The organism is Streptococcus parasanguinis, from assembly GCF_032163505.1.
Taxonomy (GTDB): Bacteria; Bacillota; Bacilli; order Lactobacillales; family Streptococcaceae; genus Streptococcus; species Streptococcus parasanguinis_V.
This window is the reverse complement of sequence record NZ_CP134147.1, coordinates 954,801-1,416,173: the sequence shown is the minus strand read 5'-3', so window position 1 is coordinate 1,416,173 and position 461,373 is coordinate 954,801. Positions and strand designations below refer to the sequence as shown.

At 42.5% G+C, this 461,373-nt stretch carries 437 protein-coding genes, 3 tRNA genes, 3 pseudogenes, 1 riboswitch and 3 other annotated features (2 of these 447 running past the window's edge); of the genes and pseudogenes, 308 read left to right on the top strand and 135 right to left on the bottom strand.

Annotated features, from left to right (window positions below; genetic code table 11):
* A protein-coding gene (locus RIN70_RS07165) for a peptidase U32 family protein (RefSeq protein ID WP_024055224.1) crosses the window boundary here: on the top strand, positions 1-792 show its 3' portion. It extends 138 nt beyond the left edge of the window; only the last 792 of its 930 coding nucleotides appear in the window; its start codon lies beyond the left edge, outside the window; it ends in the stop codon at positions 790-792.
* A gap of 96 nt (positions 793-888) precedes the next feature.
* Positions 889-2,175 (top strand): peptidase U32 family protein, encoded by a 1,287-nt coding sequence (locus RIN70_RS07160; protein ID WP_003002878.1) that lies wholly within the window; start codon positions 889-891, stop codon positions 2,173-2,175.
* Between the two features lie 15 nt (positions 2,176-2,190).
* Here RIN70_RS07160 and RIN70_RS07155 read toward each other — a convergent pair whose 3' ends face one another.
* On the bottom strand, positions 2,191-2,523 hold the full coding sequence (locus tag RIN70_RS07155; RefSeq protein ID WP_313790499.1) for a hypothetical protein: 333 nt from the start codon (positions 2,521-2,523) through the stop codon (positions 2,191-2,193).
* Positions 2,524-2,613: 90 nt separating this feature from the next.
* Between RIN70_RS07155 and RIN70_RS07150 the strand changes: the two genes are divergently transcribed.
* The 3 genes from RIN70_RS07150 to RIN70_RS07140 all read left to right on the top strand — a co-directional run bounded on the left by RIN70_RS07150 (position 2,614) and on the right by RIN70_RS07140 (position 4,874).
* A complete protein-coding gene (locus RIN70_RS07150) occupies positions 2,614-2,826 on the top strand; it encodes a YdbC family protein (protein WP_003002541.1) in 213 nt (70 codons plus the stop codon).
* Positions 2,827-2,987: 161 nt separating this feature from the next.
* Entirely contained in the window at positions 2,988-4,130 is a 1,143-nt protein-coding gene (locus RIN70_RS07145) for a 5-methyltetrahydropteroyltriglutamate--homocysteine S-methyltransferase (RefSeq protein ID WP_049482785.1), read from the top strand.
* 12 nt (positions 4,131-4,142) lie between these two features.
* A complete protein-coding gene (locus RIN70_RS07140; protein WP_003015569.1) occupies positions 4,143-4,874 on the top strand; it encodes a cyclase family protein in 732 nt (243 codons plus the stop codon).
* 493 nt (positions 4,875-5,367) lie between these two features.
* On the opposite strand, the gene RIN70_RS07135 is transcribed toward RIN70_RS07140, so the two are convergent.
* On the bottom strand, positions 5,368-7,272 hold the full coding sequence (locus tag RIN70_RS07135) for an LPXTG cell wall anchor domain-containing protein (RefSeq protein WP_313790498.1): 1,905 nt from the start codon (positions 7,270-7,272) through the stop codon (positions 5,368-5,370).
* Between the two features lie 307 nt (positions 7,273-7,579).
* Positions 7,580-8,929, bottom strand: coding sequence for a glutathione-disulfide reductase (gorA, locus tag RIN70_RS07130; protein ID WP_118227960.1), 1,350 nt, complete (start codon positions 8,927-8,929; stop codon positions 7,580-7,582).
* 179 nt (positions 8,930-9,108) lie between these two features.
* On the opposite strand from gorA, the gene RIN70_RS07125 reads away from it, so the two are divergent.
* From RIN70_RS07125 to lysS, 4 genes are all read left to right on the top strand, one after another.
* The gene (locus RIN70_RS07125) at positions 9,109-10,266 is read left to right on the top strand and encodes an efflux RND transporter periplasmic adaptor subunit (RefSeq protein WP_195623513.1); all 1,158 of its coding nucleotides are present in this window, start codon (positions 9,109-9,111) and stop codon (positions 10,264-10,266) included.
* Complete coding sequence (locus RIN70_RS07120) at positions 10,250-10,945, top strand: ABC transporter ATP-binding protein (protein WP_003002759.1); 696 nt, start codon at positions 10,250-10,252, stop codon at positions 10,943-10,945. Before RIN70_RS07125 ends, RIN70_RS07120 begins: the two co-directional genes overlap by 17 nt.
* Positions 10,945-12,288 (top strand): ABC transporter permease, encoded by a 1,344-nt coding sequence (locus tag RIN70_RS07115; protein WP_118227962.1) that lies wholly within the window; start codon positions 10,945-10,947, stop codon positions 12,286-12,288. Before RIN70_RS07120 ends, RIN70_RS07115 begins: the two co-directional genes overlap by 1 nt.
* Before the next feature lie 259 nt (positions 12,289-12,547).
* Positions 12,548-14,038, top strand: coding sequence for a lysine--tRNA ligase (gene lysS, locus RIN70_RS07110; RefSeq protein ID WP_070674293.1), 1,491 nt, complete (start codon positions 12,548-12,550; stop codon positions 14,036-14,038).
* Positions 14,039-14,340: 302 nt separating this feature from the next.
* Here lysS and RIN70_RS07105 read toward each other — a convergent pair whose 3' ends face one another.
* The 3 genes from RIN70_RS07105 to RIN70_RS07095 form a co-directional block, all read right to left on the bottom strand.
* Entirely contained in the window at positions 14,341-14,973 is a 633-nt protein-coding gene (locus tag RIN70_RS07105) for a histidine phosphatase family protein (RefSeq protein WP_070674296.1), read from the bottom strand.
* A 14-nt stretch (positions 14,974-14,987) separates the two neighbouring features.
* On the bottom strand, positions 14,988-15,461 hold the full coding sequence (locus RIN70_RS07100; RefSeq protein WP_129824056.1) for an aminoacyl-tRNA deacylase: 474 nt from the start codon (positions 15,459-15,461) through the stop codon (positions 14,988-14,990).
* A 140-nt stretch (positions 15,462-15,601) separates the two neighbouring features.
* Positions 15,602-16,477 carry a GH25 family lysozyme gene (locus RIN70_RS07095; RefSeq protein ID WP_070674302.1) on the bottom strand — a complete coding sequence of 292 codons (876 nt, stop codon included), beginning with the start codon at positions 16,475-16,477 and terminating at the stop codon, positions 15,602-15,604.
* A gap of 249 nt (positions 16,478-16,726) precedes the next feature.
* On the opposite strand from RIN70_RS07095, the gene ftsW reads away from it, so the two are divergent.
* From ftsW to tpiA, 4 genes are all read left to right on the top strand, one after another.
* On the top strand, positions 16,727-17,968 hold the full coding sequence (gene ftsW / locus RIN70_RS07090) for a cell division peptidoglycan polymerase FtsW (protein WP_313790497.1): 1,242 nt from the start codon (positions 16,727-16,729) through the stop codon (positions 17,966-17,968).
* Between the two features lie 38 nt (positions 17,969-18,006).
* Positions 18,007-20,832, top strand: a complete 2,826-nt coding sequence (gene ppc, locus RIN70_RS07085) for a phosphoenolpyruvate carboxylase (protein ID WP_214259826.1) — start codon at positions 18,007-18,009, stop codon at positions 20,830-20,832.
* Positions 20,833-21,114: 282 nt separating this feature from the next.
* Positions 21,115-22,311: an elongation factor Tu gene (tuf, locus tag RIN70_RS07080; RefSeq protein ID WP_003008055.1), complete on the top strand. Its 1,197-nt coding sequence runs from the start codon at positions 21,115-21,117 to the stop codon at positions 22,309-22,311.
* A 164-nt stretch (positions 22,312-22,475) separates the two neighbouring features.
* Positions 22,476-23,234, top strand: coding sequence for a triose-phosphate isomerase (gene tpiA / locus RIN70_RS07075; RefSeq protein WP_003002560.1), 759 nt, complete (start codon positions 22,476-22,478; stop codon positions 23,232-23,234).
* Between the two features lie 83 nt (positions 23,235-23,317).
* Here tpiA and RIN70_RS07070 read toward each other — a convergent pair whose 3' ends face one another.
* From RIN70_RS07070 to RIN70_RS07055, 4 genes are read right to left on the bottom strand one after another with little or no spacing between them, the layout of a single operon-like run.
* Entirely contained in the window at positions 23,318-24,553 is a 1,236-nt protein-coding gene (locus tag RIN70_RS07070) for an aminoacyltransferase (protein WP_313790496.1), read from the bottom strand.
* 5 nt (positions 24,554-24,558) lie between these two features.
* Positions 24,559-25,770 carry an aminoacyltransferase gene (locus RIN70_RS07065; RefSeq protein ID WP_313790495.1) on the bottom strand — a complete coding sequence of 404 codons (1,212 nt, stop codon included), beginning with the start codon at positions 25,768-25,770 and terminating at the stop codon, positions 24,559-24,561.
* A 3-nt stretch (positions 25,771-25,773) separates the two neighbouring features.
* A complete protein-coding gene (gene yidA, locus RIN70_RS07060) occupies positions 25,774-26,580 on the bottom strand; it encodes a sugar-phosphatase (RefSeq protein WP_313790494.1) in 807 nt (268 codons plus the stop codon).
* Entirely contained in the window at positions 26,570-27,880 is a 1,311-nt protein-coding gene (locus RIN70_RS07055; RefSeq protein ID WP_155169455.1) for an HD domain-containing protein, read from the bottom strand. Before RIN70_RS07055 ends, yidA begins: the two co-directional genes overlap by 11 nt.
* A gap of 115 nt (positions 27,881-27,995) precedes the next feature.
* Here RIN70_RS07055 and RIN70_RS07050 point away from each other — a divergent pair, with 115 nt between their 5' ends.
* From RIN70_RS07050 to RIN70_RS07040, 3 genes are all read left to right on the top strand, one after another.
* The gene (locus tag RIN70_RS07050; protein WP_214259831.1) at positions 27,996-28,379 is read left to right on the top strand and encodes a YwiB family protein; all 384 of its coding nucleotides are present in this window, start codon (positions 27,996-27,998) and stop codon (positions 28,377-28,379) included.
* Positions 28,380-28,591: 212 nt separating this feature from the next.
* On the top strand, positions 28,592-31,276 hold the full coding sequence (locus RIN70_RS07045) for a cation-translocating P-type ATPase (RefSeq protein ID WP_313790493.1): 2,685 nt from the start codon (positions 28,592-28,594) through the stop codon (positions 31,274-31,276).
* Between the two features lie 122 nt (positions 31,277-31,398).
* Positions 31,399-32,067, top strand: coding sequence for an MIP/aquaporin family protein (locus tag RIN70_RS07040; RefSeq protein ID WP_313790492.1), 669 nt, complete (start codon positions 31,399-31,401; stop codon positions 32,065-32,067).
* 29 nt (positions 32,068-32,096) lie between these two features.
* Here RIN70_RS07040 and RIN70_RS07035 read toward each other — a convergent pair whose 3' ends face one another.
* Positions 32,097-32,954, bottom strand: a complete 858-nt coding sequence (locus RIN70_RS07035) for a metallophosphoesterase (protein ID WP_313790491.1) — start codon at positions 32,952-32,954, stop codon at positions 32,097-32,099.
* Positions 32,955-33,128: 174 nt separating this feature from the next.
* Between RIN70_RS07035 and prfB the strand changes: the two genes are divergently transcribed.
* The 3 genes from prfB to ftsX all read left to right on the top strand — a co-directional run bounded on the left by prfB (position 33,129) and on the right by ftsX (position 35,880).
* Positions 33,129-34,224, top strand: a protein-coding gene (gene prfB, locus RIN70_RS07030) for a peptide chain release factor 2 (protein ID WP_100209015.1) whose coding sequence is annotated in 2 segments (ribosomal slippage) — positions 33,129-33,200 and positions 33,202-34,224 — 1,095 coding nt in all. Because the reading frame shifts where the segments join, the coding sequence is not laid out codon by codon here.
* Between the two features lie 44 nt (positions 34,225-34,268).
* Entirely contained in the window at positions 34,269-34,961 is a 693-nt protein-coding gene (gene ftsE, locus RIN70_RS07025) for a cell division ATP-binding protein FtsE (RefSeq protein WP_003008021.1), read from the top strand.
* Entirely contained in the window at positions 34,954-35,880 is a 927-nt protein-coding gene (gene ftsX / locus RIN70_RS07020; protein WP_042759907.1) for a permease-like cell division protein FtsX, read from the top strand. The genes ftsE and ftsX overlap by 8 nt, the downstream gene beginning before the upstream one ends.
* A 69-nt stretch (positions 35,881-35,949) precedes the next feature.
* On the opposite strand, the gene RIN70_RS07015 is transcribed toward ftsX, so the two are convergent.
* The gene (locus RIN70_RS07015; protein WP_313790490.1) at positions 35,950-36,591 is read right to left on the bottom strand and encodes an MBL fold metallo-hydrolase; all 642 of its coding nucleotides are present in this window, start codon (positions 36,589-36,591) and stop codon (positions 35,950-35,952) included.
* Positions 36,592-36,709: 118 nt separating this feature from the next.
* Here RIN70_RS07015 and RIN70_RS07010 point away from each other — a divergent pair, with 118 nt between their 5' ends.
* The 9 genes from RIN70_RS07010 (at position 36,710) to RIN70_RS06970 (ending at position 48,364) form a co-directional block, all read left to right on the top strand.
* Positions 36,710-39,163 carry a bifunctional DnaQ family exonuclease/ATP-dependent helicase gene (locus RIN70_RS07010; RefSeq protein ID WP_313790489.1) on the top strand — a complete coding sequence of 818 codons (2,454 nt, stop codon included), beginning with the start codon at positions 36,710-36,712 and terminating at the stop codon, positions 39,161-39,163.
* Between the two features lie 4 nt (positions 39,164-39,167).
* Positions 39,168-40,148: a YeiH family protein gene (locus RIN70_RS07005; protein WP_313790488.1), complete on the top strand. Its 981-nt coding sequence runs from the start codon at positions 39,168-39,170 to the stop codon at positions 40,146-40,148.
* A 33-nt stretch (positions 40,149-40,181) separates the two neighbouring features.
* A complete protein-coding gene (locus RIN70_RS07000; protein ID WP_313790487.1) occupies positions 40,182-41,411 on the top strand; it encodes an FtsW/RodA/SpoVE family cell cycle protein in 1,230 nt (409 codons plus the stop codon).
* An 18-nt stretch (positions 41,412-41,429) separates the two neighbouring features.
* Positions 41,430-41,981: a DJ-1 family glyoxalase III gene (locus tag RIN70_RS06995; protein ID WP_302692174.1), complete on the top strand. Its 552-nt coding sequence runs from the start codon at positions 41,430-41,432 to the stop codon at positions 41,979-41,981.
* A 165-nt stretch (positions 41,982-42,146) separates the two neighbouring features.
* Positions 42,147-42,710: an HAD-IA family hydrolase gene (locus tag RIN70_RS06990; RefSeq protein WP_118095391.1), complete on the top strand. Its 564-nt coding sequence runs from the start codon at positions 42,147-42,149 to the stop codon at positions 42,708-42,710.
* A 12-nt stretch (positions 42,711-42,722) separates the two neighbouring features.
* Positions 42,723-44,672: a DNA topoisomerase (ATP-hydrolyzing) subunit B gene (gene gyrB / locus RIN70_RS06985; RefSeq protein ID WP_313790485.1), complete on the top strand. Its 1,950-nt coding sequence runs from the start codon at positions 42,723-42,725 to the stop codon at positions 44,670-44,672.
* A gap of 86 nt (positions 44,673-44,758) precedes the next feature.
* Positions 44,759-46,483: a septation ring formation regulator EzrA gene (gene ezrA / locus RIN70_RS06980; RefSeq protein WP_201089227.1), complete on the top strand. Its 1,725-nt coding sequence runs from the start codon at positions 44,759-44,761 to the stop codon at positions 46,481-46,483.
* A 112-nt stretch (positions 46,484-46,595) separates the two neighbouring features.
* Positions 46,596-47,264 carry a phosphoserine phosphatase SerB gene (serB, locus tag RIN70_RS06975; protein ID WP_021153557.1) on the top strand — a complete coding sequence of 223 codons (669 nt, stop codon included), beginning with the start codon at positions 46,596-46,598 and terminating at the stop codon, positions 47,262-47,264.
* Positions 47,249-48,364 carry a glycerate kinase gene (locus tag RIN70_RS06970; protein WP_313790484.1) on the top strand — a complete coding sequence of 372 codons (1,116 nt, stop codon included), beginning with the start codon at positions 47,249-47,251 and terminating at the stop codon, positions 48,362-48,364. The genes serB and RIN70_RS06970 overlap by 16 nt, the downstream gene beginning before the upstream one ends.
* Positions 48,365-48,407: 43 nt before the next feature.
* On the opposite strand, the gene RIN70_RS06965 is transcribed toward RIN70_RS06970, so the two are convergent.
* Positions 48,408-48,860 carry a DUF1694 domain-containing protein gene (locus RIN70_RS06965; protein ID WP_313790483.1) on the bottom strand — a complete coding sequence of 151 codons (453 nt, stop codon included), beginning with the start codon at positions 48,858-48,860 and terminating at the stop codon, positions 48,408-48,410.
* A gap of 211 nt (positions 48,861-49,071) precedes the next feature.
* Between RIN70_RS06965 and eno the strand changes: the two genes are divergently transcribed.
* A complete protein-coding gene (eno, locus tag RIN70_RS06960; RefSeq protein WP_031574100.1) occupies positions 49,072-50,376 on the top strand; it encodes a surface-displayed alpha-enolase in 1,305 nt (434 codons plus the stop codon).
* Between the two features lie 259 nt (positions 50,377-50,635).
* Here eno and RIN70_RS06955 read toward each other — a convergent pair whose 3' ends face one another.
* Positions 50,636-50,821 carry a hypothetical protein gene (locus RIN70_RS06955; protein WP_031574544.1) on the bottom strand — a complete coding sequence of 62 codons (186 nt, stop codon included), beginning with the start codon at positions 50,819-50,821 and terminating at the stop codon, positions 50,636-50,638.
* Positions 50,822-50,915: 94 nt separating this feature from the next.
* The gene (locus RIN70_RS06950) at positions 50,916-51,926 is read right to left on the bottom strand and encodes a lactonase family protein (protein WP_313790482.1); all 1,011 of its coding nucleotides are present in this window, start codon (positions 51,924-51,926) and stop codon (positions 50,916-50,918) included.
* A gap of 168 nt (positions 51,927-52,094) precedes the next feature.
* Here RIN70_RS06950 and RIN70_RS06945 point away from each other — a divergent pair, with 168 nt between their 5' ends.
* From RIN70_RS06945 to budA, 3 genes are all read left to right on the top strand, one after another.
* Complete coding sequence (locus tag RIN70_RS06945; RefSeq protein ID WP_214254800.1) at positions 52,095-53,270, top strand: AI-2E family transporter; 1,176 nt, start codon at positions 52,095-52,097, stop codon at positions 53,268-53,270.
* Positions 53,260-54,489 (top strand): tetratricopeptide repeat protein, encoded by a 1,230-nt coding sequence (locus RIN70_RS06940; protein WP_313790481.1) that lies wholly within the window; start codon positions 53,260-53,262, stop codon positions 54,487-54,489. The genes RIN70_RS06945 and RIN70_RS06940 overlap by 11 nt, the downstream gene beginning before the upstream one ends.
* A gap of 72 nt (positions 54,490-54,561) precedes the next feature.
* Positions 54,562-55,278 carry an acetolactate decarboxylase gene (gene budA, locus RIN70_RS06935; protein ID WP_118396727.1) on the top strand — a complete coding sequence of 239 codons (717 nt, stop codon included), beginning with the start codon at positions 54,562-54,564 and terminating at the stop codon, positions 55,276-55,278.
* Positions 55,279-55,470: 192 nt separating this feature from the next.
* Here budA and RIN70_RS06930 read toward each other — a convergent pair whose 3' ends face one another.
* A complete protein-coding gene (locus tag RIN70_RS06930; RefSeq protein WP_313790480.1) occupies positions 55,471-57,132 on the bottom strand; it encodes an Rqc2 family fibronectin-binding protein in 1,662 nt (553 codons plus the stop codon).
* 150 nt (positions 57,133-57,282) lie between these two features.
* Positions 57,283-57,514: a binding site (T-box leader), on the top strand.
* A 132-nt stretch (positions 57,515-57,646) separates the two neighbouring features.
* Between RIN70_RS06930 and trpX the strand changes: the two genes are divergently transcribed.
* From trpX to RIN70_RS06895, 7 genes are all read left to right on the top strand, one after another.
* Positions 57,647-58,648, top strand: a complete 1,002-nt coding sequence (trpX, locus tag RIN70_RS06925; protein ID WP_155124747.1) for a tryptophan ABC transporter substrate-binding protein — start codon at positions 57,647-57,649, stop codon at positions 58,646-58,648.
* A gap of 122 nt (positions 58,649-58,770) precedes the next feature.
* On the top strand, positions 58,771-59,190 hold the full coding sequence (locus RIN70_RS06920; RefSeq protein ID WP_155124748.1) for a chromosome partitioning protein ParB: 420 nt from the start codon (positions 58,771-58,773) through the stop codon (positions 59,188-59,190).
* A gap of 313 nt (positions 59,191-59,503) precedes the next feature.
* A complete protein-coding gene (pheS, locus tag RIN70_RS06915) occupies positions 59,504-60,550 on the top strand; it encodes a phenylalanine--tRNA ligase subunit alpha (RefSeq protein WP_023918619.1) in 1,047 nt (348 codons plus the stop codon).
* Between the two features lie 2 nt (positions 60,551-60,552).
* Complete coding sequence (locus tag RIN70_RS06910; protein WP_155124749.1) at positions 60,553-61,068, top strand: GNAT family N-acetyltransferase; 516 nt, start codon at positions 60,553-60,555, stop codon at positions 61,066-61,068.
* A 155-nt stretch (positions 61,069-61,223) separates the two neighbouring features.
* Positions 61,224-63,629, top strand: a complete 2,406-nt coding sequence (pheT, locus tag RIN70_RS06905) for a phenylalanine--tRNA ligase subunit beta (protein ID WP_313790479.1) — start codon at positions 61,224-61,226, stop codon at positions 63,627-63,629.
* A 168-nt stretch (positions 63,630-63,797) separates the two neighbouring features.
* Positions 63,798-64,610: a hypothetical protein gene (locus tag RIN70_RS06900; protein ID WP_201088052.1), complete on the top strand. Its 813-nt coding sequence runs from the start codon at positions 63,798-63,800 to the stop codon at positions 64,608-64,610.
* A gap of 2 nt (positions 64,611-64,612) precedes the next feature.
* On the top strand, positions 64,613-65,587 hold the full coding sequence (locus RIN70_RS06895) for a hypothetical protein (protein WP_201088051.1): 975 nt from the start codon (positions 64,613-64,615) through the stop codon (positions 65,585-65,587).
* 77 nt (positions 65,588-65,664) lie between these two features.
* On the opposite strand, the gene RIN70_RS06890 is transcribed toward RIN70_RS06895, so the two are convergent.
* A complete protein-coding gene (locus tag RIN70_RS06890) occupies positions 65,665-65,808 on the bottom strand; it encodes a FeoB-associated Cys-rich membrane protein (protein WP_080980940.1) in 144 nt (47 codons plus the stop codon).
* Between the two features lie 403 nt (positions 65,809-66,211).
* On the opposite strand from RIN70_RS06890, the gene RIN70_RS06885 reads away from it, so the two are divergent.
* From RIN70_RS06885 to RIN70_RS06805, 17 genes are all read left to right on the top strand, one after another.
* Complete coding sequence (locus RIN70_RS06885) at positions 66,212-66,520, top strand: hypothetical protein (protein WP_049491061.1); 309 nt, start codon at positions 66,212-66,214, stop codon at positions 66,518-66,520.
* A gap of 12 nt (positions 66,521-66,532) precedes the next feature.
* Positions 66,533-66,742: a helix-turn-helix transcriptional regulator gene (locus tag RIN70_RS06880; protein ID WP_024056334.1), complete on the top strand. Its 210-nt coding sequence runs from the start codon at positions 66,533-66,535 to the stop codon at positions 66,740-66,742.
* A gap of 1 nt (position 66,743) precedes the next feature.
* Positions 66,744-67,541 carry a DUF3169 family protein gene (locus tag RIN70_RS06875; RefSeq protein ID WP_155124751.1) on the top strand — a complete coding sequence of 266 codons (798 nt, stop codon included), beginning with the start codon at positions 66,744-66,746 and terminating at the stop codon, positions 67,539-67,541.
* An 11-nt stretch (positions 67,542-67,552) separates the two neighbouring features.
* Positions 67,553-68,446: an ABC transporter ATP-binding protein gene (locus RIN70_RS06870; RefSeq protein WP_049472352.1), complete on the top strand. Its 894-nt coding sequence runs from the start codon at positions 67,553-67,555 to the stop codon at positions 68,444-68,446.
* Positions 68,443-69,657, top strand: a complete 1,215-nt coding sequence (locus RIN70_RS06865) for an ABC transporter permease (RefSeq protein WP_201088050.1) — start codon at positions 68,443-68,445, stop codon at positions 69,655-69,657. The genes RIN70_RS06870 and RIN70_RS06865 overlap by 4 nt, the downstream gene beginning before the upstream one ends.
* A 152-nt stretch (positions 69,658-69,809) precedes the next feature.
* Positions 69,810-70,418, top strand: a complete 609-nt coding sequence (locus RIN70_RS06860) for a hypothetical protein (protein WP_195529127.1) — start codon at positions 69,810-69,812, stop codon at positions 70,416-70,418.
* Positions 70,415-71,044: a hypothetical protein gene (locus RIN70_RS06855; RefSeq protein WP_070588841.1), complete on the top strand. Its 630-nt coding sequence runs from the start codon at positions 70,415-70,417 to the stop codon at positions 71,042-71,044. The genes RIN70_RS06860 and RIN70_RS06855 overlap by 4 nt, the downstream gene beginning before the upstream one ends.
* Positions 71,041-71,670, top strand: coding sequence for a hypothetical protein (locus RIN70_RS06850; protein ID WP_313790478.1), 630 nt, complete (start codon positions 71,041-71,043; stop codon positions 71,668-71,670). The genes RIN70_RS06855 and RIN70_RS06850 overlap by 4 nt, the downstream gene beginning before the upstream one ends.
* The gene (locus tag RIN70_RS06845) at positions 71,667-72,293 is read left to right on the top strand and encodes a hypothetical protein (RefSeq protein WP_195529129.1); all 627 of its coding nucleotides are present in this window, start codon (positions 71,667-71,669) and stop codon (positions 72,291-72,293) included. The genes RIN70_RS06850 and RIN70_RS06845 overlap by 4 nt, the downstream gene beginning before the upstream one ends.
* Positions 72,290-72,919: a hypothetical protein gene (locus tag RIN70_RS06840; protein WP_195529130.1), complete on the top strand. Its 630-nt coding sequence runs from the start codon at positions 72,290-72,292 to the stop codon at positions 72,917-72,919. The genes RIN70_RS06845 and RIN70_RS06840 overlap by 4 nt, the downstream gene beginning before the upstream one ends.
* The gene (locus tag RIN70_RS06835) at positions 72,916-73,527 is read left to right on the top strand and encodes a hypothetical protein (protein WP_195529131.1); all 612 of its coding nucleotides are present in this window, start codon (positions 72,916-72,918) and stop codon (positions 73,525-73,527) included. Before RIN70_RS06840 ends, RIN70_RS06835 begins: the two co-directional genes overlap by 4 nt.
* A gap of 111 nt (positions 73,528-73,638) precedes the next feature.
* Positions 73,639-74,562: an aldo/keto reductase gene (locus RIN70_RS06830; RefSeq protein ID WP_313790476.1), complete on the top strand. Its 924-nt coding sequence runs from the start codon at positions 73,639-73,641 to the stop codon at positions 74,560-74,562.
* Positions 74,563-74,710: 148 nt separating this feature from the next.
* The gene (locus RIN70_RS06825; protein ID WP_155124755.1) at positions 74,711-75,286 is read left to right on the top strand and encodes a TetR/AcrR family transcriptional regulator; all 576 of its coding nucleotides are present in this window, start codon (positions 74,711-74,713) and stop codon (positions 75,284-75,286) included.
* A complete protein-coding gene (locus tag RIN70_RS06820) occupies positions 75,283-75,963 on the top strand; it encodes an ABC transporter ATP-binding protein (RefSeq protein WP_155124756.1) in 681 nt (226 codons plus the stop codon). Before RIN70_RS06825 ends, RIN70_RS06820 begins: the two co-directional genes overlap by 4 nt.
* Positions 75,964-75,966: 3 nt before the next feature.
* Positions 75,967-77,112 (top strand): FtsX-like permease family protein, encoded by a 1,146-nt coding sequence (locus tag RIN70_RS06815; RefSeq protein WP_223345953.1) that lies wholly within the window; start codon positions 75,967-75,969, stop codon positions 77,110-77,112.
* Between the two features lie 386 nt (positions 77,113-77,498).
* Entirely contained in the window at positions 77,499-79,244 is a 1,746-nt protein-coding gene (locus RIN70_RS06810; protein WP_303469710.1) for an ABC transporter ATP-binding protein, read from the top strand.
* Complete coding sequence (locus tag RIN70_RS06805; protein ID WP_061590967.1) at positions 79,234-81,102, top strand: ABC transporter ATP-binding protein; 1,869 nt, start codon at positions 79,234-79,236, stop codon at positions 81,100-81,102. The genes RIN70_RS06810 and RIN70_RS06805 overlap by 11 nt, the downstream gene beginning before the upstream one ends.
* Positions 81,103-81,140: 38 nt before the next feature.
* On the opposite strand, the gene RIN70_RS06800 is transcribed toward RIN70_RS06805, so the two are convergent.
* Positions 81,141-81,623 carry a glutathione peroxidase gene (locus RIN70_RS06800; RefSeq protein WP_313790475.1) on the bottom strand — a complete coding sequence of 161 codons (483 nt, stop codon included), beginning with the start codon at positions 81,621-81,623 and terminating at the stop codon, positions 81,141-81,143.
* Between the two features lie 159 nt (positions 81,624-81,782).
* Between RIN70_RS06800 and rexB the strand changes: the two genes are divergently transcribed.
* The 3 genes from rexB to RIN70_RS06785 are packed head-to-tail and all read left to right on the top strand — an operon-like array spanning position 81,783 to position 89,032.
* On the top strand, positions 81,783-85,049 hold the full coding sequence (gene rexB / locus RIN70_RS06795) for an ATP-dependent nuclease subunit B (RefSeq protein WP_313790474.1): 3,267 nt from the start codon (positions 81,783-81,785) through the stop codon (positions 85,047-85,049).
* Entirely contained in the window at positions 85,046-88,711 is a 3,666-nt protein-coding gene (addA, locus tag RIN70_RS06790; protein ID WP_313790777.1) for a helicase-exonuclease AddAB subunit AddA, read from the top strand. Before rexB ends, addA begins: the two co-directional genes overlap by 4 nt.
* 3 nt (positions 88,712-88,714) lie before the next feature.
* Complete coding sequence (locus tag RIN70_RS06785; RefSeq protein WP_155199780.1) at positions 88,715-89,032, top strand: DUF4298 domain-containing protein; 318 nt, start codon at positions 88,715-88,717, stop codon at positions 89,030-89,032.
* Positions 89,033-89,320: 288 nt separating this feature from the next.
* On the opposite strand, the gene RIN70_RS06780 is transcribed toward RIN70_RS06785, so the two are convergent.
* Entirely contained in the window at positions 89,321-89,491 is a 171-nt protein-coding gene (locus tag RIN70_RS06780) for a DUF3042 family protein (RefSeq protein WP_003002781.1), read from the bottom strand.
* Positions 89,492-89,574: 83 nt separating this feature from the next.
* On the opposite strand from RIN70_RS06780, the gene miaA reads away from it, so the two are divergent.
* The 10 genes from miaA (at position 89,575) to RIN70_RS06730 (ending at position 99,220) form a co-directional block, all read left to right on the top strand.
* A complete protein-coding gene (miaA, locus tag RIN70_RS06775) occupies positions 89,575-90,462 on the top strand; it encodes a tRNA (adenosine(37)-N6)-dimethylallyltransferase MiaA (protein WP_129824091.1) in 888 nt (295 codons plus the stop codon).
* Positions 90,455-91,702, top strand: coding sequence for a GTPase HflX (gene hflX, locus RIN70_RS06770; RefSeq protein WP_272144583.1), 1,248 nt, complete (start codon positions 90,455-90,457; stop codon positions 91,700-91,702). Before miaA ends, hflX begins: the two co-directional genes overlap by 8 nt.
* Positions 91,686-92,315, top strand: a complete 630-nt coding sequence (locus RIN70_RS06765) for a cystathionine beta-lyase (protein WP_313790473.1) — start codon at positions 91,686-91,688, stop codon at positions 92,313-92,315. The genes hflX and RIN70_RS06765 overlap by 17 nt, the downstream gene beginning before the upstream one ends.
* Before the next feature lie 3 nt (positions 92,316-92,318).
* Positions 92,319-93,248: a ribonuclease Z gene (rnz, locus tag RIN70_RS06760; RefSeq protein WP_118095363.1), complete on the top strand. Its 930-nt coding sequence runs from the start codon at positions 92,319-92,321 to the stop codon at positions 93,246-93,248.
* A gap of 1 nt (position 93,249) precedes the next feature.
* Entirely contained in the window at positions 93,250-94,005 is a 756-nt protein-coding gene (locus RIN70_RS06755) for an SDR family NAD(P)-dependent oxidoreductase (protein ID WP_118095362.1), read from the top strand.
* Between the two features lie 10 nt (positions 94,006-94,015).
* Positions 94,016-94,726: a class I SAM-dependent methyltransferase gene (locus RIN70_RS06750; protein ID WP_118095361.1), complete on the top strand. Its 711-nt coding sequence runs from the start codon at positions 94,016-94,018 to the stop codon at positions 94,724-94,726.
* A gap of 1 nt (position 94,727) precedes the next feature.
* A complete protein-coding gene (locus tag RIN70_RS06745) occupies positions 94,728-95,132 on the top strand; it encodes a GNAT family N-acetyltransferase (protein WP_049491465.1) in 405 nt (134 codons plus the stop codon).
* Between the two features lie 242 nt (positions 95,133-95,374).
* On the top strand, positions 95,375-96,841 hold the full coding sequence (locus RIN70_RS06740; protein ID WP_259321842.1) for a hypothetical protein: 1,467 nt from the start codon (positions 95,375-95,377) through the stop codon (positions 96,839-96,841).
* 188 nt (positions 96,842-97,029) lie between these two features.
* Positions 97,030-98,421, top strand: coding sequence for a hypothetical protein (locus tag RIN70_RS06735; protein WP_118095359.1), 1,392 nt, complete (start codon positions 97,030-97,032; stop codon positions 98,419-98,421).
* A 34-nt stretch (positions 98,422-98,455) separates the two neighbouring features.
* Positions 98,456-99,220, top strand: a complete 765-nt coding sequence (locus RIN70_RS06730) for a hypothetical protein (protein ID WP_118095358.1) — start codon at positions 98,456-98,458, stop codon at positions 99,218-99,220.
* A gap of 191 nt (positions 99,221-99,411) precedes the next feature.
* On the opposite strand, the gene RIN70_RS06725 is transcribed toward RIN70_RS06730, so the two are convergent.
* Positions 99,412-101,688 carry an LPXTG cell wall anchor domain-containing protein gene (locus RIN70_RS06725; RefSeq protein ID WP_313790472.1) on the bottom strand — a complete coding sequence of 759 codons (2,277 nt, stop codon included), beginning with the start codon at positions 101,686-101,688 and terminating at the stop codon, positions 99,412-99,414.
* A gap of 479 nt (positions 101,689-102,167) precedes the next feature.
* Here RIN70_RS06725 and recJ point away from each other — a divergent pair, with 479 nt between their 5' ends.
* The 6 genes from recJ (at position 102,168) to RIN70_RS06695 (ending at position 108,752) form a co-directional block, all read left to right on the top strand.
* Positions 102,168-104,393 carry a single-stranded-DNA-specific exonuclease RecJ gene (gene recJ, locus RIN70_RS06720; protein WP_287319167.1) on the top strand — a complete coding sequence of 742 codons (2,226 nt, stop codon included), beginning with the start codon at positions 102,168-102,170 and terminating at the stop codon, positions 104,391-104,393.
* Complete coding sequence (locus RIN70_RS06715; protein WP_118095355.1) at positions 104,390-104,986, top strand: TipC family immunity protein; 597 nt, start codon at positions 104,390-104,392, stop codon at positions 104,984-104,986. The genes recJ and RIN70_RS06715 overlap by 4 nt, the downstream gene beginning before the upstream one ends.
* Positions 104,987-105,294: 308 nt before the next feature.
* Positions 105,295-105,807: an adenine phosphoribosyltransferase gene (locus RIN70_RS06710; RefSeq protein ID WP_003002788.1), complete on the top strand. Its 513-nt coding sequence runs from the start codon at positions 105,295-105,297 to the stop codon at positions 105,805-105,807.
* Between the two features lie 101 nt (positions 105,808-105,908).
* Positions 105,909-106,853: a homoserine O-acetyltransferase MetA gene (gene metA / locus RIN70_RS06705; RefSeq protein ID WP_003011482.1), complete on the top strand. Its 945-nt coding sequence runs from the start codon at positions 105,909-105,911 to the stop codon at positions 106,851-106,853.
* Positions 106,854-106,862: 9 nt separating this feature from the next.
* On the top strand, positions 106,863-107,546 hold the full coding sequence (locus RIN70_RS06700; RefSeq protein ID WP_049483308.1) for a DnaD domain-containing protein: 684 nt from the start codon (positions 106,863-106,865) through the stop codon (positions 107,544-107,546).
* 72 nt (positions 107,547-107,618) lie between these two features.
* The gene (locus RIN70_RS06695; protein WP_247923410.1) at positions 107,619-108,752 is read left to right on the top strand and encodes a glycerophosphodiester phosphodiesterase family protein; all 1,134 of its coding nucleotides are present in this window, start codon (positions 107,619-107,621) and stop codon (positions 108,750-108,752) included.
* A 41-nt stretch (positions 108,753-108,793) separates the two neighbouring features.
* Here RIN70_RS06695 and add read toward each other — a convergent pair whose 3' ends face one another.
* Positions 108,794-109,813, bottom strand: a complete 1,020-nt coding sequence (add, locus tag RIN70_RS06690; RefSeq protein ID WP_247923409.1) for an adenosine deaminase — start codon at positions 109,811-109,813, stop codon at positions 108,794-108,796.
* 136 nt (positions 109,814-109,949) lie between these two features.
* Here add and yghU point away from each other — a divergent pair, with 136 nt between their 5' ends.
* The 20 genes from yghU to RIN70_RS06590 all read left to right on the top strand — a co-directional run bounded on the left by yghU (position 109,950) and on the right by RIN70_RS06590 (position 128,991).
* Complete coding sequence (gene yghU / locus RIN70_RS06685) at positions 109,950-110,741, top strand: glutathione-dependent disulfide-bond oxidoreductase (protein WP_247923408.1); 792 nt, start codon at positions 109,950-109,952, stop codon at positions 110,739-110,741.
* 81 nt (positions 110,742-110,822) lie between these two features.
* Entirely contained in the window at positions 110,823-111,512 is a 690-nt protein-coding gene (locus RIN70_RS06680) for a tRNA (adenine(22)-N(1))-methyltransferase (protein WP_247923407.1), read from the top strand.
* Positions 111,499-112,296: a Nif3-like dinuclear metal center hexameric protein gene (locus RIN70_RS06675; protein WP_247923406.1), complete on the top strand. Its 798-nt coding sequence runs from the start codon at positions 111,499-111,501 to the stop codon at positions 112,294-112,296. Before RIN70_RS06680 ends, RIN70_RS06675 begins: the two co-directional genes overlap by 14 nt.
* A gap of 6 nt (positions 112,297-112,302) precedes the next feature.
* Positions 112,303-113,394 carry an NAD(P)/FAD-dependent oxidoreductase gene (locus tag RIN70_RS06670; RefSeq protein ID WP_313790471.1) on the top strand — a complete coding sequence of 364 codons (1,092 nt, stop codon included), beginning with the start codon at positions 112,303-112,305 and terminating at the stop codon, positions 113,392-113,394.
* A gap of 252 nt (positions 113,395-113,646) precedes the next feature.
* A complete protein-coding gene (locus RIN70_RS06665; protein ID WP_201088170.1) occupies positions 113,647-113,928 on the top strand; it encodes a ZIP family metal transporter in 282 nt (93 codons plus the stop codon).
* A 133-nt stretch (positions 113,929-114,061) separates the two neighbouring features.
* Positions 114,062-114,496 (top strand): hypothetical protein, encoded by a 435-nt coding sequence (locus RIN70_RS06660; RefSeq protein WP_195623201.1) that lies wholly within the window; start codon positions 114,062-114,064, stop codon positions 114,494-114,496.
* Between the two features lie 183 nt (positions 114,497-114,679).
* A complete protein-coding gene (gene rfbA / locus RIN70_RS06655) occupies positions 114,680-115,549 on the top strand; it encodes a glucose-1-phosphate thymidylyltransferase RfbA (RefSeq protein ID WP_003002772.1) in 870 nt (289 codons plus the stop codon).
* Entirely contained in the window at positions 115,549-116,142 is a 594-nt protein-coding gene (locus RIN70_RS06650; RefSeq protein ID WP_201088171.1) for a dTDP-4-dehydrorhamnose 3,5-epimerase family protein, read from the top strand. Before rfbA ends, RIN70_RS06650 begins: the two co-directional genes overlap by 1 nt.
* A gap of 268 nt (positions 116,143-116,410) precedes the next feature.
* On the top strand, positions 116,411-117,457 hold the full coding sequence (gene rfbB, locus RIN70_RS06645) for a dTDP-glucose 4,6-dehydratase (RefSeq protein WP_201088172.1): 1,047 nt from the start codon (positions 116,411-116,413) through the stop codon (positions 117,455-117,457).
* A 124-nt stretch (positions 117,458-117,581) separates the two neighbouring features.
* On the top strand, positions 117,582-118,673 hold the full coding sequence (locus tag RIN70_RS06640) for a hypothetical protein (RefSeq protein ID WP_201088173.1): 1,092 nt from the start codon (positions 117,582-117,584) through the stop codon (positions 118,671-118,673).
* Between the two features lie 421 nt (positions 118,674-119,094).
* Positions 119,095-119,733 (top strand): uridine kinase, encoded by a 639-nt coding sequence (gene udk, locus RIN70_RS06635; protein WP_003002524.1) that lies wholly within the window; start codon positions 119,095-119,097, stop codon positions 119,731-119,733.
* 192 nt (positions 119,734-119,925) lie between these two features.
* Complete coding sequence (locus RIN70_RS06630; RefSeq protein WP_049518716.1) at positions 119,926-120,606, top strand: YoaK family protein; 681 nt, start codon at positions 119,926-119,928, stop codon at positions 120,604-120,606.
* 428 nt (positions 120,607-121,034) lie between these two features.
* Positions 121,035-121,532 (top strand): GAF domain-containing protein, encoded by a 498-nt coding sequence (locus RIN70_RS06625; RefSeq protein WP_049518741.1) that lies wholly within the window; start codon positions 121,035-121,037, stop codon positions 121,530-121,532.
* A complete protein-coding gene (dnaX, locus tag RIN70_RS06620; protein ID WP_049518719.1) occupies positions 121,532-123,208 on the top strand; it encodes a DNA polymerase III subunit gamma/tau in 1,677 nt (558 codons plus the stop codon). Before RIN70_RS06625 ends, dnaX begins: the two co-directional genes overlap by 1 nt.
* 38 nt (positions 123,209-123,246) lie before the next feature.
* Positions 123,247-123,444 carry a DUF3272 family protein gene (locus RIN70_RS06615; protein WP_049518722.1) on the top strand — a complete coding sequence of 66 codons (198 nt, stop codon included), beginning with the start codon at positions 123,247-123,249 and terminating at the stop codon, positions 123,442-123,444.
* Positions 123,445-123,651: 207 nt separating this feature from the next.
* Complete coding sequence (locus RIN70_RS06610; RefSeq protein ID WP_313790469.1) at positions 123,652-124,914, top strand: ABC transporter permease; 1,263 nt, start codon at positions 123,652-123,654, stop codon at positions 124,912-124,914.
* A 6-nt stretch (positions 124,915-124,920) separates the two neighbouring features.
* Positions 124,921-125,562, top strand: a complete 642-nt coding sequence (locus RIN70_RS06605) for an ABC transporter ATP-binding protein (protein ID WP_031575592.1) — start codon at positions 124,921-124,923, stop codon at positions 125,560-125,562.
* A gap of 12 nt (positions 125,563-125,574) precedes the next feature.
* Positions 125,575-126,951, top strand: coding sequence for an ABC transporter permease (locus tag RIN70_RS06600; RefSeq protein ID WP_313790468.1), 1,377 nt, complete (start codon positions 125,575-125,577; stop codon positions 126,949-126,951).
* 70 nt (positions 126,952-127,021) lie between these two features.
* On the top strand, positions 127,022-127,675 hold the full coding sequence (locus RIN70_RS06595; RefSeq protein WP_009731294.1) for a response regulator transcription factor: 654 nt from the start codon (positions 127,022-127,024) through the stop codon (positions 127,673-127,675).
* Entirely contained in the window at positions 127,672-128,991 is a 1,320-nt protein-coding gene (locus RIN70_RS06590) for a sensor histidine kinase (protein ID WP_313790466.1), read from the top strand. The genes RIN70_RS06595 and RIN70_RS06590 overlap by 4 nt, the downstream gene beginning before the upstream one ends.
* 190 nt (positions 128,992-129,181) lie before the next feature.
* Here the strand turns inward: RIN70_RS06590 and RIN70_RS06585 are convergent, their stop codons facing one another.
* Entirely contained in the window at positions 129,182-129,871 is a 690-nt protein-coding gene (locus RIN70_RS06585; protein ID WP_313790465.1) for an ABC transporter ATP-binding protein, read from the bottom strand.
* A 1-nt stretch (position 129,872) separates the two neighbouring features.
* Positions 129,873-130,976 (bottom strand): ABC transporter permease, encoded by a 1,104-nt coding sequence (locus tag RIN70_RS06580; RefSeq protein ID WP_313790464.1) that lies wholly within the window; start codon positions 130,974-130,976, stop codon positions 129,873-129,875.
* Positions 130,977-131,503: 527 nt separating this feature from the next.
* Here RIN70_RS06580 and RIN70_RS06575 point away from each other — a divergent pair.
* The 3 genes from RIN70_RS06575 to RIN70_RS06565 all read left to right on the top strand — a co-directional run bounded on the left by RIN70_RS06575 (position 131,504) and on the right by RIN70_RS06565 (position 134,429).
* Complete coding sequence (locus tag RIN70_RS06575) at positions 131,504-132,451, top strand: cell wall-binding protein (RefSeq protein ID WP_272144538.1); 948 nt, start codon at positions 131,504-131,506, stop codon at positions 132,449-132,451.
* A 381-nt stretch (positions 132,452-132,832) separates the two neighbouring features.
* Positions 132,833-133,786: an N-acetylmuramoyl-L-alanine amidase family protein gene (locus tag RIN70_RS06570; RefSeq protein ID WP_272144537.1), complete on the top strand. Its 954-nt coding sequence runs from the start codon at positions 132,833-132,835 to the stop codon at positions 133,784-133,786.
* Between the two features lie 139 nt (positions 133,787-133,925).
* Positions 133,926-134,429: a hypothetical protein gene (locus RIN70_RS06565; protein WP_272144535.1), complete on the top strand. Its 504-nt coding sequence runs from the start codon at positions 133,926-133,928 to the stop codon at positions 134,427-134,429.
* A 117-nt stretch (positions 134,430-134,546) separates the two neighbouring features.
* Here RIN70_RS06565 and birA read toward each other — a convergent pair whose 3' ends face one another.
* The 3 genes from birA to RIN70_RS06550 form a co-directional block, all read right to left on the bottom strand.
* Complete coding sequence (gene birA / locus RIN70_RS06560; RefSeq protein ID WP_313790463.1) at positions 134,547-135,482, bottom strand: bifunctional biotin--[acetyl-CoA-carboxylase] ligase/biotin operon repressor BirA; 936 nt, start codon at positions 135,480-135,482, stop codon at positions 134,547-134,549.
* A gap of 14 nt (positions 135,483-135,496) precedes the next feature.
* Positions 135,497-136,504, bottom strand: coding sequence for a LacI family DNA-binding transcriptional regulator (locus tag RIN70_RS06555; protein WP_313790462.1), 1,008 nt, complete (start codon positions 136,502-136,504; stop codon positions 135,497-135,499).
* Positions 136,505-136,571: 67 nt separating this feature from the next.
* Positions 136,572-137,405 (bottom strand): AraC family transcriptional regulator, encoded by an 834-nt coding sequence (locus RIN70_RS06550; protein ID WP_049518003.1) that lies wholly within the window; start codon positions 137,403-137,405, stop codon positions 136,572-136,574.
* Between the two features lie 161 nt (positions 137,406-137,566).
* On the opposite strand from RIN70_RS06550, the gene RIN70_RS06545 reads away from it, so the two are divergent.
* The 10 genes from RIN70_RS06545 to RIN70_RS06500 all read left to right on the top strand — a co-directional run bounded on the left by RIN70_RS06545 (position 137,567) and on the right by RIN70_RS06500 (position 151,541).
* Positions 137,567-139,729 carry an alpha-galactosidase gene (locus RIN70_RS06545; RefSeq protein WP_049518002.1) on the top strand — a complete coding sequence of 721 codons (2,163 nt, stop codon included), beginning with the start codon at positions 137,567-137,569 and terminating at the stop codon, positions 139,727-139,729.
* Between the two features lie 14 nt (positions 139,730-139,743).
* Positions 139,744-141,003 carry an extracellular solute-binding protein gene (locus RIN70_RS06540; protein ID WP_313790461.1) on the top strand — a complete coding sequence of 420 codons (1,260 nt, stop codon included), beginning with the start codon at positions 139,744-139,746 and terminating at the stop codon, positions 141,001-141,003.
* Between the two features lie 13 nt (positions 141,004-141,016).
* Positions 141,017-141,883 carry a carbohydrate ABC transporter permease gene (locus RIN70_RS06535; protein WP_021153464.1) on the top strand — a complete coding sequence of 289 codons (867 nt, stop codon included), beginning with the start codon at positions 141,017-141,019 and terminating at the stop codon, positions 141,881-141,883.
* A 13-nt stretch (positions 141,884-141,896) separates the two neighbouring features.
* Positions 141,897-142,730 (top strand): carbohydrate ABC transporter permease, encoded by an 834-nt coding sequence (locus tag RIN70_RS06530; protein ID WP_021153463.1) that lies wholly within the window; start codon positions 141,897-141,899, stop codon positions 142,728-142,730.
* Positions 142,731-142,859: 129 nt separating this feature from the next.
* Entirely contained in the window at positions 142,860-144,302 is a 1,443-nt protein-coding gene (gene gtfA, locus RIN70_RS06525) for a sucrose phosphorylase (RefSeq protein WP_313790460.1), read from the top strand.
* Positions 144,303-144,430: 128 nt separating this feature from the next.
* Positions 144,431-146,863, top strand: a complete 2,433-nt coding sequence (locus RIN70_RS06520) for a glycoside hydrolase family 3 N-terminal domain-containing protein (protein ID WP_313790459.1) — start codon at positions 144,431-144,433, stop codon at positions 146,861-146,863.
* Positions 146,864-147,103: 240 nt separating this feature from the next.
* Positions 147,104-148,282 carry a galactokinase gene (locus RIN70_RS06515; protein ID WP_371106569.1) on the top strand — a complete coding sequence of 393 codons (1,179 nt, stop codon included), beginning with the start codon at positions 147,104-147,106 and terminating at the stop codon, positions 148,280-148,282.
* Between the two features lie 12 nt (positions 148,283-148,294).
* A complete protein-coding gene (gene galT / locus RIN70_RS06510) occupies positions 148,295-149,767 on the top strand; it encodes a UDP-glucose--hexose-1-phosphate uridylyltransferase (protein ID WP_049515082.1) in 1,473 nt (490 codons plus the stop codon).
* 63 nt (positions 149,768-149,830) lie between these two features.
* Positions 149,831-150,829: a UDP-glucose 4-epimerase GalE gene (galE, locus tag RIN70_RS06505; protein ID WP_049517998.1), complete on the top strand. Its 999-nt coding sequence runs from the start codon at positions 149,831-149,833 to the stop codon at positions 150,827-150,829.
* A gap of 127 nt (positions 150,830-150,956) precedes the next feature.
* Complete coding sequence (locus tag RIN70_RS06500; RefSeq protein ID WP_045759595.1) at positions 150,957-151,541, top strand: DUF1307 domain-containing protein; 585 nt, start codon at positions 150,957-150,959, stop codon at positions 151,539-151,541.
* 572 nt (positions 151,542-152,113) lie between these two features.
* Here RIN70_RS06500 and RIN70_RS06495 read toward each other — a convergent pair.
* Entirely contained in the window at positions 152,114-153,631 is a 1,518-nt protein-coding gene (locus RIN70_RS06495) for an ATP-binding cassette domain-containing protein (protein ID WP_049518022.1), read from the bottom strand.
* A gap of 248 nt (positions 153,632-153,879) precedes the next feature.
* Between RIN70_RS06495 and RIN70_RS06490 the strand changes: the two are divergent.
* From RIN70_RS06490 to trxA, 14 genes and pseudogenes are all read left to right on the top strand, one after another.
* A pseudogene (locus RIN70_RS06490) lies at positions 153,880-155,136 on the top strand (hypothetical protein); the annotation flags it as partial.
* 2 nt (positions 155,137-155,138) lie between these two features.
* On the top strand, positions 155,139-155,372 hold the full coding sequence (locus tag RIN70_RS06485; RefSeq protein ID WP_003007814.1) for an Imm74 family immunity protein: 234 nt from the start codon (positions 155,139-155,141) through the stop codon (positions 155,370-155,372).
* A gap of 302 nt (positions 155,373-155,674) precedes the next feature.
* Positions 155,675-156,022 (top strand): barstar family protein, encoded by a 348-nt coding sequence (locus RIN70_RS06480; RefSeq protein ID WP_003007812.1) that lies wholly within the window; start codon positions 155,675-155,677, stop codon positions 156,020-156,022.
* Positions 156,023-156,109: 87 nt separating this feature from the next.
* Positions 156,110-156,844 (top strand): hypothetical protein, encoded by a 735-nt coding sequence (locus RIN70_RS06475; protein WP_313790458.1) that lies wholly within the window; start codon positions 156,110-156,112, stop codon positions 156,842-156,844.
* Between the two features lie 11 nt (positions 156,845-156,855).
* Positions 156,856-157,161 carry a hypothetical protein gene (locus RIN70_RS06470; RefSeq protein ID WP_003007809.1) on the top strand — a complete coding sequence of 102 codons (306 nt, stop codon included), beginning with the start codon at positions 156,856-156,858 and terminating at the stop codon, positions 157,159-157,161.
* A gap of 3 nt (positions 157,162-157,164) precedes the next feature.
* On the top strand, positions 157,165-157,353 hold the full coding sequence (locus RIN70_RS06465) for a hypothetical protein (protein WP_049472572.1): 189 nt from the start codon (positions 157,165-157,167) through the stop codon (positions 157,351-157,353).
* Positions 157,354-157,369: 16 nt separating this feature from the next.
* The gene (locus RIN70_RS06460; RefSeq protein WP_080983027.1) at positions 157,370-157,744 is read left to right on the top strand and encodes a hypothetical protein; all 375 of its coding nucleotides are present in this window, start codon (positions 157,370-157,372) and stop codon (positions 157,742-157,744) included.
* Positions 157,745-157,994: 250 nt separating this feature from the next.
* Positions 157,995-158,432, top strand: a complete 438-nt coding sequence (locus RIN70_RS06455) for a hypothetical protein (RefSeq protein WP_239665668.1) — start codon at positions 157,995-157,997, stop codon at positions 158,430-158,432.
* A gap of 33 nt (positions 158,433-158,465) precedes the next feature.
* Positions 158,466-159,110, top strand: coding sequence for a hypothetical protein (locus RIN70_RS06450; RefSeq protein WP_049518377.1), 645 nt, complete (start codon positions 158,466-158,468; stop codon positions 159,108-159,110).
* Between the two features lie 118 nt (positions 159,111-159,228).
* On the top strand, positions 159,229-159,543 hold the full coding sequence (locus tag RIN70_RS06445; RefSeq protein WP_239683211.1) for a riboflavin biosynthesis intermediates N-glycosidase: 315 nt from the start codon (positions 159,229-159,231) through the stop codon (positions 159,541-159,543).
* 66 nt (positions 159,544-159,609) lie between these two features.
* Complete coding sequence (locus tag RIN70_RS06440; protein WP_049518378.1) at positions 159,610-160,647, top strand: M42 family metallopeptidase; 1,038 nt, start codon at positions 159,610-159,612, stop codon at positions 160,645-160,647.
* A gap of 534 nt (positions 160,648-161,181) precedes the next feature.
* A complete protein-coding gene (locus RIN70_RS06435; protein ID WP_313790457.1) occupies positions 161,182-163,167 on the top strand; it encodes a peptide ABC transporter substrate-binding protein in 1,986 nt (661 codons plus the stop codon).
* Between the two features lie 119 nt (positions 163,168-163,286).
* The gene (locus RIN70_RS06430; RefSeq protein WP_313790456.1) at positions 163,287-166,316 is read left to right on the top strand and encodes a CocE/NonD family hydrolase; all 3,030 of its coding nucleotides are present in this window, start codon (positions 163,287-163,289) and stop codon (positions 166,314-166,316) included.
* A gap of 97 nt (positions 166,317-166,413) precedes the next feature.
* The gene (trxA, locus tag RIN70_RS06425; RefSeq protein ID WP_049483759.1) at positions 166,414-166,728 is read left to right on the top strand and encodes a thioredoxin; all 315 of its coding nucleotides are present in this window, start codon (positions 166,414-166,416) and stop codon (positions 166,726-166,728) included.
* 189 nt (positions 166,729-166,917) lie between these two features.
* Here trxA and RIN70_RS06420 read toward each other — a convergent pair whose 3' ends face one another.
* Positions 166,918-168,399, bottom strand: a complete 1,482-nt coding sequence (locus tag RIN70_RS06420) for an alpha-amylase (protein ID WP_223141787.1) — start codon at positions 168,397-168,399, stop codon at positions 166,918-166,920.
* Positions 168,400-168,571: 172 nt separating this feature from the next.
* On the opposite strand from RIN70_RS06420, the gene RIN70_RS06415 reads away from it, so the two are divergent.
* From RIN70_RS06415 to RIN70_RS06400, 4 genes are read left to right on the top strand one after another with little or no spacing between them, the layout of a single operon-like run.
* A complete protein-coding gene (locus RIN70_RS06415) occupies positions 168,572-171,682 on the top strand; it encodes a CocE/NonD family hydrolase (RefSeq protein WP_313790455.1) in 3,111 nt (1,036 codons plus the stop codon).
* 23 nt (positions 171,683-171,705) lie between these two features.
* On the top strand, positions 171,706-173,337 hold the full coding sequence (locus RIN70_RS06410; RefSeq protein ID WP_313790454.1) for a M20/M25/M40 family metallo-hydrolase: 1,632 nt from the start codon (positions 171,706-171,708) through the stop codon (positions 173,335-173,337).
* Between the two features lie 39 nt (positions 173,338-173,376).
* Positions 173,377-174,120, top strand: a complete 744-nt coding sequence (locus tag RIN70_RS06405; RefSeq protein ID WP_272144505.1) for an ABC transporter ATP-binding protein — start codon at positions 173,377-173,379, stop codon at positions 174,118-174,120.
* Entirely contained in the window at positions 174,110-175,756 is a 1,647-nt protein-coding gene (locus RIN70_RS06400) for a hypothetical protein (RefSeq protein ID WP_272144503.1), read from the top strand. Before RIN70_RS06405 ends, RIN70_RS06400 begins: the two co-directional genes overlap by 11 nt.
* A gap of 195 nt (positions 175,757-175,951) precedes the next feature.
* Here the strand turns inward: RIN70_RS06400 and RIN70_RS06395 are convergent, their stop codons facing one another.
* Positions 175,952-176,794 carry a DegV family protein gene (locus RIN70_RS06395; protein ID WP_070594958.1) on the bottom strand — a complete coding sequence of 281 codons (843 nt, stop codon included), beginning with the start codon at positions 176,792-176,794 and terminating at the stop codon, positions 175,952-175,954.
* Between the two features lie 129 nt (positions 176,795-176,923).
* Here RIN70_RS06395 and RIN70_RS06390 point away from each other — a divergent pair, with 129 nt between their 5' ends.
* The 3 genes from RIN70_RS06390 to RIN70_RS06380 all read left to right on the top strand — a co-directional run bounded on the left by RIN70_RS06390 (position 176,924) and on the right by RIN70_RS06380 (position 179,060).
* On the top strand, positions 176,924-177,493 hold the full coding sequence (locus RIN70_RS06390) for a TetR/AcrR family transcriptional regulator (protein ID WP_037599347.1): 570 nt from the start codon (positions 176,924-176,926) through the stop codon (positions 177,491-177,493).
* Between the two features lie 99 nt (positions 177,494-177,592).
* Positions 177,593-178,165 (top strand): HD domain-containing protein, encoded by a 573-nt coding sequence (locus RIN70_RS06385; protein WP_023918398.1) that lies wholly within the window; start codon positions 177,593-177,595, stop codon positions 178,163-178,165.
* Positions 178,166-178,367: 202 nt separating this feature from the next.
* Positions 178,368-179,060, top strand: coding sequence for a CPBP family intramembrane glutamic endopeptidase (locus RIN70_RS06380; protein WP_256263205.1), 693 nt, complete (start codon positions 178,368-178,370; stop codon positions 179,058-179,060).
* Positions 179,061-179,320: 260 nt separating this feature from the next.
* Here the strand turns inward: RIN70_RS06380 and RIN70_RS06375 are convergent, their stop codons facing one another.
* Positions 179,321-180,199 carry a polysaccharide deacetylase family protein gene (locus RIN70_RS06375; protein ID WP_049492061.1) on the bottom strand — a complete coding sequence of 293 codons (879 nt, stop codon included), beginning with the start codon at positions 180,197-180,199 and terminating at the stop codon, positions 179,321-179,323.
* A 175-nt stretch (positions 180,200-180,374) separates the two neighbouring features.
* On the opposite strand from RIN70_RS06375, the gene RIN70_RS06370 reads away from it, so the two are divergent.
* The 16 genes from RIN70_RS06370 (at position 180,375) to RIN70_RS06295 (ending at position 192,934) form a co-directional block, all read left to right on the top strand.
* On the top strand, positions 180,375-181,661 hold the full coding sequence (locus RIN70_RS06370) for a homoserine dehydrogenase (protein WP_023918393.1): 1,287 nt from the start codon (positions 180,375-180,377) through the stop codon (positions 181,659-181,661).
* Positions 181,662-181,663: 2 nt separating this feature from the next.
* On the top strand, positions 181,664-182,530 hold the full coding sequence (gene thrB / locus RIN70_RS06365) for a homoserine kinase (RefSeq protein WP_070594957.1): 867 nt from the start codon (positions 181,664-181,666) through the stop codon (positions 182,528-182,530).
* A gap of 83 nt (positions 182,531-182,613) precedes the next feature.
* On the top strand, positions 182,614-183,594 hold the full coding sequence (locus RIN70_RS06360) for a hypothetical protein (protein WP_070594956.1): 981 nt from the start codon (positions 182,614-182,616) through the stop codon (positions 183,592-183,594).
* Between the two features lie 118 nt (positions 183,595-183,712).
* Positions 183,713-184,609 carry a UDP-N-acetylmuramate dehydrogenase gene (gene murB, locus RIN70_RS06355; protein WP_070594955.1) on the top strand — a complete coding sequence of 299 codons (897 nt, stop codon included), beginning with the start codon at positions 183,713-183,715 and terminating at the stop codon, positions 184,607-184,609.
* Positions 184,610-184,816: 207 nt separating this feature from the next.
* Positions 184,817-185,974 (top strand): ABC transporter ATP-binding protein, encoded by a 1,158-nt coding sequence (locus RIN70_RS06350; protein WP_003002881.1) that lies wholly within the window; start codon positions 184,817-184,819, stop codon positions 185,972-185,974.
* Positions 185,955-186,761 (top strand): ABC transporter permease, encoded by an 807-nt coding sequence (locus RIN70_RS06345; RefSeq protein ID WP_049475040.1) that lies wholly within the window; start codon positions 185,955-185,957, stop codon positions 186,759-186,761. Before RIN70_RS06350 ends, RIN70_RS06345 begins: the two co-directional genes overlap by 20 nt.
* Positions 186,758-187,531 (top strand): ABC transporter permease, encoded by a 774-nt coding sequence (locus RIN70_RS06340; protein ID WP_003016507.1) that lies wholly within the window; start codon positions 186,758-186,760, stop codon positions 187,529-187,531. Before RIN70_RS06345 ends, RIN70_RS06340 begins: the two co-directional genes overlap by 4 nt.
* Entirely contained in the window at positions 187,528-188,598 is a 1,071-nt protein-coding gene (locus tag RIN70_RS06335) for an ABC transporter substrate-binding protein (protein ID WP_070594954.1), read from the top strand. Before RIN70_RS06340 ends, RIN70_RS06335 begins: the two co-directional genes overlap by 4 nt.
* Before the next feature lie 423 nt (positions 188,599-189,021).
* The gene (locus RIN70_RS06330; protein ID WP_070594953.1) at positions 189,022-189,471 is read left to right on the top strand and encodes a hypothetical protein; all 450 of its coding nucleotides are present in this window, start codon (positions 189,022-189,024) and stop codon (positions 189,469-189,471) included.
* A gap of 67 nt (positions 189,472-189,538) precedes the next feature.
* Complete coding sequence (locus RIN70_RS06325) at positions 189,539-189,982, top strand: hypothetical protein (RefSeq protein ID WP_070594952.1); 444 nt, start codon at positions 189,539-189,541, stop codon at positions 189,980-189,982.
* Positions 189,983-190,031: 49 nt separating this feature from the next.
* Entirely contained in the window at positions 190,032-190,469 is a 438-nt protein-coding gene (locus tag RIN70_RS06320; RefSeq protein ID WP_176745993.1) for a TroA family protein, read from the top strand.
* 18 nt (positions 190,470-190,487) lie between these two features.
* Positions 190,488-190,916, top strand: coding sequence for a hypothetical protein (locus RIN70_RS06315; protein WP_070595085.1), 429 nt, complete (start codon positions 190,488-190,490; stop codon positions 190,914-190,916).
* A 59-nt stretch (positions 190,917-190,975) separates the two neighbouring features.
* Complete coding sequence (locus RIN70_RS06310; RefSeq protein ID WP_070595087.1) at positions 190,976-191,413, top strand: lipoprotein BUG3; 438 nt, start codon at positions 190,976-190,978, stop codon at positions 191,411-191,413.
* A gap of 34 nt (positions 191,414-191,447) precedes the next feature.
* Positions 191,448-191,873: a hypothetical protein gene (locus RIN70_RS06305; protein ID WP_070594951.1), complete on the top strand. Its 426-nt coding sequence runs from the start codon at positions 191,448-191,450 to the stop codon at positions 191,871-191,873.
* 133 nt (positions 191,874-192,006) lie between these two features.
* Positions 192,007-192,444: a lipoprotein BUG3 gene (locus RIN70_RS06300; RefSeq protein ID WP_256263202.1), complete on the top strand. Its 438-nt coding sequence runs from the start codon at positions 192,007-192,009 to the stop codon at positions 192,442-192,444.
* 46 nt (positions 192,445-192,490) lie between these two features.
* Positions 192,491-192,934, top strand: coding sequence for a hypothetical protein (locus RIN70_RS06295; RefSeq protein WP_049492014.1), 444 nt, complete (start codon positions 192,491-192,493; stop codon positions 192,932-192,934).
* Between the two features lie 134 nt (positions 192,935-193,068).
* On the opposite strand, the gene RIN70_RS06290 is transcribed toward RIN70_RS06295, so the two are convergent.
* Positions 193,069-193,503, bottom strand: coding sequence for a DUF6556 family protein (locus RIN70_RS06290; RefSeq protein WP_070594949.1), 435 nt, complete (start codon positions 193,501-193,503; stop codon positions 193,069-193,071).
* A 192-nt stretch (positions 193,504-193,695) separates the two neighbouring features.
* Here RIN70_RS06290 and RIN70_RS06285 point away from each other — a divergent pair, with 192 nt between their 5' ends.
* The 24 genes from RIN70_RS06285 (at position 193,696) to proC (ending at position 214,866) form a co-directional block, all read left to right on the top strand.
* Positions 193,696-194,838 carry a cysteine desulfurase family protein gene (locus tag RIN70_RS06285; protein WP_070594948.1) on the top strand — a complete coding sequence of 381 codons (1,143 nt, stop codon included), beginning with the start codon at positions 193,696-193,698 and terminating at the stop codon, positions 194,836-194,838.
* Positions 194,839-194,856: 18 nt separating this feature from the next.
* On the top strand, positions 194,857-196,077 hold the full coding sequence (thiI, locus tag RIN70_RS06280; protein ID WP_070594947.1) for a tRNA uracil 4-sulfurtransferase ThiI: 1,221 nt from the start codon (positions 194,857-194,859) through the stop codon (positions 196,075-196,077).
* Positions 196,078-196,129: 52 nt separating this feature from the next.
* A complete protein-coding gene (locus RIN70_RS06275) occupies positions 196,130-196,672 on the top strand; it encodes a membrane lipoprotein lipid attachment site-containing protein (RefSeq protein WP_070594946.1) in 543 nt (180 codons plus the stop codon).
* A 137-nt stretch (positions 196,673-196,809) separates the two neighbouring features.
* Positions 196,810-196,897, top strand: a sequence feature (ribosomal protein L21 leader region).
* Positions 196,898-196,931: 34 nt separating this feature from the next.
* The gene (gene rplU / locus RIN70_RS06270; RefSeq protein WP_003007734.1) at positions 196,932-197,246 is read left to right on the top strand and encodes a 50S ribosomal protein L21; all 315 of its coding nucleotides are present in this window, start codon (positions 196,932-196,934) and stop codon (positions 197,244-197,246) included.
* Positions 197,247-197,261: 15 nt separating this feature from the next.
* Positions 197,262-197,606, top strand: a complete 345-nt coding sequence (locus RIN70_RS06265) for a ribosomal-processing cysteine protease Prp (protein ID WP_003002581.1) — start codon at positions 197,262-197,264, stop codon at positions 197,604-197,606.
* 17 nt (positions 197,607-197,623) lie between these two features.
* On the top strand, positions 197,624-197,917 hold the full coding sequence (rpmA, locus tag RIN70_RS06260; protein ID WP_003002805.1) for a 50S ribosomal protein L27: 294 nt from the start codon (positions 197,624-197,626) through the stop codon (positions 197,915-197,917).
* Between the two features lie 215 nt (positions 197,918-198,132).
* The gene (locus tag RIN70_RS06255) at positions 198,133-198,879 is read left to right on the top strand and encodes a DeoR/GlpR family DNA-binding transcription regulator (RefSeq protein WP_003007732.1); all 747 of its coding nucleotides are present in this window, start codon (positions 198,133-198,135) and stop codon (positions 198,877-198,879) included.
* A 189-nt stretch (positions 198,880-199,068) separates the two neighbouring features.
* A complete protein-coding gene (locus RIN70_RS06250; RefSeq protein WP_003007730.1) occupies positions 199,069-199,545 on the top strand; it encodes a PTS sugar transporter subunit IIA in 477 nt (158 codons plus the stop codon).
* Positions 199,546-199,580: 35 nt separating this feature from the next.
* The gene (locus tag RIN70_RS06245; protein ID WP_003002828.1) at positions 199,581-199,886 is read left to right on the top strand and encodes a PTS sugar transporter subunit IIB; all 306 of its coding nucleotides are present in this window, start codon (positions 199,581-199,583) and stop codon (positions 199,884-199,886) included.
* Positions 199,887-199,980: 94 nt separating this feature from the next.
* Positions 199,981-201,456: a PTS transporter subunit IIC gene (locus RIN70_RS06240; protein ID WP_045759559.1), complete on the top strand. Its 1,476-nt coding sequence runs from the start codon at positions 199,981-199,983 to the stop codon at positions 201,454-201,456.
* A 202-nt stretch (positions 201,457-201,658) separates the two neighbouring features.
* A complete protein-coding gene (lacA, locus tag RIN70_RS06235) occupies positions 201,659-202,084 on the top strand; it encodes a galactose-6-phosphate isomerase subunit LacA (protein ID WP_003007724.1) in 426 nt (141 codons plus the stop codon).
* A gap of 16 nt (positions 202,085-202,100) precedes the next feature.
* Entirely contained in the window at positions 202,101-202,616 is a 516-nt protein-coding gene (gene lacB, locus RIN70_RS06230; protein ID WP_003002763.1) for a galactose-6-phosphate isomerase subunit LacB, read from the top strand.
* Between the two features lie 10 nt (positions 202,617-202,626).
* Positions 202,627-203,556, top strand: a complete 930-nt coding sequence (locus tag RIN70_RS06225; protein WP_049498246.1) for a tagatose-6-phosphate kinase — start codon at positions 202,627-202,629, stop codon at positions 203,554-203,556.
* A 1-nt stretch (position 203,557) separates the two neighbouring features.
* Complete coding sequence (gene lacD, locus RIN70_RS06220) at positions 203,558-204,538, top strand: tagatose-bisphosphate aldolase (RefSeq protein ID WP_049498247.1); 981 nt, start codon at positions 203,558-203,560, stop codon at positions 204,536-204,538.
* 309 nt (positions 204,539-204,847) lie between these two features.
* On the top strand, positions 204,848-205,681 hold the full coding sequence (locus RIN70_RS06215) for a PRD domain-containing protein (RefSeq protein WP_045759555.1): 834 nt from the start codon (positions 204,848-204,850) through the stop codon (positions 205,679-205,681).
* Positions 205,682-205,716: 35 nt separating this feature from the next.
* Positions 205,717-206,034, top strand: coding sequence for a PTS lactose/cellobiose transporter subunit IIA (locus RIN70_RS06210; RefSeq protein WP_009731211.1), 318 nt, complete (start codon positions 205,717-205,719; stop codon positions 206,032-206,034).
* Positions 206,034-207,737: a lactose-specific PTS transporter subunit EIIC gene (locus tag RIN70_RS06205; protein WP_070594905.1), complete on the top strand. Its 1,704-nt coding sequence runs from the start codon at positions 206,034-206,036 to the stop codon at positions 207,735-207,737. The genes RIN70_RS06210 and RIN70_RS06205 overlap by 1 nt, the downstream gene beginning before the upstream one ends.
* Before the next feature lie 87 nt (positions 207,738-207,824).
* Positions 207,825-209,231 (top strand): 6-phospho-beta-galactosidase, encoded by a 1,407-nt coding sequence (gene lacG / locus RIN70_RS06200; RefSeq protein WP_313790450.1) that lies wholly within the window; start codon positions 207,825-207,827, stop codon positions 209,229-209,231.
* A gap of 127 nt (positions 209,232-209,358) precedes the next feature.
* The gene (locus RIN70_RS06195) at positions 209,359-210,261 is read left to right on the top strand and encodes a LysR family transcriptional regulator (protein ID WP_003011186.1); all 903 of its coding nucleotides are present in this window, start codon (positions 209,359-209,361) and stop codon (positions 210,259-210,261) included.
* A 3-nt stretch (positions 210,262-210,264) separates the two neighbouring features.
* Positions 210,265-210,726, top strand: coding sequence for a signal peptidase II (gene lspA / locus RIN70_RS06190; RefSeq protein ID WP_003001852.1), 462 nt, complete (start codon positions 210,265-210,267; stop codon positions 210,724-210,726).
* Positions 210,716-211,606 (top strand): RluA family pseudouridine synthase, encoded by an 891-nt coding sequence (locus RIN70_RS06185; RefSeq protein WP_003001835.1) that lies wholly within the window; start codon positions 210,716-210,718, stop codon positions 211,604-211,606. Before lspA ends, RIN70_RS06185 begins: the two co-directional genes overlap by 11 nt.
* A gap of 73 nt (positions 211,607-211,679) precedes the next feature.
* Positions 211,680-212,789, top strand: coding sequence for a glutamate 5-kinase (gene proB / locus RIN70_RS06180; protein WP_049498252.1), 1,110 nt, complete (start codon positions 211,680-211,682; stop codon positions 212,787-212,789).
* A 10-nt stretch (positions 212,790-212,799) separates the two neighbouring features.
* Positions 212,800-214,047, top strand: coding sequence for a glutamate-5-semialdehyde dehydrogenase (locus RIN70_RS06175; protein ID WP_070594903.1), 1,248 nt, complete (start codon positions 212,800-212,802; stop codon positions 214,045-214,047).
* 3 nt (positions 214,048-214,050) lie between these two features.
* Entirely contained in the window at positions 214,051-214,866 is an 816-nt protein-coding gene (gene proC / locus RIN70_RS06170) for a pyrroline-5-carboxylate reductase (protein ID WP_272144196.1), read from the top strand.
* Between the two features lie 285 nt (positions 214,867-215,151).
* On the opposite strand, the gene RIN70_RS06165 is transcribed toward proC, so the two are convergent.
* On the bottom strand, positions 215,152-216,675 hold the full coding sequence (locus tag RIN70_RS06165; RefSeq protein WP_195189570.1) for an ATP-binding cassette domain-containing protein: 1,524 nt from the start codon (positions 216,673-216,675) through the stop codon (positions 215,152-215,154).
* 319 nt (positions 216,676-216,994) lie between these two features.
* On the opposite strand from RIN70_RS06165, the gene hemW reads away from it, so the two are divergent.
* The 16 genes from hemW (at position 216,995) to ldcB (ending at position 232,565) form a co-directional block, all read left to right on the top strand.
* The gene (gene hemW, locus RIN70_RS06160) at positions 216,995-218,125 is read left to right on the top strand and encodes a radical SAM family heme chaperone HemW (protein WP_272144192.1); all 1,131 of its coding nucleotides are present in this window, start codon (positions 216,995-216,997) and stop codon (positions 218,123-218,125) included.
* A gap of 3 nt (positions 218,126-218,128) precedes the next feature.
* Positions 218,129-218,884, top strand: a complete 756-nt coding sequence (locus tag RIN70_RS06155) for an acyl-ACP thioesterase domain-containing protein (RefSeq protein WP_272144190.1) — start codon at positions 218,129-218,131, stop codon at positions 218,882-218,884.
* Positions 218,874-219,560 (top strand): hypothetical protein, encoded by a 687-nt coding sequence (locus RIN70_RS06150; RefSeq protein ID WP_049491863.1) that lies wholly within the window; start codon positions 218,874-218,876, stop codon positions 219,558-219,560. The genes RIN70_RS06155 and RIN70_RS06150 overlap by 11 nt, the downstream gene beginning before the upstream one ends.
* Positions 219,561-220,331, top strand: a complete 771-nt coding sequence (locus tag RIN70_RS06145; RefSeq protein WP_223141805.1) for a TIGR01457 family HAD-type hydrolase — start codon at positions 219,561-219,563, stop codon at positions 220,329-220,331. It begins immediately after the preceding gene.
* A complete protein-coding gene (locus RIN70_RS06140) occupies positions 220,324-220,944 on the top strand; it encodes a TIGR01906 family membrane protein (RefSeq protein WP_272144184.1) in 621 nt (206 codons plus the stop codon). Before RIN70_RS06145 ends, RIN70_RS06140 begins: the two co-directional genes overlap by 8 nt.
* Positions 220,941-221,924 carry a CPBP family intramembrane glutamic endopeptidase gene (locus tag RIN70_RS06135; protein ID WP_272144182.1) on the top strand — a complete coding sequence of 328 codons (984 nt, stop codon included), beginning with the start codon at positions 220,941-220,943 and terminating at the stop codon, positions 221,922-221,924. Before RIN70_RS06140 ends, RIN70_RS06135 begins: the two co-directional genes overlap by 4 nt.
* A 200-nt stretch (positions 221,925-222,124) precedes the next feature.
* Positions 222,125-223,960 carry an excinuclease ABC subunit UvrC gene (gene uvrC, locus RIN70_RS06130; protein ID WP_272144180.1) on the top strand — a complete coding sequence of 612 codons (1,836 nt, stop codon included), beginning with the start codon at positions 222,125-222,127 and terminating at the stop codon, positions 223,958-223,960.
* 10 nt (positions 223,961-223,970) lie between these two features.
* Positions 223,971-224,813 carry a metallophosphoesterase family protein gene (locus RIN70_RS06125; RefSeq protein WP_272144178.1) on the top strand — a complete coding sequence of 281 codons (843 nt, stop codon included), beginning with the start codon at positions 223,971-223,973 and terminating at the stop codon, positions 224,811-224,813.
* A gap of 149 nt (positions 224,814-224,962) precedes the next feature.
* On the top strand, positions 224,963-225,568 hold the full coding sequence (locus RIN70_RS06120) for a nitroreductase family protein (protein ID WP_003001591.1): 606 nt from the start codon (positions 224,963-224,965) through the stop codon (positions 225,566-225,568).
* Positions 225,569-225,602: 34 nt separating this feature from the next.
* Positions 225,603-227,009: a dipeptidase PepV gene (pepV, locus tag RIN70_RS06115; RefSeq protein ID WP_272144173.1), complete on the top strand. Its 1,407-nt coding sequence runs from the start codon at positions 225,603-225,605 to the stop codon at positions 227,007-227,009.
* Between the two features lie 52 nt (positions 227,010-227,061).
* Positions 227,062-227,646 (top strand): uracil-DNA glycosylase family protein, encoded by a 585-nt coding sequence (locus tag RIN70_RS06110; RefSeq protein ID WP_272144171.1) that lies wholly within the window; start codon positions 227,062-227,064, stop codon positions 227,644-227,646.
* A 12-nt stretch (positions 227,647-227,658) separates the two neighbouring features.
* A complete protein-coding gene (locus RIN70_RS06105) occupies positions 227,659-228,150 on the top strand; it encodes a prolyl-tRNA synthetase associated domain-containing protein (protein ID WP_272144169.1) in 492 nt (163 codons plus the stop codon).
* A gap of 20 nt (positions 228,151-228,170) precedes the next feature.
* Positions 228,171-228,455, top strand: coding sequence for a rhodanese-like domain-containing protein (locus tag RIN70_RS06100; RefSeq protein WP_049491834.1), 285 nt, complete (start codon positions 228,171-228,173; stop codon positions 228,453-228,455).
* Positions 228,456-228,848: 393 nt separating this feature from the next.
* Positions 228,849-229,922: a DUF6574 domain-containing protein gene (locus RIN70_RS06095; protein ID WP_313790448.1), complete on the top strand. Its 1,074-nt coding sequence runs from the start codon at positions 228,849-228,851 to the stop codon at positions 229,920-229,922.
* Positions 229,923-229,988: 66 nt separating this feature from the next.
* Positions 229,989-231,776, top strand: coding sequence for a TcaA second domain-containing protein (locus tag RIN70_RS06090; protein ID WP_176745650.1), 1,788 nt, complete (start codon positions 229,989-229,991; stop codon positions 231,774-231,776).
* A gap of 9 nt (positions 231,777-231,785) precedes the next feature.
* Positions 231,786-232,565, top strand: coding sequence for an LD-carboxypeptidase LdcB/DacB (gene ldcB / locus RIN70_RS06085; RefSeq protein ID WP_003011416.1), 780 nt, complete (start codon positions 231,786-231,788; stop codon positions 232,563-232,565).
* Positions 232,566-232,595: 30 nt separating this feature from the next.
* On the opposite strand, the gene RIN70_RS06080 is transcribed toward ldcB, so the two are convergent.
* From RIN70_RS06080 to coaA, 3 genes are all read right to left on the bottom strand, one after another.
* Positions 232,596-233,105 (bottom strand): DNA topology modulation protein, encoded by a 510-nt coding sequence (locus tag RIN70_RS06080; RefSeq protein WP_070675621.1) that lies wholly within the window; start codon positions 233,103-233,105, stop codon positions 232,596-232,598.
* A gap of 65 nt (positions 233,106-233,170) precedes the next feature.
* Complete coding sequence (gene rpsT / locus RIN70_RS06075) at positions 233,171-233,419, bottom strand: 30S ribosomal protein S20 (RefSeq protein ID WP_003007640.1); 249 nt, start codon at positions 233,417-233,419, stop codon at positions 233,171-233,173.
* A gap of 96 nt (positions 233,420-233,515) precedes the next feature.
* Positions 233,516-234,436, bottom strand: coding sequence for a type I pantothenate kinase (gene coaA / locus RIN70_RS06070; RefSeq protein WP_272144160.1), 921 nt, complete (start codon positions 234,434-234,436; stop codon positions 233,516-233,518).
* 90 nt (positions 234,437-234,526) lie between these two features.
* Here coaA and RIN70_RS06065 point away from each other — a divergent pair, with 90 nt between their 5' ends.
* From RIN70_RS06065 to RIN70_RS06000, 14 genes are all read left to right on the top strand, one after another.
* The gene (locus RIN70_RS06065) at positions 234,527-235,120 is read left to right on the top strand and encodes a class I SAM-dependent methyltransferase (protein ID WP_037599331.1); all 594 of its coding nucleotides are present in this window, start codon (positions 234,527-234,529) and stop codon (positions 235,118-235,120) included.
* Positions 235,117-236,394 carry a pyrimidine-nucleoside phosphorylase gene (locus RIN70_RS06060; RefSeq protein WP_272144158.1) on the top strand — a complete coding sequence of 426 codons (1,278 nt, stop codon included), beginning with the start codon at positions 235,117-235,119 and terminating at the stop codon, positions 236,392-236,394. Before RIN70_RS06065 ends, RIN70_RS06060 begins: the two co-directional genes overlap by 4 nt.
* 17 nt (positions 236,395-236,411) lie before the next feature.
* Positions 236,412-237,074: a deoxyribose-phosphate aldolase gene (deoC, locus tag RIN70_RS06055; RefSeq protein ID WP_254726786.1), complete on the top strand. Its 663-nt coding sequence runs from the start codon at positions 236,412-236,414 to the stop codon at positions 237,072-237,074.
* A complete protein-coding gene (locus RIN70_RS06050; RefSeq protein WP_070466087.1) occupies positions 237,061-237,450 on the top strand; it encodes a cytidine deaminase in 390 nt (129 codons plus the stop codon). The genes deoC and RIN70_RS06050 overlap by 14 nt, the downstream gene beginning before the upstream one ends.
* A gap of 75 nt (positions 237,451-237,525) precedes the next feature.
* A complete protein-coding gene (locus RIN70_RS06045) occupies positions 237,526-238,587 on the top strand; it encodes a BMP family lipoprotein (protein ID WP_049485439.1) in 1,062 nt (353 codons plus the stop codon).
* 133 nt (positions 238,588-238,720) lie between these two features.
* A complete protein-coding gene (locus tag RIN70_RS06040; RefSeq protein WP_155199689.1) occupies positions 238,721-240,256 on the top strand; it encodes an ABC transporter ATP-binding protein in 1,536 nt (511 codons plus the stop codon).
* Positions 240,249-241,310, top strand: a complete 1,062-nt coding sequence (locus RIN70_RS06035; protein WP_003007621.1) for an ABC transporter permease — start codon at positions 240,249-240,251, stop codon at positions 241,308-241,310. The genes RIN70_RS06040 and RIN70_RS06035 overlap by 8 nt, the downstream gene beginning before the upstream one ends.
* Positions 241,310-242,266 carry an ABC transporter permease gene (locus RIN70_RS06030; RefSeq protein ID WP_070662357.1) on the top strand — a complete coding sequence of 319 codons (957 nt, stop codon included), beginning with the start codon at positions 241,310-241,312 and terminating at the stop codon, positions 242,264-242,266. The genes RIN70_RS06035 and RIN70_RS06030 overlap by 1 nt, the downstream gene beginning before the upstream one ends.
* 275 nt (positions 242,267-242,541) lie before the next feature.
* Positions 242,542-243,144 carry a hypothetical protein gene (locus tag RIN70_RS06025; protein WP_070665322.1) on the top strand — a complete coding sequence of 201 codons (603 nt, stop codon included), beginning with the start codon at positions 242,542-242,544 and terminating at the stop codon, positions 243,142-243,144.
* Between the two features lie 21 nt (positions 243,145-243,165).
* The gene (locus RIN70_RS06020) at positions 243,166-243,801 is read left to right on the top strand and encodes a copper homeostasis protein CutC (protein WP_313790447.1); all 636 of its coding nucleotides are present in this window, start codon (positions 243,166-243,168) and stop codon (positions 243,799-243,801) included.
* A gap of 103 nt (positions 243,802-243,904) precedes the next feature.
* Positions 243,905-244,570, top strand: a complete 666-nt coding sequence (locus RIN70_RS06015; protein ID WP_313790446.1) for an MmcQ/YjbR family DNA-binding protein — start codon at positions 243,905-243,907, stop codon at positions 244,568-244,570.
* Position 244,571: 1 nt separating this feature from the next.
* Complete coding sequence (locus tag RIN70_RS06010) at positions 244,572-246,326, top strand: ABC transporter ATP-binding protein (RefSeq protein WP_313790445.1); 1,755 nt, start codon at positions 244,572-244,574, stop codon at positions 246,324-246,326.
* A complete protein-coding gene (locus RIN70_RS06005; RefSeq protein ID WP_272144144.1) occupies positions 246,313-248,067 on the top strand; it encodes an ABC transporter ATP-binding protein in 1,755 nt (584 codons plus the stop codon). The genes RIN70_RS06010 and RIN70_RS06005 overlap by 14 nt, the downstream gene beginning before the upstream one ends.
* Before the next feature lie 247 nt (positions 248,068-248,314).
* Positions 248,315-248,563 carry a hypothetical protein gene (locus RIN70_RS06000; RefSeq protein ID WP_272144142.1) on the top strand — a complete coding sequence of 83 codons (249 nt, stop codon included), beginning with the start codon at positions 248,315-248,317 and terminating at the stop codon, positions 248,561-248,563.
* Between the two features lie 18 nt (positions 248,564-248,581).
* Here RIN70_RS06000 and RIN70_RS05995 read toward each other — a convergent pair whose 3' ends face one another.
* From RIN70_RS05995 to RIN70_RS05985, 3 genes are all read right to left on the bottom strand, one after another.
* Positions 248,582-249,886 (bottom strand): aminotransferase-like domain-containing protein, encoded by a 1,305-nt coding sequence (locus RIN70_RS05995; RefSeq protein WP_313790444.1) that lies wholly within the window; start codon positions 249,884-249,886, stop codon positions 248,582-248,584.
* Between the two features lie 63 nt (positions 249,887-249,949).
* A complete protein-coding gene (gene trhA / locus RIN70_RS05990; RefSeq protein ID WP_313790443.1) occupies positions 249,950-250,597 on the bottom strand; it encodes a PAQR family membrane homeostasis protein TrhA in 648 nt (215 codons plus the stop codon).
* Complete coding sequence (locus RIN70_RS05985) at positions 250,572-251,072, bottom strand: DUF1836 domain-containing protein (protein WP_313790442.1); 501 nt, start codon at positions 251,070-251,072, stop codon at positions 250,572-250,574. Before RIN70_RS05985 ends, trhA begins: the two co-directional genes overlap by 26 nt.
* Positions 251,073-251,138: 66 nt before the next feature.
* On the opposite strand from RIN70_RS05985, the gene yaaA reads away from it, so the two are divergent.
* A complete protein-coding gene (yaaA, locus tag RIN70_RS05980; RefSeq protein WP_313790441.1) occupies positions 251,139-251,864 on the top strand; it encodes a peroxide stress protein YaaA in 726 nt (241 codons plus the stop codon).
* Positions 251,865-251,982: 118 nt separating this feature from the next.
* Here the strand turns inward: yaaA and RIN70_RS05975 are convergent, their stop codons facing one another.
* On the bottom strand, positions 251,983-252,429 hold the full coding sequence (locus tag RIN70_RS05975; RefSeq protein ID WP_003001765.1) for a MarR family winged helix-turn-helix transcriptional regulator: 447 nt from the start codon (positions 252,427-252,429) through the stop codon (positions 251,983-251,985).
* Between the two features lie 291 nt (positions 252,430-252,720).
* Between RIN70_RS05975 and RIN70_RS05970 the strand changes: the two genes are divergently transcribed.
* The 7 genes from RIN70_RS05970 to RIN70_RS05940 all read left to right on the top strand — a co-directional run bounded on the left by RIN70_RS05970 (position 252,721) and on the right by RIN70_RS05940 (position 261,774).
* Positions 252,721-253,134 carry a cell wall elongation regulator TseB-like domain-containing protein gene (locus RIN70_RS05970; protein ID WP_313790439.1) on the top strand — a complete coding sequence of 138 codons (414 nt, stop codon included), beginning with the start codon at positions 252,721-252,723 and terminating at the stop codon, positions 253,132-253,134.
* A 16-nt stretch (positions 253,135-253,150) separates the two neighbouring features.
* A complete protein-coding gene (locus tag RIN70_RS05965; RefSeq protein ID WP_313790438.1) occupies positions 253,151-254,329 on the top strand; it encodes a pyridoxal phosphate-dependent aminotransferase in 1,179 nt (392 codons plus the stop codon).
* Between the two features lie 148 nt (positions 254,330-254,477).
* The gene (gene asnS / locus RIN70_RS05960; protein ID WP_070594874.1) at positions 254,478-255,824 is read left to right on the top strand and encodes an asparagine--tRNA ligase; all 1,347 of its coding nucleotides are present in this window, start codon (positions 254,478-254,480) and stop codon (positions 255,822-255,824) included.
* A 68-nt stretch (positions 255,825-255,892) separates the two neighbouring features.
* Positions 255,893-256,630 (top strand): DUF1003 domain-containing protein, encoded by a 738-nt coding sequence (locus RIN70_RS05955; RefSeq protein ID WP_173020168.1) that lies wholly within the window; start codon positions 255,893-255,895, stop codon positions 256,628-256,630.
* A 58-nt stretch (positions 256,631-256,688) separates the two neighbouring features.
* Positions 256,689-257,888 carry an MFS transporter gene (locus RIN70_RS05950; RefSeq protein WP_201087723.1) on the top strand — a complete coding sequence of 400 codons (1,200 nt, stop codon included), beginning with the start codon at positions 256,689-256,691 and terminating at the stop codon, positions 257,886-257,888.
* A gap of 419 nt (positions 257,889-258,307) precedes the next feature.
* Positions 258,308-260,035: an ABC transporter ATP-binding protein gene (locus RIN70_RS05945; protein WP_201087722.1), complete on the top strand. Its 1,728-nt coding sequence runs from the start codon at positions 258,308-258,310 to the stop codon at positions 260,033-260,035.
* On the top strand, positions 260,032-261,774 hold the full coding sequence (locus tag RIN70_RS05940) for an ABC transporter ATP-binding protein (protein WP_201087721.1): 1,743 nt from the start codon (positions 260,032-260,034) through the stop codon (positions 261,772-261,774). The genes RIN70_RS05945 and RIN70_RS05940 overlap by 4 nt, the downstream gene beginning before the upstream one ends.
* A 374-nt stretch (positions 261,775-262,148) precedes the next feature.
* On the opposite strand, the gene RIN70_RS05935 is transcribed toward RIN70_RS05940, so the two are convergent.
* On the bottom strand, positions 262,149-262,889 hold the full coding sequence (locus RIN70_RS05935; protein WP_003007564.1) for an amino acid ABC transporter ATP-binding protein: 741 nt from the start codon (positions 262,887-262,889) through the stop codon (positions 262,149-262,151).
* On the bottom strand, positions 262,889-265,072 hold the full coding sequence (locus tag RIN70_RS05930) for an amino acid ABC transporter substrate-binding protein/permease (protein WP_313790437.1): 2,184 nt from the start codon (positions 265,070-265,072) through the stop codon (positions 262,889-262,891). The genes RIN70_RS05935 and RIN70_RS05930 overlap by 1 nt, the downstream gene beginning before the upstream one ends.
* Before the next feature lie 262 nt (positions 265,073-265,334).
* Between RIN70_RS05930 and RIN70_RS05925 the strand changes: the two genes are divergently transcribed.
* Positions 265,335-266,273, top strand: coding sequence for a CPBP family intramembrane glutamic endopeptidase (locus RIN70_RS05925; protein ID WP_037607926.1), 939 nt, complete (start codon positions 265,335-265,337; stop codon positions 266,271-266,273).
* 102 nt (positions 266,274-266,375) lie between these two features.
* On the opposite strand, the gene RIN70_RS05920 is transcribed toward RIN70_RS05925, so the two are convergent.
* Both RIN70_RS05920 and RIN70_RS05915 read right to left on the bottom strand, forming a co-directional pair.
* Entirely contained in the window at positions 266,376-267,452 is a 1,077-nt protein-coding gene (locus RIN70_RS05920) for a sensor histidine kinase (RefSeq protein WP_049493105.1), read from the bottom strand.
* Positions 267,437-268,108, bottom strand: a complete 672-nt coding sequence (locus tag RIN70_RS05915) for a response regulator transcription factor (RefSeq protein WP_031575109.1) — start codon at positions 268,106-268,108, stop codon at positions 267,437-267,439. The genes RIN70_RS05920 and RIN70_RS05915 overlap by 16 nt, the downstream gene beginning before the upstream one ends.
* Positions 268,109-268,266: 158 nt before the next feature.
* Between RIN70_RS05915 and RIN70_RS05910 the strand changes: the two genes are divergently transcribed.
* The 18 genes from RIN70_RS05910 (at position 268,267) to RIN70_RS05825 (ending at position 283,694) form a co-directional block, all read left to right on the top strand.
* A complete protein-coding gene (locus RIN70_RS05910) occupies positions 268,267-268,977 on the top strand; it encodes an ABC transporter ATP-binding protein (RefSeq protein WP_049493101.1) in 711 nt (236 codons plus the stop codon).
* Between the two features lies 1 nt (position 268,978).
* Positions 268,979-269,791, top strand: coding sequence for a hypothetical protein (locus RIN70_RS05905; protein ID WP_129269287.1), 813 nt, complete (start codon positions 268,979-268,981; stop codon positions 269,789-269,791).
* A complete protein-coding gene (locus RIN70_RS05900; protein WP_061590608.1) occupies positions 269,772-270,461 on the top strand; it encodes a hypothetical protein in 690 nt (229 codons plus the stop codon). The genes RIN70_RS05905 and RIN70_RS05900 overlap by 20 nt, the downstream gene beginning before the upstream one ends.
* A gap of 262 nt (positions 270,462-270,723) precedes the next feature.
* Positions 270,724-272,712, top strand: coding sequence for an excinuclease ABC subunit UvrB (gene uvrB, locus RIN70_RS05895; RefSeq protein ID WP_313790436.1), 1,989 nt, complete (start codon positions 270,724-270,726; stop codon positions 272,710-272,712).
* Between the two features lie 13 nt (positions 272,713-272,725).
* Positions 272,726-273,349, top strand: a complete 624-nt coding sequence (locus tag RIN70_RS05890; protein WP_129824596.1) for an NAD(P)H-dependent oxidoreductase — start codon at positions 272,726-272,728, stop codon at positions 273,347-273,349.
* Between the two features lie 30 nt (positions 273,350-273,379).
* Positions 273,380-273,943 (top strand): hypothetical protein, encoded by a 564-nt coding sequence (locus tag RIN70_RS05885; RefSeq protein ID WP_049493087.1) that lies wholly within the window; start codon positions 273,380-273,382, stop codon positions 273,941-273,943.
* Positions 273,944-274,066: 123 nt separating this feature from the next.
* Positions 274,067-274,534: an 8-oxo-dGTP diphosphatase gene (locus RIN70_RS05880; RefSeq protein WP_173020169.1), complete on the top strand. Its 468-nt coding sequence runs from the start codon at positions 274,067-274,069 to the stop codon at positions 274,532-274,534.
* Positions 274,535-274,688: 154 nt separating this feature from the next.
* The gene (locus RIN70_RS05875) at positions 274,689-274,829 is read left to right on the top strand and encodes a hypothetical protein (protein WP_003001697.1); all 141 of its coding nucleotides are present in this window, start codon (positions 274,689-274,691) and stop codon (positions 274,827-274,829) included.
* Positions 274,826-275,530: an ATP-binding cassette domain-containing protein gene (locus tag RIN70_RS05870; RefSeq protein ID WP_049471799.1), complete on the top strand. Its 705-nt coding sequence runs from the start codon at positions 274,826-274,828 to the stop codon at positions 275,528-275,530. The genes RIN70_RS05875 and RIN70_RS05870 overlap by 4 nt, the downstream gene beginning before the upstream one ends.
* Positions 275,531-275,533: 3 nt before the next feature.
* Entirely contained in the window at positions 275,534-276,631 is a 1,098-nt protein-coding gene (locus tag RIN70_RS05865) for a hypothetical protein (RefSeq protein ID WP_129824597.1), read from the top strand.
* Between the two features lie 83 nt (positions 276,632-276,714).
* Positions 276,715-277,119 carry a PaaI family thioesterase gene (locus RIN70_RS05860; RefSeq protein WP_049507390.1) on the top strand — a complete coding sequence of 135 codons (405 nt, stop codon included), beginning with the start codon at positions 276,715-276,717 and terminating at the stop codon, positions 277,117-277,119.
* Entirely contained in the window at positions 277,094-277,846 is a 753-nt protein-coding gene (locus RIN70_RS05855; protein WP_129824598.1) for an HAD family hydrolase, read from the top strand. Before RIN70_RS05860 ends, RIN70_RS05855 begins: the two co-directional genes overlap by 26 nt.
* Before the next feature lie 128 nt (positions 277,847-277,974).
* On the top strand, positions 277,975-278,310 hold the full coding sequence (locus RIN70_RS05850) for a zinc ribbon domain-containing protein YjdM (RefSeq protein WP_003016288.1): 336 nt from the start codon (positions 277,975-277,977) through the stop codon (positions 278,308-278,310).
* A 44-nt stretch (positions 278,311-278,354) separates the two neighbouring features.
* The gene (locus RIN70_RS05845) at positions 278,355-278,993 is read left to right on the top strand and encodes a Pr6Pr family membrane protein (RefSeq protein ID WP_129824599.1); all 639 of its coding nucleotides are present in this window, start codon (positions 278,355-278,357) and stop codon (positions 278,991-278,993) included.
* A gap of 259 nt (positions 278,994-279,252) precedes the next feature.
* Positions 279,253-279,771: a bifunctional pyr operon transcriptional regulator/uracil phosphoribosyltransferase PyrR gene (gene pyrR / locus RIN70_RS05840; protein ID WP_003001719.1), complete on the top strand. Its 519-nt coding sequence runs from the start codon at positions 279,253-279,255 to the stop codon at positions 279,769-279,771.
* 46 nt (positions 279,772-279,817) lie between these two features.
* Positions 279,818-280,741, top strand: a complete 924-nt coding sequence (locus tag RIN70_RS05835) for an aspartate carbamoyltransferase catalytic subunit (RefSeq protein ID WP_061590599.1) — start codon at positions 279,818-279,820, stop codon at positions 280,739-280,741.
* 125 nt (positions 280,742-280,866) lie between these two features.
* Positions 280,867-281,958: a carbamoyl phosphate synthase small subunit gene (locus RIN70_RS05830; RefSeq protein WP_129824600.1), complete on the top strand. Its 1,092-nt coding sequence runs from the start codon at positions 280,867-280,869 to the stop codon at positions 281,956-281,958.
* Entirely contained in the window at positions 281,955-283,694 is a 1,740-nt protein-coding gene (locus RIN70_RS05825) for an ATP-binding protein (RefSeq protein WP_313790776.1), read from the top strand. Before RIN70_RS05830 ends, RIN70_RS05825 begins: the two co-directional genes overlap by 4 nt.
* 250 nt (positions 283,695-283,944) lie before the next feature.
* Here the strand turns inward: RIN70_RS05825 and pepT are convergent, their stop codons facing one another.
* From pepT to RIN70_RS05810, 3 genes are read right to left on the bottom strand one after another with little or no spacing between them, the layout of a single operon-like run.
* Positions 283,945-285,165: a peptidase T gene (gene pepT / locus RIN70_RS05820; RefSeq protein ID WP_070466036.1), complete on the bottom strand. Its 1,221-nt coding sequence runs from the start codon at positions 285,163-285,165 to the stop codon at positions 283,945-283,947.
* Positions 285,166-285,167: 2 nt separating this feature from the next.
* Entirely contained in the window at positions 285,168-285,989 is an 822-nt protein-coding gene (locus tag RIN70_RS05815; RefSeq protein ID WP_125826941.1) for a Cof-type HAD-IIB family hydrolase, read from the bottom strand.
* Positions 285,986-286,741: a LexA family transcriptional regulator gene (locus RIN70_RS05810; protein ID WP_272144099.1), complete on the bottom strand. Its 756-nt coding sequence runs from the start codon at positions 286,739-286,741 to the stop codon at positions 285,986-285,988. Before RIN70_RS05810 ends, RIN70_RS05815 begins: the two co-directional genes overlap by 4 nt.
* A 195-nt stretch (positions 286,742-286,936) precedes the next feature.
* On the opposite strand from RIN70_RS05810, the gene RIN70_RS05805 reads away from it, so the two are divergent.
* From RIN70_RS05805 to dapA, 44 genes and pseudogenes are all read left to right on the top strand, one after another.
* Positions 286,937-287,374: a GNAT family N-acetyltransferase gene (locus tag RIN70_RS05805; RefSeq protein ID WP_155169698.1), complete on the top strand. Its 438-nt coding sequence runs from the start codon at positions 286,937-286,939 to the stop codon at positions 287,372-287,374.
* A 66-nt stretch (positions 287,375-287,440) separates the two neighbouring features.
* On the top strand, positions 287,441-289,267 hold the full coding sequence (gene lepA / locus RIN70_RS05800; protein WP_009731117.1) for a translation elongation factor 4: 1,827 nt from the start codon (positions 287,441-287,443) through the stop codon (positions 289,265-289,267).
* 154 nt (positions 289,268-289,421) lie between these two features.
* A complete protein-coding gene (locus RIN70_RS05795) occupies positions 289,422-290,066 on the top strand; it encodes a hypothetical protein (RefSeq protein WP_155169700.1) in 645 nt (214 codons plus the stop codon).
* A 113-nt stretch (positions 290,067-290,179) separates the two neighbouring features.
* Entirely contained in the window at positions 290,180-290,824 is a 645-nt protein-coding gene (locus RIN70_RS05790) for a hypothetical protein (RefSeq protein ID WP_155169703.1), read from the top strand.
* Between the two features lie 84 nt (positions 290,825-290,908).
* Positions 290,909-291,403 carry a YkgJ family cysteine cluster protein gene (locus RIN70_RS05785; RefSeq protein ID WP_003001664.1) on the top strand — a complete coding sequence of 165 codons (495 nt, stop codon included), beginning with the start codon at positions 290,909-290,911 and terminating at the stop codon, positions 291,401-291,403.
* Positions 291,403-292,092, top strand: a complete 690-nt coding sequence (locus tag RIN70_RS05780; RefSeq protein WP_155169706.1) for a pyrimidine 5'-nucleotidase PynA — start codon at positions 291,403-291,405, stop codon at positions 292,090-292,092. The genes RIN70_RS05785 and RIN70_RS05780 overlap by 1 nt, the downstream gene beginning before the upstream one ends.
* Positions 292,093-292,215: 123 nt before the next feature.
* On the top strand, positions 292,216-292,488 hold the full coding sequence (gene rpsP, locus RIN70_RS05775) for a 30S ribosomal protein S16 (RefSeq protein ID WP_003007475.1): 273 nt from the start codon (positions 292,216-292,218) through the stop codon (positions 292,486-292,488).
* A gap of 20 nt (positions 292,489-292,508) precedes the next feature.
* Positions 292,509-292,748, top strand: coding sequence for an RNA-binding protein KphA (kphA, locus tag RIN70_RS05770; RefSeq protein WP_003001620.1), 240 nt, complete (start codon positions 292,509-292,511; stop codon positions 292,746-292,748).
* A 42-nt stretch (positions 292,749-292,790) separates the two neighbouring features.
* Positions 292,791-293,123: a MazG nucleotide pyrophosphohydrolase domain-containing protein gene (locus RIN70_RS05765; protein WP_031573060.1), complete on the top strand. Its 333-nt coding sequence runs from the start codon at positions 292,791-292,793 to the stop codon at positions 293,121-293,123.
* 53 nt (positions 293,124-293,176) lie between these two features.
* The gene (gene rimM, locus RIN70_RS05760) at positions 293,177-293,695 is read left to right on the top strand and encodes a ribosome maturation factor RimM (protein ID WP_014713408.1); all 519 of its coding nucleotides are present in this window, start codon (positions 293,177-293,179) and stop codon (positions 293,693-293,695) included.
* Positions 293,685-294,401 (top strand): tRNA (guanosine(37)-N1)-methyltransferase TrmD, encoded by a 717-nt coding sequence (gene trmD / locus RIN70_RS05755; protein ID WP_129824609.1) that lies wholly within the window; start codon positions 293,685-293,687, stop codon positions 294,399-294,401. The genes rimM and trmD overlap by 11 nt, the downstream gene beginning before the upstream one ends.
* Before the next feature lie 138 nt (positions 294,402-294,539).
* A complete protein-coding gene (locus tag RIN70_RS05750; protein ID WP_155169709.1) occupies positions 294,540-296,861 on the top strand; it encodes a CAP domain-containing protein in 2,322 nt (773 codons plus the stop codon).
* Between the two features lie 229 nt (positions 296,862-297,090).
* Positions 297,091-297,834 carry a DeoR/GlpR family DNA-binding transcription regulator gene (locus RIN70_RS05745; RefSeq protein ID WP_003001800.1) on the top strand — a complete coding sequence of 248 codons (744 nt, stop codon included), beginning with the start codon at positions 297,091-297,093 and terminating at the stop codon, positions 297,832-297,834.
* A complete protein-coding gene (gene pfkB / locus RIN70_RS05740) occupies positions 297,831-298,742 on the top strand; it encodes a 1-phosphofructokinase (RefSeq protein ID WP_134974363.1) in 912 nt (303 codons plus the stop codon). Before RIN70_RS05745 ends, pfkB begins: the two co-directional genes overlap by 4 nt.
* The gene (locus tag RIN70_RS05735) at positions 298,739-300,706 is read left to right on the top strand and encodes a PTS fructose transporter subunit IIABC (RefSeq protein ID WP_134974364.1); all 1,968 of its coding nucleotides are present in this window, start codon (positions 298,739-298,741) and stop codon (positions 300,704-300,706) included. Before pfkB ends, RIN70_RS05735 begins: the two co-directional genes overlap by 4 nt.
* A 131-nt stretch (positions 300,707-300,837) precedes the next feature.
* Positions 300,838-301,212, top strand: a complete 375-nt coding sequence (locus RIN70_RS05730) for a DUF1149 family protein (protein WP_003001888.1) — start codon at positions 300,838-300,840, stop codon at positions 301,210-301,212.
* A 3-nt stretch (positions 301,213-301,215) separates the two neighbouring features.
* Complete coding sequence (locus tag RIN70_RS05725; RefSeq protein WP_272144077.1) at positions 301,216-302,064, top strand: DegV family protein; 849 nt, start codon at positions 301,216-301,218, stop codon at positions 302,062-302,064.
* A gap of 10 nt (positions 302,065-302,074) precedes the next feature.
* Entirely contained in the window at positions 302,075-302,842 is a 768-nt protein-coding gene (dapB, locus tag RIN70_RS05720) for a 4-hydroxy-tetrahydrodipicolinate reductase (protein WP_272144074.1), read from the top strand.
* Positions 302,839-304,050 (top strand): CCA tRNA nucleotidyltransferase, encoded by a 1,212-nt coding sequence (locus RIN70_RS05715; protein ID WP_272144072.1) that lies wholly within the window; start codon positions 302,839-302,841, stop codon positions 304,048-304,050. The genes dapB and RIN70_RS05715 overlap by 4 nt, the downstream gene beginning before the upstream one ends.
* A complete protein-coding gene (locus tag RIN70_RS05710; protein WP_272144070.1) occupies positions 304,047-305,915 on the top strand; it encodes an ABC-F family ATP-binding cassette domain-containing protein in 1,869 nt (622 codons plus the stop codon). The genes RIN70_RS05715 and RIN70_RS05710 overlap by 4 nt, the downstream gene beginning before the upstream one ends.
* A gap of 9 nt (positions 305,916-305,924) precedes the next feature.
* Entirely contained in the window at positions 305,925-306,443 is a 519-nt protein-coding gene (locus RIN70_RS05705) for a hypothetical protein (RefSeq protein WP_024055631.1), read from the top strand.
* 86 nt (positions 306,444-306,529) lie between these two features.
* Entirely contained in the window at positions 306,530-307,489 is a 960-nt protein-coding gene (locus RIN70_RS05700) for an ROK family glucokinase (RefSeq protein WP_021153285.1), read from the top strand.
* Positions 307,490-307,566: 77 nt separating this feature from the next.
* Positions 307,567-308,406 carry a thymidylate synthase gene (locus RIN70_RS05695; RefSeq protein WP_313790435.1) on the top strand — a complete coding sequence of 280 codons (840 nt, stop codon included), beginning with the start codon at positions 307,567-307,569 and terminating at the stop codon, positions 308,404-308,406.
* Between the two features lie 203 nt (positions 308,407-308,609).
* Positions 308,610-317,174, top strand: coding sequence for a CshA/CshB family fibrillar adhesin-related protein (locus tag RIN70_RS05690; RefSeq protein WP_313790434.1), 8,565 nt, complete (start codon positions 308,610-308,612; stop codon positions 317,172-317,174).
* 146 nt (positions 317,175-317,320) lie between these two features.
* Positions 317,321-317,830: a dihydrofolate reductase gene (locus RIN70_RS05685; protein ID WP_313790432.1), complete on the top strand. Its 510-nt coding sequence runs from the start codon at positions 317,321-317,323 to the stop codon at positions 317,828-317,830.
* Between the two features lie 208 nt (positions 317,831-318,038).
* A complete protein-coding gene (clpX, locus tag RIN70_RS05680; RefSeq protein ID WP_045759487.1) occupies positions 318,039-319,271 on the top strand; it encodes an ATP-dependent Clp protease ATP-binding subunit ClpX in 1,233 nt (410 codons plus the stop codon).
* 11 nt (positions 319,272-319,282) lie between these two features.
* Positions 319,283-319,885 (top strand): ribosome biogenesis GTP-binding protein YihA/YsxC, encoded by a 603-nt coding sequence (gene yihA, locus RIN70_RS05675; RefSeq protein ID WP_303471132.1) that lies wholly within the window; start codon positions 319,283-319,285, stop codon positions 319,883-319,885.
* A gap of 148 nt (positions 319,886-320,033) precedes the next feature.
* Positions 320,034-320,738, top strand: coding sequence for a glucosaminidase domain-containing protein (locus tag RIN70_RS05670; protein WP_049522721.1), 705 nt, complete (start codon positions 320,034-320,036; stop codon positions 320,736-320,738).
* 167 nt (positions 320,739-320,905) lie between these two features.
* Complete coding sequence (locus RIN70_RS05665; RefSeq protein WP_254728201.1) at positions 320,906-321,703, top strand: formate/nitrite transporter family protein; 798 nt, start codon at positions 320,906-320,908, stop codon at positions 321,701-321,703.
* Between the two features lie 61 nt (positions 321,704-321,764).
* Positions 321,765-321,899 (top strand) — a sequence feature (ribosomal protein L10 leader region).
* 38 nt (positions 321,900-321,937) lie between these two features.
* Positions 321,938-322,438 (top strand): 50S ribosomal protein L10, encoded by a 501-nt coding sequence (gene rplJ / locus RIN70_RS05660; RefSeq protein WP_313790431.1) that lies wholly within the window; start codon positions 321,938-321,940, stop codon positions 322,436-322,438.
* Positions 322,439-322,512: 74 nt separating this feature from the next.
* Positions 322,513-322,881: a 50S ribosomal protein L7/L12 gene (gene rplL / locus RIN70_RS05655; protein WP_003001622.1), complete on the top strand. Its 369-nt coding sequence runs from the start codon at positions 322,513-322,515 to the stop codon at positions 322,879-322,881.
* 159 nt (positions 322,882-323,040) lie between these two features.
* Positions 323,041-323,469, top strand: coding sequence for a hypothetical protein (locus RIN70_RS05650; RefSeq protein ID WP_313790430.1), 429 nt, complete (start codon positions 323,041-323,043; stop codon positions 323,467-323,469).
* Positions 323,470-323,616: 147 nt separating this feature from the next.
* Positions 323,617-324,069 carry a hypothetical protein gene (locus tag RIN70_RS05645; protein ID WP_134974371.1) on the top strand — a complete coding sequence of 151 codons (453 nt, stop codon included), beginning with the start codon at positions 323,617-323,619 and terminating at the stop codon, positions 324,067-324,069.
* 108 nt (positions 324,070-324,177) lie between these two features.
* On the top strand, positions 324,178-324,627 hold the full coding sequence (locus RIN70_RS05640; RefSeq protein ID WP_313790429.1) for a hypothetical protein: 450 nt from the start codon (positions 324,178-324,180) through the stop codon (positions 324,625-324,627).
* A 177-nt stretch (positions 324,628-324,804) separates the two neighbouring features.
* Entirely contained in the window at positions 324,805-326,541 is a 1,737-nt protein-coding gene (locus tag RIN70_RS05635; RefSeq protein ID WP_313790428.1) for an ABC transporter ATP-binding protein, read from the top strand.
* A 13-nt stretch (positions 326,542-326,554) separates the two neighbouring features.
* Complete coding sequence (locus RIN70_RS05630; RefSeq protein ID WP_313790427.1) at positions 326,555-328,333, top strand: ABC transporter ATP-binding protein; 1,779 nt, start codon at positions 326,555-326,557, stop codon at positions 328,331-328,333.
* A gap of 190 nt (positions 328,334-328,523) precedes the next feature.
* Entirely contained in the window at positions 328,524-330,551 is a 2,028-nt protein-coding gene (locus RIN70_RS05625) for a glycosyl hydrolase family 28-related protein (protein ID WP_313790426.1), read from the top strand.
* Between the two features lie 112 nt (positions 330,552-330,663).
* Positions 330,664-331,172, top strand: a pseudogene (locus RIN70_RS05620) (N-acetyltransferase family protein).
* 129 nt (positions 331,173-331,301) lie between these two features.
* Positions 331,302-332,876, top strand: a complete 1,575-nt coding sequence (gene cls, locus RIN70_RS05615) for a cardiolipin synthase (RefSeq protein WP_313790425.1) — start codon at positions 331,302-331,304, stop codon at positions 332,874-332,876.
* Between the two features lie 15 nt (positions 332,877-332,891).
* Entirely contained in the window at positions 332,892-333,551 is a 660-nt protein-coding gene (locus RIN70_RS05610) for a DNA alkylation repair protein (protein ID WP_313790424.1), read from the top strand.
* A gap of 285 nt (positions 333,552-333,836) precedes the next feature.
* Positions 333,837-334,838, top strand: coding sequence for a DUF3137 domain-containing protein (locus RIN70_RS05605; protein WP_313790423.1), 1,002 nt, complete (start codon positions 333,837-333,839; stop codon positions 334,836-334,838).
* Positions 334,835-335,389, top strand: a complete 555-nt coding sequence (locus tag RIN70_RS05600; RefSeq protein WP_150906131.1) for a LemA family protein — start codon at positions 334,835-334,837, stop codon at positions 335,387-335,389. The genes RIN70_RS05605 and RIN70_RS05600 overlap by 4 nt, the downstream gene beginning before the upstream one ends.
* Positions 335,390-335,534: 145 nt before the next feature.
* Positions 335,535-336,611 carry an aspartate-semialdehyde dehydrogenase gene (locus RIN70_RS05595; RefSeq protein WP_313790422.1) on the top strand — a complete coding sequence of 359 codons (1,077 nt, stop codon included), beginning with the start codon at positions 335,535-335,537 and terminating at the stop codon, positions 336,609-336,611.
* A gap of 139 nt (positions 336,612-336,750) precedes the next feature.
* A complete protein-coding gene (gene dapA, locus RIN70_RS05590; protein WP_313790421.1) occupies positions 336,751-337,686 on the top strand; it encodes a 4-hydroxy-tetrahydrodipicolinate synthase in 936 nt (311 codons plus the stop codon).
* A gap of 8 nt (positions 337,687-337,694) precedes the next feature.
* Here dapA and RIN70_RS10340 read toward each other — a convergent pair.
* Positions 337,695-337,742 (bottom strand): annotated as a pseudogene (locus RIN70_RS10340) (hypothetical protein); the annotation flags it as partial.
* A 738-nt stretch (positions 337,743-338,480) separates the two neighbouring features.
* Here RIN70_RS10340 and RIN70_RS05580 point away from each other — a divergent pair.
* From RIN70_RS05580 to RIN70_RS05495, 18 genes are all read left to right on the top strand, one after another.
* Entirely contained in the window at positions 338,481-338,819 is a 339-nt protein-coding gene (locus RIN70_RS05580) for an ATP cone domain-containing protein (protein ID WP_003001449.1), read from the top strand.
* A gap of 111 nt (positions 338,820-338,930) precedes the next feature.
* Positions 338,931-339,782, top strand: coding sequence for a ribosome biogenesis GTPase YlqF (gene ylqF, locus RIN70_RS05575; RefSeq protein WP_134974381.1), 852 nt, complete (start codon positions 338,931-338,933; stop codon positions 339,780-339,782).
* Positions 339,769-340,536 carry a ribonuclease HII gene (locus RIN70_RS05570; RefSeq protein ID WP_134974382.1) on the top strand — a complete coding sequence of 256 codons (768 nt, stop codon included), beginning with the start codon at positions 339,769-339,771 and terminating at the stop codon, positions 340,534-340,536. The genes ylqF and RIN70_RS05570 overlap by 14 nt, the downstream gene beginning before the upstream one ends.
* Positions 340,537-340,539: 3 nt before the next feature.
* Complete coding sequence (locus RIN70_RS05565) at positions 340,540-341,469, top strand: ROK family protein (RefSeq protein WP_134974383.1); 930 nt, start codon at positions 340,540-340,542, stop codon at positions 341,467-341,469.
* A gap of 61 nt (positions 341,470-341,530) precedes the next feature.
* Entirely contained in the window at positions 341,531-342,379 is an 849-nt protein-coding gene (gene dprA, locus RIN70_RS05560; protein ID WP_272144044.1) for a DNA-processing protein DprA, read from the top strand.
* An 86-nt stretch (positions 342,380-342,465) separates the two neighbouring features.
* Positions 342,466-344,547 carry a type I DNA topoisomerase gene (gene topA / locus RIN70_RS05555; protein ID WP_023918171.1) on the top strand — a complete coding sequence of 694 codons (2,082 nt, stop codon included), beginning with the start codon at positions 342,466-342,468 and terminating at the stop codon, positions 344,545-344,547.
* 107 nt (positions 344,548-344,654) lie between these two features.
* Positions 344,655-345,332, top strand: coding sequence for a SatD family protein (locus RIN70_RS05550; protein ID WP_272144042.1), 678 nt, complete (start codon positions 344,655-344,657; stop codon positions 345,330-345,332).
* Positions 345,316-346,020, top strand: coding sequence for a DUF3307 domain-containing protein (locus tag RIN70_RS05545; protein ID WP_118228158.1), 705 nt, complete (start codon positions 345,316-345,318; stop codon positions 346,018-346,020). Before RIN70_RS05550 ends, RIN70_RS05545 begins: the two co-directional genes overlap by 17 nt.
* A 154-nt stretch (positions 346,021-346,174) precedes the next feature.
* Positions 346,175-347,509, top strand: coding sequence for a methylenetetrahydrofolate--tRNA-(uracil(54)-C(5))-methyltransferase (FADH(2)-oxidizing) TrmFO (trmFO, locus tag RIN70_RS05540; RefSeq protein WP_272144039.1), 1,335 nt, complete (start codon positions 346,175-346,177; stop codon positions 347,507-347,509).
* Positions 347,510-347,602: 93 nt separating this feature from the next.
* Positions 347,603-348,430, top strand: coding sequence for an alpha/beta hydrolase (locus tag RIN70_RS05535; protein ID WP_021153226.1), 828 nt, complete (start codon positions 347,603-347,605; stop codon positions 348,428-348,430).
* A gap of 38 nt (positions 348,431-348,468) precedes the next feature.
* On the top strand, positions 348,469-349,209 hold the full coding sequence (locus RIN70_RS05530; RefSeq protein WP_118228160.1) for an esterase family protein: 741 nt from the start codon (positions 348,469-348,471) through the stop codon (positions 349,207-349,209).
* A 21-nt stretch (positions 349,210-349,230) separates the two neighbouring features.
* Complete coding sequence (locus tag RIN70_RS05525; RefSeq protein WP_313790419.1) at positions 349,231-350,397, top strand: ATP-grasp domain-containing protein; 1,167 nt, start codon at positions 349,231-349,233, stop codon at positions 350,395-350,397.
* Positions 350,398-350,616: 219 nt separating this feature from the next.
* Positions 350,617-351,585 carry a thiamine pyrophosphate-dependent dehydrogenase E1 component subunit alpha gene (locus RIN70_RS05520; protein WP_272144220.1) on the top strand — a complete coding sequence of 323 codons (969 nt, stop codon included), beginning with the start codon at positions 350,617-350,619 and terminating at the stop codon, positions 351,583-351,585.
* A gap of 16 nt (positions 351,586-351,601) precedes the next feature.
* Positions 351,602-352,594, top strand: coding sequence for an alpha-ketoacid dehydrogenase subunit beta (locus RIN70_RS05515; RefSeq protein WP_129824891.1), 993 nt, complete (start codon positions 351,602-351,604; stop codon positions 352,592-352,594).
* A 330-nt stretch (positions 352,595-352,924) separates the two neighbouring features.
* Complete coding sequence (locus RIN70_RS05510) at positions 352,925-353,968, top strand: dihydrolipoamide acetyltransferase (protein ID WP_313790418.1); 1,044 nt, start codon at positions 352,925-352,927, stop codon at positions 353,966-353,968.
* A gap of 41 nt (positions 353,969-354,009) precedes the next feature.
* Positions 354,010-355,716: a dihydrolipoyl dehydrogenase gene (gene lpdA, locus RIN70_RS05505; RefSeq protein WP_313790417.1), complete on the top strand. Its 1,707-nt coding sequence runs from the start codon at positions 354,010-354,012 to the stop codon at positions 355,714-355,716.
* A gap of 68 nt (positions 355,717-355,784) precedes the next feature.
* On the top strand, positions 355,785-356,774 hold the full coding sequence (locus RIN70_RS05500; protein WP_118095165.1) for a lipoate--protein ligase: 990 nt from the start codon (positions 355,785-355,787) through the stop codon (positions 356,772-356,774).
* Between the two features lie 108 nt (positions 356,775-356,882).
* The gene (locus RIN70_RS05495) at positions 356,883-357,524 is read left to right on the top strand and encodes a hypothetical protein (protein ID WP_313790766.1); all 642 of its coding nucleotides are present in this window, start codon (positions 356,883-356,885) and stop codon (positions 357,522-357,524) included.
* A gap of 88 nt (positions 357,525-357,612) precedes the next feature.
* On the opposite strand, the gene xerS is transcribed toward RIN70_RS05495, so the two are convergent.
* The 12 genes from xerS to RIN70_RS05435 all read right to left on the bottom strand — a co-directional run bounded on the left by xerS (position 357,613) and on the right by RIN70_RS05435 (position 369,188).
* The gene (gene xerS, locus RIN70_RS05490) at positions 357,613-358,683 is read right to left on the bottom strand and encodes a tyrosine recombinase XerS (protein WP_272144021.1); all 1,071 of its coding nucleotides are present in this window, start codon (positions 358,681-358,683) and stop codon (positions 357,613-357,615) included.
* A 193-nt stretch (positions 358,684-358,876) separates the two neighbouring features.
* Entirely contained in the window at positions 358,877-359,860 is a 984-nt protein-coding gene (locus RIN70_RS05485; protein ID WP_195623225.1) for an acetylxylan esterase, read from the bottom strand.
* Between the two features lie 105 nt (positions 359,861-359,965).
* Complete coding sequence (locus tag RIN70_RS05480; RefSeq protein WP_195623224.1) at positions 359,966-360,733, bottom strand: alpha/beta hydrolase; 768 nt, start codon at positions 360,731-360,733, stop codon at positions 359,966-359,968.
* A gap of 66 nt (positions 360,734-360,799) precedes the next feature.
* Positions 360,800-362,371, bottom strand: coding sequence for a signal recognition particle protein (ffh, locus tag RIN70_RS05475; RefSeq protein WP_195623223.1), 1,572 nt, complete (start codon positions 362,369-362,371; stop codon positions 360,800-360,802).
* Between the two features lie 17 nt (positions 362,372-362,388).
* Entirely contained in the window at positions 362,389-362,604 is a 216-nt protein-coding gene (locus tag RIN70_RS05470) for a 2-oxoglutarate:acceptor oxidoreductase (protein WP_229099249.1), read from the bottom strand.
* Positions 362,605-362,606: 2 nt separating this feature from the next.
* Positions 362,607-362,939 (bottom strand): putative DNA-binding protein, encoded by a 333-nt coding sequence (locus RIN70_RS05465; RefSeq protein ID WP_003001435.1) that lies wholly within the window; start codon positions 362,937-362,939, stop codon positions 362,607-362,609.
* 80 nt (positions 362,940-363,019) lie between these two features.
* Entirely contained in the window at positions 363,020-363,964 is a 945-nt protein-coding gene (locus RIN70_RS05460; RefSeq protein WP_070665794.1) for a 3-oxoacyl-[acyl-carrier-protein] synthase III C-terminal domain-containing protein, read from the bottom strand.
* Positions 363,965-363,976: 12 nt separating this feature from the next.
* Positions 363,977-365,242 carry a F390 synthetase-related protein gene (locus RIN70_RS05455; RefSeq protein WP_195623222.1) on the bottom strand — a complete coding sequence of 422 codons (1,266 nt, stop codon included), beginning with the start codon at positions 365,240-365,242 and terminating at the stop codon, positions 363,977-363,979.
* Positions 365,208-366,035 carry an MBL fold metallo-hydrolase gene (locus RIN70_RS05450; RefSeq protein WP_201087604.1) on the bottom strand — a complete coding sequence of 276 codons (828 nt, stop codon included), beginning with the start codon at positions 366,033-366,035 and terminating at the stop codon, positions 365,208-365,210. The genes RIN70_RS05455 and RIN70_RS05450 overlap by 35 nt, the downstream gene beginning before the upstream one ends.
* Positions 366,010-366,987, bottom strand: a complete 978-nt coding sequence (locus tag RIN70_RS05445; protein WP_313790765.1) for an NAD-dependent epimerase/dehydratase family protein — start codon at positions 366,985-366,987, stop codon at positions 366,010-366,012. Before RIN70_RS05445 ends, RIN70_RS05450 begins: the two co-directional genes overlap by 26 nt.
* Positions 366,984-368,261 (bottom strand): glycosyltransferase, encoded by a 1,278-nt coding sequence (locus RIN70_RS05440; protein WP_313790764.1) that lies wholly within the window; start codon positions 368,259-368,261, stop codon positions 366,984-366,986. The genes RIN70_RS05445 and RIN70_RS05440 overlap by 4 nt, the downstream gene beginning before the upstream one ends.
* A gap of 228 nt (positions 368,262-368,489) precedes the next feature.
* Positions 368,490-369,188 carry a GntR family transcriptional regulator gene (locus tag RIN70_RS05435; RefSeq protein WP_003007291.1) on the bottom strand — a complete coding sequence of 233 codons (699 nt, stop codon included), beginning with the start codon at positions 369,186-369,188 and terminating at the stop codon, positions 368,490-368,492.
* A 128-nt stretch (positions 369,189-369,316) separates the two neighbouring features.
* Between RIN70_RS05435 and guaA the strand changes: the two genes are divergently transcribed.
* The gene (guaA, locus tag RIN70_RS05430; protein ID WP_003012033.1) at positions 369,317-370,882 is read left to right on the top strand and encodes a glutamine-hydrolyzing GMP synthase; all 1,566 of its coding nucleotides are present in this window, start codon (positions 369,317-369,319) and stop codon (positions 370,880-370,882) included.
* Between the two features lie 160 nt (positions 370,883-371,042).
* Here guaA and RIN70_RS05425 read toward each other — a convergent pair whose 3' ends face one another.
* The 10 genes from RIN70_RS05425 to RIN70_RS05380 all read right to left on the bottom strand — a co-directional run bounded on the left by RIN70_RS05425 (position 371,043) and on the right by RIN70_RS05380 (position 379,311).
* Positions 371,043-371,417 (bottom strand): DUF805 domain-containing protein, encoded by a 375-nt coding sequence (locus RIN70_RS05425; RefSeq protein ID WP_313790763.1) that lies wholly within the window; start codon positions 371,415-371,417, stop codon positions 371,043-371,045.
* Positions 371,418-371,574: 157 nt separating this feature from the next.
* On the bottom strand, positions 371,575-372,585 hold the full coding sequence (locus RIN70_RS05420) for a DUF1002 domain-containing protein (protein WP_313790762.1): 1,011 nt from the start codon (positions 372,583-372,585) through the stop codon (positions 371,575-371,577).
* A gap of 237 nt (positions 372,586-372,822) precedes the next feature.
* Positions 372,823-373,425 (bottom strand): lysozyme family protein, encoded by a 603-nt coding sequence (locus RIN70_RS05415; RefSeq protein WP_003007284.1) that lies wholly within the window; start codon positions 373,423-373,425, stop codon positions 372,823-372,825.
* Complete coding sequence (locus tag RIN70_RS05410; RefSeq protein WP_313790761.1) at positions 373,425-374,399, bottom strand: nucleoid-associated protein; 975 nt, start codon at positions 374,397-374,399, stop codon at positions 373,425-373,427. The genes RIN70_RS05415 and RIN70_RS05410 overlap by 1 nt, the downstream gene beginning before the upstream one ends.
* 8 nt (positions 374,400-374,407) lie before the next feature.
* Positions 374,408-375,664: a serine hydroxymethyltransferase gene (glyA, locus tag RIN70_RS05405; protein WP_313790760.1), complete on the bottom strand. Its 1,257-nt coding sequence runs from the start codon at positions 375,662-375,664 to the stop codon at positions 374,408-374,410.
* A 38-nt stretch (positions 375,665-375,702) separates the two neighbouring features.
* The gene (locus RIN70_RS05400) at positions 375,703-376,314 is read right to left on the bottom strand and encodes an L-threonylcarbamoyladenylate synthase (protein WP_118228181.1); all 612 of its coding nucleotides are present in this window, start codon (positions 376,312-376,314) and stop codon (positions 375,703-375,705) included.
* Positions 376,301-377,137 carry a peptide chain release factor N(5)-glutamine methyltransferase gene (prmC, locus tag RIN70_RS05395; RefSeq protein WP_129824878.1) on the bottom strand — a complete coding sequence of 279 codons (837 nt, stop codon included), beginning with the start codon at positions 377,135-377,137 and terminating at the stop codon, positions 376,301-376,303. Before prmC ends, RIN70_RS05400 begins: the two co-directional genes overlap by 14 nt.
* Positions 377,137-378,216: a peptide chain release factor 1 gene (prfA, locus tag RIN70_RS05390; RefSeq protein WP_003007273.1), complete on the bottom strand. Its 1,080-nt coding sequence runs from the start codon at positions 378,214-378,216 to the stop codon at positions 377,137-377,139. The genes prmC and prfA overlap by 1 nt, the downstream gene beginning before the upstream one ends.
* A gap of 9 nt (positions 378,217-378,225) precedes the next feature.
* Positions 378,226-378,705, bottom strand: coding sequence for a GNAT family N-acetyltransferase (locus RIN70_RS05385; RefSeq protein ID WP_070586196.1), 480 nt, complete (start codon positions 378,703-378,705; stop codon positions 378,226-378,228).
* A 21-nt stretch (positions 378,706-378,726) separates the two neighbouring features.
* Positions 378,727-379,311 carry a thymidine kinase gene (locus RIN70_RS05380; protein WP_003001444.1) on the bottom strand — a complete coding sequence of 195 codons (585 nt, stop codon included), beginning with the start codon at positions 379,309-379,311 and terminating at the stop codon, positions 378,727-378,729.
* A 114-nt stretch (positions 379,312-379,425) separates the two neighbouring features.
* Between RIN70_RS05380 and RIN70_RS05375 the strand changes: the two genes are divergently transcribed.
* Positions 379,426-379,608 carry a 4-oxalocrotonate tautomerase gene (locus tag RIN70_RS05375; RefSeq protein WP_001117401.1) on the top strand — a complete coding sequence of 61 codons (183 nt, stop codon included), beginning with the start codon at positions 379,426-379,428 and terminating at the stop codon, positions 379,606-379,608.
* Between the two features lie 58 nt (positions 379,609-379,666).
* Here RIN70_RS05375 and ilvD read toward each other — a convergent pair whose 3' ends face one another.
* The 16 genes from ilvD to nox all read right to left on the bottom strand — a co-directional run bounded on the left by ilvD (position 379,667) and on the right by nox (position 397,645).
* Positions 379,667-381,385 carry a dihydroxy-acid dehydratase gene (gene ilvD / locus RIN70_RS05370; protein ID WP_313790775.1) on the bottom strand — a complete coding sequence of 573 codons (1,719 nt, stop codon included), beginning with the start codon at positions 381,383-381,385 and terminating at the stop codon, positions 379,667-379,669.
* A gap of 127 nt (positions 381,386-381,512) precedes the next feature.
* A complete protein-coding gene (locus RIN70_RS05365) occupies positions 381,513-382,856 on the bottom strand; it encodes an MATE family efflux transporter (protein WP_313790759.1) in 1,344 nt (447 codons plus the stop codon).
* Between the two features lie 109 nt (positions 382,857-382,965).
* Positions 382,966-384,228, bottom strand: coding sequence for a nucleobase:cation symporter-2 family protein (locus tag RIN70_RS05360; RefSeq protein WP_313790758.1), 1,263 nt, complete (start codon positions 384,226-384,228; stop codon positions 382,966-382,968).
* Positions 384,228-384,809, bottom strand: a complete 582-nt coding sequence (locus RIN70_RS05355; RefSeq protein WP_049497932.1) for a xanthine phosphoribosyltransferase — start codon at positions 384,807-384,809, stop codon at positions 384,228-384,230. Before RIN70_RS05355 ends, RIN70_RS05360 begins: the two co-directional genes overlap by 1 nt.
* 89 nt (positions 384,810-384,898) lie before the next feature.
* A riboswitch (purine riboswitch) is annotated at positions 384,899-384,994 on the bottom strand.
* On the bottom strand, positions 384,984-385,967 hold the full coding sequence (guaC, locus tag RIN70_RS05350; protein WP_049490864.1) for a GMP reductase: 984 nt from the start codon (positions 385,965-385,967) through the stop codon (positions 384,984-384,986). It overlaps the preceding riboswitch by 11 nt.
* Positions 385,968-386,149: 182 nt before the next feature.
* Complete coding sequence (locus tag RIN70_RS05345) at positions 386,150-386,875, bottom strand: alpha/beta fold hydrolase (protein WP_195623209.1); 726 nt, start codon at positions 386,873-386,875, stop codon at positions 386,150-386,152.
* 42 nt (positions 386,876-386,917) lie between these two features.
* Positions 386,918-387,514, bottom strand: coding sequence for a hypothetical protein (locus RIN70_RS05340; RefSeq protein ID WP_023918094.1), 597 nt, complete (start codon positions 387,512-387,514; stop codon positions 386,918-386,920).
* A 150-nt stretch (positions 387,515-387,664) separates the two neighbouring features.
* On the bottom strand, positions 387,665-388,201 hold the full coding sequence (locus tag RIN70_RS05335; protein WP_023918092.1) for a hypothetical protein: 537 nt from the start codon (positions 388,199-388,201) through the stop codon (positions 387,665-387,667).
* Between the two features lie 314 nt (positions 388,202-388,515).
* Positions 388,516-389,133, bottom strand: a complete 618-nt coding sequence (locus tag RIN70_RS05330; protein WP_049490865.1) for an SAP domain-containing protein — start codon at positions 389,131-389,133, stop codon at positions 388,516-388,518.
* A 713-nt stretch (positions 389,134-389,846) separates the two neighbouring features.
* Entirely contained in the window at positions 389,847-390,044 is a 198-nt protein-coding gene (locus RIN70_RS05325) for a Sec-independent protein translocase subunit TatA/TatB (RefSeq protein WP_023918087.1), read from the bottom strand.
* Positions 390,044-390,763: a twin-arginine translocase subunit TatC gene (gene tatC / locus RIN70_RS05320; protein ID WP_049490866.1), complete on the bottom strand. Its 720-nt coding sequence runs from the start codon at positions 390,761-390,763 to the stop codon at positions 390,044-390,046. The genes RIN70_RS05325 and tatC overlap by 1 nt, the downstream gene beginning before the upstream one ends.
* The gene (locus tag RIN70_RS05315) at positions 390,750-392,435 is read right to left on the bottom strand and encodes an FTR1 family iron permease (protein ID WP_313790757.1); all 1,686 of its coding nucleotides are present in this window, start codon (positions 392,433-392,435) and stop codon (positions 390,750-390,752) included. The genes tatC and RIN70_RS05315 overlap by 14 nt, the downstream gene beginning before the upstream one ends.
* On the bottom strand, positions 392,413-393,618 hold the full coding sequence (gene efeB / locus RIN70_RS05310) for an iron uptake transporter deferrochelatase/peroxidase subunit (RefSeq protein ID WP_013903545.1): 1,206 nt from the start codon (positions 393,616-393,618) through the stop codon (positions 392,413-392,415). Before efeB ends, RIN70_RS05315 begins: the two co-directional genes overlap by 23 nt.
* 5 nt (positions 393,619-393,623) lie before the next feature.
* Positions 393,624-394,496, bottom strand: coding sequence for an iron uptake system protein EfeO (gene efeO / locus RIN70_RS05305; RefSeq protein WP_061455553.1), 873 nt, complete (start codon positions 394,494-394,496; stop codon positions 393,624-393,626).
* A gap of 109 nt (positions 394,497-394,605) precedes the next feature.
* A complete protein-coding gene (locus RIN70_RS05300; RefSeq protein WP_049490870.1) occupies positions 394,606-396,150 on the bottom strand; it encodes a ClC family H(+)/Cl(-) exchange transporter in 1,545 nt (514 codons plus the stop codon).
* Between the two features lie 118 nt (positions 396,151-396,268).
* The gene (gene nox, locus RIN70_RS05295; protein ID WP_003001563.1) at positions 396,269-397,645 is read right to left on the bottom strand and encodes a H2O-forming NADH oxidase; all 1,377 of its coding nucleotides are present in this window, start codon (positions 397,643-397,645) and stop codon (positions 396,269-396,271) included.
* A gap of 224 nt (positions 397,646-397,869) precedes the next feature.
* Here nox and RIN70_RS05290 point away from each other — a divergent pair, with 224 nt between their 5' ends.
* Genes RIN70_RS05290 through RIN70_RS05280 form a run of 3 tightly spaced genes read left to right on the top strand, consistent with a single transcriptional unit; the run spans position 397,870 to position 400,687 of the window.
* On the top strand, positions 397,870-398,793 hold the full coding sequence (locus RIN70_RS05290) for an FAD:protein FMN transferase (RefSeq protein WP_313790756.1): 924 nt from the start codon (positions 397,870-397,872) through the stop codon (positions 398,791-398,793).
* Between the two features lie 25 nt (positions 398,794-398,818).
* Positions 398,819-399,424, top strand: coding sequence for an NADPH-dependent FMN reductase (locus RIN70_RS05285; RefSeq protein ID WP_021153165.1), 606 nt, complete (start codon positions 398,819-398,821; stop codon positions 399,422-399,424).
* 18 nt (positions 399,425-399,442) lie between these two features.
* Entirely contained in the window at positions 399,443-400,687 is a 1,245-nt protein-coding gene (locus RIN70_RS05280; protein ID WP_049507732.1) for an NAD(P)H-dependent oxidoreductase, read from the top strand.
* A 36-nt stretch (positions 400,688-400,723) separates the two neighbouring features.
* On the opposite strand, the gene RIN70_RS05275 is transcribed toward RIN70_RS05280, so the two are convergent.
* The 3 genes from RIN70_RS05275 to brnQ form a co-directional block, all read right to left on the bottom strand.
* The gene (locus tag RIN70_RS05275; RefSeq protein ID WP_272143797.1) at positions 400,724-401,284 is read right to left on the bottom strand and encodes a TlpA family protein disulfide reductase; all 561 of its coding nucleotides are present in this window, start codon (positions 401,282-401,284) and stop codon (positions 400,724-400,726) included.
* A 23-nt stretch (positions 401,285-401,307) separates the two neighbouring features.
* The gene (gene ccdA2 / locus RIN70_RS05270; RefSeq protein WP_313790755.1) at positions 401,308-402,015 is read right to left on the bottom strand and encodes a thiol-disulfide oxidoreductase-associated membrane protein CcdA2; all 708 of its coding nucleotides are present in this window, start codon (positions 402,013-402,015) and stop codon (positions 401,308-401,310) included.
* 154 nt (positions 402,016-402,169) lie between these two features.
* Positions 402,170-403,486 carry a branched-chain amino acid transport system II carrier protein gene (gene brnQ, locus RIN70_RS05265; RefSeq protein ID WP_313790754.1) on the bottom strand — a complete coding sequence of 439 codons (1,317 nt, stop codon included), beginning with the start codon at positions 403,484-403,486 and terminating at the stop codon, positions 402,170-402,172.
* 135 nt (positions 403,487-403,621) lie between these two features.
* Here brnQ and RIN70_RS05260 point away from each other — a divergent pair, with 135 nt between their 5' ends.
* A complete protein-coding gene (locus tag RIN70_RS05260) occupies positions 403,622-404,650 on the top strand; it encodes a YdcF family protein (protein WP_195623207.1) in 1,029 nt (342 codons plus the stop codon).
* Between the two features lie 185 nt (positions 404,651-404,835).
* On the opposite strand, the gene RIN70_RS05255 is transcribed toward RIN70_RS05260, so the two are convergent.
* Positions 404,836-405,390, bottom strand: a complete 555-nt coding sequence (locus tag RIN70_RS05255; protein WP_049485606.1) for a GNAT family N-acetyltransferase — start codon at positions 405,388-405,390, stop codon at positions 404,836-404,838.
* 96 nt (positions 405,391-405,486) lie between these two features.
* Here RIN70_RS05255 and RIN70_RS05250 point away from each other — a divergent pair, with 96 nt between their 5' ends.
* Positions 405,487-406,830: an MATE family efflux transporter gene (locus RIN70_RS05250; RefSeq protein WP_045759411.1), complete on the top strand. Its 1,344-nt coding sequence runs from the start codon at positions 405,487-405,489 to the stop codon at positions 406,828-406,830.
* 68 nt (positions 406,831-406,898) lie between these two features.
* Here RIN70_RS05250 and RIN70_RS05245 read toward each other — a convergent pair whose 3' ends face one another.
* Positions 406,899-408,569 (bottom strand): formate--tetrahydrofolate ligase, encoded by a 1,671-nt coding sequence (locus tag RIN70_RS05245; RefSeq protein WP_049471710.1) that lies wholly within the window; start codon positions 408,567-408,569, stop codon positions 406,899-406,901.
* Positions 408,570-408,744: 175 nt separating this feature from the next.
* Between RIN70_RS05245 and RIN70_RS05240 the strand changes: the two genes are divergently transcribed.
* The 5 genes from RIN70_RS05240 to RIN70_RS05220 all read left to right on the top strand — a co-directional run bounded on the left by RIN70_RS05240 (position 408,745) and on the right by RIN70_RS05220 (position 413,009).
* Positions 408,745-409,422: a phosphopantothenate--cysteine ligase gene (locus RIN70_RS05240; protein ID WP_195623672.1), complete on the top strand. Its 678-nt coding sequence runs from the start codon at positions 408,745-408,747 to the stop codon at positions 409,420-409,422.
* A 10-nt stretch (positions 409,423-409,432) separates the two neighbouring features.
* Positions 409,433-409,972 (top strand): phosphopantothenoylcysteine decarboxylase, encoded by a 540-nt coding sequence (coaC, locus tag RIN70_RS05235; protein ID WP_024056114.1) that lies wholly within the window; start codon positions 409,433-409,435, stop codon positions 409,970-409,972.
* Positions 409,969-410,529 carry an ECF transporter S component gene (locus RIN70_RS05230; RefSeq protein WP_024056113.1) on the top strand — a complete coding sequence of 187 codons (561 nt, stop codon included), beginning with the start codon at positions 409,969-409,971 and terminating at the stop codon, positions 410,527-410,529. The genes coaC and RIN70_RS05230 overlap by 4 nt, the downstream gene beginning before the upstream one ends.
* A 150-nt stretch (positions 410,530-410,679) precedes the next feature.
* Positions 410,680-412,395, top strand: coding sequence for a phospho-sugar mutase (locus RIN70_RS05225; RefSeq protein ID WP_195623671.1), 1,716 nt, complete (start codon positions 410,680-410,682; stop codon positions 412,393-412,395).
* Positions 412,396-412,652: 257 nt separating this feature from the next.
* Positions 412,653-413,009, top strand: a complete 357-nt coding sequence (locus RIN70_RS05220) for a DUF6568 family protein (RefSeq protein WP_195623670.1) — start codon at positions 412,653-412,655, stop codon at positions 413,007-413,009.
* 26 nt (positions 413,010-413,035) lie between these two features.
* Here RIN70_RS05220 and mutY read toward each other — a convergent pair whose 3' ends face one another.
* The 5 genes from mutY to RIN70_RS05195 form a co-directional block, all read right to left on the bottom strand.
* The gene (gene mutY / locus RIN70_RS05215) at positions 413,036-414,190 is read right to left on the bottom strand and encodes an A/G-specific adenine glycosylase (protein ID WP_195623669.1); all 1,155 of its coding nucleotides are present in this window, start codon (positions 414,188-414,190) and stop codon (positions 413,036-413,038) included.
* A 246-nt stretch (positions 414,191-414,436) separates the two neighbouring features.
* Positions 414,437-415,411, bottom strand: a complete 975-nt coding sequence (pta, locus tag RIN70_RS05210) for a phosphate acetyltransferase (protein ID WP_195623668.1) — start codon at positions 415,409-415,411, stop codon at positions 414,437-414,439.
* Between the two features lie 21 nt (positions 415,412-415,432).
* Positions 415,433-416,326 (bottom strand): RluA family pseudouridine synthase, encoded by an 894-nt coding sequence (locus RIN70_RS05205; protein WP_195623667.1) that lies wholly within the window; start codon positions 416,324-416,326, stop codon positions 415,433-415,435.
* Complete coding sequence (locus RIN70_RS05200; RefSeq protein ID WP_313790773.1) at positions 416,323-417,141, bottom strand: NAD kinase; 819 nt, start codon at positions 417,139-417,141, stop codon at positions 416,323-416,325. Before RIN70_RS05200 ends, RIN70_RS05205 begins: the two co-directional genes overlap by 4 nt.
* Positions 417,125-417,796, bottom strand: a complete 672-nt coding sequence (locus RIN70_RS05195; protein ID WP_070505599.1) for a GTP diphosphokinase — start codon at positions 417,794-417,796, stop codon at positions 417,125-417,127. The genes RIN70_RS05200 and RIN70_RS05195 overlap by 17 nt, the downstream gene beginning before the upstream one ends.
* A 95-nt stretch (positions 417,797-417,891) precedes the next feature.
* Between RIN70_RS05195 and RIN70_RS05190 the strand changes: the two genes are divergently transcribed.
* The 6 genes from RIN70_RS05190 to RIN70_RS05165 all read left to right on the top strand — a co-directional run bounded on the left by RIN70_RS05190 (position 417,892) and on the right by RIN70_RS05165 (position 421,951).
* A complete protein-coding gene (locus RIN70_RS05190; protein ID WP_070505600.1) occupies positions 417,892-418,449 on the top strand; it encodes a CYTH domain-containing protein in 558 nt (185 codons plus the stop codon).
* A 72-nt stretch (positions 418,450-418,521) separates the two neighbouring features.
* The gene (locus tag RIN70_RS05185) at positions 418,522-419,478 is read left to right on the top strand and encodes a ribose-phosphate diphosphokinase (RefSeq protein WP_003007186.1); all 957 of its coding nucleotides are present in this window, start codon (positions 418,522-418,524) and stop codon (positions 419,476-419,478) included.
* Positions 419,479-419,487: 9 nt separating this feature from the next.
* Positions 419,488-420,600, top strand: a complete 1,113-nt coding sequence (locus tag RIN70_RS05180; RefSeq protein WP_195623665.1) for a cysteine desulfurase family protein — start codon at positions 419,488-419,490, stop codon at positions 420,598-420,600.
* A 9-nt stretch (positions 420,601-420,609) separates the two neighbouring features.
* Complete coding sequence (locus RIN70_RS05175; RefSeq protein WP_009730974.1) at positions 420,610-420,957, top strand: DUF1831 domain-containing protein; 348 nt, start codon at positions 420,610-420,612, stop codon at positions 420,955-420,957.
* Position 420,958: 1 nt separating this feature from the next.
* The gene (locus RIN70_RS05170; protein WP_049490891.1) at positions 420,959-421,174 is read left to right on the top strand and encodes a DUF4649 family protein; all 216 of its coding nucleotides are present in this window, start codon (positions 420,959-420,961) and stop codon (positions 421,172-421,174) included.
* Positions 421,175-421,303: 129 nt separating this feature from the next.
* Positions 421,304-421,951, top strand: a complete 648-nt coding sequence (locus RIN70_RS05165; protein WP_049474902.1) for a redox-sensing transcriptional repressor Rex — start codon at positions 421,304-421,306, stop codon at positions 421,949-421,951.
* Positions 421,952-422,153: 202 nt separating this feature from the next.
* On the opposite strand, the gene radC is transcribed toward RIN70_RS05165, so the two are convergent.
* The 4 genes from radC to gyrA form a co-directional block, all read right to left on the bottom strand.
* Positions 422,154-422,837 carry a RadC family protein gene (radC, locus tag RIN70_RS05160; RefSeq protein WP_045759397.1) on the bottom strand — a complete coding sequence of 228 codons (684 nt, stop codon included), beginning with the start codon at positions 422,835-422,837 and terminating at the stop codon, positions 422,154-422,156.
* A gap of 54 nt (positions 422,838-422,891) precedes the next feature.
* Positions 422,892-423,170, bottom strand: a complete 279-nt coding sequence (locus RIN70_RS05155) for a hypothetical protein (RefSeq protein WP_049474901.1) — start codon at positions 423,168-423,170, stop codon at positions 422,892-422,894.
* 169 nt (positions 423,171-423,339) lie between these two features.
* Entirely contained in the window at positions 423,340-424,083 is a 744-nt protein-coding gene (locus tag RIN70_RS05150) for a class A sortase (protein WP_014713268.1), read from the bottom strand.
* Positions 424,084-424,096: 13 nt separating this feature from the next.
* On the bottom strand, positions 424,097-426,553 hold the full coding sequence (gyrA, locus tag RIN70_RS05145) for a DNA gyrase subunit A (protein WP_061591391.1): 2,457 nt from the start codon (positions 426,551-426,553) through the stop codon (positions 424,097-424,099).
* Positions 426,554-426,751: 198 nt separating this feature from the next.
* On the opposite strand from gyrA, the gene RIN70_RS05140 reads away from it, so the two are divergent.
* The gene (locus RIN70_RS05140) at positions 426,752-427,738 is read left to right on the top strand and encodes an L-lactate dehydrogenase (protein ID WP_021153137.1); all 987 of its coding nucleotides are present in this window, start codon (positions 426,752-426,754) and stop codon (positions 427,736-427,738) included.
* Positions 427,739-427,782: 44 nt separating this feature from the next.
* On the opposite strand, the gene RIN70_RS05135 is transcribed toward RIN70_RS05140, so the two are convergent.
* From RIN70_RS05135 to parE, 10 genes are all read right to left on the bottom strand, one after another.
* Entirely contained in the window at positions 427,783-428,199 is a 417-nt protein-coding gene (locus RIN70_RS05135; RefSeq protein WP_045759394.1) for an NUDIX hydrolase, read from the bottom strand.
* Between the two features lie 56 nt (positions 428,200-428,255).
* Positions 428,256-428,327 (bottom strand) — tRNA-Arg (locus tag RIN70_RS05130).
* Positions 428,328-428,558: 231 nt separating this feature from the next.
* Positions 428,559-429,758: a 30S ribosomal protein S1 gene (gene rpsA / locus RIN70_RS05125; protein ID WP_003011990.1), complete on the bottom strand. Its 1,200-nt coding sequence runs from the start codon at positions 429,756-429,758 to the stop codon at positions 428,559-428,561.
* Between the two features lie 168 nt (positions 429,759-429,926).
* Positions 429,927-429,998 (bottom strand) — tRNA-Gln (locus RIN70_RS05120).
* A 9-nt stretch (positions 429,999-430,007) separates the two neighbouring features.
* A tRNA-Tyr gene (locus RIN70_RS05115) sits at positions 430,008-430,088 on the bottom strand.
* A gap of 52 nt (positions 430,089-430,140) precedes the next feature.
* The gene (locus RIN70_RS05110; protein WP_021153135.1) at positions 430,141-430,371 is read right to left on the bottom strand and encodes a DUF2969 domain-containing protein; all 231 of its coding nucleotides are present in this window, start codon (positions 430,369-430,371) and stop codon (positions 430,141-430,143) included.
* Between the two features lie 234 nt (positions 430,372-430,605).
* Positions 430,606-431,628 (bottom strand): branched-chain amino acid aminotransferase, encoded by a 1,023-nt coding sequence (locus tag RIN70_RS05105; RefSeq protein WP_313790751.1) that lies wholly within the window; start codon positions 431,626-431,628, stop codon positions 430,606-430,608.
* A gap of 175 nt (positions 431,629-431,803) precedes the next feature.
* Positions 431,804-434,257: a DNA topoisomerase IV subunit A gene (gene parC, locus RIN70_RS05100; protein ID WP_195623663.1), complete on the bottom strand. Its 2,454-nt coding sequence runs from the start codon at positions 434,255-434,257 to the stop codon at positions 431,804-431,806.
* 172 nt (positions 434,258-434,429) lie between these two features.
* On the bottom strand, positions 434,430-435,248 hold the full coding sequence (locus RIN70_RS05095) for an aminoglycoside 6-adenylyltransferase (RefSeq protein ID WP_070450117.1): 819 nt from the start codon (positions 435,246-435,248) through the stop codon (positions 434,430-434,432).
* Positions 435,249-435,304: 56 nt separating this feature from the next.
* Positions 435,305-437,254: a DNA topoisomerase IV subunit B gene (parE, locus tag RIN70_RS05090; RefSeq protein ID WP_070450120.1), complete on the bottom strand. Its 1,950-nt coding sequence runs from the start codon at positions 437,252-437,254 to the stop codon at positions 435,305-435,307.
* Positions 437,255-437,441: 187 nt separating this feature from the next.
* Between parE and plsY the strand changes: the two genes are divergently transcribed.
* A complete protein-coding gene (gene plsY, locus RIN70_RS05085) occupies positions 437,442-438,086 on the top strand; it encodes a glycerol-3-phosphate 1-O-acyltransferase PlsY (RefSeq protein ID WP_201087858.1) in 645 nt (214 codons plus the stop codon).
* Between the two features lie 82 nt (positions 438,087-438,168).
* Here the strand turns inward: plsY and RIN70_RS05080 are convergent, their stop codons facing one another.
* From RIN70_RS05080 to RIN70_RS04955, 26 genes are all read right to left on the bottom strand, one after another.
* Complete coding sequence (locus RIN70_RS05080; protein ID WP_272143531.1) at positions 438,169-439,452, bottom strand: glycosyltransferase; 1,284 nt, start codon at positions 439,450-439,452, stop codon at positions 438,169-438,171.
* The gene (locus RIN70_RS05075; protein ID WP_272143533.1) at positions 439,400-440,068 is read right to left on the bottom strand and encodes a hypothetical protein; all 669 of its coding nucleotides are present in this window, start codon (positions 440,066-440,068) and stop codon (positions 439,400-439,402) included. Before RIN70_RS05075 ends, RIN70_RS05080 begins: the two co-directional genes overlap by 53 nt.
* Positions 440,061-441,203, bottom strand: a complete 1,143-nt coding sequence (locus RIN70_RS05070; RefSeq protein ID WP_272143535.1) for a glycosyltransferase — start codon at positions 441,201-441,203, stop codon at positions 440,061-440,063. Before RIN70_RS05070 ends, RIN70_RS05075 begins: the two co-directional genes overlap by 8 nt.
* Positions 441,200-441,976 carry an SDR family NAD(P)-dependent oxidoreductase gene (locus RIN70_RS05065; RefSeq protein ID WP_313790750.1) on the bottom strand — a complete coding sequence of 259 codons (777 nt, stop codon included), beginning with the start codon at positions 441,974-441,976 and terminating at the stop codon, positions 441,200-441,202. The genes RIN70_RS05070 and RIN70_RS05065 overlap by 4 nt, the downstream gene beginning before the upstream one ends.
* A 368-nt stretch (positions 441,977-442,344) precedes the next feature.
* Positions 442,345-442,755, bottom strand: a complete 411-nt coding sequence (locus RIN70_RS05060) for a hypothetical protein (RefSeq protein ID WP_313790749.1) — start codon at positions 442,753-442,755, stop codon at positions 442,345-442,347.
* A gap of 56 nt (positions 442,756-442,811) precedes the next feature.
* The gene (locus RIN70_RS05055; RefSeq protein ID WP_313790748.1) at positions 442,812-443,177 is read right to left on the bottom strand and encodes a hypothetical protein; all 366 of its coding nucleotides are present in this window, start codon (positions 443,175-443,177) and stop codon (positions 442,812-442,814) included.
* Positions 443,178-443,276: 99 nt separating this feature from the next.
* A complete protein-coding gene (locus tag RIN70_RS05050) occupies positions 443,277-444,062 on the bottom strand; it encodes an L-threonylcarbamoyladenylate synthase (RefSeq protein WP_003003291.1) in 786 nt (261 codons plus the stop codon).
* 98 nt (positions 444,063-444,160) lie between these two features.
* The gene (gene leuD, locus RIN70_RS05045; RefSeq protein ID WP_313790747.1) at positions 444,161-444,751 is read right to left on the bottom strand and encodes a 3-isopropylmalate dehydratase small subunit; all 591 of its coding nucleotides are present in this window, start codon (positions 444,749-444,751) and stop codon (positions 444,161-444,163) included.
* 11 nt (positions 444,752-444,762) lie between these two features.
* Complete coding sequence (gene leuC / locus RIN70_RS05040) at positions 444,763-446,145, bottom strand: 3-isopropylmalate dehydratase large subunit (protein ID WP_313790746.1); 1,383 nt, start codon at positions 446,143-446,145, stop codon at positions 444,763-444,765.
* A gap of 24 nt (positions 446,146-446,169) precedes the next feature.
* Positions 446,170-446,448: a DUF1294 domain-containing protein gene (locus tag RIN70_RS05035; protein ID WP_272106618.1), complete on the bottom strand. Its 279-nt coding sequence runs from the start codon at positions 446,446-446,448 to the stop codon at positions 446,170-446,172.
* Position 446,449: 1 nt separating this feature from the next.
* Positions 446,450-447,487 carry a 3-isopropylmalate dehydrogenase gene (leuB, locus tag RIN70_RS05030; protein WP_272143548.1) on the bottom strand — a complete coding sequence of 346 codons (1,038 nt, stop codon included), beginning with the start codon at positions 447,485-447,487 and terminating at the stop codon, positions 446,450-446,452.
* Positions 447,488-447,499: 12 nt separating this feature from the next.
* Positions 447,500-449,062, bottom strand: coding sequence for a 2-isopropylmalate synthase (locus RIN70_RS05025; RefSeq protein ID WP_313790745.1), 1,563 nt, complete (start codon positions 449,060-449,062; stop codon positions 447,500-447,502).
* A gap of 433 nt (positions 449,063-449,495) precedes the next feature.
* The gene (locus RIN70_RS05020; RefSeq protein ID WP_024055930.1) at positions 449,496-450,128 is read right to left on the bottom strand and encodes a YpmS family protein; all 633 of its coding nucleotides are present in this window, start codon (positions 450,126-450,128) and stop codon (positions 449,496-449,498) included.
* Positions 450,097-450,939 carry an SGNH/GDSL hydrolase family protein gene (locus RIN70_RS05015; RefSeq protein ID WP_272157371.1) on the bottom strand — a complete coding sequence of 281 codons (843 nt, stop codon included), beginning with the start codon at positions 450,937-450,939 and terminating at the stop codon, positions 450,097-450,099. Before RIN70_RS05015 ends, RIN70_RS05020 begins: the two co-directional genes overlap by 32 nt.
* A 14-nt stretch (positions 450,940-450,953) precedes the next feature.
* Positions 450,954-452,222 (bottom strand): dihydroorotase, encoded by a 1,269-nt coding sequence (locus RIN70_RS05010; protein WP_049486213.1) that lies wholly within the window; start codon positions 452,220-452,222, stop codon positions 450,954-450,956.
* 11 nt (positions 452,223-452,233) lie between these two features.
* Positions 452,234-452,698: an NUDIX hydrolase gene (locus RIN70_RS05005; protein ID WP_003003493.1), complete on the bottom strand. Its 465-nt coding sequence runs from the start codon at positions 452,696-452,698 to the stop codon at positions 452,234-452,236.
* 9 nt (positions 452,699-452,707) lie between these two features.
* The gene (locus RIN70_RS05000; protein ID WP_118398029.1) at positions 452,708-453,361 is read right to left on the bottom strand and encodes a uracil-DNA glycosylase; all 654 of its coding nucleotides are present in this window, start codon (positions 453,359-453,361) and stop codon (positions 452,708-452,710) included.
* A gap of 130 nt (positions 453,362-453,491) precedes the next feature.
* Positions 453,492-454,994, bottom strand: coding sequence for a glycosyltransferase family 39 protein (locus RIN70_RS04995; protein ID WP_155199555.1), 1,503 nt, complete (start codon positions 454,992-454,994; stop codon positions 453,492-453,494).
* Positions 454,995-455,268: 274 nt separating this feature from the next.
* On the bottom strand, positions 455,269-455,766 hold the full coding sequence (locus RIN70_RS04990) for a hypothetical protein (RefSeq protein WP_272143562.1): 498 nt from the start codon (positions 455,764-455,766) through the stop codon (positions 455,269-455,271).
* A 66-nt stretch (positions 455,767-455,832) separates the two neighbouring features.
* Positions 455,833-456,324, bottom strand: coding sequence for a DUF3592 domain-containing protein (locus RIN70_RS04985; RefSeq protein ID WP_070665888.1), 492 nt, complete (start codon positions 456,322-456,324; stop codon positions 455,833-455,835).
* Positions 456,325-456,379: 55 nt separating this feature from the next.
* Positions 456,380-456,979, bottom strand: a complete 600-nt coding sequence (locus RIN70_RS04980; protein ID WP_070665890.1) for a hypothetical protein — start codon at positions 456,977-456,979, stop codon at positions 456,380-456,382.
* Between the two features lie 142 nt (positions 456,980-457,121).
* Positions 457,122-457,754, bottom strand: a complete 633-nt coding sequence (gene pyrE, locus RIN70_RS04975; RefSeq protein WP_003003338.1) for an orotate phosphoribosyltransferase — start codon at positions 457,752-457,754, stop codon at positions 457,122-457,124.
* Between the two features lie 438 nt (positions 457,755-458,192).
* A complete protein-coding gene (pyrF, locus tag RIN70_RS04970; protein ID WP_003003278.1) occupies positions 458,193-458,885 on the bottom strand; it encodes an orotidine-5'-phosphate decarboxylase in 693 nt (230 codons plus the stop codon).
* 179 nt (positions 458,886-459,064) lie between these two features.
* Positions 459,065-460,003, bottom strand: coding sequence for a dihydroorotate dehydrogenase (locus RIN70_RS04965; protein ID WP_272143567.1), 939 nt, complete (start codon positions 460,001-460,003; stop codon positions 459,065-459,067).
* Positions 460,004-460,013: 10 nt separating this feature from the next.
* Complete coding sequence (locus RIN70_RS04960; protein ID WP_070665895.1) at positions 460,014-460,820, bottom strand: dihydroorotate dehydrogenase electron transfer subunit; 807 nt, start codon at positions 460,818-460,820, stop codon at positions 460,014-460,016.
* Between the two features lie 185 nt (positions 460,821-461,005).
* On the bottom strand, positions 461,006-461,373 hold the end of the coding sequence (locus tag RIN70_RS04955; protein ID WP_049506512.1) for a DUF6688 domain-containing protein. It continues 1,069 nt past the right edge of the window; the window shows 368 of its 1,437 coding nt (coding positions 1,070-1,437); its start codon lies beyond the right edge, outside the window; its stop codon occupies positions 461,006-461,008.

The following is a 461,373-nucleotide window of genomic DNA, read 5'->3' as shown; positions in this document are numbered from 1 at the left end:
ATAAATCGAATTGCCCAACTGGTCCATGCTGCTGGTATAGAATTGACAGTAGCTGTAAATGCACTCATGCACCAATCGATGATGGATTCAATCAAGCCTTTCCTAGATTTTCTAAAGGAAATTCAGGCTGATTATATTACTGTCGGAGATGCGGGCGTTTTTTATGTCTTGAAACGAGATGGCTATCCATTCAAAACCATCTACGATGCATCAACCATGGTTACTTCTAGTCGCCAGATCAATTTCTGGGGAAAACAAGCAGGAGCTTCTGAGGCTGTTTTGGCTCGTGAGATTCCATCTGCCGAATTATTCGTAATGGCTGAGAATCTTCAGATTCCAGCAGAAGTCTTGGTCTATGGTGCTAGCATTATCCACCATTCGAAACGACCTCTTCTTCAGAATTATTACAACTTTATCAAGACAGAAGAATCTGTGACCAAAGATCGCGATCTGTTCTTAGCAGAACCAGGAGATCCCAATTCCCATTATTCAGTCTATGAAGACAAACATGGAACCCATATCTTCTCAAATAATGACTTGAATATGATGACCAAATTGTCTGAGTTGGTAGAACATGGCTTTGATCATTGGAAACTCGATGGTGTCTACTGTCCGGGTGAAAACTTTGTCAAGATTACAGAGTACTTTGTCAAGGCCCGTGATTTGATTCAAAATGGAACATTTACACAGGATCAAGCCTATCTGTTTGATGAAGAAATCCGCAAATTACATCCAGCTAATCGTGGTTTGGATACTGGTTTCTATGATTATGAACCAGATCGTGTAAAATAACAAATAATACTAGGGCTTCTTCGTTTGTGAGTTTTCCTTTTTCAGGGAACGAAGAGGCTATTCATCATATCGACAATCTTGTAAATTGGAGAAAACATGACAAATACAAAAAAACGTCCAGAGGTTTTGGTACCTGCTGGAACATTAGAAAAATTAAAAGTTGCCGTTAATTATGGGGCAGACGCTGTGTTCGTTGGTGGACAAGCCTATGGTTTGCGTAGCCGTGCCGGAAACTTCACCATGGATGAGCTTCGTGAAGGAATTGAGTATGCTCATGCCCGTGGAGTGGATGTGCACGTCGCTTCAAACATGGTGACCCATGAGGGAAATGAACAAGGGGCTGGTGAATGGTTCCGTGAATTACGGGATATGGGCCTTGATGCCGTGATCGTTTCAGACCCGGCCTTGATTGAAATCTGTGCAACCTATGCACCTGGACTCAATATTCACTTGTCTACACAAGCTTCTGCAACCAATGTGGAGACCTTCCATTTCTGGAAAGAATATGGCTTGACCCGTGTCGTCTTGGCCCGTGAGGTATCCATGGAAGAGTTGGCAGAGATCCGTAAGCGTACCGATCTTGAGATCGAAGCCTTCGTTCATGGAGCCATGTGTATTTCTTATTCCGGACGTTGTACCCTTTCTAACCACATGTCTGACCGGGATGCCAACCGTGGTGGCTGTTCTCAATCTTGCCGTTGGAAATACGATCTCTACGATATGCCATTTGGCCAAGAACGCAAGAGTATCAAAGGACAAGTCCCGGAAGAATATTCTATGTCAGCCGTGGACATGTGTATGATCGAAAATATTCCAGACATGATTGACAATGGGGTTGATAGCTTGAAGATTGAAGGCCGGATGAAATCTGTTCATTACGTATCAACAGTAGCCAACTGTTACAAGGCAGCTTGTGATGCCTATATGGAAAGTCCAGAAGCCTTTTATGCCATCAAGGATGATTTGATCAATGAATTGTGGAAGGTTGCTCAACGTGAATTAGCAACTGGATTCTACTACCAAACACCGACTGAAAATGAACAATTGTTTGGGGCACGTCGTAAGATTCCTCAATACAAATTTGTAGGAGAAGTGGTTGACTTTGATCCATCTACCATGACTGCAACAATTCGCCAACGGAATGTCATCAATGAAGGCGACCAAGTGGAATTCTACGGACCAGGCTTCCGTCATTTTGAATGCCAGATCCAAGACTTGCATGATAAGGATGGAGTGAAGATTGATCGCGCACCAAATCCGATGGAACTTCTTACGATCACCGTTCCACAAGAAGTCAAGCCAGGAGATATGATTCGTTCTTGCCAGGAAGGTTTAATCAATCTCTACTCAAAAGATGGGGCAAGTAAAACTGTTCGAGTATAACAAAAAAAGAGAGGGTTAAACCTCTCCTTTTTGTTGGGCGATGCGAATATTATTGGGGACTAAACTGATTTTCTGGATCTCAGAAATCCGAATAATCGTGGACATACTCTTCTTGAAATTTTTCACGATCAGTTGTCGGCGTTCTTTGTCATACTTGACAATATCGCCTGTAAAACTCTTGTTTGAAAAAATAACATGTACCCCTTGTTTTTTTCGCAATGCTTGTTGAATGATGTCAATAATTCTCTCATCTTCTAATGGGGCAGGGGTACTGACTTTTCCATTGAAAAATTCATTTGCTCGGTCTTTAACGATCTCGAGAAATTTTTTCATAGCTAAATTCTCCATAACTTGATACAATATATTATAGATAATTTCAACGATTTTGTAAATGATTTACGAATATTAGAGATGAGAAGGCAAGAAAGGAGTCGTGAAATGGCAGAATTTTCATTCCAAATTGAAGAACATTTACTGGTCTTGTCAGAAAACGACAAGGGTTGGACCAAAGAATTGAACCGTGTGAGTTTTAATGGTGCTCCTGCTAAGTATGATATCCGGACCTGGAGTCCTGACCATACAAAGATGGGAAAAGGCATTACACTCACGAACGAAGAGTTCCAAGTCATGCTCGATGCATTTAAAAATTAAGAAAAGGGGTCCTTCAAGGACTTCTTTTTTTGTTATAGTCTAAGACTATATAGATATCAAGGATATTAGATTATCCCAAACCCTTGTTTATCAAGTATTGGACTGCTATAATGGTTGCATTGATGAATTAATGTAAAACTTATAGGAAAGAGGGATTCATATTGACACATGCACATGCACCTTATCGCGTTGACCATGTTGGTTCATTTCTTCGTCCAGCTACTTTGGTTCAGGCTCGTGAAGATTTCGCAGCTGGAAAAATCAGTCAGGCTGACTTAACAAAAGTAGAAGATCAGGCGATTCGTGACCTCGTTGAAAAAGAAATTGCTGCTGGTCTGAAGTCAGTAACAGATGGAGAATTCCGCCGAGCTTATTGGCATTTGGATTTCTTCTGGGGCTTTGGTGGCATTGATCATGTCCAAGCTGCCCAAGGCTATCAATTCCATGATGAAACAACCAAGGCGGACTCAGCGCTTGTAGTTGGAAAAATCACAGGAGCCAATCATCCATTTGTAGAGCATTACAAGTTCTTGAGGGATCTTGTGGCAGATGTAGATGGTGTAGAGGCTAAATATACCATTCCAGCTCCTGCGCAATTCTATTTTGAATTGATCCGTGATGCAGAACATGTAGAACAATTGAATACCATCTATCCTGATTTTGCGGCTGTTCGTGAAGATATCAAGCAAGCCTATCTTCAAGTGATTCAAGATTTGTATGATGCAGGACTTCGGACCCTTCAAGTAGATGACTGTACGTGGGGTGTCTTGGTAGATGATAATTTCTTGACGGCTTGGGGAGCAGCTCAAGGCAAGTCAAAAGATGAGGTTCGCCGAGAACTCGCTGATCTCTTCTTGACCTTTAACAACGATGTCTACCAACATGTTCCAGCTGGTTTAACTGTCAATACGCACGTTTGTCGTGGGAACTTCCATTCCACTTGGGCTTCATCAGGTGGTTATGCGCCGATTGCCAAAGAACTCCTTGGAGAAGAAGCGGTCAATGCTTACTTCCTTGAGTTTGATACCGATCGTGCCGGTGGTTTTGAACCACTTGCGGAAGTAACCCCTGGTAAAGGAGTGGTGTTAGGCCTCTTGACATCTAAGAGTGGTCAATTGGAGAACAAGGACGAAGTGATTGCTCGTATTAAAGAAGCGAGTCAGTATGTACCGTTGGAAAATCTTTACCTGTCTACTCAGTGTGGCTTTGCTTCGACAGAAGAAGGAAACATTTTGACAGAAGAAGACCAATGGAAAAAAATCGGTTTGATTAAGGAAATTGTCGCTGAAGTTTGGGGCGAATAAGGAGAAAGAAACATGTCAGATTTACTAAGTATTTATAAAGAATTGCAAGCTAAAAAATGGGTGGACTTGAGTCACCAAATCAATGCGGAAAGTCCACACTTCCCAGCCCTTCCTGCCTTGCAACAAGAAGACCTTTTTACATTAAAAGATGGTTTCCATGTTCAAAAATTTACAGTGGTTGGTCAATACGGAACGCATATTGATGCACCGATTCACTTTGTAGAAGGGGGCCGTTGGTTGGATGAGATTGACCTCAAAGATCTCCTCTTGCCACTCTATGTTATCGACAAGTCTAAAGAAGTTGCAGCCAATCCAAACTTTATCTTGAGCAAACAAGATATCTTAGACTTTGAGGCAGAGCATGGACAAATTGCCGAGGGTGCTTTTGTTGCCTTCCGTAGTGATTGGTCAAAACGTTGGCCAGATCAAGATGCTATGCGTAACCTAGATGAAAATGGGGTTCAACAAAGTCCAGGATGGAGCCGTGAAGCCTTGGAATTCTTGATTCATGAACGCCATGTCAAGGCTGTTGGTCATGAAACCTTTGATACCGATGCAGGTATTCCAGCAGCAGAGCATGGCTTGGTCAATGAATACTACCTCTTGGAACAAAATATCTACCAAGTTGAAGTTTTGAACCAATTGGACCAAGTTCCAGCTGTAGGTGCTTTGATTTCGATTGCTTTCCCTCACTGGGACAAGGCAACTGGTTCACCTGTCCGTGCCATTGCCATCTTACCATAAACAAAGAGAAAAGCTTGAAGACAGACGTCGCATTTGGACGTTTGTCTTTTTGTATTTTCGAAACTATTTTCGTTATCATCTGATATTCCATCTAAAAAACTGATCTAGAAAAAATAAAAAGGAATTTTCATTAATTATTTTGCCAATTTTTTGAGATGTAGACGTAACGGTGTAAGCCAAATTTTTATAGGGCTTACACAAAGAAAAGAGAGTGGGACAGAAATCGGTAATTCGTTAGAATTCGATTTCGTCGTCCCACCTCCGCACAGTTGAGTAGGGCTGTAAAAGCTGATGAAATCAGCGTAGTAGAGCCCACTCAACCACTGCGTCTTGCTCGACAATCCAAAAATAATTGAGAGGCTAGGACTTTTGTCCCAGCCTCTTTTTATCTATCAGAGAGAGCTAAAAATTTCTCTCTTTGTTAGTTGAACTATTTGTTAAGATGCATTGAAAATCTATTTCGTTAGAAAATTGACTATTTTTAATGAATAAATTATTGACGAGTCAATTTCCGTTTGATTCCAACAGCACCTGCTAAGACAAGAATTCCAGAGAAGACGAGTCCAGATGCAACAACTTCACCTGTGTTTGGAAGAAGCGATTTGCGACCTCCCCCATTGTTTCCACCATTTGAACCTGGCGCACTTGGTGTCGTTGTGGTACCAGAATGACTAGGTTTATTTGGATTTTCTGTTGTGGATGAAGAAGTCTTAGGCTCTGCAGTAGTAGTAGTTGTTGTTGTTGTGTCTTCCTCACTACTATTGTGGTTTTCTGGTTCTTCTGGTGTTGTAGTTGGAGGAGTCTCAGGCGTAGTAGTTACAGTAGTCTTAGGCTCCTCTGTTGAAACAGTTGTAGTAGGAGTCTCAGGCGTAGTAGTTACAGTAGTCTTAGGCTCTTCTGTTGAAACAGTTGTAGCAGGAGTCTCAGGCGTAGTAGTTGTGGTAGTCGACTCTTGAGTCGTAGTAGTTGTGGTAGTCGACTCTTGAGTCGTAGTAGTTGTGGTAGTAGGCTCTTGAGTCGTAGTAGTTGTAGGCTCTTGAGTCGTAGTAGTTGTAGTTGTAGGCTCTTGAGTCGTAGTAGTTGTGGTAGTAGGCTCTTGAGTCGTAGTAGTTGTAGTTGTAGGCTCTTGAGTCGTAGTAGTTGTAGTTGTAGGCTCTTGAGTCGTAGTAGTTGTAGTTGTAGGCTCTTGAGTCGTAGTAGTTGTAGTTGTAGGCTCTTGAGTCGTAGTAGTTGTGGTAGTAGGCTCTTGAGTCGTAGTAGTTGTGGTAGTAGGCTCTTGAGTCGTAGTGGTTGTGGTTGTAGGCTCTTGAGTCGTAGTGGTTGTAGTAGTTGGCTCTTGAGTCGTAGTGGTTGTAGTAGTTGGCTCTTGAGTCGTAGTAGTTGTAGTAGTTGTAGTGGTTGATGTCATATCGCCATCCACTCCACCGTTTGCATTAATATTTGCAACAGATGCATTGACTTCCTTTGCAACAACTGCTTGCTCACCTTTAACGTGATACCATACCTTAGTATTGTTTAAGAAATTCTTTTGATTTTCATTCTCTACTTTAGTCTGGTAAAAGATCAGGACACCAGTCTTATTAATTTCACTTTGAGGAATCGTAACTGTAATTTTTCCTGCAGCATCAACTGTGAATGTTGATCCAGGAAAGGCTGCTAAGAAATCGTCGATAGCAGTTGAGCCACCGTAATATCCTGGTTTGTTACCTGTAGTAGTAATACTAAAACTATCTTTTACAAGTGAATGACCACCTTGGATGTCATCTTCAACACGAACATCACCATCTACATCTAAGTTCATTGCATTAATGGTTAGTGTCCAAAGAATATGTTCAGGATCATTCGCGTGCATATCTCCCGCTTTGAGATAGAATGGAGCGCTGTTAACACCAGTAGCTATTTTCTTAACGTTTAATTCTACTTTTCTAGCTCCACTAATAATAGTGAATTTTCCAACATGCTCCTTATCGGTTGCTGTATCGTTATGACCCTCAATCTCAAACTCACCCCAACCGCGAATGTTTTGAAGGTTTTTGATAGCTTCATTGAAAGTAACTGTCGCAGATCCATCTGTAATGACCATGTCTCCAACGTAAGTTCCGTCAATACTTAATGGAATAGTCTTTTTAAATCCTATCCCAAAGACTGTTCCAGAACTAGTCCAATTAACTTTTAATGTATCCCCCGGTTGAATCTTTTGTGCATGCTCATCAAATGTAAACTTAACAGTTGTTTGTCCACCATCTGTGATTTCTTCTGATGAAACAGTAAGTGAGCTAATATTGTTGCTGACATCGCCAGCTTTTACCATATCAGATTGCGATAATACGATGAATAATAATGGTAAAAATACAATAAAGAAGACTTTGACAAGTCTACTTAGATTCATTTTTTTCATTTTCTTCTCCCATTTTTCTCCAATTATCTACATCAATTTGTATGTTGTTGCCAAAAACTTACAAAATTGAGAAATTTTTATAGGTGTCTTTTAAGACGACATTAATAAAAGTGCACCCCCCACTAGTCTATTTTCAAAAAAGACATCTACAAAGTGAATTATATCACAAATTAGTAAGATTTTAACAATAAAAATATTTTATCTATGAAATTTTAAGGATTTTATTAAAATCAGATAAATGAAAAAGGACTATTGTTTGTTTAAATAGTCCTTTTAGCTTAAAGTGGAACAACTTCAAGCTTATGTTTTATCTCATTGTCACGAATTCTTCGGATCCGGTTGGGTGAATGGCGACGGTTGCGTCGAAATCGGCTTTTGTCGCTCCCATCTTGATAGCAACTGCAAATCCTTGGATCATTTCATCGACTCCGTAGCCAAGACCATGAAGGCCAACGACCCTTTCTTCGGGACCGGCAGTGATGAGTTTGAATTTTGCTTGCTGGCGGTGTTGGGTAACAGCGGTGTACATGGAAGCAAATTGAGAAGTATAGACTTTGATATTCTCTTTACCATAAGTTTGCTGGGCTTCTTCCTCCGTTAGGCCAACGGTTCCAATAGCAGGGTGAGAAAAGACAACGGTTGGGATGTTTGTATAATCCATTTTGGCATTGACTTTTCCATTGAATAGTCGTTCAGAAAGAGTGCGTCCAGCTTTAATAGCGACAGGAGTTAATTCTTTTTCTCCTGTAACATCCCCAAGAGCATAGATTCCTGGAATAACTGTATTCTGGTATTCATCTACTCCAATGAATCCTTTTTCATTTAAGGTGACGCCTGCAGCTTCTAGATTGAGATCCTGGACGTTTGGTTTTCGTCCTGTTGCCCAGATAACATGATCTGCCACGTGGCTGGTCATATCCTCAAAATAAATCTTAACCCGACCGTCTTCTAATTTTTCAAGCTTCATGGGAACCTTATGTTTGTGAAGCGGAAGGTTTTGTTTTTCCATTTCTTCCATTAAGCCATCGACAATGTAGGAATCAAACTTTCTTAAGGGACGATCACCGCGAACGAAGAGATCGGTCTGAACACCAAGGGCATGGAGCACACCGGCTAGTTCCACTGCGATGTAGCCAGCTCCAATAATGGCAACAGATGTAGGAAGTTCTTCCCAAGCAAAGACATCATCAGACGTTTCGCCAAATTCAGCTCCAGGAACAGAAGGGATAAAAGGATGGGCACCGGTCGCAATCACGATATGCTTGGCCTTAATGGTTTCCCCATTTACCTCAACCGTATGAGCATCCACAAAACGAGCACGTCCTTCAATTCGTTCAACCCCATTGCGTTTGAAACTGCCATCATAGGAATTGCGAGAACGGTCAATATAGGCTTCGCGATTTTTTCTTAAAGTTGCAAAATCAAATCTTGTTTGTTCAGAGGTAAATCCATAGTCTGGTCCATAATCACGAATAGCTTCTGCAATTTGTGCACCATACCACATAATCTTTTTAGGCACACATCCTCTGTTGACACAGGTTCCACCCAGTTGTTTTTCTTCAATGACGGCAGCCCGCGCTCCGTACTCCCCAGCCCGGTTCATCGTAGCGATTCCTCCACTACCTCCACCGATTGAAATAATATCAAATTCTTTCATGTTTTCCTCCTAAATGGGATTTCAGTTTGATTGTAATATCAATTGTTACAAAAGTCAAGGGTTTAGCATGTTCCCAAGCATTTAAATTTCATTTTGCTGTGTCAATTTTAGATAGAAAAGTAAGGAAATATGGTATACTATGGTATAGAATAAAACGCTTTCTTTGATGGAGAAAAACGATGAAGAAATTGAAAAAATGGCAACTATTTACAGCTGCAGGTGCAGCAATTGTGGTGATTGGAACAGGAAGTGTGATGATGTTTTCGCACCCAAGTACTCCTGATCAAGCAATCACGAAAGAAACTCCAATGGTGCAAACGGTCAAGGATGGATCGATCGCTTCTTCAGTCTTGTTAACTGGGAAAGTCACTGCCAACCAGGAACAGTATGTCTTTTTTGATGGAACCAAAGGGGATTTGCAGTCGATTTTGGTCAATGTAGGAGATCAAGTAACAGCCGGTCAGCCGATTGTTCAGTATAGCAGTACAGAGGCTCAAACCGCTTATGATGCAGCCGTTCGTGCTGTCAATAAGGCAGATCGTCAGTTAAATGATTTACTGACAAATGGTGTGACCATTGATACGACAGGAGATGAAGAGGCAGATGACAAATCAGCTTCTCAGACCCAGCGAACAGTCGATTCTCAAGCTAGCGATTTACGAGATGCCAAGTCGGATGCGGTCGATAATATGAACAAGGCTAAGGCTCTTCTGGATGCGACAACAGTTAGGAGTAATACAGATGGTACCGTGGTCGAAGTCAATAAAGATGTTTCAAAATCGACTACAGGGACCAACCAAACTCTGGTTCACATTGTGAGCAACGGGAATTTACAAGTCAAAGGGGAGTTGTCTGAATACAATTTGGCTAATATCTCTGAAGGTCAGGAAGTGGTCCTCACTTCCAAGGTTTATCCGGATAAAACCTGGACAGGAAAGATTTCTTATGTAGCTAACTATCCGACTGACGCGGGTCAAGCAGGTGCCAATGCAACAGGTGGAACACAAGGAAGCGGTGGAGCCAAGTACCCATTTACAGTGGATATTACCAGTGAGATTGGAGAACTCAAACAAGGCTTTTCTGTCAATATTGAAGTCAAAAGTTCTACTCAACATCCCCTTGTTCCCGTGACAAGTGTCATGGCTGATGGGGATACGAGCTATGTATGGACGGTCGAAAATGGCAAGGCTAAGAAAGTAAAAGTGACGCTTGGTAACGCCGATGCTGAAAACCAGGAAATCTTGTCAGGCTTGAAGAAAGATGCTCAAGTTATTGTGAATCCTAATGAGAAACTGGAAGATGGAAAAGAGATCGGAAAATATGACAAAATTGATTGAACTAAAAGGAATCAATAAAACCTATAAAAATGGGGATCAGGAACTTCGTGTCTTAAAAGACATCGATTTAGAAGTCGAAGAGGGAGAATTTGTGGCCATTATGGGTCCATCTGGCTCAGGAAAATCGACCTTGATGAACGTCATTGGCTTGTTGGACCGCCCGACCAGCGGAGAGTATTTCCTAGAAGGTCAGGAGGTTGGAAATCTCAGTGAGAAAAAATTAGCACGTGTTCGTAATGAACAGATCGGTTTTGTCTTTCAACAATTCTTTCTTCTCTCTAAGCTCAATGCCTTTCAAAATGTGGAACTGCCTCTCATTTATGCAGGAGTTCATCCTGCTAAACGGAAGGAATTAGCTGAGCAGTACCTTGAAAAGGTAGAGCTCCATTCTCGCATGCACCATTTGCCTTCAGAACTCTCAGGAGGTCAAAAACAGCGGGTTGCGATTGCCCGAGCCCTTGTCAATCAGCCAGCCATCGTCTTAGCAGATGAGCCGACGGGTGCCCTAGATACCAAGACGGGGGAGCAAATAATGGACTTGTTAACTAAGCTAAACCAAGAAGGAAAAACCATTATCATGGTTACACACGAGCCAGAAATTGCAGCCTTTGCGCATCGTCGCATCGTCATTCGTGATGGAGTGATCTCCTCAGATAGCAAGCTGGAAAGGGGGACCTAATGCAAAATTGGAAATTTGCGATCAGCTCGATTATGAGCCATAAATTACGGTCTTTCTTGACCATGGTGGGGATCATTATTGGGGTTGCTTCTGTCGTTGTCATCATGGCTCTTGGAGATGGAATGAAAGCTGGTGTCACCAAGACCTTCACCAAGGACCAAGAGTATGTACAAATCTCTTATTCTCCCAACAAGAGTGGTTATGTGACAGGAATCAATATTGGCCCTTCTGATGATACTGGAGAAGGAGAAGGCGGAGGCGAAAGTGGCCCTGCAGCTGAAGACCGAGGGATGGCTGCTCCATCGGATATCGATGGGGAAAACGCTGAAGATGTTGATGGTCAAGTCCAAGAAGCACCACCAGTTGTGCAAGAATCTTGGGTTAAGGAATTAACCAAGATTCAAGGCATCGATGGTTACTATGTTAGCAATACCTCCAATGCAACCATTGCTTTTCAAAAGAAAAAAGCAGAAGGGGTAAACATCCAAGGGGTAAATGAAACCTATTTTTCTGTCAAAAAGGTTGAGCTCTTATCTGGACGAAAATTAACCCCTTCAGACTATAGTAATTTCTCCCGGGTGGTGCTCCTTGATGAAGGATTGGCCCAACAATTATTTGGAACGGAGAATCCACTGAATCAGGTGGTCTCTGTTGGGGATAACAATTATCGCGTCGTTGGTATTTTCAAGGATCCAAATGCAGGAACAGCTCTTTACGGAGCTTCCTCAGGTGGAAGTGCCTTGATGGCCAATACCCAGCTGGCATCTGAATTCGGAACGGATGAAATTCAAAATATTGTCGTCCATGTGCCGGATGTGAAACAGATCAAAACCGTTGGGATCGAAGCTGCTCAAAAGTTAACAGAACTTTCAGGTGTTCGCCAGGGAGAATTTCAAATCTTTAATTTGGATAGCATCTTAGAGGAAACCAATAAAGTAGTAGGAATTATGACATCAGTCATCGGAGCTATTGCTGGGATTTCCCTCTTAGTTGGTGGCATTGGAGTCATGAATATCATGTTGGTTTCTGTTACCGAACGGACGAGAGAAATCGGTCTTCGCAAAGCATTGGGAGCAACCAGAGGTAAGATTTTGGTTCAATTTTTGATTGAGTCGATGGTCTTGACCATCATTGGTGGGCTGATTGGACTTGGCCTTGCTTATGGTGTGAATAGCTTGATTACTACACTCGCAGCAGCTTCCCTAGAAGGACCACCGATTATTTCCTTAAATGTCGCCATCGGCAGTATTATTTTCTCTGCTTTTGTAGGCATCATCTTTGGAATTTTACCAGCGAATAAGGCTTCTAAGTTAAACCCGATCGAAGCACTGCGTTATGAATAAAAAAATAGGAGCGGGTCAGGATGAATTGCTTAAGATTCTCCACGCTCCTTTTTGATGCTGTTGTGGAATAGCTTGTCGAAACCTTGTCTTATACAGGTCAAACTATTTGGACAGTCAACGACGGTCTTCAGATGTTTTTGAGTATTCATTCAAGAAGCTGCATTTTTTCTTCCATCTTATTTTTGTTTAATTGGTAAATATTAGTGAATTTCTGGCCTAAATATGATAGAATAGGGGAGAATAACTTAGGAGGTTCCAAATGACTACTGAACATATGGAAGAATTGAATGACCAGCAGATTGTCCGTCGTGAGAAAATGGCGGCCCTTCGTGAACAAGGAATCGATCCATTTGGGAAGCGATTCGAACGTACTGCAAATTCAGGTCAATTAAAAGAAAAATATTCAGAATTAGATAAAGAACAACTCCACGAATTGAACGAAACAGCAATTATTGCCGGTCGTCTCGTAACCAAACGTGGAAAAGGAAAGGTTGGCTTTGCCCATCTTCAAGACCGTGAAGGTCAAATTCAGATCTACGTTCGTAAGGACGCTGTTGGAGAAGAAAACTACGAGATCTTCAAAAAAGCAGACCTTGGTGATTTCCTTGGTGTTGAAGGGGAAATCATGCGCACAGACATGGGTGAACTTTCGATTAAAGCCACTCATATCACTCACTTGTCAAAAGCCCTTCGTCCTTTGCCTGAAAAATTCCACGGACTTTCAGATGTTGAAACCATCTATCGTAAACGTTATTTGGATTTGATTTCAAACCGTGAAAGCTTCGAACGCTTTGTAACTCGCTCAAAAATTATCTCTGAAATCCGTCGTTATTTAGATGGTCAAGGATTCCTTGAAGTGGAAACACCAGTGCTTCACAATGAAGCTGGTGGAGCATCTGCGCGTCCATTTATCACTCACCACAATGCGCAAAACATTGACATGGTGCTTCGTATCGCGACTGAGCTTCACTTGAAACGTTTGATTGTTGGTGGGATGGAACGCGTTTACGAAATCGGACGGATCTTCCGTAACGAAGGAATGGATGCCACTCACAATCCTGAATTTACTTCGATCGAAGTCTACCAAGCTTACGCTGACTTCCACGATATCATGGACTTAACAGAAGGCATTATCCAACATGCTGCGAAAGCGGTCCATGGTGATGGTCCAATCGACTACCAAGGAACAGAGATCAAAATCAATGAACCATTCAAACGGGTTCACATGGTTGATGCGATCAAAGAAATCACAGGTGTTGACTTCTGGCAAGACATGACCTTTGAAGAAGCTGTAGCACTGGCAAACGAAAAACACGTACCGGTTGAAAAACACTACACAGAAGTGGGACAAATTATCAATGCCTTCTTCGAAGAATTCGTTGAAGAAACCTTGACACAACCAACTTTTGTTTACGGTCACCCAGTAGCAGTATCTCCATTGGCTAAGAAAAATCCAGAAGACCCACGCTTCACTGACCGTTTCGAACTCTTCATCATGACCAAAGAGTATGCGAATGCCTTCACGGAATTGAATGATCCGATCGATCAATTGCAACGGTTTGAAGCGCAAGCGCGCGCGAAAGAATTGGGAGATGACGAAGCTACAGGCATCGACTATGACTATGTTGAAGCCCTCGAATATGGTATGCCACCAACAGGTGGTCTTGGAATTGGTATTGACCGTCTCGTTATGTTGTTGACCAATGTAACAACAATTCGCGACGTCCTTCTCTTCCCAACTATGAAATAAGCTAAAAGAAAACACTGATCTGATGATCAGTGTTTTTGAATGTATACAGACTATTGTTTTACATAAGACAACTAGATGATTTTCAAAAAATATCTACTATTTTTTTGTTATTTAAGAAGATTAAAAACTTTCCGCAGTGAGAAAAGTTCCTGAAACTAAATTGTTTCAGGAACTCGGGAGTTTTGGAGCCTTAGGTCCAAAACTAAGTCATGGAACTTCTTCGAAGTTCGCTGACGTCCGCATTCACCTAAGGAAAGTTTCTAAGTGAACTTTGCCTCTATTCTAAAACAATTATCTTGCAATCAGTGTTTTTTAGTCTCTAAATAAGAGGTATCATTCCAAGTTTCTAAGTAAAAGTGCTCAAAATCATCTGTTGTCAAAATGGTCACACTAGCATTGTTGAGGCCACCGTTTTTACGGAGTTCCTCTGGCTTATAGCCAAGTAGGCTCCGAATAGAAGCGGTTAAATTAGCCCCATGGCCAACGATTAGAATGGCCTCGCCAGACTGGTCTTTTAAACTTTTGATAAAATTTCCGGTCCGTTGGGTGGTTTCTTCAACGGATTCTGCTCCGAAAATATCGTGGTGAAACTTAGCTAAATTATGACGAAAGGCCTTCATTTCCTCCGGATAGAGAGCCTTCAACTCCACAATTTTTCTACCTTCTAACCTACCAAGCCGCCATTCCCGTAGAGCAGGAGTCTTTTGGAGGGAGATAGGATGTTGATTTTGCTCGAGAATGATTTGAGCAGTATGGACGGCTCTAGGCAAGTCACTTGAATAAGCTGCATCAAAGTATGTTTGAGATAAATGCTGGCCCAAGGCTTTTAACTGCTGGACGGAAGATTCTAAAAGCGGAGAGTCACCATTTGCCCCTTGGATACGTCCCTCCTCATTCCACTCAGTACGTCCGTGACGGACAAAATATAATTTCATATTGGTTTTATCCTTTACTCGACTAAGTCTTCGAAGCTAGCCTTGACAAAATCAGCTAAATCTTGCGCCTTGATTTGAATACTGTGACCAACTTCACCTGCAGAGACAATCATCTGATCTAGATCAAGGGCCGACTGGTCAATAAAAATAGGGTAGTTGTGTTTTTGTCGAATGCCAACAGGATTATTGGCTCCGTGGACATAGCCCGTCGTCTTTTCTAAGTCTTTTTGCGGAATCATACTAACTTTTTTATTGCCAGAGAGTTTGGCCAATTTTTTTTCTGACAAGTGGGCAGAGATGGGAACAATCCCGATGACAGGACCAGTTTTATCGCCTGTTAGAGCCAGTGTCTTAAAGATTTGATCGGTCGTAATCCCATCTGGAATGATTCCTTCAAGGGCGTTGATTTGTAAGCCTATGTGCTCAATTTTTGCTTTTGTTAAGATCTGCTCGACCAAGGTTTTTTTCACTTTATTTTTTTTTGCCATGGCTTTCTCCTTTTCGCTTTTTCTCTACAAAACCAGATTTCATTAGACCATTATAACATATAATAGTGGCAATATTGCCTTCTCCTGAAAAATAGAAAACAGCAGAAAAAGTGAAAGCCACTTGATCTGCTGTTTTAAGGCTATGAGGAAGAGTTATCTTTTTGTACCTTGAAAAGTTTCCGATAAATCGCTTCTTGGTCTTGCGTCGGAGCAATTTGGTTGAGATCCAAGTAGTGTGAGAATCCATTTAATTGCCCTTGAGAGGTATATTGATGCAAGTCGTATTCCGTGTTAGTATCTGGCGCGGCATTATAGTAGCCATCATCAAATCCATAAGTAGGAATCCAAAGAGCCGTAAATTTATCAGTGGAGATACTATGTTCTTCCATGAAGTAAGTTCCGATATAGAGTCCAATATTTTTTGCACCCAAAGCTTGTAGTTTTGCTCGGAAAGCTTCAACGCCTGCATTCATATCCTTCATGGTTTTTTCCTCAACGTCTAACCAATAGTAGGTCGGTTTGTAAGGAGAAGCAGCCTTGTAAAATTCCTCTGCTTCTTTTTCCATTTCTTTTTTATCCTTAGCAGCGACATAAGCATAGACTGCGACAGGGATATTTCGTTTTTGGAATTCTTGGATATGGGTTTTAAAAGATTTATCCAGACCATTTAAGTAGGTTGCTGCATTTTCCTTTTTAGCTTGAGCCCCACTATGGACACGTACGATTACACCTCCCACATTTTGGGAAAGGACATCGTAATCAATTTCACTAGGCAATTGCCAGCCTGAGATATCAATGATCGGACGGCCAACCAGTTCTGGATTGATGTCTTCTTCTTTTTGAGAAGAAGAGCTTGCAGTGGTTGTTTTTTTAGGTGTATTGGAGTTCGGAATCGTTTGGGTTGTTTCTTGTCGCTCTCTGGCTTGCAGATCGGCAATCGTTCGTGAAAGAACGAGAAAAGAAATGAAACCGATAAAAAAGACCAAGAGAACAACGGGTTTTATCCTTTTTCTCATACAGAAACATTTTACCGTAAAAAAAACGAAAAGGCAAAACTTAATGCTTAAAAGATGCTGATTTCAGCCATTATTTTCAAAAAAAAAGGAATCTTTTCATCGAAAAAGGATAAAAATATATGAAAATAAGAAGAATGATTAGAATATTTCTTGAAAATGGGGAAGAAGCCGAATCTTTTCTGGCCTTTCCTTGGTTTTGCTTCTTAAAAATGATATAATGAAGGTTGAATATTAGGAATATGGTGAATTATGAAAATTGAAAAAAGACATCTTTTAAATTATTCCATCCTCATTCCCTATTTGATTTTATCCATCATTGGCTTGATTGTTGTCTATTCGACAACAAGTGCCTTGGCAATTCAAAGTGGAGTGAGTTCGATTCGGATGGTCCGGACACAGGGGCTCTTTTTTATCCTAAGTCTCCTAACCATCGCCTTGATTTATAAATTTAGCCTAAACTTCCTTCGAAATAAAAAAGTGCTGGCTTTTGTCATTTTTATTGAAGTGATTTTGTTGATTCTGTCTAGGTTTATCACAGATACCGTCAATGGAGCTCACGGTTGGTTGACGATTCCTGGAGGGTTTAGTATCCAGCCGGCAGAATACCTCAAGGTGATCTTAGTCTGGTATCTAGCCTTGATCTTTTCTAAACGACAAGACGAGATACGCGATTATGATTATCAAGCCTTGACCCACAATGAATGGATTCCAAGGAATTTAAACGATTGGCGTTGGCTGACCTTGATTCTGATTGGAATCGTTGTGATTATGCCGGACTTGGGAAATGCGACGATCTTGGCCTTAACGGTCTTGATCATGATTACGGCTAGTGGAGTGGGCTATCGTTGGTTTACCTCTTTACTTGGTTTAGTTGTAGGAGCATCCACCATTGTCCTTGGTTCAATTTGGATTATCGGTGTGGACCGTGTCGCTAAAATTCCTGTCTTTGGTTATGTAGCCAAACGTTTTAGTGCCTTCTTTAACCCCTTTAATGACTTGTCTGGCGCAGGTCACCAATTAGCTAATTCTTACTATGCAATGAGTAACGGTGGTTGGTTTGGCTTGGGGCTAGGAAATTCCATTGAAAAACAAGGTTACTTACCAGAAGCGCACACAGACTTTGTGTTTGCGATCGTGATTGAAGAATTAGGTTTTGTTGGAGCTAGCTTGATCCTTGCTCTCCTATTTTTCTTAATTCTTCGGATCATTTTAGTCGGTATTCGAGCAAAGAATCCTTTTAATTCGATGATGGCCATTGGGATCGGTGGGATGATCTTAGTGCAAACCTTCATTAACATCGGAGGAATTTCTGGTTTGATTCCGTCTACAGGAGTGACCTTCCCCTTCTTATCCCAAGGGGGAAATAGCTTATGGGTCTTATCCGTAGCGATTGCTTTCGTTTTGAATATCGACGCTAGTGAAAAACGGGCCAAGATGGAACAAGAAGGCATGGTTTTTGAAAAAAAAGGTAAAATCAAACCTTATTATTAAAAGGGAATTGTTGAATGGCTATTCAAAAAGGAGAAAAAATGGTCTTACAAAAATTAGAGAATTTCACAAATAAAGATATTATCAAAGAAGAAGCCGAAATCTTAACCAATTTATTAGATGATATTACGAAAAATTTGGTTCGTCCGGAAACCTTTGATAAAATTAGGCAGTTGAAGGATCTATCAAAAACACAGAACTATCGTGAGTTAAATCAAATAGTGGAACAATTGACAAATGAAGAAATGACAGTGATTTCACGTTATTTTGCTATTTTACCACTCTTGATTAACATCTCAGAAGATGTCGATTTGGCCTATGAAATCAATCATTTGAATAACGTGGATGGTGAATACCTCGGAAAACTTTCTTCAACCATTAAAGAAGTTGCAAAAAATGAAGATGCACAGGAAATTCTTGAAAATCTCAATATTGTACCTGTTTTAACAGCCCATCCAACTCAAGTGCAACGAAAAACCATGCTGGATCTAACCAATCATATTCATGCTCTTCTTCGTCAGCATCGGGATGTTAAAGCTGGTTTAATGAATGAGAATAAGTGGTATAACAACCTTCGTTGTAATATCGAAATCATGATGCAAACGGATATGATTCGTGACAAAAAATTGAAGGTTACTAATGAAATTACCAATGTCATGGAATATTACAATAGCTCTTTCTTACAAGCTGTTCCAAACCTGATGTTGGAATACAAACGCTTGGCAAAAGAGCATGGATTAGAGCTTGAACAACCACGTCCGATCACAATGGGCATGTGGATTGGGGGAGACCGGGACGGGAATCCGTTTGTAACAGCTGAGACCTTGAAGCGTTCAGCGACTATCCAAAGTGAAGTCATTTTGAACTATTACATCGAAAAGATTTCTAAATTATACCGTCATTTCTCCCTTTCAACGAGTCTTTCTAAAACAAGTGAAGCAGTAGCTGAAATGGCAGCCCTATCAAGTGATACATCCGTCTTTCGTGAAAAAGAACCTTACCGTCGAGCTTTCCACTATATCCAGTCAAAATTGATCCAAACCTTGGTCAATTTAAAAGAATGGACGATGGTGGGAGAAACCAGAGAAGATCGATATGCTGTTGAGAGATTATTAGGAGCAAATGCTCATCAACAAGGGCCAGTTTCTGATTATATCGGCAATCGTATTTCTGGCGCTCTAAAGAAAATTTCTGAGAAAGAGTCTCCAGCTTATGCATCAGCTCAAGAATTTAAAGAAGACCTTGAAAAGATCAAAGATTCCTTGTTAGAAAACAAATCAGAGTATTTAATTTCTGGTGAGTTTGCAGAACTTCTAGAAGCCATCGATGTTTTTGGATTCTATCTCGCCTCTATTGATATGCGTCAGGATTCAAGTGTACATGAAGCCTGTGTGGCAGAATTGCTGAAATCAGCTGGAATTAATGACCATTATTCTGATTTATCAGAGGATGAAAAGTGTCAAGTTCTCTTGAAAGAACTTTTAGAAGACCCACGTATTTTATCAGCAACCCATGCTGAAAAATCTGAACTGCTTGAAAAAGAATTAGCGATTTTCCGAACGGCCCGTGAATTGAAGGATCGTTTAGGAGAAGAAGTCATTCGTCAAAACATCATTTCTCATGCAACAAGTGTGTCAGATATGTTGGAATTGGCTGTGATGTTGAAAGAAGTGGGCTTAGTTGATACGGAAAAAGCTCGCGTTCAAATCGTACCGTTGTTTGAAACGATCGAAGACTTGGATCACTCAGAAGAAACCATGAGAAGTTACTTGTCACTTCCAATCGCTAAACGTTGGATTGCTTCTAAGAACAACTACCAAGAGATTATGTTAGGTTACTCTGATTCCAACAAAGATGGTGGATACTTGTCTTCTTGTTGGACCCTCTTTAAAGCCCAACAACAATTGACCGCTATCGGAGACGAGTTTGGAGTGAAGATTACCTTCTTCCATGGTCGTGGCGGTACGGTTGGTCGTGGTGGAGGTCCTACTTATGAAGCCATCACTTCTCAACCATTGAAATCCATTAATGACCGTATCCGCTTAACCGAGCAAGGGGAAGTAATCGGCAATAAATATGGAAATAAAGATGCTGCCTACTACAACCTTGAGATGCTCGTCTCTGCAACCATTAACCGAATGATTGCCGAACAAAAGAGTCCATTCTCTATGTTTGATCGTTTCGGGGAAGTCATGGATAAAGTCGTGAACCGTAGTTACGATATCTATCGTGATTTGGTCTTTGGGAATGAGCACTTCTATGACTATTTCTTTGAATCAAGTCCGATCAAAGCAATTTCAAGCTTTAATATTGGTTCACGTCCAGCTGCTCGTAAGACCATTACAGAAATTGGTGGTTTACGTGCTATCCCATGGGTCTTCTCATGGTCACAAAGTCGGGTGATGTTCCCTGGTTGGTACGGAGTAGGTTCTAGCTTTAAGGAATTTATCGATGAGGATCCTGAGAATATCGAAACCCTTCGATACATGTATAAAAACTGGCCTTTCTTTCAATCTCTCTTGTCAAATGTGGACATGGTCTTATCCAAAGCCAACATGGACATTGCTTTTGAGTACGCCCAATTGTGTGAGGAAGAAGAAGTCCGCAATATCTATCAGATCATCTTACATGAATGGCAATTGACCAAGGACATCATCTTGATGATTGAGGAACAAGACGAGTTGCTCGCTGAGAACCCTTATCTGAAAGAAAGTTTGGATTATCGGATGCCGTACTTTAACGTCCTGAACTATATTCAGTTAGAATTGATTCGACGTCAACGGACCGGCCAATTACCAGCCGATCAAGACAAGCTGATCCATATTACGATCAATGGAGTGGCTACAGGATTACGAAATTCAGGTTAAAAAAATCGGAACGTCTGTTCCGATTTTTTTTTATTCCCTGAACCCAAAGGAGCAAAAGGTACGTAATGAGCTTGAATAAAAGATTTTAAATGAGAATTTTCAAAGCTAGATCAGGATCTTTCAGCAAGACGACAAAACAAAAGAAAAGAAGAGGAATAATTAAGAAAATATAGGTAAAAGGCTTGCAATTTTATCTAAAATTCGATAGAATAGTAAGGAAAGTTAGACTGTATTGCCTACTGTCTATCTATAAAATATATTTTATTGGAGGCTTTTACTCAAATGGCAAAAGAAAAATACGATCGTAGTAAACCGCACGTTAACATCGGTACAATCGGACACGTTGACCACGGTAAAACTACCCTAACTGCAGCAATCACAACTGTTTTGGCACGTCGCTTGCCTTCATCAGTTAACCAACCTAAAGACTATGCGTCTATCGATGCTGCTCCAGAAGAACGCGAACGCGGTATCACCATCAACACTGCACACGTTGAGTACGAAACTGCTAAACGTCACTACGCTCACATCGACGCTCCAGGACACGCGGACTACGTTAAAAACATGATCACTGGTGCCGCTCAAATGGACGGAGCTATCCTTGTAGTAGCTTCAACTGACGGACCAATGCCACAAACACGTGAACACATCCTTCTTTCACGTCAGGTTGGTGTTAAACACTTGATCGTCTTCATGAACAAAGTTGACTTGGTTGACGATGAAGAATTGCTTGAATTGGTTGAAATGGAAATCCGTGACCTTCTTTCAGAATACGATTTCCCAGGTGATGACCTTCCAGTTATCCAAGGTTCAGCTCTTAAAGCTCTTGAAGGTGACTCTAAATATGAAGACATCATCATGGAATTGATGGATACTGTTGATGAGTACATCCCAGAACCAGAACGCGATACTGACAAACCATTGCTTCTTCCAGTCGAAGACGTATTCTCAATCACTGGACGTGGTACAGTTGCTTCAGGACGTATCGACCGTGGTGTTGTTCGTGTCAACGACGAAATCGAAATCGTTGGTATCAAAGACGAAATCCAAAAAGCAGTTGTTACTGGTGTTGAAATGTTCCGTAAACAACTTGACGAAGGTCTTGCAGGGGATAACGTTGGTGTGCTTCTTCGTGGTATCCAACGTGATGAAATCGAACGTGGACAAGTTATCGCTAAACCAGGTTCAATCAACCCACACACTAAATTCAAAGGTGAAGTTTACATCCTTACTAAAGAAGAAGGTGGACGTCATACTCCATTCTTCAACAACTACCGTCCACAGTTCTACTTCCGTACAACTGACGTAACTGGATCTATCGAACTTCCAGCTGGAACTGAAATGGTAATGCCTGGTGATAACGTGACTATCGACGTTGAGTTGATCCACCCAATCGCCGTTGAACAAGGTACTACATTCTCAATCCGTGAAGGTGGACGTACTGTTGGTTCAGGTATGGTTACTGAAATCGAAGCTTAATTCGATCTAGTTCCCAGATTAACAATTATATAGACAGACAGAAAACCCCGTGAAGACGGGGTTTTTATTTTGGTAAAAAGTAAAATGAGCTTGTGCAACCTTTCATTATGACGAAAATTATGGTAAAATAGATAGTATAAAATTAGAAAAAAGAGGTATGTGAAATGTCACGTAAACCATTTATCGCTGGTAACTGGAAAATGAACAAAAATCCAGAAGAAGCAAAAGCATTCGTTGAAGCTGTAGCATCAAAACTTCCTTCAGCTGACCTTGTTGAAGCTGGTATCGCAGCTCCTGCAGTTGACTTGACAACTGTTCTTGCTGCTGCTAAAGGTTCAAACCTTAAAGTTGCTGCCCAAAACACTTACTTTGAAAATGCTGGTGCCTTCACAGGTGAAACTAGCCCACAAGTTTTGAAAGAAATCGGTACTGACTACGTTGTTATCGGTCACTCAGAACGTCGTGACTACTTCCACGAAACTGATGAAGATATCAACAAAAAAGCTAAAGCAATCTTTGCGAATGGTATGCTTCCAATCATCTGTTGTGGTGAAAGCCTTGAAACTTACGAAGCTGGTAAAGCAGCAGAATTCGTAGGTGCTCAAGTTTCAGCTGCTCTTGCTGGATTGACTGCAGAACAAGTCGCTTCAACAGTAATCGCATACGAACCAATCTGGGCGATCGGTACTGGTAAATCAGCTTCACAAGACGACGCACAAAAAATGTGTAAAGTTGTTCGTGACGTTGTAGCTGCTGACTTTGGTCAAGAAGTGGCTGACAAAGTACGTGTTCAATACGGTGGTTCAGTGAAACCTGAAAACGTTGCTGAATACATGGCTTGTCCAGACGTTGATGGAGCTCTTGTGGGTGGTGCATCACTTGATCCAGAAAGCTTCTTGGCATTGCTTGACTTCGTTAAATAATAACATCTAAAAGGCGAGAGATTTCTCGTCTTTTTTGTCTTTTTTATAGTAGAAAAGACCAGCTTCAAAGCTGGTCTTTTGAGTTAGGAACGTCCTAATAGTTTCTTAATGAGAGAAATCAGTTTGTATTTCAGAGGACTTGGGTAATAACGGAAGGTCCCCATCTTACGGACGATGTAGCCGTTGAAGTTTTGTTTGAAACGAAGCACACCGTCTGAGCCGTCGAAGACCCCTTGAATACCAAGGAAGTTATATCTTGGGATACCACGTTTGATGGTTTCAAGCATCATATATTCTTGAAGAACAGCAGGAGCATAGAACTTATTAAATTCTGTATAAGAGCCACTGAATAAATAGGTGGATTCTTGTGGCAGATAGACGAAGAGGCTTCCTGCAAGAATGACGTCTTGATCTCCATATTTTTCTATATATTCTTTCGCTTCCTTCTTTCTCACCTCAAAGGTATCAAACTGGCTAGAGAATTCACGAAGTTGATTTTGTTTTTTCTCTGAATGTGGGTTGACTTCAAGATCTTTCTGTAATTTCTCAATCTTCTGTGCTAGTTTTCCTTGGTCTTTTTCAAGATTCGTGTAGTAATGGTGGAAGTTCAGTGTTGCGATCATGAAATCTGCATTGTCGCCAAAACTGTCATAGAAAGTTTGGTAATAATCCAAGGTCTTATCCTGATAGTCGCGACGGTCACTGGTAGAGGAAGTAATATCCTTAAAGAGTTGCAGTTCATCTCGGTTTAATCGTTTCAGTTCAATACCGAAAGATTTGGCTTTCTTGACAAGTGGCTTTCCTTTTTTACTGAAGCTCGTAAGAAGATTTTTTTCGGTGATGCCCTCCATGTCTTTTACATAATGCCAATCAGGTTCTCCTCCTGGATAACCTGTTGTTAAACCATCATGCTGATAGCCTAATTTTTTAAGGGTATCCATAAAATGGGTTTGTTCTTCACTGGTTGGATTGCCGTCACTGTCAAAGGTTTGATAGGTATCATAGGGCTTAATAACGAGTTCAATAGCCCCATTCTCTTTCGCATAGTCTTTTAAAGCTGCATAGAAGGGTTCTAGCATAGTCTCCTCTTGGTAAAGAGGACCAGAATTGATTTCCATATGGAGACCACCCGTCATAGGAAGACTGTACAAGATCGCTGCCACTTGGACTTGATGTTCTTGTTTCCAAGCGATAAATTGGACCGTGTTTCCTCGCTTTTCAAGCAGATCTGCCATTTCAGCAGACTGGATAAAAGAGCGATGGGAGACAGTATTTGCAAATGAGGTAAATTCTTCTTTTGAAATTGTCGTAAGAGTCATGTAACTTATTTACTCCTTAATTTTTTCCGGATCTTGTAGACTTTGTTTACAAGTGGATAGAGTAGACTGGTTGGGAGGTTAAATTCCCCAACAAATTCTTCAATGACAGGATTAAATTTAGATTTGAAATGATAGAGACCACCATCGAGTGAATTTTCAATGCCCCCCATATTTTGCCAAGAAGCATCACGATCAAAAGCGTGTTGGGCAGTTTCATACCAGGTGAGGATAGCAGGTTGGTAACGGCGGAATTCTTCATCCATCCCTGCATAAACATTTTCAGACGTTCCACCGAATTCAAGGGTTAAGGTCCCAGATAAAGGAACGACCTGTTTACCTGCTTGGAGATGCTGTTCAAGAAATTGCAGTTCTTCCTCTATCCGCTCTTTTTCTTTTTGATTATTGTCAACCTTGCCAGGCTTTGTTTTTTCTGTGAATTTTTCAGCCTCAGCCTTGTTTTTTTCAAGATCTTTTATAAGGGAGCTTTTCCGTTTTTCGAGATCTAGAGTAGACAAAGTAATGTAGGATTGTCCTTGGTAGGTTGTGAGTAGTTTTTCGTAGTAGTCTTTTCCACGCAAATGAATGCTTTTACGAGCTTCAGTCTTTTTCATGAGAGAAGCAAAGTCCTCTAACAATTCGGTTCCGCCAAATTGGACTTGGATCCCTTTGTTTCGAGCAGTTCGGATGGCTTGTCGAGTAGATTTTGAAAGATCTTGCTCGATGAAAAACTCTTTGTGGATATTCGCTTGAAAGCGTGGTTGGATATTTTCTGCCATATCACTGGTTCGGCCAGTCCATTCAACCCCTTCTTTAGTTAAGGTGTCGATCACCGCTTGCACGGCAGGAGCTTCCGTCTGTTCTTGTCCAATCAAGTGTTTACTCAAGAAAAGACTTGGATCAAATTTCACAAACAAAGCCTTGTATTGTTTGGCAATTTTTTTAAGGGACTGGATCACAAATGAAACCAGCTCTTTGTTTTGGTAATCCATGATCGGGCCTCGAGGAATGTAGAGCATGGAAAAGCCAAGTGGTAGGGGTTGAATCAAGATGCTTGCAACAGCGACTAATTGGTCTTCTTGATAAAAACCAACCCGTTCATTTCCCCAATTATCTTTGATTTTTGCCCATGAGCTGCTTTGTAAGAGATTGGTTTGGTCACTCTGAATAACAAAGTCATCATGCTCACTAGCAGAAATTCCTAGCTGGTAATGGTACATTTCTTATAATACCCACTTTCTAATGGCGTATGCAACGCCAGATTCATCATTTGATTTGGTGATAGTTGTAGCAATTTTTTTAAGAGCTGGATTGCCATTCTCCATAACGACGGCATGTCCCACGACTTCTAGCATGGAACGGTCATTTTCCTCATCTCCGATGGCCATGGTTTCTTCTTGCTGGATTCCAAGTCGTTCAGCTAGATGAAGAACAGCTGATCCCTTATTGGTTGTTTTCCTTAGAATTTCTAAATAAAAAGGAGCTGATTTGACCATCGTGAAGCGATCCTTAAATTCTTTAGGGATTTTTGCAATCGCAGCATCTAGAATATCTGGTTCATCGATATACATGGCCTTGACAAATTCTTTCTCACGAACTTCTTCAGGCGTCCGGTAATAAAGGGGCATATTGACCAGTTGAGATTCATGAATGGTGTAGCGTCCGATATCGCGATTGCTGGTATAGATGCCGTCTTTAGTAATAGCATGAGAGTGGATTTGGAGTTTGTTAGCAAGAGCCTCGATATCGAGATAGTCCTCATAATGTAAAAGGTCTTTGATGAGTTCTTTTCCAGTAGCGGTTTCTTGAACCAGACCGCCATTAAAGGTAATGACATAGTCTCCAGGATCCATCAAATGGAGTTCTTTTAAAAGTTTTGAGACCCCTGCGATAGGACGACCTGTTGTGATAACGATTTTAACACCTGCGGCTTTAGCATCTTGAATGGCTTCAAATACGGAAGGTGTGATTTCTTTCTTTGAATTAAGAAGTGTACCGTCGATATCGATCGCAACTAATTTAATGGACATCCGTCTCACCTGTAAAATAATCATTGGTGATATAGGAAGTGAATTCCTCTACTTGCTTACTGAAAAGTCCATTAACCTCCAGCATTTCTTTTGGGAAATAGAAGCGGTTGTCCCCATAGCGAGTTCCTGCTAAAGCAGCGACGAGTGGAGACAACTGAGACAATTCAGCGAGACTCCCATCTTTTCGGATCATCTCGATCTGGGTCCGCGGTTTTTCAAGCTCTGGTCGATAAATATCGTAGGGCAGGTCAAAATTTTGATGAATAGCTGTGTAGTAGGTTGGATTAAACCCAACCTCTTTAATCAGTTTTTCAAGGATTACTAAGTCTTTTCGCTTATCTTCTGTAAATAGAATCGATTTAAAGACTTTCCGATTAATATAGCGCTGAGCAAGATCAGACAAGATGGTATCCGGACTATCCATCCAGACTTGGAAATAGGTATTCATCACACCGTCATCTAGGTTTAGGTAGTCTTGAATGGTGACCTCTTCTTCAAAAAATGGAATCAAGCGAGGTGAAGTCAGTTGAAAATACTCTTTCTGATCTGGATAAATGGTTCTAGCGCGTTTGAGTAGATTTTGAAGGAGGACTTCCATGGCACGAGTAGCCGGGTGGAAGTAGACCTGCATATACATTTGGTAACGGCTGACCACGTAATCCTCGACAGCGTGCATGCCATTTTGTTGGAAGGCAATGCCATTTTCAATCGGTCGAATGACGCGCAAAATACGGGTCAAGTCAAATTTTCCATAGGAAGCACCCGTAAAGTAGGCATCCCGCAGTAAATAATCCATCCGGTCCACATCAATTTGACTAGAAATCAATTGCACCACTTGTTTATTGGGGTAGGTATGATCAATGACGCTGGCTACACGATTTGGGAAATCAGGAGCTACCTGTAAGAGGATCTGATTGACCTCTGTCTCTGGACTGGTGATGATCAGCTGGGTCATTTTTTCATGATCGGTCCCAAACAGTCCTTCGAAGGTATGAGAATAAGCACCATGTCCAATGTCATGAAGAAGGGCGGCTGTCATGGTCAGTAAGTTTTCATCAGAATTCCATTGCTCTGCATACTTTTCCTCAAAAATGGACAGAATCCGTCTTGAAATTTCATAGGCGCCAAGACAGTGAGAAAAACGACTATGTTCCCCACCGTGGAAGGTAAAACCAGATGTCCCCAGTTGTTTGATGCGGCGTAGTCGTTGAAATTCTTTACTATTAATTAATTGATAAATGATGGGATGATCCACATGAACGTAATCATGAACGGGATCGCGAAAGACTTTTTCATTCATGGGTCTATTATAGCAAAAAAAAGCCTATTTTGCGATCTAGAGGCTAATAGGGGCAGTCAAAATGCGTAAAATTTGATAGAATAGTAAGGCAAGAAAAGAAGAGAAGGAGACAAAGATGCAGATTCGCATTCAAAATACCATTCGATTTGGAGAAGAAATGGAAATCGTTGATCAGTACTATCAAGGTGAATGGAAGGAAAAAGCAGGTTTTCAATATCTCTTGTATACCAATGAAGAAGATGAAAAGGTTGCTTTGAAATTTTCCAATGATGAATTGGTCATGACACGATTCTCAAGTCCTAAATCCATCATGCGTTTCTACAAAAATGAAGATGGTGGGGCAATCATCCCAACTCCGATGGGCATTCAGCAGTTTTTGATTACAACAGACCTCTTTCAATTAGAAGCAGGTCATTTGCAAATTTCTTATCGCTTGTTAACACTCGATGGAGAACAGGAATTTGCCAATTATCAATTACTGGTGGAATGGGAAGAATAGACCTCATTAAATTATTAGAGATCCCGCTTGCTTTATTCTATAAAAATGGTATAATAAAACCACTCAAGGGAGTAGCTGGCGGTTTTCCGCGATAGTGTCGTCATTACGAAATTATTTCCGGCACTATATTAAACGGCGAGACTTGTTTTTTCAAACAGGTCTCTTTTTTGTGCAAAAGAGACCTAGTAGAAAGCTATAAGGAGGAAATTATTTTGTCAAAAGAACAAAATAAAGCTTTGTTTTATACACAGAGTAAAGAAGAAGTTCTAAAGGAGTTGGACTCTTCAATTGAAGGCTTGTCAACTGCTCAAGCTCAAGAACGTTTGGCGACTTATGGTCATAATGAACTGGACGAAGGTGAAAAACGTAGCCTCTTGTCTAAGTTTATCGATCAGTTTAAAGATTTGATGATCATCATCTTGCTGATCGCCGCAGCTCTCTCTGTGATTACAGAAGGAATGGACGGCTTTACAGATGCCATGATCATCTTAGCCGTTGTTGTTTTGAACGCAGCCTTTGGTGTCTACCAAGAAGGACAAGCAGAAGCAGCTATCGAAGCACTGAAAAACATGTCTAGTCCATTAGCGCGTGTCCGCCGTGATGGTCACGTGATTGAAATTGATTCCAAAGAATTGGTCCCGGGTGATATCGTTCTTCTGGAAGCTGGAGATGTGGTTCCTGCTGATATGCGCTTGTTGGAAGCAGCTTCTCTTAAGATCGAAGAAGCAGCTCTTACAGGGGAGTCTGTGCCAGTAGAAAAAGATGTGACAGGACTTGTTGAAGCAGATGCTGGTATCGGGGATCGTGTTAACATGGGTTATCAAAACTCAAACGTAACCTATGGTCGTGGTATAGGGGTCGTGACCAACACGGGTATGTATACAGAAGTTGGTAAGATTGCAGATATGTTGGCTAATGCCGATGAGACTGAAACACCATTGAAGCAAAGCTTGGAACAACTCTCTAAAGCCTTGACTTACTTAATTGTTGTGATTGCGGTCATTACTTTCTTAGTTGGTGTCTTCGTTCGTGGAGAGCATCCATTGGAAGGCTTGATGGTTGCGGTAGCCCTTGCGGTTGCGGCCATTCCAGAAGGACTTCCTGCCATTGTAACCATCGTTCTTTCTTTGGGAACAACAACCCTTGCCAAACGCAATTCGATTGTTCGTAAATTGCCAGCCGTTGAAACACTTGGTTCAACAGAAATCATCGCATCTGATAAAACAGGTACTTTGACCATGAACCAAATGACGGTTGAAAAAGTCTATACCAACGGTCAATTACAAAGTGCAGCAACCGAAATTGGAGCAAGCAACAATACGCTTCGCATCATGAACTTTGCCAATGATACCAAGGTGGATCCATCTGGCAAGTTGATTGGGGACCCAACAGAGACTGCTTTGGTACAGTTTGGTTTGGACCACAACTTTGACGTTCGTGAAGTCTTGAAGGATGAGCCTCGTGTGGCTGAATTGCCATTTGACTCTGATCGTAAACTCATGTCTACCATCCACAAGGAAGCAGATGGTTCATACTTTATCGCTGTCAAGGGTGCGCCTGACCAATTGCTTAAACGTGTGACGCGTATTGAAGTCAATGGGGAAGTTCGTCCTATCACGGATGAAGATAAGAAAGCTATCCTTGCTACCAACAAAGACTTGGCTAAACAAGCCCTTCGTGTCTTGATGATGGCTTATAAGACAAGCAAGGAAATTCCAACTTTGGAGTCTGAAATTGTTGAGTCTGACCTGATCTTCTCTGGTTTGGTCGGCATGATTGACCCTGAGCGTCCAGAAGCAGCAGAAGCTGTCCGTGTCGCTAAGGAAGCGGGTATCCGTCCGATCATGATCACGGGTGACCACCAAGATACAGCAGAGGCGATTGCTAAACGTCTTGGAATCATCGATCCAAATGATACAGAAGACCATGTCTTCACAGGGGCTGAGTTGAACGAACTCTCTGACGAAGAATTCCAAAAAGTATTCAAACAATACTCTGTCTATGCGCGTGTATCACCTGAACACAAGGTTCGGATCGTGAAAGCTTGGCAAAATGAAGGAAAAGTTGTTGCCATGACAGGGGATGGGGTCAACGATGCACCATCACTTAAGACAGCTGATATCGGTATCGGTATGGGGATTACAGGTACAGAAGTTTCTAAGGGAGCTTCAGACATGGTCCTTGCAGATGATAACTTTGCAACCATTATCGTAGCGGTAGAAGAAGGACGTAAGGTCTTCTCCAATATCCAAAAATCTATCCAATACCTCTTGTCTGCCAATATGGCTGAGGTCTTCACCATCTTCTTTGCAACCCTCTTTGGTTGGGATGTGTTGCAACCAGTACATCTTCTCTGGATTAACCTGGTAACCGATACTCTTCCAGCCATCGCTCTTGGTGTGGAACCAGCTGAGCCAGGTGTTATGACCCACAAACCTCGTGGACGTAAATCTAACTTCTTTGACGGTGGGGTCTTCGGAGCCATTCTTTATCAAGGAATCTTCCAAACCATGCTAGTTCTTGGTGTTTATGGCTGGGCCTTACTCTCTCCAGAACATGCGACTCGTGCCGAAATCCATGCAGATGCTTTGACCATGGCCTTTGCAACTCTTGGTTTGATCCAATTGCTCCATGCCTTTAACGTTAAATCGGTTTACCAATCCATCTTTAAAGTGGGACTCTTCAAGAACAAGACCTTTAACTGGTCGATTCCAGTTGCCTTTGTTCTCTTGATGGCGACCATTATTGTCCCTGGATTTAACAAACTCTTCCATGTGTCTCATTTAAGCTTGACACAATGGTTAGCTGTTATGATTGGTTCGCTCTTGATTGTTGTTCTCGTTGAGATTGTCAAAGCCGTTCAACGTGCACTTGGAAAAGATAAAAATGCCATTTAAGCATAAAAAAAAAGTCATCTTCGGATGGCTTTTTTGCGGGCAAAATAGACTGGGCATATTTCTTGAGGTACGTGTGGATTTTTGATAAACTAGTCAACAGTTTGAAGAAAGGAAACTTAGTTATGAAAAAGTTTTTTGCTGAAGTAATCGGCACATTTATGCTTGTCTTTATCGGGACTGGCGCAGTTGTTTTTGGAAATGGAACAGAAGGTCTGGGACATTTAGGAATAGCCTTGGCATTCGGTTTATCCATTGTTGCAGCAGCTTACTCAATTGGGACTATTTCTGGTGCCCACTTGAACCCGGCTGTTTCGATTGCCATGTTTGTGAACAAACGCTTGTCTTCAAAGGACTTGGTTAATTATATTGCAGCTCAAGTAGTGGGGGCGGTTCTCGCATCTGCAACAGTACTCTTCCTCTTGTCAAATTCAGGTATGTCAACAGCTAGTCTTGGTGAAAATGCCCTAGCGAAGGGTGTGACTCCATTTGGCGGATTCTTGTTTGAAGTAATTGCTTCCTTTATCTTTATTTTGGTCATCATGACAGTGACATCAGCTACCAAAGGTAATGGCAAGATCGCTGGTCTTGTGATCGGTTTGAGCTTGACTTTGATTATTCTTGTTGGTTTGAACATTACAGGACTTTCTGTTAACCCAGCTCGTAGCTTGGCACCTGCCCTCTTTGTTGGTGGTGCAGCCCTTCAACAAATTTGGATCTTTATCTTGGCTCCAATTGTCGGTGGTGTTCTGGCTGCAATCGTTGCAAAAAATCTCTTGGATACAGAAGAGTAAAAAAATTGGTTCCGAAGGAACCAATTTTTTTATAGTTCAAGGATCGCCATGGCTTGAGAAAATTCATGAGCGAGCTTTTTTTTCTTGTATGCTTTAAATTCGGGGAGGTCTTTGATTCTGCGATAGCGTTTGTAGGGATCGTATCGTTTTGAAAAATCATATTCAGGAAAAGCTTCGAAAAATTGTTTGCAGAGCTCCCATTCTCGGACATAGCCTAAAGGTCTAGCATGATAGGTGATGTTGTCAATCGTTGTTGCTGGCATTCGGTGGTGGCTATGACCAAAAATCACTTCTCTGACAGGATATTGCCTAAACAGATCATGAAAGGCTTGGCTACCTAGAAAAGCATTAAAGCGTTCAAAATAAGGGTGGCGCAGGAGAAACTGACTATGAGGAACAAAGTGCATGGCGATAATCAAGGGTTGATCCACTTGCATGAGCTCTTGTTCCAGCTCTTGCAAAAGATTTTTGGTAATGGCTGGATCAGATCCCCTTCGTTGGAGGCGTCTGTCAAACCAAAACAGATTCTTGGTTTGAAGATGTTTTTGGGGAGAGACGGTAGGAACAAAGCTGTAGTCATACCAGCCCGAAAAAGCAAGAAGCGTATGATTGGAGAAGGGAATCTTTTGAAATTCAAAAGGTCTTATGGCTTCTTCTGATAGGCCCAGCATATCATGATTTCCCAAGCTAAAGGTCACAGGAAGATGACATTGGAGTTGGGCTAAAAATTCTTGTGAGGTATTTTCAAAGCCGTTGGCAATATCTCCTGCAATATGGAGATGTTGAATTTTTCTGTCCTTGAAAAGAGTGATAAGGGTCTCTAATTCATCTTTTCCAAAGTTGTTTGAATCAATATGTAAATCGGACATAAAAGCTACTGTTGTCATGCTACCAGTCTAGCATAAGAGGATCTTTTTTTCTAACAATTAGGTTACAAATGAATGGAAAAATGTTGAAAATTAGCTGGATTGGCAATGGTCAACCAGCAGATCCAATATTGGAAGGTGGGCAAATAGTGAAGGTTATGATATAATAGACTAGATACATAGAAAGAGGTACTTATGGACATTTCAGAAATTCGTCAAAAAATTGACGCAAATCGTGAAAAATTAGCTTCTTTCAGGGGGTCTCTTTGACTTAGAGGCATTGGAAGAAGAAATTGCCATTTTAGAAAATAAAATGACAGAACCTGATTTTTGGGATGATAATATTGCTGCGCAAAAGACATCTCAAGAATTAAATGAACTCAAGCAGACCTATGAAAATTTCCATCAAATGGTGGATCTCTTTGATGAGTCAGAAATCTTACTGGACTTTTTGGCAGAAGACGATTCGGTCAAGGAAGAATTGATCGAAAAGTTAGAGGAGCTGGATAAACGCATGACCAGCTATGAGATGACCTTGCTATTGTCTGAACCTTATGACAATAATAATGCCATCTTAGAAATCCACCCAGGTTCAGGAGGAACAGAAGCTCAGGACTGGGGCGACATGCTTCTTCGGATGTATACTCGTTTTGGAAATGCTCACGGCTTTAAAGTTGAAGTCTTGGACTATCAGGCTGGAGATGAGGCTGGAATCAAGTCTGTGACCTTATCTTTTGAAGGGCCACATGCATACGGTCTTCTGAAATCTGAAATGGGGGTACACCGTTTGGTTCGAATCTCTCCATTTGACTCTGCTAAACGGCGTCATACGTCTTTTACATCTGTTGAGGTTATGCCCGAATTAGACGATACCATCGAGGTTGAAGTTCGTGATGATGATATCAAGATGGATACCTTCCGCTCTGGTGGAGCTGGTGGACAAAACGTCAACAAGGTCTCTACAGGGGTGCGCTTGACCCACATTCCGACAGGGATTGTAGTGGCATCCACCGTGGATCGAACCCAATACGGGAACCGTGATCGTGCGATGAAGATGTTGCAGGCTAAACTCTACCAATTAGAGCAAGAGAAAAAAGCAGCAGAAGTGGATTCTCTAAAAGGGGATAAAAAAGAAATCACCTGGGGAAGTCAAATCCGCTCCTATGTTTTTACCCCTTACACCATGGTGAAGGATCACCGGACCAACTACGAAGTAGCGCAGGTAGACAAGGTGATGGATGGAGATATCGATGGCTTTATCGATGCCTACCTTAAATGGCGTCTCCAATAACCTCGAGGGAATCAACCAGAAAAGAATGAAAGGAATTTCATTACATGTCAATGATTGAAATGAAAGATGTTGTCAAAAAGTATGACAACGGGACGACGGCCCTTCGCGGGGTCTCTGTCCAAATTGAACCAGGAGAATTTGCCTACATCGTAGGACCTTCTGGTGCAGGGAAGTCGACCTTTATTCGACTTTTATACCGTGAAGTCAAACACGATAAAGGAAGTTTGAAAGTAGCTGATTTTGATTTGGATAAAATCAAAAAACGCGATATTCCTATGTTGCGACGCAATGTGGGAGTGGTCTTCCAAGATTATAAATTGCTTCCAAAGAAAACCGTTTATGAAAATATTGCCTACGCTATGCAAGTTATCGGTGAGCGCCGTCGCAATATTAAAAAGCGTGTGATGGAAGTTTTGGATCTTGTCGGATTGAAACACAAGGTCCGCTCATTCCCGAATGAATTGTCCGGTGGGGAGCAACAACGGATTGCGATTGCTCGGGCGATCGTCAACAATCCGAAAGTCTTGATTGCGGATGAGCCAACGGGGAACTTGGACCCAGATAATTCATGGGAAATCATGAATCTTTTGGAGCGGATTAATCTGCAAGGGACCACAGTATTGATGGCGACCCACAATAGCCAGATTGTAAATACTTTACGTCACCGTGTCATCGCGATTGAAAATGGTCGTGTAGTGCGTGATGAAGCGGAAGGAGAGTACGGATACGATGATTAGAAGATTTTTCCGACACTTAATCGAATCGCTTAAAAGCTTGAAACGAAATGGTTGGATGACGATTGCAGCGGTCAGCTCGGTTATGATTACCCTTAGCTTGGTTGCTATTTTCGCCTCAGTTATTGCCAATACCATCAAGCTTTCAGATGATATTCAAAACAGTGTGCGGGTTGTAGTATACATGCGCAAGGATATTCAAGATCAGAGCGAGCAGATTGAAAAAGACGGTCAAACCGTGACCAATGAAAACTACCATAAGGTCTACGATGCTCTGACAGCCATGAAGCATGTTGACAAGGTTGATTTTTCTAGCAAGGAAGAGCAGTATGATAAACTGATCAAAACGGCTGGGAACAACTGGAAGATTTTTGATGGAGATGCCAATCCTCTCTATGATGCTTATTATGTAGAGACAACAGCTCCTAAATATGTAAAGCAAGTTTCGGCTGATGCCAAAAAAATTGAAGGGGTCTCTGAAGTTAAAGATGGTGGGGTCGATACCCAACGCTTGTTTGCTCTTGGAACCTTCATCCGAAACTGGGGCTTGATTGGTGTAGCTTTATTGATCTTCATCGCAGTCTTCTTGATTTCAAATACCATTCGGATTACCATCATTTCACGTAGTCGTGAGATTAAGATTATGCGACTGGTAGGAGCAAAAAATGGCTATATTCGTGCACCATTCCTTTTAGAAGGTGCTTGGATCGGTCTTTTGGGAGCCTTGGTTCCTTCAGCTTTAGTCTTCTACGTTTATAATGTTGTCTATACATCTATGAACAATAATTTGGCAGATCAAAACTTGTATCTCTATAGTCCTCATCTCTTGGTACCGATCATGGTCGGTGGCCTCTTTGGATTAGGAATTTTGATTGGAGCGATTGGTTCTTCAATCTCCATGAGACGTTTTCTTAAGATATAATAAAAAAGCAAGTTCGCACTTGCTTTTTTTGTCTACTTTTATGAGGACAGGAAGGATGATAAGGACTCTTTAGGATTGTCTAAAGAAGGGATTGAACATCTTCTCGTGACCAATAGAAGTTTCAGGGCCATGACCGGGATAGACAGTGTAGGAAGATGGAAGGGTAAAGAGCTCTTCTCTGATACTGCTAAGCAACTGTGCCGCGTTCCCTGTCGGAAGATCGGTCCGTCCAATGGTTTCGCGAAAAAGGGCATCACCAGATAGAACCAGGTGATCCTCAGGAAAGACGATGGAGACCCCTCCTGCAGAGTGGCCTGGTGTCTCCAGAACATAAAAGTGGAAATCAGCTATTTGGTAATCGGAGCGAATGTCATAAAGGAAGTCGGCCTCCTTGCATACAACATCTTCTAAATCCGCATGACGATCCAAACCAGATAAATTATCGACAGGAGAAGACAACCAACTGGCTTCTGCTAAATGGACATAAACAGGTGGGAAATGATAGGTCTGACGAACCTTTTCAAGACTCATAATGTGATCATAATGCGTATGGGTTAAAAGAATCGCTACGATTGGTTTACCGATGCGATCAATTTGTTTTTGAATAGTTGCCCAGTCGCTACCTGGATCGACAAGAATGAGGGAGTGGTCATTTTCAAGGTAGTAGGTGTTTTCATAAGCTACAGGATTAACAGTACGATAGATTTTCATAAGGACTCCTTTTTAGAATAGTGTATCAAATTGCGAGGAAAATAACAGGATTGAAGTCAACATGAAAGGAGAAAAAAATCTGCAGAGCTTGCTCAAACGTGATATAATTTTAAGTATTATGACAAGACAGAAACGGAAATATGCCATTGTGGATCTGGAAGCGACCAGTGCTGGAAGCAATGCTAAGATCATTCAGGTTGGGATTGTCATCATCGAAGATGGGAGGATTACGCAATCCTATGAGACGGATGTGAATCCCCATGAACGATTGGATGAGCATATCAAACAATTGACTGGCCTGACAGATGCTCGCTTGAAAAAAGCACCAGAGTTTGCACAAGTGGCAAAAGAAATTTTTGAATTAATAGAAGATGCCGTCTTTGTGGCCCATAATGTCAAATTTGATGCGAATTTATTAGCAGAAGCCCTCTTTTGGGAAGGATTTGAGCTAACGACTCCTCGGATTGATACGGTTGAATTGTCTCAAATTTTCTATCCGACTTTAGAACGCTACAATTTAGGAGCGCTTGCAGCTGAACTGGAAATTGAGTTGCACCATGCTCACTCCGCTTTAGCGGATGCTATGGCAACAGCCCAGCTGCTGTTGAAATTGAGAGAGAAAATTGCGAGCTTACCAAGGGGATTGATCGAAAAACTTCTTTCGATGGCAGAGTGTTTGATTTATGAATCACGACTCTTAATAGAAGATGCGCTTGAAGACAGTAGCCTTTTTTTACCAGCTCATTTAGTAGAAGTTCATGGTCTCTATCTGCGAAAGCCACAGCAGTTTTTAGAAAGTCGTCATTTGTCTGAACAGTTTGAACTCAATATGCAGCTGTTGGGAATGGAGGCTTATCCAGAGCAGAGAGAATTTGTTGCCTATATCGAGGACAGTTTGCACCAGCCACTTCCGAGTTTTATTGAAGCGCCAACGGGTATCGGGAAGACCTATGCCTATCTATTAACGCTTTTAGCGAAAACCTCCAAGCGCATTCTTGTCAGTGTTCCAACTAAAATTCTTCAGGATCAAATTATGAAGAAGGAAGGAAAGACCATCCAAGATCTTTTCCAAATTCCCTTTCATAGCCTGAAAAGTCCCAAGGATTACATCCAACTCGATAAATTTTATCAGGCCTTACAGAGTGAGTCAGATAATGGGATGATTCGACGCTTTAAAATGCAACTGTTGGTTTGGCTGACGATGACGGAAACGGGAGAGTTCAGTGAAATTGGCCAACTCTATCGTCATCTTCATTTTGTAGCTGACATTTGCCACGATGGCCAATTGTCGAAGCGTTCACTTTTTTATCAGGAAGATTTTTGGCGCCTCGGCCAGGAAAAAGTGAAAACCAGCCGGGTAATTCTGACCAATCATGCCTATCTGTTAACTCGTCTAGAGGATGATAAGAGTCTACTTCAAGAATCTGTTCTGGTAGTGGATGAAGCGCAAAAACTCTTCTTTGCTTTAGAGCAGTTTTCACAGAGAGAAGAAACCTTGCAATCTCTTCTTCTAGGCTTGCAACACGCCATCGAAGAGGAAAAAGATCTTCTGCAGCGGCGGTTGCTGGAAAGTATTCAATTTGAATTAAATGCCTGCTCTAAGGAAGTTGTACAAGGAAAAACAGCGATCTTATCAGATCAAACAGTGGCAAAAATTCGACAGGATGTATCGGAATTAAAAAACGAATCTCTAGAGAATCTAAGAGAATTGTTTGATGAGCGCTACCAGACCTTTTGGATGGACAAGGAAGTGGTCGAAAGCCACCAGATTCTTCGTCTCCATGGAGGAGTTGAGGACTTGCTATCCTTTAAGGAGTTTGTGCCTGAAGAAGTGTCCGTGCTCTTTGTATCAGCGACGATCACGATCAGTAAAAAGGTTCATTTACCTGCTCTTTTGGGATACCAAGAGCAGCAGATCTACCGGGTGCCAATAACAGTCAAACAACACCAGGAATTGTTGGTGCCGATTGATTTTCCAGATGTCGTTTCTTTATCTTCCGTGGAGTATGCAGGAGAGATTTGTCAGCTCATCGATGAACTCCTTCCTCTAAGAAAACCAATTTTTCTTTTGTTTACCTCAAAAGAATTGTTACTGGAGACGTCAAACGCCTTGAAGTTTCCTCATTTGGCCCAGTATCGAAATGGCGATGCAGCTAATATTAAGCGACGATTTGACCGAGGAGAAAGTTCTATTTTATTGGGTACAGGAAGCTTTTGGGAGGGAGTCGATTTTTCCCAACAAAAAGAAGTGATTCAAATCATCACGCGCCTTCCTTTTGACAACCCTAAAGATTATATGGTTCAAAAGCTGAATACCCAACTAAGAGAACAGGGGAAAAATCCCTTTTATGACTATAGCCTTCCGGTCGCGATTTTAAGGCTCAAACAGGCTATTGGGAGAACCAGCCGTTTTCAAGACCAGGAATCGTTGGTCCTCTTATTGGATCAGCGGGTGGTGACCAAACGATATGGAAAACAAATTTTAGATGGCTTGCAGCAAGTGTTGCCCCTTCACACAACAGTGAGAGAGCGGCTTGTTGAGCAAGCAGCTGACTTTTTTGAAAGGAATTGAGAGAATGAAAAATAAAGGATTTGGACTTGCAATTGCATTTGTACTGGCTCTTTGTGCCATGTTATTGGGAACTTTCTTTCCCATCATTGGCTCCAGTGTCTTTGCTTTGATTTTAGGAATTGTCCTCAATGAATTAGTAGATTTGCCAGAGAATTCACGACCAGGACTGAACTGGTCCGGTAAGAAATTATTGCAGTATTCGATTATCTTCATGGGATTTAGCTTGCCGATTGCGACGGTTGCCTCTACAGGCTTGTCTTCTTTGAAGATTAGTCTGCCAACGATAACCGTTGCCTTTCTTGCAGCTATTATTTTTGGGAGAGTCTTCCACCTGAAATCTCATCTACGGACCTTAATTGGGTTTGGTACAGCTATTTGTGGTGGATCTGCTATTGCAGCAGCAGCGCCGATCATTGAAGCAGACGAAGAGGAAATTGCCCTATCTATGTCAACTATCTTCTTCTTCAACATTTTGGCTGTCTTTATCTTTCCAGTATTAGGGCATTTATGGCATATGTCCAATTTCCAATTTGGCCTTTGGTCAGGTACAGCCATTAACGATACGTCATCTGTTGTAGCAGCAGCATTTTCTTACAGTAAAGCAGCGGGGCAAATGGCTACAATTGTTAAGTTAACACGCGCTCTGATGATTGTACCAGTTTGTTTGGGCTTGATCGGTTTAAAATGGTATCGGAGTAAACAACAAGGAAGAAACAAAGGAATGTTAAAGAAAATTATTCCTTGGTTTATTATCTGGTTTATTGTGGCTTCCATTCTTTCTTCTATTGGCCTGGTACCTAAAGTGGTTCTTCCTTACCTAAAGGACCTTTCTCACCTCTTTATGGCCATGGCCTTGGTCGGAATCGGAAGCAAGGTTTCTTGGAAACAGTTCCGTGCAGCAGGATCTGCTCCCCTTCTTGTAGGGTTAATTGCTTGGTTTTGTGTGGCAGGATCTAGCTTGATTCTACAGATGTTGTTCTATTAATTAATTTGATGATTCTCACAGAAAGGAACGTGAATGAAGAAACATCATTTTTGGACGATCCACCTGGATTATTCGATCATTGGAATTGTCTTCACCCTACTTATGATTGGGATCTTATCCGTTTATGTGGCAGTTTCTCATGATTATCCCCAAATGGTGTGGCCTTTTTTGGGGCAGCAATTGGCCTGGATTGGTGTGGGATGTATCATTTGCCTGATTGTGACGATTTTTAGTACGAAATTTCTTTGGAAAATCACTCCCTTTCTTTACCTACTAGGCTTGGCCTTGATGGTTCTTCCTCTTGTTTTTTATAATCCAAACTTGGTGGCTTCAACAGGAGCAAAAAACTGGGTAGCTTATGGAAACATCACCTTATTTCAGCCTTCGGAATTTATGAAGATTCCCTTCATCCTGATGCTGTCACGCTCTATTGTTCGATTTTTACAAAGAAATAAGGGGCGTGAGCCATTATTACGACAAGATTGGTTTTTAATTCTAGAGATGACCATCTATACAATTCCGGTCTTTGCCTTATTGGCCCTCCAGCAGGACTTGGGAACGGCCTTAGTATTCTTGGCCATCTTTGCGGGCTTAGTGCTCGTTTCAGGAGTTTCCTGGAAAATTATCTTGCCGGTCATCTTGCTTCTGGCAGGTGGGCTAGCAGGCTTTCTCTTCCTCTTTCTTTCAGAAGGGGGGCGAGCTTTTCTGCACCAGCAAGTAGGGATGCCAACCTATCAGATGAACCGTATTTTAGCCTGGTTAAATCCTTTTGACTATGCACAAACCACCACCTACCAGCAGGCACAAGGACAGCTAGCCATTGCAAGTGGTGGCCTCTTTGGTCAAGGCTTTAATGTCTCCAATTTATTGGTTCCCGTACGGGAAAGCGATATGATTTTTACGGTAGTAGCAGAGGACTTTGGCTTTGTTGGAGCTCTGGTGCTGTTGATCTTATATGTGTCCCTGATTTACCGCATTTTAAAAATCACCCTTCAGTCTAATAACCAGTTTTATACCTATATTTCCATTGGATTTATCATGATGCTGGTCTTTCATATTTTTGAAAATGTCGGAGCAGTAACGGGTCTTCTCCCTTTGACGGGAATTCCCCTCCCCTTTATCTCACAAGGTGGATCGTCTATTATTAGTAATCTGATTGGTATTGGTCTGGTCCTCTCAATATATAATCATAGTAGCAAAAAGAAAGAGCCCGAAGAAGAGGTTCCAATCCGTAAAAAAGTAGTCCTTAAAAAGGCGCAATAGTAGAAAGAAGGAATGAAAATGAAAAAAGTAGCAACGATTTTAGCAAACGGTTTTGAAGAAATTGAAGCCTTGACCATTGTCGATGTTTTGAGACGGGCTGGGATCGACTGTGACCTCGTTGGCATGGAAGAAACGGTCACAGGTTCTCACCAGATCACCGTGGAAGTAGACCGCCTCTGGAATGGAGATCTTTCAGATTATGATGGAATCTTCTTACCAGGTGGGATGCCAGGAGCAGCGAATTTGCGGGACAATGCAGAATTGATCACAGCCCTTCAGGAAGAAAGTGGCAAAGGAAAAACCATCTCTGCAATTTGTGCTGCTCCAATTGTTTTGGCGCGTGCAGGTCTCTTAAAAGATAAACACTATACCTGTTACGATGGCTTTGAAGAAGAGATTCAAGATGGCCATTATCAGAAAGAAACAGTGGTGAAAGACGGTAATCTCTTGACCAGTCGTGGTCCTTCAACGGCTCTTGCCTTAGCCTATGCCTTGGTAGAGCAGTTTGGAGGAGATGCCCAAAGCCTTCGTCAAGGAATGCTCTATCAAGATGTCTTTGGAGATGCTTAAAATTGCTCTTTTGGACACCATATTTTCTGGTGAAAGTTTACATTCTATGACAGAAAATGACTTCTCTATGATTTAAAATGAAATGAGCGTAAAAAATGGCTAAAATCCCCCCTAAATGAGGGTTTTAGCTTATTTTTTTTGTCCATTTGTGGTATAATATTGACTATGAATTATCATGATTTTATATGGGATCTTGGTGGGACGCTATTGGATAATTACGAAACGTCCACAAATGCCTTTGTAGCGACATTGAAGGACTTTCACATCCAAGCCGATCATGATTCTGTTTATGCAGCATTAAAAATCTCAACACAGGATGCAATTCAAACCTTTGCACCTCATATTTCCAATTTTCGTACGGAATACAAGAAAAAAGAAGCCTTGGGCTTGCAAGAGCCGGTCTTATTTGAGGGGGCGAAAGAGTTACTAGAAGAGATCCAAGCACATGGAGGACGCCATTTTTTGGTATCTCATCGGGATCGCCAAGTTTTGACCCTTCTTGATCAGACAGGTATTGCTCCCTTCTTTACGGAGATTGTAACAGCAGACGAGGGCTTTCCTCGAAAACCAGATCCAGCCTCTATGCTTTATTTGAAGGAAAAATATGGCATTCAAGACGGTCTGGTCATCGGAGATCGTCCGATCGATATAGAAGCTGGGAAGGCTGCAGGGTTTTCAACCTATTTATTTGATACCATGCCCCACTTACACCAGTTTATATTTGAATAGAAAAGGGAAATTATGACAGAGGATAAACAGCAAGAAATTCAAGCGCAAGAATATGATGCCAGTCAGATTCAGGTCTTGGAAGGACTAGAAGCCGTTCGGATGCGTCCGGGAATGTATATTGGATCTACCTCAAAAGAAGGTCTTCATCATCTGGTCTGGGAAATCGTTGATAACTCGATCGACGAAGCCTTAGCTGGTTTTGCTAGCCATATTGAAGTTTTCATTGAAGCAGATAATTCGATCACGGTTGTCGATGATGGTCGTGGGATCCCAGTAGATATCCAAGAAAAGACGGGTCGACCTGCCGTTGAAACTGTCTTTACGGTACTTCACGCGGGAGGAAAATTCGGCGGAGGCGGCTACAAGGTTTCAGGTGGTCTTCACGGGGTAGGGTCTTCCGTTGTGAATGCCCTCTCCACAACCCTCGATGTTCGCGTCTATAAAAATGGCAGTATCCATTACCAAGAGTATCGACGTGGACATGTTGTGGATGATTTGAAAGTCATCGGTGAGACAGATCGGACAGGGACAACTGTTCACTTTATTCCAGATCCAGAAATCTTTACGGAAACGACTGAGTATGATTTTGAAAAATTAAACAAACGGATTCAAGAATTAGCCTTTTTGAATCGTGGTTTGCGTATTTCCTTGACGGATAAGCGCGAAGGCTTAGAGCAGGAAAAGCATTACCACTACGAAGGTGGGATCTCTAGTTACGTTGAATATATCAATGAAAATAAAGATGTCATCTTTGAAACACCCATCTATACAGATGGCGAAATGGATGATATTACAGTTGAAGTGGCGATGCAATATACTACGGGCTACCATGAAACGGTCATGAGTTTTGCTAATAACATCCATACCCATGAAGGTGGTACCCACGAGCAAGGTTTCCGAACAGCCCTCACTCGTGTCATCAATGATTACGCTAAGAAAAATAAACTCTTAAAAGAAAATGAAGACAATTTAACAGGTGAGGATGTTCGGGAAGGTTTAACAGCAGTGATCTCAGTTAAACATCCAAACCCACAGTTTGAAGGACAAACCAAGACAAAGCTTGGAAATTCAGAAGTTGTAAAAATTACCAATCGACTCTTTAGTGATGCCTTTTCTGATTTCCTTTTGGAAAATCCACAAATCGCTAAGAAAATCGTTGAAAAAGGGATTTTAGCAGCTAAAGCTAGGGTAGCAGCTAAGCGGGCACGGGAAGTGACCCGTAAGAAATCGGGACTTGAGATTTCTAACCTGCCTGGTAAATTGGCAGACTGTTCTTCAAACAACCCACATGAAACAGAACTCTTCATCGTCGAAGGGGATTCTGCTGGAGGATCTGCTAAATCAGGTCGGAATCGTGAATTTCAGGCAATTCTTCCAATCCGTGGTAAAATTTTGAACGTTGAAAAAGCAAGTATGGACAAGATTCTTGCCAATGAAGAGATCCGTAGTTTATTTACTGCTATGGGAACTGGATTTGGTGCTGAATTTGATGTCACAAAAGCGCGTTATCAAAAATTAGTCATCATGACTGATGCCGATGTCGATGGCGCACATATTCGAACCCTTCTGTTGACCTTGATCTATCGCTATATGAAACCAGTCTTGGAAGCGGGATATGTTTATATTGCGCAACCACCAATCTATGGGGTCAAAGTCGGTAGTGAGATCAAAGAATATATCCAACCTGGTGCCAACCAAGAAGCAGAATTAGCTGCAGCCTTGGAACGCTATTCAGAAGGTCGCTCAAAACCAACCATTCAACGCTACAAAGGTCTTGGGGAAATGGATGATCACCAATTATGGGAAACAACCATGAACCCCGAACACCGCTTGATGGCACGGGTATCAGTAGACGATGCTGCGGAAGCAGATAAGATATTTGATATGTTGATGGGGGACCGCGTGGAACCACGTCGGGAATTTATCGAAGAAAACGCTGAATATAGTACACTCGATGTATAAAATTCAACGAACGCTTCCCATTAATGGATATTTTATGGTATAATTACTAGGATTACGTTCAAGTAATACGATGAAGGAGTTTTTATATGTCTAGTGGACTAATTGTTCTCATCTTTATTGTCGCCCTTATCTTGATTGTAGGATATGTGGTTGCAGTCATTTTGAGAAAACGAAACGAGGCCTTACTGGCAGCGCTGGAAGAACGAAAAGAAAAGTTATATAACCTTCCGGTCAACGATGAAGTTGAGGCCGTAAAAAACATGCATTTGATTGGTCAAAGTCAAGTTGCATTTCGTGAATGGAATCAAAAATGGGTAGATTTATCCTTAAATTCATTTGCTGATATTGAAAACAATCTGTTTGAGGCGGAAGGCTACAATAATTCTTTCCGTTTCATGAAGGCTAAACAAGCCATTGACAATATCGAAAGTCAGATCCAATTGATCGACGAAGATATCAAGGCGATTCGCCAAGCCCTTTCAGATCTTGAAGAGCAAGAACAAAAAAATAGCGGACGCGTGGTTCATGCCTTAGATATGTTTGAAGAGCTTCAAAAAGAAGTCACTTCAGATCCAGATCGTTATGGCAGTGCACTTCCTGAAATTGAAAAGCAAATTGGAAATATTCAATCTGAGTTTTCACAATTTGTCACCTTGAATTCTTCAGGTGACCCTGTTGAAGCAGCTGAAATCCTTGATACAGCTGAGAACCATATTGTGGCCTTAAAACAAATTGTTGAGCGAGTGCCAGAAATTGTCACTGCTCTTCAGTCAAAACTTCCAGACCAATTAGAGGATTTGGAAAGTGGCTACCGCAAGCTTTTGGAATCTGGCTACCACTTCACTGAAACAGATATTGAATCTCGTTTCCAACAGTTGCATGCTTCCTTGAAGAACAATATGGCAAATGTATCCGCCCTTGAATTGGACAATGCCATTTACGAAAATGAACAAATTCAAGAAGAAATCGATGCATTGTATCACATCTTTACTCGTGAAATTGAATCACAAAAAGTTGTGAAGAAGTTAGTGAAACAACTGCCGGGCTATTTGAAACACGCAAAAGATAACAATAGCAACCTTGCAGCAGAAGTGGAACGCCTTGGTAAAACATTCGTCTTGAATGAAGCTTTCAGCCAACAGTTAAAAGAGTTGGAAGCTGAGCTATCTTCACAAGAAAATGTGGTAGAAGATGCCTTGAAAGATTCATCTGAAACACAAAAGGCCTATTCTATCGTAGAAGAAGAATTAGAAGCCATTGAAGCTCGCTTGAAAGAAATCGAAGATGAGCAAATTGGCTTAAGTGATTCCCTTTCAAAAATTGAAAAAGACGATGCCAATGCTCGCCAAAAAGTCAATATCTATGCCAACCGTTTGCATGCCATTAAACGCTATATGGACAAGCGAAACTTGCCAGGAATCCCTCAAGAATTCTTGGAATTATTCTTCACAGCAAGCAACAATACAGAGGCTTTGATGGATGAGTTGGAAGGGGATAAAATCAACATCGAATCAACCAATCGTTTGTTAGATATTTTGACAAATGATATGAATGAATTGGAAGAAGCGACTTATCGAATTGTACAAAATGCTACTTTAACTGAGCAGTTGTTGCAATACTCAAACCGTTACCGTTCATTTGATGATCATGTGCAAGCAGCTTTTGATGAATCCCTTTATATTTTCGAAAGAGAATATGACTATGCGGCTTCCTTCAAAGTCATCTCAGATGCTTTGGAGATGGTAGAAGCTGGAGTGACCGATCGCTTTGTTACTTCGTATGAAAAAACTCGGGAGCAAATTCGCTTCTAATAACAAAAAAACGACTTCTTAGGAGGTCGTTTTTTTATCTTCAAATGATCATTGAAACTTGAAATTTAAACCCTATTTTTGTATAGTAAGGGAGAAATAAGAAAGGAAAGCGATGAAAGAAGTAACCGGTCTCCTCGTTATGGATGTAGATGGAACCTTGATCCGACAGGAAGGGATTGATCTACTAGCTCAAGAAGCTGGCGTGGGAGAAAAAGTAGCAGAGATAACAGCACAAGCAATGAATGGAGAGCTGGATTTTGCAGCATCTTTACAGGCGCGTGTCGCTTTATTGAAAGGTTTGGAGACATCTATCTTTCCGAAAATTATAGAGCAGATGGACGTTACACCGGGAGCTAAGACCTTAATCACGGAACTTCATCAAAGAGGTTACAAGGTTGGCCTTGTTTCAGGGGGATTTCATGAAGTCATCGATCCTATCGCGAGGTCTTTAGGAATTGATCTGGTTCGTGCTAATCGTTTGCAGACTTTTGATGGCCGTCTGACAGGGAAAGTGCTCGGAGAGATTGTGACCCCTGAAAGAAAAAAAGACAACCTCCTGACATGGGCGAGAGAAAATCATATTCCACGAAGTCAGACGATTGCGATGGGAGATGGTGCCAATGATCTTCCCATGATTGAAACAGCCGGAATCGGGATTGCCTTTATGGCAAAGCCAATCGTAGCCGAACGAGCTCCATACCGTATTGAAACGAGCGATCTAAGCCTTGTTCTTGAAATTCTAGACCAGCATAGAAAGGAAACAGCATGCATATCCTACTAGCACCGGATTCTTTTAAAGAATCCTTATCCGCCAAACAAGTTGCAGAAGCCTTAAAAAAAGGATTTCAAGAGGCTCTACCAGATGCAACTTTTGACCTCCTTCCCATAGGGGATGGTGGCGAAGGAACCATGGATACACTTGCTGGCGTTCTGAATTTAACCAAGAAGCATACTCAGGTAACAGGACCATTTGGACAGCCTGTTTCAATGGCTTATTACCAAAAAGATGAGATGGCATTTTTTGAGATGGCCTCTCTTGTTGGCTTAGGCTCTATCCCAGCTGAAAAACGCAATCCACTAGAACTAGAGACACGAGGAATTGGTGAACTGATTTTGCAATTGGTTGACCAAGGGATTAAAACGATCTGTGTGGGAATTGGTGGTTCAGCGACCAATGATGGTGGGATTGGGATGGCAGCCGGACTAGGGGTAGCCTTCTATGATGACCAAGGTCATCTGCTTCGTCCTGTAGGTGCTTCGCTCGGTCGTGTGGATAGAATAGATACCAGTGCGGTTCCAAATGCTTTACAAGACATCGAGCTCCTGGTCTTAACGGATGTCACCAATCATCTCTGTGGCAGTCAAGGAGCAACCTATATCTTTGGCGGGCAAAAGGGTTTGAATCCCCTTCTGTTTCCAGCTGTCGACCAGGCTATGCAGGATTTTTACCAGCTAGCAGATGCCCGAATTTTATCCATGGCTGGCGCCGGAGCTGGAGGTGGCATGGCAGCTGGCTTGGTCGCATTTGCGGGTGGTCAGGTTTCCTCAGGAATTGAGAAAAGTTTGGATCTAATCGACTTCGATCGTAAGGTTCAAAAAGCGGATCTGGTCGTCGTGGGAGAAGGTAGGATGGACCTCCAATCTCTGTCTGGAAAAGCTCCTGTCGGGGTAGCCAAACGAACACCAGATAAGATCCCAGTGCTTGCTATTTGTGGGGCCTTAGCAGAGGATTTGCCAGCTTTCCCAAGTCATCATATTGAGGCTGCCTTCTCTATTGTACCAGGCCCTTGTGAGGTGGCAGATGCACTTACTCATGCTGAAAAAAATCTGATTTCCTGTGCTCGAAATATTGGTAACCTCTTAAAAATGAAAGCAAACTAAAAAACCAATTGAAAAGGAAATTCCTTTTCAATTGGTTCTTTCTTTAGCCAAAGAGGCGTTTCCAAAATGATTTTTTTTCAGGTGCTGTGCTCTCTTCTTTCTTTTCAAACAAATTTGGATACTGGAGGCTGATATCGGTTGGAGAAATTCCAGATGGATGATCAGTATGGATGATGAGACCAAAGGGAGAGTGGCGACAGTCATCTGAAACAATGCTTGCCACAAGACCAAGATCCTTTGTTTTTTTCAAATATTGAAGTTGGCTGCTTTCATCCAAGGCAGGCGAAATTTTGACCAATACAGGTTCAAAGCGTTCTGAAATGTTCGTAAGAATTGAAGAATAGTGCTCCAAATAGAGATTGTCCCTTGCCTCCTCCAAGGTGCATGAAGTAATCACCCGCTCCTCATATGTCTCCAAAAATCGACGCTGTTCATCAGGATTGAACCGAGTAGGACCAGCAGCTTTTTCTAAAATCGTTTTATTAATATCTGTCATAAGTTTAGTATAGCATAAAGCGTAGCAGAAGAGTAGAGGAATGCTAAAAAATTAAATAAGGAAGGGAAATGGAAGAAAATAAGGTAGTGGAACCGTTTTCTTGTTAAAAACTTCTCAATTTTCGTATATTTCCTTGTTTTTTCTTGAAAAAATAGCCTAATTACGATATGATAGAGGAGTAAAAAATATAACTCAATAAGGAGAGTAAGAAATGTCAATTATTACTGATGTTTACGCTCGCGAAGTCCTAGACTCACGCGGTAACCCAACACTTGAAGTAGAAGTTTATACTGAATCAGGTGCTCATGGACGTGGTATGGTTCCATCAGGAGCTTCTACTGGTGAACACGAAGCAGTTGAACTTCGTGACGGTGACAAATCTCGTTACGGTGGTCTTGGTACTCAAAAAGCTGTTGACAACGTAAACAACATTATTGCTGAAGCTATCATCGGCTATGATGTACGTGATCAACAAGCTATCGACCGTGCTATGATCGCTCTTGACGGTACTCCTAACAAAGGTAAATTGGGAGCAAACGCAATCCTTGGTGTGTCTATCGCTGTAGCTCGTGCTGCTGCTGACTACCTTGAAATCCCACTTTACAGCTACCTTGGTGGTTTCAACACTAAAGTTCTTCCAACTCCAATGATGAACATCATCAACGGTGGTTCTCACTCAGATGCTCCAATCGCTTTCCAAGAATTCATGATCGTACCTGCTGGTGCACCAACATTCAAAGAAGCTCTTCGTTGGGGTGCTGAAATCTTCCACGCACTTAAGAAAATCCTTAAAGGTCGTGGTCTTGAAACAGCCGTTGGTGACGAAGGTGGATTCGCTCCTCGTTTCGACGGAACTGAAGATGGTGTAGAAACTATCATCGCTGCTATCGAAGCTGCTGGTTATGTTCCAGGTAAAGACGTATTTATCGGATTTGACTGTGCATCATCAGAATTCTACGATAAAGAACGCAAAGTTTACGATTACACTAAATTCGAAGGTGAAGGAGCTGCTGTTCGTACTGCTGAAGAACAAATCGCTTACCTTGAAGGATTGGTTGATAAATACCCTATCATCACTATCGAAGATGGTATGGATGAAAACGACTGGGACGGTTGGAAAGCTCTTACTGAACGTCTTGGTGGTAAAGTTCAATTGGTTGGTGACGACTTCTTCGTAACAAACACTGACTATCTTTCACGTGGTATCGAAGAAGGTGCTGCTAACTCAATCCTTATCAAAGTTAACCAAATCGGTACTCTTACTGAAACATTCGACGCTATCGAAATGGCGAAAGAAGCTGGTTACACTGCCGTTGTATCACACCGTTCAGGTGAAACTGAAGATTCAACAATCGCTGATATCGCAGTTGCAACAAACGCAGGACAAATCAAGACTGGTTCACTTTCACGTACAGACCGTATCGCTAAATACAACCAATTGCTTCGCATCGAAGATCAACTTGGTGAAGTAGCTGAATACCGTGGATTGAAATCATTCTACAACCTTAAGAAATAATCTAGTTTACTAGCTAGACTAAAAAGAGGCTGGGACAAAAGTCCTAGTCTCTTCTTGTTTTTGGATTGTCGAGTAAGACGCAGTGGTTGAGTGGGCTCTACTACGCTGATTTCATCAGCTTTTACAGCCCTACTCAACTGTGAGGAGGTGAGACGACGAAATCGAATTCTAACGAATGACCGATTTCTGTCCCACTCTCTTTTTTTTTTCAATTTAGCCAAACAAAAACTCCCCAACACATGGTTGAGGAGCAGTTCTTTTAGAACAAGCCTTTCAGTTTGTCCAAGGCACCGCTGACCATTTCGTTTCCTGAAACAAGTCCTTTTGCTTGTTCAAGATAATCACCGAGGTTGTCTTTGTTGTCTTCGACAAATTTCTTGGCAGCATCGAAATCTTTCTTTTCGATCATCTCTTTCACTTGGTTAAATAAGTCCAATGGATTCATGTTATGGCTCCTAAAATATAAGTTGTGAAGTCAGGCTCACGCCTTTTTCTCATCTATTTAATCATTTTTTAAAAGGTTTGACAACTGAAACGACTTAATGAAAAACGGTACAAACGGCTTCTGGAACGTAAAAGTCATGGGATAGTGAAGACAAACGTCCAGTAGCTGGATCACGTTTGAAGACAGTGGCATTTGGGGAATCTTGATGGGCTGCAATGAGGTAGTGTTGATCGGGACTGAGGGTGAAATCACGAGGATTTAGGCCACCTGTTGGGACGATCTCGATAAGTTTCAAGCTCCCGTCAGCAATCACTTCAAATACAGCAATAGAATTGTGTGCACGGTTAGAGGCATAAAGGAATTTTCCATCAGCTGATAACTTGATAGCAGAAGCCCATTTTTGCCCTTCATAATCTTCAGGGAGGGTTGAAACTGTTTGGAAGTGTTCGAATTCGCCCATGCCATCATAGAAGAGCACATCAATGGTCGCATTTAATTCATTGATCAGATAAGCAATCTTATGATGGGGATGAAAGACAAGGTGGCGAGGTCCTGCCCCTGGTGCCGTTTGGTAGTGATGGATGAGGGTTAGTTTTCCTTGATCGCTAACCTCATAAGTATGCAGGCTATCGGTACCCAGATCGCAGGTAATCAAGTACTGATCTGGTGTCAGATCAGCGAAGTGAACATGGGGACTGGCTTGGTTTTCGTGTGGTCCCTTGCCTTCGTGAGTGTCTTGGTCGATGAAGCTCAGCTGGCCGTCGTCTTCTATCTTGTAGACGAGCACTTGCCCTTTGTGATAGTTGGCTCCGTATACGAGTTGGCGCTTGTCATCGACAGAGACATAGCAGAGTGGAGCTCCCTCTTCAACAACGTGATTGAGCGGCTGAAAATCAGCTGTAAAACTTGCGATTCCTCCTTTTCCCTCTTCAGCTCCGACACTGTAGAGGTTGCCTTTTTCAGAAAAAGCGATATAGGTTGGATTGTGCTCATCTGCCACTAGTTCAAGTTGGCTCAATGTCCCTGTTTCAGGGTCAAATTGTGCCTTGTAAATTCCTTTGGATTCTTTTTTGGTATAGGTACCGAAATAAATGGTTTGAGACATAGGTCACCTCGTATGATTTGTTAGGTTTATTATATCAAAGGTCCTATTGGAAGGCAATTGCTAGTTGAAAAGGGGAGGGCCTTTCTTTCTTATTTTGCTAGTTTTTTCGTAACTTCAAGCTCAAAAAATGCTAAAATAGAAACAGATTGAAATGAAAAGGAGATCTCTGTGGATAATAAAGAAAAACAGTTTAGTTTATCCTGGTTTTTTAGATGGTTTTTAGACAACAAGGCCATTACCGTATTTTTAGTTACCTTGCTGTTGGGCTTGAACCTTTTGGTTTTGAGTAAAATCACCTTTATTTTTATTCCTATTTTTGAGTTTGCAGGAGCCGTCATGCTACCTGTCATTATTTCTGGTTTGCTCTATTACCTGCTTAACCCCATTGTTGACTTTCTTGAAAGAAAAGGACTCAAGCGGATTTTTGCGATTTCCTTAGTCTTTTTCTTGATTGCAGTGCTTTTAATCTGGGGTCTAGCTGTAGTGATTCCATCCGTCCAACGACAAGTGGTGAGTTTCTTTCATAACCTGCCAACTTATTTGGAAAAGGCCAATGCAACCATCGATGATTTTCTAGATAATCGCGTCTCCTCTGATATCAAACCCCAGTTAGATGAGATCACCAAGGAATTGTCTGCAAACATTACTTCTTGGGCCAGTTCGATCTCTGGGCGGGCTGTCAATTGGGTCAGCAACTTGATCGGAGTGGCTTCGCAAGTCATTGTTGCCTTGATCATCATGCCTTTTATTGTCTTTTATCTTCTTCGAGATGGAAAAAATTTAAAGGGCCACATTGTTCGCTTCTTACCGACTAAGATTCGTAAATCGGCGGAACAAGTTCTCTCAGATGTCAACACCCAACTCTCCAACTACGTTCGAGGACAAATTACGGTAGCCATTGTCGTCGCTATTATGTTCATCGTCTTCTTTAAGATCATTGGTTTGCGATATGCGGTGACACTGGGGATCTCTGCGGGGATCTTGAATTTGATCCCTTACTTGGGTAGTTTCTTAGCCATGTTACCTGCTTTGGTATTGGGCTTGGTAGCAGGACCAGAGATGTTTATCAAGGTCTTGATTGTATTTGCAGTGGAGCAAACCATTGAAGGACGTTTTGTATCACCTTTGGTTTTGGGAAGCCAGTTAAATATCCATCCGATTACCATTTTGTTTGTGCTCTTGACGTCAGGATCTATGTTTGGAATTTGGGGAGTTTTCCTTGGAATTCCAGTCTATGCATCTGCTAAGGTGGTGATTGGAGCTATCTTTGAATGGTATAAGGTCGTCAGTGGTTTGTATGAAGAACATAATGAAGTAGAAGAGGAAACACACAGTGAGTCATAGTCAACAAATGGTAGAGGCTCTTGATCGGCAAGAGCTAGAAGAGGCAGAAGTTCAATTTCAACAGGCTTTGTTAGAAGATAGTGAAGCACAATTATTGGATTTAGGTCAATATCTTGAAAGTATCGGTTTTTACCCTCAGGCAAAAGAAATCTATGAACAGATTGCAGAAACCTATCCAGAAGTGTATCTAAGTTTGGCAACCATCCTTGCAGAGGAAGGTCAAATGGAAGAGGCCTTTGCTTATTTAGAAGAAATTGGCCCTGAATCAAACTGGTATGTGGCCAGTCTCTTGGTTAAGGCTGATCTCTATCAGATGGAAGGCCTAGCAGATGTGGCGCGTGAAAAATTAGTTGAAGCTGCTCATTTGTCTGATGATCCCATCATTCAATTAGGGCTAGCTGAAATTGATCTGGAATTGGAACGCTACCAAGAGGCTATCCAAGAGTATGCCCAGTTAGACAATCGGGAGATTTTGGAAGCAACAGGAATTTCCACCTATCAACGGATTGGTTTTGCCTATGCCAATCTTGGTAAGTTTGAAGCAGCTGTTCCTTTCTTAGAGAAGGCTCTGGAGATTGAGTTTGATGACCAGATTGCTTACGAATTAGCGACCTTATTGTCTGACCAAGAAGAATTCCAAAAAGCCCTGATCTACTACAAACAAATTGATACCTTGTCGCCTGATTTTGAGGGCTATGAGTATGGTTATGCTTTAGCTTTACAGTCTGAAAATGACCGTGAAAAAGCACTTGAGATTGCTAAACAAGGGATCCAGAAGAATCCATTTGATGCCCAATTGAAGCTCTTTGCTTCTCAGCTTTCTTATGAACTCCACCAGCCTGAGCAAGCAGAAGCTTATCTATTAGAGGCTAAAGAAGTGGCAGATGATCTAGAAGAGATTGCTCTTCGCCTGACCACCCTTTATTTAGAACAGGAACGCTTTGACCAAGTCTTGGCTTGGCAAAATGAAGAAGTCGAAACAGTTGTCACTCGGTGGAACATTGCCCGTGCCTTGGCTGCTTTGGAGAAAACAGAAGAGGCCGTCTCAGCCTACCAAGAGCTTTATGAGGATTTAAAAGACAACCCAGAATTCCTCGAAGCCTATGTTTATTTGTTGCGTGAGGCTGGAGATGTGTCGAAGGCGCGTGAAGTGGCTAATCAGTATTTGGCGATCGTACCAGACGATGTGCAGATGCAAACCCTCTATGATAGCCTCTAATCAAAACCATATCGTGAAGATTCGGAATAGTTTGTGGTATACTGGTAGAAGATAGAATGAGGAGAGAAAAACATGGAACCAGTGAAACTTTTTCAATACAATACCTTAGGTGCCCTAATGGCGGGTCTGTACGGGGGTTCATTTACGATTGGAGAACTCTTGGAACACGGAGATCTAGGAGTTGGGACGCTTGATTCTATTGATGGAGAGTTGATCGTATTAGATGGTAAGGCATATCAGGCCAAGGGATCTGGCGACCATCCTGAAATTGTTGAAGTTTCTCCGGATGCCAAGGTTCCTTATGCAGCAGTCGTTCCTCACCAAGCAGAAGTGATTTTCCGCCAACGTTTTGAAATGACAGACGAGGAATTGGAAGCTCGTATTGAGTCTTATTATGATGGGGAAAATCTTTTCCGCTCCATTAAGATTCATGGTGACTTTGCCAAGATGCATGTCCGTATGATTCCAAAATCAACACCAGAGATGAAGTTTGCAGAGGTTGCAACCCATCAGCCAGAGTATACACGGGAAAATGTCACTGGAACCATCGTCGGTTTTTGGACACCCGAAATTTTCCATGGCGTGAGTGTGGCTGGTTATCATTTGCACTTTATCTCAGATGACCACACCTTTGGTGGGCATGTCATGGATTTTGTCATCACAGAAGGGATTGTTGAGGTGGGGGCCATCGATCAGCTGGATCAACGTTTCCCAGTTCAAGACCGTCAGTACCTCTTTGCCAAATTCAATGTTGATGAGGTCAAAGAAGACATCCATAAAGCAGAATAAAAAGAGGCTGGGACAAAAGTCCTAGCCTCTCAATTATTTTTGGATTGTCGAGCAAGACGCAGTGGTTGAGTGGGCTCTACTACGCTGATTTCATCAGCTTTTACAGCCCTACTCAACTGTGCGGAGGTGGGACGACGAAATCGAATTCTAACGAATTACCGATTTCTGTCCCACTCTCTTTTATTTTTGAAATCAGTCCGTTAGTTTCATGGCTTTGATTTTTTCTTCTTCTGGGGTGACCCGCAGAGTCTTTTGGCCAGTGTAGGTGACAAAGCCGGGTTTTCCACCAGTTGGTTTATTAAGTTTCTTGGCTTCGATCATATCTACTTGGACCAGGTTTGAGAGACGGGCCTTGGAATAGTAGGCAGCCAACTCTGCAGCATCGGTTTTCACTTCATCTGTTGGATCGAGATTTCCGGTAATGACCACGTGGCTACCTGGGATATCCTTGGCATGGAACCAGAGCTCGTCTTTCTTAGCGATCTTAAAGGTTAGTTCATCGTTTTGCAGATTGTTGCGTCCAACTAAAATAATAGTTTTTCCATCGCTGGCCAGGTATTTCTCAGGTTTTTTCCGTTTATGAATTTTTTCGCGGTTGCGCCGTTTGATAAAGCCGGTCTGGATTAGCTCTTCTCGAATCTCTGCCACCTCAGCCAGACTCGCTTGAGAAAGGGCTGTTTCAACCGTTTCAAGATAAGAAATGGTTTCCTTGGTTTCTTGAATGAGGATGGTCAAATGTTTGACGGCTTCTTTTAACTTCTGGTAGCGTTTGAAGTAGCGTTGGGCATTTTGATTGGGAGTCAGGGCCTTGTTGAGTTGGATGGTGATCGGTTCATTGGTATAGTAATTATCTAAAACAACCTGGTCTTGGTCGTTTGGTACCTGATGGAGGAAGGTTGTCAGCAATTCTCCTTTTTGGCGGAATTCTTCCGCATTGTCGGTCGCCGCTAACTCAGCTTCTTGTTTGGCTAATTTTTTTCGGTTCTTTTCAAGATCGTTTTCGACCTTGCGGATCAATTCACTGGCCTGTTGTTGCACCCGATCGCGCTCAGCCTTGTCTCGGTAATAGTCATCCAGCAGATCGGAAAGTGTTTCAAAGGTTTGATTGGTCGCATCTGCAAAGGGGATAGCCGAGAAGGATTTGGTCGTTAGGCGAGGCTCAGTTGGAGCTTGGAAAAAGGCACGGAAGGTTTTTAATTTTTCATCCGTCTTAAGTCGCTTGGCTAATTCTTGAGCCGTATCTCGCCCCAAACCTTGGAAACATTTTTGAAGGTTTTTTGGGCTTAACTCTTCCTTGTGAAGAAGGGCAAAAAGGGATTCATCTCCAATTGTAAAAGGATTGACCGCGTCGGTTTTCGGAGGAGCTACATAGGTCGACCCAGGGAGAATGGTCCGGTAGCTATTTTGTGAGAAGCCGACATGTTTAATGGCTTCGATAATTTTATTGCTGGTGCGGTCCAGGAGAATAATATTACTGTGCTTGCCCATGATTTCAATCATGAGGCTGACAGAAATGGCATCTCCAATTTCGTTTTTATTGGAGACACGGATTTCGAGAATCCGGTCGTTTTCCATTTGCTCAATCCCTTCGATGACAGCGCCTTGAAGATATTTGCGCATAACCATAATAAAGGTATTGGGAAAGGCAGGATTTTCAAAGTTGGTCTGGGTCCGTTGAATCCGTCCAAAGACAGAATGGGCTGAGAGCAAGAGTTTTTGATTTTTCCGATTGCCTCGGATTTGGAGCACCAATTCTTGCTCGAAGGGTTGGTTAATTTTTTGAATGCGACCGCTCAAGAGTTCGGCCTTCAATTCTTGCACCATATGGTGTAAAAAAAATCCATCAAAAGACATGGGATTCCTCATCATTCTAGCGTTTATTCTAGTAAATTATATCAAAATTAGAGAGGAAATCCCAGAAAGAAGCTAGGGGCTGTTCAATAGAAAATGCGAACGTTTTCAAAAAAATGCAGAAAAAGTATTGACATTTTTGAAAGAAAACTTTAAAATGTAAGAAATTAGAAAAGTAGTAAATGAAAGTTTCAAGAGAGCCTACGGTTGCTGAGAGTGGGTAGCGGCAGTTTATGAAATTGGACTAATGATGAGATGAATTTGAAACAATAAAAATTCGGTTGGCACACCTTATCGTGCAACTTGTTGCTAGACAAGACAGAGATATGGGGGAGACTATCTTTTTCCCATAAGTGAGGTGGCACCGCGATGACACGTCCTCACATAGCTTTTGCTATGTGTGGGCGTGTTTTTTGTTTTAGATGAGAAGGGAGAAAAGATATGAAGAAACGATGGCGTCGCAGTCTTTAGATGATGGAAAAAAAGAAGAAAATGAAAAAATAGAAGAGGTAGTAAAATGAAAAATAAACGGTTAATGGGAATAATTGGTTTGATTGCAGCTGCAGTCATTGGGACAGCGATCTATTCAGCTACAGCAGGCAAAGACAACAAGGCAGCAAGTAGCAATGAAAAGGCTAAGGTGGGTGTTTTGCAGTTGGTCAGCCACCCTTCGCTTGATTTGATCTACAAAGGGATTCAAGATGGTTTAGCTGAAGAAGGTTATGACAAAGACAAAGTGGACATTGATTTCCTCAATGCAGAAGGCGACCAAAACAAAGTTGCAACCATGAGTAAACAATTGGTAGACAAGGATAACCAAGTCTTGATTGGAATTGCAACTCCATCTGCTCAAGGTTTGGCTAGTGCAACCAAAGACAAACCAATCGTTATGGGAGCTGTCACTGATCCGGTCGGCGCAAACTTGGTCAAAGATTTGAAAAAACCAGGTGGCAATATCACTGGGGTATCTGACCACAATCCAACTGAGCAACAGTTGAAATTAATCAAAGAGTTGACTCCGAACGTGAAAACCATTGGGATCCTGTACTCAACCAGTGAAGATAATTCCAAATCTCAAGTAGAGGAATTTACAAAATTAGCTGAAAAAGCAGGTTACAAGGTGGTTCCTTATTCTGTACCTTCTACAAATGAAATTGCTTCTACCGTGTCTGTAATGTCAGGCAAAGTCGATGCCATCTGGGTTCCAATCGACAATACCATCGCTTCAGCCTTCTCAACAGTTGTCGAAGCAAACAAAACAGCTAAAAAACCAATCTTCCCAAGTGCGACAGCTATGGTAGAAGCTGGTGGTCTTGGTTCAGTCGTTGTCGACCAACACGATCTTGGAGTAGCAACTGGTAAAATGGCTGCGAAGATCTTAAAAGGCCAAAAACCAGCGGATACACCTGTTGAAATCTTTAGCCAAGGAAAATCTGTCATCAATAAAAAAGTCGCAGATGAATTGGACATTACCATTCCAGAATCTGTCTTGAAAGATGCTGGACAAGTCATTAAATAAAAAGAAAACGAATCACAAGAATGGCAGGGGAATTTGGCTTTGGCAGGTCTTAAAATCGTGACCTTTAACAATATCTACAGTGCTCACAACCAACTATGTTACTCATGGTAGAGGAGAAAGATATGGAAGTTAAGATAACAGATCTTCATCCGACCCAACTATATTTATCAGAAAAGAAGTTACAAGCTATCCAGATGCTGGATCAGTCGGCAGACATCATCAATGTGGATCCAATTAGTGTTCTTGCATTTGGAAATCGCTTCTTGATTACAGACGGGCATCACAGGGCTTATCAGGCTTTATTGGCAGATCGGGATACGATTTCTGCTGAGTTTGATAGAGATGGTGGCGATGACTTGTATGCTCTCTATGCGCAAGCTTGCGAGGAAAGAAAGATAGACTCTGTCTTGGATTTAAAAAATCGTATCTTACCTCAAGATGAGTATGAAGCAAAATGGTATAACTGGTGTGATGGTTTTAACCAAGCAGCAACTCTTCTATTGAAAAGGAAAGCAGATGAAGCAGACCAGGCAAATAGATAATGCATTGCGTCCTGTTCCTTCTTCTATTGAAATTAGTCTCATCTAACTTGTTTTTTAACTAAAAATCTGATAAACTAGATAGTAATTGAATAGAAATCTGCAAGACTAGTACCTCAAGGGAAGTGCGACAGGGAGAAGAGCCGTGACTGAAAGCTCTTTGCATGAAAGCTGGGTGAATTCACTTGCGCAAGGATTTAGAAATTAAGGTCTGGTTTACAGATAAAAAACGGATGGTACCGCGTGTCAACGCTCCGATTAGGAGAAGGCACGCGGTTTTTTTCTATGTCTGTAGATGGACCATGATGGAGGAAATATGTCAACGATTGAAGAACAACTAAAAGCGCTTCGAGAAGAAACGCTGGCAGCTTTGAAGCAGATTTCTGCTGAAAATGAAAAAGAATTGCAAGAACTACGGGTCTCTGTCCTTGGGAAAAAAGGATCTCTGACTGAGATCCTCAAAGGGATGAAAGATGTCTCTGCTGAGATGCGTCCGGTTATCGGGAAACACGTCAATGAAGCCCGCGATGTCTTGACGGCTGCCTTTGAAGAAACAACCAAACTCTTGGAAGAAAAGAAAGTCCAAGCGAAACTAGCTAGCGAAAGTATCGATGTGACGCTTCCTGGTCGTCCGGTTGCTAGTGGTTACCGTCATATCTTGACCCAAACCAGTGAAGAAATCGAAGATATCTTTATCGGGATGGGCTACCAAGTCGTGGATGGCTTCGAAGTGGAGCAAGACTACTACAACTTTGAACGTATGAATCTGCCTAAAGATCACCCAGCGCGGGATATGCAGGATACCTTCTATATCACAGAAGAAATCTTGCTTCGGACCCATACCTCACCAGTACAGGCGCGGGCGATGGATGCGCATGACTTTAGCAAGGGACCATTGAAGATGATCTCTCCAGGGCGTGTTTTCCGTCGGGATACAGATGATGCGACCCACAGCCACCAATTCCATCAGATCGAAGGCTTGGTCGTTGGGAAGAACATCTCAATGGCAGACCTTCAAGGAACGCTTCAATTGATCGTGCAAAAGATGTTTGGTGCAGAACGTCAAATCCGTCTGCGTCCTTCTTACTTCCCATTTACCGAGCCATCGGTTGAGGTGGACGTTTCTTGCTTCAAATGTGGTGGAGCTGGATGTAACGTATGTAAGAAAACAGGTTGGATTGAAATCATGGGAGCCGGTATGGTTCACCCACGCGTCCTTGAGATGAGTGGTATTGACCCAACAGTCTATTCAGGATTTGCCTTTGGACTTGGTCAAGAGCGTGTGGCTATGCTTCGTTACGGAATCAATGATATCCGTGGCTTCTATCAAGGAGATGTTCGCTTCTCAGAACAGTTTAAATAATCATGTTAGTTAGAGTAAAAATCGACCAGGCACAGACCCTGCGTGACCTAGAGGTGGAAACCTATCGGGATACCTTTGGTCCCTATATTGTTGAGAAAGATTTGGAAGATTACTTCTCTACAGTGCTCTCTTTGGAGCAAATTGAGAAAGATCTGCTAGATCCAGAATCCGAAACCTATTTTGTCCTCAATGAAGAACAAGAAATCTGTGGTTTTTTCAAGATCAACTGGGGCCAAGCACAGACCGAGCCAGTAGAGATGGACAAGTCCTTTGAGATCCAACGGATCTATGTCAAAAAGGAATGGTATGGGGCTGGTTTTGGCAAGGAAATGTTTACCTTTGCGCTGGATCAAGCCAAGAGCCGTGGCTTTGAGTGGGCTTGGCTAGGTGTCTGGGAACGCAATTTTAAGGCACAAGATTTTTACTATCGCTTTGGATTTGAACGATTTAGTGAACACCAGTATATCACCGGAGATACCGTGGATACAGACTGGTTGTTGAGAAAGAAATTGATCTAGAAGGAACAAGAAACTTCTATTCTAGAGAAGGGGAGGCTATGACCTACCTAAGCCAGCCTCGAGCTGGAAAACACAAAATGAAAGGATCAAAACGAGGGTGGATGGAGATCTAGGAAAACTATCTAGCTTTCAGCATTGCCCTTGGTATCTTACATATGTTAGTTAGTTATAAATGGTTAAAAGAATTGGTGGACATTGATGTGCCATCACAAGAGTTGGCTGAAAAAATGTCAACCACAGGGATCGAAGTAGAAGGTGTGGAATCGCCTGCTGCTGGTCTCTCAAAAATTGTTGTCGGAGAAGTCTTGTCTTGTGAAGATGTGCCAGAGACACACCTTCATGTCTGCCAAGTCAATGTGGGTGAAGAAGAAGCTCGTCAAATCGTCTGTGGAGCACCAAATGTGTGTGCAGGCATCAAGGTCATGGTAGCTCTTCCAGGTGCTCGTATCGCGGACAACTATAAGATTAAAAAAGGGAAAATCCGTGGCTTGGAATCCCTTGGGATGATCTGTTCTTTGGGTGAGTTGGGCATTTCTGACTCTGTTGTACCGAAAGAATTCGCAGATGGCATCCAAATCTTGCCAGAAGATGCTGTTCCAGGAGAAGAAGTCTTCTCTTACCTCGACTTGGATGATGAAATTATCGAGCTTTCTATCACTCCAAACCGTGCAGATGCTCTTTCTATGCGTGGGGTAGCGCACGAAGTAGCAGCCATCTATGACAAGGCAGTCAATTTCAAAGACTTTACGTTGACTGAAACAGACCAAGCTGCAGCCGATGCTCTTTCTGTCAGCATTGACACAGACAAGGCACCTTATTATGCGGCTCGTATCTTGGACAATGTAACCATCGCCCCAAGTCCACAATGGTTGCAAAACCTCCTCATGAACGAAGGCATCCGTCCCATCAATAATGTGGTTGACGTGACCAACTATATTCTGCTTTACTTTGGTCAGCCTATGCATGCCTTTGATTTGGATACCTTTGAAGGAAACGACATCTGTGTGCGTGAAGCGCGTGCAGGTGAGAAATTAGTGACCTTGGACGGGGAAGAGCGTGAGTTGGAAACAAGTGACCTCGTGATTACGGTTGCTGACAAACCAGTAGCCCTTGCAGGTGTCATGGGGGGAGAGGCTACAGAAATCTCTGAGAAATCTACTCGTGTCGTCCTTGAAGCAGCTGTCTTCAATGGCAAATCGATCCGTAAGACAAGCGGTCGCCTCAACCTTCGTTCTGAATCATCTTCTCGCTTTGAAAAAGGTATCAACGTGGCAACCGTTAATGAAGCCCTTGATGCGGCAGCAAGCATGATTACTGAATTGGCTGGTGCAACCGTGCGTAAGGGCATCGTTTCAGCAGGCCAGTTGGATACTTCAGATGTGGAAGTTTCTTCCACTCTTGCAGACGTGAACCGTGTCCTTGGAACAGAGCTTTCCTACGCGGATGTCGAAGATGTCTTCCGTCGTCTTGGTTTTGGCCTTTCTGGAAATGCAGAAAGCTTCACAGTCAGCGTTCCTCGTCGCCGTTGGGACATCACTATCGAAGCGGACCTCTTTGAAGAAATTGCTCGAATTTATGGTTATGACAAATTACCAGCAACCCTTCCAAAAGATGATGGGACAGCAGGTGAGTTGACAGCGACTCAAAAATTGCGTCGTCAAGTTCGGACCATTGCTGAAGGTGCTGGTTTGACAGAAATCATCACTTATGCACTGACAACTCCTGAAAAAGCAGTGGAGTTCACAACTGCACCAAGCAACTTAACAGAGCTCATGTGGCCAATGACTGTGGACCGTTCGGTTCTCCGTCAAAATATGGTTTCAGGAATCTTGGATACAGTAGCCTACAACGTGGCTCGTAAGAATAAAAACTTGGCTCTTTATGAGATTGGAAAAGTCTTCGAGCAAACGGGTAATCCAAAAGAAGACTTGCCAAATGAAATCAACAGCTTTGCTTTTGCTTTGACAGGTTTAGTTGCTGAAAAAGACTTCCAAACTGCAGCTGTTCCAGTTGACTTCTTCTATGCAAAAGGAATCCTTGAAGCCCTCTTTGCTCGCTTGGGTCTTGATGTGACTTATACAGCAACACAAGAAATCAAGAGTCTCCACCCAGGTCGGACAGCCTTGATCTCACTGGGTGACCAAGTGATTGGGGTCTTGGGACAAGTCCATCCTGTAACAGCTAAAGCTTATGATATCCCAGAAACCTATGTGGCAGAATTGAACTTATCTGCTATTGAAGCAGCTCTTCAACCAGCCGCAGCCTTTGTGGAAATCACTAAATTCCCAGCTGTGAGCCGTGATATCGCCCTTCTCCTCAAAGCAGAAGTGACTCACCAAGAGGTGGTCGATGCCATCCAAGCAGCTGGCGTGAAACGTTTGACAGATATCAAACTCTTTGACGTCTTCTCAGGCGAAAAACTAGGACTTGGTATGAAGTCAATGGCTTATAGCTTGACCTTCCAAAATCCAGAAGATAGCTTGACAGATGAAGAAGTTGCACGCTACATGGAAAAAATCCAAGCTTCTCTCGAAGAAAAAGTAGACGCAGAAGTACGTTAAGATGTAGTTCAAGACAGTTGAGACATGTTCTCAGCTGTTTTTGTTTTGTATTTTAAAAATTACAATCTTCTTACAAGTTTGTGAAAAGATTTACAAATGTTATAGGATGGTTTATAATAGAAGAATAAACATTTAGTAGATTTACTGAAAAAAGGAAGGAGAATGGGGATGCTAAATATGAGAAAACCTATCCTATCACTTGTTGGTTTGTTAGCAGTGGCTAGCCTAATCGGATGTCAGGAGGCAAGTCGAAAGAAAGAAGATTCAAAGGAACTAAGTCAAGAACAAATCATTGACAAGGGGCTGGAAGCTTTTGAACACTTGAAAAATGGCAAAATCCATATGGAAGATGAAGTAGTAAAGGTTGTAAATGAGCCGGAAGAGGGAGAGGAGAAAAATGCCACTGTTAAGACAAGCTTTGATGGTTCATTTGAATTGAGGCCGGATTATGTCCGTGGAATTTATACTTCAGCAGAGGGTACACAAGAAATATATTGGCAATCTTCGGTTCCCTTTTATAAAAAAGCAGGTGATTCAATATGGAGGACTGGATATAGTATTCGTGAATATGATGCAGGTATAGGAATCTTCCAAGATGCAATTCGATACTATCAAAAGAATAAAAAGAAAATGACGGTTACGGAAAAAAAGGATGCTTATGTACTTTATTATCAAACAGATGATGTAAAAAATATGATTAGTATCAGTAGACCAATTTTCCTAGGAGGAACTACAGCTTTTTATGGGTTTGCCGACACAAAGGTAAAAGGATATTTCAAGGTTGCTCTTTCAGTTTCTAAGGATAGTTTTAAACCCTTATCAATCACATATACCTCTCATGGCGAAACTGCAAAGAAAACCATGGATTTAACGAGTAAGATCACCTATTCTAACCAAAACACTGGTGTGAGGGTAGAAGAACCTGAAGATTTTGAACAAAATACTGAACATTTCGATTTAAACAATGAAAAAGGATCATAATCATGCAAAATAAAAGAAAAAAATTTCTGATGATATGTGCGATAGCTCTTTGCTTGCCCCTTGTTGCCTGTCAACAGAAAACAACTTCAAGTCTAAAGGAAGAGCAAGCAAGAGCTGTAGCAAGTAAGCATCCACAACAGGGGCCGTCAAAAACAAATGAGGGAGAAGCAAGCTCTGTAGTAGACCAATATATCCAGAGTTTGCGAGAAGCAAAGAGTACAGAATATTCTAGTGGATTCTATAGAAAGTATATTGCGGGTTCTATTTCTAAGCCAGCAGACCAATCCCGCAATGAAATTGTGTATCGTGAAGGTAAAATTCAATTTGATACTCTGACATTGCGTGAAATATACGCTACAGGAAAGAATGACGAGGAGGATCCTGAAAAAGTCAAAGAAAATGAACTTAGAATTGGAAAACCATTTGTAGTTCCAAGTGAATATGTCGTTTATTCACCTGGGAGAGGGACGGTATACTTGGGAGAGTATTCACAGGATCTTTTTCAAAAGGGACCTTGGAAATGGAAATGGAAAAAAGCAACTGATTACAAAGAACCTGAGATTGGTAGAAGTGATGTTTATCTGAAACTCTACGAGGCTTATAAGGATAAATTTAGTATGACTGAAGATAATGGTTATCTATATCTAAAATATAAAGGTGATGCTAAAAAGAATATTCCTTTATTCAATGAGTTAATCCAGACGATGATTGAAAGTAAGTTGTACTCAAATGAAAATAATGATATTCAATCAATCAAACTAGAAATCGAGCTTGTCGCTAAGAAGGAAAAGTCAGAAACTAAAGTTGAAGTGACTCCAAGCGAAGCAAGAATTGTTATTTATACGAAAATAAAGGATTCTAAAAAAGACCAAAGTATTACTAATGAGGACCATTTTGAGTTTGGATACCGTGATTTTAATAAGGTACAGGAAATAAAGCCACCTCATCAATTGGATATGAATGCGATTCAAGAGTAATGAGTAAATAAAAACCATTGGTTCAATTGACCAATGGTTTTTTGCTTTTCTGATTTCTGGTACACACCCATTCTTTACTAATGCCGATGCGATTGATGCATCTCGTCTTTGATGGGACAGGAACACTCGCAGTCTCCGCAGGATCCTTTTCCCTTGAGATAATGGCGAAATCCTAGAAAGGCGAGCCCAAATAAAATGATGGCAATGATAATGGTTGACATGAAAACCTCCTAGATATGAGTGGTGGATAAGTTTTTTAAGCTGATGAGTTGATCATTACTTTGCTGTGGCTTGTGGAAGATGCAGGGAACAAGGATGATGAAAATGATCTGAGCTAGCCCAGTCCTACTAGTTTAGACTTCATCGAGATTAAACACGTGTAAGATTATCTTGTAGTAACCAAAGTTATATTTCTTACTATTGAAATCTTTTCAGATTCATAGCAGGGAGAAAAGGATCGTCAAAAGGTGCGCAAATGCGGGCCTTTTATTTCTTACCTCAAAATATCTATGTCAACCATCCTGCTATTTTTGACAAATATTTTTATTTTTTTGACAAAAATACTTGTCAAAAAGAAAAAGAAGTGTTACAATGTTTTTAGTTGAAAGAAGGAGAGGTTTTCTTATGGGAGCCATATGGATTCTATTTATCCCTTTTCTGGTTATCATTTATGCAAGCTCAGAAAAGAAGATAAAAAGGTTGAACAAACGCATTAGACGATTAGAAAAACAAGTGAAAGGAAATCAAGACATGTCTAGACTTCTAGAAGAATTGAAAGGCCAAACGGTCACTGTTACTGTAGATGGTTTTGGAGCCGAGTATGAAATTTTGGATATTGATGAAGATTGGGTCAAACTGACTCGTGTGAATAATAAACAACAAAGAGAAACCAAATTAGTTCGCATCGAAGATATTCAAGATGTTCAGCTATAGGAGGCGAAAGCCATGATTTTAAAAAATCGATTGAAAGAGCTGAGGGCGCGTGATGGACTCAACCAATCCGAGCTAGCCAAGCTAGCAGGGGTCTCGCGCCAGTCCATCAGTCTCTTGGAACGTGGTGAGTATACACCTTCTGTCATTATCGCCATGACCATTGCCCAGATCTTCAATGAACCAGTGGAGAATGTCTTTAGTCTAGTAGAGGGAGAAGAATAATATGAAAAAGCAACAACAAGAACGATCCGCTCGTTACCGGTTTTGGAGAAATGTCGGAATCATTACAGTTTCCGGCTTGATTGGAGGAGTCATTGGTTTTTTGACAGGCATGTTCGGATCCGAAAAACCCCTTGAAATCCAATCCTTCTTTAGTAAAGAAGGACTCCTTTGGGATTCAATACTTTTGTTTCTTATCGTGTTTATGGTCACGATAGCCTTACTAATAAGCGCGAGAAAAGTCCATCAAAAAATGCTCCAGATAGAAGACGAAGAGGAAGCCTATCACTATGACATCCAGAAGGAAAAACTGTTTGGGTTAGCGACCATTTTTAAAGGAGTCATGATCTTGCCATACTTTTTAGTCATCATCTTTTATAGTCAATGGGTGTATATGGATAGACCTTCCACAGGGCACTTGGCTTTTATCTTTGGAGACTTTACCATGCTCTATCTCTTTCTTGTCTTGATTGCCCTATTTTTCCTATCGGATATCTTCTTTCGCAAGACCTTCCATCTGATTTATGGAAAACCGATTCCCCGCAATGCCAATGCCAAGGAAGTGCGTGAATTTATGATGAGTATGATGGATGAAGCAGAAAAGCAGATTAGCTACGAGGAAAACTATGAAATTATCATTAAGTTAAGCAATTATATCTTGCCGATTTCCTTAATTGCGATATTCTTAGTTGGCATTGCTTTCCATACAGATATCTTGTTAGCATTAGTAGTGGTATCACTGATTTATGTCTATATCTTGGTCTCTCAGTACAAGATTACCAAACGTTATTATAAAGAGTAGAGGAGTCATCCATGTTAGAAATTAGAAATTTAGAAAAAAGCTTTGGGAATAAGCAGGTTCTCTTCGGAGTAGATCTGACAGCTCAACAAGGGCATATCCTTGGCTTAGTTGGGAAAAATGGGGCCGGGAAAACAACTATTTTCCACAGTATCTTGCGCTTTTTGGACTACAGTGGCGAGATTCGCCTAGGTGGCAAAGCGATCACCCAAGAAACCTACAAGGAAATTGGCTATTTGCCAGAAGAACGTAGTCTTATGCCAAAACTCACGATTTTTGAGCAGGTCCGCTATTTGGCTGCCTTAAAAGGAATGAGCACTGCTGAGGTCAAGGAAAAATTACCGACCTGGATGGAAAAACTCCAAGTAAAAGGAAAATTGACCGATAAAATCAAGAGTCTCTCAAAAGGGAACCAACAGAAGGTGCAACTGATCATCACCTTGATCCATGAGCCTAAATTGATCATATTAGATGAACCCTTTAGTGGCTTGGATCCGGTCAATACAGAAGTGCTCAAGCAGGTCATCTTTGAAGAAAAAGAGCGTGGGGCAACCATTATCTTTTCTGACCACGTCATGACCAATGTTGAAGAGTTGTGTGATGATATTCTAATGATCCGTGATGGTTCGGTTGTCCTTTCAGGGCCTGTCCAAGAGGTCCGGAATAGCTATGGCAAGACTCGCCTCTTTGTCTCAAACGACTTTAGCAAAGAAGAGCTAGAAGCCCTGCCACACGTGACCAAGGTCAGCATGACCAAGCAAGGGACGTGGAAGTTGATCTTGGATGATGCATCAGCTGGTCCAGAATTATTTGACCGCTTGACCAATGGCCACTACCTAGCAACCTTTGACCACCAAGCCCCAACTATTGATGAGATCTTTAAACTTGAATCAGGAGTAGAAGTATGAAACAGATGTTTGTCGTAATGAAAGAAACCTATATCAGACAAGTGAAATCATGGAGTTTCCTCTTCATGGTCTTCGGTCCCTTCCTCTTTTTAGGATTGAGCATTGGAATCGGTTATCTGACAGGTTCTTCTACAGATGCCAAAAACCAAGTGGCCTTGGTGACAGAAGTTCCAGCTGTCAAAGAAAGTCTCAAAGGAACTGATGGCTTGACCTTGGACTACAAGGATGAAGCTGCAGCTAAAAAAGCCATCAAGGATGAGAAAGCAGCTGCTTACCTAACGGTCGATGAAAAAGATGGCCAGCTAGAAGCCACTTATGTGGGCGACCAAGCCATGAAAACAGATTTGAAAACCCTTGTCGCTGCGAAATTAAGCCAAGTCCAACAGGGGATCAATATGGCCCGTGCTAATCTAAGCAAAGAGCAACTGACAGCCTTGTCTCAACAGGTTTCTCTGAAAGAAAAAATTGACGAGAAAAAAGAAGGCTTGAAAATGGTGCAAACCATGGTTGCAGGTGGTTTGGGAATGTTGCTTTATATGATTTTGATCTTCTACTCTAGTATCACAGCCCAAGAAGTGGCCAGTGAAAAGGGAACCAAGATCATGGAAGTGGTTTTCTCTAGTATCAAAGCAACCGACTATTTCTTCGCACGCATGCTCGGACTCTTCGGAGTGATCTTTACCCATATTTTTGTCTATGTGATTGGTTTAGTAGCGGTTTGGATCTTTAGAGCAGATATCCCTGTTGTCAAGGATTTTCTCGCTCCAAACTCTCCAATTACCCAACACCTAGCAGAAGCAATCTCGCTCAATACCGTCTTCTTCATTATCCTTGGGATCTTTATGTATGTGGTGCTCTCTGCCTTCTTAGGTTCCACAGTTGCACGACCAGAAGATTCAGGAAAAGCGATTTCGCCACTGATGATGTTAGTTATCTTTAGCTTCCTTGGGGTAACCACCTTGGGAAGTGCCGGTGACGTCTTCTTATTGAAGATCGGTTCCTACATTCCTTTCTTCTCAACCTTCTTTATGCCTTTCCGTACCATCAATGGCTATGCGACTGGTCTTGAATCTTGGGGTTCTTTAGGAATTGCGGTTCTCTTTACCATCGTGGGAACAGTTCTCATTGCCCGTATCTATGCGAGCCTGATCCTTCAGACCGATGACCTCGGACCATGGAAGACCATCAAACGTGCTCTTAGCTATCGCTAATTAGATAAGCCCTCAGTTACAGCTGGGGGCTTTTAGCATGCATTGAAATTTATCAGTGGGCTATTTAAAACGATATTCCTACAGGCTAACATGTATTTTTTATTAAATTATGATATGATGGAGGGGAATAAAGAGAATAGAGAAAAGGACGAATGAGACTCTATATCAAAGGCGATTATACAAAAAGAGTACCTTATGGCTATTTGGAACTAGCTGGTAAAATGTGGTTTCCAGAAGATGAGCAAATTTCTTACTCAAATGCTGGGGACAATGATGCATTGCAAGACGATTTTTCCTTAAATTTATCCCTGAGGAAAGGCACTGCCGATAAGAGATGGTCTAATATCCCCCTAAAGGAAGGAGTACGAAGACTCTTTTCACATCTTGACGAATGTATTGACCTAGAGTTTGAAGATGCATTCGCTACAGACTTCAATGAAAAAGGGAACTATCTCCGCATTTTAACCAAGCATCTGGAAGTTTTAACAGTTGATAAACGAGCCATGTACATTATGGCGCTTGAGATTGCAAAGGTGATTGATGGGCAAATTAGCGAGGATAATAAGAAGACATGGCTAACAGTCGAGGAGTTTAGGAAAAAGCGCGAGGTTATTCTATCTCTAACTTTTGAAGAAGCAAATGAACTAAGTTTGACTGAAATTCAAACGATGGATGTGGTAGACGACCCTCTTTGGGAGGAAGAAGCCAATCGTCGAAAAGAATATATACTAGCACATGGAGGCGATATTTCAGATTTATGAGACTATACATCAAAAGTGATTTTAAGAAAAAAATAACCTTTACGACAAGAGAACTTGTTTGGAAGATGTGGTTTAAAGAACGAAATGGCAAGAAAATAAGTTACTCCAACGTTGGTGATGATGAGATGCTGCAAGATGATTTTTATTTCGGAGCAGAGTTGCGCAAATGGGCTTCAGTTGACGAAAGATGGGATAAGGCTCCTTTTATAATTCCGAGCAATCCTTGGTTGTCCTTGCAATATGAAGATATTGAACTTGAATTTGAACATGCTTTTATTTCCGATGACCGCGAAAAGGGGGAGTTTCTTCGAATTGCCTCAACTCATGTAGATATTTTGACGGTTGACAAACGTGCTTTATACATTATGGCAACTGAAGTAGCATCTGCCATTGATGGTCAAATTAGCGAAGACGGCAAGCAAAGTTGGCTAAGTGTAGAAGAATTTAAGGAATATCACAAGGATGTTCTTTCACTGACTTATGATGAAGCTGTTGAAGTCAGTTTGGAAGAATTAAAGACAATGGTACCGGTAAGAGATCCTCTATGGGAAGAGGAGGAGCGGCTTCGAGAAGAATACATCAAAATCCATGGCGAACGTGTTTATGACGACGAGGAAGACGAATGAGACTCTATATCAAAAGTGATTTTAAGAAAAAAATAACCTTTACGACAAGAGAGTTGCTCTGGAAAATGTGGTTTAAGGAATGGCAGGGTCATCCTATTACATACTCAAACGTTGGTGATAATGAGATGTTGCAAGACGATTTTTACTTTGTAGTAAGCTTTGATAAATGGCGTTTTTGTGACTCAAGATGGGATAGTATCCCCTCTTATGATTTAAACAATCCGTGGAATTCCTATAAATATGAAAATATATCCCTTGAATTTGAAAAAACTTTCATTACAGAGTGGAGAGAACGTGGGGATTATTTACGTATCGCAACTTCTCATACAGATGTTTTAACAGTTGATAAACGTGCGATGTATATTATGGCAGTCGAGGTTGCTGGTGCAATTGATGGAAAAATTAGTTCGGACGGCAAACAGACTTGGATAGATGTAGAGACTTTTAAGGAGTTGCACAAGGATATATTATCCCTAACCTACGATCAAGCAACTGAAATCAGTGTGGAGGAACTGAAAAGTTTGAAACCTGTAGAAGATCCTTTGTGGGATGAAGAAGAACGACTTCGTGAGGAATACATCAAAATCCATGGTGAACGTGTTTATGACGACGAGGAAGAAGATTGAGAATTTATATCAAAGGTGATTATAATAGAAAAGTGCCTTTTGGATACAGAGAACTTGCATGGAAAATGTGGTTCAAGGAACGGAAAGGTCAAAAAATAAGTTTCTCACATGTCGGAGATGATGAGATGCTACAAGATGACTTCTATCTATCTTTACGGTTAGATAAGTGGGGAGCAAGTGGCTCTCGTTGGAAAGAGGTCAAGGTTAAAGGTGGCAGTGCAATTAATTCCCAAATATATGAAAATATTGATTTGGATTATGCAGGAAGTTATGAAAGTGACGGTAGAGAAAAGGGAAAATATCTAAGAATCGCTTCGAATTATCTAGATGTATTAACAGTTGATAAACGAGCTTTGTATATAATGGCACTCGAAATTGCGACTGCGATTGATGGGAAAATTAGTGAAGATGATAAGAAAACATGGCTAACAGTCGAGGAATTCAAGGAAAAGCACCAAGATATCTTATCTCTAACTTTTGATGAAGCGAATGAAATGAGTCTGGAGGAAATTCAGACGATTGATGCTATTGATGATCCCATCTGGGAAGAATTAGATCGAAAACGTGAGGAATACATCAAAATCCATGGCGAACGTGTTTATGACGATGAGGAAGAAGATTGAGAATTTATATTAAAGGTGACTATACAAAAGAAATCCCGTTTGATTACTTAAAACTAGCAAAGAGAATGTGGTTTGGGGAAAAAGATGGAATAGAACCTGACTTGTCGTATGCAGGGTATCTAGATTTACCAATCGAGAAACTTTCTATCCACTTAAAATTAAATAAGTGGATGCATGATAATAGATGGAGTAATGTTCAGATTAAGGAAGGGATAAAATATGATTTTTTATCCCATAAATATGAAGATATAGAGCTAGACTACGAAGATGCTATGATGTCGGACTTTCGTGAGAAAGGTGAATGTTTAAGAATCGCTACTAAGCACCTTGAACTCCTAACCGTTGATAAACGTGCTTTCTATATTATGGCGATAGAAATTGCGACTGCCATTGAGGGTCAAATCAGCGAAGATGACAAAGAGAGCTGGTTAAGTGTGGAGCAATTTAAAAACCGGCATGAAGCTATTCTTTCGATGAGTTATGAACAGGCTAATAAGCTGAGTCTGGAGGAAATTCCATTTATGGATGATGTGAGAGACCCGGTTTGGGCAGAAGATGACCGCAGAAATGAAGAATACATCCGAATCCATGGAGAAGTGGAGTTGGATGACGAGGACGACGAGTGAAACTGTATCTTAAAGGTAACTACGAAACTAACATCTATCAAGCCTGTATGGAATATCCTTGGAAAATGTGGTTCAAGGAACGTAAGGGAGTGCAGGTTGAGTTTTCTTATGCACGTGATGATGACTTCTATTTTAGTGTTAGTTTGGATAAATTTTCTTCAAATGATGAGCGTTGGGGTATGGCTGATTTTAGAGTAGGCAACGATCCTTGGGCGACTTTTAAGCGTGAAAATATAAATTTAAATTTTGAAGATTCCTATGAAAGCGATGGACGAGAAAAAGGAGACTATCTACGAATCATCACGACTCATAAGGATATTCTAACTGTTGATAAGCGAGCTCTCTATATCCTGGCGATTGAAGTGGCAACTGCAATTGACGGTCACATCAGCGAAGATGACAAGGAAACATGGCTGAGTATTGAAGAATTTAAAACAAAACATGCAGATTTGTTGCATTTGACCTACAATGAAGCGGTTGACATTAGCTTGAAAGAGATAGAAGTAATGAAAGCTGTTGATGAGCCACTCTGGGAAGAATTGGATCGAAAGCGTGAAGAGTATATCCGAATTCATGGAGAAGTGGAGTTGGATGACGAGGAAGAATAAGAAATTCCACTTCAACCAGTAAGCTCTCAGTTACAGCTGAGGGCTTTTTGATTTCACATTGACTTTTGCAAGCCTTTTCACTACAATAGAACTACAGAAAAGGAGGCGGACATGAACTATATTGAGTTTGCTGAAAATGAGCGTCTGTCCACGATTGTCCTTGGGATGATGCGGATCAGTCAGATGAGTGAAGACGAGGTGGAGGCCTTGGTGGAGGCAGCCTTATCGATTGGGATCAACACTTTTGATCTGGCAGATATCTATGGCGATGGCCAGTGTGAGGTCCTGCTGGGCGAGGTTCTCAAGCGCCGTCCGGATCTTCGGGACCAGATGTGGATCCAGTCCAAGTGTGGGATTCGCAAAAACGGCTTTACCTATTTTGATTTTTCTAAGGACTATATTTTGGACTCAGTTGATGGCATCCTCGAGCGTATGCAGATTGAACGCTTGGATAACCTCCTCCTTCACCGACCGGATGCCCTCGTGGAGCCGGAAGAAGTGGCGGAAGCTTTTGATCACTTGGAGCAAGCGGGCAAGGTCCGTCATTTTGGGGTATCCAATCAAAACCCCATGATGATGGAATTGCTTAAGACAGCTGTCAAACAACCTCTCAAGGTCAACCAGTTGCAGTTGAGTGCCGCCTTTACACCGAGCTTTGAGGCTGGTTTTCATGTCAATATGGAAGGGCCTAAAGCAGCCGTGCGAGATGGCAGTGTCTTTGAGTATTGCCGCTTAACTGATACGGTGATTCAGGCCTGGTCTGTCCTCCAGCATGGCTATTTCAAGGGGAATTTTGTCGGCAAAGAAGAGTTTGCGGCCCTCAATCATGTCCTTAATGACTTGGCGAAAAAATACCAAGTCACACCGACAGCTATCGCTCTCGCTTGGGTCCTTCGCTACCCAGGTAAGATGCAGGCCGTCATTGGAACAACCAAACCCCTGCATGTCCTTGAAGCAGGGAAAGCAGCAACAGTCACCCTAACGCGCAAGGAATGGTACCAAATCTACTTGGCTGCAGGGAATGATTTGCCTTAGAATCTTGTTAGTAAACCAGATTCCACTCCTATCAGTGGGCTGGTTTTTTGTTTGGTAGTTTTCAGATTTTTCTTGACAAGTCTTTCTTTTTTATGGTATTCTTTATGCAACAAGTGTTGCGCAACGAATGTTGCGTGAAAGGAGTCTTATGCCACCCAAGGTTAAATTTAGTAAAGAGGCTATCATTGGGGCAGCTTTACAATTGGTGAGAGAAGAGGGAATGGCTAGTTTAACTGCTCGAGCATTAGCGGAGAAACTGGGAGCCACACCGAGAGTCATTTTTGGGCAATTTGCCAATATGGCTAAGTTACAGGCAGAGGTTATTGGTGCTGCGGAGATGGTGGTGGTGGAGTATATTCGCAAGGCCTTAGAAGATGAAAAGCCTTTCCGATCTGTCGGGGTTGCTTATATCCTCTTCGCCTCAAAAGAACCCCAACTCTTTCAATTGCTTTTCCAAAATCCTAGCAAAGAGCCGATTCGTCGCTTTCAAGATTTTCTTCCCATGAAGGATCATAGTTACCAATTGATTCTGGATTCGATTGTCGCAGACTATCCTTTGACTGTAGAGGAGGCTAGTCGCTTGTACCAGCATCTATTTATCTACTCGCACGGGATGGCTTCAATGGTTGCTTCTGGCATTTATCAGTTCGGCATGGAAGAAGTGATTGGATTACTGACAGAGGTTTGTCAATCTCTCATCAAAGAAATGGTAGGAAAGAAATGATTCAACTAAAAAATGTGCACAAAAGCTACGGCCAAACCAAGGTTTTAAAGGGGATTGACTTGCAGATTCAAGACCAGGATGATGTGGTTATCCTCGGTCCTTCTGGATCAGGGAAATCAACTCTCTTAAATGTGCTGTCAGGATTAGAAAAGGTAGACGAGGGGCATATCCTCATTCAAGGACAAGATTTATCGCAACTCACGGATGCTCAATTGACGGCCTTTAGACGGGAGAAGATTGCCTTTATTTTCCAGCAGTATTATCTATTGCCTAATCTAACGGTCAGACAAAATGTAAAAATGGGTGCTGACCTGGCAAACAATCATGATTTTTTGCAGATCATCGAGGATTTGGGGCTTGGCGATAAGCTGGACAAGTATCCGAGTGAATTGTCGGGTGGGGAACAGCAGAGAGTCTCCATTGCTCGGGCCTTGGCCAAAAAGCCAGAGATTCTCTTCTTGGATGAGCCGACGGGTGCCCTCGATGAAGAAACAGGGCGCAAGATTCTCGACTATATCTGGGAACTGAAGGAAAAGCTGGGCTTTACCCTCATCATGGTGACGCACAACCAAAATATTGCGGATATGGCCAGAACCATCATTCGTGTCAATAGTGGCAAGATTACCCAAGTTGTGACCAATGATCAACCTCAGACTGCTTATGAGATTGGATGGTAAGCCATGTTTTCAGTAAAAGATATTCGAAAATTAGTTGTCGTCAGTATCATTGGGGCCTGTGCGGTCTTTGTGGCCAATCTCTTCTTGAATTTTTACCTGGATATCGAGCAGTTGGAGATTTCTAAAACCAATCCCATGATTCAGACCTACTATGATGCCCAGGTATCGCTTTCTTGGATGGTGGCCATGGTCAGTGGGGTCGTCTTGTCCTTGACGTCGATCCTTCTCATGTGTTTTTATATCAAACAATTTGTCGATGACCACAAGGAACAATTAGGGATATTAAAGGCTTTGGGATACAGCAATGGCCAGTTGGCTAAACGATTTTGGGCCTTTGGACTTAGTTTTGGAGCTGGAGCGCTTCTTGGCTATTTCGCTTCTTTTCTTATGATGGGTCATTTTTATGACTTTCGAAATGAGAAGGGGATTCTGCCAGAAATCACCATTCATTTTCACTGGCAGCTCTTGCTTGCTTTGGTAATGCTACCAACGACCTTCTTTATGGTTCTCGCGATTGGTTATGCTAGAAGACAACTCCAAACCCCGGCTCTTCGATTATTGAAAAAGTCCCCAAGTCCTATCAAGGTCAAAAGGAGAAAGAGGGTTCCTAAGAAAGAGAATGGCTTCTTAAAAGAGCTGTCCTCATCACTGATTTGGGGGAGAAAATCGATCTTGTTTTTTGTGGTCTTTGGCTCCATGTGTTTTGCGGCCATGGTTCAATTGTCCTTTGGCCTCAGGGATTACACAGATGATATCATCCAAACCATGATGATCATGATTGGCTTAATCCTCTCTTTCTCGATTCTCTTTTTGTCATTGGGGATTGTGGTCTCAGAAAGCCGCGAAACCTTGGCTCTTATGAAGGCTTTTGGCTACACCGATCGTGAATGCCAAAGTCATATTCTCGCTCCCTATCGTTTCTGGGCTTATCTAGGATTTGTTCTTGGGACGGTTTACCAATACGGTATCATGGAGATTTTGATCGGTGTGATCAAAGATACGGTTCCTGAAAAGATTGAGCATCACTTTGATGGGAATGTGTGCTTTTGGACCTTGCTTGGTTTTGCGGTGGTTTATGAAAGCCTCTTTTATCTATCCAACAGAAAACTCCAAAAACAAACCATCAAAGAAGTGCTCTTAGCAGAATAAATAGAAAAGAGAGTGGGACAGAAATCGGTCATTCGTTAGAATTCGATTTCGTCGTCCCACCTCCGCACAGTTGAGTAGGGCTGTAAAAGCTGATAAAATCAGCGTAGTATAGCCCACTCAGCCACTGCGTCTTGCTCGACAATCCAAAAACAATTGAGAGGCTAGGACTTTTGTCCCAGCCTCTTTTGTACTGGATAAACAGAAAAACGGATGCTGTCTAAAAATCTTGCATTTTTTTGCAATTTAGGTTACAATGAAGACTATAAAAAATGCGTAATCCCTAGGGTCTTTCCCTCAGGGAATTTTGTGTGTTTTGACCTATTTTTCAGTGGAAAAAAGCTTTGCTTCTACTGCAGAAAAAAGTATGAAAAACTATGGAGGTAATAATGATTCGATCCTTAATTTCCGAGATCAAAGAATTCAAGAAGCCATCGATTTTGGCTTCCTTGTTCATGGTCTTTGAAGTCATGTTTGAGATTTCGATTCCCTTTGTCATGGCGAGTCTTTTGGACCAAGGTGTTCAACAAAGAAACATGAACAATATTTTGTTTTACGGTGGGCTCATGCTGGTCTGTGCCTTTTGCTCCCTCTTTTGTGGGATGCAGTCTGCCCGTTATGGCGCCTATGCATCGGCTGGTTTTGCTAAAAACCTTCGTCGGGCCATTTTCAAAAAGGTTCAAACCTTCTCATTTGAGAATATTGATCAGTTCTCATCAGGTGGGTTAGTCACTCGGATGATGACGGACGTGACCAATGTGCAAAATGCCTATCAAATGGTGATCCGGATCTGTGTACGGGCACCGCTCAATTTGATCTTTGCCATTGTGGCTTGTTTCTTGATCAATCCAGAAATGGCCATGATCTTTGTCTATGTGACCATCTTTTTGGCAGCTGTCTTAAGCATCATCATGAAGATTGTTTATCCACTCTTCACAGAAGTATTTGAAGCTTATGACAATCTCAACAACAGCATTCAAGAAAATATCACCAATATGCGGGTGGTGAAGTCTTACGTTAAGGAAGCAGATGAAACGGTTAAATTCAAGAAGGCTTCGCGTTTGATTTATAACATGTTTATGAAGGCTATCCGTGTCGTTGTCTTGAGTAGCCCAGCTATGATGCTTTCCATGTATGCTTCTTTCCTTTTGATTTCTTGGATCGGGGCTCATCTGATCGTTGGTGGCCAACTGTCTACTGGGAATTTGACCTCCATGTTTAGCTACACCATGACCATTCTCATGTCGCTGATGATGTTTATGATGATTTTTGTCATGTTGTCAATTTCCATGGCCTCAGTCGAGCGGATCAATGAAGTCTTGACGACCAAAGCGACCATTGTCTCTCCGGAAAATGGAATTAAAGAAGTCGCAGATGGATCCATCAACTTTGAGGATGTGACTTTTGCCTATACCGATGAAAATGGGGATAAGACCCATGTCTTGCAAGGCATTAATCTTTCCATTCGTTCAGGGGAAGTGATTGGGATCTTGGGAGGAACAGGATCAGGGAAATCAAGCTTGGTTCAGTTGATTCCTCGTCTCTATGATGTCGAGTCTGGTCGGGTGACAGTAGCGGGCCACGATGTCAAAGAATACGATCTGGATTCCCTTCGTAAGCAAGTGGCCATGGTTCTTCAGACCAATGTCCTTTTCTCTGGTACGATTAAAGAAAATATGCGCTGGGGAAATAAGGATGCGACGGATGAAGAGATCATCGCAGCTTGTAAGATTGCGCAAGCCGATGAATTTATTCAAGATTTCAAAGAGGGCTATGACACTATGATTGAGCGTGGGGGATCCAATGTCTCAGGTGGCCAACGCCAGCGTCTCTGTATCGCGCGTGCCCTTCTCATGAATCCGAAGATCTTGATCTTGGATGATTCGACTTCGGCGGTCGATACCAAGACAGATAGTTTGATCCGTCAAGGATTGGCAACCAGCTTGAAAGAGACTACCAAAATCATCATTGGTCAACGGATTTCCTCTATTCAAGATGCAGATCGCATCATCGTGATGAATGATGGCCAAATCGATGCCATCGGTCGTCACGAGGAATTGCTTGCGACCAATGCCATCTACCAAGAAGTATATGAAATGCAAACACAAGGGAAAGGAGAAGCAGATGAAAACTAAGAAAAAAGCAAATCTAGGCTCTATCCTTCGCCTGCTCGACTTCCTTTGGAAAAACTACAAGGTATCCTTGATTGTTTCCTTTATCTTAATCATTCTATCGTCTCTTGCGACGGTTAATGTGACAGCTTCGATTCAGTCCTTGGTCGATGTCTATGTGGAGCCTATGCTGACAAGCAATAGCCATGATTTTGGACCGCTCTTGTCCTTCTTGACACGGGTTGGTTTGATCTGTTTGATCGGGGTACTTGCCAACTATGGATTTACCTTGATTATGGCGACTGTTTCACAAGATTCACTTAGAAGTCTTCGAAATCAGTTGTTTGCCCGCATGCAAAAACTGCCGGTACGTTACTTTGATACCCACCAACACGGGGACATCATGTCTATCTATACCAATGATATTGATGCTCTTCGCCAAGCGATTGAACAATCCATTCCTCAACTCTTATCCTCAGCGATTACCATCCTTGGGGTAACGATTACCATGCTGACGGTTAGTCCACTCTTGTTCTTGATTGTTCTCTTCATGGTTATCGTCATGGTCTTTATCATCAAGGATGTTTCTGGCAAGTCAGGTCGTTACTTTGGCGCCCAACAAAAGAACTTGGGGATTGAGAACGGCTTTATTGAAGAAATGATGTCTGGTCAAAAAGTGGTCAAGGCCTTTGTGCATGAAAGAGAAAGCATTGAGGATTTTGATCGGATCAATGACCAACTCTTTGAGTCTTCGTACCAGGCCAACCGCTATGCCAATGTTCTCATGCCAATTCTTGGGAACTTGGGAAATGTTTCCTTTGTTCTGACAGCCTTGATCGGGGGACTCTTTGCGCTAAACGGCGTCGGTGGTTTAACCATTGGTGGTCTTATGGCCTTTCTGCAATTGAACCGTTCCTTTACAGGTCCGATTGCCCAGGTCTCTCAACAATTGAACTTTGTCCTCATGGCCTTGGCTGGTGGAGATCGTGTCTTTGATCTCTTGGATGAAGAAGAAGAAGTCGACCAAGGAAAAGTGACGCTGGTCAATTATGAACTGGTCGATGGAGAAATGGTCGAAACTGATCAGAAAACCAACAAATGGGCTTGGAAACACCCACGTCCAAATGGGGATTACCAGCTTGTTAAGATGGTTGGAAATGTGGTCTTTGATGATGTTGATTTCTCTTATGATGGGAAGAAACAAATCCTTCATGGCATCAACTTGTACGCGGATAAAGGTCAAAAAGTGGCCTTTGTCGGAGCGACTGGTGCAGGAAAGACAACCATCACCAACTTGATCAACCGCTTCTATGACATCCAGTCAGGAATGATCACCTATGATGGAATCGATATTAAATTGATTGAGAAAGATTCTCTTCGTCGTTCCCTCGGAATCGTTCTTCAAGATACCCACTTATTCACTGGTACGATTGCGGAAAACATCGCTTACGGTCGTGCTGATGCAACACGGGAAGAAATCCTTGAAGCAGCTCGAATTGCCAATGTGGATTCCTTTGTCAAGCACTTGGATCAGGGCTATGAAACAGTCTTGACGGATGATGGGGCTGGCCTATCTAATGGTCAACGACAATTGATCGCCATTGCCCGTGCAGCCCTAGCCAATGCGCCTGTTTTGATTCTGGACGAAGCGACGTCTTCTATTGACTCACGGACAGAGAAGATGGTGCAAGAAGGGATGGACCGCTTGATGGAAGGCCGGACAGTCTTTGTCATTGCCCACCGTCTATCGACAATTGTCAATTCCGATGTGATCATGGTGATGGACCACGGACGTATCATCGAACGAGGCAACCATGCTTCCTTGATGGCAGAACGTGGCACCTATTACCGCCTCTACACCGGTGGACTTGAAATTGATTAATAATAAAAAAAGCTTGAGCGTTGGCTCAGGCTTTTTGCTTATTTCTCAAGTAATTCTTGGATCAAGTCTTCCATGGCAGCTGGCTCTGTTTTGGAGGAGAAGCGTTGGGCGACTTGGCCTTGTCGGTCGATGACAAATTTTGCAAAGTTCCATTCGATGCGTTTGCCTAGTGGCCCGGCTACTTGGTTTTTGAGCCAGTCATAAAGAGGAAGGGCTTCTTTACCATTAACCTTGGCTTTAGCGAATCGTGGGAAGGTGGTCTGGTAGTTGAGGCTACAGAAGCTATTGATTTCATCTGCAGTTCCTGGTGCCTGCCCCATGAATTGGTTGCAGGGAATGTCTAGGATTTCCAGCCCCTTTTCCTGGTAGCGCAGGTAGAGATCTTGCACTCCTTGGTATTGCGGGGTCAAGCCACAGCCTGTTGCTGTATTGACCACGATGAGGACCTTACCTTGGTAGTGAGAAAGGGGAATCTCCTCTCCTTGTTGGTTTTCTAAAGAAAAATCATAAATGCTGGTCATAGGTGGTATCCTTTCTGTCTCTTCAACTTTTATTGTAGCACAAATCTCCTAAAATGGGGCCAAGAGGAGCATGACTTCTTGCTTTAGTCCCTCCTGTGAAAATGATATAATAAGAAGATAACAAGCTCTCAAGAAAATGCCAAAAGGAGAACGGATCGGATGAAATTACTCTATACGGATGTTCGGACCCCCTTGACCCAGGTCCTGACACAAGAAGCCGTAGGGTTAGTAGAACAGGGCAAGCGTGTGTTTTACATTGCGCCCAACTCTCTTTCCTTTGAAAAAGAAGCCAAGGTTTTGTCCTATTTAGAAGGTCAGGCTTCTTTTGCCATTACCGTCACGCGCTTTGCCCAAATGGCCCGTTATTTCATCCTGAACCAGGTCTTTGAGGAGCAACCCTTGGATGATATCGGTCTCGGCATGCTATTTTTTAAAGCTCTTTCCCAGATGAAGGAGCAGGATCTCAAAGTTTATGGGGCCCTGCGTAAGGATCCTCAGTTTATCCAGCAACTGGTCCAGCTCTATCATGAATTACAGACAGCCCAGATGGATTTTACCGATTTGGAGTTGCTCGAGGAAGCTGAAAAAAGAGAGGACCTCTTGGCGATTTTTGAAGCGGTCTCTGAGATGCTGGTCCAGCACCAGTATGAATCCCAGTCCAAGATGGCCTTTTTCCTCAATCAGGTCGAAGAAGGGCAGCTGGAAGAGCAATTACAGGATGTGGCGATCGTTGTCGATGGCTTCACGCGTTTTTCTGCAGAAGAAGAGGCTTTGATTAGTCTCCTTCATCGAAAAGGAGTGGAGATTGTCATCGGGGTCTATGCCAGTGAAAAAGCCTATCGAGCAAGCTTTAGAGAGGGCAATCTTTACCAGGCTAGTGTTGACTTTCTCCTTCAGCTGGCTAAGACTTTTGAGGTACAGCCTCAGTATTGTGGGCAAGCGATTGAAGACTCCTTTAGTCGCATTACCCGCATGCTAGAAGCGCGCTACGATTTTTCACAAGTTGAAAATGAGCTCAAGGAGCACGACCGAACAGCGGTTCAACTCTGGCAAACCAATACGCAAAAGGAAGAGTTGGAATTTGTCGCTAAATCGATCCGTCAGCGTCTTCATGATGGGGCACGCTATCGGGATATTCGGGTCTTGTTAGGCGATGTAGAAGCTTATCAACTGCAACTCAAGACCATTTTTGACCAGTATCAGATTCCCTTTTACTTGGGACGAAGTGAAGCTATGGTCCACCATCCCTTGATTCAGGTCATTGAATCATTAGGTCGGATCAAGCAGTTCAATTACCAGACAGAAGATGTCATCAACTTGTTAAAAACGGGTCTGTATAGTGATCTGACGCAAGCAGAAGTTGATGCTTTTGAGCAATACCTTGGCTTTGCGGAAGTAAAGGGTGCTACAAAATTTCACAAGCCTTTTACTAGCAATCGTCAGGGCAAGTTTAATTTGGAAAAGCTCAATACTCTCCGGGAACGCGTCGTCGAACCTCTAGCCCTCTTCTTTTCACAGCGCAAACAAAAGGTTACCCATCTCTTAACCGCCTTTACAGAGTTTCTGCAAGAGGCTCAACTTTCTCAGAATCTCCAAGCTTTGATCAAGGATCTAGCCTTGGAGGAGCAGGAGCGCTATGACCAGGTCTGGAAGGCCTTCCTTCATGTCTTAGAGGAGTTGAATGTGGTCTTTGAGGACCAAGAGCTGACCGTAGATGACTTTCTAGCTCTCCTCTTATCGGGGATGCAATTGTCACAATACCGGACAATTCCTGCTACGGTCGATGTGGTGATGGTTCAGTCCTATGACTTGATTGAACCCTTGACAGCCCCTTATGTCTACGCGATCGGGCTGACCCAGGAGCGTTTTCCAAAGATTGCTCAGAACACCTCTCTACTCAGTGAAGAAGAACGACAACAGCTGAATGAGGCCACCCAAGAAGGAGCAGAGCTCCAGGTGGTGACCAGCGAAAATCTCAAGAAGAATCGCTTTGTGGCGGTTTCGCTACTCAATGCAGCCACCAACCAACTGGTCCTATCGGCCCCTAGCTTGGTCAATGAAACGGAAGATAGTGTCTCTCCTTACCTTCTAGAATTGGCCAAGGAGCCCATTGCCATCGAGTGGACGACCAAACAAGCGCAAGCTTCGAGTGATGACATCGGGACCTACCGAGCCCTCTTAGCGCGCGTGATCGAACTCCATCAAGAGGAGATCACGAGTGAGCTGTCTGCTGAAGAAGCCAGCTTTTGGGGTGTGGCCGTGCGGGTCTTGCGAAAGAAATTGCAAGCGGAAGGCATTCAGATTCCTCAGATTTCAACGGAATTGAAGAGTCGCCAGCTCCAGTCGGATACGCTTCAAGCGCTCTACCCAGAGGGCAAAGCCTTGACCTTATCTGCTTCTGCCTTGAATGAATACTACAAGCACCAGTATGCTTTTTATCTGCGCTATGTCTTGGGCTTACAAGAGGATGAGACGATCCGGCCAGACGCCCGCAGTCATGGGAATTTCTTGCATCGGATCTTTGAAAGGGTCTTAAAAGATAGCTCCGATCAAGCTTTTGATCAGCGCTTAAGCGAGGCGATTCGAGAAACCAGCCAAGAAGCAGAGTTCCAGCAATTGTATGGAGAAAATGGAGAGACCGAGTTTATTCGCAACTTGCTTCTTGATACCGCTAAAACAACGGGGCGTGTCCTCGCCCAGCAAAATGGCATCGAGACCATTGGTGAGGAGACCCTCTTTGGTGGAAGCACCCACACCTCTTATCCATTGTCCGATGGCAGGCTCTTACAGTTACGAGGCAAGGTGGATCGCATTGATCAATTGAGAGATCACGGAGCCCTCGGAGTCGTTGACTACAAGTCCAGTCTGACGCAATTCCACTATGACAAGTTCTTTAATGGCCTGAATTCTCAATTGCCAACCTATCTTTCTGCCATTCAGGATCTGAAGGAATACCAAGCGGAGCAAGGGATTTTCGGAGCCATGTATTTGGAAATGGGAGATCCCCTAGTAGATCTGAGAAAGACCAAGACAGTCGAGGACGCCATCAACCAAACTATGAAAAGTCAACAGTACAAGGGACTCTTTATGGCGGATCAGGCGCCTTATCTGGGCGAGGCCTATGATAAGAACAAGGCCATGATGCTGAGTAAGGAAGAGCTGGACTTGCTCCTCTTGTACAACGCTTATCTCTATAAAACAGCAGCAGAAGGGATCCTCAAGGGGCAATTTGCCATCAATCCCTATAGTGAAAATGGGCGCAATATCGCACCATTCGTGGAGCAGTTTAAATCCATCACAGGATTTGAAGCGGATCGTCACCTAGGTCAGGCACGGTTCTTGACCAAACTAGACCAAAAAGGAATACGCGGTGAAAAGGTGAAAGCCGCTTGGATCGAGAAGATGAAGGAGGTCTTGAACAAATGATCAAACAAGCATTTTTGACAAGAGAAGAAATCAAGGCCCTCCAGGTCCAAGAGGCAGCTTCTACCAAAGAGCAAAAGCGGACGCCAGAACAGATCGATGCCATCTATAGTTCGGGGACCAATATCCTGGTGTCGGCCTCTGCTGGATCAGGAAAGACCTTTGTCATGGTGCAGCGGATACTGGATCAGATGCAGCGTGGCATTTCGATTAAGGAGCTCTTTATCTCAACCTTTACGGTCAAGGCAGCAGGGGAGCTTAAGGAGCGTTTGGAAAGTGAACTTGGAAAAGCCCTGCAAGCGAGCGATGACCCAGAGCTCAAGCAACACCTGGCCCGTCAAATCGCAGATGTCGCCACCAGCGATATCGGAACCATGGACTCTTTTACCCAAAAGGTCCTAACGCGCTATGGCTATTTGCTTGGGTTGGCACCCCAGTTTCGCATTTTTCAAAACGCTAGTGAGCAACGCCTCTTACAAAATGAAGTCTTTCAGGCTGTTTTTGACCGCTATTACCAGGGGGAAAACCAAGAAGCCTTTGTGCAGATGGTCAAGAATTTCACGGGGCAGCGCAAAAATTTGACCTTGTTTAAAGAACAGGTCTACCAGATCTATGACTTTCTTCAGTCGACCAGTGATCCGGAGAAATGGCTGGAGGAGCATTTCATAAAAGGCTATGAGGAGACCGATTTTGACCAGGTGGAAGGCGATCTGATGGAGAGCATCCAGCAGGCCCTTTATGAGGCAGAAAGCTTTTTTGCCTTTCATTTGTCCAATGAAGGCCAAGCATTTGGTAAGGCCAAATATTTGGAAGCTGTAGAAGAGGTGCTCGATCAGATTGGAAGCCTGACAGGTCGCACCAATAAAGAGCAATTGACCTCTGTCCTAAAGGCGGTCGTCGCGATTAGCCGGGGTTCAAATGGGGGAGCCTTGACCAACAGAGCCCGTAAGGAAGAGCTGAAAGAGCTAGTTACGGCTTATAACCAGGATAAAACCATACATATCAACCGCCTCAGAGACTTGGAAAATCAGCTCTATCAGCTGGAATTTCAACAAACCTTCCACCAAGAAGAAGGCCCCATGCTCTCCTTGCTGCGGGACTTTATTAGAGACTTTGCTCGCGCTTATCTGGAGCGAAAAATCCAAGAAAAAGCTTATGAATTTGGGGATATCAGTCATTTTGCAATTCAAATTTTAGAGCAATTCCCAGAGGTGAGACAAGCCTTTCAAGAGCGCTATCATGAGGTCATGGTCGATGAGTACCAGGATACCAACCACACCCAAGAGCGGATGTTGGACTTGCTGTCAAATGGCCACAATCGCTTTATGGTGGGTGATATCAAGCAATCGATTTACCGCTTCCGTCAGGCAGATCCACAGATTTTTAATGATAAATTTAAAGCCTACCAAGAAGAAGGGGCGAAAGGGCGGTTGATCCTCCTCAAGGAAAATTTCCGTAGTCATGTGGAGGTATTGGATGCGACCAATGATGTCTTTCGCCATTTGATGGACGAAGAGGTGGGCGAGATTGACTACAATCAAACCCACTATCTGGTCGCAGGAAGCGACAAGCAGCGGATGGCCTTGCCACAACATCGGGCAGAATTTTTGCTCTATGATGGCAGCCAAGACCAGGAAGAAAAGACCGAAGACGAGGAAGCTTCCCTTGGAGTCGAGACGATTTCCAAGGGAGAAATTCTCCTAGTCATCAAAGAAATTTTACGTCTCCATCGGGTAGAAAAAGTGCCCTTTAAAGAGATCACGCTTTTAACGGCGACTCGAACGCGAAATGATGCGATACTGGAAGCTTTTGACCAATACCAGATCCCGATTGTGGCAGATAGCGGACAGGCGCATTATCTTGAGTCACTGGAAGTGATGGTCATGTTGGATACCTTGCGGACCATTAACAATCCCTTGCATGATTATCCCTTGGTTGCTCTCATGAAATCCCCCATGTTTGATTTTGATGAAGATGAATTGGCACGGATTTCCTTGCAGACCCTTCCAGAGCAAAAGCAACTGCCCTTCTACCACAAGGTCCAGTTAGCCCTTGAGAAGACTGCAAAGCATGCAAATCTGATTGATGCCAAGCTCTCAGCTAAAATCGAGAACTTCCTCCAGGTTTTATCTACTTGGCGCGCTACTGCCAAGACCTCTTCGCTCTATGATTTGCTGTGGAAAATCTATGAGGATCGTTATTACTATGACTATGTCGGGGCCCTTCCAAATGGGGCCCAGCGCCAGGCCAACCTCTATGCCTTGACGCTTCGGGCCAATGATTATGAAAAAGCCAGCTTTAAGGGCTTGTCGCGCTTCATTGCCATGATCGACAAGGTGATCGAAAATGAACACGATTTGGCCAGCGTCCCTCTTGCAGCACCCAAAGATGCCGTCCAGCTCATGACCGTCCATAAGAGTAAGGGGCTGGAATTCAAGTATGTCTTTCTTCTCAATATGGACAAGACCTTTAACCGTAAGGATCAATCAGGACCGATTATCCTCAGTCGCCAAAAAGGGATTGGCTTTAAATATGTTGCGAACCTGCCGGTTGAGACAGAAAATCCAGCTGCTCCAAAATCCATTCGCCTGCAGATCGAAACGCCTTGCTACCAACGGAACGTGGAAGAAACAAAATTGGCTACAATTTCTGAGCAGATGCGTCTTCTTTATGTCGCTATGACACGGGCCGAGCTCAAGCTCTATCTGGTTGGAAAAGGCCGTGAGGACAAACTGCGCGATACCGATTGGGGGACCAGTCGTAATGGCAAATTGGATCCGGAAAAACGAAAAGAATGGACCTCTTATCAGGACTGGCTCTTTGCCATTCAAGATGTGTTTACCAAGAATACTCTGGCCTATGACACGCGTTTTGTGACAGACGAAGACCTGACACCAGACCAGCTGGAACCGCTAGAGAAGGAGAAGGATTCCCGCCTGGATCAGCTCAAGGATGTCCGTCAGTCCGAGGATATTCGTCGGGCCTTGGATATCTTGGAAAATGTTGATCGGATCAATCAGCTCTATGCTCCGGCCATTCATTTGCCAAGTGTCCGTACCCCTAGTCAGATCAAGAAATTCTACGAGCCAGTCATGGATGCCAATGGCGTCCAGATTATGGATGCAAAGACTGTGACGCCTGACTTTGAGCTTCCAACTTTTGGTCAAGAAAAAGCCGTGACAGGAGCCCAAGTCGGTAGTGCTGTCCATGAACTCATGCAGCGCATGCCGCTTGAAGAAGAAATCACGTTGGATACACTGCGTCAAGCCTTGGAGCAAGTTCAAGCAGAGCCAGCGGTCAAAGCCCGCATCAAGCTAGAGGCCATCCTTGCTTTCTATGAGACACCTTTGGGGGCCTTGCTTCAAAAAGAAGCCCCACGAGTCCGTCGCGAAGCTCCCTTTGCCATGCTGAAGAAAGATCCAGCCAGTGGAGAGGACTTCGTCGTGCGGGGGATCTTGGATGGTTACTTGGTGCTAGAAGATCGGATCCTGCTCTTTGACTACAAGACAGATCACTACAAGGTTCCTAGCCAATTGGTCGTACGTTACCGGGATCAGCTCGATCTCTATGCAGAAGCTCTTCGTCGTTCTTATGGCAAAGAGCAAGTAGAAAAATACCTGGTGCTTCTAGGTGGCCCCCATCTAGAAGTGGTGAAAGTGGAGTAAATCATGGCAATTGCACAGGAAAACATCGAACGGATCCAAAGAATGGAAGGTTATTTGAATGACTATGCCAAAACTTTGGAAGAAACCAAAAAAGCAGTGGATCAGCTAAGAGAGCATCAAGAAAGCTATATCCAACTGCGCGATTATTATAGTAGTCAGGCCTATTTTGATGATTTAGACTTGTCCAATCAGGCTGACTTTCCAGAAGATCTACCATGTGGTGTCTTGTCCGAAGATGTCGTCTATGATTTATTAGACGAGCATTTTCAGATGGGAGTCGAACTCTTGGAGATCGCAACGAAGATGATCAAAGAACGGTGAATTCATTCTTTATATTTTATCTTTCCTTAGGTGACGGCGGACGCTAGCGAACTTCTACGAAGTTCCATAGCTAATTATTGAGCCTAGGGTCTCAATAATTCCGAGTACCTGAAACAGCTCCTGTTTCAGGTACTTTTGTCACTGCGGAAAGAAAAATATGTAAATGATGACATAGAGAATTGTGGGATTACTTGACTAATTCATTGGATATTTCGACTGACTTATTAAAATGTAAAAGCAACTAACAGATACAAAAAAAGCCCCGGTTGCCCGGAGCTTTTTGAATGATTAGTGTGAGACACGGCGACGTGCTGCTTTTTTGCGGTTTTCTTCGATGAAAGCTGCTTTTTGTTCTTCTGGTTCGATTACTTTTTTCTTGAATGTGTAAACTGCACCTGCGACAGCAGCAACTGTACCAGCAACACCAGTAACAAAACCTTTACCAAATCCTTTAGCCATGAGAATTTCTCCTTTTCTGAACTTTAAATATTTATGTTATAATATATGGTAACGAAAAAACGTGAATTTTGCAAGGAAAAACGATGAAAACCAAGATAATTGTGATTGTGGGACCGACCGCTGTTGGAAAGACAGCTCTTGCGATCGATTTAGCACAAGCTCTCAATGGTGAAATCATTAGTGGCGATAGTCAACAAGTCTATCGCAAGCTGGATATTGGAACAGCCAAGGCGACACCAGAAGAGCAAGCTGCAGCTCCCCATCATTTGATTGATGTGCGGGAGGTGACCGAGTCTTACTCGGCTTTTGATTTTGTAAGAGAAGCCAAGACTGCCATTGAAGAGATCACAGCCCGAGGTAAGCTTCCTATCATTGCAGGTGGGACAGGCCTTTACATCCAAAGTTTGCTCGAAGGTTATCATCTAGGTGGTGAAGTTCCTCATGAAGAGATTCTGTCCTATCGCGCCCAATTGGACTTGTTGTCGGATGAAGACTTGTACCAAAGGGTAGCGGAGCAAGGACTTGTGATTCCTCAGCTCAATCGCCGTCGGGCCATGCGGGCTCTTGAAATTGCTCATTTTGGGCAGGACCTCGCAAACGAAGAGACCGATTATGAACCCTATCTCATTTGTCTAGATGATGATCGATCCTTGATCTATGATCGCATCAATCGCAGGGTTGATCGCATGCTAGAGGAGGGCTTGCTGGATGAAGCTCGGTGGCTCTATGATGACCATCCGGAGGTTCAGGCAGCTAAAGGGATTGGCTACAAGGAACTCTTTCCTTACTTTAAGGGAGAGCAGAGCCTTGAGGAAGCCAGTGAGATCCTCAAGCGCAATACGCGTCGTTTTGCCAAACGCCAGCTGACTTGGTTTCGAAATCGAATGGAAGTAAAATTTTACGCCATTTCTGCCCCCCACTTCAAGGAGCAGGTTCTTGCAGATGTAAAGGAGTTTTTACAGCATGATTGAAACAGAAAAAAAACAAGAACGCATCCTTTTGGTCGGTGTGGAACTTCAAGGCATGAACAATTTTGATATGTCAATGGAGGAGTTGGCGAGCCTGGCTAAAACAGCTGGTGGGGATGTCCGGGGCTCCTACACACAAAAGCGGGAGAAATACGATACCAAGACCTTTGTCGGCTCAGGAAAACTAGAAGAAATCGCTCAAATGGTCGAAGCAGATGAGATTACGACCGTGGTGGTCAATAACCGCCTGACCCCCCGTCAAAATGTTAACTTAGAAGAAATCCTTGGGGTTAAGGTCATTGACCGGATGCAGTTGATTTTAGATATCTTTGCCATGCGGGCTAGGAGTCATGAAGGCAAGTTGCAGGTACACTTGGCCCAGCTCAAATACCTCTTGCCACGCCTTGTCGGTCAAGGAATCATGCTCAGCCGTCAGGCTGGGGGAATTGGTTCTCGTGGACCAGGGGAAAGTCAGTTGGAGTTGAACCGCCGGAGCGTTCGCAATCAAATCACCGATATCGAGCGCCAGCTCAAGGCAGTTGAAAAGAACCGGGAAACCCTTCGTGAAAAACGTTTGGAATCACCTGTTTTCAAGATTGGTTTGATCGGCTATACTAATGCAGGAAAGTCGACCATTATGAATCAGCTGACCAGTAAGAGCCAGTATGAAGCCGATGAACTCTTTGCGACCTTAGACGCCACAACCAAGAGCATCCACCTAACAGGCAATCTGCAAGTGACGCTGACCGATACGGTTGGCTTTATCCAAGATCTACCAACAGAGTTGGTTTCGAGCTTTAAGTCAACCTTGGAAGAAAGTAAGAATGTGGACCTTCTGGTCCATGTCATCGATGCGTCTGATCCCAATCATGAAGAGCATGAAAAGACGGTGCTTTCGATCATGAAGGACCTGGATATGTTGGAGATCCCTCGTTTGACTCTTTACAACAAAGCAGATAAAGTAGCAGACTTTACTCCAACCCAGACACCTTTTAGCTTGATTTCAGCGCGCTCTGAGACAGCCCGTGAGGATCTCCAGGCTTTGCTTCTAGAAAAACTGAGTGAACTCTTTGTTCCCTTTACCATTCGCGTTCCTTTTTCAAAATCTTATCGGACACATGATCTAGAAACAGTTGCGATCATTGACCAGCGCGAATTTGAAGAGGATGTCGAGGTCATTCAAGGCTATATCGCAGAGAAAAATAAGTGGAAGTTGGAAGAATTTTATGACGGATTACGTTGATTTAGCAATAAAATATGGAGGCTATACCAGCCTCGATCGGGTCTACCTGACCAATCTTTTAAGCACAATCCCTGAGGAATTGCGTCTCCGTGTGATTACGCCTCCCCCAAGTGTGATCAACGCCTATTTCGCAGAGCTCTATCAAAAGAAGAGCCCCAAGGAGGCCATGGATTATTTCTTGGACTTGAGTCGGGTATTTGACTTATTCACAGTTCAGCAAAGCTTTGATGAACGAAAGCCATTTATCCGCCTCAATTTATCAGGTAAATCTTATGGCTTGGCCTACGCAAATGAAGAGCTAGCCTGTGTCTTTGCTGAAGATCCAGCAGAGGATATCAACCCTGCCATTTTATTCGAAATTGCAGAGATCTTTCCACATTGTTTGGTCTTTGAAAAAGATGATAAGATCTGCTTGCAAGAGGCTGAACCAGAAGTGGTCACTAAAACAGAAGCCCTCTCAGCCCTGACTGATTTGATGACCTTGGAAGATGGACGCTTGAAACTGTCAGGATATAACCAAGAAGAGCTTCTCGAGCTAGCGCAAGCCTACCCAGGCGACCTTTCTTTCCGTTCAGAGAACCGGACGGCCATGATTTATATAGATAGAAAGTAGACAATGGACATTCAATTTTTAGGAACGGGAGCTGGGCAACCCTCAAAAGCCCGTAATGTATCGAGCCTAGCGCTCAAATTGCTGGACGAGATCAATGAAGTCTGGCTCTTTGATTGTGGCGAAGCGACACAGAATCAAATTTTAGAAACGACTATTCGTCCGCGAAAGGTTAGCAAGATCTTTATCACTCACCTACACGGAGACCATATTTTTGGTTTGCCAGGTTTCCTCTCTAGTCGGGCCTTTCAGGCCAATGAAGAGCAGACGGATCTAGATATCTATGGACCAGTAGGAATCAAATCCTTTGTGATGACTAGTCTTCGCGTATCAGGCTCTCGGCTACCTTACCGCATCCATTTTCATGAATTCGATGAACATTCTCTAGGTAAGATTTTAGAAACCGATAAATTCACGGTTTATGCGGAAGCTTTGGACCACACCATTTTCTGTGTGGGTTACCGGATCATGCAGAAGGACTTGGAAGGGACGCTCGACGCAGACAAGCTGAAGGCAGTGGGCGTTCCATTTGGTCCGCTCTTTGGCCAGGTCAAAAATGGACAAGATGTCACCCTGGAAGATGGGACTAAGATCATTGCAGCGGATTATATTTCAGCCCCTCGGCCTGGTAAGATTATCACGATCCTTGGAGATACCAGAAAGACTGATGCCAGCGTCCGCCTTGGAGTCAATGCGGATGTCCTCGTCCATGAGTCTACCTATGGCAAGGGCGATGAGAAGATTGCTAAGAAACACGGTCACTCGACCAATATGCAGGCAGCAGAAGTGGCGCGTGAAGCTGGAGCCAAGCGCCTTCTTTTGAACCACATCAGTGCTCGCTTCTTATCAAAAGACATCAGCCAATTGCGCAAGGATGCGTCCAGCATTTTTGAAAATGTCTATGTCGTCAAAGATTTGGAAGAAGTGGAGATCTAAGATGCGCACCATTCTCATAACAGGAGCAAGTGGAGGCTTGGCCCAAGAAATGGTCAAGCTCCTCCCTGAAGATCGGCTGATTCTCCTAGGTAGAAATCAAGAAAAACTGGAACAACTCTATGCTAGTCATCCTCAAGCTGAATGCATCGGGATCGATATCACTGATTCCTCAGCCGTCCAAGATTTGGTAGAAGAGCTCTATCAGCGCTATGGACAGATTGATATCTTGGTCAACAACGCAGGCTATGGGATTTTTGAAGAGTTTGACCAGATTACCAATGAGCAAATTCATGCCATGTTTGAAGTCAATACCTTTGCCCTCATGCAGCTCTCACGCTTGATGGGTGCGCACATGAAGGAAGCAGGCAAGGGGCACATCGTCAACATCGTCAGCATGGCGGGTCTCGTCGCAACTGCCAAATCCAGCCTTTATTCGGCCACCAAGTTTGCGGCCATTGGTTTCTCCAATGCCCTGCGCTTGGAACTGATGCCCTTTGGTGTCCATGTGACGACGGTCAATCCAGGCCCCATTCGGACCACTTTCTTTGATCAGGCAGACCCAGACGGAAGCTATGTGAAAGCTGTGGATCGCTACATTTTGGAACCGGACTTTGTAGCCAAGAAGATTGTGAAGAACTTTGGAAAACCAAAACGTGAGCTCAATCTTCCTTGGCTTTTGAACCTGACCCACAAGCTCTATACCCTTTTCCCACGAATCTCGGACAAGCTAGCGAGCAAGATGTTCAATTTCAAATAGGAGGAGATCGATGGCCGCAAATATTCAAGCCTATTTAGAGAACCTCCGGCAACCCTGGGGACAGATCTATTATGATATCCTTTTTGCCCAATTACAGGACATCAAGGGAAAACGGGTGCTTGATTTCGGGAGTGGTTTTGGCTTTGTAGCCAACCACCTGGCACAAAACAATGAGGTCCTTGCTGTGGAACCTAATGAGGAAATGGTGGCTTTGCGGGCCCAGGACCATCCTTACCAGCAACTCGTCGGAAGTCTGGACCAGTTAGCAAGTCTTGAAGATGCTAGCTTTGATGTCATTCTCTGCCACAATGTCTTGGAGTATGTAGAGGATCGCAAGGTGATTCTAAAGGCATTCACTCGTCTCTTGAAACCAGGAGGCCTGCTCTCTATCGTCAAGCATAATGAGGTTGGCCGCGTTCTGCAGACAGTCGTCTTTGAAAATGATACTCAAAAGGCGCTTGATCTCTTAGCAGGTCAGGACTTGGAAACTCACTCCATGGGCTTGGCTCAGGCCTATGATCTCGGTGCAGCAGTAGAAGACTTAGCCCTTGAAGTCAAGGATTACCAAGGAATTCGAGTCTTTTATGCCTTGCAGGACAACCGCTTCAAAGGCCAAGAAGGCTGGCGAGAGTCTATGCTTGAGATGGAGCTGGCCGTTTGTCAAGAGTCCCCTTACCGAGATATCGCCTTCTTCCAGCACTATACCTTAAAAAGGAGTTAAGATGTTACATTATAAAAAAGAAATTCCAGCGATGGAAGACCTACTCGCACTCTACAGCTCGGTTGGATGGACCAATTATACCAAGAACCCAGCTATGTTAGAAGAAGCCGTCAAAGCCAGTCTCTGGCAGTTGGCCGTCTATGATGAGAAAGAGCTCGTCGCCTACATTCGCTTGGTAGGAGATGGCCACTCTGTCCTTTTGGTACAGGACCTTTTGGTACGACCAGATCACCAGCGCCAAGGCATTGGAAGGAAACTCTTAACAGAGGCTTTAGCGACCTTCCCAAATGTCTATCAACGGCTCCTCGTCACAGAACGTAGCGAGAAGAATCTAGCCTTTTACCAGTCACTAGGCTTTGTTGAACTTTCAGAGCAAGCCTGTACAGGGATGATATATATGAAATAAAGAGAGTGGGACAGAAATCGGTAATTCGTTAGAATTCGATTTCGTCGTCCCACCTCCGCACAGTTGAGTAGGGCTGTAAAAGCTGATGAAATCAGCGTAGTAGAGCCCACTCAACCACTGCGTCTTGCTTGACAATCCAAAAATAATTGAGAGGCTAGGACTTTTGTCCCAGCCTCTTATCTATTTGACTGACAAAAGGGGAGTTTGATGGTAAAATGAGGAAGAGATCAGGAGGAGATGGAATGAAGAAGAAAATAAAATGGGGCCTTGTCTTATGTTCGGTACTTATACCAGTATGTTTGAGTGCCTGCAAACAAGGAACTGTAGAAAAACAAGGTTCTTCGAATAAAGAAGTACAGAAGAAAATCGATCGAAAAAACATTCATTTTGATAAGACAGGACCAGCTGCATCATTTGATTGGAATGCTAAGAGTGGTAATAAATACAGAACATTTGATCATGATCCTTCATATATGAGATCAGCTCCGAGTGACGGGATTTCTAAATATAGTCTGCAACAAAATGAAGCTCCTCTCGATGAAGAGGGAAAAGTTCAAAAAGCTTTGCAAGTAGTTGAAGCAATTTACATTGACCAAGATGAAATGGACACAGTAGTCAAGGCTAGTGGAGTAATGAGTCAGGAAGAAATGTATAACCGGATCTGGAAGGACTATATTGTTCCTAAAATAGAAGAAAGTAATAGGACCTTTGATTCAAATACTTATTTTGAGTATCTAGGAGAAAAATATCCGCTCAAAATCTATGGTCCCATGTATTTAAAATTAATGACCAATGCTCTACCCACTGAAAGGAGTTACGAATTAAAGGGATATGCAGTTAAGGGGAATAAGGTAGTCCTAAAAATTCAAACACCAGCCTATAGCCCAAGGCAATTACCAAGAGGAAAAGGGTACAGATTGAGTGCTGATCCCAAGAATCCAAATGAGACCATGTATGCTTGGTTAGATGAACTACACGAAAACTATGCTGAAAAAGACAACCGAGGAGACCATCTTTCTTATATAATGCTTTCTACCATCTTACAACATTTAGTTAAGGAAAATTTTAATGCGAGTTTTTCAACAGGTGATATGATTGGTAGTACGGAAATGACGATCGAAATGGAGGTGACCAACCAAGGTCAAGTCCAAATTGATACTAAAAATTTGGCACTCTTGTTACAAATTCCTCAACAAATGCAGAAAGCTAATCAATCTGGAGGTGGAAATGATAATAGTATCTTTTGGCCCATCATTACTGATAGGGTCACTGATGAAGGAAAGGTAAGTGAAAAGCTAAAAGATTTTAACCCACAAAATCCAGTCAAAAAATATGCAATTGGAGAGCCAGTCGTTTTCGGAAATGGAATAGTCGTAACGTTGGATAGTGTACGTGAAGAACCGAACCTAGATATCCAAGACGATCAAGAATTTGTTGATAAAAATAAAAATCAACACAAAATCATTGTTCAGTTTACCATTTCAAATCCAACTCATCTAACCGTTGCAAATACTCCAGATTATACAAATGTAGACCTATATGATGGCCAGGGGAAATCTGCTTATATGTTGAATAACACTTTAAATTATAAACAGCCAACAGTCCTTGAAGCAGGAGAATCTGGTATATATAAAATTAACTATTTAACAGATGGGGATGGACCATTTACGGTTGTTTATGGTGATACAAAATGGGTCTTTCAAAAATAAAGAAGAATCCTAACCTTTAGTCAGCTTATTGTAAAAGTTAGTTAGTTTAAGAAATTATCAGAAGCTTCAGTTATCAATGAATTATTAAAAAATTTATTCATATGTGGTTGGAAAAATCGGAAAACCTTTAAAGAAAACTGACAAACAAATAAGGTAATAAAATGCGGACAGAAAGTAGAAATGAGAGAATGAAGAAGGTTTTTAAATCAATCAAGTTTTGGATATTTGTATTACTCGTTACCTTGGCAGGAGGCTGGTTCATCCGGTATGAAATTCATAAGCGTGATATATCACAATTTGTAACTTGGAAACCTCGTCCAAACATAGTTGACTCCCAATTTATTGCAGGTGGGAAAGCAGTAGCCATTCAATGGGATAATAAAGAGGAAGTGGATGAGGCGCTGGAAGCATATTCGTATAATTCAAAAGTTAAAGTAGAATGGTTTATAAATGGTGGAAATAGTGAACGGTACATTGCACAAGAAAGTTACAAATTAAAATCTGACCCACGTCTCTATTTTCAATATTATATTCGTGGTAATCAAGTTCCTTACCTAACTACAAATAAAGCACAAAAGGGAGAGTACTGGCTCATTGATGTCTATGATACCAAGGACAAGCGCTTAGTGAAGAAAACATATGATGTTTTTAAGATAGTACGAGATATGGATAAGAATTATATCCCCTTATCTGTTAAAGTTTCTTCTATGTTGTTGGATACAGATGATGGAGAAACATACATTCCGATTGATATTCTTGTCGATAAGAAAGACAAATATATTGTAGAACCTGGAAATATCTATGTACAAACAGAGTATCAATCTCGTATAGGGTTAATGAATGTTAAGGATGGAAAGTTCGCTTGGAAAACCTCATCAGGCAAAGGTTATGAACAAGTTCAAAAAGAAAATCGAGAAAGCGACAAAGACTTACATCCATTTGAATACAATTTTGAAGGAGGACAATTGCAGCTCCAACATTCACGTTTGTTATTTACAGATCGTAGTGATTATACTAAGGACATCCCATTGAAAACACTCTATCCGAAAGTATATTCTATTTTAAGCAAAGGGAATAATCCAACTACTGTAAAATGGGGTGAAGAATCGACAAAAGGGGAGAATGCCTATCTATACTTTCTCGGACCAGAAGATCTCAACTTTGATATTTCATTTTTGGAACTGCTTTATAAAGTTCCAGAGCAGCGTTCAGGTGGATGGTATGATGTCCTACAGTATCATAAGATACCAGCAGAGCTTTCAAAAGATGGGCAAGAACATCTTGCGAATAACAAAAAAGAATTTTTCCAATATTTTAAAAAGGAATTAAATCAAAGTAAGGATACTACAGAGTTCTCATTGCTGAGACGCTTATATGAAGTACAGAACTACGTGGTCTCTAGAGATTTTGGTCAGTCCTTCGGTAATCTGACCATACCAGATGAGTATACTAAAGATGGGAAGGTTCATATCGTTCAAAATGATGAAGAATTCTTCAAATATATGGATTTAGAGAAAATTCCTAATAAAAAGATGAAAGAAGATATTAAAAAAATGTTCCCATATGATGTAAAAAATTAATCGATTAGGTCGGATTTAACAAGGAGGTCAGGCTATGAAGCCAAACTATTTCAAACTATTCGCAGGAATTCCACTTATTCTTTGTTGCCTGTTTCTTTCCAGTTGTAAGATCATGAAACCGAGTGATTATAAAAAAGCGAAGGAAGTTGTCAGCAGTGAGCTTGCTAAGGTTGGTCTTCATGGAAATGTTAAAATTAATCGTCTTTCCTGGCAGGCTTTAGAAATTCCAGGTTATAATGTCGATTTTACTTATTCGGAGAAAACCTATGACGGTCAAACCGTACCTCTTGAGGTGCATGCTTTCTTACAAAATGACTGGTCTGATCCCTATGGACAAACCACTCCAAGTTATAAAGAAGTTTTTACAGAGCAGAAGATAGTACAGAAAAAAGAGGCCCAACTACTGGATAAGCTTAAAAAGCAGGATTTAGGCCTGACTCTCTCTTATTTTCATTTTATCTCCAATGTTGATTCTTCTTATCAAAAGGAGTCTGCAGAAGAGTTGGAAGAACTGGCGGCTCAAAATAGGCAAGAAGGAAAGAATGATTTCGCGGGTTATTACCAGATTCCGTACGCCACCCTTATTCAAAAGGGGATGGTTCGTATGATGATCTCAGTAGAAGATGACCAAGCCATCCAGGAAAAGGATTTAAAAGCTGCTGCTAAAAAGTTGGATGCCAGTGATCTTCCAGATGGTGATTATGATTTCTATTACCTGGATTTCAAGAATAAAGATCATGAATCCATCACTTATAAATTCAACGTTAAGGATGGACAGGTTGTGAAATTGGATCAGTAAAAAAGGTAAAATAGAAAAAACGACAGCTCAGGATGAAGGTCCCTGAGCTGTTTTTGTTATCTATTAAAGAAAAACGGGATAAAAAAGAGAACCTTTCGGTTCTCTCTTATTTGTTTCAACTTCTACGAATGAGAGTAGAAGTTTCTTCGTTAGGGGGTTGATAGAAGTAAGGACTGTTCCTAATGATACGATTAGTTATCAGTCAATTTCCGTTTGATTCCAACAGCACCTGCTAAGACAAGAATTCCTGAGAAGACAAGTCCAGATGCAACAACTTCACCTGTATTTGGAAGAAGCGTTTTGCGACCTCCCCCATTGTTTCCACCATTTGAACCTGGCGCACTTGGTGTCGTTGTGGTACCAGAATGATCAGGTTTATTTGGTTTTTCGGGTGTAGTCTTAGGCTCTGCAGTAGTAGTTGTTGTTGTTGACGTTGTGCCTTCCTCACTACTATTGTGGTTTCCTGGTTCTTCTGGTGTTGTATCAGGAGTCTCAGGTGTAGTAGGTACAGTAGTCTTAGGCTCTTCAGAAGTAGTTGAAGTAGTCGAAGGTTCATCGGTAGTCGTTACTGTGGTCTTAGGCTCATCAGTTGTAGTTGAAGTCGTCTTAGGTTCATCAGTAGTTGTTACCGTAGTTGTAGGCTCTTGAGTCGTAGTAGTTGTGGTTGAAGGCTCTTGAGTCGTAGTAGTTGTAGTAGTAGGCTCTTGAGTCGTAGTGGTTGTGGTTGTAGGCTCTTGAGTCGTAGTGGTTGTGGTTGAAGGCTCTTGAGTCGTAGTGGTTGTGGTTGAAGGCTCTTGAGTCGTAGTGGTTGTGGTTGTAGGCTCTTGAGTCGTAGTGGTTGTGGTTGAAGGCTCTTGAGTCGTAGTGGTTGTGGTTGAAGGCTCTTGAGTCGTAGTGGTTGTGGTTGTAGGCTCTTGAGTCGTAGTTGTTGTAGTTGTAGGCTCTTGAGTCGTAGTTGTTGTAGTTGTAGGCTCTTGAGTCGTAGTTGTTGTAGTTGTAGGCTCTTGAGTCGTAGTTGTTGTGGTAGTAGGCTCTTGAGTCGTAGTAGTTGTGGTAGTAGGCTCTTGAGTAGTAGTAGTTGTAGTAGTAGGCTCTTGAGTCGTGGTTGTAGTAGTCGTAGTGGTTGTTGTAGTTGGTTTATTTGAAGTGTTGACCACTTTAATCACGTTGTCATCATCAATTTTCTCAACTTTAGAAGTGTAACCTTCTGGAGTGTTAGTTTCCACTACTGAGTACTCAATCTTCTTACCGTCTTTGATACCTGGCAAATTCGTAAATGCTGCTTTCCAGCCAGAAGCTTTTGTAAGGGTTTGTGTTAACCCATCCAAGGCTTTCCCGTCCGCATACAATTGAACCGTGATATCTTTACGGTCAGCTTCTTCGTCTCCAACCCATTCTTTTTGAACAGTGACAGTTTTATCACCGCTCACCCAGAATTTCAATTCAGTGTTGTTCCAGAATGCTGGGTCAGTTTGAGGTGTTGTAATTTCATCAGCTGTCAATGTAGCATTGTTGTCAACGCGAATGGTTGTCTTAGGAATTAATGTTTGGTATTCAACGATCAATTCATCGCTAGATGCTGTTTTAAAGACATCACTGACATCTGATAAATTCACGGTAAATCCATTGCCGTCCGCATCGAATTTCACATGTTTCCAGAAGTCCCAACCAGAAGCCACCACTTGTCCACCTTTTCTTAATGTAAAGGATGGTTTCAAGTAAGTTCCCACAAAGAATTCATTTGCAGCGTGGTTTGCAGCAGGAGCAAAAGTGATTTTTGAGTAATCTACAGCTGGAGCTTGGATTTTATCCGATACAACAGGGTTTGTGATGGCTTGTTTCTTACCATCCCCGTTGATACGGATGAACCATTTTGTCAGATAGTAGTCATCACCAACATTCATCCATGCATAGTTTTCAGATGCGTCTAATTTGAATTGCTTAGCTACATAGTCACCTGTAAGGTTGTATTTATTTAAGACTGATTCAAATACGCCAGGACCGTCAGGACGTGTAATGATGACAGATTCTGAACCGACTTTAGAAGTGGCGGTCTTGTTTCCAGGATTTCCTGGAGTGCTATCCCATTCTGCTTTGTATGAGAATCCACCTTTGACATTTTCGTTCATTGACTCGATTGCTTTTTTAAAGGTAAAAGTAATCTTTTTGTTTGTCATCGAAATGGTTGCGACTTCAGCTCCATTAGCTTGGAGTGATTGTGTTGCGATTTCAGTGATATTGACACCCTCTGGAGCATCAATGGTAAATGTATCACCGTCTTTAACTGATTTACCAGTTAAATCCCAGTCAAATGAAAAGATAACTTTTTGTCCACTTGCTTGGGCCTTTAAGTTGGTGACGGTTGGTGAAACAGTGGCCGCGCTTACGGGTTTGATCACAGACAAGCCCAAGGCTACCACGCCGATGATAGCTACAAATGCAACTATCTTTTTATAAAGAGATTTCAATTGGCCTCATTTCCTTTCTTCTGCCTGCCCTTTCCGAGGCTTTTCTACATAGTGATATATCCCAAAATAGAAAGGCTTCTAATTTCTACTCCATGAAACCAGCTGCCTCAGTTTAGGATAGATCGATGAATTATATGCTCCTCTTTATGCATTAAAAGAAAACAAACCCACCGACAAAATCAGCTCAAACCCTCTAACTACGTTTGTTTAGATAGAAAAACAAGGGAAATGACAAGCGTCATAATGTTAAAGTGATAATAAACGTTGCAAATTTTAACAGAATAATCATCCCATTGCATATTTAAAAGATTATTATCATCATTATTATATTCTTTTAGTATGATAAGTCAAGTTAAATGCAACAAAAATAACGAAAAATGTTGATTTTGGTTTTTGTATAAGTCGACCTTTTATTTCCCGCCATTTTAGCCTTTCATGTTATAATATTCAGATAAGAAAAAGAGGAGACCAAAAGCTAGATGATCACTTCAAAATACGATTGGCAGTTAGCTTCGCCAAGTGCAGATGAGGCCTTTTTAGCCCTTGCCAAAAAAGCAGGCCTGGAAGCGTCCGTAGCAACCTTGCTGTATGAGCGTGGCATTCAGACCAAAGAGGATTTAGAAGACTTTTTAGAACCCAAGCTGGAGAAGCTACACGACCCTTATTTGCTCCATGATATGGACAAGGCAGTGGAGCGTATCAGACAGGCTATCGAAGATTACGAGCAGATCCTGATCTATGGGGACTATGACGCGGACGGGATGACTTCGGCCTCCATTATGAAAGAAACCTTGGAGCAGATGGGAGCAGAGGTGCAAGTTTACCTTCCCAACCGCTTCACAGATGGCTATGGTCCCAATGAGAGTGTTTACAAGTACTTTATCGAGCAGCAAGGTATTTCTTTGATTGTCACGGTGGACAATGGCGTGGCGGGCAATCAAGCCATAGCCATGGCCCAGGCAATGGGAGTGGATGTCATTGTGACGGACCACCACTCCATGCCAGAGGTTTTGCCAGATGCTTATGCGATCATTCATCCAGAACATCCAGATGCGGCTTATCCCTTCCATTATTTAGCAGGCTGTGGTGTAGCCTTTAAGTTGGCTTGTGCCCTCCTAGAGGAAGTACTGGTTGATCTCTTAGATTTGGTCGCGATTGGGACCATTGCTGACATGGTGAGTCTGACAGATGAGAATCGGATCCTAGTCAAATATGGCCTGGGTGTTCTCCAACATACCCAGCGGATGGGCTTGCAGGAGCTCTTGGAGATCGCTGGGATTCGTCCTGAGGATGTCAATGAAGAAACGGTTGGCTTTCAGATTGCTCCTCGTCTCAATGCCCTTGGGCGTCTGGATGACCCTAATCCAGCCATCGAGCTACTGACTGGTTTTGACGATGAAGAGGCGCATGAGATTGCCCTCATGATTCATCAGAAGAATGAAGAACGCAAAGAGATCGTCCAAGCAATCTACGACGAAGCTAAAACCATGGTTGACCCGAGCTTGTCCGCCCAGGTCTTAGCCAAAGAAGGTTGGAATCCGGGAGTGCTAGGCATTGTCGCCGGCCGTCTATTAGAAGAGCTCCATCAGCCGGTCGTTGTTTTAAGCATCGAGGATGGACGGGCTAAGGGGAGCACTCGCAGTCCTGAGTCGGTCAATATCTTTGAGGCTCTTGATCCTCACCGGTCGCTCTTTGTCGCCTTTGGAGGACATGCCGGTGCAGCAGGGATGACGCTCGAGGTGGACCAACTCCCTGCCTTGTCTCAGGCCCTTACGGATTATATTCGAGAGCAAGAGATTGATCTCAGTAGCAAGTCCAGCTTAGCCATCGACGAGGAACTGCATTTAACTGAACTAACGCTTGAGACTCTGAAAAGCTTTGAACGCTTGAGTCCTTTTGGCATGGACAATAAAAAGCCTGTCTTTTTGGTCCGTAATTTCAAGGTAGAAGGGGCGCGCTCGATGGGAGCTGGCAATACTCACTTGAAACTCAAAATTTCTCAAGAAGATGCGACCTTTGAGGTGGTTGCCTTTGGCTTGGGAAGCTTAGAAACAGAGTTTGCCCAGGCGCAAGACTTAGAGCTAGCCGTTCAATTATCTGTCAACCAATGGAATGGCCAAACAACCCTTCAGCTCATGCTGGTCGATGCGCGTGTGGACGGCGTCCAGCTCTTTAATATCCGCTCCAAAAATGCCAGCCTCCCCGCAGGTGTTCCTGTACTTGATTTTACCAAAGAACTGCCTGATCTAGCAGGAGCAACTGCTGTAGTGGTTGGAAATATCCCTGAGGATATAGAGCAACTGCGTCACATCTTTCAAGAGCATGATTTCCAAGCTGTGTATTTCAAAAATGAAATTGCTAAAGCCTACTATCTGACAGGCTACGGTAGCAGGGACCAGTATGCCAAGCTCTATAAAACCATCTACCAATACCCAGAGTTCGATGTCCGCTACAAACTGAAAGACCTAGCTACCTATCTCAAGATCGAGCAGATCCTCTTGGTTAAAATGATCCAGATCTTCCAAGAATTGGGCTTTGTGACCATTGAAAATGGCATCATGAAGGTCAATAAAGCAGCAGAAAAACGGGAAATCGCAGAAAGCACCATCTACCAAAATCTCAAACAAACGGTGAAAGAGCAGGAATTAATGGCCCTTGGAACCGTTCGCGAAATCTATGACTATCTGACAGAACAGGCCTCATGAAAAAACGTCTAAAAATTACTCTCTGCCTAATTCCCATCCTACTTTTTGCTCTTTATTGGTTTGAAATCTATCTAAGCCTCAAAAATCCTATGGAGGAGATCGCTTACTCTGAAAATGGTGGGCTGATGCGCTATGTGATGTTTAAGCCCTATACAGAAACGATAGGGAACGATGGTATTTGGAAAGAAAACGAGGATTTTCAGACCTACCCCTATTCTAAAGGAATTGTCGATGCTAACGAAGAACTGTCCGTGATGATGTTTAGGGGAACGCCCAACTGGACCTATATGTATGATCTTCAATTGGAAAAAGGTGTGACACTTGGTTTTATATTTAAATACAACTCATCCAAAAAGTTGTTTTTCCAGAAAGAGGTCTACCTTTCTAAAGAAGATACTACCTACGAGGGCCAACAACTCCTTGAGCAACTTGCCACCTATGGCAAAGACCGCACTTGGTTGAAAAACCAAAGTAAGAAGGTCGCCGAGCAATATATCCTGGGTACTTGGTTTAAAAACGGAAGCTCCCGTTATTCCCTGAAAAACTTGGGGGATATGAAAATCGAGTACAACAAATTAATAGAAGGACAGTAAAAGGTTCTTCTAACAATTATTATGAAAGTGGGACAGAAATCGGTAATTCGTTAGAATTCGATTTCGTCGTCCCACCTCCGCACAGTTGAGTAGGGCTGTAAAAGCTGATGAAATCAGCGTAGTAGAGCCCACTCAACAACTGCGTCTTGCTCGACAATCCAAAGACAATTGAGAGGCTAGGACTTTTGTCCCAGCCTCATTTTGCTGTTACTGCAGGTATGGGAAAATGATTTGGCAAAAATGATGCAAGTTAGTAGAATTCATGGTATAATGGAATGTAAAAAATTTTTTATGAAAGAAAGTTAACCATGAATTTAAAAGATTACATTGCAAGCATTGAAAACTATCCACAAGAAGGTATTACCTTCCGTGATATCAGCCCTTTGATGGCAGATGGCAATGCTTATAGTTATGCGATTCGTGAAATCGTTCAATACGCGACGGATAAGAAAATCGACATGATCGTTGGTCCTGAAGCGCGTGGGTTCATCGTTGGATGTCCGGTCGCTTTTGAGTTGGGAATTGGATTTGCGCCTGTTCGTAAGCCTGGTAAATTGCCACGTGAAGTCATCTCTGCTGACTACGAAAAAGAATACGGTGTGGATACCTTGACCATGCACGCCGATGCTATCAAACCAGGTCAACGCGTTCTCATCGTCGATGACCTCTTGGCAACAGGTGGTACGGTGAAAGCAACCATCGAAATGATCGAAAAACTCGGTGGAGTAGTTGCAGGTTGTGCCTTCTTGATCGAGCTCGATGATCTTAAAGGCCGCGAAGCGATCGGCGATTACGACTACAAAGTCTTGATGCATTACTGATATAGTCTAATACTATAACTGGCTACAGAAAAACCATAATTGAAAACTATAAGCTCCTATCATATAATGTTAGTTAAGAACTTGTAAGATGGGAGCTTTTTATGCCAATTACTCTAGATAAAAAATTACCAGCAGTCGATATCCTTCGTTCAGAAAATATTTTTGTCATGGATGATGTTCGGGCGACTCACCAGGATATTCGGCCGATGAATGTTCTCATTCTTAATCTGATGCCGACCAAGGTTGCGACAGAAACCCAGCTCTTACGGCTCCTTGCCAACACGCCCTTGCAGATCAATGTTGATTTCCTCTACATGGCGAGCCATGAATCCAAGAATACAGCGGCTGAGCATTTGGAGAGCTTCTACAAGACCTTTGAGGATATCAAGGATAATTACTATGACGGCTTGATTGTGACAGGAGCGCCTGTCGAAAAGATGGACTTTGAAGAAGTAGACTACTGGGAAGAATTAACCCAGGTCTTTGAATGGTCTAAACGGCATGTCTTTTCTACCTTGCACCTTTGTTGGGGAGCCCAGGCTGGACTGTACCACCGTTACGGGATTCAAAAAGTAGAGCTCTGTGACAAGCTATCGGGTATCTATGACCAAGCAGTGGTGCGTCCCGATAGTCTGCTCATGAGAGGCTTTGACGATCGCTTCCTTGCCCCTCATTCCCGCTATACAGATATTCCTTTGAAGGAAGTCCTTGAAAAGAGCAATCTTCAAGTGATCGCGCAAGGAAATGAAGTTGGGCTTTCCATCATCGCTAGTCCAGATATGCGTGAGGTCTATAGCTTTGGCCATCTGGAATATGATCGCGATACGCTGGCAAAAGAATACCACCGAGATGTCAAGGCAGGTTTGGATCCGGACGTTCCCAAGAATTACTTTGATGGGGATGACGCTAATACAGAGCCTCGCATTCGTTGGAATCTAGCTGCGACGACCTTCTTTAGTAATTGGATCAACTATGCGGTTTATCAAGAAACACCCTACCGCTTGGAAGAATTGGAAAAAGATATTTCATTTTATGGTTACCTATAAAGGGGAATTATGACATATTCACAAGCATTTAAGTATGGCAACTTGGTTCTTCCAAGTGCCTTGCTTTTTCATTATCATGAATTGTTTGACCAAGCAGATGACTATTTGGTTTGGCAGTTTTTCTTCCTTCAAAATACGACCGGCCAAGAGGCCTTAACTCCCAATCAGATTGCTAGTCATCTAGGAAAAACGGTGACAGAAGTCAATCGGATTATGTCCAATTTGACCACCAAGGGACTCCTTCAGTACCGGACCATTGAGCTCAATGGCGAGATTGAAGCCATCTTTGATGCGACCATTGCCCTGGAGCGCTTGGATGAGATTTTAGAAGCCCAGACACAAGGGAAGACACAGAGCGCGCCTGCTAAGGGAAATGTCATCAAGGACTTGGTGGAAACCTTCCAACAAGAACTGGGACGACTCTTGACGCCTTTTGAGATTGAAGACTTGACCAAGACTGTGCGCGAGGATCAGACAGATCCAGATGTGATCAAGGCAGCCTTACGAGAAGCCGTCTTTAACGGTAAGCCTCACTGGAAATATATCCAAGCTATTTTACGCAACTGGCGCAGTGAAGGCATCAACAGCCTGGCCCAAGTAGAGGCGAAACTACAAGAACGCGAGCAAGCCAACCCACGCAATGTGACCGTTTCAGACGATTTCTTGAAGGCCATGGATTTGTGGAAGGATTAAGAGGAGACGATTGATCAATTGAAATGGGGAGAAAAAAACAGACGCAGACGATTTAGATTGCTCTATCCGACTATGTTAGTGGTCGGATTGTTTTTATTGTTTGGCATGATCAGCTTTTACTACGTACGGACCAACCTATTAACTTCGGGCCTGTACCCAGTAGAAGAGACTCTACTAGAGGCTGGCTATACCAAAACGAAGACAGGATTTCGTAAAAAAGATGCCAATGTAATCATTGACATCCAGTGGAACGCAAAAACAAAGGTATTTGATAAAAATCATTATCGCTTTAAAGCCCATCAAGAGACAACTTTCTGGAAGAAAACCTATGTGGATAAGGAAACACTTGAACGTTTGACCAATGGCCAGCTGTCTAACCAATATGGTTTCGTGCAGTACACCAAGGTTAATAAGAAAGATTGGCTAAGGGTTTCTCCAAGACTAATAGCCCACGCTGGAGGGACGGTCCGGGAGAAGGAGTACAATACGAAGTATACCAATTCCTTAGAGGCTTTACGGCAAAATTACAATCTCGGCCATCGCTTGTTTGAAATGGATTTTAATTTGACTAGTGACAAGAAATTAGCTGCAGTTCATGATTGGCACCATTTTGGAAACAAAGATGATGTCGCACCTTCTTCTAAGGAATGGAAGAAATTTCAGGGTTATGGTTCCCAAGAAACACCAAGTCGCTTTACGACCATGTTAATAGGGGATGTGTTTGATCAAATGATAATTAATCGAGATATGGTGTTGGTGACAGATACCAAATCGATGGAAATCCCTAAGGAAGATAGGATTACACAATTTAAAGAACTTGTTTCAGAAGCAAACAAGCGAGACAAAGAACTATTGGATCGTGTGATTCCACAAATTTATCATCAAGAGATGTTCGGAGAAATCGAATCTATTTATCCTTTTAAGCACGTGATCTATACGCTCTACGCCTCACCAGATAGTGGAGAAGAAGTGCTGGATTTTATCGCCAAGCACAAGGAAATCGAGGCGGTGACCGTCCCTATCGACGATTCTCGCTTAACTCCTAAGTTTGTCGAACAGGTACATAAACTTGGAAAACGGGTCTATGTTCATACCATTCAAACCTATGAGAGCCTAACTAAGTATGCTGCGATCAATGTTGATGGCTTTTATACTGGCTTATTGACTCCACAGGATATGGCCGTGTATGAATCCGTATCGAAATAAAACAGAAAACTAGCCCTTTCATCAGGCGCTAGTTTTTTCATTTATAGATAGTCCGCGTAGGCTTTTGCTAGTTTGGTAAGGAGTTCTTGTTTTTCCTCCTCACTAGCAAAGGAAGCCTGGATGGCATCGATATTGTGTTGGTAAAAGTCAGTTTCCTTGGTTTGAAAATGCTGATGATAGAGGGCGTATTCCTTGGTGAGGTCGGTATCAGATACAGTCCGGTTATCGGTATTGATACTGATCCGAGCTCCGGCCGCCTTCATTTTCAAATAAGGGAAATCTTCTATAGTCGGTGCTGCTTTTGTTTGTAGGTTGCTGGTCAAGCAGAGTTCACCAGTGACCCCATTTTCAATAAAGGATTGGAGTAAGGCTGGTTCATGAGATAGAGCCGTCACGTGGCCATTGCGTTTGATGCCAAATGCAATCGATTGGGCAACAAAGTGTGGGCAATGACACTCACCTGCATGAAGCGTCATAGGACGATGGTAACTCTTGACTTGCTCAATTAGAGGTCGAATATCTTCTGGAGAGTAGTTGTGCTCATCCCCGGCAAAGTCAAAACCAACAAAATCCTGATAACTAACTTGGTTGGCTTCTGCAAGAATGCGAGAGGTGACTTCTTGATCGGACTGGCGCATTCCACAGACCAAGGCTTTTGCAACAATGCCAAATTCCTCCTGGGCTTGGCGTAGACCATCGCAGACTGCATCGATAGTTTCTGGGACGGTGAGCCCTTGGTCCATGGACAATTCTGGTGCAAAACGAACTTCGATGTAGACGACATTTTCGAGAGCAGCTTGCTTGGCCACATCGTAAGCAGCAAGCGTCAAGGCTTCCTTAGTTTGAAGGAGGGGCCGAATGTAGTCAAATGCCTCCAAATAGTCCAAAAGATTCTCACAGTGGGCAGGCGCAGTGACATGGTGCTTGAGCTCCTCATCGCTAGCAGGTAGGTCAATATTGGCCATAGCTGCCAGCTGGCGAATGATTGGAAGCGACAAGGAACCGTCTAAGTGACAGTGAAGTTCTGTCTTTGCCAAACTATGAAAATCGATCGTGGACATGGTTTTCTCCTTAAAATTGTATTTTTTCTATACTATCATTTTGACAAAAAAAGTCAAGTAGCCTTCGCGTAGCAGATCTTTGAAAGGGAGCCCAATATTTGATATGCTAGGAGTAGCGAAATAAAGGAGAAGAAAGATGTCAGACTATCAATTACCAGAAGTATGGGAAGCACCGAACCAGATGGGAGGAGCTTGGGGTGGCTTGAACCAACCAACAGCAGGTGCCCGCTTTGAACAAACCCTTCCAAAAGGCGACCAGCCTTTCCAACTCTATACCCTTCCAACTCCAAATGGGATCAAGACTACCATTATGCTGGAGGAATTGAAAGAGCTGGGAGTGGATGCAGGCTATGACGCTTATCGGATCAAGATTGGTGAGGGAGATCAGTTTGGTAGTGACTTTGTAGCCATCAATCCAAACTCGAAAATTCCAGCCATGTTGGATCAATCAGGCGCTCAAGCCATTCGGGTCTTTGAATCGGCCAATATCCTCCTGTATCTAGCGGAGAAATTTGGCAAATTAATCCCGACTGATCTGGCTAAACGGACAGAAGTACTCAACTGGCTCTTCTGGCAGACGGGTGCGGCACCATTTTTAGGGGGAGGCTTTGGTCATTTCTTCCACTATGCGCCGGAGAAAATCGAGTATGCTATCAATCGCTTTGCCATGGAAGCCAAACGTCAATTGGACCTGCTGGACAAGGAACTGGCCACCAAACCTTATATCGCAGGGGATGACTATACCATTGCAGATATTGCCATCTGGTCTTGGTATGGCCGTCTAGCTCAAGACAAGATCTGGGACCGTGCAGGGGTTTTCCTAGATGTGAAGGAATACAAGCATCTACAGGCTTGGACAGAGAAAATTGCCAATCGCCCCGCTGTGAAACGTGGTTTGGAAGTAGAATATAAGGAAATTGATGCATAATGAAAAGGCGCCGTTGCGCCTTTTTTTAATGGTGCAAACATGGTATACTAAAGGGTGGAATAAAAGTTTAGAAAGTAGCACATGGAATTTACAAAATTATCAAATCGCTTGGACTTGGTGGCCAGCTTCGTCCCAGCTGGGGCGCGTCTGTTGGATGTGGGGAGTGATCATGCTTATCTCCCAATCGCCCTTTTACAGGTAGGCAAGATTGAGGCTGCAATTGCTGGTGAAGTGGTAGAGGGACCCTATCAGTCTGCCCTGCAAAATGTCGCCGATAATGGTTTAGAAGACAAGATTGAGGTCCGCCTGGCCAATGGCTTGGCTGCCTTTGAACCAGCAGACGGCATTTCCTGTATCACCATTGCAGGCATGGGAGGACGCTTGATTGCAGATATCCTAGCCGCAGGTCTTGAGAAATTAGCAGGTGTCTCTCGCTTGGTCCTCCAACCCAATAATCGGGAAGATGAACTGCGGGCTTGGTTGGTAAACCATGATTTTCGCATTGTCGATGAAGCTATCTTGGAAGAAAATGAGAAGTTCTATGAGATCCTTGTGGTGGAACACGGTTCTCAAGAGTTGACAGCCAAGGAACTGCGTTTTGGTCCCTATTTGATGCGGGAACAAGCTCCAGCCTTTATCCAAAAGTGGTCCAAGGAAATGGAGAAATTAGCCTTTGCCTTGGAGCAGGTTCCAGCTGAAAATCAATCTGCTAGAGCATCGTTAGAAGAGCGCATTGCTCACATCAAGGAGGTTCTACATGTTAGCAAGTGAAGTCATCAAACGCTATGAAGCCTACTGCCCTCAGGAACTTTCCATGGAGGGAGATGTTCGTGGCTTACAGGTCGGCACTTTGCAAAAAGACATCAAGAAGGTCATGGTGGCCTTAGATATCCGCGAGCAGACGGTGGCGGAAGCTATCGCTCATGGGGTGGACTTGATCATCGTCAAGCACGCGCCTATTTTCCGTCCCATCAAGGATTTGGTAGCTGATCGGGCCCAAAATCAGATTTATATCGATTTGATCAAGCATGATATCGCAGTCTACGTCAGCCATACCAATATTGACATTGTCCCAGATGGTCTCAACGATTGGTTCTGCCAGCTCTTGGACATTGAAGATACAGAGCCCCTCAGTATGACGGGAGAAGGGCTCGGAATTGGTCGCATCGGTCGGGTAGCTACTCAAACCTTTGGACAGTTGGCTAGCAAGGTTAAAGAAACCTTTGGCTTAGATGCTTTGCGCATAGTCAGTTATGACCAGGCGGATTTGGATCGGGTCATTGAGCGCGTCGCCATCTGTGGAGGAAGTGGTCAGTCCTTTTACAAGGATGCTCTTGCTATGGGGGCAGAGGTCTATATCACAGGAGATATCTACTACCATACGGCTCAGGACATGCTGAGCGATGGCCTCTTGGCCTTGGATCCAGGGCACCATATCGAAGTTCTCTTTGTCTCGAAACTAGTAGAAAAGCTCAATCAGTGGAAAGCTGAAGAAGTGTGGGAGATTGAAGTGATTGGCAGTCAAGCCAGTACCAATCCTTTTTATCATATCTAAGGGGGCATGATGAAAGTTGCCATTATCGGTGCAGGGATCGTAGGGTCCACTGCAGCCTATTATTTATCCAAAGAAGCACAAGTGGATGTGACCGTCTATGACCATGGAGTCGGCCAAGCGACTAAGGCGGCAGCAGGCATTATTAGCCCTTGGTTTTCCAAACGGCGAAACAAGGCCTGGTATCGCCTGGCTCGTCTGGGAGCAGATTTTTACCAAGAATTGGTAGAAGATCTGGCCAAGGACGGAATTAAAACAGATTTTTACCAGCAGACCGGCGTCTATCTCCTCAAGAAAAAGGAAGAAAAATTAGACGAACTCTATCAGTTGGCGCTGAGTCGTAGGGAAGAATCTCCCTTGATTGGAGACTTGGCGATCTTGACCAAGGTAGAAGTGGCCCAGCAATTCCCAGGACTGCAAGGTTTTGAGAAGCTGGTCTATGCATCAGGTGGTGCTCATGTGGAGGGAGCCCTTCTAACAGAAACCCTTCTTCAGGTAAGTGGGGCAAGAGTGATCAAGAAAGAGGTTGCTCTCTCAGTCTCAGATGATGGCTATCAGATTGCAGGAGAAAGCTATGACCAAGTTATCCTAGCAACAGGAGCCTGGTTGGGGCAAATCCTTGAGCCACTTGGCTACCAAGTTGATGTCCGTCCGCAAAAGGGGCAACTGCGGGATTATCAGCTAGACCTAGATACTGCTGATTATCCTGTGGTCATGCCTGAAGGAGAGCTGGATATCATTCCATTCCAAAATGGAAAGATCAGTATGGGAGCCACCCATGAAAATGAGATGGGCTTTGACCTGACAGTGGATCAAGTTCTTCTAAATCAGATGGAAGAAGAGGCCTTGACCTATTATCCAGAACTCGCTCAAGCGAAAGTTATCGGGGAGCGCGTAGGAACTCGTGCCTACACCAGTGATTTTTCACCATTTTGGGGAGCCCTTCCTGATCGAGCAGGCCTCTATGTCGCTAGTGGACTTGGTTCGTCTGGCCTCACAACAGGTCCCCTCATTGGTTGGCATCTAGCCCAACTAGTGGTAGGAGGAAACCTGCGCTTGGATCCAGAAGATTATCCAGTTGAACAATATGTGAAGAAGTAGGCTGGGACAAAAGTCCTAGCCTCTCAATTGTCTTTGGATTGTCGAGCAAGACGCAGTGGTTGAGTGGGCTCTACTACGCTGAATTCATCAGCTTTTACAGCCCTACTCAACTGTGCGGAGGTGGGACGACGAAATCGAATTTTAACGAATTACCGATTTCTGTCCCACTCTCTTTTTTTCGAAAGATCTTCCGTAATTTGGCTAAAAATAGTAGAATAGAAGAAGTGAATCATCAAGAAAATGGGAGTTGTTATGAATTGGTTTCAATCGCAATCCGTGGTCATGCAGGCCTTTCTCGCAGGATTGTTTACATGGGGCTGTACCATTGTAGGGTCAGCCATCGTCTTTTTCTTCAAGCATATTAGTCGCAAGTTACTGGACATCATGATGGGATTTGCGGCAGGTGCGATGATCTTCGTGGTAGTTGAAGAGTTGATCCCAGATTCCCAGACCAACGGCAATACAGACGTTGCGACCCTCGGTCTCATGGTTGGCTTTGTCATTATGATGATCCTAGATGTCGCTTTGGGATAAGGATCAGAAAAGGAGAGCATCAGGACAAGCTCTCTTTTTGATTGGTATCATTGTATTTGAGAATGAAAAGATGAAGAACAATTCATCAGATTCAATTCAGAGGCAACACTTAGTTAGCGAGGAAAATCATCTTATGGTAAAAATCAAGTTTAAAAAGAAAAACAAAAGGATGATGAGTGTCATCGCTTTGGCTTTCCTTTTTGCAATTGGGATTTCTTTGTTTTATGTGAATAAAAAATTAGAGGAAAAGCAACGCAATAGAGAGTATGAAGTCAGCCTTGTAAAGACCTTGAAGAATTCTTACGAGGGTATTGAGGAGATTGAGATTATAAATCCATCCTATAGCTCCATTCCTTCAGAAGCATGGGGAGCTGAGGTGAAACTCACATTTGTTGACGGGACTTGCAAGAAACATGTATTAGCTTATGATAAAGATGCGAATAAAATTAAGATAGGGGTCTATCATAATGAAGATGAGGAATTTCAGAGCTTTATGGATTCTAGGAGAGGAACGACAAAATCAAGAGTAAGGGTAAGATATTCGGATGGTTCAGAAGAGAAGCAGTGATCAGTGAATAAAAGTATATCAAGGAGATTTAGTCCGAGCGTCCTATTTGAATCACTATAATGAAGATCGTTAACGAGACTTTTTCTCACAACCTGTCATCACCTTGTAACACAAATGCAAGGTGACTTTTTTATATAAACATGATAAAATAAGGGTAATGACTACGTAGAAAGGCCTAACATTATGAAAGGTATTATTTTAGCAGGGGGATCAGGAACTCGCTTGTATCCATTGACACGTGCGGCTTCTAAACAATTGATGCCCATTTATGACAAACCAATGATCTACTATCCGCTGTCAACGCTTATGTTGGCTGGGATAAAAGATATCCTGATCATCTCAACACCTCAAGACCTTCCTCGTTTTGAAGAGCTTCTTGGAGATGGTTCTGAACTAGGAATTTCTCTCTCTTATGCAGAGCAACCAAGTCCAGATGGTTTGGCGCAAGCCTTCATCATCGGGGAAGACTTTATCGGTGACGATCATGTTGCTCTCATCCTTGGGGACAATATCTTCCATGGAAACGGCTTAACCAAGATGTTGCAACGGGCAGAAGCCAAAGAAAAAGGGGCGACTGTCTTTGGTTACCAAGTCAAAGATCCAGAACGCTTTGGTGTGGTAGAGTTTGACGCGGATATGAATGCTATCTCTATCGAAGAAAAACCAGAACATCCAAAATCGAACTTTGCGGTGACAGGACTTTACTTCTATGACAATGATGTGGTAGAGATTGCCAAAAACATCAAACCAAGTCCTCGTGGCGAGCTAGAAATCACCGATGTTAACAAGGCTTATTTGGAGCGTGGAGATCTCTCTGTTGAGCTCATGGGCCGTGGCTTTGCTTGGTTGGATACGGGAACTCACGAAAGCCTCTTGCAAGCATCTCAATATATCGAGACTGTTCAACGCTTGCAAAATGTCCAAGTGGCTAACCTTGAAGAAATCGCCTATCGCATGGGCTATATCACCAAAGAACAAGTCCATGAATTAGCGCAATCATTGAAGAAAAACGAATACGGACAATATTTGCTCCGTTTGATTGGAGAAGCTTAATGACGGAACAATTTTTTGATAAAGAATTAGCAACCCGCAAAATTGAAGCCATCCCAGGCTTGATGGAGTTTGATATTCCAGTGCGCGGGGATAACCGTGGTTGGTTTAAAGAAAACTTCCAAAAAGAGAAAATGCTTCCCCTTGGATTTCCTGAAAGCTTCTTTGCAGAAGGTAAGTTGCAAAACAATATTTCATTCTCTCGTAAGAATGTTTTGCGTGGCTTGCATGCAGAGCCTTGGGACAAGTACATCTCTGTAGCAGATGAAGGCAAGGTTCTTGGAACTTGGGTAGACCTTCGTGAAGGCGATAGCTTTGGAAACACCTACCAAACCGTGATCGATGCTTCAAAAGGCATCTTCGTCCCTCGTGGTGTAGCCAATGGGTTCCAAGTTTTGACAGACAAAGTTGCCTATACTTACTTAGTCAATGATTACTGGGCACTGGAACTTAAACCAAAATATGCGTTTGTCAACTATGCAGACCCAAGCCTAGACATCCAATGGGAAAACTTGGCAGAAGCAGAAGTCTCAGAAGCTGACAAGAATCACCCATTGCTCAAAGATGTCAAACCCCTAAAAGCAGAAGATTTGTAGAATATAAATCTTAAAACAATCAAGAACATCATTATATAGTTTTTAGCTTTGCTATAAACGAGCGAAGCGAGCTATGTACTTAGGTTTCCGCTGTGAGAAAAGCACCTGAACTACTTTTGTTTCAGGTGCTCGGAAGTTTTGAGACACTAGGCTCAAAACTTAGTCATGGAACTTAGAAGAAGTTCGCTGACGTCCGTACTCACCTAAGGAAAGCTAAAAAAAGATTGATTTAAGGAACAATCAAAACTAAAAATTATTTGGAGAAAAAATGTCAGAATATAAACATATCATCGTAACCGGTGGCGCTGGTTTCATCGGTTCAAACTTCGTACACTATGTCTACAACAACCATCCAGATGTCCATGTGACAGTTTTGGACAAACTTACTTATGCTGGTAACCGTGCCAATATCGAAGAAATCCTTGGAGATCGTGTTGAGTTGGTGGTGGGAGACATCGCTGATGCTGAATTAGTTGACAAATTGGCTGCTAAGGCTGATGCTATTGTTCACTATGCGGCTGAAAGCCACAATGACAACTCCCTCAAAGACCCATCTCCGTTTATCTACACAAACTTTGTTGGAACTTACACACTCTTGGAAGCTGCTCGTAAATACGACATTCGTTTCCACCACGTGTCAACAGACGAAGTGTATGGAGACCTTCCATTGTGCGAAGATCTTCCGGGACATGGGGAAGGTCCTGGTGAAAAATTCACTGCTGAAACCAAATACAACCCATCATCACCTTATTCATCAACCAAGGCTGCTTCAGACTTGATTGTGAAAGCTTGGGTACGTTCATTTGGTGTCAAGGCAACGATTTCGAACTGTTCAAACAACTACGGGCCATACCAACACATCGAAAAATTCATCCCACGTCAAATCACCAACATCTTGTCAGGGATTAAACCAAAACTTTATGGTGAAGGCAAGAACGTCCGTGACTGGATCCACACCAACGACCACTCAACTGGTGTTTGGGCTATCCTCACTAAAGGCCGTATCGGTGAAACTTACTTGATCGGTGCTGACGGTGAAAAGAACAACAAGGAAGTGCTTGAATTGATCCTTGAAAAAATGGGTCAACCAAAAGACGCCTACGACCGTGTAACAGACCGTGCTGGTCATGATTTGCGTTACGCCATCGATTCAACCAAATTGCGTGAAGAATTAGGTTGGGAACCACAATTCACAAACTTCGAAGCAGGTTTGGAAGACACCATCAAGTGGTACACAGACAACCAAGACTGGTGGAAAGCTGAAAAAGAAGCTGTAGAAGCCAATTACGCGAAAACACAAAAAGTTTTGAAATAATAAAGAAAGTCCAAGTGGAAAACTGCTTGGGCTTTTTCTTTTATTTTCTGAAAATCAAAAAATTAACCATTGATTTGTGGTATAATATGATTAGTTTTTTTAATGAATCAATAAGGGGGATATGATGAATCAAAAAGATTGGGTTGAATACTTTGAAGCGGTCAATGGTCGCAAGCCAAGTATGCAAGAATTTCAAGAAGCGCGTGAAAAAGGGGAGTTTGTTGTAGAGCGAAAAGAAGCACCAGCTCCAGCAACTGAAGCGCAGGCTCCTTCTCAGGAAGCGCCTGTTGCACCTAGTGCACCTCTTTCACAAGAGTCGACGGCTTTTGTACAACCACAACCATCGGCGAAAACCTTGCAACCTGTTCCAAGACCGAAAAAATTGACATTTTCTTTCAATAAACAAACAAAGATTGGGGTCGCAGTTGCGGGACTTGTCGCAGTAATTGCTCTTGCTTGGTTCTTTTTCTTTTCAGGTGGACCAAGTCTAGATGGGGTTTGGTTGAGAAATACGGATTCTAGTCCGGTCACTTATGAACTAAGTGGAAAGAAACAAAAAGTCAATGGTGGCGAGACCATCAAAAAGGTTCTCAAAGGCAATGAAGCGAAAAAAGAATTTAATACAGCACTTTCTTTGTTAAATGCGACGGACTTGCATTCACTTGCGGATGTCGATAAGAAATTTAACCTGAAGACGACAGAAATAGTTGTTATTAAGTCTGGTGGGAACACACGCTATAACTTGCTCCAAAAAGACGGAAGCAATATTATTTTAAGAAATGATTTATTCGACTTGAAAACTTATAAATCATACGAAGGAAACTTTGAAGAAAATTTGGTTTATCACAAGGTTGAAACACCTAAGGCCATGGTTGGAAAATGGAAGAATGTGACAGAAGGAGATAATACAACTGTTCAGATTTCAGATCATGGAATTATTAGTGATAAGTATTACGATAGCAAGGCTTACGCATTCTATTCTCTAGCTGATTCAGAAAAGTATGATGGAGACACGACTTCTAAAGAAGAAATTGAACACACATTTGAAGTCATTCAAGAAGCGGTGAAATCAGAAGGCTATCAAGTGAAGAGCGCTAAGGAAGTCTATATACAAGCTAATTCAAATTATTGTTTCGTACCTGTCAACGGTGGAAAAAATATACTTGTCTTACGTGGTGGTAATGAATTTGCCGCAAAATTAGAAAAAGTGAAATAATGAAAGGACCGCAAGGTCCTTTTAGATTGAAGACAAAGTCATCTTAGAAACTTTCCTTAGGTGAGTACGGACGTCAGCGAACTTCGAAGAAGTTCCATGACTTAGTTTTGGACCTAAGGTTCCAAAACTCCCGAGTGCTAGAAACATCACTGTTTCTAGCACTTTTCTCACGGCGGAAAGTTTCAGTATATTCTTGATTCATTTAAAAAATTAGAACTCATTTTTATTTCTTTGCAAGATCACCTGGCTTTTTTTCTAAAGAACAAGTTTATCTAGATAATCAAAGGACCGGAAGGTCCTTTTTGTTTCCAAATTTCTGACTGAAAAACTATTCATGTCTAGGCAAAAATATGGTAAAATGGATAAGATGTGTCTGAGATGTCTATTTCTTCTCAGACGACTAGAGGTAATGGAGTAGAAAATGCAAAATAGACCTATTATTATTGGTGTTACTGGTGGCTCTGGTGGAGGAAAGACCAGTGTGTCTCGTGCCATTTTGGCTAATTTTCCGAATGAAAAGATTGCCATGATTGAGCATGATTCTTATTACAAGGACCAAAGTCATTTGACCTTTGAGGAGCGGATCAAGACCAACTATGACCATCCTTTTGCCTTTGATACGGATTTGATGATTGCGCAGATCAATGAACTCTTGGAGGGTCGTCCGGTGGATATCCCAACTTATGACTATGCAGAGCATACACGCAGCAGCAAGACCTATCGTCAGGAACCACAAGATGTTTTCATCGTGGAAGGAATCTTAGTTCTTGAAGACAAGCGTCTTCGGGACTTGATGGATATCAAGATCTTTGTGGATACGGATGATGATGTGCGGATTATTCGCCGGATCAAGCGCGATATGGAGGAGCGTGGCCGGAGTCTCGATAGTGTCATTGAGCAATACCTTGGTGTGGTAAAACCGATGTACCACCAGTTCATCGAGCCAACCAAGCGTTATGCGGACGTGATCATTCCTGAGGGCGTGACCAACACAGTTGCGATTGATTTGATCACAACCAAGATTGAAAAAATCCTCAACGAAGCGCGTGAGGGAAAATAAAATAGGGAGAAAGAGGGCAATCGCTCTCCAATCTTTTCACATTAGTTGGAATAATTGAATGTCGCAGTAGTTGGTGAGACTCTTCATTCGCCTAAAAGCTCGAAAGAGTTCTCAATCAATGTTTCGGGGGTGGTATGAGAAATGTTTTTTAACATTCTGTACCACTCCCTCTTTTTCCTAGGGAGAATGGAAATGAAAAGGGAGTTTCATTCGCGGACCAAGGCGTTCGCTTGTTTATTGACCATGTGTGCTGGTTTTTCAGATGCCTATACCTTTATCTGTCGGGGTGGGACCTTGGCGGCAGGCCAGACGGGAAATGTGGTCTTTCTATCGGTTGGTTTGATTGGCCAGCAGATCTCAGATGTAGAAGTAAAGTTAGCGACCATGTTGGCCTTTATGCTGGGAATCTTTTTGATGACGGTTTTGCGGCGGTTGATTGACAATTCAGTCTGGCGCCTCAGTACCTTAGTGCCCTTTATCCTCACAACCTTGGTGACGGGATTTTTACCAGCATCGGTAAAAAATGTCTTCATCGTGCCTTTTTTTGGCTTGAGTTTGGGAATCGTAGCGACCTCTTTTGGAGAAGTGGATGGCTACGCTTATAATCATTCCTTTATGACGGGAAATCTCAAGAAAACCATGGTGGCTTATGGGAATTTTGTTAGAGAAAAGGAGAAGAAATTTCTTTGGGAAGCCATCTTTATGACCTGCTTGATTGGGAGTTTCGTCTTTGGGGCCATTTTTTCAACCTACTTGATCCAGTATTATGGGCTCAAGACCATCTGGCTGGTCTCCATCATCTTGACTATCTTTTTAATCTACCGTGCCATTCAATATTTTGAAGTCTTTCACTTCAATCGGCGACATGAATAGATAAAGGTATCATAAAAAACTTTCCTTAGGTGAGTACGGACGTCAGCGAACTTCTTCGAAGAAGTTCCATGACTAATTATTGAGCCTAAGGTCTCAATAATTCCGTGTGCCTGAAGCAGTTAAGCTTCAGGCACTTTTCTCACAGCGGAAAGTTTAGTATATTCTTGATCAATTTAAATTAATGAGACCTCAGTTTTATCTCTTTGCAGAATCGCTTAAGTTATTTTACTAAAAATTAGTTTATCTATATTCCAGAGGCTGGGACAAAATCCTAGCCTCTCAATTATTTTTGGATTGTCGAGCAAGACGCAGTGGTTGAGTGGGACGACGAAATCGAATTCTAAGGAATTACCGATTTCTGTCCCACTCTTTTTTCTTTCGCTGTTTGAAGCTTAATTTTTGGGCAAAGATTTGGTATAATGGAAGGTATGAAACATTCGGAAAAAGAATCACAATACCAGCTCTTGCTGGCTCAATTAGACGCTCTCTTAACAGGAGAAAGCAATGCCTTGGCTAATCTGTCCAATGCCAGTGCTCTTTTAAATCAAGCCCTGCCTCGTTCGGTCTTTGCAGGTTTTTATTTGTATGACCAAACAGAATTGATCTTGGGACCTTTTCAGGGAGGTGTTTCTTGTGTCCATATCGATCTTGGAAAGGGTGTCTGTGGAGAAGCAGCTCAAAAGCAGGAAACCATCATTGTCGATGATGTGCGCCAGCATGCCAACTATATTTCCTGTGATAGTCGGGCTATGAGTGAGATTGTGGTGCCTATGGTCAAGGACGGTCAGCTCCTTGGAGTTTTAGACCTGGATTCGGAGTGTGTCTCTGACTACGATCAGCTGGATCAGGAGTATTTAGAAAAGTTTGTCGCTCTCTTGATCGATAAGACAAACTGGGACTTTAAGATGTTTGGGGTTAAGAACTAATGTATCAAGCTTTATATCGGAAATACCGGAGCCAGACCTTTGGCCAATTGGTCGGCCAGCAAGTAGTGGCACGGACATTGAGACAGGCTGTCGAGCAGGAGAAGATCAGCCATGCCTATCTCTTTTCTGGTCCTCGTGGTACTGGGAAAACCAGTGTGGCCAAGATCTTTGCTAAGGCTATGAACTGTCCTAATCAAGTCAATGGGGAGCCTTGTAACGAGTGCTATATCTGTGAATCCATTACCAATGGGAGCCTAGAAGATGTCATCGAGATCGATGCGGCCTCCAACAATGGGGTTGATGAGATTCGAGATATTCGCGACAAATCCACCTATGCTCCGAGTCTAGCCAAGCACAAGGTCTACATTATCGATGAGGTCCATATGCTTTCGACAGGGGCCTTTAATGCCTTGTTGAAGACCTTAGAAGAGCCAACGGAAAACGTGGTCTTTATCCTTGCAACAACGGAGTTACACAAAATTCCAGCCACCATTCTGTCTCGGGTGCAACGCTTTGAATTCAAAGCCATCAAACTGCCGGATATCGGTCATCATTTGGAAAGTATCTTAGCTACAGAAGGCATTGCCTATGAAGCGGATGCTGTGCAGATCATTGCTCGGCGCGCTGAAGGTGGGATGCGAGATGCCTTGTCCATTTTGGACCAAGCCCTGAGTCTGACTGCGGGTAGTGAGTTGACGACAGCAATCGCAGAAGAGATTACAGGCTCCATCAGTCTAGCTGCGCTCGATCAGTACGTGGCTGCCATCCTGGCTCATGATGCGACAGCGGCGCTGGATCAGCTGGCGATTATCTTTGATAATGGGAAGAATATGGCCCGTTTCGTCACGGACTTACTTCAATACCTGAGAGATCTCTTGATTGTCCAGACAGGTGGAGAAAATACCCACAATAGTGACTTGTTTGCGGCCAATCTGGAAGCCGATCAAGCCCGTCTTTTTGACCTGATTGACCAGGCGACGACCAGTCTAGCGGATATCAAAAATAGTCTGCAACCGCGCATTTACACTGAAATGATGACCATTAAATTGGCTGAAAGCACGGGCCAAGTTTCTAACTCAGCAGCTGTGGAGGTTCCTTCCAATGTGCTAGCTCAGCTGGAAGACTTGAAGAAGGAAGTCGCTCAACTCAAGCAACAGTTAGCGCAATCAGGTAGCAGTCTTCCTGCTTCAAAACCAGCGGTAACTCGTCCAACCAAGTCGAGCAAGGGCTACCGTGCAGATCGAAACAAGGTCAATGCCATTTTACAAGAGGCGGTTGAAAACCCAGAGTTGGCACGGACCAACTTGATCCGTCTTCAGAACGCTTGGGGAGAAATCATCGAAAGCTTGGCGGGTGCGGATAAGGCCCTCTTAATCGGATCTCAGCCGGTCGCTGCCAATGAAAATCACGCTATTTTAGCCTTTGAGTCTGCTTTTAATGCTGAACAGACCATGAAGCGGGACAACCTCAATACCATGTTTGGCAATATCCTCAGCAATGCTGCTGGCTTCTCACCAGAGATTTTAGCGGTTTCGATGGAAGAATGGACCCAAATTCGGGCAGAGTTTTCGGCTAAGGCGCGTGGGCAAAAAGCGGAAGTGGTAGAAGAAGAGGAAAGTGTCATCCCTGAGGAATTTCACTTTTTATCCGATAAAATCACCCTGCAAGACGATTAAGACATGAATTTTTTACTGAATCATGGTAAAATAATTTTATGAATAGAAAACAATTTGCAGTGATAGCAGTCTTTACTGCTATGGAGACTTATTTTTTCAATGAAGCGACCATGGCGGGTCAAATGCTCTTTGCATGTTTTTGGGCCCTCTTGATCTTGCGCAATCTCCAGACGGCCTATATGGTGGAGAAGATTGCTAGTGCCATTGAAAAAGAAATTAACAAGAAAAGAAAATAAAACCTTTGAAAAGGAATCCTTTTTCAAAGGTTTTTTTCTATGGCTATAGATAAAGTGACTCTAAACGACTGTTCAGTTTTCCTAGATTTTTCTAGGAAATTTTTTCTATTTCATAAACATTTCACATTTCTTTTCTATAATAACTATATCAAATGATGAAAGCGCCCATATTGCATTGCTGTGGGCTTTGAAATGGAGGGTGAGTTCATGCTCTTACAACAGGCAATCGCCTATATTTCTCGAAAAAGAACGAGGAATCTGGTCCTCTTTCTGATTCTCCTCTTGATCCTCTCTTGCTTGTATTTCTGTTTTTCACTGATGCAAGTAGGAGGAAGGCTGGAGGACCATATCAAACAGTCGGCTGGGACCAGCTTTGCCCTGACCAGTAAGCAGGGGGCTACTCCCTTTGCTCTGAAAGAAGCTGAAAAGGTGCAGCAGCTAGCTGGAGTTGGATCTATGGTTCCTCAATATGAAAGTCCCGTTCGCATTCTTGATAAAGAAGCGGTGACGGGACAGCAGTCGGTGGAGCGAGACGATTTGGGGCAGGAAGCCAAGCAAGCGCTAGGCGCTGTCTTTACCCAGAAGACAGACCAGCACCTAGATTTCCGGAGTAACAGTTTCCAACTGGTGCAAGGCAAGCACTTATCCGACAAGGCTCGCGGCCAGATCTTGATCCACCAAGAGTTGGCTAAGAAGAACAAGCTAAAGGTCGGAGATTCCTTGACCTTATCTAGCTTTCAGATGGGAGAGACTCCTGCCAAAGAGCAAACCTTTAAAATCGTTGGGATCTTTTCGGGTAAGAAACAGGAAAAATTCACAGGGATGACCTCTGATCTGAGTGAAAACCAAGTCTACCTCCCTTATGAGGATGCGGCTAAGCTCTTAGGGCTCAGTCAGCAAGAAGTGACCCAGGTCACCTTTGGGGTCAAAGATCCTGAGAAAATCGATGCCATCTTGAAGCAAGTCAAAAGCTTGGATCTGGATTGGCAGTCTCTGCGCGTGGTCGAAGATCGCAAAGCCTTTGACCAGATGAAAGAATCCTCTCAGACCTTAGAAGGCCTGGTACGGATCATGATGATCGTCCTTCTGGTGACGGGAGCCGGTGCCCTATCTCTCTTACTCAGTCTCTGGACACGGGAGCGGATCCATGAAATCGGCGTCCTCTTATCCATTGGGAAGAGCAAGGGCCGGATTTTTGGACAGTTCCTCTTAGAAGTGGTGCTGGTATCCTTACTAGCACTGATCCCGGCCTTTCTCATCGGGCGGATGATCAGCCATCGTTTCTTAGAGCAATTTGTCGGACAGACCGGTCAACAGCAGACTCTAGACTTGCTTCATCAAATCCCTCAAGGCCTTTCCTTAGGAATCGCCTATGCTAGCCTCTTGTGCTTGATCCTTCTGTCGCTCGGTGTAACGACCAGCATGATCTGGCGCAAGACCCCAAAAGAAATATTAACAAAAATGAGTTAAGGAGAAATGACATATATGCTAGAACTCAAACATGTATCCTATAGTTACCAAAGCTACCAAGAAGAGATCTTCTCAGACGTGAACTATCAGTTCAAAAATGGGACTTTTTACAGCATTATCGGTCAGTCTGGAGCAGGGAAATCAACCCTCCTATCCCTCTTGGCTGGTCTGGACAATCCCAAGAAGGGACAGGTTCTCTTTGATGGGGAGGACATCCAGACCAAAGGGTCTAGCTACCACCGCAAGCACCATGTCTCCCTGGTCTTCCAGAATTACAATCTAATCGATTATTTGACGCCACTGGAAAATGTCCGTCTGGTTAACAAACAGGCTGGGAAAGAGATTCTCTTGGAATTGGGATTGGACGAAACGCAAATCAAACGCAATGTCCTGCAATTATCTGGAGGACAACAACAGCGGGTGGCCATTGCGCGTGCGCTCGTTTCAGAAGCACCTGTCATCTTGGCAGATGAGCCGACAGGAAACTTAGATGAACAGACAGCCGGTGACATTATTGCCATTTTGAAGAAGTTGGCCAAGGAACGCCAAAAATGTGTCATTGTCGTCACCCACAGTAAGGAAGTGGCAGAGGCCTCCGATGTGGTCTTGGAATTGAGTCGCCGTAGCCTCGTTGAGAAGAGCAAGTAAGGAGGGAATGCTATGTTGCGAAATGCTTTTGCTTATATCACACGTAAATGGCCCAAGTCTCTCTTGCTCTTTGCCATCATTCTCCTCATGGGGACCTTGAGCTTGATCGGACTCTCTATGAAAGGAGCGACCCAAAAAGCTTCATCGGAAAGCCTGGGATCCATCACCAATAGCTTCTCCATGCAGATCAACCGCAGGACCAATCCAGGAACCCCTCGGGGAGCTGGGAATATCAGAGGAGAAGATATCGAAAAAATCAGCCAGGTAGAGGGGATCACCTCCTCCATCAAGCGGATCAATGCCATCGCAGATATCCTAGACCACGAGATTATTGAGACTGAAGAAACCCTGCAAAATCAATCTCCAGAGCGGGCCAAGCACTTTAAGAATACCTTGATGGTGACAGGGGTCAATGACTCTTCTAAAGAAGATAAGTTTGTCTCTGGAGCCTACAAGCTGGTCCAAGGAGAGCACCTGACGGATAAGGACAAAAACCAAATCCTCATGCACGAAGATTTGGCGAAAAAGAATGGTCTCAAGGTGGGCGATAAGGTGCGCCTCAAGTCCAATCTCTATGATGCTGACAATGAAAAAGGGGCTAATGAAACTGTCGAAGTAACCATTAAAGGTCTGTTCTCAGGGAAGAACCAAGCTCCTCTAACTTACGCCCAAGAATTGTATGAAGATACCCTCATTTCTGACCTAGATACAGCTGCCAAGCTCTATGGCAATACTGTTCAAACAGCTACTTATGAGGATGCGACCTTCTTTGCCAAAGGGGATCAAGACCTCGATAAATTAATCGAAAAAATCAAAGCCTTGGATATCCCATGGAATTACTATGACCTAGTCAAGAGCTCTTCTAACTACCCAGCCTTGCAAAAATCGATCAGCAGTATGTTCCAAGTGGCGAACTACTTGTTTATCGGTAGCCTCATCTTTGCTAGCTTGCTTCTCACCCTTCTCCTCGTCTTGTGGCTCAATGCCCGTCGCAGAGAAGTTGGTATCTTGCTGGCTCTAGGACTCTCCAAGGTGCAGATTGCGGGGCAATTCGTGGCAGAATTAATCATGATTTCCATCCCAGCCTTCCTCCTCTCCTATGGAGTCGCAGGTCTTCTTGCCAAAGGAGTCGGAGATACGGTGCTTAAGAACGTAACCAGTGGCATTGCTAAACAAATGGCTCAAGAATCCTCTGCAGCCAACCTTGGTGGAGGAGCTGAGGCAGAAAGCTTCAGTAAGACCCTGACTGATATCCATATGGATATCCAACCGAGCCAATTGTTGGTGATTGTCTTGGTCGGTGGGTTGCTCTTGATCCTGGTATCCATCCTTTCTTCACAATGGCTCTTGCATAAGAAACCAAAGGAACTCTTGGTGGATGTCGAATAAGAGATTGTTTCCTAAAATAGAAATAGGGTATAATAGGAGGTAGAAGAAGTTCTTAGATAAAGGAAAGTGTATGAAGATACTAATCGTAGAAGATGAAGTCCTGATTCGCGAAGGGATGAGCGACTATCTCATGGAATGTGGCTATGAGGTCTTTGAAGCAGGCGATGGGCAGGAGGCCCTGGACCTCTTTCACAGAGAAGCGCCAGATCTGGTCTTGCTGGATATCCAGCTCCCTATCCTCAATGGCTTGGAAGTGCTCAAGACCATCCGGAAGACCAGCTCAGTCCCTGTCCTCATGCTGACGGCCTTCCATGACGAGGACTATAAGTTGACGGCTTTTGGAGAGTTGGCGGATGGCTATCTGGAAAAACCCTTCTCCTTGTCCCTCTTGAAGGTCCGCATCGAAGCTATTTTTAAAAAGCTCCAGCCTTCCCGGGTCTTCACCTATGGAGAGGCACGGGTGGATTTTGAGAGCTATACAGCCAGCCTAGCTGGGCAAGCCATCTCCATGAATGCCAAGGAGTTGGAAATCTTGGAATACTTGCTCCAGCATGAAGGCAAGGCCCGGACCCGCTCTCAGATCCTCGATGCCGTCTGGAAGGAGACAGAGGAGATTCCTTTTGATCGGGTGATCGATGTCTATATCAAGGAACTACGAAAAAAACTAGAGCTGGACTGTATCGTAACGGTACGCAATGTCGGCTATAAATTGGAGAGACCATGACCAAACGAAGTATCTTTGCAAAGATCTTTCTGATCACCTTTGCCCTATTTAGTGGCTTAGTCATCCTTCTACACGCTTCGGTTTACTTTATTTTCCCCTCGACCTATATCGAGTCCCAGCGCCAGACGATTTTGAAGAAATCCCAGGCCCTGGCCAAGAGTTTCCAAGGCCAGGAAGAAGGAACCATTGAGTCGGTCATTGACCTTTATTCCAAGACCAACGATATCAAGGTCTCGATCAAGGGCAAGGAAAAACAGAATGCCCTAGAGGTCAAGGATGACCTGCTCCTGAACCCTAACAGTCAGAACAATTCCCTGGTCATTGAGGAGCGAAAGATCCAGACCAAAGAGGGAAAAGACTTGACCTTGCAATTCTTAGCAACCGTCGATTCGCAAAAGGAAGCGCGGGACATCAGTCTGGGCTTTCTTCCCTATAGTCTTCTTGCTTCCTTTGTTCTGTCAGTGATTGCCTCCTATCTCTATGCCCGCCTGATTTCTGCTCCGATCCTTGAGATCAAGCAGATGACCAAGCGGATGAAGCGCTTGGATCGGACAGCCAGTCTTCCCATTCACTCGCAGGATGAGATCGGCGTTCTCAAGCAACAGATCAACGACCTCTATCACCATCTCCTAGAGGTGATTGACAATCTAGAGCAGCAAAAACAAGAAAATCTGAAGTTGGAGCAGATGAAGGTCGAATTCCTACGGGGAGCCTCGCATGAGCTCAAGACGCCTCTGGCCAGCTTGAAGATTATCCTAGAAAATATGCGGGATAAGATCGGCCGCTACAAGGACCGGGACCGCTATCTGTCGGTCTCCCTCGATATCGTCGATGAGATGAACCAGATCGTCCTAGAAATCCTGTCCCTGTCCTCTGTCCAAGAATTGGCCGGAGACAAGGAATGGATCCAGTTGGATCAGGTCGTAGAGCAGATCCTCGACCAGTACAAGGTCTTGGCTCAATCTCGCTCGCTCATGATTGACAATCAGATCCCAGTCAAACCAGTCTATATGAACCCAGCGATTCTAAAATTGGTTCTCTCAAATGTTATCAGTAATGCCGTCAAACATTCGGATACCGGTGGTGAGATCCAGCTCCGTCTCGAAGAGGAAGGGACGCACTTGGCGATTGAAAATACCAGCCAGGAAATGGTAGAGATCGTTGAGATGCCAATGACCGCTAGCCGCCAGAAGAAGGAAGGTGGTCTGGGACTCTTTGTGGTCCAACACTTGTTAGACCATGAAGAACTGGCCTACCAATTTGATAAAACGGCTATGGGCCTACGCTTCCGTATGGAACTGCCCAAAGATCCATAAGAATAAAAAGAGGCTGGGACAAAAGTCCTAGCCTCTCAATTATTTTTGGATTGTTGAGCAAGACGCAGTGGTTGAGTGGGCTCTACTACGCTGATTTCATCAGCTTTTACAGCCCTACTCAACTGTGCGGAGGTGGGACGACGAAATCGAATTCTAACGAATTACCGATTTCTGTCCCACTCTCTTGTATTTAATCAACCTTTTCTACCTTAAGCAATTGGCCATGTTTTAATTCATAAATGGTATCCACATAGGTCAGGATGGAACGGTCATGGGTCACCATGATAGCGCTCTTGTTTTTAGATTTGACTTCTTTTTGGATCAACTGGGCGATTTCTTGTCCCCGATCCGGATCTAGGCTAGCCGTTGGTTCATCGGCCAAAATGACCTGCGGATTTCCGATGAAGGCGCGAGCGATGGCTGCCCGTTGCTTTTGTCCACCGGACATCTGATTCGGATATTGGTGGTAACAAGTTTCGATGCCAAGATCTGCCAGCAAGGCTTTGACTTCCTCTTGGCGTTTTTTCTTGTCCTTCTCCCCTTTTAATTTGGCCACCAGTTCTAACTGGTCACCGATTTTCATATAGGAAAGGAGCTGGTGATCCTGAAAGATAAAGCCGAGTAATTCCAGCCGTTTTTTCGTCCACTGGCCTTGGTTGAGTCCAGTCAAGTCTTGGCCGGCGATGCGAATCCGCCCCTCGTCCGCTGATAAAAGCAAGCCAGCGATGGCTAAGAGTGTGGATTTACCAGATCCTGATGGACCCAAGATGGCGACAAATTCGTTGCGTTCGACGCTTAAATTAAGCTGGTTGAGGACATGGTGCATCTGGCTACCATCGGCGTAGGATTTTCTGATATTTTCTAATGCAATAATGGCCATCTTATTCTCCATTTCCACCAATGACTTCGATTGGATCTACTTTTTTGATTTTGACAAGGGACAAGGCACCACACAAGATAGAGGTCAGGATAAAGCTAACCGAGATGGTGAGGTTGTCTTTCAGGGTCATAAAGGAAGGGACGCTATTGGGTAAAAATGGCGCCATCATAGTTGCCAAGCCAAGTCCCAGCAACACTCCGATGAGGGAGATAATGGTGAGCTGGGATAGTTGGACATAGGTAATCTGGCTCATGGACATGCCAATGGCCTTCAAGACGCCGAACTGTTTCAACTTCTGCAAGGTGAGGATATAGAAGAAAACCCCAAGGATAGCAGAAGAAGCGAGTAAGAGCACCCACGTGATCATCCGTAGCGTCAGGTTTTGAGCCTTGTAGCCAGGGATTTTATCGATTACTTGCTTCTTATCCGCCACCATCAAGTTGCTGGCTAGATCGCTAGAAGGGATGCTTTTCTTGGTCACAAGGGTTTGGGCTTGCCATTGATAGCTTGGATCTGTTTTTTGTCGCATGCCTGTGTAGGTATCCGAGCTGATAAAACCAATCTCGCTGTAGCCGTATTTGGCATTTTTCGCGAAGGCCACGACCTTGAGTTTTTGCTTAGAAGTTTTGTCGATCACTTGATCGCCGATTTGGATTCCCTCATCCTCTTTGAAAGAATGGTCCAGAATGATCTCGTTTTTCTTTAAGTCGGAGATCTTGATGTCAGTATCTTCCATGATTGGATTGAGGATCTCTTTTTCGTTATGATCGGTCGCGAAATAGGTGATATCCAGGGTGTTGGAATCCTCTGATTTTGAGACGGTTGCCCGCTGGATCGACAAGCCAGAATAGTCCATCCCTTCTATCTTGTTAATCTCATCTAAATCTTTCGCCGTAATAGTTGAAAAAGGGATAATCCCTTCTGAATCCGTCGAAAGGATGTAGTGCAGCGACCCATAGTTCTCGATTTGGGCGGATACTGAACGGCCCAGTCCATTTGTCAGGCCGGATAAGAACACCACCATAAACATGAGGATGGTAATGAGGAGTTCAATCAGGATAAACTTCTTGGGTTGGTATTTAATTTCATTCCATGCGATTTTCATATTCGTTCTCCTTTTAGCAGGGAGGTGCTCGAGCAGGGTTGCTAGCACCTAAACATACTCTACCATCATACCACAAGTGGGGGGATAATAGGGGGATGGTGTTTGGTAGAGTATGAAGGGATCAAAAATTATTGAATGATAAATAATGAAATTATATTTTTCTAAAAAAAGAAACGATTTCCGAAAAGTTGAGAGTTTGTTATGATGAATATTCAAGACTTAATTTAAGATTTTTAAAATTTTATTATTTTTCAAATTACTAGTTTTAGGGAATTTCGCAATCGATAAATAAACAATTGATAGATAAGTCAGATTGTATTTGACATTAAATGGACATTGGCAATGTTTTGGAAGAAAATAAGTAGAGGAGTAAGTGCCTCTGTTGTTATAAAAAAATGTGAGAATTTTTTTAGTTTGTCCTTAAATTCATTGATAGTAGCTCTCCTTATATTCACACATTATTTGATTTAGAGAAATAAACATGCTACAATGAAAGCGTATACAAAAAACATAAGGAGGAAATGAAAATGAAAAAAACAACTAAGTTTTTGCTAGGTGGTGCATTAGTAATATTGTTTTTAACTCCAGTATCTCAAGTTAAGGCTGATTGGCATCAAGATAATGTTGGTTGGTGGTATTCACTAAACGATGGTTCTTATTATAAAAACACGGAAGCTAAGATTAACGAGAAGTGGTATAAATTTGATGACAGAGGTTATATGATGACCGGCTGGCAGCTAATATGGGAGCGTAATGATAGTAATTATGGGATTATCAAAAACTGGTCTTATTTTGATCCAGTAAATGGTGATAAAAAACTGGGCTGGCAAAATATAGATGGAAAGTGGTATTACCTTACTAAAGACGGGGCACTTATGGGTAATCAAGACATAGATGGGAAATATTATTATTTTGATCCTGTTAATGGTGATATGAAAACGGGTTGGCTATCCGAACAACAAAATTCAAATACAATTTGGAATTATTTCGACCCTGAAAGTGGAGCCAAAGTAGAAGGTTGGCAAAACATAGATGGTAAATGGTATTACTTTCCTCAATATTATCATGCAGTAACTGGTTTCTGGAGTATAGATGGAAAAGATTATTATTTCGACCCGATTAATTGTGATATGCAAACAGGATGGGTATCTAAACAATACAATTATGGGACAGAAAAGTTGTATTTCGACCCTGTAAGTGGAGCCAAAGTAGAAGGTTGGCAAGAAATAGATGGGAAAATGTATTACTTTGGTTGGAATGGGGCATTGAAACGGCATCAAAGAATAGATGGAAAAATGTATTATTTTGATCCAGATACTTATGAATTGAAGATAGGCTGGATTGAGGCGTTGGGAAACAAATATTATGCAGATCCTAACGATGGTGGGGCACTTGCAACAAATAAAACTTTAGTTATAGATGGTATTTCATACACATTCGATTACAATAGCATTCTTATCAATAATGCGCCTTAACTGGTCAACACCTCAAAAGTCAATTTTTTCTAACTTTTGAGGTGTTTTTAACTATGAAAAAGAATTACATTATACAATCAGAGTGAGTTATTTGGTAGTTAAGAAGCTTCATTTAGATCCTTACTTATAGCTAGTCTTTGATAAAACTAGTTGCTAAACTTTTGATAATTTCTAAGTACGTAGGGAACGTTATTTTTAAAACTAGCTTTTGAGTTCTCTTCCAGATGACATTTTCTCTTATTTTATTTAAAAACGTACAGTGACAGACTTTATATTTTATTTGGTGATTACGACCTCACTCTATCCACACATTATTTGATTTAAAGTAATAAAGATGCTACAATGAAAGCGTATACATCTGGTGATATAAGGAGGAAAAAAATGAAAAAAATAACTAAGCTTTTGTTAGGTGGTGTATTAGTAATATTTCTTTTAGCTCTAGCATCTCAAGTTAAGGCTGATTGGCATCAAGATAATATTGGCTGGTGGTATTCAACAAATAATGGATCTTATTATAAAGATACATTAGCTTATATTGACAAAAATGTTTATAGATTTGATGAAAGAGGTTATATGATAACCGGCTGGTATTTAGAGGAGCATAGGGAGACTAATGGTAGCCTATTCAAAGACTGGTCTTATTTTGATCCAGTGAGTGGAGCCCGATTAAAGGGGTGGCAACAGATAGATGGTAAATGGTATTACTTGTATTCATATTGGATAGCTAGAGGTAAGCAGATTATTGATGAAAAAAAATATTATTTTGATCCTGTTAATGGTGATATGAAAACAGGTTGGATATCTACACCAGGTCTTAATGGTACAAATTGGTCTTATTACGATCCAGTAAGTGGAGCCGCATTAAAGGGGTGGCAACAGATAGATGGTAAATGGTATTACTTTGCAGACTATTCTGTTCATAATCATGCATTAAAAGGATTCAATAATATAGGTGGAAAAGAATATTATTTCGATCCAGTTAATGCCGATATGAAAACAGGTTGGATATCCCGACAAATTGATGTTAAAAAATGGTATTATTATGACCCAGAAAGTGGAGAACGACTGTTAGGTTGGCAAGACATAGATGGGAAGAAGTATTACCTTACATCAGAAGGGGCATATTGTGGTTATACTTATACTATAGATGGGAAACTTTATAATTTTGATCCAATTACTTGCGAATTGAAAACAGGCTGGCTTGATTTAAACGGATTTAGACGTTATGCAGATCCAAATGATGGTGGTGCATTTGCATCGAATAAAACTTTAATTATAGACGGTGTTTCTTATACATTCGATAGTGGTGGTTCTGTTATCAATAATGAGCCTTAATATATCAACACACCAAAAGTTAAAAAAATATAACTTTTGGTGTGTTTTAATTATGATAATAACGAACCACCCTCGCGGTGGTTTGTGCTATACTAGACATACATTGAAGCGGAGCTAGAAAAGACGTGAGGAAAGGAGGATGTCTGTGCTAAAAAAGGGATTGATCTTTCTATTGTTAGGAATGACTGTGTTAGTAGCTTGGCTTCTCTTTGTTCCGGATAAACAACCAGCTCCAAATTTTTCATCTAAAAATAAAATTGAATTGCTGGCAAGAATACTTGATCATCGTAATGCCAATGCCATTAGAGAAGCTGGCTATGGGATTCCTTCAGACGCAGAGATCAGACGTGCGGGTGGCATAGACCATCTGGAAATGGATGGGGATTTGAAATGGATGGTACGAGTACCTAGTCCAGATGATAATAAAATCTGGATTACCTCTTCAACGATCATTGAGGGTGAAAAAATAGATGCAGCCTTTTCATTAGATAAAGAGTGGGTATTACTACATGCTAGTTATTTCCATACGGAGAAAGATGGGACCACTAACCGAGTTGGGGTCAGTGATTCTCAGCAAACAGAGCTCCTAGAAAAAGTGCAAACAGAATTAAATCGCTTTGTAAAAAAATGGAGCAAGAGTTAAAGCCGTAACTAGTTATGGATATCTTAAAAAGAATGAAGTTCCGTAGTTTTTGGGTAGAAGGAGCTTTCAAAATAGATCAAAAAAACCACCCTCGGGTGGCTTTTTCTATACTTATTTTCACCATTTCGTCAATGAGATTTCTCCACTGTTGAGCCAGATTTCTTCTTGATTTTCTAACTGGACCAAGAGTTGGCCGGTATCGGAAATGTCTTTGGCGAGGCCCTGATAGGTCTGCTGGTTCTGCTCAAAGGTGACAGTTCGTCCTAAGACCAGGGAGCGCTCTTTGTAGAGGTAGACCAGTTCATCGATATCCGTATGAAGAAATTCTCTCCAAATCTCGCTGATGAGGTCATTTCGGGTGATGGGACAAGGGCCTTCAAATAAGGAACCAGCCTTGCTTTCTAGCTCATCTGGAAAAGTAGAGATAGCCAAATTGAGACCGACTCCGATAATGACATCCGTGACAAGGCCAGTCTCGATGGATGTGATAGCTTCGGTTAGGATTCCCCCAATTTTTTTATGGCGATAGTAAATATCATTGACCCATTTGATATCGACATCGATCAGGGTCAGATTTTTAATAGCCTTATAGATGGCTCCTGCGACCATGAGGGTATAAGGGGGGAGCTCCGCAGGTGGGAGTTGGGGCTTGAGATGAAGAGACATATAGATGCCGCCTTGATCGGGAGAGTAGTAGTCGCGACCAAAGCGGCCCTTTCCGGCAGATTGGGACTTGGCCAGGTAGAGAGCATTACCCTCTTTATGGGCTTCCATGCCTAATTTTGCGTCCAATTGGGTGGAGCTGCATTCTTCATTCAAGGACACGGTCAACTGGGTATTGCTTGCGATGACTTCAGGAAGAAGAATATCGCCTGAGACCAGTCTATAGCCCTTCTTTTTTAGGGATTCGATGACGACCCCATCTTTTTCCAGGCGCTGAATGGCCTTCCAGATGGAGGTGCGGGAAACGCCTAATTCTTTTGCCAACTGTTCCCCGTTAACATAATCATCTGCCTGAGAAAGAGTTTGAAAGAGGATTTCGTGTGTTTTCATAAGACTAAGACCTCCTAGCGACTGCTGTCTCGAATCGTCAGTTTGGTGGCTAATTTGACCATGCAGGGAACACTTGGTTGACTCCCTTGAAAGGTCTGCCGCAACATCTGAATGGCTTGCTTGCCCATTTCCTCTGTGTAGACGGTCACTGTAGAGAGGGCCGGAAAGACATACTTAGCAATCGAGGTATCATTGAAGGAAATGAGACTGACACGATCAGGCACAGCGATTTGGTGCTCCTGGAGGGACCGAAGGGCCCCGACAGCTATGGCATCACTGGCCATGAAAAAGGCAGTTGGTAAGTCGTCGCCCAGTGATTGAATCAGCTGCTCCATCATCTGATAGCCTGACTCAGTTGAGAACTGACCGACAGCGACAAAGCGCTCCTCATAAAGCCCTTTTCCCGTGAGAAACTGTTGAAAGACTCGTTGACGAGGATCCATCTGAAGCGGTGTCGCATCTGCGGTCTCTTCTTGACCAACCAAGAGTCCGATCTCCTTGTGATGATGCTCAAGGAAATGCTCGAGAGCGGTGATAACAGAATCTTCTAAATCTGTCGTCACGCAAGAATGCCCCAGATAGAGGGTATTGCTATCGACAAAGATCAGGGGTTTGCCGTAGCTTTCTAGATCTTGAATGGTCTTGGGACTGAATTTTCCAAGAGCAATAATGCCGTCTGCTTCCTGAATCAAAGACCAATCGTCTTTGTTGAAGATACGAAAGATCTCATAGCCTAATTCCTGGGCTTGTTTCTCCAAGCCCATCCGAATGGCATAGTAGTAGAGGTCCTCTAATTCTTCTTCGCGCGTGTACCATTCAAAGATGACGATTTTATGAGAATCTTCGACTGGTTGAGGCGCTGTTTTGCGGCTTTTCTTTTGGTAATGCAGGTCCTCAGCGATGCGAAGAATCCGACTGCGAGTGTCTTCACCAACCGATAAGGTCGCATCCTGGTTGAGGACGCGAGAGACCGTTGCCTGAGAAACGCCTGCTTTTTCTGCAATGTCTTTAATCGTTGCCATAGTTCATCCTTTATTGCTTACTAGTTCCAGTATACTCTAAATGCTAGTAAAAAGAAATAAATTTTTACTAAATTTTATGTTTGCTGCGATATTGGCTAGGAGTCAGGTGACTATAGGCCTTAAAAGCCTTTGAAAAATAAAGGGGATCTGAAAAGCCAACCGAGTAAGCAACAATCTTGATGCTTTCGTCTGTATTGGTCAGTAACTGCTGGGCACGTTGCATGCGGACCGAGTGCAGGAATTCTTTGGGAGAGATCTGGTGAAACTCCTTAAAAACAGTTGTCAGATAGGAGCGATGGACATTGAGGTCATCAGCGATCTCTTGAATACTGAGATGCTCTTTTGCGTAATACGTCTCAATCACATGCTTGCAGGTCAGGTAGAGTTGATAGGTTGGAGATGGGTGGCTCCGATGGATATCGGGTGCCACTTCACTGATAAGAAATAGCAGTTCATAGATCTGAGAGAGAAGGTGGAGTTGGTAGTGCGAGGTCATCTTAGAGTCCTCTGCCTTGTGGACAAGCTGCTCCATAAACAGCCCGATCCGCTCTGTGTCCACCTCATCTTTCTTTAGAAAGCCTTTGGCATGTAAGGTTGAAAAGCGCATGAAATCACTCACCTTGGTGCCGCTAATCCCAATCCAGTAGTAGGACCAAGGATCTTCTGCGTCTGCCTGGTAGTAGGTCACCATATTTTTAGGGAGAAGGAAGAGATCCCCGGCTTCTAAATGGATTTCATTTTTATTGATGTGAAAGACACCTTTTCCCTTGGTGATAAAATGCAGAACAAAATTGTCACGGACGCTAGGTCCGAATTCGTAGTTCTTGGGGCAATCTTCGTAGCCGTAAAAATCAAGGGCTAGATCAATGGTGTCGGTTTGGTATTCTGAAAAGACTAACATAGGTAAACCTCCTACCTAACATTTTACCATATATGTCCAACAAAATTCTATTTCCGAAAGCGTTTACATCAAGTAAAATAAAGACATGCTAAAAAAGAAAGTTATTGGAACTGAAAATAAAAATACATAGTGATATTTTTTCGGGTCCAATGGAGGAAGATATGGCAATTCGTATTGAACAGAATTTGTTCTATGTAGAAAGTAAGGGACTGAGCCTGATCCTTGAAAATCGAGATGGCTACCTGATGCTTAAGCATCTGGGGCGTCCGATCCCGTCTTATCATTTTTCCAATACCGTGCATGAGAAGGATCATGCTTTCTCAGGAAATCCAACACCTGACCATCGAACCTTCAGCTTGGATACCCAGCGTCAGATCTTAGGACAGCACGGGCTTGGAGATTTTCGAAAGCCGTCTATTCAAATCCAGCATGGTGCCACAGAGGTGACGGATTTCCTCTATGTCGGAGCCAATATCTACTCTGGCAGTGTCGAGGCAACTGGTCTTCCCAATCCACATACAGTAGATAGTGCTGAAACCTTAGCCCTGGTCTTTGAAGATAATCAAGCGGCTCTTCGTTTGACCCTTTATTACACGGCTTACGAGGATCGGGCAACCATCACTAGCTTTTCAAAGATTGAAAACTGCAGTGATGAAACCGTCGTGATCCATAAGGCTCTTAGTGTGTTGGCCGATGTCCCAGCTGGTGACTACGATGTCATCACCCTTCAAGGGGCCTATGCGAGAGAAAAAACAGTCCGCCGTCAGCAAGTGGAACAAGGAATCTTCTCTATTAGCTCCAACCGTGGTGCTTCTGGACACGCCCAGACCCCAGCCCTCATCCTTGCTGACCATGAAGTGACCGAAGATGCCGGCTCTGCCCTTGCCTTCCAACTGCTCTACAGTGGAAATTTTGAAGGATTTGTTCAAAAAAATCAACTCAATGAAGTTCGGGTTGGATTGGGAATCAATCCAGAAAACTTTGCCTGGGAGTTGGCACCGAATCAGAGCTTTGATACACCGGTAGCCATGATTAGCTACTCCCATAAGGGATTGACTGGTCTCAGTCAAGAGAGTCAAGCATTTGTCCAAGATCATATCATTCCTAGCCAGTTTGCTCATAAAGAACGTCCAATTCTGATCAACAACTGGGAAGCAACCTACTTTGATTTTAAGAAAGACAAATTATTGGAGCTAGCGGATGAGGCTCAAAAAGTGGGGATCGAACTCTTTGTTCTTGATGATGGCTGGTTTGGCAATCGTTATGATGACAATCGGGCCCTTGGTGACTGGACTGTCAATGAAGAAAAATTAGGAGGAAGCCTAGCAGAATTGATCCAAGGCATCCATGACAAGGGACTTCAATTTGGCCTTTGGGTGGAGCCAGAAATGATTTCTGTTGATAGCGACCTCTACCGTGCTCATCCAGACTGGGCTATTCAAGTCCCAGGTTACGAACACACCTATTCACGGAATCAACTAGTACTTGATTTCTCAAATAGAGAAGTGATTGCTTATATCAAGCAGGTCTTGGATGACTTACTTGGAAAGCATGAGATCGACTATATCAAATGGGATATGAATCGGAATATCACCAAACTTGGAAATGGTAAAAACTACCTTGAAACCAAGATGCAATCCCATGCGTATATCTTGGGTCTCTATGAAGTGGTTTCATACTTAACAGAGAAATACGAGAACATCCTCTTTGAGTCCTGCTCCGGAGGTGGTGGTCGCAATGACCTCGGTATGATCCGTTACTTCCCTCAGGTCTGGGCAAGTGACAATACGGATGCCATTGCCAGACTTCCGATCCAGTATGGTTCTAGCTACCTCTATCCTACCATTTCTATGGGGGCTCATGTATCAGCGGTTCCAAATCACCAGATGGGAAGGATGACACCGCTTGAAACGCGAGGTCATGTAGCTATGATGGGAAATCTGGGCTATGAATTGGATCTAACCAGTCTTCCGCAAGAAGAGTTGGATAAGATCGCAGCTCAAGTCGCTCATTACAAAACGATTCGACCACTTGTTCAATTCGGAAAACACTACCGCTTGATCAATCCAAGCCATGGTAGCAATCAAGCAGCCGTCCAGTTTACTTATCAAGACCGCACAGTTGTAACTTATGTACGAGTCTTATCAACGGTTGAGGAGATCGAGCCGACCCTGAAACTCAAAGGATTGGAAGAAGATGCGCTCTATAGCTTAAAAGGGACGGACCAAGTCTATTCAGGAGCTGAGCTCATGTATGCTGGCTTAACCGTCATTCTTCCTCAGGGAGATTTCCTCACTAAACAATATGTTTTTGTCAAAAAATAAAAGGAGACAGCCAAATGAAATGGTATAAAAAAATCGGACTTCTTGCGACTACAGGCCTAGCCTTGTTTGGGCTCGGTGCTTGCTCCAACGATGGAAAATCTGCGGATGGCACAGTGACCATCGAGTATTTCAACCAGAAAAAAGAAATGACCAAAACCTTGGAAGAAATCGCGCGTGATTTTGAAAAGGAAAATCCAAAGGTTAAGGTCAAAGTTGTCAATGTACCAAATGCTGGTGAAGTATTGAAAACACGTGTTCTCGCAGGAGATGTGCCAGATGTAGTCAATATTTACCCACAGTCCATCGAATTGCAAGAATGGGCAAAAGCGGGTGTCTTCGAAGATTTAAGCAATAAAGACTATCTCAAACGCGTGAAAAACGGCTACGCTGAAAAATATGCCGTAAATGGAAAAGTCTACAACGTTCCTTTCACAGCCAATGCTTACGGAATCTACTACAACAAAGATAAATTCGAAGAATTGGGCTTGAAGGTTCCTGAAACTTGGGACGAATTTGAACAGTTGGTAAAAGACATCGTTGCCAAAGGACAAACCCCATTTGGGATTGCAGGAGCAGAAGCTTGGACCCTCAATGGTTACAATCAATTGGCCTTTGCGACAGCAGCAGGTGGAGGAAAAGAAGCCAACCAATACCTTCGTTATTCTAAGCCAAATTCCATTAAATTGTCTGATCCGATTATGAAAGATGACATCAAGGTCATGGATATCCTTCGCATTAAAGGTTCGAAGCAAAAGAACTGGGAAGGTGCAGGTTATACAGACGTTATCGGAGCCTTCGCGCGTGGGGATGTCCTCATGACACCAAATGGATCTTGGGCTATCACCGCGATCAATGAACAAAAACCGAAATTTAAGATTGGGACTTTCATGATTCCAGGGAAAGAAAAAGGACAAAGCTTAACCGTTGGTGCGGGAGACTTAGCATGGTCTATCTCAGCTACTACCAAACATCCAAAAGAAGCCAATGCCTTTGTGGAATACATGACCCGTCCAGAAGTCATGCAAAAGTACTATGATGTGGACGGATCTCCAACAGCGATCGAAGGGGTCAAACAAGCAGGAGAGGATTCACCGCTTGCTGGGATGACCAAATATGCCTTTACGGATCGTCACTTGGTGTGGTTGCAACAATACTGGACCAGTGAAGCAGACTTCCATACCTTGACGATTTACTATGTCTTGACAGGTGATAAACAAGGAATGGTCAATGATTTGAATGCCTTCTTTAACCCGATGAAAGCGGATGTGGATTAGGAGTAGAGAGACAATGAAAAAAGTATTACAAAAATATTGGGCATGGGCTTTTGTGGTCATTCCCCTCTTATTACAAGCAATTTTCTTCTATGTGCCAATGTTCCAAGGAGCCTTTTACAGTTTTACCAACTGGACAGGTTTGACCTATAACTACAAGTTTGTCGGCTTGAACAACTTTAAGCTCCTCTTTATGGATCCAAAATTCATGAATGCTATTGGCTTTACTGCAATCATCACGATTGCTATGGTAGTTGGTGAGATTGCCCTTGGGATCTTCATTGCGCGTGTCTTGAACTCTAAGATCAAAGGCCAAACCTTCTTCCGTGCTTGGTTCTTCTTCCCAGCAGTTTTGTCTGGTTTGACAGTGGCTCTGATTTTCAAACAAGTCTTCAACTACGGTCTTCCAGCAATTGGGAATGCCCTTCATATCGAGTTTCTTCAAACCAGTCTTTTAGGGACTAAGTGGGGAGCGATCTTCGCGGCTGTCTTTGTCCTTCTTTGGCAAGGAGTAGCTATGCCCATCATTATCTTCCTAGCTGGTCTGCAATCTATCCCATCTGAAATTACAGAAGCAGCAAGAATCGATGGTGCGACTAGCAAGCAAGTCTTCTGGAATGTTGAATTGCCTTACTTGCTACCAAGTGTCTCTATGGTCTTTATCCTAGCCCTAAAAGGTGGGCTTACCGCCTTTGACCAAGTCTTTGCCATGACTGGTGGGGGTCCAAACAATGCCACAACCTCCCTTGGGCTCTTGGTTTATAATTACGCCTTTAAAAACAACCAATTCGGTTATGCCAATGCCATTGCCGTAATCTTGTTCTTCTTGATTGTAGTGATTTCGATCATCCAATTGAGAGTATCTAAGAAATTTGAAATTTAAGAGGAGAAGCACGATGAAACAAGATGAAAGAAAAGCCTTGATTGGCAAATACATTCTATTGATTCTAGGATCGGTTCTGATTTTAGTGCCGCTCCTTGCCACCCTCTTTAGTTCCTTCAAACCTACCAAAGATATTGTAGATAATTTCTTTGGATTCCCGACGAATTTCACATGGGACAACTTTAGCCGACTTTTGGCTGATGGAATCGGAGGCTATTATTGGAACTCTGTCGTCATCACTGTCTTGTCTTTACTTGCAGTAATGATCTTTATCCCCATGGCAGCCTACTCCATCGCACGCAATATGAGTAAGAGAAAAGCCTTTACTATCATGTACACTCTCTTGATTCTTGGGATTTTCGTACCTTTCCAAGTTATCATGATTCCGATTACGGTTATGATGAGTAAACTCGGTTTGGCTAACACCTTTGGTTTGATCTTGCTCTACTTGACCTATGCGATTCCACAGACCCTCTTCCTCTATGTCGGCTATATCAAAATCTCTATCCCAGAAAGTTTGGATGAAGCAGCAGAGATCGATGGGGCTAATAAGTTTACAACCTATTTCCGCATCATCTTCCCAATGATGAAACCCATGCATGCGACAACCATGATCATCAATGCTCTTTGGTTCTGGAATGACTTCATGTTGCCACTCCTTGTCTTGAACCGGGATTCCAAAATGTGGACCTTACCTTTGTTCCAATACAACTATGCAGGCCAATATTTCAACGACTACGGACCAAGCTTTGCTTCCTACGTTGTCGGCATTATCAGTATCACCATTGTCTATCTCTTCTTCCAACGCCATATCATCGCAGGAATGAGCAACGGCGCAGTGAAATAAGATACAAAGGGACGATTCAGCTTGCTGATTTCAATCGTATCCTAAGAAGCAATTCTTAAAGTTTATAAACTCAAGAAAGCCAGGTCTCCTAAGACTTGGCTTTCAAAAAAAAAAGAAAAGGAAGCCATTATGCCAATTCAAAACAAAACCATGTTAATTACTTACTCAGATAGCTTGGGAAATAACCTGAAGGATCTCTATGAAAATCTGGAGAAGCACTTTGGGGATGCAGTAGGTGGGGTTCACCTCTTGCCATTTTTCCCTTCAACTGGTGACCGTGGCTTTGCGCCTGTGGACTATGACCAAGTGGATCCAGCCTTTGGAGATTGGGAAGATGTCAAACGCTTGGGCGACAAGTACTATCTTATGTTTGACTTTATGATCAATCACATTTCTCGTCAATCTAAATACTACAAGGACTACCAAGAAAAGCACGACCAAAGTGCCTACAAGGATCTCTTTCTCAACTGGGATAAGTTCTGGCCGGAGAATCGTCCTACTCAAGCAGATATAGATTTGATTTATAAGCGCAAAGACCGAGCTCCCAAGCAAGCCATCACTTTTGCGGATGGGACGACTGAGCATCTCTGGAATACTTTCGGGGAAGAGCAGATTGACCTAGACGTGACCAAGGACGTGACCATGGACTTTATTCGCAAGACCATCGAACACCTGGCGAGCAATGGCTGTGACCTCATTCGTTTGGACGCCTTTGCCTATGCGGTGAAGAAATTGGACACCAATGATTTCTTCGTGGAGCCAGACATTTGGGATTTGTTGGATAAGGTGCGCGATATGGCGGCAGGCTACGGTGCTGAGCTTCTTCCAGAGATTCATGAGCACTATTCCATCCAATTTAAGATTGCCGATCACGACTATTATGTCTATGACTTCGCACTTCCAATGGTAACCCTCTATACCCTCTATAGTTCAAAAGTGGAGCGTCTTGCCAAGTGGTTGAAGATGAGTCCGATGAAGCAATTCACGACGCTCGATACCCATGATGGGATTGGGGTGGTCGATGTCAAGGATATCTTGACGGATGAAGAGATTGACTATGCTTCAAATGAACTTTATAAGGTAGGAGCAAATGTTAAACGCAAATATTCAACAGCAGAGTACAACAACTTGGATATCTACCAAATCAATTCGACTTACTATTCAGCGCTTGGAGATGATGATCGTAAGTACTTCCTAGCCCGTTTAATTCAAGCCTTTGCACCAGGTATTCCACAGGTTTATTATGTTGGATTCCTAGCTGGGAAGAATGATTTGGAACTCTTAGAAAACACCAAAGAAGGCCGCAATATCAACCGTCATTACTACAGCAATGAAGAAATCGCTAAAGAAGTAGAGCGTCCAGTCGTGCAATCCCTTCTCAAACTCTTTAGCTTCCGGAATAACTCGAAAGCTTTTGATCTAGAAGGAAGCATTGAGGTGGAAACACCAGATGATCATACCATTGTCATCACGCGCCAAAATAAAGACCAAACTGTCACAGCAGTAGCCCGAATTGATCTTGCTGAGGGCACTTACCAAGTGACAGAAAATGGTCAAGAAATGGTGTTTTAAAAAAATATGAACGAACTAAAGGATAAGTAAAAAAATGCTTATCCTATTTTTTTATTTTAGATATTGTAACCGTTTACAAAACTATAAAACAATGGTACAATATCTATTGAAAGAAAGGAGGTCGCTTTATGAAAAAAATCATTTATCCATCTGCGGCCCTATTAACGGCTTTTGCTCTATTATCCGTTCAAACAGCAAAAGCAGACACAGCTCAAGCGTCGGATCAAGCTAATGAACCGGCAGCAACAGTAGAAGAGGTGGTGGCTTCTCCAACGCCAGAAAGCACCACAGAAAATCAGGGAGAAGTGTCCGAAACGCCGACTTCAACAGATCGTGCAGCTGTCCCTGCTGCTTCTCCAACGGTAACTTCAACAGAGACGGCATCTCCTGAAGTGGAAAAACTGATTGAAAACATGCCACTCAAGCAAAAAGTGACTCAAATGATCATGCCGGACTTCCGTAAGTGGCAGGAGGCCAATCAGGAGTCGCCACAGGATCTCACCAAGGTCAATGCTGAAGTAGCAGATGCGATTGATAAATATGATTTTGGAGGCGTCATTCTTTTTGCTGAAAACGTCAAAGAAACCAAGCAAACTCTGGCTCTGACGCAAGATATGCAAAAGGCAGCGATCGAAAACAAGGCCAATAACGGGAAGATTCCGCTATTGTTAGCCATCGACCAAGAAGGGGGGATCGTCTACCGCTTGGGTACGGGTACAGCCCTTCCTGGTAATATGGCCATTGGGGCTACCAATGATCCCAAACTAGCGAAAGAAGCCGGTCAAATCATCGGTCGAGAGCTTTCTGCGCTAGGCTTGAATGTGGACTTCGCTCCAGTTCTAGATACTAATAACAATCCTCAAAATCCTGTGATTGGGCTTCGTTCCTTCTCATCTGACCCAAATCGGGTTGCCTACTTGGGTATTCCGATGATGAAGGGCATTCAGGACTACAATGTAGCTGTGGCAGCCAAGCATTTCCCAGGTCATGGAGATACAGCGGTCGATTCCCATACGGGTTTGCCATTGGTGGATAAATCTCTTGCTGAGCTTGAAAAATTGGAACTCCTTCCATTCAAAAAAGCTATGGATGAAGGGGTCGACCTCTTGATGACGGCTCATATCCAATACCCGCAGATTGAAAAAGATCAGGTCGTGTCAAAAGAAACGGGTGAGAAAATCTATGTTCCAGCGACACTTTCAGATGATATTTTAACGGGCTTGGTACGGAAGAAATACGGCTATAAGGGCGTGATTGTCTCCGATGCCATGGGAATGGATGCTATTGCTAAGAACTTCGGTGAGGTGGAAGCCGTGAAGATGGCCATCAAAGCCGGAGTTGATCTGGTCTTGATGCCAACGACCCTTCGCAGCAAAGCCGATTTGACCAAGATTGATACCATCGTCAATGCAGTGGTAGATGCGGTCCAAACCGGTGACATCTCAGAAGAACGCTTAAATGAGTCGGTTCGTCGGATCCTGACCCTCAAAGAAAAACGTGGGGTCCTGAATTTTGATCCAAGTGCTCGGACAGCTGAAAAAGCAGAGGAAGCAGTCGGATCTAGCCTCAACCGTGACTTGGAACGCAAGATTGCAGCAGCAGCGGTGACGGTTGTAAAAAATGAAGACAATACCTTGCCATTTAAGGTGCAAACAGGGGACCATGTCTTACTACTCGGAGCTTTTGAAAATGAAGTCCCAGGACTAAATTTGGGCATGCGTCGCTTAATCGCGGATGGAGTGCTTCCAAAAGATACCTCCTTTGTGGCCAAGAACTTCACTAAGGAATCCACCCTTGATAGTCTAAAAGAAGACCTTGAAAAAGCCACCCATATCGTAGTGATTTCAGAGATCGGTTATGAAGGGCAACTGGATAAAGATTTCTGGCGGACCAAGATTCCAACAGAAATCGTCAATTATGCCAATACCAACCATAAGAAGGCAGCTGTCCTTTCTATCTCTAAACCTTATGATGTAGCCAACTATCCCGCAGCCAAAGCCATTTTAGCAGTCTATGGAAATAAGGGAATGGATCCAACGGAATCCCTCAAACCAGACAATGCATTTGGTCCTAATATTCCTGCAGGAGTGGAAGTCATCTTCAATGGCAAGGAACATCTAGGTACCTTACCGGTTGATATTCCAAAAATTGTAGACGGAAAAATGTCGGAAACAGAGTATGCCTACCGCATTGGTCATGGTCTTTTCTATCCAGCACCTGCTCCATTGCCAACACCAGAAGTCCAAGATCCAACTTCACCAGGCCAAGATCCAACTTCACCAGTCCAAGAACCAACCCATCAGACACAACCAGTAGAGGTTGGTAACACAGGAACTCAGGTCCTTGTTAGCAAGCAAGAAAAAGCTAGCACTCTTGATCGTCCACAAGTTATTCCGATCGCTGTGAAACAAGCCACTGATCAGGCTCCTGCAAGTGTTTCAGCAAGTCCTGCATCATCGGTATTGCCAAAAACCGGTCAAACAGGGAACCTCCTCTCCCTCATGGGCATCAGCCTCTTAACTTTCCTTGGATCTTTTGTCTATCCAAGAAAGAAACACTAAAGGATTCAGAATCTCAATTGGGTGATTTCCCAATTGAGATTTTTTGGTAAAAGTTTACTAAAATTAACTCGAGATGGCAATGATGGAATAGAAGTTGTAATCGGAGGAAAACCCTTTGTTATCGCCTTTCTGGGCATAAAATAAAAAATTAATAAAATTTTACTAAAAACACTTGAAGTTTTACTTGCGATCAGATATAATACAAGTATAAAAACGTTTACAAAACTAAAGGAGTTTCTCATGACGACAACAATCACATCTCAAGATTTACAAGCAAAATTCCAGGCTGTCTTTGGGGGAAAGGCTGACCACACTTTCTTTTCACCAGGACGGATTAATCTGATCGGTGAACACACGGACTATAATGGTGGGCATGTCTTCCCAGCAGCCATTACACTTGGTACCTACGGGGCTGCAAGAAAGCGTGAGGATAAGGTCTTGCGTTTCTTCTCAGGAAACTTTGAAGACAAGGGGATCATTGAAGTTCCGCTTGAAAATCTCCACTTTGAAAAAGAGCACAACTGGACCAACTATCCAAAAGGCGTGCTCCACTTCTTGCAAGAAGCTGGTCATGTCATTGATAGCGGTATGGATGTCTATGTCTACGGCAATATTCCAAATGGATCCGGTCTTTCTTCTTCAGCATCGCTTGAGCTCTTGATTGGCGTCATCGCTGAGAAACTATATGATCTTCACTTAGATCGTCTAGATCTGGTCAAGATCGGGAAACAAACTGAAAATCACTTCATCGGAGTCAACTCTGGGATCATGGACCAATTTGCCATCGGTATGGGAGCTGACCAACGAGCTATTTATCTCGATACCAACACCCTAGAGTATGATTTGGTACCGCTGGACCTCAAAGACAATGTCGTAGTCATCATGAATACCAACAAACGCCGGGAATTAGCGGATTCAAAATACAATGAACGTCGTTCAGAATGCGAAACCGCCGTTTCTGAACTCCAAGAAAAATTGGATATCCAAACCTTAGGAGAATTGGATCTCTGGTCTTTTGATGCCTACAGCTACTTGATCAAGGATGAAAATCGCATCAAACGGGCTCGTCATGCTGTACTTGAAAACCAACGGACCCTCCAAGCTCGTAAGGCCCTTGAAGCAGGGGATTTGGAAGGCTTTGGCCGTCTCATGAATGCTTCCCACGTATCCTTGGAACATGACTACGAAGTGACAGGTCTAGAATTGGATACCTTGGTGCATACAGCCTGGGAACAAGAAGGAGTGCTTGGTGCTCGTATGACGGGAGCAGGCTTTGGTGGTTGCGCCATCGCCCTTGTCAACAAAGATAAGGTTGAAGCATTTAAAGAAGTTGTCGGCAAACGCTATGAGGAAGTCGTTGGCTATGCGCCAAGCTTCTACATTGCAGAGGTTGCGGCGGGGACACGGGTACTTGATTAAAAAGGAGATAGGATGACAGAACTGGTATTAGATGCATTTGTCACAGCCGTCATTGCGGCGAGTGACTACGAAGAGATGGATCGGATTTATCTAAAAAATCGCATCATGAGTCGCATTGGAGAAGAAGGGCTAGACGCCCCAGCTCAAAAAGAAGAGTTGATCGCACTCAAAGATCAGCTGGTAGAGATCGCTGTTGCAAATAGCAAGATCCAGGATAGTATGGCCGCAAAAGACAGTTTGGGTGCGGAGTTGATGGATTGGATCACCCCTAGTCCTAGTCAAGTCAACCATCGCTTTTGGGAGACCTACCGTCAGTCCAAGGAAGACGCGATTGCGGATTTCTATGCCCTCTCTAAGCGCAATGATTACATCAAGGTCAAAGCCATTGCGCAAAATATTGCCTTTGAGACACAAACTCCCTACGGTTCTCTTGAAATCACCATCAATCTGTCAAAACCTGAAAAAGATCCTAAAGACATTGCAGCGGCCAAGCTTGCCAAAGCCAGTCATTATCCAGCCTGCCAATTGTGCTTTGAAAATGAAGGCTATCAAGGTCGCCTAGACCATCCAGCCCGGGCCAATCATCGGATTATCCGTTTTGACATGGACGGTCATGACTGGGGCTTTCAGTATTCCCCTTATGCCTACTTCAATGAACACTGCATTTTCCTCGATAGCCAGCATGTTCCTATGGCCATTAGTCGCAAGACCTTTGAGCGACTCTTGACCATTGTCGAGACTTTCCCAGGCTATTTTGCAGGGTCCAATGCAGACCTGCCCATTGTAGGGGGATCCATCCTGACTCATGACCATTACCAAGGCGGACGCCATACCTTCCCTATGGAGCTAGCTCCTGTTGAGGAAAGCTTTAGCGTTGAGGGATTTGAGGCTGTATCGGTAGGAATTGTCAATTGGCCCATGTCGGTTCTCCGCTTGCAATCGGACAACAAGGCGCAATTGATTGACCTGGCAGACCATATCCTCACAGCCTGGCGAGGCTACTCGGATCCAGCCGTTCAAGTCTTAGCAGCATCCGACGGTCAGCCCCACCATACCATTACCCCCATTGCACGGATTCGTGATGGGCATTATGAATTGGACTTGGTGCTCCGTGACAACCAAACCTCACCAGAGCATCCAGATGGCATTTATCACCCACATGCGGATGTGCAACACATCAAAAAAGAAAATATCGGCCTGATCGAAGTCATGGGCTTGGCCATTTTGCCACCTCGCCTCAAGGAAGAGCTCAAGCAGGTTCAAGACTATTTGATTGGACGTGAGAATACTGTGGCGACCTACCACCAGCCTTGGGCAGATGATTTGAAAGCCACTCACCCAGCCATCACAGACGAAGCAGAGGCAGAAGCCCTTGTCCGTGAATCAGTTGGCCAGATCTTTGCGCGTGTGCTCGAAGATGCTGGTGTCTACAAGAGAACAGCAGAAGGACAAGCTGCCTTTAGACGCTTTGTTGCGACACTTTAAGTGTGGAGAAGTGGCAGAAATTTGGTACAATAAGAGAGAAGACAAGAAGCGAAAGGAAAACAAATGGCAATACTCGTACTCGGAGGAGCTGGCTATATCGGTTCCCACATGGTGGACCGTTTGGTCAATGAAGGACAGGAAAAAGTCGTCGTGGTCGATAGCCTGGTCACAGGCCACCGTGCAGCGGTGCATCCAGATGCCGTCTTTTACCAAGGAGACCTGGCGGATCAAGACTTTATGCGCACTGTTTTTAAGGAACATGCAGATATCGATGCGGTCATCCACTTTGCTGCCTACTCACTGGTCGCTGAATCCATGGCCGATCCATTGAAATATTTTGATAACAATACAGCTGGCATGGTCAAGCTCTTGGAAGTCATGCATGAATGTGGAGTGCACTACATCGTCTTTTCTTCAACTGCTGCCACCTACGGCATTCCAGAAGAAATTCCGATTCTTGAAACCACTCCACAAAAACCAATCAATCCTTATGGCGAAAGCAAGCTCATGATGGAAACCATTATGCGCTGGGCCGATCAAGCCTACGGGATCAAGTACGTGCCCCTTCGTTACTTTAATGTTGCGGGTGCTAAGCCAGATGGATCCATCGGAGAAGACCATGGACCAGAGACCCATCTCTTGCCGATCGTCTTACAAGTAGCCCAAGGCAAACGCGAGAAGATCTCTATTTTTGGAGATGACTACAAGACACCAGATGGGACCAATGTTCGGGACTACGTCCATCCATTTGACTTGGCAGATGCCCATCTTTTAGCAGTGGAGTATCTGCGTAATGGCAACCCTTCTACCGCCTTTAATCTGGGCTCATCGACAGGATTCTCTAATCTTCAAATCGTTGAAGCGGCCCGCAAGGTGACGGGTCATCCGATCCCACTTGAGCTGGCCGATCGCAGACCAGGAGATCCAGATACCCTGATCGCATCCTCTGAGAAGGCGCGTGCCATCCTCGGCTGGCAACCCAAATTTGACAATATCGAAACCATCATCCAAACAGCCTGGGCTTGGCATTCCAGCCACCCAGATGGCTACAATGATCGATAAGGAGGGACTGCGGACATCATTTTTGAGACTTTTCTAATAACATTTAAAACGACAGTTGATCTTGCTAAATGACTCGTTTCAAACGTCAGTCATTTCCTTAACCATCATAAAAAGTGAGGTATTCAAAATGAATAAAACCACAAAAATGTTAGCCGTCTTCTTGACAGCGGGTCTTCTTTTAGCTGGTTGCGCACAAAAAGAGACTACAAAATCTACTAGTCCATCGTCTACTAAAGCAACTAGTAAAGCAACAAGCAAATCATCCGCTAAAGAGAAGACAAAAGAGTCATCAACTGATGAAAGCAAAAAAGAAGATGCACTAGCAGGTGCACAAAAAACCGTTCTCGAAACGAGTGATGAAGCAGGTAAGTCAACTATTACATTGTATTACAAGGGAGATACCTTGTTATTACAAGAAAAAGTTGATGATTACGACGTCTCAAAAGTGCCTGGTGAGAACCCTCTTGAAACCATGAAAGAAGCCGTCGCTAAGAGCCAAGAAAAATTCAAAGATCTGATGGGACATGGATTTGAACTAACATCAGAATACAAAGACGGAATCTTTTATATCCGCAATACCATTGATTACACAAAAATCGATTTTAATAAATTAAAAGAAATCGTCCCAGGATTTAATCCCCTAGATGACAAAACAGTTAGTTATTCAGTAACGAAAGACAGTCTTATCAAAGGCGGAATGGTAGAAAAATAAACAAAATGGAGAGCAGCTCAGTTTGCTGCTCTCTTTTTGTTTTAGTATGAATTCATGGGCATATTTTGTAGAATAGGATTTAAGGAAAAGAGTATTTAAATGAGTGATATCTTTTTAGAGAGTGCAAATCATGATTTGCATTTGTATGAATAAAATCTTTAGTTGAGTGATTACAGTTAAGAAGTCCACTGACGAGTAGGAAGTATTGAGAAGATCAATCCAGTTTACTTATGCACTGATCAAACGATTCATCCCTTTTGAAATTAAAGATGTAATAGAAGGGGTTGGAAGAAATACAATTAAATATAAAAAAGAGGCTGGGACAAAAGTCCTAGCCTCTCAATTGTTTTTGGATTGTCGAGCAAGACGCAGTGGTTGAGTGGGCTCTACTACGCTGATTTCATCAGCTTTTACAGCCCTACTCAACTGTGCGGAGGTAGGACGACGAAATCGATTTCTAACGAATTACCGATTTCTGTCCCACTCTCTTTTTGAGGTTAAGATGACCTCAATCTATCTGTGCCTGATGATGTATTGATCATGGTAAAACAAATCTTCGTGAGAAAGCAAGTCTACTCATTTTTTTGAATGATTAGTTCTCCAGATCTAATTTCCCAGACCTGGTCAAAGTTCTTCAGTGCTTCATTCTGTCGGTGTAAAGTAATGATGACAGCACACGGTAAGTCTAGTACTTTTTTCAATTCTGCCTCGAACTGATGAGCATCCAAGGCTGAAAAAGGTTCATCCATAATAACTAATGGACTCTGGCGGTTTTTTTCTCGATTGAGGTACATACGTTGTTGTTGACCACCTGACAGGGATTGAGGAGGTGTTGCTTCGAATTCCGCATCCTTAAACTCTGCGGGGAAAGTATTGAATAGCGTAACATTATTTTCATAACTAGAGATGAAGCTATGCTCTTGTTGCAAGATCAGGCCAAATCTTCCCCAAAGCTGATTTAGAGGAAGATCATTCAGCAAGATCTCGCCTTGGAAATCCTCATCCGTACCATTTAAAATATTGAGCAGGCTACTCTTACCTGATCCGTTCTCTCCTATGAGGGCAATCTTATCTCCTTTGTGAATGGTGGCAAAAGAAATCTTCAATGTTGATTCCCCAAGTTGTTTAGAAAGATTCTTCAATGTGATCGTTTCAAAGGAAGGCTGTGGTGACTGAATTGAAGATGGATGCTTAACAATAGTTTGAAAGCTTTTAATTACAGGTTTTACCGACTCCAACATTTGCAGATCGTAAAGGATTTCTTGAATTGGTTCTGAGAAGGCTGTAATATAACCAAAACTTGCAACCACCTCAGGGATACCAATTTGATGATGATATAGAGAGTAAGCTAGATAGGAAAAGAGAATAAGGCTAATGAATTCAAAAGAAATACCCGTCAAGAGAATACCTGTAATTTTAGTCAAACCATACCCAAGATACTTATCCTGCAAGTTTTTGAGAGAACTTCTTTGTTGCTCTATAAAATGAGGTAGAGTAAGTTTGTTAACTAGGTGATGTCCTCGGAATAGATCCTCCAAGGTCCGATAATAATCACCTTGCTTTTCAAGATAGGTTTGTCTACGCTTCGCAGTCAATTGACCAACGATCTTTGGAATTTGAATACTGATGGCTGTTGAAATCAGTAGGATCAGTGCCACTATAGGATTGATCGTTCTGGTAATAATGATGGTATAAATCAAAATTCGTAGAATCTGCTTAAAAAAACTCATCAGTGGAGGTAGATAATCTTTTTCCAGTGAGTCAAGATCATTAGATTGATAAGAAATGTATTCTGCGACTGTTTTCTGCTTGAAATCATGGTGGGCAAGTCCTAAAAGAGATTGAAACCAATCGTTCTTTAGATTTGTCGAAAAGAGAATGGCCTGTTTCCAGTCAAGTCGCATTTGGATGTAGTTGCAAGTCAGGTAACCTATAACTGCGATGCAATAACCTGACAAAGCTATTTGATAGTGGCCACGAATTAACTCTTGTGTAAAGTATGGAAGAAGAGCCGTACAAATATTGGACAGGCCACTAAAGAGAAAATTAAAGAAAAGATACCAGCGCAAAGGCTTAAGGTATTGAAACATAGACGAAACTCCTTGATAAAGCTATAACATAAAACTGATAATGACATAACAGCCCAGTTACATTAATGAGCAAATAGGGGCATTAGTTAGAAACTTTCATTTTTGTAAAATATAACTAAATTATAGCATATGATGAAGTCAGTTTATTAATTTAGAAGAGGTTTGTCCATGTATTTCTCAAAAAAATTTGATATTAGGATGATTCTGTAGGCGTGTTAATTTAAACAAAAGAACTGCTAGCGACAGGAGATGCTGCCAGTGGAACCTACTTGCCCCCAAGTAATGGAGCTGATCTATCATGGAAGCAAACAATCTCTTTAGGATGGCAAAAACATCAAGCAATCCTAAACAAAGTGAAGAATCCGAAGGTTGAAACGTTAGAAGACAAACTCTCAAAAATGTCACATGCAGAACTGGAGGAAGAGTATGGAGGGGTGATTCAAGCCTATAAAAGATTTACGACTATGGGGCAGGGTGATGTGGTTCTCTCCAAGTGGGATATGAATGATCTCAAATTGTTATGGAAGAGATATAATGAAGTTAAGGATGATCATTTAGGGTTATCACCTTCAGAATTAGCCAAGGTGGACTCCAAATTTAAGAAACGTATCGATGCAATGGATCAAGAAGCGTTAGAAGAGGCCTACCCTGAACTTAAAACATTGATCTCCATGGCTCATGTGAATCCATATGCACAACTATTTAAATCTGAAACAGAGCGAGCTAATTATCATTACCTACTAGACCGTTATTTCTTTTTAGATAGTCAAAAAATGCTCAGTTGGCGAGATCCTGCTTTTCAAACTAAATATGATTATTATATAATTGAAGAAGGTATTGATCCTTTTACAGGTAAACCTGCTACACAGGAAGAAATCAATCGTGCAAAAAATATCAAGAAGGTGAGAGGTTTTACTGATAGCCTCCAACTAGCAATTACCTTGTATACATCTTATGTTGGATATAATCAGTACTACAATAAACCCTATACAACGTTCTTGGATGTATATAGTAAGGTAAAAGGGAAGATTCCTGTCTTCAATAGGAAACCAGTAATTCCTGTTTTTTCAAATAGATATTCAAAAATAGATTTTACTCAAACTGACTTTGATGTTGAGTTAATAAGAGGTAGATTGAAAACTGATCCAGATACGGCTTTTTTCTGGTCAGGACGAACAGATGGCATTGGAGGAATGGATGTTGCGAAAAAAATAGCAAAAAATAAAGGAGGAGTTACATTAGAATCTACGATTGATGATACGAACATTGTAATGCCTGAATGGGATTTTAATACTCCTTCAAGTGTAACAGCTTGGGAGGAAGCTTCGAATGTTTACGCAGAGCAAGTATCTGGTGAAATAAGAGCTGTAGTTGGTAGCGAACTACGACCAGGAAATATTTGGGAAAACATCGAACTACCAAGATTGAAGGCCAATCCAAATGTTACTAAGGTTACAACAATAGATCCTAAAACAGGGGTAGAAAAAATTATATTCGAGAGGTAGAAATGAAAATTACAGGAACAAGATCAACAATTACTTTTGATTTAGAGAATGGTTTCCTCTTAAAAGCACAAGGAGAATTGCTGATCAATAAAAAATTTGTTGTTTATAAAGATAGTATGACACAATGGGAGCCTCCTCATGAGAATCTTCCGATAACTCAAAGAGAAATAGAAAATATTATTAATACAGCTAAAAAAATGGAGAGCAATCAAACTATTCAATTAGACTTTGTATAATTATATTGTATTCTAAGAGAAATAAATCTCTATACAGGTGGTCAGGTTGTCTATCATGGGACCAAACTCCTAGGTGGAAGCGAAGAAGATGTTCAAACCGCAAACTTTATCGGGAACATCGTAGGAGGTTATGTGGCCTCCTCAGCAACCAGCAAGTTTAGTTTGAATCAACCTATTTTTTCAAATCGATATTCAAAAATAGATTTTACTCAAAACAGAAGACCATTATAAAACATTTTAAAAAAATAGAATAGAGGTTTGAAATCCTGAAAAATAGAATTCATTACATTACGAAACTTGAAATGCAAGATCGATTGCCTTTCAGTGGCTTTGTAGCAAATTTTGATGGGAAGCAGATCCAAAACAAAGAAGAACTATTTCGTTTTCTTGAAAAAAATGTCGGACTTCCTGATGCCAATAATTGGTCATCTATTACAGATTGGCTGACAGACTTATCATGGATAAAAGCTGAAGAATACAACTTTATTCTTGAAAATTATGATAGCTTCTTAAAAGATGACTTATCATCTAAAGACTTATTTTTAGAAATTTTGGAAGAAGATATTCTTCCTTGGTGGGAATGCGATGTTGAAAAGCATGTTGTTGGCAGTAAGGTCAAGAGTTTTCAAGTTTACATAGTAGAAAATTAAAAATAGGACAAAGTTTTAAGGAGCTACCTTAAGGTAACCACTTATGTTGGATATAATCAGTACTACAATAAACCCTATACAACGTTCTTGGATGTATATAGTAAGGTAAAAGGGAAGATTCCTGTCTTCAATAGGAAACCAGTAATTCCTGAGGTGAACCATAAGGTAGATATCAATGGTAAAACTATAACAGAAACCACGAGACCTTATGAGCGTGAACATATTTTACGAAATATAGAAGAAAGCAGGCTTGCGAGGGAGAGTTCAGGGTTTAAAGACTTTTCAACCACGAGGCTTCAGCCGGTAGTCAAGCCTCAGCCTGCACCTAAGAATTTAGATGTTGAGGGACCAGTAGTAAATAATATTCGATCTAAATATCCCGATTTGCAAACTTATGAATATAATTCATATACAAATCCTGGTCCACTAAATGATTTAAGAGGTCAGCCTAATGTTAATTTTTATGGGGGACGGTATGATGTTGAAGTTTTGAAGTCTCCTAAAATATTATACCGAACTGGCGACCAAAGCAATCCGCTAGGGCAATGGTTTACAGAATCAGCCCCACATTCTGAGATAGAAGTTAGAATAAATACGGCAGTAAAACCAATTTGGACAGATCGTTCAGGAAACTACACTGGCAGCTCTCCTTTAAATACAGTTTACGAAATAAAAATACCAGCTGGCACAACAATATACAGAGGACCTGTTGCGAGTCAAGGAGGCATCTATCAAGGTGGTTTGGAATATGAACAAATTTTTATTGAAACTCCGTGGAAAATAGAAGGTGTAGAGGTTATTAGCTCAAAACCATTAAATTAGTGAGGAAAGAAATGAAACGAAAAGAATTATTAGATAATATCAAATTAATATTACCACTATTAAATCAATACAATGATGGGACAATTCATGTACAAATTTCATTTCTACAAGGATTAGAATGTGCATTGGAAAATGGTGACTCACTCCCTACAATAAGAGAAATTAAAGATATCCTTTATCCTCCAAGAGGAGGTCTATCAGACTTTTTTGTTTGGAAGAATGATTATTTGGAACGACTAAAAATTAATGAAGAAATTGAAGCCTACAATAATAGATTATGGGAGCTTTTAAATCAAATAGAAAACTTGGAATCATAGTAAATGCATCAAATTTTAAAATTAGAAGCATTTCATCAATCTCATACAAGAATTCCAAGCGGAAATGAAGCATCTGCTTTTGAAGATTTTTGGAAACCAGGAGGACAAACCTTCCCAGGAAATATGCCAGAAGCAATCATTGATGAAGTTCCGTGGGGAGAATTTACAATTAGAAAATTAGGAGGCGACTAGAACGAGTTTAACTAAAATAACATGGGAAGAATTTGATGCCTTTGATAAGATTGAGTCACCGAAGGGATATGATTTTCGAACACATGAAGGAAAATACTACACTTTTGGAGAGTTTGGAGTAGCTTCAGTTCGTCGTATCTTTGAAATTAATCCTTCTGATTTTAACGAATACTTATTAGGCAAGAGGTCGGCACATGAAATTGATTTTAAAGCGCAGAACGATTGTTGGCCACCGACAGAAGAAGAAAAGAAAGCTAGTGAGAAACGATTCATAGAAGAGAGTCCCACATCATTAATTGATTTACCTGAAACTAGAGAGTTATTTACTCATGAAGAACTTGAAAGATTAATTCCAATTGCTGAGAAACAGTGGATTGAATCTGAAGGCTAACTTCCAGATGATTATGTGTCACCATTGAAATAACTTGTAAGGAATTTGTTTATATACTATTAGTTGTAGACAAATTCCTGTTTTTACTTTAAGTGGACTAAATGAATCGCTCCGAAAATGTGTCCAAAATATTGACAGAATTCCAATACCATTAATGAGGCATATTCTAATAAAGTTTTAGCTCAGGGCAATAAGTACATTGGAAAAAGTAGTAATGGATTAAAGATTGGAATGTATATAAGAGAATCTGATGGAAAAATTATCTCAGCATTTCCAAGGGAATAAAATGAATTTAGAGGTAAGATTAATGAAGAGAATATATTCAGTTGTGGTTTTTGGAAATGAAGAAAATGATATATTGTTAGTTTTGAAATTTATAGATCAAAAATTTCAAACGCTGTCAGACTTTTTAAATTCTGAGGTTCATAATTTTTATCTGCATGTTCGAGAAGCTTTGGAGAGTGTAATTACTGGGAAGATGGAAGAGTATGCTTTTGATGGTAATATGTTGGGAATCGAAATTGGAAAAGAAATAACAGAAGTTTACTTCCAATTTGAGGAAGAAATATTAGGTGCGCCATGTTTTATTTCAACTGATGAACTGTATAAACTAGTGATTGAGTGGAAAGAAATGGAAGATAAAATGTACAGAGGGGACGATATTTTTCCGCTAATGATAGAGGATTGACGTTGAAGTAATTCCCCAAATAATGGAAAAGCGATGAACAATAAAGAATTAGAAGATTTATTTTACACAGTTCCAAACGATGTGGATTATACAGATCTACTCGAAGAAGTAGACTTGGAAGATATTCCGGAAGAAACAATTGAAAAATTGACTTCTTTATTAGATAGTGATGATGATTTTTTGCGCTATAAATCCTCTCGATTGTTGACTATTTGGGGAATAAAGGAAGGCTTTAATATTCTGACTCAGATGTTTGTTGAAGGGAAATTGGAAGGCTATATTCCTCATCGGCTATATAGTTATGATGATACAAATCGAATTATATTAGATGCTCTTACTAGCTATTGGGCCAATCAGTCAGATAGAGGTGATGGCGATACAGCAAGGCAAGACATATTCCCTTATGTCTGCAAAATTATAGAGCAGGCGGAAAAAGGTTATTATGATCTTTCATATTTTTACTATCTAGTTGAAGATAATGGCTTTTCTGAATACATCCCCTACCTCAAACACTTCCTTTCAACTATTATGGACAAACCTGAAGAAAATTATTGGCGAATTCATGATACCTTGAAACTATTCCTCAAGGTAGAGCCTGATTATGTGACACAGTTATTAAAAGAAAATCAAAAATCATTGGGAGATTTTGGAATCGAGGATAAAGGTGAAAGAAATTAAATTTTATAAAGTACATGATGAGTATGGTTTTATGTCCAATTTTGCTCCCTACCCTTTTTCAGACGGTAGCAGAATCTGGCCAACATCAGAGCATTATTTTTAAGCACAAAAGTTTTTAGTGCCTGAAATTCAAGAGAAAATTCGTCAGATAGCATCTCCAATGGATGCTGCTTTGGAGGGACGCAATTGTCAAAATCCCTTGAGATCAGATTGGGAAGAGATCAAAGATAAAGTGATGCTCCAGGCTCTGCGAATGAAATTTAGCCAACATCCAGAAATCGCAAAAGAATTGCTCTCGACAGGAGACGCCATCATCATTGAACATACGCAGAACGACGCTTACTGGGCTGATGGGGGAGATGGCTCTGGGAAGAACAAGCTAGGCCTTCTCTTAATGCAAGTGCGGGAAGAGTTGAAAAACCTCACCCTATAACCCTCTCTCCTCTAGCTATTCCACCTATTTCATGCTAGAATAAAGAAAAACACATTTGGAGGCATTATGAATCAGACAGTGACTTATTTACAGGAATTGACAGCCATTCCTTCCCCGACCGGTTATACATGTGAGATCGCGGACTACTTGGTCAAAACCATTGAAGGCTTTGGGTACGAAGTAACTCGGACTGCTAAGGGCGGCGTGAATGTAACCGTGCCTGGTGTGATCACAGACAAACAACGCTATGTCACAGCCCATGTGGATACCTTGGGGGCTATTGTCCGCGCGGTGAAACCAGATGGCCGTCTCAAGTTGGACCGTATCGGTGGTTTTCCATGGAATATGATTGAAGGGGAAAATTGTACGGTCCATGTAGCCAATACCGGAAAGACCCATTCTGGGACGATTTTGGTCCATCAGACTTCTTGCCATGTCTACAAGGATGCAGGGACTGTCGAGCGGACCCAGGACAATATGGAAGTCCGTCTGGATGAAAAAGTAACCAATGAAAAAGAAACCCGTGCCCTTGGCATTGAAGTGGGTGATTTTGTCAGCTTTGATCCCCGGACCATTGTGACAGATACCGGCTTTATCAAATCTCGTCACTTAGATGACAAGGTGAGTGCGGCGATTCTCTTGAATCTTTTGCGCGTGTACAAGGAAGAACAGATCCAATTGCCAGTAACGACCACCTTTGCCTTTTCAGTCTTTGAAGAAGTGGGGCATGGTGCTAATTCTAGTATTCCAGCTGAAGTAGTCGAATACTTGGCAGTGGACATGGGAGCTATGGGAGATGATCAAGCGACGGATGAATACACGGTATCCATCTGTGTCAAAGACGCTTCTGGACCATATCATTACGAATTCCGTCAGCATTTGGTAGCCTTGGCAAAAGCCCAAGAAATCCCTTGTAAGTTGGATATCTATCCTTTCTATGGATCAGATGCCTCTGCAGCTATGAGCGCAGGAGCAGAAGTCAAACACGCTCTTCTCGGGGCAGGAATCGAATCTAGCCACTCATATGAGCGGACCCACTTGGATTCTGTAGTCGCAACAGAGCGCATGGTCGATGCCTACCTCAAGAGCGACTTAGTAGATTAAAAATTGGATCTACTTTTGTGAACTATTTTTAGAAAGAAAACAATGTTTTTTCTTAGAAAATAACATAAGAAATTTTTTTATAAAATATCTAGTCCTTATAGTTTTTCAAATCAAAACTGAGACTTTCTGCTGTGAGAAAAGTGCTTGAAATAGAATCATTTCAAGCACTCGGGAGTTTTGAAACTTTAGGTTCAAAACTAATTGAACACGGGTTGCGGATTGTGTCAAAAAGATAAGTTCTCCTAGAATCGAAAGATTCTTCGTCAAACTTCCTATTTTGACTTTATCCGCAGACACCCTTTGTATCTTGGATAAGTCATGGAACTTCCTGGATTGCTGAAATCATCCACTGGATAATTTCACCTAACGTCCGTACTCACCTAAGGAAAGTCTCAAATAAGTCTTAAAGTTAAATTGATAACTACTCTCCGGAGTAGTTTTTTTATAAACTAAAATTTTCTGAAAATTCTTTTCTTCTGAAAATCTTTGTGGTATAATCTTAAAATAAACTTAAAATTTCTTAAGGAGTTTTACATGAAAAAAAGAAATGTCATTGCACTTGCGGGAGTTGCTCTCCTTTCAGCAGGTATCCTAGCGGCTTGTTCTGGTGGTTCTAAATCATCTAGCTCAAGCAACGGCCAAAAATTCTCATATGTCTATGAGACGGAGCCTGAAAACTTGAACTATATCACATCTGGTAAAGCAGCAACCCACGATATCACAGGAAACTTGATTGATGGCTTGTTTGAAAATGACAAATACGGTAACTTGATTCCATCTCTTGCAAAAGATTGGACAGTTTCGCAAGATGGCTTGACTTATACTTATAAACTTCGTGACGATGCTAAATGGTATGATTCAGAAGGCGAAGAGTATGCGGATGTAACAGCTAAAGATTTCGTCACAGGGATCAAATATGCGGCTGATAACAAATCAGAAATGCTCTACATCATCCAAGATTCTATCAAAGGCTTGAATGACTACGTCAGTGGTAAAAATAAAGATTTCTCAGCTGTAGGAGTAAAAGCAGTTGATGATCATACCCTTCAAATCACTTTGAACCAACCAGAATCTTACTGGAACTCTAAATTGACTCTTGGGATCACTTTCCCTGTCAACGAAAAATTCGTGAAATCAAAAGGGGATAAATTCGCTCAAGCAAGTGACACCAGCTCCCTTCTTTACAATGGTCCTTACATCTTGAAGAGCTTTACTTCAAAATCTTCTATCGAAATGACCAAGAATGAAAACTACTGGGATAAAGACAAGGTCTACGTCTCAGATGTAAAATTGGAATTCTACGATGGACAAGACCAAAGTAAACTGGCGAAATCATTCGGTGAAAATGCTCTTAGCTTGGCAAAACTCTTCCCAACTGGATCTGGTTACTCAGAGCAAGCCAAAGAATTTAAAGATGAAATCACCTACACTCCTCAAGATGCTGCTTCTTATGTCATTGGTACCAACATAGACCGTCAATCTTACAAACACACAGCTAAAAAGACCGATGAAGAAAAACAATCTACTAAGAAAGCCCTCTTGAACAAGGACTTCCGTCAAGCGATCAGCTTTGCCTTCAACCGTGAAGTTTATGCTGCTCAATTGAACGGAAAAGACGGAGCAAGCAAGATCATCCGTAACCTCTACATTCCACCAACATTTGTCCAAGCTAATGGTAAGACCTTTGGTGAAATGGTGAAAACACAATTGGATACCTATGGAGATGAGTGGAAATCTACTAAACTAGATGATGGTCAAAACGGTCTCTTCGATGCGAAGAAAGCGAAGGAAGAGTTTGCAAAAGCGAAGACTGCCTTGGAAGCAGATGGTGTGAAATTCCCAATTCACATCGATATGCCTGTGGACCAAACCACTCCATCAAGAGTTCAACGGGTGCAATCTTTCAAACAATCAGTTGAAGAAGCGCTTGGTAAAGAAAATGTCGTCATCGATATCCAAATGCTTTCGAAAGAAGACCTTCAAAATGTGACCCTCTTTGCACCAAATGCGGCTGGCGAAGACTGGGATCTCTCTGATAATGTTGGATGGAGCCCTGACTACCAAGACCCATCAACTTACATGGATATCTTGAAAGCTTCATCTGGTGAAAATACTAAGACTTTCCTTGGATTTGACCCAAGTGAAAACAATGAAGCAGCTAAAAAAGTTGGTCTGTACGACTTTGAAAAGATGATCAAAGATGCTGGTGCAGAAACACAAGACGTCAACAAACGCTATGAAAAATATGCGGCTGCGCAAGCTTGGTTGACTGATAGCGCCCTTGTTATGCCAACTTCTTCATCAACTGGACGTCCATTCTTGACACGTATCGAACCATTCTCAGCTCCATTTGCATGGACTGGTGGTAAAGGAAAAGACCACGTGATCTACAAAGGAATGAAACTCCAAGACAAAGCTGTGACAAGTGCTGATTACAACAAAGCCCTTGAAAAATGGCAAAAAGAACAAGCAGAGTCAAATAAAAAAGCACAAGAAGATCTTAAGAAACACGTTAAATAAGGATCGATAACCGAGGCTGATGCCTCGGTTTTTTTGTGGATCAGATGAATATCTGTTTGATCTTAAAACGCTTACATAGTATAATGGGAGTGTTGATTACAAAAAGTTAGGAGACTGACATGAAAAAGAAAACAATGGTTTCCATTGTCGCATCAAGTTTATTGATCGCACCGATGGTCTTGCATCAAGTAGCAGCAGCAGATGAGCAGACAGAAGAGTTAGCTCCATCGACAGAAGTGGTCCATGCTCCATCTACTGAAGCAACACCGACAGCACGTGACACAAGTACTAGCTCTAGTGAAGAAGGAGCGAGCTTGAGTGAGGCATCGCTGGATCGGACGGCAGTTGCAAATCAAGTAGCCCCTGCTACAGAAGAACACACAAGACAAAGTGAGCCTACGGTCCCAGTAGCAAGTCCAGCAACAACCAACAGGGAAGCTGCACCTCAATCTGCTCCCAGTTCAGAAGCTCCGGCAACAAGTAATGATTTAGCAAAGGTTACAGGTAGCACCCTTGCAGCTGATCAGGCCCCTAAAGAGTTGACGGTCCAAGATGCTGTTAATGGCTTGCTTCAATGGGCAGCAACAGATCCTAGCCAATTGGGCCAAAGCCAAGCAGATCGCGAACGCTTTGCCAAGAGTTTAGGCTTGATTGAAAAATCAGAAGATTTGACTCGTAAGGTTAGTCAGCCAGAATTGGCCAAGATGTATGAAACAGCTAAGAAACTCTACGATGCCTACCGGGCTGAAAAGAAAAGCCCGCTCTTTTTAAATGGTCGTGCCCAGCCGATTTTCCCTTATACGACGGGAGAAAAAGCAGACCAAGACTACAAATATGAAGACAGCCAAATTGTACGCTTCCCTGTCTATGTCGAAACGGACTACGACACCGACGCAGATGGCAAGCCTGACTTAGTCAAAGCCATTGTTCAACTACCAAAAGCAGTAGCGCAAGGTGATTTTAAGGCAGCCACTATTCTGGAAGCGCGCCCTTACGTAGCGGGGACGCTTGATGAAAACTACGTGACCCTCGAAAGTTTGGGGCTTCCAACGGACGGTAGCTATGACATGAAGAAACTGCACAGCCAACCTGCAAAGAGACAGCCAGTAAGCAGTGAAACAACAGTAGAAGCAGCCAAAAAAGCCAAGGCATCGGATTGGTATTACTACAGTCCCTACGAGTATATCTATGACTACGAAGATCTGAACTGGTACGACTATTTCTTGGTCAGAGGCTATGCCTTTATCTCGAGTGCGGGACTTGGTACCAAGGGATCAGAAGGATTTAACACCACAGGTTCTGATCTCGAAATCAATGCCTTCAAGAATATCATCGAGTGGGTCAATGGCAAACGCAAGGCCTACACCGATAAGACTAGCAATGTTGAAATCAAGGCAGACTGGGCAACAGGCAATGTCGCTATGACCGGTCTCTCCTGGGCTGGAACCACGACCTTTGGTGTGGCAGCGACAGGCGTAGAAGGCCTAAAGACCATCGTTCCAGCAGCAGGGATTGCCTCTTGGTATGATTATTTCAATAGCCAAGGAACCCAGTTTGGCAATGCGCCTTATAGTGATCTTTCATGGCTATCCCTCTACGTTAGCACGCGGATGCTGGACCAAGACGACTGGGCAGGGATTTGGCAAAACTATTCCAACTACATCAACCAATTGAACAAGGACCAGTACGCCCATGATCGTAACTACAGTGATGTCTGGAAGGAGCGGGATTATACCCTTCATCCGGAAAATCTCAAGACCAGCGCCCTGATCGTCCATGGCTTGAATGATGACAATGTCAAGACCAAACACTTTGAACTCATGTACGATGCCCTCAAGAAAGCAGGCCAAGATGTCAAGCTCTATCTCCACCAAGGAGATCACGTCTATCCAGCGGCTATGTCACGGGGATACGGCATCACCGCCAATGGTCAGGACTTTTATGACCTGCTCAATACCTGGCTGACCCATTACCTCTACGGAGTGGACAATCACGTCGAAAGCTTGCCAGCGGTCCTAGCTCAAAACAACTATGATCCAAGCAAGTGGACCAGCTATGATAACTGGAAGAGCAGTCAACGTCTCTTCTTGAATGCAAGCTCGAAACGTCTAGAAGAAACCATTTCTAGTGATTATGCGGCTGCAGGTGTTGAGATCGCTAACCGTAATGAAACTGTCAGCAAAGCCTCCTCTAAGGCCAATCTGACCTTCGTTTCTGATGTTACTGAGGACACTACGATCAAGGGCCACATCCCTGTTCATTTCAAGGCAGCTCTTGCCAAGGGTCAAGGAAAGAATTTCCAAATCAACGCCCTCTTGGTAGATGTGGCAGATGAGGACTTTGACGTGGTAGGAAATGGTAGCGTCAAGCAAGATAAAACGGCAGACGCTTTCTGGATGGGAAGCAATTTAAGCAACCTATCTGTTGCCGAATACGAAACCATCAAGACCAAGTACAAGGTGATTGCGAAAGGCTGGATCAACCTTGCGAACCCTGAGTCTGGCTACGATTCAGCAAGCTCACGAGCTAGCATCGAGCCAAAAGTGGGAGAATACCACGATTATACGGTCTATCTCCAACCAAATCTCTATACGGTTAAGAAAGGTCACAAGTTAGCACTTGTTTTCAACACCTATGACCCATCTGATTTAACGGTGGAGCATCCATATGAAGTGACCTTTAAGACAGATTCTATCCAGGCGGCGATTCCAATTGTTGAAAAGACCCGCGCCCAAAAGGCAGCTTATGTACCAAGTGCAACAGATACAGACTATGCGAATTTACCAGAAGTTGAAGGTGCTGCTCTAGTCGCTCCAGAAGTGCACTACAAGGAAGAATATAGGCTTCCAAGCCCAGAATCCTTTGTCCAACCAAGCCAAACTCTTCCTGAAAAAGCAGAGCAGATGCAAATAGGATCAGCAAGACAAGAGCACTCTCTTCATACACTAGCTGTATCTTATGGACCTCAATTTGTTTCACAAGGATTGGCAGAAGATCCTCAAGCTGCAACTCTTGTAGTGGGAGGAGAGAAAGCAGATCATACGCTTCCTCAAACAGGGAGCAAAGACCATTCTCTGGGTCTCTTAGGGGTGATTAGCCTAACAGCTTCTAGCCTCATCTTTTGGCGCAAAAAGAGAGAAGATGCCTAAGGACTCCCCGTAGCAAATATTTCTAAAATGGCATCTTTTAGTGTAAAATAAAAGTAGAAATGCAGAATCAGTAGTCACTACTGAAAAAGGAGGAAATATGGCACACATAATCACAGATGCAACTTTTGAACAAGAAACCAGCCAAGGCCTTGTCTTGATTGACTTTTGGGCAACTTGGTGCGGTCCATGCCGCATGCAAGCTCCAATCTTGGATCAGTTGGCAGAAGAAGTACATGAAGATGATTTGAAAATCTGTAAGATGGATGTCGATGAAAATCCAAATACAGCGCGTCAATTCGGTATCATGTCGATTCCAACTCTTCTCTTTAAAAAAGATGGACAAGTTGTCAAACAAGTGGCTGGAGTTCATACGAAAGCCCAATTGAAAGAAATCATTGCAGAATTGAGCTAAAAAGAAGACTCGTTTTCCAAACCGGAAAACGAGTTTTTTTGATGCTCTTTATTTCTTTCAAATAGACGCGATACCCATTGACAGCGCTTTCTTATAGTGCTAAAATGAAGCTGTATTTCCTATAAAATTTTTACAGGAAAAAATTCTCCTAGGAAGGTGTAGATCCTAGGAGAAAATTACATATAAAGGTTATTGCCCCTCTGTATCTTGGGCTACCCAGACACTGACGGAACGTTCTGCCACTGGGAATTCAGCAGTACCGTCTTCTTGGACTTGGACGGTTTCGCTACAATTTTCTAGTACATCATAGTAGGTGAGGCCTGCGTAGGATGAGCCGATCTCCATGACTTTTGTAGCAGCTTGGTTATTGGAAATCAAGCAGGCGATTGGTGCTGATTCTTCTGAACCTGAACGTGTCCAACCGATGCAATTAGGATCATCGAAGTAGTCCGTTTCTTCCCCATAGGCCAGATCTTTACGAACCCATAAGAGTCGATCGAGGACCCCTTGGAAACTTTCTTGCGCAAATTGGCCCTCGATACCGTAGTAGTCTCCATAGAAGACACAAGGCAAACCAGCTTCACGAAGTAAGATCAAGGCATAGGCTGCAGGCTTAAACCATTCTTGGATGGTAGATTCCAAGGCTTGCCCTCGTTGGGTATCATGGTTGTCCACAAAGGTTACGGCCTGTTCAGGATGATTGAGTGCTAGTGTTCCGTCAAAAATAGTTCGAAGGTCGAAATTTTCACCTTCTTGACTAGCTCGGAAGAGATTTTGGTGGAGGGCCACATCGATCAAGTCGTATAAGTAGTCAATGCTTTCCAAGTACTCATCGTTGGTTTCTGTGTCCCCATTCCAAAATTCACCAAAGACGTAGAAATCTTCACCATATTTTTTGGTGATATTGTGGATGAAATTCTTCATAAAGAAGGAGTCAATGTGTTTGACTGCATCCAGACGGAATCCCTCAACCCCTGTTGTTTCGATAAACCATTCAGCCCATTGGTCGAGATTTTCTACAACCTCGGGATGTTTGAAATCGATATCGGCGTACATGAGGTAATCGTAGTTTCCGTTTTCCTTGTCAACCAGATCTCCATGGGCCCAACCTTTGTTGTCCCCTTGGATTTGGTAGATCCCACTTTTATTACGTGAAGCATCGTAGTCCGTACCGGTGAAATGGTACCAATGCCAGTGGAAGTCATTATAGGCGCCATTTCGGCCATCAAAGGTGAATTTGGTCCATCCTTGAATGGTGAAAGGTTCGGTAAGGATCTTGTTTCGATCCATCGGATCGACCTCAACGACCTCGAATTCTTCTAAACCATCTGCAGCAGCTTTGTGGTTAAGAACGACATCGGCCATTGGTTGAATCCCTGCATCTTTGAGGGCTTGAATGGCTTGAAGATAATCGTCTTTGAAACCGTATTTGGTACGAACCGTTCCTTTTTGATCGAACTCGCCCAAATCAAAGAGGTCATAGACTCCGTACCCAACGTCATTGTTAGATGTAGCTTTAAAGGCAGGTGGCATCCAGACTTTACGAATACCCAAGTCTGCTAAGTGTTGCGCATCTTCAGCAAGACGCGTCCAGTGGTTCCCATCAGCGGGCAAATACCACTCAAAATATTGCATTAAGGTTTGATTTTCCATTTTTATTTCTTCTTTCATGTGAATGTTCCTATTTTACCAAAAATAGTTGGATGCGACAAATTTTTGCGCTGGAAGCAAGCCCTTTCTAGAAAAGAAATCGCATACATGAAAGAAATGAAGTGAGAATATAACATAATAGAGTCAGGCTCCGCTAGGACTGACTTTGAAAATGGTGAAAGGAGACCATTTTATGAAAAAAACAACTCTTGTTTCTCTACTCGTTGCAGGTTTACTGATTAGTCCTGCTGTACTCGCCCAGCATGTGCAAGCAGACCAAGTAAGCAGCACAACTACTGAGGAGACGGTTACTCCTTCTACGGTAAGTCCTGAAGTTACTGAAACAGTGACCTCAACACAAGGAGACACTAAAGAAACCGTACATCCTGAAAAAGTGGAAGAGGTTTCAGAAACTAACAGACCAACCACTTCGCCAACCGCTCCGACAACTACTCCGACGACTGAGCTACATGAAGAACCTGCGTCAAGTCCAGCGGTAGTGAGCGCCCCAACTGTTGAGTCCACTCTAGCCAATCAGCCAAGCCCTGCGCCTGCGACGCCTACCGTTGGCAGTCAAGAGGTGAGCACAGCTCCAAAAGTAACCCAAGGAGACTTGGCTGAAATTACTGGTGCAACTGTAACCGATCAGGATCGTGAAAAAGAAGTCACTGTGACGGAGGCAGTCAATCAACTATTGAACTGGGCTTCTACCAAGGAAAATCAAGTCGGATCTACTGATAAAGACCGATTAGCTTTTGCCAAGAGCCTAGGGATGGTCAAGGAAGGAGTGGAGGGCTCTGCTCCAGTCACTAATCTCACTTCGATGGTTGATGTAGCCAAACAGCTCCGTGCCGCTTACCGAGCTGACAAGAAGACACCTCTCTTTTTGAATGGCAAAGCACAACCTATTTTCCCATTTACGCCAGGGGACGATCCGGAGCATTACTCCTATGACAAGAGTGACATCGTCCGCTATATTGTCTATGTGGAAACTGATTATGATACGGATGGAGATGGCAAGCCTGACTTGGTCAAGACCTTCGTGCAGGTGCCAAAAGCTGCTGTCAATGGGGACTATAAAGCTGCGACCATTTTTGAAGCTAGTCCTTATGTAACAGGAACAACAGAAGAGCGTACCTTAGAGGCAATTGGCCTCAAAGAAGGTGGAAACTTCGATATGGCCAAGCTCTATGAAAAACCTGCCAAACGCCAAGCAACCAAGTCTGTTACGACAGAAGAAGTAGCCAAAGCAACTGATCCAAAGGATTGGTACTACGTCAATCCACGTGAAAGCTCTGAAGATTATACGCATTATGATTACGAAAATCTCAACTGGTACAATTATTTCTTAGTTCGTGGTTATGCAGTGGTGACCAGTAGTGGTTTGGGCTCAAAAGGATCAGACGGGATCAATACGACCGGCTCTGATCTTGAAGTGGCCGCATACAAGAATATCGTGGAGTGGCTCAACGGCAAACGCAAAGCCTACTCTGATAAGACTAGCAACCAGGAAGTTAAGGCAGACTGGTCCAACGGCAATGTCGCTATGACAGGCTTGTCTTGGGCAGGTACGACGACATTTGGTGTAGCGTCCACTGGGGTTGAAGGGCTCAAGACCATTGTGCCAGCCGCAGGGATTGCTAGTTGGTATGACCATTTCAACAGCCAAGGCTCTCCCCTTGATACAGGAGCTTCCAATGACCTTTCCTGGTTATCTGTCTATACCTCTGGTCGTATCCTTGACAAGGAAGATTGGGACAAGGTCAAGGATTACTATGCAGCCTATATCACCAAGCTCAATGAGCTCCAACACAAGGATGGTCATAATTACAACGAAGAATATGCTAAACGCGACTACACGCTCAATGCAGCCAATCTGAAAGCGGCCCCTCTCATTATCCAAGGGCTCAATGATGACAATGTCAAACCCAAACATTTTGAACTCATGTTAGAAGCCTATAAAAAGGCGGGGATCGATGCCAAGGTCTTGCTCCACCAGGGCAATCACATCTATCCATCTACTCGTTGGTCAGGGACAGAAGTCGCAGGCCAAGCCTTTAATGACCTGATGAATCTCTGGTATAGCCATTACCTCTACGGTATTGAAAATGGGATTGAAAACCTTCCACAAGTAACAGCTCAGGACAATCTAGATCCAAGTAAATGGCGTCGTTTTGATAAATGGGATACCAACAATGCCATCTCCGCTCGAATCTACTCTAAACGGGAGGATGTGACAGTAACTGGCGATTACTATGGTACAGGAAATAACTGGACTACACGTAACCAAGATGCAGCCTTCCATTCTTCCGAAGTGGCAGCTTCCTATGCAGCCACCGTCGACCAAGATGTCACCATCAAAGGCCATATTCCTGTGCATTTTAGCGCTGCTTTTGTCAAGGGAGACAAAAACCATGCTCATGTCAGTGCGACCCTGATGGATGTTTCAGACGAAGACTTTGATGTGGTCAAAGAAGAAATCACCTATGACAAAGACGGTTATAGCACGCGCACATTGGAAAAAGAAACCATCGATGAGACAGGCTACTGGAATGGTAGCAACCTTGAAACCTTGCCTCTCAAACGTTACAAGACCCACAAGGTTAAGAGTGTGGTGATTGCGCGTGGTTGGATGAATCTGGCCAATCCAGCATCTCGCTATGACTCAGCAAGTTCTAGTCATTCTATTGATCTGAAAGAAAACGAATATCATGATTACACCATGTATCTGCAACCAAATCTCTATACAGTGAAAAAAGGCCATCGACTGGTTTTGAGTTTGCACACCTATGATCCAGATTACATCTATTTTGCAGATCCTTATGAAGTGACCTTCAAGACAGATTCTATTTCTGCAACGATTCCAATCGTAGAAGACAGTCGATCTCTCTTGTTCCGTTATCAACCAAGTGAAAAAGATACAGACTATGCGTCATTGGCAGATCGGATCTTGCCAATTGCAACCATTCAACCAAAAGTAGATCCTGAACAAGACCCAAGTCCAGTAGATCAAGCGGAAAAACCAATTGTTCCAAGTAATCCAATGACGCCAACCAATCCAGCTATTTCTGAAATTCCTCAAAAACCAAGCCACGGTCGAGATCCGATGGACTTCCGTAAGGAACAAAAAGAAGAAACTGCACAAGAATTGGCTCAAAGAGCTGATAAAGATAAGATAGAAGTGACAAGCCAACCAAGCCTTCCAAAAACAGGTCAAGCAACAAGCTCTTGGACTCTCTTTGGCTTCCTAGGACTCATGCTCACCAGCCTTTTGTCACTTGGCAAAGCTCACAAAGATGAATAGTAGAAAAGAAGGATGGAGAGAAAGTGAAAACCACCAATAGAGAGAGCATCGAAACGATTTTTTCCGAAGCCTTGGCGATTCCAAGCTTCACCAATACTGAGACCGAGCAAGGAATCGAAGCCTACCTGGATCAACGGATTGGACAAATCCCCTATTTCAAGGAACACCCGGACCATTTTGGGCGCTATCAGGTGCCACAGGATCACTTGCATCGGTCGGTCAATTGGGCCCTGGTTGATAAGGGAAAGAAAAAAACAGTTATCCTTTTCCACCACCATGATACAGTTGATCTAGAAGACTATGGAAATTTGGCAGAGATCGCGCTCGATTCTGATAAAGTAGCAGAAGCTTTGAAAAGACTGGACAGTCGACCTGATATGCAGGAAGATTTAGCTTCTGGGGAATGGAAATTTGGCAGAGGGTCTTGCGATATGAAAGCAGCATTGGCCCTTCAATTGGGGGTTCTGGAAGCCTATGCGGCAGATCCCGTGGAAGGTCAGGTCAATCTGCTCTATCTCTCTGTTGGAGATGAGGAATCCTATTCACGTGGGATGCGTGGAGCTTTGGGCCTCCTCACAGATTTGCAGGAGAAGTTTGATCTGAATTATGTATTAGCAGTGGATTCAGAACCCTTTGAATCAGAGGTAGGAAAAGAAAAGGTCCTTCACATTGGCACAGTCGGCAAACTCATGCCAGTCGTTGTGGCGCAAGGCGTCTTGTCCCATATGAAGGAGCCCCTTAAAGGGATCAATGCCTTGTCCCTCTTAGTAGCCATCGCAAGCCAGCTAGATCTTCATCCCGATCTGGCAGATCAGGCCTTGGGAGAAACGTCTCCCCTTCCTTCTTGGTCCTATCTCAGAGATTTGAAGGAGCAGTATGATGTATCGACTGTGCTCTATGCGGCTGGTTATTTCAGTGTGTTGCATTTGAAGAAAACACCCCAAGAGCTCTTGCAACGTATCTATGAGCTTAGTCAGGAGGCCTTGGACGCCTTTTACAAGAAGTATGAGCACTTGCAGGATCAGGCTGGCCAAGAACATATTATTGCAAGGCCAAGAGTCATCACCTATCAAGAACTAGAGGAACGTTGCCAAGACTTAGAGGGTTACCAAGACTTTAGAGAAGCTTCTAATAAAAAAGCGGAGCAAGATTTTCGTAATGGGACCAGCTACCAAAGCCTTGCGATTCAGCAAATCCAGCGACTCCTTGAGTTTCTCGGAGATAAGGATCCTATGGTGGTCATCGGTTTTGCGCCCCCATATTATCCTTCCATGAATTGCCGCTTTTTAGACAATACCGATTTCAATATTGTGTCCCTCATCACTGATTACCGCGAGTATCTGGACACAAGAGGTTACCTCTTAAAAGTCGAAGAATACTTTATGGGGATTAACGACACCAGTTATTGTGCCTTGGAAAAGGATGTGGCTTCTTATCAAGTCGTCCTAGATAGCCTAGCCACACCAGCCCAGGTCTATGATCTGGATCTGGAAAAAATTGCCCAAATTCAGGTTCCAGCGGTCAATCTAGGCCCTTGGGGCAAAGAATTGCATAAGCGAGGAGAGCGGGTCTACAAAGAAGACTTCTTGGAGACCATTCCAAACTATTTACTAGAATTGCTCTACCATTTCGATGATCGCTTATCAACAGAATAAGAAAAAACGGTCCCAATGAGGATCAATTAGGGAGTTAACATGATTACATTTCACGGAGTTACCAAAGATTACGATGGGCACATTGCCCTTAACCACTTGGATCTGACCATCGAAGATGGGCAAATTGTCGGCCTGATTGGCCATAACGGAGCTGGAAAGTCAACGACGATTAAGAGCCTGGTCAGTGTCATCACCCCAACCACTGGATCCATTGAAGTGGATGGTCTGGACCTCTATAGCCATCGACTGGCAATCAAAAAGAAGATTGGTTATGTGGCAGATTCGCCAGATCTTTTCTTGCGTCTCACAGCCAATGAATTCTGGGAGTTGGTTGCGACCTCTTATGATATGAGTCAGAAAGACTGTGATCAACGCTTGGAAGAGCTTCTTACGATCTTTGATTTTCAGAGCCACCGCTATGAAGTGATTGAATCCTTTTCACATGGGATGCGCCAGAAGGTCTTCGTCATTGCAGCCCTCTTGTCCGATCCAGATATCTGGGTCTTGGACGAACCGATGACCGGTTTGGATCCACAAGCTTCTTACGATTTAAAACAAATGATGCGCCAGCATGCGGATCGTGGCAAGACGGTTATTTTCTCTACCCACGTCTTAGAAGTGGCCGAACAACTCTGTGATAAAATCGCCATTCTTAAAAAAGGTAATCTCATTTTCTATGGGACGATCGAGGAATTGAAGGGCCAACATCCCGAACAAAGTCTGGAAAGTATCTATCTCAGTCTAGCGGGTCGGAAGGAAGAAGGTGGCAATCATGCGTCTTAAGATCATCCGGCAGCTGGTCAATGTTAATATCATCTATGCCAGTCAGCCCGCTCAGATCGCAAAATTACGTGCCAAACAGGCCAAAAAACCGGACGTCAAACTCAATGTTGCCCGTAAATCGGTGCTCAACTACCTCTTTTTAGGATTGGTCTATTTCCTCATATTTGGCTTGCTCTTTAGTATCTATGATTTTGTGAACCAACCAGCCTTCTTTGTCAATATGGTGGCCCTCTTTTCCTTGATGACCATTTCCCAAGGCTTTATGAGCTTTTACAATGTCTTTTATGAAAGCAAGGACCTCCAGTTTTACCGGCCATATGCCTTCTCAGATGCGGAAGTCATTGCTGGAAAGAGTATCTCGGTCATCCTGACCCTTCTCATGGCTATCCTTCCCTTGGTCAGCTATTTTCTGATCCTGCCTGTCCAAGCAGGCGGCTTCAATCCGTTAGGGATCCTGCTAGGCCTCTTTTGTGCCTTAATTCTCTTAGGCGTTCTCTTTTTAGCGACGATCATCCTATCCCATCTGATCACTAAGACCCTCTTTTTCAAAAAACACACGACCCTGGTCTCCAACATCATGGTCGGAATCGGCTCCCTCCTCAGTCTAGGCGCTTATCTTTATCTAAATCTAGTCCAAACTCACCGGGTAGAGATGTCAGGTGGAGCGGATATTCCCATTCTTTTTCCGCCTTTTGTTGCCTTTCATCAGTTTATCCTCCATCCTTTTGAGGGAGGAGCGATCCTTGGCGTTTTGGGCTGGATCGCGGTGCTATTGGTCTTGATCGGCCTGGTTCGTAAACTTGTGATCCCGCAGTTTTATGATGCAGCCCTTGCGGTTTCGACCAACCAAACCGTCAAAGAGCGCGTGAGAGCGATCCATGTGGGTCAGAAAGACTCTTTTAGACGATTTGTCATTCAGTATCATTGCAGACTCTTGAGCGATGGAACCCTTATGGTGCAAGTTCTCTTGATGATGAGCATTCTGCCATATATTTTTCTCCTCAGTGGAGCAGCAGGAGCATCGAAGAATATAGGCGGCCTCAGTCCTTACTTGACACCCCAGTATCTGGTGCCACTGGCCCTTGTTGCCTTCTTGATCGGTGTTTTCAATAGTTTTGGAGGTTTGACCAGTATCGGTATTTCGCTGGAGCGTGAAAACTTTGAGTACTTGAGATCGCTCCCTATTGATTTCAAGCGCTATCTCTTTATGAAGTTTTGGTTGCTCTATTTGGTGCAATCCATCCTTCCGGACCTTCTTTTGCTTGGCGTTTGTCTCTATTTTGGCGTGCATCCCTTGGCCATCCTTGCCATGTTGCTGATCTGGATTGTGACCACCATTCCGTTCTGCATTATAGACTATGTCAAAGATTTTCAAAATTTTAGCACCAATTGGACCAATATCACGGAGTTAATGACTCGTCATCGTGGGAATGCAGCCCTTCAGTCCATTCTCTTGATTGTCTTTCTCTTTGTGATGTTTCTCTTGATTATTGTCAGCTTCATTTGGACTTACCATTCCGTCAGCACTCTGCTGGCTGTGATCCTTTATAGTGTCCTGCTGCTAGTCGGAGTAGCAATCAGTTCTACCATCTACCGCAAAAAAATCCGCACTCTCTACCAAGAGATCGGAGAATAAAAAGAGAGAGTGGGACAGAAATCGGTCATTCGTTAGAATTCGATTTCGTCGTCTCACCTCCGCACAGTTGAGTAGGGCTGTAAAAGCTGATGAAATCAGCGTAGTAGAGCCCACTCAACCACTGCGTCTTGATCGACAATCCAAAAACAATAAAGAGGCTAGGACTTTTGTCCCAGCCTCCTTTTTAGTGGTAACTTAAATCTCATATCCCATAAGGAGTCCGCCTTCTTCAGCATAGAAACTACAAAGTCCAGAAGTAGGGAGGACTTCGATCATTGCATGGGCGAATTTCTCACGAACCAATTCAGAGAATTGCTCGATAAATTTTTCATTGTTGCGGTGGGCGATGGTAATATGTCCGCCCTTATAACCCGCCTTGATTAGTTCATCAAAAGCAGCCTTGATAGCTTTCTTTTGTCCCCGTGCTTTTTGAAGCAACTCAAGGGTACCCGTCTTACTAGCTTCTCCGACCATCCGGATATTGAGGAGTCCGACAACAGTCCCGATCAATTTGCTGAGACGCCCATTTTTGACCAGATTATCGACCTTAGCCAAAACAAAGAGCAACTTGGTTTTAGACTGATAAGTAGTGATCACATCAACCACTTGATCAAAATCGAGACCTTCAGCGACCAACTGGTTGAGCTTGCGAACGATTAGGTCCACCTCGCCCCCAGCTGACAAGCTATTAATGACGTGAATATTGGTATTCGGATGCTCTTCCAGATAAATTTTCTTGGCCACCTCGGCACTATTGTAACTACCAGAAAGGGTCCCTGTGATGGTAACAACGAAGATATTATCCGCCCCTTCAAAAGACTTCATGTAATCATCCGGACTTGGGCAGGCAGACTTAGATGCAGTCGCAGTCGCATACATCTCCTCCATCATCTGATCGATATTGAGTTGGACATCATCTGTGTAGATAGTTTCTCCCACTTGGATGGTCAGTGGGACACTGACAAACTCCGTATCTGGTGCCAGGTTGTCCAAAGAGCGGTAGTCACAGCCTGAATCCGCAATAATTTTCCATTTCATCAGTTCATACCTCATAATTGTATAAAAATGTACATTGACAAGTAGTTTGTCTTCTTTTACAATTATATCATGAAGTACCATGCTATCCAAGCAGATAACATCAGGTGAGACAGATAGAAAGTAAATGTTATGGCAGAAAGAAAAATATCCGAGAAATCCTTGGAAAATCTCAAACGATTTAACCAAGAAAACAATGCGATTACACGAGAATCCATCGAAATCTCTCTCCTGCAACTATTGGAGAAAAAAGATCTGAAAAAGATCACCATCTCTGAGCTGGTTCAGCGTGCTGGGGTCTCTCGCGCGGCCTTTTACCGCAATTATGGATCAAAAGAAGAGATTCTTGAGTCTATCTTTCAATCTAGTATCGCAAAAATTACCAAGTCTTTAGATGGCTACAACCTCAAGACAGATCTCTACCAAGTCTGGGTCTATCTTTTTAAGGAAGTTAAGAAAGAAGCTAAGATTATCAGCCTGGCCATTGATTACAATTTTGAACGGCTCTTGACCAAGGCAGTCTATGACTTTTTAGAAAAACGAAATGGCAGCTCATCAAATGGCGCTGGCAGCTACCTCAATTCCTTCTGGAGCTCAGCCATTGTCTCTGTCATCTCCAAATGGATCAAGGATGGCATGAAGATTCCCGCTGAGAAAATCGCGACCCTAGGCCTTCCTCTCTTCCCACAAAAGAAGAAGTAAGAACCACCGATAGGTGGTTTTAAAGTAAACTGCCCCTCTCCATAACTAGCCCAAATGAATAGATAGAACTATACATAGATTATTCAAAGGACAAGAACGATGATGGAAGAACGAATTCTTGCTGCTAAGCAGTATGTGAAAACCTTATTTGCTGATCGAGCGGATGGCCATGATGTAGAGCATACCCTCCGCGTCTATACTAATGCTATGAGAATCGCACAAGCAGAAGGGCCATGTGATCTGGAGATAGTGGGCTTGTCAGCTCTTCTTCACGATGCTGATGATGATAAATTGTTTCAAACAGAGAATCATGCGAATGCTCGTAAGTTTCTAGAAGAGATCGGTACTCCTAAAAACCAAATCGAGCAGATTTGTCGGGTAATCAATGCTGTTTCTTTCAGCAAAAATCGCGGTAAACATCCAGAAACCTTAGAAGGCAAGATTGTCCAGGATGCAGACCGGCTCGATGCGATAGGAGCTGTAGGAATTGCGCGAACTTTTTCCTATGGTGGCCACAAAGGGAGACCCCTTACTGATACCGTCCAACATTTCCACGACAAGTTGCTCCTCTTAAAAGATGAAATGAACACGGAGACTGCCAAACAAATGGCAGAAAGTCGCCATCAATTTTTAATCACCTTTCTAAAAGAACTAGAGAAGGAATTGGACTGAGTGAAATATTGAAATTAACTTTTATAAAAGACTTATTTGAAAGAAAGATATGCTAAATCAACTAATAAAGAAACCTATTTTAAGTTGTTCAATTATATTTGTTATCTGCTCAGTAGCAAGGCTATTCGAATACTTCTATATGAGGACAGATGAAACCTTTTTATCGTAGAATTTTCTACACAAGCTTTTTGGAATACTTTTATTGTGGGGAATTCTTTCAATTAGCAAATTAAGATGGATAGATATTGGTTTTACACCTAATGGAATAATAAGAGGTATAGGAAATGGCCTACTCTTTGGTTTAGTGTGCTCCATCTTTGCATATACAGTTGAGTGTATTGTTCTCTTGTTTCTTCATGACAATGTTCACTTATCATTTTATGCGAGTGGTTTCTCTTTAACTGATGAAAAAGGATCACAAGCAGGCATCTTGTTTATCTTGTTAAGTGTCTTATTTAACCTGATAAACGTGTGGATGGAAGAAGGAGTTTTTCGTGGCCTTTTCACCAAAATTCTTGAAGGGATTTCTTACCGTAAGAGTCTATTCTTTATAGCCTTCCTATTTGGAATATGGCACTTGGCAATGCCTTTCAGAGATTATCTTCAAGGAGAATCGTCACTCTTAAATCTTATTACCATGGGGATTGGCTATGTTATCCTAGCGGGAATGATGAGCATTAAATGGTCCTTACTATACAAAATGACAGGTTCCTTGTGGCTAGGACTAGGAGATCATCTTTTCAACAATCTTGCTTCAAATCTGGTTCATGTTGTCTCAAATTCTGAATCAGATAGCTTGCAGATAGTGAGAATTATTCTTTGGCAGTTGTTGTCATTTGCAATTGTTTTGAGCATTTATAAAAGAAAGTCAAAGACTATAGCAAATCAATGTTGAAGCTCTTTTAAAAATTTTTGAATCCTATTACAGTTTATGAATCAACGATAAAAAATTTTTTATAAGTAACTCTAACAAAAGAGGCTGGGACAAAAGTCCTAGCCTCTCAATTATTTTTGGATTGTCGAGCAAGACGCAGTGGTTGAGTGGGCTCTACTACGCTGATTTCATCAGCTTTTACAGCCCTACTCAACTGTGCGGAGGTGGGACGACGAAATCGAATTCTAACGAATTACCGATTTCTGTCCCACTCTCTTTCTTTATTCTTGGATCATGGCTAGGAGATCCTCTCCTGTAGTGGTTGGAAGGATCCGGACTCGTTTGAGGGAATAGAGTCCATCAGCGGAGCTGGCTAGTCCATTTTTAGTGGTGAGGCCTAGTTTGTAGTCAGCTTTCTTGGCTTGGTCGATCGTGACCTGGCTGTAGCGACCGGATGGGTAGACGATAACGCTGGTATTTTGATCCAGCACCTTATCTAGCAGGCGTTTAGAAGCAACTAGCTCATTCTTTTGGGTCTCAAGACTGGAATTGGCTAGGTCTGGATGATTGACCGTATGGCTTTCAAAGGTCAAGCCAGCACTTTTCATCTCTTTGATTTGGTCAAAGGTCAGGACATTTTCTTTTTCCTTTTGGGTAAAGTCCGTGATGATATTATTGGTGGCGGTCATCTTGTACTTCTTAAGAAGCGGATAGACGATAGTATAGAAATCTTCGACGCCATCATCAAAGGTCAGCCAGACAAATTTCTTTCCTTTGGGTACTTCGTTCTTGACGAGGATGCGATAGGCTTCCCCAGGTGTCAGGGTGTAGTAACCCGCTTTTTTTAGGGCCTTTAGTTGGCTTTCAAAGGTTTCTGGATCAACGATCAAATTAGCATTGGCAGCTTCAGACTCGGCCATATTGTGCACGGAGTGGTACATGAGGATGGGCAGTTTGACCGGCTTTTTCACCCGAGTCCACTCGATAGAGGAGCTACCTTCTTCGAGAGAACGCGTCATGGCAGTGCCACTGGTATTCCCCTCATTCGGCTGAGTGATCCGCTTGATCAGAAGAAAGCTACAAATAAAGATACAGACCAGTAGGAGGGCATTGATTCCAAGTAGGGCTTTGATTTTTTTAGGTACTCTTCGTTTACTCATAGTGTCACCGTTTTCATTATTTTCTTTATTGTACCACAAATTCTAGGTTCTTTTCCAGAACTTGCTACAGGCAGATCCTGTCATGAAAATTCAGAATTTTTAAGGCAATTGGCTGTCAAACGCTCAAGTTTTTGTTATAATGGAGCTACTATAGAAAATTCAAGGAGTCAATAGGATGTCTGTTAAGATTGCCTTACTAGGATTTGGTACTGTTGCAAGTGGCGTACCATTTTTATTAAAAGAAAACCATGAAAAAATCACCCAGGCAGCTCAAGATGAAATCGAGATCGCCAAGGTCTTGGTTCGAGATGATGCTGAGAAGGAAAAATTACAAGCTGCTGGTCATGACTACAACTTTGTGACCAATGTCGATGAGATCATTGAAGACAAGGACATTGCCATCGTGGTTGAATTGATGGGTCGTATTGAGCCAGCTAAGACCTTTATCACCCGTGCTCTTGAAGCAGGGAAGCACGTGGTTTCTGCTAACAAAGACCTTCTTGCCGTTCATGGAAGCGAGTTGCTAGAGATTGCTAAAAAACACCAAGTGGCTCTTTATTATGAAGCTGCCGTAGCTGGTGGGATCCCAATCCTTCGGACCTTGGTGAATTCCCTTGCTTCCGACAAGGTGACCAAAGTGCTCGGGGTGGTCAATGGAACATCTAACTTCATGATGACCAAAATGGTCGAAGAAGGCTGGACTTATGAGGATGCTTTAGCAGAAGCGCAACGTCTTGGTTACGCTGAAAGTGATCCAACCAACGACGTTGAAGGAATCGATGCTGCATACAAGATGGTGATCTTGAGCCAGTTCGCTTTTGGGATGAATATCCAATTTGACCAAGTAGGTCACAAAGGAATTAGCCAGATCACTCCTCAAGATGTATCGGTTGCTCAAAGCCTTGGATATGTCATTAAGCTGGTCGGATCTATCGTTGAAACAGAGTCAGGGATCGCAGCAGAAGTGACACCAACCTTCCTTCCAAAACAACATCCACTCGCAGGAGTGAATGATGTCATGAATGCGGTCTATGTGGAATCCATCGGTATTGGTGAGTCTATGTACTACGGACCAGGTGCTGGTCAAAAACCAACTGCGACAAGTGTCGTAGCCGACCTCGTTCGCATTGTCCGTCGACTAAAAGAAGGAACAATCGGTAAAGCCTTCAATGAATACAGTCGCCCTCTTCAATTGGCTAAGCCAGAAGACGTGAAGAACAATTATTACTTCTCAATCAAAGCACCAGATGCGACTGGTCAAATCTTGCGTCTTGCGGAAATCTTTAATGCAGAAGGAGCTTCCTTCAAGCAAATCCTTCAAGAAGACTCAGATGGTCACTATGCAAGTGTTGTCATCATTACTCACCAAGTTAACCAAACTCAATTCAAGAACTTGGTTGAAAAATTGGATTCAGAGGCGAATTTCGAACTCTTGAATACCTTTAAAGTCTTGGGAGAATAAGCATGAAAATTATTGTTCCAGCAACCAGTGCCAATGTAGGGCCAGGATTTGATTCGGTTGGGATTGCCGTGACTCGCTATTTGACCATTGAAGTCCTTGAACCAGCTGATGCTTGGTTCATTGAGCATGATCTTGGAGCAGGGATTCCGACAGATGAGAAAAACCTTTTGCTCTCAACAGCTCTTTCTATCTCAACTGATATGCAACCCCATCGGATCAAGATGACTAGTGAAGTGCCTTTGGCGCGTGGTCTTGGATCTTCTAGCTCGGTCATTGTAGCAGGGATTGAATTGGCCAACCAATTAGCCAACCTCCAGCTATCAGATGCTGAGAAATTACGCATCGCGACCGAGATCGAAGGGCATCCGGATAATGTAGCTCCAGCTATCTTTGGGAATATGGTCATTGCGAGCTATATCGGTGAGGATGTCCAATATGTCACGGCTGACTTCCCAAGCTGTGACCTTGTGGCCTTTGTACCGAGCTACCAATTGAAGACCAGCGATAGCCGCAATGTCCTACCGAAAGAATGGTCTTATAAGGAAGCTGTTGCAGCTAGTAGTGTAGCCAATGTGGCCATCGCGGCTCTTCTCAAGGGAGATTTGGAGACGGCTGGTCGCTCCATTGAGTTAGATCATTTCCACGAGCGCTATCGTCAATCCTTGGTCAAAGAATTCCCTCAGGTAAAAGAAGTTGCGCATCAACACGATGCTTATGCCACCTATCTTTCAGGAGCAGGCCCAACGATCATGAACCTTTTGGCACCAGAGCATGTCGCATCCTTTGTAGCAGCTCTCGCAGCACTTGGGCTAGATGGTCAGATTTTCCAACTTAAAATCGACACATTTGGCGTTCGTGTCGAGAAATAAGACTGAATGTAACACAATTGAAAAAAGGATGTATACTTTTGTATATGTCCTTTTTGCTTCTCCTATGGTAGAATGGAAACTGTATGGGGAAAAGCTCAAGCTTTCCCGAAAATCTAGGGGGAAACATGAAACCAGAATATTTATATAGTATTGCTACCGATCTTGGACTGCAATTTGATGGCGAAGCCCGTGTGATGTATGGAGAGCGTGAAGGCTTCTTGTTGGTCATTGAAGGCGCTCAAACCAAGAATGTATTTACCATTTCACTCAGTGTGAAACAAGGTTCCGAAGGAGACTTGATCGAAGATAGTGAAATTCTTTGGAATGAATTAAAAGAACAATCAAAAGCCATTAATGCTATCTCTTCTGATGGTTACTTGACCTCGATCGTCGTCAAAGGTGGAATGACCAAAGGGAAGGCTGTCGAAACCTTATGGACAGCTATCCAAGATATTGTTGATTTCTTGCTCAACCACCAATTTGTGCAAGTGAATGCGCAAACGGGTGAGGAAGGACCAATCGGTCTGTATCAAATTGGAGATGCGATCTTTTTAATCGACGATGAAACCTTTAGAGCTTACCAAGCCGAAGTGCAAGATACAGTTGAAGCTTATGAAGCTCGGGAAGAAAACTTCCTTTTAGGGATTGTAGGGGCTGTGATCGGTGTGATCATCGGTGGAGCCGTTGCCCTCTTGGTAGCGCGTCTTGGCTATGTGTCTGTTTTAGCAGGGGCAGCCCTTGGTTTTTGTACCATCAAAGGTTATGAGATCCTTGGTAAGAAATTGACTAAAAAAGGTGTGGTAGTTTCAGCTATTTTGATGGTCTTGACCGTCTTTTTGGTCAACCAATTAGATTATACTTTGGCGCTTATGAGTGAACTGGATTTGCCATTTGATATGTCCTGGACGCTTCTCAATGAAGCGACATTTTCAGGGGACGTCCCAGATAAATTTTACTTGAATCTAGGCTTGCTAGCTGTCTTTACTCTTGGTGGTGCTTGGATTTCGGTCAAATCAGCTCTGGATGGACAAAAGAATCGTACCATCGCACGTAAAATTGCATAATAAATGGTAAAAGGAAGGCCTGAATATTATAGGTCTTCTTTTGTTTTTTAGGGTCGAAAAATAGTCAAAAATTTGGTATAATAGTTTGTATTTTTATAGAGAGAGAACAGACAGAAAGATGAATGAAAAAATGAATCAAATTCTTGAAGGGATTGATATCCGTTTTCAAGAACCTTTAAAACATTATACCTTCACAAAGGTCGGTGGGAATGCTGAATTTTTAGCCTTCCCTCGCAACCAATACGAATTAAAACGCATCGTCCAATTTGCCAACCAAGAGCAAATCCCATGGATGGTCCTGGGCAATGCGTCCAATATCATTGTCCGTGATGGGGGCATTCCGGGATTTGTCATTATGTTTGATCGCTTGCGTGACATCAGTGTGGACGGCTATGTGATCGAAGCAGAGGCAGGAGCTAAACTCATCGACACCACTCATGTGGCCTTGCACCATAGTTTGAAAGGCTTCGAGTTTGCTAGTGGCATTCCAGGCAGTGTCGGTGGTGCTGTCTTTATGAATGCGGGAGCCTATGGGGGAGAAATCGCTCATGTCCTAGTATCCTGTAAGGTCTTGACCAAAGACGGAGAGATCGAAACTCTGTCAGCGAGTGAACTAGCTTTTGGCTACCGTCATTCTAAGATTCAAGAGACAGGTGCTGTCGTCATCTCTGCCAAATTTGCTTTGTCACCAGGCAATCACGAGGTGATCAAGCAGGAGATGGATCGGTTGACCCATCTTCGTCAGTTGAAACAACCCCTTGAATACCCTTCTTGTGGATCTGTCTTTAAGCGTCCTGTCGGTCATTTTGCAGGTCAATTGATCAGTGAAGCAGGTCTGAAAGGCTATCGAATCGGTGGTGTGGAAGTTTCTGAAAAGCATGCCGGCTTTATGGTCAATGTCGACAATGGAACAGCTAAGGACTACGAAGACCTGATCGCCCATGTCATTGAGGCAGTAGAAGCTCACTCAGGCGTCCGTTTAGAAGCAGAAGTTCGCATTATCGGCCAAGACTAAGAACTTTAGTAGTGAAGAACAATTGATAGTGAACCATCGATAGCATCAGTCGGAGAGGGGGTGAGTGCCTATCGATACCGTAAATAGGTGGGGCAGTCTAGTAAGTCCCCGAGAGGTATTGGTGGTCTGACAGGTCTTCCTGTCAGCCGCTGCATTTTCGTATGAAAAGCAGTTTGGTAATCGCAGTAAAGAAGGAATTTATGTGAATTGAAAAAACCAATTATTGAGTTTAAAAATGTTTCAAAGGTCTTTGAAGATAGCGGAACCGTTGTCCTAAAGGATATCAATTTTGAATTGGAAGAAGGGAAGTTCTATACCCTGCTTGGTGCATCTGGATCAGGAAAATCGACCATCCTTAATATCATTGCAGGTCTTTTGGATGCGACGACTGGAGATGTCTATCTTGATGGGGAACGGATCAATGATGTCCCTACCAACAAACGGGACGTCCACACCGTCTTTCAGTCCTATGCCCTGTTTCCACATATGACGGTCTTTGAAAATGTGGCTTTTCCCCTTCGTTTGAAAAAGGTGGACAAGGCTGAGATTGAACGTCGGGTTTCAGAAGTCTTGAAAATGGTCCAGTTAGCTGGATTTGAAAAACGTTCGATCCAAAAATTATCTGGTGGTCAACGCCAACGGGTAGCTATTGCACGGGCTATTATCAATGAACCACGAGTGGTCCTTTTAGATGAGCCCTTGTCTGCACTTGACTTGAAACTTCGGACAGACATGCAGTATGAGTTGCGGGAATTGCAACAACGTTTGGGGATTACCTTTGTTTTTGTTACCCACGACCAAGAAGAAGCCCTTGCCATGAGTGACTGGATCTTTGTCATGAATGAAGGAGAGATCGTCCAATCTGGTACACCAGTAGATATCTATGATGAACCGATCAACCACTTTGTAGCTACCTTTATCGGGGAGTCCAACATTCTAGATGGGCGTATGATCGAGGACTACTTGGTGGAGTTTAATGGCAAACGCTTTGAAGCGGTCGATGGGGGAATGCGTCCAAATGAACCAGTTGAAGTCGTCATTCGTCCTGAAGACTTGCAAATCACTCTTCCTGAAGAAGGCAAGCTCCAAGTGAAGGTGGACACCCAGCTCTTCCGTGGTGTGCATTACGAGATCATCGCTTATGATGATTTGGGAAATGAGTGGATGATTCACTCCACTCGGAAGGCTATCGTGGGAGAAGTCATTGGGCTAGACTTTGAACCAGAAGATATCCACGTTATGCGTCTCAACGAAACCGAAGAAGAATTCGATGCGCGGATCGAAGAGTACGTTGAAGTGGAAGAGCAAGAAGCTGGTTTGATTAATGCCATTGAGGAGGAAAGAGATGAAGAAAACAACCTCTAATCTATTTATCCTCCCCTATTTCTTGTGGATTTTTCTCTTTGTCTTGGCACCTGTAGTCATGATCATCTTTCAATCGTTTTTTAACGTTGAAGGGCAGTTTTCACTTGAAAACTACAAAGAGTTCTTCACTTCGCAAAATTTGACCTATTTAAAGATGAGCTTTAATTCGGTCCTTTATGCCGGAATCGTCACCCTGGTGACGCTCTTGATCTCCTACCCGACTGCTTACTTTTTGACGCTGCTTAAACACCGGCAGTTGTGGTTGATGTTGATCGTCTTGCCAACCTGGGTCAATCTCTTGCTCAAGGCCTATGCCTTTATCGGAATCTTTGGGCAAAACGGCTCCATTAATAGCTTTTTAAGCTTTCTCGGAGTCGCTCCCCAGCAGATCCTCTTTACCGATTTCTCCTTTATCTTTGTAGCCAGCTACATCGAGTTGCCTTTTATGATTTTGCCGATCTTTAATGTCTTAGATGACTTAGATCCAAACTTGATTAATGCCAGCTATGATTTGGGAGCCAATCGTTGGGATACCTTCCGTCATGTGGTCTTCCCCTTGTCCATGAATGGAGTCCGCTCAGGTGTGCAGTCTGTCTTTATTCCTAGTCTGAGTCTCTTCATGTTGACACGGATGATCGGTGGAAACCGAGTCATTACCTTAGGGACTGCGATTGAACAGCACTTCCTGACAACACAAAACTGGGGAATGGGTTCTACCATCGGAGTTGTTCTGATCCTTGCTATGCTCCTTACCATGTGGGCAACTAGAGAAAGGAGAGAACGATGAAAAAAGTATCCCATTTCTATCTAGGCTTCGTCTTTCTGATCCTCTATCTTCCCATCTTCTATTTGATCTTTTATGCCTTCAATAAAGGGGGAGATATGAATGCCTTCACGGGCTTCACGCTTGAGCATTTCAATGAATTGTTCGCAGATAGTCGCCTGATGCTGATCTTATCAGAGACCTTCCTCTTGGCCTTCTTGTCAGCCTTGATTGCGACAGTGATTGGAACCTTTGGAGCCATTTATATTTACCAATCCAAGAAAAAGTTAGAAGGACCTTTGCTCTCCATTAACAACATTCTCATGGTAGCGCCAGACGTTATGATCGGGGCCAGCTTCTTGATTCTCTTTACGACGGTCAAGTACCAGCTAGGTTTCCTATCTGTTCTGGCTAGCCACGTAGCCTTCTCGATTCCCATTGTGGTCTTGATGGTCTTGCCACGTCTCAAGGAAATGAACCGGGATATGGTCAATGCTGCCTATGACTTGGGAGCTACCCAAGTGCAAATGCTCAAAGAGATCATGTTGCCGTATCTGACACCAGCCATTATTGCGGGCTACTTTATGGCTTTTACCTATTCGCTTGATGACTTTGCCGTGACTTTCTTTGTAACCGGAAATGGCTTTACAACCTTATCTGTAGAGATCTACTCCCGTGCGCGACAAGGGATTTCCCTCAGTATCAATGCCTTGTCCGCCCTTGTCTTTCTCTTTAGTGTGCTCTTGGTCATCGGTTATTACTTTATTACCCGTGAAAAGGAGGAAACAGCATGAAAAAACTTTATTCATTCCTAACTGGGATTGTCCTTGTCATTCTGGTCCTCTGGGGAATTAGCCACCAGATCGAAGCGAGCATGAATACCAAGAATAGTGACAAGCTGGTCATTTACAACTGGGGAGATTATATCGATCCAGACTTGCTCAAGGAATTTACCAAAGAAACAGGAATTCAGGTGCAATATGATACCTTTGATTCCAACGAAGCCATGTACACTAAGATCAAGCAAGGGGGAACTACCTACGATATTGCGATTCCTAGTGAATACATGATTGCCAAGATGATGGATGAACATCTGGTTGAAAAGTTGGACCAATCCAAGATTAAAGGGATGGAAAATATCGATCCAAAACTCTTGAACCAATCGTTTGATCCAGGCAACCAATATTCAGTCCCTTATTTCTGGGGTACCTTGGGGATCGTCTACAATACCAAGATGGTTAAAAATGCTCCTGAACATTGGTCAGATCTCTGGCGTGAAGAGTACAGAAATGACATCATGATGTACGATGGTGCGCGTGAGGTCATGGGAATTGGTCTCAATACCTTGGGCTATAGCCTCAATGAAAAGGATCCAAAGAAATTACAAGAGGCAGTAGATAAACTCTACACCTTGACGCCAAACATCAAAGCTTTGGTTGCTGATGAGATGAAAGGCTATATGATCCAAAACAATGCGGCTATTGGGGTTACCTTCTCAGGAGAAGCCAGCCAAATGCTCGAAGCCAATAAGGATCTTCGCTATGTCGTCCCAACTGAAGCCAGCAACCTTTGGTTTGATAACATTGTCATTCCAAAAACCGTGAAAAATAAAGAAGCAGCATATGCCTTTATTAACTTCATGCTTCGTCCTAAAAATGCTTTGAAAAATGCTCTTTATGTCGGCTACTCAACGCCAAATAAAAAAGCCAAAGCCATGTTGCCAAAAGAAATCCAAGATGACCAAGCCTTCTATCCAAGCGATGAAACGCTGGACCATTTGGAAGTCTATCAACAATTAGGCAAGAAATTACTTGGAGTCTATAACGATCTTTACCTCCAGGTCAAGATGTATCGTAAATAACACAAAAGGAACCTCCGGGTTCCTTTTTGTTTGAAGATGAATTCTTCTTAGAAACTTTCCTTAAGTGAGTACGGATGTCAGCGAACTTCGAAGAAGTTCCATGACTTAGTTTTGGACCTAAGGTTCCAAAACTACCGAGTGCTAGAAACAATGGTGTTTCTAGCACTTTTCTCACAGCGGAAAGTTTCATTTTATTTTTAGATACTCTACAAAAATGCAACATTTGAATATTTAGCATCACCTAGGTTGATATTTGTAAAAAAGGATTACCTATAATCTAGCAGAACCTCGCAAGTTCTTTTATGATTGTTGCATAAAGTCTCTAACTAGTGAGTTAGATTGAGATTCAAATGAAAGATGCTATAATAGTAAGGAAAGTGACTGGCCTATTCAGTCATGAAAGGAACGATTGGAGAGAATTGAATGAAGAGACAAATGGAACTATTTTTGATCATTTTGTTACCGATACTAGGACTGGTTTTTCTTGGAGGAAAGATCATGCATCTAACCAAAAGACCTGAACAGAAGATAACGGCCTCATCTTCAAAGAAAGTCGTACAGAAATCAGAAGAAGAAATAAAAAAAGAACAAATCGCTTTTCTCAAGGAACACGAGCAAGAAATCATCGATTTTGTAAAAGCCCAAAATCCGAAAGTCGAATCCGTTCAGATTGATTGGGATCAAACTCAGTGGGGAGTAGCAGGAAATGGGACGCCACAAGGTGGTGACGAGATGATTCTCATTTTTGGCGGATTTAATCAAAATCCTGAATCTGGTTGGCGAGTTGATTTGGTTGTGGAAGATGGAAAGATTAATTTAAAGACGATGTCACTTGGGCAAAACTTAAGCATAGGTCAAGAAATTTTCGAGTGATTAAGTTGATAGATTGATTCGAAGTGTAGTTATTTTTGGCAGACTATCATAGTTTGGAGAAGAAGAGATGAAGAGACGACTGGAACTATTTTTGATTATTCTGTTACCGATCCTAGGAATTGTTTTTCTAGGAGGAAAAATCATGACACTGACCAAAAGACCGGAGCAGAAGATAACAACCGCTTCTTCAAAGAAAGTCATTCAAAAATCAGAAGAAGAGATAAAAAAAGAACAAGTAGCCTATTTGAAAAAACATGAAAAAGAAATCGGCGATTTTGTGAAAGCTCAAAATCCAAAAGTCGAATCCGTTCAGATTGATTGGGATGAAACTCAGATGAGTGATGGTGGGCTTACAACTCCCGAATATTATATGAATGTTTTTGGTCGCATTAATCATATTGAGAACTCAGGATGGGGAGTGGATATTCCAATTAATGATGATCAATCAATTAACATGCGAGAAATGTTTATGCTCCATGAACCTACGATTGGCGGAAAGCCGATTTCCTAAACAAGTACAATACGTATTGAAAATGAACTGTGTTAGAGAAAGTTACCCCATGGAAAAACGAACGATATTTATATTAATCTCTACATTAGCTCTCCTTGCAAGTATAGGAGGATGTACCATAAAATCAAAAGAGCAAACAAAACAAGCACCCATTGCAGCCCCTTCGACAACCAAGGAAGATAAAGAAGCGACGAAGCAAAAACAAATTGCCTATTTGAAAGAACATGAAAAAGAAATTATTGATTTTGTAAAGTCAAAAAATTCTAAAATAGAATCTGTTCAGGTTAATTGGAGTGATATTCGATGGGGCGAAGCAGGCAACGGAACCCCTCAAGGAGGTGGCGAAATCATCGAGTTGTATGGTGGCTTTAATCATATTGAAAATTCTGGTTGGAATGTCACAATTGAGATTCATAATGAAATGCCTGATCTAAAAACAATGATGTTAAGCAATGCTTTTGGTGTTGGAGGAGAAGTATTTGAGTAATTGGGACAAGGAAAAGCTATGAAATTACAAACAAGACAAATCATGGTAACAGTTGTTGCCATTGCTGGAATTTTAAGCCTTGGAGGGTGTGTTGGAAATCCAAAAGAACAGACGAAACCAATGGATCACATCGCTTCTTCATCAACCAAAGAAGACATTAAACAAAAACAGCTCGCCTATCTGAAAGAACACGAGCAAGAAATGACGGCCTATGTGAAAGCACATAATGCCAATATTCATCAGGTGTCTTATGACTGGGACAGTATTAAAACAGTTGTAGGAGGTAATGGAACACCTCAGGGAGGTGACGAAATACTATTAGTTTATGGTTATGCCAATGGAAGTGATCTAACAAATTTTAGCCTGAATTTTACGTTAGACGAAAATAAAATGCCTAAAATAGATTCAATTGGTTCTGATAGTTTATATCGGGTAGAAAAGAAATGATCCGTCCGTTAGACAATGAGAGATGCAATAGAGGAATCATTTTTAAACGAAATAAAATTATGAGAAAACAAATAAACAATCTGATGATCGCACTTGCTTTCATTTCAACACTTGGATGTCTAGTAGGATGTGTGAAGCAAGAACGTGAAAAGAGCAGACAAGCGCAGACTGTCACCTCTTCAACCACAAAGAAAGACAGAGGAGTCATTAAACAAAAACAGCTCTCTTTTCTCAAGGAACATGAGCAAGAAATCGTCGATTTTGTGAAATCAAAGAGTTCAAAGGTTGAATCTGTTCAGATTTATTGGGATGAAACGCAATGGATTGATGGTGGAAATGGGACCCCACAAGGTGGAGATGAGGTCATAGAAATTTTTGGTACCGTCAATCAACTTGAAGATTCAGGATGGAGGGTGGATGTCGTATTTGGTTCTGATCAAAAGATGACTTTCAGTATGGGCTATCATATTAGTATTAAGGGTAATTATATTGAGTAAGAACTGGAAGATTCAAAGCCTGTAAGGAGGATTTATGAAGAGACAAGAAAAAATGATTTTCAATTTACTTGCTTTATGTGTCACATTGCTCATCATCACAGGTTGCACTGTAAAATCTAAAGAAGAGATGAAGCAAGAAAAAACGAATGTTTCTTCCTCCACCAAAGAAGATACAGCAACTGTTACTCAAAGGCAAGTCGACTTTTTAAAAAAACACGAGTCCGAAATTACTAACTACATAAAGTTGAATGATCCAGAAGTTGTTCGAGTCAAGTATGACTGGGATAGTGTGAAAGTAGGAGATAGTGGTGCTTTTACGGAATCTGGGTTTGACATTCGTTTAAAGGTCTATGGGGCAAATGATAAGGAATTCAATGGTTATTCATTTTTTATTGTCCCAAAACCAAATGTTGAGAATCCAAGTTCAATTGATTCAATCTCTGGTTCGAATTTTCCTTAATAAAATCAACAGATCATTCTACCTATTAAGAGGAAAGAATTCCAAAAATACTTGAGCTATGAGTTCATAATAGATCCAGAAATGATAGGTGGACATTTTAAAGAAAAATCTGTACAAAATGGTAGGAGGACTTATGAAAAGTCGAAAAATCATGATGATAGGTGTATCAATTGCGGTGGTGCTATGTATAGCTGGATGTACCATGAAACAGAAGGAAGATACCAAGCAAGATAAAACGAATGTTTCTTCATCAATCAAAGAAGACAAAAAAGCCATTAAACAAAAGCAGCTCGCTTACCTCAAAGAACATGAAAAAGAAATCGTCGATTTTGTGAAAGCCCAAAATCCAAAAGTCGAATCTGTCCAAATATATTGGGATGAAACTCAGTGGGGAGTAGCAGGGAATGGAACACCTCAAGGCGGTGACGAAATGATTCTCATTTTTGGTGGATTTAATCAAAATCCTGAATCGAGTTGGCGAGTTGATGTAGTCGTGGAAGATGGAAAAATTAATTTAAAAATGATGTATTTGGGCCAATCCTTAAGGATAGGCGGAAGAATTTTCGAATAAATAAGTTGATAGATCAATTAAAAGTGTGTAGATTGGAGAGAATTGAATGAAGAGACAAATGGAACTATTTTTGATTATTTTGTTACCGATCCTAGGACTGGTTTTTCTTGGAGGAAAAATCATGACCCTGACCAAAAGACCCGAACAGAAGATAACGACCCCATCTTCAAAGAAAGTCGTACAAAAACCAGAAGGAGACATAAAAAAAGAACAACTGGACTACCTAAAAGAACACGAACAGAAGGTTATTGATTTAGTCAAAGCACAAAATTCAAAAGTTGAATCCGTTCAGATTGATTGGGATCAGACACAATGGAGTGATGGTGGGCTTACAACTCCCGAATATTATATGAATGTTTATGGACGTATAAATCATATTGAAGAATCGGGTTGGGGAGTAGATATCCCAATTAATGAGGACAATACATTGAATCTAGATGAGATGTATATAGGATCCGACATTGATATAGGGGGGAGATTACTTGAGTAATTGGATCAAATCTAGGAAGAGCGTTCAAAGCTCAAGTGGGAGTACGACAATGAGATAGATGCTTTCTATATAAATCAGAAAAAGCTGGCATCGAAAGCCAAAAAAAAATCAGTAAGGTTGTCCTTACTGATTTTTTAGTTGGTTCTAGATGATGCTGTATCTGCGCCACTGTCTGTTGCTGTGGAACCTTGGTCTTGTGCGGCAGACGAGCTAGATTCAGTAGCAGATGAGCTATCGGTTTCTTTTTGTGAACTTGTTTCTGTATTGCTTGAATCGGTTTGCGTATTGGTGTTAGTATCTGTATTGGTAGCGCTTGAGTCAGATCCCTTATCATGAACCACGACGACGCTGGTGCTACTAGAGGGTTTGTCTTCTGTCTTTTGATTATCTTTATTGAGCAGGCTCATGATGGTAAAGGAAGTGACGATAATCCCTAGGAGACTGGCAATCGTAGCTACAACGGTTTGAAATACGGACAAACCTTGTTTGACTTTCTCACCACGAGATGGCCTTGTATCTGCTTTTTCCTCAGGTTTTTGGTTTTTGTTACTTCTTGAATATTGTGACATGTTCATTCTCTTTCTATCAAAAATTGTTTTTTAACACTTTCCTATTATAAGTCATTTTCTGAAAAATGTCTAAAAAGAACTGAATTTTATAGAGTGATTTTGCCGCATCTCTCTTTATCAAATCCTTGTCCCAAGCGGTTAGAAATGATAAAATAGAAGTTACGTAAAAAGAAAGTGATGGATGCGTAGGACATGATCTATTTTGACAATTCAGCAACGACCAAACCCTATCCAGAGGCCCTTGCGACCTATACAGAAGTAGCGACTCGGATCTGGGGCAACCCTTCTAGTTTGCACAATCTAGGTAGTCAAGCTACTCGTATTTTGGAAGCTTCTCGGAAACAAATTGCGGAGCTAATTGGCAAGAAAGCTGAGGAAATTTACTTCACGTCTGGTGGAACAGAAGGGGACAACTGGATCCTAAAGGGTGTCGCCTTTGAGAAAGCTCCTTATGGCAAGCATATCATTGTCTCTGACATCGAGCATCCCGCTATCAAGGAATCGGCTGCTTGGTTAAAGACGCAGGGATTCGAAGTGGATTATGCTCCAGTGGATGCGCGTGGCTTTGTCAAGGTGGATGCCTTGGCTAGTCTTCTCCGTCCAGATACGACTTTGGTTTCTGTCATGGCCGTCAACAATGAGATTGGCTCCATCCAGCCCATCCATGACATCGCGGCTCTCCTAGAAGATCGTCCAACTATTAGTTTTCATGTCGATGCGGTTCAAGCTTTGGCAAAGGTAGCAACAGAAGTTTATCTACCAGAGCGCGTGGACTTTGCGACCTTCTCTAGTCACAAATTCCATGGACTTCGCGGAGTCGGCTTTGTCTACATCAAAGAAGGCAAAAAGATCACCCCTCTCTTAACCGGAGGTGGTCAAGAAAAAGAAATGCGCTCGACAACTGAGAATGTGGCAGGCATTGCAGCAACAGCAAAAGCCCTACGCTTAGCCATGGAAAACCAAGAAGCTTTTGCCAGCAAGACCCAGCAGATGAAAGAAGTCATCCGCAAAGAATTGTCCAACTATCCAGATGTCACTATCTTTTCTGGTGAGGATCACTTTGCGCCTCACATCTTGACTTTCGGGATCAAGGGAGTTCGTGGAGAAGTAGTGGTCCATGCCTTTGAAGAGTTTGATATTTACATCTCGACCACTAGTGCCTGTTCGTCCAAAGCAGGTAAGCCAGCTGGAACCTTGATTGCCATGGGAGTGGACAAGAGTATCGCACAGACAGCAGTTCGCCTCAGTCTCGATATTGAAAATGACATGAGCCAAGTCGAGCAATTCTTGACCAAGTTCAAACTGATTTACGAGCAAACACGAAAAGTACGTTAATTTTAGAAGGAAATCAACATGACCTTAACCTATTCAGAAATTATGATTCGCTATGGAGAGCTTTCTACTAAAGGAAAGAACCGTATGCGTTTTATCAATAAACTTCGCAATAATATCCAAGATGTTTTATCTATCTATCCAGCTGTCAAAGTGACAGCCGACCGTGATCGAGCGCATGCTTATCTGCACGGGACGGATTATGAGCCAGTAGCAGAATCCCTCAAGCAGGTTTTTGGAATCCAAAATTTTTCACCCGTATACAAGATTGAAAAATCTGTTCCGGCCTTAAAAGCGGCTGTGCAAGAGATTATGAAGGAGATTTACAAGGACGGCTTGACCTTTAAAATCTCAAGTAAACGCAGTGACCATACCTTTGAACTCGATAGTCGCGAGCTCAACCAAACCTTGGGAGGTGCGGTCTTTGAAGCGATCCCAACCATCCAAGCTCAGATGAAAAAACCAGATATCAACTTGCAAGTTGAAATTCGAGAAGAAGCAGCCTATATTTCTTATGAAACCATTAAGGGAGCTGGTGGCCTTCCTGTTGGTACATCTGGCAAGGGCATGCTCATGCTTTCTGGTGGGATCGACTCTCCAGTAGCTGGTTACCTAGCCTTGAAGCGTGGAGTGGATATCGAGGCGGTCCACTTTGCTAGCCCACCTTATACCAGCCCAGGAGCTCTTAAAAAAGCCCATGATTTAACACGGAAGTTGACTAAGTTTGGCGGCAATATCCAATTTATCGAGGTTCCCTTCACAGAGATCCAAGAGGAAATCAAGGCTAAAGCGCCAGAAGCTTACCTAATGACCCTGACTCGTCGCTTTATGATGCGCATTACAGACCGCATTCGCGAGGTTCGCGGTGGTTTGGTGATTATCAATGGTGAAAGCTTGGGACAAGTGGCTAGCCAAACCTTAGAGAGTATGCAGGCCATCAATGCAGTGACTAATACGCCGGTTATTCGTCCGGTAGTGACCATGGACAAATTGGAAATCATCGATATTGCCCAAGCCATTGATACCTTTGAAATTTCTATCCAGCCATTCGAAGACTGTTGTACCATCTTTGCGCCAGACCGTCCAAAGACGAATCCAAAACTCAAAAATGCGGAGCAGTATGAGCAACGGATGGATGTGGAAGATTTGGTTGAGCGTGCGGTAGCAGGCATCATCGTAACAGAGATCACACCAAAAGTAGAAAAAGACGAGGTTGATGACCTGATTGAGGATTTGCTATAGGAGAGACTGGGCGTATCCAGCCTCTTTTTCTAACCAACTTAAAGGAGACAAGATGAAAAAAATTATCGTATTAATGACAAGTTTGCTTCTGTTGACAGGCTGTGTCAAAGTATCATTTACTGGCCCGAAAAAAGAAGAAAAGACCAGCCAGTCAACCAGTAGTAAAAAAGAACCGCTCACATTTGTCAGAGCCGACCAGTACAAAGATCAGGACAACGAAGTCTTGGAAGCATCTGAGAAATTTATCAAGGAACATCCAACGCTTGGAGAACCTGGAAAATTATTTGTCTTTTTCCCAGGCTATACCTTTGGAAATGAGGAAAATCGCTTCGCCTTGTTCTTTATCGTGAATCGTACCACCACAACCATCGATCGTGATGGATCCTTTGTTCTGAATTTGGAATATGATGGGGAGCCACTATTCAAAGATGTCACAGTTGACTATGAAGTGAGCGAATCTGGTGTATTGAAACCCAATACGGCTGCAGCCATTCCTATCAAAATCACCAAGGAACAAGAAGAAAAAATGAAGAGCATGAACGATTCTTCAAAAGCAAAAATGAGTTTCAATGACTTTAAATTTAAGGATAAGTAGATGAAAGCCGGTTTTGAATGCGATCTTAAACTACAAGATACAAAAAATAGATTTTTCAAAGAAAATTCGCTTTCAAAGCGCAAAAATACTTGTCTTTGTCTGATAGAAGTGATATACTAAGAGAGTTGACTATGCACATGCCTGTGCAACCGCTCGAACATCGTCGCTCATTTCCATGAGAGTAAGTGGTTCGTCCCACGATGCTAGGCGAGTCTTCACAAAAATACGGGGAAACCCAAAAATACATAGGAGGTGCATAATGAGCACATACGCAATCATTAAAACTGGCGGAAAACAAGTTAAAGTTGAAGTTGGTCAAGCAGTCTACGTTGAAAAATTGAACGTTGAAGCTGGTCAAGAAGTTACATTTAACGAAGTTGTTCTTGTTGGTGGTGAAAACACTGTTGTCGGAACTCCACTTGTTTCAGGAGCTACTGTTGTTGGAACTGTTGAAAAACAAGGAAAACAAAAGAAAGTTGTTACTTACAAGTACAAACCTAAAAAAGGTAGCCACCGTAAACAAGGTCACCGTCAACCTTACACTAAAGTTGTCATCAACGCTATCAACGCTTAATTTTTAGGAGAACACATGATACAAGCAGTCTTTGAACGAGCCGAAGATGGCGAGCTGAGGAGTGCAGAAATCACTGGGCACGCTGGAAGCGGTGAATACGGCTTTGATGTCGTGTGTGCATCGGTTTCGACTCTAGCCATTAACTTTGTCAACTCTGTTGAGAAGTTTGCAGGCTACGAACCGGATCTAGAATTAAACGAAGAAGAAGGTGGCTTCCTTCGGGTCACAATCCCGACAGATATTCCACCACATCAAAGAGAAATGACCCAACTATTCTTTGAATCATTTTTCTTAGGGATGGCAAACTTATCGGAGAACTCTTCAGAGTTCGTCCAAACAAGAGTTATCACAGAAAACTAACATGGAGGAAAACAATTATGTTGAAATTGAATCTTGCTAACTTGCAACTTTTCGCCCACAAAAAAGGTGGAGGTTCTACATCAAACGGACGTGATTCACAAGCAAAACGTCTTGGAGCTAAAGCAGCTGATGGACAAACTGTAACAGGTGGATCTATCCTTTACCGTCAACGCGGTACTCACATCTACCCAGGTGTGAACGTTGGACGTGGTGGAGACGATACTTTGTTCGCAAAAGTTGAAGGCGTAGTACGCTTCGAACGTAAAGGTCGCGATAAAAAACAAGTTTCTGTTTACCCAATCGCAAAATAAAAAGGTTCAGTGAACCTTTTTATCCCGAGCCTTGATCCAAAGGTGAGGAAGCTAGAAATAGCATAAATCAAAGCTTTCCGGATTAACGGAAGGCTTTTTTTCTTTTATTTATTTAAAAATATCATGTTTACTCTTGTTAATATAATGTTTGAATTTGTGTTTTTTGAAAAATGTAGTATAATAGAGACAAATATAGTAGGAATGGAAGTAGTACCATGAAAGATAGCAGACATGTTGAAATTCTTCAGGAACTGGATCGAAAAAGTGTGGTATCGGTCAAAGAGCTCAAGGAACTTTTTGGGGTGACAGATATGACCATTCGTCGAGATCTGATTGATCTTGAAAAACAAGGTCTTTTAGTTCGTGTACATGGTGGGGCCCACAAAAAAGTCAAAGATAGCTTATTAGAAGCTTCTCACAGTGAAAAAAATCTGATCAATATTGATGAGAAACGAAGCATTGCCAAAAAATGTGCAGACTTGATCGAAAATGGGGATACCGTCTTTATTGGCTCTGGTACAACAACAGACTTTATCGGAGATTATTTGGAAGGGAAAGAAATTAGCATCGTCACCAATTCCCTCCCCATTTTTGAGAAGCTCAAGGATTTCCCGAATTATGACTTGATCTTAGTTGGTGGTCGCTACAGGGTAAAGACACAAACCTTTGTCGGTCAATTTGCCAATAAACTTTTGAAAGAAATCAAGGTTTCTAAGGCCTTCATCGGGGTGAATGGAATCGATGGCCATAGTGTATCTACTGCTAATGAAGAAGAAGGAAATGGCAATGCCATTATTCTGAACAATGCGATAGAGAAATATGTGGTAGCTGATAACAGCAAGTTTGATAGTTATTCCTTCTACAGTTTCTATCGTGTGGAAGATCTAAATGCCATTATTACCGATGATAGTATTCCAAAGAAAATCAAAGACAAATACGCCTTGTATACGAAAATCATTTAAGATCAAGTGGTCTCAAAAAAGAGACCACTTTTTACTTTTTTAAGGATGTTAGAAAATGACGGTTAGGAAGCGCTTTAGAGAGATATACAAACAAAATTAAACAAATTTAGACAAAAAATGATTGACAATCAATCAATATAGTGATATACTGAAGCTATAAATAAATAGTTAGATAAGGAGGTGGCAACAATGGGATTAAATCAACTCTTTAACAAAGATCTTGTATTTTGCCTACATGCCAAGGATCAAACAGATCTCTTTGAGCAGGTAGCAAGCTTATTGGAAGAGCGACAGATTGTGACACCAACCTATCGTTCCGCTTTGATTGAGCGTGAAAAGTCTTTCCCGACTGGATTAGACATGGAATTTCTTGGTAAGGACTTACCAAATGTGGCGATCCCGCACACAGACATTGTCCATAATCTCACTGAGAATGTGGTCGTGGTTCGTTTGGATCAACCCGTAACCTTCCATAATATGATTGCTCCAGATAAGGAAGTCCAAGTTTCACTTTTATTCTTCATTATCAACAATTCAAGCTCTAGCCAAACCAATATTTTGGCCCAGCTGATGGATTTCTTTACATCCAATGGAAATCTCGAAGCTCTATCAAAATTAGATAGTGAAGATAAGCTTTATCAATACATTACGGAAACTATTTCCTAAAACATTCGTAAATATTTATAATGGAGGACATCCAAATGATTAAAATTTTAGCTGCCTGTGGTGCAGGTGTTAACTCTAGCCACCAAATTAAGAATGCGTTGGAAGAAGAGTTGTCAAACCGTGGTTATGATGTGCGTTGTGACGCTGTCATGGTCAAAGATGTCAATGAAGATTTGATTTCAGGTTATGATATCTTTACTCCAATTGCTGCAACTGATTTGGGATTTGATCCTGGTATTCCAGTGGTAGAAGCAGGACCAATTTTATTCCGTATTCCAGCGATGAGTGCGCCAGTCTTTGATAACATCGAAGCTGCCATTAAAGAACATGGATTAAGTTAATATTTTTTTAAAACAGTTTGTAAGCGTTATCCAATGATAAAATTGGGAACGATTAAAGTCTAATATAACAAATTATAAATCGGGAGGATTTATTATGAATGGCATTATTGATTTTGCCAATAAATTTTTCAAACCCATCCTAGACATGGGTGCTCCGATCATCATGTTGATCGTCTTGACTTTATTGGCTCTCTTGTTTGGAGTGAAATTCTCTAAAGCCCTTGAAGGTGGTATTAAACTTGCCATCGCCCTTACTGGTATCGGTGCTATCATCGGTATGTTGAATGGAGCTTTCTCAGCGTCTCTTGCAAAATTCGTTGAGAACACAGGTATTCAATTGAATATCACTGACGTTGGTTGGGCACCTCTTGCGACCATCACTTGGGGGTCTGCCTGGACACTTTACTTCTTGTTGATTATGTTGATTGTCAACGTTATCATGCTTGCGATCAAGAAAACAGATACACTTGACGTCGATATCTTCGATATCTGGCACTTGTCTATCACTGGTCTTTTGATCAAATGGTATGCAGACAACAACGGTGTGAGCCAAGGTTTATCACTCTTCTTGGCAACTCTTGCAGTTGTCCTTGTAGGGATTATGAAAATCATCAACTCAGACTTGATGAAACCAACATTTGATGATCTTTTGAATGCTCCAAGTTCATCACCTATGACTTCAACTCACATGAACTACATGATGAACCCAATCATCATGGTCTTGGATAAAATCTTTGACAAATTCTTCCCTGGTCTTGATAAATACGACTTCGACGCTGCTAAATTGAACAAGAAGATCGGTTTCTGGGGATCTAAATTCTTTATCGGTTTCCTTCTTGGTATCGTCATCGGTATCATGGGTACTCCACATCCAGTTGCTGGCGTGCAAGATGCTGACAAATGGGAATTGGTTATTAAAGGTTGGTTGAGCCTTGGTTTGACTGCCGGTGTCTGCTTGGAATTGTTCTCATTGATCGGTTCTTGGTTCATCGCAGCGGTAGAACCATTGTCACAAGGTATTACAAACGTTGCTACTAAACGTCTTCAAGGACGTAAATTCAACATCGGTTTGGACTGGCCATTTATCGCTGGTCGTGCTGAAATTTGGGCTTGTGCCAACGTACTTGCACCAATCATGTTGATCGAAGCAGTGCTTCTTTCTAAAGTCGGAAATGGTATCTTGCCACTTGCAGGTATCATCGCTATGGGTGTGACTCCAGCCTTGTTGGTTGTAACACGCGGTAAATTGATCCGTATGATCATCTTCGGAAGCCTTCTCTTGCCACTCTTCCTTCTTTCAGGAACATTGATTGCACCATTTGCAACTCAATTGGCTAAGAGTGTTGATGCCTTCCCTAAAGGGGTAGCTTCTACTCAATTGATCACTCACTCAACTCTTGAAGGACCAGTTGAAAAATTGCTCGGTTGGACAATCGGTAACGCAACAACTGGTGATATCAAAGCTATCCTTGGTGTAGTTGTCTTCTTGGCATTCTATATCGGAATCTTCGCTTGGTACAGAAAACAAATGATCAAACGTAACGAAGAATATGCTGCAAATGCAAAATAATCGTCATATGTAGTTTGAAAACTGACACCATATCTGTTGTGGATATGGTGTTTTTATTTTAAAAAAATGTTCGAAAATAAACAATTTAATGTTGACTTTCGTTCAAAATAGGTGTAATATAATATCAAAAGTAAGAAAATGTTCCTTTGTGAAAAATTAACAACAGGGATATTTGCTGAAACGAACAAAAGGAGGACAGGACATGTCTATTGTAATTGGTGCAGATGCTGCAGGATTAAGATTAAAAGATCTCGTGAAAGAGTTTCTTGTAAAAGAAAACTTTGATGTTGTGGATGTAACTGCTGAAGGTCAAGATTTTGTAGATGTGACACTTGCAGTTGCTAGCGAAGTGAACAAAAACGATCAAAATCTTGGAATCGTGATTGATGCTTACGGTGCTGGTCCATTTATGGTTGCAACTAAAATCAAAGGAATGGTAGCAGCAGAAGTTTCAGATGAACGATCTGCTTATATGACACGTGGCCACAACAATTCTCGTATGATTACCATGGGTGCTGAAATTGTTGGGGATGAATTAGCCAAGAACATTGCCAAAGGCTTCGTCAATGGTAAATACGATGGTGGCCGTCACCAAATCCGTGTCGATATGTTGAATAAGATGTGCTAATGAGAGGAGAATTCAAATGAGAATTGCAATTGGTTGTGATCACATTGTGACAAATGAAAAAATGGCTGTTTCTGATTTTTTGAAATCAAAAGGATATGAAGTACTCGACTTTGGGACTTATGACCATACACGTACCCACTATCCAATCTTTGGTAAAAAAGTCGGTGAAGCTGTAGCAAGTGGCCAAGCAGATCTTGGTGTTTGTATCTGTGGTACTGGTGTTGGGATTAACAATGCTGTTAACAAAGTACCTGGTATCCGTTCTGCCTTGGTACGCGATATGACAACTGCTCTCTATGCAAAAGAAGAATTGAACGCGAATGTCATCGGATTTGGTGGTAAAATTACTGGTGAATTGCTCATGTGCGATATCATTGAAGCATTTATCCACGCTGAATACAAACCAACTGAAGAAAATAAAAAATTGATCGCTAAGATCCAACATGTGGAAACACATAATGCTCATCAAGCGGATGCTGATTTCTTTACAGAATTCCTTGAAAAATGGGACCGTGGTGAATACCACGACTAAGAGGTGACGTATGATATTAACGGTCACGATGAACCCTTCGATTGATATTTCTTATCCTTTGGATGTACTCCAGTTGGATACAGTCAATCGTGTGGCTGAGGTGAGTAAGACAGCTGGTGGGAAAGGTCTTAACGTTACTCGTGTACTTTCTGAGATAAAGGATCCAGTGGCAGCGACTGGCCTACTTGGTGGTCGAACAGGGCAATTCATTCTCGATCATTTAGGAGAAGGGATAGAGGAACGTTTCTTTGAAATTGCTGGAGATACACGTAATTGTATCGCCATCCTTCACGAAGGCAAGCAAACAGAAATCTTAGAAAAAGGTCCAACCATTTCTGAGAAAGAAGGGAAAGACTTTCTAGACCATTATCGTCACTTGGTTGAACAAGTAGAGGTTGTTGCCATCTCTGGAAGTCTTCCTGCTGGTTTACCAGTGGACTACTATGCTAGCCTTGTCAAGATTGCAAGGGAAGCTGGGAAACCAGTCGTACTCGATTGCTCGGGAGCTTCTTTAGAAGCTGCCATTCAAGCAGCTGTCAAGCCTACGGTCATTAAACCAAACAATGAAGAATTATCACAGTTGTTAGGAAAAGAAGTGAGTAAGAATGTGGAAGACTTAAAAGAAGTTCTTCAGGATTCTCTCTTTGATGGCATCGAATGGGTGATTGTCTCCCTTGGTGCAAATGGCGCTTTCGCTAAGCATGGGGATGTCTTCTATAAGGTAGATATTCCTAAGATCGATGTCGTCAATCCAGTCGGATCTGGTGATTCGACTGTTGCAGGGATTGCATCTGGTCTCTATCATCATGAGAGTGACGCAGACTTGCTTAAGAAAGCAAATGTTCTTGGAATGTTAAATGCGCAAGAAGCGCAAACAGGACATGTCAACATGGGGCACTATGATGCCTTGTATCAACAATTAATCGTAAAAGAGGTATAAAATGGTATTAACAGAACAAAAACGCAACTATTTGGAACGTCTTAGTACAAAAGACGGTGTCATTTCAGCTTTGGCCTTCGACCAACGTGGAGCTTTGAAACGCTTGATGGCCAAATACCAAGACACTGAGCCAACTGTAGCACAAATGGAAGAATTAAAAGTCCTTGTAGCTGATGAATTGACAAAATATGCTTCATCTATGTTATTGGACCCAGAATATGGTCTACCTGCTACAAAAGCCTTGGACAAAGATGCAGGACTCTTGCTCGCATACGAAAAGACAGGCTACGATACTTCTAGCACCAAACGCTTGCCTGACTGCCTCAACCTTTGGTCAGCAAAACGCATCAAAGAACAAGGCGCAGATGCTGTGAAGTTCTTGCTCTACTATGATGTAGACAGTGCAGATGAACTCAACCAAGAAAAACAAGCTTATATCGAACGCATCGGTTCAGAATGTGTGGCAGAAGACATTCCATTCTTCCTTGAAATCTTGGCTTATGATGAAGGAATTGCAGATGCAACCTCTGCTGAATATGCAAAAGTGAAACCTCGTAAAGTCATTGAAGCTATGAAAGTCTTCTCAGATCCTCGTTTCAATATCGATGTATTGAAAGTAGAAGTTCCTGTCAATGTCAACTACGTGGAAGGTTTTGGAGAAGGTGAAGTTGTCTATAGTCGTGAAGAAGCTGCTGCCTTCTTTAAAGAACAAGAAGAAGCAACCAACCTTCCATACATCTACCTCAGTGCGGGTGTATCCGCAAAACTCTTCCAAGAAACTTTGGAATTTGCTCATGCATCAGGTGCTAACTTCAACGGTGTTCTTTGTGGACGTGCGACATGGGCAGGTTCAGTAGAAGCTTACATCAAAGATGGAGAAGCAGCTGCTCGTGAATGGCTTCGTACAGAAGGTCGTCAAAATATTGAAGAATTGAACGCAGTCTTGGCTAAAGTGGCAACACCTTGGACAGAACGCGTGTAAGAAACAAATTGTTATTGCCTCCTAAAGCAACATTTAGAACATTGGAAGGAAGAAATTCCTTCCAATGTTCTTCATTATTTCAAGGACTTGTTTCTTTTTTATAAAAAATGTTTAAAAATTTTCGCTGTAAGGGTTTACAAAATAAAAAACTTATGATAGAATAAGTTCATAAGTTAAATAGCAGTGAGCGTTACTAAGTTAGATTAGGCGTGACCACAAGTAGATTGAATGATTAGCATAGGCTAGTTTTTTCAGTTGCTTCGTGGTCATTTTTATTTGCTTTTAACAAATTTTACAAAGGAGAGCCTCATGTATCGTATTATCCATCCAATGAACAATAATGTTGCTTTGGTTCAAAATGAGCTTCAACAAGAGTTAATTGTTGTTGGGAGTGGGATTGCTTTTGGGAAAAAGAAAAATGATCTAGTAGCTGATGATAAGGTCGAAAAAGTATTTCGTTTAAACACGGATGAATCAAGAGAAAACTTTATGGCCCTTCTAAAGGATGTTCCTCTTGATTTCATTACAACCACTTATGAAGTGATTGATACCTTGTCTAAGAAATATGCCTATCCTGTTCAAGAATATATCTATGTGACACTAACAGATCACATCTTTTGTTCTTACCAGGCGGTTCAACAGGGAAGATACAAACACAGTGATCTACCTGATGCGTCTGCTATGCATCCGATCCCCTATAAAATCGCAAAGGAAGCGATTGAAATCTTTCGAGAGCGGCTCTTGGATCAATTTCCTGATGACGAAGTGAATCGTATCGCCTATCACTTCATCAATGCACAAGGGGAAGTCATTCATGAGCAGGATCCTGATGTCCAAGATCGCCAAGCGATTTTGAAAGCTGTAGAAGAAAAACTAGCTCAAAATGGATTGAAACGAAAAGAAGAGAACAGTCATTTCTATGATCGCTTTATGATTCATCTTAATTATTTCCTTGACTCCCTAGATAAGGGAAGAGAGGATCCTGAAGGATTGAGCGAGATGGAACAACTGATCCAGCTAAGTTATCCAAAGGCTTATGAGATTAGTCATCAGATCTACCAAACCATCGCTGAACAGACTGGAGCTAAGATATCTCCTAATGAAAAAGTCTATTTAGCCTTGCATATTCAACGTCTATTATAAAATTTTTAATAAGGTTATCATAAGGAGGAACCAACATGAATAAAGAAGAAGTCCAATTACTTGGGTTTGAAATTGTCGCTTATGCCGGTGACGCTCGATCAAAATTAATGGAAGCATTAAAAGCTGCTGAAAATGGTGATTTTGCGAAAGCAGAATCTTTGGTAGAAGAAGCAGGGTCCTGTATTGCTGAGGCTCACAAATCTCAAACGACTATGCTAGCGCAAGAAGCTGCAGGAGAAGAAATCCCTTATAGCATCACTATGATGCATGGTCAAGACCATCTCATGACAACGATCTTATTAAAAGACGTGATTCACCATCTGATTGAACTGTATAAAAGAGGAGCAAAATAATGAATAAACTGATTGAACTAATTGAAAAAGGGAAACCTTTCTTTGAAAAGATTTCTCGAAACAAATATTTGCGAGCGATTCGGGACGGCTTTATTGCAGGGATGCCTGTGATCCTCTTCTCATCTATCTTCATCTTGATTGCTTACGTGCCAAATGCTTGGGGCTTCCACTGGTCAAAAGACATGGAAAGCTTCTTGATGACCCCATACAACTACTCAATGGGGATCTTAGCCTTCTTTGTTGGAGGAACAACTGCTAAAGCGTTGACCGATTCTATGAACCGGGATCTGCCAGCAACCAATCAAATTAACTACCTTTCTACCATGCTGGCTACTATGGTTGGTTTCCTACTCATGGCAGCAGAACCTGGTAAAGATGGTGGCATTCTTACAGCCTTCATGGGTACAAAAGGTCTGTTGACAGCCTTTATTGCAGCCTTTGTTACAGTTAATGTTTATAAGGTCTGTGTGAAAAACAATGTGACGATTCGCATGCCAGACGAGGTTCCACCGAATATTTCACAAGTTTTTAAAGACTTGATTCCATTTACAGTTTCAATAGTTCTCTTGTATGCATTTGAATTGATTGTTAAAGGTGCTATCGGTGTAACAGTTGCGGAATCAATTGGAACACTTCTAGCTCCATTGTTCTCTGCGGCAGATGGTTATCTTGGAATTACCCTTATTTTTGGTGCCTATGCCTTCTTCTGGTTTGTAGGTATCCATGGCCCTTCAATCGTAGAACCAGCGATTGCGGCGATCACATATGCAAATATCGATAACAACTTGCACTTGCTTCAAGCCGGACAACATGCTGATAAAGTCATCACTTCTGGGACTCAAATGTTTATCGTTACCATGGGTGGTACTGGTGCAACCTTGATTGTTCCATTCCTCTTCATGTGGTTGTGTAAGTCTGAACGAAACCGTGCGATTGGACGTGCATCTGTTGTTCCTACATTCTTCGGTGTAAACGAACCAATTCTCTTCGGGGCTCCAATCGTATTGAATCCAACCTTCTTCATTCCATTTATCTTTGCGCCAATCGCAAACGTCTGGATCTTCAAATTCTTTGTTGATACCTTGGGAATGAACTCATTCTCCGCTAACCTTCCATGGGTAACACCTGGTCCTCTCGGAATTGTCCTTGGTACAAACTTCCAAGTTCTTTCCTTCATCCTTGCTGCTCTTCTAGTGGTAGTGGACGTAATCATTTATTATCCATTCGTGAAAGTTTATGATGAACAAATTCTCGAAGAAGAACGTTCTGGTAAAGCAAACGACAGCTTGAAAGAAAAAGTAGCAGCAAACTTCAATACAGCTAAAGCAGATGCGATTCTTGAAAAAGCTGGTGTTGAAAACGAACCAGTTCAAAACAATATCACAAAAGAAACAAACGTCTTGGTTCTCTGTGCCGGTGGTGGTACCAGTGGACTCCTTGCCAATGCTTTGAATAAAGCTGCTGCAGAATACAATGTTCCTGTGAAGGCTGCTGCTGGTGGTTACGGTGCTCACCGTGAAATGTTGCCAGAATTTGACCTTGTTATTCTTGCTCCTCAAGTAGCTTCAAACTATGAAGATATGAAGGCTGAAACAGATAAACTTGGAATCAAATTGGCTAAGACTGAAGGAGCTCAATACATTAAATTGACACGTGATGGACAAGGTGCCCTAGCATTTGTTCAAGCGCAGTTTGAAGAATAAGAACGAATAAGTGAGATGGAGATGGATGGCTCACTAACTCCTCTCCACTCACTTTTCCTTTGATCCAATCAAGAAAAAGGTGAAAAAATGACAAAAACACTTCCTAAAGATTTTATTTTTGGTGGCGCTACAGCTGCCTATCAAGCAGAAGGAGCTACTCATACAGATGGGAAAGGACCTGTTGCATGGGACAAATACCTGGCTGACAACTATTGGTACACGGCTGAACCGGCTAGTGATTTCTACCACAAATATCCAGTAGATCTTCAATTAGCTGAAGAATACGGTGTCAATGGTATTCGGATTTCCATTGCCTGGTCGCGTATTTTCCCAACTGGATATGGTGAAGTGAATCCAAAAGGGGTGGAGTTCTACCATAACTTATTTGCAGAATGTCATAAACGTCATGTAGAACCATTCGTAACTCTTCACCACTTTGATACTCCTGAAGCTCTTCACTCAAATGGAGACTTCTTGAATCGTGAAAATATCGAACACTTTGTAGATTATGCCGCCTTCTGTTTTGAAGAGTTTCCAGAAGTCAACTACTGGACAACCTTTAATGAAATCGGACCTATCGGAGATGGTCAGTACTTAGTCGGAAAATTCCCACCAGGTATTCAATATGACCTTGCTAAAGTCTTCCAATCTCACCACAATATGATGGTTTCTCATGCACGTGCTGTGAAATTGTACAAAGACAAAGGTTATGCAGGTGAAATCGGAGTGGTCCATGCCCTTCCTACTAAGTATCCTTTGGATCCAGAAAATCCAGCAGACGTTCGGGCGGCTGAGTTGGAAGATATCATCCACAACAAATTTATCTTGGATGCTACTTACCTTGGACACTATTCAGATGCAACCATGGAAGGTGTTCATCACATCTTATCTGTCAATGGTGGTAGCTTGGATCTTCGTGACGAAGACTTTGCAGCGCTTGAAGCAGCAAAAGATTTGAACGACTTCCTTGGAATTAACTACTACATGAGTGACTGGATGGAAGCTTTTGACGGCGAAACAGAAATCATCCATAACGGTAAAGGGGAAAAAGGAAGCTCTAAGTACCAAATTAAAGGTGTTGGTCGTCGTGTAGCTCCTGACTATGTGCCTCGGACGGATTGGGACTGGATTATCTATCCGCAAGGTTTGTATGACCAAATTATGCGCGTAAAAGCAGATTATCCAAACTATAAGAAAATCTACATCACTGAAAACGGATTGGGCTACAAAGATGAGTTTGTGGATAATACGGTTTATGACGATGGACGGATTGATTATGTGAAACAACACTTAGAGGTCTTGTCTGATGCGATTGCAGATGGTGCTAATGTCAAAGGTTACTTCATCTGGTCTCTCATGGACGTCTTCTCTTGGTCTAATGGTTACGAAAAACGCTATGGTCTCTTCTATGTAGACTTTGAAACCCAAGAGCGCTATCCGAAGAAATCGGCTCATTGGTACAAGAAAGTAGCCGAAAGCCAAGTGATTGAATAAGTATCAACTGGAACTGTTTTAGTTCCAGTTTTTTTATTTTCACTTGATGAAGGTCTCTTAAACGGATCTCTTCTTTCAGCCCCTAATTTATGGTATAATAGATCGATACTGTAATAAGGAAAATAGAATGAATATACAACAATTACGATATGTAGTGGCGATTGCCAATAGTGGTACTTTTCGTGAGGCTGCTGAAAAAATGTATGTGAGTCAGCCTAGCTTGTCCATCTCCGTCAGAGATCTGGAAAAAGAACTGGGCTTCAAGATTTTTCGTCGGACCAGTTCTGGGACTTTTTTGACCCGTCGGGGAATGGAATTTTATGAAAAAGCGCAGGACGTGGTCAAAGGGTTTGATGTGTTTCAAAATCAATATGCCAGTCCTGAAGAAGAGAAGAAAGAATTCTCTATTTCTAGTCAACACTATGACTTCTTGCCACCTTTGATGACGGAATTCTCGATCCGCTATCCGGAAAATAAAAACTTCCGCATCTTTGAATCAACGACGGTTCAAATTTTGGACGAAGTGGCTCAAGGGCATAGTGAGTTGGGGATTATTTATCTCAATCGTCAAAATACCAAGGGGATTATGCAACGGGTCGATAAATTAGGGCTTGAAGTAGTGGATTTGATTCCTTTTCAGACTCATATTTATCTTCGCAAAGGACATCCTTTGGCTAAGAAGAAAAAACTGGTTATGGAAGATCTAGCTCAGTTGCCAACTGTTCGTTTTACCCAAGAAAAAGATGAGTACCTCTATTATTCAGAGAACTTTGTCGATACCAGCTCGAGCTCACAAATGTTCAATGTGACCGACCGGGCTACCTTGAATGGAATCTTGGAGCGGACGGATGCTTATGCGACGGGATCTGGCTTTTTGGATAGCCAGTCCGTGAATGGCATTACCGTGATTCCTTTGGAAGACAACTTAGACAATAAAATGGTCTATGTCAAACGCGAAGAGATGGATCTCTCTCCTGTAGCAGAGAAGTTTGTCGAGGTCATGGTAGAATATTTTGATCAAAAGAGGTAAGAAATGAAGAGAAAAACAATGGTCCCAGTAGCGATCGTCCTTTTGGTCCTACTGGATCAGCTGGTCAAATGGTATGTGGTGAAGAACATTCCACTGGGTGTCGTCAAGTCTTTTATTCCCCATGTGGTCAGTCTGACTTATCTTCAAAACACAGGTGCAGCTTTTTCGCTTCTTGAAAATCAGCAATGGTTCTTTACCCTCATCACGCTAGTCGTGATGGTGGGGGCCTTTTACTATCTCTATAAGCACCTCAAGGGATCGCTTTGGATGGTGACAGGCTTGACCTTGGTGATTGCGGGTGGATTGGGGAATTTTATCGATCGCCTGCGTCAGGGCTTTGTAGTCGATATGTTCCACCTGGATTTTATGAATTTTGCCATTTTTAATGTAGCAGATAGTTATTTGACAGTTGGAGTTTTCTTGCTCCTGATCCTGATGTTGAAAGAGGAAACGCATGGAAATTAAAATCGAAGTAGCCGGTGCGCGACTGGATAAGGCTTTGGCGGATTTGACTCCCTTGTCACGAGCTGTGGCCAATGAGCAGATCAAAGAAGGAAAAGTTCTGGTCAATGGAACCGTGAAAAAAGCTAAGTATACGGTCAAAGAAGGAGATATCATCCAGTATGAAGTCCCAGAAGTGGAAGAGGTCAGCTATGAAGCAGAAGATCTGCCCTTAGACATCGTCTATGAGGACCAGGATGTTGTGGTGGTCAATAAGCCACAGGGTATGGTTGTTCACCCCAGTGCGGGTCATACCAGCGGGACCTTGGTCAATGCGCTCTTATACCATGTCAAGGACCTTTCAGGGATCAATGGAGAATTGCGTCCAGGGATCGTCCACCGGATTGACAAAGACACGTCAGGCCTCTTGATGGTCGCAAAAAATGACCAAGCCCACGTCGCCTTAGCAGAGGAACTCAAAGACAAAAAATCTCTCCGGAAGTATTGGGCCATTGTCCATGGCAACCTTCCGAACGATCGGGGCATGATCGAAGCACCAATTGGTCGCAGTGAAAAGGACCGGAAAAAACAAGCAGTGACGGCGAAAGGAAAACCTGCAGTGACCCGTTTTCAAGTCTTGGAGCGCTTTGGAAATTACACCTTGGTAGAGTTGCAACTGGAGACCGGTCGCACCCACCAAATTCGGGTGCACATGGCCTATATCGGCCATCCAGTAGCTGGAGATCCTGCTTATGGTCCTAAGAAGACACTCAAAGGACAAGGACAGTTTCTGCATGCGCGGACACTCGGCTTTACCCATCCTCGTACAGGAGAGACCTTGGAATTTACGGCAGAAGTGCCAGCGATCTTTGAGAAAACGCTGGAAGACCTTCGAAAAGGATAGTGAAGATGGCTGAATGGAGATTCAGTCACTTTCATTACATACGAAATAAATAGTATTAGAAAGAAAAATAGAGATGAAAGCAAAACGAATCGTCTTTAAAGTAGGGACCTCGTCTTTGACCAATCCCGATGGGAGTCTCTCCAGACAGAAGGTCAAGGTCATTACCCAGCAGTTGGCTCTCTTACACGAATCGGGCCATGAGTTGATCTTGGTCTCATCAGGGGCGGTTGCTGCTGGGTTTGGCGCCCTTGGTTTTAAGAAACGGCCGACTAAGGTGGCAGACAAGCAAGCCTCTGCGGCAGTTGGGCAAGGCTTACTGATGGAAGAATATACAGCCAACCTGCTCTTACGCAACATTGTTTCTGCGCAGATTTTGTTGACCCAGGATGACTTTGCGGATCAACGCCGCTATAAGAATGCCCACCAGGCCCTTTCTGTCTTGCTCAATCGTGGGGCCATTCCGATTATCAATGAAAACGATACGGTCTCGATTGCCGAGTTAAAAGTAGGTGACAATGATACCTTGAGTGCGCAGGTTGCAGCCATGGTTCAAGCGGATCTTTTGGTGCTTTTAACGGATGTCGATGGTCTCTATACAGCCAATCCTTCTCAGGATCCAACAGCTAAGCGCTTGGATCGAATCGAATACATTTCTCGCGAGATGATCGAGATGGCTGGTGGTGCTGGCAGTAGCAATGGAACTGGCGGTATGTTGACCAAACTCAAGGCAGCGACCCTTGCGACCGAGTCAGGGGTTCCTGTCTATATTTGCTCGTCTCTCAAGTCTGATGCCTTGATCGAAGCAGCAGAAGAGCAAGCGGATGGCAGTTACTTCCTTGCAGAGGATAAGGGCTTAAAAACCCAGAAACAATGGCTAGCCTTTTATGCAGAAAGTAAAGGAGCCGTTTGGGTGGATGCTGGAGCAGCGGAAGCCCTGTTGGATCATGGAAAGAGTCTATTGATTTCTGGTGTGACCAAGGCAGAAGGAGATTTTTCTTATCATGATATCGTCAGCGTCTATCATCAAGAGACTGGTCAATTACTAGGAAAAGGCAAGGTCCGTCTCGGCCAATCAGCTGTGCGCGATCTACTCCAATCTAAAAAAGCCAAGGGAATCCTCATCCACCGGGATGACTGGATCTCGGTAACTCCTGAAATTGACTTACTCTTTACAGAATTCTAGAGGACAACGTATGGGAACAACACAAGAACAATTAGCCTTAGCGAGATCAGCTAAGAAAAGCATCAATACAGCCAGTACAGCTCTTAAAAATCAGGCTTTGGAGGCCATGGCTAGCCAGCTTTTGAAAGCGACGGAAGCCATTTTAGTAGCCAATCAAATCGATATGGAAGCAGCACGCGGCAAGATTTCTGAAGTCATGCTGGATCGCCTCTTTCTTGATCAAGAGCGGATTGCCGGTATGGCACAAGGAATTCGTGCTTTAATAGACCTGCCAGATCCGATTGGGGAAGTGCTGGATACTGAAGTCTTGGAAAATGGCCTTGAAATCCAGAAAGTTCGAGTCGCCATGGGTGTTATTGGCATCATTTATGAAAGCCGTCCAAATGTAACGTCAGATGCTGCAGCGCTTGCCATCAAGAGTGGAAATGCAGTGGTCCTTCGTACTGGAAAGGACGCCTTTCATTCTGCTCAAGCGATCGTGACAGCCCTCAAGGCTGGATTGGAAGAAGGCGGACTCCATCCAGATCTTCTTCAACTGATCCAAGATACGAGTCGAGCTTCTAGCCTTGCTATGATGAAGGCTAAGGGCTATCTAGATTTGCTCATTCCACGTGGTGGTGCTGGATTGATCCAAGCGGTGGTTGAAAATGCCATTGTCCCCGTGATCGAGACAGGAACTGGGATCGTCCATGTCTATGTGGACAAGGAGGCTGACTTCCAGAAAGCCCTCGCCATTATTGAAAATGCTAAGACAAGCCGTCCATCCGTCTGCAATGCCATGGAGGTCCTCTTGGTCGATCGAGCGATCGCGTCTGATTTCTTGCCTTTGGTTAAAGAGCGTTTAGTGGATGCACGGGAAAGATCGGTTGAATTGCGTCTAGATGAGCAAGCACAGGCTATCATTTCTGGGACAGCAGCGCAGAAACAGGATTTTGATACCGAATTTTTAGATTATATTTTAGCTGTTAAGGTCGTTGATGGAGTCGCGGAAGCGGTGGACCACATTGAAGCGCATAGTACCCATCACTCAGATGCCATTGTGACTGAAAATCCTGAGACTGCTGCTTACTTCACCAAGCAGGTAGATTCTGCAGCCGTTTATGTCAATGCTTCTACACGCTTTACAGATGGGGGTCAATTTGGACTAGGTTGTGAAATGGGGATCTCAACCCAAAAACTCCATGCGCGTGGACCGATGGGACTCCGGGAAATGACCAGTTACAAGTATATCGTCAGTGGAAATGGTCAAGTGAGGTAAGTCATGAAAGTAGCATTTATCGGTCTTGGAAACATGGGTGCTAGTCTAGCCAAAGCAGTCGCAAAAGAAGTGGACGCGCAAGACCTGCTCTTGGTCAATCGTTCTCCTCAAAAGGTGCAAGAGTTTATCAGCCAGTATGGGGGAACGGCGTCTGATCTTGAACAAGTCTTTCAAGAGGCTGAAGTAATCTTTTTAGGGGTCAAACCCTATCAGATTTGCCCTCTCTTAGAAGAGTATCAAGGCATCTTGGACCAACGCTCTAATCTCTTACTGGTTTCCATGGCTGCAGGCCTGGAACTAGAAAAGATGGCTGACGTGATCCAGAACGACCAGGTGGGTCTCATTCGCATCATGCCCAATACGCCTGTGGCCATTGGTCAAGGTGTTATCAGTCTGGCCCGCTCCCAAGCAGTGACAGACCAGCAAGTAGCCAAAGTCAACCAGCTCTTATCAGGAGCAGGGGCCCTCTACGAAATTGAAGAAAAATTGATGGATCCTGCAACGGCTGTCGCAGGCTGTGGGCCAGCCTTTGTCTATCAGATGATTGAAGCCATGACAGATGCAGGAGTAGGATTAGGACTTACACGAGAGCAAGCCTTGCAGATGGCTGCACAGACCTTCCAAGGAACTAGTCAAATGGTCCTAGAGACAGGCGAGCACCCAGCCCGCTTGCGAGATGCAGTTTGTAGCCCAGGTGGGTCTACCATCGCAGGAGTCAACCGCTTAGAACAAGTCGGCTTACGGGGCGACATCATTGCTGGAGTGGAAGCAGCCTACAAACGCACCCAAGAAATGGGACAAGAGGCAGAACAAAATTAGATAAAATAATTGGTCAAAACCAAGTTTGGAGAACATTGACAAACTGTTCTTTCATACAAAGCTAACAAATCAAGAATTATCCAATCCTCTATTGAAACTTTCCGCCGTGAGAAAAGTGCATGAAACAGGATTGTTTCAAGCACTCGGGAGTTTTGAAGCCTTAGATTCAAAACTAAGTCATGGAACTTCTATGAAGTTCGCTGACGTCCGTTCTCACCTAAGGAAAGTTTCTAAGAGGACTTCATTTTCAATTTAAAAGATTGGTTTTGGCCAATCTTTTTTACGTTAGAGCGACTCTATTTCTACCAAACCATTTTCGGTCAGACGATAGATTCTTTTGCAGACTTCTTTGAGGAAGGTCCGGTCGTGAGAGACCGTGACTAGTCCGCCTGGGTAGTCTGCGAATAGGCGTCGAATTTCTGGTTGGGAAGTGGGGGAAAAATTGCGAGTAGGCTCGTCCAAGAGTAGAAATTGGGGACTTGTGAGCACTAGTTGAAGGAGATAGAGTTTTCCTTGCTGGCCACCAGAAAGTTCATAGATCGGATGGTGCATTTCAGAATAGGTAAAGTTGAGGGAGGCTAAATGCAATTGAATAGTGTTGATTTCTTCGCGATCGCCTGAATGCTGTAGGAATTGAACGGGTGTCTGAGTCAAAGGGAGGCGTTCAGTGTAATCTTGAGGCATATAGGCAGTGCGGATACTTTCATTCTTCTGTAGACTTTCCCATATCATTTTTAGGAAAGTGGATTTCCCCACACCGTTGGAACCGATAATTCCTATCTTGTCCTGCCCTTGAAGAGTAAGGGAGAGGTCCTTGACCAGGACCCGATCACCAATTGTGAGCTCTTCCTGATCTAAGAGAAGGACTCGTTTTTGAGGAGACAAGGGAGTGAGGGGAGGAAAATGCAGATTGATGACTTCCTCATCATAGGGTTGGGAAGTCATGGATTGGAATTCCCGCTCGTAGCGCTTTTCTTGTGAGAGGAGGGACTTCATTTTCTTTGCTAGGAGACGTCCGGCAGTGCTATCCTTGGTGTTTCGTAAGGAAGTTTCGACTTGCTGACGGACGCGGCGATGCTTCTCCATTGTTTTCTTGTAGGTTCGTTGATCGTTGGCAGCTTGCTGGGACTGCTGCTTGAATTGTTGCTCCCTTTGGCTACTGTAGTCTTGATAGCTTAGGTGCTCTACAATGGTTTCAGCCTCCTTGCGGTGTTTGATCTGTCTGAGGTGGATGATCGTATCCGCCGTCTGAGTCAAAAAGTCCTCATGGTGGGAAATAAATAGAATGGTTTGGGGGCTCGTTTGGATCATCTGCTGGAGCCAGTCTAGGGTTTCCAAATCCAGATCGTTTGAAGGTTCATCTAAAAATAGTAATTCATGAGGACGACAAAGTTCGTGAAGTAGTTGGACTTTGAGGGCTTCTCCTCCAGATAGACTTCCAATAGCTTGGTCGCTTGCAAAGCGGTCGCTATCAAAATGCAATTGATCAGCCAGTCTGTAGAGGGTGGCATAGTCTAGCTCGTCTTCTCCAAAAAAATATTCTTCCAAGCTTTTTCCCTTCAAGGCTTCCGGCAAAGACTGGGGAATATAGGCATAGGAGTGAAAGAAAGTGGTTATTTCGCCTTCTATTGTCAGATAATCTGGTAGGGATTTTGGGGACATGAGGACATGAAGCAAAGAAGACTTTCCATTTCCTTCTTCGCCAATAATGGCAACTTTTTCTCCTTCATGAATGGTTAGGGACAGATCACGAACCAGATCGCGTAAATCTTTTGTATGGCGGATGGTGAGGTGGGATAGTTTTAGCATAAGATTCCTTTCTACTGGGACAAAAAAACAGCTCTACCTATTTAGTAGAGCTGTATTCAAGTGGACCCAAACAGAAAAAGACCTTATTAAGCCAACAAATAGTTGGAGAAGAGGCGAGAGAGCACACAAAAAGAGATAGAACAAGCAGTCCACTAAATAAAGTATCTTATTTAACGAAACTTAGTTGTTCATATCTCCTTACCTCCGAATGTGATTAGCTTTATTTTATTCCTTTCATTCCTTCTTGTCAAGGAAAACCTTGCTTCATCCACCCTTTTCTTCTCGGACTTAGGGGGGAATTTATGGTATAATTAAAAGTATGCATACAAAACCAACGTCCGCTTATGTCCACATCCCATTTTGTACCCAGATTTGTTTTTATTGTGATTTTTCGAAGGTCTTTATTAAGAACCAACCGGTCGATGCTTATTTGGATCATTTGATCCAAGAATTTCGTCGGGAAGAAATCACAAATTTACGGACTCTCTATATCGGGGGTGGAACACCGACAGCCTTAACTGCGGATCAGCTAGCCTATCTGCTCAAGGAGCTAACTAAGTCGCTTGATCTTTCTCAGATGGAGGAGTTGACCATCGAGGCTAATCCTGGTGATTTGGATCCGGATAAGATTGCTGTCTTGAAGGATTCACCGGTCAATCGGGTTTCATTGGGGGTACAGACCTTTGATAATCGCTTGCTCAAAAAGATTGGTCGGAGCCATCAAGAGCAGGATATCTATGACAATATCGATCGTCTGAAGCTGGCTGGTTTTGACAATATTTCGATCGACCTCATCTATGCGCTTCCGACGCAAACTATGGAACAGGTCCAGGAAAATGTCGCTAAGGCTCTTGCTCTCGATATTCCCCACATGAGCCTCTATAGCTTGATTCTGGAGAATCACACAGTCTTTATGAATCGGATGAGACGGGGCAAGCTTCCTCTACCAAAGGAGGAGCTGGAAGCGGAGATGTTTGAATACATCATTCAGGAGTTAGAGCGAGCGGGCTTTGAGCATTACGAAATTTCCAATTTCTCCAAGCCTGGTTTTGAAAGTCGTCATAATCTCATGTATTGGGATAATGCGGAGTATTATGGCTTAGGAGCTGGTGCATCCGGCTATGTCAATGGTATTCGCTATAAGAATCATGGGCCTATCCGTCACTATATGCAGGCGATTGAAGAGGGAAATGCGCGTGTCCAAGAAGAGCGCTTGAGTCAGACAGAAATGATGGAGGAAGAGATGTTTCTAGGACTCCGTAAGAAAACAGGCGTTTCCAAGAAGCGTTTCGAAGAAAAGTTTGGTGTGAATTTTGACCAACAATATGGTTCAGTGGTTGAGGAATTGACCCAGCAGGGACTCTTGGTGCCTGACAAGGATATTGTTCGCATGACCAAGCAAGGTCTCTTTTTAGGAGACACTGTAGCAGAGAAGTTTATTTTGGAGTAGAAGATGGCAAAAATATTTGAATACAGTATGAAAATTCCTTTTGATATGAGCGATGTCAATGGATTTATAAAAATTCCGCAATTGATCTTGCTGTCTTTGCAGGTATCAGGCATGCAATCGATTGAGCTGGGCATGAGTGATATGTACATTCTAGAGAATTACAATCTAGTCTGGATTATCACGGATTACAATATGAAGATCGAGCGTCTCCCTGTTTTTGATGAGAAAATCACTATTGAAACCTATGCCAAGAGTCACAATCGACTTTTCTGCTACCGGGCCTTTAATATCAAGGATGAAGCAGGAAATACTATCATTGAGATGGTCGCGACCTTTGTCTTGATGGATCGTGATACACGCAAGGTTCATCCTGTTATGAGTGAAATCACGGATGCCTTTGACTCTGAATTTTCAAAAACCATGCTCCGCGGTCCCCGTTTCAAAGAATTAGAAGGCGGCGTCGAACAAGAATACCGAGTTCGGTTTTACGACTTGGATATGAACGGACATGTCAACAATAGCAAGTACTTGGACTGGGTTTTTGAGGTGATGGGAGCAGACTTCTTGACCCATCATGTCCCTAAAAAAGTTCATCTGAAATATGTCAAAGAAGTGCTGGCAGGAGGTCTCATCACCTCTCAATATGAACAAGAGGGCTTGAAAACTCAGCACCAAATTACTTCAGATGGTCAGATCAATGCCCAAGCTGAAATTGAGTGGGAAGAAGTAGAAGAAAAGGGTTGGAATTATGGAAAGTAGAAGATTAAAAAATAAAAAACAGGAACTTGAAAGCTATCAAAAACGGGTTGTGGCCTATGCCAAGCGTCAAAAGAACCCTTTGTACATGTTGGGAGATTGGCTCTTGACTCTTTGTGCTTTGGGCATCATCCTAGTAGAGGAAATTTATAAATTTTTCCGCTATCGCTTGAATTTAGAGAGTTTTAATCGCTTTTTAAGAGAAGATGTACGCTGGTATCGGGTCTGGATCCATTTCACCTTGGCCTTTCTTTTACCGGTCATGATCTTCTCGATTGGGATTACTAGCCAATCAGGATCCTTCTGGTCCAATTTCTATCACCGCTTGTCCCAAGGCGTGCTCTTTAGCACAACAGTCAGCCTCGCTGCGACCTTAGTGACGGATTTTGTGGAGAATTTGCAACCAGAAACTAAGTCTGACGGGAAAAATCGGAGCACCAAACGCACGGTTTATCAAATCAGTGTGGATCAGGCAACCGTGATAGGCTTGTTATTGACCATTGTGATCCTCATGGTAGCATCCTTCTTGTTCACCCAATCGGGAAGTCAAGGGATTAATTTTACAGGTTTGGTGTTACAATTTGTCCTCTATGCTGGAGCATTGCTCTTATATGGTTCTGGTGGACGAGTCGATGCAGAGAAGTTACATGACGAAACGGAAACAGAAAAGGAAGAATAAATGCACTATAAGGGCTATTTGATTGATTTGGATGGCACTATTTACAAAGGAAAATCACGAATTCCTGCAGGAGAAGCTTTTGTTCATGAACTGCAGGCGCGTGAGATTCCCTATCTCTTTGTGACCAACAATACAACCCGCACACCAGAGACTGTCCGGGATATGCTAGCGACTCATTTCAATATTGAAACCCCAGTTTCGACTATCTATACAGCTACCCTTGCGACCATTGACTACATGAATGACCAAAATTTGGGCAAAAAGGTCTATGTGATCGGAGAAGCGGGGCTCAAAGATGCTATTGAAGAAGCTGGCTATATCATCGATGAAGAAGCACCTGATTATGTGGTGATTGGCCTCGATTGGCAAGTGGATTATGAAAAGTTTGCTATTGCGACCTTGGCGATTCAAAAGGGAGCGCACTTCATCGGGACCAATCCGGACCTGAACATTCCAACAGAGCGTGGCTTGATGCCAGGAGCAGGATCCCTGATTGCGCTTGTAGAGGCTGCGACACGGGTCGAGCCTGTGATCATTGGAAAACCAAAGGCCATCATTATGGATAAGGCCATTGAACACTTGGGTCTTGAAAGAGAAGAAGTGGTTATGGTTGGCGACAACTACCTAACAGATATTCGTGCAGGTATTGACAATGGGATTCCAACCCTTTTGGTGACGACAGGTTTTACCAAACCAGAAGAAGTGCCAACCTTACCAATCTCACCGACACATGTTGTTGCCAGTCTAGCGGAGTGGGATTTTGATGCTTAAAAGTTTGAAATCAATTAACCTATTTTTCTTTATCTTGTCAGCTGCAATCCTTCTCACCATTGCTCTCGCTTGGGCCCTCTATCCCATGGAGATTCATTGGTTGGGGATTCAAAGCCGGACTGGTTTTTCGGCTTCTGTCATCATGAAGAATTTTAATGTCTTGATGAACTACTTGACCAATCCTTTTCAATGGGTGTTGAAGATGCCTCAATTCCCCTCTTCAAAAAATGGACTGCACCATTTTGAGGCCGTCAAGTACCTATTTCACTTAGTGACGGTCGTTTTCGTGGTCACACTCCCTGGTTTTATCCAGTTTATGCGGACAGTTGTCAAAAAAGGCTACCTTACCTTGTACCGTAGTCTCTTCTTTTGGATGATGGTTTTACCAGTGGTGCTTGCAGTGATAGCTGTTATGATTGGCTTTGATCAATTCTTTACGCTCTTTCATCAGGTCTTATTTGCTGGGGACAGTACTTGGCTCTTTGATCCGCGCGTGGATTCGATTATTCTTGCATTACCAGAAGACTACTTTATGCATGCCTTTTTGATTTTCTTTGTCTTATACGAAGGAATGTGTGCAAGTTTTTATCTATTTTCTAGGAGGAAGAAATGAACCAATACAACCGATTATTAGACCCTAAAAAAGATATAGGAAGGTATTCCGGGACACTTGCCATTTATCTCTTGGTAATGACCTTGGTAACCGTCCTGTGGGAAGTCCTCCTTGGATTGACCATTGCAGGCTCTCTCAGAAAAGATCCAAGTCAAGTAACGGAGAAACTCAATGCCCTGAATGTTTGGGCTGGTATTCCCTATCTTATCTCTATTTCCATTGGACTCTTTCTCTTTAATGCCTATCGCAAGAAGGCCCTTTATAAATATGATCTCAAGCACAAGGGACGTAAGATGACTCTTTCAGTCTTCTTTATTCTTCTCGCCTTTCTTGGCTTTTCTCAAGTCTTTTCATCTGTGATGACACAAGTGATTGAGCGGATGTTTGAGACCATTGGCCTTCATTCTCCAACACCAGATCTAGGTGATACGATTGAGCGATCATGGACCATGCTCTTGTATGCTGGCTTTTTTGGTCCAATCACAGAGGAATTCTTCTTCCGTGGAGCTGGCTTGCGTGGCTTGGAACGGTATGGCAAGGTCTTTGCCATTGTCATGACGGCTATCTTGTTTGGTCTCTTCCATGCCAATTTTGACCAGCTCTTTTTCGCAAGTATCATTGGTCTAGGTTTCGGCTACATTGCCTTTGAATACAATATCTGGTGGGCTATTTTCTATCACATTTTCAATAACTTTGTGATTTCCCAAGGCTTGCATTATGTGGCCTATCATGTGGACGAGGGACTAGCGAATTGGCTCCAAATTGGTGTTTTAGCTATTGGTTCCATTGTCATGATAGTGGTTATTGCGACTAAATGGCCAGCTATCAAGGCTTATATTCAGGTCAATAAACCTCAACCGGGAGTTTTCCAGCGTGCCCTCGCTTCCTTCTGGTTCTGGTTCTTCGTGTTATTCACTATCCTGATGTCTATTGTTCCTTATGTGATTCCGATCTTCCAGATGGCTAATCTCAAAGGATAAAGTTTATCGATTGCTAGTAAAGGGGGATCCTTTGAGACCCCTCTTTTTTGCTATGAAAAAGGTCAAGTTAAGCTAAAGGATTGAGATTGGATGTCTGATCTATCTTTTAAACATTTTTTTAACTTGGTGAAGATGAATATAAAAAATACAGATATAATACAGAGGGACTAGCTCCCTCTTTTTTTGCTATAATAGAGAGTATGAATAACTTGATTAAATCCAAGCTCGAGCTCTTGCCGACGAGTCCGGGCTGTTACATTCACAAAGATAAGAACGGAACCATCATCTATGTGGGGAAGGCCAAGAATCTTCGCAACCGGGTGCGGTCCTATTTCAGAGGGAGCCACGATACCAAGACGGAAGCGCTGGTATCTGAGATTGTGGATTTTGAATTTATCGTCACTGAGTCTAATATTGAGGCCTTGCTTCTTGAGATCAACCTCATCAAGGAGAACAAGCCCAAATACAATATCATGCTCAAGGATGATAAGTCCTATCCCTTCATCAAGATTACCAATGAGCGCTATCCCCGTCTTATCATCACGCGCCAGGTCAAAAAGGATGGTGGTCTCTATTTTGGTCCTTATCCAGACGTAGGAGCGGCCAATGAGATCAAGCGGCTTTTGGATCGGATTTTCCCTTTCCGCAAGTGTACCAATCCGCCTTCCAAGGTCTGCTTTTACTATCATCTGGGGCAATGTATGGCCCACACGGTTTGCCACAAGGACGAGGCCTATTTCAAGGGCATGGCCCAGGAGGTTTCTGATTTCCTCAAGGGGCAGGATGATAAGATTATCGATGAGCTCAAGCTCAAGATGAATTCCGCTGCGCAAAACATGGAATTCGAGCGGGCAGCCGAGTATCGGGATCTGATCCAAGCTATTGGGACCCTGCGGACCAAACAGCGGGTCATGGCTAAGGATTTGCAGAACCGGGATGTCTTTGGCTACTACGTGGACAAGGGCTGGATGTGTGTGCAGGTCTTCTTTGTCCGTCAGGGCAAGCTGATCGAGCGCGACGTCAACCTTTTTCCTTACTACAATGATCCGGACGAGGATTTCTTGACCTATGTGGGGCAGTTTTACCAGGAGAAATCTCACCTGATCCCTAATGAAATCCTGATCCCTCAAGATATCGATGAGGAAGCGGTCAAGGCCCTAGTGGATACCAAGGTTCTCAAGCCCCAGCGTGGGGAGAAGAAGCAGTTGGTCAATCTGGCCATCAAGAATGCGCGTGTCAGTCTGGAGCAGAAGTTTAATCTCCTTGAAAAATCCATGGAAAAGACCCAAGGTGCTATTGAAAATCTTGGAAAACTCCTGCAAATCCCAACTCCTGTGCGTATTGAATCTTTTGACAACTCCAACATCATGGGGACCAGTCCGGTCTCAGCCATGGTGGTCTTTGTCAATGGGAAGCCAAGCAAAAAGGACTACCGCAAGTACAAGATCAAGACCGTCGTCGGGCCAGACGACTATGCCAGCATGCGGGAGGTCATTCGCAGACGCTACAGCCGGGTCATGCGGGATGGCCTGACGCCACCAGATCTGATCGTCATCGATGGGGGTCAGGGCCAGGTTAATATCGCTAAGCAAGTCATTCAAGAGGAGTTGGGGCTGGATATTCCCATTGCAGGCCTGCAAAAGAATGACAAGCACCAGACCCATGAATTGCTCTTTGGCGATCCTCTCCAAGTCATCGAACTCTCTCGGACCTCGCAGGAATTTTTCCTCCTCCAACGAATTCAGGATGAAGTCCACCGTTTCGCCATCACCTTCCACCGCCAGCTCCGATCCAAGAATTCCTTTTCCTCCCAGCTGGATGGGATCGAAGGCTTGGGACCAAAACGCAAGCAGTTGCTGATGAAACACTTCAAGTCACTGACCAAAATCAAAGAAGCTACTGTAGATGAGATCGTCACAGTTGGCATCCCACGAGCAGTGGCTGAAGCGGTGCAAGCTAAGCTCCATCAAGGAAAGCAAGAAGAAGCAAGTCTCTTGATGGAAGTTGCGGAGGATTCTGAATCATACCAATCATAAGGAGTTTAAAATGAACCATCGAATCGCTATTTTATCTGATATCCACGGAGATACGACAGCCCTGGAGGCAGTGATTGCGGATGCGCGTGCTCTAGGCGCAACGGAATACTGGCTTTTGGGGGACATTTTGCTACCGGGGCCTGGAAGAGAGGACCTTTTTGAGTTGCTGGATGCGATTCCGATTACAGCGGCTGTTCGTGGAAATTGGGACGATTGTGTCCTAGAGGCCTTGGATGGCGTGTACGGACTTGAGGATCCGCAGGAGATCCAGCTTCTTCGTCTCACTCAGTACCTCATGGAAGGACTAGATCCTAAGCGGATCGATTGGCTTCGCTCCCTTCCTTTGGTAGAGAAAAAGGAGGTCAACGGTATTCGCTTCTCACTGACCCACAATTTGCCAGAAAAGAATTATGGTGGAGACTTGCGTCCAGCTAATGCGACGGAGAACTTTGACCAACTGCTGGATGACCAGACGGATCTGGCGATCTACGGTCATGTCCACAAGCAGTTGCTTCGCTATGGCAGTCAGGGCCAACAGATTCTTAATCCAGGAACTATTGGCATGCCTTATTTTGACTGGGAACCAATTCAAAACCACAGAGCTCAATATGCTCTGATCGATGTCGAAGAAGATGGGGTGACCAACCTGCAATTTCGTAAGGTTGCCTATGACTATGAAGCAGAGCTCCAAGATGCTAAGGACAAGGGCCTTCCCTTTATTGAGATGTACGAAGAATTGAGACGCGAGGATAACTATCGGGGTCATAACATCGAGCTCCTAACTGGCTTAATTGAGAAATACGGTTATGCCAAAGAAGTAGCTGCCTATTTCAATTTTTTCAATGAATCATAGGTAGATCTCTTGTGTATTCAACCTATCCCAAAAGAGGCGGATGTTCAAAATGTCCGCTTCTTTTTTCACAATCTTAGGCTGTAAAACCCTGCAAGCTCTTTCATTTTGTGTTAAAATAGAGGTAACAGAAATAGAAAAGGAAGAAGCTTATGAAATTTCTAGAGCTCAATAAAAAACGCCATGCGATCAAGCATTTCACTGACCAACCGGTCGATCCAAAGGATGTACGGACTGCCATTGAGATCGCAACCTTGGCCCCTAGTGCCCACAATAGCCAGCCTTGGAAATTTGTGGTCGTTCGTCAAAAAAATGCTGAATTGGCAAAATTAGCCTATGGTGCAAACTACGATCAAGTCATGGAAGCACCTGTGACCATCGCCCTCTTTACAGATACTGATTTGCAAAAACGGGCTCGCAAGATTGCGCGTGTCGGTGGGGTGAAAAACTTCACAGATGAGCAGTTGCAATACTTTATGCAAAATCTTCCTGCTGAATTTGCACGCTATGATGCCCAACAAACAAGTGATTACTTGGCTTTGAATGCTGGTCTTGTGGCCATGAACTTGGTACTTGCTTTGACAGACCAAGGCATTGGAACCAATATTATTTTGGGATTTGATAAATCGAAAATCAATGAAGTATTGGACATCGAAGAGCGTTTCCGTCCAGAAGTTTTGATTACGGTTGGCTATGCGGCTGAAAAAGTAGAGCCAAGCTACCGCTTACCAGTGGACGAAATCATTGACAAACGCTAAGTCAATTAGCAAATAGAAGATCGAGGAGGAATTCATGACAACAGTTGACTTTAAAGCAGAAGTAGAAAAACGTCGCGATGAGATGATGGCTGACCTATATAGCCTCTTGAAAATCAATTCTGAACGCGATGACAGCAAGGCAGATGCGGAGCATCCTTTTGGACCTGGTCCTGTAAAAGCTCTTGAAAAATTCTTGGAAATTGCCAAACGTGATGGCTATGAAACCAAGAATGTCGACAATTATGCCGGTCACTTTACTTTTGGTGAAGGAAAAGAAGAGCTTGGAATCTTTGCCCATATGGACGTCGTGCCTGCAGGTAGTGGCTGGAAGACGGATCCATATAAACCAGAAATTATTGATGGCAAGCTCTATGCGCGTGGTTCGTCTGATGATAAAGGGCCTACAATGGCCTGCTACTATGGTTTGAAGATCATTAAAGACTTAGGACTCCCTGTTTCTAAGCGCGTGCGCTTTGTTGTCGGTACGGATGAAGAATCGGGCTGGGGCGACATGGATTACTATTTCAAACATGTCGGACTTCCCGAGCCAGATTTTGGCTTCTCACCAGATGCGGAATTCCCAATCATCAATGGAGAAAAAGGAAACATCACTGAGTACCTTCATTTTGGAAATGATAACACAGGAAGTGCCCATCTTCATAGCTTTACAGGTGGCCTTCGTGAAAACATGGTACCAGAGTCAGCGACTGCAGTCGTTTCTGGACAACTACCAGATCTTGCTGGCCTCTTGGATGCTTTTGCCAAGGAACACCAGCTTCAGTATGAAATCTCAACTGTTGACGAAGAAACCTATACCGTTACGATTATCGGGAAATCTGCTCACGGATCAACTCCTGAAGATGGGATCAATGGTGCGACCTACTTGGCTCTCTTGTTGAACCAATTTGATTTTGGTGGTGCTGCTAAGGCTTACCTTCATGTGACAGCTTCACTTCTTCACGAAGATTTTGCTGGTGAAAAATTAGGAATTGCCCATACAGATGCCAAAATGGGACCATTGAGCATGAATGCAGGTGTCTTCCATTTTGATGACAGCCAAGCAGACAATACTATTGCCCTCAATATCCGGTACCCTCAAGGTACAGATCCTGAAACCATCAAGTCCACCCTTGAAAAGATCGAAGGAGTGGCTACAGTAAGCTTGTCAGCCCACGGTCACACACCTCACTATGTTCCGATGGATGATGAATTGGTATCCACCCTCTTGCGTGTTTACGAAAAACAAACTGGCCTCAAAGGACATGAACAAGTGATCGGTGGTGGTACCTTTGGTCGTCTCTTGAAACGTGGGGTTGCCTTTGGTGCTATGTTCCCAGACTATGTCAATACTATGCACCAAGCTAATGAGTTCGCAGATGTTGAAGATCTCTATCGTGCAGCAGCTATTTACGCAGAAGCCATCTACGAATTAATCAAATAATCCACTACTCGGCCAGGTTTTCTGGCTGAGTTTTTCCATAGAAGGAGGACTTATGTCAAGGATTGAAACTATTAAACAAGCCATTATGGCAGACCCTCAAAATAAAGCTTATACGGATAGAGGGATTGAGCCACTCTTTGCAGCTCCAAAAACTGCTCGTATCAATATTATCGGACAAGCTCCTGGTCTCAAGACTCAGGAAGCGGGACTCTATTGGAAGGATAAGAGTGGTGACCGACTGCGCGAATGGTTAGGAGTTGACGAAGACACCTTTTACAATTCTGGTTTGTTTGCAGTCATTCCCATGGACTTTTATTTCCCAGGGCATGGGAAATCTGGTGACCTTCCCCCTCGCAAAGGTTTTGCAGAAAAGTGGCATCCTCAACTTCTCAAGGAGTGTCCGGATATTGAGTTGACCCTCTTGATTGGACAATATGCCCAAGCTTACTACCTTCATGAAAAGGTGAGTGGCAAGGTAACCGAACGGGTTCAGCATTTTAAGAACTATTTACCAACCTATTTTCCACTAGTTCATCCTTCCCCTCGCAATCAAATCTGGATGGCTAAGAATCCTTGGTTTGAGGCAGAGGTGGTGCCAGAATTGCAATCATTAGTACAAGAGATCATTCAAAAATAAAGGAGATCGAAGATGGATGCATACCAACAAGTTAAAGACAAATTGGAAGAACTCGGCATTTCATTTGATGTGGTGGAACACCCACCTGCATTCACAACTGAGCAGGCCGATTCTTACATTGAAGGCTTAGAAGGTGTGCGGACCAAGTCCATGTTTTTGACCAACAAGAAGAAAACCCAATACTATCTGCTCATCATGGATGACCAGAAGCCATTGGATATGGATGATTTCAAAGAGCAAGTGGAAGCCAACCGGATCCGCATGGCTTCAGCAGATTCTTTAGCTGAAAAAATGCAATTACCGCCAGGTACGGTTTCTCCATTTGGTTTATTGAACAATGAAGAAAAAGATATTCGTGTCTATTTCGATAAAGACATTGTGTCAGAGGAGATCATGACCTTTCATCCCAATACCAATGAAAAGACGATCTTTATTAAAACCCAAGACTTGTTCCGATTTTTAGAGTCAATTGGCTTTAGCTATGAAATTCTAACCCTTCCATAACATACCTTACAGGAGAAATCATGAAAGAAATTCCATTTTCAAACTTTTACCAAGCTTATCAAAAAGGAGACATATTGGCTCTTGATGTACGCGAGCAGGAAGAGTATGATGCCCTTCACTTAGATGGGGTTCATCTTCTCCCCTTATCTGAGTTAGCAAATCGCTACCAGGAATTAGAGAAGGAACATCCCTATTATGTCATCTGCAAGTCTGGTCGACGCTCAGCACGTGCTTGCCAATTTTTGGAAGAGCAAGGCTACGATGTGACCAACGTCCAAGGTGGCATGGATGCATTTGAATCCTAAGAAACGGGAGTGGGAAAGAACTCCGTAAGATAAAAAAAGTTGAAAAGGTTCCCCAAACCTTTTCAATCTTCCCACCTCCGCATAGCTTCAACAGTCTGGGAGACTGTTGAAGGTTGTGGATAAAGGAAACTTTGTTTCCCTCATTAGGTCATCTTTGGAGCTTAAAAGGCGAACAAAGATGCCAATCAACCACTGCGTCTTGCACTTATTCCTATTAAACATCAAAGGCTGGACAGTTTTTGCCCAGCCTCGTTTTCTTTACTAATTTCTAAAAATGAGTAGAATTTGTATGTTTTTCAAAAGATATTACAGGGATTTTCCAGTCTTTCATTGAAAATGGTTCAGAAATTTTGTATAATACCCTAGTATAAACAATAGTTAAGGAGATTCATTATGTCAAAACAAGATTGGCTGGATTATTTCGAAGCCGTAAATGGTCGTTCTGCTAGTGCAGAAGAAATTGCTCAAGCACTGGCTGCAGGAGAATTTCAAGAAGAAGTAGTGGTTCCAGAAACCCCACAAGCTCCAGAATTTGTCGCAGCGCCAACTGCCCCTGTTGAAGAACCAGTAGCAGCTCCACAAGCCCCAGAGTTTGTTGCAGCGCCAGCAGCTCCTCAAGCTCCAGAGTTTGTTGCAGCGCCAGCAGCACCAGCAGCGCCAACTGCTCCTACAGAAGAACCAGTCGCAGCTCCAGTTCAAGAGCCTGCCCCTCAAGCTGCTCCAACGAATGGACCTGCTTTCCAACAAGCTCCACAACAAGCCTACCAACAACCTACTCAAGCAGCTTATCAACAAGCTCCTTACCAAGGTCAACCAGGACAACCTTATCCTGCCCAACCAAGTCAATTTGGTGTAGCCGTTGGTGGTTACTGGAATTGGTTCCTTTCAGCTTTGAAACGTCCAACAGCTGTAGAAAATCCAAAAGCTCTTAACGGAATTTTACAGTATGTCTTAACTGCCTTTGTCTTGACCCTATCAACTTTCTTCACAGCTAGTGGATTTACAGGCGGTTATGGAATGGATTTCCGTGCCTTTATGTTGACATTGATTTCCCTATTCTTTAGCGTTTACGCCTTCCAAGTAGCTGGATTCTTTGTTCGTCGTGTGGTTCTTCAAGATAAGGAATACAGTTACGGTCGTTCATTTGAAGAGTTTGGACGTTTGTCTGTTTACACTTTGCCACTTGCCCTTCTTGCTTTCTTAGTAGGTCTTGTAAAAGTTTATGAATTTTATGGCTTTGTAAACTTCCTTATTTTCTTCTTGTTCTTTGTTGGAACATGCTATGTCGTTCATCAAGGATTGAACAAGACAAGCTTTAAAGCAGATAAATTCTTGCTTCTAGTAGCATCATCTGTTGTCTTGCTTCTCATTGCTATCTTTGTCATTTATGTGAATGCTCGTATTTTAGAACAAGTAGCTATTGGATTTATTCCAAGTGCTCCAAATTTCTCTAACTTTGGATTCTAACAATATCACAAAACGGAAGGTGGGGGAACCCACTTTCCCTATTTTATAATGAGGGAGAAGAGATCCATGCAAAAGAAATGGGTTGAATTATTTGAAAAAGTGATTGGTCGCAAACCGTCACCAGAAGAGTTTATGGCTGGGAAAGCTTGTGGATTTGATTTGAAACAAATTCAGTCTATCGCAGGAAATGCCCCAGCAGAGGAAGTAGCTCCTGTTGAGAAACCAGTGGTTGAACCAGTTGAAGAAGTGAAGAATGTTGATCCACTTCTAGCAGCTCGTCAGGCTTGGTTGCAACATTTTGAAGAAACCTATGGCCGCAAGCCGAGTGCAGAAGAATTTACCGCAGCTAAAAGTCAAAACTTCGAGTTTTTTGTAGGACCTGTGCCTGAAGCAGAATTTGCGAACCCAGATTCAACAGATGTAACACAGGAATATGTGCCTCAACAGCCGACTCAAGAGTATACGGCTCCACTTGCTGCTGAGCAAACGCAGGTCTTTGCTGGTCCAAATGTCACAGAAGCAGGTCCAGTTCAGAAAAAACAAAAGGCCCCGAAAACGAAGGGTGGAAAGAAACTTTCCGAGAAGAAAATTGGGATTATTTCTGCTATTGCAGTCCTTGTGATCGCTTTGGTAGCAGCCTTCTTTTACTTCCAGTCTACAACACGTGTCGAAGTGACAGCAGATAAATTTATTAAGGCAGTGGACACCAAGGATTATCGCGAAGCAGCAGACCTACTTTCAACCGATAACGATAAATGGACAAAGGATGAAGCCGAAAGCTTTATCACCAGCATGGAAGATCAAGGAGTCGATATCGGCACAGAGTTGAACAAGATCATCGATAATGGTGGAGAAGGCAGCTATACGGATAAATCTGGAAACAAGATCTTTGGTTTGGAAAAAGCAGACAAGAAATTTGGGATCTTCCAAGAATACCGTGTAGCCAGCTATCCAGTACAAGTCAAGGTCAAGACCAATTTGGACCAAGCCAAACTCAAAGTGGCTGCCAATAAAACGGTAACCTTGAAAAAAGATGCAGTGACAGATCTTGGTTCTTTCCATTACAATACAAAAGAAATGGAATTGACTGCTAAAACAGAGGTCGGAAATGTCACTTCTAAGATCCATCTCAATCCTAAAAAAGCAACTAAGAACAACTTAGAATTGCAGTTGAATTCTGAAAAACGCAATTTAGAAGTTGAGTTCCCTGATGAGGTTGAAAACCCAACGGATGTGAAGGTTGTAGTCAACGGCAAAGAAGTCGGAACCAGCACGACCTTTGAAGTAGATAGCATCCCTTATCAAGAAATTGAAGTACATGCTGTCTTCAACATGAATGGGGAAACCTATACAACTGAGAAGGCTAAGGTGACGATTGAAGAGGGTGAGAACGATCCGATCGAACTTAAACTAGCCAAAGATACCCTAAAACGCATCAAGAGTGCACAAGATGCTAAGAAAGCGCAAGCAGCCAAAGAAGAACAAAATCGGACCTTGGCGGAAGAGTTCTTGAAAGAGTACCGCGACGCTGTCTTTAGCTCAGTTTCAAATCGAAACAACACCTACTCTAAATACTATGACACACAAAGTCAAGCCTACAAGGATATGGTTGAGTTCACAACTGGTGATGGTGTTCGAAAGGCTAAAATTGACTACTATACTCCAGGAGCTTTGGACATTCAAAGTGTCACTGAAGAAAATGGTGTGGTAACGATCAAGACTTATGAAGACTTTACCGTGCATTATACAGATAGCCATCCAGATTCACAAAACCGCAAGTACAAGACCTACACTTTGAAAAAAGTAGGTGCAAGTTATGTGATTACGGATATTGTCGTAACAAAAGAATCATAGGAGATTCCCATGAAAGCAAGATTTTCCAAATTAACTTTGGTGACAGTTGCCTTGTTAACCCTGACAGCTTGCTCCCAATCTCAATCCACTAGTTCTAAATCTTCTGCAAAAGAAGAAACTAAACAAACGCAAACCAAGTCTTCCAAAGAAACGTCTTCTGCAAAGGATACGTCAAAAGAGACAGGAAAAGAAGAGTCGTCAAAAGCTGGTAAGTCAGATGTGAAAGTGGACTCTGGTGTGAGCTATAATGGTTCTTACTATAGTGTCAAAGGGAAATATGGTGAGGTCATGATCGCCAACAAACATTATCCCTTGTCGCCTGACTTTAACCCAGGTGAAGATCCTGAAGCTGTTTCAGCCCTTCATGAATTGATCGCAGCCATGCAGGCAGAAGGATATCCAATCAGTGACCAATATAGTGGTTTTCGTAGCTACGACACCCAAGTTGGTCTCTATCAAAACTATGTCAATCAAGATGGTCAGGAAGCCGCCGATCGTTATTCTGCAAGACCGGGTTATAGTGAACACCAGACAGGTTTGACCTTTGATTTGATCGATACCAGTGGTAATCTGGTGACAGAACCTGGACCAAGTAAGTGGTTGCTCAAGAACGCCGCTAAATATGGCTTTGTGGTTCGTTACCAAGAAGGAAAAGAAAAAGTGACAGGCTACATGCCAGAAAGCTGGCATCTCCGCTATATCGGAAAAGAAGCACAAGATATCGCAGATTCAGGCTTGAGTCTGGAAGAATACTATGGCTTTACCGGTGGCGATTACGTTGATAAATAAGAAAAGGTTGGGATAGATATCCCAACCTTTTTATTGTATGTTTTTTAGAAACTCATCCAGCTCTTTTTGGTTCTTGAGAGAGATAAATTTTTCGGGGTAGGTGGAGTGGATGTTTTGATACCTTTCTCTGGCACTTTTTGTTCGTCCGTCCCAAAGGATCCAACGGATGAATTCCCAGTCAAAGCGTTCGGGGCAACCTGCCGCCATACTCTCACGGACCTGGCCTTTATAACGGCGGTATCGTTTCCAGGCTCTAAAGAGGCAGTTCCAACGAGAGAAGTTGAGAAAGATAATCTGGTCGGCTTGCTCCATTCTCTCCTCATAGCAGCACCAAGAGTAATTACCATCAATGACCCAGTCTTTATGATCGCTGAGAAACTGTCTCATCTCACCTTCCATCCAATCCCGGTCACTGTCTATCCAACCGGGTTGAAATTGAAGGGTGTCCATATGTAGCTTGGGAATGCAGTAGTGGCGGGCTAAGTTTTCAGCCAAAGTAGACTTTCCAGATCCAGAATAGCCGATAATAACAATTTTCATAAGCACCTCTCAAAAAATAGGCACAAAAAAAGCTCCGGAGAGCTTGATTTTTATGCTGTTCTTGATTAACCAAGTTTAGCTGCAAGACGTGCTTTATCACGGCTAGCTTTGTTCTTGTGGATCAAACCTTTAGTTTCTGCTTTATCGATAGCTGAGCTAGCAGCGCGGTAAAGTTCTTCAGATGGGTTTGCTTCAAAAGCTTTGATTGCAGTACGCATAGCTGATTTTTGAGCTGAGTTTTTTTCGTTTTGTTTAACGTTCAATTCAGCGCGTTTGATAGCTGATTTAATGTTTGCCAAGTTATTCACCTCCATTGATAATCTAACTATCTCATTATATATGAAAAGTTAAGATTTGACAAGCCTAAAATAGCTTTTCCTTAAAAAAGTACCGTTAACAGGCCATTTTATCTAACGTTTGAGATAAATTTCGTCGATTTCATGGTTGGTTGCTTTATGGAGAATCAGATCAGCCCGGTTTCTGGTTGGTTGGATGTAATGTTGCAAGTTGACTAAATTAATGGATTCCCAGACCTGATGGGCTATGCTTAAAACTTCTTCTAGGGGTTGCTCTGTAAATCGATAGTAGTAGTTATTGGGATCATTCTGAGCTAATGTAAGGAGTTTTTGGAAGCGATCGATATACCAAGATTCGATATCATCCACTGCAGCATCCACATAGATCGAAAAATCAAAGAAATCGGTCATATAGAGACTGTCATTTTGTGGATTTTGAAAGACATTGATCCCTTCGACAATGACAAAATCAGCTGGTAAAATGGTTTGCTTCTCATCTGGAACAATATCGTATATTTCGTGGGAATAGACAGGGATTTCTACGCTCTTGTTGTTTTTAATTTGATTGAGAAAATCAAGGAGCAATTCCATATCATAGCTTTCCGGAAATCCTTTTCGATTGAGGATCTCTTGTTCTTTTAAGATAGCATTTGGATAGAGAAAGCCATCCGTTGTCACCAATTCTACTGTCGAGCCTTCAAAGGTTCGTGACAGCAGGATTTGAAGGAGACGGCTAGTGGTGGATTTTCCAACCGCAACGCTCCCTGAAACCCCAATGATAAAGGGTTGGCGTTCACTCGTTTTTTGGAGAAAAATACCTTTTGAGAAGGCCAAATCTTCTTTGGAACGCTTGTAGATTCCAATCAGGTTTGTCAAAGGCAGGTAGACGTCACGTACATCCTGGAGGTTGATGCGGTCGTTAAAACTTTTAATAGAATTGAGCTCTGTTTGAGAGAGAGGTGGGGTGGTTTTGCGGTGCAAATTTTGCCACGTTTCCCGATTAATTTTTTCAAAATGTAGAAATTCTTTGTCCATATGTCACTCCTATTGTAGTCTTTAGTATACCAATTTTTAGAGGTCATGTAAACGATTTAAAAAAGGAGTGAATTATGATAAAATAACCTTATGAGTAAAATGTATTTCGATGTAAACCCAGATGCAGCCCATGATATTCATGATCTGGCTGTTGTTTTATTGGGGCAAAAGATGAATTTCTATACGGACGCCGGCGTCTTTAGTAAAAAAATGATTGACTATGGAAGTCAGGTGCTCTTATCAACCCTGGATTTTCAAGAAGGAGAAAGTGTCCTTGATGTTGGCTGTGGCTATGGACCAATCGGCCTCTCTCTCGCTAAAGCTCAGGGAGTTGCAGTGACCATGGTCGATGTCAATGAGCGGGCACTGGACTTGGCTAAGAAAAATGCCAGCCGAAATGGCGTGGAAGCTCAGATCTTTTCTTCGGATGTCTATGAAGCAGTAGAAGGGTTTTTTGACCATGTGATCAGTAATCCGCCGATCCGAGCTGGTAAGAAAGTGGTTCACCAAGTGATCACTGGTAGTTTTGAACATTTGAAACCAGGTGGAGATTTGACCATTGTCATTCAGAAAAAACAAGGAGCTCCGAGCGCTAAGGCCAAGATGGAAGAGACGTTTGGCAATTGTGAGACCGTAAAAAAAGACAAAGGCTATTATATTTTAAGAAGCGAGAAAGAATCATGAGAGCAGTAGATATCATTCAGAAAAAAAGAGATGGTCTTGCCTTAAACAAGGAAGAAATTGAATGGCTGATTGAGGGCTATGTGGCTGGAACGGTTCCAGATTACCAAATGTCCGCTTTTGCTATGGCTGTTTATTTTAAAGGGATGACGACAGAAGAAATCTCTCATATGACCATGAAGATGGTCCAAACGGGGCAACAGTTTGATCTGTCAGCTATTCCAGGGATCAAGGTGGACAAACACTCGACTGGTGGTGTCGGAGACAAGGTGACCTTGGTCTTGGTGCCTTTGGTTGCAAGTTTTGGTGTGCCGGTTGCTAAAATGAGCGGTCGTGGCTTAGGCCACACAGGTGGAACCATCGATAAGTTGGAATCCATTAAAGGATTCCAAATTGAGCGGACTCAAGAGGAATTTATCCAGCAGGTGCAGGAGATCGGCTTATCGGTTATTGGTCAATCTGATCAACTTGTGAAAGCAGATAAACTCTTGTATGCTCTTCGGGACGTGACGGCGACAGTGGATACCATTCCTTTGATTGCTAGCTCCGTCATGAGTAAGAAAATTGCTGCTGGAGCAGATGCCATCCTTCTCGATGTCACCGTTGGAGAAGGTGCCTTTATGAAGAATATTGAGGATGCTCGTCGCTTAGCCCGTACCATGGTGGATCTTGGAAATGCAGTGGGTCGGAAAACCATCGCTGTCATTACAGATCTGAGCCAACCTTTGGGAACTAGCATTGGCAATCGTTTAGAGATTTTGGAAGCCTTTGATATTCTGAAAGGACAGGGGCGCGCTGATGTGACAGAGTTTATTTGTGAATTAGCGCAAATCATGTTGAAATTGGCCAATGTAGATCAATCGATCGAGGCCATCCATGAACACTTGACCAATGGTCAAGCCTTAGCGAAGTTTGAAGAAATGGTCGCAGCTCAAGGTGGAGACTTAGAGGATTTGCATCGTCCCGTCAAAGTGTCTCAGGTCCTTGAAGTAACAGCGGACCAAGATGGCGTCATTGCTGCTTTACCTGCCATGGAGTTTGGCTTGTTTGCAATGCGATTGGGTGCTGGCCGTGCTGTCAAATCGGATCCCCTCGATTACGAAACAGGAATTGTGTTTGACAAAAAAGTGGGAGAGCGCGTCAAAAAAGGGGAACGCATTGCCCGTATTTTCATGAATGAAAAAAATTCACAAGAAGGCGTTACAGAATTCAAAAAAAATGTTAAAATACTAGAAAGGGCTGAAAGCGTTAAAGAAATTATTGAAATAATATCTTAAGCAGCTCAGGAGATTGTATGAAGTTAAATAAATATATCGATCACACTCTTTTAAAACCAGATGCGCAACAAGAACAGATCGAAAAGCTGATCGAAGAAGCCAAGGCTTATGATTTTGCGAGTGTCTGTGTGAACCCGACATGGGTGAATTTTGCGACTGAGGGTTTGCGCGATTCAGACGTTAAAGTTTGTACCGTCATTGGTTTTCCTTTAGGAGCAAATACACCATTTGTCAAAGCGTGTGAAACAAAAAATGCGATTCAAAACGGTGCCGATGAGATTGACATGGTCATTAATATCGGGGCTCTTAAGTCTAAGAATTTAGCACTAGTTGAGGAAGATATCCAAGCTGTAGTCGAAGCAAGCGGTGATAAGCTGGTCAAAGTCATCATTGAGACTTGTCTTTTAACAGATGATGAAAAGATCGTTGCTTGCCAAATTGCTAAGTCAGCTGGCGCAGACTTTGTGAAGACTTCAACTGGCTTTTCAACTGGAGGAGCAACGGTAGAAGATGTGGCCTTAATGCGTCAAACTGTTGGACCCGACATGGGTGTCAAAGCTTCTGGTGGTGCTCGCTCTTATGAAGATGCTCTTGCTTTTATCGAAGCTGGTGCGACCCGTATCGGGACTTCTTCTGGTGTAGCCATCATGGAAGGAAAGGTGGCTCATGGCGACTACTGAGTTGATTGACTTAGCAGTTGAAGTGAGTAAACAAGCCTATGTGCCTTACTCTCATTTCCCAATTGGAGCTGTACTGCTAACGAAGGATGGAGAAATCTATACAGGTGTCAATATCGAAAATGCCAGTTTTGGATTAACCAACTGTGGAGAACGGACAGCCATTTTTAAAGCTGTTTCTGAAGGAGCTCGCGATTTCAAAGAGCTTATTATCTACGGGCAAACAGAAAAGCCCATCTCTCCATGTGGTGCTTGTCGCCAGGTCATGGCTGAATTTTTTGAACCAGACCTTCCTGTAACCTTAGTATCTAAAGATAAATCGACGGTCGTGATGACGGTCAAGGAATTACTTCCATATTCCTTTACAGACCTGACTTAATAGGTCTGTGAGGCGGTCTTTTGACCCTTTCAATACTTCGCAACAATGTTGCACAATAATTTAGGAGGTTCAGTAATGAACAAGAAACAATGGCTAGGCCTTGGTCTAGTAACTGTCGCTGCTATCGGACTTGCAGCATGTGGAAATCGTGCGTCTAAAAAAGATAGCGCAAACTCAGAATCTAAAACAGATTTGAAAGCTGCTATCATTACCGATACTGGTGGTGTGGATGACAAATCATTCAACCAATCTGCTTGGGAAGGTTTGCAAGCTTGGGGTAAAGAAAACGGTCTTTCTAAAGGGAACGGATTTGACTACTTCCAATCAACAGATGAATCTCAATATGCGACAAACCTTGATGAAGCTGTTTCTAACGACTACAAATTGATCTTTGGTGTTGGTTTTGCCTTGAGCGACTCTGTTAAAAAAGCTGCAAAAGACAACGAAGATGTGAACTATGTCATCATCGATGACCGTATTGAAGGACAAAAGAACGTAGCATCTGCTGTTTATGCCGATAACGAAGCTGGTTACCTTGCTGGTATTGCTGCTGCGAAAACTACAAAAACTAAACAAGTTGGTTTTGTAGGTGGTATGGAAAGTGAAGTTATCACTCGTTTCCGCGCTGGATTTGAAGCTGGTGTTAAATCTGTTGACCCATCTATCAAAGTTCAAGTAGACTACGCTGGTTCATTCGGTGACTCTGCGAAAGGTAAAACAATTGCCGCTGCACAATACGCTGCAGGTGCAGACGTTATCTACCAAGTAGCTGGTGGTACTGGTGCAGGTGTCTTCTCTGAAGCTAAAGACTTGAACGAGAAGAAAAATGAAGACGAAAAAGTTTGGGTTCTTGGTGTTGACCGTGACCAAAAAGCTGAAGGTGAATACACTTCTAAAGATGGTAAAAAATCTAACTTTGTATTGGCTTCAAGCTTGAAGAAAGTCGGAGAATCTGTAAAAGACTTGGCTAAGAAAACTGCTGACGGTAAATTCCCTGGCGGTAAAGTGATTACTTATAGCTTGAAAGATGGTGGAGTTGATTTGACAACTGACAACCTTTCTGCAGATGCTAAAAAAGCTGTAGAAGACGCTAAAGCTAAAATCCTTGACGGGTCTCTTAAAGTTCCTGAAAAATAATATTTGATTGGATCGGCCCGACCTTCAAGGGCCGTTCCTTTTAATAAATTGAGACATTTTTGTCTCAGTAAAATCTATTAGCAACCCTAGTAGATTTTATTGAAATAAAAATAGATTTGAAAGGAAACACCCCATGACACATGAATATGTCATCGAAATGCGTGAGATTACCAAAAAATTTGGTGACTTTGTAGCAAATGACAAGATTAATCTTCAGTTGCGCAAAGGTGAAATCCATGCACTTCTTGGAGAAAATGGTGCAGGGAAATCTACCCTGATGAATATGCTGGCTGGTTTGTTGGAACCAACTAGCGGAGACATCGTGGTAAATGGAAAAACTGTTAACTTAGACTCACCTTCAAAAGCAGCCTCTTTAGGAATTGGAATGGTGCACCAACACTTTATGTTGGTTGAAGCCTTCACTGTTGCTGAAAATATTATCCTTGGGTCTGAAACCACTAAACATGGTATTTTGGATCTTAAGAAAGCCAGTCAAGATATCCTTGATTTGTCTAAAAAATATGGCTTAGCAGTGGATCCAAATGCTAAAGTTGAGGATATTTCCGTCGGTGCGCAGCAACGTGTGGAAATTTTAAAGACGCTTTATCGTGGAGCCGACATCCTAATCTTCGATGAACCAACTGCGGTGTTGACACCAGCTGAAATCGAAGAATTGATGACAATCATGAAGAACTTGGCAAATGAAGGAAAATCCATTATCTTGATTACGCACAAGTTGGATGAAATTCGTGCTGTTTCAGACCGGGTAACGGTTATCCGTCGTGGGAAATCAATTGAGACAGTCGAGATTGGTGGAGCTACCAACCAAGACTTGGCCGAAATGATGGTCGGTCGTTCTGTTTCCTTTAAAACGGAGAAAGGTCCTTCTCAACCGAAAGAAGTCGTCTTGTCGATCGAAAACTTGGTTGTAAACGAAAACCGGGGTGTCCCAGCTGTTAAGAAACTTTCACTGGAACTTCGTGCTGGTGAGGTCGTCGGGATTGCAGGGATTGACGGAAATGGTCAGTCTGAGTTGATCCAAGCCATTACAGGACTACGGAAGGTAAAATCCGGTTCAATCAAGATTAAAGGCAAGGAAGTTGTAGGACTTCGCCCACGTCAAATCACAGAAATGAAGGTAGGGCACGTCCCTGAAGACCGTCATCGTGATGGATTAGTCCTTGATATGATGATCTCTGAAAACATTGCCCTTCAAACCTACTATAAAGAACCTCTTAGCAAGAATGGTATTTTGAATTATCCAAATATTACCTCTTATGCCAAGAAGTTGATGGAAGAGTTTGACGTTCGTGCAGCCAGTGAAGTGGTACCTGCTAAGGCTCTCTCTGGAGGGAACCAGCAAAAAGCTATTATCGCTCGCGAAATCGATCGCGATCCAGATCTCTTAATCGTCAGCCAGCCAACTCGTGGATTGGACGTTGGAGCGATTGAATATATCCACAAACGTTTGATCCAAGAACGGGATAATGGAAAAGCCGTTCTGGTTGTCAGCTTTGAATTAGATGAAATTTTGAATGTTTCTGACCGTATTGCGGTTATTCATGATGGGAAGATCCAAGGGATCGTAACCCCTGAAACAACGAATAAGCAAGAACTTGGAATCCTCATGGCAGGAGGCCAAGTAAAGGAGGGAGCATCAAATGAATAAGAATTTAAAACAAATTGCCGTTCCATTGGTGTCTGTCCTTTTAGGATTGGTCTTGGGTGCCATTATTATGTGGGCCTTCAGCTATGATGCCCTTTGGGGATATGAATTGCTGTTTAAAAAAGCCTTTGGTTCGATTAAGAGTTGGGGAAATATTTCCCGTGCCATGGGGCCACTGATTTTGGTTGCTCTTGGATTTTCAGTAGCTAGCCGGGCCGGCTTCTTTAACGTTGGACTTCCTGGTCAGGCTTTTGCAGGATGGATCATGGCGACTTGGTTTGCCCTCTCCTTCCCAAATATGCCTCGCTTACTGATGATTCCGATGACCGTTTTGATTGCGGCTATTGCAGGTGGATTTATTGGAGCGATTCCTGGTTTCCTTCGTGCCTATCTCGGAACCAGTGAGGTCATTATCACCATTATGATGAACTACATTGTTCTCTATGGTGGGAATGCCTTGATTCATAGCTTCCCAGCTTCCTTGATGAAAAACAAGGACTCAACCATTGATGTGGGAGCCAACGCTGTCTACCAAACGGAGTGGTTGCGTAATTTGACAGACAAATCACAAATGAACATCGGGATCTTCTTTGCCATCATCGCAGTGGTGGTCATCTGGTTCTTGATGAAGAAAACAACACTTGGTTTTGAAATCCGTGCCGTTGGTCTCAATGCGAATGCGGCAGAATACGCTGGGATGTCTGCAAAACGGACCATTATCCTTTCTATGATCATTTCTGGTGCTCTTGCTGGTATCGGTGGGGTAGCAGAAGGTCTGGGGATTTACTCAAATGTCTACGTTCAAACCAGCTCGATGAGTGTTGGATTTAACGGAATGGCCGTAGCCCTTCTTGCGATGAATTCACCAATTGGTATTCCATTTGCTGCCTTCTTGTTTGGTGCACTTCAAATTGGGGGAGTTGGTATGAAACCAGCTGCAATCCCTGAAGAAGTCGTTCAAATTGTGACAGCATCTATTATCTTCTTCGTATGTGCCCACTACATTATTGAAAAGATGATCTCGATGCGTTCAGCTAAAAAAGGAGGAGCAAACTAATGAGTATTGTAACGATTTTAAGTATTCTTGTTTCCTCTATGATTGTGTATGCAGCGCCGCTGATCTTCACAAGTATCGGAGGAGCATACTCAGAACACGCTGGGGTTGTTAACGTTGGTCTGGAAGGAATCATGGTTATGGGAGCCTTCTCAGGTATTATCTTTAACTTGACTTTTGAGCCTACGTTAGGAAGTTTAACACCATGGTTGTCCTTGATCGTTGCTGCAGGGATTGGAGTACTCTTCTCCTTGATCCACGCGGTGGCAACCATTCATTTCCGTGCTGACCATATCGTCTCAGGTACGGTATTGAACTTGATGGCACCACCATTGGCGGTCTTCCTTGTCAAAGCAATGTACAACAAGGGGCAAACTGATAATATCAAAGTTGCCTTTGGAAAAACATCGATTCCGGTCTTATCTAAAATTCCGGTCATTGGAGATATTTTCTTCAACAATGCCAGCATCATTGGTTGGGTTGCGATTCTCTTTTCATTCTTTGCTTGGTTTATCATGTTCAAGACGAAATTTGGATTGCGTCTTCGTTCAGTTGGTGAACACCCACAAGCAGCAGATACATTGGGAATCAATGTATATAGAATGCGATACTTAGGAGTGATGATCTCTGGTGCCCTAGCAGGAATCGGAGGAGCCATTTACGCTCAGTCAGTTTCTGTTAACTTCGCGGTGACGACTATTGTAGGTCCTGGATTTATCGCCCTTGCGGCTATGATTTTCGGGAAATGGAACCCAATCGGGGCCATGCTTGCTAGTCTCTTCTTTGGAGCTTCTCAAAGTTTGGCTGTTATCGGGAATCAATTGCCTTTGCTTAAAGGGATCCCATCCATCTACTTGCAAATTGCGCCTTACGTTTTGACCATGGTTGTCTTGGCAGCCTTCTTTGGACAAGCAGTTGCGCCAAAAGCAGATGGTGTTAACTATATTAAATCGAAATAATGCACAGAGAGAGGTTGGGACAAAAGTCCTAGCCTCTCAATTGTTTTTGGATTGTCGAGTAAGACGCAGTGGTTGAGTGGGCTCTACTACGCTGATTTCATCAGCTTTTACAGCCCTACTCAACTGTGCGGAGGTGGGACGACGAAATCGAATTCTAACGAATTACCGATTTCTGTCCCACGCTCTCTTTTGCTTTCTAAAGGCCCCTCTTAGTCGCAATTTCTTTAGATTTAGGGTACAATAAGAATACAACTTTTCACGTATTGGAGGAGCAGATGTTTAAGTGGATGAGACGCCTAATTGGCATGGTGATCGTTTTATTTATGTTATTAGTGATCTTGTTGGTTCCTGGATCTATCCCTGAAGGGGAGCAACTGAGAAATGTGCAGGCAGGGAGTTCTTTGATTGAGTTGGCTCAAAATGCTGTTTCAAACGCCTCTGTGAGCACGGAAGGGCTCTCAACTGAGCTAAGTCTCAATTCAGTGCAATTGAGTCAGGTCGTAAAAACAAGTGCTGGATCCGCCCTTGACAATTCTGACTATCAAAAGATGGCATTAGGAATGGATGGCAATGACCTTCATGTCAAAGTTCCTGTATCATTAGGGCCAATCGATAGCTATCTAGATTTAACCATGACCGGTCAAGTTGAAAACAATGTCATGAATTTGACCGTGACCGGTGCTAAATTAGGGAAAATGCCCATTCCAAAATTCTTGGTTCTCAACTATTTGAAGGATCAATCCAATCAAAATGGAGGCGGCTTCACAGTGAATGGTGATCAAATCACCCTTGATATCCCTCAAGCAGGCTATAGCATCTCAAAAGCGAGAGTGGAAAATGGCAATGCTAAGGTAACCGTTAGTATATCCTTGTTTTAAGTCTTTGTAATTGGAGTTGTCATGCTTGTCTTTGAATTTTGTGCAGAGAATTTAACTTATATTGATAAGGCGATTGCTGCTGGGGCAGGTCGCATTGAACTGTGCGATAACCTGGCAGTAGGAGGGACCACACCTAGTATAGGTGTGATCAATGAAGCAATCAAACTGACAAGAGAGAAGTCCGTGGATCTATGTGTCATTATCCGACCCCGAGGTGGCGATTTTGTCTATACTGATCTGGAAGTCGAAGCTATGCTGACGGATATTCGTGCTGCGAAAGAAATAGGGGTTACTTGTTTTGTGCTGGGAGCGCTGACGAGCGATCGAAAGTTGGACCAGAGGATCATGCAGCTTTTACTAGCAGCCTGTGGAGAGGCAGAGGTTGTCTTTCATATGGCCTTTGATGAGTTAGCTCATACAGATCAGCTAGAAGCGATTGAGTGGCTTTCTGATCAGGGTGTAGCCCGCATTTTAACACGAGCCGGAAGTCCAGGTGACCCACTAGAGCAACGTTTTGCCCACTATCATCGTTTATTAGATGCGGCTAAGGGAAAGATTCAGATCCTGCCAGGTGGAGGTTTGACCCTTGACAATCGTCAGCTCTTTTTGGAGCAATTGGGCGTTTGTCAACTGCATGGCACGCGCATCGTGTTTTAAAAAAGAAACGATCACTGCTTGAAGTAGTTTTGAAGATCCGTTATCAAGGTTGGGGACGTTGTTTCCAGCCTCTTCTAGTGTAAAAATGAATAAGGGAGAGGAAATGTTTTTAGAGCATTATTTTGACCGGTACACCTTTCAGCCAGAAAAGGGATTGGCTTACGGATTTGAGAAGAAAGGGGCAGGCTATGAGTACCAGTGTCCCGTCTTATCGGACACTTTTCTCTTAAATGTCCAGGTCTGCGACCGGAAGATTTCTTTTCAGGTCTATGATCAGGATACAGGGGACGAGTATATCCAGATCCATCTGGAACAGCTACAAGGAAATTTCGTTGGCCAAGTCAGAGAAGCTTGTCAGGAAAGTCTTGCAAGTATCCGCCAAGCTTGTTTTGAGGTAGAAGAATTTCTCTATCCTCAAGCCAAGCGTCTCATGGCCTATATCTCCCTGCACTATCAGGGAACGATTGAGTATTTGTGGGAAAGATCTCCGGAATCCGGCGCTATTCGCCACCGAGACACCCTCAAGTGGTATGGTGTCTTTATGACCATTGATTGGAAAAAACTGGATGCTGGCAAGTCTGGGAAAATAGAAGTTTTGAATGTTAAGTCTGATCAAGTAGCCCATTTCATCCAGCAGAAAGGGATTTATCCAGCTTTTCATATGAATAAAAAATATTGGGTGAGTATCCCCTTAGATGGAACAATTGCTGATGAGGACTTGTTTGCTCTGGTGGATAGTAGCTGGCAACTCACCAAAAAGGGGAAATAAGATGAATCTGTTGAGGAAATTATCTTGGTTTTTTAATTTAGAGAAGAAGCGATACTTGATCGGGATAGGGTCCTTGATCTTGGTTAGTTTTTTAAACCTCATTCCTCCAAGAATCATGGGACTTGTGATCGATTTGATCGATAAAAGAAGGCTGACACTGGGGCAGTTAGTTGTGGATATCGCCCTTTTGGTCCTCGCAGCTCTAGCCATGTATGGTCTTCGTTTTGTCTGGAGACGCTATATTTTTGGGACGGCTAATAAGTTGGCTCGGATCTTGCGTTACCGTTTGTTTAAGCAATTTACGCTCATGTCTCCGTCTTTTTATCAGCGTTATCGGACAGGGAATCTCATGGCCCATGCTACTAATGATATCAATGCGGTAACCATGTTTGCTGGTGGCGGCGTTATGTCTGCAGTGGATGCTTCCGTGACGGCCTTGGTGACTCTAGTCAGCATGTTTTTCATGATTGATTGGCGCTTAACCCTCTTGGCTATTTTGCCCCTACCGGTTATGGTGGTAGTGACTTCAGCTATTGGCCGCAAAAACCACAAAGCCTTCAAAGAGGCCCAAGAAGGCTTCTCAGAGCTGAACAACTTTGTTCAGGAATCAGTATCAGGAGTCAAGGTGACCAAATCCTTTGGCTTTCAGGCAGATGAGATTCAGGCTTTTGAAAAAACCAATCAAATGGTCTTTCGAAAAAATATGACTTCCGCCGGTTACAATGCTTTGTTTGATCCGACCACTCTTCTTTTTGTAGGTCTCTCCTATGTTTTGACGCTCTACTTCGGGGGGCTATTTGTTCAGGAAGGGAGCCTGACGGTTGGACAAATTGTAACCTTTATTACCTATCTCAATATGCTCGTCTGGCCCCTTCAAGCCATGGGCTTCTTGTTTAATATTAGTCAGCGGGCTAGCGTCTCCTATGATCGGATTGAGACACTTTTAGCAGAAACACCGGATATTCAAGATCCGAGTCAACCAGTCAGAGAAATCCAAAACGGCGATCTGGAATATGACATTGAAGAATTCGCCTATGAGAAAGAGCCTGTCCTTGAAAAGGTTGCCTTTCATTTAGAAAAAGGGCAAACCCTTGGAATTGTAGGACCAACTGGATCTGGAAAGACCACCTTGTTGCGTCTCTTGCTTAGAGAGCATGACTTGGAGCAGGGAGATATCTTGCTCAATGGAATCTCTATCAAAGACTATCGTTTAGAAGATCTTCGAAGCTTGATCGGCTACGTCCCTCAAGATCAGATCCTCTTTGCCATGACCATTCGCGAGAATGTCGCTTTTTCAGATCCACGGATCCAGGAAGAAGAGGTGATAAAGGCTCTGAGAACTTGTGGGGTCTATGAGGATATTCTGGCCATGCCAGACCAGATGGAGACAGTGCTGGGAGAGAGAGGAGTCTCTCTTTCTGGCGGGCAAAAGCAACGAATTGCCATGAGTCGTGCTTTGGTCATGAATCCTGAGATCTTGATTCTGGATGATTCCTTGTCTGCAGTAGATGCTAAAACGGAGCACCAAATCATTGAAAATATGAAGCAGGAACGCAAGGGGAAAACAACGATTATAACAGCCCACCGCCTATCAGCGATCGTTCATGCGGATTTGATTCTAGTAATGGAGAATGGACAGATCAAGGAGCGAGGAAATCACGAGGAATTAATGGCTCAAAAAGGTTGGTACTATGAAACCTACCAAGCCCAACAATTATCAGAAGAAATGGAGGGAAAGCTGAATGAAAACATCTGAAGCTCATGTTATGAAGCGGCTCTTGACTTACATGTGGTGTTATAAATGGTTAACAGCCCTAGCCTTAGCCTTTACCTTTCTAACTAGTCTGTTATTGACGGCGATCCCTCTTGCAGCTCGCTGGTATATTGACCACCTAGTGGATCCAACAGAAGCAGGCTCACCAGTTCTGACAGCTTTTCAGTTTTTGATTCTCTACTATGGGTTATTCATTGGGCGCGTGCTGGCAACTTATCTGAGTCAGTTAACCTTTGCGCGTGTATCCAATTCTATCGTAAGAGACATTCGTCTAGATATTTTCCAAAATCTTCAAAGGCTGGGTATGTCCTTTTATGACCAGACAGCAGCAGGTTCGATTGTTTCTCGAGTGACCAATGATACCCAGGCAGTCGCAGATATGTTTTCTACGGTCTTTTCAAGCCTGGTTTCATCCTTTTTACTCTTTCTAGTCACCCTGGTAACCATGTTTAGCTTGGACTGGCATTTGACCATTTGGATCCTGCCTTTTCTTCCCATCATTTGGTTTTCCATCCGTCTCTATCGCAAGTTATCCAATCGCTTGGTCAAGATGACCCGACAAAAATTATCAGATATCAATGTGAAATTATCGGAATCCATTGAAGGAATGCGGATCGTGCAGGCCTTTCGTCAAGAAAAGCGCTTGACGGATGAATTCGAACAGATTAATGGGGAACATTTGGACTATGCCAACCGATCTGTAGATGTCAATTCCCTCTTTTTGAGGCCAGCTATGACCCTGTTACAGGTCCTGGCTTATGCGGTTATTCTAACCTTTTTCGGCTTAAATTGGCGTAACTCTGGCTTTACAGCCGGTCTTATCTATGCCTTTATCCAGTATGTTAGCCAGCTTTTCCAACCCTTGATTGATGTTACGCAGAACTTTGCTACCTTGCAGACCTCAACCATTTCTGCAGGTCGTGTCTTTGAAATGATGGATCGAGACGACTATGAGCCCAAGCAAGCTGGTAGCCTGAAAGAAATTGAGCGGGGGGATATTCGTTTTGAGCATGTATCTTTTTCTTATGATGGCAAACGGGATGTCCTAAAAGAGATCTCCTTTGAGGTCAAAAACGGACAAACCATCGCTTTTGTTGGCCATACTGGTTCTGGTAAATCCTCTATTATCAATCTCTTCATGCGCTTTTATGAATTTGATCGTGGCCAGATCTTGATTGATGGACAGGATATCAAGGACTACAGCCAGGAAGCCTTGCGCAAGTCCATTGGTCTAGTGTTGCAGGAACCCTTCCTCTATCATGGAACCATTGCTTCTAATATCCGAATGTATCATGAAGAACTGACAGATGAGGAAATCCGACAAGCAGCTGCATTTGTGGATGTAGCAGACTTTATTGAGAGTCTACCTGGTGGCTATGATCATCCGGTAACAGAGCGGGGTTCTACCTTATCGACTGGTCAGCGTCAGCTTCTGGCTTTTGCCCGGACCATTGCTGCCCAGCCTAAGATCCTCATTTTGGATGAGGCCACTGCCAATATCGACCAAGAGACGGAAGAGATGATCCAAAATTCTCTGAAGAAGATGCGCCAAGGGCGGACAACCATTGCCATTGCCCATCGCCTTTCTACCATCCAAGATGCCGATTGCATCTATGTTCTCGATAAAGGAAAAATCATCGAATCGGGCAATCACGATCAACTCATTGCTCTAGGAGGAACGTATAAGAAAATGTATGACCTCCAGGCCGGTATGATGAAATAAGGACAAACAAGGAGAGTGGGACAGAAATCGGTAATTCGTTAGAATTCGATTTCGTCGTCCCACCTCCGCACAGTTGAGTAGGGCTGTAAAAGCTGATGAAATCAGCGTAGTAGAGCCCACTCAACCACTGCGTCTTGCTCGACAATCCAAAAACAATTGAAAGGCTAGGACTTTTGTCCCAGCCTCTTGTTTTTCTATCTTGAAAGCTGTAAAATATAGAAAAGAACTGAAAAAGGGAGCATACACCATGTCAAACGATCTGATCCTGATGGGAGTTGTGATTGTCTTATTTGGACTCTATTTCACTCTTCAAGTTGAGCTCAATAAAGTCAGAAATCAATTCACCCACTATCTTCTAAAATCAGGTAGTATTTCTAAGGAACAAAGAGAGAAGTACCTCAAAGAACCAGAGATGGAAGCGATTCGCCTGATTCGTCTCGATTATCGAATCGGTCTTCAAAATGCCAAACTTCTTTATGAGCAATTAAAGAAATAAGAAAGACCCTCGTATAGTTTATACGAGGGTTTCTCTTTCAAAAAAAGTTGTAAGTTTTGGTAGAACATTGGCCACATCTGCAGATTTGATCTTAGCGAGTTGATAAGGACAAGAAGCGATGTAGGCTGCTTCAAAGAAATCAAGCGGGAGTCCACTGTGTTTTAAGGCAGCAAGGGATTGAACTTGGCTGAGTTCTAGAAGGATCCCATCGTGGGTCAGGGTCAGATGAGGGAGAAGAGAAGACTGATCCATCAAGGTCTTCAATCTTTCTTCTTCCTCTTTTTTTCTGGCTAGAAGTCGCTTTTTATTGGTCAGATACATACCGTTATCAATGTAGAGACTCAAGGCCTTTTGCATGATTAGATTGCTATCATAGTCCAGAATTGTCTTATAGGTCAAGACCGGCTTAAGAAGGTCTTGGGGAAGGATCATGGAAGTGATGCGAAGAGCAGAAAAGAGATTGGTCGAAAAAGATTTGATATAGATGACCCGGTCCTTTTGATCCAAATAATGAAAAGAAGGGGCATTGCTGCCATCAAGATCTCCAAGGTAGTCGTCCTCAACAAGGTAGACATCATATTGGTCAGCTAGTTGCAAGATCGCTTCTTTCTGCTTGGTCGAATAGCTATGACCGAGCGGATAGTGAAAACGGGGGATCGTGTAGAAGAATTTGATATGGCCACTTTTGAAAATCTCTTCAAGTTCCTCGAGATCAATCCCCGTTAAATTACGTTGAATGGTACGGTAGGAAAGTTGCTGCGAATCTAAGAGTTGATTCATCCGATGATAAGTCGGTTGCTCGATCAAGATCTGAGATTTTTTATTGGGAAAGTCAATCTGGCTGAGGATATTGAGCGCCTGCTGGGTACCAGCAGTCAAAACAATCTGATCTGCAGTCGTATAAATACCTTCTTCCTTTAATAAGCCTTGAATTGATTGGCGTACTTCGAGTAAGCCTGCTTGATCCGAAAAGTTATTAAAGAGATAATTCTCCCGTCCAATCAAGGTTTCATTGATACAGGTCCGGAAGTCCTCGAAAGCCTGGTTGCGGTCTTTCTCTAATTTTAGTGGAAGATCTTCATGTCGATTAGGTTCTTGCTCCAAAACATAGTAGCCACTTTGAGGCTTAGCATAGAGGAAGTGCTGGTAAGTCAAGTCCAGCAAGGCCCGTTGCACCGTGTCCTTACTACAAGAAAATTGACTGGCTAACTGACGAACAGAAGGAATTTTCTGTCCAGTTTCCAGTTCTCCATCTTGAATGGCTTTTTTTAGAACATGAATAATTTTTTGGTATTTGCTCGTCTTCATCCTGACTGTCCCCATACAGTTTTTTTCTATTGTACAGAAAAAATCACAAAAAAACCACTCATAAGAGTGGTGAGCGTATTACATAAAGTAAACGATGGCTAAATACTGAAGAGAAGAAGCTGCCAGGATGAAGAGGTGCCAAATCATGTGGAAGTATGGTTTTTTCTTAGCATAAAAGCCAGCTCCAACCGTGTAGCACAGGCCGCCCATGAGCATGAGCCCCCAGAAGATCGGATTGGTTTGGCTAACGATTTGGGGAATAATAAAGATGACCAACCAGCCCATGATCAAGTAAAGAGCGAGACTGAACTTTTCATTGACTTTTTTGGCAAAGATTTTGTAAAGAATACCAAAGATGGTGGTCCCCCATTGGATCAAGATAATGCTGTAGCCCATCCAGTTGTTCATCAAGGTAAGGACGACTGGTGTGTAACTACCTGCGATCGCAATGTAGATCATGGAATGGTCGATAATACGAAGCACATACTTTTGAGGTGAATCGTAAGACATAGCATGGTAGACGGTCGAAGACAGAAACATCAAAAAGAGACTGATCACAAAGATAGAAGTCCCAAAAGCACTGAGAAGACCGTGTTGCTCAAAGCTATAGACTGCTGAAATCGGAAGCAGGATCAACATGAGGAGGGCGCCAACAGCATGGGTTACGCTATTGGCGATCTCTTCTCCAAAGGATAATTTTTTACTTAGTTTCATGGTGTAATTCATCAGTTTCTTCCTCCGTTGTTGCTGGTTGAATATAAGAAAGGGTTTCAAGATAAAGTTGAACTGTCTGACAGGCAGAGCGAATGATGGGAGCGATCGGCTCTTTTTGCTCATTGAGATAAGCGACAAAGCTATTATAGAGAAGATCTGAACTCGCCTGGTCCTGCAAGAAATTTAAGGTAGAAGCGATCTCCTGAATAGAAAAGACCGTTTTTAAGGTTTTAATAGCGATCAAGCGAGCCACCTGTCTACGCTGGTATTTCTTCTTATCTGGTTTTTCGACATAGCCATGTTTTACGTAATTGTTGATCATGGCAGCCGTCAAGCCCTTGTCTGAAGAAGAGAGAACAGGTGCACAGGTTTTATTGACATAAAGTAGGACCTGATCGAGATAGAGGTCTAGCTCAGGCAGTTGCTCCCACGTTGGATAGGAAAAAGTGGACACTAAATCTTCACCTTTCTTTAATCTAGTTTTCATAACTAGATAATAACATTAATAAAAACTCCTGTCAAGAAAATTTGAAAAATATGGTACAATAGACCTATGAAACTATTAATTCCATCCGCCAAAGAACTGAACGAACAGGCTCGTATCGTCGAGCCCCAACCCTTGTCAGAGAAGACAAAAACCATCCTCCAAGCTTTGAAGGCATTCTCCCTAGAAGAATTAGCTTCCTTTTACGGTATCTCAGAGGAAAGAGCCCTAGTAGAAAAGGAAAGAATTGAGGCTCTGTTAGCTGGGAGTGCTAAAACCTATCCTGCTTTGGAACTGTTTGATGGCCTTATGTATCGTAGTATCGAGCGTCAAGACTTATCCGAAAAAGAGCAGGCTTATCTGCAAGAGCATTTGTTGATCACGACTGCTTTATACGGTGTACTACCTGCCTATGAAGGGATTGCTCCCCATCGCTTGGATTTTATGATGAAGCTAAAACCAGCTGGAAAATCTCTAAAGGCACTTTGGAAAGAGGACTATGATCAGGCAGTAGAGGGTGAAGAACAGATCTTATCTCTCTTGTCCTCTGAGTTTGAACAGGTCTTCTCAAAAGCTATTCGTGAGCGAATGATTCGGATCAAATTCATGGAGAATCGTGGTGGGACACTAAAGATTCACTCAACGATTTCAAAGAAAGCACGTGGGGCCATGGTGACAGCTATGATGAAGGAAGAAATCACCCACCTAGAAAATCTGAAATCATTAGAAGTAGCAGGTTTCTCTTATCGTGAGGACTTATCGCAAGAGAAAGAATGGGTCTTTGTGAAAGAATAAATAAAAATATTCCTGAGAAGCGTCAGGAATATTTTTTTGATCTGTTAGATAAAGAGAATGTACGATGAAAACTCCAAAATAGAGGATTTTGGAGTCAGAATCGTCTTGAGCAGTAGGCTTAGGCGATATGTTTGAATTTCTTCAAGAGTTCTGTCAACTCAGCTTGCTCGCCGCTATTAAAGACTTGCATCAAGCGTTGAATATTTTTGATATGATCTGGAAGAGCTTCTTCGATCTTTTTACGACCGGCATCTGTAATAGATACAAGATAAGCACGGCGGTCTTCTGGATCGGTTTCGCGTGTAATCCAACCATCACGGACCATATTGCGAATAACCACAGTCATATTTCCAGAGGTCGCAAGAATGCTATCAATCAGATCTTGAATGCGAAGATCGCCTTTGCTGTACAAGGTTTCAAGTACAGAGAATTGAGTTGGTGTCAACTGGTGCTTTTTAAAGATATGAGCCTCAGACGCACGGATCAATCGTTCTGCCTTGTGGAAGACGATCATGGTTTTTAAATCTACGTTTGCTTCTTTGAATAATCTCTTTAAATTTTCCATATCTATATTTTATCAATAAATAGTATTTCTGTCGTTTAATTTTATTTTCAAATTAGTTACAAAATTGTGACAAATTTATTAAACTATGAACAAATGATAGCAAAGGTGTTAATTTTACTTTGTTTATCAAACAATTTTATACTAAAACATTGTAACAGGTATGAAATATTAGTAACAATTCTTTCTTGAAAATCTATAGAATTCTAGGTGGCTTTGGTGTATAATGAGGGAGTGAAACAGAAAAATAATCTTTTTATCATATGGCAACATATAATAGGAATCTGTATCTTAGTGTTGACGGTCCTTTTTTCTTGGCTATTTCTTGCTGAAAAAACTTCAGATCGCTTGCAGGATCAAATGGCGCAAGCAAGAAAAATAGCTCTGTCTCACTCTTCGATTGCGACCATTGAGACGGAAAGTTTCTTTCATGGCAAAGAAGCGTATCTTTCCTTCATTGGCAAGGACCAAGAGGGGCAAGATCTAGCGGTTTTGGTGGCGCAGGCGGATGATGCAGTCTATACCTACCCTTTGAAAGAAGGAGTTAGTTCCAAAGAGGCAGCTTCCGTCGTCAAAGAAAAGAGTCAGGACACGATTGATCGTGTCACTTTTGGACGCTTTAAAGGCAAACCGATCTGGGAAGTCAAGGCTGGGAGCTCTTATTATGTGGTGGATTTCAAGACTGGGAAAGTCACCGGTGTTTTTTAAGATTTGAGGAGGAAATATGAAATTATCAAATCGTGTTTTGGAAATGGAAGAAAGTGTGACCTTGGCTGCAAATGCGCGTGCCAAAGCTTTGGCGGCAGAAGGTCGTGATATCTTAAGTTTGACCCTGGGTCAACCTGACTTTGCGACTCCAAAAAATATTCAAGAAGCAGCAGTCGCATCCATTGAGGATGGTCGCGCTAGCTTTTATACGGTCGCATCTGGACTTCCAGAATTGAAGGATGCCATTAGCGACTATATGAAAGAGTTTTATGGCTATGCAGTGAACCGAAATGAGGTTGTGGTCGGTACTGGTGCTAAGTTTATCCTCTATGCCTTCTTTACTTCTGTCATCAATCCAGGAGATGAAGTCATTATTCCAACCCCATGCTGGGTTTCTTATGTAGACCAGATTAAGATGGTAGAAGGCACACCTGTTACTTTCCAAACAACAGAAGAAAATCACTTCAAGGCAACGGTAGAGCAACTGGAAGCAGCACGGACAGACAAGACCAAGGTTGTCTTGCTGAATTCGCCATCCAATCCAACAGGGATGATCTACAGTAAAGAAGAACTCGAAGCAATCGGAAACTGGGCTGTCGAGCATGATATCTTGATTTTGGCAGACGATATCTATGGTCGATTGGTCTATAATGGCAACACCTTTACGCCAATTTCTAGCTTATCAGAAGCGATTCGCAAGCAAACTATCGTGATTAACGGAGTTTCTAAAACCTATGCTATGACTGGTTGGCGGGTTGGTTTTGCTGTAGGAGATCCTGAGATTATCGGAGCTATGGCCAAGGTGATCAGCCAAACAACTTCCAACTTAACGACCGTTTCCCAATATGCCGCAATCGAAGCCCTCACAGGAGATCAATCTTCTATTGAGATCATGCGCCAAGCTTTTGAAGAGCGCTTGAATACTATTTATCCTTTGTTGAATGAAGTACCTGGTTTTGAAGCCATCAAACCTCAAGGAGCCTTCTATCTTTTCCCAAATGTCAAGAAGGCCATGGAGATGAAGGGGTATACAGATGTGACGGAATTTACTACAGCAATTTTAGAAGAAGCAGAGGTTGCTTTAGTAACGGGAGCTGGCTTTGGTGCCCCTGAAAATGTTCGCTTGTCTTATGCGACAGATTTGGATACCCTGAAAGAAGCTGTTCGCCGCCTCAAGGCCTTTATGGAAAAATAAAAATACAAGATCCTTAGTAATGAGCTGAGGATCTTTTTCTTTAAAAAAAATCTGGTTTTCACAGGTAGAGCCTAGCACTGAAAGCCTTTTTATGATACAATTAAGAAGATAATGTCTTCGGACAAGTTTAACGAGAAAAGGAAGATGAATGATGACAAAACGGATTACTATCATCGAAGTAAAAGACTATGTTGGTCAAGAAGTGACCATTGGTGCTTGGGTGGCCAACAAATCAGGTAAAGGAAAAATTGCTTTTTTGCAATTGCGTGACGGGACTGCCTTTTTCCAAGGTGTAGCTTTCAAACCAAACTTTATCGAAAAATTCGGCGAAGAAGTGGGGCTTGAAAAATTTGACACCATCAAACGCTTGAGCCAAGAAACATCAGTGTTTGTGACTGGTATTGTCAAAGAAGACGAGCGTTCTAAATTTGGTTACGAGTTGGATATTACAGACATCGAAGTCATTGGTGAATCACAAGACTACCCAATCACTCCAAAAGAACACGGAACAGACTTCTTGATGGACAACCGCCACTTGTGGTTGCGTTCACGCAAACAAGTCGCTGTCATGCAAATCCGTAATGCCATTATCTATGCAACTTATGAGTTCTTTGATAAGAATGGCTTCATAAAATTTGACAGCCCAATTCTTTCAGGAAATGCGGCGGAAGATTCAACTGAATTGTTTGAAACAGATTACTTCGGTACTCCAGCTTACTTGAGCCAATCCGGTCAGCTTTATCTGGAAGCAGGTGCTATGGCCCTTGGTCGCGTCTTTGACTTTGGTCCGGTATTCCGTGCTGAAAAATCAAAAACTCGTCGTCACTTGACTGAGTTCTGGATGATGGATGCGGAGTACTCTTACTTGACACACGATGAGTCACTTGATTTGCAAGAAGCTTATGTAAAAGCCCTTCTTCAAGGTGTTTTGGATCGTGCTCCTCAAGCCTTGGAAACATTGGAGCGTGATACTGAGCTCTTGAAACGCTATATTGCGGAACCATTCAAACGGATCACTTATGATGAAGCCATTGATCTCTTGCAAGAGCATGAAAATGATGAAGATGCGGATTATGAGCATTTGGAACATGGAGATGACTTCGGTTCACCACATGAAACATGGATTTCAAATCACTTTGGTCTACCAACCTTTGTGATCAACTACCCATCAGATATCAAGGCCTTCTACATGAAGCCAGTTCCTGGGAACCCAGATCGCGTGCTTTGTGCAGACTTGCTCGCACCAGAAGGCTACGGAGAAATCATCGGTGGATCTATGCGTGAGGAAGACTACGACGCCCTTGTTGCGAAGATGGAATCTCTTGGCATGGATCGTACAGAGTATGAATTCTACCTTGACCTTCGTAAATACGGTACAGTTCCACACGGTGGATTTGGTATTGGGATTGAACGGATGGTCACTTTCGCGGCTGGTACAAAACACATTCGTGAAGCCATTCCGTTCCCACGTATGTTGCATCGTATCAAACCTTAATAGACGTAAAAACGCCATTAGGCGTTTTTCACTTTTATCTGCTTCAAAAAACTATGAAAGGAATTTCAATGCTGAAAAAAGACATCATCGATGGGAAAGAATACGAAGAAGGCCAAGGATCTTTGATTGCGGATCTAGACCATTCCATTCAACAGATGCTCAAGTCATCCTACCCGGAAAGTCAAATGGATGATTTTATCACCTATAAAAATTTGAGCCAATATTGTATGGATTATCTAGGTCAGATTATTGATCGTGCCAATGATAAAAATGATGCGATTAAACAGCAGGTAACAGCTGTCATGCCCGAAAGCGAGCGTCCCTTTAACGTTGAAGACCGCTTGACAGCCAGCTATACCTTCGGTCAGCGTGTGGCGGATTCGGTTGCGCGCTTCGGTGGTTCTTGGACCTTTATTATTAGCTTCATCATGATGATGGCTATCTGGATGTTGATCAATGTCTTGCATCCCTTTGGCTGGAATTTTGACCCTTATCCTTTCATCTTGCTGAATCTAGCACTTTCTACGATTGCGGCGATTCAAGCTCCTTTGATCATGATGAGCCAAAACAGGGCAGCAGATTATGATCGCCTGCAAGCGCGAAATGACTTTAACGTCAATATGGAGTCTGAACGGGAAATTCGCTTACTGCATACGAAAATTGACCATATGGTGCAACAAGACCAGACGGATTTACTGGAAATTCAAAAGTTGCAAACCGAATTGTTGGTATCCTTGTCTAATCAAGTGACCCAATTGCGTCAAGAACTGAATCAAGAAAGAATGAAAGAGGTGGAGAAAATGTAGGCAACTCTAAGTAAGTCTTTTAGAAACACTCATATAATCTATTGAAAGAGGAAAAACAATGTTTAAAAGAACTTACAAACGCAATATTTCACTCCTAGCAGGTTTGGAATTTACATCTTATTTTGGAATCACCAGTTTTTGGATTCTCTTTTTTATTCAAAATGGTCTTTCTTTGCTTCAGATTGGTTTATTAGAGAGTATCTTTCATGGGACGAGCCTTTTATGTGAGATCCCATCTGGTATGTTGGCCGATCGCTTTAGCTACAAGACCAATCTCTATTTGGCTCGCTTGTCCAGTATTGGATCTTCTATCTTGATTTTATTTGGTCAGGGGAATTTTTGGATCTATGCCATTGCTATGATAATCAATGCTTGGTCTTATAATTTTGACTCGGGGACCAGTACGGCTTTCTTATTTGATTCAGCGGTGGAAGCGGGCCAAAAGGACCGTTATCTTCAGATTTCTAGCTTTTTGTCTGGTGTGGCCGAAGTCACCCGAACTTTAGGAACAGTGGTGGCAGGCTTCTTTATTCACGGAGCATTGGCTTGGACCTATTATATTGCTATCGGGCTATCCTTGATTTCTATTCTTTTGATTTTTCTCATGAAGGAGCCAGAGAGCAAGAGTGATGAACGATGTCACTTGACCTTAAAGCGGATATTGGAGGTAGTGAAACAAGAATGGCAGGATAAACCAGTCTTGTTTTACTGGATGCTCACCTATCAGTTGGTAGGGACCATCATGTGTATGTTTTATTATTACTACCAACAGAAAATCAGCGACTTGGCTAGTTGGCAAGTTTCGCTCATCATGTTAATTGGTAGTGGATTCAATCTCCTGGCGGTTTATTTGGCTAGTCAAATCGGGAAAAAATGGAATAGTAATCAAGTCTTTCCGATTCTGGTTGCACTGACAGGGTTGACCTTGCTTTTGGTAGGTTTAAAGACTCCATTTGCCTATCTGAGTGTCTATCTCTTGACCAATGTCCTTTATGCCGTTTATCAACCCATCTACTACAATGATTTACAAGCTTATCTGCCTTCCAGTGTGCGAGCAACCATGCTGAGTATCAATTCCATGATGTTTAGTCTATCTATGATTGTCATTTTCCCACTGACTGGTTGGTTGATCGATACTTGTGGATTTGTAGCAGTCTTTCTTGTGCTGGGCCTTATAACATTCCTATCTTTCCCTCTCTTACTGATTGGTTTAGGGAGAATGGGCAAGACCTTAAGCGATGTGACAAAGACTGAATAAAACTTATAGGGTTCTTGAGTCTAACAAGATTTAAATAGCAGAAAAACTGAACAATCCTTCTATGCTATGTAGGAATAGTAAGATTGAAGACAAAGTCATCTTAGAAACTTTCCTTAGGCGAGGACGGACGTCAGCGAACTTCTATGAAGTTCCATGACTAATTATTGAGCCTAAGGTCTCAATAATTCCGAGTGCTAGAAACAATAGTGTTTCTAGCACTTTTCTCACAGCGGAAAGTTTCAGTAGATGATTGAATAGCTCTAACAAATAAAATTATTTTATCTTTATAGAAGTTAATTAATTTGTATAAAAGAGCAGTTTGTCTACGTTCTCATACTCTCTGCTTGGCAGGGAGAGTTTTTTTGTCAGTTATAATTGTGGTAAAATAGGTATATCCTATTTAAAAAGAATCGAGTTGTATGAAATCATTATTGAAGTATTTTAAGGGCTATCTATGGGAAACTTTTCTAGGGCCCGTGTTTAAGCTTTTAGAAGCTATTTTTGAATTGTGTGTCCCCTTAATCATCGCCCACTTAGTCGATCAGGTCATTCCGAAAAAGGAAACGAGCGCAGTGGTGATGACGGTCGGTGTTTTGTTTTTATTTGCGAGCTTTGGTGTCGTCGTAGCTATTACGGCCCAGTATTTTTCTTCTAAAGCAGCTGTCGGCTTTACCCGCGAGATGACCAAGGATTTGTATGAGAAGATCTTATCACTTCCAAAGGACAAGCGCGATAGGATCGGGACTTCTAGTTTGGTAACCCGTCTCACTTCTGATACCTATCAAATTCAGGTTGGGATCAACCAATTCTTGCGCCTCTTTTTGAGAGCACCGATTATTGTCTTTGGTTCTATCATCATGGCTTTCACCATCAGTCCTAAACTAACCCTTTGGTTCTTGGGGATGGTGGCGATTTTAACCTTGATTATTGTGATCATGTCTCGGATTGTCAATCCTCTTTTTGCCAAGATCCGGAAAATCACAGACCGAATGGTCACAGTGACGCGTCAGCAATTTCAAGGGATGCGGGTGATTCGGGCCTTTGGACAACAGTCTAGTGAATTAGAGGACTTTAGAGAGGTCAATCAGGACTACAAGATCTGGCAAATTCGCGCTGGTATCTGGTCTAGTTTGGTCAGTCCCTTGACCTTCCTTGTGGTCAATACGACCTTGGTTTGTGTCATTTGGCAAGGACAATTGAATATCTCTGCTGGTCTTTTAACCCAAGGGATGTTGGTCGCTTTGGTCAATTATTTATTACAAATTTTAACAGAATTGATCAAACTCGCGATGCTGGTCACGTCTTTAAATGTCAGCTATATTTCAGCCAAGCGTGTGCAAGAGATTTTCGATTTGAAGGAAGAAGACCTCTTGGAAGCTTTGCCAGTAGAAACTGCAAGAGAGCAAGAAGCGATTAGCGCCCAGAAAGTTTTTTTCACTTATCCAACGGCTTCAAGCCCAGCCTTAGAAGATATTTCCTTTGATCTGGATCATGGACAGATGTTGGGAATTATCGGTGGTACAGGATCTGGGAAGTCCACCCTGGTTCAGTTATTGAGTCATTTGTATGCCGTGAGTCAGGGAAAATTAGCCCTCTTTCATCAAGGTCACTCTCCTAAAACTCTTAAGGAGTGGCGGGAGTGGGTAGCTCTTGTCCCACAGAAGGCAGAGCTCTTTAGAGGGACTATCCGCTCGAATCTCTTACTAGGGATGGAAGAAAATCTATCGGATAATGATTTGTGGTGGGCCCTAGAAACAGCTCAGGCGGCTGATTTTGTCCGTGAAAAAGAAGGACAACTCGATGAGCAAGTGGAAGCCTTTGGTCGAAATTTCTCAGGTGGGCAACGTCAGCGTTTGACCATTGCGCGTGCCCTTTTGAAGAAGGCTCCTTTCTTGATTTTGGATGATTCGACCTCTGCCTTGGATTATTTGACGGAAGCACGTCTCTTAAAATCGATTAAAGAAGAATTGAGTGATACGAGTTTGATCCTAGTATCTCAACGAACCAATAGTCTCAAGTCTGCTGATCAGATTTTGGTCTTGAACAAGGGACATCAAGTTGGACTGGGAAATCACGATTTCCTCTTGTCTACCAATGAGATTTATCAAGAAATTCATTATTCACAACACGGGAGGGAGGAAGCATGAGTCAAAAACGTTCTAGTTATGTAAAACGTCTGTTTAGAGATTTTGCTCACCATCCCGGGCTCCTGATTCTAGCTAGTCTCGGAACCATCGCTCAAGTGGCCTTAACAGTCTGGTTACCGATCCTGATTGGACATGCGGTTGACTTGGTCATTAATCCTCAAGGGATGAAAGTCTTAAGGCCTGTTTTGATCCAAATGGTTCTGGTCATTGTGGCCAATACCTTGATCCAATGGATCAATCCCTTGTTATACAATCAATTGGTCTATCGTTTTAGCCAAAGCCTAAGAGCAGAAGTGATGGAAAAAGTACACCGCTTGCCCTTGTCTTATCTAGATAAACAAGGGAGCGGGGACTTCGTCAGTCGCCTCACGACCGATGTAGAGCAACTCAATAGTGGTCTTCTGATGGTCTTTAACCAGTTCTTTGTTGGCCTCTTAACCATTCTTGTCACTATCGTGACGATGGCGGAATTGGATTTCTTTATGATGGTGGCGGTTCTGGTCTTGACCCCTTTATCTCTCTTGATTGCTCGTTTTATTGCCAAGCGTTCTTATACGCTTTTCCAAAAGCAGACCAAGGCGCGTGGTCTTCAAACCCAGTTGATCGAAGAGTCTTTGACCCAGGAAAGTTTGATCCAGTCCTTTAATGCTCAGGATCAATTCCGTAAGGCTTTTAAAGGGACGAATGAAAGCTATGCCAATTATTCCCAATCCGCTGTCTTTTATTCCTCAACTGTCAACCCTGCCACTCGCTTTGTGAATGCCTTGATTTATGCAGTAGTGGCTGGATTTGGTGCTGTACGTATTATTTCGGGATCTCACTTTACTGTTGGTCAATTGGTGACCTTCCTCAATTATGTCAACCAATACACCAAGCCCTTTAATGATATCTCCTCTGTATTGTCAGAACTCCAAAGTGCCCTTGCCTGCGCAGAGCGCTTGTATAGCGTCTTGGATCAAGCTGAGGTCGAAGAGACAGGGCAACTGGTTCTGGAAAGTCAGGATGTTAAAGGCGCGATTGGTTTTGAACACGTCACATTTGGCTATGATTTGGGGCGGACTTTGATTAAAGATCTAACTATTCAGGTTCCAGCCGCCAGTAAAGTGGCCATTGTAGGGCCTACTGGAGCAGGAAAATCGACCTTGATTAATTTGCTCATGCGTTTCTACCCTGTTAATTCTGGAGAGATCACGATTGATGGGGTGCCAATTACGGACTACACCCGTGCTTCTTACCGCCAACAGTTTGGTATGGTCCTGCAAGAAACTTGGCTTAAGGTCGGGACCATTCATGAAAATATCGCCTTTTCTCGTCCAGATGCAACTAGAGAAGAAGTCATAGAAGCAGCCAAAGCAGCCAATGCAGATTTCTTCATTCGGCAGTTGCCACAAGGGTACGATACCTATCTTTCAGATGCTGGAGAGTCTTTGTCTCAAGGACAACGCCAACTCTTAACGATTGCGCGGGTTTTCCTTTCAGTTCCTAAGATTTTAATCTTGGATGAGGCGACATCCTCCATCGATACTCGGACTGAGGTCTTGATTCAAGATGCCTTTAATCAGCTCATGAAGGGACGGACCAGCTTTATCATTGCTCACCGCTTATCGACCATTCAAAATGCTGATATGATTCTTGTCATGGTGGATGGCGATATTGTTGAGCATGGCACTCATGAAGAGCTAATGCAAGCGCAAGGTGTGTACTACAAGATGCAGACAGCTCAGCAACAGGTTAGTTAGAATGAAAAGCATTTTCAGATTTGAAAATGCTTAGATTGAAGATAAAGACATATTCAAAACTTTCCTTAAGTGAGTACGGACGTCAGCGAACTTCTACGAAGTTCCATGACTTAGTTTTGAACCTAAAGTTTCAAAACTCCCGAGTGCTAGAAACTGATTTGTTTCTAGCACTTTTCTCACAGCGGAAAGTTTCAATATTTTCTTGATTCATTTTAAAAATTGAAAATCATTGTTGTTCCTTTTTAGAAACGCTTTACTTATTTTATTTTAAAATAGTTAGTCCACATTCTAAGCATTTTCAGGTTTGAAAATGCTTTTTTAGGTCTAAAAAACATCTAGCAAAATTGCTAGATGTTTCAAAAACCACTATTTTTTTAAACGTTTAGAACCTTATCCAAGAATTCTTTTAAACGTGGGTGTTGTGGGTTATCGAAGATTTGGTCTGGTTTACCGTCTTCGAGGAATTCACCGTCTGCGGTGAAGATGACGCGGTTGGCTACTTGGCGGGCAAATCCCATCTCATGGGTAACGATGATCATGGTCATGCCTTGCTCTGCCAACTCTTTCATAACGTTCAATACATCTCCTACCATCTCAGGGTCAAGGGCAGAAGTAGGTTCGTCAAAGAGCATAATATCTGGATTCATGGCAAGTCCACGTGCGATAGCCACACGTTGTTTTTGACCACCGGAAAGGCTGTTCGGATTGGCATCGGCTTTATCTGCGAGTCCAACTTTTTCCAACAATTCCATCCCGACTTTTTGAGCTTCTTCACGGGTCATCAGTTTGTGCTCTACTGGCGCAAACATAATATTTTCAAGGACGCTCATGTGAGGGAAGAGGTTGAAGTGTTGGAAAACCATCCCGATATTTTCACGGACTAGATCAACATTAGTTTTTGGATCGGTTAGATCATATCCATTAACTGTAATTTGACCTTTTGTAACTTCTTCGAGGAGATTGAGACTACGAAGGAAGGTCGATTTACCTGAACCGGATGGTCCGATAATACAAACCACATCTCCTTCATAGAATTTTGTTGAAATTCCTTTTAGGACCTCATTTTCACCATAGTATTTGTGGAGGTCATGGACATCAATTTTTAATTTAGCCATTAGTTAACCTTCTTTTCTAATTTTTTTGCAAATCGTGTTAGCAAGGTGATAATCACGAGGTAGAAAACGGCAAGGATCGCATACATCTTGAAACTTTGGTAGTTTCGAGCAATGATGATCTTACCAGTTTGGAAGAGTTCGACCAATCCGATCGCAGAAACGATCGTCGTATCTTTCAGGGCAATGACGAATTGGTTCACAAAGTTTGGAAGCATGAGTTTGGTTGCTTGTGGCAAGATGATCTTACGCATGGTCTTGCCATAAGAGATTCCAAGGCTTCGGCTGGCTTCCATCTGTCCAATCGGAACTGCTTGAATCCCCCCACGGACAATTTCTGCGATATAAGCAGCAGCATTGAGGGAGAGGGCGATGGTACCTGCGACAAAGTCGTTGATTGGGGATTGATGACCTGTGACAGTTTCAATCAAGTTTGGAATTCCCCAGAAGATGAAGGCTGCAAGGATCATGAGTGGGATCCCACGAATAACATCGACAAAGATTTCTGCTGTCCAGCGGAGCCATTTATAAGGGCTAACACTAAACATCCCAAAGATAACACCGATCACCATAGCAATGGCGAAGGAGAGAAGTGCAAGGGCAAGAGTCACACCCAAACCACTTAACAATTGTTTGTAGTTGTTTTGAAGTAAGCCCCAGATCGTTGTTTCATCTGCTGTTGTACTTGAAGTACTTGATTTGCTATCTGCTTTAAGGTATTTATCGAGAATCTTTTGGTATTGACCGCTTTTCTTCAAGTTTGCAAGACCGTTATTGAACATTTCGATCAATTCAGGATTTTCACCCTTCTTAACGGCAAATGCTAGTTGACCACTTGGAGTTCCTTCGATAGGTGTTTTGAATTTACGTCCTTGTTTAATAGCGTATTTGATAACAGGTTCGTCATCCATGATCGCTGCGACAGAACCAGAATTCAAACTATCGTACATAGAAGCTCCGTCAGAGAACGTTTTGATCTTGTAACCATATTTCTTTTGGTTTTCTTCAAGGAAGTTTTGTGAGGAAGTACCGTTTTTAACACCGACTGTCTTTCCTTTTAGGTCATCATATGAATCAATCTTGCTGCTTTCTTGAACAGCTAGAATAGAATTGGCTGTGTAGTATGGTTCAGAAAAATCAAATGTTTCTTTCCGAGCATCTGTTACGGTCATCCCTGCAATCATTCCTTGCGCATGGCCGGATTGGACATCACTTACCGCTGCGTCAAATCCAGGATTATTAATCTCGATGGTAAATCCTTGGTCTTTGGCAATAGCCTTGATCAAGTCCATATCGATCCCTGTGTATTTGTTTTTTCCATTTTGGAAGACAAATGGTGCAAAAGATGAGTCACTTGAAATTACATATTTTGATTTTTTAGGAGTTGCTTTTTGACCAGCAGGAGTAGTTGTTTCTGGAACGGCACTGTTACTTGATGATTGGCTTTCACCTGTCCATTTCTTGATGATCTCATCAAGTGTTCCATCAGCTTTCATTTGAGCGAGAGCCTTGTTAAATTCAGTGATCAACTTTTCATGATTGCCACCTTTTTTAACACCAAAGGCAAAGCCACCGACTGCTTCCCCGTCCATATTGATAGCTAGGTCCTGACCCTTTTGGATGGCGTATTGAATAACAGGTTGGTCATCCATGACTGCATCCACTGCACCAGCTGATAAACTGTTATACATGAGATCACCGGTATCAAAAGTCTTGATCTTGTAGCCGTACTTGTCCTTGTTTTTATCGAGGAAGCGTTGGGCTGCAGTTCCGTTTTTAACACCGACTGTCTTCCCTTTTAATTGGCTGTACTTCGTGATTTTATCGGCTTTCGTAGTCGCGATGACAACTTTTGTATCGTAGTAAGTATCAGACATGGTGAAGACTTTTTCACGTTCTGTTGTTTTGGTCATACCGGCCATGATGGCATCTGCTTGACCAGCTTGAACTGCATTGACCGCTGCATCAAATCCTGGGAAGGATTTGTCCAAATCCCAGCCATTGATTTCAGCGACCTTGTCCAAGATCTCTACGTCAATTCCTTTATAGGTTTGATCTGAATCCTTAAATTCAAATGGTGCATAAGCTGTGTCGAAAACGACCTTGATCGTTTCAGCATGAGCATGACCAGCGAATGCAACGAATGGAAATAAGAACAGCAAACATGCTAGTAATTTTTTCTTCATTTCTGTCTCCTTTTAATTCTTTTCTCTTTGGGTATTTGACCCATGAGCACATTGACCAAAGGATGGCCTTAAAAAAACAAATCATTCATACCAAAACGAGTATGAATGGTCTTATGTTTTTCTACAGAAGCTATTATATCAGAAAAGACTTTACTTTGCAAGAAAAATCGAGTTGTCATGTTAGGTTTTCTGACATGAAACGATATTGCAGCTCTTGATTTTCTTTGCTACAATGGACCTATTAGATAAATGGAGGTTGATCATGAAGAAAGGAAAGATCATTCAGGATATAAAAACAAACACATCTATGCCAGTTCTTATTTCTACACTATTCTATGTATTTTTAGCCTCCTTCTTTATAGAAGGGGGACTATGGCTTAGTAGTGAATTGGTGGGACCATTTTCCTTAGTGATAGGTTTTCTGGCGGAGTTCTTTTCACCAGGAAATGGGACAGCAAGTATTCAAGAATTTTTCTACCATTATCTTCTCTATTATGAGCTTTTCAGTTTTGTAATCATACTATTTCTCTTTATTTTTTGGGTGAAGGTCATAGAGAAGAATACTTTATCAAGCTTAGGCTTTGTAAAAAGAAATTGGCTCAAGTATCTAGTCTGGGGGATCGTGATTTCACTTATTCAAATGGGAGTGATCGCGCTTGTCTACCAAGTAAGTGGCATCGGGTCTTTTGTGTTAAATGAGCTCAGTTTAGAGCCCTTGCTTTTTATCCTAGGATTATTTCCATTTTGGCTTCTGCAAGGGGGGACGGAAGAAGTAGCGACGCGAGGTTGGCTTCTGACTCGGATTGCTGCAAGAACTAATCTGCCTTTAGCGATCGCGATTTCTAGTAGTCTCTTTGGCATTCTGCATATGGGAAATGCAGGAGTGACCTTCTTATCCGTTCTGAATATCATCCTCGATGGAGTGCTGGCTGGTCTGCTTTTTATCTATACGGATAGTATCTGGCTAGTGGTCGCCCAACACGGCACTTGGAACTATGTACAAGGAAATCTCCTTGGTTTTCAAGTCAGTGGTACGGGCGCAGATGCCTCGATTTTTAGCTTTAGCATGGGATCTGGTCCTGATTGGTTGACCGGAGGGGCATTTGGTGCAGAAGGATCGATTATCACTACTTTGGTTCTTCTTGTATCCCTAGTGATTGTCTATCGCTTAGGTGAGAGGAAAGAAAAGTTTGATGACTAACCTCTGTGTAATGTCTGAAAGTCATATATGAAAAAGACAAACACCAAAAATGACGTTTGTCTGCTTTCTGAGTCGAACACATATTGATGAGTTCGGCTTTTTCTATATAATAATGGGAATGATTAGCTTGACTTGTGCACCATTATGAGTATTTTCTAAATGCATAGTTCCATTATGAAGTTTCATGACGCGTTTCACGAAAGATAAACCAAGTCCAAAGTGACTTTCTTGAGAGGGTGTTCTTGCTTGGTCCTCTTTATAGAAAAGATTTCCAGCATGTTGTAATACATTTTTTGAAAAAGTAGATTGATTATTCCATATGGTTAGAACTAATCGATTTTTTTCTTGTGACATTGTTAGCTGGATCTTTGCATCATTATCTTTTTGATGTTGTATTGCATTATTAATAATATTTGTGATTGCTCGAAAAAATAAATTGGAATGAATGGCAATTTGTGTTGATGGAGTTACTGTATTTGAAAAAACAAATTGTGTATTTCTCGGGAGTAAAGGAGTGATCTGTTCCTTCAATTGATGAGTTACTTGTTGAATTGATATGTTTTCAAGTTGAATATCATGGTCATAAAAAGTTTTGGAGTATTGGATGAAGTGGTTAAAATAATCATTTAATTGAATACTTGCTTGCTCCAGATCTTTTAGACATTCCATTGTTTGAGGTGTTTGCTCGGTGGATTGTAAGAATTCGGCATTTCCTCTGATGACAGTTAGAGGGCTACGAAGATCATGTGCAGCGCTAGATACTTGAAACATGAGTTCTTTTTTTTGATCTTTTTCATTTTGAATTCTATTTTTTATTTCAGATTGCATTTTTTCGATCAGATCGTTTGTTTCAATGAATTCTTTAATCTGCAAATGGTGATGTTCATTTTTTGTGAAATATAGACCACTATGATAAACCATGTTCATTTCTGTTTGAATCTTGGTTAATAACCGTCTAATATTTATTACAATGATAAAAATTAAAATGATGCAAAGATAAATCCAAGAACTGACGCTAAAAAATAAAGCAAAGTGATTGGCATTTTTCTCATTAATTCCAGACACAGAAGATAGAAGAGCTGGAACTATGTAAAAAAGTATCAGACATAGAAGAAATTGCCAAATGATTTTAAGGTAGGTACGCTTAATGAGTTGCTTGATTGTCAATTCTTTTTCCATTTGTATCCTCCTCCCCATACTGTTTTGATTGGATCAATTTGATGAATCTTAAATTTTTGTCTGATTTGATAGATGTATTCAGTAATGGATCGTAGTTGTGCATCAGAGTCTACAGGATAGAGGTAATTGTAAAGTTCTTCTATGCTAAATATTCGGTTCTCATTTTTTGCTAAAAGATAAAGTAAATCAAACTCTCGCTTGGTTAATGAAATTCTCTTCGATTGATAATAAACTTCTTGACTATCTCGATAAAAAGTTATATTTGAATCCATCTCTTCTTTAGAGGCGTTGTGAGATCTTTCTTCCCTACGAAGATGCATTTGAATTCTTGCAATCAATTCCTTTATGCTGAATGGTTTTGTGATGTAATCATCGGCTCCGGCTTGTATTCCTTTTAGTAAATCTTCTTCAAAATCTTTAGCGGTTAGAAATAGAATTGGAGTAGTAATTTGTGAACGAATGGAACGACAGATTTCTAAACCAGAAATAGGCATCATGACGTCAAGTAAAATTAGATCGAATCCAGTAAAGTCACATATATTGATCTCCTCTATATTTTTACGAGTTTCCACGTGAAAGTTGTTCGCTTTTAATGTATTCGCTATTAATCGTAAGATTTTTTCATCATCGTCAATGGCTAAAATTTTATACTTCATAGTTCCTCCAATTATATGAGCATATTATAGCAAATATAGAATGTAATTTGTTGAAAATGAAAAAAATAATTATTCTGAGAATTTCCTGATTTTCTCCTGTTATACTTGCTTCAAGTGAAGGTGGAATTTAACTAAAAATCAGAAGGGAAAAAGAATGAATGATAACAATTCAAAAGCTACATAAGGAATATAATAGTAAAATTGTCCTTCAAAACGTGTCTTTCAAAGCCAAGAAAGGTGAGATTACTGGATTGATTGGACCGAATGGATCTGGAAAATCAACTTTAATTAGAATTTTACTTGGTTTAGAAAATAGTCAAATGGGAATGGCGTTGATCAATGGCAAAAAATACTCTCAATTGGGAGATAATCCTTTTGGTATTGTTGGATCATTCCTCGATAGTTGCCAACCTTATCCGACAAGAACAGGATTTCAGCATCTTCGGTGGATTGGCTTGGCTTGTGGCGTTGACAGAAATAGGTGCAACGAATGTTTAGAGTTGGTGGGGTTAAGTGAAGCTAAAAATAAAAAAGTAAAAGATTATTCGTTAGGAATGAAGCAACGTCTTGGGTTAGCAACAGCCTTATTAGCAAATCCTGATATCTTAATTTTAGATGAACCAATCAATGGACTAGATCCAGAGGGTATACGCTGGGTACGCAATTTTTTGCAGTCTTTTGTCAATGAAGGTAAAACTGTCTTAATGACCAGTCATTATATGAGTGAGTTAGAATTAACTGTAGATCATCTAGTTGGTATTTCTAATGGGAAAATTGTTATTGATGCTCCTACAAAAGATATTTTGAAACAGTTTGGATCTTTTGAGGAAGCATATTTTAAGGCGCTCGAAGGGAAAGAAGGTGAATAATATGTTGAAACGTTCCTTTTTTAGTGACCTCTATAAATATTGTAGTTTAGCTACTTTTAAATTCACTTTTTTTCTTATTTTGGGAGTCAGCATATTTTTTTCAATTCAAAATATCCAGGTGATAAATGCTTTAGTAGAAGGAAATGGACAGGCTGTTAACCTTGATCCATCTATGCTATCATCGAATCCAGTCTATACAGTCAGAGATGCTCTCTTATCCTCACCCTACCAAGCAAGTGTTATTTTCTTACCAATCTTAGTTTCACTTGTTTATTCAACCCATTACCAATTTGGTGATGATAATTTTACTCAGTTATTGATCCCAAACTGGAAAGTTCGTCTTACTGGGTTTATTGCAAGTTCGGTTGTTTTATCGATACTTTCTACTTTAGTATTATCTATAGTAAATGCTATTATCTTACTCATTTTTCTAGATTCAACTTTAAAGAATTATTTAGAATTTACATTGTTCTTAGATGTCACGGTAAGAGTTATGATATTTGCAATCGTTCTTACTTTATTAGCTTTACTTTTCGTAATAGTAACGAAAAAATCAATGACTTCATTAATTGCAGACGTTTTGTTATTGGTAATCACTTTATCAGGTATTCTAAGAGGAATTTCTTCTAAAATAGAAAATCTCTTGCCTTTGATTGGAGCAAAGTCATTTGCTTTTGGCCGAATTGAAGGGATTCAAACGAGCCAATTATATGGATTTACACTTTTAGTAGTAGAAGGAATCTTGTTCTTGGTATTCATAATGCTTGTAGAAATGATTCGAATGAGGAGGAAGAATGGCAAGAATATTTTTTAGTCTTATCGTCAAAAAATATAGTTTAAAACCCGTAAAGTACCAGATAGCTATACAGTCACTTTTGATAGGTTTTGTGTGTCTCTTAGGTGTTTTACCAGTTTCAATCAATGATACTGTTGTACAATTATCTATAAAGCAAGCTCTTGTTTTTGCGTCAATGCTCTCTGTTGGTATTGGGTGTGTTAATGCATTTGTTGAGTTACAATCACACGAAACAAAACTGGTTTATTTGGTAAGTGGAAAAAGGATCTTAAGTTCAATTCGGATCCTGTTCGTAGAATTATGTGATGTAGTACTCCAATCAACCTTAAATTTCATTGTACTACTTATATGGTTTCATTTTTTTAGTAGCGAAAATGGTGTCAGTTTAGAACTTTTCAGTTTCTATTTGATTGGCTCCATCCAATATTTTTTGATTTCTTACTTCTTAAGTTATTTTTTCAAAAGTCCAATGGGGAGTTTAGCTATTTTGCTGCTATTTCCTATTTTGGTACAACCTTTCATAGAAAGAGTAGTGGAACCAATGACTAGTTATCTATTTTACAATATTATTGCGGATACAATACTAGGGAGAGCTTCCTATTTGCAACTATGTGTTTATGCTATGGAATTGGTGTTTTCACTTGGAGCCACTCTTTACCTTTTGATAAGGAATCAAGAAGTTAAGTAGTAAATTGATTTCGTAAAAATGATACCGATGAGCAAACCTTGCTAATTTTGTATATCATGGACACTGAAGTTTATTACGTATTGCATTGTTTTAGAATAAAAGACAAGACTTTCGAAGTAATTGCGAGAGTCTTGTTTAGTTTTCACTCTAATGCGTGTCCAATTAATTATTTTGTAATATGTTGTTTTCCCTTTCATTCCTCATCTCAGAGAATTCTAGTGATTTATGGTAAAATAAGGTCTATATATGTGAGGACAAAGAGATGATTAATCGAGTAACTGATAACAAATTTAAACTAGTATCCAAATACCAACCGTCTGGGGATCAACCGCAGGCCATTGAACAGTTGGTGGATAACATCGAGGGTGGCGAGAAGGCGCAAATCCTGATGGGAGCGACTGGTACGGGGAAGACCTATACTATGAGCCAGGTTATTGCCCAAGTCAATAAACCGACCCTGGTTATCGCCCACAATAAAACGCTAGCGGGCCAGCTCTATGGAGAGTTCAAGGAATTCTTTCCAGAGAATGCGGTTGAGTACTTCGTCTCATACTATGATTACTACCAGCCAGAAGCCTATGTGCCATCGAGCGATACTTATATCGAAAAAGATAGCTCTGTCAATGATGAGATTGACAAGCTTCGTCACTCCGCAACATCAGCTTTGTTGGAGCGTAACGATGTGATTGTTGTGGCCTCTGTCTCTTGTATCTATGGTTTGGGTTCGCCTAAGGAATATGCCGATAGCGTGGTCAGCTTACGCCCGGGTCTGGAGATTTCTCGTGATAAACTGCTCAATGACCTGGTGGACATCCAGTTTGAGCGCAATGACATTGACTTTCAACGGGGGAAATTCCGTGTTCGTGGGGACGTGGTGGAGATTTTCCCAGCTTCGCGTGATGAACATGCCTTCCGGGTGGAGTTTTTCGGGGACGAGATTGAGCGGATTCGTGAGATTGAAGCTCTGACGGGACAAGTTCTGGGAGATGTGGACCACTTGGCTATTTTCCCAGCCACTCACTTCGTGACCAATGACGACCATATGGAAGTAGCTATTGCCAAGATTCAAGCGGAACTTGAAGAGCAGTTAAAGGTTTTTGAAAAAGAAGGCAAGCTCTTGGAAGCTCAGCGTCTAAAACAACGGACCGAGTATGATATTGAAATGCTGCGGGAGATGGGCTACACCAATGGGGTTGAAAACTACTCTCGTCACATGGATGGCCGGAGTGAAGGAGAGCCTCCTTACACCCTTCTTGACTTCTTCCCAGAAGATTTCCTCATTATGATCGATGAAAGTCACATGACCATGGGACAGATCAAGGGCATGTACAATGGAGACCGCTCGCGCAAGGAAATGCTAGTCAACTATGGTTTCCGTTTGCCGTCAGCCTTAGATAACCGGCCACTGCGTCGTGAGGAGTTTGAAAGCCATGTCCACCAGATTGTTTATGTATCTGCGACACCGGGTGATTATGAGATGGAACAAACGGATACTGTCATCGAGCAGATCATTCGTCCGACAGGTCTACTCGATCCTGAGGTGGAAGTGCGTCCGACCATGGGTCAAATGGACGATCTCTTGGGTGAAATCAATGTGCGTGTAGAACGGGGAGAGCGGACGTTTGTTACCACCCTGACCAAGAAGATGGCGGAAGACTTGACCGATTACTTCAAGGAAATGGGGGTCAAGGTCAAATACATGCACTCGGACATTAAGACCTTGGAGCGGACAGAAATCATCCGTGATTTGCGTTTGGGCGTTTTTGATGTCTTGGTCGGTATCAACCTCCTTCGTGAAGGGATTGACGTACCTGAAGTCAGTCTGGTTGCTATTCTCGATGCGGATAAGGAAGGCTTCCTCCGTAATGAACGTGGGCTTATCCAGACCATCGGTCGTGCTGCCCGTAATAGTGAGGGTCACGTCATCATGTATGCGGACACCATGACCCAGTCTATGCAAAAAGCCATTGATGAAACAGCTCGCCGTCGGAAAATCCAGATGGCTTATAATGAAGAACATGGCATTGTTCCACAAACCATCAAGAAGGAAATCCGTGACCTGATCTCTGTTACCAAGGCGGTGGCCAAGGAAGAGGACAAGGAAGTGGATATTACCAGTCTCAACCGCCAAGAGCGCAAGGAACTAGTCAAGAAACTGCAAGGTCAAATGCAAGAAGCAGTCGAAGTGCTTGATTTCGAGCTGGCAGCGCAAATCCGCGATAGGATGTTGGAAGTCAAGGCTTTGGATTAAGCGGAGGGGAAGTATGAAAATTTTAGTCATCAATGGACACCCGGATAAGGAAAGTTACTGTCAGGCTATTTTTCAAACCATTGTCGAAACTATTGACTCAAATCGCCACGAGCTCCAAGTGATCAGTCTCAATGAAGAGGACTTTGATCCGGTCCTTCGCTATGGTTACCGAAAGCGGATGGAGGAAGATTCCTTTATCCTTCGTTCTCAAGAATGGATCCAGTGGGCGGACCACCTGATCTTTGTCTATCCCATCTGGTGGAGCAGTATGCCGAGCCTCATGAAAGGTTGGATTGATCGGGTCTTCACACCTGGGATTGCTTACTCGGCTAATGATCAGGGCAGCTTTATCTGGAATTACCTCAGAGGCAAGCAATTCAAGAAGTTGCTCAAAGGGAAAACAGCTAGTATATATGCGACCTCCATGGCGCCTACTTGGTGGTACAAGATCTTTTCAGGTCCTCTCAACATTCCGGATAGTTATGGTATCTCTGTTTTGAAGAATGCCGTCTTGAACCACTGTGGGATCAAAACCAAGCGCGTCTGTATCTTGGGAGAAGTCGGCCGGGATGTGAACACCGCTAGCATGCGGGAACACCATCTCCAAAAGGTAGCAGCAGAAATGAAAAAACTCTGAGTAAATCCTTAACGTTAGGAAATGAGGTTAATGAAGCAGAAGAAAAATACTGTAAAGAAGGTCAACCATCAAAATAAAATAAAGAGTAAAAGAAGCTGGTTAGTTCGCTTAAACCTGTGGCTTGAAAAGCATTCAGGTATTGGTATGCTTTTGGATTTTATCATGTTTTTGTCAATGGGAGCTACCCTAGGTGTCTTTCTTTTTGACAATCATCTAATCCCAAGGACTTACCGTGATTTTAATTATCTATTTCCCTTATTTATGAATCTATATTTATTGCTGAATGGATTATATTTTAATGTCTTTCGAGTGCAGAAAGAAGACCGAGCTTCCATTGAATTTTTCGCAACCGTCTTTTTGTACGTGAATGCAATTACGTCTGTTGTGCATATTGGGTTTGGGATCAAAGGACGACGTATGGGAGATTATATTCCAGCACTTTACACCTTGAATCTGAAATACATCTGGTTTCCTATCGTGACCTATGCGATCTTCTTCATTCTAGCGGCCTTGATCTTATTCATAATAAAATTGAGGAAAAATAAGAGAAATAAGGTCGGAAAATTCGATAAAAAAGAAGACCATTGTCTTTGAGAGAGGCTTTCTTTTGGATATTTTTGATGAATACCATGAGTTGGTGAATCCCTTTGTGATGAATAAGGAGATAAAGAAAAAAGTTTATTTTGATGAATGAATTACATGATAGAAAGGAAATATATGTCACGTACAACGCCTACTATACTGTGCAATCTTTGCATGGTCGAAGATCTTGAAAATGGGAAAGTAGTCCTCCAATACCGCTCACCTGAAAAGACTCACTGGGCTGGCTATGCTTTTCCAGGTGGCCATATCGAAGAAGGAGAAAGCCTTGTAGAATCCGTCATTCGTGAAATCTACGAAGAGACAGGACTTACAATTACAAATCCAAAACTGGTCGCAGTCAAAGACTGGCCACAAGATGAGGGCGGCCGCTACATCGTCTTTTGCTACAAAGCGACAGAATTTACAGGCCAGCTAAGATCGTCTGAAGAAGGAGAAGTTTATTGGGTTGAGAAGGATCAATTAGAAAAGTTGGATTTATCCTACGATATGCTTCCTCTGCTGGAAGTGATGGAAGACCCAGATTTGTCCGAGTACTATTATCGTAAACGAACAGACGATGATTGGGAAAAATTAAGATTTTAAGCAAAGGGCTAGAGGGATCTAGCTTTTTTTGCTTGAAAGGTAAAAGAAGAAAGAATATTTCATTCGTGCTTGAATCTGCTCAGAAAAAGTACTATAGTATAAGCATAAAATACAATTGTAATCTTTCATACTGTGAATAGAAAGAAGGCAAGATATGAAATTACAATTTAGAATTCTAATAGGAATTTGCTTCTTGATCGGTGCCTTAGTCTTTGCCTTTCAAAAGGAATGGTTATACGCTTTGCTGTTGCTTTTAGTTGGGGCTTCTTACCTTTATAAAGGAGTGCGTCGATGAAGAGTGAGTGTTTAAACATAAGGGGGCTAAACGTTTGGTATAAAAAAGACAAGCCCGTTATAAAAGACACGAATTTGCTTGTACCCAATCATTCTGTAGTGGGGTTGATTGGTCGAAATGGAGCTGGGAAGACAACCTTGCTAAAAGCTTTAAGTAGTGTCTTTGATCATCGGCAGTATGCAGTTGAGACTGTTACCATAGAAGACAAGGCGACCTCTTTTCATACGAATTTCTATAAGAGCCGTACCTATACAGTTTTTACTGAAAACAATAGTTTTTTAAACTGGGATTTTGTTCATTATTTTAATTTTGTCTGTCGTTTGTATCATCGAAAGAGAGATGAAACGTTATTGCAGGACCTGATCTCAGGCTTTCATTTTGAAGAGTTTCTCAACACAGACATTGGTAGTTTGTCAACGGGAAATAAGAAGAAAGTCTTCTTGATCACAGCTTTTTATCTCAAACCTACCCTCCTTATTTTGGACGAACCATTTGATGGCCTTGATTTTGATGCGACAGAATTTCTATATGGTTTGCTATTGCAGTATAAAGAAGAAGGCTCTATTCTGATGAGTTCGCATATCGCAGAGAGTATCGTTCGGGTCTGTGATACAGCTTATTATATTGAAGATGGTCACCTAGACGCGATTGAATCGAATTTAGAAGATTGGTTTCATGACGTCAATCGTCAGAGGGGGTAGAACATGCTACTAGCAATTTTTAGAGATGTGGTATCCAAAAATCGGCTCTTCTTGTTCTTGACTTCCTTAGCCTTTGCTCTTTATTACTATCTTGTTGGGGCAAAATTTTCTACGAGCTTTCAAGTCTTGTTGATCAGTACGGCTATTGTTACTGCTCTATCAACCTTTCAATTGCTGTATTCCTACTTTTCGATGGACAGGGTCCAGGCCTACTACCAGCTTCCTTTGTCTCTCAATCGTTTTAAAGGGTCTTTTCTGACGGTAACCTTTCTTCTCAATTTACTAGAGCGCGTGCTGTTATTGATCCTCTTTTTAGGAGTCAGGTTAGACCTGCTACAATCCTTTAAGCTGGTCCTCCTTTCTTTACTGGTGGTATTGAGTGTGTTTTATATCTTTATCCAGTTCAATACCAGGCCAAGTCTTCTAGGAGGAGTGCTCATTTTTGTAACGACTGTTCTTACAGCATCTTCTTTATGGATTCAACAAGTGTCCTATATGATCTTACTTTCAGCCTTCGTTACTATCTTTATTTTTAAAAATGAGGACTTAATCGCGATTTCAAAAAATGATCAGTTGCTTGTCGCAAAGAGAAAAAGTGGCAATTATTTTTGGATTTCCTTATTTCAAGAGCGCTATTTTTCCATCAATTTTGTCTTTACTCTCATCTTCCTCCTTCTCATTCTGATACAGGATTATGAGGCTCCTTTAAAAATCATCATCCTGTTAACGATTGCTTCTGTCAATACGCCATTAACCACTCTCATTTCCGCTGATAAAGATTTGATTGATCATGTTAAGTCTCTTCCTAAGAGTCTGTTCTTCTACCTGATGTATTACCGTGTATTGCTGACCTATTTCCTATCTGTGAATCTATTTGTTGCTCTGTTATTAAAAATGGTGGTCATGCCTGACTTGGGGATCCTATTTTTACTAGGAGTGATGATTCTAGCAGTAGTGGAAGCTGTTTTGCACTTACTGATTGAAATCTATTTCCCTTTAAGAAAATGGAATTTAAAGAGAGAATGTTGGAAGCACCCAAGAAAATATATTGTGCCTAGTATCGTCTTCTTACTTAGTTGGAGTCTCCTTTTCTGCTTCTAAGGAATTGCCCCTTTGCTTGTATCTGCTTCTTAATTGTAGTATGATAGAGGAGTTGAAAAGATGCTAGAAAAGGTGGCAAGTATATGAAAGATTTTCACTTTGATGCAATTGCTGCATTTGAAAATTATGAAATCGAAAAGATGAGAGATGGCCATGTAGTGGTGACAACCAAGGTCGTGGAATCCTCGCTCAATTATTATGGAAATGCGCATGGAGGCTATCTCTTTACCCTGTGTGATCAGATCAGTGGTTTAGTCGTGGTTTCTCAAGGGGTCGATGGGGTGACCTTGCAATCCTCGATCAATTACTTAAAAGCAGGGCGTCTGGGGGATGTCCTCACGATCCATGGCGAATGTGTCCACAGTGGACGGACGACTCGAGTTGTGGATGTCGATATTACCAATCAAGACGGGGCCAATGTCTGCAAGGCAACCTTTACGATGTTTGTTACGGGAGTGAGAGATGAATCCGCACAAGTACGCATTTAAAAACTATATTTTTGATTTTTATGGAACCTTGGTCGACATCGAAACGGATGAGTCGAGTCCCATTTTATGGGATACCATGGCTCAGATCTACCAATCCTACGGGGCAAGCTACACAGGAGAAGGCTTGCGACTGCGTTATAGAGAGTTGGTGCAACAAGCAGAAGAAGACTTGGCTAAGGAAAAACAAGTTGCCTACCCTGAGATTGATCTGACGGTTATCTTTGTGCAATTGTATTTAGAAGGCCATCCAAGCGGGAATAGTGTTGTCCACCTCAAAGAGTGGGGACGTTTGATTTCGCGGACTTTCCGTGTCCTTTCTCGCAAGCGGTTGGAGCTTTATCCTCATACGAAAGAAGTATTAGAGGATATGAAAGCTGCAGGTTGCCGAATCTTTCTCTTATCCAATGCCCAAGCAGATTTTACCAATCCGGAGATTGATTTGGTTGGTTTGAGAGAGCTTTTCCATGCCATTTACTTGTCATCTGATGCAGGTATTCGCAAACCTCAGCCAGAGTTTCTCTTGGAAGTGATGAAAGAACACCAGTTGAACTCTGAGAAAACGGTCATGGTGGGGAATGACTTTACGACAGATGTCGCTGTTGCCCAAAGTATCGGGATGGAGAGTGTCTTGATCAATACCTTCCCATACTCTGATGCTGAACTGCGCGAGAAGAATCAAGCAGGCGTGCGCGTGATTCGAGATATTCAAGAATTGCAGGAAGATTGAAAAATATCATCTAAGTAGGGAGGCCAAGTCGCCTCCTTTTTTTATGAAAATGCTACAGTCGAGCAGGATTTGTCAAATTTTCGCTTTCATGGTATACTATGAAAGTTAATTTGAATAAGGAGATAAAAATGAATAACTTACCAAACTGTCCAAAATGTAACTCTGAATACGTCTATGAAGATGGAGCGCTCTTGGTGTGCCCAGAGTGTGCGTATGAATGGAACCCAGCTGAGGTCGAAGAAGAAGAGGGTGTCGTAGCGATTGATGCCAACGGAAACAAATTGGCTGATGGCGATACAGTGACCTTGATCAAAGATTTGAAAGTGAAGGGTGCACCGAAAGATTTGAAACAAGGTACGCGCGTGAAAAATATCCGTATCGTGGAAGGAGACCACAACATCGATTGTAAGATTGATGGCTTTGGTGCAATGAAACTCAAATCAGAATTTGTGAAGAAAATCTAAAGATAAAAAGAAGGGCCTAGCCCCTTTTCTTTCAGGAGGATACTATGAAATTCAAACTATTATTTAGCTATCGTTTTCTATTGTTTATCTTAAGTGTACTCGGTGTTTATCTGCAACTGACCAAGCATGGTGGCTTTGGCATGATGCTCTATTACACCATTTTATCTAACATGTTGGTCATGTTCTTTATGGGAGACATGGTTTGGCGCATGGTTCGAGGTCGTTCGACCCAGACTCAGGGCTACCTTCGTATGAAAGGCGCAGTTACCATGTCCATTATGATCACCTGTGTCATCTACCACTTTATGTTGGCGCCTATTGCGACACCAGAGAAGTTTTATCGTTTGGAAAACTTCCTCTGTCATTACATCGTTCCTTTGATGTTCTTCTTTGATACTCTAGTGATTGATAAAGCCAAGCAATACCGTAAGCTCGATCCCTTCCTTTGGACCTCGATTCCCCTGGCTTACATGCTCTTTGCCCTTCTCAATGGATTGGTCTTGAAGTGGCCAATTCCAGGTGCAAAAGATAGTCCCTTTGCCTATTTCTTTATCAATGTTAATAAATACGGCTGGGCCTTTGTTGGCAAATGGGTGGTGATCATTTTTATCGCCTATCTCTTGGCTGGCTATGTGCTCTATGGGATCAAAAATATCAAGCGAAAATCGGCTGTTTCTGAGTAAAAGCCGAACGTTATTCGGACGAAAAGAAATATTTTTAAATTTTTTTGAAAAATGTTGAGTTTTTTCTTGCATGTCGTTTGAAACTGTGATATAGTTATCTCAATTAAATAAATCCTTTAATCCTGTCCCGTGAGGCAGGCAAGGAGACTGTGAAAAACAATGGCTAGGACCATAGAGCGAGACTCTATCCTCTTAGACCATCCATTTGCTGAACCTCCTTGAAAAAGGAGGTTTTTCTTTTACAACTAAGGAGGACTGAATGAAAACCAAAGAAGTCGTTGATGATTTGACGATGAAACGGGCCATTACCCGGATCACCTACGAAATCATTGAACGAAACAAAGATTTGAGCCAGATTGTGCTGGTGGGGATCAAGACGCGTGGTGTTTACATCGCTCGCCGGATCCAAGAACGCCTCTCTCAGCTGGAACAAATCGATGTCCCTGTAGCAGAACTAGATACCAAGCCTTTCCGAGATGACATGAAGGCGACTGAGGATACGACGGTCTTACCAGTTGATATCGCTCATAGAGAAGTCATTTTGATCGATGATGTCCTCTATACAGGTCGCACGATTCGCGCTGCCATTGACAATCTGGTCAGTCACGGTCGTCCTGCTCGAGTGAGTCTTGCGGTTCTCGTCGACCGTGGGCATCGGGAGTTGCCGATTCGTCCGGACTTTGTTGGGAAAAATATCCCGACAAGTAAGTCAGAGGAAATCATTGTCGAGATGGTGGAGCTAGACGGTCAAGACCGCGTCCTCATCAAAGAAGCTTAAACAAATTGTAAACTATTTGCATTCACATTATAAAAGGAGAATCAACATGTCTGAAAATCAAATCGCTCTTAAAAACCTTGTCTCAATGGAAACTCTTACCAATGAAGAAGTAATGGCATTGATCAAACGTGGGATTGAGTTCAAAAACGGAGCTAAAGCAACCTACGAAGACCAACACATCATCTCAAACCTTTTCTTTGAACCTTCAACTCGTACCCACAAAGCCTTTGAAGTGGCAGAGTTGAAATTGGGATGTGATCTCCTTGACTTTGATGTGAAGACAAGTTCTGTGAACAAAGGGGAAACACTTTACGATACCATCTTGACCATGTCAGCTCTTGGTGTAGATGTCTGCGTCATCCGTCACCCTGAAGTGGACTACTACAAAGAATTGGTTGAAAGCCCAACGATCACAGCCTCTATCGTCAACGGTGGGGACGGTTCAGGTCAACACCCAAGCCAAAGCTTGCTTGATTTGATGACCATCTACCAAGAATTCGGTCACTTTGATGGCTTGAAAGTTTGTATCGCTGGGGACTTGGATCACTCACGTGTGGCAAAATCAAATATGCAAATCTTGAAACGTTTGGGAGCAACCCTCTACTTTGCAGGTCCAGACGAATGGAGAAGTGCGGAATTTGAAGACTATGGAACCTTCGTCACTATCGATGAAGTCATTGAAGAAGTAGATGTGATGATGTTCTTGCGTGTGCAACACGAACGTCATGATTACGAATCACTCTTCTCTAAAGAAAACTACCACCGTCTTCATGGTTTGACTCAAGAACGTTATGACCGTATGAAAGATACAGCGATCTTGATGCACCCAGCACCAGTCAACCGTGACGTTGAAATTGCGGACCACTTGGTAGAAGCTCCTAAATCACGCATCGTAGAACAAATGACCAACGGTGTCTTTGTCCGTATGGCCATCATTGAAGCCGTCCTTAAAGGTCGCGGTGCAAAATAAGATAACTGACAATTCATTGAAAGGAAAGGAAGAGGACAGAGTAGACAGCTACATGGAATCTGACTTTCCTTTTTTTGAGGAACTATGATAAAATTGGATTAGTGTAAAAAGAAGGGAGGGGTTCGATGAAACGATTATTGGTCCTAGAGGATGGGACTGTATTTGAAGGAGAAGCCTTTGGTGCAGACTTATATGTGACTGGTGAATTGGTCTTTACGACTGCCATGACAGGCCATCAAGAATTGATTACGGATCAGGCTTTTAGTGGCCAGATCCTCTCCTTTACCTTTCCAGTTATTGGCGCAATAGGGATCAATCGGGATGATTCTGAATCGATTACGCCGACATGTTTGGCAGTAGTCGTTCAGCATCTGGTGGAGATGCCGAGTAATTGGCGACAACAGATGACCTTGGATGAATTCTTGAAGCGAAAAAAAATCCCTGGTATTGTAGGGATTGATACGAGACAGGTGGCAAAAATTGTCCGCAAGTATGGACGGATGAAGGCGACTGTCATTAACAAGGGGGATTCGATCGAGCATATCCTGGATCAGTTGCGAGCGACAGTGCTTCCCAAAGACCAAGTGCGTCAAGTCTCGACAAAAACGGCCTATGCTGTACCAGGTTTTGGAAAGAGTATTGCCTTGATCGATCTAGGGGTCAAGCACTCTGTCTTGCGCCAGCTGAGTCAAAGGGACTGTAATGTCACGGTCTATCCCTATGATATCTCTTATGATGAACTGATGGAACAGCAGCCCGATGGCGTTATTTTATCTAGTGGGCCTGGCGATCCCCATCAGGTGAAAAAACTCTGTCGCTTGATCAAAAAGCTCAATGGTCAGATTCCGATCTGGGGCATGGGCTTGGGAGCACAGGTACTGGCTCAAGCTTATGGAGCGGAGCTAGCTCCTATGGAAGTTGGACACTTCGGATTAAATATTCCTGTTCGTGAAATTGCGACAGGAAAAATCGAGATAACGAGTCAAAATCACTTGTATAGCATCGCACGCGATAGCCTACCCCATGATTTATTGGTCACGCATGAAAACGTCAATGACCATAGTATCGAAGCTTTTCGCCATCGTTACCAACCGATTTTAGGGGTTCAATTCCAAGTGGATGCTAGTCCAGGGCCAAGGGAAAATCTCTATTTTTACGATGAATTTTTAGAGTTGATTGATGCCAAAATTCACGAAAGTAGAAGGGAGAAGGAATAATGAAACAAAACCAGAAATTGCTTCTCCTATGTGGAGATTCTTATCAGGATATTAGCCTCTTGGCTGCGGTAAATGAAGCCCAAAAACTCAATGCCAAGGACGGGAATGCTCTTGTCCTTTATCTGGGCGAAGAAAATACTATCACACAAGAAGCTGGAGAACAGGTTGTGGTCAGCAAGCTCAAGCTGGATGCTCTTAGGACGACTCTTCTTTCTTGTACTGGATCTCGCTTGCTCCTAGCTTTTGCGGATAAACAGATTTTAAATCTCTTGTTCCGATTGGAAGAAACTGGATTTTTCAAAGAAGCATCGATCATGATTGTCGGTCCGAGTCTTCAACGCTACCGGACCTTTTATCAGCAGGCGGACCAACGACGCCTTTTTCAAGAGTTGGGCTATCAGGTACCCGCTTCCGCCCTGATCGGTTCTGTTCGAGAAGCCATCGAGTTTTCTGAAGGCATTCAATTTCCCATTATGATCTGGCCGGTAGCGAGTAAGCAAGGGCAGGGACGAAAGATTGCTCATAATCTAGATGACCTGTGCGAAGCAGTGGAAACGGGACTTTCAGTCTCTCCAAGTCAGCAGTGTTTGCTAGAGTTTTCGACCTATGGCTTTAAGGAATTGGATTTTGTCGTCATGCGGGATCGCGAAGACAATCACTACCTGGCGGCCTCTATTGAAAGCATTGATCCTGTCGGGATCCACTCTAGTGACTCTTATCAATTTATGCCAGCTGTCACCCTGACTGACCGAGAGTTTCAAAATCTTCGTGAAGCAGCGATCCACATCAGTCGCTATTTGAAGCTGACAGGAGCCATTTCGATCAAGTTTGCTCTTGATCCGACGAGCTATGCTTTTTATATCCTAGAAGTTAACCCATTTGCTTCAGACAGTATCTCGATGGCCTCTATGGGCTTGGGCTATTCCTTGTTTGAGCAAGGAGTTCAGTTACAATTAGGGCGCTCTCTCGAGCATTTGCCTCACCCCTTATTAAAGGATCTAAAGGCTGTTTACGAACCAAGTTTGGACTATATCTTCTTTAAGATCCCGATTTTTTCTGATGCTGCTAAAAATGCCCGCCTCAATACCCAAATTCACTCTTATGGGGCAGTTTATGGATTTGGGAAGAGAATCGATGAAGCTTATCAACAAGCCCTAGAAACCATTAAAGACAAGAACTTGCTGACCATCCTTCCTGAGGAAATGAGCGATGATGAATTAATCCAGAAAATTGCTCGTCATATGCCCCATCGGCTCTTCTATATCTTAGAGGCTTTGAAACGTGGTTTTGAGTTTGAGGAACTCTTGGATTTAAGTAAATTAGCACCGATTTATTTGCAGGTTCTAGCCAACCTTGTAGAAATGGAAAAAGTAGTAGAAGCTGAAATCAAACCAGCCTTTCTTCCAGTTGAACCATCAGCTGGTTTATATGAGGTCAAAGAGGGAGCAGCCTATTATCTGACCCAAAATGGAACCAATGAATCGTTAGGTTTGGACGCTGCTTGTGTCTTGGTGGATGATCTAGAAATCGGTGATGAGCGTTTTTACCAAAAGGTGAGAAAGCAAGTGAAAGAGCTGAAAGAAAAAGGACAACAGGTGATCTTACTCACGAATCGTCCTTTTACAGAATCTTTGGCAGATAAAGTCTATTATCTTCCTATTAATGAGACAAGCCTTCACCTGATTCAGACCATTGATCAGGTCAAAGATATTGTCAAGCTTTCTAATCTACAATAAAGGATCCGGACAATCAATCCGAATCCTTAGATTGAAAATAAAATTATATTTTAAAACTTTCCTTAGGTGAGTACGGACGTCAGCGAACTTCGAAGAAGTTCCATGACTTAGTTTTGAGCCTGAGGTCTCAAAACTCCCGAGTGCTAGAAACAAGTGTGTTTCTAGCACTTTTCTCACAGCGGAAAGTTTCGGTACATTCTCAATGATATTTAAAGGATTTGGATGTATAATCCGAATCCTTTTTTGTTTCTTATTTTTTGGTCACAATACCGATAATGGTATCAACTGCGCGTTCCATGGTTTGGAGACTTACGTATTCAAAGCGACCATGCATGTTTTCGCCACCGGCAAAGATATTAGGTGTTGGAATCCCCATAAAGGAAATTTTAGAGCCATCTGTACCACCGCGGATCGGTTCAATGATTGGAGTGATTCCAAGATCTTCCATGACTTCCTTAGCAAGGGTGATTGGTGTCATATCTTTTTCAATCACTTGCTTCATGTTGTAATACTGATCTTTGAGGGTGAGGAGAACGCGTTCGCTACCGAGCTCCGCATTCATCTGATCGGCAATAGATTTCATAAGGTCTTTGCGTTTCTCAAAGCTTTCTGTTTCAAAGTCCCGAATGATATAGCTAGCACTTGCTTCCTCGACAGTTCCATCGATGTTCATCAAGTGGTAGAAGCCTTCATAGCCTTCGGTTAATTCTGGACGTGCTCCTTCAGGGAGTTTGTTATGGAAATCAATGGCCAATTGAAGAGCGTTGATCATTTGACCTTTGGCTGTACCTGGGTGGACATTGCGTCCTTTGAAGGTGATTTCAGCCCCAGCTGCTGAGAAGGTTTCGTATTGAAGCTCTCCGAGAGGACCACCATCAACAGTATAGGCAAAGTCTACATCAAAATCCTCTGCATCAAATTGATCTGCACCGACTCCGATTTCTTCATCTGGACCAAAGCCGACACGGATTTCTCCATGTTTGATTTCAGGATGAGCTGTCAGGTATTCAATAGCTGTCATGATTTCAGCGATACCTGACTTATCGTCTGCACCCAGAAGAGTAGTACCATCCGTTGTGATCAAGGTTTGTCCCTTGTAGTTGTTCAAATGAGCAAAATCAGCTGGATCGAGTGTGAAACCAGAGTCACCAAGGGTAATGACACCGCCATCATAATTCTCAACAATTTGTGGATTGACATTTTCGGCATTGAAGTCAGCGGTATCCATGTGAGAGATAAATCCAATCTTGCGTGTAAAGCTTGGATCATTGGCTGGAAGTGTTCCAATAGCATAGCCGTTTGGTAAATAGTAGACGTTTTGAAGACCCACGCGTTTCATCTCAGGGATTAAGACGTTTGTTGCAAAATCAACTTGTGATTGGGTACTTGGAGTGGTTGTAGAATTTTCGTCTGAACGTGTGTTAACCTTTACATAGGTAATAAATCGGTCCAACAAATTTTGGTATTTCATGATCATTCTCCTTTTTCAGTTTCAATTAATTTGTGAATAGCATGGGCCACGCCATCCTCATCATTGGTCAGGGTGATGAAGTCTGCGATTTCCTTGACAGCAGCATTGCCATTTCCCATAGCGACGCTGTAACCAGCAAAACGTAGCATTTCAAGGTCATTATTGGCATCTCCAAGAGCCATGACCTGGTCTCTCCTGTAGCCTAATGTTTGGCTTAATGCTTGAAGAGCAGAAGCCTTGCTCGCGCCTTTTGGCAGGATTTCAAACAGGATATCCTGTGAACGAACAGTGTTAAAATCGGCCTCTAATGCAGCCTCGTTCTGAGCTTGGAAGTCATCGATAGCAGAAGGATCTCCTACATACATGGCTTGAAAAATAGGAACAAGGTTGGGCAGATCCTCTTCAGAGACAGGTGTCGGTTTACTATTAACAATACCCGCATCCATCGTGACAAGTTCACTGGCTTCAGGTGCGACTACTAAGTAGTGATCCATGTCAAATAAGGTTAGCTGGACATCTGTATCTTCCGTCAAAACATGCAAGCGGTGCATATCCTCAAGGCTCAACTCTTCCTTGCCAATGATTTCCCAATTCTTAGTCGACAAGGTTGTACACCCGTTATTGATAATCATATAGTAGTTACCATCTGGAAGACCAATCTCTTCAAAGATAGGACGGACCCCCGCTAAGGGGCGACCAGTACAGATCACAATGTCATAGCCGGCTTCATGGGCCCGGTGAAGAGCTTCAATATTGCCTTTAGAGAGAGTCTTATCCTCATGCAAAAGAGTTCCATCCAAGTCAATCGCAATTAATTTAATCATTTGATTTCCTCCAAATCAAGAGGCACAAAGCCATCAATCACTTTTCCAATCACACCAGGTTCCTCATCTAGTGGAATGATTTGATCACTATATTTCTTATTGAGGGAAACCAGTCGAATACCGTTGGCCTCACGAAAGACACGTTTGATCAAAGTTTGTCCATCAAAATCAATGGCATAAATAGCCCCTGCCTGATCATAATAGGTTTGCTTGATTAACACAACAGCCCCTTTTTCGTATTTAGGCTCGAGGGAATCCGTATGAATCCAAAAAGCCAAATCGTAAGAAATCTTTTGATCAAACCAGACGATATCCGCTTGTTTCTGATTTTGATAAGCTGCAAAAGAATCATAGACAGAATAAGAGTGGTATTGCTTTTCAATTTTCTGTCTTTCTTTCTGATGGGTCAAGAGACTCTTTCCGTAAGAAAGAAGATTTTCTTGATTTCCTTCATCGAGCTGTTTATACAATCGTTCAATCTCTGAATCAATGACTACAAAATCATTGCGTAATCGTGGGTCAATATCAGCAACTGCTACTTGGAAAAAGGCTGCAATCTTCTCTAAATTTTCAGGAACGGGAAGAGAAGTTCCTTTTACATATCCAGTCAGGGTACTTGCAGGGATTCCAGTAATACGAGATAATTCGATCTGCTTTTTTCCTTGTTCTTTCAGTAATTCTCTGATTTTTTCCGATATAATCCGTAATGCCTCTTTGTCTTGAGGGCTTGCTTTTCCACGACCTCTGGCCAACGTACTCACCTCCTTGTATTTACCCTTACTATTATAATGAATTAAATCGAAAAAGTAAATAGAAATCCCTGAGAAATGTGAAAAAAGATGAATTTGATCTAAATCGGATTTTCGCTTAAAATTTCATCGGGTATTCCTTTACTTTTTGAGGAAAAAGGTCTAAGATAAATGCAAGGAGTTCATGGAGGTGGAGCTATGATTCGTACTGTTCAAGTCAAAGATGCAGGTCAAATTAGAGATTTATGTCACCAAGCATTGGGGTATGATTCGACCCTTGAGAAAGTGGCAGCTCAGATCGATAAATTTAATTCGCCAGATTCGGGTCATTTTTGCTTTGTTTATGAAGAGGACCAAACAGGAAATATTCTTGGTTATGTCGAAGCGGAAGTCTATGAAAGCCTCTATAGTGATGCTGGTTTAAATATTTTGGGTCTAGCGGTTTTTCCATCTGCTCAAGGACGTGGGATTGGTCGCCAATTGATGGAGCGAGTTGAAGATCTTGCCAAAAGCAAGCATTATGCTTTTATCCGTTTAAATTCTGCCTCTCATCGAAAAGAAGCTCATGTCTTTTACGAACGAATAGGTTATGAGGGAGATAAAACGCAGAAGCGATTTTTGAAAATAATGAATTAAGATAGGCAAAGGCCTATCTTTTTTGTTATAATGAAGAGTACGATTAAATTTACTAGGAAGATGATTATGCCAAATTTTGAAGAATTAAAAAAACGACAAGAGAAGATTCGGAACTTCTCGATCATCGCCCATATTGACCATGGAAAGTCAACCTTGGCCGATCGAATTTTAGAAAAAACCGAAACCGTGTCTAGTAGGGAGATGCAAGCCCAACTCTTAGATAGTATGGACCTGGAACGGGAACGTGGGATTACCATTAAGCTTAATGCCATCGAGTTAAACTACACGGCTAAAGATGGGGAAACCTATATCTTCCACTTGATTGACACACCAGGACACGTGGACTTTACCTATGAGGTTTCGCGTTCACTTGCTGCCTGTGAGGGTGCCATTCTCGTGGTGGATGCCGCTCAAGGGATTGAAGCCCAGACCCTAGCCAATGTCTACTTAGCGCTGGACAATGATTTGGAAATCCTGCCAGTTATCAATAAAATCGACTTGCCAGCTGCAGATCCAGAACGTGTGCGCACAGAAGTAGAAGATGTCATCGGTCTGGATGCTAGTGAGGCTGTCCTAGCCTCTGCCAAGGCTGGTATCGGGATTGAAGAGATTTTGGAGCAGATCGTTGAGAAAGTTCCAGCTCCGACTGGTGATGTTGAAGCGCCGCTTCAAGCCTTGATCTTTGACTCCGTCTATGACGCCTATCGTGGGGTAATCCTTCAGGTCCGAGTGGTCAATGGAATGGTTAAACCAGGCGATAAGATCCAGCTCATGAGCAATGGCAAGACCTTTGATGTCACAGAAGTTGGGATCTTTACTCCTAAAGCAGTCGGCCGTGATTTCCTTGCGACGGGAGATGTTGGCTATATTGCGGCCTCTATCAAGACTGTTGCGGATACCCGTGTCGGGGATACGGTGACTCTAGCGACTAATCCGGCAAGTGAGCCCCTACATGGATACAAGCAAATGAACCCAATGGTCTTTGCCGGTCTTTACCCAATCGAATCTAACAAATACAATGATCTTCGGGAAGCTTTGGAAAAATTGCAATTGAATGACGCTAGTCTTCAATTTGAACCAGAAACTTCTCAAGCCCTTGGTTTTGGTTTCCGTTGTGGTTTCTTGGGTCTCCTTCATATGGACGTTATCCAGGAGCGCTTGGAGCGTGAGTTCAACATTGACTTGATCATGACAGCACCGTCTGTTATCTACAAGGTCAATTTGACAGATGGAGAAGCACTGGATGTCTCAAACCCTTCTGAGTTTCCAGATCCAACCAAGATCGCTTCGATCGAAGAACCGTATGTCAAAGCACAAATCATGGTGCCACAAGAGTTTGTCGGTGCTGTGATGGAATTGGCCCAACGCAAACGTGGGGACTTTGTGACCATGGACTACATCGATGAAAATCGGGTTAATGTCATCTATCAAATCCCACTAGCGGAAATTGTCTTTGATTTCTTTGATAAATTGAAATCCTCTACTCGTGGCTATGCAAGCTTTGATTACGAGTTGTCTGAATACCGTCCTTCTAAATTGGTTAAAATGGATATCCTTCTCAATGGCGATACCGTCGATGCCCTCAGCTTTATCGTTCACAAGGACTTTGCCTATGAACGTGGTAAGTTGATTGTTGAGAAACTCAAGAAGATTATCCCTCGTCAACAGTTTGAAGTGCCTATCCAAGCAGCGATCGGTCATAAGATCGTAGCCCGTACAGATATCAAGGCCCTTCGTAAGAACGTCTTGGCCAAGTGTTATGGTGGGGACGTCTCACGGAAACGCAAGCTTCTTGAAAAACAAAAAGCTGGTAAGAAACGGATGAAAGCGATTGGATCTGTAGAAGTACCACAGGAAGCCTTCTTATCTGTCTTGTCAATGGATGAAGAATAACATTTAAAGTGCCTCAAAAGGGCACTTTTGTTTTAGGTTCAAAAGAAATAGACTGAATAAGAAAGGTTCCATCAGATGTGACACTTATCCTATTTTAAAATACCCACTTTCATGGTAGACTAGAAGAAAGAAAACGTTCTCAAGGAGGTTGGGCATGAAACATAAATTATTGGTCACATCACTGACGATTCTTTCTACCTTCACATTAATGGCTTGTAGTCACACCACTAAAAAGGACACAGCAGCTTCTTCTACAAAAGAGAGTAGCAGCAAAGTCGAAAAGCAAACAAGCAGCTCTTCGTCAAAGGATACTTCTTCTACAAAGAAAAATTCTTCCAGTCAAGAAACCAAGCGGATTGGAAATGCAGATTATGGATACATCGATATTCCAAGTAAATGGTTCAAATTCACGGATATCGATGGGACAGAAGCTGTCCAGTATACGGATGGGAGTGGCTATAATATTGTCACCTTGAACAGCTTTACGCGGGAAAAGGCCAAAGTTCCTGCGGATATCGAGTTTAATGCTGAATTTCTAGCCAAGAAACTGGCCGTAATGTGGCAAGATAACCAGGATGTTGATAAGATGACGGGAGCGCGGACTAAAGTCGCAGGTCTGGACGCCTACCAGCTTCAAATTGTCATGAAATCTGGTCAATACCTGATTACCTGGATCTTCCAGAAGGGTGAAAAAGTTTATACCATTTCTTTTGAAGGGGATGCAGAAACCTTGAAAACCTTTATCCCCTACATTGAAGACACTTGGAGTCTAGATGGAACAGGCGCTGTGACGGATTGATGAAGAGAGGCTAGAATCATTTCTAGTCTCTTTATGCTATAGAAATCGCACTTTCAAATCCTAGAAAATCATGGTAGACTAGAGGAAAGTAAATACATCATTGAGGAGAGAATATGAAAAATAAGTTCCTACTCGCGTCTGTTACGTTTTTGTCTGTTGTAAGCCTTTCTGCTTGTACCAGTCCAAAGAAAGCGTCTAGTAAATCATCGGCAGCATCTAGTTCCACGAATGTGGTGAAAGAGACTACAACATCAAGTAGCAATGTAGAGAAAAAAAATCCAGATAGTGATAAGGGGAATGTGAAAACGAAACGAATTGGTTCGGCAGATTATGGCTATGTCAATATCCCGAGTGACTGGAAAAAGAATGATAGTATCCAAGTCGGAGATAATATTCAGTATACAGATAAAAACGCCTTCAATATTATTGTTTTAAATGCTGCCACTAGAGAAAAAGCAAATGTCCCTGAAGGAGTGGAATTTAATGCAGAACTAATAGCTCAAAGATTGGAGAGTAAGTGGAATGATTATAAAATTGTTGAGAAAATGACAAAATCTACGACGACTGTTGGGGGAAATGAATCGCTTAAAATACATATATTTCTCAAGTCAGGCCTGCAGGTTGCTGGTTGGGTATTCCAAAAAGATGATAAGGTTTATTTGATTGTTGTTGAAGGATTTGAGAAAACAATAACTCAATTTACTCCTTATGTCGAAAACACTTGGAGCCTAGACGGAACAGGTGCTGTAACGGATTAATCAAGTGAGATAGATCTCAGGATCTATCTTTTTTTAGAGTCTTTGTGGTATAATCTTTCTATTGTTTAGAAGAGGAAATAGAGGATGACACAGGAAATTGATATTGAAAAATACCATCAGTTAGCTCTCCAAAAGCAAAAGGAGCACCGCAAGGTATTGGCGAATCTCAAGAAGAAACCACCTAAGAATTTAGATAAAATAGCGCAAGAAATCCACGATGAAGTTTTCCAAGAAATCGACTGTACGGCTTGTGCCAATTGCTGCAAGACCTTAGGGCCCGATTTTAAGGAAGCGGATATCACGCGGATTGCCAAGTATTTCAAGATGAAACTTCCTGCCTTTGAGGCAGAATTTCTTCAAGTTGACGAAGATGGGGACAAGGTTTTTAAATCCATGCCTTGCCCCTTTCTTGGTGGGGACAATCTCTGTTCCATTTATGATGTACGCCCAAAAGCTTGTCGGGAATTCCCTCACACAGATCGCAAGAAGATTTATCAGATTAACCATCTGACCATCAAGAATACCCTCACTTGCCCAGCGGCTTATTTATTTGTAGAAAAATTGAAGGATCGTTTGTAATGGCATATACATTTTTACTTTTTGATTTGGACCATACTTTGTTGGACTTTGAATCTGCTGAAGAAACAGCCTTGACGCAGATGTTAGAAGACATGAATTTTTCAGATATACAGGCCTTTAAGGATTACTACAAACCCATGAACCAAGGGCTTTGGAAGGATTTGGAACAAAAGAAATTGACCAAGCAAGAGCTCGTGGATAGTCGGTTTGAGATTGGGTTTGCCCACTTTGGGATCACGGTTGATGGGGCTGAGATGGCTCTTCGCTACCAAGATTATATCAGTCTTCAAGGGCAGTCTTTCCCAGGTGCGGAGGACTTACTGGCCCGACTTGAAAAAGCGGGTTACCAGCTCTATGGTGCAACGAATGGAGTGACTGCCATTCAAGAAGGACGCTTGGCTCATTCTACAATTGCTTCTTATTTCAGAGAGGTCTTTATCTCTGAGCAGCTTCATACTCAGAAACCAGAACCTGCATTTTTTGACAAAGTTGGCCAACTGATTCCAGGTTTCAGCAAGGAAGAGACCCTTATGATCGGAGATTCTTTGACGGCGGATATCACAGGAGGAAATGCTGCGGGGATTGATACTGTCTGGTATAATCCTGATCACAAGGCAAATACCAGCCAAGCAGTGCCGACTTATACCGTTAGCAACTATCAAGAAATCGCCGATCTACTGATAAAATAAAAAAATTTAAATACTGTCAAGTTTTTTTCTTGACAGGTCTATAAAATGTGTTATAATAGATCATGTGCTAAATAGCTTGTCTATTTCACCGAAAATTAAAATATAGAAAAGAGACTTATAAAAATGGCAGTTAAAATTCGTTTGACTCGTATGGGTTCTAAGAAAAAACCTTACTACCGTATCAACGTAGCAGATTCACGTTCACCACGTGATGGACGTTTCATCGAAACAGTTGGAACTTACAATCCACTTGTTGAAGAAAACCAAGTAACTTTGAAAGAAGATCGCGTTCTTGCATGGTTGGCTGACGGAGCTCAACCTTCAGATACAGTTCGCAACATCCTTTCAAAAGCTGGTGTGATGAAGAAATTCCACGATTCTAAATTCTCAAAATAATTTTTTAAGTAGGTTGATGTATGGATACGATTGAAAATCTCATTATTGCAATTGTGAAACCCTTGATTTCACAACCGGATGCTTTAACCATCAAGATCGAAGATACTCCTGAATTTTTGGAGTACCATCTTGACCTTGATCCTAGCGATGTTGGTCGTGTAATCGGTCGAAAAGGTCGCACCATTTCTGCGATAAGAACGATTGTCTACTCTGTCCCAACTGAAGATAAAAAAGTAAGAATCGTTATTGACGAAAAATAAAAGGCGGGACTCTGTCCCGTTTTTTTGTTACAAGGAGAAGCTATGAAAGAAGTGACCATTGGCCAATTACAAGCCTATTTACAAGAACATTACCAGAATACTCGGACAGAAGAAGGACTATTTATCAAGCTGGTTGAAGAGGTTGGGGAAGTAGCCGAGGTCTTAAATGGACGTTCTGGACGGAAAGCGGGTGTCCAGGATTCAAATGAGGAATTGGCTAAAGAACTGGCTGATATCATTCACTACACGGTTGCTATCGCGGCCATCAATGAGATTGACCTTACTAAAACTATCTTTGAAAAAGATAAAACAGCAGCCGTAAAATACCAGCACGAACGGGATTTGGAGCAGTTTTTAGCAGATAAGTCCATTTGAGAAAATCCCTTGAACGTGATAAAATAGAGTGAATAAACTACACTGGAGAAATCATGAATTACTTTAATGTCGGGAAAATTGTCAATACGCAAGGTCTGCAAGGAGAAATGCGGGTCTTGTCTGTGACAGACTTTGCGGAAGAGCGTTTTAAAAAAGGAGCAGAGTTGGCTCTCTTTGATGAGAAGGATCGTTTTGTCCAAACAGTGACCATTGCCAGTCACCGCAAGCACAAGAACTTCGATATTATCAAGTTTAAGGATATGTACCATATCAATGCCATCGAAAAATTCAAGGGTTTTAGCCTCAAGGTTGCAGAAGAAGATTTGACGGATTTGGAAGATGGCGAGTTTTATTACCATGAGATTATCGGCCTTGATGTTTACGAAAATGACCAGCTAATCGGTCAGATTAAGGAAATCCTGCAACCAGGTGCCAATGATGTCTGGGTCGTGAAACGCAAAGGCAAACGCGACCTACTATTGCCTTATATCCCACCAGTAGTCTTGAATATTGATATCCCAGGAAATCGGGTGGATGTTGACATCTTAGAAGGATTAGACGATGAAGATTGATATTTTAACCCTCTTTCCAGAGATGTTTTCGCCTTTGGAGCACTCGATTGTCGGGAAGGCGCGTGAAAAGGGACTTCTCGAGATCAACTACCATAATTTCCGTGAAAATGCTGAGAAGGCGCGGCACGTCGATGATGAGCCCTATGGTGGCGGCCAAGGGATGCTCTTACGTGCGCAGCCAATCTTCGATGCCTTTGATGCCATTGAGAAAAAGAATCCGCGAGTGATCTTACTGGACCCTGCTGGACGGACTTTTGACCAAGCCTATGCTGAAGAATTAGCTCAGGAAGAAGAATTGATCTTTATCTGTGGCCATTATGAGGGCTACGATGAGCGGATCAAGACCTTGGTAACGGATGAGATTTCGCTGGGGGATTATGTCCTGACAGGTGGGGAACTTGCTGCTATGACCATGATTGATGCGACAGTCCGCTTGATTCCAGAAGTGATTGGAAAAGAGTCCAGTCACCAGGATGACAGTTTCTCGTCTGGTCTTCTGGAATATCCTCAATACACACGGCCTTATGAATACAGAGGAATGACAGTTCCCGATGTCCTCATGAGTGGCCACCATGAAAATATCCGTCAATGGCGTCTCTATCAGAGTTTGAAAAAGACCTTAGAACGTCGTCCAGACTTGCTAGAAAACTATGAGTTGACAGCAGAAGAAGAAAAATTGTTGGAACAAATTAAACAAGAAGATTAACAGCGTTAGCTGTTTTTCTTTTGCCTCAAAAATTTATGAAAAAAACTTTTTAAACCTACTAGTTATTGGTAACAAAATGTGGTATGCTAAGGGGTAGAGAAACTTCAAGAAAATGATTCAGTTTTGGGGGTGAGTTTAATGGGAAAGAAATTAGGAAAATCGGTTTTCACGACGGGGGTGGCTGCGACAACGGTCCTATCTGGTATGTTTCATCACAAGGCTAGTGCGGAAGAGGTGAAGCAAAATGAAAATGCAGAAACCAACAGTACAGAAGTAGTCGAAAAACCAATTACAGTTGATGAGTTGAAGCAAATCACAGCTCAAAAAGGCCAAGTGGTGAAAGATGTCCACTACCAAGAGCAAAAAGTGATCGATGCTCAAACAGAAGTCAAGGCTGCTGGACAAGAACTGGAAGAAAAGAAAGCAGAAGTGACGGATGCGGAAAACCTCATCGCAACGACTTCGGATGCCCAAGTTCAGAATGCAGAAAATGACGTCAAGGTGGCTCAAGCCTATGTGACTATTGAAGAAAATAAGGTTCGAGAAGCAGAAGCTGCTCATGACCAAGTCGTAGAGGCTGTTCGTCAACAGGAAAATCAGGTTACTGCTCAGGAATCTTTGGTCGATGTAGCACAAAATGAATTGAACCAAGCCAAAGCACCGATTTCAAATGATGAGAATGTACTCAACCAGGCTTTGTTGGAGCAAAGTCAAGTCGAGCAAAGTATCCGAGAATCTCAGAATTACCTTGCGACCTTGCAAGCGAGTCAGCAAACCGGTTCAGATACAGTGGCTCAAATTGAGAACGACATTCAACTGGCTCAAACGCGTCTGACAGATTTGAAAGCGGTCATCGCCACCAAGGAAGCAGAATTGGCAGCCTTAGAACAAGCCGCAGCCAATAGCCCAGTTCAGTTAAGTCAAGCAACCTATGAAGGTTATTTGCAACACTTAGCCGACAATGGCAATGAAGCTGCAGCCAGCGCTTTAGCCCTCTACAAACGTGGTCGTGAAGAAGACGGCTTAACAGTTGGAGAGTCTGGATCTTTGCAAGCCAACCTTCGTGCTCTTGAAATCGCGGATGCCATCAATAGCTATCGTCGCAATGCCGGCTTGCCTGAATTGGAACTGGATCCTTATTCCCTTCCTGCCAGCCAAGTACAGTTGGAATACTTCAAAAAAGCCAACTGGCATATGTTTAAGTATTTGCCAAACGAGAACATTGCATATGGCTTCTCACCTGCTGGGGCGGTTGACTTTTGGTACAATGAAAAAACGGCTTATCAAGAAGTAGCGGCTCAATATGGTCTACCAACAGACGAAACTCAAATCGATGCCAATGATATCTATATGAAGATTGGTGCTGAGGCCTTTGCTAAGGTTGGTCACTATCTCCAAATGGTAGACAACAAAGCGACAGCTTTATCAGTCGCTTATGACCCTAGCAATGCTATGTCAGAAGCAGCTTTCTTACACAGTCCGGTCCATTCAGCAGTGTCAACCAGTGCACTCGCTTACCAATTGCGTCAGGGAGCTGGAGCTACGACGACAAGATCAGATGTGAAAGCAAAATCTGATGAGGTCGCTAATCTCAAGTTGGACAAGGCCAATCAAGAGTCTCAAATCATTATCTTGCAAGGCAAGTTAGAAGATGCCCGCCATGCTAATTCAAATGTGGCAGTAGAGATGGCCAATGTCCAAAAGACCATCCAAAATTACAAGATTCTTCTCATTAGCAAGGACCATGCGGTTGAAAAGGCGAAGGCGACTCTTGATGTATCTAGAGGTCGGATTGAAGCAGCTATCCAGCCAAAAGAAGCAGCCCTTCAAAAAGCCAAGGATTTGTTAGCGGCTGCGCGTGAGAAATTAGATCTTTTAAAAGCTGAAGAAGCAGAAAAAGCCCAAGTCGTTCAAGAAGCGCATGAGGGCTTGAAGGCGGCGCAAGAGCGCCTGGTTGCTGCTGAAAAACGTCTTTCTGACTTTAAAAATGCTCCAGAATTATTGGTCAAAGCCCAATCTGTTTTATCAGCTGCTGTGGCTAATTTAGAGAATAAAAAAGAAAAATTGGAAGCAGAATTCACAACCCTGCAATCTTATCAAAGTGTCGTGGAACTGTTGAATTCCCAATATGAAGATCTAGCGTCACGAATGGATCCAGCTATTTTAGAAGCAGCAGATATGCCAATGGATATCCGCTCAAGCAATCCAACAACTTTCTCGGATAGACCAACGGTTCTTCCAACAACTACCAATAGTCCACAAGTGCAAGCACCAAAAGCTACTCCAGCTCCAAAACAAGAAGCCAAAGTAGAAGAGATCAAACCTAAAAAAGAAAACAGCCAAGCTGTGGCTGGATCTGATTCCTCCAAATATGCAGTAGCAACAACAGGTGTTGCCGTTGGGTTACTTGCTGGATTGTTTGGTTTCAAGAAAAAGAAACAATCTTCAAAAAATGATTAAGACATACCGAAGATAGAATAGATGCTTAGACACTTTATTGCTTAAAATCTTCAAAGAAGATAGATGAGGGTGGGAAAAGAACTCTTTTAACAAAATGAGTTCTTTCCTGCTCTTTTTTTGTACACTTTTAGAATTTTTGAAAGAAAATGATAGAAATTGATAAAAAGTGTTGACATTTTTTGGAGATGGAGTATAATAGTCCTTGTAATCGATTGCAAAAGGAGGAGAAATGCTTAAGTCTGAACGAAAACAATTCATCCTCGAGAAGGTACTGAAGGAAAAGTTTGTTTCTTTAGAAACCCTTGTACAAGAGTTGGGAACGTCTGAATCAACGGTTCGACGTGACTTGGATGAATTAGAAGCTGAAAGTAAACTTCGCCGGGTTCACGGCGGTGCGGAAAGCCTGCATTTTCTTCAAGAGGAAGAAAGTAACAAAGAAAAATCTATCAAAAACATTCAAGTTAAGTCAAAAATCGCGGTAAAAGCGGCGGAATTGATCAAAGATCATGACGTGATCTTTATCGATGCTGGGACGACCAATGAACTTTTGGTACAAGAAATTGTCAATCCAACGGTAACCGTGGTGACCAACTCGATTCACCATGCGACCAAGTTGGTCGAGCGAAATGTTCCAACGGTCATCATCGGTGGGAAGGTAAAATCTTCTACAGATGCTAGTATCGGAGGGATTGCGCTCAATCAGATCGGTCAGTTGAATTTTGACAAGGCCTTTCTTGGAATGAATGGAATCGATGATGAATTTTACAGCACTCCAGACCTGGAAGAAGGATCTGTCAAGCGTGCGATTATCGAAAATGCGAAAAAAACCTATATCCTAGCGGATGATTCGAAAATTGGGGTGACATCCTTTGTCAAAGTGGCTCCTATCAAGCGAGCCATGATTATCACCAATCAATGTGAACCGCAACGATTAAAGGTTTTAAAAGAAAAAACGGAGGTTATAGAGGTTTGATTTATACAGTAACACTGAATCCAGCAATTGACTATATTGTCCGTCTTGATCATGTAGAGACCGGAGCGGTCAATCGGATGGCTTCAGAAGATAAATTCGCCGGTGGTAAGGGAATCAATGTCAGTCGTGTCTTGAAGCGTCTCGATATCGAGAACACAGCGACTGGATTTATCGGTGGCTTCACTGGACGCTTCATTGAAGACGTACTGACTAGCGAAGCCATTTCAACCAACTTTGTGACAGTGGACCAAGATACACGGATCAATGTCAAGATCAAAGCTGATGAGGAAACAGAGATCAATGGGAATGGCCCAGAAGTGACGGAAGCTCAGTTGCAAGAATTGCTCAGCATTTTATCGAGCTTAACAGCAGATGATGTGGTAGTCTTTGCAGGATCTGCCCCATCTTCACTTGGAAATGCCATTTACAAACAATTGATCGCAGCAACTCGTGCGACAGGTGCACAAGTCGTTTGCGACTTTGAAGGGCAAACCTTGATTGATTCCTTGGAGTTTAATCCGCAATTGGTTAAACCAAACAACCATGAGTTGGGAGATATTTTTGGCGTAACCTTGACGGAATTGCCAGAAATCGAACGCTATGCCAAGGAAATCTTGGCCAAAGGAGCACAAAACGTCATTATTTCCATGGCGGGTGATGGTGCTCTCCTTGTCAGTCCAAGCGGTACTTACTTCGCAAAACCAATCAAAGGGCAAGTGAAGAATTCGGTCGGGGCTGGAGATTCTATGGTAGCAGGCTTCACTGGGAAGCTCGCAACGACAGGAGATGTCATCGAAGCTTTCAAATGGGGCGTGGCTTGTGGCACAGCGACCACCTTCTCAGATGATTTGGCGACAGCGGACTATATTAAAGAAACTTATGAAAAAGTAGAGGTAGAAAAACTATGAAAATTCAAGACGTTTTAAATAAAAACGTGATGTTGTTTGATCTTCAAGCAACAGATAAAGAGGGCGTGATCAATGAAATGGTCCAATCGCTCGTTGACAATGGTGTGGTGACAGATTTTGACACCTTCAAGACTGGGATTATGAACCGTGAAGCACAAACTTCAACTGGTTTGGGTGACGGAATTGCTATGCCCCACAGCAAAAATGAAGCTGTCAAAGAAGCAACGGTCTTGTTTGCAAAATCAAACAAGGGTGTGGATTACGCCTCACTGGATGGGCAACCGACTGATTTGTTCTTCATGATCGCAGCTCCAGAAGGCGCAAACGACACTCACTTGGCGGCCCTTGCTGAACTGTCTAAGTACTTGATGAAACCAGGATTTGCGGATAAACTTCGCCAAGCAAGCACACCTGAGCAAGTGATCGCAGACTTTGATGCGGAAGAGCAAGTAGCTGCAGCAGAAGAAGCGAAAAAAGCAGAAGCAGTCAAAGAAGCAGCTTCATCTGACAAACCTCTCATTGTTGCTGTTACAGCATGTACAACTGGTATCGCCCACACTTACATGGCAGAAGAAGCCCTCATCAAAAAAGGTGAAGAAATGGGTGTTACGGTCCGCGTTGAAACAAACGGTGCATCCGGTGTCGGCAACCGCTTGACAGCTGAAGAAATCGCCAAAGCTGAAGGAGTGATCATTGCAGCTGATAAGGCAGTTGAAACAGCTCGTTTCGATGGCAAAAAATTGATCTCTAAACCTGTTGCAGCCGGTATCCGTCAGACAGAAGAATTGATCCAAACCATCTTGGATGGCAAAGCAGATGTCTTCCACGCTGAAAATGCTGCACAAGCTAGCGCTAGCCAAGAAAAATTGAGCTTGGGTGGAGCCTTCTACAAACACTTGATGAGTGGGGTTTCTCAAATGCTTCCATTCGTTATCGGTGGTGGTATCTTGATCGCCCTTGCCTTCTTGATTGACCAAGTTATGGGTGTACCTCAAGATCAATTGTCTAGTCTTGGTTCTTATCATGTATTAGCAGCACAATTTAAAACAATTGGTGGAGTAGCCTTTGGCTTCATGCTTCCTGTACTTGCAGGTTACATTGGATTCTCAATCGCTGAAAAACCTGGTTTTGTAGCAGGGTTTATCGCTGGATCTATTGCTAGCTCAGGTTCAGCATTTGGAAATATCGCCTACGGTGCTGCTAAAGGTGAATTACCAGCAGCCGTATCATCTGGTTTCCTTGGAGCCTTAGTTGGTGGTTTCCTAGCAGGTGGAGTGATTCTAGTTCTTCGCAAAGCCCTTGCAGGTCTTCCACGTTCACTCGATGGTATCCGCTCTATCCTTCTCTTGCCATTACTTGGTGTTGGTTTGACAGGATTCTTGATGTTCCTCATCAATATTCCAATGGCTGCTATCAATACTGGTCTTAACAACTTCCTTTCAAGCTTGTCAGGTAGCTCAGCTGTCCTTCTTGGACTTCTCGTCGGCGGTATGATGGCTGTCGATATGGGTGGACCAGTTAACAAAGCCGCTTATGTCTTCGCTACAGGTACACTTGCTGAATCTGTATCTTCAGGTGGTTCTATTGTTATGGCAGCTGTTATGGCAGCTGGTATGGTTCCTCCATTGGCAGTATTCGTAGCAACTGTATTGTTTAAAGATAAATTCACACAAGAAGAACGCGATTCTGGTTTGACAAACATTGTCATGGGTCTTTCCTTCATCACAGAAGGTGCCATTCCATTCGGTGCAGCTGACCCAGCTCGTGCCATCCCTAGCTTCATAGCAGGTTCAGCATTGACAGGTGCCCTTGTTGGTCTTGCAGGCTTGAAACTCATGGCTCCTCACGGAGGAATCTTCGTTATCGCTCTTACATCAAATCCACTTCTATACATCTTGTTCGTATTGATCGGTGCAGTCGTAAGTGGTATCTTGTTCGGATTGCTTCGCAAACCTAAAAACTAAATATGATTAAAAGGTTGGGAAACCCTGGCCTTTTCTTCTTGTACAAGTGAAAAAATCACCTCCTTCGGCGTTGGTATCTTGAGCTGAATTATGATATAATAAGCCTATCGCATATTTTTAGGAGAATAAAAATGGATATTCAACGTGAAAAAGAATTTGTCAGCCAATACCACTATGATGCTCGTAATTTTGAGTGGGAAAAAGAAAATGGCATCCCTGAAACAAAAGTAGATGTAAACTTTCAATTGATCAATCGTGATCAAGAACAAAACACGACTTCTTTGATTGTCATCTTAAGCTACATGATCGTTTTTGACGGTTTTGTGATCAGTGGAACCATCACTCAAATCAACCACTTGTTTGGTCGTTATGTCAATGAACCAAGTGAATTCAGCAAAGACGAAGTGGAAGAATTGGCTCGCCCTTGCTTGAATATGCTCAACCGTTTGACTTATGAAGTCACAGAAATTGCCCTCGATTTACCGGGTATTAATTTGGAGTTTTAATCAATGAAATTAGCAGTGATCACGGATTCGTCTGCCTATTTACCGCAAGACGTGCTCCATCACGACGACTTATTTATTTTAGAGATCCCGATCTATATCGATGGGGAGTCTTATGTTGAAGGGAAGAACCTGACACACGATGAGTTCTACCAAAAGATGGCTGCGTCTAAGGAATTGCCAAAGACTAGCCAGCCGAGTGTGGCAGAGTTAGAAGAGGTCTTATCTGGTTTGACAGCTAAGGGCTATACGCATGCTATCGGTCTTTTCTTGTCATCTGGTATTTCTGGTTTCTACCAAAATATCCAATATTTGAAGGACGAATTTGAAGGCTTGACCGTCGAATTTCCGGACTCAAAAATTACCAGTGCTCCTCTAGGAATGATGGTAGAAGACTGCTTGAAATGGGCTGGTGAAGGCCGTTCCTTCGACGAGATTGTTGCCAATGTCCAACACCAGATTGATGGAACCTCCGCCTATATCATGGTGGATGATTTAAACCACTTGGTCAAAGGTGGTCGTCTGTCAAATGGGGCTGCTATTCTTGGGAACCTCTTAAGCATCAAGCCTATTCTTTATTTTAATGAGGAAGGCGTGATTGAGGTCTTTGAGAAAGTCCGGACGGAAAAGAAAGCCATGAAACGCTTGGTAGAGATTGTTGTATCAGATATCGCAGATGGTCATTACCAAGTCTTTGTCATCCATGCCAATGTCCCTGAAAAAGCAGAAGCACTTCGCCAACTGCTCATTGAAGAAGGAGTGGAAGGTGACATTCCTTTTGCGACTTTTGGTGGTGTTATTGGGACGCACTTAGGTGACCATAGCTTAGCAGTTGGGTATATTCCTATCGTTTAAGGAGAATTCTATGTCAATTAAAGTCATTATCGCAGGTTTCAAGGGAAGAATGGGACAAGCGGCTTACAAGATGGTTTCAGAAGATCCTGAGTTAGAATTAGCCGGCTTGATCGATCCATTTACTGATGAGACAGAAGTTGCAGGAGTCCCTGTCTTTAACCACAAAGAAGATGTCGTGGGTCTAAAGGCAGATGTTTGGGTGGACTTTACCATGCCCAAAGTCGCTTACGAAAATACTCGCTTTGCAATTGAGAATGGCTTTGCCCCTGTTGTGGGAACGACTGGATTCACTCCTGAGCAGATCCAAGAATTGACAGACCTTTCACGTGAAAAGGGCTTGGGTGGCTTGATCGCGCCGAACTTTGCCATTGGAGCCGTGCTCTTGATGCAATTTGCAGCGCAAGCAGCCAAGTATTTCCCGAATGTGGAAATCATTGAATTGCACCACGATAAGAAAAAAGATGCACCGAGTGGAACAGCAATTAAGACCGCTGAGTTGATCTCTGAGAAGCGCGAGAAGATCCAGCAAGGTGCAGCAGATGAAGAAGAGTTGATGCCTGGGGCAAGAGGGGCAGAGTTTGAAGGGATGCGCATCCATTCGGTTCGATTGCCTGGCCTAGTCGCTCACCAAGAGGTGATTTTTGGTAGCCAAGGCGAAGGGTTGACTCTCCGTCATGATTCCTATGATCGTGTTTCCTTCATGACAGGAGTAAATCTAGGGATTAAAGAAGTTGTCAAGCGTCATGAGCTTGTTTATGGTTTGGAACACTTACTATGAGATTAGAAAAGATGCCTTCTGAGTTTCAGGAGGCTTTACCAATATTAGAGAAGATTAAAGCAGCTGGTTTTGAGGCCTATTTTGTAGGGGGATCTGTCCGAGATGCCCTCTTGGATCGTCCAATTCACGATGTCGATATCGCTTCCTCCTCATACCCAGAAGAGACCAAGGCGATTTTTGATCGGACAGTAGATGTCGGTATCGAACACGGGACCGTCTTGGTCCTTGAAAATGGTCAAGAATATGAAATTACGACCTTCCGGACGGAGGATGTCTACGTAGATTATCGCCGTCCGAGCTCTGTGTCTTTTGTGCGCTCGCTAGAAGAAGACCTCAAGCGTCGTGATTTTACGGTCAATGCCTTTGCCTTAAATGAAAAAGGAGAGATTGTTGACCTCTTTCATGGACTAGAAGATTTAGAAAACAAGGTCCTTCGGGCCGTTGGGCTTCCTCACGAACGGTTTAACGAAGATGCACTCCGGATCATGCGAGGCTTTCGTTTTCAAGCCAGTCTCGGTTTTGAATTAGAAGAGGCAACCTTTGATGCCATGAAGGAGTGTGCTCCCTTACTAGAGAAGATTTCTGTAGAGCGTACCTTCATCGAGTTTGATAAACTCTTGCTTTCCCCATACTGGAGACAAGGCTTGGAGGCTATGCTTGCAAGCAAAGCCTATCACTATCTACCAGAAATGAAGGATCGCAAAGAAGCAATCGAGCGTTTGTTTGACATAGAGTTGGAATATACCTTTTCAACTTCTGAGCAAGCCTGGACTGCTTTGGTCTTAGCACTAGAGATTCAAGATATTCCAAAATTCTTTAAGAAATGGAAGACGTCTAGAGAGTTTGCCAAGACGGTGGAGCAGATCGTGGAGATTCTTAAGCTCCGAGAAAATGGAAGTCTAGACCAGCGTGCCTGCTACAAGTATGAGAAGCGTTTGTTGCTACTAGCTGAAGAGCTCCGTGAAGCGTATGCCTTGAGTGTGGATTATTTGGCCATTGAGCGCGTTTATGATAGCTTGACCATTCATGATAAGCATGAGGTTGTGGTTAATGGCGGTATGTTGATCAAAGACTACGGCTTTCAACCTGGTCCAGCCTTAGGAGAGATTTTGACAAAAATTGAATATGCCATTGTCGATGGGGAACTGGCCAATGAAAAAGAGGCCATCATCGCCTATATCCAGCAAGCAAAAGAGGAGGAAAAATGAGCGATTTTATTGTCGATAAATTAACCAAATCTGTCGGAGATAAGACCGTCTTTCGTGAGATTTCCTTTATCATTCACGACTTGGATCGGATCGGATTGATCGGGGTCAATGGGACTGGAAAAACCACGCTGTTAGATGTATTGTCAGGTCGCTCTGGCTTTGATGGAGATGTGAGTCCTTTTTCTGCCAAGAGTGATTATACGATTGGCTACTTGACGCAGGAACCAGACTTTGATGATCAAAAGACGGTTTTGGATACGGTGCTATCTAGTGATTTGCGCGAAATGCAGCTCATTCGCGATTATGAATACTTGATGGCGGATTATCGAGAAGAGAACCAAGCCCGTCTTGAAAAGGTCATGGCGGAGATGGATTCACTCAATGCTTGGGAAATCGAGAGTCAGGTCAAGACAGTCCTTTCCAAACTTGGGATTGAAGATTTGAATGCCAAAGTTGGGGATCTATCTGGGGGCTTACGTCGTCGGGTGCAACTGGCACAGGTTTTGCTGTCTCACCACGACCTGCTCTTACTAGATGAGCCGACCAACCACCTAGATATTGATACTATCGAATGGTTGACCAATTTCTTGAAGAACTCTAAGAAAACCGTGCTCTTTATTACCCACGATCGCTATTTCTTGGATAATATCTCGACTCGGATCTTTGAGTTGGATCGAGGTGGCTTGATCGAGTATCAGGGCAACTACCAGGATTATGTCCGCTTAAAGGCTGAGCAAGACGAGCGTGATGCCGCCCTTCTTCATAAGAAGCAGCAACTCTATAAGCAGGAGTTGACCTGGATGCGGCGTCAACCTCAGGCGCGTGCGACCAAGCAACAAGCACGGATCAATCGTTTCCATGATCTCAAGCAAGACTTGTCTGGTCAAAGCAACCAGATGGATTTGGAGATGAACTTTGAGACCAGCCGGATCGGAAAGAAAGTTATCGAGTTTAAAGATGTGAGTTTTGCTTTTGAAAACAAGCCAATTTTACAGGACTTTAACCTCTTGGTGCAAAACAAGGACCGCATCGGGATCGTCGGGGATAATGGCGTCGGCAAGTCCACCCTACTTAATCTGATCGCTGAGCGACTCCAGCCTCAGTCTGGGCAAGTCATTATCGGAGAAACCGTGCGGGTGGCTTATTTCTCTCAACAGATTGATGGCTTGGATGAGAGCAAGCGCGTGATCAATTTCTTGCAAGAAGTGGCTGAGGAAGTCAAGACGACTGTCGGAACAACTTCGATAGCTGATCTCTTAGAGCAATTTCTCTTCCCACGTTCCATGCACGGAACCTTGATTGAAAAACTCTCCGGTGGGGAGAAGAAACGCCTCTTTCTCTTAAAACTCTTGATTGAAAAACCCAATGTGCTTCTCCTCGATGAGCCGACCAATGACTTGGATATCGCTACCCTGACAGTTTTGGAAAACTTCCTTCAAAACTTTGGTGGGCCAGTCATTACCGTCAGCCACGACCGCTATTTCCTTGATAAGGTAGCAAGCAAGATCCTGGCTTTTGAAAATGGGGGCATTCGTGAGTTCTTTGGCAATTATACGGATTACCTGGATGAAAAAGCTTTTGAGGCGGCTCAAGTAACGGCCAGTCACAAGGTTGAAAAAGAGAAACCTGTCAAGCCCAAAGAAGAGAAGAAGCGCATGAGCTACATGGAGAAGCAAGAGTGGGCAAGCATTGAAGCAGATATCGAAGCCATTGAAAATCGGATTGCAGAGATTGAAGTAGAGATGAATGAAAACGGCTCTGACTTTGGCAAATTGTCAGCTCTTCAAAAGGAATTGGATCAGGAAAATGAGCGACTACTTGAGAAGTACGATCGCTATGAATATCTGAGCGAATTAGATGAATAAGGAGGCCCTATGAATCAATTGAACCGGATATCCCTTGGGATTTCAGCCACTATTTTTACCATTATCGGTATCGTCTTGTTTATCAATCCAATTGAGCACATTGGCTCGTTTAGCTGGTTGATATCTTGTGGCTTCTTTTTAATCTCCCTTTCGCGTTTTTCACGCTATTACCGATTGCGTCAGGCTGGTATAATTCAGCAGCAACAGCTCTTTCACAGTATGGTCGCCTTGGTTTTTGCGGTCTACTTACTGCTTTATGGCTACAAGACCTTGCCGATTGTCTTTCCAGTTACCTTAGGAATTTGGCTCATCTACCGTTCGATTCTAAACTTCCGAAAAGCTAATTTCTACTCGAGGAAGGTTGAGGAACTGTCCAAGCGTTATATCTTCTTTGCCTTGCTACAGCTCTTCATCGGTTTATTCTTAATTGTTAGTCCGCTTTCGATTAGCGTCTTTCTATTAAATATTATTGGCTTGATTTTCCTCATTCTAGGATTTCAATCTTTTAGTCTCTTGTTAAAAAGTTAAGAAAAGTTACGTGCAAACCTTTGCGTTTGATAAAAAGTCTGATATAATAGATCTGTAAGTGTTTACAAGTTTGAAAGGAGTTACAGATGTCTAAAAAAATTATTGGGATTGACCTTGGGGGAACTTCAATTAAGTTTGCCATCCTTACTTTGGATGGGGAAGTTCAAGAAAAATGGTCTATTAAAACAAATATCTTGGATGAAGGTAGCCATATCGTAGATGATATGATCGAATCCATCGCGCATCGCTTGAAGATGCTTGAGCTTGATGCTTCTGAATTCCAAGGAATTGGAATGGGATCACCTGGTGTCGTTGACCGTGAAAAAGGGACAGTTATCGGTGCCTACAACTTGAACTGGAAGACCCTTCAACCAGTCAAAGAAAAGATCGAAAGTGCCCTTCATATTCCATTCTTTATCGATAATGATGCCAACGTTGCTGCTTTGGGTGAACGTTGGAAAGGGGCTGGTGAAAACCAACCAGATGTTGTCTTCATGACACTTGGTACTGGTGTCGGCGGTGGTATCGTCGCTGAAGGTCGTCTCTTGCATGGTGTACGTGGAGCTGCTGGTGAGCTTGGTCACATCACTGTTGACTTTGATGATCCAATCCAATGTACTTGTGGTAAAAAAGGCTGTCTTGAAACGGTTGCATCTGCAACAGGTATCGTCAACTTGACTCGTCGTTACGCAGATGAGTACGAAGGGGACTCTCAATTGAAAGTCTTGATCGACAACGGAGAAGAAGTAACGGCTAAAACGGTCTTTGACCTGGCAAAAGAAGGCGATGCTCTTGCTTTGATCGTCTACAAGAACTTCTCACGTTACCTTGGACTTGCTGCAGCCAATATTGGTTCAACCTTGAACCCATCTAAGATTGTTATCGGTGGTGGGGTTTCCGCTGCTGGAGACTTCCTCTTGGATGGTGTGCGCAAGGTCTTTGAAGAAAACTCATTCCCACAAGTGCGTGAATCTACTCAATTGGCACTTGCTACTTTGGGAAATGACGCCGGTGTGATCGGTGCCGCATCGCTAGTATTACAATAAAATTAAAAGGAGATTTGCCTCTCCTTTTTTCTTTGTCCTGTGATATAATGAAGGCAATAGTAGTTTTAGGAGGATATATGACAAAAGCAGATACGATTTTTAAAGACTATATTCGAAAAATCATGGAAGAGGGAGTCTGGTCAGAGCAGGCGCGTCCTAAGTACAAGGATGGTAGAACGGCCAACTCCAAGTACATCACGGGAGCCTTTATGGAATTTGACCTCGCAAAAGGTGAGTTTCCTATCACGACCCTTCGTCCCATCGCGATTAAATCAGCCATCAAAGAGATGCTCTGGATCTACCAGGATCAGTCGAATAGCTTAGACCTGTTAGAAGACAAGTACAATGTCCACTACTGGAATGACTGGGAAGTAGGGGATAGTCGTACTATTGGTCAACGCTATGGTGCTGTGGTCAAAAAGCATGACATTACCAATAAAATCCTCAAACAATTAGAAGCCAATCCTTGGAATCGCCGCAACATTATCTCGCTTTGGGATTATGATGCCTTTGAGGAGACCGACGGACTCTTGCCATGTGCATTTCAAACCATGTTTGACGTGCGGCGCGTGGATGGGGAAATCTATCTAGATGCGACCCTGACCCAGCGTTCGAATGATATGTTGGTGGCCCACCATATCAATGCCATGCAATATGTTGCTCTTCAGATGATGATTGCCAAGCATTTTGGCTGGAAGGTCGGAAAGTTCTTTTACTTCATTAATAACCTTCATATTTATGATAATCAATTTGAACAGGCTGAAGAGTTACTCCGTCGGGAGCCTTCAGATTGTCAGCCGCACTTGGTTTTGAATGTACCAGATGGAACCAATTTCTTTGACATCAAACCAGAAGATTTTGAGTTGGTCGATTATGATCCAGTGAAGCCACAGTTGAAGTTTGATCTTGCGATTTAGTGATAAATCAAGGTTTTTTGATGCCCTGATCTATGGGTGAAATCCTTTCAAAATTAAAACAATTTCAGCTAAAAATTTTTACTCATTTTTGAGTCAAAATATTTTGAATATCGTTCGGGTTTTGTTAAAATAGATAAGGTTTGTAAAAACTAAACAATTTTAAAAAGAATGTTAATTTATAGATAAATATGGAGGTCCATTAGATGGGGAAAGACTTATTTAATGATCGTATTAGCAGATTCTCAATTCGTAAACTGAATGTGGGGGTTTGCTCAGTACTTTTGGGAACGCTTGTCATGGTTGGGACAGCCGCAAGTGCAGCCGCAGAAGAAAAGACAGATACGACAAGTGAAAGTGTAGCAGCAGTTGCAACAGCGTCAGAAGCGCCCGCAACTTCAACAGCTACAGCAACTTCAGCTACGTCAACTGCACCAGCTACATCGACTTATGATGCAAGCCCAGCCGTCACTGCTGCACCAGCTACATCAACTGCCGTAGCGTCTACAAGTGCCGCTTCAAGCGCGAGCACAGCAGCATCTGCTGCCTCGACTGCACCAGCAACATCAACAGGTTCAGAAACACCAAGCTTAGAAGTTGCTAAACCTGCAAACAAGGCGGCAGAAGTAACTTCAACAAGTGCAGATAAAAAAGAAACACCAACTCTTTCAGCTGGACAAGGTCTACCAACAAACAATACACTAGCCACTGAAGAGACAGCACAAACTTCTGGTAAACGTCGTAGTCGTCGTTCAATTGGGGATCCAAACGATCCAAACCTCATCGGAGATGATGTCCAAGATGCCACATCAACTCCAAAAGTTGAAAAACCTGGCTTTACAACAAATATCAAAGCTACAGACTTGGCTAGCCAAATCTCTTGGTTGGATTTTGGAGATGTAGCTAACTGGACAGGAACGACGACAACATCAAGCGGGAATCTGGCCCTTCAAGTAGGCTCTACCTACACCAAGGAAATCATGCCTGGCTATGTGGTCAAGATCAAGGTTAAATCCTTAAAACCCTTCCAAGCGACAGAACTTTATAAAAAACGTCTTGAAGAACGAGGAGCAACAGAAGCAGAAAAAGCGACCTATGACCCAAATGCTAAGAACGGATATATAGGAACAACTACTAATCCTGGAACTAACAATGCATTTGGAAAAGGTGAAGAAGCTAAAATTATTGCCGAAGCTCAAAACCGTTGGACAGAAATAAAAGGTGAAGGCATCGATACTGGCACTAAAAAAACAACCATCAGTTCCGAGTTTGACGGTGGAAATATTGGTGTTCAGTTTGAAATTTCTGCTACTTTCCGTGGCAAAACCGTAAAACCTGCTGTAGTCATGGCAGATGGTGAGTCCGCTAACCCTGGTGAATCGGTTATTTTCACCACAAACGGAGAAGGTTGGAAACAAATTGGGGAGTGGTATAAATATGGAAGAACATCTACTAAAACTTTTATTCCACAAGATACAGACAATTTATTTGGCCCAAATCCTTCCTTTAATATAGAAGGTACGAATTACTATTCGACGAACCTTAACTTACTTAAACGTGCAAATGAAGTGGGACCAGATAAAAAAGCGGTTGCTTGGAAGTACTTTGGAAGTGCTGATTTAACAACTGGAGGCCTCGGAACAGGGGTCTTCGGGCCAAATATTTCTGCAGGTCCTTCTGCCGTTCCCCTTGTTATGACAAAAGGAGCTTCTGAAGTTGGTCTTTACATTGCTTCAAGTGGTAAACAATCAGCCATGCTTGGATTCTTCCCACTTGATGAAGGAGATGCGCCAGCATCTTACGGGAAGGCGATTCATTCGATTGCAACTGTAGATGGTGTAACAGGTAAGAAAGTAAACCAACCTTATCTAGGTCACTTAAGCCCTGATATGGATGAAAACAATACGCTTGATTGGACGGGTGATGACAAGGCGACCACTGCGGATGAAGGCATCGACCAATTACTTCCAAACGATCTCAAAGGGAAAACCAATGAGCTGATCAAGATGGACCGGACACGTCCAGGTAATTACACCATTTCAGTGGAAGCTCATACGGATGGAGCAGCAAAAGCTAACATCTATGGTTGGGTAGATTTCAACCAAAACGGAACCTTCGATGAAGATGAACGGTCTGATTTAACAACCATTACCCAAGATGGAACGGCTACGTTAAGATTTACAAAGAGTAAAACCTATATTGATCCTAGTGTCAATGAATTAGGTGTTCGTGTCCGGATTGCTAAGGATGCTGATCAAATTGAAAGCCCAACGGGGATGGCTTTCTCTGGTGAGGTTGAAGACTTTAAGACTCAAATCACTCACCCACCAAAAGGGGAATTTAAAGAAACAACTGGCCCTCAAGGTGCAAAACAAACAGCAACCGTAGCCTTTACTGCTCGAGGTTTGCAAGGCTATAGCCTAACTGAGTCAGCAAAAATTGATGAAACAGTAGCTCCACAAATGATAGATAACCGTACGGGGCAAGTCGTAACACCTGGTGCAGATGGCTACTATGCTGTAGCTGGTCAAGGGAAGTACAAGATCACTTCAAACGGAACTTCTGTGGATGTTGAGTTCATTCCCGAAGATCACTTCCTTGGAACAGCTGACGGTATCTCTATCCGTCGTACAGACAGCAATGGCTACGATACGGGTTGGTCAACAAAATTCCCAGCCGATGAAGCCAATGTCGATACTGCCATCAATACCATGGACGGTCTATACATCCCAACAGTTACACCAACGGAAATTGAAGGGGTAGATAAGACTTCATCAGATGTCCAAGGTGCGACTCAAACTGGTACACCTACTTTTAACACAACTACAACGAATGCTAATGGCGAAAAGATCTCTGTCACTCCAAGCTTGGAATACCCTGCTAAATTGGTGGACCCAGCGACTGGTCAAGTAACCAATGCAACCTCTGTAACAGTAGCAGGTGAAGGAACATACAGCATTGACGATGCTACTGGTAAAGTAACCTTTGTTCCAGAACCAGGATTCACAGGTACAGCTCAAGGTGTTACCGTATCAGTGACAGCTCCTGTCGGAAGAGATAAAGACGGTACCGTTCGTGATGAATACCTTAAGACAGCGACAGCTAAGTACACACCAACGGTTACTCCAATCACAGTGACTCCTACAGACAAGGTTTCTGCGGATATTCAAAATGTTCCTCAAACACAAACACCAACCTTTGATTTGAGTAATGATAAGACTGCTGAAATCACTAGCAAGAAACTGGTAGATCCAGCAACTGGTCAACCAACTGATGAAACAACAGTGACAGTAGCAGGTGAAGGTAGCTATACAATCGATCCTACTACAGGAGCGGTGACCTTCACACCTGAAAAAGACTTTGTTGGTACTGCAAAAGGAGTAACTGTTCAGGCAACTGCTACTATTACAAATGCTAATGGTAAGACTGCAACCATTACTTCAGATGCGACCTACACACCAACTGTTGTGCCAGCAGTTCCAACTGCAAACCCTGCAACTTCAAAAGATATCCAAGGTGCGACTCAAACCGGTACACCAACCTTTGCAGGAACTACTGTTCAAGTAAATGGTGAAGATAAAGCTATTACCATAAAAGACAATAGCTACACATTGCTAGATAAAGATGGTAACGAAGTTTCAACGACACCAGCTTATGCGGCAGACGGTACAACCGTGATCGGTAACTTCACAATCGACCCAGCAACGGGTCAAGTAACTTTCACACCGACTGATAAATCATACACTGGTGCAGTCACACCAGCCAAGGTTCAAGCTGAAAGCTCAAACGGTATCAAGGTGGATACAACTTACACACCAGAAATCGTTCCAGTAACCCCAACAGCAACATCAGCTGAAACAAAAGATGTTCAAGGTGCCACTCAAACGGGTAAACCTGAATTCAAGGGTGGAACCGTAACGGTTGATGGCGTTGAGAAGACTGTTGAAATCAATGAAGATGTTCCAGCGACATTTGACGATGGCTCAACAACTAAGACTGTAGACGGTGTTGGTACTTACACAGTAGCAGCAGACGGTACTGTTACATTTGTACCAGAAAAATCATTTGTCGGAACTGCACCAGCCGTGACCGTTGTTCGCGAAGATAAGAACGGAACCAAAGCTTCTGCAACCTACACACCAACAGTATTGCCAGTAACACCTGAAGCAACATCAGCTGAAACAAAAGATATTCAAGGTGCAACTCAAACAGGTAAACCTGAATTCAAGGGTGGAACTGTAACAGTTGATGGCGTTGAGAAAACAGTAGCTATCAATGAAGATGTTCCAGCGACATTTGACGATGGCTCAACGACTAAGAATGTAGACGGTGTTGGTACTTACACAGTAGCAGCAGACGGTACTGTAACCTTTGTACCAGAAAAATCATTCGTTGGAACTGCACCAGCCGTGACCGTTGTCCGCGAAGATAAGAACGGAACCAAAGCTTCTGCAACTTATACACCAACTGTGACACCAGTAACACCAACTGCAACACCAGTTGAAACTACAGATATCCAAGGTGCTACACAAACTGGTAAACCTGAATTTACTGAAGGCGATAGCCGTGTGCCAATGAACGATGATGTTCCAGCAACATTTGACGATGGCTCAACGACTAAGACAGTCGACGGTGTTGGTACTTACACAGTAGCAGCAGACGGAACTGCAACCTTTGTCCCTGAAAAATCATTTGTCGGAACTGCACCAGCCGTAACGGTTGTTCGTGAAGATAAGAACGGAACCAAAGCTTCTGCAACTTATACACCAACTGTAACTCCTGTCACACCGACAGCGACACCAGTTGAAACAACAGGTAAGCAAGGTCAAACCCAAACAGGTAAGCCTGTATTTACTGAAGGCAACAGCCGTGTGCCAATGAACGATGATGTTCCAGCAACCTTCGATGATGGTTCAACAACTAAGACAGTTGATGGCGTTGGTACTTACACAGTAGCAGCAGACGGAACTGTAACCTTTGTTCCTGAAAAATCATTCACAGGTAAAGCACCAGCCGTAACAGTTGTTCGTGAAGATAAGAACGGAACTAAAGCTTCTGCAACTTACACACCAACCGTAACTCCAGTAACTCCAACTGCAACACCAGCTGAATCTACTGGACCTCAAGGTCTTGTTCAAACTGGCACTGTAACCTTCACTGAAGGTGATGAAGTAGCTCCAATTAACAAGGATTCGATTACTCTTCTTGATGAAAATGGTCAACCAGCAGCATCAGTAGAAGCGAAATCACCAGCAGGTGATGTGATCGGTACATACACAGTTGATAAAGACACAGGTGTAGTTACTTTCACACCAACAGATAAATCTTACTCAGGTGATGTGGTTCCAGTTAAGGTTCAGGCAGCTGATGCAAATGGAACTACAGTTGAAACAACTTATACACCGAAGATTACTCCGGTTGTTCCAACTTCTGAAGATGCTACATCGACAGATATTCAAGGTCAAACACAATCTGGTAAACCAACCTTCACGGAAGGCAATCCAAATGTTCCAATCGATGAAGATACTCCAGCTACCTTCGAAGATGGCTCAACCACTAAGACAGTAGATGGTGAAGGAACATATACTGTTGCTCCAGATGGAACCGTAACCTTCGTACCAGAAAAATCATTCACTGGAACTGCTACAGGCGTAACAGTGAAACGCGTGGACAAGAACGGTACTGAAATCACAGCTAAGTACACACCAACTGTGACACCAGTAACACCAACAGCAACACCAGCTGAATCAACAGATATCCAAGGTGCAACTCAAACTGGTAAACCTAAATTCACCGAAGGTGACAGCCGTGTACCTATGAACGATGATGTTCCAGCAACCTTCGATGATGGATCAACTACGAAGACTGTAGATGGTGTTGGTACATACACAGTAGCAGCAGACGGTACAGTAACCTTTGTACCAGAAAAATCATTCGTTGGAACTGCACCAGCCGTAACAGTGGTTCGTGAAGATAAGAACGGAACAAAAGCTTCTGCGACTTATACACCAACCGTAACACCAGTTACACCAACTGCAGAAGATACAACATCTACTGACAAACAAGGTCAAACGCAAACAGGTACACCAACCTTCACACCAGGTAATCCAAATGTTCCAATGGATGATGATACACCTGCAACATTTGAAGATGGCTCAACAACCAAGACTATTCCTGGTGAAGGAACTTACACTGTTGCTCCAGACGGAACCGTAACCTTTGTTCCAGAAAAATCATTCACAGGAGAAGGTACAGGCGTAACAGTTAAACGTGTCGATAAGAACGGTACTCCAGTTACTGCTAAGTACACACCAACTGTGACACCGGTAACACCAACAGCAAGTCCAGCTGAATCAGAAGCTCCTCAAGGTGTGGTTCAAACTGGAACTGTAACCTTCACTGAAGGTGACCCAGTTGCACCAATCGACAAGGATACCATTACTCTTCTAGACGAAAATGGTCAGCCAGCAGAATCTGTAGTTGCTAAATCACCAGCAGGTGATGTGATCGGTACCTTCACTGTTGATAAAGAAACAGGTGTTGTGACCTTCACACCAACGGATAAATCTTACTCAGGTGATGTTGTTCCAGTTAAGGTTCAAGGTAAAGATACAAACGGAACAGTTGCTGAGACAACTTACACACCGAAGATCACTCCAGTTGTACCAACTGCTGATCCTGCAACATCGACAGATATCCAAGGTAAAACACAAACAGGTACACCAAGCTTCACACCTGGTAACCCTGCAATCCCAATGGATGATGATGTACCAGCTACCTTTGAAGATGGTTCAACAACAAAAGTTATTCCAGGAGAAGGAACTTACACAGTTGCTCCGGACGGAACCGTAACCTTCGTACCAGAAAAATCATTCACAGGAACAGGTACAGGCGTAACAGTGAAACGTGTTGATAAGAACGGTACTCCAGTTACTGCAACTTACACACCAACTGTAACACCTGTTACACCAACTGCAACTTCAGCAGTATCTACTGATGTGCAAGGTGCAACACAAACTGGTAAACCTGTATTTACTGAAGGTGACAGCCGTGTACCAATGAACGATGATGTTCCAGCAACATTTGACGATGGTTCAACTACGAAGACAGTTGAAGGTGTTGGTACTTATACTGTAGCCCCAGACGGAACAGTGACATTTGTACCTGAAAAATCATTCGTCGGAACTGCACCAGCAGTGACAGTGGTTCGTGAAGATAAGAATGGAACCAAAGCTTCCGCAACTTACACACCAACTGTAACGCCAGTAACACCAACTGGTACTCCAGCAGTATCTACTGATGTACAAGGTGCTACACAAACAGGTAAACCAAGCTTCACAGAAGGTGACAGCCGTGTGCCGATGAACGATAAAGTTCCAGCAACATTTGACGATGGTTCAACTACGAAGACAGTTGAAGGTGTTGGTACTTACACAGTTGCTCCAGACGGAACAGTGACATTTGTACCAGAGAAATCATTTGTTGGAACCGCACCAGCAGTGACAGTGGTTCGTGAAGATGTGAACGGAACCAAAGCTTCTGCAACATACACACCAACTGTAACACCTGTTACACCAGCTGCTGATCCTGCAACATCTACAGACATCCAAGGTCAAACTCAAACTGGTAAACCAACCTTCACACCTGGTAACCCAAGTGTGCCAATGGATGATGAAGTTCCAGCAACCTTTGAAGATGGCTCAACAACTAAGGTTATTCCAGGTGAAGGAACTTACACAGTTGCTCCAGACGGAACAGTAACCTTCGTACCAGAGAAATCATTCACAGGAACTGGTACAGGCGTAACAGTGAAACGTGTTGATAAGAACGGTACACCAATTACAGCTACTTACACACCAACTGTAACACCAGTTGCACCAACAGCAGAACCAGTTACTTCAATTGGTAAGAAGGGTGCTACTCAAACAGGTAAACCAAGCTTCACAGAAGGTGATAGCCGTGTACCAATGAATGACGAAGTTCCAGCAACCTTTGAAGATGGTTCAACTACGAAGACAATTCCAGGTGTTGGTACTTACACAGTAGCAGCAGACGGAACAGTAACCTTCACTCCAGAACCTGAATTTACTGGTACTGCACCAGCAGTGACAGTGGTTCGTGAAGATGTGAATGGAACAAAAGCTTCTGCAACTTACACACCAACTGTTCTTCCAATCACTAAATTTGTTGATAAAGAAGGTAAGGAAATCCCAGGATATCCTACAGTTGATGGAGAAGAACCAAAAGCTGAAATTCCAGGTTACCGCTTTGTGGAGACCAAGAAATTGCCTAATGGTGATACTGAACACGTCTATGAAAAAGTTACAACTTCATACGTAGACGAAAATGGGGATCCAATCCCAGGTAACCCTACAGAAGATGGGGAACAACCGAAGAAAGAAATCCCAGGTTATGACTTCGTGAAGACTGTTGTAGATAAAGATGGAAACACTCAACATATCTACAAGAAGACTGTGACACCAACTCCAATGCCGGATCCAACTCCGACACCAGAGCCACAGCCTACTCCACAACCGCAACCAACACCAGAACCACAACCACAACCTACTCCACAACCAAAACCAGAAGAACCAACGATTCCTGTCGTTCCAGAAACGAAAGAAGAAGTGAAGTATATCGATCCACAAAATCCAACTGCACAACTTCCAAACACGGGAACAAAAGAATCTTCTACTGCTGGTCTTGCAATCTTTAGTGCTTTAGCAGGTCTCTCATTATTCGGATTTGCAAAACGCAAAAAAGAAGACTAAGCTAACTTGTGGCTAAGAAAAACCGCGAAACTCTCGCGGTTTTTTCTGTTTGTATTTGAAAAAATATCCTCCAAACTAGATAGTTGAAATCTGTCTTTTATAAGAAAATTTGATAAAATAGAAGTATCAGTGTAAAGGATGAGAGAATGAAAAAGATAATTGGTATCTGGGCTCAAACTGAAAATGGCATTATTGGAAAGGACCAAGTCATGCCTTGGCACCTGCCAGCTGAGCTTCAGCATTTCAAAGAAACGACCATGGGACAAGCAATTCTTATGGGAAGAGTGACCTTTGATGGTATGAAAAAACGGGTTCTACCAGGTCGGACTAGCATTATCTTAACGCAAGATCAGGCTTATGATTCTGAAAATGACGCTGTACTCGTCATGCATAGCAAAGAAGAGGTCTTGGAGTGGTATCAGAACCAAGAGAAGAATCTTTACATTATTGGAGGTAGTCAGATTTTAAGGCTTTTCTCTGATCAGTTAGAAGAGTTGATCCAGACCATGATTCATGCAACGATTGATGGCGATACATTGGCACCAAAATTTGATGAGAAACGTTATGAAAAGGTCCGTCAAGTTCCCCATCTGAAAGATGAGAAAAATCCATATGATTTTACGGTCAACTATTATAAGAGAAAGGATTTAGACTAATGGAGCGAAGTGTCTTTGGTTTTTTTACAGCTGTCCTATGTGTCATCTGTTTGATTTGCGCCTTACAAACCTTTCGTAAAAAACGGTTCGGCCTCGCTATTTTATTCTTACTAAATGCTTTTACCAATCTTGTGAATTCTATTCACGCCTTTTACATGACCTTATTTTAAACTAAATACAAACAGAAAATGACAGAAAGAGGAAATACATGCCAACGAATCAAAACAATGATATGATGGTTTATTGCTCATTTTGCGGAAAGAGTCAAGATGAAGTCCAAAAAATCATTGCAGGAAACAATGCGTTTATCTGTAATGAATGTGTAGAGTTAGCTCAAGAAATCATTCGCGAGGAGCTTGCTGAAGAAGTACTTGCTGACCTTAGCGAAGTTCCAAAACCAATCGAATTGCTCAATATCTTGAACCACTACGTCATCGGTCAAGATCGGGCTAAACGTGCCCTTGCAGTAGCGGTATACAACCACTACAAACGCATTAACTTCCACGATACACGCGAAGATGAGACGGATGTTGAATTGCAAAAATCAAACATCCTCATGATTGGACCTACTGGTTCAGGAAAGACCTTCTTGGCCCAAACCTTGGCTCGTAGCCTGAATGTTCCATTTGCTATTGCAGATGCAACAGCCTTAACTGAAGCCGGTTATGTGGGTGAAGACGTTGAAAATATTCTCTTAAAACTTCTTCAGGCAGCGGATTTCAATATTGAGCGTGCAGAACGTGGCATTATTTATGTCGATGAAATCGATAAGATTGCTAAGAAAAGTGAAAATGTCTCGATCACACGTGACGTTTCTGGTGAAGGGGTGCAACAAGCTCTCTTGAAGATCATCGAAGGGACCGTCGCTAGTGTTCCACCACAAGGGGGACGCAAACACCCTCAACAAGAGATGATCCAAGTGGATACCAAGAATATTCTCTTCATCGTAGGAGGAGCCTTTGACGGAATCGAAGAAATTGTTAAGCAACGTCTCGGTGAAAAAGTCATCGGTTTCGGTAAGAATAACAAAGCCATCGATGAATCCAGCTCTTACATGCAAGAAATTGTAGCAGAAGATATTCAAAAATTTGGAATTATCCCAGAATTGATTGGACGTCTTCCAGTCTTTGCGGCTCTTGAGCAATTGACGGTTGACGACCTTGTCCGTATTCTAAAAGAGCCACGCAATGCCTTGGTAAAACAATACCAAACCTTGCTCTCTTATGATAATGTTGAATTGGAATTTGACGATGAAGCCCTTCAAGAGATTGCGAATAAAGCTATTGAAAGAAAGACTGGAGCTCGTGGTCTTCGTTCGATTATTGAAGAAACCATGATGGATGTCATGTTTGAAATTCCAAGTCAAGAAGATGTAAAACTTGTCCGAATCACAAAAGAAGCTGTTGACGGAACAGAAAAACCAGTTCTTGAAACAGCCTAGAAAGATAAAATATGGAAATTAACACACATAATGCGGATATCCTCTTAAGCGCTGCAAATAAGAGTCATTATCCTCAAGATGAGATTCCAGAAGTTGCACTTGCCGGTCGCTCAAATGTCGGCAAGTCTTCTTTTATTAATACTCTCTTAAATCGAAAGAACCTAGCCAGAACATCTGGGAAACCAGGAAAAACCCAATTGCTAAATTTCTTCAATATCGATGATAAACTCCGTTTTGTAGACGTACCTGGTTATGGCTATGCACGTGTTTCTAAAAAAGAGCGCGAGAAGTGGGGGCGGATGATCGAAGAATACCTCACTAGTCGTGAGAACTTAAAAGCAGTCGTTAGCCTGGTCGATTTTCGTCATGAACCTTCTGCAGATGATGTTCAGATGTATGAGTTCTTAAAATATTATGAAATTCCTGTGATCTTAGTTGCTACCAAGGCAGATAAGATTCCACGTGGAAAATGGAACAAACATGAATCGATCATCAAGAAAAAATTAGATTTCGATCCTGCTGACACCTTTATTGTCTTTTCTTCTGTAACCAGGGAAGGTCTAGAGAAGTCATGGGATGCTATTTTAGAAAATGCATTTTACGAAATAAATTGAAATGACATGAAAATGTCATTTTTGTTTTGGATTTATCTCGCAATTGTAATACAAGTGTAATATAAGTGCCTTTGTTTTCTTCTATTTATATGGTATAATCTCTATAAAGATAAAAGATGATAAAAAATAATTGGAGATAAATTGTATTATGAAAAAGAAAATACGGAATAAAACGAAATTATTTGGTTTGTTCGTTTCTGTATTAGCAGCAGGGACTTTTGCTGCTGCTATGAGCGAGCACGTCACATCAGTTGGTGCTAATGATGGATCTTACCAAGCTTATTCAGACCCTACTGAAGCTTTCATCTCACAAATTGGTGAGTCAGCTCGTCAGCTCGGTCAAGAGAATGACCTTTATGCTTCCGTTATGATCGCACAAGCCATCCTTGAAAGTGGTTCAGGTCAGTCTGGCTTGTCTTCTTATCCGCATTACAACCTTTTCGGTATTAAAGGAAGTTATGCTGGTCAATCAGCAGTGATGCAAACTTGGGAAGATGACGGTGCAGGAAATGCCTATACGATTAATGACGCTTTTCGTTCTTACCCATCTTACTATGAATCATTGCAAGACTATGTAGCTGTTTTGAAACAAGGGCATTTTGCTGGCGCATGGAAGAGCAACACCTCAAGTTACCAAGATGCAACAGCAGCGTTGACAGGTGTTTATGCGACAGACACAAGCTACTATGCAAAACTTAATAACATCATTGAAACTTATAATTTAACTCAATACGATTCACCAAATGTTCAAGGTGGTATTACAGGTTCGGTATACAATCCATATCGTCAACAGTTCACTTCACAAGAAATCTTGAATTTGGATATCGCTTGGGCGAACCGTTTAAATTATTAAAAGTAAAACAGGCAGATGCCTGTTTTTTTATTTGTTTTTAGCACACAGTGATATTCGATATAAAACGTATATGATGAAAAGTTAAGAATTCTTCCTGAAAACCTTTTCAAACTTTTCTCTCTATGATATAATGATTTTGTTCACAAACATTATATAAGGAGAATATTATGTCTGAATCTAATTTTATTCAAAAAGTTGGAGCGGCGTGTAATAAGAAGGAAGATCTCTATCAGAAATCTAAAACGCGCTATGCAGTCCGTTCTATTTTTGCTGGAGGATTTCTTACTTTAAGTACGGCGGTCGGAGCAGTTGCTGCAGACCTGTTGAATACCTTCGTACCTGGATCTGGTCGTTTTCTATTTCCATTCATCTTTGCCTGGGGCTTGGTTTACCTCTTATTCTTAAATGCGGAATTAACCACCTCAAATATGATGTATCTGACGGCGGGTACCTATCTAAAGAAAATTCATTGGAAGAAAGCGCTGGAAATTCTTCTTTATTGTACCTTCTTTAATTTAATTGGTGCTTTAATCGTCGCTTTTCTTTTCAATCAAACAACTGCCTTCGCACATATCGATCCAAAAGGATTCCTAGCTACGGTGGCAGAAAATAAACTCCAACGAAGCAATCAAGTGGTTTTCTTTGAAGGGGTTATTGCCAATATCTTTGTAAATATTGCTATTCTTTCTTATTTATATTTCAAAGATGAAACAGCCAAGGTGCTCTTAGCCCTCTCTGCTATTTATATGTTTGTCTTTATGACCAATGAACACTTGGCTGCAAACTTTGCTTCCTTCTCATTATTGAGCTTTAATTCAGTTTCTAGCCAATTGCCACATTTTGAGTTTTTAAATATTTTACGTCACTATAGCGTAACCTTCTTTGCCAACTGGGTAGGAGGAGGAGTCCTAATGGGACTAGCCTATGCTTGGTTGAATAATATCAAGAGTCTTTATAACGATTAAAAAATATAAAAAAAGTTTGCAAAAGTACTTGCATTCTTTTTTTATATATGATAAACTAATCTACGGTTTGAAAAAACTGCCTAAGACAGTAGGGGAGCTCGACTCATAAAGATCCTACCGAGGACAAAACGTATCAATTAAAAGAAGCGTATTGTACTTTCGTGTCTAGGTTTGGGCGCGTTTTTCTTTTGGAAAAATTCCCCAAGCAAAATAATTACGGAGGTGAACACACTAATGAGTGAAGCAATTATTGCTAAAAAAGCGGAACTTGTTGACGTGGTAGCTGAAAAAATGAAAGCTGCTGCATCAATCGTCGTTGTAGATTCTCGCGGTTTGACAGTTGAGCAAGATACAGTTCTCCGTCGCAACCTTCGCGGAAGCGAAGTTGAGTTTAAAGTTATCAAAAACTCAATCTTGCGTCGTGCAGCTGAAAAAGCTGGTCTTGAAGATCTTGCATCTGTATTCGTTGGACCTTCTGCAGTAGCATTTTCTAACGAAGATGTTATCGCACCTGCGAAAATCTTGAACGATTTTGCAAAAGACGCTGAAGCACTTGAAATCAAAGGTGGTGCAATCGAAGGCGCTGTCGCATCTAAAGAAGAGATTCTTGCACTTGCAACTCTTCCAAACCGCGAAGGACTTCTTTCTATGCTCCTTTCTGTACTTCAAGCGCCAGTGCGCAACATTGCTCTTGCAGTCAAAGCGGTTGCAGACAACAAAGAAGACGCAGCTTAATCTTAAGCTACGCAGCGTAGCCTAGCTACAAAAAATAAAAACATAAAATTAAAACTTATTTGGAGGAAATAACAATGGCATTGAACATTGAAAACATTATTGCTGAAATTAAAGAAGCTTCAATCCTTGAATTGAACGACCTTGTAAAAGCTATCGAAGAAGAATTTGGTGTAACTGCAGCTGCTCCTGTAGCTGTTGCTGCAGCTGGTGCTGCTGACGCAGGTGCTGCTAAAGATTCATTCGATATCGAATTGACATCTGCAGGCGACAAGAAAGTCGGCGTTATCAAAGTTGTACGTGAAATCACTGGTCTTGGTCTTAAAGAAGCTAAAGAACTTGTTGATGGTGCACCTGGTGTCATCAAAGAAGGTGTTGCTGCAGCTGAAGCTGAAGAAATCAAAGGTAAATTGGAAGAAGCTGGAGCTTCAGTTACTCTTAAATAATAGAGTTTCCAATCAAAATGAAAACCGAGGTTTAGGCCTCGGTTTTTTCGTGGATTCTTTCTTTCGTGACTTTTACAAGCCCTGTATCATCAAATATTTCATTGAGATACGACAAGATTATTGCTATAATAGGGATATTCTATGAAATAAGGAGGAGGTATGAAAAATTTTAAACAGTTTCTTTTGGCTTTTGTTGCTGTTTTTGCAGCCGTCCTCTTGGTAGCCTGTGGTCCAAAAAGTGATAATGGGACTTATGTATTCGAACCCACAACAGAAGAAGTGAGGGAGATGCTACCAAGTCAACTTGCTTATATCATTACAGATGATTATAAATTTAAGGTTTCGATTATCATTAAGGACAAAACAGGCCTCATAAAGGTTCAGATAAAATCAAATGTTCAAAATACCAATCTACCCTATGATTTTAAGGTTGATCAAAAAACTAAAACAATTATATTGGAAAGTGAATATAGTAAGACTAAAATTACTTATCAAATTTCTGGTGGGGTATTAACAATTAAAGATGTAAGTGATTCTGACACCTATATAAATTTCATAAAATACGCGAAATTTAAAAAGATCAAATAAAAGAAATGGTAGGCACGGATCCTGCCTTTTTAATCGTTTAATATTAGTTGATAAATATATTACAAGAGTATTACATTTGTAATATTTCATTGCCGTGTGCCTGAATTGTTGATAGAATAGGGTGAATCTAACTAAAAAGGAGAAGTTATGAAAAACTTTAAACGTATTCTTTTGGCTGTAGTAGCTGTTTTTGCAGCAGTCCTCTTGGTGGCATGTGGTGCCAAAAGTGATAACGGGACTTATGTCTACAAACCATCAAAAACTGAAGTGAAGGAGATCCTTGAAGAACAAGGTGCTCCAAGTTCAAGTGTAGATGCATTGATCGACAATGTTAAATTGGAAGTTTCAGTGACCATTAAAGATAAAACAGGTAGCCTTAAAATTAAAGGTGAAATGATGGGACAAAAAACAGACCAATCATTTGATATGAAAGTTGACCAACAAAAGAAAACTCTTCAATCTAAAACAGGTGAAGGTGAGAAGGTTAAATACAAAGTATCTGGAGATGTGTTCACTTTTGATTTATCTGGTCAGAAGAGTTCAGGTCATGAAGCCGCTTTGGAAATGTTCAAAAACGCTAAATTCAAACGTACAAAATAATATAAGAGAAGGGCAGAGAGTATCTGCTCTTTTTCTTCTTTAAAACATCTTGAATCGGTATGAAAATAGTGGTAAAATCTCATTATAAAATACATTAGGAGATTGATTATGAAAAATATTAAACGTATTCTTTTAGCTTTCGTTGCAGTTTTTGCAGCAGTCCTCTTGGTGGCATGTGGTGTCAAAAGTGATAATGGGACTTATGTCTACAAACCATCAAAAACTGAACTCAAGAAAATTCTTGAGGAGCAAGGCTTATCAGGTAGTCAATTAGAGTCTATTGGAGACGTTATTAATTTTGAAGTTTCTATTAAGATCAAAGATTCTAAAGGAACCCTCAGCATCGCGGGTGAAGTCGCTGGTCAAAAGAATGAGCGATCTTATGATGTCAAAATCAATCAAAAAGAGAAAACAATCTCGTCAAATGATGGTAGAGGAGAAAAGATTACATACAAGGTCGATGGTGACTATTTGACATTTGATCTTTCTAAGTTAAGTAATAGCAACCAAGGGGATCTTATGATTCTTAAAAATGCTAAACTCAAACGCACGAAATAATGCAAGTGAAGAGCGGGGAAACCTGCTCTTTTGCTTTACTTTTATGACTAGTTTGGTATAATGAATGAGACTACAGATGGGACTGGGGCAGGAATGATTTTCTTTGAAAATGATTTCGTCTCGCTCCCTCTTTTCTGTGTGATCAAGGTTATTATTTATGGAAAAGGAGAATCATCTATGCTTTATATTTGGTCTTACTTGAAAAAGTATCCCAAGTGGCTAGCCCTGAATCTATTTTCAGCAGTCCTGTTTGTTATTGTCAATTTGGGCTTGCCAACGATTCTAGCTCGCATGATTGATGAGGGGATTAACCCGCGTGATGTGGATCGGCTGTATTTCTGGGGCTGGGTCATGTTTGCGATTATTTTGCTTGGGATCGTGGGGCGGATTATCTTGTCTTACGCGGTTGGCCAGCTAACGACCACCATGGTTCGAGATATGCGCAATGACCTCTATGCTAAGTTACAGGAGTACTCGCATCACGAGTATGAGCAAATCGGGGTATCGTCATTGGTCACTCGCTTGACTTCTGATGCCTTTGTTTTGATGCAGTTTGCGGATTCTATGTTGAAGATGGGGGTCATTACACCCTTGATGATGGTTTCCAGTGTTCTCTTGATTCTGACGACCAGTCCTTCTTTAGCGTGGATTGTAGCGGTTTCTGTACCATTTCTTGCTGTCGTCGTCTGGTATGTAGCAGTTAAGACACGTCCACTTTCTGAGAAGCAACAAAAGACCCTCGACCATCTCAACCAGTTTGCGCGTGAAAATTTGACAGGGCTTCGTGTGATTCGTGCCTTTGCTCGTGAAGAATTTCAAGAGGATAAATTTGCAGCTGAAAATGAAGTCTACGCAGAGAACTCGAATAAATTGTTTAAACTAACTGGTTTGACAGAACCCCTATTTGTGCAGATCATCATTGCTATGATTGTGGCGATTGTCTGGTTTGCTTTGGATCCTCTTCATGACGGTAGTTTGAAAATTGGGGATCTGGTTGCCTTTATTGAGTATAGCTTCCACGCGCTTTTATCTTTCCTCTTTTTAGCCAATCTCTTTACCATGTATCCTCGGACTGCGGTTTCTAGCCGTCGGCTCAAGGAAATCATGGACATGCCCATTTCGATTGATCCAAATGAGAATGGTGTAACAGAGACAGCATCTCGTGGCTATTTGGAATTTGACAATGTCACCTTTGCTTATCCAGGTGAGACGGAGAGTCCAGTTCTCCATAATATTTCCTTTCAAGCCAATCCTGGCGAAACCATTGCCTTTATCGGCTCGACTGGTTCTGGGAAATCTTCACTTGTGCAGTTGATTCCTCGATTCTATGATGTCACACTTGGTAAGATTTTGGTCGACGGCGTGGATGTCCGTGACTACAATCTGAAAGCCCTTCGCCAAAAGATTGGTTTTATTCCACAAAAGGCCTTGCTCTTTACAGGAACCATTGCTGAAAATCTTCGTTATGGGAAAGAAGATGCTTCTGTACAAGAGCTAGAACAAGCAGCTGAAATTTCCCAAGCCAAGGAATTTATCGACAGTCGTGAGGAACGCTTTGATACGCATTTGGCAGAAGGTGGTAGCAACCTTTCAGGTGGTCAAAAACAACGCTTGTCTATCGCCCGTGCTGTTGTCAAAGAGCCCGATATCTTTATTTTTGATGATTCCTTCTCTGCTTTGGACTACAAGACGGATGCTACTTTGCGGAAACGTCTCAAAGAAGTTACAGGAGATGCGACTGTCTTGATCGTAGCGCAACGCGTGGGAACCATTATGGATGCGGATCAAATTATTGTCTTGGACCAAGGGGAGATCGTCGGTCGAGGTACTCACGATGAATTGATGGAAAGCAATGAGATCTATCGTGAAATTGCCAATTCGCAGCTCGACAGTCCGTCATTAACAGAGGAATAGAAAGGAGAAGCAGATGAAACAAGAACAAAACAGTTTTTCTAGACTATGGACTTACTTGAGAGCCTATCGCTTGGAAGTTTGCTTGTCCATTTTCTTAAAAATCCTGAGTGTCGTCATGAGTGTTGTCGAACCCTTTGTTTTGGGGCTTGCCATTACTGAGTTGACAAAAAATCTCATGGATATGGCAAAAGGCCTTGCAGGAGCTGGTCTTAATACCTCCTATATCGCGATCATTATGACGCTCTATCTATTCCGTGGGGTCCTCTATGAGTTGGGATCTTATTATTCCAACTATTTCATGACCAATGCTGTTCAAAAGACCGTTCAGGATATGCGAAATGATTTGTCTCATAAAATCAATCACATTCCCGTTTCTTATTTTGACCGGCATCAGTTCGGAGATTTGCTAGGACGTTTCACTAGCGATGTCGAAACCGTCTCGAATGCCCTGCAACAATCTTTCTTACAAGTTGTCAACGCCATCTTTACCTTGCTCTTTGTTATCAGCATGGTCTTGTACTTAAACATCCAACTGGGACTAGTGGTCATCTTGTCCATTCCTATCACTTATTTCAGTGCTCGATTTATCATGAAAAAATCTCAGCCTTACTTTAAAGAGCAGGCAGATGTTTTGGGGGCAATGAACGGCTTTGTACAAGAGAATCTAACAGGTTTTAATGTCCTCAAGCTCTATGTTCGGGAAAAATCTTCCCAGGAAGAGTTTCATGATATTACCCATCACCTTCAAAAGGTAGGATTCAAGGCTAATTTCATTTCCGGCTTAATGATGCCGATTTTAAATGGAATTTCAGATTTGACTTATCTCATTATCGCTTTGTTTGGTGGCTTGCAAGTGTTAGCAGGTCGTTTGACTGTCGGGAATATGCAGGCCTTCGTTCAATATGTTTGGCAGATCAACCAACCGATTCAAAACTTGACCCAATTGGCAGGTCAGCTACAAAGTGCTAAGTCGTCTCTAGATCGGATTTTCCAAGTCATGGATGAACCAGATGAAGTAGCAGATGTGACAGAAACCCTCTCTGGAGATTTGACAGGGCAAGTCAGCTTTAAAAGCGTTGATTTCCAATATGTAGTGGATAAACCCTTGATTCGTGATTTCAACCTAGAAGTCAAACCAGGTGAAATGGTGGCCATTGTCGGACCAACTGGAGCAGGGAAAACAACTTTGATTAATCTGCTGATGCGCTTTTACGATGTGACTGCAGGATCGATTACGGTGGATGGTCATGATATTCGTCATCTATCTCGCCAAGATTACCGCAAGCAATTTGGAATGGTGCTTCAGGATGCTTGGTTATATGAAGGAACCATCAAAGAAAACCTTCGATTTGGTAATCTCGAGGCAACGGATGAAGAAATTGTGGAAGCCGCAAAGTCAGCCAATGTCGATCACTTTATCCGGACGCTTCCTGGTGGTTACAATATGGAAATGAACCAGGAGTCTAGCAATATTTCTCTAGGGCAAAAGCAACTCCTAACCATTGCGCGTGCGCTCCTGGCTGATCCTAAAATCTTGATTTTGGATGAAGCGACGTCTTCTGTCGATACGCGTTTAGAGCTCTTGATTCAAAAAGCGATGAAGAATTTGATGAAAGGGCGGACTAGCTTTGTTATTGCTCACCGCTTGTCTACCATTCAAGAAGCAGATAAGATCCTTGTCCTCAAAGATGGCCAAATCATCGAGCAAGGAAATCACCAATCCTTGTTAGCAGATAAAGGGTTCTACTATGAGCTCTACAATAGCCAATTTTCAAATAAAAAAGCGGAATAAGCGCGTGCCATCAAAAGAGGTTTGAGAAAGCATTCTCAGCCTCTTTTTTCTTACTCACTTTTATTACTACATAAAAAGGTTAATATTTCTGCAACAAATTGATACAGAATATTCACACAATTCACCTTGTTTGTCATGATAATTTTTATTAGGATAGAATCGTTGTAAAAAATAAAAGGAGAAATATGTGATGTATCATTTAAACAAAGATATCATTTTTGGCATTCGCAAGTCTAAGCTTGGAGTCTTTTCTGTCGTAATTGCGATCATGGGGGCTTGTTTTTTGACTGGAAAATCTGTGGCAGCTGATCAAGTTGGAGAGCAGGCACAAGTCCAAACACAAGGGCAAGAAGCGACAACTTCTGATCCCGAAAGCTCTCAAGTAGATACCAGTCAATATGGAGCATCTATGCCTTACACCCGTTATGAAGCAGACAAAGGAAACCTCCTTGGAAAGGCAGAGGTAGAGCAGTCTCAAGACAGTCACTCAACAGCTATTGAAGCTTCTGATCAGACTTATGTCGCTTTAAAAGAAAAGGGAGATGGTGTTTCCTTTAAGGTCAATGAACCAGCCAATGCTTTAACCGTACGCTACACGGTACCAGATGGCGCAAGTGGACAACTCGATGTACAGGTGAATGGTCACAGTGTTCAACAATTGGATCTTTCATCTACGTCTAACTGGCAGTACTTGAATGACAAAGGTGTACACGATAGTTCCCAGGCGGATACACTCGCTCGGTTCCAATTTGATGAAGTACACAGCCTACTTCCAGGAGTTCAGCTTCAAAAAGGAGATGTGGTTTCACTGGTGAAAAACAAGTCAGACGACGTCCATTATGGCCTTGACTTTGTGGAATTCGAGCAAGCTCCAGACCCGATTGCTCAAGGGGACAATGCTATCAATATTGTTTCTAAAGGAGCTACGCCAAACGACGATACTGATGACAGCAAGGCCCTCTATGATGCGATTTATGAAGCTAAACAAACCGGAAAGAATGTCTATATCCCAGCTGGGCGATTTAATCTCAATCGAAAAGTCGGTATCGATGCTTCTGATATGAAGATTTCAGGGGCTGGTATCTGGCATACCCAACTGCATTTTACTAGTGACCAAGCTGGTGGCGGTGGATTTGACTTCCTTCACCAAGACAACCATGTTGAATTTAGCGATGTCTATCTGTCCTCCAACCTTCGTTCACGCTATGGTGAAAATGCTCAGTACAAGGCCATTTCTGGAACGCCAGGGAAGAACTCTCATATTCACGATATTTGGGCCGAACATTTTGAAGTCGGCATGTGGATTGGCGATTATGCTGGAAAAAATGATATGAAGTACACAGATGGTCTAGTAGTAGAAAATGTCCGTTTGCGCAATAACCTGGCTGACGGAGTCAACTTTGCCCAAGGGACTAAGAATTCGATTGTCCGCAATTCTAGTATCCGTGGGAATGGAGATGACGGACTAGCCAGCTGGTCAAGTATTGCGGATGGAACAGAATCAGCAGTAGCAGAAAACAATAAATTCTTGCACAATACGATTGAACTTGGTTGGCGTGCTGGTGGTGTTGGGATCTTTGGTGGAAAAGGCCATGAGATTGCCTACAATCGGATTAAAGACAATATCGGGGATGCCGGAATTCGCTTGACGACTGTCTTTAAGGGTCATAACTTTGATCTGAATGAAGAAGGAATTCGGGTTCACCACAATCTCTTGGAGCGTACAGGGACGAAGAGCGATATCTACAACAAGCATCGTGGATCGATTGATGTTGAAACGCGCTATGGAGATATTAAAAATGTCACCATTGAGGACAATGTATTTGTAGCGCCATTTGATACAGGTGTGACTGATCACCTCAATCCAAATGGAGGTATCCTAAACCATGTCGAAGTCAGTAACAATCAAACCATGAGTCAACTCTCTCATCCAGCTCAAGCAGGATTATCTGCCTCTACTTCAAAATCAGCTGGACAAGCCTTGAAAGTGAAAGAAAAACCCCTTCAAGTAAGCGCAGTGAAAGCTTCCCTTCAACCATCGAAAGTTCAACCGTCTAAAAAACAAACCGGTCTGAATCTTAAACAAGCAAAGACAGTTACTAAAACAGTCAAACCTAACTATGTCTTAAAAGCAACAAATTCCAAGCAAAAGAGCTTTTTGAAAGCTCCGAGTGCTTTATTCCTTTACCGGATGATGGGGTTAAGTCAAACGGTTTAAGAAGGATGGAAATCCTGGATACAATTCCAGGATTTTTTGCTTGCTTCTAGTCCTTCATTGACAGTGATAAGGCATATCGGTATACTAGGTATAATCTAATTAGGAGGCCACCATGATGATTCGACCCGTTCAGCTCAGCGATGCAACAGCTATCCGAGCGATTTACCAACCTTATGTAACAGAGACAGCCATTACCTTTGAGGTTGATGTGCCGACTGTCCAGGAATTTGAAAGTCGCATCACAAAAACGCTGACTCAATTTCCTTATTTGGTCGCAGAAGTGGATGGAAAAGTTGTGGGTATGCCTATGCCTCGACCTATTATGCACGCGCTGCCTATGATTGGACCACTGAATTATCTATTTATGTAGCAAAAGAAGCGCGTGGACAAGGGATTGGATCGGCTCTTTATACGGCCTTAGAAGAGGAGTTGCAAGCACGAGGCTACTTACGCTTTCTGGCTTGTATCGCGGTTCCGAACGAAGCGAGCATTTCCATGCATGAAAAGCGAGGGTATGTCCAAGTGGCTCATTTTCCAAAAATTGGCTATAAGTTTAACAAATGGCATGATATCATCTGGATGCAAAAGACCATAGACGGTCCTGTTAGAAAAATACAGTAGAAATCACGACATTTGTAAATCGCAATAGTTAATTATCCCTGACTTTTTCATAGGCTAAAATGATACTAAAAAAATTACTGAAAGAGACCGGAAAGTTGTGATGGTCTCCCCTACATGAAAGGAGCCTTTATGACTGAAGAACAAAGTGCTAGGCTGTTACCTCAAAAACCCTCCAGATGGGCCAAAATTCTACTTAACCGAAAGGTTCCCATTCTTCTGTTCTTCTTACTGGAATTGGCCTTTCTTGTCTTTTCATATCTCAGTCTACAAGAGCATTTCCCATCCATTATCTTATGGGAACACTTGTTGAGTGTCTTGACCTTCTTTTACTTGCTCAATCGTTCCATGGATTCTCGTTCCAAACTGTCCTGGGTGATTATCATTGCCCTCTTTCCAATTTTTGGGACGGCTCTGCTTTACTTTTCGTTAGCTGATTTGGGTGTGAGACGCTTGAAGAAGCGGCTTGAGGATGCTACAGTGCAGGCATCTGACTATCTAAGCACCGATCCAGAAGTTGCTGATTATTTATCCCAAAGTGATAGCCAATTACAGAAATTAGCTTATTTTCTGGAGCATAGTCCAGCCCAGTTTCCTATCTACAGAGACACAGAGGTCACCTATTTTCCACTTGGAGATGACATGCTACCAGCCTTGTTGGAGGATTTGAAAAAGGCGGAACGTTATATCTTTATGGAATATTTCATTATTGACGAAGGGATCATGTGGGGCGAGATTTTAGCCATTTTGGAGGAGAAGGCCAAGGCAGGTCTGGATGTTCGTGTCATGTTTGATGGGATGAATGAGATGACTACCTTGTCCTACGATTATATCGAGCGATTGCACAAGGTTGGGATAAAAGCTCAGACCTTCTCACCAGTCAAGCCCATTCTATCAACCTATTACAATTACCGAGACCATCGAAAGATTACAGTGATTGATGGTCAAGTTGCTTATACTGGTGGCGTTAATATCGCTGATGAGTATGTCAATAAACTAGAACGCTTTGGTCATTGGAAGGATACGGCCCTTCGATTAGATGGTTCAGCAGTTCAATCGCTGAAAGCTCTCTTTTTGACCATGTGGAAAGTGACTGGAATAGAGGATAAAACGGATATGGAGCACTATCTACAAGAAAAACCTCAAAAAAGAGAGGGTCAAGGCTTGGTTCTTCCTTATGGCAATTCACCGTTGACCTACCACAAGGTTGCAGAAAATGTTTATTTACATCTTCTGAATACATCTACTAATTATGTCTATATCATGACGCCGTATCTGATCTTGGATGATGAATTGGTTCGAGCCATGACATTTGCGGCCAGACGAGGTGTGGATGTTCGTATCATTATGCCAGGGATTGCAGATAAACAGTATGCCTTTGATATTGCGACGACCTATTTTAAAGCCCTCTTGGATGCTGGGGTCCGTATTTTCCGTTATACCCCAGGCTTTGTCCATGCTAAGGTTTATGTTTCTGATAGCCAACAAGCTGTTGTAGGAACCATTAACACAGACTACCGAAGTCTCTATCAAAATTTCGAAGATGGGGTTTATCTCTACAATAATCTGGAAGTGCTTAAAATTGAAGAAGATTTTGAGAAAACCCAGGCTCTCTCAGAGGAAGTTACTCTGGAAAGTTTGTCAAAAATGCCTATGGCTCATCGTCTAGGTGGTTATCTCTTTTCTCTGATTGGACCTTTGATGTAAAAAAGGAGGAATCATATGGATACAAAAATTCTTTTGAAATTGTTAGAAGACCAAGCTGATCCAGCGAAAGTCCCAGCAATGGAAGCTTATATGAAAAATAAATTCAGCTTTCTTGGCGTTCAAAAACCAATTCTCAAAAAGATTGAAAGAGATTTTTTTAAGCTTTTCATAAAGAATCCAATTGATTGGGCTTTTGTGGAAGAGTGTTGGCAGCAACCCTACCGTGAGTTCCAATATATTGCTATGGATTATCTGGATAAAAAGAAGAAGGAGCTTAGACCTGAAGATTTTCCAAAGCTAAAGGAATTGGCTCAAACCAAATCATGGTGGGACAGTATAGATCAATTGGACCTTATCATCGGAGAGATTACTTTTCACTATCCAGAAACAAAGCAGGTTATGCTGGATTGGAGTAGGGATCAGGACTTTTGGTTGAGGCGGATTGCCATTGATCACCAGCTTATGAGGAAAGAAAAAACAGATACGGATTTGTTAGAAAAAGTGATCCTCAATAATCTAGGTCAAAGCGAGTTCTTTATAAATAAGGCAATCGGCTGGAGTTTACGCAATTATTCTAAGGTTAATCCGGATTGGGTAGGGGCCTTTATCGACCGCTATCGAGAGCAGTTATCTCCTTTGAGTATTCGAGAAGGAAGCAAGTACCTACCTTCTTGACAGTTTGTGGATGTTCATGGTAAACTAGATTTATGCGATGAGTCGATTGGCTCTTAGGAGCCTTTTGCGCTGAGGAGGTCTACATTCAATTGTAACGCAGGAGCGGACCTTGAACAGTTGTGTGAACCGGCTGTTCTCACTGAAAGGTGCCTCGAATCCTGGTCTTCGGATCAGGATTTTTTTGTACCTTTTAAGAAATGAAAACTATTATAATACAGTTGCTACAAAGTTATGTTGGTGTTATAATATAGTAAAGTGCCTCGTGTCAGAAAGGAGTGGAGTTGATTGGGAGATTTCTATCATTCTAATGATTCAGCATCTACAGACTATTCGCAGAAAATTGAGGATCTTGAAAACTCCAAACAATTTCAGGATGCCATCGGATTGATTCGAGAACAGATGAAGAACAATCTTCAGTGGAATGTTTTGCGATCTTTTGGTATTATTTGCGCCATACTGTCTCTCATTTTATTGCGTTTTGCAGCTATTCCTTTGATCCTTTTAGTTGTTGGTTTGTATTATTGGCCACAATATAAAAAAAGAAAAGCCTTGTTTGGGGATCGAATTCGTTCGAACGATGAAATCTATCTTGATGATATCTTGTCGCCTGTATTAAAGGAAGTTTTTCCTAAGGCTTCGATCAAAGAGGACGGTTCCATCCCTTCTGAAGCTCTCTCGCATTTATGTCCTCGGTCGACTGATTTTCTGTGTTTCAAAGAGCTATCATTTCATGATGACAAAGAGCTGACGGTGTCAAATCTCTATGCCCATCATACAGAGACTCGTTACCGGACATCTAATGGTCATACGAGGACGGAACATGTGGAAGTTACAGATTTCCTTGGACAAGTGTTCTCTTTATGTCTACCGATCAATTTCTCGGGTCATCTTCGGGTGGTTCCGACCAAGAAATCATTTCTTTTTAAGAGGGAGGTGAATGGGGTTTATCCTGGAGCCAGAGGGGATGAAGTTCAGATTGAAACAGAGGATATTCGCAATAACGAAAATTACAATATCTACTGCACGGATGAACTGTCTGCCCGTAAATTTCTCACCCCTAAGATGTTGGAATGGTTTGATCGACAAATTTCTCAAAATGCCATGTGTGTATTTTTGAAAGACAAGAAACTATTTATTTCTTTGTATACCGATCGCTATATCTTTCCGACGCCCCAAAAACCGGAAGATATTGATCAACTATCTTTGGTATCTGAATATCATAAATTATGCAAAGAACTAGCTTTAATTAAGGAAATAACAGCAATTTTTGAAGGAGAAGCATCATGAATCTCATTATTGGAATCATCCTATTATTTCTTGCCCTATTGGCCATTTGGTTTATTAGTGTAGGAAATCGCCTCAATCGTTATCTAGTAACCATCGAAGAATCAAAGAGAACGGTTGATATCGTTCTCGTAAAACGCTATGATACCATTTCGGAAATGCTAAAAGTAGCCAAAGCCTATGCCAAACACGAGCAAGAGATTTTTACTGATTTAGTTGCTTTACGCCAAGGAGCGACTATTCAAGAATCCAACCAAGTCATTACCAATCAAAATGATGTCTTGGCACAAATTCGTGCAGTCGGTGAAAACTATCCAGAGCTCTTGTCTTCTAACCAATTCTTGGCCTTGCAAAAGGAAATTGCTGACGAAAATGAAGATCTTGCTGCAGCGAAGCGAATTGTCAACAGTAATGTCAGCCATATCAATCAAGAAATTGTTTCCTTTCCGGCGTCTATCGTAGCAGGTGTAAAGGGGATCCATCAAGTTCCATTTCTTGCTGAAGAAACACAAGGTAAGAAAGATTTAAGTGACTTGAACTATGACCTGAACTAACGAGCTATTTATGATAAATAACCATCAACAATCCTGGTCTTAGAATCGGGATTTTTTCCTACTGTTGGTACTTTTCATTTATGCCAAAAAATTGTATAATGGTACAAATACTCAATTTTTAGAAAATTTTGAAAGAGGATTTACTATGGGATACACAGTTGCTGTTGTCGGTGCTACAGGTGCCGTTGGTGCTCAAATGATCAAAATGTTGGAAGAATCTACTCTTCCAATCGATAAAATTCGCTACCTTGCGTCAGCACGTTCTGCAGGAAATGTCTTGCAATTTAAAGGGCAAGACGTGACCATCGAGGAAACGACTGAAGATGCTTTTGAAGGGGTTGATATTGCTCTCTTCTCAGCTGGTGGTTCAACATCTGCCAAATATGCACCTTATGCGGTAAAAGCAGGCGCAGTAGTGGTTGATAACACTTCTTATTTCCGTCAAAATCCGGATGTACCTTTGGTTGTTCCTGAAGTGAATGCCCATGCTCTTGATGCTCACAACGGAATCATCTCTTGTCCAAACTGTTCAACCATTCAAATGATGGTAGCTCTTGAGCCAGTTCGTCAAAAATGGGGCTTGGACCGTATCATCGTATCTACTTACCAAGCTGTTTCAGGTGCTGGTATGGGAGCTATTCTTGAAACCCAACGTGAGTTGAAAGAAGTCTTAAATGATGGAGTTAATCCACGTGATGTTAAAGCAGAAATCTTACCTTCAGGTGGAGATAAGAAACACTATCCAATCGCCTTCAACGCTCTTCCACAAATTGATGTCTTCACAGATAATGACTACACATACGAAGAAATGAAGATGACAAACGAGACTAAGAAAATTATGGAAGACGATAGCATTGCTGTTTCAGCAACTTGTGTGCGGATTCCAGTCTTGTCAGCTCACTCAGAGTCAGTCTACATTGAAACAAAAGAAGTGGCACCAATTGACGAAGTGAAAGCTGCTATTGCAGAATTTCCAGGTGCAGTCCTTGAAGATGATGTTGCTCACCAAATCTATCCTCAAGCAGTCAATGCTGTAGGTTCACGTGATACCTTCGTTGGACGGATTCGTAGAGACTTGGATGCTGAAAAAGGAATCCACATGTGGGTGGTTTCAGATAACCTCCTTAAAGGAGCTGCTTGGAACTCAGTCCAAATCGCAGAAACCCTTCATGAACGTGGACTCGTACGACCAACAGCTGAATTGAAGTTTGAATTGAAATAGGGAGCAAAACAGAAATCAGTAACTCGAAGAGTTTGATTTCTCCTTAGCTAACTAGCAAATCAACTTGTTTTATAAACAGATCATGAGGCAAAGGCAAGCAGGCCCCAGCCTCTTTCTTATATAGAGAAAGGTTTTTTCTATGTCTTATAATGATTTGAAAGATTGTAAAATCATCACTGCATTTATCACTCCCTTCCATGAAGATGGAACCATTAATTTTGACGCTCTTCCTGCCTTGATCGAGCACCTCTTGGCACATCATACAGATGGGATTCTCTTAGCTGGAACGACTGCAGAAAGTCCAACTCTGACCCACGATGAGGAATTGCAACTCTTTGCGGCCGTTCAAAAGATTGTCAATGGACGGGTCCCTTTGATCGCTGGTGTCGGAACCAATGAAACCCGTGACTCGATTGAGTTCGTTAAAGAAGTGGATGCTTTTGGTGGCTTTGCAGCAGGATTGGCTATCGTCCCTTACTACAATAAACCATCCCAAGAAGGAATGTATCAACACTTTAAAGCGATTGCGGATGCATCTAATCTTCCGATTATTATCTACAATATTCCAGGGCGCGTGGTAGTAGAAATGACACCTGAAACCATGCTTCGTTTGGCAGAGCACCCAAATATCATCGGGGTCAAAGAGTGTACAACCCTTGCTAATATGGCCTATTTGATTGAACACAAGCCAGAAGAATTTCTCATCTATACAGGGGAAGATGGAGATGCTTTCCATGCGATGAACCTTGGAGCTGATGGAGTGATCTCAGTGGCTTCTCATACAAATGGAGATGAAATGCATGAGATGTTCCAAGCGATTGAACACAACGATATTAAAAAGGCTGCGGCTATCCAACGTCAATTTATCCCTAAAGTCAATGCTCTCTTCTCTTATCCAAGCCCAGCTCCTGTCAAAGCTGTCTTAAACTATATGGGCTTTGAAGCAGGGCCAACTCGTTTGCCATTGGTGCCAGCACCGGCAGAAGAAGCGAAACGTATCATCAAGGTTGTAGTAGATGGGGATTACCATGCTACTAAAGAGATCATTACGGGAGTCCTTCGTCCGGATTATTAATAAAATTGTCATGAGGAATGTATGTCAGAGTTAGAGAAAACAGAGTTAGAAAAAACGGATTCAGAAAAATCAGAACTAGAAAAATTTAAAGAACGTCATGGTCTTGAAAAGTTAGATGGTGTGATGATCCATGATAAACCGACCATTAAAACAGGCGAAAAAGCTGGATGCATCGGCGCTCTCTTACTTTTAATTGGATTTGGTACAGGAATTATTTTATTGCTCCTTCATTTCATATTTGATTTCGATTCCAAGTTACTCAATCTTCTTTGGGAAACGGTAGCAGCTTTAGGATTTATTTTTAGTTTAGCAGGAGCTTTTCAAACTGGTCCCCTTACGATTCACCGCTACTCGAGAGAAGCCGACAAGGATAAACATTTTGAAGTTGATAGAGCCTACAATCTCTATAATGTTCTCTATAAACCGACTAAAACAGTCCTTCTCCAATATGATAGTGACGAAGATCAGCTGATTGCGGTCAATGCTGGTGGTGAACTACTCGTGGAACTCCTTAGAAAAGTAGAGATGGAGAAGTTAGCTCTGAAGAAAATTTTGAAGACCTTCCGTTTGGATCATGTCTCTGACCATCTTTGGAGATTGACCTACAGCTATAAAAAAGAAGATGTGGTCATGGAAAAAAGTGATCGTTAGATTTTTTCATCCAATCATCTACTCTAAGTCCTGAAAAGAGCTTTGATTCTTGGCAAAAAAATTATATAATAAAGTAGTAGGTCTTCATTTCTTTCTAAGGGAAATGGAGTATTCATGAAAATTTAAACATAAAGGAGACTCCGATGGAAGTCATTAAACGTAGTGGAGAAGTGGTTGAATTCAACCCAGATAAAATTTACCAAGCTATTTTGAAAGCTGCGCAAGTTGTCTATGTTTTGACAGATGATTTGCGACAAAACCTAGCTCAAGTGACCAAGAAAGTTGCTATGGATTTGGATGAAGCCCAAGTAGAACGCGCAACCATCAGTATGATCCAATCATTAGTGGAACAACGTTTGCTGGGAGCGGGTTATATTACCATTGCAGAACACTACATTTCTTATCGCTTGCAACGTGATTTGGAACGGAGTGGCTATGGTGATCATATCGCCGTGCATTTGCATTTTGAGCAAATTCGCTAGAATACTAATAGAAGTTACTTCGGTAGCTTCTTTTTAGTATTTTTCTTAATCACAGTGATTTCAGAAAACATGGTATAATAGAAGAGATTGAACTGGAAAGGAATGGAGAACATGGCAACTATACAATGGTTTCCTGGACACATGTCCAAAGCTAGAAGACAAGTACAAGAAAATTTAAAATTTGTGGATTTTGTGACGGTTCTGGTAGATGCTCGTTTGCCCCTATCAAGCCAAAATCCCATGTTAACGAAAATTGTTGGTGATAAGCCCAAATTAATGATTTTGAACAAGGTAGACTTGGCAGATCCTGTGGCAACAAAAGAATGGCAGGATTATTTTGAGTCACAAGGGATCAAAACCTTGGCTATCAACTCCAAAGAGCAATCTACGGTAAAAAAAGTAACAGATGCTGCTAAGAGCTTGATGGCCGATAAAATTGCCCGTCAAAAGGAACGGGGGATTCAGATTGAAACCCTTCGGACCATGATCATCGGGATTCCTAATGCTGGGAAATCAACTTTGATGAACCGCTTAGCAGGGAAAAAGATTGCTGTTGTCGGAAATAAACCGGGGGTAACCAAGGGGCAACAATGGTTGAAAACCAATAAGGATCTCGAAATTTTGGATACCCCAGGGATTCTCTGGCCTAAGTTTGAAGATGAAGAAGTGGCCTTAAAACTTGCTTTAACAGGCGCCATCAAAGACCAGTTGCTTCCAATGGATGAAGTGACCATCTTTGGTCTTAACTATTTCAAAAAGCACTATCCAGCTGTTTTGCAGGAACGTTTTAAACAAATGGATCTGGAACAAGAAGCTCCTGAAATCATTATGGAAATGACCCAGAAATTAGGATTTCGTGAGGATTACGACCGTTTTTACCAACTCTTTGTTAAAGATGTTCGCGATGGGAAATTGGGACGGTATACGCTGGATCGCGTAGGGGAAATTGATGGCAACCATTAAGGAAATTAAAGAACAATTAGCAAACATCCAGCGGTTAGACGATCCTTTATTGGCTGAATTGGAACAGGATAGCCGATCTGGTGTGATCCAAGCGATCGCAAAACGAAAACGCGAACTCCAAAAACAAGTGGATGAAGACTTGCGTTTGGAAAAAATGCTAGCCTATGAGAAAGAACTTTATACTCAAGGGATTCAGCTTATTGCAGGTGTGGATGAAGTAGGGAGAGGTCCTCTGGCTGGCCCTGTCGTCGCAGCAGCCGTCATTCTGCCGGAAGATTGTAAGATTTCAGGACTCAACGATAGTAAAAAGATTCCAAAATCCAAACACAAGGAAATCTATGAGGCTGTGCTCCAAAACGCCGTTGCGATCGGAATCGGCATCAAGGACAATCAAGTGATTGATCAGGTTAATATCTATGAAGCTACGAAGCTAGCCATGATGGAAGCTATTGGTCAGCTAGAGCCTCAACCCCAGCATCTTTTGATTGATGCCATGAAGTTAGATCTTCCGATTCCCCAAACTAGTATCATCAAAGGGGATGCCAACTCCTTATCCATTGCTGCAGCATCCATCGTAGCTAAGGTAACTCGGGATCAGATGATGGAAGAGTTTGATCGAGAATATCCAGGTTATGATTTTGCTCAGAACGCTGGCTATGGGACGGTTAAGCATCTGGCTGGCCTCGACAAGCTGGGAGTGACACCTATTCATCGGCGTTCATTTGAACCTATCAAATCAATGTGTGAGGATTAGGCTATGCTATTTACCATCGATATCGGAGGAACCTTTATAAAGTATGGTCTGATGGATGCGGACTATCAATTGGTTCATACAGACAAGATTTCAACACCATCTACGATTGAGGAGTTTTGGCAAGGATTAGAAGAAATCGTTGCTCCTGTACGGGAAGAAATCGAGGGAATCGCCATTTCATGCCCTGGTGAGATCCAAAAGAGCCTTGGCTTTGTCTTTCGAGGTGGTCTCATTCCATATTTGCGCGGCATTCCTCTAGCAAGTAGACTCGAACGAACATTTCAAGTCCCTGTCACTGTTCTCAATGATGGAGAAGCTGCTGGTCTAGCGGAAGCAAGGCTTGGTAACCTAAAAGCTTGTCCTTGCGGTGCGACCCTGGTCTTAGGGACAGGAGTTGGCCTTGCTCTTCTTTCTAACGGTGACCTATTGAGAGGATGGCAACTGACAGAATACATTCGGTCTATTGATAAGACAGAAAGAAAACCAGAAAATCGCCGCTTTCATCGCGAACTTTTTTTGCAAGGCATTTCCAATCTTTTGGAAAACACCGGTTCTGCTGTTCAATTTATTGAGAAAGCTAGTCACATCTTGAACCTAGAAAAGGCAGATGGTGTAGCTGTTTTCAAGGCTCTTGATCAAGAGGGCCATGCGGAGCTGACATCCTTGTTTCAGGCCTATTGCCATGATATTGCAATTCTGATTTTTAATCTTCAATCTTTGCTGTTACTTGAGAAGGTGACAATTGGAGGAGGCATTAGTAGCCAACCACTACTAATCGATGAAATCAATCACCAATACCATGACCTGCTCTCTCAAAAAGGGCATAAACAATTTGAGGCCTTGCCCATCCAATCGGCTCGCTTCCATAATGAAAGTAACTTGATTGGTGCCGCATCTTACTTTTATTCATCTACAAATGAAAAAAAGTTCTAGAAATAGAGCTTTTTTTCCTTTCTTTTGCGAATAAATAAGTGAGAGGAAGTAGAAGGTGACCATGGAGAAATTTGAAATTTTTAAATTAAAAGAAGCCGGTTTATCAAATGAACAAGTCTTAAGAGTCTTGGACTACTGTAGGAAAGACCAAGCCTTACCATGTTTAGAAGAGATAGCAAGGATCGCTCGCTGTCGCAGCACTCTTCATTTTGTAGACAAATACCGGCAGCTGGATGAAGACCATTTACACAAGGAGTTTGAACGGTTCCCATCTCTATCCATTTTTGATCCTGAATACCCTGAGGAATTGCTACAGATCTACAATCCTCCTGTACTCCTTTTTTACCAGGGAGATTTGGAATTGTTAACCAGACCGAAGATTGCAGTCGTAGGAGCTCGGGAGACCACGCGAGAAGGGGTTCGTTCTGTAGAGAAGATTATTAAGGAACTTGGGAATGAGTTGGTTATCGTTAGTGGACTTGCTAAGGGAATTGATGCGACAGCTCATTATGCCAGTATACGAAATGGTGGCAAGACCATCGGAGTGATAGGAACGGGACTGGATGTCTTTTATCCTAAGAGCAATCAAAGACTGCAGGCGCATATGGGGGAACACCATCTGATCTTGAGCGAGTATGGTCCAGGTCAGGCACCACTTAAGTTTCATTTTCCTGAGCGAAACCGCATCATTGCAGGCCTCTGTCAGGCTGTAATTGTGGCAGAGGCGCGACTCCGTTCAGGGAGTTTGATTACTTGTGAGCGCGCTATGGAAGAAGGCCGAGACGTTTTTGCTATTCCAGGAAACATTTTAGATGGAAAATCTGCAGGCTGCCATCATCTGATTCAAGAAGGTGCAAAGCTTGTCACCTCAGGCCAGGACATTCTTGATGAATTGAAATACGAATTGTGATTTTCCTATAGGAGAAGTTCCTAGTTGACATCTTTCTTAAAATGTATTAAACTCAATGAGATTTATACAATACAGAGGGATAAAACGTGGTAACAAAAAAGAAAAGCAGTACAACCAAGAAAAATTTGGTGATTGTGGAGTCTCCTGCTAAGGCGAAAACAATCGAAAAATACCTTGGTCGTAACTACAAAGTCATGGCTAGTGTTGGCCATATTCGGGATCTGAAAAAATCTACGATGTCTATTGACTTCGACAATAACTATGAACCGGAGTATATCAATATTCGCGGAAAAGGTCCCTTGATCAATGATTTGAAAAAAGAAGCTAAAAAAGCCAAACAAGTCTTTCTCGCAAGTGACCCGGACCGCGAGGGAGAAGCTATTTCTTGGCATTTAGCGCATATTTTGAACTTGGATGCCAAAGAAAAAAACCGTGTGGTCTTTAACGAAATCACCAAGGATGCCGTTAAAAATGCCTTTAAAGAACCGCGCCAAATCGATATGGACTTGGTCGATGCCCAACAAGCACGTCGGGTCTTGGACCGGATTGTAGGGTATTCAATTTCGCCTATTCTTTGGAAAAAGGTTAAAAAAGGACTTTCTGCAGGGCGCGTGCAATCAGTTGCCCTCAAATTAATCATTGATCGTGAAAATGAGATAAATGATTTCAAGCCGGAAGAATACTGGACCATTGATGGTGTCTTTAAAAAAGGGACCAAGCAATTCCAAGCTAGCTTCTATGGGATTGATGGCAAGAAGATGAAGCTCAACACCAATGAAGAGGTGAAAGCTGTTCTTGAACGCTTAGATGGCAAAGATTTTACCGTTGAAAAAGTTGAAAAGAAAGAACGTCGTCGGAATGCGCCACTTCCATACACCACCTCTTCCATGCAGATGGATGCTGCCAATAAGATCAACTTCCGTACACGTAAGACCATGATGGTCGCCCAGCAGTTGTATGAAGGAATCAATATCGGCTCTGGTGTTCAAGGTTTGATTACCTATATGCGTACCGACTCCACACGGATCAGTCCGGTTGCGCAAAATGAGGCAGCTAACTTTATCGTGGATCGCTTCGGTGAGAAATATTCTAAGCATGGAAGCCGTGTGAAGAATGCTTCTGGTGCCCAAGATGCCCACGAAGCGATTCGTCCGTCTAGCGTCTTCAATACTCCTGAGAGCATTGCTAAATACTTGGACAAAGACCAATTGAAACTCTACACCTTGATTTGGAATCGTTTTGTCGCTAGCCAGATGACGGCAGCTGTTTTTGATACTATGAATGTCCGTTTAGGTCAAAATGGGGTTCAATATACAGCGAATGGGAGTCAGGTAAAGTTTGACGGTTATTTGGCGATTTATAATGATTCAGACAAAAACAAGATGTTGCCGGACATGGTAGAAGGCGATATCGTCAAGCAGGTCAATAGCAAACCGGAGCAACACTTTACTCAGCCACCAGCTCGTTATTCTGAAGCGACCTTGATTAAGACCTTGGAAGAGAACGGTGTTGGTCGTCCTTCAACCTATGCTCCGACGATTGAGACCATTCAAAAACGCTATTATGTGAAGCTGGTAGCCAAACGCTTTGAACCAACAGAGTTAGGGGAAATCGTTAATAAACTGATCGTTGAATTCTTCCCAGATATTGTCAATGTAACCTTCACAGCAGAGATGGAAGGGAAACTCGATGATGTCGAACTCGGAAAAGAAGAGTGGCAAAAAGTCATCGATGCCTTCTACAAACCATTCTCTAAGGAAGTCGCAAAGGCTGAAGAAGAGATGGAAAAAATCCAAATTAAAGACGAACCAGCTGGTTTTGATTGTGAAGTTTGTGGTAGCCCGATGGTGATTAAATTAGGACGTTTTGGTAAGTTCTATGCTTGTAGTAATTTCCCAGATTGTCGTCATACCCAGGCCATTGTCAAAGAAATCGGCGTGGAGTGTCCTGACTGTCATCAGGGACAAATCATCGAACGCAAAACCAAGCGCAACCGTATCTTCTATGGATGCAATCGCTATCCAGAGTGTGAATTTACCTCTTGGGATAAGCCGATCGGTCGGGATTGTCCAAAATGTGGCCACTACTTAGTTGAGAAAAAAGTTCGTGGTGGCGGCAAACAAGTCGTATGTAGCAACGGCGACTACGAAGAAGAAAAAGTGAAATAAGCTTTCAAATAATTCAATGTCTATTATAACGGCAATTTTTATAAATGTCTGTTATAATAGACATTTTTTATTTTTTTCGTTATAATAGACATAAGGAGGTGGGCTTTATGTATCTTGCTTTGATTGCAGATGTGATTGATTCCAAAATCGTACAAGAACGTTTTGACCTGCAAAAACAGTTAGAAAAAACGCTTCAAAAGATCAATGAGATTTTTAAAGACTGCCTAGCATCGGCTTTTACCTTAACTTTGGGCGATGAGTTTCAGGCCCTTTTAAAAGTGGATGCTCCGGTTTTTCAAATCATTGATACCCTGCGTTCAGAATTAAAGCCGACTCAGCTTCGTTTCGGCATTGGCCTAGGGGAGATTGTAACGGATATCGATCCTCTGCAAAGTATCGGTGCAGATGGACCAGCCTATTGGAATGCACGTGCAGCTATTAATCTGGTCCATCAGAAAAATGATTATGGCAATACCCAGATCTATTTTTTGAGCGGTAATGACAGCCAGGACTTAGTGGTGAATGCGCTCATCGCTTCCGGAGAAGCCATACGTTCGGGTTGGCGAGAGAGTCAGGAAGAGATTCTGCTCAATCTGCTAAAGAGATCTGTCTATAGTGAAAGCTTTAGCCAACAGGAATTGGCCCAAGCGCTAGCCATCAACCCAAGCGCCCTGTCCAAGCGCTTAAAGAGTAGCAGTATTCGTGTTTATTTACGGGGACGAGCAGCAGCACTAGCTTGTATTCAAAACTTAGAGAAAGGAGAGGCCCATGAGCGGATTGTCTAGTATCGTAATGAATCCATACTTGATCCTCTTGTTGATTTGTCATTTGTTATCGGATTATTATTTTCAAAGTCAAAAGATGGCGGATCGCAAGGATCAGGATAAGAAGGTGCTCGGGCTTCACATTCTATATGTGGCTTTGCCTTTGTTCATTGTTTCGCTCTTTCATCTAGCCTTGTGGTGGATTTGCTTGGTCATTTTACTAACTCATGCTGGAATAGATTTCTTGAAACCGATCGTGCAGAAGGGATTGAAATTACCAAAAGCCTGGATTTTTGCATTGGATCAAGTCTTGCATATTGGTATCCTAACTTGTCTGGTCCTTATGGGAGCGAAGAATGGCACGACCTATCTACCCTTGGACATTTTAAATCTAATCTTTTATGTCCTCCTAGTTGGGAAACCAAGCAATATTGCCTTTAAAATTCTGTTTGCCAAGTATCAACCCACCAGCAAGAAGAAAATGGATACGATCACTGGGGCTGGTTCCATGATTGGCTTTTTAGAGCGTTTGGTGATTGGTGCCTGTCTCATCTATGGGCAATTTGCTTCGATCGGTCTGGTGTTTACAGCCAAATCCATTGCCCGCTATAATAAAATTTCGGAAAATCCAGCCTTTGCGGAGTATTACTTGATCGGGTCCTTGTTCAGTATCCTATCTGCCCTCTTAGCAGCTTGGTTGTGTCTATAAGAAAATAAATAGTAAAGTCTAAGACAGGAAGGAAAAGCCTTCCTGTCTTTTTATTTGGCTTTTTGGTATAATGGAGCAAGTAGAAAATTAGAAAGATTTGTGGGTGTCAAACAGTCCAGCAGGGTGTTTTGATACCCAAAGAGGTATTAGTGTCATGTCTCAATCTTATATCAATGTGATCGGTGCGGGCCTTGCAGGCTCTGAAGCAGCTTATCAGATTGCCCAACAGGGTATTCCGGTCAAGCTTTATGAAATGCGTGGGGTCAAATCTACTCCGCAACATAAAACAGACAACTTTGCTGAGTTAGTGTGTTCCAACTCTCTTCGTGGGGATTCTCTCACCAATGCTGTCGGGCTCCTCAAAGAAGAAATGCGCCGTCTGGGTTCTGTCATCCTTGAAGCAGCGGAAGCGACTCGCGTGCCGGCTGGTGGAGCGCTGGCAGTGGACCGAGAAGGCTTTGCTAGCCGGGTGACGGAGAAGGTGTCCCAACACCCTCTCATTGAAGTGATTCGCGATGAAATTACGGAATTGCCGACAGATGCCATCACAGTGGTCGCAACAGGCCCTCTAACCAGTGATGCCTTGGCAGAAAAGATCCATTCTCTCAATGGTGGCGATGGTTTCTATTTCTATGATGCAGCAGCTCCGATTATCGATGTCAATACCGTTGATATGAACAAGGTCTATCTCAAGTCACGCTATGACAAGGGAGAAGCAGCCTATCTCAACTGCCCCATGACCAAACAAGAATTTATGGATTTCCACGAGGCCTTGGTCAATGCAGAAGAAGCCCCGCTCAACTCTTTTGAAAAAGAAAAGTATTTTGAAGGTTGTATGCCCATTGAAGTCATGGCCAAACGAGGCATCAAAACCATGCTCTATGGCCCTATGAAGCCAGTTGGGCTCGAGTATCCAGATGATTACAAAGGGCCACGTGATGGGGAGTTTAAGACACCTTACGCAGTCGTTCAGTTGCGCCAAGACAATGCGGCTGCCAGCCTTTACAATATCGTTGGCTTCCAAACGCACCTTAAATGGGGCGAACAAAAACGGGTCTTCCAAATGATCCCAGGTTTGGAAAATGCAGAATTTGTGAGATACGGCGTCATGCACCGCAATTCTTACATGGACTCTCCAAACCTGCTTGAACAAACTTATCGTTCGAAGAAACAACCAAACCTCTTCTTTGCAGGTCAAATGACAGGAGTGGAGGGCTATGTTGAATCTGCAGCTTCTGGCTTAGTTGCTGGGATCAATGCAGCTCGCCTCTTTAAAGGAGAAGAAGCAGCTATTTTCCCTGAAACAACTGCTATCGGAAGCTTGGCCCACTATATCACTCATGCCGACAGCAAACATTTCCAACCTATGAATGTTAACTTTGGGATTATCAAGGAGCTAGAAGGTCCACGCATTCGGGATAAAAAGGAACGTTATGAGAAAATTGCCGAACGTTCCTTGCAAGATTTGGCTCAGTTTATGGAAAAATAACCCAAGAAAGGAAAAAGTTTGGAGAAAATCCAGACTTTTTCTTCTAAAAATGGTATAATGAATAAAATTTAGAATATAGAGAGTTTTCTGACAATGAACAAATCCTATTTTTATTTAGATATGAAGACACACGAATTGAAAGTGCCTTATACCGGAAAACTCCGTCGTGTGAGAGTCTTATTACCTAAGAATTATGAAACAGATACTGATCGACGCTATCCTGTTGTCTATTTTCATGATGGCCAGAATGTTCTCTATAGCAAGGAAGCTTTTGCAGGTCATTCCTGGAAGGTGATTCCAGCCATTAAGCGGAATCCTGATATTAGCCGCATGATTGTCGTTGCGATCGATAATGATGGTTTCCAACGCATGAATGAATACTCTGCCTGGAAATACAAGGAATCTAATATTCCTGGAATGCAATTTGGTGGCAAGGGCGTTGAGTACGGAGAGTTCGTTATGGAAGTGGTCAAACCTTTCATTGACCAAGAATACCGGACTCTTGCTGACAGAGAACATACAGCCATGATTGGCTCTTCGCTTGGTGGAAATATTACACAATTTTTGGGGCTAGAATACCAAGATCAAATCGGTTGTTTAGGGGTCTTTTCATCCGCTAACTGGCTGCATCAAGATGCCTTCAATCATTATATCGAGCGTAAAAAATTATATGCAGATCAACGCATTTACATCTATGTGGGGACTGAAGAGGCTGATGATACAGATAAAACCCTGATGGCAGGGAATATCAAGCAAGCCTATATTGACTCATCTCTTCGTTACTATCATGATGTCATTCAACAAGGAGTTGCTTTAGAAAATATCGCCATTCGGATTCAATCTGGGGCTATCCACCATGAAGAAGCCTGGGCAGAGCATTTACCTGAGTGCCTTCGCTTTTTGGCTGAAAATTGGGATTAATAGACTGTAAATAAAGAAATAAAGGAAAGAGGAAACTTATGAATATTGAACATTTAAGCCACTGGAGTGGCCAACTCAACCGTGAAATGTATCTGAACCGCTATGGACATGCTGGTATTCCTGTTGTGGTCTTCGCTTCATCAGGTGGAAGCCATAACGAGTACTATGACTTTGGTATGATTGATGCTTGTGCTCAGTTTATCGAAGAAGGACGGGTACAATTCTTTACCCTTTCTAGTGTGGATAGTGAGAGCTGGCTTTGTAATTGGAAGAATCCTCACGATCGAGCAGAAATGCACCGAGCTTATGAACGCTATGTGATTGAAGAAGCCATTCCTTTTATCAAGCACAAAACAGGCTGGTTTGACCCGATGATGACAACTGGTTGCTCTATGGGGGCCTACCACGCGCTCAACTTCTTCTTGCAACATCCAGATGTCTTTAACAAAGTGATTGCCTTGAGTGGAGTCTATGACGCACGTTTCTTTGTTGGTGACTTTGGAGGCGATGAAGCCATTTACCAAAACTCTCCATCTGATTATATTTGGAACCAAAATGATGGCTGGTTTATCGATCGTTACCGTCAGGCCGAAATCGTTATTTGTACTGGTTTAGGAGCTTGGGAACAAGATGGACTTCCATCTTTCTACAAACTGAAAGAAGCCTTTGATCACAAAAATATTCCTGCATGGTTCGCTGAATGGGGACATGATGTTGCCCACGATTGGGAATGGTGGCGCAAACAAATGCCATACTTCCTAGGCCAAATGCATCTTTAAGTAAAAAGGGAGGAGACCTCAATGAATTATATCGTTATTTCACCATATTACCCACAAAACTTCCAACAATTTACAATTGAATTGGCTAATAAAGGGATCACTGTCTTGGGAATTGGTCAAGAGCCATATGAACAGTTAGATGAGCCTTTGCGCAACAGCTTAACAGAATATTTCCGTGTTGAAAATTTGGAAAATCTGGATGAAGTGAAGCGTGCGGTAGCCTTTCTCTTTTACAAACATGGTCCAATCGACCGTATCGAATCCCACAATGAATACTGGTTGGAATTGGATGCGGCGCTTCGGGAGCAATTCAATGTCTTCGGGGCTAAGCCAAAAGATCTGAAGAAAACCAAGTTCAAATCAGAAATGAAGAAACTCTTCAAGAAGGCTGGAGTCCCAGTCGTACCTGGTGCAGTAGTTAAAACAGAAAAAGACATTGATAAGGCTGTGAAGAAGATTGGGTTGCCATTGATTGCTAAGCCTGACAATGGGGTAGGAGCAGCAGCTATCTTCAAGATCGAAACGCCAGAAGATGTGGACCATTTCAAGGCTGAGTGGGATGGCCATACAGAGTACTTCTTTGAGAAATTTGTCACTTCTAGCGAGATTTGTACCTTTGATGGTCTGGTCGATCGCGATGGTAATATTGTCTTTTCGACTACTTTTGACTATGCCTATACGCCACTCGATTTGATGCTCTACAAGATGGACAATTCTTATTATGTCCTCAAAGAGATGGATCCAAAATTGCGTCAATACGGGGAAGCCATTGTCAAAGCTTTTGGCATGAAGGAACGTTTCTTCCACATTGAGTTCTTCCGCGATGGGGATGACTATATTGCGATCGAGTACAATAATCGCCCTGCAGGTGGCTTTACCATCGATGTCTACAACTACGCTCACTCGATTGATTTGTACCGTGGCTATGCTGCCATCGTAGCAGGAGAACCTTTCCCAGCTTCTGAGTTTGAGCCCCTTTATTGCTTGGCAACTTCTCGTCGTGCAAATGCAGCCTATGTCCTTTCAGAGGATGAAGTTTTGGCTAAATACCATGATCAATTCCGTGTCAAGAAAGACATGCCAGCGGCCTTTGCGGAACTTCAGGGAGATTACCTCTATATGCTTACTACACCTAGTCGTGAAGAATTGGAACAAATGATTCATGACTTTGGCCAACGCCAATCATAAGATGATGACCGGTAGGATAGGATCCTATCGGTTTTTTTATATGTATAGCAAAGTCATGAGTGATAAGTTTGTGAAATATTGTATTTGAATTTTAAAAAGCTTATAAAACCATCTTCCAAGGAATAAAGTTTGTGAAATCATTTGAGCATTATTTTTGACAGTGCTTTCATTTTTGGCTAGAATGAAAGAGAATGAATAAATGCTAAGAAAGGCGAAATGATGGCAACATTAGATAAAAGTCTCTTATTGGAAATGTTCCGTAAAATGGAAGAAATCCGTCGCATGGACTTAAAAATTGCACAGTTAGTAAAAAAAGGGAAAGTGCCAGGAATGACGCACTTTTCTGTTGGGGAAGAAGCGGCTAACGTTGGCGCGATGTTGGCTTTGAACGATGATGATTTGCTGACATCTAACCACCGTGGTCACGGACAAGCCATTGCTAAAGGAATCGATTTGAATGGCATGATGGCAGAAATCCTGGGGAAATATACGGGTACTTGTAAAGGGAAGGGTGGCTCCATGCATATCGCTGACCTCGATGCTGGTAACCTTGGTGCTAACGGGATCGTTGGTGGTGGTATGGGAATTGCAGTAGGTGCTGCCCTTACTCAACAAATGAAAAAGACTGGTAAGATTGTCGTCTGCTTCTTTGGGGACGGAGCAACCAACGAAGGTGTCTTCCACGAAGCGGTGAATATGGCTTCTATTTGGAATCTTCCGGTAATTTTCTACTGTATCAATAACGGTTATGGAATCTCTGCTGACATCAAGAAAATGACCAATATCCAGCATATCCACGAACGTAGTGCTGCTTACGGCATTCCTGGAATGTTTATTCCTGATGGAAATAACGTTATCGATGTCTATGAAGGATTCCAAAAAGCTGTTGAACACGTCCGCTCTGGTAAAGGACCTGTCTTGATTGAAAGTGTCACCTATCGTTGGCTTGGTCACTCTTCATCTGACCCTGGTAAATACCGGACTCGTGAAGAAGTAGAAGAGTGGAAGAAGAAAGATCCAATCGAAAACCTTCGCAAGTATCTCCTTGAAAATGTGATTGCGAGCGCAGAAGAATTGGATCAGATCCAAGAAGAAGTAAAAGAAGCAGTGGAAGCTTCAGTGAAATTTGCGGAAGAAAGCCCATTCCCTCCACTTGAATCAGCTTTCGAAGATATTTACGCAGACTAAGGGGGAGTAGAGAATTATGGAAACTAAATTAATGTCTTTCCGCGATACCATTATCCTTGCTATGTCTGAGGAAATGCGTCGCGACGAAAATGTATTGTTGATGGGAGAAGATGTCGGAGTTTTCGGTGGAGACTTCGGAACTTCAGTAGGAATGCTTGAGGAATTCGGTCCAGAACGTGTCCGTGACTGTCCGATTTCTGAGGCTGCAATTTCAGGTGCAGCAGCTGGTGCTGCTATGACAGGGCTACGTCCAATCGTTGATATGACCTTCATGGATTTCTCTGTTATTGCCATGGATGCTATCGTCAACCAAGCCGCTAAAACTCGTTACATGTTTGGTGGTAAAGGTCAAGTGCCGATGACCATTCGCTGTGCTGCTGGGAACGGAGTAGGTTCTGCGGCTCAACACTCACAATCATTGGAATCATGGTTTACTCATATTCCTGGTTTGAAAGTTGTTGCTCCTGGTACGCCAGCGGATATGAAGGGATTGCTCAAGTCATCTATCCGTGATAACAACCCCGTTATCATTCTTGAATACAAATCAGAATTCAACCAAAAAGGGGAAGTGCCAGTTGACCCAGACTACACGATTCCACTTGGTGTCGGAGAAATCAAACGCGAAGGAACTGACGTCACTGTCGTAACCTACGGGAAAATGCTTCGTCGCGTGATGCAAGCAGCTGAAGAATTGGCAGAAGAAGGCATCTCAGTAGAAGTAGTAGACCCACGGACCTTGGTCCCACTCGATAAAGAGATCATCATTAATTCTGTCAAGAAGACAGGAAAAGTAGTCCTTGTCAATGATGCCCACAAAACAAGTGGCTATATCGGTGAAATTTCAGCTATCATTTCTGAATCAGAAGCATTTGATTACTTGGATGCACCGATCCGCCGTTGTGCGGGGGAAGATGTGCCAATGCCTTACGCACAAAATCTTGAGAATGCAATGATTCCGACAGTTGAAAGCATCAAAGATGACATTCGGAAAACGTATAATAAAGAATAACACATAATTTAAATTATGTAGTATCTATTGAATCAGACGAGGAAACTTTGTATCTTTAAGATGCAAAGTTCTCTGCGTCCTTGATATCTTAGATTAGAGCACGGGCTAAAAGCTCGGAAAAAAGATAAATCTCCTTGACTTCATCTAAGTCTGCGTTGATTTCCTATTTTTCGGTCGCTTTTAAACGCCCTTAGTATCATGTAATTGAATTCGGACGGAGGTCTGTGAAAAAAAGATAGATTTCCTTGTGTTCATCGAACACATCGTCAATCTCCTATTTTTTCATTGCCCTCTTCGTCCTTAATATCTTAGTATAGAATAGGAGAGGTCATGGCTGATGATAAGCTAAGAGCGACTCCTGCGGCTAGAAAATTGGCGGATGATCTAGGGATCAACCTCTATGATGTTTCTGGTTCAGGCGCAAACGGTCGTGTCCACAAAGAAGACGTGGAAACATATAAAGACACAAATGTGGTTCGCATTTCACCACTTGCAAAACGAATTGCTTTAGAACACAATATTGCTTGGCAAGAAATCCAAGGAACTGGTCATTGTGGCAAGATCATGAAGAAGGACGTCCTTGCTTTCCTTCCTGAAAATATCGAGAATGAGACCATTAAGTCACCTGCTCAAATCGAGAAGGTGGAGGAAGCTCCAGATAATGTGACACCTTATGGTGAGATCGAGCGGATTCCGATGACACCAATGCGTAAGGTGATCGCTCAACGGATGGTGGAATCTTACTTGACAGCACCAACCTTTACTTTGAACTATGACGTTGATATGTCTCAAATGTTGGCCCTTCGTAAGAAGGTATTGGATCCAATCATGGAAGCAACTGGCAAGAAAGTCACTGTAACAGATTTGCTTTCTCTTGCGGTTGTTAAGACCTTGATGAAACACCCATACATCAATGCGTCATTGACGGAGGATGGCAAAACCATTATCACTCACAACTATGTCAACTTGGCTATGGCGGTTGGGATGGACAATGGGCTGATGACACCGGTTGTCTATAACGCAGAAAAGATGACTTTATCAGAGTTGGTGGTAGCCTTCAAGGACGTTATCGGACGTACCTTGGATGGTAAGCTTGCTCCAAGCGAATTGCAAAATTCAACCTTTACTATCAGTAACTTGGGGATGTTTGGTGTTCAATCTTTTGGACCGATTATCAACCAGCCAAACTCTGCCATTCTTGGGGTTAGCGCAACTGTTGAAAAACCAGTTGTAGTTAATGGTGAAATCGTCATTCGTCCAATCATGAGCTTGGGCTTGACCATTGACCACCGCGTTGTCGATGGTATGGCTGGTGCCAAATTCATGAAAGACTTGAAAGCCTTGATTGAAGACCCGATTTCAATGTTGGTCTAATCAACTAGAGAGAATAGAAACAAGAAAAAGAGGGAAATAAAATGGCCTTAGAAGTAATTATGCCAAAAGCCGGCGTAGATATGACCGAAGGACAAATCGTTCAGTGGAATAAAAAAGTCGGCGAATTTGTAAAAGAAGGAGAAATTCTCCTTGAAATCATGACAGATAAAGTCAGCATGGAATTGGAAGCTGAAGAAGATGGCTACTTGATTGCTATCTTAAAAGGGGACGGCGAGACTGTTCCTGTAACAGAAGTGATTGGTTACCTTGGTGAAGAAGGGGAGAACATCCCAACTGCTGGAGCAGCAGCACCAGAAGCGAGTCCTGCACCAGCTGCAACAAGTGCTTCAAATGATGACAATAAGAGCGATGATGCTTATGATATCGTAGTGATCGGTGGTGGTCCTGCTGGTTACGTATCTGCTATCAAAGCAGCTCAATTGGGTGGTAAAGTTGCGCTTGTTGAGAAATCTGAACTTGGTGGAACTTGCTTGAACCGCGGATGTATCCCAACTAAGACTTACCTACACAACGCTGAAATCATTGAAAATATCGGTCATGCGGCAAACCGTGGGATCATCATTGACAATCCTAGCTTCACAGTAGATATGGACAAGGTTCTTGAAACTAAGAACAAGGTCGTAAATACTTTGGTTGGTGGTGTTGCAGGACTTCTTCGTAGCTACGGAGTTGATGTTCATAAGGGGATCGGTACCATTACGAAAGATAAGAATGTTTTGGTCAATGGTTCTGAGTTACTTGAAACTAAGAAGATTATCCTCGCTGGTGGTTCAAAAGTCAGCAAGATTAACGTTCCTGGCATGGAATCATCCCTTGTCATGACGAGTGATGACATCTTGGATATGAATGAAGTCCCAGAAAGTCTCGTAATCATTGGTGGTGGGGTTGTCGGTATCGAGCTTGGTCAAGCCTTTATGACCTTTGGTTCAAAAGTAACGGTTATTGAAATGATGGACCGCATTGTTCCAGCTATGGATGCGGAAGTTTCTAAGAACCTTCGTTTGATTCTTGAACGCAAGGGAATGACCATCTTGACTGATACTAAACTGCAAGAAATCATTGAAGAAGATGGCAAACTCCGTATCAAGGTTGAAGGAAAAGACGATATCATTACAAACAAAGCTCTTCTTTCAATCGGTCGTGTTCCAGATCTTGAAGGAATCGGAGAAGTGGAGTTTGAATTGGATCGTGGTCGTATCAAGGTCAATGAATACATGGAAACATCTGTTCCAGGTATCTATGCACCAGGTGATATCAATGGTACGAAGATGTTGGCTCACGCTGCCTTCCGTATGGGTGAAGTAGCGGCCGAAAATGCTCTTAAGGGAAATCATGCTGTTGCCAAATTGAACTTAACTCCTGCAGCTATCTACACACTTCCAGAAGTAGCGGCTGTTGGTTTGACAGAAGAACAAGCTCGTGAGAAATATGATGTCCAAATCGGTAAATTCAACTTTGCGGCTAACGGACGTGCCATTGCATCAGATGCGGCTCAAGGTTTTGTTAAGGTCATTGCAGACAAGAAATATGGTGAAGTTCTTGGGGTTCACATTATTGGTCCAGCAGCTGCTGAATTGATCAACGAAGCTTCTACTATCATTGAGATGGAAATCACTGTAGAAGAAATGCTCAAGACCATTCATGGTCACCCAACCTTCTCAGAAGTAATGTACGAAGCTTTTGCGGATGTACTTGGCTTGGCGGTTCACTCACCTAAGAAGAAATAATATTTGAAATGATAGAATGGCTGGACAGCAAATGCTGGACCAGTCTCTATCGTATATAAAGGAATCTTATGAAATACATTATTAATTATTCAAATGATACTGCTTTTAATATTGCTTTAGAAGAGTATGCTTTTAAGCACCTTTTAGATGAGGATCAAATCTTCCTTCTCTGGATTAACAAACCATCGATTATCGTTGGTCGCCACCAAAATACCATCGAAGAAATCAACCGCGACTACGTTCGGGAGCATGGGATTGAAGTGGTTCGCCGGATCAGTGGTGGTGGGGCTGTTTATCACGATTTGAACAACCTCAACTACACCATTATTTCAAAAGAAGACGAAAATAAGGCCTTTGACTTCAAGAGCTTCTCAACTCCTGTGATCAACACCTTGGCTCAGCTTGGAGTGAAGGCTGAATTCACTGGTCGTAACGATTTGGAAATTGATGGTAAGAAATTCTGTGGAAATGCCCAAGCTTACATCAATGGTCGGATAATGCACCATGGTTGCCTTCTCTTTGACGTGGATTTGTCAGTCCTTGCTAATGCACTCAAGGTGTCTAAAGACAAGTTTGAGTCTAAAGGGGTTAAATCGGTTCGTGCACGTGTGACCAATATCATCGATGAATTGCCAGAAAAAATCACGGTGGAAGAGTTCCGTGACCTACTTTTGGACTACATGAAGAAAGAATACCCTGAGATGACAGAATATGTCTTCTCGGATGAAGAATTGGCTGAAATTAATCGTATCAAGGAAACCAAGTTTGGTACCTGGGATTGGAACTATGGAAAGTCTCCTGAATACAATGTCCGTCGTGGCACTAAATTCCCTAGCGGTAAGGTTGAAATCTTCGCAAACGTCATTGAATCAAAAATCCAAGACATCAAGATTTATGGTGACTTCTTTGGTATCGAAGATGTTGCAGCAGTAGAAGATGTTCTTCGTGGCGTTAAATACGAACGTGAAGACGTCCTCAATGCCCTTCAAACCATTAACCTAGGTCGTTACTTTGCAGGTATCACTGCAGAAGAAATTGCTGAAGCAGTGGTGGAATAAAGTAAAAGATATCCATGTTAAATGGATATCTTTTATCTTAAACTTGATATTCGAAAACCATGAGTGTACAATATAGAGGAAATCTGAACAAAAAGGGGATCATATTCGATGATGAAAATTCCAGTGGAAAATCTTGGTCTATTTGAACAGTTAGATCGTATAGTAGTGCCTTTTTTTAGAAAGCAACAATCTTTAAGTCCTTATGATTTGAATGTCAGTATTACACAAGGACACCTTGACCAGAAAAAGCAAGTGCTAGAACCATTAGGCTATCAAGCTGTCCAACTACCATTAGGAATGGCTTTAGATAACGTCATCCAGCAACCTCATTATGAAAACTTAATCATTGGTGGACTTGCTCCTGAGGAAATAATCGTTAGCAAAGAAGAATTAATGCCTTTGAAAGATATCGTGGATAGCTTTTGTATTATGTACGCTGCAGCGAATAACAGATTGGAAAATAGTAAAGCTTATGAATTAATGAAAGATAAGACGGTTTATTTTATTGGTAAACTATTTACAGATTTTCCGAAGGCCGGTGATGAAATTGCTTATATGGGTATTGATCGTACAGCGAGTGACGGAACACCATATGAAGCAGTTAAATGCTTTTTAACGGAAGAAAGTGCAGAAAAGTATAATGGTGAAAAAAGACCGGTCACCCCAGCAAATATGGCTTATCTAAAATCATTTTGGGGAAAACCAGTCATTATTGAGCCACACCGTAATTATTGGATTGAATTTTTATAGAAAGAATAAAAGAGCGTAAGATTCCATATAAAAATCTACGCTCTTTTTCTAACACAAAAATAATTTACATAATTTACGTTATGTAATATCACAAACTATCCAAGGCATTTTTCTGTTCATCATTAACAATATGGGTATACAAGTCGGTAACTTGGGTGCTAGCATGTCCCAGCTGGTGGCTGACCAAAACTTGCGATTTAGTAGCATCATAGAGACGAGTTGCTAATGTATGGCGAAGTTTATGGGGTGTCACGCGGACTTTGAAGTCTTCTGAATACTTGGCCACCATTTTTTCAACGCTAGAAGCATCAATTCGGTTTGGAACACCTCGATACAGGGTCAGAAAGAGGGCTGTATCAGTCTTTTCTGTCTTATAACGTTTGTCTCGAATAGCAAGATATTGCTCTAGATAAGGCTTAGCAAAGGCAGCAACATTAACCGAGTCATGTTTTCCACCTTTTCGTGTGACATCAATCACCATCATCTTAAGATTAAGGTCACGAAGGTCCAAGTTGACTGCCTCAGAGAGACGGACACCAGAAGCGAGAAGAAGTGCTATAATGGCTAAATCTCGTTCTTTATTCTTATTAAAAGAGGATAAGGCGCGGTTTGAGAGTGTTTGTGGGTACTCCTGGTCGATATAGTTAAGGAAACCTTCTGTTTCATCCCCTAAAAAGAGTTTTTGCTTGATATTTTCAGCTCGAGCCGCCAAGGTTTCTTTCTTTTTCTTGGTAGCAACTTTCTTCATAACATTTCGATAGAAATAAGGTTCACCTTGCTCATTTTCAACCTCCTCAGTCAAATACTTATAAAGACTAGATAATGCAGAAAGGGTACGGTTAATCGTTGTTTGGGAAACCCCGTTTTTTGTCGTATTGGCATTGAGCAGAGGACGTTCACGTAAGTAAAGAATAAAGGATTCCATGTCTTTCTTGGTCATGTGCTCCAGAACGTCTAAGGGGATCTCGGCCATGGTGTCAGCATCCGATATACCAGATTCCAAAACCCAGGTAAAAAATCGATCGTATTCCTTTAAGTATTCGTACAAAGTTGTAAAACTGTATGAAACGGCCAGTTTTGATTGGTAATATTCTAAGACGTACCAAGGCATGACTTGTTTGAGTCTATCAATCCGTTCTAATAAGATTTCGCGTTTCATGTTTTTCTCCAAATCTTTCTATACTAGTAGTATAGCATAGCTAGATATATTTTTCAAGAAAATTATAGTTTTTCGGAAAGATGTCATAGGGTATCTATAGGACTGTTTTGTATCCCTTTCTATACTAGATCCCTTTTAAACACAATAAAATCAGCAAATCTCATGGATTTACTGATTGTTTTTCTTTTCTAACTTATTTTTCTACATATCGAAATGGAATCTTGCTACCACAGAGCCAATTATAGACTCGATCATTGACTTGAACATTCATAGCTTCGTGGGCATATTCTGGCATGATTAAATGCTCTTTTGGACCTTCTAATCGATTATAAATGGCAAACTGCGTTTCAGGATAACAGACATCATCATCTAGACCTGTAATCATGTGAACCTGTCCTTTGATACGATGGGCAAAATTTTTTACATCAATATAGGCCAAAGTCTGCATCAAACGATCTTCCGTTTCATGGAATGGATCATGGAACTTGAAATAACGGAAAAGCTCGTCATAGGCCTCACTGGTATTTCCGATCTCTAATACCCGTCTGAAATCCGATAAGAATGGATAAATGGCGACTGTTCGTTGGATTCGGGGATTTAATCCAGCAGCAACCAGAGCAAGGGCACCGCCTTGAGATGCTCCGTAGCTGGCAAGTTTGCTGTCATCTACTTGAGGGAGGATGGCTACAATTTCAATTAACTGGTAAAGATCTAAATAGACATCCTTATAAAAGAGCTGGTCCTGACCTTCCACGGCTCCGCGGATAATCTGTCCTTTTACGGTATTTCCAAGCGGTGAGCGATCTCCGTCTGTTGAATAACCTGATTGGCCTCTCACGTCCATTGATACAACACCATAGCCGGCTACTGTATAAGCTAACATATCAGCCCAATCCCAACAACGACCCATATAGCCGTGAAAATGGAAAATAACTGGAACCTTTTGGTCCGTTTTTGGAAGGATCATTCTTGAATAGACAAGGCCATTTCTGGTTCCTTTAAATGTTAATTCATAACAAGCAACATTTGGAATGCTGAAATCTCGTTCTTCAAGCTTGTATTCAGGAAGTTCAGTCATCTTTGCTAGGGCTTGATCCCAAAAAGCATCAAAATCTACGGGAACCTCATCCCGTCCCTTGTATACTTTCATTGTCTCTAGTAATTTAGGATCTTTCATAAAATCCTCCTTAGGTATGTGTAATCGCTACCAAAAATGTACCATATTTACTTAAGGGTTGCAAGAGACAAACAAAAATTACATAACCGAAATTATGTAATTTTGCTATAGATTCAAAAATAGACTTAATTGTTTCACTAGATCTGGATTAGTGGGTAAAGCTGAATGATGAGCGTTGCGACCGTTTAAATTCACTTCTGTATAGGCCTGATTGTCAAAAATAGATTGTGCTGCTTGTGCACTAGAGAGAGGAACGATGCCATCTGATTTTCCAGCAAAGCTACCAACAAAATTAAGAACTTCTACTTCTTTTCCCAGACGATGCTTCCATGTTTGAAAATCGTCATACATCTCTTGATTGAAACGGTAAGGACTTCCAATAATAGCCAACTTGGTTACGGTTACCTTCTTTTTCTCTAAAAAGCCACTTTCCAATAAACCAGTCAAAACCAGTCCACCATTAGAATGCCCTACTGCCTTGAAGTCTGTAAAATGATAGTGATCAAGAAGGTAGGTTAGAGCTATCTTAAGGGATTCGATTTGCTGCTTGATATTGCTGTAGCCATCTCGATTGTTCTCAAAGCCAATCACAATCATCGGATTCGGCTCTTTTGTATTTAGTCTTCCTTCCATCTCTATAGAATCATCTTTGTTGACTTTTATTTTTAAGAGACTCTGCTTTTTTCTAGAAAAGCGATGGAGCATGCGAATGGTTCCGTTGAATCGCTGTATACTGGCTGAACTCCCAGGTACAAAGATGATTGGTCTAATCGGTGGTTTCTTCGACCCTTTTGGGAATTCAAAGGGCTTGCTGTGCGAAGAAAACAATCTTGCAAAGAAACGAATGAGTTGTTGAAATAGTTTTTTTAACATGTTTCCTCTAGTAGTAGTTTCTAAAAGAACCCAGAACAGTGTGTTCCAGGCCCTTATTAGAAACGATTATTTCCGTTTTTTCTTATTTTTGCGCATTTGTTTGGCCATCTTGTTCATCGCCCGTTTCATCATAAATTCACCGGCTTTTCCTTTGAGACCACCGCCAAACATTTGGCTCATGTCAGGCATTCCAGCGCCTCCGCCAAGAGCTGACAAGTCAGGCATGCCACCTTGTCCCATCATGCCTTCGAGGGCAGACATATCAGGCGTGCCACCAGGCATATTCTTCGGCATGTTATTTGGATTGAGCCCCATTTGTTTCATCATCTTGTTCATATCGCCAGAGAGGACGCCTTGCATCATCTGTTTGGCTTGGTTAAAGTCCTTGATGAATTTATTGACTTCGACAAAGCTGTTTCCTGAACCAGCCGCAATCCGACGACGACGGCTTGGATTTAACAAATCTGGATTTTCCCGTTCAGCTGGTGTCATGGATGATACGATCGCACGTTTGCGAGCAATTTCTCGTTCATCGACCTTGAGGTTCTTCATGGCTGGGTTATTGGCCATGCCTGGAAGCATCTTGAGCAGGTCTTCCATTGGTCCCATGTTTTGGACTTGGTCTAACTGATCGATGAAGTCGTTGAAATCAAAGGTGTTTTCTCGCATCTTCTCAGCGAGTTCAAGCGAACGTTTCTCATCGTATTCTTGAGAAGCCTTCTCGATCAACGTCAGCATATCCCCCATACCGAGGATCCGACCAGACATACGGTCTGGGTGGAAGGTTTCGATATCAGTGATTTTTTCACCAGTACCAGTGAATTTGATTGGCTTCCCAGTAATCTGACGGACAGAAAGGGCCGCACCACCACGGGTATCCCCATCGATCTTGGTCAAGATGACCCCAGTTACTTCGAGTTGTTCATTGAACTCACGCGCCACATTGGCTGCCTCTTGACCAATCATGGCATCGACAACCAAGAGGATTTCGTTTGGCTCGGCAAGGGCTTTGACGTCGCGCAACTCGCCCATGAGTTTTTCGTCGATTTGCAGACGACCAGCCGTATCGATCAAGACATAGTCATTGTGATTGGCTCTTGCCTGCTCCAAACCTTGGCGAACGATCTCTACTGCAGGGACTTCTGTACCAAGTGAGAAGACAGGGACATTGATCTGTTGACCAAGGGTCTTCAACTGGTCGATGGCCGCTGGACGATAAATATCGGCCGCAATCATCAAAGGACGCGCTTTTTCTTCCTTGACTAATTTGTTAGCTAATTTCCCAGCAAAAGTTGTTTTACCAGCCCCTTGAAGACCGACCATCATGATAATGGTTGGAATCTTTGGAGATTTGATAATTTCTGCTGTTTCTGAACCCAAAATCGCTGTCAATTCTTCATCGACAATCTTCACGATTTGTTGGGCAGGGTTCAAGGTTTCGATGACTTCATGACCTACAGCTCGCTCGCGGACCCGTTTGATGAAGTCTTTTACAACAGGAAGGGCAACGTCGGCCTCTAAGAGGGCTAGACGAATCTCTTTGGTCGCTTCTTGGACATCTGCTTCAGAGATTTTCCCTTTCTTACGAAGATTTTTAAAGACGTTTTGTAAACGTTCGGTTAAACTTTCAAATGCCATTATTTTCTCCTATTTTTTCAATTCAGTGGAAATCGTCCGAAATGTTGCAAACATTCTAGTTCTTCGGGTGTGACTTCTTTCATGATTTCATTTGGATATCCCCAACAGCTAAAACCTATTCGCATAGCTTGGGAGATATCATTGGGCGAGATAATCTGTAGTCGAGTAGGAAATACTTCCTCTGCGACTAATAGTTTGCAAGGTATTCCTTGATAAATGACGAGACTGCCCATAATCACTCTCGATTGTCAATGCTTGATAAAATTTCAACCTGCTCTTGTAGAAAAGTATCTTCCGGATAGCGTTCTAAAATCTGATCAAAAATCTGACTACGAACAATGTAATCGGAATACATATGGAGTTTCATTTCGTAGTCTTCCAAAATCTTTTCTGTACGTTTAATATTGTCATAGACCGCCTGACGGCTCACTCCAAACTCTTCTGCAATTTCAGCCAAGCTGTAGTCATCTGCGTAATAGAGCTCGATATAATTCATCTGCTTGTCCGTCAAGAGCGCTGCATAAAACTCAAAGAGCGCATTCATTCGGTTGGTTTTCTCAATTTCCATACCTTTCATTATATCAAAAAAGCCCGCTAAAGACTAGCGGGACTTGATGCTTTTTGAGCTTGAAATAAGAGGATTCATCATTAAAGTTTCAGTGCCAACATATTGACCGTCATCCCTGCTGCAGTTCCCATCAAGAAGATGGTATCTCCTTCCTTCACATAGCCATGATCCAGTGCATAGGCTAGTCCGAAAGGTACGGCTACCGAAACCATATTTCCATAATCACTGACAATATTGAGGTACTTGTCTTTGCCGACGCCTAATTTGTCCATGACAAGTGGTAAGGCGCGACTTGCTTGGTGAGGAATAATATAGTCTACAGCATCTTTAGAAATGCCTGATTTCTCTTGGAATTCTTGGAACATTTCTGGAATAACACGGGCAGAAAGTAAAAGGATCTTCTTCCCTTTCATATCAAACATGAAATCAGTCTTGGTTGCTTCAGAGTATAATTTCGGATGATAAGCTGTCAAACCACCACGAATTTCGGTGTCATGGGCTCCCTCAGACCAGGTACGTTGCATACTGGCAATGATTCCTTTATCTTCCTTTGTTGCTTCAAAAATAAAGGCTGCAGCTCCATCACTAAACAATTCAAAGCTTTCTTTTTGTTTAGGATTCAGCCCTAGGCTCCCTACTTCACTGGATACAATCAGCACCCGTTGGTATTCTCCACCTTCAATCAGATAAGAAACGGTGCTTAAAGCAGATACAAAACTGGTACAGGTAGTATTGATATCCATGGCAGGAATCGTCAGTCCCTTGGCCACGCGCTCATGGATCAAAGCAGCTGTACAAGGGATGGGCTGAACACCAACTGCACTAGCCGAAACCAGGCAGTCGATGTCTGCCATTTCAAGACCCGCATGGTTTAAAGCAGCTTCGATCGCACGGGCTGCAAGATCAATCTGTGTTTCTTCTCCTTCTTTCACGCGGTAACGAGTCTGGTCTTTGAAAGTCACTGTATGAGCTGGAAGCGCTGTTCCATAGCCTTTAATTTGCAAATGTCTTTTTACAGTAGTCATAGGATTCTCCTTTTATTGAAGTCGTTGAACACGTTTTAATTTACGTGTTGGGTCCCATTGGTAATCGATAAATTGAATACTTGGGAGAATGAATTGTTTTTGCTGAGCTAAGAGTTCAAATTGAGCAAAGATTGCTTGCTCCATAGACTCTGTCCGGTGACTCAAGGCAATGGTAATGGATCCATCTGCCAACTGAGTTACTTGATAGTCCTGAATATTTTCGACGAATAAAATGCACCGGCGAATAAAATCCGGATAGATCATCTGGCTGCTGCCATCTTCTTTTTTGAAATAGAAGATATCGTCCGATCGTCCTTCAATCTTTGCGATTCGAGTAAAGACGGAACCACAAGGGCAAGGGGACTTTTCTTCCACCAAAATATCATTGAGGCGGTAGCGATAGATGGGTTGGCTCGTTCGTTTGAAATCCGTAATAATCGGATAAAAGCGGTTATCATCTAGATACTCTTTTTCGACATACAAAATATCTTCGTTGAGATGTAGATTGCCTTCTGAACAGGTACAAGCTAAAAACCCTTCTGTCGCTTGGTAGACCTGATCAACCTTGTCTAGTTGAAAAGCTTTGGCGATGGTCTGTGCATCTCGATCTTCTAGGATCTCTGCGACAGAGACAACCTTGACGGGTTGGATCGCAAGTTGCTGATTGCTGACAAAGTTAGCCAACTCAATCAAGGTTGAAGCTGGTGCAACCACAATGGTTGGTTGATAGTCTTTGAGGCGCTCTAAATGCTCCTTGCTATCCTTGAAAATATCAAAATATTCCAAGCGAATAAGGCCTGAATTAATGGTTTGATAGAGTTCATTGTCCGCTCGTAAGAAAAAGGCAATGCGATGACCAAACAGTTTTCCTTTCGGTAGCATCTTGGCTAGAATCGCTGCAGCCCACATACTTCTTTCTTTTTCTGTGGTGACAAAAACTCCTCGGTGGCCTGAAGTCCCAGAAGACAAGCCTACTGCTACTTCTCCATTCATCTCAGTAAAATCTCGCGTCTGTTCTCCGCGAATCGCCATTTCTAAAGCCTGATCTCGATCCACCCCTAGGGTATTGAGTTCATTGAAATGTGTCATCATAAACGATTTATCCATGGTTCCAAAGGATTCGGGAGAATGGGTTTGAAAATAGGGGGATTGAGAAGTGATAAATGCATGGTAGCGTGCCAATTGTTTATCTTGGTATCGCTTCAAGGCCTCTTTTGAACGGAATCGATGGCACCATCTAGTTTCAATAAAGGTTTTTAGAAAGACTGTTTTTTTCATTTAAAATCCTTTCAATCCGTTCTTGCGGGTCGTGGCTAACCACAACTTGAATACCATCTTGCAAGAGTGTTTCCATCAAATCAGCTCCTTTTAAATAAGCCTTCTTATCATCCTGAACCAAGGAAGGAATGAGACGCATTTGCCGTGTGAAAGGCAAGAGGTCTACTCCCCAAGAAAGATCCGCCCCAATAAAGAGCTTGAGCTCATCCAGATAAAGACAACCTTGCCCTCTCGCATGTCCATCGATGGACGAAACAAGGATGCTCCCATCTCCAAAAAGATCCGCGGTCGGGCGATAGGGGAAAGCAGGATGCCTTTGATCTGCTTTGAGACAAGTTACCCGATCTTTGAAATCATCTGGCAAAAACTCTTTAAAAATTAGATCTTTAAATTTCGGTTTTTGGTACACCTCATAGACTTCCTGACTGACAAAGAAATGAGCATTTGGAAAAAGGGCTGCTCCACCGAGATGATCAGGGTGCAAATGAGAAAGAATCACATAAGTAATTTCTGCTGGATCAATCCCACGCTCTTGCAATAAATAATCGATCTGGTCTTCTTTTTTCATCTGCATTGGGGTGGCTAGACGGTACCAAAAATACCGAGCTTTTTCCTTAATCTCGTAGTGATAACCGGTATCGTACAAAATATAGCCTTTTTCACGGTGGTGAATCAAAAAGACACTTGCTGGAAATTGCATTTTTTCATTCGGAATCCCTTTGAATAAGAGACCGGAATGACTACTGCAATAGCCTGCTGGAAAATAATCAATGCGCTTGATCATGGTGGACATAGTTGTCAATCCCTTCTTCAATGGTCATTTTTGGATAGTAGCCAAGTTCGGTTTGGGCCTTTTGAATATCGAGGGTTTGGCTATATCGAAGGAGATAATAGGTATAGCGAGTCAATGGAGGTTCAGTTTTCAGATGGAATAATCGATACACTCCTTCAAGGCTATAGGCCGCACCTGCTACAAGACCTGCCGGAATTTTCCGATAGCGAATCGGCTCTCCCAATCCCTTTAGTGTGGTTTCGATCAAATACTTAAAGGTCTTTGGTTCCCCATTTGTAATATTATAAACCTGCCCGTGTGCTTCTTTTGCTTCCAGAGCCAAGCGAATGGCTAGGGCAACATTTTCCACACAGGTCATATCCATGAGCTGCTCTCCTCCTCGAATCAAAGGAATTCCAATTTTTCGACTGAGGCGTAAGACACGAGGCAAAATACTGGTATCCCCCACACCAAATAATCCTCTAGGACGCAAGATGATACTTGGCACATCTGAATAGTCAGAAAAAAGTTTTTCAGACGCCAATTTACTTCGGATGTAATTGTTGAGGTGATTTTCTTTTGGAGCATCACTTTCCTTGATGTTTAATTGATCTTTTCCAGCTGCGTAAATACTAGGAGAAGAAACGTAAACCAAGCGTTTTACCGCATATTCACGACACAATTCAAGGACATTTTTAGTACCAACTACATTCGCCTGATAGAAGGCCTTCCAAGGTCCCCAGGCGGAAGATAAAGCTCCTGCATGAACAACAGCATCAACAGACTGAAAGGCTTGTCTTAATTCCTCAATAGAGCTCAAATCCCCTTTGATAAATTGGACGCGATCATTTTCCAGAGCTTTCCCATTTTTTTCGTTTCGGCCAAAAGCTACAATGGTATAATCGTGAGCCAACAACTCATCGATCACATATTTTCCAAGGAAGCCAGTCGCACCTGTTACAAGTATTTTCATAGTTTCCCATCCGTTCCACGTCTTAATAATCGTTGAATTTCAAACTCCAAGGTATCCAACGGCTTGTAGGTTTTTGAAAGTTTGTTTAGTCTTTCTAACTTTTCCCAAGATTCTTTTTCTAATAGGGCATTAAAACCTGCTTGAATCTCTTCGGTGCGATTGCGATGAGCTTGAAAGGCAATTCCTGCTTCTACTCCTCGAATCGCATAGTCAAATTGGTCATAATCATGTGGCAAGATCAAGGCTGGTTTTTTAAATTCGATACACTGATAAAAGATTCCAGCTCCTCCATGGTGAATGACATAGTCCATCTGCGGAATATATTCTTTGTAAGGCAGATAAGAGACGAGCGTCACATTTGGTGCTACATCTTCTTCAGAAAAGTCTTTTGCCCCATCTCCTAAGGTGACGAAAAAGTGACATTCTGGATGCTCTTTGGCCAACTGCTTGGTTTGTTCTAGCAAATTCTCCTTTGCCCAAGGCAACTGGGTTCCACATGTCACGAGTACCTTCGTCTTGTCCTCGTAAGAACTGATGTCTAAAGGATAATCTTCTGCTTTTTCAAGAGAAGTCCCCAAAGGGCCAAGCCACGCATATTGATGAGGGAAATGTGTCTTCAACTCTAGCTCCATCATACCAATTCCAAAGATGGCATAAGGAGAGTAGATGGTCTCCACTCCATTTTGATTGTACAACTTGAAATTGTAACGTTTTAAGCGTTTGCGTAAGAGGAAAGCCCCACAGTATTTTCCAATGCGCGTGAGTTTACGGCATAGTGCTTGGATCTTCTCTTCCTTCTTCGTGCGCGCGATTCCCATCCCTCCGAAGAAGCAAGGAGGACCATAAGGAGTTTCGATTGCAAATTGGGTTGCCATGGTGGTAATCCAAGGAATTTCCAACTCTTCTGCCACAAAGCCTGCTGATAGAGTGATAAAGTCAGCAATGACAATATCTGGACGGTTGACACGCCACTCCTCTAGCAATTGATCCGATACATGATTAATCAAATCAAGACTCCTAGACAATTGCCGATAAGCTGAAAAGAGATTGTATTTTTTATCGTTATTAGCCACACGTTCAAATTCTTCTACTTTGTCCTCTAGAATCGGAACGACCGTGAAGCCGAGACTTTCTGCGACGGCTTTTTTCTGAGGACCCGTGAAAACTCGGATTTCCATAGTTGGATCATCTAATAAGGGTTTAACGAGATTTAAAGTTGGGTACAGATGCCCACTCAAGGGAACAGCTACCACATCGATTTTAATTTTTTTCATTTTTTCCTGCCTTATATCTTTTTTTAGATCTAAAACTAACTTCTATCTATTAATTCGTAAAAAAAATCAAAAATTGAAGAAAAAATAAAATTTTTTTAAATCTTTTATTTTTGACCGTACTATCACTATTTAGAAAGAATGATTTCAACCTAAAAAAAGCTCCCAAATGCCAAAGAGAGTGAGCCTCTCACACATTTGAAGAGTTTTCTATTTTTACGATTTGCGAGCTTAGTTATTTTCTAAATAAAATTCGAAGCGCTCGCCGACATACTGACTTTTTACATACTCAAAAGCCGTCCCATCTTCAAAATAGGAAACCTGTGTCAGACCTAAAATAGCCTGCCCTTTTGAAATCTGTAAGTACTCCGCAATCTTATCCTTGGCCAATCGCGCATAGATGGTCTGGTGCGACTTCCCAATCTTATAGCCATGACGCTCCAAGGTTTGGAAGAAATGGCTGGTAACCTCTTCACGATTGAAATTCTTAATAAATTTCTCTGGAATAGAGGCCACTTCATAAACAACAGGGATCCCATCGGCATACCGGACCCGCTCCATCCGAATGATGGTTTCTGTCTTATCAATGCCCAATTTGTCCACTTCTTGGAGGCTAGGAATAGTTTTACGGTAAGAAATCACTTGGCTAGAAGGTTCCTTGCCTTGCGATTTCATAATTTCTGTAAAACTGGTTGTGCCTCGCATTTTTTCTTGGACGCGCGTGCTAGTGATAAATGTGCCACTTCCTACTCGTCTTTCAAGCACTCCTTCTTCAACCAGAAGGGTAATGGCCTGACGAAGCGTCATCCGACTCACTTGAAATTTCTCAGCTAGATCGCGTTCGCTGGGAAGACGCTCCCCGATTTTCCATATTTTTTGATCAATCTCAGACTTAATCTGATCATGGATTTGAATGTAAGCTGGAATCATAACCTTGCTCTTTCTCTGTGTTATCTCTATTGTAGCGTAAAATTCCTAATTCTTCAATCAGAGATTGGTAAAGACAAGGCTTTTGTGTTAGAATAGAGGAAAGTAAATTTCTTTAAGAAGGGGATAAGATGACAAACCTATCAACTGATTTGCATGATGTTGAAAAAATCATCGTGCTTGACTACGGTAGCCAATACAATCAGCTTATTTCACGTCGGATTCGTGAAATTGGTGTCTTCTCAGAGTTGAAGAGCCATAAGATTTCTGCTGATGAAGTTCGTGCAATCAATCCAGTCGGGATCGTTCTTTCAGGCGGACCAAACTCTGTATACGAGGAAGGTTCTTTTGATATCGATCCTGAGATTTTTGAACTCGGTATTCCAATCCTTGGAATCTGTTACGGGATGCAATTGTTGACCCATAAATTGGGTGGGAAGGTCGTTCCTGCAGGTGATGCTGGTAACCGCGAATATGGACAATCCGAACTGACTTTGACAGAATCTTCCGCTCTTTTTGCTGGCACACCAGACAAACAATTGGTCTTGATGAGCCACGGGGATGCTGTTACAGAAATTCCGGCTGACTTTATCCGCACTGGTACTTCTGCTGACTGTCCATTTGCATCCATTGAAAATCCAGACAAGAAAATTTACGGAATCCAATTCCACCCTGAGGTTCGTCACTCTGTTCACGGTTATGATATCTTGCGTAACTTTGCCTTGAACATCTGTGGGGCTAAAGGTGATTGGACCATGGACAACTTCATTGACATGCAGATCAAAAAAATCCGTGAAACCGTCGGAGACAAACGTGTTCTTCTTGGTCTTTCAGGTGGTGTTGACTCTTCCGTTGTTGGGGTTCTCCTTCAAAAAGCCATCGGCGATCAATTGATCTGTATCTTTGTAGACCACGGTCTTCTTCGTAAAGGCGAAGCCGATCAAGTGATGGATATGCTTGGTGGTAAGTTTGGTTTGAACATCGTTAAAGCAGATGCTGCAAAACGTTTCCTTGATAAGTTAGCTGGTGTATCTGATCCTGAGAAAAAACGGAAGATCATCGGTAACGAGTTTGTTTATGTCTTTGATGACGAAGCAAGTAAACTCAAAGATGTGAAATTCTTGGCACAAGGAACTCTCTATACAGACGTAATCGAGTCAGGTACGGATACTGCTCAAACCATCAAGTCTCACCACAACGTTGGTGGACTTCCAGAGGATATGCAGTTCGAACTGATTGAACCACTCAACACTCTTTACAAAGATGAGGTTCGTGCTCTTGGTACTGAGCTTGGTATGCCAGACCACATCGTATGGCGCCAACCATTCCCAGGACCAGGTCTTGCTATCCGTGTCATGGGTGAAATCACTGAAGAAAAACTTGAAACAGTCCGTGAATCAGATGCTATCCTTCGTGAAGAAATCGCCAAAGCTGGTCTTGACCGCGATATCTGGCAATACTTCACTGTCAACACAGGCGTTCGTTCTGTTGGGGTTATGGGTGATGGCCGTACCTACGACTACACTATCGCTATCCGCGCTATCACTTCTATCGATGGAATGACAGCAGACTTTGCGAAGATTCCATGGGAAGTCCTCCAAAAAATCTCAGTCCGTATCGTAAACGAAGTTGACCACGTCAACCGCATCGTCTACGATATCACAAGTAAACCACCTGCAACTGTAGAGTGGGAATAAAAAAAAGGTCCGGGGGACCTTTTTTTCACGAGCTTAAAAATAGTAAAGCGAGTCTAAGGTCCAGTGGACCTTTTTTCAATAACAGAGCGAGTTAAAAATAGTAAAGCCATATAAAATAAAAGATCTTGAAATGATAAAGATTTCAAGATCTTTTATTCACTTAATCAGGTTCTACTTCATTGTCTCGATTCGTTGGTAGGATCATAAAAAGAAGCATGAAAAGCCAACCTACGTATGGAATAAGGACAACAAGAAGATATAACCAGTGCAATCCTGCATCTCTTAGACGCCGAACTGAAAGAGTTAATGAAGGTAGGAAAATAATGAGTCCAAATACAGAATAAAGTGGGCGTAACGAAAAAATCAATTGATAAGCAGACACATCATTAGGATCGATTTGAAGTTGAATTAATGCATAAAACAATGGCATTGTAATAAGCAAATGGATGAAGTGTGGCCACCAGTATTCTGATACCGTTGAGTAACCGGTAAAATCTGCATAGCCCTCCCAAAATTTTTTATAAGCTTTTAACATAATTCCTCCTTTAATTTGCTTTTCAAAGTATACTATCTTTTTCAATTCTTTGCAACTTTTTTCTGCTATGTAGCAACTATTTTCATAATAACTTCAAGTAGCAAATCACACACAAAAAGCACTCTGACATCTTGTCAGGAGTGCTTTCGTGCTGTTTTTAGCCAACTAAACCACTAAAGAATTTGACAATGGCATTCCAGATGGCGCCGAAGAAGCCGGCAATGGCATTCCACGCATTTGTAAAGAAGTTTCCACTGTCTTTTAGAATAGCATCTGTATCAAAATTGAGATTGATATTGTTAAAGGTATCGCCTGCTTTATCCACGATACTATCTTTCAGATCCGACAAGGTCTTCGTAAAGCTTTTGCTACTGATAACACTACTCTTTGAGAGGTTGACTGCGAAATTCACGATCAAATTAATCTGATCACCTGTTACAGTTGTATCCAGCTTATAATTTTTCAGGGTTTCTTCGACGATCTTTCGAATATCATCCTTGCTTAAATCCTGATTGTTCTGTTTAGCATTGGCTACTGCTGTTTTAATGTCGGTCAATGCTACGTTTAACTTATCCGCATCGAAGTTTTTCTTACCAGCGTTTTCTTCATTGATCCCGGATAGAGTCTTTAACTCTTCTTGGGCCAGATCTTTGCTTTCTTGAGAAACTTTGGCACCATTTTTCTCAAGCGAGTAATAGATCCCAGCTAAAGCACTTTCTCCAGTCACTTGTATAGGTGAAGCTACTGTAATTTGAGCATGCTCCAATCCAAGTGTAACGGCTGCATTACGATACATATCTGCAGTGACCTTGGTGATATTTTGAGGTGTCACGATATTCACTTCTAGTGGCTTATTTTTGCCTAATTTTTGAATTTTAACAGAGGAATAAAGTTCCAAACTATCATCGTTGGCAACGTTCATAATCGAAGAATAAACCTCTGGTGTCATGGTCTTCCACTCTTCTTTATCTTTCGAACTATCGTAGTTCAAGAGACTCAAGGTTTGTTCGATTTGACTTTGGTCCAGCGAATAGCCCAAAACATAGTCTGGCTTGACATAGGTTTCATCAATGACTTTCTGCACATTGCTATCTGCAGAAACCCGAGGGACACCTGTAAACAAAGCCAAAGTCGTTGTTACAAACAATGCAATCTTCTTTAATTTCATCTTTTTCTTCTTTCTAATTCAAATTACCTCTGGGCATCTCTTATTACCTTTCTCACCTCACTAGAGATGAAAAAAGAAGTAAATAAAAAGTTTACCCACTTCGATTTTCATTATACAGTTGATTTCTTAAAACTAGCTTACAGTTTTTTTAAGAATGCATGACATTTTTATTATCCCCCAAAATTGGAGGTAGTACTGATCAACTTAAAAAGAGCCAATTGGCTCTTTGGAAAATGATTAAAACCATGAAAATAACTTCATAATCGTCATATTGGTTTCTACTAAACGGGAATAATAAATATTGCCCCCATTAATGTAGAGTTCCATCCCGTTTAAAAGAGAGATTGGGTGGAGGTAAAGATAAGTTTCACCGGTTACATTGCCAAGACTTGGCGCTACTACATCCCGCGAATAAGCACGGGCCAACTCTAGGGAATTTGTACCACCGTGTTTTGCGACGTAATCGATGTAGTCTTTTCCAAAATTATAGGCTTGAACCGCAGTCCAGCTATCAACGCCTTTTTTCTTGGCTTCTTTTAACTCATCTGAAAGAGTCTGAATACCTTGGCGAATACTGGCCTTATTATCACTAATAGTATTGGTCTCACCACTTGCACTCTCACTCGCCTGCATGACATCGTCTTCTCTGCCTTTGGTCTCCGTATAGATCATAGCAAGAATGAGGTTTTCATTGGCCGTGGTGTCCTCTTCAGCAAGGACTTCTCTAACCAGGGAGCGGTACTGCATGACTTGTTTGACGTCATGGTGGATCTGAATTCCCTTGTAGATTCCAAATATTAGTAAGATGAATAAGAAGATCTTCACTATACGTTTAATCATTATTTACTCTGTATATCCTCAATATTTTTGATCAGAATAGAATAGGTTCCGTTCTCGTTTAGAATAAATTCAACAGATTCGGCATCTTCATAGACATTATTCGGAACGATCAGTTCAATTCCATTTGACAATGACAATTTCTGATTTTCGAACTTCTTCAACTGGCGACTGGCATCAATCTCTTCAAAGGTGACAGGCTCTGGCACAGCTTCTTTTACTTGGTCAATAAAACTAAGGCGAGCTGTCAGATTGTCGTCGAAGAGATCATCCGCTAATTTCTCAGGAGAGAGTTTATTTTCTTCCTCAATATGGTTAAAAATAGTAGATTTAACCTTTGATTGAAATTGAAAATCATCTGTGTTAAAGCTTTCCGCAATCTTCTGGGCTGTTTTTTCTAGTGCCTTGATCGATTTTTTAGGAGAGATCTTGGGTTGCGCCTGCAACAGATTCTCAGAAAAATAGTTCAAGAACGTCCCATTGTACTTGATCCGTTTTTCAATCAAGTGGTATTTGCGGCTTTGAAGATTGATGACCAAAGCTTCATCTGCACCAGTCCCAAAACCAGGTAGATTATTTTGCGTCAACTTAATCGGATTGTCCACTTCACCACCAAGATGCGTCAAGGTTTCCCGTAAGGCGATCCGAAGAAAGGCAAAATGGTCCACCCCTTCTTTTGAGAATTGAATGAACACCAAATCGTTGGTCTTTTGATTCTCAGAGACGACAAATTCTTCCTTCCAGCGATTCGCTACTGCGACCGAAGTTTCTAATAGATCATCTGATATCATCTCAAGAAAAGGATTGTCCTCTTCGAAAATACCGGTCCTGGCTTCATCGGAATAGACCCGTTCAATCTTCTTACGCAAGTATTCCTCGATTTTAGGCGTGATATTGAGAAATTTATCTGCCAGATAGAGATCGGTATCGTCTGGGCTAAATTGATGAATGATGGCTTTTTTTATGTAAATATCCATAAGATGGTTTAGTCCTCGTAAAGTGGAAAGGCGTCTGTCAAGGCTTTGACTTGACTACGCACTTCGTCTAATACTTCTTGCTTGTCCGCATTCTTCAGCGCTTTGATCATGAGTTCAGCAACGGTGCGACTTTCTTTTTCACCAAAACCACGAGCTGTGATGGCTGCTGCACCAATCCGAATCCCGCTGGTCTTAAATGGAGACAAGGTTTCATAAGGAATAGAGTTCTTGTTGAGGGTGATATTGACTTCATCCAACAAGTTTTGCGCCACTTTCCCATTTTCAACGACTTTAGTGACGTCGACAAGGAAAAGGTGGTTCTCTGTTCCGCCTGAAATGACGCGGAAATCAGGATCTTGCAAGAAGACATCAGCCATGGCCTGACTATTCTTAATCACATTAGCTGCATACTCTTTAAAGGCAGGATCCAGCGCTTCTTTGAAAGCGACAGCTTTGGCTGCAATGACATGCTCCAATGGTCCTCCTTGAATACCAGGGAAAATAGCAGAGTTAATTTTCTTAGCTAATTCCTCGTCATTGGTCAAGATTAGGCCTCCACGAGGTCCACGAAGGGTCTTGTGAGTGGTCGTAGTCGTGATATGGGCATAAGGAACTGGGCTTGGATGAAGACCCGCTGCCACGAGACCAGCAATATGGGCCATGTCAACCATGAGCTTAGCTCCTACTGCATCCGCAATCTCACGGAATTTTGAGAAATCAATAATATGAGAGTAGGCTGAGGCACCAGCAACGATGAGTTTTGGCTTCACTTCTTGGGCTTGTTTTAGGATGGCATCAAAATCCAAGAGCTCTGTTTCAGGATCTACACTATAGGACACAAAGTTATAGGTTTGACCAGAGAAGCTCACAGAAGCTCCGTGCGTCAAATGCCCACCGGCAGCTAAATCCATCCCCATAACAGTATCACCAGGCTCAATCAAGGCCATATAGGCAGCACAGTTTGCCTGACTTCCTGAATGCGGTTGAACGTTGGCAAATTTAGCCTCAAAGATTTCTTTGGCCCGTTCGATCGCGAGACTTTCGACCACATCAACCACATCTGTCCCGCCATAGTAACGACGACCAGGGTAGCCTTCGGCATATTTATTGGTCAGAATAGACCCTTGAGCAGCCATCACTGCCTTAGAGACGACATTTTCAGAAGCAATCAACTCAATATTGTTTTGTTGACGCTCTTCTTCTTTAGCGATCGCATTCCATAGGTCTGCATCATAGGCTTTGTAATCTTCTTTATCAAAAATCATCGGTCTACTCCTTTATAAAAAATTATTTATGTACATTATCACTGAGGAAGTTTATCATCCTCAAAGGAAAGCTCTGGCACTTGTGCAAGCAAATCAGCTTGTGTAATCGAACCTTGCCGCAAAATCCTGGCTTTAGAACCAGAGATATCCAAAATAGTTGAATCTTGACCAGTCAAGAAATCATCATCCTCTATACCAGGAACCACTTGGTCAAATTCGCTTACAATAGCCTCATACGTTGTTCCACTTGCATGACCTGAAAGATTGGCCGAAGGACCAACCAAAGGACCATATTTACGAATTAATTCTAACGTTTTTGGATGAGCCGGAATACGGAAACCAACCGTATCCAAGCCTGAATGAATCCAGCCAGGTACATTTTCATTTGCCTGAAGAATAATAGTGAGAGGCCCTGGTAAAAATGAATCAATCAGTTTTGTTAAATAGCTAGGTTGATCTTTCGAATAAATTCGAATTGTATCTTCATCGGCTACATTTAAATTCAGAGCCTTTTCTCTAGGTCTACGTTTTAATTCGTAAATATAATCAACTGCCTCTTGGTCCAAAGCTTTAGCGAAAATACCATAGACTGTTTCAGTTGGCAGAATAACCGCACGGCCTGCTTCTAATTCTTTCTCAATGTGATCCATTGTCTACTACTACCATTCTATCTTGTCCAAATTGGTCTTTCAGAACGCGAACGCGTTTGTCAGGAAACGCTTCTTGAAAGAGCTCTTTTACTTTGGCTCCTTGCTTATAGCCAATTTCTAGATAGATCTTTCCGTCTGGTGTTAAAACACTTGGTGCTTGCTGGGCAATCTTTTCGTAGATGGCATATCCATCACGATCCGCAAAAAGAGCTAAGTGGGGTTCAGAGGCTAAAACATTGGCTCCAACCTCTTCTACATCATCCCGAGAGATATAGGGAGGGTTGGACACAATCAGGTCATAAGGACCTTCTAGTTCGTCCAGTACATCTGACGACTTGAATTCAAGGACAGCTTCTAACTGCTTGGCATTTTCTTGAGCCAGGGCTAAAGCCTCTTCTGATACATCGCTAGCTTGAACCCGCCAGGTAGGTCTAGCAAGGGCTAAGCTAATAGCGATAGCACCACTTCCTGTACCAATATCCAGAACTCGTAAGGCTTTCTCATCGTTTTCTTCGAGAATTAGAGCCACCAACTCCTCTGTTTCTGGGCGTGGAATCAGCACGCGCTCATCCACTGTAAAAATATGGCCAAAAAAATCTGCGCTACCAATAATATATTGGGCAGGAACATGATGTTTCAGCTGCTCAAAGATGGATAGAAGCAAGGCCTGATCCTCTACTTCCACTTCTTTTTGCAAGGCAAGGACAAAGTCTGTAAAAGTCCAGTTATTTAAAGCACGATACGCGAAGGAGAGGCTTTCTGCTTCCTCTCCAACGGATATTAATTCTTCTTCATACTGGGCCAATAATGATCCCAACAACATTATTTGTTCAACTCTTCTAGTTTTTGTGTTTGATCATACAAGACCAAAGCATCGACCACTTCGTCCAGTTTACCAGATAAGATGGTGTCCAATTTTTGAAGGGTCAAGCCAATCCGGTGATCAGTCACACGGTTTTGAGGGAAGTTGTAAGTCCGGATCCGCTCTGAACGGTCACCAGTCCCGATGGTTGACTTCCGCTCAGCGTCTTGCTCGTCTTGGGCAATCTGAGCAAAGTGGTCAGCCACACGCGCACGGATGATCTTCATGGCTTTTTCGCGGTTCTTCTGTTGGGTCCGTTCTTCTTGCATCTCGACCTTGATGTTGGTTGGCAAGTGGACGATACGAACGGCTGTTGCGACCTTGTTGACGTTCTGTCCACCCGCACCAGATGCGTGGTAGATGTCGATCCGAAGGTCTTTTGGATCAATGTCGTACTCGACTTCTTCGATTTCTGGCATGACCAGAACAGTGGCAGTTGAGGTATGGACACGACCTTGGCTTTCAGTCACAGGAACGCGTTGTACCCGGTGGGCACCAGATTCATACTTGAGTTTCGAGTAGACTGATTGCCCAGAAACCATGGCTACGACTTCTTTGATCCCACCAACGCCATTGTAGGAAGCTTCCATGACTTCAAAGCGCCAGCCTTGGCTTTCCGCATATTTTTGGTACATTTGTAAGAGGTCACCAGCAAACAATTGGGCTTCGTCTCCTCCAGCTGCTCCACGTATTTCCAAGATAATGTTCTTGTCATCGTTTGGATCTTTTGGAAGAAGTAAGATCTTCAGTTTTTCTTCGTACTCTTCTTTTTCAGCCTTAGCATCTTTTAGCTCTTGCTTGGCCATTTCTTCCAAGTCCGCATCGCCGCCTGCTTCCTTAATCATTTCCTCAGCGTCAACAATGTTTTGAAGGACTTGCTTGTACTCTCGGTATGCTGTCACCGTATCACGAGTGGAAGCCTCTTCTTTTGAAAGCTCCATAAAGCGTTTGGTATCAGAGACCACATCTGGGTCACTCAGTAATTCTCCTAACTCTTCGTAACGGTCTTCTACAGCTTGTAGTTGATCATAGATATTCATGTTTGCTCCTTAATTATTGGTTGTTAGATCATAGATTGCTACAATTTCGTTTTCTATGACTTCGCCAGTTTCTTTAAATCCATAATGGAGATAGCAAGATCTCGCTTGATTATTTTCCGGTTCATAAGATAGCCAAAGACTTGTTGCTTTTCCAGCTGGCTCTGTTCGAACAAAGTCAATGACTGCATCCATAGTCGGTTTAAAATAGCCTAAACCTTGAAATCGTTTATCGATCATAAAGCGAAATAACAAGTAATTTCCCTTGCTGATCCCAATTTTCTGGTCATAGGCAATCATAACAAAACCAACTAATACTTCCTTATCATAAACTGCTAAGGGAGCTATAAAATCACCATTTTTATCATATACATAGGCTTCAGCTAAGCTAATGGAATTGGATGCAATAAAATTCCTTTGATTTGGATGAACTTCTAGATTTAAAACGTCAAAATAATTCTCTATCGTAATATCTTTTAAACAAATAGACATTATTATCCTCTCTAAAACGTTCTAGACGCTTTCGGTTGGTATGTCTGGATTAAAATAATGCTTGCGGCAAACCGAGATATAGGTCTCGTGTCCACCGATCTGGATCTGCTCTCCATCATAGACAGGTTTACCCGCTTGGGTACGCAAGACCATGGTCGCCTTGCGGGAACAGTATTGGCAAATAGTTTTGATCTCCTCGATCTTGTCGGCTAATAAGAGGAGGTGTTTGGAACCTTCAAAGAGTTCATTTCGGAAATCATTTTTGAGGCCAAAAGCCATGACCGGCACATCCAGTTCATCCACGACTCTTGCCAAGTCATAGACATGGTGGCGTTTCAAAAATTGAGCTTCATCGATTAAGACACAGTAAGGTTTGATTGCTTGGTTTTTAATAAAGCCAAAGATATCCGTATCGTCTTCAATTGCAACGGCTTCTCGTTTCATACCGATTCGGCTAGAAACCACTCCTACTCCATCTCTGGTGTCGATTGCTGAGGTCATGATGACGACGCTCTTGCCTTGCTCTTCATAATTATGGGCCACTTTTAAGATCTCAATGGTTTTCCCTGAGTTCATGGTCCCATATTTATAATATAATTGTGCCATTTTCCTTCTGTTCTCTCTAAAATGTGTTTCATTATCATTTTACCATAATTTTGCTAAGCTTTGTATCCCAAAATGTGATAAAATAGTCCTATAAAAAATTTAGGAGGTGGCCATATGCCATTTGTACGAATTGACCTATTTGAAGGACGCACCTTGGAACAAAAGAAAGCCTTGGCCAAGGAAGTAACCGAAGCTGTTGTCCGCAATACTGGTGCTCCTCAGTCAGCTGTTCACGTCATCATTAACGATATGCCTGAAGGAACCTACTTCCCTCAAGGTGAAATGCGCACCAAATAATGGTTCCACTAAAAAACCTTTCTTGCTTGTGATATCACATAGCAGGAAAGGTTTTTTCTTATTTTTCTTGGGCTTGACGTTCTGCTTTCCGTTCTTCGAATTCTTCGTCACTCATCAAGGTTCCGCCGACATTAGCTGATTTAGCAAAGGCTGTATAGCGACGCAACCAACCGCTGGAGATTTTTGATTTGAAAGGTTTCAAATGTTTGCGACGTTCTGCAAGAGTGGCATCATCGACAATCAAATCAATAGTACGATTTGGAAGGTCAATCACGATTTCATCCCCATCTTCAATTAGGGCGATATTTCCACCTTCTGCTGCTTCTGGAGAAACGTGACCAATAGCAATCCCACGAGTAGCTCCTGAGAAACGACCATCCGTAATCAGTGCCACATCCTTACCAAGACCGCGTCCGACAATCTTAGAGGTTGGCGCTAGCATCTCTGGCATACCAGGTCCACCCTGAGGACCTTCGTAACGAATGACAACGACATGTCCCTTCTTAACTGTTCCATTGTCAATCAACTCAAGGGCTTGATCTTGTGAATCACAACAAATAGCTTTACCACGGAAAGTGGTCACAGATGGATCGACCCCACCGACCTTGATAACAGCCCCATCCTGAGCGATATTTCCATAGAGGATCGACAAACCACCTACAGGTGAAATCGGATGCTCGATTGGATGGATAATTTCTTCATTTTTGATTTCAGCACCAGCTACGTTTTCTTTCAAGGTTTTACCAGTAACTGTGATACGATCACCCTTAATGGCACCTTTTTTGATCAACTGATTGATAATGGCTGGTACACCACCAGCTTCATGCACATCATGCATAGTGTAAACACTTGAAGGGGCAATTTTAGAAAGATAAGGTGTCTTCTTGGCAATTTCGTTGATATCTTTGAGATCATAGTCAATCCCTGCTTCACGTGCAATAGCGAGTGTATGAAGCACAGTATTGGTAGAACCACCCATGGCCATATCGAGCGCAAACGCATCGTCGATGGCTTCTTTGGTCACAATATCCCGTGGGCGGATACCTTTTTTAATATTCTCTACCAATTGTTTGGCCGCTTGGCGAACCAATTCCCGGCGTTCATCTGAGACAGCTAGGATGGTACCATTTCCAGGAAGAGCAAGGCCTAATACTTCCATCAAACAGTTCATGGAATTGGCAGTAAACATACCAGAGCAAGAGCCACAGGTTGGACAGGCATTTTTTTCCAAGAAATCCAGTTCATCCATGCCCATATCACCAGCTTGATAAGTACCGACAGCTTCAAACAAACTCGAGAGAGTCGCCTGATGCCCCGTCATGTCAACGCCACCCTTCATGGGTCCACCAGAACAAAATACGGCAGGCACATTGGTCCGCATGGCTGCCAAGATCATACCTGGTGTAATCTTATCACAGTTGGGAATATAGAAAACACCATCAAACCAGTGGGCATTGATGACTGTTTCAGCAGCATCTGCGATCAACTCGCGAGATGGCAAACTATAACGCATCCCGATATGGCCCATCGCAATCCCGTCATCGACACCGATGGTATTAAATTCAAAAGGAATCCCACCAGCCTCGCGAATAGCTTCCTTGGCAACATCTGCTAATTCACGCAGGTGAACATGTCCTGGAACGATATCAATATAGGAGTTACAAATGGCAATAAAGGGCTTTTGCATATCCTTGGCTGATTTTACTTGCCCTGTTGCATAAAGGAGACCACGCGCTGGTGCTCGGTCGATCCCCATTTTGATCATATCACTTCTCATCTTGTTCTCCTTCTTATTCTTCATTTCTACCTCCTAATCTTACCACTTTGACATCAATTGTCAAGAACTTTCAGAAAATTTATAATATTCACGGTACACAAAAAAGTCTGGTTTCCCAGACTTCATTTTAGTTTGTTTGCTTTTTTTCGATCTGCCAGAGCCGAAGTTGGTAACAAATTCCACTCACGACAAGGCTAGAAATAAGGCCGATCCAATAAGCGTATGGACCCAAGTTGGTCACATGGTCAAGGAAAATCCCTAGTGGGATAGAGATGCACCAATAACTAAAGACACCTAATAAGAAAGGAACGGTTGTATCCTTATAGCCCCGCAAAATCCCTTGTAGAGGTGCTGCAAAAGTATCAGCCACTTGGAAAAAGAGACTATAAGTCATGAAAATCGCTGTTTGCTGCACAAAGACTGGATCCTTCCCGTATAGTCCTGCTAGTTGGAAGCGGAATGTATAGAGAAAGACGAGGGTGACAATGGCAAAACCAAAGGCTGTCAGTCGTCCCAAACGGCAATATTGTTTGACCACTTCTGGTCTTCCTGCTCCCAGTTCGTAAGATACGATAATCGCCATAGTACTGGAGATACTAACTGGGAAAGCATACATCAGGGTAGAAAAATTCATGGCCGATTGGTGGCTCGCAATGGTCAGTGATGGGAATTTTGCCATTAACAAACCAACCAGCGAGAAGATGATGACTTCTGCAAAAACAATTCCACCAATTGGAAGCCCAAGGCGCAGTACTTCTTTCATCCCTTTAAAATCATAAGGTTGAGGCTTCCACAATTGGAAAGGTGCTACCTTGGGGTGTTTGCACAAGATCAAAACCGCAATGGCCAACAAGACCCAGTAGGCCAGAGAGGTTCCAAGACCTGCTCCTGCTCCTCCCATCTCAGGAAAACCAAATGCTCCATAGATCAGGATATAGTTAAAACAAGCATTCAAAGGCAAGAGCAAGAGCATCAAGTACATGGATAGACGCGTCATGCCCAAGGTATCGAGGAAGGTCCGCACGATACTAAAGAGCAACAAAGGTAAGATTCCTAGAGAAAGGAAATATAAGTAGCGAATGGCTATTTGAGCAACAACATTTTCTAAGCCGATCTGCTTGAGAATCATGGGTGCAATCCCCCAAACAAAGCCTATTAAGAGAATGGCCATACCAAATGACAGATAGAGGAATTGGTAAAAATCGCCAGCAATCCGTTCTTTATTTCCCTTTCCTAAATGATGCCCAACAATCGGTGTCAGCGCAGAGACAATCCCTGTCAGAAAAGTAAAAAATGGATTCCACAGACTGGTAGCTGTAGAAACACCAGCCAAATCAAGGGTCCGGTACTGACCGGTCATGGCTGTATCGACAAAGCTGGCCGAATAATTGGCCAATTGATAGATCAAAATCGGCAAAAATAGACTCAAAAACAAGCGCAAGCGCTCTTTAAAGTGATAGGTTGCATACATGATTCTAACTCTCTTCTCATCAAATAAGATTTTCTCCTCTTCCACTCTACTATATGTTTCCTTAAAAGTCAAAAAACCGAAGATCCAAGGACCTCCGGTTCATCTGTAATTAGTGTTTATTGCGGTTTAAAACAGCATTGAGAACGATCGCCAAGACACTGGCAACGACAATTCCGTTCGCAAAGAACATTTGGAATCCTGTTGGAAGGCCATTGAAGAGGGTGCTGTTGTTCAAACCAACCCCTGCAGCAATCGATACAGCTGCGATCAAGAAATTGTGCTCATTGTGTTCAAAATCAACACGCGCAAGAATCTGCATCCCTTGAATCGATACAAAACCAAACATGACTAGCATCGCTCCCCCAAGAACTGGACTTGGAATGATTTGTGCCAGAGCTCCAAACTTAGGAAGGAGACCAAGAAGGACAAGGAAACCAGCCGCGTAGTAGATTGGTAGACGAGTCTTGATACCAGACAATTTCACCAAGCCAACGTTTTGTGAGAATCCGGTGTAAGGGAAGGTGTTGAAGATACCACCGAGGAGAACAGCCAACCCTTCAGCGCGATACCCGTTGCGAAGGCGCGTTCTATTAATTGGATCTTTGGTAATATCAGAAAGAGCGAGATAGACACCTGTTGATTCCACCATAGAAACTGTTGCGATGATACACATCATTAAGATGGAGGTGATTTCAAACTTAGGAGCTCCAAAGAAGAAAGGTGTTGGAACGTGAACCACTGGTGCTTGCGATACAGGTGTGAAATCCACCAAGCCCATAGAAGCCGCAATGGCAGTACCTGCAATCAAACCAATCAAAATTGAAATGGATTTAATAAAACCAGTCGTATAGATATTAACAACTAAAATGATGAGAATGGTCACCACAGCCAAGATCAAGCTTTGAACGGTTGGTTTTGGCGCATTATTTCCCATATTTCCAATCGCTACTGGAATCAAAGTCAAACCAATGGTTGTAATAACAGATCCCGTTACAATAGATGGGAAGAGATTAGCAATCTTAGAGAAGAAACCAGAGACAAGGATGACATAAATCCCTGAGACAATCAAGGCACCAAACATGGCACCACTACCATGGCTAGCCCCGATCATGCTAAGAGGTGCCACAGACTGGAAGGCAACCCCAAGGACGACCGGAAGACCGATCCCAAAGTATTTATTGAGCTGCACTTGAAGGAAAGTTGCGACCCCACACATGAAGATATCTGTAGAGATGAGGTAAGTTAGCTGATGAGCATTGTAGCCCAAAGCTCCCGCGATCATGATCGGCACCAAAATAGAACCGGAATACATGGCCAATAAGTGCTGCAAGCCTAGAACAGCGGCCTGTGAATGGCTTTCTTGTTTTTGCATTAGATGTCTGCCTCCTTAAATACAACCTGACCATTTTCAAAACGGTCCAAACGCGCGAGGGATACAACTGGATATCCCAACTCTTCTAATAATCCCCGTCCATCTTGGAAGGATTTTTCAATGACGATTCCAACGGCTTCCACTTGAGCACCAGCTTGTTCGATGATCTGAATCAAGCCCTTAGCTGCTTGGCCATTTGCAAGGAAATCATCAATAATCAAAACCTTATCCGCTGGATCTAAGAATTTACCAGCAATTGAAACCGTACTGGTGACTTGCTTGGTGAAGGAATAAACCTCAGCTGTCAAAATCCCCTCATTCATGGTAATGTTTTTCGCTTTCTTCGCAAAAATCATAGGGACATCTAGTGCTTCTGCTACATAAAGGGCTGGCGCGATCCCAGACGCTTCAATGGTGACGACTTTGGTAATACCCGCATCTTTGAACCGGTCCGCAAAGGTCTGGCCAATTTCTTTCATGAGTTTGAAATCCACTTGGTGGGTCAAAAAGGAGTCCACCTTGAGGATATTCTCACCTAAAACGTTGCCATCTTTTAAGATGCGTTCTTCAAGTAATTTCATACTTCCTCCTACTTTCTATAAAATCCGTTACTTATTCACAAAACACAAAAAGGCCTGCAAAGCAAGCCTTGAATATCCTCTCACAAAAGGATTTATCTCGACTTACTTATTGTTAGGTGTTCCGGCACCTTGTAGAAACATCACGCCCATTCGTGAAATAAATAAGTAATTCAATTAGTGTGCATCGCCATTCCAGATGGAATTCTTAACGATCACATAGTCAACATGTTTCAAATCTGCTAATTTTCGGCCTCCAGCATACGAGATCGAACTTTGCAAATCTTGTTCCATTTCTGTCAAGGTGTCTTGCAAATGACCCTTGGCAGGCAATAGAATCTTCTTGCCTTCGACGTTCTTATAAGCGCCTTTTTGGTACTCTGAAGCAGATCCATAGTACTCTTTAAAAGACTCTCCATCGATTTCGACTGTTTTACCAGGACTTTCAATATGACCTGCAAAGAGAGAACCGATCATGACCATAGACGCCCCGAAACGAATCGATTTTGCAATATCACCATGGGTCCGAATCCCACCGTCCGCAATAATTGGCTTACGCGCTGCTTTTGAGCACCAGCGAAGAGCAGCCAATTGCCAACCACCTGTACCAAATCCAGTCTTCACTTTGGTGATACAAACCTTACCAGGACCAATCCCGACCTTAGTCGCATCAGCTCCCGCATTTTCCAATTCACGAACAGCCTCAGGTGTTCCAACATTTCCAGCAATGACAAAGGTATCTGGTAATTCTTTCTTAATGTGTTGGATCATCCGAATGACACTATCCGCATGACCATGTGCGATATCAATGGTAATGTACTCAGGTGCATCTGCCTTTAATTGACTCACAAAGTCGTATTCGTATTCTTTAACACCGACCGAAATCGAAGCGATCAAACCCTGCTCATGCATACGTTTGACAAAAGGAATCCGACCTGCTTCATCAAAGCGGTGCATGATGTAGAAGTAACCACCACGCGCCAACTGCTCTGCCACATTCTCATCCAAGATTGTCTGCATATTGGCAGGAACAACTGGAAGCTTGAAGGTATGCTTACCAAATTGGACGGTTGTGTCTGCTTCTGACCGGCTATTGATGATACATTTGTTGGGAATCAACTGGATATCTTCATAGTCGAAAATAGGAAATTCATTTAACATAGATTGAAAAATCTCTTTTCTAAAAACTGACCTACCTATGCGCAAGCGCATCGCTACGTCTCTTGACGTTTCCTTGATAGATTATACCAAAGATACGGACCTAATGCAATGGGAATGATTTTATAGGAAATAACGTTCGGAAATTACAAGACAAAAACCTGTTTCACACAGAGAAACAGGTTTTATTTATGAACATTTTGGAGCCAATTGTTGACTTCTCTAGCCACAATTTCTGGCGACTCTGTATACAGTTCGTGCCCCAAACCATCTAGTAAGACTTGCTCGATCTGGGGATCTAGTTGCTTCAGAGCGTCTTTTCTCCATTCCGGTTCTTCTTGGTACCGAGGTCCAATAAAAAGGGCAGGCAGGTCCGCCAGTGGAATCTGGTAAGTCTTGATCCGACGCCGTAGACGCAATAAAGCCATGACCTTTTCGAGATCCAGATTTAATTCATATTGTTCACTTGCTGGATTCCAGCGAAAGCTAGCCTCTACTGCTTTTCGCGCTATAGGAGTAGGATCTTCTCCATCACCAAGTTCTGATAACACGGCTTCTTCTAAAGTTGCAAAAACTTGCTGCTGCATGAAGGACGCCGTTCCTTCTAGTTCTTCTTCAAGAGGCAGGATCTTTTCCATATCCAGATAACCCCCATCCAGGAGAATCAAAGACTGGATCTGAGGAAACTCAGTAGCCAGATAACGAGCCAAATCTCCACCCAAGGAATGCCCAAATAAGCAGATCTCTTCAGCCTGGCCAACCCGACCTTGGAACCAATCACGAAGATCGTTTTCTGTCTGAATCATTTCCCTATAGGGATCTAGAAAGGTCACAGGAAAGCCTAGCTCATCCATTAGTGGAGCCAGATGGTAGCTATTACCACCTAGGCCACCGATAAAATAATACTGCATGTGTTTTGTCCTTTCTTTTTCATTCTATTTCATTGGTTAGCGCTACTCTCTCGCGTCTCCTTTATGGAGTTCCGTATTATAAACAATTTCTGCACCAGGGCTTCCTTTATCATCCTTTACGACTCCTATTAACTGACCATCTTCTACTAATAATTCAATATTTTCATCTGTACTACTTGCCTCTGTGAGTATAGCTCTCTTAGGCAAATGCTCCTCATTTGAAACGTCTACAGGTTTGCCATTTGAGTCCAGTAACTCAATGACTTCATTGCCACCTCCATCAAAATCAAGAACAATGTCTGAAATCAATCCATAACTTAATGGAATAAATTTCTTTATTTTATCTCCCAGAGTAGCTTTATTTCCATACTTGTCATAGATCGTCGGACGCACATAGGCATTTGAGAATGTTGACCCTTCTTCAGTAACGTAGATTGGGGAGAACTCAATCTTCTCAATCCCAGTATAGTGTTCTTTGATGTAGGTTCCGATTTGTTCTTCTAGCAAAAGAAAACCATGCTTATAGAGCTTTGTTGTTTTCGGTCCAAGATTCGGCTTCGTTAGTTTATTGTAGACAAAGTAACTACCGGATAGGATGAAAATTAAAATAGCAATGATCTTTACCCACTTTCTGCTCATCAGTCGCTCCTCCTTCTATCTACTTCAGTATAGCATATTTGGTTGGCTTTCCATCGCTATTCCTAACGAAACGGAATATAAAGATTTGAAATGTGGCGAAATTTTAAAGCATTTCACAGTCTCATGAAATACTTTTAAACTGTATTATTTTTATATGAATAGAAGACTAGTTCCTTCAGTTTTCTTGGTCTCTTCAATCCAATATTGCTCCTCTTTGGGGATCAAATGATCAAAACGTCCTGAAAAAAACTTCCATCCGTTTGGCACATATCTTTCGTAGTTTTTCATCCCCAGATGGTTTGAATAAAATTCTTCTTTATCAAAATCGATGAAAAGATCCGGAAGCAAGGCTTTTCCTTCCAGAATAATCTCTGAATTCAAGTTCTCCTCTTCCATTGAACGTTTGATCATTGAGATCAATTCTTCAACCGTCACCTTCAGCCAATCATCTTTATACATTTCTAAGTAGCTCTCAAGATTGCTTTTTGTAATCACATGAAGATTCTGCTGAATCTCAGGTAAATAGGAGAAATCAACATCCAGACCTGCTTCCTGGTATGCCTGAATATATTTATCGATATCCATTGTCCACATTTCGTTTGAACAAATATACCAGTTAAACTGATGATTTGCAATAACCCCAACAATATTTATTTCTGGTTTCTCTATCAATTGGTCTTTATTCACTAGTTTTTTCTCCCCTTCTCCTATCTACTTGTTCCGAACTGACAATAGGACTTACTTACCAAACATTATATATCTATGATACCGAATTATATTTTGACAAGCAAGTTAATGACCGAGTCGCTAACAAAAAAGCCAGCTAAAAGGGTTTAGCTGACTGATGTCATATCTAATAAATCTTTCTCTGCTCGATCATCTAGCAGAGAAAGCAAGTATCCCACATTCTCTTATATTCTATAAAACAAAAAAGCACTCTGCAAAAACAGAGTGCTATCGTCTTTAATACTTTATATTCCGTTCGACAAACTTGAAGTTGTTTACTTACAGTACTCCTCTATTTTGTAGCTATATTCTTTTAGAAGTCCCCGTGAATAAATTTTTTTATTTTTTGAATCTCTAACTTCATTCCAAAGGATAGCCGCAACTTTTAACTTGTTGGAGTAATGATTGCTAAATTCATCGGCACAAAAGTCTTTTAGAAATTGATTCCATTGGCAAGCTGAATTATCATACTTGGCGTAGTCTGACTCTCCATAGTATATTTTAATCATATCTTGGATTGTAAAATTTATGTTGTTGTCCCGTTTTACTTTTCTCCAAGCAGTTGCCATATCAGCATTAAACTTAAACGGATTAACACCTGTTACAGCTGAAAAATAATCACGAAATTTCTGATTAAAGGAAAACCCACATTCAAGTAATGATGTATTTAGGGTTATTATTTCGGTTTGATTTTTGTTTCTTTTCCTCAAAACTTTTTCTACTCTATTTTCCCTAAAATATTGTTCTATAATATGATTTAATTCTTTTTTTGTACATCTGTATTCTAATCCAAGGTACTTACAAATTTGTGAAAGCTCTTCTCGATACCAGTAGTATCTGTTAAATTCTTCAAATGATTTTATATCTCTAAAATCAGGTCTATGTTCTTCCAAATGCTCGCCTCTACAACTCCAAATTTATCTCATTATACCATAGATAATAAAAGTCATATCAATTTATACCCATGCCACATAAAGCTATAACAGAATATATTACAATCTTGTAATTACTGTATTTCTATTAAGCTTAACATTCTTATAAAATAAATAAGAAAAACAAACGATATAGTCCATCACTAGTAACAAGAAATACTAGAATTTGAAAGATATAAAAACATTTAAATGGAAAGCATAGCAATAAACAAAACAGTCAGTAAAACGATGGTTTTGTTGTGTTGTTTCACTTGCTTTCTAATTTCCTCTTTTGACTTTATCCGCAGACGCCCTTTGTATTTTGATTTAGTCATGGAACTTCTAATAAGTTCGCTGACGTCCGTACTCACTTAAGGAAAGTTTTTTATATGACTTTATCTTCAATCTGAGACCGTTAAAACCTCTTTGTTTGAATCTTTCTAACTGAATTGGACACAAAAAATCCACTCACTCGGGGTGAAATGGATTGTTTCTTCATTAACGGTTCAACAAGAAATTGAACAATTTTTCGACAATTTTTACGACCAACCAGCATAAGAATCCGATATAGCTAAAATAGAAAATGAGTGACAAAATCGTAATAATCATGGTTTCCTCCTTCGTCGATTGCAAGTACTTGTCTTATTATACCTTTTTATGCAATCGAACTCAATAGAATTTTGAAAATTGTCTGATTATTCTTTTTCTTCTTTAGCTTCTTTGGCGTCTTGATCTGCTTCTTCACTGCCTTTATTGACAGCTGTCTTAAATTCAGCAAACATTTTGCCGATAGACTGGCCCAACTCAGGCAGGCGTTTTGGTCCAAAAATCAAGAGGGCGCCCAGGATGATGATGATCAAACCTGGTGCTCCAATATCACGTAAAATTCCCATTAGTTTCTCCTTTTTCTTGAATAGATGACTTTACTGATGGCGACACTGACTTCAAATAAGAGGATCAAAGGGAGTGTCATGGCCAAGTCACTGATAAAGTCTGCAGGGGTTAGCACGACGGCCAAGACCAGCAGGACAAAGTAAGCGTAACGTCGGTAGGTTATTAAAAACTGTGGTGTCAAGAGCCCAATCGAGGTCAGAAAAGCGACCAAAACTGGTAACTCGAACAAGACCCCTAAAGGCAAGGTGGTGTGCCATAAGAAGGTTAAATAATTTTGTGCCGTCAATTGGGTATCAAACAGCCCTTCTCCCAAGCGCATCAAGACCTCTAAAATAGCTGGGCTGACAAAGAAATAACCAAATGCAAGCCCCAGTACAAAGCAAATAAAGCTAGCTGGAATGTAGGCAAAGACTGCACGCGCCTCCTTCTCCTTCAAAGCCGGCCTTACAAATTGCCAAATCTGGTAGACAATAAAGGGCAAGGTCAGGCTAAAAGCTGTGAGATTAGCCAGCGATACATAGATCCAGAGGATATCATTCGGTCCCAGTACCAGCAGTTTTTGATGGAGGCTAGCCGTCAAGGCTTGGTAGAGTTCTCCACCAAATACAAAAGCCAGCAGAAAGACGATAATATAACATAAGACCACTGCAATCAATCGTTTTCGAAATTCGACCAAATGTTCAACAATGGTCATTTCATCTGCTCTACTCTTTGCCATGTTGTCTCACCGTGATAAGGGCGATCAAAGCCACAAAGATTAGTTGGGGAAGAAGAACTTCCCAGCTTGGATAGATGCCCGCCCAATCGATAGTTGGAAGTCCATTGACCAAATGGCTTGGTAGGATATTGGTCAACTGCAGGGCGTGAATGCTGACACCGAGCATCTTGAAAGCCAAGGCGTAAATCAACCATGTCAGAATGAAAAAGATTCGATGAGGTTGGATAGCTTGACTAGCCTTGGTCATGGCCACTGCAATGATGATGAGAACGGCTATAGCAAGCCCGATTCCCAGTAAGAAATTCGCAGTTGTAATCCGCGGAATGATCCCGACATAAAAGAGAATGGTCTCAGCCCCTTCACGAAAGACTGCTAAGAAACTGAGAGCAAACATCGAGACAAAGCTTCCAGTAGCCGTCACTGTCTTCATTTGACGGTCCATAAAGGCATTCCACTGTTTGACTGAAGAGTTGCTGTGGAGCCAAATTCCGATGAGGATCATCATGACCACAGCGAAAATCCCAACGCCACCTTCAATGATTTCCCGGTTAGTCCCCGAAGAAACGGCTGGAAATGCTACTTGCAAAACAAGAGCGATCGCTGCACTGGCAAGAACACCAGCAATAGCTCCACCGTAGACCCATTTGAGGCCTTTCCTCATCTTAGCAGCCTTAAGGGTCGTCACAAGCGCCATAACGATCAGAAGGGCTTCTACTCCTTCACGCAGAAGAATCAACATGGCATCAAAAGCATTGTAAGAAGCTGTCGTATCGATCGCAGAAAGGTCCCTGATCAAGGCTTGTAATTTCTCTTGATAGGCTTTTTCTTTCCCCTTGACCATTATAACCGGGGATTCACTCTCTACGCGCGTATAGAGACTGGTATTGGTCGTGCTGACATCCCCTTCGATAGTTGGCCAGATCGTGATGAACTGCTTCATAGTCGCTGCAGCAGATTTATCGTCGCCGGATTGGAATTGGCTTTGCGCCTTCTCCAAAAGCTTGATCCCATCGTTCAGCGTCAAATCCGTACTGGCACTGCTAATGGCTTCGCCTTTTACAAAGGCATCAATCCCATTTTTGAGGTCATCATAAGAGGACTGGATGTTGGTAAAATCGGTAGGCTCTGTTTCAATACTACTGCGTAAGAGCGAAATGGCCGTCTCGATTTTGCCATAGTAGGCTGTGCTGTGATCTCTTACTACCGCTTCGTTTCGCGTCCAGGTATTATTGAGATCTGCATAGGTTTGACGCGTTTTATCCAGATCCTTAGCTGTAATGGCATCTTGTAGGTTCTTAAAATAAGGAGCGAGGCGACTGACAAGTTTATCTTTTTCCGCCTCTAAATCGACCGGATTTTGCACTTTTTCAAAAGCGAGCAAGGCAGATGAGATCTTTGTAAGATCGTTTTTGGTTACCTCCCCTTTTATAGCCAGGGCTTGGCTAACTTTTTTCCCTGCCTTGGAATCATGGTGGTCTTTGGATTCAAAATCAGCCTGAATCTCAGCGATTAATGCCTTGGCCTTATCCTGATTCTTATTTTCTACAGCGGTTGTTGCATCTGTGATCTTGATAAAGAGATCGCTATAAGATTCCGCAGCTACTGGATGAGTCCAGAACAAGGCAAGAAGACCTAATAAGATCAAGAATTTATTCAAAGAGTGCTTGACCAAGATACCCTCCTTTCTCAACGCCTGCAAAGCAAGCAAAGAGTCCACTTCCGATATGGGTGATGTACTCATTCATTTTGTCCACTGCACCCAAGTTGGTTTGGATTTTGACAAAGCTGTTCGGATCCTTTTGAAAGGCGATAAAGATCAAGCCGGCATCAAATTGCCCAGTCTGTTCATTGATGCCATCCGAATAGGAATATGACCGCCGTAAAATCGGTCGATCGACTTCTTTGGCCAAACGGACATGTGAATCAACTGGTAGTTTAGATAAATCTACTTCATCAAATTCGTTGGTTTTACCAAAGGGAGCACCGGACTCCTTGTAGCGACCAAAGGTATTTTCCTGTTCCTGCAAATTGGTCCGGTCCCAAGTTTCCAAGTGCATTTGGACTAGGCGAAGAGCCATATAGGAACCACCCTTCATCCAGTCCTTGCTGTCAGTCCAGACGACCTTATCAAAGTCCTTCTCCGTCGTGACATTTGCTGTACCATCTTTAAAGCCAAAGAGGTTACGCGGTGTTTCTTTTCGGTCGCCAATAGCCGCAAAACCGGACTTGCTCCACTTCATGGTGATGGTATTGCGACCTTTGCGGATAAGATTTCGGACCGCATGAAAGGCCACTTGCTCATCGTCGGCACAGGCCTGAATGACGATATCGCCACCAGTGTATTTGTCCTGCAACTGCTCCTTTGGAAATGGAGGCAAATCACGAAAGAGCTTGGGACGTTTGGACTCCAAGCCCAGTTTCTTTAGAAAGGAAGCTGAAACCCCAAACGTCAGGCTCAAGCGATAGGGGTTGAGTCCCACTGTTTCACCTGTATCTGTTGGTGGCAAGAGGGCATTGGAACCATCTTTTTTGACCAATTCTCCTTCGACTAATTTACTACTATAGTCGGTCCAGTCTTTAAAAAGCTGGATAACTTCTTTTTTGTCCGTCGTGTGAAGATCCAGCACCACCAAGTAGCAAGCCTTCTGCATGGCCGTCGTAATCCCGGCTTGATGCTTGCCATAAAAGGAGATGTCTTCATCCCCATCATAAGCTTTTTTACTAGAACTGTCTTGATTAGCGAAAAAAGCAGATGCACCAGAAAGGCCCAGTGCTAGACCAGCCCCTCCAATACCTGCTTTTTTAAGAAATTCACGACGGTCCATTTTTTTATCTAAAAATTTTTCGTCAGCCATTTTTCTTATTTCCCATCTAAAATCACACCCATTTGAGACAAAGGTTCACCAAGTTTGGTCACCGCTTCAGCCAATTCCTTGGTATCTTCCTTGGTCAAATCTGTGTATGACTTGTAATTTGTTTCATCAGTCATGTGTTTGTCCAATAAATCATTGACATTTTTGAATTCTGCTTCCAAGGTTTTAACCAACTTGGCATCTTTTTTCTCAATCAAAGGTTTAAAGAGTGAGAAAATCTTTTCAGCTCCTTCAATATTGGCACGGAAGTCGTACAGATCTGTATGAGAGAAGACTTCTTCTTCACCCGTGATCTTTTGCGTTGCCACTTCATTGAGCAGATCAACAGCCCCAGTTAGCATCACATCAGGAGTCACATCAACGGTTGCGATCTTAGCTTTCAACTCCTTGATATCGTTTACCAGTTGGTCTGCATATTTGTCAGTGCCATCTGTGGTATTGTTTTCCCAAAGGATGCGTTCAATCCGGTGGAAGCCAGACCAGCCTTCTTCTGATTTATTTTCATCCACATAGTCCACCAAACGATAGTCAATCTTCACATCAGACTCCCCAAAGGTTTCAGCAATCGGTTCTGAGCGTTCATAGGCCATGCGGATCAAGGGATATTGTTTTTTAGCTTCTTCCAAATTCCCAGCTTTTAGGGTATCTCGGAAACCTTCTGTATCCTTGAGCAATTGGTCGATTTGCATTTCGACAAAGTCTTTGTATTCAGCTGTTGCATTGTCCAAGGTCTTCTGGTCAGCCTTTGACAACTGCACCGTTGAGCTGGTTTGCGTCTTTTGACTCGACTGTTTGCTAGTAGAATTCGCACACCCTGCTAAAAGAGCAACACTCAATAAGAGTAGACTATATTTTTTCATGAAAGACTTCTCCTCATTTGTTCTTCCCTTATTTTACCAGATATTTTCTCATTTTTCAATAATTGTCTGAAAATTTAATAATAGAAAAACTTTTCTGAGAATCAGTCTTTTACAAAAGAATATCTTTGACCTGTCCGATTTCAGATTCTTTAACCACCACAAAGATACTATCACCTAGATACAAGCGGGTTGCACCATTGACCGTATAGCTCTTACCACTTCGCATTTGCGTGGTGATCAAGATATCTTGAGGGAGGTGCAGTTCATGGACTTGCTTTCCTGCGATCTTTTCTGATACAGGGATCTCAATTAAAGTCAACTCTCCTTCTTCTTGCGCCTTATCCGGCAACAATTGCTCGAGCATGGCTTCATAGACTGGCGCTCCATGGAAGAGATCCATGATCATATAAGCTAGCAAGGTCACCATGCCTAGGGGCATTAAACTGCGAATATCACCGACCATCTCTGTTACCAAGATCATAGCCGTTAATGGCGCTTTTGAAATAGCCCCAAAATACCCACTCATGCCTAAAATAATGAAAAGAGGTAGCTGGTTTTGAGAGATAAAGCCAATGTTTTGGAGGAAGGTTCCAACGATGACTCCTAAAAGAGATCCTAATGCTAATATGGGCAGGAAGATGCCACCTGGCAAGCCACTACCATAGCTCAACATACTCCAGATGAAACGGATTGCAAAATAGAGAAGGATGGTCAGCACTGGATACGGTACTCGAGCCAAATCCAAGACCAATTGATTCCCACCACCAAGAATTTGGGGAAGGAAATAGCCGATTGGAAGAATCAAGACAAAGGCAAATAAGGAAGAATAATGAGAAGGAACATGGAAAATCTTCTCTAGCAAACGATACAGGCGACCGATATTGAGCACCACTATTTCGTAGACATAACCTGCTGCCCCTAAAAAGACTCCAAGAAAAAGATAAATCCAGTACTGAGACAGATGGAGTGGCGGAATATTTTGTGGCATATGAAGCACTGGTGTTTGACCAAAGACATTGAGTGAAATAAAATTAGCAGTTAAACTAGCAGCCAAGGTCGAAATCCAAAAGAAACGTGAAAAATGATGGTAGACCTCTTCAACCACAAATAAAAGCCCCGCTATAGGTGCATTAAAGGCAGCGGCAAGACCAGCAGCAGCCCCACTTGCAATCAAAGATCGCTCCTCAACCGGACTGACCTTCAAATGATGGGCCACTCCTTTTCCACCCATTGCTCCTAATTGAATACTAGGACCTTCACGACCAAGCATCAAACCACTTCCGATGGCCAAGACACCTAGAATATACTTCTTCCACAAGGTATCCCACCAGCTCACCGCCAAGAGGCCCTTGAGTTCCGCTTCGACTTGCGGAATTCCTGATCCCTTGATATCCCGATTGGTGCGAATGAGGCGACCAGCAATCAGTACGATCACCCCATACCCCAACAGCATCGCCAGCAAATAAAGTGGTTGACCAGACATCTCCTTGTAAACGCCTTGAACAAAATGAAAAATATGTTCGATCAAAAAACGAAAACTTGAGACGATGCAGCCCACAACGATCCCAACCAGAACACCTCTGACAATATGGGCCACAATCGAACTAGAGGCAAAATGAAATTCCTTTTTTAAGGCTTCTTCTTTAGCAGACATTCCCTAACTCCTTCAAACTCTTATCCTATTCATTATACCTTATTTCACTGCCTCTGAATACATGGAAAGACAGAAAAAAACAAAACTAGCAACGCTAGCTTTGTTTTTCAGTTATTCATTATTCAGCAGTTAAAGCTGCCATTGTGATGTAGTTGTAAGGTTTGTTGAAGTGTGGCAAGAAGAACAAGTCCGTCAAAGCCAACTTATCAATCGTCACGTGTTCTTGAATCGCAAGTGAGAACATGTGGATAGCCATTGAGATAGCGCTATCACGTGATACCATTTGAGCTCCAAGGATTTGACGAGTGTCTTTATCGTAGACGATCTTGATACCAACCTCATAGTTATCGTGTTTGATAAATTCAGGTTTTTGAAGGTCGTTAAAGCCAGTTTCAGTGGCATTGAAGCCTGCAGCTTTCGCTTTTTCAAGAGTCAAACCAGTTGAAACCATGTGAAGGCCGTAGATAGAGATACCGTTAGAACCTTGAACACCGATTCCTTCTAATTCATGACCAGTTGCATTGTAGGCACCGACAATACCTGAACGAACCGCATTAGATGCAAGAGCGATGTAGCTCATTTCGTTACGAGCGTTATCGAAGATAGTCGCACAGTCACCAACTGCGTAGACACCTGGAAGTGAAGTTTCTTGTTTCTTATCAACAAGGAAAGCACCGTTGCGGAAGAGTTCGATCTTACCATCAGCAAGAGCTGTATTAGGACGGAAACCAACAGCCAAGATAACCATATCTACATCGAAGGTTTCTTTATCGGTTACAAGGCGTTCCACCTTACCATCTCCTTCAACCGCTTGAACTGTTTGTCCAAGTGCCAAACGGATGTTGTGGTCTTCCAAGTTTTTCGCCATGATGTCAGTGAAGTCTTTGTCGTAGTAACCATTCAAGACAGTGTCCACGATATCCACCAAGACAACATCTTTACCAAGACGTTCGAAAGCTTCAGCAAGTTCAACACCGATGTAACCACCACCAACTACGGCGATACGGTTCAAGTGTTTGCTGTTGTCTTTCAATTTTTCGATGACTTCTTCAGCATTTTGGTACAATTTAACGAATTGAAGATTTTCAAGTGTTGCTTTGAATTCGCGGTTACCAGGTACGATTTCAACTCCTTTAATTGGAGGAATGATTGGTGTTGATCCAGTCGCAAAGATCAATTTTTCGTAAGATTCTTTGTGTTCTTTTCCATCAACTTCTGCAGTCACCACTTTGTTGTCATAGTCAATTGAAAGAACAGGAGAGTTCATGTAGACTTTTGCACCTTTTGCTTCCAATTTTTCTTTGTCAGAGTAGAAAAGACCTTCAGGACCATCGATTTGTTCACCGATCCAAAGTGCCATTCCACATCCAAGGAATGAAATGTTTGAGTTTTGGTCAAAAACTACAATTTCATTTTCATTTCCGAAATTATCTAACATAGTGTTAATACAAGCTGTTCCGGCATGGTTAGCCCCTACAACAACGATTTTACTCATAGAATAAATCCTACCTTTAATTTAATTTACTTCTTGAGTATATCATAAAAATGATATCGGTTACAATTATTTTGCTCAGAATTTGTGATCTTTTTTTCAATTTTCCAGAAAATCACACTTCACATGTTTCAAAAAATGTCAAACAATATGCTCGAAAGGATTGTGAAAACGATATCTTTTTGATATACTGTAAGTAAGTGAAAATAGGAAAGGATAGATTTTTAGTGGACCTAAGTAGTCGATCCGAACGTTTGATGGGAACGACCATCACTGTTTCGATCTGTCACCCACAAGCGAATGAACTCTTAGCCCGCTGCTTTGAACTTCTTCGCTCCTACGAACATCGCTTCAGTGCTAATGATGCAAGTTCTGAACTCATGGAGGTCAATCACCAAGCTGGTATTGCTCCTGTCCAAGTACATCCAGATCTTTTTGAACTGATTGCATTAGGAACCTTGCATAGTCAAGCTCAGAACAGCCATTTAAACATCGCCATTGGTCCTCTTGTACAGACCTGGCGAATTGGATTTTCAGATGCTAGACGTCCCCAGCAAGGGGAAATTGATCAAGCTCTGGCCAAGATCGATCCTCACCAAATTCAGCTCGACCCAGAAAACCATACGGTCTTTCTGACACGTCCTGGAATGAAGATTGATTTGGGAGCCTTGGCTAAGGGCTATAGTGCGGACTGTATTGCAACCTTTTTAAAGAGTCAGGGAGTAACAGATGCCTTGATCGATCTTGGAGGAAATATCCTCACTGTCGGTCAACACCCTATCAAACAACAGCCTTGGCGGATTGGCATTCAAAATCCAGTCGAAAAAAGGGGTCAGCACCTACTGGTCCTCTCTGTCAAGGATAAATCTATTGTCACCTCTGGCATCTACGAGCGTCATTTAGAAGTGGACGGCCAGTCGTTTCACCACATTTTTGATAGCGCGACGGGCTATCCGGTCGAGACAGACTTAGCCAGTATCACCATCATATCTGATCGATCCGTAGACGGGGAGATATGGACTACCCGCTTGTTCGGGGAATCTCCTACTTCTATCCTCAACACTGTTGAATCACTTCCTGGTATAGATACCTTATTGGTTTCTCAATCAGGCAAGATCGCCTATACAAGTGGGCTTCAATCTTATTTATAATTCTCCTATCAGAAAGGAATATTCCATGATAAAACTTATTGCGATTGTGGGGACTAACTCCAAACGTTCTACAAACCGTCAACTGCTTCAATACATGCAAAAACATTTTGCTGATAAGGCTGAGATCGAATTGGTCGAAATTAAAGATATCCCTGTCTTTAACAAACCAGCCGACAAACAAGTGCCTGAAGCTGTCTTGGATATTGTTGCAAAAATTGAAGAAGCTGATGGGGTCATTATTGGAACTCCAGAATACGACCACTCTATTCCAGCAGTCTTGATGAGTGCACTCGCTTGGCTCTCATATGGAGTCTTCCCATTGTTGAACAAACCGGTCATGATTACTGGGGCATCATACGGTACGTTGGGATCTTCACGCGCCCAACTCCAACTTCGCCAAATCTTAAATGCTCCAGAAATTAAAGCGACTGTTTTGCCAGATGAATTCTTGCTCTCTCATTCATTGCAAGCCTTTGATCAAAATGGAGACTTGGTGGATTTAGATGTCATTCAAAAATTAGATGCCATCTTTGATGATTTCCGTGTGTTTGTAAAAATCACAGACAAATTGCGCAACGCCCAAGAATTGCTTCGAAAAGATGCTGAAGAATTTGACTGGGAAAACTTGTAAGATAGGAGACAGAAAAGAATGAAATTTGTTGGACTTGTAGGATCGAACTACGATCAATCATATAACCGTAAACTTTTGGAATTCATTCGCCGCCAATTTAAAATCAAATTTGAATTGGAAGTTCTTGAAATCGACGAAGTTCCAATGTTTAACCAAGATGAAAAATGGGACGAAAGTTTCCAATTGCGTCTTTTATATAACAAAATCACTCGTGCAGATGGTGTTATCATTGCCACTCCAGAGCACAACCATACGATCTCTGCTGCTCTCAAGTCTGTTCTTGAATGGCTATCTTTCGAGGTGCATCCATTTGAAAACAAACCGGTTATGATCGTCGGTGCTTCTTACTATGATCAAGGGACTTCACGTGCACAAGTTCACCTCCGTAAGATCCTCGATGCCCCAGGTGTCAATGCTTATACCCTTCCAGGAAATGAATTCCTTCTTGGAAAAGCAAAAGAAGCTTTTGACGAAAACGGCAATATCATCAACGAGGGAACCGTCAAATTCCTTGAAACCTGCTTGGATAATTTTATGAAATACGTTGAGGTTGTATCGAAATTGAAAAAACCAAAACCAATTGAACCAGAAGACTTGGATTGTAATCATCCAATCGCTACAACTGTTACTGAAGTCGATCCTGACGATCCAGATTGGGTAGAAAAAGTAGCTGAAATCACCGGTGCCGTTTCTGGCGATACCTATGTCAAACTCGACCACGGTATCCTAACCGTTAACCAAATTGATATGTTCTTGAAGGCTATGCCATTTGAATTGACTTATGCCGATGATAACAACCAATTCCTCTACTACAACAATGCCCATCAGGATCCAGATACCATGTTTGCTAAACGCGTGCCACCTCAATCAGGAAGCCGGATGTCAACCGTTCATGGCTCTCTTCCACCAGCACGTATGAAAAACGTGGAATGGGTGATTGGTACCCTTCGTAACGGTAACCAAGACTATGTTCGGACTATTGTTCCAGGATCTCCAGAAGGCGTGATCAATACTCACAACTACCAAGCTATGTACTATGAAGATGGTTCTTACGCTGGTATTAACGAGATTGTCTTCAACTTCAAACCATGGTTAGACTGGTACCTACAAACAACCGGTCAACGTCTAGTTGGCGGAAGCGGTCCATTTGCTCCTGCTGGTGGACACGGTAGTGCAGATGCAACTTCTGGTGCTTCTGATGCTGGAGGACATGGTGACGGAGGCCACGGAGATGCCGATGCCACTTCTGGTGCAAGCAACTAAGAAACTAAAAAAAATGAAGCACGAAGCTTCATTTTTTTATTGTAACTCCTTGATGATCTTCTTAGCCTCTTTGTTTGAAATAGCCCCTAATTGGACATGTCCAATTTTCCCATGACTGTCTATAAAGACTTCTGTAGGAATAGAGCGAACCTGATAATCTGCAAATGCAGAACCGTCTGGATTGTACAAGACCGGTACGGATTTATAATCTTGTTGATCAAACCATTTAACGAATTCTTCTTCTGTTTTTTCACCTTGGAGTCCTGGTGCCATAATGGTCAGAATTTCAAAGTCTCTATCCGTATCCTTGACCAATTTCTCTAGTTCAGGCATACTTTGTCGGCAAGGGCCACACCAGGTTGCCCAAAATTTCAAATAAACCTTCTTCCCTTTGTAGTCTGAAAGTTTAACCGTATTCCCCTTCATATCCTTTAGTTCAAAGTCACTAGCGTCTTTTCCTACCAAAGCATTCTTATTCGTTGTTGTATTCATTGTTGGCTGATTGTCCATACTACTCTCACTGGATTGATTCATGGAACAAGCTGACAGCAAAGCTAAAGAAAGAACTGAGAAACAAGCGTATTTAATACCTTTCATCATGCGTTAAACCTCCGATATATTTATGAAAAGATAGATGACAAACTGTTCAATTGTCCCAAAAGTAAGAGAATTCCCATCAGAATAATGATAGCTCCGCCGATTTTCTTCAGCAATAACAAATGGGGTTTGAGACGATTAAAGTAAGGTAGGACCAGACTAGATGCTAAGGCCAACAGTAAAAACGGAAGGGCCATTCCCAAGGTATAAACAAGGAGATAAATAGCTCCCATAAGAACATCTTGCCCATCTGATGCTGCTAAAGCAAGAACTGATCCTAATACTGGACCAATACAAGGCGTCCAACCAAAACTAAAGCCAAGACCAAGGAGAAAAGCTGAAAACAATTCATTCTTCTGTTTGTTGGCTCCAAAATCTACTGATTTTTGCTTTTCAAGGAAATGAAAATGAAAGACTTCCATTTGATGAAGACCAAGGATAATGATGAGGGCTCCCATCAGATAACGGAACCAATTGGTGTACATGATCTTTCCAAGCAAGCCCGCTCCAAAACCAATGAGGAGGAAAATAACAGAAATACCTGCAATAAAACAAAGGGTTTTCAGCAAGCCATGCCAGCGAATTTTTTTCCCGAACAATTGGATAGCCTTTTCCTGATCACTTCCTAGTAAGATTCCAATATAAACCGGAAGCAAAGGAAAGACACAGGGAGAAAAGAAAGACAGAATACCCGCAAGAAAAACTGTCAATGAAAAAACGATTGGATTCATAGTTCACTCCGTATATTGATATGCTACATTCAGTATAACATTGACTGACAAAAAATAAAAATTTCTGCTACGTTTTTTTACTAAAGTTTGAATTTAGATACTAGTTTCAAAAGAAAAACCCTAAAGCACAAACCTTTAGAGTTTTTAATATAACTTATTCTTCTGCCGTTTGTTTATTTGGTAATACGAGCGATAAAAGAATCCCGATGACTACTGGCACTAACCATGGAAGAGATTGAGCCGCAAATGGAAGTAAAGCAATCCCCTTTTCTACTAGTGAAATTTTAAAGGTACTTGCCAGAACACTTGCAAGAGAGACCAAGCTGGCCAAGAAAATAGTCAGTTGCATTCCTGGTTTTGAAAGAGCCACAAATTTATTCACTATCACAATCAATACAATGGTAATGGTGATTGGGTAAAGAATCATCAAGACCGGCAATGAGAAAGCAATAATGGCATTCAAGCCAAGGTTGGCAATCGCAAAACCAATCAAAGTGAAGGCACTTGCATAGACCTTGTAAGAAACCTTAGGGAAGGTACTATGGAAGAATTCACTGGTAGAGACGATTAAACCAGCGGTTGTGGTAAAGCAAGTTACCGTCACCATTCCTGCTAGGAAAATCTGAGCAGTCGGACCAAAGATCGCTTTTGTCGCTTCTGATAATACATACACCCCTTTATTGGTATCAGATGCCATAACAGAAGCTGGAATTGGAAAATGATTCCCCAGATATCCTAAACCGATATACAGCACACTAAAACCAAGGGCTACGACAATCCCAACCAACCAAATGGTCTTGATATATTCTTTCTTACTTGAAAATCCAAGTTGATTCAAGGTAGTCACTGCGATCACACTAAAGGCAACAGATGCCAAGGCATCCAAGGTGTTGTAGCCCTCTAAAAATCCTTGCCCAAAGGCAGAAGCCTGATAGGCTTTTGTAGCCACCATTGGAGCATGTCCACTGTATTTTAGAGCCCCAAGAACGACCAAGATCAAAATGAGAATCGCAAAGATCGGGGTCAAAATACGACCGATTCGATCTAGAATCTTAGATGGATTCAAAGCAATCAGAAAGGCAAGCAAAAAGTAGACCAGGGTAAAAATGAAAAGTGCTAAACTGGCATTCATTCCACCTAATAAGGGGGCTATCCCCACTTCGAAAGATACCGTCGCCGTTCTTGGAATAGCAAAGAAAGGACCAATCGAAAGATAAAGCGCAACTAAGTATACAATCGCGAAAACAGGTGAAATCTTACGAGAAATCTCATGAATATATCCTTTGGGATTAAGCGTCCCGATAATCAAGGTCACAATGGCAATTCCCACACCTGAAAGGACAAACCCAGCAATAGCTGGCCAAAATTGATTACCCGATAAAGCACCAAGAGCCGGTGGGAAAATCAGGTTTCCAGCACCAAAAAAAATACCAAACAGTAATAAACCTGTCAGGGAACCTTTTCGTAACATACGATCTCCTTAAAAAAACGATAATCTTAACTTTATCAAATTCATTTGAAGAATGCAACTTATTTGCATGAACAATCCGCTATTTCTATCAGTCATTATGGTACAATGGATGTAAGATTTTACGAGGTGCAAAACATGTATCTATATCTATTCTGGTTATTTCCAGCTCTTATTTTTTTATTGTTCTTTATGAGTGATCGCAGAAGACTTTTCAATGCTTATCTCTTTTCGATAAACCTAGGACTTCTTCTACTGATTTCTGCATTTCTCCTAGTCGTTCGAACTGAGCTATGGTTTAATCAACAAATTGCAATTATTGTCTTTGTTGTGATTTCCATCTTCGTTTTTCTCAGCATTATTTTCTCATCTATCTTTCTCCTTTTTAACGGCCGTCAAATGATGGCTTTTGAAGGAAAAAGACTGGCCAACCTCCTCTCGCTTCTCTATGGGCTGTTTATTATCGGAGCTTTGGCACTTCATTTTCTACCCTATTTCCCAGGAAATGACATCCTCATTTATCTGACTGACTTTGCCCTGTTTTACATGACCTTTCTCTACCTCTCTTATGTATCCTATGGGACCTTTTGCAATCTCTTTCCGGTTCGCAAAGAGCCAGACGCCATCATCATCCTTGGCTCAGGTTTGATCGGAGACAAGGTTCCCCCACTCTTGGCCCAGCGTCTTGAGAAGGGAAAGGCCATTTATGAGCAGTTCAAGGAACGACCAAAGCTGATTGTTTCTGGTGGCCAAGGGTCAGATGAACTGATCGCTGAGGCAGTAGCTATGGCTATATACTTGATGGAACACGGGGTTCCTGAAGACGCCATTCTCATCGAGAATCGCTCTCGTACTACTTTTGAAAACCTGACCTTTAGCAAGCGTATCCTTGAAGAACAGGGGCTTGGCAAGAGAGTCCTTGTGGTGACCAATTCTTTCCACGCGCTCCGTGCAGGTGTCTTTATGAGACGATTGAAAATACCTGGTCGAAGTATCGGTTCAAGAACAGCTTTTTACTATCTCTCATCCGCTTGGATTCGAGAAACCGTTGGCTTGGTTTCACTTTATTGGAAATGGCATGTTACCTTCCTAGCTTTTCTATTTCTGCCTTGGTTCTTTACACAAATCATGAAACTGATTGAGTTCTTCATTAAATATCTAAACTAAAAGAGAGTGGGACAGAAATCGGTAATTCGTTAGAATTCGATTTCGTCGTCCCACCTCCGCACAGTTGAGTAGGGCTGTAAAAGCTGATGAAATCAGCGTAGTAGAGCCCACTCAACCACTGCGTCTTGCTCGACAATCCAAAAATAATTGAGAGGCTAGGACTTTTGTCCCAGCCTCCTTCTTGTCTAGTGGTCACTAAAGCGTCTATATTTAATGCGGAAATCGAAATAATTTTCTTCCTGCAGTTTGTGGAAAATATCGCGATAAGCCTCTTCATCAAAGCGATCACCCCGATAGAGAATTTCAAAGCTCAGTCCTTCGTATTCTAAAAAGGCATTGGCAGTTTTAAATCCATTTCGCTTATAGAAATCCATCCGAGACTGACGTTGCTCTAGATTGTCACATTCTTCATCTAAACGTTCCACTTCAAGAATCATGGTTCTTTGGTAAAATTCTACCAATTTTTCAATGATTTCTTGACCATAACCATGGCTACGTAGGTGGGGCATAATGGCAAAGAAGCTAACATAAAAAACTTTCTGATTATAGATAGAAAAAGCAAAGCCTACAAATTCTTCTTCGTTATAAAAAGCAAAAAAATTAGCATCGTCATTGTCCGTATAACGCAGGTATTCCGACAAAGGAACTCGCTCTTCTTCTGGAAATGCCTCGATATTCAGCCTCTCGACCTTGTCCAGATCTGGGAACGTTTCCGTGATTAATTGACTGGTTAAGCTCATAAAAGCCTCCTTTTCTGCCCTGATTATACCAAAAAATGTAAGGGCCTTCAACTATCGACGCTTGTCGCTGGTTCCTGAAGTTGGTATAATGACACTATGAAAAGAATTCAGCGTGTGGACCTCATAGATGGTCCTATTTTACCCGCTCTTTTGAGTTTTGCCTTTCCTATTCTTTTGTCCAATATCTTTCAACAACTCTACAATACCTCGGATGTCATGATTGTAGGGCGTTTTTTAGGTCAAAAATCTTTGGCCGCCGTTGGAGCAACCTCTGCCATATTTGATTTGATCGTTGGATTTGCTGTCGGTGTTGGAAATGGGATGGGGATTATTATCGCGAGAAATTATGGAGCCAAAAACGAAGACCAATTACGAAAATCAGTCGCCGCAACTGCTATTATTGGTTGCATTCTCAGTCTCTTCGTGATCTTCATTGGAGCTGTCGGACTTTTTCCCCTGCTCCAATTTTTAGGGACCCCATCAGCAATTGTGTCTCAGTCTTATCTCTATATCGCTACCATTGTTAATGGTGTGGCTGTGACCTTTGCCTATAATCTTTGTGCCGGACTTCTTCGAGCGGTTGGCGATAGCCTAGCGGCACTCTATTTCTTGATTATCGCCGCTATTCTCAATATTCTTCTCGATCTTTATTTTATTACCCAACTCCATCTCGGAGTCCAATCCGCTGGAATTGCGACCATTATTGCCCAGGGTATTTCGGCCCTTCTTTGTCTTCTCTATATTCGTAAGAAGGTCCCTTTTCTGCTCCCGCATCGCAAGGATTTTGTTTGGGACAAGGAGCTTTATCAGGATCTGCTAAGTCAGGGCCTTGCCATGGGCCTCATGACTTCCATCGTTTCGATTGGAACGGTTATCCTCCAATCCGCTATTAATCAGCTTGGAACAACCATTATCAGTGCACAGGTCGCAGCCCGTCGTATCATGTCCTTTGCCGTTTTACCGATTACAGCTATCGCCTCAAGTATCACAACCTTTATCTCGCAGAATTTTGGCGCAGAGCAATTCCAGCGGATCAAAAAAGGCGTTACCATTGCCAACCTTCTTTCTTGGGTTTGGTCTGTCTTGGTTGCTGCTCTTCTATTCTTCACAAGTCCGTCTTTAACCAGCTTTATTTCCGGCTCGACAAATCCTGATCTCATTGCAAATGCCAGTCTTTATCTCCAGATCAGCTCTTGCTTTTATCCTATTTTGGCGAGTCTCATCATCCTGAGAAATGCCCTACAGGGAATGGGTAAAAAATTAACCCCACTCACATCCAGTTTTATTGAATTGTTTGGAAAAATTTTCTTCGTTCTGTGGATTATTCCTCACACCGGCTACATGGGGGTCATTCTCTGCGAACCACTTATCTGGATTCCCATGACCCTACAGCTCATCATAATCTATCGAAAAATCAGGTACCAACTCCTTACTGAATAATGATTGATTAACAAGACCAAAACAACTTCTGCTCATTTGAACAGAAGTTGTTTTTAGATATCTAGCTATTAGAACAAACCGATGGCTGTTCCATCAGCAGCCACATCCATATTCAAAGCAGCTGGACGTTTTGGTAAACCAGGCATGGTCATGACATCCCCAGTCAAAGCGACAATAAAGCCTGCTCCCATTTTTGGAACCACTTCACGGATAGTGATTTCAAAGTTTTCAGGAGCTCCCAAGGCATTTGGATTATCAGAGAAGCTATATTGTGTTTTGGCCATACAGATTGGCAACTTATCCCAACCATTTTTCACGATTTGGGCAATTTGTGTCTTAGCTTTCTTCTCAAAATTCACCTTCGTACCGCGGTAAATCTCTGTAACAATCTTTTCAATTTTTTCTTCAACAGAAAGGTTGTTATCATACAAGCGTGTGTAGTTAGCTGGACTTGTTTCGATGGTTTTAACCAAGGTTTCAGCAAGTTCAACTCCACCGTCAGCACCATTCGCCCATACGCTCGCAAGCTCAACTGGTACATCAATTTCAGCACACAATTCTTTCAAAGCAGCAATTTCTGCTTCTGTATCTGTGATAAATTCATTGATAGCAACCACTGCAGGAATGCCAAACTTACGGATATTTTCAACGTGACGTTTCAAGTTGGCAAAACCAGCACGAACAGCCTCTACATTTTCTTCAGTCAAAGCATCCTTGGTCACTCCACCGTTCATCTTAAGAGCACGGAGAGTCGCTACGATCACAACCGCATCTGGTGATGTAGGCAAGTTTGGAGTTTTAATATCGAGGAATTTTTCAGCACCGAGGTCAGCCCCAAAACCAGCTTCTGTAATCGTATAGTCGGCTAAATGAAGAGCTGTCGTCGTTGCTAACACAGAGTTACATCCATGGGCGATATTGGCAAATGGACCACCGTGAACAAAGGCAGGTGTACCATAGATGGTTTGAACCAAGTTTGGCTTAATCGCATCTTTGAGGATCAAGGCAAGAGCCCCTTCTACTTCTAAATCACGGACATAAACTGGACTACGATCATAGCGGTAACCAATAACAATGTTGGCCAAACGACGTTTCAAATCTTCAATATCTGTCGCCAAGCAAAGGATGGCCATGATCTCAGAAGCAACGGTAATATCAAAACCGTCTTCACGCGGAATCCCATTTAAAGGACCGCCAAGGCCAACAGAAACATGACGAAGAGCGCGGTCATTCAAGTCCACTACCCGTTTCCAGATAATCCGACGTTGGTCAATTCCTAGCTCATTTCCTTGATGCAAATGATTATCAATCAATGCTGAGAGGGCATTATTAGCCGTTGTGATCGCATGCATATCCCCTGTGAAATGAAGGTTGATGTCTTCCATTGGTAGAACTTGGGCATAGCCACCACCAGCAGCACCACCTTTAATCCCCATAACTGGACCTAAAGAAGGTTCGCGAATGGCAATCATGGTTTTTTTACCGATTTTATTCAAAGCATCTGCTAGACCAATGGTGATGGTTGATTTCCCTTCTCCAGCTGGAGTTGGGTTGATCGCAGTGACTAAGATAAGTTTTCCTACTGGATTTTTCTCAACTTCACGAATCTTATCAAAGCTCAATTTTGCCTTGTATTTTCCATACAATTCAAGATCATCGTCAACCAAACCAATTTTCTTAACAACGTCCACAATCGGTTGGAGTTCAATGCTTTGAGCAATTTCGATATCTGTTTTCATAAGGGACTCCTTTATATTTGATAGATCTATTATACCTAAAATTCGCGAAAATAACATGGTTTTTCCACCTTTTGAATCGAACGTTCGTTTTTTATCTAAATTTTATGGCTATACATAGTTAATCCTAATAGCTTCAGAACTTTACTTACGTATCTTTTTTGTGTAAAATAAGCATATGCATATTTTAATTACATCAGGTGGGACGAGCGAAGCCATTGATAGTGTTCGTTCGATCACCAATCATTCCACCGGGAGCCTAGGGAAAATCCTTACAGAAATGGCTCTTGCTAAGGGACATCAGGTGACCTTGATCACAACGCCTACCGCTCTTAAACCTGATCCTCACCCACAGCTTCGACTTCTATTGATCCAGAATGTCGAAGAACTTCTCACACAAATGAAAACGGAAGTCCCTCAACATCAGGTTTTGATTCACGCTATGGCTGTTTCAGACTACACACCTGTTTACATGACAAGCCTTGAGGAAGTTGAGAAAGCTCAAGACCTTCATACCTTTATCCATCGCGAAAATCACGAAACCAAAATCTCTTCGAAAGAAGAATATCAGGTGCTCTTCTTAAAGAAAAATCCGAAGATTATCTCGCTCGTTAAAGAATGGAACCCTGCCATTCAACTGATCGGCTTTAAGCTTTTAGTCGACGTTTCTTCTGAAGAGTTGATCCAGGTAGCGCGTGAAAGCCTGGTTAAAAATCATGCCAGCATGATCGTTGCCAATGATCTGACCAAGATTCAGAACGGTCAGCATCAAGCCTATCTAGTAACAGATGATCACGTTTTAGAAGCTTCTACGAAAACAGAAATCGCAGAGGCTATCCTACGTTATATCAAATAAAAAGGTACATATGACACACATTACTTTAGCGGTTACCGGTAGTATTTCCGCCTATAAGGCTGCTGATATTACCAGCCAACTAACCAAATTGGGATTTGAAGTGAAGGTCCTCATGACTCCTTCAGCCCAAAAATTTATCACCCCTTTAACCTTGCAAGTTCTTTCAAAAAATCCAGTAGGCCTAGAGGTTATGGTGGAAGACGATCCACAGCGGATCGAGCACATCGACATTGGGAAAGAAACTGACCTCTTTCTTGTAGCGCCGGCCAGTGCCAACACCATTGCTAAATTGGCCATGGGACTTGCAGATAATATGGTCACAAGCACAGCTCTAGCCTTGCCTCAAAGGACTAAAAAATTACTGGCCCCTGCTATGAATACAAAAATGCTAGATCATCCTGCTACCCAACGAAATCTAAAACTCTTACAAGACTATGGTTACCAGATCATCCAACCTCGAGAGGCTACTCTCGCTTGTGGAGATCAAGGTTCTGGAGCTCTAGCCACTGTCGACACTATCATCCAAGCTGTTAAGGAGAATTGTTTATGAGAAAATCAGCCTCTATTTCACGAATTGCCATCTTTTTTGCCGTGATGATCACCATTCACTTTGTGACGTCCTTCATTTTGCAATTTGTCCCATCAGGAATTCAACCAACCTTGGTTCATATTCCTGTCGTGATCGCTTCTATTATCTACGGACCTCGAACTGGAGCAATTCTAGGACTCCTCATGGGACTCTTTAGCCTCACCATGAATACCCTGGTTATAACACCAGCCAGCTATCTCTTTAGTCCCTTTGTCCCTCACGGGAATCTCTACTCCCTTATCATTGCCATAGTCCCTCGGATTCTCATTGGGGTAACCCCTTACTTCGTCTATCGCTGGATTCGCAATCGTACAGGACTTATGATCGCTGGAATTGTCGGCTCTATGACCAATACTGTTTTCGTTCTAAGTGGGATTTATTTCTTCTTTGGAAATAGCTTCGGTGGTGGAATTCAACATTTCCTAGCCTTGATTATATCTACCAACTCTCTCATCGAAGTCATTGCTACAGTCCTCATTACCAGTGCCGTCGTTCCATCTCTTGAAAAATTAAAATAACCTTTCAAGCCAAGACCAATTTATCTTGGCTTTATTTGATGGTGAATTAGCTCTATTTTTTTGAAAAGATTTACATTTATCGCTAGAATTTTCAGAAAAAATTTGCTATAATGTAAGCGATTAAATTATAAGCAAAAAGGAGACGCTTGCATGACCTATCAAGAAAACTACCAAAAATGGCTCGACTTTGCTGAATTACCAGCTTACCTTCGTGATGAGTTGGTCGCAATGGATGAAAAAACAAAAGAAGATGCCTTCTATACCAACCTTGAATTCGGTACAGCTGGTATGCGTGGATTAATCGGTGCTGGTACCAACCGTATTAATATCTATGTTGTTCGCCAAGCAACTGAAGGGTTGGCCCAATTAATCGACTCAAAAGGTGAGGAAGCGAAGAAACGCGGTGTTGCGATCGCCTACGACAGCCGTCACTTCTCTCCTGAGTTTGCTTTTGAATCTGCTCAAGTTTTGGCTGCACACGGAATCAAATCTTATGTATTTGAAAGCCTACGTCCAACACCTGAATTGTCATTTGCTGTTCGTCATCTCCACACATTTGCTGGGATTATGGTAACCGCTAGCCACAACCCTGCTCCGTTTAATGGATATAAGGTATATGGTGAAGACGGTGGACAAATGCCACCTGCAGATGCCGATGCTTTGACAGATTACATCCGTGCTATCGAAAATCCTTTCACTGTACAATTGGCTGACCTTGAAGAAAGCAAAGCTAGTGGCTTGATTGAAGTTATCGGTGAAAATGTCGACGCTGAATACTTGAAAGAAGTGAAAGGCGTTAACATCAACCAAGACTTGATCAATGAATACGGTCGCGACATGAAGATTGTCTACACACCACTTCATGGTACTGGTGAAATGTTGGCTCGTCGTGCTCTTGCCCAAGCTGGATTTGAAGCTGTTCAAGTTGTTGAGGCTCAAGCCGTTCCAGATGCTGACTTCTCAACTGTTAAATCTCCAAACCCTGAAAACCAAGCTGCCTTTGCTCTTGCTGAAGAACTTGGCCGCAAAGTAGACGCTGATGTATTGGTTGCAACTGACCCAGATGCTGACCGCCTTGGTGTTGAAATCCGCCAACCAGATGGTTCTTACCTCAACCTTTCTGGTAACCAAATCGGAGCGATCATTGCTAAATACATTCTTGAAGCTCACAAAACAGCTGGTACCCTTCCTGCCAATGCTGCCCTCTGTAAATCAATCGTATCAACTGAGTTGGTGACTAAGATTGCAGAAAGCTACGGCGCAACTATGTTTAACGTCTTGACTGGTTTCAAATTTATTGGTGAAAAAATTCATGAATTTGAAACACAACACAACCACACTTACATGCTTGGTTTCGAAGAAAGCTTCGGTTACCTCATCAAACCATTCGTACGTGACAAAGATGCTATCCAAGCCGTTCTTATCGTTGCTGAAATCGCAGCTTACTACCGCTCACGTGGTATGACTTTGGCAGATGGTATCGAAGAAATCTACAAACAATACGGCTACTTCGCAGAAAAAACAATCTCTGTTACCCTTTCAGGTGTGGACGGAGCTGCTGAAATCAAGAAAATCATGGATAAATTCCGTGGCAATGCTCCTAAACAATTCAACAAGACAGACATTGCTAAGACAGAAGACTTCTTGGAACAAACAGCTACTACTGCTGACGGCGTTGAAAAATTGACAACTCCTCCAAGTAACGTGCTTAAATACATCTTAGCTGATGATTCCTGGTTTGCCGTTCGTCCTTCAGGTACAGAACCAAAAATCAAATTCTACATCGCTACAGTTGGTGAATCTGAAGTAGATGCTAAAGAAAAAATTGCCAATATCGAAGCAGAAATCAATGCTTTTGTAGGTTAAAACACGAGGCTGGGACAAAAGTCCTAGCCTCTCAATTATTTTTGGATTGTTGAGCAAGACGCAGTGGTTGAGTGGGCTCTACTACGCTGATTTCATCAGCTTTTACAGCCCTACTCAACTGTGCGGAGGTGGGACGACGAAATCGAATTCTAACGAATTACCGATTTCTGTCCCACTCTCTCTTTCTTTCGTAGCAAATACCAGCGATTTTATAGAAATTATGGCATACTAGACTTAGAAGAAAGCGAGGTAATCTCATGGAACAATTTGAACAATTTTTAGAAGATATTAAAGATCTTGAAGTGACAACTGTCGCGCGTGCGCAAGAAGCGATCGATCAAAAAGAAACAGCGACCTTCTTTATCGGACGCAAGACTTGTCCTTACTGCCGGAAGTTCGCTACTAAGTTAGCAGCTGTCGTAGCTGAAACCAAAGCTCATATCTACTTCATTAATAGTGAAGAACCAAGTCAGCTAGACGCATTACAGGCCTTCCGCTCAACTTACGGCATCCCAACTGTCCCAGGATTTTTACATGTCGAATCTGGTGAAGTCACTGTTCGTTGCGACTCATCTATGTCTGAAGAAGAAATCAAAGAATTCGCTCATCTATAAAAAAATAGCTAGAGATCAGTCTCTAGCTATTTTTCATTTTCCGAAAAAGACGTCCAGATCTTCTGCTGAGGTTTAGCAAACGGATAGTCCAAAAATTCTTCTGGTGTTAACCAAACAGTCGATTCACTTGCTGGTTGCTTTCCTTCTTTTACTAGGCCGTAACGAAGTTGAACCTGCCACTTGCGATGCGAAAAGATATGCTGGACGATAGGATACGATCTGTCCTGCCATTCAATGGCCAAGTCATAGTCCTGTTCAAAAGAAAGAATTTCTGGGTTACTCTCTGCATCCCCCTTCCCATCCAGTAGAGATAATTGACCTAGGTTCTCAGATAGGCTATCCACTTCGATCAAGGGGAAATGCCAGAAACCTGATAAAAGCCCTTCTCGCTCATTTTTCTCCAGCAAATAGCGCCCTTGGCTATCCTTGATAATATAGGCTGTTAGATAGACAGGTACCGGTTTCTTCTTAGGAGCCTTAATGGGATAACGATCCATGGTCCCATGTTGGTAGGCCGCGCTAAAATCCTTAACAGGACTCTCTTCCGGCCGTGGATTGACTGGGGACTCAATATCGGAGCCCAAATCCATCAAGGCCTGATTGAAATCACCCGGCCGGGCAGGATCGATCAAGATTTCCATCATGGCTTGAAAAATCTTGCGATTGGTTGGAACTCCGATATCGTAGTCCACCTCAAACAAACGAGCTAAAACCCTCATGACATTGCCATCCACTGCTGGCTCTGGTAATCCAAAGGCAATACTAGCAATGGCACCAGCTGTATAAGGCCCAATTCCCTTGAGTTTAGATATTTCCTCATAACTTGATGGAAACACTCCTCCGTGTTTTTCCATTATCTGCTGGGCAGCTTTCTGCATATTGCGGACACGTGAGTAATACCCCAAGCCTTCCCAAGCTTTTAAGAGTTTTTCTTCAGGAGCTTGAGCCAAATCAGCGACCGTCGGAAACCAGTCTAAAAACCGCTCATAATAAGGAATCACCGTATCGACACGTGTCTGCTGGAGCATAATTTCTGAGATCCAAATTTTATAAGGATCCTGGGTCCTTCTCCAGGGAAGATCCCGTTTATGGGCATCATACCAGACTAATAACTTTTCTCGGAAGGAAGCGATTTTCTCCTCCTCCCACATGGTAATCCCGTAATCTTTTAAATCTAACATATTCCTAGTATACCATAGAATGAGTTAGAGTTTAGAAATTCTGATTTTATAAAGAAAAAGAGGCTGGGACAAAAGTCCTAGCCTCTCAATTATTTTTGGATTGTCGAGCAAGACGCAGTGGTTTAGTGGGCTCTACTACGCTGATTTCATCAGCTTTTACAGCCCTACTCAACTGTGCGGAGGTGGGAAGACGAAATCGAATTCTAACGAATTACCGATTTCTGTCCCACTCTCTAAATGCATTTCTTATTGTTCAACAGCTTGAGCAGCCGTAATCAAGGTTAATTTATAGACGTCATCTGCATTACATCCGCGAGAAAGGTCGTTAACTGGTTTGTTCAACCCTTGCAAAACTGGTCCTACTGCAGCAAAGCCACCGAGACGTTCTGCCATCTTGTACCCAATGTTACCCGCCTCAATACCTGGGAAGATAAAGACATTAGCTTGTCCTGCCACCTTGCTTCCTGGAGCTTTCAATGCTGCTGTTTCTGGTACAAAGGCAGCGTCAAATTGCAATTCCCCATCAATTTCAAGGTCTGGACGAAGTTCATGAGCGATTTTTGTTGCTTCCACAACTTTATCAACACTTTCACCGAAACCAGAACCTTTGGTTGAATAGCTCAACATGGCGATTTTCGGATCGATGCCAAACATCTTGGCTGTGATAGCAGAGTTGATGGCAATTTCAGCCAAACCTTCAGCATCTGGATTGATGTTAATCGCACAGTCTCCAAACAAGTAACGTTCAGAACCACGAACCATGAGGAAGGCACCTGAAGTCCGTTTTACATTTGGACGAGTTTTGATAATTTGAAGAGCCGGACGAACAGTTGCGGCTGTTGAGTGAATCGCACCAGATACCATCCCATCAACAATTCCCATGTGCACCAACATGACACCAAAATAGTTAACGTCGTCTTTCAAAACTTGACGCGCTTCTTCTTCTGTCATTTTGCCCTTACGACGTTCTACTAAGGAAGCTACCATCTCTTCAAAACCTGGATAAGAATGCGGATCAATAACTTCATATCCTTCCAAAACCCCTTCGATTTCGAGGTAAATACGAATTTTATCTGGATTACCAAGCAATACAGGGGTTACATCTGTCTCGTTCACAATTCGTTTTGCTGCTTGGAGAATACGAGGCTCTTCACCTTCAGGTAATACAATACGTGCATTCTTACCAACGAGGTTGGCTTTGAGATTTTCAAAAACTTCCATGAGTTTTACTCCTTTTAATAATTAATAACTGGTTTGAAGCTGTGTTAATACAGCTTGAAAATCTGGAGGTAGTGGACTTTCTATGACCAATTCTTCCTCTAGAAATGGATGATAATAGGATAGACGATGGCAATGAAGGGCCTGGCGCTCAATGCCGTCTTCTAAACTCCCGCCATAGAGATCATCTCCCAAAAGCGGAAAACCAATATGGGAAAAATGAACGCGGATCTGATGGGTTCGACCTGTGTGCAACTGAATATCCACTAGGTGAATATCACCAAAAGATTGAACAACCTGGTAGCTAGTATGAGCATACTTGCCACCTTTTGCTACCTTTCGAGTAATGATCGACTCTTCATCACGCGCAATCGGAGCAATAATCTCTCCAACAGGATCAAGCTTCCCAGATCCCTTGACCAAGGCATAATAGCGTTTCTGAATCGTTTTAGACTGCAATTGCTTATCCAAGCGAGCATGGGCATAGCCATGTTTGGCAAAGAGCATAACGCCACTTGTATCCTTGTCCAAGCGAGTGACAATGTGAACCTGCTGGTTCTCGTAGCCCTGCTTCACATAGTAGCCTTTTACAAAATTGGCTAAGGTATTGGAATGAATCGCACTTGGAATCGAAGCAATGCCAAAGGGTTTGTTTAAGACCAAAAAATGATCATCTTCAAACAAAATATCCAAAGGCCGATCCATAGGTTTTAAGGTTTCAAAACCTTCTTCTGCCGGAATATCAATGACCAAGCGATCCCCAATATCCAACAAATAAACTGCATTCTCCGGACATCCATTGACAAGGATCTGACCACCACGAAACTTAATCTTGGCTAAGAGCCCCTTAGAAACCTCGTGCTTTTTCAAGAAAGTCTTGACCTTGACATGCTCATCGACAATGAATTCAAATCTCATTCTCTATCATCTCCGATAAAGGCATCCTTGACCCGATTCCAGAAGCTGGTGTGACTGGAGCTTGCCACAAAATTGATCTTATGGTTGTCAATCTGATACTCTACCTTTCCAATATTGCGGTAAGAATAGGTTGAATTATCGACAGAGATAATGTGGAAGCCAGGTCTCGTCGGTGTAATCTCGATCTTATCCTTTTTAGGGACAATGACAGAAGAACCCAAGGTACGATAAACACGGTTGTTGAGACTGGCGATTTCAGCAATCTGCAGCGCCTCAATAGTTGGGTGAAGGACTGCTCCTCCCAAGGATTTGTTGTATGCCGTACTTCCTGTCGGAGTCGAAACAGTAATGCCGTCTCCTCTGAAGCGCTCAAAATCCACTCCATTAATCGTAAGATCGGCAACCATGGTCCGGTCGCTTCTCTTAATCGTCGCTTCGTTCAAAGCTCTCATGGTACGGGTTTCCCCATTTTCGAAAGTAATCTTGACATTCAAAATAGGGTAAGAAACCTTAGCTCCTGTATCATATTTTAAATTTTCAACCAGCTTATCGATTTCACTGTCTAAGTAATCTGTATAGAATCCTAAGTGTCCGGTATGGACGCCAACAAATCGCACCCGATCCAACTGGTGTTCATACTTGTGAAAGGCCGATAGCAACATTCCATCGCCACCAATTGAAATCACAATATCCGGGTGCTTCTCCGTCAAAATAAAATTATTTTTCCGAAGCTTGTAGCGCAACTGCTGAAAAACCTCTTCACTTTGACGCTTGCGATTGCGAATAATGGATACTTTTTTACCTGTAGTCTTCATCTGTGTCATCACTATTTCCAACGCCATCATTTAACTTACGATGAAGTGGATCAAACAGGGCTTGAGCCTCCTGAATCGCATCCCGAATTGCCCCCATCTCTTCATCCAAGAGATAGGCCAGGTTTGCTGTCGTCTCTAAGCGTTTTTTGATCTCGTCTGGAAAGTCTCCTTTATATTTATAATTGAGCGAGTGTTCAATGGTTGCCCAAAAATTCATGGACAAGGTCCGAATTTGAATCTCTGCTAAGATCGTTTCATTTCCATCAATGGTATCAACCGGGTACTCGACCACGACGTGGTAACTCCGGTAGCCACTTGATTTCTTGTGGCGGATGTAGTCTCGCTCTTGGACCACGCGCATATCCTGCCGTTGTCTCAGAACCTCTAGGATCTCATCCACATCGTCCACAAACTGAACCATGATGCGAAGACCAGCAATATCTTGCATATCCTGAGACAGATTTTCTTCAGAAATATTTCTTCGGATCATCTTTTCACGGATGCTCTCAATCGGCTTGACCCGTCCTGTGACAAACTCGATTGGAGAATGCTTTTGTTGCTTACGATATTGCTTACGAATCCCACGCAGTTTGATTTTTAATTCCCCAACTGCTTGGATATACGGATCTAAGAAGTTTTCCCAATCAATTGCCATCCTACCACCTTGTAATCTGAACCATTTTTGTATACAATAAACACATTTCTTATTATATCATGAATCGCTTTCGAAAAAAAGCAAAGGACTACAAAATGAACCATTTAGAAATTGAATACAAAACCTTGCTAGACAAGGAGGAGTACCAATCCCTCCTTCCACTTTTTGATGATACAGAATTGGTTGTCCAAACCAATCACTATATCGATACCCCCGACCAGCTCATCCGTAAGGAAAAAATGGCCTTGCGGGTGCGTACTTTCACAGATCAAGCTGAGTTGACTCTCAAGGTCCCTGAAGCAGTTGGCCATTTCGAGTACAATCAAAACCTCAGCCCAGAAGAAACCGAGGCGATCCTTCAACACCAACAGTTTCCTGACGGAGAAATCAAAAACCTCTTAATCTCTAAAGAAATCTCTGTTGAGCAACTCGCTGTCTGGGGAAGCCTTACAACAGAACGATTCGAAAAAGAAACAGCTGCAGGATTGGTGGCACTAGACCACAGTCTCTATCTAGACACTGAAGATTATGAATTAGAAATCGAGGTCGAAACCGCTGAGCAGGAAGAAAATTTCCATCAGTTCATCAAAGAGCATGGAATCGTCTACAAAGCTGCAAAAAATAAAATCGCAAGATTGGCGGAAAGATTGTAAAATAGCTGAAATTATCGCAAATTTTTGCTAAAATAGTGCTAAGATCAAAAATCTAAATGAGGTTGGAATCACATGTCAGATAAAAAAAATATGAAGCTCTTCTCTCTCAATTCAAATCCAGAGATTGCGCAAAAAATCGCGGATCATGCTGGGGTTCCACTTGGGAAAATTTCATCCCGTCAATTCTCAGATGGTGAAATCCAAGTCAATATTGAGGAAAGTGTTCGTGGATATGATATTTATATCATTCAATCAACCAGTTTCCCTGTCAACAATCACTTGATGGAACTCTTAATTATGGTGGATGCTTGCCAACGGGCCAGCGCAAATACTGTCAATGTGGTCATGCCTTACTTCGGTTATGCTCGCCAAGACCGGACTGCTGCTCCTCGCGAACCAATTACTGCTAAGCTTGTCGCAAATATGTTGGTCAAAGCTGGGGTGGATCGTGTCGTCACTCTGGATCTCCATGCAGTGCAAGTCCAAGGTTTCTTCGATATTGCCGTGGATAACCTCTTTACCATTCCGCTTTTTGCAGAACATTACATTAATAAAGGTCTAACAGGACCTGACGTCGTAGTCGTCAGCCCTAAAAACTCTGGTGTCAAACGCGCTCGTAGTTTAGCAGAATATCTTGATGCACCGATTGCCATCATTGATTACGAGCAAGATGATGCGAACCGTGATTATGGCTATATTATCGGGGATGTCAAAGATAAGAAAGCGATCTTGATTGACGATATCCTCAATACTGGTAAGACATTCTCAGAAGCTGCGAAAATCGTTGAACGCGAAGGAGCTACTGAAATTTATGCTGTATCAAGTCATGGTTTATTTGTAAAAGGTGCTGTCGAGTTATTAGACCAAGCTCCGATCAAAGAAATCTTAGTAACCGATTCTGTTGCTCCAAACGGACCAACACCTAAAAATATCAACTATCTGACAGCTAGCGAACTGATCGCTGAAGCTATTGTTCGTATTCAAGAAAGAAAACCTGTTAGTCCTCTATTTGCCTACCACAAGAAATAAGGTCTTAATGTGATATATTTTGATAATGCCGCAACCACTCCCCTTCTACCTGAAGTCATTGATAAAATGTCTGCAACTATGAAGACCACTTTTGGAAATCCATCGAGCCTTCATGCTCATGGACGGATGGCTAGTAAACTCCTCCGAGAATCTCGCGAGCAGATTGCTCAGTCTCTCCATACTCTTCCAAATCGTATTTTCTTCACTTCAGGTGGATCAGAAAGTAATAATACCGTTATAAAAGGCTACTGCTTGAAACACCAAGCAGATGGCAAACACATCATTACGACCGCTTTGGAACACCATGCGGTTCTAGAACCCATCGAATATCTTGTAGAACGTTTCGGATTTGAAGTGACGATCGTCCAACCAAGAGATGGACGCATTCAGGCTCGTGATATCAAGGCGGCGCTTAGACCGGATACCATTCTTGTCTCTACCATGTTTGCCAATAACGAGACAGGCGATCTTCTACCGATTAAAGAAATCGGAGAACTCTTAAAAGATCTTCCAGCTGCCTTTCATGTTGATGCTGTCCAGGCAATTGGAAAGGTCCCTGTCTATCCCGAAGAGTTGGGAATTGATTTTCTCAGTGCTTCTGCCCACAAATTCCACGGACCAAAGGGAGTCGGCTTCCTTTATGCAGCCGTCCCAGATTTTGATAATCTCTTACACGGTGGGGATCAGGAAAGTAAGATGAGAGCCAGCACGGAAAATCTCATTTCTATTGTCGGGATGGCAACCGCGCTTCAGCAAGCTACACTTCATCAAGAAGAAAATTTCAACCAGGTTCAAAAACTCGGCCAAGAACTAGTCAATGGTTTAGCAGCCTACGACTACTACGTTAATGCGAATGAAGATCATCTTCCATTTGTTTGGAATCTTGGCTTTCCAGGTGTCCAAAATGACGTTTTACTGATGCGACTCGATCTTGCTGGAATTTCTGTCTCTACAGGTTCTGCTTGTACCGCTGGTACAGTTCAACCCAGCCATGTCCTTGAGGCGCTCTATGGAAAAGATAGCTCACGCCTAAAAGAATCACTTCGAATTAGTTTTTCAGAACTCAATACCGTAGAGGAGGTTCAAGACTTCCTCTCAAAACTTAAAGAAATTTTATCATAGGAGAACAATATGGCTTTTGAAACAAGTGTTTCATTGAAAGACTGCAAATATACCTATAGTCTACACCCAAATGTTAAAAAATATACCTTACGTGACAATACATTCGCTGTTACCAAAGTTGGAAATTACGAGTTAAATCGTTTGCTCGAAGCCGTTCCAAATAGCGGCGAAGGCTTCCTACTTAAAATTATTTTCAATAAAGATTTGACAGGTTTTAAGATCAATATTACAGACAAGTCTGGACTTCGCCTGGTTAATATCTTTAAAAATCCAGAAAATGACATTATCCAACAAAAATTCTATTTCTTAATGGATAGTCTTGTCGAAAGAGAAATTTTCAACAAAACAGAGGCCTAATATGGTAACCCTAACTTATATCGATGCTTACCAAGTAGAACGAACGACTACTTATCCTGACCTTGCAGCCTGTATCCTAGCTTTTTCAGGCTGTGTAACCTTGCCTGACTCTTACTCAATCGTATCCATTGAATACAAGGGGGAAAAGCTCCCCTATACAGGACGAGTCGATGGACTTTATGCTTTTTTGAAAAAGGTAGAACAAGCTGAAAACTAAGCTGATGCTGATGGAACTCTCCATCGCCATCAGCTTTTTCTTTAGACAAAAATATTTTTTAAAAACCGCTTTAGATAGTTGATTTTTTCACAATCTTCCTATACAATAAGAGGGAAAGGTTGTGATATTGTGAAACATGATAAAAATACTCCAATTCCACGCGCAACAGCAAAACGCTTATCGCTCTACTACCGCATTTTTAAACGCTTTAACTCTGAAAAAATAGAGCGCGCCAATTCCAAGCAAATTGCTGATGCAATTGGGATTGACTCTGCTACCGTTCGCCGAGATTTTTCTTATTTTGGTGAATTAGGAAGACGGGGATTTGGTTATGACGTAAAAAAACTGATGAACTTCTTTGCGGATCTCTTAAATGATAATGCTATTACCAATGTCGCTATTGTGGGGATCGGAAATATGGGAAGTGCGCTCCTCAACTATCGCTTCCATGAACGCAATAAGATGAAAATTGTCATGGCTTTTGATGTAGATGATCATGAACTGATTAATACCAAAAGTAAGGATGGGATCCCCATTTATGGGATTTCTACGATCAAAGAGAATCTCAAAAAAGAAGGCATTCAAACAGCAATTTTAACTGTCCCAAGTATTAAAGCGCAGGAAGTGGCTAGTCTTTTAGTAGATGCCGGTGTCAAAGGAATTCTAAGCTTTTCTCCGGTCCATCTGACAGTTCCTAAAGACGTCGTCGTCCAATATGTCGATCTCACCAGTGAATTGCAAACACTCCTTTATTTCATGCGAAAAAACGAAGAATAAAGATTTATACATTAACAAGAAAAGAGGCTGGGACAAAAGTCCTAGCCTCTCAATTATTTTTGGATTGTCGAGCAAGACGCAGTGGTTGAGTGGGCTCTACTACGCTGATTTCATCAGCTTTTACAGTCCTACTCAACTGTGCGGAGGTGGGACGACGAAATCGAATTCTAACGAATTACTGATTTCTGTCCCACTCTCTTTTTTATACCAAATAATCTGTCTCTTCACGGTAACTATAATAGTTTTCTTCAGATACAATCAAGTGATCCAATAGGGTTAAACCCATCACTTCACAGGCCTCTAAAACTCGTTGCGTTACTTCATCATCATTTTTACTGGGAAATACGGCACCAGATGGATGATTGTGAGCCAAGATGATAGAGGTTGCCATGTGCTTCAGTGCATAATGCAGGATTTCACGTGGCTCCGCAATACTTCGATTCACGGTTCCAATAAAAATGGTCTGCTGATGAATAATTTCATTCTGCGTATTTAAATAGAGGGCAACCAGGTGCTCCTGTTTCTTATGGCCGATTTCCTGTTGAATTTTATGGGCCAATTTCTGGCTGCTCATGATCTGTTCAGAACTCATCAATTCGTCTTTATGAATCCTTCGTCCAAACTCAATCACAGCCTGAAGTTCGATGGCCTTCACCCGGCCAATACCTGAGATTTCCTGTAGCTCCTCTAGGGTTAATTGACTTAACTCCTTTAAACTATTAACCGAACTCAAAAGACCTTGTGCAATCTCATAAACGCTTTTTTTCTTATTACCTGTCCGTAAGAGAATGGATAGCAATTCTTGATGACTCAGCTTATCTACCCCTTCAGAAACCAAACGTTCTCTAGGAAGCAAAGATGGTTCAATAAATGATATGTCGTACATAATTTCCTCCTCACTTATTAATTCGTAATAAATAGAGAAAACGACGACCTTGCATTATTTACAGGCGATTTCTTCCTTCAAATCATCTAACACTAAGACTTCATCTTTATTAAAGCGGATCTGGTAACCTGTTTGAACTTGTTCAAGCTCTTTTAAAAACTGTTGAATTTCACAGCGAATCAAGTACTCCTGGCTCTGAGGAATGGCCTCTAAAGCTTGGTAGACCTGCTCTACTTCATAGATTCCTTTCGTAATTAAACCATTTCGTGGAAAATCGTTTACTAAGAGATTATAGAAATGATGCAAGAGATGATAAATTCGCTCTTTTGTCACTATTCTACCTCCTTATCATACTCTTTCCCCTTTATTATATACTGATTTTCCCTTAATATTATGACAAGTTCCTTACATTATATTACCAATCTCTTACAATTTTACAAGAATTTCTCCTAGCTTCCTACATAGAAAAAGCCCAGACATTTCTGTCTCGGGCTTTATTTTCTTAAAGTTGCATTTGATTATAAGACTTGCTGAATGAATCCAGGATGTCTTTTGGAGCCTTGTCATAGTCAACAGAGGTTTCCAAATTTCCTTTTACAATCGTACGGTAAGTCGCTGCAGCATCCTCACAGGTCACCAAGGTGATCTCATTAACGCCTTCACGATCTTGAATAACATCTACACGGTCCGGAGTCACTGTCTCAACAGACGAGATGACATAAGTATAGATTTTTTCTTTATCCGTGATGTAGATCTTCATACCCGCCTTGGCTTTCTCTAATGGTGAGAATAACATGGCATTTGCTCCAGTTAGGCCAAATACGTGGTGACTAGCAAGAGAATAATTGCCTTGTCCCATGACTTGGTTTTCCTTCATGGTCCCTGCTCCGTAGTAGAGGGCTACATTTTCAAGCCCCTTAAAGATCGGAAGGTTCATGTTTAATTCAGGAATCGAAATTCCCCCAATTACTGGTAGTTTTTGAGCTTGCCATTGGGCATTGATGACAGCTTCCGTCGAAAGTGACTGGACATGTTGGAAATCAAAGCTCGTCTTCACTTCTTTATTCTTATCAATGGTTTTTTTATCGACCTTGCTAACCTGATATTGGTTGGTATGCCAAACCATAATCATGTTTCGGATCGGAGCATTGAAAATCAAGAGAAGCGAGAGAATAATCAAAAGTGTTGCAACGATGTTGATAAGAGTATTGCGTAAACTCTTTTTCTTTTTTCTTTTGCGTGACATGCTGTCCCCTTATCTATTCGTTTTCTTCCACTACTTCTTCATCTTTTTCATCAGGCTGGACAGTTGTAAAGGTCACAATTTTCGCATCCTGATCCAGTCTCATGACTTTCACACCCTGAGTCGAACGACCCGTTTGAGAAATGTCAGCCACACCTGTCCGGATCATAACTCCGGTATCGGTAATGATCATCAGATCTTCATCCCCTTTAACGGTTAAAAGACCAGCTAACGGACCATTTTTCTCTGTAATATTGGCTGTTTTGATTCCTTTACCACCACGGCCCTTGGTTGGGTATTCGCCAGCTATCGTCCGCTTACCATACCCTTTTTCAGTAATGACCAATACTTCGTCCTGGTCGGTAATAACACTTGCCCCAACAACCTTGTCTCCATCACGGAGATTCACACCACGTACACCTGTAGCAGAACGTCCCATATTCCGAACTACTGCCTCATTAAAGCGGACTGAATATCCATATTTGGTACCGATAATGACGTCAGTATTGCCATCTGTAAGGAAGACATTGATCAATTCATCCTCGTCCCGTAGGTTCAGAGCTTTCAGACCGTTCTGACGGATATTTGAAAATTCTGCTACGTTAGTGCGCTTGACTACACCTTGTCGCGTCGTAAAGAAGAGATAAGACTCATCACTGCGATCTTGCTCCACATTGATAATGGTTTGAATCGATTCACCTTCGTCCAATTTTAAGAGGTTGACGATTGGTAATCCTTTAGCTGTCCGGCCATATTCTGGAATCTCATAACCTTTCAGACGATAGACACGCCCCTTATTGGTAAAGAAGAGCAAATGATCATGGGTGCTCGTAGAAACCAATTCACGAACAAAGTCATCGTCCTTCACACCGGTTCCTTGGACCCCACGTCCACCACGTTTTTGTGCAGTAAATTCAGCTTGGTCCAAACGTTTGATGTATCCTTTATTAGAAAGGGTAATTAAGACATCTGTTTCTTCAATCAAGTCCTCATCTTCAAGAGAAAGAACTTCCCCTACCATCAACTCAGTTCGACGAGCATCGCCAAACTTGCGTTTGACTTCTTCTAATTCTTCCTTGATGATAGTCGCCACACGCTCTGGTTTAGCCAAAATATCAGCCAAATCAGCAATCAGGGCAACCAAGTCGTCATATTCACTCTGGATCTTGTCTCGTTCCAAACCGGTCAAACGACGAAGACGCATGTCCAAAATGGCTTGACTTTGACGTTCAGAAAGCTTGAATTTAGACATCAATTCAGCTTGTGCTTCAGCGTCTGTCTGGCTATTGCGGATAATCCGGATCACTTCATCGATGTGATCCAAGGCGATGAGCAAACCTTCTAAGATATGGGCACGTGCTTCCGCTTTTTCTTTATCAAAGATGGTCCGTCGAGTCACCACTTCTTTCTGGTGCTCAATATAAGCACCTAAAATTTGGCGAAGAGAAAGAACCTTTGGAACTCCATTTTGGATCGCCAACATATTGAATCCAAAATTGGTTTGCATTTGTGTCATCTTAAAGAGGTTGTTCAAAATAACGTTAGCCGAAGCATCTCGGCGGACCTCAATCACAAAACGAACCCCTTCACGGTTTGATTCATCACGTACAGCTGTAATCCCTTCGATCCGTTTTTCTTGCACCAAGCGAACGATGTGCTCGTGCACCTTGGTTTTATTGACCATATAAGGGAACTCAGTAACAACAATCCGTTCACGGCCACTCTTGGTCACTTCAATCTCTGTACGAGAACGAAGAACGATTGATCCTTTTCCTGTTTCATAGGCTTTGTGGATACCTGATTTCCCCATGACCAAAGCACCTGTCGGAAAATCTGGACCAGGAAGAACTTCCATAAGTTCACGGGTCGTTACCTCCGGATTATCCATCATCAGCTTCACTGCATCAATGGTTTCTCCCAAATTGTGAGGAGGAATATTGGTTGCCATCCCAACGGCAATACCAGTAGCACCATTGACGAGAAGGTTAGGGAAACGTGCAGGTAAGACCAAAGGTTCGCGCTCGCTAGCATCATAGTTATCAGCGAAATCAACTGTATTTTTATTGATATCCCGCAACATTTCAAGAGCAATCTTACTCATACGGGCTTCTGTATACCGTTGAGCAGCGGCGCCATCACCGTCCATAGAACCAAAGTTTCCATGACCGTCCACTAACATGTAGCGATAACTCCACCATTGCGCCATCCGAACCATGGCTTCATAAATAGAGGAATCCCCGTGTGGGTGGTATTTACCCATAACATCCCCTGTGATACGGGCTGACTTCTTATGTGGTTTATCTGGCGTAACACCCAATTCATTCATACCATACAAAATACGACGGTGAACGGGTTTTAAACCATCCCGAACATCAGGTAGGGCACGAGCTACGATAACACTCATCGCATAATCGATAAAACTCGTCTTCATTTCTGATGTTAAATTCACATCAATTAGATTATTATCCTGCATTCAAAAAATGCCTCTCTTTACTTAATTCACCATACTATTATAACACATTTTAGCCTATTTTTCTTCTTAGGAACACAAACGTAAAAACGTTTACATCAAGGATTCATACTGTTTCAGATGACAAAGACTTTCAAAAGTGGTAGAATGAAGTCGTATGAGAATCTATCTCAAAAAAAAATGAAGGAGACGTTTAGACTCATGGATTTGACTAAACAACACAAAAAAGTTATCCTTGTCGGTGACGGTGCCGTAGGTTCATCTTATGCATTTGCACTTGTCAACCAAGGAATTGCACAAGAGCTTGGAATTATCGAAATTCCTCAATTGCACGAAAAAGCTGTCGGAGATGCGCTTGACCTTAGCCACGCCCTTGCCTTCACTTCACCTAAGAAGATCTATGCGGCTGAGTACGCTGACTGTGCGGATGCTGACCTTGTTGTAATTACTGCAGGTGCTCCTCAAAAACCAGGTGAAACTCGCCTTGATCTTGTTGGTAAAAACCTTGCCATTAACAAATCAATCGTAACACAAGTTATTGAATCAGGATTTAACGGTATCTTCCTTGTAGCTGCTAACCCAGTTGACGTTTTGACATACTCTACATGGAAATTCTCAGGATTCCCTAAAGAACGCGTTATCGGTTCTGGTACTTCTCTTGACTCAGCTCGTTTCCGTCAAGCACTTGCTGAAAAATTGGACGTTGATGCTCGTTCAGTGCACGCCTACATCATGGGTGAACATGGAGACTCAGAATTCGCTGTATGGTCACACGCTAACATCGCTGGTGTAAACCTTGAAGAATTCCTTAAAGACACTCAAAACGTTCAAGAAACTGAATTGATCGAATTGTTTGAAGGCGTTCGTGATGCTGCTTACACTATCATCAACAAAAAAGGTGCTACATACTACGGTATCGCTGTTGCCCTTGCTCGTATCACTAAAGCAATCCTTGATGATGAAAATGCAGTACTTCCACTTTCTGTATTCCAAGAAGGTCAATATGGTGTTAGCAACGTCTTTATCGGTCAACCTGCCATCGTAGGTGCACACGGTATTGTACGTCCAGTGAACATCCCATTGAACGATGCAGAACAACAAAAAATGAAAGCTTCTGCTGATGAATTGCAAGCAATCATTGATGAAGCATGGAAAAACCCTGAATTCCAAGAAGCTTCTAAAAACTAAGAAAAAAACATCTCCTTATTAAAAGGGGATGTTTTTTAGCTGCTTTATTTGGATTTGTCAGCAAGGATTTCAAGCAAATAAGGCACAACGAGATTGCTCTCTATGTCTTTCAAAGAAGAAATCCATTTAAAGTCTGTATGCTCTTCTGGATCTAATATAAAATCACGCTCTTCCAAAATCTCGCCAGCATAAACTAGGCGTGTAAAGACAGTATCTTTGCTGGCATCAAATTGACTATCTTCGTGGATAATCTTATTAATCCGAAGCTTTTGATTAACCTCCTCAATAGCCTCACGTAGAGCAGCCTCTCTGGGCAATTCATTCTCTTCTACACTTCCACCTGGAATATCCCAATAAGATGGATAGACATTAGGGAGACCTCGCTTTATTTTCGAGCGTTTGATAAGCAGATACTTCCCGTCTTTCTCAATCAAGGTATGGGCGATTAATTTTACTGTCATTGCATGTTCCTCCAAGAAAGAGCAAAAAAGACTCCGAGGAGCCTCGTTATGAATCATCCACCCTGAGGGAATCGAACCCCCATCTCAAGAACCGGAATCTTACGTGATATCCATTACACTAAGGGTGGCAACTGTTATAGTATATCAAATTTTTAAAGATTTTACAAGTAAAAAAGAGAGTGGGACAGAAATCGGTAATTCGTTAGAATTCGATTTCGTCGTCCCACCACCGCACAGTTGAGTAGGGCTGTAAAAGCTGATGAAATCAGCGTAGTAGAGCCCACTCAACCACTGCGTCTTGCACGACAATCCAAAAATAATTGAGAGGCTAGGACTTTTGTCCCAGCCTCTTTTAAATATTACAATTCGATATCGCCAAACAAGTCAGCCATTGAGAATCCAGTTTGAGTTTCTGGAAGATCAAAGTCGCGTTTTTCTTGTTTTGGACGACGTGGGCGAGATTGACGTTTTTCTTGTTTTTCGCCTTCTTCTTGAGCTGGACGTTCTTCAAGAGCTTTGATAGAAAGTGATACACGTTCATCTGCAGCATTTACTTCAAGAACTTTAACAGTTACTTCTTGTCCAACTTTAAGAACATCTTTTGGATTTTCAACACGTTTGTGTGAAATTTGTGAGATGTGTACAAGTCCGTCGATACCTGGCAATACCTCAACGAATGCACCGAAGTCAGTCAAACGTTTAACAGTTCCTTCGATAACATCACCAGCAGCCAATTTTTGTTCAACGCCATCCCAAGGTCCAGGGGTTGTAGCTTTCAATGAAAGTGATACACGACCTTCTTCTTCGTTCAAGTCAAGAACTTTCACTTGGATTTCTTCACCAACAGTTACAACTGATTTAGGTGATACGTTGCGTTCGTGTGATAATTCTGTCAAGTGAACCAATCCATCAACACCACCAAGGTCAATGAAGGCACCGAAGCTTGTGATACGTGCAACTTTACCAGTTACGACATCACCAACGTTCAATTTACCAAATACTTCTGCGCGTGCTGCAGCTGATTCAGCTTCAACAACTTCACGACGTGAAAGGATAAAGCGGTTTTCTTTTGGATCTACTTCTTTGATTTTAGCATCAAATTCTTGACCTACGAAACGTTCAGTGTTACGTACAAAACGAGTATCAAGCATTGAAGCTGGAATAAATCCACGAAGTCCTTCAAATTCTACTGAAAGTCCGCCCTTAACAGCGCGAGTTCCTTTAACAGTAACAACTTCTTCTTCACGTCCAACCAATTTGTCCCATGCTTTGCGAGCTTCCAAACGTTTTTTAGATACAAGGTAAGTTACTGTATCAGTATCTTTACCAACTACTTGACGAAGAACAAGCAATTCAAGTGTTTCACCTGGTTTTACCAAGTCGTTGATGTCAGCATCACGATCGTTTGTCAATTCGCGAAGAGTCAAGACACCTTCGACACCAGTTCCAGAGATTGCAACGTTAGCTTGGTTCGCGTCAACTGTCAATACTTCAGCAGTAACAACGTCACCTGGTTCAACTTGGCTAACACTGTTTAGCAAATCTTCAAATTCATTCATCTAAAAAATCCTCCAACAATCAAGTTTTCTAAAACTTGACATACTTATAATTATTTTTCCTAAGCAAGCACTCGCAATGAGATCATCTACAATCTTTAACGACTCATCCTATAAAGAAATAAAATACCTGGATAGATATTTTATCACTTATCTGATATTACCTAAGAACTGGGGTAGCTGGATTCGAACCAACGCATGAGGGAGTCAAAGTCCCTTGCCTTACCGCTTGGCTATACCCCATGAATGAAATGGAGAGAGAGGGATTCGAACCCCCGAACCCGAAGGAGCGGATTTACAGTCCGCCGCGTTTAGCCTCTTCGCTATCTCTCCATATAAATCAACAGGATCTATTATACCATTGATTTATTATGATTGCAAGCCCTTATTTATTCAAATTATAATTTTCTATCAAAATTTCAACGGCTTTTTCAAGTTTTTTGTAAAGAGAATCCACATTTCCATTTTTGATAATGGCAAATTGCCCACCCATGTCTGCAATTTCACCAATCGTTTTCTTGCCAATGGACAAAGTGAATCCATCAAAAGTGTCTTTTCCGACGGTTACTTTACTATCAACGATTTGAATCTCAATTTTCTTATCTTTTTTACTCATTTCAACCCTCTTTTCACTTTTTCTATTTTACAAAAATTCTCTTGATGACGCAAGAGAAAAGGGAGTGGGCAGAAAGAATTTAGTTAGAAATTCCTTCTTTCTCCCACCCCCGAAAAGGTCATTCGGCACTCTTTTGAGCCTAAAAGCGAATGAAGAGAAACTTTAGCTACTACGTCCTTCGTTAAGACTCGTTCTCATTGAAGCCTGGACACTTTTATCTCAGATGCTTTCGGTTTAATCGACTTTGACAATCCATCCTTCTGGCGCTTCGACATCGCCAAATTGGATACCGGTCAACTCGTCATAGAGCTTACGTGTGATAGGACCTACTTCTGTTTCAGAATAGAAGACATGGAAGTCATCACCGTGTTGAACACCTCCGATCGGAGAGATGACAGCTGCGGTACCACAAGCTCCTGCTTCTACAAAGCGATCCAGCTCATTAATAAAGACATCCCCTTCAATTGGTGTCATACCAAGACGGTGTTCTGCCAAGTAAAGCAAAGAGTACTTGGTGATCGATGGCAAAATAGACGGACTCAATGGCGTCACAAATTCGTTATTAGCAGTGATACCAAAGAAGTTTGCAGAACCAACTTCTTCAATCTTGGTGTGAGTCGCTGGATCGAGGTAAATCACGTCAGAGAAGTTACGATCATGCGCAATCTTACCTGGCAACATACTAGCTGCGTAGTTCCCACCAACTTTTGCAGCCCCTGTACCATGTGGTGCAGCACGGTCATACTCATCTTGAATCAAGAAGTTCGTTGGGACCAAACCACCTTTAAAATAGTTACCGACAGGCATGGCAAAGATGGTAAAGATATACTCATCTGCTGGATGCACACCAATAATATCACCAACCCCAATCAAAAGTGGACGAAGGTAAAGGGTAGCTCCTGTACCATATGGTGGAACATACTCTTCATTGGCTTTTACCACTGCCTTACAAGCATCTACAAACATGTCAACAGGTACTTGAGGCATCAGCAACCGATCTGCTGTGCGTTGCAAACGTTTAGCGTTTTGATCTGGACGGAACAATTGGATACTTCCATCTTTTGTACGGTAGGCTTTCAACCCTTCAAAGGCTTGCTGACCGTAATGCAAACTTGGAGAAGATTCGGACAAATGCAAAGTCGCATCTTCTGTCAATTCCCCTTTTTCCCAAGCTCCATTGCGATAATATACCAAATAGCGATAAGGTAATTTCATATATGAAAAGCCAAGGTTTTCCCAATCAAGTGATACTGTCATGATAATGCTCCTTTTAATTCTTTCTATTCCTAGTCGATCTGATGCAGGTCGATTCAGTTTCTCAATCTATGTACACTATTGTACACCATTTCATGAGAATTTCAAGCGAAATTTTCAATTTTCAGAAAATTTATTTTTAAAGAAAGTCAGTCCTAGAATGGACCGACGCTTTCTTTTATTTGATGGTAGCTGAAAAAACTTCTTGATCCGAAATGGTATCGTTGACAAAGGATCCATTGCTTGTTCTTTCAGAAATGCTTAATTGCGTCAAATCAATTTCTGTCACCTGCCCTGTTGTAGAAGTGATCTGAAGAATTTGATCTTGTTCTGCCACTTCATCTTGGCTCGTAAAGAGATCAAAATCTCCCTGGTCAGTGAAGACTGGACCTGCCTTGAAGACGCGGTGTGGTTTATTTTTCAACTCACGCAAGACCTGTAGTCCCCGTTTGGCCCGACTGGTCACAGGAATATCGTCTTGTAACATCCGTTTCAGACTACCTCTATGAGTCAGAATGTACATGCTTGGCGTCGTTGACTTAAAGACGGCCACAACTTGGTCCCCATCTTTGAGGTTAATGGCTTTGACCCCTGCTGCTTTGGCTCCTACGACAGGGACCTCCTCAACATTGAAGCGCAACCCATACCCATTTTTAGTAATGATCATGATATCTTCAAGAACAACTGGCGCAACTGCTACGATACGGTCGTCTTGATCTTTTAGCTTAGCATACTTAGTCGATTTAGAACGATAAGTCCGCCATGGGCTCAATTCCTTGCGTTCAAAGCGCTTGATTTGACCTTGTTGGGTTGCTGCAAAGTAGGTAACTCCCTCAAACTGATCCACAATCTCCGCAAAGAGAATTTCTTCCTCTTGCTCGAAATTGGTCAAGGTTTGACTGAGGTGCTCTCCGATATCCTTCCACTTGGTATCTGTCAATTCGTGAATTGGTCGATAAATGGCATTCCCCAAGTTGGTAAAGAGTAAGAGATGCTGAGTGGTCTTAGCAGGCTCTACGAAAATCAATTCATCGTCGTCCCGCTTACCGACTTCTTCCACTGTCGACGCATTGAAGGAACGAGGAGAGGTCCGTTTAATGTAACCCGCACGGGTCACGCTGACGAAGGTTTCCTCTTCAACGATCAGACTAGCTGTATCGATCTCAATCGTTTTAGCAGTGTCTTGCAACTCACTGCGACGAGGGTTACCAAAGAGCTTCTTGACTTCACGCAATTCCTTCTTCATGAGGTTAAACATAGTCCGTTCATCCCCAATGATGGCTGCCAAGGTCGCGATTTGCTCCTTGAGACTGGCATGCTCTTCTTCCAATGTCACGATATCCGTATTGGTCAAACGGTACAATTGCAAAGTAACAATAGCTTCTGCTTGTTCTTCCGTGAAATCGTAGCTGACCTTGAGGTTTTCCTTGGCATCTGCCTTGTTTTCAGAAGCGCGGATCAAGGCAATGACTTCATCGAGGATGGAAATCACGCGGATCAAGCCCTCTACGATGTGGAGCCGTCGTTCTGCCTTTTCCTTATCAAAGCGCGAGCGAGCGACAATGATATCCCGACGGTGAGCAATGTAGCTAGAGAGAATCGGTATAATCCCCACTTGACGAGGGGTATAATTGTCAATCGCCACCATATTGAAGTTATAGTTGACCTGCAAGTCCGTATACTTGAACAAGTAGTTCAAGATCAAGTCTGCATTGGCATCTTTTTTGAGCTCAATGGCAATACGAAGACCATCTCGGTCAGACTCATCCCGAACCTCAGCGATACCAGCAACCTTGTTGTTGACACGGACATCATCAATTTTCTTGACCAAGACAGCCTTGTTGATCTCATAAGGGATCTCGGTAACAACAATTTGCTGCTTGCCTCCTTTGAGCTGCTCAATCTCGGTTTTAGAGCGGACAACCACCCGACCCTTACCAGTTTCATAGGCTTTCTTAATCTCATCCCGGCCTTGGATAATGGCACCAGTTGGGAAATCCGGTCCAGGTAGAAACTCCATGAGCTTGTCTACCTTGGCAGATGGATGGTCGATCATATAGACCACGGCATCAATGACTTCAGCAAGGTTGTGTGGCGGAATGTCTGTCGCGTAACCAGCTGAAATCCCTGTTGCCCCATTGACCAAGAGGTTTGGAAAGGCTGCCGGCAAAACAGTTGGCTCTTTTTCCGTATCATCAAAGTTCCAGGCAAAAGGCACTGTATTCTTTTCGATATCTTGCAAAAGATAACCCGCAATTTCAGACAAACGAGCTTCCGTATAACGCATGGCTGCCGGTGGATCACCGTCCATGGAACCATTGTTTCCGTGCATTTCGACTAGGATCTCACGATTTTTCCAGTCCTGAGACATGCGGACCATGGCATCATAGATGGAACTGTCCCCGTGAGGGTGGAAATTCCCCATGATATTACCAACAGACTTGGCAGACTTGCGGTAGCCCTTGTCATGGGTATTGCCATCCTTATTCATCGAATAAAGAATCCGCCGTTGAACTGGTTTCAAGCCATCCCGAATATCAGGAAGAGCCCGTTCTTGAATAATGTATTTGGAGTAGCGACCAAAGCGCTCCCCCATGATGTCCTCCAAGGACATATTTTGAATATTAGACATAAGATACAAAGCCCGTAAAATACAAAGTGAAAATAAGAAATTTATCTTTTTCACACAGCACTCAGGGCGTGTTCAACTCCTTTCAAAGAATGTTGAGTAGTCTTTTGTAGAAAAAGGAATTCAGTCACACCAAGTAACCAAACGTTCCTTTCTGATGTTTAAAATAGATTCATTAATGATTAGAAAGTTTCTCTTTAGCATAAGAAGTCATTTTTTCTGCTACTTCCTTATCGTAAGTAAACCCCATCTTTTGGGCCAGAATTTGAGCTTCTCGATTGAATAGCCCCATGGTAGCAAATAAAGACTTAGTGATTTTATCGAAACTAGATAAATCAAGCAAAGCTGAGTACTCCTTCTCTTGCTCAGCTGGTAGATACTGGAAGAGGTGCTTGTAGTTCTTTCCGATGTCAACTACTCCCCTATCGCTTGTCACCTGCCAAGCTAAGACCTTGAAAAGTTCTTGCTGACAAATGCCATAGAGGTGGTCGGTCGCATAAATAAGCTGATTTCTTCGAATGGCCTTTACGACATAAGCCGATACCCACCAAAATTCATTGCAGGATGCTGCAAATTCCTCTTCAGTAGGCGGAACGGTCCAATAGCGCTTGGAATTAGGCTGATAGGCTTCAAACAAACCTTTGTCGTCTTTTATAACTTCAAAATTTGCTTCGCTGTCCACCCACTCTTGGATAGACTCCTTGGGACAGAGGGTCAAATCGATACGGTTGCCGTCTTCAAAGAGCATGAGATACAGACGACGATGTCCCAGTCGGTTGTGCTGTTCGATGAGTCGATTTCCGTACTGATCCAACCAGGATAAATCTGAAATCAGGTCTTCTAGATCATCAACGATATAGACCACATCATAATCTTGAAACTCGTCTTTGGGTGCCCGAGGATTGACTCGCGAACCGGATAAGGCCACTGCTTCCACTTGCAAGGACTCAGCTATCTGCAAAATCAGATTCATCATTTCTGTATCAGTTCTCATGTCGATTCCTTACCATTTCTACATCCCAGCTTATTTAATTTATAAGTAGAAAGTGATTAAAAAACTGTATTTTCTTCTAAGGTAAACTTAACGTTATCTTCAATCCATTGACGACGTGGTGCAGCCTTATCTCCCATAAGGACGGAGACACGGCGTTCTGCACGCGCTAAATCATCAATGGTGACACGGATCAGGGTACGAGTTTCTGGATTCATGGTCGTTTCCCAAAGCTGATCCGCATTCATTTCCCCCAACCCTTTGTACCGTTGGAGGGTTGCTCCACGGCCAAAGGTCCGACGCAACTCTTCTAATTCGCTATCTGTCCAAGCATAGGCTACTTCTTCTTTCTTGCCTTTGCCTTTCGACATCTTATAAAGAGGAGGAAGCGCAATGTAGACATGTCCAGCTTCTACCAAAGGTCGCATATAGCGATAGAAGAAGGTTAAGAGAAGGGTCTGAATGTGGGCACCATCTGTATCCGCATCGGTCATGATAATGATCTTATCGTAGTTGGCATCTTCCACAGAGAAATCTGCCCCAACTCCTGCACCAATGGTGTAGATCATGGTGTTGATTTCCTCGTTCTTGAGAATATCACTCATATTGGCTTTCTCAGTATTGAGAACCTTCCCACGAAGAGGGAGAATCGCTTGGAACTTACGGTCCCGTCCTTGTTTGGCAGAACCGCCAGCAGAGTCTCCTTCGACTAGATAGAGTTCATTTTTCTTAGGATTTTTAGACTGGGCTGGTGTCAATTTACCAGATAAAAGTCCTTTGTCCTTTTTGCTCTTCTTGCCATTTCGGCTTTCATCCCGCGCTTTTCGAGCTGCTTCACGCGCATCACGGGCCTTAATAGCCTTACGAATGAGATTAGAAGCCAACTCTCCATTTTCCATGAGGAAGAAGGTCAATTTATCAGAAACAATGCTATCAACGACTGGACGAGCCAAGGGACTTCCTAATTTGTCTTTGGTTTGCCCTTCAAACTGCAAATGAGCTTCTGGGACCAAGATTGAAAGAACAGCAGACAAACCTTCGCGGTAGTCTGATCCTTCCAGATTTTTGTCTTTTTCCTTGAGAAGTCCTGTCTTTCTTGCATAGTCGTTCATGGCCTTGGTAATGGCTGACTTCAGACCTGTCTCGTGGGTTCCCCCATCTTTGGTGCGGACATTATTTACGAAGGACAAGATATTATCTGAGTAACCATCATTGTATTGCATGGCTACTTCTACCTGAAAACCATCTGATTCGCCACTAAAGTAGAGAACAGGTGTCAAAGTTTCCTTGTCTTCGTTCAAGTACTCTACAAAATCTTGGACACCATTTTCATAATGAAAGGCCACATGGTTATCTTCTTCCTTACGAAGGTCGGTCAGCGTCAGCGTCACGTCCTTAAGCAAGAAGGCTGATTCTTTGATCCGCTCAGCAATGGTATTAAATTTGAAATCCGTCGTTGAAAAGATAGTTGGATCCGGCATGAAGGTGACCTTGGTCCCTGTCTTAGACTTGGGAGCCGAGCCAATCTTTTCAAGAGTCGTAACTGGTTTTCCACCATCTTCAAAGCGTTGCTTGTAGACAGCTCCATCACGGGTAATTTCTACCTCAAGCCAGCTAGAAAGGGCATTGACGACCGATGATCCCACTCCGTGAAGACCTCCAGATGTCTTATAACCTCCTTGACCAAACTTCCCTCCAGCGTGGAGGACCGTAAAAATCACTTCAACGGTCGGTTTGCCCATAGCATGCATCCCTGTCGGCATTCCACGTCCCTGGTCTTCTACCGATAGAGAACCATCTTTATTAATCGTGACATCGATTTGTGAGCCAAAGCCAGACAAGGCTTCATCGACCGCATTATCCACGATCTCCCAGACCATGTGATGCAAGCCGTTTCCATCGGTCGATCCGATATACATTCCTGGACGTTTACGGACTGCATCCAACCCTTCTAGTACCTGAATGGCATCGTCATTATAATTATTAATATTGATTTCCTTTTTTGCCACAAGGAACCTCCTGTTTGTTCATCTTTTCTATATTACAGTTTTTTAGGAAATTTTGCAAAATTTTTTCTCTTTATATGGAGATTTCTATATCTCAGTATAAAATACTGGCTGAGCACTTTCTTCAGATGTCACACTTGAACTCAAAAAATTGCTTTTTCTATTGATGGCTTTTTGTTATAATGAAAGTATGATAAAAGAAATAAGTGTTTTAATTTTAGCCTATCTATTAGGTTCCATTCCTTCGGGATTATGGATTGGGAAAATCTTTTTCCATATTAATATACGGGAACATGGCTCGGGCAATACAGGAACGACCAATACCTTTCGGATTTTAGGGAAGAAAGCTGGGATCATCGTCTTTGCGATTGATTTCTTAAAAGGGACTTTAGCCGTTCTCCTTCCGACTTTCTTCGGAATTCAGGGGATCTCACCGATGGTCTTTGGTCTCTTAGCTGTTTTGGGACACACATTCCCGATTTTTGCTGGATTCAAAGGTGGAAAAGCAGTGGCGACGAGTGCTGGTGTCTTACTTGGTTTCTCGCCTATCCTGCTACTCATTTTAGCTGTCTATTTTGTAGCCAGCCTGTATTTAACCAGTATGATCTCGTTTTCGAGTGTTACCGTTGCGCTACTCGCCATTCTATCTGTCCTCCTTCTCCCATTGACTGGATGGATCTTGCACAGCTATGATCCACTTTTTACAATCATTGTCTTGGCACTAGCGACCTTGATCATTCTTCGTCACAAGGACAATATCCAACGGATCAAAGAGAAAAAAGAAAATCTCATCCCTTGGGGAAAGAATATCACCCATCAACAACCAAAAAACTAGAGCAAGCGCTCTAGTTTTTTATGTTCATTAAATAGAAGATCTATGGAAGAAAGCAAGTAGGAGTCTCTCCCTCCTCTTTCTTCTATAACTTCACTTTCAGGAGTCTCTCAATTTCTTGATAAAGAATCTTTGTTGACTGGTAGGCTTTGCTTTTCTGAGCCAGAGCCTTTAGGTGCGACCAATCTTCCCGAGAAACCAATTCATTAAATAAGCGCAAAACTTCGGAATCTGTCTTTTTACGAGAAACCAATCCTACTTGGAATAACTCAGCCCGAACCGCATTGTCAAACTGGTCATAGTCCTGGGGCAAAATCAGACTAGGAATCCCCTCTTCGATACACCCCATCAAAATCCCAGCACCTGCATGATGAATGGCAAAATCCATTTGATCCAGAACATCTGAATAGGGGAGGTAATCAAAGATCAAAAGATTCTCCGACAACATCTTGGGTGGATTCTCCAAACCATTAGGGTCGCCTAAGGTTACGTAAAAGACATAGTCAGGATGTTCTTGGCTCAAAAGCTTTGCCAACTCCACCATCCGCTCTTTTTCCCATTTTAAATGAGTGCCACAGGTAACGAGGACCCGCTTTTTAGAACTCGTAAAATACTGTTTCTGTTCTTGAGGAAGTCGATCAAAAGAGAGACAGCGATAACCAACCCATTTAAGCTGGGAAGGAAAATCGTCTCGAAACTCCAACTCTTTCATGCCCAGAGCCAAGATTGAATAGGGAGAATAGACCCCTTCTGTCCCATCTTCACGGTAGAGTTTAAAATCCTGTATGGTATCAAGATTCTTCTTAACCAGCGCAAACCCAACTTTCTTTGCCAGACGGATGACTTGCCTACCCAGAGCATCTCTCCACTTGTAGAAGATTCCCTGATGCGGTTTCCAGCCTCCTAGATAAGCCGGAGTGGTCGTACGACTCTCTATCGCTACTGGACTTGGAATGGTCGTAATCCAAGGAATCCCCAAACGATCCGCTAAAACACCAGCAGGAGCTGCTACGAAATCTGCAATAATCAAGTCTGGTTGTCCTTCAGAGTCCCAAATTCGATTTATCTCGTTGAAAACTTCAGGAATCAGTTTGCTATTGGCCCCTAATTGTTGGTACATGATAAATAGGTTTGCTTGCTTGGCTGTATTGGCTATATCTTCCATGACTGTCGGACGGTCAGGAAATAAGGCAAGGCAGTCAAAACCAATCTGCTCAACCAATGCCTTTTTCTGAAAACCTGTGATGACTCGAACCTGAAAACGAGGATCCTCCAGCAAGGGCTTGACCAAAGTCAAAGTCGGAAATAAATGGCCACTAAAGGGAACGCTTATTACATCGATTTTTATCACTTTGTCTAATCCAGTCATAGATGATTCCTTTCACATCTTCTCTGTATTCATAGCTATAATGATTCGTATCCACTTGGATATCCGCTAAATGGCGGTCCAAAATTCGTGAATAAGGATCTTTTTTGCCTTTGATAACCAATACCTCTACCTCCTTTTGACGTAAGAGAAGCTGGGAAACCGGGCCAAGCGCTATCACACGCAATCTTGGAAGGGAGACCTGATTCCCTAAACTTCTGAGCCACTGCGTCAGCATATTGACCCCTGAACTCTTACAAACAAGAACTACTTCCTGCACTTCCAGTAAGGGAGACAAGTGTTGTTGTAAGAGCTTTTGAAAGCGAGAGTTCAAAATGGTATACCAATAATAGATGATATTGGATGCAGAAGCCGACATTAGGGATACTTGAGGAAATTTTATATGTTCAAAATCTTGATTGAAGGGGAAATTACTCTCTACTACTCTATAACCTAATGGACAAATCGCATGTAGGAGTTCCAGTTGTCCTGCTGTCAGTCCAGCACAGGAGTAGTCACTGCTCCCACTGAGAAAGAGGACCAAGCGATTAGAGTCTAGCATGGTCTGATCAAGAGATAAGGCAGACAAACGGTCTAGATAGGACTTCATCTTACTCATAACGAATCTTTCCGTCCGTCACACGAATCTTCCGCCCCCGCCAGTTTATCACAGGAGGAGTCAATAGAACATAGACAAACAACCAAGGAAGCAGGAGATCATTCAGCACTTCGTAGATGACTTCATCCAAGTGTAGGCGATTGGATAGAATGCTTTGCCGATAGAGGAGCATCCATACTGCCTTGAATACCAGTAAGCTTAAGGCTAGAAGAAGATAAGGCCATCCTAAAATGAGACTTAGGATCAAAGTTGGAAGAGGTAGAAAACTCGGTAAACCTATGAGGCTAAACAGCTTCCAGTCCAGGTGTTCTTTGAGGTAGATAGAGCTAAAGAGAAGCCAACGCTTCATCTGGAGCAAATATTGCTTGGCATCCTTGATAGTCGTTCGAACATTACAGGTGACCCTTGTTTGGATAATGGATACTCCTTTACTCCTTAAAAAATCGGCCACGGCTAAATCATCACATAGAAAATCCTTAATCGCTGTGAAGAGCTTCTGGCCTTTTGCAAGTTCCACCGGCAGGATATAAAACATCCCATTGATGGAGTGATTCGCCTCAACTTCTGCCATTGTAAAATAGGTAATAAAGGAATTGCCATTAACGAATGCTGCAACCAGCTTAGACCAGAAATTGCTTCTCTCCTGGTTATAAGGAATACCTGTCAGAATGACCTCTTGACCCAGATAGTCAGTTAGCTCACCCATTTTAGAAAAATCAATCACACTATCATCGTCCAAAACAATCAGATAAGGCCGGGTTAGCTCCTCTACAACCTGCTCAATCTTGTAACTCTTGGGATTAATCCCCTGAGGGACGTCTTCAATGAGAAAAATTCGAATGCGTTGGGCAAAGGATGCGTCTTGACAAATCCGATCTGCTACTCGCTGGGCTTCTGTATCAGACTGATCAATCAACCAGTAGAATTCTACTGCTTCAGTTTGCTGGAGATTGGCCCTCAAATCACTCTCTAAACGAGGATCCCCAGAAAGGATGGGTTGAACCACTGTAAAAAGCTGTTCTGGAAAGTCCGCAGTATGAACCTGACTTTTTTTATAATAAGTGAAGGACAGCAACCAACGGATGAGAAATAAGAGAAGATAAGTAACGGCTAAAAATATAAATACAAATTTCATCTATTAAGTCCCTTTTTTAAATATATAGCAAGGAGACGGATGATCCACCTTTGGGGAAGCAAGCGACCTAGCCAAACTAGCAAGCGATAGCGAAGCCCGATAACAGCATAGGAAGTATCCCCTTCTATGAATCGTATCAACTGCTGAGCAGCTTTCTCAGGCTTCATCTGCAAGCTACCACCTCCCAATGCTTCTACTAGTTTGGCAGGAAAAATAGCTGTTTGGACTGGTCCAAGAATATAGAGACCTAGCTGAATCGGGGAATCTGATTGCCTCAGTTCCTCCTGGAGAGCAAGAGTGTAGGTCTGCAAGGCAACCTTGCTAGCACTGTAGGCTGCTAGATAGGGATGAGGAAAAAGAGCTGCCAACGAAGACAGCTGGACCAGCTTGATCTTCTGATTCTTTTGCACCACCTGCTTGATTAGCTGGACTGGACTATGGTAGTTGACCTGCCAGAGGTCTTGCTCACTGGCTGAATCAAGGTCACATCCTAGGGAAAAATAGGCTAGTCCCGCACAATTGACGAGAAGATCAGCATCTAGACTCTCTACAAAAGCTTCTAGAGCCACTTGATCTAGCATATCTAATGTTAGGATTGAAAGCTGCGCCTTACTCCTAGTTAGTTCCTTTTGGACTTGGAAGAGTTTGTCAGCATCTCGACTCACTAAAATCAGATGCTCCAAACGTTGTGCCAATTCTTTCGCTAATTGACGACCAATCCCTCCTGTAGCTCCTATAATGATCCCTTTTTTTATTGTATCTTCCATCTTCATAGCTCTAGTGTACCAAATTTCAAGCAGTTAGAAAACTATTATTACCATTCTCCAGCTTTACAGTTCAACCCCTACTTGTCAAAAAGGTCTCTAACGTAAAAATAGAGTCCTTTTTGTCTTTTGTCTATTTCCCAACCGTACTTCAATAACTACTAGCTATTAGGCGATCAAATAGGAAAGGTCGGTTTAATAAAACTACTGGAGCTGTGATGATTACAAATAGTAGCAACATGAAAAAGTAAGAGTAAACAAGCAGAGGAACAAGAGTCTACCTGTAGCTTTATTAAACTCACTCATTATAGTCACTAGGCTCAATGGAATCAAGAAGAAATAGGTATCTCATAAGATTTCTCTTAGATCAGTATCCACTATAAAGCATCGACTAGGTCCGTCAGTATTTCCATAGGTGTTTTTTTCCTACGACCATTAACCGTTTCGATAAGATGATAAACTTTTAAACGATTGTCATTGCTAAATACAAACTCAAAGCGAAACTCACGACCGTTGGGTGCCACTGTATCAAATTTCGTTTTATATTTATCATGAACGGGGCTAACTGGAAACTTATTGAAGAGCAAGCGTCGCTTATCTCCCGCTTCTTTCAAACAGTTTTCTAGTTCTTGACAATAGTTATAAAACAGCTGATAGAGGTCTTCTTCTGAAATTCTTCTTCTCCGAACTAATGATGTAAAATCCGAAAAACTTCTGCGAGGAATTTCAATGCTAAATGAGAATCCCTCCTGATTGATTCTTTCTAAAAATGCATCTCTTGAAATCATAGAACCACTCTTTCTGTTGTCAATCTATAGTGACCCCTTATTGTTTCTATACACAGTCAATCCATTATGTAATCAAGCAGGTCCATCAGGGTGAGTTTCTTGCGACCATTGACGGTCTCAAAGAGATTATAAACTCTTAGTTCTTGATTCTTTTTAAAAGCAAACTCAAAGCGAAATTCGCGACCATTGCATGCGACTATATAAAATCCGGTCTGATACTTTCTCTTATCGGCTACTGCCTGCATTTGCCGGTCTTCTACCTCTCTACAAAGTAAAAGAAAAATCTGATAGAGTTGCTCCTCAGAGAGCTTTTTTCTCCAGACCAATGACTTGAAGTTATTGTACCGCCACCATGGGATTTGGATGTTGAAGGAAAAACCTTCCTGATTGGCTTTATCGATAAATGCTTTTCTGGAGACCATACCAACTCCTCTTCTATTGGAACATCGTTTGAATCTATTATACCATCTTTTATCCTTTCACAAAAAAAGCATTCCAAATGGAATGCTTTATTCTGTTTCTTAATAGTATTCCCCTTGGCGGTAGTTCCAAGAGTTGAAATGATCAGATAAGTGCATCATGATCTTATCGATATCCAATCCTTTACGGATGACGACTGGACAAGTATTGACGGAACGGCTACCTGCTCCTTGTTCTGGAATCAATTTTCCTTCGGCATCAACCATAGAGACCATTACACCTTGTTCATAGCGCGTTTCAATGGTCTTGTCTGGTTGGATAGAAGCTACATAATCATCGGCTTCGATAACCAAGTCCACGGCACCTTCGATACGCTCACCGATTCCTTCGACCTTCCCGCGGTTTCCTTTACCGGAAGGGTTGGCTGAAGAAGCGTAAACCATCTTGCCTTCTTTTTCCCACATTTCTTTGGCGATTTGCTCACCAGCTTTACCAAATTTGATGACAAAGCATGAAGTTCCACGAACGTCTGTCATGAGTTCTTCACGTCCATCTCCGAAAGCCTGCAATTTTGCATAAGCATCTTCACGCCAAGGAAGGATACAACCAAGCAAGATATCTTCATCCCAATGTTTTTGGTAGAAGGCTTCGATTTCAGGATTCAATTGTGCAAGGGCACGAAGTTCATCCATGCTTCCGCAAAGAACCACACCTGGTTTGTTGCGGTTACGTTCTTTGGCTTCGAATTTACGTTCCAAGCCAGCCTTGTCACTGGTCATGATGATGTAGCCAACTTTGGTAGGGCAGACGATACAGCCACCCTCTCCTTTAAGAATATCAAATCCTTCTTGTGAAAGTTGTCCGTCCCATTGAATGTGTTTTGTCATAAGTCTCTTTCCTTTTCTATTCTTTTTAGTATTGTATCAAAAAATAGTCTCAAATTCAATATATTTTCAGAAAATTCGTAATTAAGTATACAATTTTATCATTGCCAGTAAGCTGGCCGGTTCTTCTCATAAGCTGCAATCAAGTCTTCGTACTGAAGCGTAATCCCGATATCATCCAAGCCGTTGAGCAACTTGTGTTTCCAATCTTGATCGATCTCAAAGCGAAACTCTCCAACAGGCGAGAGGATCTTCTGTTCTTCCAAATCTACTGTCACTGGATCTGTCGGCTTCAAACTTGCCAATTTTTGACGAACCTCTAGTGGTTGGACAATCGGTAGCATGCCATTATTGAGCTCATTATTGTAATGGATATCTCCGAAAGAGCCGGCGATAACGACTTTAAAACCATAGTCAGCTAAAGCCCAGGCTGCGTGCTCCCGAGAGGAACCAGCCCCAAAATTGTCACCAGTGATCAAAATGGTTGCCTTGCGGTATTCTGGCTTGTTAAAGATAAATTCTGGATCCTCAGTATATTGGTCATCCAAATAGCGCCAAGCATACATGAGGTATTTCCCAAAACCTTTTTTATCAATCAGCTTTAAGAATTGCTTGGGGAGGATCTGGTCGGTATCGATATTATCGTTCATCAAAGGAACTGTTGTTCCTGTATAAATGGTAAATTTCTCCATGCTTCCTCCTTTTACTTGACTTCTGGCATTTGGCGCACGTCGACAAAGCGACCAGCTATTGCTGCTGCAGCGGCCATTGCTGGGCTACAGAGATGGGTCTTAGCCCCAAATCCTTGGCGGTCTTCGAAGTTCCGGTTGCTAGTAGAGGCACAGTGGACCCCATCTGGAACCTTGTCTGGGTTCATTCCTAGACACATCGAGCATCCTGGATCACGCCATTCAAAGCCCGCATCCATGAAGATCTTGTCTAAGCCTAATTTTTCGGCGGCTTGCTTAACCGGACGAGAGCCAGGTACCACAATAGCAGTTAAGTTTGGCGCAATTTTTTTGCCTTTCACAAACTTGGCTGCCAACTCCAAATCGCTGAGACGCGCATTGGTACAGGAACCGATAAAGATATAGCCTAATTCAATGTCTGCTGGTTTTTGGCCAGGTTCAAGATCCATATAATGATAAGCCCGTTCATCATTCATGTCGCGAATCTCTGGAAAAGGAGTCTCGAAGTCCACTCCCATAGAAGGATTGGTCCCCCAAGTCACCATCGGAGCAAGATCAGATACATCCATACGGATGACCTTGTCATAAACGGCATCGTCATCACTAACCAGAGTCTTCCAATCTGCTACTGCGGCCTCAAAATCATCTGGCACACATTCGCGTCCTCGGAGGTAGTCAAAGGTCGTCTCATCTGGATTCATGATCCCCATTTTGGATCCGAACTCGATCGACATGTTACAGATGGTCATGCGTTCTTCCATAGTCAAACGATCAATTGCTTCTCCCCGATACTCTACGACATAGCCAACTCCACAAGCAACACCGTAGCGCGCTATCAAAGCTAGGATGTAATCCTTTGAATAGATCCCTTTTTGTGGGGTTCCGGTGAATTCAACCAACATTTTCTTGGGTTTGACTTGCCAGATGGTTTGGGTAGCAAAGACATGCTCCACTTCACTGGTTCCAATCCCAAAGGCAATGGCACCAAAGGCTCCGTGGGTTGCGGTATGGCTGTCTCCACAGACAATAAATTTCCCAGGCTGGGTCCGACCGGTTTCAGGGCCCACCATATGAACGATTCCTTGCTTAGCAGAACCATGGGCAGCATGATCAATCCCAAAGTCCACCACATTCTCAGCTAATTTATCAATCTGGGCCTTTGAAATGACATCTCGGATATCAAAAATATTGACCGTTGGAACATTGTGATCAAAGGTTCCAAAGGTTAAATCAGGTCGTCGAACCTTGCGTCCTGCATCCCTTAATCCTTGAAAGGCTTGGGGACTCGTCACTTCGTGGATATAGTGTTGGTCTACATACATGAGTTGGGGTTGCCCTTCCACTCCAGTAATCACGTGGCGGTCCCAAAGTTTATCAAAGATAGATTTTCCAATCATCGTCTTTCTCCATTTATCTTGTTGCTAGGGAATCCATTGAAGGATTAGAAAGAGGACACCTGCTAAGAGAAGGCTACTCATCCACCAGGTGACTTGGAAATACCATTTTCGTACCTTGTGGTGAAAGAGATGCCCACCTAGAAGAGCTCCAAATCCACCAAGTAGCCAGCTCTCGAGTAAGAGGACCTTTTCAGGAATCCGCCATCTGTTTTGAATGGCTTTTCGCTTATCTAAGCCATAGGTCAGAAAGACCATACCATTCCAAAGAGCAATGACCATTAAACAGCGATCTCTCCAAGTCATCTTAGAGATTCCTTATGATAGCTGCTGTCATCTCTGCAGTCGAAGCCTGACCACCTAGATCTCGGGTTAAAATCCCCTGATTCAAGGTTTGATTGACCGCTTCTTCGATCATTTCTGCACCTGCTGTTTCTCCAAAACTGTCTCGGAGCATCATAGCGACGGACAGGATCATGGAAATCGGATTGGCAACGCCTTGACCAGCAATATCAGGTGCTGAACCATGAATCGGTTCGTACATGCTTGGTCCTTGGTCAGAATGACTGGCAGACGGCATCACGCCTAGTGTTCCAGGAAGGACGCTCGATTCGTCAGATAAGATATCTCCGAATAGATTCTCTGTCACTACGACATCAAAGCGGGCTGGATTGGTAATCATGATCATGGCCGCACTATCGACAAGCTGGTGCTCTAAGGTCACATCTGGAAATTCTTTGGCAACTTCTTCTGCCACTTGGCGCCACAATTTAGAAGTTGCTAGGACATTTTGCTTATCGATACTGGTCACTTTCTTGCCACGTCCTTGCGCGATCTTGAAGGCTTGGTGCATAATCCGACGAATTTCTTCCGCACTGTAATCATTGATATCGCGCGCTGTATCTTCTTTCAAGATATGCTCTCCAAAGTAAATCCCACCTGTCAATTCACGCACGACCACGAAGTCGACACCCTCGATACGCTCTGGTTTCAAAGGAGACAAGTGTTTCAAGGCGTCAAAAATCCGTACAGGACGAATATTGGCAAAGAGATTTAATTCCTTGCGAATAGCGAGCAAGCCTTGTTCTGGACGAACAGGAGCATTGTCATACTCAGGACTCCCGATGGCTGCGAGAAGAATAGCATCCGCTCCTTTAGCTGCTTTTAGAGTATCTTGGGGAAGAGGGTGGCCAGCGGCATCAATTCCTGCACCCCCAAAAGGTTTGTCTTCTAGGCTATAATCAAAGCCAATTTTGGGAGCGACGGCTGCGAGGACCTCTAGTCCAGCTGCCATGATCTCAGGGCCAATCCCATCTCCTGCAAGTGTTACAATTTTCTTTGTCATGTTCAGTTCCTCTTAGGCTTGTGGAAGATCACGGTAGGAGACAGCTCGTCCCATCTCACCCGCATTCTCTTTTTGAACCAGTGTGTTGGCATTGATATAAGCGATGGCAGAGGCTTTCAATACGTCAAAGTCCAAACCAGAGGCATTGAAAATCGTATCTGTATCGACATTTTCCACGGATACCAAGACACGGGCTTGGGCATCGATCCCATCTGTCACTGCATCGATATTGTATGATGTCAAGCGAACAGTTTGGTTGAAGAATTTATCAATCGCATTAAAGATCGCTTCAACCGATCCTTGACCATTGGCAAGGAATTCAAGTACTTCCCCTTCTTCATTGCTGAGGCTAACCGCTGCTGTAATCGTTTCGTCTGCGTTGGTTGTCAAACGGAGATCGTTAAATTGGAATCCTTCTGGATTTTCAACTGCTGTACCTGCAACAAGGGCGCGGATATCGGCATCTGTGATCTCGTGTTTCTTGTCTGCCAGAGATTTGAACTTCGCAAACAATGGCTTGATGTCTTCTTCTGTAAATTCCAGTCCCAACTCATGCAGTTTTTCGACAAAGGCATGGCGACCAGACAATTTTCCAAGAGGGAGGCTATTGCTCTTGACACCCACCAATTCAGGTGTGATGATTTCATAGGTAAGAGGATTTTTAAGGACCCCATCTTGGTGAATCCCAGACTCGTGTGAGAAGGCATTGCCACCAACAACCGCCTTGTTTTTAGGAATTGGAATACCAGAGTAACGAGAAACCAATTCAGAAGTGTTGATGGTTTCATTAAGGACAATCGGACTCTCCACTTGGAAATAGTCTTCGCGAATATTGAGAGCAACTGCTACTTCTTCAAGCGCCGCATTGCCGGCCCGCTCCCCGATGCCATTGATGGTTCCTTCAACACGACGGGCACCATTTTTAACAGCAGCGAGGCTATTCGCCACGGCCATACCTAGGTCATCATGGCAATGAGGGGAATAGATAATCTCGCGATCTGTCTTGACATGGTCAATCAAGTATTTGAAAATGGCACCGTACTCCGCTGGTGTCGTGAAACCGACTGTATCAGGAATGTTGATATAGCTGGCCCCTGCATCGACTGCAGTCTGTACGACTTGCAAGAGGAAATCCAATTCGGTCCGTGTCGCATCTTCTGGCGAGAACTCCACAACCTCAAACTTTGAACGCGCATATGAAACGTGCTCTTTAATGGCTTCAAGAATTTCTTCCTTGCTCTTGTTGAGTTTAAACTCCCGGTGAATCGGACTGGTTGCGATAAAGACGTGAACTTGTGGATATTTGGCGTCTTTCAAGGCTTCATAGCAAGCATCGATATCGGATTTAACGGAGCGAGCCAAACCTGTCACGGCTGTCTTGGTCAAGACCTTGGCAATCTCTTGAACAGCCGTGAAGGAATCAGGACTAGCTGCAGGAAAACCTGCTTCAATAGCAGAAATACCCCATTTTTCCAATTGTTTAGCAATGGCAATTTTTTCTTTGATAGAGAAATTAACTCCTGGAGTCTGTTCACCGTCCCGAAGGCTGGTATCTAAAAATTCAACTTTACGCATAGGGTCTCCTCATTTTTATGTAGTGGATATAAAGAAAAACATCTCACTCGGTTAACCAAGCGAGATGTTTTTGCCCGCTTGGTAAGCCAAACAGGACTAATGCTTCTGCACTAGCCCTTATACCTCAACAACAAAGCAAATTGAATAAACTTAGCTGTTTTCATGTTTGACTTTCTCCTTTGTTCAATGTCTTGTTTAGTATTTTAGCATAGGGAAAAAGCAATGTCAAGAATTTTCTGTAATATTCTGAATTTTTTGAATAGAAACAAAATAAAGCTTTCAGTTCTAGTTAGATTGAGGATATAGTCATCTTAGAAACTTCCCGTCATGAGAAAAGTGCTAGAAACACTATTGTTTCTAGCACTCGGAATTATTGAACCTAAGGAAATTTTTTAAGATGATTGTGAATTCAATTTGAATAGCCTCTTTCGCCCTACTTCTTCTGATACAAATCGAAAACGATCTTGTCATTATAGAGGTCAATGGTATTGGCCTTGACATAGATTCCAAAGTCATTGTCAATTTCTGGCAATACAATGGTGATGGTAGACTGCTTGGGTGAGATCTGAACAAATTTTGGGATATTTTTATTTTTACTCAAGAGCTGCAAGACCATCCTTTGTGGAATTTGAAAGGTTCCAACTGAAAAATCCTTCACCGTCAAGAGGATGTTCCCATTTTCCAATTTGGATGGTTGGAAGTAAATATATAAGGGATACTCCTTTCCTAAGAGACTCAACTGCCCTTCTAATAGGATTTGCTGATTGTCCGCATAGACCTTGTAGTCGGACAGCTTATATTTTTTCAGTAGCGATTTGATAGTATCATTGAGTTGATCCCGAGTCGTTGTCATGGTTCCAACTTTGACATCTTTGGTGCCAACTGCTTGATGAAGCTGACTAACATCTTCTCTTGGCGTCGCTAAGCGTCCTTGCACGACTATAGCAAAGGCTAAGAGAAGGCTCACCAATCCTAAAAACAACCATTTCCAAATATTAATTTTTTGAAGGAAGGGGACCTTCTCGTTGATGGGATTATTTTTGACTCCAAGTTTTCTTCGTGGCATTGATTTTCTCCAATATTGCTTGTTTCATCTTTTCATAGCCCGTATTGTTAGGGTGAAAGCTATCCTCTTCATACAGGGCATCATTGATAACGGTAGTCTTCCCGTCACTGACTTCTGATACGCCCATTTTGCCATCAATTCCTTTATAAAGCAGATCATTGATCGGAACGAAATAGACCTGATCAAATTGCGCGATGGTTTCTTCCGTCGTCTCATTCCAACGATCTACAGCCGTCTGGATACTAGTTAATTCAGGAAAATTCAGGTAAAGAGGATTGTAGATCCCCACTACATAAATGGGAAGATGGGGATTGTCCTTTCTGGCCTTTGTAATAATTTCTTTGAGGTTCGCTGTATAATTCTTGAGCGGTTTTTGGATATCTGATAGAGAAAAATCACTCAGATGATCGACAACAACTTTGCGCAGATCATTTCCCCCAACCGTTAAGGTCATGACACGCGCCTTTTTGAGATCCTTCTGAAGATCTGTTTGCTTCTTGAGTCGATCTAAGATCTGAGCACTTGTATTCCCAGCTACTCCATAGTTGACAGGTTGGTACTGGCCGTCATTTTCATTGGACAGACTTTGAGCAAGGATGGGCACAAAGCCCCCTTGATTGGTACTATCTCCAACACCTTTGGTCAGTGAATCTCCTAGAGCTACATATGTATAGGTGATTTCTTTCTCAGCCGTTTTGGGCTTGGTCATACGAGGAGACGCAGTTGGTAGCAAAGCACGAAATAGAAAGACAAAGACAAGAAGGCTGGTTAAAAAGAAAACCAAGCCTTGCATCATTTTTTTAAGATTCATATGAATACGATCGCTTATCCTTGAAAAATCACTTGTCCATCACAGATTGTATAAGCAACTTTCCCTTTTAATGTTTCACCCACAAATGGTGAATTGCCAGCTTTTGAAGCGAAATGATCCGATACCAGACGATCTGCTTCTGGATCAAAGATGGTTAAATCAGCCGGTCCATCCACTGCGATATAGCCAGCATCAAAATCATAGAGACGTGCTGGATTATAGGACATCTTTTCAAGCAATTGCATCAGGCTTAAATGGCCAGCATGCACCAAGTAGGTCAAACCAAGAGAAAGCGAAGTTTCAAGCCCAGTCATGCCAGATGGTGCTTTGGTAATATCAGGAACATTCTTCTCATCTGCATGGTGAGGCGCGTGGTCAGTCGCAATCACGGAGATGACGCCTGACTTCAAGCCTTCAATCACTGCTAGACGGTCAGATTCCAAGCGAAGAGGTGGATTCATCTTAGCATTGCTTCCCTTAGTCAAGAGCAGACTTTCTGTTTTCGAAAAGTGTTGAGGTGCCACTTCTGCCGTCACATGAGCTCCTAATCCTTGGGCAAATTCCACCACCTTGACACTTTCTTCCTTGGAAAGGTGTTGGATATGGAGGTGAGCACCTGTCGCATGGGCAATCATGGCATCACGCGCAGCCATTGAATATTCGGCTACACCCGTCGCCCCACAGACATGGAAGTGTTCCTTAGCAATGTTTTCATTCAAACCTAGAATGCCATTCAACTCAGGGTCTTCTTCATGCAGACTAATAAAGGTCCCTAGACGCTTAGCTTCTTCCAAGGCTTGGCGGACAACCTTAGTACTTTGAAGGGGAATCCCATCATCTGAAAATCCTACTGCACCAGCCTTAAGCAGGCCTTCAAAATCTGTTAGGTGTTGACCGTCAAAGTTCTTAGTCACCGTCGCTACCGTATGAATGTGGAGATTTTCCTTGGCTGCAGAAGCTAAGACTTCTTCTAAGGTAGCAATATCTGAAATGGTCGGATTGGTATTGGCCATCATAACCACTCGAGTAAAACCACCAGCAGCTGCGGCTAAGGCACCCGTATGGATGTCTTCTTTATGAGTTTGACCGGGTTCACGGAAATGCACGTGTACATCGATCAAACCAGGAGCAACCACCAGACCAGTAGCATCAAGGACTTCTTGTCCATCCGTTGGGAGGTTTTTAGCGATCTCTACAATTTTCTTTCCTTCAATGCGAAGATCACAGACTTGATCCAAGCCAGTTTTGGGATCCATTACGCGACCATTTTTAATGACAACCATTGCATTCTCCTTTATTCATAAAAATCAACATGCGACTCTAACAAGCGGTCGCCGTCATAGCGAAACATTGCTGAAAAGAAGGGTTTATCCTCCAACAACCACTCGACAAAGGTGTGGTCCCCTTCCCAGGTCGGTTTTGAGAGGACTTGATCATAAGGTACCCACTCCAAGGTCCCTTCGTTACACTCGATCAGTTCTCCTTCAAAATCTGTTACCTTGAAGACATAGGTGTACCAGTCTAAATCTGGAGTGAACTCCGGAAAGGTAATAATCCCTTTCAAAACTGGCTTGGCTCTAAGGCCCGTCTCCTCAAAAATCTCACGCGCAGCACACTCCTGAGGGGTTTCCCCGCGTTCTAATTTTCCACCAACTCCGATCCATTTACCTTCATGGACATCATTGGGCTTTTTATTGCGATGCAGCATGAGAAATTCTTTCCCATTGTCAATGTAACAAATCGTTGCTAATTGTGGCATTTCTTTCTCCTATCTTAACCAATCAATCGGCTCGCGTCCCGCCTCTTTCAAAAATTGATTGGTTTTTGAAAAGGGTTGGGAACCAAAGAATCCTCGGTAGGCCGATAAAGGACTTGGGTGAGCTGATTCAAGGACCAAATGTCGATCGTGGGTAATCAGAGGCCTTTTCTTACGGGCATAAGATCCCCAGAGGATAAAGACAACAGGCTCCTCCAACTCATTGACCACCTTGATCACAGCATCTGTGAAAGGCTCCCAAATTTGTCCTGCATGACCATTGGCCTGACCAGCAGGCACCGTCAAACAGGCATTGAGCAAGAGCACTCCTTGCTCTGCCCAAGAGGTCAGATCATGGGAACGCTTCTCTCCAATATCTGAGCGCAATTCTTTGAGAATATTTTGCAAAGAAGGTGGCGCTGGTACATGATCCGGAACAGAAAAACTTAAGCCCTGCGCTTGATCTGGTCCATGGTAGGGATCTTGGCCTAAGATCAAGACCTTGACCTGATCCATCTCTGTCGTCTGCAAGGCCTTAAAGACCTTGTCACGCGGTGGATAAACCACTCCTTTGCTATAGACTTCATTCATAAAGTGATTGATCTGGTGAAAATACCCTTCTGGAAGATGGGATTTGATGGCTTCATGCCAGGGTGAATGCTGCATGGAAACTCTCCGCTATCCAATAAATTCTTACCTTCCATTATACCACATTTGGCGCAGATCCACTGGATAAAAAAGAGGCTGGACATTTTTGTCCAACCTCAATTTCTGCCTGTCAAACAAGCCAGAGCTTTTAGGTATTTTCTTTCTTGGTAAATCCTGCTAGACCGATCGAAGCGACTAGTAAAATTTGCGGTAAGAATTGGATGAGGTAGCGGGTCTTCCCTCCTTCAAAGATGGTTAAGAAAAGCAAACCACCAAAGACCGCTAAGGAAAGGAAGTTAAAATCATCTGTATCTCGACGTTTGAGATAAGCTCCAACCAAACCAGCCGATAGGACGATCCAGATCAGCTGCTTGACAAATTCATAATACTTGTACTGCGGGCGATCAATGCTAAGGAAATAGGTCCGCACCCATTTTGCCAAACCATTATTTTTAGTCAGGGGTGCATAGAGAGGATTGATAAAAGGCGTCTTCTCATACTCTACATCTCGGTAGAGCCAGCCCAGGGTTCCTTCTGCTACCGTCAAGGATTGCTTGTAGTAGATATGCCCGATCAAACCGAACGGTCCGTACTCCTTGAGACGGCGCTTGATTTCTTTGATCACATTTTCTTTTTTAAAGAGGCCATTGTTGTAATCCGATCGCTTATCCTCATCGATATAGGCCAGCAAGCCTTCTTTCATATCTTCTTGGTTGTGCCCCATATCTGTCAAGCCCAGATTGATAAACAAGAGTGGTCCTTTAGCCAGCCCTTCTTGTTTCAAGATCGGTACAACTCTTTGATGATTGACCGCTGTATTCAATCCTGCAAAGACAAAGCCCGTCGTCAAGACCGTCACCGTAGCAATCTTGCCAAAGGCCTTCCAATTTCCTCTGAAGAAGAGCACAGTCCAAAAGGCAATCATGACAATAATCGTCGTTGGACGGATCAACATGGTCACGCCAGATAAGATTCCCAAACCAACAATCTTCTTCCAGGAGACTGCTTGATCTTCCTTTAAGAGATCCAAGGCCCACCATAATTGAAGGGCAATCAATGGAAGCGGCGGAATGTCCGTGTACATGGAGTAGAAATAAGGCGAGTAACAGATCAAGCTCACATAGAAGAGATAGACCAGATCAGCCGTTTTTTGATTGAAATGCTTCTGGGACAGCTTGTACAAGAGGACTGCACCCAGATTGACATAGAGGATATTGAGAGCCTGCATGACCCACAGACCGCTAGAGCCAAATAAGACATAGAAAAACTTCTCGTAAAGAAAGAGCGGAATGTTATTGGGATTGCGACTGAGGTAGTTGGTGATGGAAGATTGCTTAAGAAGATCAAAAGCCCCTTTGAAAACAACCGCAGCATCCCGACGGATAAAGAGCTCCGCACAGACCATGACAATCACCTGAAAGACAAGGGCACCAAGCAAGAAGCCTTTTTTGTGCCGAGTCAACCAAGCAAAGGCACTCTTTAGCCCATCGCGTTTCAGCCAGGCTAGCAGAAATAGCAATCCAGCACCTAAAATGGCTAGCCATGAAATCTCTCTCAGATAGATCACACTGATCAAGAACCAGTGGACCATCACTAGCAACATGACAACATGAAGCATCCCAAATAGAATACGTTTACTTTTCGATAACATAGGTCCATTATATCAAAAAAACAGCATTTCTGCTGTTATGGGGTGGTAGGAAATCATTAAGGTTGGGGAATAATCTTTAATCTTTAGGATCTTCCTTAAAATCAAACTCAATTTCCCGAGGCTCTGTGAATTCAAGGCCTCTATAAAAGAGAACGACCAACAAATATAAAATCAATCCCAAAAACAAGCGCATTTGAACAAAATATGCTAAAAACAGGACTATCATGCTTAAACAAACCAGGGCAAACAATTGACGTTTTCTTATTTTTCGCATTCACCACACCTCGATTCCATTTGCTGTTTTTTGAAGATACTCTACTGGTTTTATCTGACCAACAAATACTAGTTCTGCTTCATTTTTCTTAACAAACCGTTTCAACTGCACATATCTAGCAATAGCGACCAGCCATAAAGTGATCATAACTGCAAATAGAAACAAAAAGACATTTATCGCCCCTTCTCTAACATTCAAATCAAGATTTGCTTTCCCAAAGAAAAGGTCCATGGGAAGGATCTTTATAAATGTCCTTGCTAATAATAGGCCTAGTGGAACACCAATCAAAGAATAAATATTTGCTGGTGCTTTCTTTGAAAAAATTTGATCTTTAAACGAATGGTTGGTCTGGTACACTTTTCGGTACTTGTCGAAAGGGATTTTACAATTGCGTTTGACGATGAATTCTTCCCCTTGATCTGTCACCAACAAAAAGTACCCCCAGAGTGGCCTTTTCCCATTCAAACTGATATTAAAACATTGACCTCTTTTGATCATTGAAAATCCTCTCATTCAACCAAACATATATGAATGTGCTTTTTATTTCAGATAGGTCGGAACAATTCAACCTAACAAAGCTAGAATACATACTAACCCAAGATAAATTCCAACCGTTAGAATCATTCCGATTTTATAGAAACCGACTAAGCCGGCATATCGTTCGACAAAACCAAGCTGTGGATCGACTGGATTATAAAAAACTGTCATAGGAGACCCAATTGGGAATATCATCCGCAAATCCAGATTTTTGCCGGCTCCAAGAACATAGGTTCTATCGAAAACATTGGTTTGTCTTGACTTAGAAGAAGTCTCTCTAAAATAAGCGTAGGTAAAGTTCTTCTGGTATCTTTCACCCTCGACTTGATACTCCACCACAGGCAGAGAAATAAGCAGTTGATTTTGGGAATCAAAAGCAACTACTTCTCCCATAACTTTTGCGGTAGATTCTGTTTTCACTTTTATTTCACGGCGATACAAGGTGTAAAAGATAAGCAGCATGATCAGGAAAATAAGTGTCAGAATGCCCAAACTAAGCCAGAATATTGTTACTGTCATTAATTTTTTACCTTTTCACATAAACTAGTTGGTTTCAAATCCCTTGAAAAAATTTTTATTCTCCCCTTTTCAACCAATTCTGTTGCTGCGCTTTTTCTGCAAGATCTTTTGCTTTGTTTATATCTAGTGAGTTTGAATCTGATGGGGCATTGGATTCGATTTCTTCTTTCAATTCTTGTAAGGTTTGAACATCTTTCGGAGTCAAATTGGAGATCGAGTTAGATTCTTTTTCTGTCGAACTTTCTGGAACAGACTGAATCTCTCGATAGGTTTTGATCACTTCAGTTCCTGCGTCTGTTGTCGGAAGAGGACGATAGAACATGAAGAAACCAATAATGACAATCAGAAGAGCCGCAGCTGATACCAAAACCCCTTTCTGCAGATTCTCCACAGGAAGTTTAGTATCTTTAGTAGACAAGCTCTTCCATTCTGGATGTTCTTCCTCAGCTTCTTTTTTGGCGTTGAAAGCGGGGGTAACCAAGACTTGGTTCATCAAAGTCAGTGCCCCCAAGGCCATCAATAAAAATGGGATATGACGTGATTTACTAATGACCACTAAAATTCCTCCTGCAATAGCAATCAAACTGATGATGATATTGACGGTAAACCAGACCCGAGCCTGCTTCTTCACTTGCAAATAATGTTCTTTTGTCATCTTATTCTCCCTTAAAAATAGTTTTTCCTTCATCCATAAAAACAATTACTACTATCATACCGGATTTTACTTTGAGATTCAAGTTAACCACCAACTAGTGAAAATAGTATAAAAAAGAAGCGTTAGAAACGCTTCCGTCCTATTATTTATTTTGCCAAGTTTCTTGGTTTTCCTTGAAACGGTGCAACAACTCTAAACCTTCAGAAGTGATATAACCTTGTTCTTCTGCCAAATGAATCAATTCTGTATAGTTAGACAAGGTTTCAAGTTGAACGCCAGCTTCCGCAAATTTCTTATCGGCTTTCTCCAATTGGTAGGTGAAGATGGCAACCACACCAAGAACGTCCGCCCCTTCACGCTTGGCAGCTGCGACAGCATCCAAGACAGATCCACCAGTAGAAATCAAATCTTCCACTACGACCATCTTTTGACCTTGTGGTACACGGCCTTCAATTTGGTTTCCAGCACCATGGTCTTTTGGTTTGCTACGGATGTAGGCAAATGGCAAATTCATCTTGTCCGCAATAATGGCTCCGTGAGGAATTCCTGCAGTTGCTGTACCTGCAATCACTTCTACTTCAGGGAAAGCTTCCTTGATTTTATCTACAAATCCATTTTCGATCAAGGTACGAGTTTCAGGATAAGCGAGGGTTACACGGTTATCGGTATAAATTGGGGACTTGATCCCAGATGCCCAAGTAAAAGGTTCTTCTGGTTTCAAATAAACCGCTTCGATTTTCAAAAGATGGCTAGCAATATCTTTAGCTAATGACATGACGACTCCTTTTTTACGATTTTAATCATATACGAATTAAATCATTTTTAGATTTAAACAACAACATTACAGGTTAGTGAACGCGTTAGGGAAGATCCCATGGACTTTTTAAGTTCCGACACTTAGTTGAAAGAAACGATAATTTTCTTTCAACTAAGTTAGTGAATAGTTTAGAGAAGGCCCTATCGGGCTCCGATTATTCCGACGATTACAGAAGAGAAACGATCATTTTCTCTTCTGTGATCTAGTGAACTCGTTAGGGAAGATCCCGTAGGACTTCCCGTACAGCTACAAAAAATCCCACTTTTAGTAGCGATTGGTATTCCGACGATTTAGAGGATAAAACGATTATTTTTATACTCTAAATCTAGTGAATGCGTTAGGAAAGGTCCCATAGGACTTTCCGTAGAGCTACAAAAGTTTCACTTTTAGTAGCTCTTACGCATTCCACTGTCTCTTAATTTCATGGTAAGCGTCCCATGGGTTTTCTGCTTGGATGATTGGACGTCCAACGACAATATAGTCAGATCCAATTTTATGGGCTTCTTGTGGAGTCATGACACGTTTTTGGTCACCAATTTCAGCTCCAGCAGGACGAATCCCTGGTGTGACACAGACAAAGTCTGATGAAGTGGCATCCTTGATCAAGGCTACTTCATGGGCTGAACAGACAACGCCATCCAAGCCTGCTTCTTGGGCCTTGCGAGCATAATTAACTACAGATTCTTGGACCGTTGTTTGGATGTTTTGGCAATCACGCATGTCTTCTTCACTGGTAGAAGTCAACTGGGTCACGGCTACCAACTTAGCCCCTTCACCAAGAGCTGCCTTGGCTTCGCGCATCATCTCTACACCACCGGCTGCGTGGACCGTCACCATATCTACTCCGAAAGTCCCCAGTACGGACATGGCTGATTTGACTGTATTTGGGATATCATGCAATTTTAAATCAAGGAAAATACTGTGTCCAAGCCCTTTGAGGTAATGTACAATTTCAGGACCAACTGCATAGAAAAATTCCATTCCGATTTTTACAAATAATTTTTCGTCTTCTGGAAAATGCTCTAAAAAGTGTTTGACATCCTCGAAAGCTGGGAAGTCAAGGGCGATAATAGGACGTTCTTCACGCATGGATTACTCCTTTTTTGATTGATCATTTTATCTACAAAAAAACCTTGCCCGAGGCAAGGTTACACGAAAATTAGGTAGGAACAACTACCATGATTCACCGTCTAGACCTTAGGAGCCTCTCTGGACTACTTTAAAGGTTTTTATTTATTGTAGTACGATATTTGGGAAAAGTCAAGGATTTACAGTAGATTTTCCCGTACATGTTTTCGGAAGTTCTCAAGGGTGTCAATACCGTAGCGATCCATGACCTGTGGCAGATCTTCGATGATGATTGGACAAGCATAAGGATCGGTGAAATTAGCGGTTCCAACTCCAATCGCAGAGGCTCCTGCAATCATCATTTCAATGGCTGCTTCTGCTGAATCCACACCTCCCATTCCGATAATCGGAAGTTTAGTGGATTGAGCAACCTGGCGGATGAGTTTCAAAGCAACTGGGAAAACAGCTGGACCCGACATGCCTCCGGTTCCATTGGCAATGATGGGCTTACCAGTCTTGAGGTCAAAGCGCATGCCCACCAAGGTATTGATCATGGTTAAGCCAGTCGCCCCTGCATCCTCTGCTGCTTTTGCGACCTGCGTGATGTCTGCTACACTAGGCGTTAACTTGACATAGACAGGGACTGAGGACGCATCTACCGCTGCTTTCACTGCCGCATAGGCCAACTCAGGGACCTGCCCAATCAAGAGGCCATTGTTGCCATGGTCTACGTTTGGACAAGAGATATTGAGCTCGATGGCCTTGACATTTGGCGCTTGCGAGATCTTCCGCGATACCGTTGCATACTCTTCATTAGAGAAGCCAGCTACATTGGCGATAATCGGTAGATCTGGATAATGCTGGGCCAACCAAGGGAGTTTCTCTGCTAGGACCACGTCTACCCCTGGATTTTGGAGACCAATGGCATTGAGCATGCCTGCAGGCGTCTCAGCAACACGGGGCGTTGGATTACCAAAACGAGCCTCAGCGGTTGTCGCCTTGATCATGATGGATCCAAGCAGGTCTAAATCATAGTATTTGGCATATTCCTGACCAAAGCCAAAGCAGCCGGAAGCCGGAATAATGGGATTTTTCAAGTCTAATCCTGGTAAGGATACAGCTAATCGATTACTTGTCATACTTTCCTCCCTACATCACAATCGTACCGGTTTCAAAGACTGGACCGTCTTCACACACGCGCTTATTGGCTGCTTGGCTTTCATTTTCCAGATGCACTACACAGGCATAGCAAGCACCCATCCCACAAGCCATACGCGATTCCATGGAAATATAGGCGCGAGGATGGTCATGAAATTTGGTATTGACATATTTGAGCATACCAGGGGCTCCACAAGAATAGATAGCATCAAACTCCTGGTCCATCTGATCAACGATGGTTGAAACATAGCCCTTGGTGCCATAAGAACCATCATCTGTCGTTACAGTGACATGAGCCACCTGAGAAAGCTCTTCTTCCAAAATAACGGCTTCTTTGGTCGCAAAGCCGACAACCACTTCAACTTCCACCCCTTGCTCATGGAGTTGTTTGGCCACTTGGACCAAAGGAGGAACACCGATACCGCCACCGATGATCAAGGCTTTCTGACCTTGACCGAGATTAGTGAGATCAAAGCCATTTCCCTGAGGCCCCATGACACTGAGTTTGCTACCGATTGGCAATTGGGAAAAGATAGCTGTCCCCCCACCTTCGATGCGGTAGATCAAGCGACACGTCTGTGTCTCAGGATCAATCTCAGAAATTGAAATCGGACGGCGAAGGAGCTTGGCCCCATCAGGGACGCGGATATGAAGGAATTGACCTGGCAGCATCTGCGCCACCATTTCCCCCTTCAAGATCATAGAATAGATGCGGGGAGCGATTTCTTCTTGAGCGACGAGCTCCATCTCCTCCATCATGATTTTGCCAAAGCGTTTTTTACAACTGTCACTGACCATTGGTTTCCTCTTCTTTCTTTCAGCAAAAAAGACCTCGCAAAAGCAAGGTCCCACAAATGGTCAGCTAGACTCCGTCCGCTGATCTTTATTCCGTCTTTCCTTGCAGGCCTCTCTGGACCTCTTAAAGGTTAAATTTGTCTCATTATATCGCGCTCCTTCTCGCTTGTCAAGTAGAAATCGGTAGCTTACGAAGCTTTCTTGGGGTCAAAATCTTCTGGGATCGGTTTGATGTATTGCATGGCAATTCGATTTTCAGGCTTACGATCAACTAGATAAAGAACAAGTAAAAAGAGCCATTCCAAGGGTTTCATTAGGTAGTAAATCAGGTCCATAGCCCATTTCTTCTTGATGTGTTTAGCAAAGGGATAGCCATAGCGGTCGTAATTGCGACGCAAGAAGCGATGGAATCGCGGCGTCTTTTCTTCTAGTACCTGTTCAAAGGCATTGGCAATACAAAGCTGGCGATTGACAACGACTGGATGACCGTGGCGGATGCCCATCCGCTGGGGCTTGACAACTTTTTCATGCCCACCAGCCGCAACCGTACAGAGAT

Bases quoted from the DNA above. Each gene is read 5' to 3' on its own strand.
- RIN70_RS07160 (WP_003002878.1), top strand. From the start codon at position 889: ATGACAAATACAAAAAAACGTCCAGAGGTTTTGGTACCTGCTGGAACA.
- RIN70_RS07155 (WP_313790499.1), bottom strand. From the start codon at position 2,523: ATGGAGAATTTAGCTATGAAAAAATTTCTCGAGATCGTTAAAGACCGA.
- RIN70_RS07150 (WP_003002541.1), top strand. From the start codon at position 2,614: ATGGCAGAATTTTCATTCCAAATTGAAGAACATTTACTGGTCTTGTCA.
- RIN70_RS07140 (WP_003015569.1), top strand. From the start codon at position 4,143: ATGTCAGATTTACTAAGTATTTATAAAGAATTGCAAGCTAAAAAATGG.
- RIN70_RS07135 (WP_313790498.1), bottom strand. From the start codon at position 7,272: ATGAAAAAAATGAATCTAAGTAGACTTGTCAAAGTCTTCTTTATTGTA.
- gorA (WP_118227960.1), bottom strand. From the start codon at position 8,929: ATGAAAGAATTTGATATTATTTCAATCGGTGGAGGTAGTGGAGGAATC.
- RIN70_RS07125 (WP_195623513.1), top strand. From the start codon at position 9,109: ATGAAGAAATTGAAAAAATGGCAACTATTTACAGCTGCAGGTGCAGCA.
- RIN70_RS07120 (WP_003002759.1), top strand. From the start codon at position 10,250: ATGACAAAATTGATTGAACTAAAAGGAATCAATAAAACCTATAAAAAT.
- RIN70_RS07115 (WP_118227962.1), top strand. From the start codon at position 10,945: ATGCAAAATTGGAAATTTGCGATCAGCTCGATTATGAGCCATAAATTA.
- lysS (WP_070674293.1), top strand. From the start codon at position 12,548: ATGACTACTGAACATATGGAAGAATTGAATGACCAGCAGATTGTCCGT.
- RIN70_RS07105 (WP_070674296.1), bottom strand. From the start codon at position 14,973: ATGAAATTATATTTTGTCCGTCACGGACGTACTGAGTGGAATGAGGAG.
- RIN70_RS07100 (WP_129824056.1), bottom strand. From the start codon at position 15,461: ATGGCAAAAAAAAATAAAGTGAAAAAAACCTTGGTCGAGCAGATCTTA.
- RIN70_RS07095 (WP_070674302.1), bottom strand. From the start codon at position 16,477: ATGAGAAAAAGGATAAAACCCGTTGTTCTCTTGGTCTTTTTTATCGGT.
- ftsW (WP_313790497.1), top strand. From the start codon at position 16,727: ATGAAAATTGAAAAAAGACATCTTTTAAATTATTCCATCCTCATTCCC.
- ppc (WP_214259826.1), top strand. From the start codon at position 18,007: ATGGTCTTACAAAAATTAGAGAATTTCACAAATAAAGATATTATCAAA.
- tuf (WP_003008055.1), top strand. From the start codon at position 21,115: ATGGCAAAAGAAAAATACGATCGTAGTAAACCGCACGTTAACATCGGT.
- tpiA (WP_003002560.1), top strand. From the start codon at position 22,476: ATGTCACGTAAACCATTTATCGCTGGTAACTGGAAAATGAACAAAAAT.
- RIN70_RS07070 (WP_313790496.1), bottom strand. From the start codon at position 24,553: ATGACTCTTACGACAATTTCAAAAGAAGAATTTACCTCATTTGCAAAT.
- RIN70_RS07065 (WP_313790495.1), bottom strand. From the start codon at position 25,770: ATGTACCATTACCAGCTAGGAATTTCTGCTAGTGAGCATGATGACTTT.
- yidA (WP_313790494.1), bottom strand. From the start codon at position 26,580: ATGTCCATTAAATTAGTTGCGATCGATATCGACGGTACACTTCTTAAT.
- RIN70_RS07055 (WP_155169455.1), bottom strand. From the start codon at position 27,880: ATGAATGAAAAAGTCTTTCGCGATCCCGTTCATGATTACGTTCATGTG.
- RIN70_RS07050 (WP_214259831.1), top strand. From the start codon at position 27,996: ATGCAGATTCGCATTCAAAATACCATTCGATTTGGAGAAGAAATGGAA.
- RIN70_RS07040 (WP_313790492.1), top strand. From the start codon at position 31,399: ATGAAAAAGTTTTTTGCTGAAGTAATCGGCACATTTATGCTTGTCTTT.
- RIN70_RS07035 (WP_313790491.1), bottom strand. From the start codon at position 32,954: ATGACAACAGTAGCTTTTATGTCCGATTTACATATTGATTCAAACAAC.
- ftsE (WP_003008021.1), top strand. From the start codon at position 34,269: ATGTCAATGATTGAAATGAAAGATGTTGTCAAAAAGTATGACAACGGG.
- ftsX (WP_042759907.1), top strand. From the start codon at position 34,954: ATGATTAGAAGATTTTTCCGACACTTAATCGAATCGCTTAAAAGCTTG.
- RIN70_RS07015 (WP_313790490.1), bottom strand. From the start codon at position 36,591: ATGAAAATCTATCGTACTGTTAATCCTGTAGCTTATGAAAACACCTAC.
- RIN70_RS07010 (WP_313790489.1), top strand. From the start codon at position 36,710: ATGACAAGACAGAAACGGAAATATGCCATTGTGGATCTGGAAGCGACC.
- RIN70_RS07005 (WP_313790488.1), top strand. From the start codon at position 39,168: ATGAAAAATAAAGGATTTGGACTTGCAATTGCATTTGTACTGGCTCTT.
- RIN70_RS07000 (WP_313790487.1), top strand. From the start codon at position 40,182: ATGAAGAAACATCATTTTTGGACGATCCACCTGGATTATTCGATCATT.
- RIN70_RS06995 (WP_302692174.1), top strand. From the start codon at position 41,430: ATGAAAAAAGTAGCAACGATTTTAGCAAACGGTTTTGAAGAAATTGAA.
- RIN70_RS06990 (WP_118095391.1), top strand. From the start codon at position 42,147: ATGAATTATCATGATTTTATATGGGATCTTGGTGGGACGCTATTGGAT.
- gyrB (WP_313790485.1), top strand. From the start codon at position 42,723: ATGACAGAGGATAAACAGCAAGAAATTCAAGCGCAAGAATATGATGCC.
- ezrA (WP_201089227.1), top strand. From the start codon at position 44,759: ATGTCTAGTGGACTAATTGTTCTCATCTTTATTGTCGCCCTTATCTTG.
- serB (WP_021153557.1), top strand. From the start codon at position 46,596: ATGAAAGAAGTAACCGGTCTCCTCGTTATGGATGTAGATGGAACCTTG.
- RIN70_RS06970 (WP_313790484.1), top strand. From the start codon at position 47,249: ATGCATATCCTACTAGCACCGGATTCTTTTAAAGAATCCTTATCCGCC.
- RIN70_RS06965 (WP_313790483.1), bottom strand. From the start codon at position 48,860: ATGACAGATATTAATAAAACGATTTTAGAAAAAGCTGCTGGTCCTACT.
- eno (WP_031574100.1), top strand. From the start codon at position 49,072: ATGTCAATTATTACTGATGTTTACGCTCGCGAAGTCCTAGACTCACGC.
- RIN70_RS06955 (WP_031574544.1), bottom strand. From the start codon at position 50,821: ATGAATCCATTGGACTTATTTAACCAAGTGAAAGAGATGATCGAAAAG.
- RIN70_RS06950 (WP_313790482.1), bottom strand. From the start codon at position 51,926: ATGTCTCAAACCATTTATTTCGGTACCTATACCAAAAAAGAATCCAAA.
- budA (WP_118396727.1), top strand. From the start codon at position 54,562: ATGGAACCAGTGAAACTTTTTCAATACAATACCTTAGGTGCCCTAATG.
- RIN70_RS06930 (WP_313790480.1), bottom strand. From the start codon at position 57,132: ATGTCTTTTGATGGATTTTTTTTACACCATATGGTGCAAGAATTGAAG.
- trpX (WP_155124747.1), top strand. From the start codon at position 57,647: ATGAAAAATAAACGGTTAATGGGAATAATTGGTTTGATTGCAGCTGCA.
- RIN70_RS06920 (WP_155124748.1), top strand. From the start codon at position 58,771: ATGGAAGTTAAGATAACAGATCTTCATCCGACCCAACTATATTTATCA.
- pheS (WP_023918619.1), top strand. From the start codon at position 59,504: ATGTCAACGATTGAAGAACAACTAAAAGCGCTTCGAGAAGAAACGCTG.
- RIN70_RS06910 (WP_155124749.1), top strand. From the start codon at position 60,553: ATGTTAGTTAGAGTAAAAATCGACCAGGCACAGACCCTGCGTGACCTA.
- pheT (WP_313790479.1), top strand. From the start codon at position 61,224: ATGTTAGTTAGTTATAAATGGTTAAAAGAATTGGTGGACATTGATGTG.
- RIN70_RS06900 (WP_201088052.1), top strand. From the start codon at position 63,798: ATGCTAAATATGAGAAAACCTATCCTATCACTTGTTGGTTTGTTAGCA.
- RIN70_RS06895 (WP_201088051.1), top strand. From the start codon at position 64,613: ATGCAAAATAAAAGAAAAAAATTTCTGATGATATGTGCGATAGCTCTT.
- RIN70_RS06890 (WP_080980940.1), bottom strand. From the start codon at position 65,808: ATGTCAACCATTATCATTGCCATCATTTTATTTGGGCTCGCCTTTCTA.
- RIN70_RS06885 (WP_049491061.1), top strand. From the start codon at position 66,212: ATGGGAGCCATATGGATTCTATTTATCCCTTTTCTGGTTATCATTTAT.
- RIN70_RS06880 (WP_024056334.1), top strand. From the start codon at position 66,533: ATGATTTTAAAAAATCGATTGAAAGAGCTGAGGGCGCGTGATGGACTC.
- RIN70_RS06875 (WP_155124751.1), top strand. From the start codon at position 66,744: ATGAAAAAGCAACAACAAGAACGATCCGCTCGTTACCGGTTTTGGAGA.
- RIN70_RS06870 (WP_049472352.1), top strand. From the start codon at position 67,553: ATGTTAGAAATTAGAAATTTAGAAAAAAGCTTTGGGAATAAGCAGGTT.
- RIN70_RS06865 (WP_201088050.1), top strand. From the start codon at position 68,443: ATGAAACAGATGTTTGTCGTAATGAAAGAAACCTATATCAGACAAGTG.
- RIN70_RS06860 (WP_195529127.1), top strand. From the start codon at position 69,810: ATGAGACTCTATATCAAAGGCGATTATACAAAAAGAGTACCTTATGGC.
- RIN70_RS06855 (WP_070588841.1), top strand. From the start codon at position 70,415: ATGAGACTATACATCAAAAGTGATTTTAAGAAAAAAATAACCTTTACG.
- RIN70_RS06850 (WP_313790478.1), top strand. From the start codon at position 71,041: ATGAGACTCTATATCAAAAGTGATTTTAAGAAAAAAATAACCTTTACG.
- RIN70_RS06830 (WP_313790476.1), top strand. From the start codon at position 73,639: ATGAACTATATTGAGTTTGCTGAAAATGAGCGTCTGTCCACGATTGTC.
- RIN70_RS06825 (WP_155124755.1), top strand. From the start codon at position 74,711: ATGCCACCCAAGGTTAAATTTAGTAAAGAGGCTATCATTGGGGCAGCT.
- RIN70_RS06820 (WP_155124756.1), top strand. From the start codon at position 75,283: ATGATTCAACTAAAAAATGTGCACAAAAGCTACGGCCAAACCAAGGTT.
- RIN70_RS06815 (WP_223345953.1), top strand. From the start codon at position 75,967: ATGTTTTCAGTAAAAGATATTCGAAAATTAGTTGTCGTCAGTATCATT.
- RIN70_RS06810 (WP_303469710.1), top strand. From the start codon at position 77,499: ATGATTCGATCCTTAATTTCCGAGATCAAAGAATTCAAGAAGCCATCG.
- RIN70_RS06805 (WP_061590967.1), top strand. From the start codon at position 79,234: ATGAAAACTAAGAAAAAAGCAAATCTAGGCTCTATCCTTCGCCTGCTC.
- RIN70_RS06800 (WP_313790475.1), bottom strand. From the start codon at position 81,623: ATGACCAGCATTTATGATTTTTCTTTAGAAAACCAACAAGGAGAGGAG.
- rexB (WP_313790474.1), top strand. From the start codon at position 81,783: ATGAAATTACTCTATACGGATGTTCGGACCCCCTTGACCCAGGTCCTG.
- addA (WP_313790777.1), top strand. From the start codon at position 85,046: ATGATCAAACAAGCATTTTTGACAAGAGAAGAAATCAAGGCCCTCCAG.
- RIN70_RS06785 (WP_155199780.1), top strand. From the start codon at position 88,715: ATGGCAATTGCACAGGAAAACATCGAACGGATCCAAAGAATGGAAGGT.
- RIN70_RS06780 (WP_003002781.1), bottom strand. From the start codon at position 89,491: ATGGCTAAAGGATTTGGTAAAGGTTTTGTTACTGGTGTTGCTGGTACA.
- miaA (WP_129824091.1), top strand. From the start codon at position 89,575: ATGAAAACCAAGATAATTGTGATTGTGGGACCGACCGCTGTTGGAAAG.
- hflX (WP_272144583.1), top strand. From the start codon at position 90,455: ATGATTGAAACAGAAAAAAAACAAGAACGCATCCTTTTGGTCGGTGTG.
- RIN70_RS06765 (WP_313790473.1), top strand. From the start codon at position 91,686: ATGACGGATTACGTTGATTTAGCAATAAAATATGGAGGCTATACCAGC.
- rnz (WP_118095363.1), top strand. From the start codon at position 92,319: ATGGACATTCAATTTTTAGGAACGGGAGCTGGGCAACCCTCAAAAGCC.
- RIN70_RS06755 (WP_118095362.1), top strand. From the start codon at position 93,250: ATGCGCACCATTCTCATAACAGGAGCAAGTGGAGGCTTGGCCCAAGAA.
- RIN70_RS06750 (WP_118095361.1), top strand. From the start codon at position 94,016: ATGGCCGCAAATATTCAAGCCTATTTAGAGAACCTCCGGCAACCCTGG.
- RIN70_RS06745 (WP_049491465.1), top strand. From the start codon at position 94,728: ATGTTACATTATAAAAAAGAAATTCCAGCGATGGAAGACCTACTCGCA.
- RIN70_RS06740 (WP_259321842.1), top strand. From the start codon at position 95,375: ATGAAGAAGAAAATAAAATGGGGCCTTGTCTTATGTTCGGTACTTATA.
- RIN70_RS06735 (WP_118095359.1), top strand. From the start codon at position 97,030: ATGAAGAAGGTTTTTAAATCAATCAAGTTTTGGATATTTGTATTACTC.
- RIN70_RS06730 (WP_118095358.1), top strand. From the start codon at position 98,456: ATGAAGCCAAACTATTTCAAACTATTCGCAGGAATTCCACTTATTCTT.
- recJ (WP_287319167.1), top strand. From the start codon at position 102,168: ATGATCACTTCAAAATACGATTGGCAGTTAGCTTCGCCAAGTGCAGAT.
- RIN70_RS06715 (WP_118095355.1), top strand. From the start codon at position 104,390: ATGAAAAAACGTCTAAAAATTACTCTCTGCCTAATTCCCATCCTACTT.
- RIN70_RS06710 (WP_003002788.1), top strand. From the start codon at position 105,295: ATGAATTTAAAAGATTACATTGCAAGCATTGAAAACTATCCACAAGAA.
- metA (WP_003011482.1), top strand. From the start codon at position 105,909: ATGCCAATTACTCTAGATAAAAAATTACCAGCAGTCGATATCCTTCGT.
- RIN70_RS06700 (WP_049483308.1), top strand. From the start codon at position 106,863: ATGACATATTCACAAGCATTTAAGTATGGCAACTTGGTTCTTCCAAGT.
- RIN70_RS06695 (WP_247923410.1), top strand. From the start codon at position 107,619: ATGTTAGTGGTCGGATTGTTTTTATTGTTTGGCATGATCAGCTTTTAC.
- add (WP_247923409.1), bottom strand. From the start codon at position 109,813: ATGTCCACGATCGATTTTCATAGTTTGGCAAAGACAGAACTTCACTGT.
- yghU (WP_247923408.1), top strand. From the start codon at position 109,950: ATGTCAGACTATCAATTACCAGAAGTATGGGAAGCACCGAACCAGATG.
- RIN70_RS06680 (WP_247923407.1), top strand. From the start codon at position 110,823: ATGGAATTTACAAAATTATCAAATCGCTTGGACTTGGTGGCCAGCTTC.
- RIN70_RS06675 (WP_247923406.1), top strand. From the start codon at position 111,499: ATGTTAGCAAGTGAAGTCATCAAACGCTATGAAGCCTACTGCCCTCAG.
- RIN70_RS06670 (WP_313790471.1), top strand. From the start codon at position 112,303: ATGATGAAAGTTGCCATTATCGGTGCAGGGATCGTAGGGTCCACTGCA.
- RIN70_RS06665 (WP_201088170.1), top strand. From the start codon at position 113,647: ATGAATTGGTTTCAATCGCAATCCGTGGTCATGCAGGCCTTTCTCGCA.
- RIN70_RS06660 (WP_195623201.1), top strand. From the start codon at position 114,062: ATGGTAAAAATCAAGTTTAAAAAGAAAAACAAAAGGATGATGAGTGTC.
- rfbA (WP_003002772.1), top strand. From the start codon at position 114,680: ATGAAAGGTATTATTTTAGCAGGGGGATCAGGAACTCGCTTGTATCCA.
- RIN70_RS06650 (WP_201088171.1), top strand. From the start codon at position 115,549: ATGACGGAACAATTTTTTGATAAAGAATTAGCAACCCGCAAAATTGAA.
- rfbB (WP_201088172.1), top strand. From the start codon at position 116,411: ATGTCAGAATATAAACATATCATCGTAACCGGTGGCGCTGGTTTCATC.
- RIN70_RS06640 (WP_201088173.1), top strand. From the start codon at position 117,582: ATGAATCAAAAAGATTGGGTTGAATACTTTGAAGCGGTCAATGGTCGC.
- udk (WP_003002524.1), top strand. From the start codon at position 119,095: ATGCAAAATAGACCTATTATTATTGGTGTTACTGGTGGCTCTGGTGGA.
- RIN70_RS06630 (WP_049518716.1), top strand. From the start codon at position 119,926: ATGAAAAGGGAGTTTCATTCGCGGACCAAGGCGTTCGCTTGTTTATTG.
- RIN70_RS06625 (WP_049518741.1), top strand. From the start codon at position 121,035: ATGAAACATTCGGAAAAAGAATCACAATACCAGCTCTTGCTGGCTCAA.
- dnaX (WP_049518719.1), top strand. From the start codon at position 121,532: ATGTATCAAGCTTTATATCGGAAATACCGGAGCCAGACCTTTGGCCAA.
- RIN70_RS06615 (WP_049518722.1), top strand. From the start codon at position 123,247: ATGAATAGAAAACAATTTGCAGTGATAGCAGTCTTTACTGCTATGGAG.
- RIN70_RS06610 (WP_313790469.1), top strand. From the start codon at position 123,652: ATGCTCTTACAACAGGCAATCGCCTATATTTCTCGAAAAAGAACGAGG.
- RIN70_RS06605 (WP_031575592.1), top strand. From the start codon at position 124,921: ATGACATATATGCTAGAACTCAAACATGTATCCTATAGTTACCAAAGC.
- RIN70_RS06600 (WP_313790468.1), top strand. From the start codon at position 125,575: ATGTTGCGAAATGCTTTTGCTTATATCACACGTAAATGGCCCAAGTCT.
- RIN70_RS06595 (WP_009731294.1), top strand. From the start codon at position 127,022: ATGAAGATACTAATCGTAGAAGATGAAGTCCTGATTCGCGAAGGGATG.
- RIN70_RS06590 (WP_313790466.1), top strand. From the start codon at position 127,672: ATGACCAAACGAAGTATCTTTGCAAAGATCTTTCTGATCACCTTTGCC.
- RIN70_RS06585 (WP_313790465.1), bottom strand. From the start codon at position 129,871: ATGGCCATTATTGCATTAGAAAATATCAGAAAATCCTACGCCGATGGT.
- RIN70_RS06580 (WP_313790464.1), bottom strand. From the start codon at position 130,976: ATGAAAATCGCATGGAATGAAATTAAATACCAACCCAAGAAGTTTATC.
- RIN70_RS06575 (WP_272144538.1), top strand. From the start codon at position 131,504: ATGAAAAAAACAACTAAGTTTTTGCTAGGTGGTGCATTAGTAATATTG.
- RIN70_RS06570 (WP_272144537.1), top strand. From the start codon at position 132,833: ATGAAAAAAATAACTAAGCTTTTGTTAGGTGGTGTATTAGTAATATTT.
- RIN70_RS06565 (WP_272144535.1), top strand. From the start codon at position 133,926: ATGTCTGTGCTAAAAAAGGGATTGATCTTTCTATTGTTAGGAATGACT.
- birA (WP_313790463.1), bottom strand. From the start codon at position 135,482: ATGAAAACACACGAAATCCTCTTTCAAACTCTTTCTCAGGCAGATGAT.
- RIN70_RS06555 (WP_313790462.1), bottom strand. From the start codon at position 136,504: ATGGCAACGATTAAAGACATTGCAGAAAAAGCAGGCGTTTCTCAGGCA.
- RIN70_RS06550 (WP_049518003.1), bottom strand. From the start codon at position 137,405: ATGTTAGTCTTTTCAGAATACCAAACCGACACCATTGATCTAGCCCTT.
- RIN70_RS06545 (WP_049518002.1), top strand. From the start codon at position 137,567: ATGGCAATTCGTATTGAACAGAATTTGTTCTATGTAGAAAGTAAGGGA.
- RIN70_RS06540 (WP_313790461.1), top strand. From the start codon at position 139,744: ATGAAATGGTATAAAAAAATCGGACTTCTTGCGACTACAGGCCTAGCC.
- RIN70_RS06535 (WP_021153464.1), top strand. From the start codon at position 141,017: ATGAAAAAAGTATTACAAAAATATTGGGCATGGGCTTTTGTGGTCATT.
- RIN70_RS06530 (WP_021153463.1), top strand. From the start codon at position 141,897: ATGAAACAAGATGAAAGAAAAGCCTTGATTGGCAAATACATTCTATTG.
- gtfA (WP_313790460.1), top strand. From the start codon at position 142,860: ATGCCAATTCAAAACAAAACCATGTTAATTACTTACTCAGATAGCTTG.
- RIN70_RS06520 (WP_313790459.1), top strand. From the start codon at position 144,431: ATGAAAAAAATCATTTATCCATCTGCGGCCCTATTAACGGCTTTTGCT.
- RIN70_RS06515 (WP_371106569.1), top strand. From the start codon at position 147,104: ATGACGACAACAATCACATCTCAAGATTTACAAGCAAAATTCCAGGCT.
- galT (WP_049515082.1), top strand. From the start codon at position 148,295: ATGACAGAACTGGTATTAGATGCATTTGTCACAGCCGTCATTGCGGCG.
- galE (WP_049517998.1), top strand. From the start codon at position 149,831: ATGGCAATACTCGTACTCGGAGGAGCTGGCTATATCGGTTCCCACATG.
- RIN70_RS06500 (WP_045759595.1), top strand. From the start codon at position 150,957: ATGAATAAAACCACAAAAATGTTAGCCGTCTTCTTGACAGCGGGTCTT.
- RIN70_RS06495 (WP_049518022.1), bottom strand. From the start codon at position 153,631: ATGTTTCAATACCTTAAGCCTTTGCGCTGGTATCTTTTCTTTAATTTT.
- RIN70_RS06485 (WP_003007814.1), top strand. From the start codon at position 155,139: ATGAAAATTACAGGAACAAGATCAACAATTACTTTTGATTTAGAGAAT.
- RIN70_RS06480 (WP_003007812.1), top strand. From the start codon at position 155,675: ATGCAAGATCGATTGCCTTTCAGTGGCTTTGTAGCAAATTTTGATGGG.
- RIN70_RS06470 (WP_003007809.1), top strand. From the start codon at position 156,856: ATGAAACGAAAAGAATTATTAGATAATATCAAATTAATATTACCACTA.
- RIN70_RS06465 (WP_049472572.1), top strand. From the start codon at position 157,165: ATGCATCAAATTTTAAAATTAGAAGCATTTCATCAATCTCATACAAGA.
- RIN70_RS06455 (WP_239665668.1), top strand. From the start codon at position 157,995: ATGGAAAAATTATCTCAGCATTTCCAAGGGAATAAAATGAATTTAGAG.
- RIN70_RS06450 (WP_049518377.1), top strand. From the start codon at position 158,466: ATGAACAATAAAGAATTAGAAGATTTATTTTACACAGTTCCAAACGAT.
- RIN70_RS06440 (WP_049518378.1), top strand. From the start codon at position 159,610: ATGAATCAGACAGTGACTTATTTACAGGAATTGACAGCCATTCCTTCC.
- RIN70_RS06435 (WP_313790457.1), top strand. From the start codon at position 161,182: ATGAAAAAAAGAAATGTCATTGCACTTGCGGGAGTTGCTCTCCTTTCA.
- RIN70_RS06430 (WP_313790456.1), top strand. From the start codon at position 163,287: ATGAAAAAGAAAACAATGGTTTCCATTGTCGCATCAAGTTTATTGATC.
- trxA (WP_049483759.1), top strand. From the start codon at position 166,414: ATGGCACACATAATCACAGATGCAACTTTTGAACAAGAAACCAGCCAA.
- RIN70_RS06420 (WP_223141787.1), bottom strand. From the start codon at position 168,399: ATGAAAGAAGAAATAAAAATGGAAAATCAAACCTTAATGCAATATTTT.
- RIN70_RS06415 (WP_313790455.1), top strand. From the start codon at position 168,572: ATGAAAAAAACAACTCTTGTTTCTCTACTCGTTGCAGGTTTACTGATT.
- RIN70_RS06405 (WP_272144505.1), top strand. From the start codon at position 173,377: ATGATTACATTTCACGGAGTTACCAAAGATTACGATGGGCACATTGCC.
- RIN70_RS06400 (WP_272144503.1), top strand. From the start codon at position 174,110: ATGCGTCTTAAGATCATCCGGCAGCTGGTCAATGTTAATATCATCTAT.
- RIN70_RS06395 (WP_070594958.1), bottom strand. From the start codon at position 176,794: ATGAAATGGAAAATTATTGCGGATTCAGGCTGTGACTACCGCTCTTTG.
- RIN70_RS06390 (WP_037599347.1), top strand. From the start codon at position 176,924: ATGGCAGAAAGAAAAATATCCGAGAAATCCTTGGAAAATCTCAAACGA.
- RIN70_RS06385 (WP_023918398.1), top strand. From the start codon at position 177,593: ATGATGGAAGAACGAATTCTTGCTGCTAAGCAGTATGTGAAAACCTTA.
- RIN70_RS06375 (WP_049492061.1), bottom strand. From the start codon at position 180,199: ATGAGTAAACGAAGAGTACCTAAAAAAATCAAAGCCCTACTTGGAATC.
- RIN70_RS06370 (WP_023918393.1), top strand. From the start codon at position 180,375: ATGTCTGTTAAGATTGCCTTACTAGGATTTGGTACTGTTGCAAGTGGC.
- thrB (WP_070594957.1), top strand. From the start codon at position 181,664: ATGAAAATTATTGTTCCAGCAACCAGTGCCAATGTAGGGCCAGGATTT.
- RIN70_RS06360 (WP_070594956.1), top strand. From the start codon at position 182,614: ATGGGGAAAAGCTCAAGCTTTCCCGAAAATCTAGGGGGAAACATGAAA.
- murB (WP_070594955.1), top strand. From the start codon at position 183,713: ATGAATGAAAAAATGAATCAAATTCTTGAAGGGATTGATATCCGTTTT.
- RIN70_RS06345 (WP_049475040.1), top strand. From the start codon at position 185,955: ATGAAGAAAACAACCTCTAATCTATTTATCCTCCCCTATTTCTTGTGG.
- RIN70_RS06340 (WP_003016507.1), top strand. From the start codon at position 186,758: ATGAAAAAAGTATCCCATTTCTATCTAGGCTTCGTCTTTCTGATCCTC.
- RIN70_RS06335 (WP_070594954.1), top strand. From the start codon at position 187,528: ATGAAAAAACTTTATTCATTCCTAACTGGGATTGTCCTTGTCATTCTG.
- RIN70_RS06330 (WP_070594953.1), top strand. From the start codon at position 189,022: ATGAAGAGACAAATGGAACTATTTTTGATCATTTTGTTACCGATACTA.
- RIN70_RS06325 (WP_070594952.1), top strand. From the start codon at position 189,539: ATGAAGAGACGACTGGAACTATTTTTGATTATTCTGTTACCGATCCTA.
- RIN70_RS06320 (WP_176745993.1), top strand. From the start codon at position 190,032: ATGGAAAAACGAACGATATTTATATTAATCTCTACATTAGCTCTCCTT.
- RIN70_RS06315 (WP_070595085.1), top strand. From the start codon at position 190,488: ATGAAATTACAAACAAGACAAATCATGGTAACAGTTGTTGCCATTGCT.
- RIN70_RS06310 (WP_070595087.1), top strand. From the start codon at position 190,976: ATGAGAAAACAAATAAACAATCTGATGATCGCACTTGCTTTCATTTCA.
- RIN70_RS06305 (WP_070594951.1), top strand. From the start codon at position 191,448: ATGAAGAGACAAGAAAAAATGATTTTCAATTTACTTGCTTTATGTGTC.
- RIN70_RS06300 (WP_256263202.1), top strand. From the start codon at position 192,007: ATGAAAAGTCGAAAAATCATGATGATAGGTGTATCAATTGCGGTGGTG.
- RIN70_RS06295 (WP_049492014.1), top strand. From the start codon at position 192,491: ATGAAGAGACAAATGGAACTATTTTTGATTATTTTGTTACCGATCCTA.
- RIN70_RS06290 (WP_070594949.1), bottom strand. From the start codon at position 193,503: ATGTCACAATATTCAAGAAGTAACAAAAACCAAAAACCTGAGGAAAAA.
- RIN70_RS06285 (WP_070594948.1), top strand. From the start codon at position 193,696: ATGATCTATTTTGACAATTCAGCAACGACCAAACCCTATCCAGAGGCC.
- thiI (WP_070594947.1), top strand. From the start codon at position 194,857: ATGACCTTAACCTATTCAGAAATTATGATTCGCTATGGAGAGCTTTCT.
- RIN70_RS06275 (WP_070594946.1), top strand. From the start codon at position 196,130: ATGAAAAAAATTATCGTATTAATGACAAGTTTGCTTCTGTTGACAGGC.
- rplU (WP_003007734.1), top strand. From the start codon at position 196,932: ATGAGCACATACGCAATCATTAAAACTGGCGGAAAACAAGTTAAAGTT.
- RIN70_RS06265 (WP_003002581.1), top strand. From the start codon at position 197,262: ATGATACAAGCAGTCTTTGAACGAGCCGAAGATGGCGAGCTGAGGAGT.
- rpmA (WP_003002805.1), top strand. From the start codon at position 197,624: ATGTTGAAATTGAATCTTGCTAACTTGCAACTTTTCGCCCACAAAAAA.
- RIN70_RS06255 (WP_003007732.1), top strand. From the start codon at position 198,133: ATGAAAGATAGCAGACATGTTGAAATTCTTCAGGAACTGGATCGAAAA.
- RIN70_RS06250 (WP_003007730.1), top strand. From the start codon at position 199,069: ATGGGATTAAATCAACTCTTTAACAAAGATCTTGTATTTTGCCTACAT.
- RIN70_RS06245 (WP_003002828.1), top strand. From the start codon at position 199,581: ATGATTAAAATTTTAGCTGCCTGTGGTGCAGGTGTTAACTCTAGCCAC.
- RIN70_RS06240 (WP_045759559.1), top strand. From the start codon at position 199,981: ATGAATGGCATTATTGATTTTGCCAATAAATTTTTCAAACCCATCCTA.
- lacA (WP_003007724.1), top strand. From the start codon at position 201,659: ATGTCTATTGTAATTGGTGCAGATGCTGCAGGATTAAGATTAAAAGAT.
- lacB (WP_003002763.1), top strand. From the start codon at position 202,101: ATGAGAATTGCAATTGGTTGTGATCACATTGTGACAAATGAAAAAATG.
- RIN70_RS06225 (WP_049498246.1), top strand. From the start codon at position 202,627: ATGATATTAACGGTCACGATGAACCCTTCGATTGATATTTCTTATCCT.
- lacD (WP_049498247.1), top strand. From the start codon at position 203,558: ATGGTATTAACAGAACAAAAACGCAACTATTTGGAACGTCTTAGTACA.
- RIN70_RS06215 (WP_045759555.1), top strand. From the start codon at position 204,848: ATGTATCGTATTATCCATCCAATGAACAATAATGTTGCTTTGGTTCAA.
- RIN70_RS06210 (WP_009731211.1), top strand. From the start codon at position 205,717: ATGAATAAAGAAGAAGTCCAATTACTTGGGTTTGAAATTGTCGCTTAT.
- RIN70_RS06205 (WP_070594905.1), top strand. From the start codon at position 206,034: ATGAATAAACTGATTGAACTAATTGAAAAAGGGAAACCTTTCTTTGAA.
- lacG (WP_313790450.1), top strand. From the start codon at position 207,825: ATGACAAAAACACTTCCTAAAGATTTTATTTTTGGTGGCGCTACAGCT.
- RIN70_RS06195 (WP_003011186.1), top strand. From the start codon at position 209,359: ATGAATATACAACAATTACGATATGTAGTGGCGATTGCCAATAGTGGT.
- lspA (WP_003001852.1), top strand. From the start codon at position 210,265: ATGAAGAGAAAAACAATGGTCCCAGTAGCGATCGTCCTTTTGGTCCTA.
- RIN70_RS06185 (WP_003001835.1), top strand. From the start codon at position 210,716: ATGGAAATTAAAATCGAAGTAGCCGGTGCGCGACTGGATAAGGCTTTG.
- proB (WP_049498252.1), top strand. From the start codon at position 211,680: ATGAAAGCAAAACGAATCGTCTTTAAAGTAGGGACCTCGTCTTTGACC.
- RIN70_RS06175 (WP_070594903.1), top strand. From the start codon at position 212,800: ATGGGAACAACACAAGAACAATTAGCCTTAGCGAGATCAGCTAAGAAA.
- proC (WP_272144196.1), top strand. From the start codon at position 214,051: ATGAAAGTAGCATTTATCGGTCTTGGAAACATGGGTGCTAGTCTAGCC.
- RIN70_RS06165 (WP_195189570.1), bottom strand. From the start codon at position 216,675: ATGCTAAAACTATCCCACCTCACCATCCGCCATACAAAAGATTTACGC.
- hemW (WP_272144192.1), top strand. From the start codon at position 216,995: ATGCATACAAAACCAACGTCCGCTTATGTCCACATCCCATTTTGTACC.
- RIN70_RS06155 (WP_272144190.1), top strand. From the start codon at position 218,129: ATGGCAAAAATATTTGAATACAGTATGAAAATTCCTTTTGATATGAGC.
- RIN70_RS06150 (WP_049491863.1), top strand. From the start codon at position 218,874: ATGGAAAGTAGAAGATTAAAAAATAAAAAACAGGAACTTGAAAGCTAT.
- RIN70_RS06145 (WP_223141805.1), top strand. From the start codon at position 219,561: ATGCACTATAAGGGCTATTTGATTGATTTGGATGGCACTATTTACAAA.
- RIN70_RS06140 (WP_272144184.1), top strand. From the start codon at position 220,324: ATGCTTAAAAGTTTGAAATCAATTAACCTATTTTTCTTTATCTTGTCA.
- RIN70_RS06135 (WP_272144182.1), top strand. From the start codon at position 220,941: ATGAACCAATACAACCGATTATTAGACCCTAAAAAAGATATAGGAAGG.
- uvrC (WP_272144180.1), top strand. From the start codon at position 222,125: ATGAATAACTTGATTAAATCCAAGCTCGAGCTCTTGCCGACGAGTCCG.
- RIN70_RS06125 (WP_272144178.1), top strand. From the start codon at position 223,971: ATGAACCATCGAATCGCTATTTTATCTGATATCCACGGAGATACGACA.
- RIN70_RS06120 (WP_003001591.1), top strand. From the start codon at position 224,963: ATGAAATTTCTAGAGCTCAATAAAAAACGCCATGCGATCAAGCATTTC.
- pepV (WP_272144173.1), top strand. From the start codon at position 225,603: ATGACAACAGTTGACTTTAAAGCAGAAGTAGAAAAACGTCGCGATGAG.
- RIN70_RS06110 (WP_272144171.1), top strand. From the start codon at position 227,062: ATGTCAAGGATTGAAACTATTAAACAAGCCATTATGGCAGACCCTCAA.
- RIN70_RS06105 (WP_272144169.1), top strand. From the start codon at position 227,659: ATGGATGCATACCAACAAGTTAAAGACAAATTGGAAGAACTCGGCATT.
- RIN70_RS06100 (WP_049491834.1), top strand. From the start codon at position 228,171: ATGAAAGAAATTCCATTTTCAAACTTTTACCAAGCTTATCAAAAAGGA.
- RIN70_RS06095 (WP_313790448.1), top strand. From the start codon at position 228,849: ATGTCAAAACAAGATTGGCTGGATTATTTCGAAGCCGTAAATGGTCGT.
- RIN70_RS06090 (WP_176745650.1), top strand. From the start codon at position 229,989: ATGCAAAAGAAATGGGTTGAATTATTTGAAAAAGTGATTGGTCGCAAA.
- ldcB (WP_003011416.1), top strand. From the start codon at position 231,786: ATGAAAGCAAGATTTTCCAAATTAACTTTGGTGACAGTTGCCTTGTTA.
- RIN70_RS06080 (WP_070675621.1), bottom strand. From the start codon at position 233,105: ATGAAAATTGTTATTATCGGCTATTCTGGATCTGGAAAGTCTACTTTG.
- rpsT (WP_003007640.1), bottom strand. From the start codon at position 233,419: ATGGAGGTGAATAACTTGGCAAACATTAAATCAGCTATCAAACGCGCT.
- coaA (WP_272144160.1), bottom strand. From the start codon at position 234,436: ATGGACAAAGAATTTCTACATTTTGAAAAAATTAATCGGGAAACGTGG.
- RIN70_RS06065 (WP_037599331.1), top strand. From the start codon at position 234,527: ATGAGTAAAATGTATTTCGATGTAAACCCAGATGCAGCCCATGATATT.
- RIN70_RS06060 (WP_272144158.1), top strand. From the start codon at position 235,117: ATGAGAGCAGTAGATATCATTCAGAAAAAAAGAGATGGTCTTGCCTTA.
- deoC (WP_254726786.1), top strand. From the start codon at position 236,412: ATGAAGTTAAATAAATATATCGATCACACTCTTTTAAAACCAGATGCG.
- RIN70_RS06050 (WP_070466087.1), top strand. From the start codon at position 237,061: ATGGCGACTACTGAGTTGATTGACTTAGCAGTTGAAGTGAGTAAACAA.
- RIN70_RS06045 (WP_049485439.1), top strand. From the start codon at position 237,526: ATGAACAAGAAACAATGGCTAGGCCTTGGTCTAGTAACTGTCGCTGCT.
- RIN70_RS06040 (WP_155199689.1), top strand. From the start codon at position 238,721: ATGACACATGAATATGTCATCGAAATGCGTGAGATTACCAAAAAATTT.
- RIN70_RS06035 (WP_003007621.1), top strand. From the start codon at position 240,249: ATGAATAAGAATTTAAAACAAATTGCCGTTCCATTGGTGTCTGTCCTT.
- RIN70_RS06030 (WP_070662357.1), top strand. From the start codon at position 241,310: ATGAGTATTGTAACGATTTTAAGTATTCTTGTTTCCTCTATGATTGTG.
- RIN70_RS06025 (WP_070665322.1), top strand. From the start codon at position 242,542: ATGTTTAAGTGGATGAGACGCCTAATTGGCATGGTGATCGTTTTATTT.
- RIN70_RS06020 (WP_313790447.1), top strand. From the start codon at position 243,166: ATGCTTGTCTTTGAATTTTGTGCAGAGAATTTAACTTATATTGATAAG.
- RIN70_RS06015 (WP_313790446.1), top strand. From the start codon at position 243,905: ATGTTTTTAGAGCATTATTTTGACCGGTACACCTTTCAGCCAGAAAAG.
- RIN70_RS06010 (WP_313790445.1), top strand. From the start codon at position 244,572: ATGAATCTGTTGAGGAAATTATCTTGGTTTTTTAATTTAGAGAAGAAG.
- RIN70_RS06005 (WP_272144144.1), top strand. From the start codon at position 246,313: ATGAAAACATCTGAAGCTCATGTTATGAAGCGGCTCTTGACTTACATG.
- RIN70_RS06000 (WP_272144142.1), top strand. From the start codon at position 248,315: ATGTCAAACGATCTGATCCTGATGGGAGTTGTGATTGTCTTATTTGGA.
- RIN70_RS05995 (WP_313790444.1), bottom strand. From the start codon at position 249,886: ATGGGGACAGTCAGGATGAAGACGAGCAAATACCAAAAAATTATTCAT.
- trhA (WP_313790443.1), bottom strand. From the start codon at position 250,597: ATGAATTACACCATGAAACTAAGTAAAAAATTATCCTTTGGAGAAGAG.
- RIN70_RS05985 (WP_313790442.1), bottom strand. From the start codon at position 251,072: ATGAAAACTAGATTAAAGAAAGGTGAAGATTTAGTGTCCACTTTTTCC.
- yaaA (WP_313790441.1), top strand. From the start codon at position 251,139: ATGAAACTATTAATTCCATCCGCCAAAGAACTGAACGAACAGGCTCGT.
- RIN70_RS05975 (WP_003001765.1), bottom strand. From the start codon at position 252,429: ATGGAAAATTTAAAGAGATTATTCAAAGAAGCAAACGTAGATTTAAAA.
- RIN70_RS05965 (WP_313790438.1), top strand. From the start codon at position 253,151: ATGAAATTATCAAATCGTGTTTTGGAAATGGAAGAAAGTGTGACCTTG.
- asnS (WP_070594874.1), top strand. From the start codon at position 254,478: ATGATGACAAAACGGATTACTATCATCGAAGTAAAAGACTATGTTGGT.
- RIN70_RS05955 (WP_173020168.1), top strand. From the start codon at position 255,893: ATGCTGAAAAAAGACATCATCGATGGGAAAGAATACGAAGAAGGCCAA.
- RIN70_RS05950 (WP_201087723.1), top strand. From the start codon at position 256,689: ATGTTTAAAAGAACTTACAAACGCAATATTTCACTCCTAGCAGGTTTG.
- RIN70_RS05945 (WP_201087722.1), top strand. From the start codon at position 258,308: ATGAAATCATTATTGAAGTATTTTAAGGGCTATCTATGGGAAACTTTT.
- RIN70_RS05940 (WP_201087721.1), top strand. From the start codon at position 260,032: ATGAGTCAAAAACGTTCTAGTTATGTAAAACGTCTGTTTAGAGATTTT.
- RIN70_RS05935 (WP_003007564.1), bottom strand. From the start codon at position 262,889: ATGGCTAAATTAAAAATTGATGTCCATGACCTCCACAAATACTATGGT.
- RIN70_RS05930 (WP_313790437.1), bottom strand. From the start codon at position 265,072: ATGAAGAAAAAATTACTAGCATGTTTGCTGTTCTTATTTCCATTCGTT.
- RIN70_RS05925 (WP_037607926.1), top strand. From the start codon at position 265,335: ATGAAGAAAGGAAAGATCATTCAGGATATAAAAACAAACACATCTATG.
- RIN70_RS05920 (WP_049493105.1), bottom strand. From the start codon at position 267,452: ATGGAAAAAGAATTGACAATCAAGCAACTCATTAAGCGTACCTACCTT.
- RIN70_RS05915 (WP_031575109.1), bottom strand. From the start codon at position 268,108: ATGAAGTATAAAATTTTAGCCATTGACGATGATGAAAAAATCTTACGA.
- RIN70_RS05910 (WP_049493101.1), top strand. From the start codon at position 268,267: ATGATAACAATTCAAAAGCTACATAAGGAATATAATAGTAAAATTGTC.
- RIN70_RS05905 (WP_129269287.1), top strand. From the start codon at position 268,979: ATGTTGAAACGTTCCTTTTTTAGTGACCTCTATAAATATTGTAGTTTA.
- RIN70_RS05900 (WP_061590608.1), top strand. From the start codon at position 269,772: ATGGCAAGAATATTTTTTAGTCTTATCGTCAAAAAATATAGTTTAAAA.
- uvrB (WP_313790436.1), top strand. From the start codon at position 270,724: ATGATTAATCGAGTAACTGATAACAAATTTAAACTAGTATCCAAATAC.
- RIN70_RS05890 (WP_129824596.1), top strand. From the start codon at position 272,726: ATGAAAATTTTAGTCATCAATGGACACCCGGATAAGGAAAGTTACTGT.
- RIN70_RS05885 (WP_049493087.1), top strand. From the start codon at position 273,380: ATGAAGCAGAAGAAAAATACTGTAAAGAAGGTCAACCATCAAAATAAA.
- RIN70_RS05880 (WP_173020169.1), top strand. From the start codon at position 274,067: ATGTCACGTACAACGCCTACTATACTGTGCAATCTTTGCATGGTCGAA.
- RIN70_RS05875 (WP_003001697.1), top strand. From the start codon at position 274,689: ATGAAATTACAATTTAGAATTCTAATAGGAATTTGCTTCTTGATCGGT.
- RIN70_RS05870 (WP_049471799.1), top strand. From the start codon at position 274,826: ATGAAGAGTGAGTGTTTAAACATAAGGGGGCTAAACGTTTGGTATAAA.
- RIN70_RS05865 (WP_129824597.1), top strand. From the start codon at position 275,534: ATGCTACTAGCAATTTTTAGAGATGTGGTATCCAAAAATCGGCTCTTC.
- RIN70_RS05860 (WP_049507390.1), top strand. From the start codon at position 276,715: ATGAAAGATTTTCACTTTGATGCAATTGCTGCATTTGAAAATTATGAA.
- RIN70_RS05855 (WP_129824598.1), top strand. From the start codon at position 277,094: ATGAATCCGCACAAGTACGCATTTAAAAACTATATTTTTGATTTTTAT.
- RIN70_RS05850 (WP_003016288.1), top strand. From the start codon at position 277,975: ATGAATAACTTACCAAACTGTCCAAAATGTAACTCTGAATACGTCTAT.
- RIN70_RS05845 (WP_129824599.1), top strand. From the start codon at position 278,355: ATGAAATTCAAACTATTATTTAGCTATCGTTTTCTATTGTTTATCTTA.
- pyrR (WP_003001719.1), top strand. From the start codon at position 279,253: ATGAAAACCAAAGAAGTCGTTGATGATTTGACGATGAAACGGGCCATT.
- RIN70_RS05835 (WP_061590599.1), top strand. From the start codon at position 279,818: ATGTCTGAAAATCAAATCGCTCTTAAAAACCTTGTCTCAATGGAAACT.
- RIN70_RS05830 (WP_129824600.1), top strand. From the start codon at position 280,867: ATGAAACGATTATTGGTCCTAGAGGATGGGACTGTATTTGAAGGAGAA.
- pepT (WP_070466036.1), bottom strand. From the start codon at position 285,165: ATGAAATACCAAAATTTGTTGGACCGATTTATTACCTATGTAAAGGTT.
- RIN70_RS05815 (WP_125826941.1), bottom strand. From the start codon at position 285,989: ATGATTAAATTAATTGCGATTGACTTGGATGGAACTCTTTTGCATGAG.
- RIN70_RS05805 (WP_155169698.1), top strand. From the start codon at position 286,937: ATGATTCGTACTGTTCAAGTCAAAGATGCAGGTCAAATTAGAGATTTA.
- lepA (WP_009731117.1), top strand. From the start codon at position 287,441: ATGCCAAATTTTGAAGAATTAAAAAAACGACAAGAGAAGATTCGGAAC.
- RIN70_RS05795 (WP_155169700.1), top strand. From the start codon at position 289,422: ATGAAACATAAATTATTGGTCACATCACTGACGATTCTTTCTACCTTC.
- RIN70_RS05790 (WP_155169703.1), top strand. From the start codon at position 290,180: ATGAAAAATAAGTTCCTACTCGCGTCTGTTACGTTTTTGTCTGTTGTA.
- RIN70_RS05785 (WP_003001664.1), top strand. From the start codon at position 290,909: ATGACACAGGAAATTGATATTGAAAAATACCATCAGTTAGCTCTCCAA.
- RIN70_RS05780 (WP_155169706.1), top strand. From the start codon at position 291,403: ATGGCATATACATTTTTACTTTTTGATTTGGACCATACTTTGTTGGAC.
- rpsP (WP_003007475.1), top strand. From the start codon at position 292,216: ATGGCAGTTAAAATTCGTTTGACTCGTATGGGTTCTAAGAAAAAACCT.
- kphA (WP_003001620.1), top strand. From the start codon at position 292,509: ATGGATACGATTGAAAATCTCATTATTGCAATTGTGAAACCCTTGATT.
- RIN70_RS05765 (WP_031573060.1), top strand. From the start codon at position 292,791: ATGAAAGAAGTGACCATTGGCCAATTACAAGCCTATTTACAAGAACAT.
- rimM (WP_014713408.1), top strand. From the start codon at position 293,177: ATGAATTACTTTAATGTCGGGAAAATTGTCAATACGCAAGGTCTGCAA.
- trmD (WP_129824609.1), top strand. From the start codon at position 293,685: ATGAAGATTGATATTTTAACCCTCTTTCCAGAGATGTTTTCGCCTTTG.
- RIN70_RS05750 (WP_155169709.1), top strand. From the start codon at position 294,540: ATGGGAAAGAAATTAGGAAAATCGGTTTTCACGACGGGGGTGGCTGCG.
- RIN70_RS05745 (WP_003001800.1), top strand. From the start codon at position 297,091: ATGCTTAAGTCTGAACGAAAACAATTCATCCTCGAGAAGGTACTGAAG.
- RIN70_RS05735 (WP_134974364.1), top strand. From the start codon at position 298,739: ATGAAAATTCAAGACGTTTTAAATAAAAACGTGATGTTGTTTGATCTT.
- RIN70_RS05730 (WP_003001888.1), top strand. From the start codon at position 300,838: ATGGATATTCAACGTGAAAAAGAATTTGTCAGCCAATACCACTATGAT.
- RIN70_RS05725 (WP_272144077.1), top strand. From the start codon at position 301,216: ATGAAATTAGCAGTGATCACGGATTCGTCTGCCTATTTACCGCAAGAC.
- dapB (WP_272144074.1), top strand. From the start codon at position 302,075: ATGTCAATTAAAGTCATTATCGCAGGTTTCAAGGGAAGAATGGGACAA.
- RIN70_RS05715 (WP_272144072.1), top strand. From the start codon at position 302,839: ATGAGATTAGAAAAGATGCCTTCTGAGTTTCAGGAGGCTTTACCAATA.
- RIN70_RS05710 (WP_272144070.1), top strand. From the start codon at position 304,047: ATGAGCGATTTTATTGTCGATAAATTAACCAAATCTGTCGGAGATAAG.
- RIN70_RS05705 (WP_024055631.1), top strand. From the start codon at position 305,925: ATGAATCAATTGAACCGGATATCCCTTGGGATTTCAGCCACTATTTTT.
- RIN70_RS05700 (WP_021153285.1), top strand. From the start codon at position 306,530: ATGTCTAAAAAAATTATTGGGATTGACCTTGGGGGAACTTCAATTAAG.
- RIN70_RS05695 (WP_313790435.1), top strand. From the start codon at position 307,567: ATGACAAAAGCAGATACGATTTTTAAAGACTATATTCGAAAAATCATG.
- RIN70_RS05690 (WP_313790434.1), top strand. From the start codon at position 308,610: ATGGGGAAAGACTTATTTAATGATCGTATTAGCAGATTCTCAATTCGT.
- RIN70_RS05685 (WP_313790432.1), top strand. From the start codon at position 317,321: ATGAAAAAGATAATTGGTATCTGGGCTCAAACTGAAAATGGCATTATT.
- clpX (WP_045759487.1), top strand. From the start codon at position 318,039: ATGCCAACGAATCAAAACAATGATATGATGGTTTATTGCTCATTTTGC.
- yihA (WP_303471132.1), top strand. From the start codon at position 319,283: ATGGAAATTAACACACATAATGCGGATATCCTCTTAAGCGCTGCAAAT.
- RIN70_RS05670 (WP_049522721.1), top strand. From the start codon at position 320,034: ATGAAAAAGAAAATACGGAATAAAACGAAATTATTTGGTTTGTTCGTT.
- RIN70_RS05665 (WP_254728201.1), top strand. From the start codon at position 320,906: ATGTCTGAATCTAATTTTATTCAAAAAGTTGGAGCGGCGTGTAATAAG.
- rplJ (WP_313790431.1), top strand. From the start codon at position 321,938: ATGAGTGAAGCAATTATTGCTAAAAAAGCGGAACTTGTTGACGTGGTA.
- rplL (WP_003001622.1), top strand. From the start codon at position 322,513: ATGGCATTGAACATTGAAAACATTATTGCTGAAATTAAAGAAGCTTCA.
- RIN70_RS05650 (WP_313790430.1), top strand. From the start codon at position 323,041: ATGAAAAATTTTAAACAGTTTCTTTTGGCTTTTGTTGCTGTTTTTGCA.
- RIN70_RS05645 (WP_134974371.1), top strand. From the start codon at position 323,617: ATGAAAAACTTTAAACGTATTCTTTTGGCTGTAGTAGCTGTTTTTGCA.
- RIN70_RS05640 (WP_313790429.1), top strand. From the start codon at position 324,178: ATGAAAAATATTAAACGTATTCTTTTAGCTTTCGTTGCAGTTTTTGCA.
- RIN70_RS05635 (WP_313790428.1), top strand. From the start codon at position 324,805: ATGCTTTATATTTGGTCTTACTTGAAAAAGTATCCCAAGTGGCTAGCC.
- RIN70_RS05630 (WP_313790427.1), top strand. From the start codon at position 326,555: ATGAAACAAGAACAAAACAGTTTTTCTAGACTATGGACTTACTTGAGA.
- RIN70_RS05625 (WP_313790426.1), top strand. From the start codon at position 328,524: ATGTATCATTTAAACAAAGATATCATTTTTGGCATTCGCAAGTCTAAG.
- cls (WP_313790425.1), top strand. From the start codon at position 331,302: ATGACTGAAGAACAAAGTGCTAGGCTGTTACCTCAAAAACCCTCCAGA.
- RIN70_RS05610 (WP_313790424.1), top strand. From the start codon at position 332,892: ATGGATACAAAAATTCTTTTGAAATTGTTAGAAGACCAAGCTGATCCA.
- RIN70_RS05600 (WP_150906131.1), top strand. From the start codon at position 334,835: ATGAATCTCATTATTGGAATCATCCTATTATTTCTTGCCCTATTGGCC.
- RIN70_RS05595 (WP_313790422.1), top strand. From the start codon at position 335,535: ATGGGATACACAGTTGCTGTTGTCGGTGCTACAGGTGCCGTTGGTGCT.
- dapA (WP_313790421.1), top strand. From the start codon at position 336,751: ATGTCTTATAATGATTTGAAAGATTGTAAAATCATCACTGCATTTATC.
- RIN70_RS05580 (WP_003001449.1), top strand. From the start codon at position 338,481: ATGGAAGTCATTAAACGTAGTGGAGAAGTGGTTGAATTCAACCCAGAT.
- ylqF (WP_134974381.1), top strand. From the start codon at position 338,931: ATGGCAACTATACAATGGTTTCCTGGACACATGTCCAAAGCTAGAAGA.
- RIN70_RS05570 (WP_134974382.1), top strand. From the start codon at position 339,769: ATGGCAACCATTAAGGAAATTAAAGAACAATTAGCAAACATCCAGCGG.
- RIN70_RS05565 (WP_134974383.1), top strand. From the start codon at position 340,540: ATGCTATTTACCATCGATATCGGAGGAACCTTTATAAAGTATGGTCTG.
- dprA (WP_272144044.1), top strand. From the start codon at position 341,531: ATGGAGAAATTTGAAATTTTTAAATTAAAAGAAGCCGGTTTATCAAAT.
- RIN70_RS05550 (WP_272144042.1), top strand. From the start codon at position 344,655: ATGTATCTTGCTTTGATTGCAGATGTGATTGATTCCAAAATCGTACAA.
- RIN70_RS05545 (WP_118228158.1), top strand. From the start codon at position 345,316: ATGAGCGGATTGTCTAGTATCGTAATGAATCCATACTTGATCCTCTTG.
- trmFO (WP_272144039.1), top strand. From the start codon at position 346,175: ATGTCTCAATCTTATATCAATGTGATCGGTGCGGGCCTTGCAGGCTCT.
- RIN70_RS05535 (WP_021153226.1), top strand. From the start codon at position 347,603: ATGAACAAATCCTATTTTTATTTAGATATGAAGACACACGAATTGAAA.
- RIN70_RS05530 (WP_118228160.1), top strand. From the start codon at position 348,469: ATGAATATTGAACATTTAAGCCACTGGAGTGGCCAACTCAACCGTGAA.
- RIN70_RS05525 (WP_313790419.1), top strand. From the start codon at position 349,231: ATGAATTATATCGTTATTTCACCATATTACCCACAAAACTTCCAACAA.
- RIN70_RS05520 (WP_272144220.1), top strand. From the start codon at position 350,617: ATGGCAACATTAGATAAAAGTCTCTTATTGGAAATGTTCCGTAAAATG.
- RIN70_RS05515 (WP_129824891.1), top strand. From the start codon at position 351,602: ATGGAAACTAAATTAATGTCTTTCCGCGATACCATTATCCTTGCTATG.
- RIN70_RS05510 (WP_313790418.1), top strand. From the start codon at position 352,925: ATGGCTGATGATAAGCTAAGAGCGACTCCTGCGGCTAGAAAATTGGCG.
- lpdA (WP_313790417.1), top strand. From the start codon at position 354,010: ATGGCCTTAGAAGTAATTATGCCAAAAGCCGGCGTAGATATGACCGAA.
- RIN70_RS05500 (WP_118095165.1), top strand. From the start codon at position 355,785: ATGAAATACATTATTAATTATTCAAATGATACTGCTTTTAATATTGCT.
- RIN70_RS05495 (WP_313790766.1), top strand. From the start codon at position 356,883: ATGATGAAAATTCCAGTGGAAAATCTTGGTCTATTTGAACAGTTAGAT.
- xerS (WP_272144021.1), bottom strand. From the start codon at position 358,683: ATGAAACGCGAAATCTTATTAGAACGGATTGATAGACTCAAACAAGTC.
- RIN70_RS05485 (WP_195623225.1), bottom strand. From the start codon at position 359,860: ATGAAAGATCCTAAATTACTAGAGACAATGAAAGTATACAAGGGACGG.
- RIN70_RS05480 (WP_195623224.1), bottom strand. From the start codon at position 360,733: ATGTTAAAAAAACTATTTCAACAACTCATTCGTTTCTTTGCAAGATTG.
- ffh (WP_195623223.1), bottom strand. From the start codon at position 362,371: ATGGCATTTGAAAGTTTAACCGAACGTTTACAAAACGTCTTTAAAAAT.
- RIN70_RS05470 (WP_229099249.1), bottom strand. From the start codon at position 362,604: ATGGGCAGTCTCGTCATTTATCAAGGAATACCTTGCAAACTATTAGTC.
- RIN70_RS05465 (WP_003001435.1), bottom strand. From the start codon at position 362,939: ATGGAAATTGAGAAAACCAACCGAATGAATGCGCTCTTTGAGTTTTAT.
- RIN70_RS05460 (WP_070665794.1), bottom strand. From the start codon at position 363,964: ATGACTACTGTAAAAAGACATTTGCAAATTAAAGGCTATGGAACAGCG.
- RIN70_RS05455 (WP_195623222.1), bottom strand. From the start codon at position 365,242: ATGAAAAAAACAGTCTTTCTAAAAACCTTTATTGAAACTAGATGGTGC.
- RIN70_RS05450 (WP_201087604.1), bottom strand. From the start codon at position 366,035: ATGTCCACCATGATCAAGCGCATTGATTATTTTCCAGCAGGCTATTGC.
- RIN70_RS05445 (WP_313790765.1), bottom strand. From the start codon at position 366,987: ATGAAAATACTTGTAACAGGTGCGACTGGCTTCCTTGGAAAATATGTG.
- RIN70_RS05440 (WP_313790764.1), bottom strand. From the start codon at position 368,261: ATGAAAAAAATTAAAATCGATGTGGTAGCTGTTCCCTTGAGTGGGCAT.
- RIN70_RS05435 (WP_003007291.1), bottom strand. From the start codon at position 369,188: ATGATTCCAGCTTACATTCAAATCCATGATCAGATTAAGTCTGAGATT.
- guaA (WP_003012033.1), top strand. From the start codon at position 369,317: ATGACAAACCTATCAACTGATTTGCATGATGTTGAAAAAATCATCGTG.
- RIN70_RS05425 (WP_313790763.1), bottom strand. From the start codon at position 371,417: ATGTTAAAAGCTTATAAAAAATTTTGGGAGGGCTATGCAGATTTTACC.
- RIN70_RS05420 (WP_313790762.1), bottom strand. From the start codon at position 372,585: ATGAAATTAAAGAAGATTGCATTGTTTGTAACAACGACTTTGGCTTTG.
- RIN70_RS05415 (WP_003007284.1), bottom strand. From the start codon at position 373,425: ATGATTAAACGTATAGTGAAGATCTTCTTATTCATCTTACTAATATTT.
- RIN70_RS05410 (WP_313790761.1), bottom strand. From the start codon at position 374,399: ATGGATATTTACATAAAAAAAGCCATCATTCATCAATTTAGCCCAGAC.
- glyA (WP_313790760.1), bottom strand. From the start codon at position 375,664: ATGATTTTTGATAAAGAAGATTACAAAGCCTATGATGCAGACCTATGG.
- RIN70_RS05400 (WP_118228181.1), bottom strand. From the start codon at position 376,314: ATGGATCACATTGAGAAAGAATTAGAAGCAGGCCGTGCGGTTATTCTG.
- prmC (WP_129824878.1), bottom strand. From the start codon at position 377,137: ATGTTGTTGGGATCATTATTGGCCCAGTATGAAGAAGAATTAATATCC.
- prfA (WP_003007273.1), bottom strand. From the start codon at position 378,216: ATGAATATCTATGATCAACTACAAGCTGTAGAAGACCGTTACGAAGAG.
- RIN70_RS05385 (WP_070586196.1), bottom strand. From the start codon at position 378,705: ATGTCTATTTGTTTAAAAGATATTACGATAGAGAATTATTTTGACGTT.
- RIN70_RS05380 (WP_003001444.1), bottom strand. From the start codon at position 379,311: ATGGCACAATTATATTATAAATATGGGACCATGAACTCAGGGAAAACC.
- RIN70_RS05375 (WP_001117401.1), top strand. From the start codon at position 379,426: ATGCCATTTGTACGAATTGACCTATTTGAAGGACGCACCTTGGAACAA.
- ilvD (WP_313790775.1), bottom strand. From the start codon at position 381,385: ATGAGAAGTGATATGATCAAAATGGGGATCGACCGAGCACCAGCGCGT.
- RIN70_RS05365 (WP_313790759.1), bottom strand. From the start codon at position 382,856: ATGTATGCAACCTATCACTTTAAAGAGCGCTTGCGCTTGTTTTTGAGT.
- RIN70_RS05360 (WP_313790758.1), bottom strand. From the start codon at position 384,228: ATGCAAAAACAAGAAAGCCATTCACAGGCCGCTGTTCTAGGCTTGCAG.
- RIN70_RS05355 (WP_049497932.1), bottom strand. From the start codon at position 384,809: ATGAAATTACTTGAAGAACGCATCTTAAAAGATGGCAACGTTTTAGGT.
- guaC (WP_049490864.1), bottom strand. From the start codon at position 385,967: ATGTTAAATGAATTTCCTATTTTCGACTATGAAGATATCCAGTTGATT.
- RIN70_RS05345 (WP_195623209.1), bottom strand. From the start codon at position 386,875: ATGCAGTATTATTTTATCGGTGGCCTAGGTGGTAATAGCTACCATCTG.
- RIN70_RS05340 (WP_023918094.1), bottom strand. From the start codon at position 387,514: ATGAGCAGAAAGTGGGTAAAGATCATTGCTATTTTAATTTTCATCCTA.
- RIN70_RS05325 (WP_023918087.1), bottom strand. From the start codon at position 390,044: ATGGGAATTTTACGTGATATTGGAGCACCAGGTTTGATCATCATCATC.
- tatC (WP_049490866.1), bottom strand. From the start codon at position 390,763: ATGGCAAAGAGTAGAGCAGATGAAATGACCATTGTTGAACATTTGGTC.
- efeB (WP_013903545.1), bottom strand. From the start codon at position 393,618: ATGGCTGACGAAAAATTTTTAGATAAAAAAATGGACCGTCGTGAATTT.
- efeO (WP_061455553.1), bottom strand. From the start codon at position 394,496: ATGAAAAAATATAGTCTACTCTTATTGAGTGTTGCTCTTTTAGCAGGG.
- RIN70_RS05300 (WP_049490870.1), bottom strand. From the start codon at position 396,150: ATGTCTGCTAAAGAAGAAGCCTTAAAAAAGGAATTTCATTTTGCCTCT.
- nox (WP_003001563.1), bottom strand. From the start codon at position 397,645: ATGAGTAAAATCGTTGTTGTAGGGGCTAACCATGCCGGAACAGCTTGT.
- RIN70_RS05285 (WP_021153165.1), top strand. From the start codon at position 398,819: ATGATAAAACTTATTGCGATTGTGGGGACTAACTCCAAACGTTCTACA.
- RIN70_RS05280 (WP_049507732.1), top strand. From the start codon at position 399,443: ATGAAATTTGTTGGACTTGTAGGATCGAACTACGATCAATCATATAAC.
- RIN70_RS05275 (WP_272143797.1), bottom strand. From the start codon at position 401,284: ATGAAAGGTATTAAATACGCTTGTTTCTCAGTTCTTTCTTTAGCTTTG.
- ccdA2 (WP_313790755.1), bottom strand. From the start codon at position 402,015: ATGAATCCAATCGTTTTTTCATTGACAGTTTTTCTTGCGGGTATTCTG.
- brnQ (WP_313790754.1), bottom strand. From the start codon at position 403,486: ATGTTACGAAAAGGTTCCCTGACAGGTTTATTACTGTTTGGTATTTTT.
- RIN70_RS05260 (WP_195623207.1), top strand. From the start codon at position 403,622: ATGTATCTATATCTATTCTGGTTATTTCCAGCTCTTATTTTTTTATTG.
- RIN70_RS05255 (WP_049485606.1), bottom strand. From the start codon at position 405,390: ATGAGCTTAACCAGTCAATTAATCACGGAAACGTTCCCAGATCTGGAC.
- RIN70_RS05250 (WP_045759411.1), top strand. From the start codon at position 405,487: ATGAAAAGAATTCAGCGTGTGGACCTCATAGATGGTCCTATTTTACCC.
- RIN70_RS05245 (WP_049471710.1), bottom strand. From the start codon at position 408,569: ATGAAAACAGATATCGAAATTGCTCAAAGCATTGAACTCCAACCGATT.
- RIN70_RS05240 (WP_195623672.1), top strand. From the start codon at position 408,745: ATGCATATTTTAATTACATCAGGTGGGACGAGCGAAGCCATTGATAGT.
- coaC (WP_024056114.1), top strand. From the start codon at position 409,433: ATGACACACATTACTTTAGCGGTTACCGGTAGTATTTCCGCCTATAAG.
- RIN70_RS05230 (WP_024056113.1), top strand. From the start codon at position 409,969: ATGAGAAAATCAGCCTCTATTTCACGAATTGCCATCTTTTTTGCCGTG.
- RIN70_RS05225 (WP_195623671.1), top strand. From the start codon at position 410,680: ATGACCTATCAAGAAAACTACCAAAAATGGCTCGACTTTGCTGAATTA.
- RIN70_RS05220 (WP_195623670.1), top strand. From the start codon at position 412,653: ATGGAACAATTTGAACAATTTTTAGAAGATATTAAAGATCTTGAAGTG.
- mutY (WP_195623669.1), bottom strand. From the start codon at position 414,190: ATGTTAGATTTAAAAGATTACGGGATTACCATGTGGGAGGAGGAGAAA.
- pta (WP_195623668.1), bottom strand. From the start codon at position 415,411: ATGGAAGTTTTTGAAAATCTCAAAGCCAACCTCGTTGGTAAGAATGCA.
- RIN70_RS05205 (WP_195623667.1), bottom strand. From the start codon at position 416,326: ATGAGATTTGAATTCATTGTCGATGAGCATGTCAAGGTCAAGACTTTC.
- RIN70_RS05200 (WP_313790773.1), bottom strand. From the start codon at position 417,141: ATGAAGACTACAGGTAAAAAAGTATCCATTATTCGCAATCGCAAGCGT.
- RIN70_RS05195 (WP_070505599.1), bottom strand. From the start codon at position 417,796: ATGGCAATTGATTGGGAAAACTTCTTAGATCCGTATATCCAAGCAGTT.
- RIN70_RS05190 (WP_070505600.1), top strand. From the start codon at position 417,892: ATGAACCATTTAGAAATTGAATACAAAACCTTGCTAGACAAGGAGGAG.
- RIN70_RS05185 (WP_003007186.1), top strand. From the start codon at position 418,522: ATGTCAGATAAAAAAAATATGAAGCTCTTCTCTCTCAATTCAAATCCA.
- RIN70_RS05175 (WP_009730974.1), top strand. From the start codon at position 420,610: ATGGCTTTTGAAACAAGTGTTTCATTGAAAGACTGCAAATATACCTAT.
- RIN70_RS05170 (WP_049490891.1), top strand. From the start codon at position 420,959: ATGGTAACCCTAACTTATATCGATGCTTACCAAGTAGAACGAACGACT.
- radC (WP_045759397.1), bottom strand. From the start codon at position 422,837: ATGTACGACATATCATTTATTGAACCATCTTTGCTTCCTAGAGAACGT.
- RIN70_RS05150 (WP_014713268.1), bottom strand. From the start codon at position 424,083: ATGTCACGCAAAAGAAAAAAGAAAAAGAGTTTACGCAATACTCTTATC.
- gyrA (WP_061591391.1), bottom strand. From the start codon at position 426,553: ATGCAGGATAATAATCTAATTGATGTGAATTTAACATCAGAAATGAAG.
- RIN70_RS05140 (WP_021153137.1), top strand. From the start codon at position 426,752: ATGGATTTGACTAAACAACACAAAAAAGTTATCCTTGTCGGTGACGGT.
- RIN70_RS05135 (WP_045759394.1), bottom strand. From the start codon at position 428,199: ATGACAGTAAAATTAATCGCCCATACCTTGATTGAGAAAGACGGGAAG.
- rpsA (WP_003011990.1), bottom strand. From the start codon at position 429,758: ATGAATGAATTTGAAGATTTGCTAAACAGTGTTAGCCAAGTTGAACCA.
- RIN70_RS05110 (WP_021153135.1), bottom strand. From the start codon at position 430,371: ATGAGTAAAAAAGATAAGAAAATTGAGATTCAAATCGTTGATAGTAAA.
- RIN70_RS05105 (WP_313790751.1), bottom strand. From the start codon at position 431,628: ATGACAGTATCACTTGATTGGGAAAACCTTGGCTTTTCATATATGAAA.
- parC (WP_195623663.1), bottom strand. From the start codon at position 434,257: ATGTCTAATATTCAAAATATGTCCTTGGAGGACATCATGGGGGAGCGC.
- RIN70_RS05095 (WP_070450117.1), bottom strand. From the start codon at position 435,248: ATGAGAACTGATACAGAAATGATGAATCTGATTTTGCAGATAGCTGAG.
- plsY (WP_201087858.1), top strand. From the start codon at position 437,442: ATGATAAAAGAAATAAGTGTTTTAATTTTAGCCTATCTATTAGGTTCC.
- RIN70_RS05080 (WP_272143531.1), bottom strand. From the start codon at position 439,452: ATGACTGGATTAGACAAAGTGATAAAAATCGATGTAATAAGCGTTCCC.
- RIN70_RS05075 (WP_272143533.1), bottom strand. From the start codon at position 440,068: ATGAGTAAGATGAAGTCCTATCTAGACCGTTTGTCTGCCTTATCTCTT.
- RIN70_RS05070 (WP_272143535.1), bottom strand. From the start codon at position 441,203: ATGAAATTTGTATTTATATTTTTAGCCGTTACTTATCTTCTCTTATTT.
- RIN70_RS05065 (WP_313790750.1), bottom strand. From the start codon at position 441,976: ATGAAGATGGAAGATACAATAAAAAAAGGGATCATTATAGGAGCTACA.
- RIN70_RS05060 (WP_313790749.1), bottom strand. From the start codon at position 442,755: ATGATTTCAAGAGATGCATTTTTAGAAAGAATCAATCAGGAGGGATTC.
- RIN70_RS05055 (WP_313790748.1), bottom strand. From the start codon at position 443,177: ATGGTCTCCAGAAAAGCATTTATCGATAAAGCCAATCAGGAAGGTTTT.
- RIN70_RS05050 (WP_003003291.1), bottom strand. From the start codon at position 444,062: ATGACAAAACACATTCAATGGGACGGACAACTTTCACAAGAAGGATTT.
- leuD (WP_313790747.1), bottom strand. From the start codon at position 444,751: ATGGAGAAATTTACCATTTATACAGGAACAACAGTTCCTTTGATGAAC.
- leuC (WP_313790746.1), bottom strand. From the start codon at position 446,145: ATGATTGGAAAATCTATCTTTGATAAACTTTGGGACCGCCACGTGATT.
- RIN70_RS05035 (WP_272106618.1), bottom strand. From the start codon at position 446,448: ATGACTTGGAGAGATCGCTGTTTAATGGTCATTGCTCTTTGGAATGGT.
- leuB (WP_272143548.1), bottom strand. From the start codon at position 447,487: ATGACAAAGAAAATTGTAACACTTGCAGGAGATGGGATTGGCCCTGAG.
- RIN70_RS05025 (WP_313790745.1), bottom strand. From the start codon at position 449,062: ATGCGTAAAGTTGAATTTTTAGATACCAGCCTTCGGGACGGTGAACAG.
- RIN70_RS05020 (WP_024055930.1), bottom strand. From the start codon at position 450,128: ATGCCACGAAGAAAACTTGGAGTCAAAAATAATCCCATCAACGAGAAG.
- RIN70_RS05015 (WP_272157371.1), bottom strand. From the start codon at position 450,939: ATGAATCTTAAAAAAATGATGCAAGGCTTGGTTTTCTTTTTAACCAGC.
- RIN70_RS05010 (WP_049486213.1), bottom strand. From the start codon at position 452,222: ATGGTTGTCATTAAAAATGGTCGCGTAATGGATCCCAAAACTGGCTTG.
- RIN70_RS05005 (WP_003003493.1), bottom strand. From the start codon at position 452,698: ATGCCACAATTAGCAACGATTTGTTACATTGACAATGGGAAAGAATTT.
- RIN70_RS05000 (WP_118398029.1), bottom strand. From the start codon at position 453,361: ATGCAGCATTCACCCTGGCATGAAGCCATCAAATCCCATCTTCCAGAA.
- RIN70_RS04995 (WP_155199555.1), bottom strand. From the start codon at position 454,994: ATGTTATCGAAAAGTAAACGTATTCTATTTGGGATGCTTCATGTTGTC.
- RIN70_RS04990 (WP_272143562.1), bottom strand. From the start codon at position 455,766: ATGATCAAAAGAGGTCAATGTTTTAATATCAGTTTGAATGGGAAAAGG.
- RIN70_RS04985 (WP_070665888.1), bottom strand. From the start codon at position 456,324: ATGACAGTAACAATATTCTGGCTTAGTTTGGGCATTCTGACACTTATT.
- RIN70_RS04980 (WP_070665890.1), bottom strand. From the start codon at position 456,979: ATGACAAAAGAACATTATTTGCAAGTGAAGAAGCAGGCTCGGGTCTGG.
- pyrE (WP_003003338.1), bottom strand. From the start codon at position 457,754: ATGTCATTAGCTAAAGATATTGCTAGCCATCTTTTGAAAATCGAAGCG.
- pyrF (WP_003003278.1), bottom strand. From the start codon at position 458,885: ATGCGTGAAGAACGTCCTATTATCGCCCTTGACTTCCCAGCTTTCGAG.
- RIN70_RS04965 (WP_272143567.1), bottom strand. From the start codon at position 460,003: ATGACAAGTAATCGATTAGCTGTATCCTTACCAGGATTAGACTTGAAA.
- RIN70_RS04960 (WP_070665895.1), bottom strand. From the start codon at position 460,820: ATGGTCAGTGACAGTTGTAAAAAACGCTTTGGCAAAATCATGATGGAG.